The organism is Ferrimonas lipolytica, assembly GCF_012295575.1.
GTDB classification, from domain to species: domain Bacteria; phylum Pseudomonadota; class Gammaproteobacteria; order Enterobacterales; family Shewanellaceae; genus Ferrimonas; species Ferrimonas lipolytica.
The window spans coordinates 2,075,497-2,536,869 of the sequence record NZ_CP051180.1 but is presented as its reverse complement, the minus strand read 5'-3'; the positions used below and the strand labels follow the sequence as shown (position 1 = coordinate 2,536,869).

Sequence of the window (461,373 nt, the reverse complement as noted above, 5' to 3'; positions counted from 1 at the left end):
TAACCGCTGGCACTTGCGCTATTGATGGATTAATCGACTGTATTGAATGAAAGTTCGGCGGTTAACACCTGCTAAGTGCTTAACCGTTAGAGCGCAATTTAAATATTCGATATTATTAGTGATTACTCCACATCGAGTGGAACCACAAAGGATTTAAGAGGCAAGCATGCAAGCGTGGTATCTGCTTTATTGCAAAGGACGCAGGGAAAAAACGGTGCAGCAATCATTTGAGCACCGCCAGATCACCTGTTATGTGCCAGAGATTGAAATCGAAGCGATCATCGCTGGCAAGAAGCAGCGCAAAATGGTGCCACTGTTTCCGAACTACGTGTTTGTTCGATTTGATCCGCATATCAGCGGTTACGGTGAGATTACTCGAGTGCCTAATGTTGCTAGTATTGTGCGGACTAACGGCGAGTTAGCACCCGTTGAGTTGTCACTGGTGGTAGGGCTACGGGAAGCGTTAAAACGGCGAACTGAGCCAGAAGTAGACCTGCCGAAAAAAGGCGATAAAGTGGTGATTACTGACGGAGCTTTTGCCAACCTAGAGGCGGTTTTTGAAGAGCCTGATGGTGAAAAACGCAGTATTTTGTTGGTCAAAATGCTCGGTGAAATGCAAAAGATGAATGTTGATAATCTCGGTTTTCGTCGTCTCTAAGACCCACTTAGTTAGGCTACTTACTAAGCGGCATACGCAACAGCAACGAATAGCAAAGACCACGCGCCCTAACGCTTCTACCTAGCCAAGCCACAACCATATCCCTAAGAACACCATAATAGAGCCGGACAGACGATTCATCAGTTGTACGTTGTTGTGGCTTAGCAGCCGGCGCAGGCTGCTGCCACCGCTGGCGTATAAGCTCATGCAGATGAACTCACATACCATTATCACCGCTAACAGCCCTAACATTTGTGGTAATAACGGTTGGCTTTGATTTAAGAATGGTGGCAGCAGAGCCACCATAAAGGCCCAACCTTTAGGGTTAGCGATGGCCGTGAGGAATCCGCGCATCGCCAAGCTCTTAGCACTAACGTCTGTAACGGCTTCGGTTTGTACCAAGCCGCCGCTGCTGCGCCATGAATTGATGCCAAGATAGATCAGGTAAGCGCCGCCTATCAGCTTTAATCCGGTAAATAACATGGGGTGGGTCAGCAATATAGCTGCTACGCCAAAGGCGGCAGCCATCGCCACCAGTGCCACGCCACAAAGCTCACCAAGCATCATCGGTAGGGTGCGACGCAAACCAATGCTCATGCCTAGGCTAAGTGCCAACAACATGCACATTCCTGGAGTAATAGACACCAGAAAAAAGGTAGGGATAAATAGAGCGATGGTAGTGAGTTCGGGCATGGTAAGTTGATGCTTATGCTGATTGGACCGTTATAACCCAAACAGGCCGCCAACGAGAGCGCTGGCGGCCTGTTTTAACTGATGCTGCTTACTTCAGTTCGATACCGTCTTTAAGGATGGTGATCTGACCGGACTTGTAGAGACCACCAATAGCGCGCTTGAATACTGCTTTGGATACACCAAAGGTACGCTTAATGGTTTCCGGATCGGTCTTATCGTAGATCGGAGCAAATCCGTTTGGCTGGTTTTGTAGGTAACTGATGATGTGATCGGATACCTGATCTGCCTGCTTGTGGACTGGTGGGTTGATGGAGACATCAATGCCACCGCCATCACGAACCTTCTTGATAAAGCCCGGCATACGCATGCCTGGCTTTAGGTCCTTGAAGACGCTGTCGAAGTAAATCACACCCCAATGTTCATTGTTGATGATCGCCTTGTAGCCGATGTCGGACTTACCGGCAATCAGCAGCGACACCTTTTCGCCATTACTGTAATTTGCAGGAGTCTTGTCGAGGAAGCGATCAATCTTAGCGGATGCGGCAATGCGATCGGTGTGTTGATCAACGTAGAGGTAGACTACGTAGAAGCGACCCTCTTCGAACGGCTTCTTTTGCTGGTTAAATGGCACCAGCAGATCTTTGTCCAAGCCCCAATCGAGGAATGCACCAAAATCGGTGGTTGCGGAACATTTCAGGCTCGCAAATTGACCCACCTGGGCTTTTGGCTTCATGGTGGTAGCAATAAACTGATCTTCGGAATCAAGGTATAGGAACACCTCAACCTTAGCGCCCACTTCGGTGCCTTCCGGAACCCATTTCTTAGGCAGCAGGATCTCACCCAGATCGTCGCCGTCTAAGTAAACGCCAAAGCCCACTTTCTTAACGACCTCAAGGGTGTTGTATTGACCGATTTCGACCATGCTGACTCCATTACGGATTAAAGGGGCGCAGAGTATACCGACTTTAGCGCTAAATTGCCGTGATTTCTGCTTTAGTTAAGTAACGGTATTCCCCCGCCTTTAACAGCGGATCTAAAGTGATAGGCCCCATAGTCTCGCGATGTAAACCGACCACTGGGTTACGGAAGCGGCCGAACATCCGTTTGATTTGATGATAGCGGCCTTCAAAGATGGTCAGTCGCGCGCGGTGGCTGTCTAACTGCTGCAGTTGGGCTGGGCTGGTCGTGATCCCTTCGTACTCAAAATATATGCCTTGGGCAAACCGTTCAGCGGTGCCGGGGTCAATGGGGTTAGCCAAGGTGACCAGATAGGTTTTGGGCTTCTTCAATTCCGGCTCGGTGATCCGGCGTGACCATAAACCGTCGTTGGTAAGCAGCAGTAAGCCGGTGCTAGCTTTGTCGAGCCGGCCGGCAATATGCAGTTCGGTTTGCAGTGATTGTGGCAGCAATGACAACGCCGTTGGGTGCTCGGGATCTGTGGTGGCGCTAACCACTCCGGCCGGTTTGTTCAACATTAGGTACAACGCTGCTTTGCCGTGCTGTACGGATTGGTCATCGACATCTACGCTGGCAAACTGAGAAACCTCGTATTCACCTTGGCGAATCACCTCGTTATTGACCCGCACTCGGCCTTGGATTAACAACAGCTGCGCATGGCGGCGGTTCCAGCTTGGCTGGCCGCTAAGTAATCTATCTAATCGCATGGGACACATTATCCCATTTGCGCAGTGACTTAGCTAATGAGAATCACTTTAGCGACGGCGCCTTTTGGGCTAGAATAGCGAGCGTTTTTTCTATCGGATAGTTTCCGCGCATGACAGGGCAGCCATGACATTACGCGTCGCCATAAACGGCTATGGCCGGATCGGACGTTCCACCTTGCGAGCGCTTTATGAAAGTGGCCATCGCGATCAGATTGAGATCGTTGCTATTAATGAACTGGCTAAGCCAGAAGGCATAGCCCATCTGACTCAGTTTGATACCACCCACGGCCGCTTCCACCTGCCAGTCAACAGTGCCGAAGGCTTGTTGATGGTCGGGGATGATCGCATTCAGCTTTTCCATCAAGCTGACCCAAGCCAATTACCTTGGGCGCAGCTCAATATCGATGTGGTATTTGAATGTACCGGCAGTGCCAAGACTGCAGCGGCATGCCAAGCCCATTTGGAAGCAGGTGCCAAACGAGTACTCATTTCTAACCCTGCTGATCATCACGTGGATGCCACCGTTGTTTATGGGGTCAATCACCATGAACTGAACGGTAGCGAACGCATTGTTTCTAATGCTTCTTGTACCACCAATTGCTCAGTGCCGGTGTTAAAGCTACTTGACGATGCCTTTGGGATTGAGCGTGGTGCTATTACAACCATCCATTCGTCGATGAATGACCAGCAGGTGATCGACGCTTATCATGATGATCTCCGTCGTACCCGTGCAGCTAGCCAATCAATCATTCCGGTAGATACTCGTTTAGCGCGCGGCATTGAACGCATCTTGCCCAATCTGCATAACAAACTTGAAGCCATTGCCGTTCGTGTTCCCACCACTAATGTGACCGCGATGGATCTGTCGTTAACTCTGCGCGACAGAGTTGATATTGAACAAATTAACCAGCGTTTAAAGCAAGCAATCCAGCAATTTCCTGACATTGTTGGTTTTACCCAAGCACCTTTGGTATCTATCGACTTTAATCATGATACACACTCCTGCGTTATCGACGGCAGCCAGACGCGGGTGGCTGATGGTCACCTAGTGAAATTGCTGTTGTGGTGCGATAACGAATGGGGCTTTGCTAACCGAATGCTGGATACGGCTGTGGCAATGCACACCGCCGAACAAGATTGATAAACATTGAGGTAATCTATGACCATTCTTAAAATGACCGATCTGGATTTGGCCGGCAAGCGCGTGCTAATTCGTCAAGATCTGAATGTGCCGATTAAAGACGGTAAAGTCACTTCCGATGCGCGGATCCTAGCGTCTATACCAACCATTGAACACGCCCTAAAAGCTGGCGCAAGTGTGATGGTTATGTCTCATCTTGGTCGTCCAGTCGAAGGTGAGTTTGAGCAGAAGTTTTCGCTGCAACCAGTAGTGGATTACCTTGCTGACAAGCTTACTGTACCGGTGCGTCTTGAGAGTAACTACCTCAATGGTTTTACGCCGGTAGCCGGTGAACTGACGGTGCTGGAAAACGTTCGTTTTAACCGCGGCGAAAAGAAAGACGACGAAGGCCTTGCCAAATCGTACGCCGAGCTGTGTGACATCTACGTAATGGATGCCTTTGGTACCGCACATCGCGCGCAAGCTTCTACCCATGGTGCTGGTGTCTATGCTCCTGTTGCCTGTGCCGGACCACTGTTAGCTGGTGAACTGGATGCACTGGGCAAAGCCTTAGATAATCCAGCTCGGCCAATGGTTGCCATTGTCGGTGGCTCTAAAGTCTCCACCAAACTGACCGTACTGGAGTCGTTAGCGACCAAGGTTGACCAGCTGGTTGTTGGCGGCGGCATTGCCAACACCTTTATCGCTGCTGCTGGCCATGGCGTGGGTAAATCGCTTTACGAAGCTGATTTAGTGGCACAGGCGCAAAAACTGACTGCCGATGCGCAGAGCAATGGCGGTGACATCCCTGTACCAACTGACGTAGTTTGCGCCGATAAATTTGCTGAAGACGCGACCGCAACGCTAAAAGGTGTTGCTGATGTAACCGCAGAAGACATGATCTTCGATATCGGCCCAGACAGCGCTGAACAGCTAGCTGCCATTTTGAAGAATGCCGGCACTATTGTCTGGAACGGCCCGGTTGGCGTATTTGAGTTTGATCAGTTTGGTAAAGGGACTGAGCGCATCGCCCGTGCCATTGCCGAATCCACTGCGTTCTCGATTGCTGGCGGTGGTGATACCTTAGCTGCTGTAGATAAATACGGTATCGCTGAGCAGGTTTCTTACATATCTACCGGCGGTGGCGCTTTCTTGGAATTCCTTGAGGGCAAAACATTACCTGCGGTTGAGATGCTGACCAAGCGCGCAGATAAGTAACAGTTTATTGGCTGGATGCCATAAAGAGCGACGGGGAAACCCGTTGCTACCGAAAATTTTATACATAATAAATGGAGCCTATCATGGCCTTGATCTCCCTACGACAGCTGCTGGATCACGCTGCTGAACACAGCTATGGCGTACCAGCATTTAACGTCAACAACCTAGAGCAGATGCGCGCCATCATGCAGGCTGCTGAGCAAACCGACTCTCCGGTTATCGTGCAGGCTTCTGCTGGTGCGCGTAAGTACGCTCGCCCACAATTTCTAAAGTACTTGATGAATGCGGCACTGGAGCAGTACCCAGATGTACCAGTATGTATCCATCAAGATCACGGTACCTCGCCAGACGTATGTCAGCGCTCTATCCAAATGGGTTTCAGCTCAGTAATGATGGATGGTTCTCTGCACGCCGACGGTAAGACCCCTGCGGATTACGGCTACAACGTCCAAGTAACTCAGCGTACCGTTGCGTTTGCCCACGCTTGTGGTGTGTCCGTTGAAGGTGAAATCGGTTGTTTGGGGAGCCTCGAAACCGGCATGGCTGGTGAAGAAGACGGTGTCGGTGCGGAAGGTGTATTGAGCCACGACCAGCTGTTGACCGATCCTGAAGAAGCAGCACGCTTTGTTGCTGCGACCAAGGTTGATGCGTTGGCTATCGCTATTGGTACTTCTCATGGCGCTTACAAGTTCTCTAAGAAACCTACCGGAGAAGTACTGCGAATGGATCGCATCAAAGAGATCCACGCGCGCATCCCTGACACTCACTTGGTAATGCATGGCTCCTCTTCAGTGCCGCAAGAGTGGCTGGAGATCATCAACCAATACGGTGGTGAAATCCCTGAAACCTACGGTGTGCCAGTGGAAGAGATCGTTGAAGGCATCAAGTACGGTGTACGTAAAGTAAACATCGATACCGATCTACGTTTGGCGTCTACCGGTGCGGTACGTAAGTTCCTTGCTGAAAATCCAGCAGAGTTTGATCCGCGTAAATTCCTGAAGGCATCGATGGATGCAATGGCTGGGATCTGTACTGATCGTTTCGAAGCCTTTGGCTGTGCAGGTCAAGGCAGTAAGCTGAAGCCACTGAGCCTGCAGGCGATGTACAAGCGCTACCAGACCGGTGAGTTGGATCCAAAAGTAAACATTTAACGCTTTCACTGGATGTTACAACGCTCACTTCGGTGGGCGTTTTTTTTGCCTGAATAAGTGCTTATTAGCTGATATATCGAACGATTGTCGCTGTTGGTGCTGTTTTTCTGTTAGTGATCTGTAACAATGCGCCAAAAGTAGTAGATGTTGATGTACGGAGAGATAAATGAAACGGACTTTGATTGCAGTATTCCTATGTGTACCAGCTATCGCAGTAGCAGAATATAGTGCTGAAGCTGAACTGGGTGCAACCATGACCAGCGGTAACACCGAAAGTACTAGTATCTTGGCTAAGTACAACAGCGAACATAAGCTTGGTGATTGGACTAACCACTACAAGCTGGAAGCCCTGTATAGTGAAGATGACGATGAACGTTCTGCAGAGCGTTATCGCGGTGAAGTTCAGACTGATTACCCCGCGTCGGGCAAGCACTATTTTTTTGCGGTATTGAATGCAGAAACCGATAAATTTAGTGGTTACGAATACGTAGTTACAGGCGCGGCAGGTTACGGTAACCGCTTCATTGAAGAAGAAGATATGACCCTTCTATTTGAGGTTGGCCCTGGTTACAGCTACAAAAAAATCGATGAAGATTTGGTTGTAGACAAAGACAATGAGTCCGATGTGATTGTGCGCGCTAAAACAGAGTTTTGGTGGAAGTTTTCTGATAACGCTGAATTCAAGCAAACCCTTGGTTCGGATATCGCCTTCGATGGCGCTACCATCAGCTTTAGCGAAAGCTCGTTGGTTGCCAATCTGGTTGGTGAGCTGGCGATGAAGCTGTCCTACAACATTAAACACAACAGTGATCCCGGTGGCGATACCGACAGCACCGATACTATTTTAGCGGCGACCTTGCTCTATAAGTTTTAAGCTAATTAACCATAAAAAAAACCGCCATTTGGCGGTTTTTTTTAGGCTGTGTAGCAACTAAGTATTGTTCTAACCAATACCGTTAAAGCAGCGGCTAGGCGCGTCCCGACACAATGGGTAAAGCTCCCCTTTGGGTGCTGCCGCCACCGCGACATAGCCCCTCTCAAATACCACTACCGTTACCAGCCCAAGGCTTGAGATAAATCTCAACAGTTAACTACGACACAGCCCTTTTTTATGACTGGTGTTGGTAAACCTTAACTGGGCTCTAGAGGCTGCTTTGCCCTATATCGAGCTTTTGGAAATGCGGGTGTGGGCTTGGCAATAACGCTGGCCGGTCATCCGAGCGCGTTCAATGGCCGCTAACGCCTCATCCAATAGCTGCACCCAGTTGGCATCAACATCGCTTTGAGACAAACCTATGATGGTTTGTTGGCCGAGATCGGCGTCGTCCAATAGCTTTAATAGACCAGCCGCCAGTTGCGACGCCTGCGTGTGTTGCCAGCGTGGCAGTAAGATCTGAATCTCACTAGGGTGAGAGAAGTTGCCCAATACCGCTTCTGGCGGCAGTGCTGCGACAAGGTGATTGAGGATCTCATGCTGTCTAAAAAGGGTCTGATCAGCATCAGAGAAACTGTTTATTTCCGAGTCATTGCCAATGCTAAGCACCATCAAACAGTGTTGGTGGTTGGGCTGCTGTCGCAGCAGTTGACCAAGGTTGCCACGGCTAATATTGCCAGCTAACCCGTCGTCACTATAGAGTGACAGATCTCTAAGTGGTGTGAGGGTCAAGATCCGATTTCCTTCCTCAATATGGGTTAACTCTGAGATTTGAATGCTGGCCAAGCAGCGGCATATGGCGGCATCACCACGGCGGATCCACAGCTGACTTTGCCAGAAACCGCGCGAAGTTAACTGAGTTTCCATCAGCTGGTTCATGTCTTCACTGCACAGCGGCAGCAGTTGCTGCCAGTTACTATGCAGCAACTGCTGCAATGGAGTCTTGGTGATGGCGGTCATGGCCCGATTGCAGTTAATGATGTTTTGGTTAGCACCAATTAAAGCAATACCGCTACCACTGTCGCTCAACTGCTCGTATTGAGCTAAGCGCAATGCTTGTTCTCGCTGTTGTGGACTCTCCTCTAAGCGCATTAATAACAGCACTTCGTTTGGCTCGATGTAAAAACTATGCAGATTTATCCGTAGTTGCGAGTTTTGTTGGTTAGTTAGCTGCAACGCTCCATGCCAGTAGCCGGAGGTACGTGCCATCTGCCAAACCACATCGATGCCGATCATCTCGCTATGAAATAACCGACTGAAGCGACGATCTTCCAGTTTGGTTGCTTCGATGCCAAGTTGTTCAACCAGCTGTTGGTTGACACTGATGCAGTAGCCGTCGCTGTTAAACAACATCGAACCAATATTGGATTGATACAGTTGCTCAGCCAGTTTATTGGCGCGCTTTTGAGCGCGTTGGGTTAACCGTTGTCGTCGTTGCAACCATAAGAACAAGCTAAGAAACAGCAGCACCATCGCCATAATTGCTCGGATCTGCCAGCGAAAGCGATTCTCAATTGGCATATTGGTATTAGCGTCAATGTAAGACAGTAGGTAGACCGAGTCGTTATTGCTTGGCCTTACTTTCATAAAGATCAGGTTTTTATCACCAAGTTGATATTGACCGAAACCCTCCTTACCCATGTACTCCCAGACGCCAGGATAAAGTTGACGCAGTGGTGTCTTACCGTGCTTTTCGGGTTCGGTTAGATGAATATATTGACCACTTTGATTAACCAAAAATAGCGCTGGTTTTTCGCCATAGGTGATGCTGTAGATTGATTCCCATAACTCATTGAGGCGAACGTTAACTAACAGGTAACTCGCACCGTGACGATTGTTGTTGAGTGGGGTTAGTGTCCAAACGCGCGCTTCGCCGTCGGGATTATTGAGTTCCAACGGTGACAGATATACGTCTGCCATAGTTAATGTCGACATCGCTTGTTGTAGCGCCCGTTTGCTTACACTGAGTTGCCGATCTTCACCAGTGGAGATAACAATATTGCCGTCTTTATCAATCAAGGCGATGTCTTGGTAAGCGAGAACCCGCGCTTGTAATCGCGACAGTACTTGGTGAGTTCGGCTTAAGTCGTTGTCGTCTCCGTCTAACAGTTCAGAAAGCAGGCTGAACTGTTTGAGGGTAATGGTATCTACCCGTTGTTGTTGCAAGGTATCGTTGATGCGATCGCTAAATATTTGAAGGGCTGCAAATCGTTGATTTGATAATCTTTTTTGCAGATCGGTGCGGTTGGTGTAGAGAACTGATTCGGTTAATACCACGGTAACCAATGCAATCAGTAACAGCTTAGCAATAAATAGCAACGAGCTGCTGGTTGCCCAGGAGTCGGATTGCCTTCGGTTAATGATGTGATGCAAATCGTTATTGCTTGTGGGTGTCACTGTTGCCAATCCGTTAATGAGGGCATTGACGACACAATAACACGAGGGCCTATTTCATCGAAATAGGCCCTCGTTTTCAAATGCAGTTTTTGTTAGCAAACAAGCTGATTATTTTTTCTTTTTCTTCTTTGAAGCTGAGGTTTTAGCCTTGGCTTTGGTCTTTTTCGGCTTGCCGAATTTCGGTGCCTTAGACAGCGGACGCAGGCTTTCGATTACGCGGTAGCGAATGGGCTCACCAACGTAACGCTGGATCTTCTCTAAGTGTGGGTAGTCATGCGCTTCCACGATAGATACGGCGCTGCCCTTGGCACCAGCACGAGCGGTACGACCGATACGGTGTAAGTATATGTCGCCCTTACGCGGCAAATCGTAGTTGATTACGTGGGTCACGTCTTGGATATCCAAGCCACGAGCGGCGACATCGGTGGCAACCAGATGCTTTACCTTGCCCTCTTTGAACAACTCGATGGCACGATCTCGTTGTCCCTGAGCCATGTCGCCTTGCAATACTGCAATGCGTACCTTAGAGGCGAACAACTTCGAGTTTAGCTGTACTGCGCGCTCACGGGTGCGGACGAAGATGATACTGCGCTCACACTCTTCGTCGGCCAGCAGACGCTTCAGAAGCTTGTATTTGTGGTTAGCATCGTCAGCACGGTAGTAGCTCTGGTTAATCTTTTTACGCTCACTGCGTGGCGGCTTGGCGTCGCAACGCACAGGATCTTCCAGCAGTTTATGCACAAATTGGTTCAGGCCAGAGCCTTCCAAGGTGGCAGAGAACAGCATGGTTTGCTTACGCCAGCGCACTTCATTAGCAATGTGTTCAACCACTGGCATAAAGCCCAAATCGAGCATGCGATCGGCTTCGTCGATAATCAGAAGTTCTACCTGGCGTGGATCAAAGCGCTCGCTCTCAAGGTAGTACTCAAGACGTCCTGGAGTTGCTACCAAGATATCTAGGTTAGCGGTAAGCAGGTCGGCATCCAGCTGGTAATCGCGGCCACCAACAATAGCGCCGATGGTCAACTCGGTGCCACGGACTAGTTTTTCACCATACTGACGCACCTGCTCAGCCAACTCACGAGTAGGGGTGAGAATCAGTACGCGGGCATGACCTGGGTCGCGGCGACGGAAATCAAGCAGATGCTGGATTGCAGGCAACAGGAAAGCGGCGGTTTTGCCGGTACCGGTTGGGGCGTTGGCGAGAATGTCACGTTGCTCTAACGCACATTCCAGCACTTCGGTCTGAATGGTAGTAGGTTTTGTGTAACCGGCCTTGGCCAGTGCACTGAGTAACCGCGGATCAAGATCTAATTCTAAAAAGCTCATCAGTGGTTGGATCCAAGATGTAGGTAAAAGTTGTCGGTTAAGACTCGAAATTGTTCGCTGTAACCACCGTGTTGATGGATTACTAGCGTTTGTTGGTCACACTCGCACCGTTGCTTACCAAAGGTTAGCAGTTGTCGCTGCACCGGTTTTTTGGCGGTGGTGTGCACCAACAGTTGTCGCTGTAGGTGTAAGCCAAACAGCGGCAACGATGTAATCAGTTGTTGTGCTTCTGCTTGCGGCAAAATCACATTGGCATAGCCCGTTGGACTAAGCAGGCGAGCACATTGTTCGAGCAACTGCTGATGGCTTAGCTGATCATGGTGCCGTGCCGTTGCTCGTCCCTGGCTTTTATCGCTGCGAGCGCCATTAGTAAAGTAGGGCGGATTGCAGATGATGGCATCCACTTGGCCTTGCCACTGCTGTATTGGCCCATGATACAGGTTAATTCGATGCTGCCATGCACTGGCAGCAAAGTTTTCTGTCGCTTGCAAAGCGGCATCACGATCGATCTCAATTGCTGTAATAGCGCAGTTACTTCGCTGCGCGGCCATTAGCGCCAATAGTCCTGAGCCGGTACCAATGTCGGCAACATGGCCGTTGTCTGGCAGTTTGGCCCAAGCTCCAAGCATAACGCCATCGGTGCTTACCGGCATACCACAACGGTCATGTTCGATATGGAATTGCTTAAAGGTAAAGCTCATCGATAAGTCCACATAACCAAGAGGCGGGCAACTCTAACAGAATTCACATCCGATTTCTGTGACCTCTGTGTGGGACAAGTGTTACCCAAAAGATTTATATTGTTATGGTTCGGTTTTTGCTATTGCGTTCCAATTTGTGGCTTGATATTAGTGCACATGTCGGGTTGGCGTGTTTTTTCCAACATTTATCACGAACAGTATGACCGCTTGGTAAATGGTTGAAAAAATAAGCACAAATGGCGACTGGACAAGCAAGGAATGCGGTAAAAAGGGAAAATTAAGTGTAAAGCTTAGTTTACGGCTCAGGTGAGAGCGACAATTTAAAAGCAGTAATAATAAATAGAGCGCTGACGAGGTATATCTTGAGCAAACGTTTAACCCCAACCGACACGTTAAGTCTCGGTTTCATGACTTTCGCATTTTTCTTGGGTGCGGGTAACATCATCTTCCCACCATTGGCTGGCATGATGGCTGGTGAAAACATGGTTCCAGCAATGCTGGGCTTTTTGGTTACTGCAGTAGGCCTGCCACTTATTGGTTTGATTGCAGTAGCTAAAGTAGGCGGTGGTATCTCCACCATGACCAAACTGCTGCCTTCTTGGGTAGGTATCGCCATTGCAATGGCTATCTACATCGTTATCGGTCCTGCGTTTGCAACACCGCGTACTGGCTTGGTTGCTTACGAAATCGGTGTGGTACCGTTCCTGTCAGAAGCGACTGATATTACCCAGTTGCTCTTTACCTTAGTGTTCTTCTCAGTAGCGCTGCTGCTGGCGTTGAACCCCGGTAAGCTGATGGACATCGTTGGTAAAATTCTAACCCCTGCGTTAATCGTATTGTTGTTGGTATTGGCTGCATCGGTAGTGATTAACCCACAAGATGCCATCGGCGCAGCGACGGGACCATGGATTGAAGATGCGTTTAGCAATGGTTTCCTTGAAGGCTACATGACCATGGATGCGCTGGGCGCATTGATGTTCGGTACGCTGATTGTTGATGTTTTACGTCGCAAAGGCATCGAAGACAAGAAAGCGCAAGCCCGCTACCTTTCTATTGCTGCATTGATTGCAGCCACTGGTTTGACTGTTGTTTACGTATCGTTGTTCTTCTTGGGTGCAACCAGTTCAGTACTGGGTGCAGGTGCTGATAACGGCGGTGCAATCTTAACCGCTTATGTGGTTCAGGTATTCGGTCAGCCTGGTCTGGTTATGTTGGCCTTGGTTGTTGGCTTGGCATGTTTGACCACTGCGGTTGGCTTAATCTCTGCTTGTTCTGAGTTCTTTAACGAAGTTATGCCTAAGCTGAGCTACGGCCAATGGGCAACCATTATGGCTGTGCTGTGTGCCACCGTTGCAAACGTTGGTTTGGCTCAGTTGATCAGTATCTCCATCCCAGTGCTGTTTCTTATCTACCCAATGGCAATGGCGCTGATCTTCTACGCATACGCTCGTGACAACATCAGCCAGCAGAAGACTGTTCTGACGGTATTGATTGCAACCACTGCATTTGTTGGCTTGTTGAGCGCATTGAACGTAGCGGGTTTTGCAACTCCGTTTGTTGAACTGTTTAACTTCTTGCCACTGTTTGATAAGCACTTGGCTTGGGTACCGCTAACTGCCGTTATCCTGATCGCTGGTGGTTTCTACAAGCGTGGTCAAGCTCAGCTGGCTGAAGCGAAGTAATAGACATCAATGGTGTTAATCAGCCCGGCCTCAATGGCCGGGCTTTTTTATGCCTGTGTCGTAGTTAGCTGTTGAAGTTTATCTTAAGGCTTCGGCTTTACCGATTGCGGTGCTTTAGGGAAGGGTGCCGCGGTGGCGACGGCACATTGTTGTATGCATTAGGGGGGGCTTCGCCCCCCTTTGCAATCCCCCTGCCTTAGGTCGCAGTTCAAAGCGCTTCGCTGGACTGCTCCAATGTGGCAGAAGGTCAACGGCGGTAGTGCTTTGCTCTCGTATCAACACTCGCCTAGCCGCTGAACAGTATTGGCAACAACACTTAGTTGCTACATGGCCTTTTGATTGGTTAGTTTTTAGCTGAAGTGGTGTTTGTAACTATCGCTTTGAACAGCAGTGCCTACTTCTCTGGCTTCCCCTTTATCCAGAATCTCGAAAAACGTTGCGTCTTTTTTCGCTGACCTGCGTCTTTGTAGGGTAACCCCAACGTTGGGGGTGATTAAAACCCTTGGAGACTTCTATGACTCAGTTCAACCCTTTGTCCAGCTACGGCCAAAACAGCTTTATTAAATCCAAACCATCAATGTTAACTGGCATCTATGGCAGCACCGATGTGTTTCCATATTGGGTAGCAGATATGGACTTTAAGGTCGCTGAGCCTATCAGTTCGGAGCTCAAGCGTTTAGTCGACCGTGGCGTTTACTCCTATGAGTTTAATCAAGACGCGTTGTTTCAGGCGATGGTTAGCTGGTTTGAAAGACGCCATCACTTGATGTTGTCAGCGGACAATTTTGTTCAGGTGCCGGGGGTTTTATCGGGGATTGCGTTGTTGCTGAATCAATTTACTGAGGTTGGCGACGCAGTACTGATTCATACCCCGGCTTACCATCAGTTCTCCAACCTGATCAGTAAGGCTGAACGTACGGTCGTAACCAGTCCATTGACGCTTGTTAATGACCAATACCAGATCGACTTTAAGGGCATGGAGCAACAGATCCAACAGCAGCAGGTTAAGGCGATGATCTTGTGCAACCCCCATAATCCAACTGGGCGGGTGTGGAGTAAAGCTGAACTAACGCAGCTGGTTGCCATTGCCAAGCGCTATGACGTGCTGATCATCAGCGACGAGATCCACTCCGACATCATCTTTGCTGGCCATCAATTCACCAGCATGGCCAGTTTCGATTACCCTAAGGCAATAACACTACTTGGCTCACCAGCAAAAACCTTTGGTATGCATAGCATCTCCAACGGTTACATCTATGCCGGCAACAGTGAGCTTCTAGGGGTGATAAAGCATCAAGTTAGTGCGATGTATCTTGACCACGGCAATGCATTTAGCACTTTTGCCACCATCGTCGCGTATCAACAAGCAGAACAATGGCTTGATGGTTTGTTGGCTTACCTGCAACAGACGGTTAATTGGATTACCGCTTTTGTTAGTCAGCACATCAACGGGTTGAAGGTGTTCCAGCCACAAGGGACCTATCAGCTGTGGTTTGATTTTTCTGGGCTGGAATTGTCGCAGCAACAACTCAATATGGTGCTATTTGAGCAAGCGAAAATGGGGTTGACCCCAGGTGCCTGGTTTGGTGAGTCGAACCCAAATTTTATGCGGATGAATATCGCTACAGCACGGGAGAATATCATCGCCTCATTTGAGTTGTTGCGCGACGCCATTGATAACGTTGAAGAGAAACTGACCGCTGCTAACAAATGCCAAGGCGACCGCTCTGCCGATCAAGGTTGCTGTTAGAGCAACAACCTAAACCAGCAGGATATGAAGCCTGCGCGTCCTCGTTTATGACGTGCAGGTTCGTAATCTGAGACCGCTCTACTGAGCTAGGTATTCGGTTAGGGTTTGCTGCCATTGTGATGTAGTTCGCACCTCTAACAAGGCCTGATTGAGCTGTTCTCGAATTGGGCTGTTTTCAGGTAATACTAAACCGTAATTTTGCCGCTCAAACTGATAAGGGAGTACAGAGATCCCACTGTACTGGTCCTCGCTATCGGTGTGATTAAGGGTGTACTTCAATATCGCGTCGTCAGCGACGATAGCGCGGATTTCACCACGGGCTAGCGCCTGCATCATTCCCTCTAAATCGTCATAAGTTCGGTGGCGAATGCCTCGTTGTTGCAGGTAGCTGGAGGCGGTGCTTTCGGTTTTTGCCCCAACACGTTTGCCACGGAGATCGTTTGGGCCGCTGATGTCTGAGGTGAGTGCCCCTAAGGTAAAGGTGCTGGCTAACACAGCGGTAATACTGGCGAGGAAAAAGGTGGTGAATACGGCTAAAAGAACCGTGATTACTCTGGCAGTAAGCGTTTTAAATTCGTAGTAATTAAAGGGGCCTTTAGTGATAAAGAGCAAGCCCAAAATAAAGCCCTCTATCCCACGCCCGGCCTTGGTAGGCATCGAATAGAGCTTGTCATTGACCTTACGCTCTAAGCGGTAATAAGCAAAACCAACCACGCAGGCGATGAGTGAAACTATGCCGATCACTAACCAAAGTGTGCGGTTGGTTAGGAAGTTTTTAACCATCGACCAGACACTGCGAGGTTTAACTGCAATGGCAAGGTGGGTCTCGTAAAATGAGTGGGAAAAATCGAGCAATTGTTCTCTTTCGGGCGTGATCGAGATACAGGAAACACCGACCTGAAGGTTGTTGTTACTAACCTGTTCGAGCAGGTCTTCGAGCTCGTGTTGGCTGACCTCATACTCAAGCTGCAGCCGCTGCGCAATCTGTTGCCACAGTAATAAACTCAAGCCACGAAAGCTGCCGTCGTCATTTTCGATAACGAACGGAGGGCAGTTGTAGCTACCAACTTTGAATGACGTTTGCGCCGAGGCTAAGCTACTGAAAAGCAGCATTGCCCCGAGCAATAATATTGTGCTGACAGTTTGGTTGAGTCGGCGTAACTGCATCGACACCCCCTCCACAAAATTCAGGATATGGGGCTAAATATAGTGGCTGACACAAAAATGTGCGGTTGGGTAATTGCTTCGCTGTTAGTGGTAGTAATTGTAATCAGATAAGACTAAGGCTGTGCAGTAGTTAGCTGTTGAAGTTTATCTTAAGCCTTCGGTTGCACCGATTTCGGTGCTTTAACAGTATTGGAAAGAACAACACTTAGCTGGTACACAGCCAAAACTAAGCCCACCAGAGTGGGCGTAGTAATAAGGTTAAGACTGCTCATGGCTCCGCCGTAACGGATGAGCCACACCGCCCGGGCGCCACCACCAGCGGAAAAGGCGTTTCACATCATCGAGAATGATGTACAGCGCTGGTACCAAGATCAACGTAACTGTGGTGGAAAACAGGATTCCGAACGCCAACGACACCGCCATTGGGATCACAATCTGCGCCTGCAGGCTGGTTTCCATGGTAATAGGCACCAAACCGAGGAAGGTGGTGAGCGAGGTTAAGATGATCGCCCGGAAACGTTCGGTGCCCGCTTGCTGCACCGCCTCTTTTAACGCCAACCCCTGAGCTCGAGCTTGGTTAACAAAATCGACCATAATCAACGAGTCATTTACCACCACACCAGCCAAGGCGATGATGCCGAACACGCTAAGCATGGAGATATCCAGACCGAGAATCACGTGGCCAAATACAGCGCCAATCATGCCAAATGGGATCACCGACATAATGATCAACGGTTGGCTATAGGAGCGCAGCGGGATAGCCATTAACGCGAAGATGGTGAATAGGGCAAAGAAGGCGCCTTCAATCACCAGTAGGGTATTCTTTGCGTCCTCTTCTGCGGAACCATCTAAAGCGGTGGTCATGCCGTTATAGCGTTCCCGCAACTTCGGAATATAGTCTTGGTTAACCTCTTTAGTTACCTTACTTGGTTCAATACGGGCTTTATCTGCACGCGCTTGAACGGTAATGGAGCGAACGCCGTCGGTACGGTTGATAGTGGCGTAGCTCTTGGCTAACTCAATCTCAGCGACACTAGAGAACGGAACTTCATTCCCGGAAGGAGTGCGAATGCGCATGTTTTCTAGGTGACCAATGGTACGGCGTTGATCCTCTGGGTAACGCACCATCACCTTTATTTCTTCCTTGTTACGCAGGATTCGCTGCGCCTCATAACCGAAGAAGCCCCAACGCACCTGACGGGCTAAGTCGGACAAGGTTAACCCCAGCGCTTCAGCCTCTGGGCGGATGGCCAAGCGAACCTCTTGGGCACCGGAAGAGAAGGTGTCTTGGATATCGAATAGGCCGTCGTAAGTGCCAAGGTGCTGTTTGAGTTCAGCAGCTGCCGCGACCAATTGATCGAGATCGTTGCCGTTAAGGCGGAACGCTACATCGGAACCAGAATCGTTGGTGGAGGCGATAACGTCTAAGGTTTTTACCCCAACCAGCTCTGGCATATGCTCGCGCCAATCTGAGGCGATGGTAACCGCATCGATGCTACGCTCTTCGCCTTTTACCAATTCAATAACCATGCTGGCGTTGGTACGCGAGCCTAAGAATACAAACGAGTGGCGTAGGATCTCTTCGCCAATCTCACTCTTAATACGCTCATTGGTTTCAAATAGTGAATCTTCTAACTGCTGCACCACCTTAAGGGTCGATTGCTCCGACATTCCCTGTTCCATCTCGAGCTGCACTCGGACAAAATCAGACGGAATGTCAGGGAATATAATGGTGCGCACATGGCCAGTGCCGAGTAAGGTGGCACAGATAACAATGAGACCAAGAAAGAAGGTTAGCACGCTATAACGACGGTTCATCATCACCGCCATTGCCGGTTTGTAACGGTTGTAAATTAGGCTCTTTAGGGCGGCATCAAACCACTTTTTAAAGCGTAACCATGGGCCGAAACCGGTACCCGGTTGCGTAGGCTTCATGTGACCCAAGTGGGCCGGTAAGATCAGCTTTGATTCTACCAAAGAGAAAGCCAAACAGAGGATAACCACCAGACCAATGGCTTTTCCCACTACACCAAGGAAACCGGTGATGACAAGCATTGGGATAAACGCGGCGATGGTGGTTAAAACCCCGAAGGTAGCGGGCATAGCGACCTTATGGGTGCCTTTGATCACCGCTTCCATACTGTGGCCATCTTTCTCAGTCTGGGCGTAGGCGGACTCACCGATAACGATGGCATCATCGACCACTATCCCGAGCACCAAAATAAAGCCAAATAGGGTGATCATATTGATGGATAGACTGAATGGTTCCATCGGCATCGCTAGCATCGCGCCAAGGAAGGCGATGGGTAAGCCAAGCATCACCCAAAATGCGACCTTAAGCTGCAAGAAAATGGCTAGCACGATGAATACTAACAGTGCGCCCATTGCCATGTTTTCCAGCATCATATTGAGACGACCAGATAGGAACTGAGATAGATCCCCCCAGTAATCGACGACCACATCAGCGCCAAGGTTTTCTTGTTTGTTGGCTACGTACTTCTTAACGATATTGGCGATGGCAAGGGCGTCCTCATTGCCAACGCTGAGCACTTCGACCACCACTGATTTCTGTCCATCAAAACGGGTGTAGCCTAAGCGCTCTTCAAAGCCATCATTGATGTTTGCTACGTCAGCCAACATCAATCGACTGCCGTCAGGGCGGGTGCGTAATACGATGCGCTCAAAGTCGTATTGGTCGTAGGCTTGGCCATCAATCCGCAGCTGAATATCACCATCCTTAGCACGGATAGAGCCGCCAGGAAGGAGAATGCTGGAGTTGTTAACCGCCGCTGCAACGTCATCAAAAGTCAGTGAAAACTCTCGTAACTTATCTTCGGATACTTCAATGGCGATTTCGTAATCTTTGGCTCCGAGCAGATCAGCACGACTGACACCGGGGAGGGAGGTGATCTCATCGCGGATCACCTTACCAAGCTCTTTTAGTTCGGTGGCGGTGAGGTTGTCACCTGCGACGGAAACCCACATCACTTCGGCTTCAGGTTTGATTTGGTAGATCTGCGGTTGCTCGATGCTGTCGGGGAACGTAGAGATAGCATCAACTTGCAGTTTTACTTCATCGAGAATGTCCTTCGGGTCAAACTCATCTTCCACCTCAATGGTTACGCTGCCACTGCTTTCACGGGCGCTGGAGCGGATCTTTTTGATTCCCTCAATGTTTTTCACCGCCTCTTCTATCTTGATGGTGATTCCTTCCTCGATCTCCTGCGGTGCGGCGCCAGGGTAGGCCACAACCACTTGCACCATGTTGAGTTCGAATTTAGGGAAGATCTCTTTGTTGATGGTTGCGGCAGAGAATAGCCCGCCGATGATAAGCACCCACATTAGTAGATTGGCTGCAACGCTGTTACGAGCAAACCAAGAGATAATGCCTTTATTAGTTAGGTCGGTTTGGCTGGTCATTACTGCGTCCCTACCGTCGCCATTTGGGCATTGTTAGTTGAGCTATCTTGCGGTGCGTCATCGGGCAGTTTTTCACCGGCAACCTTAACCTTACGGCCGTTATCAACCCCGTTTAGCGCATTTAGGCTTAGGCGTTCGCCGTTGCTTATGTTAGCGCGAAAATAGACCTGCTCGAGATCGGCGCGGACGATATCAACCGAGCGCAGCTCAATCGTATTGTCGGGTTTAACCACGGTAATGCGACCACCGCGAACCGCATGGCGCGGCAAATTCACCAAGCCATCGACGTTAATACCTTCAATGCGAGCGTTAACGAAGGCTCCATATTGCAGTGACTGGTCGTGTTTATTGGTGAGGTTGTAGGGGTCGCTCATCTCGGCAACGAGATAGATCATGCGGTTGTCGGGGTTGATCTCCCCTTCACTGCGAACCAAGGTGGCTTGCCACTGCAAGGTTTTCGAGCCGACTTGGTGACTTAATACCACTTCACCACTGTTAACGCTGTCGAGGAAGTTGAGTTCGTCCGGTGCTACCGGTAAGCGGATTTGCGCAACGTCAGTACCGTTGATGATACCGAGGTTGTTGCTGATGTTGATGTATTGGCCTAAATCCACACTGCGGGATGAGATCATGCCATCAAAGGGAGCACGGATCTGGGTGCGCTCGAGATTACGTTGAGCCCGTGCAAGCCCGGCTTCTGCGCTGCGAACATTGGCTTTCTCTTGCGCGAGTTGTGGCTTGCGTAGACCTAATTCCGGAGGGATCCCCTCAATCACCCCTTGCCACTCCTCTTTAGCGACTCGACCGCGAGCGATCTCCTCCTCTAATTGGGCATTGGCTTGAGCGAGGTTCGCTTCTGCTTGGATCAGATCGGCCTGATAATCGGCCGGTTCAATGTGTGCCAGCAATTGGCCTTTGCGAACAAATTGACCAACTACAAACTCTGGTGCTAGTTGAATCAAACGGCCGCTGACTTCAGCCACTAATTGGGTTTGTCGCTTAGGCTCAACCACGCCGTAGGATTGTAGAGAGAGCTGAAAAGATTGTGGTTCTACTGCAACCACATTAACTATTGGCAGAGACTGTTTAACTGCCTTTTTCTCTTTTTCTGGGGCAAACTTAGCCAACAATAGGGCAATAACCATAATCGCGACCAAGATGGTCACCATTGGCAGTAAGCGGCGAATCCATAGACCCATTGTATTAATCCTTTAAGTGCACTGTGGCATTTTGTGACGGTAATTTAACATCTACACCATCGGTAGAAAGTGTCGAATTGTAAACAGGTATGGCAAAAGGCTGAAAGCAGCGTCGATATTTTGCTAAAAACTAAGTGAATTCAACGATAACAATAGATGACAAACGAACAATTAATTGAGCAGTTTTGCGACGACTTATGGGCTCAGCGAGGTCTGTCTGATAACACGCTTTCGGCTTATCGAGCCGATCTGAACCACCTGCTGCGATCGGTCGGCATCAACAGCAATCTGCTCGACATCGGCAGCGATGGCTTGCAGTGCTATATGGCTAAGCGACTGGAGCAAGGGTTGGCTAAGTCATCGACGGCACGCTGCCTAACTACCCTTAAACGTTTCTATGGTTATGCTACGGTGAAGAAGCTGATAACGATCGATCCAACGGTTAATCTTGGTCGTCCCAAGCTGGAGAAGAAGCTGCCTGATACCCTGACTGAGCAAGATATCGATGCACTGCTTGATGCACCGCAGTTAGACGATCCAATTCAGCTGCGCGACAGCGCCATGCTGGAGCTACTGTATGCTACTGGTTTACGAGTGAGTGAGTTAACTGGATTGCAGCTCGAGCAACTGGGGCTGCATCAAGGGGTCGTGCGAGTTATTGGTAAAGGCGGTAAAGAGCGCTTGGTTCCAATGGGGGAGGAAGCGCAAAGTCGAATTGAACTCTATCTACGGGAAGCTCGAGGGCTGCTACTGGGGCTAGGTCGCTCTGATGTGGTGTTTCCGAGCCAGCGTGGTACTCAGATGACTCGGCAGACGTTTTGGTATCGTATCAAGCATTATGCGCAAGTAGCGGGGATCAGCAAACCGCTGTCGCCGCATACATTGCGCCATGCCTTTGCCACTCATCTGCTTAATCACGGTGCCGATCTGCGAGTAGTGCAATTGCTGCTAGGACATAGTGATCTATCTACCACTCAGATATATACACATGTGGCTCAAGCACGATTACAAGAGCTACATCACTTACACCACCCTCGTGGATAGTAAACTTTTACAAATTCCAGTAACTTTTTCCTGAATATTCAGGTCTACTTAACCACCAGTTGTTTTGAGGAATATCCGCAGCATGAAAAAAAGTTTGAGTTCATTGTTGGTTGGCGCGCTGCTCGCGGTTGCCACCGGTGTCAATGCCAGCGATGACATCGCTACTAAAATCGCGACTAAAGTAGCTGATAGCTTGAATGTTACGGTTAACAAGGTCGTTCCTTCGCCAGTCAATGATATCTATCAGGTCTACAGTGACAAAGGCGTTTTCTACGTAACCGCCGATGGTAGCAAGATGTTCCACGGCAACCTTTACGACCTGGACAACGGTTTAACTAACCTGACGGATCAAGCGATGAGCGAAGTTCGTCGGCAGGAGCTCGCCGCTACCGCTGGTACCACCATCGACTATCCAGCCCAAGATGAGAAATACGTGGTAAATGTGTTTACCGATATCAGCTGTGGTTACTGCCGTAAATTGCACAATGAGATGGCAGAGTACAATGCGCTAGGCATTACCGTTCGTTACCTCGCATACCCACGTAATGGTCGTAATGCGCCAGCGTGGCAGCAGATGGAGCAGGTATGGTGTGCGGCAGATCCACAAGATGCACTGGATAACGCTAAGGCCAACATCAAGATGTCTGGCACCAGCAACTGTGACGCAGCCCAGAACGTTGCGATGCACCACTCGCTCGGTGGCAGCTTTGGTTTGAGTGGCACCCCTGCTATCGTGCTGGAAGACGGCACCATGCTAGGCGGCTATTTGCCACCAGCCAAACTGTTGGACGTACTCGAGAAGTAACGGCAGCTTTGCAGTTCAAAAGGCACCGCATTAGCGGTGCCTTTTTTGTAGCTGCCAGGAGCGAGTAATGGCTGCGCCATCGCACTGTGATACAACCTGTTAAAGCACAGTCGTCATTATCGCGTTAGGCTGAAACCTCAGCCGGCAACCACGATACCGCCTTAAATAACGGCGACTGAGAAGATGTTCTGGACGAAGTAAAGGCAGAGCCAACAGCCCAATGCCGCGATAATCGGGGTGAAGCACCAACCGGTAACCACCCGGCCTAATGTGGCCCATTGAATCGGTAAGCGTTTCAGCATGCCGACGCCAATAACCGCACCAATGACCGCTTGAGAGCTGGAAACCGGTACTAGTGGGATCGTCGGTAACCCGTTATTGGCGAGTAGATCGGACAGCCCTTGTGACGAGAACAAAAACAACACAATCGAGTGCGACATAACCACTACAAAGGCAGTGAGTGGGGTCATTGGAATTAAACTGTCACCAACGGTCATCATTACTCGTTTTGAATAGGTATAAACGCCAACGCTAATAGCTATGCCGCCAAGTAGAAATAACTGCATTACAGCGGTGAATTCAACGCCGAGAATGAACTTGGTTGCAAACGGTGCACTGGGAACAAAGACCCCCATGACATTAGCAATATTGTTGGCCCCAAGGCTGTATGAGCCAAACGCCCCAGCCAATAACAGGCCAATTCTTGTCCAGTTATCTAAAGCAAACAACCCCGGTCTGGTTTGATTGATGATCCCAGCAAGCAACTTGTACAGCATGATAGCGGTAACAAAGGAGAGGAGCGGGCATACCATCCACGTAGTGACAATCTTGGTTAGCACCGCACTATCGGTTTCGGTATGGCTGAATAGGTTCCAGCCAATAATCGCCCCGACAATGGCTTGGCCTGTGGAAACTGGTAAGCCCCATTTAGTCATTAGATAGACCGTTAACGCAGCACTCAAGGCCACGGTAAAGGCACCGCCCATGGCGGTAATTTGGCCAAGTGAGCCAAGGGTGTGGGATGCGCCAGCACCACTGATAACAGCACCTAAAATCACCATTATCGAGCAGATAAGCGCGGCAGTGCCGAACCGTATCATGCGTGATCCAACAGCGGTGCCAAACACATTAGCCGCGTCGTTAGCCCCTAAAGACCAGCCGAGAAACAAGCCACTGGAAAGGAAGATTATAATACTGATGTCCATCTCTACTCCCGCTACTGTAAGCGTTTTAGGGTGAAGATAGAGATCCGGTCGCTAATGTCCTCAGCGAGGTTGGCTACGGCATCGATACGGTCGAAGAAATAACGGAGTTGTACTTTATGGGTGAGTTCTAAGTCACTCGAGAATAAGATGGTTTTCGCCTTGATGCACATGCTGTTGGCATCGCTTTCAAATAAGATTACCTTTTGATGGTATTCCTGTACACGCTGTAAATCAGTGAGAAAGCTTTTGGCACATAGCACGGTATGATCCAAGGTATCGCCAACAATCTGGATCTGCGCCAATAGTGAAGGGTGCACCTCGCTTGGGACAGTAGGCTGCTCTACTTTAAGGTGAATCCCAATGGTTTCTTGTAGGTTAATTAGTTTATCTGCTTGATCAATCAGTAGTGCAACATCTGCCCGCAGATCAGGAATCAAGGTGCCACCATACAAACGAGCATCAATTTGGCGCTGCAAATCATCTGCTTTACTTTCGATCTGGCTTAAACTCGCGAGAGTTTGGTCGAAGTCGGCACATTGTGCCCCTTGGGTTAAATAGATTTGCCACAGTTGCATAAATTGATGGTGAGCAGCGGTAACGCAATCGAAGAACTGGAAGATGTGTGACTCAGTTGTTTTGCTTTGGCTGAATAATGACTGAGCCTTGGTAAACCACATAGTTGGCCTCCATCGGCATAACAATAAGATAAAATAGGGGTTAAACCTCTAACCCCTTAATCAGGGAGAACTTAATTAGCGGCAGGTGACTATTGGAAGCCCTTAGACATTCCAAATGTGGCCTTAGTTTTTGAGCCGGTGTGCATATCTTTGGTTAACCCAGTTGCTTCAACTTGTTCACTTAAGAAGTTGTACGCTTCGGTTAGTGCCGCGCGGTCTTTAGCTAAGCCTTTAAATGAAAAATCAGAGAAATAGGCTCGTGGTTTGCGGTAGTACGGAGTCCAGACCTGAAAGTCGACTTCAATGTTGTCGAAGCGTTCATCAGTCATAAAGCCTTCCCAGCCATAAGTGCGCATTACTACGGTCTGTTGTAAGTCACTCTTATGCTGCGGCAAGATATCTTTGACTAATGCCCATGCATCTTTATTGCGCTTGATTTGAGCAATAATCTTGCTGAAGTCCAGCGACTTTACATCGATCTCGTCCGGTGAATATTTGATGTCATAACTAACGCTGTACTTATCACCGGATTTACCGACATCAATTTCAGCCTTTTTATAGCCAGATACGTCGCCAAACCCCAGTGGCTCTGTAGCTCTTAACTTAACCGTGATTTTGCTTTTACGCGGTTTGGTGACGTGCTCTCGCACTCTGATCTGCAGATTACTGGCAGCCAGAATTCTGGATGGAGTGTCGAAGTAAGTGACCAGTTTTTCAGATGGGCTTTGGTCAAACTTGATGAATGAAAACCTTTGCTTGAACTGATCGGTTAAGGTATCGGTAGCATAAGGTAAGGTGGTACCCGTGCCAGTATTTACTGCAAATTCAATCTTGTCGAAATGAGATTTGGTCAGAGCCTGTGCACCGCTGCACAGGCAAAGGCTGATCAAACCCGCAAGGATTGGGTTAAATCGCATGGTTTACTCCTAGTTAGAAGGCAAAGTGAAGTCGAGCTTGAACGATGTTGGTGTCTTGCGAGCTATAGTCGTCTTTCACCTTGTTGTCTGCTTCTGCATCGATATAGTTGAACTGCATCTTTAGGTTGTCTTCCATGTACCAGTTCACACCGACAACCCATGTATCTAAGTCACCACCGTATTTCATGTGGTCTTCAAGGAAGTTAGCTTGTTCGTAACGAGCAGCAATCTCCCATGCGCCCCAACCACCATCTGATAGCGCTGATGCTGGACGCGGAGATTTCAATACCCCTTTCTTACCGCTATAACGCCATTGTTCACCGGTTAGAATGTAAGAGGCGGTAACGTAGAAAGCGTCAACTTCAACATCTTCTAGGGATGAACCGTCGTCTTCGTCAAATTGGTCTGCTGTCGACGCCATATATTCGCCGCGCAGTAACATATTGCGATGTTGATACATCGCTTCAACGCCATAGGTTTGACTGCCATCTGAAGCGAAATTGCCGGTATCAACCATGCGCCCAACGGGTTTCGACGCTGAGCGAGCACGGTAACGAGTTTCCTGGCTACCTTCGTCTAAGTCCATCAGCATGTAACTGGCGCCAAGGTGGAGCAAGTTGTCGTTATTTTTGATTGGGGTGTAGGTAGCTCGAGCTGTGTAGAATGTGCTCTCGCCGTAGATTGATTCCTCATCGAGGCCAACTTCGGTGACCACCTCAATTGGGTTGCCATCTTCGTCGAGCAGTTCAGTGGTTTCTACTTCCGTAATGCTCTCATCAGTTTCGGAATAATCTAAACCCATACCCAAGGCAAGGTTCCAGTTGTTACCGACGTAACGCCACTGCACACCGAGGGCGCGATCGGCTGAGAACACATCAACAGAAGGGCGTTCCATCATGATTTGATGGGCTGAACTTTGGGTATTAGCTAAACCAAAACCATATTTTTGGAAACCCAGAATAAGCTTTTGATCCTGCCAGCCGTTGAAGGCGACTTTGGCGTCTTTAACATCGACTTCAGAATCAGCGAAATCAAGTTCGATTTCATATTCCCAATCTCGGGCAAATTGCCCTTCTAAGCCTAAGCGTAAACGGCGAATGTTGGTGTCTTTCATCGCTTCGGTATCAGCCGCCTTTTTGCCGGTCTGCATTGCGTCGGCATCAACATAGTCAGCTTGAATACGAGCTTTGAACTCCATGGTGGTACGGCCGTCTTTTGAGATCAATTCAGGAGATGGTGAGGTCTTTTTGAATTTTAAGCGGTCGGTTTTTTTAGCCGCATCTCGCGCTTCAATTAATTCAATTTCAAGCGCCTCCATGCGTTGTTCTAACTCAAGCAACTTATCGCTGTCCGATGCCATTACATTAGAAGCGAAGCCGCTGACTGCAAATGAAACTGCGAGTGCGATGGAGCTAATTTTATAACGAGCCATGTTATATACCCTCCGATGGAGTTCATCCATTTCGTTTTTTATAAGAAGTAAAACTTCTAAGTTCGAGATAAATCATAAAGATGTAACGAGAAGAACAATGTGATCTCGCTCAATTAATTCCAACCTAAACTTACACTTTTGGGGTATTTTATTGAATGGGGTTCGACGTAATGAAAATGACATGAGTTCACTTTTCAAAAGAATGAAATGTGCTAATGAGGCGGGTTTGAATGTGATTTATTTGGGAGGGTTTATTTGTTTTATACGATGTATTCCTTGACGGCTAACATGAATTCTATAGGTTTTACTGATGTTTATATTGTCTTGTTGTAGGTCTATGGTTACGAATATGGTGTGCACATGCTGTACATTGAGCTTACGCAATTGTTGGTTATCTTGATGCCAAAACTGTTTTAAATTACTTGGTAGTAAACGCAGCTGCTTACTTAAGTTTATTGTTAGTTTATCTTCAAACTTTAAGGGGTTGTCGTGGTGTGGCCATGCCATTTGGTAGCAACGTCGAAAGCACCAAACTGAAACCACTCTAGAGCTATGACCTGAGCGCACTTTTTTTACTAGGTTGGCCAGTTCCTCACGTAGACGTTTACCTGAAAGACGAAAGTAGCTTTCGCTAACTTGTACCCATTCCTGTTTAGTTGCGCCGTTACTTAAGCGATATTTGTGTTGGTTAAAATGGCGAAGGTATTTTTCTAAAAGATATTCACGACCAAGTTCTTTGAGTCGATCTTTAAATATGTAAGACACCACCAATGAAAAAAAGAACGGAGTGGTGAAGTTGCCAAAGGCCCGTTGAGTTGCAAAGGCGATCCCAGTGGCAAATGCCATGGCACTGGCTGCTGCAATCCCAAAAATCAATTGCTGTGCAAATCGACCGCTACTTAACATCTGCCTTTCGAGTGTAAATGGGCGATTAACGATCCGCTCAGACAACTGTAATTTGGCCAGCAGTGTTTCACGGCTATTATCGTCATTGCCGCTCAAGCCGAAATTATGGTTAATGCAATAACGGTGGATGCGATCGCTACGACGGTTAAGAGCTCGTGACAACGCCTTATTAGCATTATGGCGTTCGCGCAAAAGCGCTTGATGGTAATTGAACAACACAATGTGCTGGGCCATTGCAAAACGCTTTTTGGTCGGTGCTGTTGCTGAGGTGAGCCGCAGTACGCTAAATAACATCGGCATCATTGCCAACAACGCTGCTCCGTTCGCTTGTTTGAATTGCTGCAATAGGTGATTGACGACAGCGGCTAACGCCAGCGGATAATGCTCTTTATCGGCACTGGATAACGCCAGTTGATATTGTTGCAGTAGATCCGGCCACTGTTGTGGCATGGGTTGCAGACGTTGGGTTTGCAGGAGGTTGCTGTAAAAACTAGTGCCGTTATTTGAGGCGCTGTCTATTGCCAGTATTGAGGGGGCATAGAGATGCATCTGCCATTGAGCTTTTCGGGTTGAACGGCCCAGCTCCAACTCAAGTTGCAGGTGATACTTGTCGGCAATAGACAGCGTGAACACAGATTACTTGTCCCAACGAGTAAACGGTGTCTTCATCAACATGGAGTTGTAGTAGCGCACGTCACCAGTTACTTCTTCGGCCAACCATGTTGGCTTTACTACTGTTTGTTGCTCTGAGTCCAGCTCTACTTCAGCAACGGTTAGGCCGTCATTGTCGCCATAGAATTCATCTACTTCGTAGGTATGCTCGGCAAACTTCACTAAATAGCGGGTTTTATCGATTACACCTGGTTCGCAGATCTCAAGCAGCGACTTGGCTTCTTCTAAAGGGATCTCTTGTTCCCATTCAAAGCGAGAAGCACCGCTGGCGCTGCCGATTCCTTTTATGGTTAGGATCCCGGTCTCACCCTTAATCCGTACTCGAACAGTACGCTCTGGCACACTGCTGAGGTAGCCTTGGATAATGCGTGTTTGTTTGTAGGCCAGTGCTTTATAGCTGTCATCTTTTACTAAGTACTTTCTTTCAATCTCTAAGCTCATAATCAGCCCCCAAATTAGTTTGCTAGTGGTGCCGGATTCATACCGATAACGCGTTTGATCGCTTGCAGGTAGTTGATGTTTTCAACCCCTTCTAAACCGACCGCAGTGATGGTTTTTTGGATGTCTTCTAACTCGGTAGATTCGGAGTTGATGCTGGTAATTTGTGCGCCGTTGACTAAAACTTTGGCGACTTCGCAGATGGTGTTGTTGACCATGTAGCCATAGCGTTCTTTGTGGATTCTGACCGCTTGTAGATCGGCATGAGCATTGATTAGGCCGATAAACTCGTCGTAGCTGTAACTGTCTTGACTGAACAAAGGTGCATCCACCATAAAGGCAGGAAAGATCTCTTCTTGCAACTGTTGGCGCGTTACTGGGAATTCAGCTTTTAGTTTTGGATCCCACTGTTCTAAACCATCTTTGGCTTGAACAAAGGTTTTAATATCCATTTTTCCGTCTCGGATTTTAGTGTTATTGACATCGTTGGTTCGCGACACAATGTAGATCTCGTCGCTATGACGACACCATACCTTTTCAGGTACCGGTGTAGATAAGCGAGCCATCCGCTCTGCTTGGGCGTCGAATTGTTGGCCAAAGGTGCGAAATTCAAATCGTGGTTTAGAGATCTCTCCGATCTTTAGTTCTGCCATTAAGGTGTTCCCTTTTGTCGTTATGTGATTTGTTTGTCACCGTTAATGCTAAGGAACTCAAACAAATAAAGTTGTGACTGCGATCAACAAAAAACACATTTAGTTTCAATGTGATCGTACACTTATTGTTTTTTGTTTTGTTTATTTTTGGCTTAAGTTATTGATAATTTTATTTTTATCTTTAGGTTTTTGTTCTTTTGTTTTTGTTTTTGTATTTTTAGGTTGTTGTGTGATGCGGCTAATCTGATCTAGATCTAAGTTTTAAACAGCGACTGACGTTACTTTGATGACAACATTAAAGGACAAGGCAAATAACAATGAACAGTGGACGTACGCTCAGAGATGATCCGTTAGATATGAGCCAATACCGGATGGAACATCTACCGGTTAGGGTTAAATCGAGTTTTGAGCAGTGGTTGCAACGCAGCGGCGTAGCGATTGCAGTAGTGGTTTTCACTTTACTATTGTTGGGCGACGTTCCAGCTTTTCTTACCAATTTTGACCCTGAAACATTAGGAAAGTCAGCTGGTAAGCACTTTCAGGATGTGGGATTAGAGCAGTTTGGTTTTCATGGTGTCGCTATGCTTGCGATTTTTTGCGCAGCGGTAATTCTGTGGATCACGGAAGCGTTGCCCAATTACCTTACATCGTTGATTGTGATTATCACCATGGTGTTGACTGGCGTACTGCCGGAACGAGTCGCTTACGCTCAACTTGGTCATCCGATCATGTGGCTCAACATCTTGTCATTTATCTTGGCTTCGATGTTAGTGACCTGTGGCGCGGCAAAGCGTTTTGCGCTGTGGTTTATCTGCCGCTTTGGTACCAGTGCTACGCCGATATTCTTTAGCTTCATGGTTATCAACTTAGTGTTGTCGGCGTTTATCTCGGCAACCACCGCGAAAGCCGCAATATTGATGCCAATTTTTATGGTTATCGCTGCAGTTTACGGTGCCCGCGGCGGCGATAATAAGAATAACTTTGGTCGTAACTTGGTGCTACAAAACCTGCTGCAGATAAACCTTTGCGCCGGTGCCTTTGTCACCGGTTCAGGGGCTAACTTATTGGCTGCCAGTTTGATTGCCGGAGCCATCGGTGGTGGCTTCTTCTTTGCCGATTGGATGGTGGTTTCGTTGCCAATCGTGGTTTGTATGATTGTTATTGGTTGGCTGTTGGCGACCCGAGTATTCTTTCCGTTAGCTCCAGAAGAGCGGTTACCGCAAATTGAAGGCGGTATGGAACGACTACAGCAAGAACTAGATGCTATGGGTAAGATCTCAGCGCTCGAGATCCGCTCTATCGTTATCTTTGTCACTATTCTATTTTTCTGGGCCACAGACCGTTACCACGGTGTTTCTGCAACGGCTGTTGCCTTTATTGGTGCTATTGTGGCCTTGTCTCCCCGCATTGGTGTTGTCAACTGGAACCAAGTGGATATTCCATGGCACTTATTGATGTTTTCCGCTGGGGCATACACCCTTGGTGCAGGTTTTAAGCAAACGGATTTGCCGAATCTGTTGGTTAATGCCGGTTTGGAGCATTTTGGCTTAGGGGATGACACCCCATTCTGGGTTTTCTATGTGGCCTTAACTGGATGTATGATGTTGAGTTCATTAGTTTTCCAATCGAAGACTATGAGAACAATGCTGTTTGTTCCTATCGCAATTGGAGTGGCGCAACGTTTTGGCTACCCAGTAATGAGCCTAGCACTGCCAGTCGCATTATTGATTGAGCACGTATACGTATTGCCGTTTAACAGCAAACCAGCGTTGCTACTTTATTCAACCGATCACTACAGCTTATCCGATACCTTTAAATTTGGTTTTAGTATGCTGATGATCGGTTGGGCTGGCTCCATCCTAATGGGAGAAACTTGGTTCCGTTGGCTGGGATACACGCCTAATGGGGTTTTCTGGTAGGATTAAATCAACACATTCATTATGTGAATCATATGTGTAGTCGAAAATGAGCAATAATGAAATCCGTAGCAAGTTAGCGCTACTGCAACTGGCTAAAGAGATGGGTAGCGTCAGTCGTGCCTGCGATATCATGGGTTACAGCCGTGACAGCTACTACCGTTTTAAACGGCAGTATGAAAGTGCGGGCGAAATTGGCCTACGTAACCTGTCTCGTAAAAAACCAGCGATGAAGAATCGAGTTGCCCCTGAAGTAGAAGCTCAGGTTATCGAGATCGCTTTAGATTACCCCAATTATGGCCAAGCTAGAGTGGCGGAGTTGCTGACCGCCCGTGGTTGCGTTATCTCTCCTAGTGGCGTTCGTGCCATCTGGGTTCGTCATCATCTTGCGACTAAGCGCAATCGTCAGTTAGCGTTACAGAATTCGCTCGAACAACGCAGCAATGGCGACAATTCGCTGACCTCAGAGCTCTATCAAATCCAACAAGATCAATCGCAACTGGAATGTCATTTCCCCGGCGATGTTTGTGTGCAAGATACCTATAAATTGGGGGAGGTGGGTGGACTGGGTGTGTTGTATCAACACACCTTTGTGGATGCATACAGCCAGTTTGCCCATGCGTGGGTAAGTACCACTAATGACACCGCCGCTGCCGCCGAGTTTTTGTTGCAGCAGGTAACCCCTTGGTATCAACAGCAGCAACTGCCTATTGGCACCATTTTGACCGATAAAGGTGCCGAGTTCTTTGGCTCACGCAGTAAGGCATACCAAACCGCCATTGAACGCTTGGGTTGTGGCCATGTGCATATGCGCGCTTATAACGGCCCGGTTGTAAATGGTTTGGCAGCACGATTTCACACGCTAATTTGGAATGAATTGTACGAAGCACTGTTTAAGCAACAGCGGTTTGACGATCTTGACCAACTGCAACAACACCTGCAGCAATGGTTACTCCGGTATAATCATCAATATGCAATTGCTGGGCGTTATACCCTTGGCAAAACTCCGGAAGAGACGATTGAGGTGAGTCGTCACTTGGTACCAGAACAATGAGCTTTTGGTTGAGTTTTTCACTCGTTAGGGGATAAGCTCAGCGACAACTTTCTACTTCAATGGCGAGCTATGGCTCGCCATTTTATTGAGTCTATTTGATGGTCAGATTAACCCGCCGTCCCGATGCCGATGACAGCCAACTTCCGGTTGAGCTAGCCCCGTTATTACGCCAAATCTATGCCCGCCGAGGCATTACTCAAGCTAGCCAGTTGCAGCTTGAACTCAGTGATCTACACAGCCCTAAATCGATGGCTGGCTTACCGCAAGGGGCTGCCTTATTAGCGGACGCGGTAGTGACGCAAAAGCGGATTATTATTGTTGGTGATTTCGATGCCGATGGCGCGACCTCTAGCGCGGTGGTTATGCTTGCTCTGCAAGCTATGGGGGCCAATTTTGTTGAGTTCTTGGTGCCAAATCGGTTCGATTATGGCTACGGCCTTAGTCCACCTTTAGTCGAGCTAGCGCAACGTGCTGGTGCTGAGGTACTTATCACCGTAGATAATGGTATCTCTGCTCATGCTGGGGTTGATGCTGCGAAAGAGGCTGGTATGACCGTTGTGGTTACCGATCACCACTTACCGGGCGAAACGCTGCCAAATGCGGATGCAATCATTAACCCCAATCGCGATGAGTGTGGCTTTGAGTCCAGAGCGTTAGCCGGTGTTGGTGTGGCTTTCTATTTGATGTCGGCATTGCGAGCGCAGCTACGCCAACGGAATTGGTTTGCTGAGCGCGGATTGGCGATGCCTAATTTGGCTGAGCTGTTGGATATTGTCGCGCTGGGTACCGTAGCGGATGTTGTACCACTGGACCACAATAACCGCGTGTTGGTACACCAAGGCCTGCGCCGTATTCGTGCGGGTCGTTGTCGGCCGGGTATTCAAGCCTTATTTGAGGTGGCTAACCGCGATATCCATCGCATTGTCGCTGCTGATCTTGGCTTTGCTATTGGCCCGAGGTTGAATGCTGCTGGTCGGTTAGACGACATGTCACTGGGAATAGCCTGCTTGCTGGCGGACGATTTGGGCGAAGCTCGGCAGATTGCAGCACAGCTTGATGGGCTTAATAATGAGCGACGAGAGATTGAACAGGGGATGCAACAAGAGGCTCTGGCGGCATTGCAGCGGTTAGATCTCAGTAGCGACTCCTTACCTTGGGGCTTAGCGCTGTATCAAGGCGATTGGCACCAAGGAGTGATTGGGATATTGGCTTCGCGCATCAAAGACCAATTTCATCGTCCTGTAATCGCCTTTGCTGAGGCGGGCGGCGGTGAAATTAAGGGATCAGCCCGTTCAATACCTGGTTTGCATATGCGCGATCTGCTGGAAAGGATCGATACCCAGCATCCAGGCTTAATCTTGAAGTTTGGTGGCCATGCGATGGCCGCTGGCTTGAGTATGAAAGAGCAAGACTACGATCGCTTTGCGGCGCTCTATGATGAAGCGGTTCGAGCTGAGTTGGATGAGTCGGCGTTGACCGGCGAACTGCTGTCTGACGGTGAACTGTATGCTGAGCAACTGTCGCTCGAAACGGCACAGACGCTACGAGGAGCAGGGCCGTGGGGGCAGAACTTCCCTGAACCGCTGTTTGATGGCAAATTCCGCTTGGTGGAGCAGCGACTGCTGGGTGATAAACATCTGAAGATGACTGTGGAAACCGAGTGCGGTAGCAAGCAACTGGATGCGATTGCCTTCAATATCGATCGGAAACAGTGGCCCGATGCGAGCCTGCAGTGGATAGAACTGGTCTACAAGCTCGATGTAAACCATTGGCGCGGTCGAGATAGCGTCCAGTTGATGGTGGAGCATATTAAACCGGCCTAGGCCCTGAGGAGTTTGCCGTTATCAACGGTTATAATGCTCCAGCCGCGGTGCCCCTAAACCCTAGGAGCACCGAGCGTGGCCAATAATTTTATGGCTGTGAACCAACTAAAGTGTTGTTCTTTCCAAGGCTGTTGAAGCACCGGCTAGGTATGTCCCGAGACGGGGGATAAAGCACTAGCGCTATTGATCTTCTGCCGTATTGGAGTGGTTCCGCGAAGCATTTGGGGCTGCGACCTAAGGCAAAGGAGGGTTCCAAAGGGGGGCGAAGCCCCCTAATGCATACAAGAATGTGCCGTCGCCACTGCGACATAACCCCTTTAGAGTACTGCAATCGGTAGAGCCGAAGGCTTGATATAAACCTCAACACTTAACTGTGACACTGCCAATTTTATGCGGTCATTACTGGCGTCGCTGTAAGGTGATAGCTGCAATGGCGATCATAGCCACAATCAATCCAGCCAATACCACAATTAAGCTGATCCCAAGACCGATAGCGGTGAAACAGCACAACGCCATAAAGGCAGTAAGGAGTGCTAGCGGCAACTGAGTCATTACATGGTGGTTGGGCTCACACCCGCTGGCAGTCGCCGCCAATACGGTAGTATCGGAAATGGGGGAACAGTGATCACCAAACACCGAACCTGCCATTACCGCACTGATTGCCGCTAATACAAATTCTGGCTGAATCGCATGAGCGATGTCAGCGCCGATGGGGATCATGATGGCAAAGGTGCCCCAGCTTGAGCCGGTTGAGAATGCGATAAAGGTACACAGCACAAACATGCCCGGTAATAACACCACCGGAGAGAGTAAATCAGCGGCATAACCGGCCATGATTTTGCCTGCATTAAGATCGCCAATTGCCCGACCAATGATCCAAGTGAACATGATGATGGTGATGGCCGGCAGCATGGTTTTTATCCCTAATGCGGCGGCGCCAAGCGTTTGTTGTAGCGATTGGCCAGCATTAAGACTCATTAGGGTGGCAACAATAACCGCGATAACGCAGCTGTCACGCATCGCGGCGCCGATATCGGCATGGCTAAACATGGCTGCAATGGTTAACTCATCAGCATTACGAGCCCCACTCACTAGCATTAGCACTAAGCTCCCAAGCAGTAGCGTTAGAATCGGTAACCCCAGCATCCACGGGGAGCCAACTGGAGTGTGTGCTGGTGATTGGATTACGGTAGGAGTGGACGGTTTGAAGCCCAAATTAGTGGTAGCTACCACCATCACCATCAGCAAGGTAGCAATGGCGTAAAAGTTGTAACTGGCGACCTCGATAAAGGCATGAGCAGGATCAACGTTTAACCAGTTGATACCTGCAATCAGAGCTATCACATAGGGGCCCCAGCTGGAAAAGGGCACCATTGAGGTAAGCGGCGATGCGGTCGAATCAACTAAGTAGGCTAATTCCCCCGGAGGGATCCCAAAGCGCTCGCTCAGAGGGCGGCTGATGTTGCCATTGGCGAGACAGCTAAAAATACCGTCGATAAACACAATCCAACCAACCAATATCACTGCAAATCGAGCTTGGCGTTGACTGCTAATGCGTGAAAATTGCCAATCGGCAAAGGCACCAATTGCTCCGGAACGGCTTAAAATCGCCGTTAATATCCCCAGCAGCAACATCGCGGCCAATACATTGATGTGCCACATCTGCCAATTATCGGGCTGATAGATTTGGCTAATGGCGTTGTCGACAATGTAACTGAAAGTAGCCACAGGGCTACCCCAATTGAGGATGACGCTGGCACAAATGATTCCCAAACCGAGGGCAACCAAAGTCCGGCGAAGCAGTAACGCGACGGCGATTGTAAATATCACTGGAAAAACAGTTAAAAGATCCTGCATGTTTTTGTTTTTATTGTTATCTCAATAGTAACTTTCAGTGTGCCTTAAAAACCAAAGGGGCAGTAATCTTCATGGCTTAATATTGTGAGTTAGAACGTTAATGCGATGCTGGTGGTTAAGTGCTGATTTATGCGCTGAAAATATCATCGGCCTAGCACTATCTAAGGTGCAGAAAAGCTCACTTTCTAGTAAACTTGCGGGTTTGTGTAAAACCATCAAATTCAATAGGGCAGCATGTTCGAGATCAATCCTGTGCAAAACCTCATTAAGGAGTTGTCGGAACGGACAAACCTCCTTAGGGGGTACCTTTGACTACGATGCTAAGAAAGAGCGTCTAGAAGAGGTCAACGCCGAGCTGGAGCAGCCGGAAGTGTGGAATGAGCCGGAGCGTGCTCAGAAATTAGGTCGTGAACGCAGTGATCTGGAAGCGGTGGTTAAGACCATTGACGATCTAGACCAAGGCCTTGAAGACGTTGCCGAGCTGTTAGAGCTAGCGGTGGAAGAGGAAGACCAAGACAGCTTCGATGAAGCCCAGTCTGAATTGGATACCCTTAATGCCGCGCTGGAAAAGCTCGAATTCCGCCGCATGTTCGCTGGCCCCCAAGATGCCAACGATGCCTACTTAGATCTACAAGCAGGCTCTGGCGGCACCGAAGCACAAGATTGGTGTTCGATGTTGCTGCGCATGTACTTGCGCTGGGGTGAGGCTAAGGGCTTTAAAGCTGAGATCATCGAAGTGTCTGAGGGCGATGTTGCCGGCTTGAAGTCCGCTACAGTGCGCTTCTCTGGTGAGTACGCCTTTGGCTGGTTACGTACCGAAACCGGCGTACACCGTTTGGTTCGTAAGTCGCCATTTGACTCCGGCGGTCGTCGTCATACCTCGTTCTCCTCTGCCTTTGTTTACCCAGAAGTAGATGACTCTATCGAGATCGACATCAACCCGTCCGATCTGCGTATTGACGTATACCGAGCCTCTGGCGCTGGTGGTCAGCACGTAAACACCACTGAGTCTGCGGTACGTATTACTCACATGCCGACCAACATCGTGGTGCAGTGTCAGAACGAACGTTCACAGCACAAGAACAAAGATCAGGCGATGAAACAGCTTAAAGCTAAGTTGTTCGAGCATGAGATGCAGAAGCAAAATGCCGAGAAGCAGGCCGCGGAAGATGCCAAATCTGACATCGGTTGGGGCAGCCAGATCCGTTCTTACGTGCTGGATGACTCACGCATCAAAGATCTGCGTACTGGCGTAGAGAACCGAAATACCCAAGCGGTGCTGGATGGCGATCTAGACCGATTTATTGAAGCCAGCCTTAAATCTGGCTTGTAAGGAACTATTGAACATGACTGAACAAGTACAAGACGAAAACAAGTTGATCGCCGAGCGCCGTGCAAAGCTCAACACGATTCGCGAAAACTGCGCCGCTAACGGCCACCCGAACACTTGGCGTCCAACTCACAAGGCTGCTGATCTGCAGGCTGAGTTTGGCGAAAACAGCAAAGAAGAGTTGGCGGAAGCGGGTCACATCGTTTCAATTGCAGGCCGTATCATGGCTAAGCGTGGTCCATTCCTAGCTATCCAAGACGTGTCTGGCCGTATTCAAGGCTACGCTTCAAAAGACGTTCAAAAAGAACTGAAAGCGATTGGTGGTTTGGACATCGGTGACATCATTGGTATCAAAGGTCAGTTGCACCTGTCTGGCAAAGGCGACCTTTACGTTGATATGGGTGAATACCAGTTGCTGACTAAAGCACTGCGTCCTCTGCCGGAAAAATTCCACGGTCTGACGGACCAAGAGCAGCGTTACCGTCAGCGCTACGTTGACCTTATCGTTAACGAAGAGTCTCGCAACGCCTTTAAGATCCGCTCTAAGCTGGTTGCTGGTATCCGTCGTTACATGGAGTCGCGTGACTTTATGGAAGTGGAAACCCCAATGATGCAGGTGATCCCTGGTGGTGCCTCGGCTCGTCCTTTCATCACCCATCACAACGCACTGGATCAAGAGATGTTCCTGCGCATCGCGCCTGAGCTGTATCTGAAGCGTCTGGTGGTTGGTGGTTTTGATCGCGTATTCGAGATCAACCGTAACTTCCGTAACGAAGGTTTATCGCCACGCCACAACCCAGAATTCACCATGATGGAATTCTACATGGCGTACGCAGATTACAACGATTTGATGGATCTGACTGAAGACATGCTGCGCACCGTTGCGGTAGAGATCTTAGGCTCTTCCTCTATGCCTTACGGCGACGAAACCGTTGAGTTTGGTGGCAAGTACGCGCGTATGAGCATGCTGGACGCTATCAAGCACTACAATCCAGATCACGCTGACATTCAAGCGTTGACCTACGACGGCGTTCAAGATCGTGATCACATGGTTGCTATCGCGAAGTCTGTTGGTGTTGATGTTGAAACTTTCTGGAACTGTGGCCAATTACTGGAGGAGATCTTCGGTGAAACCGCCGAGCCTAAGCTTATCCAGCCGACCTTCATTACTGAATACCCAGCTGATATTTCACCACTGGCTCGCCGTAATGACGACAACGCCTTCATCACCGATCGTTTTGAGTTCTTCATCGGTGGTCGCGAAGTCGCTAACGGTTTCTCTGAGTTGAACGATGCAGAAGATCAAGATGCTCGTTTCAAGGCTCAAGTTAATGCTAAAGAGTCTGGTGATGACGAAGCAATGTTCTACGACGGTGATTACATCACTGCTCTAGAGCATGGTCTGCCACCAACTGCGGGTCAAGGTATTGGTATCGATCGTCTAGCGATGTTGTTTACCAACACTCACACCATTCGCGACGTAATCCTGTTCCCGGCGATGCGGCCGCAAGCTAAGTAACTGTCTGTCCCCGCTCGCGAGCGGGGCTACGTAAACGTGAGCTGGTACGTAGCTGCGCGCTTGTTGGTGGAAGTGTTACGACTAACCGAGCCTCAGTGCTCGGTTTTTTTTGGCTGTGTCACAGTTAAGTGTTGAGCTTTATACCAAGCCTTCGACTGTACCGATTGCAGTACTCTTAAGGGTTATGACACGGTGGCGACGGCACACTCTTGTATGCATTAGGGGGAGCTTCGCCCCCTTGCCTTAGGTCGCAGTCCAAAACGCTTCGCTGGACTGCTCCAATGCGGCAGAAGATCAACGGCGGTACTGCTTTGCCCTTGTATCAACACTCGCCTAGCCGGTGCTTTAACTGCATTGGAAAGAACAACACTTAGTTGGTACACCGCCTTTATTTTGCTGGGAATGGTTGGCGCTATTGTTAGTGGTTTTGTTGGCGCTGTTGTTGGTGCTGGTGCTGGTGCTGGTGCTGGTGTTGTTTGCGCTGGTGCTGTTTGCGCTGGTGTTGTTGAAGCAACTTGTTAATTCGGCCAGCGTTATTGGTGTTGTAATTTGTCCCAGCGATGCGTCCGCAAGCTAAGTAACTGTCTGTCCTGTCCCCGCTCGCGAGCGGGGCTACGTAACCGCCTACTTTTAAACGTGAGCAGGCACGTAGCCGCTAACCTGTTCGTGGGAGTGTTACGACTAACCGAGCCTCAGCACTGCAGCTGTTTTGAGCAACCATAAACAAAAATCCCAGCGCGAAGCTGGGATTGGTAACGAGCAGGGTAAGGCTGGTTGATTAGATGATCGGTGTTACTTCAACACCGATACTGATCCGCTCTGACTTGTGGTTGTAATCTATCAAGCTTTCGCCGTAGCCGTAATAGCCTTGTATATAACCACGGATTTTCCCGGTCAGTGGGAAGCTCCAACCCGCTTCGGCGCCGCCTTTGTGTTCACCTATGTTACCGCGAACACGCAAACTAAAGATGTTGTCTTGGTAAGAATAGACGGTAAACACTTCACCATGGCCCATGTAATCGGTGATATCCGGGTTGTCATCACCGCGAACATCATCAATCGACTCTTTATTGTCTTCATGTAATCGGTGCCAAGCTCGAGCGCCAAATACCCAAGGACCATTCTCGAACAACACCGTACCGATAATACGGTTCCAGCTGCGTGACTCCTCACCTGAACGTCCATTAGACTGGTGGTTCAGTGATAAGCTGGTGCCTCGTAACTTAAAGTCTCCAACAGCAACGTCGTCAAAGAACTGCAGCCAGAACATCTCAGGCATATGGTTGGTATCACGGAATGGCGCTGAGGCATCTTTGTTATACGCCTGCCACCAGCTTTGGTTGGTGTAGGCCATATAGAGACCGGAGTTGTTACCAAACCAGTCAGGGGTAATGGGTACCTTAACGCTGAACTGGAATTTGATCTCCCACGGATCAACGCCTTCGTCTTCGTATTCCCACGAGTCCTCGTTAGGCCGGTTGTTGTAGCTGCCAAGTAAGACGTAGTTATTACGGTGGGAGCTTAAGCCAAAGCGGCTGTACTCGTAGCCTCGCTCTTCAGCGACGCGGCGGTCAACCTGTTCTGTTTTAGAGCCTGACTCTGGCTGGACATTGGTGAGGTTAGTTGTTTCTCGCTCGACTGAACAGAACGCTTTTACCTGATCGAGAGTTTGGCTCTGATCGCCATTTTTCAACTGGTTTTCGACACACTCCATGTTGAGTGCGACAGCAAGAAGAAGCGTTGCAGACATAATCAATCCCTGAAAAATTTATTTCTGTCGCCATTGTAATGATAATCAACGCGATGCGTTAACATTTTGTTTGCTAAATATTGAATTTAGGTAGGTTGTTGCTGCCGTTGCAATTGCGTACAAGCCAACGGAATTAGCGCTACTCGTATTATCCGCTGATATCGCGCCAGTTAATTGTTTTGCTTGGGCTAGTATTTGATCTCGCGTTCACTTGCTGGAGTGCCTTTGTTGGCGGATTAGGGATTCATGATTGTAATGATGGAGCATATTATTCGAGTGGTTATTCTGTGCCTTGGCCTCTCTTTATTTGGCTGCAGCACAACTCATATCACCGAAGTGGATTCAATGGCATTGCCACCTTCATACCAAGCAATGATTGGTGAGTTAGTGCAGCGTCGGCAGCCAATCACAACGCAATTAGAGGATGATGAGCTTAGCTGGTACGCGACCGAACAGATGACCTTGGCGGCTGAGCAATGGCAGTTGGGAGATCAACAGTTTCAAATCTTCCGAGCGGATCCCGTGCGGATGAATGAGCAGGTCGGGATGTTCAGTAAACGCAGTCGCTACCAGATTACTCGAGATGGATACAGTAACGCAGAGCTAGCTCTAGAGCGGGCGCAGCAGATAAGAATTGATGCTGCTCACATACTTGCGACGGCGTTTAACAACCGCGAAGTGTTGGACTCACTGGTAGCCAATAAGCACTTTCCAGATGACTATCGCGATGTCGAACAACAACTTAAACGCTTAGTTGACCTAATTGCGAGCGACGAAGCCGATCAGGCGGGAGCTCAATTAGGTGGACTTGTCAGCAATCAGAATGAGCTTGAGGTAGCGACAGTACGGGCAATATATGCCGCCACTCTTGAGCTTGAGTTGGAGCGTTTACAAGATGATGAGATAGACGAGGCCGCTCCTCGCAGTTATATCAAGGCCAAGAATCGACTAGATAATCTGATTGAATATGCATCACAACAGCCACGTAAGCTCGAAACAGTCTGGAGTTTAGCGGAAGAGACTCGATTGGAACTAGAGCACTGTCGCCAGATTGGCGAAGCTATTCAGCATTTAGATGATGCCAGTAATCGTCAAAAGGAGAAATTCTTATTGTCGTTGGAGAAGCAATTGGAGCAGCTCGCGCATCAGATGGAGCAAGTTCCGCAGCGACAACGTGATCTGTTAGCACAGCTGCAACAATTGAATAGACGCTTGAAAGAGCTATTAAACCAATACGGCGAACAATGACACTCATCGCTGCTTCAACCATAGCGGTGGTTTTGCTTTCAATATGAGTTTTTGATAGATATTTGACGGGATGTGACCATGGTCACGAATAGGTTAACCGTCTACATTTTCGGTGGTGTGCAGTTAATTAAACTGCCATATCTGTTTTTGTGGTTCTTTAAGTTGCACGGGTGACGTTGATCACTAGCGATTAATTGAGGTGGCGATGTTTTTTTGTTCGTTAGATTATCCCTAGGTAACTAAGTAGACTCTGCTGTCATTAATCGAACATTGAGCAATTTAAGAGTCACTTATGCCAAAGAATTCCCTTTCCACGCGCATCTTTATCGGCCTTTTTGCCGGTCTGGTCCTTGGTGTGCTGCTCCGTGGCGGTTTTGCTGACGGTGCCGCGTGGGCAGACAGTCTTGTTACTTTAGCTGCGACCATTGGCAGCATGTTCGTTAACCTCATTATGTTGTTGGTTGTACCGCTGGTATTTGTATCAATCATCAGTGGCATGACTGAACTGCCGGACTCCAAGGCATTTGGCCGTTTGGGCGGTAAAACGTTCGGCCTTTATATTGCCAATACTTTAGTCGCCATTTCGGTTGCCCTGATTGTGGCGCTATTACTGCAGCCGGGTGTTGGCGCCCAACTGCCGCAACTGGCAGGCTCAGCCATCAGTAATACTGAGCTGCCAAACATTGCCGCATTGATTTCCGACATTATCCCTCGCAACCCGTTCCAAGCATTTGCCGATGGCAACATGTTGCAGATCATCTTTATGGCGCTGCTGTTTGGCTTCATCTTGAAGCAACTAGGAAAACAAGTAGAGGGGGTTGCTGCAGGCTTCCGTAAAGCCAATCTGATTATGATGGCGCTGATCTCCATGGTTATGCGCGGCGCACCAATTGGCGTTTTCGCCTTGATGGTTAAGTTAGGTGCCACCTTAGATGCCAGTACCTTCACCTCGGTGATTGGTTACATCGCGTTGATTGTTGGTTTGTTATGTTTGTGGATGTTGGTGGTATACCCTACGTTTGTATCCCTGTTTACCGACATCTCTGCTGCCGAGTTCCGCACGAAAACCCGAGAGCAAATGCTGTTTGCCTTCTCTTGTGCCAGCTCGAATGCTTCGATTCCAGTTACTATGCGCACCTTGACTGAAAAGTTGGGTGTTAGTAAAGCAACCGCTGGCTTTGGGGTTCCGCTAGGTGCAACCATGAACATGGGTGGTGTTTCAATCTACATCACCATTGCGGCGTTCTTCCTAGCTAACGCCTATGGTGCGCCAATTACCACGGAGCAATTGCCAGCGCTTATCGCTTTTGTATTCCTGTTGTCTGTTGGTGCTGGTGGTGTTCCGGGTGGTGGTGCAGTAATGATTGGCGTCCTGATCCACCAAATGGGCCTACCGGTAGAAACCGCTTTTGCGCTGATTATCGCTGTTGACCGCATCATCGATATGTTTGTAACGGCAGCCAACGTTGTTGGTGATGCTGCCGTGGTAACCATGGTTGACCGTAGTGAGCGTGAGCAGCAAAGCAGCTTGGTTACTGAAAACTAAGTCGCCACACCTGCTGTTCAACAACCTCGCACTGGCGAGGTTGTTTTCGTTATAGCTTATTGAATATAAAAGAAAATGACTGGAATGTAGCCAGTTAGACTACACTTTAAGGATACGATGGGTTGATTGGACAGGTCTTCAGTTGCGCTGAGGTACCACGATGGAGAGGATGCCATGAGCAATTGGGTACAGGGAAAAGTAGTTGAACGAATCGACTGGAATGAGCGCTTATTTAGCCTCAAGGTCGATGCACCGGTAGATAAATTTGTCGCTGGTCAGTTTGGAAAGCTAGCGCGGGAAGAGGGTGGGGAACGAGTTCAGCGGGCGTATTCATTTGTTAATTCTCCGTCGCAGTCGGTATTAGAATTTTTGGCAGTGACGGTAGAGGAGGGTGAGCTGTCGCCGCACCTACAAGATCTAACCCCTGGTGACGAGGTGATGGTTTCCACGCGCCCGAATGGATTTCTTACCTTAGATGAGGTGCCCGCTGGACGCGAACTCTGGATGTTTGCAACCGGTACCGCGGTTGGTCCATTCCTATCTATTTTACAGTCTCAAGAAAGCTGGGAACGCTACGAAACTTTCGTATTGGTATACGCGGTCCGGCAAAGTGAGGACTTAGCTTACCTTGAGTTGATTGAATCAATTCAAGCAGCATACCCAGATAACTTCCGTTTTGTTCCTATTGTTAGCCGTGAGGATAAAGAGGGAACCCTCCGAGGGCGGATCCCTGAGCTATTGCTCAATGGAGAGATTCAAGCCGCCGCCGACGTACCAATAGCACCAGCGCGAAGCCAAACCATGATTTGCGGTAATCCGGATATGATTCGCGACACCGTTGCAGTATTGGAAAGCATGGGGCTGCGCAAAAATTTACGTCGTACTCCTGGCCAGATCACCGTTGAAAAGTATTGGTAAGTGCAGCGACAGCACAAGGCTGAGTTAAAAAATGGCGTGCCCTTAAGCACGCCATTGTTGTATTTATTGAATCGGTTATGTCGCTGTCACAGGCCTTAAAGGTTAGCTGCAGCGAATAAACTGGTTGGTGTCGTGCTGATATTGGTAGCCCAAATCCAGCAGTTGTTGCTCCAGTTGCAAGCTATCGAGTTCCATCTCAGCAGCTAAATCGGCCAAATTATTACTACCGTGACGAAGTTTCTCATTAACAATCCCAATTAGGATCATTGGGTCGAGTTCCCGCGCGTTTAGTATCTCCATCTCAACCTCACTGTTCCCTACGCCATTGTCTAAAAATAGACGGTAATGCCAGTGTAAGTCACTATTTAGTCATTAAGATGAAAATTAAATTGATTGGTAAGGCGGCAGAGTCAGCTAGTTCAACTTATCGTTTAGCTGACCATGGTGATAGGATCAAAAAAGGGCTGTGTGCCAATTAAGTGTTGCTGTTTCCAAGGCTGTTAAAGCACTGGCTAGGCGAGTCACAAGGGTAAAGCACTACCGCTATTGATCTTCTGCCGCATTGGAGCAGTTCAGCGAAGCGTTTTGGACTGCAATCTAAGGCAAAGGGGGATTCGAAAGGGGGCGAAGCTCCCTCCCTAATGCATACAATAATGTGCCGTCGCCACCGCGACATCGTCCCCTAAAAGCACCGAAATCGGTGAAGCCGAAGGCTTAAGATAAACTTCAACAGCTAACTACGGCACAGTCCGCAAAAGGGCCGTTAGGCCCTTACTCTTTGCAGTGCTGTAGCACTTATTGGCCAAACAATGGATATGGACGTTCGAGCAAGGTGGCGCTGTGCTCACCCAGTTGAAATTGTGGCTGTTCTGGTAATTCCTTATTCATTACCACAGTTAACAGCTGACGCTCGCCACTGATTACCGAGGCAATAATGGTTCCGGCGCGGCGCCAGTTATCGCCCAGTTGCAGTTGCAGTTCGCCTGTTGCATCGACGCTAGTTGCCAATACGTATAATGCGCGCTTGTTGCCACCGCGGAAGTGCATCCGAGCGATGGTCTCTTGGCCGATGTAGCAACCTTTGTCGTATTGAATGCCACCGATGGCATCGAGGTTGACCATCTGTGGCACAAACTCGCCACTGTGCTGGGCTTCAAACCATGGTCGAACCGCGAGTAACTCCGATGCGATAAAGTCGTTCTGCTCACCTTGTGGGAGCTGCGCAAGCTCTTCTGGTAACGCTTGGCCTGCTGGTAGCACAACCACGGCACGGCCTTCATCAATCAGTGCGATGGCATCGCCACTGTGACGAAGGTTAGCGTCGCCACTCCAATTGGCCAGTGGCGCTAGAGCATCGTCACCGATTAAGGCAAAACGCTGCAATGATTCGGTCGCATCGAGCAAATCGATTTTATTGAATACCGCGTATTTGTTCAGTGCCGGCAGATCAGCTTGCAGCAATGAAGTTGGCATCAACATTAAGATTTCATCAGCTAGGTGTGCCAACCGGAATGCGGCAATCATCTTACCCTTCGGGTCACAGTGGCCAGCAAAGCTCCATTGGCCGATAGGCAACTTAACCAGATCACAGGTTAACTGGCTTTGCAGATAGGTTTTGCGATCGGCGCCGGTGGCACGGATCACGCCCATGCTTGGGAGTGGAACTAATTGGGTCGGGATCATGATAATTCTAATTCTTGACTGATTAACTCGGATTTTACTCGCATTACCAACAAATCATAGGCCTGCAGTGCAAACACAACTGTGACCATGGCAGCAATCTGTGCCGTTGTTAGGTCTGTTATGGCATTACTTATAGCGGCGCCGGTTATAGATAAACTCCGGCAGCACCTTGCTCATCAGCGCAGCAATGCGCCAACGCTTGGTGACGTAAACCGTATGCTTACCACGACGCAGTGCCTTAAGTGATTGCTTGACGACCTTATCTAATGACGCTGCCCAAATACCCTTGCCACGGCCGTGCATCTTATCTAAGTAACCCAAGCGTAGATCGGTGATGATAATCGGCAGCTTTAGTCGTTGCGCGTGTAGGCGCAATCCCTGCAAATAGTTTTGTTGGAACGCCTTACTGGCGTGGAAGGCGGTTTGAGGGCCACCACGTTCACCGGCAATCGAGGTGAAGCAGCCAATTTGGCCAAACTTTTGCTGTTCCATCTGCTTAAAAGCGGCATTAGCGATAGCGGCAAAACCCTGCACGTTAACGTCGATAATCGCTTGGTCTAGTTGCCACGGTAACTCAAGATCAAGGCCGTTGGCGGCGGTGTTGATAACCACCAAGGCAACACCGTCTAAGTCCTGCCACAGTTGATTGAATGCCTGCTGACACTGCTCGGCGTTGCGGATATCTAACTCAACTAAGCGGCAGTCAGTTTGCTGCTGGAGCTTCGTTAGTCCGCTGGGATCAGCAGCCATCAACCCGAGTTTAACGCCCTGTTGATGCAGTTGCAGTGCAAGTTGTTGAGACAGTGCGGAGTTGGCACCGACGATGATGGCACTTAGATTCGACATGAAATTCAGTTCTGACCAGAGAATGATTGAATTTTAGGGAGTCATTCAAGGCTTTACAATGAAACCATGACATCATCAGTGGATTTGGAGTTGTAGCCGTCTAGATGTCTTGATATAACTGTTCAATTGTTTGTTAAGGAGAGCATCGCAATGCCGGTTAAGGTTCCCAGTCGTTTACCCGCTTCACGGATATTACGAGGAGAGAATATCTTCGTTATGTCGGATGAACGAGCCGCCCAACAGCACATTCGTCCATTGAAACTGCTGATCCTTAATTTGATGCCGAATAAGATTGAGACCGAAACCCAGTTGTTGCGCTTGCTCGGTAATACTCCGCTACAAGTCGATGTTGAGTTATTGCGGATCCATAATCGCCCCTCAAAGCATACCCCTTGTGATCATATGGACGATTTCTATCGCAGCTTCGATGAGGTTAAGCACAATAACTACGATGGTTTGATCATCACTGGCGCACCGCTGGGTGAGTTAGAGTTTGAACAGGTTGATTACTGGCAAGAGATCCAGTCCATCATCGATTGGTCACAAACCCATGCAACCTCGGTGCTGTTTCTCTGTTGGGCTGCTCATGCGGCGTTTTATCATCTCTACGGCATTAAACGACAACTGCGTGATACCAAGATCTCGGGAGTGTTTCGCCACCAACGGGTACATCAACATGTACCGTTACTCCGAGGTTTCGATGATGAATTTTGGGTGCCGCACTCGCGTTTTGCTCAGGTGCCATTGGATTGGCTTAATGCTCACCCTGAACTGAATGTGTTGGCGCAATCGAACGATGCCGGTGCCTATCTGGTGGTGTCGAACAACAACCGTAACCTGTTTGTTACCGGCCACCCTGAATATACCCGCACTACGTTATTGGATGAATATCGACGCGATCTCGCGTCGGGGCAAGAACCGTTGATCCCCGCGAACTACTTTCCTGGCGATGATCCTACTGGGCAACCGTTTGCTCGCTGGCATGCACACGGCGCATTACTCCTAACAAATTGGCTCAACTACTACGTTTACCAGCAAACGCCGTTTGATCTGTCAGACATGTCTGGGTTAATGCCAATAGAATAGTGCTGCTGTAATCCAGTTCATTAACAAAACGGCAGTGGGAGTGACCGCCGTTTTACTTATGGTTGGAATAAAATCTTCTCTTAGCGGCGCCGTTCTAACCTCCGCATAACCTCAATAATGCCAATTTGCTGTTAGTAGCACCGACTGCAGCATCCTCTCTTACTGCGCGTTATTCGCCAATAGCTTATTAATACCAACCCGATAGGCTGTGTCGTAGTTAGCTGTTGAAGTTTATCTTAAGCCTTCGGCTTCACCGATTTCGGTGCTTTTAGGGGACGATGTCGCGGTGGCGACGGCACATTGTTGTATGCATTAGGGGGGGAGCTTCGCCCCCTTTGGAATCCTCCTTGCCTTAGGTCGCAGCCCAAAATGCTTCGCTGAACTGCTCCAATGCGGCAGAAGATCAATAGCGGTAGTGCTTTACCCTTGTGGCTCGTCTAGCCAGTGCTTTAACAGCCTTGGAAACAGCAACACTTAATTGGTACACAGCCTTTGGAATCCCCCGTGCATTAGGTCGCAGTCGAAAATACTTCTCTGAACTGCTCCAATGCGGCAGAACATCAACGACGATAGTGCTTTCCCTTTGTATCGAAATTCGCCTAGCTAGGGCTTTAACAGCATTGGAAAGAACAACACTTAGTTGGTACGCGCTGCAGTGGTGTGATGCCATAGTGCCTTAAAGCTAGCTTTACACTCGACCTTGGTCGTAAGCGATTAGTTTACGTTGCCGTAAGCGTAATGTTTGCAGTAGGCTGGCAACATTGCATTTACATTGGAGAGTAGAGATGTCGAAGGGATCAGTAGTCGTTATTGCTTCAGCTGCGCGGACGCCGATGGGCGGATTTCAGGGAGCACTTAGCGCTGTCGCCGCCCCCTCGCTAGGAAGCACTGCAATCAAAGCTGCTTTAGAGCGGGCCAATATTGCTGCTGAACAGGTTGGCGAAGTGTTGATGGGATGTGTCTTGCCTGCAGGCTTGCGTCAAGCTCCGGCAAGGCAAGCTGCCCTCGGAGCAGACTTGCCAATTAGTGTTGGTGCCACCACGGTTAATAAGGTCTGTGGTTCAGGCATGAAGACGGTAATGATGGCTCACGACATTCTAAAGGCCGGCAGTGCCGATGTGGTTGTGGCCGGCGGTATGGAGAGTATGACAAATGCCCCATACTTGCTGGAAAAAGCCCGTGGTGGCATGCGCATGGGGCACGGCAAAGTGATTGACCACATGTTTTTTGACGGCTTGGAAGACGCCTACACCGGCGGGGCAATGGGTAGCTTTGCTCAGGCCACTGCCGATCAATACAACATCACTCGGCAGCAAATGGACGACTATGCGCTTGAGTCTTTGCGTCGCGCGAATGCCGCCATAGAAGTAGGCGCGTTCAAGGATGAGATCACCCCAGTTACCATCTCTGGCCGCAACGGCGAGGTTATTATCGATACGGATGAACAACCGGGTAATGCGCGTCCAGATAAGATCCCTGCGTTGCGTCCAGCCTTTGCTAAAGATGGCACTATCACCGCAGCCAATTCCAGCTCTATCTCAGATGGGGCTGCAGCAGTTGTGGTTACCACTGAAGAGTATGCCAAAGCGAACGGCATGCCAATCTTGGCCAAGATTGTTGGCCATGCTAGCCACGCCCAGCAACCGAGCGAATTTACCATCGCACCAGTAGGGGCAGTATCGAAGCTGTTGAGTAAGCTGGAGTGGAGCAAGGACGATGTTGATCTGTTTGAGATCAATGAAGCCTTTGCCATGGTTACCATGTTAGCGATACAGGAGCTTGAGCTTGAACATCACAAAGTGAACGTTCACGGTGGCGCTTGTGCCTTGGGTCACCCGATCGGCTGCAGCGGTACTCGTCTTATCGTTACCCTTATTCATGCGCTGAAGCAGCGCGATGCAAAGCGTGGCGTCGCTTCGCTTTGCATCGGTGGTGGTGAAGCAACCGCCGTCGCCATCGAAGTTAGCTAAATTGATTGTAACCGCCAGCGTTGTCGCTGGCGGTTTTTCGTTTTCTTGGGGAGAACAAACCAATGGCAACACAAGTTAAGCACCTTATTGGTGGTGAGTACTGCGATGGCTCCGGTAGCCAGCAGATCGAAATTACCAATCCGGCGGATAATGAGGTTATTGCGGTACTCAATTGCGCGACCGAGCAAGAGGTGGACCAAGCGGTTGCCGCAGCAAAGGCTGCCCAGCAGCAATGGAAAGAGGTTGCCGTTTCTGAGCGAGCTCGAGTGATGTTACGTTACCAGCACCTGTTGAAAGAGCATCACGATGAATTGGCTACCATTTTGTCGAAGGAAACCGGCAAAACCTTTGAAGACGCTAAAGGTGACGTATGGCGTGGCATCGAGGTGGTCGAACAAGCCGCTAACGTTGGCAGCAGCATGATGGGCGAAACCGTAGAGAATGTCGCACGAGGCATCGATGGTTACAGCTACATTCAGCCGTTGGGCGTTTGTGTCGGCATCACCCCATTCAACTTTCCGGCGATGATCCCGTTGTGGATGTACCCGCTGGCTATTGCCTGCGGTAACGGCTTCGTATTAAAACCATCAGAACAAGATCCGATGACGCCAATGCGTTTGGCGGAGCTGTTTGAGCAAGCTGGCGCGCCGAAAGGGCTGCTGGCGGTGGTGCATGGTGACAAGCGTGTGGTTGACCAACTGCTGCATCACCCAGATACCCAAACTATCTCCTTTGTTGGCTCAGTGCCGGTGGGTCAGTACATCTATAAAACCGGTACCGATAACATGAAAAGGGTGCAAGCCTTTGCCGGGGCGAAGAACCACATGGTTGTGATGCCTGATGCGGATAAACAAACGGTAATCAATCAACTGGTTGGCGCTTCAGTTGGCGCCGCTGGTCAGCGCTGTATGGCCATTTCGGTGGCGGTATTTGTCGGTGAAGCTAAAGCGTGGATCCCTGAGGTAGCTGCTGCCATCGCCAAGGTGCGTCCTGGTGTATGGGACGACCCAGAAGCAGGCTACGGTCCGCTGATTAATCCAGCAGCAAAAGCGCGAGTATTAGACCTGATTCAATCAGGCAAAGACCAGGGCGCGACCTGTTTGGTTGATGGCTCCGACTGCACTGTTGCCGGTTATGAAAGTGGCAACTGGGTTGGCCCAACGGTGTTTGCCGATGTGACCACCGCAATGCGGATCTACAACGAAGAGATCTTCGGCCCAGTATTGTGCTGTGTAGACAGCGACTCATTGGTTGATGCCATTGAATTAGTGAATGCCAATCCATACGGCAACGGTACCAGTATCTTCACCAACTCCGGCGCGGCAGCACGCAAGTATCAACACGAAGTGGAAGTGGGGCAGGTGGGGATCAACATCTCCATTCCAGTACCGCTGCCATTCTTCTCCTTTACCGGCTGGAAGAACTCCTTCTACGGCGATCTACATGCTTACGGTAAGCAAGCGGTACGATTTTTTACCGAAACCAAAACCGTCACTGCCCGTTGGCCTGAGTCTGGCATCGTCGCAGGTCAGAACCTGACTATTTCGTTGAAGTAATCTGTTGTCACGGTGGCGGCAGGCCCGTCACCGCAAAGGATGTAACCCACATGGATTTTAATTTAAGCGACGACCAACGAGCGTTTGTGGAGATGGCCTCGCAGTTTGCTGAGGCAGAACTAGCACCGCACGCAAGCGAATGGGATGAGCACCATCACTTCCCTAAAGAGGTTATACAACGTGCTGGCGAACTTGGTTTTTGCAGCCTCTATACACCAGAAGAGAACGGTGGCCTTGGTTTATCTCGACTTGATAGTGCGTTGATCTTTGAAGCGCTAGCAGAAGGTTGTACTGCCACCACAGCGATGATGACCATCCATAATATGGCCACTTGGATGATCGCTAGTTGGGGCACGGAAACCCTTAAGCAGCAGTGGTGTCAAAAGTTAACCAGCGGCCAAGCCTTGGCGTCCTACTGTTTGACCGAGCCCGGTTGTGGCTCTGACGCCGCCAACCTTAAAACTAAGGCGGTACGAGATGGTGACGATTACCTTGTCAGCGGCTCCAAGATGTTTATCTCTGGCGCTGGCGCTACCGAGATGTTGGTGGTGATGGCTCGCACTGGAGAGGATGGTCCTAAAGGCATCTCGGCCTTTGCGGTAGCAGCTGATAGCGTGGGGATTGAGTACGGCAAAGCGGAAGCGAAGATGGGCTGGAACGCCCAGCCAACTAGGTTGGTATCGTTCGATAGCGTGCGCATCCCTGCGGCTAATCTGCTCGGTAACGAAGGGCAAGGCTTTGCCTTGGCCATGAAGGGGCTAGATGGCGGTCGCATCAATATCGCCGCTTGCTCCCTAGGTACTGCCGAAGCGGCACTAAAACGCGCTAAAGCCTATATGCAGGAGCGCAGTCAGTTTGGTAAACCGTTGGCTGCATTTCAAGCATTGCAATTCAAACTAGCGGACATGGCGACAGAGCTAGTGGCGGCCCGCCAAATGGTACGGCTGGCCGCATTTAAGCTCGACAGTGGCGATCCTGAAGCCAGCGCGTACTGTGCCATGGCTAAGCGTTTTGCTACTGATGTCGGTTTTACCGTATGTAACGAAGCACTGCAGTTGCATGGTGGTTATGGTTACATCAAGGAGTATCCATTAGAGCGTCACGTGCGTGATGTGCGGGTGCATCAGATCTTAGAAGGCACCAATGAAATCATGCGAGTGATTATCGCGCGCCGTTTGCTTGATGCCAGTGCAGGGGTGATCGCATGAGTGAGCAGATAACACCGCCGGTGCTCTATGAAACCCATGCTACCGTCAGTGGTCAGCATATCGGTATTGCCACCCTTAACAGCGAGAAGTCACTAAACGCGCTGTCCTATGCCATGGTGCAAAGCCTATCGGCGCAGTTAGCTTACTGGGCCAAAGATGACAGCATCGTCGCTGTATGGCTGCAAGGGGCGGGAGAGAAAGCTTTTTGTGCTGGCGGTGATATCCGTGCCATGTATGAAACCGCCAAGGCACATCCGGGCGAACTGACCGACGCCGTCGAGCAGTTCTTCACCGAAGAGTACCGCTTGGACTATCAGATCCACCGCTTCCCTAAGCCATTTATCGTCTGGGGCAGTGGCATTGTGATGGGCGGTGGTCTTGGCCTAATGGCTGGCGCTAGCCACCGACTGGTTACTGAGACCTCACGAATCGCCATGCCGGAGATCAGTATTGGTTTGTTTCCCGATGTGGGCGCAACCTATTTCCTTAATCGGATGCCGGGGCACTGTGGTCGTTTCCTTGGCCTAACTGCCTACAACATGAGTGGTGCCGATGCCTGTTATGTTGGCTTGGGAGACCATCTCGTTGCCAGTAATCAGCGGCAGGTGTTACTGGAACAACTGGGGCTGCTGCCTTGGTCTACCAACCACAGTAATAACCGGCAGTTGGTTTCCAACATGTTCGACGGCTATGCCAATACCGCCGTGAACGGTCAGCTAGAGCAATCGCAACCATTGATTGATGAGTTGTTTGGGGGAGCCAGCATTGGCGTACTGATGGCGGATTTAGCGGCTTATAACACCGAACTTCCGTGGTTACAGCGTGCACTTAAAACCGCGCTCGCTGGCAGCCCAATTACCGCTCACCTTGTATGGCATCAACTTCAGCATGGTAGCAACTGGTGTCTGGAGCAGGTGTTCCAAAGTGAATTGGTTTGGGCAGTTCGTTGCGCTCAATTGGGTGACTTTGTTGAAGGTGTTCGTGCCTTACTTATCGACAAGGATCGCAACCCTCAGTGGCGTTACGCTAACGTCAACGAAGTAAACTCGGCGCTGTTTAAGCAGATAGTCACTAACCCGTGGCAACGGCATCCCCTAGAACGGATTGAGGAGAGTGCATTATGAGTACCATCGCATTTATAGGTCTTGGCAACATGGGTGGGCCAATGGCCGCCAATCTGATTAAAGCCGGTAAAACCGTCAAGGTGTTCGATCTTAACCCCAAGGCGGTACAACAGCTGGTTGAGCAAGGGGCGATGGCCGCTAAAACCAGCTGCGGTGCCGTTGCAGGTGCTGATGTGGTGCTGACGATGTTACCGGCGGGTAAGCATGTGCGGAGCCTGTACCTTGGTGATAAAGGCATTATTGCTACTGCTGCCAAAGGCACATTGCTGATCGACTGCTCCACCATTGATGCTGCTAGCGCAATGGAGGTGGCACAACAGGCATCAGTTCAAGGGTTTGAGTTTGTTGATGCGCCGGTATCAGGTGGCACCGCCGGTGCTGCCGCTGGCACCTTAACCTTTATCTGCGGCGCTACTGATGTCGGCTTTAACCAAGCCAAGTTAGTGTTACAAGATATGGGCGCGAATATCTTCCATGCCGGCGGCCATGGTGCTGGTCAAGTTGCGAAAATCTGCAACAACATGCTGTTGTCGGTGTTGATGATTGGCACCAGTGAAGCGTTGCAATTAGGTCGTGACCACGGCCTTGATGCAGGGGTGTTGTCGCAGATTATGAAGGTATCCTCCGGTGGTAATTGGACCCTCGAGAAGTACAACCCGTGCCCAGATGTGATGCCAGCTACTCCAGCCAGTAATGGCTACCAAGGAGGCTTTATGGTCGATCTGATGGCCAAGGACCTTGGCCTAGCGATGATGGCTGCGGGCGAGACTGGCTCGAGTACACCGTTGGGGGCGCTGGCTACCGCGATGTATCGTCAGCATGCTCGTCAAGGTAATGGCGGTTTGGATTTTTCATCCATTTTTAATCAATTTCAGAAGTAGCTCGATATGAGCCAAGAGCAAGGGAATGACCATGAAGATTGTCGGGAAAGTCGTTGTAATCACTGGCGGTGCCGGTGGCTTAGGGATGGCGATGGCAAAGCGCCTAGGAAAGCTGGGGGCCAAGCTTGCGCTGGTTGATATCAACCAAGCGGCGTTAGACAGCGTCGTTACGGAGCTGGCAACAGCCGATATCGATGCCAAGGCTTACGCCTGCGATATTACTGACGAAGCTCAGGTGGAGCAGTTGTTTGGCAATATCAAACAACTGCAGGGATCCACGTCGGTGTTGGTTAATAATGCGGGGCTGCTGCGGGACGGCATGCTGATTAAGGCTAAAGAGGGGCAACTAGTTGATAAGATGAGCTTGGCGCAGTTCCGTCAAGTGTTGGCAGTTAACCTCGATGGCACCTTCCTTTGTGGCCGTGAAGCTGCGGCACAGATGGCACTGGCCGCTGAGGGCGGGGTCATCATTAACATCTCCTCGGTTGCTCGCGCTGGCAACGTTGGTCAAAGTAACTATTCGGCGTCGAAAGCCGCAGTGGTGGCTTTATCTAACGGTTGGGCAAAGGAGTTGTCACGTCATGGTATTCGTTCCGGTTCAATCGCTCCGGGGGTAATTGCTACGGAGATGGTGGCAGCGATGAAGCCGGAAGCGTTAGCACGGCTAGAGCAGGCGATACCAGTAGGTCGCGTTGGCCAGCCCGATGAGGTAGCTGCTGCGGTTGAGTACATCATCGATAGCGATTACTTCACTGGCCGAGTTCTTGAACTTGATGGTGGCATCAGTATGTAGTGCTGTTATCCGCACAATAAAAAAACCGACGCCTTGGCGTCGGTTTTTTGTGTCAGGCAAATCGCTTTGGCTGATCAATGGTGCTTAATCGGCGTTTCTAACTCACTTAGAAGTTGCGGATCATCATAATGTTCGCACCCGTTAGCTTGTTGTCGTAAAAATCGATATCTGAGTTAGATTTCACGTAAGTGGCCCCTAAGCGGAGATCCCACTTATCAAGTTCAAACGGTTGGTGGATAAACATCATAGCGTTGAAACCAAAGTCTTTAGCATCGGCTTCTTCATCGTAGATTGGGTTCGCATGATCGTAATCCCGAATGCCCATGTAGCCAGATAATGTCAGCGTATAACTTGGGTTGAAGTATACGTAGGTTAGCTGAGCACCATAGGTTTCGCCCTGCTCAGGTTGACCATCGCGTTCACGGCTAACCAAGTTGATTGAGGGAAGCAACAGGTGGCGCTCATTGAGCATTAAGCGGCCATACAGCTCAAAATGGTGGTTTTTACCACTGCGCTGCAACTGTTTTTGCTCTTCTGGGGTCAGCATACCTTTAGCGACCAGATCGTCACCGGCACCTTCATCGTCGATATTGATATTACGATGGCTGTAGTTAAAGCCGATGTTGCTGCCCATAATTTGGTTCCACGATACGCGGAAACCGTTCGAGTTTTGCTCGGTGCGATCACGGCTGCCTTCGGTTTGGTATGGATCTACCCATACCTCGGAAGGGATCCCGGAGAACAACACACTGGCACTCATGGTGCCGACGCCGTCGAAGGTGTGCGCAACCCCTAGGCGTTGGGTCCAATCCAAACGGATACGGTCTTCAATTAAGTTACCCATTAAGATTTGGGTGTTTTGGTTATCGAAGGTGTAACGCAGATCGGCGGTAAACTCTGACATGCCATGGCTATTCTCGTGTGCTTGGCCATCAAGCGAGTTTACTCTTTCATCGCCCAGAGTTGCTTTACGGGTACCGGCGAAAAAGTTTGAGGTAAGTTGGTAGTAACCTGCACCAACACCAACATAACCGCTGAAACCTGGTTCTTTAGGCTGAGACATTTCATTGGCGGATAAGGTTAATGGTAGGCAGCAGGCTGCAGCCATTAGTACACAACGTTTCATTGATTCTCCACTCGGTATCGATGCAATTATATAGCGTCGAAGTATCGTCAAGTGATTAAGAAACAACAATAAATGGGTAAAATTTAGTGGTTGCTGATTCAACTCCAATACAAACTGTTATGACGAGGTAACAGTTTGCATTGCTAGAAAGGGTAATTAATTACGACGTTAACAACATTTGGCGGATAAGGTTATAACGCGCTAATTTGGGCTGTATACCAATTAAGTGTTGTTATTTCCAATGCTGTTAAAGCACCGGCTAGGGGATTTTTGATACAAGTGGAAAGCACTACCGCCGTTGATCTTTTGCCGCATTGGAGCAGTCCAGCGAAGCGTTTTGGACTGCGACCTAAGGCAAAGGGGGATTCCAAAGGTGGCGGAGCTCCCCCTTAATGCATATAAGAATGTGCCGTCACCACCGCGACATAGTCCCCTAAAAGCACCGCAATCGGTGAAGCCGAAGGCTTAAGATAAACTTCAACAGCTAACTACGACACAGCCCTAATTTGTGCCACAGTGGGATTAACGGATACAAGAGCTGTATCGAAATGAGTCTGTAAGGAGACAACATGGCTGGAGCAAGTTTGCTCACACTATTAGATGACATTGCCGCGTTATTGGATGATGTAGCAGCAATGAGCAAGGCGGCGGCTCATAAAACGGCTGGAGTGCTGGGAGACGATTTAGCGGTTAACGCTGAACAGGTGTCTGGGGTTAAAGCCGACCGAGAATTACCGGTGATCTGGGCGGTTGCCAAGGGTTCACTACTTAACAAGGGGATCTTGGTTCCGGGGGCATTGGCCATCAGTGCCTTCATCCCCTGGCTGATTACCCCACTATTAATGTTAGGTGGCTTGTTTCTCTGCTTTGAAGGGGCTGAAAAGCTGATTGAGATGAAACAAGGCGGGCACAAGCGCAGCGTGGGGGAGGTCAACGAAGCGGAGAAGATTAAAGGCGCGATTCGCACGGACTTTATTCTATCGGCGGAGATCATTGTGCTTACGCTCGGGGTCGTTGCTGCTGCGCCGTTTATTACCCAGTGTGTCACCTTAATCACCATGGCTATCTTGGTTACGGTTGGTGTGTATGGCTTTGTCGCTATCATCGTTAAGATCGACGATGCCGGGCTCTATCTTACTCAACGTGACGGTAAAGCCGTACTGCAAGGGATTGGTCGAATGTTACTAAGCCTTGCGCCGAAGTTGATGAAAACACTCAGCTGGGTTGGCACCATTGCCATGTTTTTAGTTGGCGGTGGGATCTTAGTTCATGGCGTGCACAGTGTTGCGGTATTGATTGAATCCACCGCAGAGTACAGTGCTGACATTCCTACTATTGGGGTAGTGCTATCGACCTTAGTGCCAACGCTACTCAATGGCTTGGTCGGAATTATTGCCGGTTTTATTACCGTGTTTGTGGTTAGTAAGTTTCATCACCAAAGCGAGTAACGGTATGACTAATTACTATTATCAGGGACGTTTTCAGGTTGTGACTGACGGCGATGCGATTCGACCACGGCATTGCCATTAAAAACGGGGACTCGATTGAGTCCCCGTATTGTTAGAGCGGCTTTGGTTTACTTGGCTGGTATCGCTTTCAATACCGCCAATAACAGTTGCCAGTATTTACCAACCGAAGCGATCTCAACCTTCTCGTCTGGCGAGTGCGGGAAGCAGATGGTTGGACCAATCGATACCATGTCCATCTGTGGGTACGGCTTCTTGAATAGGCCACACTCCAGTCCTGCGTGGATCACCTGGATGGTAGGGAGCTTGTTAAACATTCCTTCATAGGTTTCCCGCACAACCTGCATGATCGGTGAGCTCGGATCTGGATTCCAACCTGGGTACGCACCAGACAACTCGCAGCGGGCGCCAGCCAGCTGAGCCAACGCCTGCAGCTGCTTCTCTAGCATGCTACGGCCACTGTCGATGGTTGAACGAATCAAGCACAATACCGTTACTGTGTCGGCTTCAGTGGTAATAACACCAACGTTCAATGAAGTTTCAACAATGCCGGGGAAGGAGTCAGACATCCGCACCACACCATTGGGGGCGCTGTGTACCATCGCCAGCAAGGTTGCTTGGGCTGGCGCTACAAAGACTTGCTCAGCGGCATCGGTTTGCCCGAAGCTAAAGCTGATCGGATTCTCTACTGCACCCAGTTCTTGGTTTAGGCATTGCTCGAAATGCTCACACAGCTGTTGCAGCGGTTCTAATTGGCTCGGGGCCACTGCCACCGTTGCCCAAGCTTCACGAGGAATGGCGTTACGCAGGCTACCACCCTTCAACTCAACTAAGCGCAAGTCGAGTTCGGCGGCGTGGCCAAACAGAAAACGAGCCAACATCTTGTTGGCGTTACCACGGCCAATGTTGATATCAACGCCACTGTGGCCACCTTTCATGCCCGTTAGTGCTAACTGCACCGTGGTGTAACCTGCTGGAACCGCTTCGCGCGCTACCGGTAAGGTTAGCGATGCATCCACACCGCCGGCGCACCCCATGTAGACTTCGCCTTCCTCTTCAGAGTCGGTGTTGATTAGGATATCGCCTTGCAAAATGCCGGCTTGCAAACCGAAGGCGCCGGTCATGCCCGCTTCTTCGTCAATGGTCAGTAACACCTCAAGCGGGCCGTGCTCAATGTTGTTGTCTGCCAAAACAGCTAACGCTGAGGACATACCGATGCCGTTGTCGGCACCTAGTGTCGTACCGGTTGCCGTAACCCAATCGCCGTCGATGTAAGGGCGGATAGGATCACGGCCAAAGTCGTGCTCAGTGTCGCTGTTTTTTTGCGGCACCATATCGAGGTGAGCTTGCAGCACAACGCCTTTACGATTTTCCATACCAGTGGTTGCTGGCTTGCGAATGATGAGGTTGCCGACGGCATCCAGCTGGTTAGCGAGCCCTTGCTCATTAGCCCAGTTTTGAATGTGATCGCGCAAAGCGATCTCTTGCTTAGATGGATGAGGAATAGAACAGATGGTATCAAACCAACTCCACAACCCTTGTGGAGATAGAGAACTGAGTGCCGTCACGTAACGCTCCTATGCAAACGGGATCTGTAAAAAAACCACCACAGTCTATCACAGCGAGAAGGTGGCGGATGCGCCGCTGGCGGTGCTAAGGTGACTGCACCAACACAGAACAAGGATGGACACAGTGAGCAGACTGTTATGGCAAGCGGTAACCGATAAAGAAGCACTCTTTGCCGGCCAACATTGGGACGCGGTTGTGGTGATTAGTGACCGCTTTGAACTACGAGATTATCCCGAACTGCGACAACTCTTGCAGCACGGTAGTAGCATCGACAATCGCATTGGCAGCGAGCCAACGCTGCTATTAGCGCCGGGACTAGCTGGCGGAAGGTTGATCACCGCGCCTACCGGAGATCTCGCCAACGACTATGAAGACGTGCGTCGGTTTGCTGAAGCGGCACAAGCGGGGATCGGTATGGCGGTTCGTGCTGGTGCTACCTCGCCACTATTGATTGTCGACGAGCCAAGCGATCAGATGCGCTACGGCCGCGCTAGTGAAGTGGCGTTGATGGGGGCAGGGCATGAACTGTACCGACCATTCGACGCTCCGCAACTGGATGTCACCGTTGGGGTGCTAGGGCTTGAAGATGACCGTCGCGCCAATGCATTAGAATACGGTCGCATTGCCGCTCGTGATCTGTGTGGTGGTGATCCGGAGCAGATGTCACCGCCGGCGTTTGCCCAATATTGTGTTGATCTGTTTGAAGGCAGTGCCGTCAAAGTGTCGGTTGTCGATGATCGCGCAGCCCTCGACCGTGATTATCCGTTACTCAGTGGTGTTGCCCGTGCGTCTTATGGGGTTGCACGTCATGAGCCGCGGGTGGTGCGGCTTGAGTACGTTGGTGACGGTGCCATCAGCCGCAACTGGATGCTAGCGGGTAAAGGGGTCACCTTTGATACCGGTGGCGCCGATCTAAAGGTCGGTGGTGCCATGGCAGGCATGAGTCGAGATAAAGGCGGCGCTGCCGCAACCGCGGGACTGATGGCAACCTTAGCTCAGCTGCAACCAAAGGGAGTTCGGGTTATTGCTGAGCTTGGCTTAGTGCGCAATAGCATCGGTCGTGAAGCGATAGTGCCGGATGAGATCATCACCGGCCACGCCGGTAAGAAGGTTCGCATTGGCAATACCGATGCCGAAGGACGTTTGGTGCTGGCGGATCTACTGTCCCACCTGCGCGCTGATGCAGAGCAATACGACGATTCGATTCTGTTTTCGTTAGCAACCTTAACTGGGCATGTGGTGCGCAGCTATGGCCCATATAGTGCAGTGGTGGAAAACTCGGTGGCACGGGCTCAAGCCATTGGTGGCGAATTGCAGGCGATTTCGGAGATGTGGGGCGAACCGTTTGAGCTGTCTCGTTTGCGCCGTGAAGATTTCGCTCAGGTGGCGGCTCGTTCACCATCAGAGGATCTGCTCAGCTCAAATAATGGCGCTTCGGTCAACATCTCTCGCGGACATCAGTTCCCTATGGCGTTTCTGCTGCAAGCGGCGGGTTTAGATCAACATCAGTTGGGCAGCGATAAGCCATTGGCTTATCTGCATCTGGATATCGCTGGTAGCGCGGTAGAGAAGCGAGATCCCCTTTATGGCAAGCCAACCGCAGTACCAATGGCGACGCTATTAGCCAAGTTGTTGGATCACTAAAAATCACAACTTGTAATCAAATTACACAAAGGCGATCTTTTGGGATAAAGATCGCCTTTTTTCTTGTAATAAAATTACATTTTGATATGATGCTTTTCGTCGGCAGGGAGACACCCACCGACTGAGTTATGTCAGGACGACACGTAAACTCCACGGAACCGAGTAACCACGATGACTCCACGGAATTGAGATTTTTGCTACGGATTAGCACCTTCGATTTATGTCATCCAAATTACTGAATTTTTTAGGAGTTACCTATGAACATGTTTTCTTACGACGTTGCGCTTTACAACACTTGGTCTAACAACTCAACTGCTTGGACCAACGGCGGAATGTTCTCACTAAGCATCTAATCTGCTTAGTGTAATTTCCAGTTTAGCCACAGCGCTGAACTGCGCGGGGATAGCCCGTTTCATCATCATTGCTCTAACCGAGTATTTGTGGCTAGCACCGTTGGTGCTGGCCATTTTTTTTGCCTGTGTACTAATTAAGTGTTGTTGTTCTTTCTAATACAGTTAAAGCACCGGCTAGGCGAGCCCCGAAGCACTGCCGTCGTTGCTCTTCTGCCGCATTGGAGCAGTTCAGCGAAGCATTTTGGACTGCGACCTAAGGCAAAGGGGGCGGAGCTCTCCTTTGGGTGCCGTCGCCACCGCGACATCCTCCTCTAAAGCACCGCAATCGGTACAGCCGAAGGCTTGATAAAAACCTCAACACTTAACTGTGACACAGCCATATTTGAGGTTAATTAGCTCGAATACACATAGTGTTCTCTAATCCGAACAATCTTGAGCATAAAAGCCTATATAATCCTGCGCCATTCTGCTGGAGCGCAATGCTTCAAGCGAATGATTAATCGAATAAATATTTTATAACTCCTACTTGATATAGGTCTCAAAATGCTAGAAAAGCTGTTTCAGCTCACCGAGAACCACACCTCTGTTCGCCAAGAAGTGATTGCCGGTTTAACCACGTTCTTAACCATGGCCTACATCATTTTTGTTAACCCAGCGATGCTGGCAGACGCTGGCATGGACTCCGGTGCGGTGTTTGTTGCCACCTGTTTAGCTGCTGCTATCGGTTGTCTGATCATGGGCTTTGTGGCGAACTACCCTATCGCCCTTGCACCGGGTATGGGCTTGAACGCCTTCTTTACCTATTCCGTGGTATTGGACATGGGCCACCAATGGCAAACCGCACTGGCAGCGGTATTCTGCTCTGGTGTGCTATTTATGATTCTGTCGCTACTGAAAGTTCGCGAATGGTTGATGAACGCCATTCCGGTGTCAATCCGTACCGGTATTGCAGCGGGTATTGGTTTGTTCCTAGCATTGATTGGCTTGAAGAACGCTGGGGTGATTGTTGATAATCCAGCCACCTTAGTTGGCCTTGGCGACGTAACCAGTTTTGGTGTAATTATGGCCGCACTGAGCTTTGTGTTGGTTATTGCCTTGGTGAAATTTGGCCATCGCTCGGCAGTAATGGTTTCAATCTTAGCGGTAACCCTGCTTGCGGTTTTGGTTGGCGACGTCGACTACCGTGGTTTGGTGTCAATGCCACCGTCACTGGCGCCAACCTTGATGCAGCTTGATTTCGCTGGGGTGTTTGAAGTCGGCATGATCTCAGTGATCTTCGCCTTCCTGTTTGTTGACCTATTTGATACCTCGGGCACCTTGGTTGCGGTAGCGCAGCGCGGTAACTTGCTGGACAAAGAAGGCAAGCTGCCACGCTCGGATCGCGCCATGCTAGCAGACTCTACCGCTACCATTGCCGGTTCTATGATGGGTACCTCAACTACTACCTCATACGTAGAATCTACCGCCGGTGTTGCCGCCGGTGGCCGCACCGGTTTAACTGCGGTTGTGGTTGGCTTGCTGTTCTTGGCTTGTTTGTTTATTTCACCAATTGCCGGAATGGTGCCAGCTTACGCTACCACCGGTGCGCTGCTGTACGTTGCCATCTTGATGCTGTCTGGTTTGACTCAAGTCGAGTGGGATGACATCACCGAGGCGGCGCCGGTGGTTATCACTACCATTATGATGCCACTGACGTTCTCTATCGCTCACGGTATCGCCATTGGCTTTATCACATATGCAGCCATCAAGTTGTTTAGTGGTAAAATCAAAGACGTAAGCCCAACGGTCGCGGTATTGGCTGTGCTGTTTATTGTTAAGTTTGCGCTAACCTAAGCAAACTGGTTTGAATACAACGCCGCAGGTAAATCCCTGCGGCGTTGTTGTTTTTGCTGAATGCGAAATAAACAACATTGATAGTAATGCCATCGATTTGCAGGGTTGGTAGGCATTTTTGCTGTGTCTAGGGTGAGCTTAGACAGGACATCGGGTATAACTGAAGAATTGTCGGCAATTCATGCAGAGTCTGATGCAACACTCTTTCAAAAAACGTGTGGTAGTGAAGTTAGGTACCAGCGTATTAACTTCTGGCAGCCCTCGCCTTGACCGTGCCCACATGGTTGAGTTGGTGCGGCAGATGGCGCGACTGCATCGCGCTGGCCATGAGATTATCTTAGTTACCTCTGGCGCCATCGCGGCAGGCCGTGAGCATTTAGGTTTCCCCGAGCTCTCCGATTCAGTTGCCAGTAAACAGATGTTGGCCGCAGTTGGGCAGAGCCAGCTTATTCAAGCGTGGGAGCAGCTGTTTAACCTGTATGGTTTGCACGTTGGGCAGATGTTGCTTACTCGTGCGGATCTGGATGATCGCGAACGTTACCTCAATGCTCGCGATACCATGCAGGCGTTGTTGGACAATCGCATCATTCCGGTTATTAACGAAAACGACGCAGTGGCAACCATTGAGATTAAGGTTGGTGATAACGACAACCTATCGGCTTTAGCTGCTTTGTTGGCACAAGCGGATCTGCTGCTGTTGTTAACCGATCAGCAAGGCTTGTTCAGCGCCGATCCCCGTAACAATCCAGACGCCAAGTTGATTGAACAAGTCGATCTGATTGACGACGACTTGCGGGCACTTGCCGGTGGCAGTGGCACCAACCTTGGCACTGGCGGTATGGCCACTAAACTGCAAGCCGCTGACGTTGCCATGCGTGCCGGGGTTGAAGTGGTTATTGCCGCTGGCCATGCTGATGGTGTTATTGAGCAGATCTGCACTGGTAATGCCATCGGTACTCGTTTTAACGCCGCCGCTTCAGGGCTTGATGAACGTAAACGTTGGATCTTGGCGGGCCCCCCACCGAGTGGGCAACTCCGTCTGGATGACGGTGCAGTAAACGCCTTGTGTGGTAAAGGCTCGAGCCTGTTGCCTAAAGGGGTAACGGCGGTATTAGGCCAATTTAAACGTGGTGATGCGTTGCAGTTGCAAGATCAACAAGGCCGAGTGATTGGCCGCGGTATTGCCCGCTACCACAGCGACGAGATGATAAAGCTGCAAGGGCAACACTCGCGCGATATTGAAACCATTCTGGGCTTTAGCTATGGCCCAGTTGTTATCCATAGAAATGATTTGGTGGTGCTATGACTGCAAACCCATTAACGGCGATGGGCCAAGCGGCTCGTGAAGCCAGTTTTTCCCTATTAGAGCTTGGCAGCGCCGCTAAGAATGCTCTGCTAACAGCGATACGCGATCAGCTTTTAGCAAACCAAACGGCAATCATCGCTGCGAACGATCAAGATATGGCGCTGGCTAAGGCTAATGGCCTAGAAGCGGCGATGCTTGATCGACTGTTACTGAACGAACAACGCCTTAGCGCCATCTGTGCTGATATTGACACCGTCATTGGCTTGGCAGATCCGGTTGGCGAGGAGTTGGAAAGCCGGTTGCTTGATAACGGCATGCGCCTGTCTCAGCGTCGCATCCCGCTTGGGGTAATTGGAGTTATCTACGAAGCTCGACCAAACGTGACCGTTGATATCGCGGTGCTGGCGCTGAAAACCGGTAACGCAGCGATATTACGCGGCGGTAAAGAAACCATGCACTCGAACCGTGCTTTACTTGCTGCAATTCACACTGCACTGGAGAGCCACAACTTGCCTAAGCAGGCAGTGCAGCTGATCGATTCGCCTGATCGCGCTTTGGTTAGTGCGCTGCTGCAGATGGACGACTACGTTGATATGTTGATCCCTCGCGGTGGCTCCGGTTTGCATCAGCTGTGTAAGCAGCAGGCGCGGATGCCAGTGATCACCGGCGGTATCGGTATCTGCCACATGTTCGTCGATAAAGACGCTCAGCTTGATAAAGTCAGTGACTTGGTGATTAACGCTAAGGTGCAGCGCCCAACGGTATGTAACGCTTTGGATACGCTACTGGTGCACGTAGATGTGGCCAAACAGGTGTTGCCGCTGATTGAGCGAGCGATGAACTCACATGGTGTTGTCATGAAAGCGTGCCCTGAGGCATTACCCTTATTGCCGAGCGCAACGACCGCTGGTGTCGATGACTTCGACCAAGAGTGGTTAGGGTTAACTTTGGGAGTTAAGGTTGTCGCTGATGTGAATGGGGCAATTAGCCATATTCGTACTCACTCAAGCGATCACTCAGAAAGTATTTTGACCGATAACATCAGCACTGCAAACCGCTTTATTGCGGCCATTAACTCGGCGGCAGTATACGTTAATGCCAGCACTCGCTTTACCGATGGCAGTGAGTTTGGGTTAGGCGCTGAGGTTGCGGTGTCGACACAAAAACTGCACGCCCGCGGACCTATGGGGTTAAGCGCATTAACCACCTACAAATGGTTGGGACAGGCGGATTACCTAGCTCGTAGCTGATCCCAGTAAGATAAACAACAACGGCAACCTTAGGGTTGCCGTTGTTGTTTGTGGCTATCTGTTGGACTAATTGTGCGCATTGCCTGCGTTTTTGTATATTTGTGCAGATAAGATATGAATTGAATTTACTCGTTGGCATTGGCCAAACTGGTTTGGAATAGATCACTGATGACCAAAGAACTGCCGGTATTGCTGCGTTTTTCCCATCGCGTTGGGCTATTTGGCTTGGCGTTGATCGTCATAACGTGTGTTATTGCCGCAATCGTTTACCGTGGTGATGCCGGTGAAAACTTTAGCTTTCTTACCCACACACTGTCAGAGCTTGGGCGTTACCGCACCTCTGAATGGGCCTTGTTGGCTAATGGCGGGCTGTTTTTTGGTGGGCTGAGTTTGGTCGCCAGCTTTGCCATGCGATTATGGCTCGTGAAAGACAAAGAGATTAAGGTTGCCCTCTATTTATCTGGCATTGTGTTGTCGCTGATTATCGCCGGGGTAGGGTTGTTTCCCATTAATGTCGGCAGTTTACATGCGGGCACGGTTGTCGCTTTTTATTTGGTATCGCCAATCTGCGCTGTGCTGTACTGCGTTAGCCTATGGCGAGAGAAAGCCTTTCTGTGGGGTATTATACCTGCTGTTTTGACCTCCTATTTTGCTATCGATGCCTTTAGTTGTGCCTGCGGAGAGCTGTTGTTGATGGATCGTTATGCTTTTGGCTTGTTTGGTGATGCTCGTCCGGATATCTGGTGGCCAGCGGCGCGTTCTTGGCTATTGTTGTTTAGCGTTGGTGGTTGGTTGTTCTTCACTCTTGGGGTATTGCACCGCGACGACGAATAATCGCCACGGCGCAGGTTTAGGCTGTGTCGTAGTTAGCTGTTGAAGTTTATCTTAAGCTTTCGGCTTAACCCCTTGTATCGGCGCTCGCCTAGCCGGTGCTTTAACTGTATTAGCAAGAACAACACTTAATTGGTACCCAGCCCAGGTTTATGGCTAATGCATTAGCAAAGTTGTCAGAGGCATCAGTCTGCGCACAACCCTTCAGCGATGCCGCCGCGGCTCCAGAAATCGCCTCGCCCTGGTAGTGGTGCAGCAAACTCATGTTGTTCAATTGCGATCGCTGCTGCTAGAGCATCTAACCACTCGCAATTATCCAATGATTTTGGACATATTCGTAGCCACTGCACGCCAACGTGGCGTAACTGCTGTAGCTGTGATAACAGATCCCAAGGCTCTGCGCTGTGCAGTTGGGTACCGTTAATGGTAAACATCGGCTGGTTGATTAGTGAATCGGCCTGCTCTGCCCCGGTCTCCTGACACACTTTCAAACACTGCTTACGATTGCGGCCGTGCACACGCGCAGTACTGCATCGTGCCGAAACCGCCAGCAGCGGATATCCCCAGCCCAGCAACTCCAGTTCGAATTGGTCGCGAATACCAAGCTGATCAGCTTGGTCCATCAAGGCTTGCAGCGTTGCTGCCGGCATCTCAAGTGGAGGCTGATATCCAACCATGCCAAGGCTTAGCAACCAGTTTAAGCTGGCGCCGTTATAAATGTTAAGGCCACTGCCGGCAATAAACGGTAGCCCGTGTTTGTGGGCAAGGGATACGGCGGCCATATCATTGGCTTCAATAATGACATCAGGCAGGCTGACCAGTTGCTGTAATAACTCCAGATCACGTTTACTGGCAGCAAGGTTGAGGCTCGATAACACCACCTGTTTGCCTTGTTTAGCGAAATATTGGCAGATCTCCGCGAGTTGTCGTGGTGACAATCGGTCGCGTTGGCTGCAAACCGTTTCCCCCATGTAGACTCGCTCAACTGGCAAAGTGGTAATTTTGTCTATCTGTTGCTGTTGTTGCTGACGTGACATTGGCCAGCAGTTAGCCGTGATGCTTAGTTTCATTGCCAGCCCTCCATGTACGGACCCGTGGTAAGGGTTTGCCCTTCCGCCAACAGTCGTAACTGCTCCTGCCATTTGGGATCCATGCGGTAGCCCTTGCCTTGATGGCAGTGCTGATCGATGGCTTGGCGCCACACTTTGGTGATCGATTGACTGTATGCGGCGCTGCGTTGACGCCCTTCAAGCTTAAGTGCACTGATTCCAGCTTTGGCTAAGCGAGGTAACAGCGGCAGGGTGGAGAGGCCACAGGGCGAACAGATTGGGTGCTGGGTACTGGCACCGACGTGATAACGACCTTTACACACGGTTGGGTAGCCTCCGGCTTCGCCTGCGGGGGCACGCTCTAACAGGTTCTCCCCAAGCCAAGCCTCTCGGCCTTGGTCGGTCTCAAGCCAGCGCACTTGTTCTGCTGGCGAACAAGCACCACCGCTATTGGGGCTTTGGCCGCTAAACCAAGTAGATAGCTGACAACGGCCTTCGGCCATGACACAGAGGCTGCCACTGGCAAACACTTCTAACTCGACCGGAGAATTGGCTGCTATTCGTTCAATCTGCTGTATCGACAGCACCCGCGGCAGCACCGCTCTAGTGATACCGAAGTGTTGATGGTACAGCTCTAGGCTCGGTAAGCTGGCGGCACTGGCTTGAACTGAAAGGTGACGTTCTAAGTTGGGATGTTTGTGTTGGGCGTATTTGAGCAAGCCGGGATCGGCCATTATCACCGCACTTACTTGTGCTTCAGCAGCGATATCGATAGCTCTGTGCCAGCGGGCCTCTTGACCTGGACCTGGGTAGGTGTTGATGGCAACGTAGAGTTTACGCAGCCGATGTTGGCATAGTTCACTGGCCTCAAGCAGTTCATCCGCTTGAAAGTTTAGTCCAGCAAAGCGACGGGCATTGGTGTCGTCCTTGAGTCCAACGTAGATGGCGTCAGCGCCGGCATCTAGAGTTGGCATAACACCTGCGAAGTTGCCTACAGGAGAAAGCAGTTCCATATCTGTTTGTAGTTTCTTGCCGTTAAGTTAAAGAAACATTACATGGCTACAGTAATCATTACTTTGAACTAGCGCAGAACTTTGTGACCTCGGCCACGCTACAATGCGTTTTTTAGACGTTGGAAGTTTACTATGTTCCGTCCTCCGTTACTGTTGTTAACAACTACGGTGCTACCGCTGTTGCAGCGGCACTTTGAGCAACCAATTCATAATGGTGAATTGGATTTTTTGTTAGGGCGTCGGATTGAACTTCGGGTCGATGGAGCGCCATGGCCAGTGGCACTCACGTTGCGCGGCGAACAGCTCGAACTGCAATGGCCAGAACCACAATGTGATGCCATATTCGGTGGCTCAATTAAGGCGATGGTGATGTTGGCGTTTGGCCAAGCTGACGGTGATGCGCTGTTTTTCCAACGTAAGCTGACGATGGAAGGGAATACGGCTTTGGCGCTCGAGGTAAAAAGCGTCTTGGCGCGTTATCCGCTGCCATTAAACCTGTTGCCTTACTTTCTTCCGCCTAAGCCAGAGCCGTTAAGCTTCTAAATCGATAGATACAAAAAACGAGAGCAGATGCTCTCGTTTTTTTAGGCTGTGTCGTAGTTAGCTGTTGAAGTTTATCTTAAGCCTTCGGCGTCACCGATTTCGGTGCTTTTAGGGCGGTGGCGACGGCATATTGTTGTATGCATTAGGGGGGGAGCTCCGCCCCCTTTAGAATCTAGGTTGCCGTCCAAAACGCGTCGCTGAACCGCTCCAATGCGGTAGAAGAACAACGGCGGTAGTGCTTTGCCCTTGTATCAACACTTAGTTGGTACACAGCCTTTTTTATGCAGCTTGATGCTATGCCTTGCCAGTCAAAATCATAAATTTAGCCAGCAGGGTATCCTGATCTTCAGCGTGTTTAGGATCCGGATCGATACAATCGATAGGACAAACGCTTACACAGGTTGGTTTGTCATAGTGGCCAACACATTCGGTACATAGATTTGGGTCGATCTCGTAGATCTCCTCTCCCATGCTGATCGCTTGGTTAGGACACTCCGGGTCGCACATGTCGCAGTTAATGCAGGTGTCGAGAATGTATAAAGCCATATCAATAAGTTACGTTTTGTTAAGGGATGACGCTGGTCAATTACTGCTATTGTCGCAAATTTGGCGATAGCGTTCTTGAATATCGCTTCAATAAAAACGCCAGCTACGGATAGCTGGCGTTGGTCGTCGTACTCTGGTCGACGATTTAAGCCTTAGCTGCTGCCGTTTGCGGGTTACGCGTAGTTTGGCCTTCGTCGAAGTTACGCATCAAAATCGCGTGGTTTAGATCCAGCTCTTCTGGCAACGGCAGGTACATGGTGTGGCCATTGCCAGGGGCAACGTCAACACTTTGGCCTTTGCGGTTTTCGATGTGGCCCAGCTGGAGGTTGAGGTTACCTTGTGGGGTCATCAACTCGACACTGTTGCCAACTTCAAAGCGATTCTTCACCAGCACTTCTGCTAAGCCTTGCGCGTTACGCTCGCCGGTTAACTCGCCGACAAATTGCTGCTTTTCACTGATGGAGTAGCCGTAGTCGTAGTTCTGGTACGCGTCGTGAGTGTGACGGCGTAAGAAACCTTCGGTGTAACCGCGGTGGGCTAGTGATTCCAAACCATTCATCAGGTTGGGATCAAATGGGCGGCCAGCGGCGGCATCATCAATAGCCTTGCGGTAGAGTTGAGCAGTACGAGCAACGTAGTAGAAGCTCTTGGTACGGCCTTCAATCTTGAGTGAGTGTACGCCCATTTTGCTCAACCGCTCTACGTGTTGAATCGCACGCAGATCTTTTGAGTTCATGATGTAGGTGCCGTGCTCATCTTCAAACGCTGGCATATACTCGCCAGGACGGTTGGCTTCTTGCAGCAATACGACGTCGTCGATTGGTTTGCCAGCGCCTAGGGTTGGTTCTACCGGTTGCTGTACTGCAACCACGTCACCGGCTTCGTTCTCTTTGGCTTCATGCACGTCGTACTTCCACCGGCAAGCGTTGGTGCAGGTGCCTTGGTTCGGGTCGCGTTTGTTGATGTAGCCGGATAGCAAACAACGGCCTGAGTAGGCCATGCATAAGGCGCCGTGAACAAACACTTCCAGCTCCATCTCAGGACAGTGCTGTCGGATCTGTTCAATCTCATCCAATGATAACTCGCGGGATAAAATGGTGCGCTCGATACCTTGGCGCTTCCAGAATTCAACGCTAGCCCAGTTTACGGCGTTGGCTTGTACCGATAGGTGCAGCGCCTGCTCAGGCCACTTGTCTTTCACCATCATGATTAAGCCCGGATCAGACATGATCAGTGCGTCTGGCTTCATCTCAATTACTGGCTCAAGATCGCGAATAAAGGTCTTCAGCTTGGCGTTATGCGGCGAGATGTTGGAAACCACGTATAACTTCTTGTCTTGAGCGTGGGCTTCTTCGATGCCGGTTGCCAAGTTATCGAGGTTAAAGTCGTTGTTTCTCACTCGTAAGCTATAACGAGGTTGACCTGCATACACAGCGTCTGCGCCATACGCAAAAGCGTAACGCATATTCTTGAGTGTCCCAGCAGGGGAGAGGAGTTCGGGTTTAAACATGGTGGTCCTCGGGGGCTTTCAGTGCGGCGGGCATTCTAACGGGCGCCCGACCCTGATGCAAATGTAGACAACACGCAAGTGTATATGGTGTGGCAACATTGTATCGAAATGAACACATCGCCAACTGAATTAGATTGAAAAATCGGCTGAGTACCAATTAAGTGTTGTTCTTTCTAATGCTGCTAAAGCACCTCAATTGGTACAGCCGAAGGCTTGAGATAAACCTCAACACGTCGCCACCGTGCCATAGTCCCCTAAAAGCACCGAAATCGGTGAAGCCGAAGGCTTAAGATAAACTTCAACACTTAACTGTGACACAGTCCCAAAATACCCAGAGCGAATGGCCCTGGCCAATTTAACTAATGTGGTTTTATTATCGTCGTTATTTTTCAAATGAAGTGGAAATCACTGCCATTTTTTGATTGTGATGCTTTTACTCAGTTTGATGCGGTTAAGTACTAGACCTAGCGTAGAATGTATACAATTATGTAGCAGAATATGTCTCATATATAGACACATATCGTACTCATGGAACGAGGAAGTTGGATTAATGGCATCTGAGCGTGCACTGTTAGTACAATTGGTCAATAAGATAAATAGTGGTCGTATTGTGTTACCCACGCTGCCTGAAGTCGCAATTGCAGTGCGTGAGCTGTCCCAGCAAGATGACAGCACTTTGTCTGATCTTGCCAATGAGATAAGTAAAGATCCCGGTCTCGCCGCGACTTTAATCAGCCTTGCCAACTCTGCAGCCTTTGGCGGTTTGGTTAAAACCAATAGCGTGATTGGCGCAGTAACCCGGCTAGGCCTAGAAAAGAGCCGCGACTTAGCCTCTGCATCAGCGATGCATCAGCTGTTTTATTCTGAGCAGAATATGACTTGGGATAAGCTGGAAGAGCTGCGCCTTGCCAATATTGACGTAGCTAGCTGCGCCTTGGCGATTTTAGCCAGTGAACATCAACTTGGTCGTTTAGCTAATCTTTCAGCTGATGTGTTGCTGTTGGCATGTCAGGTGCATAACATCGGTGCGTTGCCATTAGTGGATCAAGCCGAAAAACACCCCCATCTGTTTAACGATAAAGCGCAGTTAGACCGTATTATTGAGCTGTTGCAAGCCCCTTTAGGCAAAACCGTCCTCAATCAGTGGCACTTTCCTGCGGAGTTGGTTGAATCCACACGCTATTGGGCCGACTTAAGCTATCAAACCCCAGAGCCAAGTTATCTCGATTTGGTTCGGTTGGCTGCACTCTACACTGGGCATATGCGCTTGACCGATTCATTGTCATCGGTATTGGATATGTTTATCCGCAAAGGGGTGTTATCAAGTGTTGACTTGTTTGGGATGGAGACCTATTTCCTCACTTATAATGAGGTACAACAGAGTTTTCATAGCTCTGCTGTACCGGCAAACTAACGACTTATTGGCGCGCTAAGCGAGAGTTGGCAGGGATGCTCTCAAAGTCGCTGCGAAATGGATTAATGTCTAAACCGCCACGACGGGTATAACGCGCGTATACAGTCAGCTTGTCACAGCCACAGAAACGCTTCAGATCCATAAATATCCGCTCCACACACTGCTCGTGAAACTCATTGTGCTGGCGGAAACTGATCAGGTAACGCAACAATGACTCCCGCTCAATTTGCTTGCCGCTATAGCGGATTTGGACACTGCCCCAATCCGGTTGTGAGGTGATCAAACAATTTGATTTGAGCAGATCTGACCGTAAGATTTCAGAAACGTAATCACCACTGGCAGCATTGGCCAGATAGTCTGGATTGAATTGATAGTCGTTTACTTCAATATCAAGCTCATCAATCAACTCACCATCCAACTCAACCAGCGGTTGGCTGGCAAACTGTTGTGGTAACACAATCTCGACGGTTACCTCACCATCGGCACAGTGGCTTAGGTCTGTAGTTAACATCTGCTGCAGCGTTGGAACCGAATCGATTTTGGTTTGATTGAAACTGTTTAGATACAGTTTGAATGATTTTGACTCAACCAGATTAGCGCTGTTGGCATTTAGGCTAAAGTGAGCGATGGCCACCATTGGTTTGCCTTTGCTGTTGAGCCACGACAACTCAAACCCTGTCCACATATCGGCACCAGTAAACGGCAGTGTGTCGCTAAGCCCTAACGCATCACGGTTTAATGCCCGCGGCACCGCTTGCAGTAGTGACGGGTCGTACTGATCTTGATACTGGGTTTGATGGCCTAAGGTGAGATTTTTGAGCGCGTCGGCGCCATGGTATGGGTCGTGATGTGACATTTGGCATTCATTTTCTGGCAAACTAATGGGCTAAGTTTATCAAACTCTTTTCGAATATGTCTGACACTCATTTAGCTCAATTTATTGCTCGCACTGAAGCCGCCTGGAAACAGAGCTATCAGCACCTACCTCTTGCACAACATAACGACGAGGGTCCAGCACTGCAGAGCGTTGATGAGCAAGGTCGTGGTTACTGGTTGGCACAACCAATGTCTGGTAAGCCTTTGTTTGATAACGTTGCCGCGGCACTTGAGCTGGAATTACATGGTGATTTAGAACGCTTCTATGGCCAATTTTATGCCGGATCATTGCTATTTGATGCTGACTTTGGTTCCGGCGAATTACTGCAGATCTGGAGCGATGATGATCTGCAACGCTTGCAGCAGAATCTGATTGGTCATCTGTTGATGAAGCAAAAGTTGAAACAACATCCAACCCTATTTATCGGGTTATTGGGGCAGGGTGAGCAGATGATCGTGTTGGATAATTGCGATGGTTCGGTTTGGTTGGAAGTACCTGGCGAGTTGCCAAGTAAGCGCTTAGCAGACGATATCGATCAGCTTATGCAGCAGTTGTCGCCGCGATTGATGATCCCTGAAGCGGCAGTAGCTGAAGCAGCCCAAGAGGAGGTTCCTCAAGGGCTGTGGGCACGAATGGCAGCGATGTTAAAACACCTGCTACCGAAACGATACTAGAAAAAACCTAACGGATTAGGGTCATAACTGACCAGCAAATTCTTGGTCTGTTGGTAGTTGCCGAGTGCCTTGAGGTGGGTTTCTCGGCCCATTCCTGATTTTTTGTAACCACCAAATGCGGCGTGAGCGGGGTAGAGGTGGTAACAGTTAACCCACACGCGTCCTGCTTGGATCCCGCGCCCCATTCGATATGCCCGATTTTGATCGCGAGTCCATACCCCAGCACCAAGGCCGTAAGTGGTGTCGTTGGCGATGGCTAAGGCTTCCGCTTCATCCTTAAAGGTGGTGATGCCGAGAGTTGGGCCAAAGATCTCTTCTTGGAATACGCGCATGTCATTGCTGCCCTTAAGTAGGGTTGGCTGGACGTAGAATCCGTTGGCAAGACTAGCTGGCATCTGGGTTTTATCGCCGCCGAGTAAGAACTGAGCTCCATCTTGTTTGGCTACCTCCATATACGACATGATGCGGTCGTACTGCTCTTGCGATACCTGAGCACCTACTTGGGTATCGGTATCTAAGGGATTGCCTTGTTTTATCAGCTGTGCCCGCTCAATGATCTTCTCGATAAATTGTGGATAGATTGATTCCTCAACCAATGCCCGAGACGGACAGGTGCAAACCTCCCCTTGGTTAAAGAAGCCAAGTAGCAGGCCTTCGAGGCACTTGTCGAAGAAGGCGTCCGGTTGATCCATGATATCGGCAAAGTAGACGTTCGGTGACTTGCCGCCGAGTTCGAGAGTTACCGGAATCAACGACTCTGCGCCGCAACGCATAATGTGCTGACCAATTTCTGTCGAGCCCGTAAAGGCTAACTTATTGATGCGAGTAGAGCTGGCGAGTGCCTGCCCTGCTTCATCACCCATGCCATTGACGATGTTGACCACACCGGCAGGGATAAGATCACCGATGAGCTCCATCAGTATCAATATCGACACCGGAGTTTGCTCCGCGGGCTTTAAGACCACGGAACAGCCTGCAGCCAACGCCGGTGCCAATTTCCAGGTTGCCATTAAGATGGGAAAGTTCCAGGGGATGATCTGGCCGACAACGCCAATAGGCTCATGAAAGTGATAAGCGGTTGTGTGTTGATCAAGTTGACCAATGCTGCCCTCTTGAGCGCGAATTACCCCAGCGAAGTAGCGGAAGTGATCGATGCAAAGTGGAAGATCGGCGTTCAGGGTTTCGCGAATAGCCTTACCATTTTCCCAGGTTTCCACATAGGCCAGCTGTTCAAGGTTCTGCTCAATTCGGTCGGCAATTTTAAGTAGCATATTGCTGCGATCAGCAACGGCTGAGTTTGCCCACTGCGCTTGAGCGGCGTGAGCAGCGTCGAGAGCTAAGTTGATGTCGTCGCCATCGGAGCGTGGGATCTGGCAGATTATTGAGCCATCAACCGGGGAGGGGTTGTCGAAGTAGTTGCCGTTAACCGGTTCTTTCCACTCGCCACCAATGTAGTTGTGATAACGTTTTTTGAAGTTGAAAAGCGCGTCGCTTGTGCCGGGTTTGGAGTAGATCATGAGCATCCTCCTTGGATAGCGGTTCACCATGAACCTGCTCAGGTACTACTCCAGTCTTGGTTCGTTCTTGGTAAAAGCCCATACGACTTTGGTCTAGCGGGTTACTCAGTTGGACAACACATCCCAAGAGATATTAGAGACGATACGGCAGTTATCGCATTTAAAGTAGAACAGGTCGTGCAGCGGCTCGTCTAGCAACCAGTCTGAGCTGCCACAGCGAGGACAAGGGCGAGCATGCTCGGTGGCGAGCGACTCACCGCCTACTCGATACAGGTAGTAATAGGTTGGAATCTTGGTTTGATATTCGATGCGGCCGCGCAGATCCCAGCCGCGGCGGAATAGGGTGCTGTTAACATCGGCAATCTCATTTAAGGCAGCAAATTCAACAGCTCCGCTGCCTGCCATCTGCAGTTCATCGCAGGCTTGCCACTCGGTTTGCCACTTAACGACCGACTTATGATCTCCATTAAATGTCGCAGGGAGGCGGTAGAGTGGTACCGGCAATAAGGTATTGCCGTCTCGAAGTGGCGAGCATGAGTGAACATAGGTGGTGTAGAGTACCTGCCACTGTTGTGGTAGCTCATCGGCACTTTGTTCAGAGTTGATGTCGCGGCCAAGCATTTTTACTCGCGGCTGCAGCAGTTTCGCTTCACTGAGCTCATCCACCTTGCGCTTGACCCATGCGGATGCAAAGCCGTGATGGAGACTGGTTTCTTCGGGGCACATCGCTCTTAGGCTAAATTCAGCGCCGTTTTGTACTAACGGAAACTCTCGGCCCAATAGTTGCCCGTTGTGGCGCCATGCCTCCATTAAACCATTGATCGCCCGTTCAACGGCAGTAATGGTGGTATCGGCATAACATTCAAAACGGATTTCTACGAGGTACATGAGGGAGCTCCAAATTCGGGGGCGTTAGTATACCTACGAGCTTTAGCAGCGCCAAACAAACTCATTGAGATTGGGTGAGTTTGGCCACTGTTGCTGTGAGTTGATCGATCTGTTGCTGCATCTGTTTCATCTGCCGTTGCAGATCAGCGAGTGAAACGTCGTGGTTTGCCGCCTGAGTGGTGGTTACGGTGATGGCATCGGGGTTGGTTTTGTATTGTTTGATGGCATCAATCAGTACTGGTAAAGGAAAGCCGCGTCCTACTTTGCTTTTTAATAGAGCGACAGTGGGCTGTTTTCCTATCGCAGACAGTTGCTGTAGCGCGGCGAGAATAGTGGCGTCCATGGAACCTCAACAAGAGAGCATTTTGACCAATAGTTTGCACTATTCACCAAAATTCTTCTAAGAATTTAAATTAAGTTTATGAAAAATAACACTTTGCATTTATGGCACGGTATTCGCTTAACATTATTCATACATCACTGAAAGGGTAAGTAATATGCGTACAAACAATGGATTGGGTTTAGTGTTAGCGACCACAGCGGCGCTGATGTTGAGTGGCTGCGTGATTGCAGTAAATGACGGTGATGGCGATTTTGATTGGAGTAGCAGTGAACGTGAAAATCGAAGCCAATTGGAGAAGTTAACCGTTGGTATGAGTACTGAAACGGTGTTGGCATTAATGGGGACTGCAGATTTTAACGAGCTTTATCAAGAAGATGGCCAAGCCGTTCAAGTGCTGTATTTCCGCACTCATCATCGTCATAGCGACGGTGATACCACCAAAGATGAATGTACTCCAGTAGTGTTTAAGGATGGCAAGGTTTCTGGTTGGGGTGATATTGCGTTGCAAAGCAGCGTTAAAATCTGATTCGATTCACCTTGATAACGGGCCAAGAGGCCCGCTTTTAGGCTTTGGGCTGGTTGGCGCCAATTGGTTTTTTTTAGAAAAATTTGCAATTAGAGTGTTTTTTGAACGATGTTTGATAGTGACGATTTCACTGAGGGCATTGAGCCATGGAAGCGGCAACCTGTACCACCGAAGTTCGACAACTTACTGCCGAAGAGCTGAAGCTCGCCAATTCAGTACTGCTCAATGCTTATGTTGATGATCCATTCTTTCGTGCGGTGCTTCCTAGTGCCGAGTACGAGCAGCGCCTTAGAGCGGCATTGCGCGAGGAGCTTCAAGAGCTGTGGCAACGGCAACAACCACTGCTGGGGGTATTCTTAGGCGATAGCCTTATTGCAGTTGCCTGCCTGCTGAATGAGCACTACCCCTTAGGCTTGACTCGGTTCTGGAACTGGCGGTTAAAGATGGCATTAGGTTCTGGTTGGAAACCAGCACGGCAGTGGATGGCACGGGAAGATGCCTTGCTCGATAATTACAATTTACACAACAACTGGTTGTTGCAGTTTATTGCTGTGGCCCCCGCGTATCAGCGTAAAGGCTTTGGTGATCTGATGCTAAGAGCTATAGTGCAGCATAGTCAGCAGTGCCAAATTAACGGCATAGCAACCTTGGTATACCGTCCTGAACTAATGACGTGGTTTGGCAATCATCAATTTCGGGTTCTGGTGGAGATCAACGAAGCAGATGTTGTTGCCACTATTTGCACCTTCTCATCTACTGGTGATTGACTGGCCTTGATGTAAGACATTATCCATGATGGTGTGGGATATTTATCATTATAATTGTTGTACTAAGTATGTGGTTAAATGTTAAATCCCTTTGCTGTTAGTAGCTTAACATCTTTGCTTGTCACCAATATCTCACAAGCGATTGATGTTTAATCAAATGAGCACTTGTACTTAAATCGTAAACCTTTAAACTTTAGTTGTGTCTTGGAGGTCACAGTAATTGAAAAATTCTGACATGGAGTCGGTTTTTGACAGTTGCGATAGCTGATGAACAATCTCCACAGGGAGTGGAATTGATTAATCGCGATACTCCTCACACTTAAGGAACCCGCAAGGGGCTGGCGACAGGATAGTTGCTTTACCAGGAAGGTAAGTACCGTAGGTACAAGGAAGCTGAAGGATTCAGCCAGGGATGAAGCACGGAATTAGCAATTAACGCATGGATGGGCTAGGGATTGGCACCAATTTAAGCCGGATAGCTTAACAAGCGCTACAGGGCCGCAACGAAAGTTGCGGCCCGTTTTTATGGGCAATCCAAAATAATCGATGGATTAGCGGATCCACTTATGAATTAGAGAAACCACAAGTAGGGGGTATACGAACTCCTTACGATCTGTAAGAGATCACCCTGAACCGCGTTCGTACCTCTTAAGTGATACTTTGTAATTCATTGATTCATAAGTAATAAATTTTTATTTATGAGTTGGTAACAACTTTAATACCTTTTTTTTGATCTATTGGTGGCTTGCGAAAGCAACACGATTAGATAAGATAACCCCATCGCTGTTAAGCAGTTTCATAATGATAAAGATAGGAAGCGATATCCTACTTTTGATGATGAACTCAGGGATGAACAGGGACATCTTCAGGATGAAGAGAGGCCGATTACAGGATGTAATCGAGGTAAGGAAGCCAGTACGAAGACAGTGTTAGTCATCATGGAGTGATATGGATTATCACGATGACGCTCATCAAGGATTGATGAACAGCAGGAAGCAGGCACTAGAGTACAAGGAAGCCGACGGATACGGCTAAGGGAATATGCAGGACGCATTGTGACGCAAGGATGGGCAGGGAGCACCAATTCGACATTGGAATGTTGACGTAAAGAGTAGTACCGGAACCGCATCAGATTACTGTTGCGGTTCTTTTTTTTGGCTGTGTACCAGCTAAGTGTTGTTGTTTCCAATGCTATTAAAGCACCGGTTAGGCGAGTTTTGGTACAAGTGGAAAGCACTACCGCCGTTGTTCTTCTGCCGCATTGGAGCAGTCCAGCGAAGCGCTTTGGACTGCGACCTAAGGCAAGAGGGATTCCAAAGGGGGCGAAGCTCCCCCTAATGCATACAAGAATGTGCCGTCGCCACCGCGACATAGTCCCCTAAAAGCACCGAAACCGATGAAGCCGAAGGCTTAAGATAAACTTCAACAGCTAACTACGACACAGCCTTTTGGGGTCGCTAAAAACTGACGGTCACTCATTCACGCAGATAACGTAACAGCATTGGTCGCCATGCGGTATCCGGGCGATTTTAGATGAGAGGCTCCCGAGTCGATTGGATAGCGAGCAGTGGCGTTATCATCAATGCCACTTAGGTGGCGAGCGCTTCAATGGAATCGATCAGACTGACAGCAAACGGTTACTTGCAGCCAGTGTTACAGCCACTGCTGGTATTACAGCTTTTGGCTCCACCGCCGCCACAACCGCCCATGCTCACACGCCCCTTACTATCCGGTGCTTGCTGCCACTCTGGCTCAGGGTACAACGGCATTTTTACATCTCGCAATTTTTTGCCGCTAAACAGCATTACCGCGGTTAAGGTGTTGATACCATTAGTGCTGAATTCGATGTGGTATTCACTGTTCCAGCCTAAGCCACTGCCAGGCACCTTGCCGATCCGGGCTTTAATACGGGCAACACTCAACATCTGCAAGCGCCTTTGATTACACAAACGCCTAGCGTGGAGCTCGGCACCTTCAGATATTTGTCGTAATTGCCAAAACAGCATCCCGACAGCGGCACAGGTCATCAGCAACATTACATCGAACAGGTTTAGCATTTATTAGCCTCTAAGTGCTGACATCAGGTGGCCAATTGCCACACTCAATTGTTGTGAACGGTTAGGATCGCGTAACGCCGCAAGCACTGATGGGCGTAAGCTCGGTATTGCAACCAGATCCATATAAAGCTGATTAAATAGGTTTCCAGGGAAGCGAGCAAGTTGTTCTAACCAAGCCATCAAGTTTGCGTGATCCAGGCCATGCCACAAACGGGCAGCAATAACGATCAACGCATCTTGGCTCAGTGGTGTTGCTAGCAGCTTCGCTAACGCCGGCGTTAGTAGCTCAGGGCAACCAGCGAGGCCACGTAGGGCAGTGATCTTGGCCAATTCCTCTGATGATGCTTGTGCTCGTTGATGCCATGCGTCGTTAACGGCAGCAGGCATATCAAAATGTTCTGCCACATTGATTAGTGCCGCGGCGGGCTCTGATGGCAGCTGGGTAATCGCTTTAGCAAGCTGAGTCTGCTGGCTTTTCGGGAGGCGTGCACAGTAATCGGCTAGTCCTTGTAGACCGAGCTGTTGCCAATTCCCCCAACCTAACTGGCCGCCAAAGTAATCTTGAACTGATTGCAGGTGCACGCTTGCTGGCTGCGCCAGTGTTACCCTTACGCGAGCATTGAATACCGCCATCTTCTCTTGGCTTGGAGTGAACACAAACGGATTGCTGGCTAAACGCTGGTGTTGCTCTTTGGAGATTTCGACCGTTGGGTCTTGCCCCAGCGCTTCCACCACCAGTTGCAGAAACTGACTGCGAGCGGCGGGGTTAATTTTACCCTGCTCATCCAGTGGTAGTTTCAGAAACCAAACATAGTGCTGCTTAACCCCAGCCGGTTGCCAAAATAGTAAGCCAATCCAAGCGTGGCCTGAGCGAGGATAAGGGTAGGCAATTTCACCGTTTTCAAACTGGTGAAATTGATTAGTGTCTAACGGACTAACCCGTCGTCCCATATCAAATACTCGGAATTGGGTACCCGCTAAGGTGAGAAACTGCTCTAGTGTATTGATGCTGGTCATGGCGCTATGCTGATAATGTTTTTGCAGCATTATAGGGACGCAGAGGCCACGATGGTATGATTCTCTGCTTAGCTTTTTTCGTGGAGTCCGAAATGCACAAATCTGTGCGCTTGCGCCAACTGTTGGCGGAGCTTCAACATCAACTGCAACACCTTCAACTGTGGCAATCCACCCCACCAAGTGCAGCTGCGTTAGCGAGTACCCAACCATTTTGTATCGATACATTGGCGTTTGAGCAGTGGTTACAGTTTATTTTGCTGCCGCGCATGCACAGTTTGCTCGAATCAGAGCAAGAGCTGCCGACTAAGGTGTCGATTGCTCCGATGGCGGAAGAGGCATTTAAAGCTAATGCTGAACTGAAACCACTGATTGACACCTTGCAGCAGTTTGACACGCTACTCTCCGAAGCCGAAGCCGAAGCCGAAGCCGAAGCCGAAGCCGAAGCCGAAGCCGAAGCCGAAGCCGAAGCCGAAGCCGAAGCCGAAGCCGAAGCCGAAGCCGAAGCCTCAATTGAGGTTTTATACCAAGATGAACATATTGTTGCGGTGCATAAGCCGTCTGGCTTGTTGGTGCACCGAAGTTGGTTGGCGCGTAAAGAGACAGAGTTTGCCATGCAGAAAACACGGGATACCGTTGGCTGCCATGTATTTACTGTACATCGGCTGGATCGACCAACCTCCGGTGTGTTGTTGTTTGCCAAGTCCTCAGAGGTTGCGCGCAGCTTAAGTGAGAAGTTTGCCAATCACGAGATCCGTAAAAACTATTGGGCATTGTGTCGAGGATTTGTGGAGGAAAGCGGTGAGCTGGATTATCCGTTGAAGCTGGAACTGGACAAGATTGCAGATAAACACGTGGATAAGGATAAACCTGCGCAAGAAGCGGTCAGTCGCTATCGACCGCTCAAGCAGGGCACTATGCCGTTTCCTGTGAGTCGCTATCCTAGCGCTCGGTACACCTTGATGGAATTAGAACCAGTTACCGGACGCAAGCATCAGCTGCGTCGTCATATGGCGCATTTACGTCACCCTATAGTTGGTGACACCACCCATGGTTGCCGCCATCAAAATCAGCTATTTCGCGATCAATTTGAACTGCAACGACTGTGGCTGATCTGCAAAAGTATGAGCTTTAACCATCCCGTCACCGGCGACTGGCTTACCATCGAAACCGAAATCGAAGCTGAATGGCAGCAACCATTCGCTGCAATGGGTTGGCAATGGCCCTTTAAGGCTTAGCAAATGCTAGTGGTACTGAGGCCTTGTGTTCAGTGACAAAGTAAGTGTTGCGACGAACGCGACGTTTGGTGCCCACTTGACGGTGAATTAGGCGACGTCGTTGACTACGTTGTTGCATTTTGCCACTCCCAAAAAGGCTGATACCAATTACATCAAGATAGCTGATCATTGTTGCAAATTTCCGTCACCTCAGCCGACATTATCGAGCAACGCTGGCCAAGCTACTACTGCGTGACTCGATGACTTACTTGATGGAATACCTCCGCCCACTAACAACTGATAGTTAATGGGCCGAGTATTATTGCACCGGAATCCTGCTTCCAGTAACGTGCAAGTAAATCATGTAGCAAAAAAGTTGGAATGCTGTTGAAAATATACTTTTTGGTTGGCTCCGTCTATGGTGGAGCCGAGGATGTTGCAGAGCAATTGCAGCCAGAAATCGAAAAGGCAGGTTATGCCTTTGAATATCTTGAACAATGGGAAGAGGCCACTTTTTCGAAGTTAAACGGTTCCAATTTATTGGTGGTCACCTCGACCACTGGTTCCGGCGACCTACCTGATAATATCGCGCCGCTTTTTCAACAACTCAAGGATCGCTTCCCTTTGCTACCAGACAGTCGCTATGGGGTGATTGCCTTGGGTGACAGCAGTTATGGCGACACCTTCTGTGGTGCTGGACGGCAGTTTGACGAGCTGCTTCAGGAGCTGGGGGCGCAACGAGTTGGCGAACTCCTGCAGATTGATGCCTGCGAGACGATGGAACCCGAGATCCCTGCATTGAAATGGTTAGCCCTTTGGTTGACCAATTTGAAAGAAAATTGAGTTTATGAAAACTCTGTTGTTCCACCGAGTGCAGCGGATGGGCAAAGCCCTGATGGTGCCGGTGGCGGTGTTACCTATAGCCGGCTTATTGATCGGCTTGGGAAGCAGCCCTATCCCACACATGCCGCCGTTACTTGGCATTTTACTGTTGAATTGCGGCAAGGCGGTATTTGAGTTCTTACCGATTATGTTTGCCATCGCCGTCGCGTTAACCTTTAGCGATCAAGATGGCACTGCTGCTCTGGCAGCGGTAATCGGCTACGGCACTAAACTGGCGGCGATGGCGGCGATGGCTACCCATTATGGTTGGCAAACGCAGTCGATTTTAGGTTTTGACAGTCTCGATACCGGCGTACTTGGTGGGGTGATCATCGGCATTATGACCAGCTGGGTTTATCGCCATTTTCACCAGATCGAGCTACCAGCACTGTTTGCGTTCTTCTCCGGGCGGCGCTTCGTTCCGTTAGTGAATGTGGTCGCAGGGATGATGGTCGGTATTGTCATGGCCTTGCTATGGCCGCTGCTGCAAGCGATGCTGGATCAGTTTTCCGATTGGGCGGTTTACCAAAGCCCAATGCTGGCGTGGTGGGTCTACGGCACGGTTGAGCGTTTATTGGTGCCGCTGGGGTTCCACCATATTTGGAATCTGCCGTTTTTTTACGAGATTGGCACCTATGTCACCCTTGATGGTCAGGAGATCAATGGTGAGGTGAGCCGTTTTATCGCTGGGGATCCAAATGCAGGTTATCTGGCCGGTGGTTACCTGATTAAGATGTTTGGCTTGCCTGCAGCGGCGCTGGCGATTTGGCGCTGCTCGGATCCTAAACTGCGGTCGCAGACCGGCAGCATTATGTTATCGGCGGCATTAACCAGTTGGCTTACAGGGGTAACAGAACCAATTGAGTTTGCGTTTCTGTTTGTTTCGCCGGTGCTGTTTCTAGTGCATGCTGTGTTAACTGGCAGCGCTTATGTCGTTGCCATTTTCTTTGAGATTCACCACGGCACGGTGTTTTCTCAAGGCCTGCTCGACTTTATCCTCTACTACCAGCTTGCTTACAACCTGCAACCATTATTGTTGCTTGGGCCACTCTACGCGGTCATCTACTTTGTGGTGTTCCGGGCGGTTATTGTCCGCTTTAATCTGCCAACCCCAGGCCGAGGCAGTCGCCATAGCAACCTTAAACAGGACATTGAGGTTGATGCTATCTTGGCGGCGCTTGGCGGCCCGACCAACGTTAAAAACGTGGACGCTTGCTTAACCCGTCTGCGCCTAGCGCTGTATGAGCCGGCCCAACTTGACCGCGAGGCGCTGTTGGAACTGGGCGCTAAAGGGGTGCTGAATCATGGCGAAGGGGTGCAGATTGTATTGGGCTCGCAAGCTGCTTCGATCAGTGAGCAGCTGCGGCAACTGGTACGGTAGTCAGTTGGCCCAGATGCCATTGCGGCTTTGAGTTTTTACTTAAAGTTGGCACCAATGCCCCCAACCTTGGCGCGATTGGCTGTTTGGTCGCTAATAGCGCCATGACACACTGAGGCTAAATGGCGCTGGTCTGAGCAGTTATGCTGAGGTGCGCGTCTTCATGTTGAATGCAGATGCATGTTTGCTCATATGGAAGGTGTAAAACAATATGCAAGATTATAAAGCGCCGCAACGAGATACCCTGTTTGTAATGCAAGAGCTGCTGGGCTTTGAGCAGCACTATGCCGACTTAGGATTTGAAGATGCCAGCATCGATATGGTTCAGGCCATCTTCGGTGAGTCAGCCAAGTTTGCTGAGAACGTATTGGCGCCACTGGATGCAGTTGGTGATCAAGGCTGTGTCTGGGACGAAGGCACGGTAACAACCCCACCTGGCTTTAAAGAGGCTTATCAGCAATACGTAGAGGGCGGTTGGACCGGTATGGTGCACGAACCTGAACTTGGTGGACAGGGCTTACCTTACTCGTTGTCTGGGATGATGGCGGAATGGGCATCGTCGGCTAACCATGCTTGGGCGATGTACCCAGGATTGTCTCAAGGCTGCATTGAGACCGTTAAAGAGTATGCCTCTGATGAGATCAAAGGTAAGTTCTTGCCTAAATTAATCGAAGGCACCTGGACCGGTACCATGTGTTTGACTGAGCCCCATTGTGGCTCTGATTTAGGCATGCTTAAGTGTAAAGCTGAACTGAACGATGACGGCAGTTACCGTCTTAACGGCACTAAGATCTTCATCTCTGCAGGTGAGCATGATCTGTCTGACAACATCGTTCATATCGTTATCGCCCGTTTGCCAGGCGCACCAGAGGGCACCAAAGGGATCTCCCTCTTTGCTGTGCCTAAGTTCAATGTCGGTGAGCAAGGTGAAGTTACCGAACGCAACGGCGTAAGCTGCGGTTCGATTGAGCACAAAATGGGCATCAATGGTTCAGCGACTTGTGTTATTAACTTCGATAACGCCAAAGGTTTCTTGTTAGGTGAAGAGAACCGTGGCTTGAACGCCATGTTTACCTTTATGAACGTTGCGCGTATTGGTGTTGGAGTTGAAGGTGTGGCGGCGTCGGAAGCGGCGTACCAAGGTGCATTGCGTTACGCCAAAGACCGCTTGCAGTTCCGTGCTATGGATGGAGTGAAAAACCCTAATGGCCCGGCGGACCCAATCATTAACCACCCAGACGTTCGACGCATGCTATTGACGCAAAAAGCGTTTGCTGAAGGTGGACGTGCCTTAGCTCTGTACTGTATGAAGCTAGCTGACAGCACCCTATATGCTAAAGGTGAGGCGCAGCAAACTGCCGATGCCAAATTGGCATTGCTAACGCCTATCCTAAAAGCCTTTCTAACCGAAACAGCTTTGGAATCAACCAGCTACGGTATTCAAATCTACGGTGGTCATGGTTACATCAAAGAGTGGGGCATGGAGCAGCTGGCCCGTGATACTCGCATCTCCACTTTGTACGAAGGCACCACTGGCATTCAAGCGCTTGACCTACTGGGGCGTAAGGTCTTAGGTTCGAAAGGCAAGCTGTTGCAACTAGTCGGTGCAGACTTACAGAAGGTTTGTGCGGATGCGAAATCCAACCCGAATTTGGCTGGCTATGCGGCCCAACTCGAGAAACACTTAGGTGAGTTGCAACAAATGACCATGGCGATCGGTGACAAGGCGGCGACAAATCCATTGGAAGTTGGTGCGGCTTCGGTCGACTACCTGATGTACAGCGGTTACGTTGTGGTTGGCCACTTCTGGTTGCAGATTGCGCAGGTGGCACAGCAGAAGCTGGATGAAGGTACTGATGAAGTTGATTTCTATCAAGCTAAGTTACATACCGCACGCTTCTACTTTGAACGCCTGCTACCACGTACTCGCGGTCACAAGCTGGGGATCCTTGCCGGTGCTGATAACTTGATGGCGATGCCAGTTGAGCAGTTCTGAGTTTATTGAAACCAAGTAAAAATAGAGCATAAAAAATGGCGAGCCGATTGGCTCGCCATTTTTGTGTCTTTGAGCGCTACAGCAGAAGGTTACGCTTCAGCTTCCGCTAAACGCAGCAGTTCGTTAATACCAACCTTAGAACGGGTCTTGGCATCTACTTTCTTAACGATAACTGCAGCGTATAGGCTGTAGGTACCGCACTTTGACGGCAGGCTACCAGACACAACCACTGAGCCCGCAGGCACGCGACCGTAGGTGATTTCGCCGGTTTCACGATCGAAGATACGAGTTGACTGACCGATGAATACGCCCATTGAGATTACTGAGCCCTCTTCAACAATAACGCCTTCAACGACTTCAGAGCGAGCGCCGACGAAACAGTTATCTTCAATGATGGTCGGGCTGGCTTGTAGCGGCTCCAATACGCCACCAATACCAACGCCGCCAGATAGGTGTACGTTCTTGCCAATCTGAGCACAAGAGCCAACGGTCGCCCATGTATCAACCATGGTGCCTGAATCAACGTAAGCGCCAATGTTGACGTAAGAAGGCATCAATACAGTGTTTGACGCAATAAAGGCACCTTGGCGTACGGTTGCTGGTGGCACGACGCGCATCCCTTCTTTTTGGAAGCGAGCTTCGTCGTAGTCAGCAAACTTAAGCGGTACCTTATCGTAGTATTTGGTGTCTGCGCCTTCGATAACTTGGTTATCAAACAGACGGAATGACAGCAGTACTGCTTTTTTGAGCCACTCGTTGACGATCCACTGGCCATCCTGTTTCTCGGCCACACGGGCTTCACCGCTGTCCAACATCGCTAGTGCACGTTTTACGTCTGCAGCCAGTTCAGCCGGGGCAGTGGCTGGGGTGATCTCGGCGCGGCGTTCAAACGCTGCTTCAATGCGGTTTTGCAGTTCAGTCATCGATTACTCCTAGTTTGGGGTGTTGTCTGGATTAAGTGCCTCAGTAAGGCTTAACCGCAACTGCTCTTGCGTTGCGGTCGATAGTGCTTCGCCACACGGGGTAGATAGCTGGAAGAAATCTTCCGCTTTTTCCCCTACGGTGGTAATTTTGGCGGATTTAACCACCACATTACAGCGTTCAAATACTCGGCCGATTAATGCTAACAAGCCGGGCTGATCGAGGGTAACCAGTTCAATCATGCTGGTGTTTTTACGCTTACTGCTTAAAAACTTAACCCTGGTTTGTACCTTAAATGAACGTAACCGGCGCGGTAATTGGCGCTTGGTGTAGGTTGGGTTTTTATCTCGCTGTAACGCTTGTAGCAGACTCTTGCGAATGCTGGCTATACGAGAGGGATTTTGCACTGGAGTGCCATCGTGCTCAAGAATAATAAAGCTGTCCAGTGCAAAGCCATCTTTGGTGGTAAAGATATGTGCGTCGTGCACCACTACTCGTTTGGCATCAAGAACTGTCATTACTCGAGTAAATAGGCCTTGATGATCTTTGGCATGCACAAACAGTTCGGTGCCGCCACGGCTTGATTGCCACGACATCTCAACCACTACAGCTGGTGTAGTTTGACCTAATAGGTGTTCACTGTGCTGTTGGATCTGGCTTGGACTAAATCGTAAGAAGTAATCTGCTCGGAATCGTTGCCATAGGGTGTCGATAGCGTCGTCGCTGAAGCCCAGTTTGAGCAAACTATTACGGGCTTTGCCTTGATGCTCACGGATGCGGGCACGGGTATCCACCGGCAGGGCCATTCCGATAGTAAGTCGTTCTCGGGTCGAGTGGTACAGTTCCCGCAGCAGTGAGCCTTTCCAATTGTTCCATAGGTTGTCGTTGGTAGCGCAGATGTCAGCTACCGTAAGGCAATACAGATACGCCAATTGGTCATGGTCCTTAACAACGTTAGCGAAGGTTTCGATAACGTCAGGATCGGTAATGTCGCGTTTCTGTGCGGTAACGGACATCACTAAATGCTGTTGCACCAACCATGCTACTAAGCGGCCATCGTGTTCATTCATGTTGTGCTGCTGACAGAACTGACGTGCCTCTTCTGCGCCTAACTCGCTATGATCACCACCTCGGCCCTTACCGATGTCATGGAATATCGCAGCCAGCACCAATAAGCCCTTTTTCGGGAGTTGTTCAATTAACACGCTTCCTAGTGGGAAGATCTCTTTGTGATCAGGTTCGGAAAAGCGCTGAATAAACTGCAGCAAGCGGTGGGTGTGTTCGTCGACAGTGTAGGCATGGAATAGATCAAACTGCATCTGGCCAACGATGTCTTGCCAAGGCTTGAGGTAGGAGCCCAATATGCCGTGGCGATGCATCAAGGATAATGCCTTGACCCCCTCGCTGTGACGCAAGATGCTCATAAATAGCTTACGGTTTTGCTCATCTTCGGCTAATGGCTGTTTGAGCTTACGCCGAGCGTTACGTAACAGCCTTAAAGTAGAGGCTGAGACGGTATCTATCTCGGGCTGCTGCGCAATCGCAACAAACAGTTTGAGCAGATTATTGGGATCGGTGAATACCTCATCTCGACGGGCCTCTATATAGTGACCGCGTTGATGAAAATGCTCACAGATGACGCTTGGTGGGGGCAGGGCTTTGTCCCCAAGGGTTTGTCGAAATAGCAGCAGTAACATCTGGTTTAGTTCTCGTACCGCACGGACGGTGCGGTAAAAGCGTTTCATCATCTGCTCTACCGGCGCTAATTGAGCCCCCTCTTTATACCCCATCAAGAGGGCGACGTCCCGTTGGAAGTCAAACAGCAGTCGGTCTTCGGCACGGCCTGCAACTTGGTGCAGGGCAAAGCGGAGGCGCCAAAGGAAGTCACGGCAGGCACTGAGCTCTTCTAGCTCTTCTCGGGTGAGGTAGCCGTGACTAACCAGTTCAGTAAGGCAGGTGGCATCAAAGTGCCGCAGAGCAACCCAGGTGACAGTTTGAATATCACGCAAGCCACCGGGACATGATTTGAGGTTAGGCTCAAGATCAAATGGTGTGCTTTTACTGTGGCGGCCATTTTGCTCGTCGAACTTAGCTTTAAAGAACTGCGCTGATGGCCAAAATTGCGGATCTTTAAGCGCTGTTAATAGTTGTTGATAGAGCGGTTCATGACCGACGATACGGCGGGATTCCAGCAAGTTAGTAGCGATGGTTACATCAGCACTGGCCTGCAACATGGTTTCAGCCACCGACCGAACACTGTGGCCGATTTCGAGTTTGGCGTCCCATAGGGCAGTTAAAAACTGACTGAGACCTTGCTCTTGGGCAGAGCAGATCTCGGTATCCGTTAATATTAGTAGGTCGATGTCGGAGCGAGGGTGAAGTTCACCGCGACCATAGCCACCCACTGCTATCAGCGCCAGTGGGTAGGCGTCTAAGCCAAAATTTTGCCACAGCAGCTGCAGTTGCCGATCAACGTCGACGGCGCGACCGCCTAATAGCACCCCGATCACTTCACCTTGGTTGAACTGCTCTAACTGCTCGGCATCAAACTGCCGCTGTTGTTCACGATAGTTCTGAATGATTTGGCGATGATCCATCCTTGACCTCTTTAATCTGCGCTTAGCTGTGACTAATTACCTGTGGAAGCAGTTCCGCTTCCTCTTCACGCCAAGTCAGAACTTCACAACCGTTGTCGGTAACCAATAAGGTGTGTTCGAACTGTGCTGAAGGCTGGCCATCTTTAGTGGTGGCAGTCCAACCGTCTTTTTTGCTTACTTTACAGCGATAATCGCCGGCGTTAATCATCGGCTCGATGGTAAAGATCATGCCACTTTTCAACTTCAAGCGAGCTTTGTTGCGGTAGTGGACGATCTGCGGCTCTTCATGGAAGCCTTCGCCGATACCGTGGCCACAGAAGTCACGCACGACAGAGAAACCCTCTTTTTCAGCGATAGGCTGAATGGTGGCACCAATGTCACTTAGACAAGCTCCCGGCTTAATCTGCTTAATTGCTGCGTATAAGGATTGTTGAGTCACCTCAACTAGCTTTTTATTACGTGGGGTCGCTTGGCCGACGATAAACATCTTGGAGGTATCGCCGTGATAGCCATCTTTGATAACGGTAATATCGATGTTAACGATGTCACCCTCTTTCAATTTCTTATGGCCGGGGATGCCGTGACACACTACCTCATTAATAGAGATACAGGTCGATTTAGGAAAACCGTGGTAGTTAAGCGGTGCCGGGATCGCCTGCTGTACCTTAGTAATGTGATCATGACAGATCTGGTTAAGCTCTTCGGTGGTTACGCCTTTTTGAACATGGGGGCCGATAAGCTCTAATACTTCTGCGGCTAGTCGCCCCGCAACGCGCATTTTTTCGATCTGTTCAGGGGTCTTGATGACAATACTCATTGGTCTACTCTTAAATTCGGATTTAACCTGTCGATTTTATCGCGCACAGATTGAGCTTGGTCGCTCATTATGGTACTTTTCGCGCCGACTGTTTGCCCAGTCAATGCGAAGCACTTGTGCTGATGCTTAGACGGGGCGTAAAGACGGTCATTATATCGTTAAATTAAACTCATAAACCACACACGTGCCGACACATGATTCGGGGTGCCCCAAGTTTCGCTTAAGCGATGCTGATATGGGTCGAGTCATGGAGTACGTGGAGGCTTAACCCCATACAGAGGTAAATCATGGCTACTGTTTCCATGCGCGACATGCTTAAAGCTGGTGTACACTTCGGTCACCAGACCCGTTACTGGAACCCAAAGATGAAGCCATTCATCTTCGGCGCTCGTAACAAAGTTCATATCATCAACTTGGAGCACACTGTTCCAATGATGAACGAAGCTCTGGCTTTCATCCAGAACATCGCATCTAAGAACGGTAAAGTTCTGTTCGTTGGTACCAAGCGCGCTGCTGGTCCTGCGATCAAAGAAGCTGCTCAATCTTGTGACCAGTACTTCGTAGACAACCGTTGGTTAGGCGGCATGCTGACCAACTGGAAAACTGTTCGTCAGTCAATCAAGCGCCTGAAAGACCTGGAATCCCAGTCTCAAGACGGTACTTTTGAAAAGCTGACCAAGAAAGAAGCTCTGATGCGTACTCGCGAAATGGCTAAACTGGACAAGTCTTTGGGCGGTATCAAAGACATGGGCGGTCTGCCAGACGTAATGTTCGTAATCGGTGCTGATCACGAACACATCGCTATCAAAGAAGCTAACAACCTGGGTATCCCAGTAGTTGCTATCGTTGATACTAACACCAACCCAGATGGTGTTAACTACATCGTTCCAGGTAACGATGACGCGATCCGCGCTATCCAGCTTTACACTGGCGCAGTTGCTCAAACCGTTCGTGACGGTCGCAACCAAGACGTAGTAGTACAAGCTGAAGACGGTTTCGTAGAAGCTGAATAATTTGGTGGAAGGTTAACCCTTCCCTCAGATAACCAAGTTTTTATTGGTTAAGCGGGGGCCCTAGGGCCCCTGTTTTTTGAATCAAGACTTCTGTCTAGAGGAATATGACAATGGCAGTTACTGCAGCTCTGGTTAAAGAGCTTCGCGAGCGCACAGGCGCTGGCATGATGGATTGTAAGAAAGCTTTGGTTGCTACCGATGGTGACATCGAGCAGGCAATCGAAGATATGCGCAAATCCGGTCTGGCTAAAGCAGCTAAGAAAGCGGGTCGCGTAGCGGCTGAAGGTACTATCGTAATCAAGCAAGACAGCGGCACCGCTGTAATGCTAGAAGTAAACTGCGAAACTGATTTCGTAGCGATGGACGCTTCTTTCAACGCAATGGCGAACGGCATTGCTGATATCGCTCTGGCGAACAAGATCACCGACATTGAAGTGCTGAAAGCTGCTCCAATGAACGACTCTGACGTTGAAACCGTACGTGCTCAGCTGGTTGCTAAAATCGGCGAGAACATGACTGTACGTCGCGTACAGATCGTTGAAGGCGACAACTTGGGTGCTTACATCCACGGTCGCAAGATCGGTGTTGTTACCGTACTGAACGGCGGCGACGCTGAACTGGCTAAAGACTTGGCAATGCACGTTGCCGCTGCTTCTCCGCAGTTCGTTAAGCCAGAAGACGTATCTGAAGAGGTTGTTGCTAAAGAGCGCGAAATCCAAGTTGAGATCGCAATGAACTCTGGCAAGCCTAAAGAGATCGCTGAAAAGATGGTTGAAGGCCGTATGCGTAAGTTCACCGGTGAAGTATCACTGACCGGTCAGCCTTTCGTTAAGGATCCTTCTAAGACCGTTGGTCAACTGCTGAAAGAAAAAGGTGCTGACGTAGTAACCTTCGTTCGTTTAGAAGTTGGTGAAGGCATCGAGAAGAACGAAGTAGATTTCGCTTCTGAAGTAGCTGCTCAATTGGCTGCTGCTAAGCAATAATCTCACGTACTTTGAGATACTGAGACCGCGGTATTTACTGCGGTCTTTCTATACCATTTGTCCTAACTTATTGAATTATATCAACTACAATTCAGTGAGTTAGGACCAGTGGTATCAATTCAGGATATATATTTATGAGCACCAATCCAAAACCAGCTTTTCGTCGCATTCTGTTGAAACTGAGTGGTGAAGCACTCATGGGCGATGAAGGCTTCGGTATCGATTCAAAAGTACTTGATCGTATGGCACAAGAGATCAAAGAACTGGTTGAGTTGGGCGTCCAAGTTGGTTTGGTGATTGGCGGTGGTAACCTGTTCCGTGGCGAAGGTTTGGCGCAAGCGGGTATGAACCGCGTGGTAGGCGACCACATGGGTATGCTAGCCACGGTAATGAACGGTTTGGCGATGCGCGATGCACTGCACCGTGCCTACGTTAACGCTCGCTTGATGTCTGCTATTCCGTTAAATGGCGTATGTGACAACTACCAGTGGGCTGAAGCGATCAGCTTACTGAAGTCTGGCCGTGTGGTTATCTTCTCTGCTGGTACTGGTAACCCATTCTTCACTACCGATTCTGCAGCCTGTCTGCGCGGCGTTGAAATTGAAGCCGATATCGTTCTAAAAGCGACCAAAGTGGACGGTGTTTACACAGACGATCCAGTGAAAAACCCAGACGCAGTTAAGTATGATAAGCTCAGCTACAACGAAGTTCTGGACAAAGAATTGAAAGTGATGGATTTGTCCGCCTTCACCTTGGCGCGCGACCACAGCCTGCCAATTAAAGTTTTTAACATGAACGACGCTGGTGCTCTGCGTCGAGTAGTGATGGGTGAAGCCATCGGTACTTTGATTAACTAAGTCGTCAGTGACAAGAAATAGGAAGTAATCCCGTGATTAACGAGATCAAAAAAGATGCGCAAGAGCGCATGGCGAAGAGCGTTGAAGCAACTCGTAACCAATTTTCTAAAATCCGTACTGGCCGCGCTCACCCAAGCCTGTTGAATGGAATTCGTGTTTCTTACTACGGTGCAGAAACCCCATTGAATCAAGTTGGCAACGTGACTACCGAAGATTCACGCACCTTGGCGGTAACGGTATTTGACCGTTCTATGATTCAGGCGGTAGAGAAGGCGATTATGTCGTCTGATCTGGGCCTGAATCCATCATCTGCCGGTACGGTTATTCGTATCCCACTGCCACCACTGACTGAAGAGCGTCGTAAAGACCTAGTTAAAGTGGTACGTGGTGAAGCAGAAGCTGGCCGTGTTGCTATCCGTAACATCCGTCGCGATGCGAACGGCGACATCAAATCGTTGGAAAAAGAGAAAGAGATCTCTGAAGACGATGCACGTCGTGGTGAAGAAGATGTGCAGAAACTGACAGACAAGTTTGTGAAAGAGATCGAAGTTGTTCTGCAGGACAAAGAAAACGAGCTGATGGAAGTCTAATCAATCAATTGCTGTTGATTAGAAAAAACGCCGTGTAGGAGTATACTACACGGCGTTTGTGTATTTACGTTGGTAGTTGGAACCCCATTTCATGTCCGAATCTTTCACCACACCAGTTGAGGGTATTATGCCTCGTCATATCGCCATTATTATGGATGGCAATGGACGTTGGGCAGAAGCGCAGGGGCAACCTCGCGTTATTGGTCATCGCGCTGGTGTTAAATCAGTGCGCGAAGTGGTGCGTCTGTGTCGAGAGCAAAACGTTGAAGCGCTAACCCTGTTTGCGTTCTCCAGTGAGAACTGGTCTCGTCCGGCACGTGAAGTGCAGTTGTTGATGCGCCTATTTATGACGGTGTTGCGCCGTGAGATTAAATTGCTTAAAAAAAGCAATGTACGCTTGCGTATCATCGGTGATATATCCGGCTTTGATGACAAACTGCAACAGCGAATTAGAGACGCAGAACAAACAACCGCAGAGTGTGACGGCTTACTGTTGAACGTTGCTGCCAACTACGGTGGTCGTTGGGACATCGCCAACGCAGCCCAGAAAATGTGCCAGTTGGTTCAGCAGGGTGAGTTGGATATCAACGACGTTAATGAACAAACGATGCAGCGCTTTATTTGTATGGCCGACCAGCCAGAAGTGGATCTGTTGATCCGTACTGGTGGGGAACAACGGATCAGCAACTTCTTGATGTGGCAATGTGCCTATGCTGAACTGTTCTTTTCTGAAGCGTTGTGGCCAGACTTTGCAGATGCGGAATTTACTGAAGCAGTAGACTGCTTTGCTCGGCGTCAACGTCGCTTTGGCCTAATTGGGGCTCAAGTGACCAACCCAAATTAGACGTTTTTGGGCGACCTTTTAATTACAAAATTACAATCGAGGTTCGTTTGCTTAAGCAACGTGTATTGACGGCACTTTTGCTGTTACCAATCGCCATAGCGGCCATTTTTATGCTCCCGCTGCAAGGTTTTGCCATTACTATCGCAGTAGTGATGGTGCTCGCTGCACGAGAGTGGGGCGCCTTTGTTATGCCGGGCGTAGCGCCAGCCAAAGTGTCTTATGGGGTCACCATAGCTATCTTATTGGTGGCACTGCTGCTTATCGTGCCCGCTGACCAAGTGTGGGTTCAACAGCAACTTCACCCGCTCTATCAAGCGATTACTATTGCTGGCGCTTTATGGTGGCTTGGTGCGCTGGCGTTGGTACTGAGCTATCCAGGCAGTGCCACGATGTGGCAACACAAACCGATGCTTAAGGCATTGTTTGGGCAACTGACTATTATTCCATGCTTCACTGCAATGGTGGCTCTGAAAGCCTGGCACGGGCAATTCGATGGCGCTTGGTTGGTGTTAGCTGTGTTACTGCTGGTTTGGGGCGCCGATACCGGAGCTTATTTTGTTGGCAAGTCGATTGGTAAAACCAAGCTGATCCCGAAAGTTAGCCCAGGTAAAACCCGTGAAGGGTTAGCCGGCGGCATGGTGGTGTGTGCTGTGTTGAGCTTAGTCGCATGGAAAATGGTGCCAAATATAAATTTGATCGAAGCGCTTATCTTAGGAATGGTAACCGGTTTGGCGTCTGCTCTTGGGGATCTGTCTGAGAGTATGTTTAAGCGTGCTGCCAACATTAAGGACAGCGGACGCTTACTGCCTGGTCACGGTGGTGTTCTGGATCGTATTGATAGCGTGACTGCAGCGATGCCAGTGTTCGTTACCTTATTGCTGCTGTTCGGAGCCTAACATGCAAAACTACGCCGTCTTTGGAGCCACCGGTTCTATTGGTAAAAACACCCTTGATGTTATTCGCCGTAACCCTGAGCTCTACCGTGCCTACGCACTTACTGCACATAGCAATGCTGAAGGGATGGCTGAACTGTGTTTAGAGTTTCAGCCAGCGGTTGCGGTGATGGTGGACGAACAAGCGGCAGTGACGTTGCGTGCAGCGTTAGCCGGTAAGAGCGCAACCGAAGTTCTTGCAGGTGAACAAGCCCTTGTCGACATCGCAGAGTTAGCTGAAGTTGATACCATTATGGCTGCGATTGTTGGTGCCGCCGGTTTGGCTTCAACCATGGCAGCGGTGAGAAAAGGCAAACGGATCCTACTGGCAAATAAAGAGGCATTGGTGGTTTCTGGTCGTCTATTTATGGATGAAGTCGCTCGCAGTGGTGCGACGCTTCTGCCTGTAGATAGCGAGCACAATGCCATATATCAGAGTTTGCCAGTCGAAGTACAACAGAGCCTCGGCTTCTGTGATTTGGACGCTGCCGGTATTCAACACTTACTATTGACCGGCTCCGGTGGTCCGTTTAGAACTAGACCTCTTGAGCAGTTCAGTTGCATCACGCCAGAGCAAGCCTGTGCCCATCCTAACTGGAGCATGGGACGCAAGATCTCGGTCGACTCTGCCACTATGATGAATAAGGGGTTGGAGTACGTCGAGGCCCGTTGGTTATTTAATGCCAGTGCGGAACAGATTCAGGTGGTGATTCACCCTCAGAGCGTTATCCATTCGATGGTGCAATACCAAGACGGTTCGGTTTTAGCGCAGCTTGGGCAACCGGATATGCGTACTCCGATTGCACATTGTATGGCCTATCCGGAACGGATCCCTGCAGGTGTGGAACCTTTGGATTTTTTCAAGGTCGGACAATTAACCTTTGAGCAGCCAGATTTCGAGCGCTATCCCTGTTTGCAATTGGCAATTGATGCCTGTAATCAAGGCCAAGAGGCGACCACGGTACTGAATGCCGCGAACGAACAAGCAGTCGCGGCGTTCCTTGCTGGGCAGATAGGATTTAGTGACATTGCCCGCTTAAACCGTTACTGTCTGGAACGCAATGATTTAGCGCCACGTCAGTGCCTTGAAGGCTTGGCACAGCTAGATGATGAAGCGCGTCGACTTGCGACGGAATGGATCAAACGAGGACGTTAATGCTGGAGTTTTTGTGGAATGCGGGCGCCTTTATTGTCGCCATCGGACTCCTGATCACCATTCATGAATTTGGACACTTTTATGTAGCTCGCCGCTGCGGTGTTACCGTTGAACGATTTTCGATCGGCTTTGGTAAACCTCTATGGCGTCGAGTTGGTGCCGACGGAACCGAGTACGTTGTGGCGATGATCCCTTTAGGTGGTTTCGTCAAGATGCTCGATGGCCGTGTAGCCGATCTTACCCCCGAACAGTACTCTCAAGCCTTTGACCGTAAACCGGTAGGACAACGGATGGCAATTGTTGCTGCAGGGCCACTGGCTAACTTTGCTCTTGCCATTGTGCTGTGGTTTGGCCAATACCTGCTGGGGATCCCGTCAATCAAACCGGTGCTTAGCACCCCGATTGAGCAGTCGATCGCAGCCAAAGCGCAGCTGCCGAGCGAAGGCATCATCACTGCTGTTGGCAGCAAGGCGGTTGCCGACTGGGATTCACTTAATGTGGCCTTGGCTGGTTACATCGGTGCCGATCAGCTAACCCTTTCGGTTGAGCAAGGGGGTCTAACCCAACAATTTCGTCTTGATACCCAAGAGTGGAAAGTTAATCCAGAAAAGGAAGCGCTCACCACCAGCCTAGGTATTAACCTGTGGTTGCCGGAAATCTTGCCAGTGTTGGCATTTGTTGACGAAAGTGGCGCAGCTCACGCAGCGGGGATCCGTCAAGGTGATAGACTGACCCATCTTAACGGTCAAGAGATTACCAACTGGACCAGCTTAGTCGCTTCGGTATCGAGTCAACCAGACCAACCGATTCAATTTGAGGTTGAACGCGACGGTGCATCACTGCAGTTTACCGTGGTTCCTAAAGGTACCATCGAAAACGATAAACTGGTCGGTAAGATTGGTGTCGCGCCGACTCGCGAGGCATGGCCAGAACAGTACAAGATTACACAGCAATACGGCGTAATTGACGCGCTGGTGAAGGCGTCACAGCAGACTTGGGATTTCTCAGTGCTGACGCTGACTACGTTTGGAAAACTGTTTAGCGGTGATTTATCGCTGAATAATTTGGGCGGGCCTATTGCCATCGCCCAGGGGGCCGGCTCAAGTGCAGGCGTTGGACTGGTTTATTTCTTAGGCTTTTTAGCGGTGTTATCCGTCAACCTTGGAATCATTAACCTGTTCCCGCTGCCAGTGCTTGATGGTGGGCATTTACTTTATTACTTTATAGAACTTTTCTCCGGTAAGCCGGTACCTGAAAGGGTACAAGAAATTGGTTTCCGGATTGGATCGGCGCTGCTGCTGTTGTTAATGACATTTGCCATTTTCAACGACTTCGCCCGACTTTAAGGGATTTAGGGAATAATAAGAATATTGCGTCTATGAAGCTAAATAAAACCATGGCGTCGATGCTGTTGATTGGAGCTACCTTCAGTGGAGCTGGCCAGGCAGCACGTTTCGAGCCTTTTGTCGTTGAAGACATTAAAGTCGAAGGGTTACAACGAGTCGCGCTGGGTGCTGCGCTGCTTAATCTGCCAGTGAACGTTGGCGATCAACTCGATGAAGTAAGCTTGCAGCGAGCGATGAAATCACTCTATCGCTCCTCTAACTTTGAAGACGTACGTGCCGTGCGCGATGATGGCACCTTGATCATCACCGTCCGTGAGCGTCCAACCATCTCGAGTATTAACCTTGATGGCAACAGCGACATCAAAGATGAGCAGTTGCAGGAGAGCCTTGATGGATCCGGTATCAAAATCGGTGAACCTCTCGACCGTACCGTACTGTCTGAAATTGAAACCGGGCTGCAGGACTTCTATTACAGCGTTGGTAAGTATAATGCCAAAGTAAAGGCACAGCTTATCGATCTGCCGCGAAACCGAGTTGAACTTAAGCTTACCTTTGAAGAGGGAGCTGCTGCCGAGATCAAGCAGATCAACGTAGTGGGCAACGAGGTCTATCCCGATAAAGAACTGATCGGTCAGTTAGAGTTAACCGATTACGTTGCGTGGTGGGATTTCTTCGGCGAGCGTCGCTATCAGAAGCAGATGCTAGAAGGCGATTTAGAAACCATCACTTCGTACTACCAAGACCGCGGTTACATCAAGTTCAAGGTTGATTCGACTCAGGTGTCAATGACACCAGATAAGAAAGGCCTGTACGTAACCATCAACGTTGAGGAAGGCGAACAGTACAACGTTAAAGAGGTTAACCTCACCGGCGACTTGCTGGGTAAGCGAGAGCTGCTGGAAAGCTTGGTGCCTATTGAAAGCGGTACCTTGTACAACGCCGCTGAAGTTACCTACGTTGAAGAGGTAATTAGTAAGTTCCTAGGACGCTTTGGTTACGCCTACCCAACGGTGAAGACCTACCCAGAGATCGATGATGAGACCAACGAAGTGTCATTGAACATCAACATCGATCCGGGTAAACGCATTTATGTTCGCAACGTAAACTTTAGCGGCAACGCCGTAACTAAAGATGAAGTATTACGTCGTGAGATGAGGCAGATGGAAGGCGCTTGGTTAAGCAACCGCAACATTGAGCTATCCAAATCTCGATTGAATCGCTTAGGTTTCTTTGAAACGGTAGAGTCTACTACTACACCGGTGCCAGGCAGTGATGACCAAGTTGATGTGGATTTCACCGTGAAGGAACAGCCGTCAGGCTCGTTTAACTTTGGTGTTGGCTTCGGTACTGAAAGCGGCTTGAGCCTTCAGTTCGGTTTGTCTCAAAGTAACTTTATGGGTACTGGTAACAGCGTTGGTTTAAGCATCAACACCACCGATTACTCGAAGAGTATTGATGTTTCCTATACCGATCCGTACTTCACACGCTATGGTGTGAGTGGTGGGGTGAGCGTCTATTGGTCCTCGTTTGACGCAGACGAATACTACCTAGAATCCTATAAAAACGACTCCTACGGTATCGCATTCAATACCTCATGGCCGTTGAATGAATATAACCGTTTAGGCCTTGGTTTTGGCTACCGCCACAACGAATTGTCTGAGGTGTCGCCTTACCAACAGGTATTAACCTTCTACAACATTTACGCGGATTTAGATGATGCTGATTCAACCCTGGCATTTGATAACTTTGAGCTAAATGCTTCGTGGAACCGCAGCACCTTGAACCGTGGCCAGTTCCCGACTGATGGTGACAGCCAGAAGTTAAGCGGTAAAGTCACCATTCCAGGCAGTGACAACGAATACTTCAAGCTGAGCTTTGATAGCAGCTACTACCAGCCGATTAACCGAGCCCACTCTTGGGTATTCTTGGCTCGTGGTAAGTTAGGTTACGGTAACGGTTACGGCACTCACAACGGTCATGATCAAATCCTACCGTTTTGGGAAAACTTCTACGCTGGTGGTAGTACCATCTTGCGTGGCTTTGAAACCAACTCTGTTGGTCCCCGTGCATTCTACCTAACCGGTAACAGTTCCGACTGTCCACCAGATTCATCCGGCTTTGGCGGTTGTCAGATTGTCGGTGATCCAGGTGAAATTTCGGTTGATGAAGGCAGCTCGATTGGTGGTAACGCCATCGCGACTTTGAGCTTCGAGCTTATTGTCCCGACTCCGTTCTTGGATGAGGCTTACTCAAAGAGCGTTCGTACCTCCTTGTTCTTCGACGCGGGTAACGTATGGGACACTGAGTTTGATATCGATAAGTATCGCGGTACAGCTCAGTCGGAGTTTGATGAGATTGACGATTACGCCGACTGGAACCGTATTCGTGCCTCTACCGGCTTGTCAGTGCAGTGGATCTCGCCTATGGGGCCGATGATCTTCAGCTTAGCTAAGCCACTGAAAGAGTACGAAGGCGATAAAGATGAAGTCTTCTCATTCAACATCGGCCGAACGTTCTAAGCCGACAATAAAAATAATTTAGTTTTGATTTACAGGAGTTTTAACGTGAAAAAAGTAATTGCTACCGTCGCCCTTGTTCTTGCTGTGATGGCACCTGCTGCCTATGCTGAACAGAAGATTGCCGTAATTAACATGCAAGGTTTGGTAGCGCAGCACCCTGAAGCAGAAACTCTGCAACAGCGTGTTCAAGATGCATTTGCTGAGCGCATGACCTCCATGAAACAGTTGCAGGAAAAAGGTGTTTCACTGCAGCAAAAGCTGGAAAAAGATGGCGCGATAATGTCTGCCGCGGAACGTACTGATATCGAACGTGAGATGCAGTCACTGCAAGCGGATTTGCAGCTGAAAGGCAAAGCACTTAACGAAGATATGCAGAAGCGTGGCCAAGAAGAGCAACGTAAAATTCTGCTAGAGATTGGCACAGCTATCGAAGCTGTTGCTAAAGAACAGGGCTACGATATCGTGCTTGAATCTCGCAGTGTTATGTTCGCTGATGAGAAGCACAATATCTCTGCTAAGGTTTTGGAAGCAGTTCAAAAAGGCAACTAAAGTATGACCCAATGGACCCTGGCGCTTCTCGCGAGCGCTTTGGGCGCTCGAGTTCAGGGCGACAGCAACACCCTCATTGAGGGTGTTGCTACGTTAGAGCAAGCCCAAAATGGCCAGCTAGCTTTTCTGGCCAACCCTAAATATAAATCACAGTTGGAGACTACTCAGGCTTCAGCTGTGTTGCTGTCTCCGGCCAACGCCGAAAGTTACCCAGGTAATGCGCTGATCCTTGATGATCCCTACGTTGGCTTTGCCAGAGTAGCGCAGCTGCTTGATACCACTCCTGCGGCTGCGGTTGGCATCCATCCCTCTGCCATTATTGATCCCTCTGCTGAATTAGCGGAAGGCGTTGCTGTAGGTGCCAATGCGGTAATCGAAGAAGGTGTGAAGATCGGTAGCAATAGCCAGATAGGCTCAGGCTGTGTTGTTGGTCAATACAGTCGTATCGGTTCTGATACCAAGCTATGGGCTAATGTAACCATTTATCACAACGTCACTGTTGGCTCTCATTGCATCATTCATTCCGGCGCCGTTATAGGCTCTGATGGCTTTGGCTATGCCAATGAAAAAGGGCAGTGGATAAAGATCCCGCAGACCGGCTCTGTGGTGATCCACGATAAGGTTGAGATTGGTGCTAATACCACTGTCGATCGTGGTGCCATTGACGACACCGTGATCGAACAGGGGGCGATCATCGATAACTTGGTGCAGATCGCTCATAACGTTATAATTGGCGCTCACAGCGCAATGGCTGGCACCAGCGCTATCGCCGGCAGCACTCGACTTGGACGTCACTGTATCGTAGGTGGAAATTCCGCGATTGCTGGACACATTGAGATCGCTCCAGGAACGCACATTAACGGCATGACTGGCGTAACCGGTAGCATTACTAAACCCGGTCACTACGGCTCAGTGCCACCGATGCAGGAAGTGAAAACTTGGCGACGAAATAGCGTGCGTATGCGTCAACTAGACGAAATGTACCGCCGTATTCGTGCTCTAGAAAAACAGTTGGCCGCTGATGCGGACAACGAAAAGTAAAACCAGTTGAGGTATCCGCTTTGTCCGAGTCTATGAATTCCATGGAAATAAATGAAATCCTGGAATATTTGCCGCACCGTCACCCATTTATGTTGGTTGATCGCGTTTTGGATTACACCCCAGGTGAACGTTTGGTAGCTCGCAAGAACGTTAGCTACAACGAACCGTTTTTTCCTGGCCACTTTCCGCAACAACCAATCATGCCCGGTGTATTGATCCTTGAAGCGCTAGCTCAAGCGTCAGCGATTTTGGCATTTAAGACCAACGGTAAGCAGGACAACTGTCTTTACCTGTTCGCAGGTATTGATAACGCCCGCTTTAAACGTCAAGTGGTACCTGGCGATACACTAGAATTAGAAGTAGTGTTTCAGAAAGAGCGTCGTGGTATTGGCTTCTTCTCTGCTCGAGCAAGTGTCGATGGAGAGCTCGCAGCCAGCTGCGATTTAATGTGCGCGAAACGAGAGACTAAATAGTGATCAGCGAACACGCCGTAGTAGACCCGTCCGCTAAGATTGGTGCCAATGTTGAAGTTGGCCCATTCACCTATATTGGCCCGAACGTAGAGATTGGCGATGATTGCTGGATAGGCAGTCATGTTGTAATCAAAGGTCCAGCGAAGATTGGTAAGGGTAATAAGTTCTTCCAATTCAGCTCGATTGGCGAAGAGTGCCAAGATAAAAAGTATAAAGGCGAAGATACTTGGGTAGAGATCGGTGATAACAACATTTTCCGTGAGTGTTGTACCGTTCACCGTGGCACCACCCAGGATCAAAGCTTGACTAAGATAGGCTCCGAAAACCTGTTTATGGCTTACACCCACGTCGCGCACGACTGTGTTGTTGGTAACCACGTTATCTTGGCCAACAATGCGTCCATTGCCGGTCACGTTACCGTTGATGACTGGGCGATTCTTGGTGGCATGACTGGCGTACACCAGTTTGTGCATATTGGTGCGCACGCTTTCACTGCCGGTTGTTCGCTAGTGCTGCAAGATGTACCGCCATTTGTGATGGTCTCTGGCCAAAGCGCAGCACCTCGTGCCATTAACACCGAAGGGCTAAAGCGCCGCCATTACTCGAAAGAGGCTATTATGGCCATTCGTCGGGCATACAAGACGCTGTATCGCAGCGGTTTGACCAGCGCTGAAGCGTTGCCACAGCTACGTGAGATGGCACTACAACACCCTGAAGTCGCTCAGATGGCCGACTTTGTAGAGCAATCCAGCCGCGGTATCGTTCGCTAACATGAGCGCTCCACTGACGTTTGCTATGGTCGCCGGAGAAATCTCCGGCGATATTTTAGGTGCCGGATTAATTCGCGCGTTAAAGTTGAAACACCCCAATGCCACCTTCGTTGGTATCGGTGGCGAGTTGATGCAAGCTGAAGGCCTAACCAGCCTTTATCCCCTTGAGGATTTAGCGGTGATGGGCTTGGTTGAGGTGCTTGGACGCTTGCCACGGCTGATGCAAATCAAAAAGGGATTGATTGCGCAACTAACAGAACTTAATCCCGATTGCTACGTGGGCATCGATGCGCCAGATTTTAACCTGCGTATCGAGTTGGCCTTGAAGCAAGCAGGGATCCCAACCGTTCATTATGTCAGTCCATCAGTTTGGGCTTGGCGCCCAAAACGTATTTTCAAAATCGATAAAGCCACCGATCAGGTGCTGGCGTTATTGCCATTTGAAAAGGCGTTTTACGATAAATACCACGTTAACTGCTGTTTTGTTGGCCACACTCTGGCTGATGAAATTCCCCTCGAAAACGACCAAGCTGCCGCTCGGGCCGAACTGGGTTTAGGCTCAGGTAAGGTGTTGGCGCTGTTGCCGGGCAGCCGTGGCGGTGAAATGAGCCGTATCGGTCCAGTGTTGTTGCAAACCGCTGTGGCATTGCAGGCCAAGCAACCGCAACTTGAGATTGTGGTGCCATTAGCGAATCAACACCGCCGTGAACAGTTTGAACTGATGCTGGCTGAGCTTGAGTCCGTGCCTAAATTGACCTTAGTCTCTGGCCAGTCGAGAACAGTGATGGTCGCGGCAGACGCAATTGTACTGGCCTCTGGCACCGCCACGCTCGAGGCGATGTTATGTAAGCGACCAATGGTTGTTGCCTACAAGGTGGCGCCGAGCAGTTACTACATTGCCAGTAAGTTGAAATTAATGCTGATCGACCGCTTCAGTTTACCTAACCTGCTGGGGCAACATTATTTTGATGATAAGGATCTGGTACCGGAACTGATTCAACACGATTGCACTAGTGCCAATCTGGTCGAAGCGGTGGAGCAGCAGCTGTATCAAGATCAAAGCGCCACTGTCGCCAAATTTACTGAATTGCATCAAAAGATCCGTTGTGATGCCTCGGCTCGTGCGGCGGACGCGGTTATCGCTCTTATTGAATCAAAGGAATCTAAGCCATGTTAATTGCCGGTGTCGATGAAGTTGGCCGGGGGCCATTAGTAGGTGATGTGGTTACCGCTGCGGTGATCCTTGATCCTAGTAATCCGATTGAAGGTTTAGCGGACTCAAAAAAACTCTCTGAGAAGAAGCGCGAAGCGCTTTATGTCGAGATTAAAGAAAAGGCATTGGCGTGGAGTCTTGGCCGAGCATCGGTGCAGGAGATTGACGATCTCAATATTCTTCATGCCACTATGTTAGCGATGCAGCGCGCGGTGTTTGGCTTATCGGTACGTCCTGATTTGGTTCGAATTGATGGCAACCGCTGTCCTGATCTTAATGGTTTAGCAGCGGAAGCATTGATTAAAGGCGATGATAAAGAGCCAGCGATTAGTGCGGCATCTATTTTGGCCAAAGTGACCCGCGACCGTGAAATGGTTGCGCTAGACCAACGCCATCCCCAGTATGGTTTTGCTGGCCATAAAGGTTACCCAACCAAACAACATTTAGCGGCGTTGGCTGAGCATGGTGCTCTGGCTGAACACCGCACCAGCTTTAAACCGGTTCGCCGCGTTCTTGGGCTACAAGACTAATCGCTCCATTTGCGGTACAACATATCTCTATGACTGATCCTAAGTTCGTTCACCTGCGGGTGCATACCGATTTCTCCATGGTTGATGGCTTGCCGAAGGTTAAGCCGTTGCTAGCCCGTGCTTCAGAGCTGGGCATGGCTGCCATTGCGGTAACTGATATGACCAACCTTTGCGGTTTGGTTAAGTTCTATGGTGGTGCCCACGGAGCAGGGATCAAACCAATTATTGGCGCCGATTTTTGGGTAACTACTCCAGAGCTTGGCGACGAACAGTTTCGTATCACCGCGTTAGCAACCAATAATAAAGGCTACGCGAACATCACCGATCTGATCAGCGAAGCTTATCTGCGTGGCCACGTAAATAACCGTCCTGTATTGGATAAGGCGTGGTTGGCTAAACATTCGGAAGGGGTAATTATCCTTTCTGGTGGTAAAGATGGCGATGTGGGTAAGGCGCTGGTTAAAGGTAATTTTGCCATGGCTGCAGAGCTGGCAAAGTTTTACCAGCAACATTTTGCCGATCATTACTATCTTGAGCTGCTGCGTACCGGTCGTGCTGACGAAGAAACCTACTTGCATGCAGCGCTCGATTTTGCCGCCGAGCAGGAACTGCCACTGGTTGCCACTAACGAAGTAGTGTTTCTCGATAAGGCGAACTTTTCCAACCACGAAATTCGAGTTTGTATTCACGATGGCTTCCCGTTGGACGATGCTCGTCGGCCACGTCTCTACTCAGAACAACAATATCTGCGTAGTGAAGATGAGATGTGCGAGCTGTTCGCCGACATCCCAGAAGCGCTGGAAAACAGCGTTGAGATCGCCAAGCGTTGTAACGTTACTGTTCGCTTAGGGGAGTACTTCCTGCCTGATTTTCCGACCGGTGATCTCAAGATTGAAGATTATTTGGTTAAGGTTTCTGAAGACGGCTTAGAAGAGCGTTTAGAGTTTCTATTCCCGGATCCGGAAAAACGAGCTGAGGTTCGTGGCGAATACGATGAGCGCCTAAAGATTGAGTTGGAAGTAGTTAACAACATGGGGTTCCCAGGCTACTTCTTGATCGTAATGGAGTTTATCCAGTGGTCTAAAGATAACAACATCCCCGTTGGCCCAGGGCGAGGTTCTGGTGCCGGCTCCTTGGTGGCATACGCGCTTAAAATTACCGATCTGGACCCATTGGAATACGATCTGCTATTCGAACGTTTCTTGAATCCAGAGCGGGTATCAATGCCCGATTTTGATGTCGATTTCTGTATGGATCGCCGTGATGAGGTTATCGATCACACCGCAGAATTGTACGGCCGTGATGCGGTTTCGCAGATCATTACCTTTGGTACCTTGGCGGCCAAGGCGGCGGTTCGCGATGTCGGTCGAGTACTTGGTCATCCGTTTGGCTTCGTAAACCGGATTACATCGTTGATCCCGGGCGACCCTGGTATGAATCTAGCCAAGGCGTTCGATATCGAACCTGCGCTCACTGAGCTATATGATCGTGATGAAGAGGTGAAGAACCTCATCGACATTGCGCGAGCCCTTGAAGGTACCACCCGTAACGCTGGTAAGCACGCCGGTGGCGTGGTTATCGCTCCAACCAAGATCACCGACTTTGCCCCACTTTATTGCGATGCTGAAGGTGGCAACCCAGTAACCCAGTTTGATAAGAACGACGTTGAAACTGCCGGTCTGGTTAAGTTCGACTTCTTGGGTTTGCGGACGTTAACCATTATCCAGTGGGCATTGGATATGCTGAACCCCGCGCTCGAGTCCAAAGGTAAAGCGCCGGTTCGCATTGAAAGCATCAGCCTAACTGATCAACGCTGTTTCGATCTACTGCAACGTTCTGAAACCACTGCTGTATTCCAGCTGGAATCACGAGGGATGAAGGAGCTAATTAGCCGTCTGAAGCCCGACTGTTTTGAAGACATGATCGCCTTGGTGGCATTGTTCCGTCCCGGACCGTTGCAATCGGGCATGGTAGATAACTTTATTGACCGTAAGCACGGTCGAGAAGAGGTCTCTTACCCAGATGCCACCTGGCAGCACGATTCGCTCAAAGTCATTCTAGAGCCAACCTACGGTATTATTCTCTATCAAGAGCAGGTGATGCAGATCGCTCAGGTACTCTCAGGTTACACCCTTGGTGGCGCTGATATGCTGCGTCGAGCCATGGGTAAGAAGAAGCCTGAAGAGATGGCAAAGCAGCGCGCGACCTTCGAAGAGGGGGCGGTGCAAAACGGCGTCGACGGTGAGTTGGCGATGAAGATCTTCGACTTGGTGGAAAAGTTTGCCGGTTACGGCTTTAACAAATCCCACTCTGCTGCCTACGCGTTGGTGTCCTACCAGACGCTGTGGATGAAGACCCATTACCCGAGCTACTTTATGGCGGCGGTGATGTCAGCGGATATGGACAACACCGAGAAGGTGGTTACCTTAGTTGATGAGTGCAGCCGCATGGGGATCCCACTGCTGCCGCCAGACGTTAACCAAGGCCTGTATAAGTTTAATGTTAATCCACAAGAGCAGATCGTCTACGGAATTGGTGCCATCAAAGGGGTTGGTGAAGGTCCAGTTGATGAGATCTTAGCAGCTCGAGAGCAGGGCGGTAACTTTATCGATCTGTTCGACTTCTGCGACCGAGTTGACCTTAAAAAGGTCAACCGCCGTACTATCGAAAAGCTGATCATGGCAGGCGCTTTGGACAACTTAGGCCCACGCTTGGCAGACGGAAACCCTCACCGTGCCTGTTTAATGGCGACGCTGGAAGAGGCGATCAAGTCGGCGGCGCAAAATGCCCGCAACGCCGCCCAAGGGATGGATGACTTGTTCGGCTCGTTGACGCCTGAGCCAGAAAACGCGCACCACTCCTTTGTCCAAGTGCCGCCGTTTGCGGATCAAGAGTGGCTGAAAGGCGAAAAAGATACCCTAGGCTTGTACCTCACTGGGCATCCCATTAACCAGTTCCTGAAAGAGTTTAAACGGATGGGTACCATCCGCATCCGCGATGCAGCGCCGACCGGCCGTGGCCGTACTGCCAAGGTTGCCGGTTTAGTGATTGCATCACGGGTAATGATCACTAAGAAAGGTTCTAAAATGGGCATTGTCACCCTCGATGATGGCTCAGACCGTATGGATATGACTCTATTCGCTGAAGGAGTTGAAAAGTATGGTGATCTCATCGGAACAGACCGAATTATTGTGGTAGAAGGAGAGGTCAGCTTTGATCATTTCAATGGGGGCAATAAACTGTCCGCCCGTGAAGTGATGAGTATTGCTCAGGCGCGGGAGAAGCACGCCAAAGCCGTAGTGCTAACACTCAACCAAAGCGTTGCTCAGCCAGAGTTGTTGACCCAGTTAAAAACGCTGCTTAGCGAGCATGGTAATGGTGGTTGCCCAGTGCAGATCCATTATCAGCGAGAGGACGCCCATGGGGTGTTACAGTTGGGGGATGGTTATCGTATCCTGCCAGAAGATGAATTATTGTTGTCACTGCGCAAATTGCTTGGCCAACAGCAGGTCGTGGTGACCTTTTAGATACGACGAAGCCTAAGCTTCGCAACGAGAAGAAATTATGAGCTTGGAATTTTTGGAATTTGAACAGCCGATCGCTGAACTCGATGTAAAGATCGATGAGCTGAGAAAAGTGTCACAAAGCGGTAACTTTGCTCTAGATTTAGCTCAGGAAATTGAGCAGTTAGAGACCAAGCGTGACACCATGACTCGAAAAGTATTCAGCAATCTAGAACCATGGCAGGTATCACAGATGGCGCGCCACCCGCAGCGCCCATACACCGCAGATTACATCGAACTGTTGTTTACAGATTTTGATGAACTGCACGGTGATCGTGCCTTCGCCAATGACGAAGCGATTATTGGTGGTACTGCCCGTTTTAACGGTCAGCCCGTCATGGTGATTGGCCATCAGAAAGGTCGTGATACCAAAGAGAAGATCCGCCGTAACTTCGGCATGCCGCGTCCAGAAGGTTACCGCAAAGCATTGCGCCTAATGGAGATGGCCGAGCGCTTTAAGCTGCCAATCATGACCTTTATCGATACTCCAGGAGCTTACCCGGGTGTTGGTGCTGAGGAGCGTGGCCAGTCTGAAGCTATTGCCAAGAACCTGCAAGTAATGGCCGGTCTGAAGGTGCCAATTATCTGTACCGTTATTGGTGAGGGCGGTTCTGGTGGTGCCTTAGCAATTGGTGTTGGCGACCGAGTTAACATGCTGCAGTACTCTACCTATTCGGTGATCTCGCCGGAAGGTTGTGCTTCGATCTTGTGGAAAGATGCCGCTAAAGCTAAGCAAGCTGCCGAAGCGATGGGCATTACCGCAGAACGGCTACACGAACTTAATCTGGTTGACGCCATCATTGATGAGCCGATGGGTGGTGCGCACCGAAATCGTGAGCTGATGGCGACTAACCTTAAGCAGCGTCTAGAGAGCGATTTGGCTACGCTGCAATCCTTAGAGCTCGACGCGCTGATGGATGAGCGTTATGAACGTTTGATGGAGTACGGCTATTGCCGCTAACGGATAGTACAGCGCGGCTAGAGGCCGCGCTTTTTTCTGCGCTACAACACGCCACTGCGGTTACGGTTGGTTACAGCGGTGGGGTTGATTCAAGTCTTCTTGCTCATCTGGTCAGTCGTTGGCATCAACAGCATCCTCAGATCTCTTGCCGACTTATCCACGTCCATCATGGTCTTTCGCATAACGCCGATGATTGGCTCGCTCACTGTGCTCAACAAGCTCAGCAACTTAACCTTAGCTTTGAAGCCCATCGAGTAACCCTGGAGTTAGGGGCACGAATAAGCATCGAGGCCGCCGCTCGTCGTGCGCGTTATCAAGTATTTATGGATGCATTGGCGGTAGGGGAGGTGCTGCTCACTGGCCACCACCTCGACGACCAAGCTGAAACCCTGCTGTTAGCCCTAAAGCGCGGCAGCGGCCCAACAGGTTTGGCAGCGATGTCGGCGTCACAACCGCTAGGCCGAGGCTTGTTAGTTAGGCCATGGCTCAATTGCCGCCGAGCCGATATTGAAGTGGCTGCCTCGGAGCTAATGCTTAACCACATTGATGATGACAGCAACCAAGATGACCGCTTTGATCGTAATTTCTTACGGAATCAGGTGTTGCCGCTGTTGAGTCAGCGTTGGCCAGCAATCCACAGTAACATTGCCCGCAGCGCTGAGCTTTGTGCCGAGCAGCAAGCCTTGTGCGATGAAGTAGCCCAAAGCGATTACCAGCAGTGCCGATTGCCTGCTAGTGGGCTCGATCTCGACTGCAGTCGCGACTATTCTCAAGCCCGTAAAAACAACCTCCTACGCTATTTTCTTCGTCAGCACGGCACTTTGATGCCGTCCAAAATCCAGCTACAACAGCTGCAGCAGATGTGGAACGCAAGGGAAGACAGCCAACCGCAACTGGATTGGGGCCAATGGTCGTTACGGCGCTATCTTAATGGCGTTTATTTATTGTCCAATCAACCGCCTGAGTTGTTATCAACCCATGACTGGAGTGACGGGAAACTGCAAAACGGCCAACATTGGTTGTTAAAGCCTTGTTATAATGGCGTGAGGCTTAGGCCTGCTCGCACGGATGAACAGATCAGCATCCGTTACCAATTGCCAGGCAGTACTAAGCTGCAGCCGAGCGAACGGGATAAACGGCGTAGTCTCAAGAAGTTGTGGCAAGAGTATCGGGTACCACCATGGCAACGTTCTCAGGTAGCGATGCTGTGTTACAACAATATTGTTGTGGCGGCGTTAGGCTATTGGATAGAGCGAGATTACCTCTGTGACCAAGGTGAAGGCTGGTCACCGCAACAACTCTCTGATTGGTTACCGTAGGGGCACTCACGAGTGACCTTAGTTGAAGGCAGCGATAGTCGTTTAGCTGAAGGCTGTGTGGTCAGACACGTCTGCCCCTACGGCGAAGCATTGCCTGAAGTGACTGGGTTACCGTAGGGGCACTCACGAGTGACCTTAGTTGAAGGCAGCGGTAGTCGTTTAGCTAAAGGCAGCAGTAGTCAAATTATTGAAGGCTGTGTGGTCAGACACGTCTGCCCCTACGGCGAGCATTGCCTGAAGTGACTGAGTTACCGTAGGGGCACTCACGAGTGACCTAAGTTGAAGGCAGCGGCAGTCGTTTAGCCGAAGATGGTTGTGACCACTTAGCTGAAGGCAGCAGTGGTCAAATTATTGAAGGCTGCGTGGTCAGACACTTCTGCCCCTACGGCGAGCATTGTCTGGAGTGACTGGGTTACCGTAGGGGCACTCACGAGTGACCTTAGTTGAAGGCAGCGGTAGTCGTTTAGCTGAAGGCAGCAGTGGTCAAATTATTGAAGGCTGCGTGGTCAGACACTTCTGCCCCTACGGCGAGCATTGTCTGGAGTGACTGGGTTACCGTAGGGGCACTCACGAGTGACCTTAGTTGAAGGCAGCAGTGGTCAAATTATTGAAGGCTGTGTGGTCAGACACGTCTGCCCCTACGGCGAAGCATTGCCTGAAGTGACTGGGTTACCGTAGGGGCACTCACGAGTGACCTAAGTTGAAGGCAGCGGCAGTCGTTTAGCTGAAGGCAGCAGTGGTCAAATTATTGAAGGCTGCGTGGTCAGACACTTCTGCCCCTACGGCGAGCATTGTCTGGAGTGACTGGGTTACCGTAGGGGCACTCACGAGTGACCTTAGTTGAAGGCAGCGGCAGTCGTTTAGCTGAAGGCAGCAGTGGTCAAATTATTGAAGGCTGCGTGGTCAGACACTTCTGCCCCTACGGCGAGCATTGTCTGGAGTGACTGGGTTACCGTAGGGGCACTCACGAGTGACCTTAGTTGAAGGCAGCGGCAGTCGTTTAGCTAAAGGCAGCAGTAGTCAAATTATTGAAGGCTGCGTGGTCAGACACGTCTGCCCCTACGGCGAGCATTGTCTGGAGTGACTGGGTTACCGTAGGGGCACTCACGAGTGACCTAAGTTGAAGGCAGCGGTAGTCGTTTAGCTGAAGGCAGCGGTAGTCGTTTAGCTGAAGGCAGCAGTGGTCAAATTATTGAAGGCTGTGTGGTCAGACACGTCTGCCCCTACGGCGAGCATTGTCTGGAGTGACTGGGTTACCGTAGGGGCACTCACGAGTGACCTTAGTTGAAGGCAGCGGTAGTCGTTTAGCTGAAGGCAGCAGTGGTCAAATTATTGAAGGCTGCGTGGTCAGACACGTCTGCCCCTACGGCGAGCATTGTCTGAAGTGACTGGGTTACCGTAGGGGCACTCACGAGTGACCTTAGTTGAAGGCAGCGGTAGTCACTTAGCAGAAGGCTGCGTGGTCAGACACGTCTGCCCTGACAACCAGCGACGGTAAAATAAATCGCTGCTGTGGTTTGGCATATCAGCAACGTTTCATAAAACGAAGACTAAAACTTTAATACAAACGCCAAGGAGGCTAAATGGAAGTAGCGTTGGCATTAGCAGCCATGGCCGTATTGGCAATATGGATCTGTCGTCGGTTTGGGTTACCGGCAATTTTGGCCTGGTTAGCTATCGGTGTTGCTGCGGGGCCACAAGGACTAGCGTGGCTTAACACCAATCAGATTCACCTTGTTGGCGAGCTTGGCATCGTCTTCCTAATGTTCTCATTAGGGTTAGAGTTTTCCCTACCCCGCCTGTGGGCAATGCGCAGCCGAGTTTTTGGCTTAGGATCGTTACAACTGTTGCTTACCGGTGGTTTAACCGGGGCAATCTCGATGGTGTTTGGCATCGAGATTCGGGCGGCGATTGTGGTTGGGGCCGCCATTGCACTGTCCTCGACTGCCATCGTCTTAAAGCAGCTGGATGAGCTCGGCTGGCTAAACCGCCGCCATGGTGAGCTATCGGTTAGTATCTTACTGTTCCAAGACTTAGCGGTTATCCCGCTGCTTATCATCATTCCGATGCTTGGCTCTGATAGTCAAGGCAGCACCTTATTGCTTGAACTCGGTTGGGCGGTACTTAAGGGCACAGCGGTATTTGCGGTATTGCTGTGGGCCGGTGGTTATCTATTGCCGCGCTTATTTGATCAAGTGGCCAGCTCCCGTTCGGATGAACTCTTTGTCCTTACCACGTTGCTGGTGGCGTTGGCGACCGGGTTTCTAACTCTCTCTGTTGGTTTATCGATGGCACTAGGGGCATTCCTAGCGGGTATGCTGCTTGGAGAAAGCCAGTATCGACAGCAACTTGAAGCGGATATTCGGCCTTTTCGCGACCTGTTGATGGGGGTGTTCTTTGTCTCTGTCGGTATGCTGCTGGACCTCAACACGGTAGTAGAGAATGGCGGTTTTTTATTGCTGCTAGTACCGAGCTTGATGCTATTTAAAGCCTTGGTCATTGCGTTGCTTGCTAAATTGACCGGTGAGAAAAGTAAGGACGCACTATCAACAGGGCTGTGCTTGGCACAAATTGGCGAGTTCAGTTTTATCCTGATTGGCATGGCACTCACTTGGCAGGTGATAAGTCCAGATATTGGTAACGTACTGGTAGTCTCTGGCGTGTTGTCGATGTGTGTTGCGCCGGCATTGATCAACAACTGCATCACCATCTCTAAATGGGTGTTGGGGGGGGGAGATCGGCTCATCAATGGTCAGGACGACGATGAAGATGATGAGTTGATACTGCAGGAGCATGTGTTGTTGTTGGGATACGGCAGGGTAGGGCAGACCTTAGCGCGCTTCCTCCGCAAGGATAAGACCCCCTATGTCGCGCTGGATCTCGATCCGGTCCGAGTCCGCGAGGCTAAAGCCGGTGGTGAGCCGGTGCGCTTTGGTGATGCCCGTCGGGTTGATATTCTGCGCCAAGCAGGATTGCACCGAGCCAAGATGGTGGTAATCAGTTTTGATAATCGGCGTACCATTTTTAATCTGCTCGATTGCATCAAGCAGGAGGCGCCGGATCTGCCAATTATTGTTCGTACCCGTGATGACTCTACCTTAACGGCGTTGGAAAGTGCCGGTGCCGATCAGGTGATCCCTGAATCCTTAGAGGGCAGCCTGATGTTGGTGTCGCAGGTGTTGTATCGCCTTGGTGTGCCATTGCCGCATATTTTAAAGCGATTGGAGATCGTCCGTCGTCGCCATTACCGCACCCTGCATGGCTTCTATGCAGGCGAAGCAGGTAATACTGAAAACTTACACTGGGTGCGACTGCCTTCCAAAGCTTGGGCGGTCGGTAAGCCGTTACATCAAGTTTCTCTTGGTCATTGGCAGGTTACCATTGAAGGCGCCAAACGCGGCAAAACACGGATCAGCGCTACCCCTAATTTGATGTTGCAACCAGGGGATATGCTATTACTCCAAGGCAAAGCATCGAAAGTTGAACGGGCTGAGCGGCGACTACTCGATGGTTTTTAAGGTGTTGAATTGCTATGGCTTCTATTTCCCCCTAGCAGGTAAGGCCCAATAACTGCTGTAACTGAACTTTCTGACGGTAGGCGTCTTGTCGCCCCAAGTGCATCAATTCGCGGCAGTATGGGCCTTCAAACATCAGATAGCTGAGTAAGCTAGAGTCGCTGTCATCATCGACACCAATGGTACGCAGCAGATACCGCACACTGCGGGGTAGGTGCCGGTAGTGATGGCGGGCTATCTCATCCAGATCGGCACTGGGCTTGATAACCAAGGTTTCGATGACTTTAAGTGGCTGGCTACTGCGCAATTTATCTGGCAATAACTTTACTGAACGGTTGATCCGCTCTAGCCGCTCTAAGTCAGAATTTAGGGTATCGGAGAATACGGTATCGAGTAGATGGCCTGCCAATTCACTCGAATCTGGAGCGCGGCGACGCTGTGCTAATGGCCTGCTCCGATGAGGACTGTCGAGGTTGATAATTAGGATCTTGTCGGCGCCCAGATGAATTGGAGGGCTTAGCGGAGCCATCTGTAAAATGGAGCCGTCACCATAGTGATCATCACCAATACGGGTTGAAGGAAATACCATTGGGATTGCAGCAGAGGCCATTAGGTGTTCAATGGTGATGCGACTGTGTTGGCCAAAGCGACGCGAGCGCTGCCACGGCATAATGTTGGAGTTGCCCTGAAAGAAGTTAACGCTGCAAGGGTGATAATAACGACTAGCGGAGACGGTAAGTGCATGCAGTTTATTACTGCTAATATGCTGCTCAATTCGATGCAATGGAATGATATCGCTAAGCAGTTTTTGTAGGGGCCGATTGTCGAATAAACTGGGTGGCCGATGGCCACGCTTGAGCAGCACTGACAGTAGGTGTCGGCTTAGGCCGCGAAAATCGCTGCGATAGACCTGCTCGGTTTTAAAGTGGCGCCAAACGTAGTCGAGTTTACGTACCCCAAGGTGAAAACAGCTGGCATAACAGGCCAAAGCCGTTGCATTAATAGCACCAGCGCTAGTACCGCATAATATGGGAAAAGGCAGGCCGTGATTACGAGGGAACAGCTCTGCAATCGCCTGTAACACCCCTACCTGATACGCTGCACGAGCGCCACCACCACCAAGCTGTAAGCTGCACTTTCCTTGTTCTACCATCCATGCCCCAAAGGTTGCCGATTATTCCGTTATCGTTTCTTTTTAGTATAGCCATAACTGACTTACCACCCGTAGCTCATGGATAACGCTAGGGTTAACGGGGCAATTAGTAGGCTGTGTCGTAGTTAGTTGTTGAAGTTTATCTTAAGCCTTCGGCTTCATCGATTTCGGTGCTTTGAGGGGACTATGTCGCGGTGGCGACGGCACATTTTTGTATGCATTAGGGGGGAGCTTCGCCCCCTTTGCCTTAGGTCGCAGTCCAAAACGCTTCGCTGAACTGCTCCAATGCGGCAGTAGATCAATAGCGGAGTGCTTTACCCTTGTATCGCGACTCGCCTAGCCAGTGCTTTAACAGCCTTGGAAAGAGCAACACTTAATTGGTACACAGCCCATTAGTAGGGTTGAACATACAACAACGCCGCTCATATGAGCGGCGTTTGCAGCGGGTTGATAAGCAATTTAGCTTATGCCAGCGCGGCGATAACCTGAGCGACCATATCGTCAACGGCCACTTCGCTCTTGTCGCCGCTAGCGCGAGACTTCAGCTCCAATACGCCAGCGTCGATACCGCGATCGCCAATAACGATGTTGTACGGAATACCAATCAGTTCGTGATCAGCAAACATCACTCCTGGACGCTCTTTACGGTCGTCGAACAGCACTTCGATGCCAGCAGCGGTTAGTTCAGTGTAGAACTTCTCTGCCAACGCTTTAACACGCTCGGACTTGTGCATGTTCATCGGCACGATAGATACCTGGAACGGAGCAATGGCGGCTGGCCAAATGATACCGCGGTCATCGTGATTCTGTTCGATGGCTGCGGCCACCAAACGAGACACACCGATACCGTAACAACCCATGGTTAATGGCTTGGCTTTACCGTTTTGGTCGAGCACATTGGCGCCCATGGCTTCGGAGTACTTAGTGCCCAGCTGGAAGATGTGACCCACTTCGATGCCGCGAGCGATCTCTAAGATACCGTTGCCACATGGGCTTGCATCACCAGCGATAACGTTACGCAGATCAGCAACCTCTGGTAGAGCAACGTCGCGCTCCCAGTTGATGTTGAAGTGGTGCTTGCCATCGATGTTGGCGCCTGCGCCAAAATCGTTCAGGGTTGCTACGGAGCGATCGATAACCAGCTTCAGCTTCAAACCAACAGGGCCTAAAGAACCAGGGCCAGCACCGATAGCAGCGTTGATCTCCTCTTCAGTCGCGAAGGTCAGAGGGGCCGCAACGTCTGCTACTTTCTCCGCTTTGATCTCGTTTAGCTCGTGATCGCCACGGATCATCAAGGCAACCAGTTCATGCTCAGACGCGTCGCTGGCTTTAACGATAAGGGTTTTAACGGTCTTTTCGATAGCGATACCGTGTTGCTCAACCAGCTCAGCGATGGTCTTAGCGTTCGGAGTCTCAACCAGAGTCATCTCGGCAGTGGCTTCACCACGTACGCCGATAGCCAGAGCTTCCGCCTTTTCGATGTTGGCAGCGTAATCGCTTTCGGTCGAGTACGCGATAGCGTCTTCACCGGATTGAGCCAACACTTGGAACTCGTGCGACTTATCGCCACCGATGGCACCGGTGTCTGCCAATACTGGACGGAAGGCCAAGCCCATGCGCTCGAGAACGCGACAGTATGCGGCATACATGGTGTCGTAGGTTTCATCCATTGACTCTTGGTCAATGTGGAACGAGTAAGCGTCCTTCATCAAGAACTCACGGGAACGCATCACACCGAAGCGAGGACGACGTTCATCGCGGAATTTGGTCTGGATCTGGTACAGGTTCAGTGGCAATTGCTTGTAGGATTTCACCTCGTTACGAACGATGTCGGTGATAACCTCTTCGTGGGTAGGACCTAAAACGAAGTCGCGGTTGTGACGATCTTGTAGGCGTGCCATTTCAGCACCCATGTCGTCCCAACGGCCAGTTTCTTGCCACAGATCCGCTGGCTGAACCACAGGCATTAAGGTTTCAACGGCACCAGCGCGGTTCATCTCTTCACGCACGATGGCTTCAACTTTACGCAATACACGTAAACCGGTTGGCAGGTAGGTGTATAGGCCCGCGGCCAAACGACGGATCATGCCGGCGCGCAGCATCATCTTGTGGCTAATCACCTCAGCGTCTGCTGGGGTTTCCTTCAAGGTGGAAATCAGAGTTTGGCTAGTACGCATTTCGCTAATTCGCTTTGGTTAACACAGAAAAATAAGTCCGACATTTTATCAGATCACACCAGTGATTCCACGGCTTAAGGTGGATTGACGTAGATTGTTGTCAAATCGAGCCTAATTTGCGGTTTCATCTTCACGTTACATTGAAGACAATAGCTGATTAACTGTCTTTTAGACCGCAATTGAGATGGCATGAGCAGCGATAATAATGATGACAAACCTTGGCGAGCTTACCCGGCCGAGGCCTTGATTGAGCAGCATAAGCAGCGACTTAACTATATGCCGTGGCTCTATCCCAAGCTGAAGCCCAAAGCACTGCTTTGGGCGCGCCCTTGGCAACAGCAGCTGCAAGCTCGATTAGCCGCCTTGGAGACTATCCGCTTTGGTGATAACTGCTTTGTCGCGGAAACCGCGCAACTGTTTGCTGAGCGTGGCCGCGATATTGAGTTAGGTGATCGCAGCCACGTCGGTGCTGGTGCTTTTTTGCATGGGCCAATTAGCATTGGCCGAGAGGTCGGCATCAATCACGATTGCAGTTTTGATGGTGGCAGCAGTGGCATTAGGATCGGCGATTACTGTCGTATTGCTGCTAATGTGAAGATCTACGCCTTCAATCATGGTTTTGGCGCCAATGCATTAGTGTGTGAGCAGCCGGTCACCAGTCAAGGGGTTCTCATTGAGCATGATGTATGGATAGGCACTGGTGTGGCTATCTGTGATGGAGTAACCATCGGTGCCCACGCCGTCATCGGCATGGGGAGCGTCGTGACCAAAGCGGTGCCTGAGTATGAGATCTGGGCGGGCAATCCAGCCCAACGTATTGGCGATCGCCGCGACAAGCCGGATTACCACCCAGGTTGATGGCAATTACATGGCCCCTACGAGCTTCGTTGTAGGGGCACACATGTGTGACCGGCTCTTGCCGGCGCATGAACCGCACGAAGGCAATTGGTTAACCTATGACAGCGACTATCAGCGTTGCTTAGGTCGTGATTAGCCTTAAGCGTAATCCGATAAATGGATTAAATCGACACTACCGCCGTTACGCAGTTACAGCCATCAATAACCTGCCAACGCAGATCCAAGTCATGCAGCTGCACCCCATACTCGCGCCCCGCTTCTCGCTGATAGGCTGGGCGTGGATCCTGCGCCAACACCTGCTCTGCTAACTGGGCAAACTCAGGATAACGCTGTTGCGCCTGTTGCCATTGTTGCTCTGCAGCATCAAGTACACGCATTGGCATCGGTGTTGGTGCATCACTGGCGTAACCGCCAATGGCATCGGGCACTGCGTCGGAGTAGGGCACGTAGGGCTTAATATCGAAAATAGGTGTGCCATCGAGCAAGTCTAACCCAGAGATCTCAACGATGTGTTGCTTGCCTTCTTTGAGCACCCGATGAAGCTTTACTACCGACATTGCCAAGCCATTGGGACGAAAGGTCGCGCGGCTGGCAAATACGCCAACCCGGGCATTGCCGCCCAAGCGAGGTGGCCGCACCATGGGTTTCCAGCCTTGCTCTAGGTTTTGATGAAAGCTCCAGATCAGCCACAGATGAGAAAACTGCTCTAAGCCACGTACGCACTCGTCGCGGTTGCAATCGCCCTGCAGCAGTAATCGACCAATGGCGGCTGGCACTAAGTTGGGCTGGCGCGGAATAGCGAACTTCTGCTTATAGGGCGACTGGCAAAGCGCCACCGGTTCAATGCTGTGACTCATTGCTTTATTTTAATCGCTTGGCCACTGCACAGGATATTGGTTACGCAACCCGGCAGCTCCTCTAGGGCAACGCATTGGCTTAACACCACTCCGTTAGCGCCTAACTGTGCCGCGGTATGGCGTAATTCAGTTCGCGCTTCAACTTCGCTGGCTGGTGGCAGCGAGACATCCGTTTGGCAGCTGCTGCCATCGATAAAGGCTAAGCGCTCGGCATTGGCGGGCATAGCATCGTAAATAGCGACGGAACCGGTGGAGAAATAATCCTTAATCGGCTCGGGATCAAGGTTGCTGCTGAAGTCGTAAGTGTTGCTACAGCCGCCTAACAGCAGCAGAGCAAAGGCAAGAGTGCGGTGCATAGGGTGTGCTCAATAGTGGTAATGGTTTAATTGTATCAAGCTCAGATCGAAAACGGAGCCATAAATAGCTCCGTTTACATTAACCTAAGCCAAATTTATGGCTGTGTCACAGTTAAGTGTTGAGGTTTATATCAAGCCTTCGGCTGTACCGATTTCGGTACTTTTAGCGGACTATGTCGCGGTGGCGACGGCACACTCTTGTATGCATTAGGGGGAGCTTCGCCCCCTTTGGAGTCCCCCTTGCCTTAGGTCGCAGTCCAAAACGCTTCGCTGGACTGCTCTAATGCGGCAGAAGATCAACGACGGTATTGCTTTGCCCTTGTATCAACACTCGCCTAGCCAGTGCTTTAACTGTATTAGCAAGAACAACACTTAGTTGGTACACAGCCAAATTTAGGCGTTTATTAGCGTGCCGACTACTGATAACGCTGTTGATACTTTTGGTAGAGCCGCTGATGACGGTTGTCCAAATCGATGGCACGGCCATCAAGCCACATTCGCTCAACCGCATGTTTACTCGGGTCAAACAGATCACCACCGCTGATGATGACGCTGGCGGGGGCTCCTGCAATCAGTTGCCCTAGCTGTGGTTGCCCTAACAGCTTAGCCGCGTTCTTGCTGACGCTATTGAGTGCCGCTGTTGGCGGCAATCCAAAGGCGATGGCCTGACCAACGGCAAAAGGTAGGTTGCGGCTCTCCCAGCTACCGCTAAAGGTAATGGCCAATTCAACCCCAGCGTGGTGCAGTATCGCTGGGATCTCAAAGGCTAAGTCGTAGGGGTCACCGATGCGGCGTGGCAAGCCTTTGGCGTGGGTGTAGATCACCGCTACCTGTTGTTGTGCTAATTGCTCAGCAACTTGATGACTGTCGTAGCCGCCAACGATCACCAGCTGCACTTGGTATTTGGCCGCAAGCGCCATGGCGTGCTCTATCTGGCGGCGCTCGTCGGCGTGCACAAACAGCGTGGAAGTTCCCTGTAACAAGGCCCGCATCGATTCCCATCGAGCATCTTGGATCTCTCGAGGTACTTGAAGGTAGTGCTTGGCATCGTCGAAGGCGGCAACAATAATGTCGTACTGGCGTTGGTAGTTCGCTTGAGCTTGCTCGCGAGTTTGCCCTTGCGGCAGTGTGCTGGCAGGCCAGTATAGGTGAACGCCCGTATCCGCTTTAACTAAGGCGTCATTGATGTTCCAGCCATCAAGTTGCACCAGCGCCGATTGGCCAGCAAAGAGATCGCCAATCGGGGTGATCTGGGCGTAGCCTATGCCATTGGCTCTAAGTGTCGGTAATAATTCCGATTCAACGTTAAAAGCCGTTGCCGCTCTGATCTGCGGGTTTATCTCGCCAACTTCATAGCTATCTACGGTGGCACGAACCGCGCCAATTTCGGTTAAACCAATTTGACTGTCCAAGCTAATTAACGCGGGGTAAAGGTGTTTCCCGCTGGCATCAATTACCGCAGCACCCTCAGCAACAATGTCGGTTCCGATCGAGGCTATCTTGCCAGCTTTAAGTAGCACATCGGTATTCAGTAGCGGCCCGGTTGGGGTATGCACGGTGGCGTTGGTGATTAACTGGGGTTGCGATTGTGTTTGGCCCGGTAGCAGATCGTGGGATTGACTACATAGCGGGATAAGCGCCATCAGCGCTAGGACAGAATAACGTTTTAGCATGTGTGTACTCCTAGTGTTGCTGGTGGCTGTGTGATTGATGGCTATGTTGGCCAACGGTATCGCAGTGCCAAGTTGATGCTGGCAATGGCGTTAACTGCTCACCGTCCTCGGCAGGGGAATCATCCTGCAGTAGCTTAGCGATGAGCTGTTGTCGCTCTTGGTTAATGGCTCGACGCCGTTGCTGGTCTTGCTCGATAGAGAAATAACGAGCGCCATCGATCCAGGTGATTTCTGCGCGTGCGTAAACCGACAGCGGATTAGCGCTCCACAGTACCAAATCCGCCTGTTTACCTGCTTCAATTGAGCCGACTAGGTGATCAACCTTGAGCTGTTTAGCCGGGTTAATAGTGACCATTTGCCATGCTTGTTGTTCTGACATACCGCAATACATGATGGACTTGGCTGCTTCTTGGTTAAGGCGCCGAATCAGATCGTTACTGTCGGAGTGGATGCTGGTTAAAACGCCTTGCTCGGTCATTACACAGGCGTTTTGCGGAATCGCGTCATACACCTCAAACTTATATGCCCACCAATCGGCGAAGGTGGCGGCGCTGGTACCCGCGGCGGCCATCTCTGACGCCAATTTGTAGCCCTCTAGTGAGTGGGTAAAGGTTTGCACCTTAAAGCCCAGCTCATCGGCTAAGCCAAGCATCATCAACATTTCAGTGTGGACGTAGGAGTGGATATGAATATGGCGTTCACTGTTAAGTACTTCCAATACCGTTTGCAGTCGCAGATCTGGCTTAGGGGCAATGGTGCGTCGCTGCTGGCGACGGCTGAGCCCATCCCATGCGGTTAACTCGTGCTGATAGTTACTGGCCTGTTGAAAACCATCACGTAGCATCGCTTCAACGCCCATCCTAGTTTGAGGGTAGCGAATGTTGTAGTTGTCACCCCAGTTGCTCTGTTTGACGTTTTCACCTAAGGCAAATTTAATCGACGGCGGAGCAGCGGTAAATGCTAATCCTTGGGCGTCTTGGCCCCAACGTAGCTTGATTACCTGTGCTTGGCCGCCGATAGGGTTAGCGCTGCCATGCAATAGTTGGGCGCTGGTGACGCCACCGGCAAGAGAGCGGTAGATAGCGATATCGCTTGGTTCAAGTACATCGCCAATCCGCACTTCAGCGGTGTTGTTGTCTGAGAATTCATTGACCCCGCCATGAATGGCGATGTGAGAGTGCTCGTCAATAATACCGGCGGTAAGGTGCTTGCCACTGCCATCGATTAACTGATAGCCAGATGGGAGCTTAAGATTGCTGCCAATTTTGTCGATCTTACCGTGACGCACCAACACATCGGTATTGGCTAGATTGCCTTGTTCGGTGCTGGTCCAAACGGTTGCATTTCGGATCAGCATATTTTGTGCTTGGGGGAGGGTGCTGTGTCCGTAAGCGACATTGGGAAAAGTTTGTTTTGATACGAAGTTTATCGGCTCGACCGTCGCTAACTCGTGCTGTTGCGGTTTGGTTTTTTCTGCTGTTAATGACCAAGACTCACCGTTAGCCAATAGGACGCTGCCTTGCAGTTGTTGGCCATATGGAACCAAGGTCACGGTGGCGTTATCTTGGCGCCCGAATGTTGTCGCAGGCAACTGGAACGATAACTCAGTGGTGTGGCTGTTTAGCTGCTGTAACGTAATTGCATCGTCATCAACGCCAAGTTTGCCAGTGAGCTTGCCATCCTTTTCGGTAAGAGTAAGCACGCGAGAGTTATCAAACCAACGGAGCTGCCATTCACCGCTGTACCGCTGATATTGGCTGTCGCCGATGTTATGCCACTGCCCTTGCAGTACTGTTGCCACAAGTGTGCCGCCGGCAAATAGGTCGCCGTTACTGATAACTAAATCGGCACGATAGCCCGGTGCTAACTGCCCGAGTTCACTTTCTAAGCCGAGGAATTGAGCGGGGGTTGTCGTGAGGGCCGCAAGCGCATCTGCGCCAGACAGACCATAGCGCATCGCCTTGTTGAGCCGAGGCCAAAAGTCTTCGCCGTCGATACCATCCATGGTTAGGGCAAATGGAATATCGTTGTTGGCTACCGTGGCAATATTACTTGGGCTACGTTCCCAGTGGCGCATATTGGCTAAGGTCAGTTCTTGAGGGTCATATACCGATGTAATTTCCGGTTTCTTAGCGAAACTTAGCGGTAAGATTAATTTGCTGTTTAATTGCTTAAGCTGCGCTATACGCTCAAATTCCAGACCGGAACCAACAAAAATTGCATGATTATTATCAAGCAGATGCGCGGCGCGGATAATGTCATCTGGGTGACTTCCTTTAAAGAATGCGGCTTGTTGATCGAAGTTGGTAAGTGGTAGCAAACTTTGTTCCGAAGGTAACAAAGGTTTACCAAACTGTTGTTTATACCATTGACCTTCAGCTAATACTTGTCTAATAAGCGCAATAGACCCCATTACTGATGTGGGATATTCCTGTTGTGACGAGCCCTTGTTAAAAGATAGCCAAGGTCCGCTTTGAGATTTGTAAATTAATGATGCGCCATCCCCTTGTGCCAGTGAGGTAACAAACCCTTGGCCTTGGAATATTCCATCCTGCCAGGCTGAATGCACACTTGTGAAACCATTATTGAGCCAAGTTTTGGCATCTTCGCTATCGGGGCTAAAATGATCTGCCCAGATCATGTCGCTATGAACAGCGGTATTCTTATAACGAGTACCGTATCGCTCTACCGTGTATTGGGGTGATTTATCTTCACTATAACCATAGTCCCAATCTAATCCATACTGGGCGTAGCTATCAATGAAACCGGCATAAACGTATTGGCCTTTTAGGTCGATAACCTTAGCGCCTTTAGGAATGGCATCGCTAATAGCAGTAATGACATTACCCTCAACAACTAAAACGCGGTTCTTAGCTAATTTCCCGGGTTTTGTTACCAGAATGCCATTAGTAAATGCAGTTAAGGTTGGTGTGTTATTACTTAGGCTTAATTGGTATTGCCCTGAGCTGGCGCTAACGGGGCTAATTAGGCTTGGGAGTAGCAGCCCAATGGCCTGTAGGTAAGTATGCTTCATGAATTCTGTCGTCCTTTAGAACTCTTAGGATGAACAGCATGTTACCTTGGGGTTAGGAGCTTGTAAGCAACGCGATGAAGGTTGTTGCCAATAATAATGAATGAATTTGTAACAAAAAACGGCCGCATATGCGGCCGTTTTATATTTGCTGCTTAATTAAATTAGGAAATCGTCCAAATTTGCACCAGCATCTAAGCGTTCTTTAATAGCTTTTGGAGTACGGCCTTGGCCAGTCCAAGTGATGGTTTCACCGTCTACTTCAATAGCGTACTTAGCTGGGCGAGGAGCGCGTTTTTTACGAACTTTAACCTCAGTAGAAGAACCTAGATCGTCCAAGCTAATGCCATCTTCTGCCATTAACTTGCGTAGCTGTTCGATTTTAGCAATGCGCTCTGCGTTTGCTTCATTCTCTGCGCGTAATTCTTCTTCGCGCTCAGCTGCAATAACCTGCATCTTTTCGATAACTTCATTAAGCTCATCAATAGACAAGCCTTTAAGTTGTGCTTTAAGACGACGACCGTGAGTTAACACATCTAAAAATTCGACCATGTGATGTATCCCTTATGAAAAATTTTTTAATGGCTTAAATAAATAGTAAATCTATTTTGCTAAAAAGCAAGAATAAGGATTATTGATCTTCATTATAATTCTGCTTCTAATAATGTTCAGTTCAGCTTTTCCCTGATTAGTTCAATCAAAAAGCCACTTTTGAAAACCATTCGACCATTTACGTGATCTCTATCAGTGATTTGTGGTGTTGTGTTGCGCTTGAAATTTTCACTGTGGGACAATAATTTCAATCCCTTTGGGTACTTTGCTACTCAAAATGCCGTTAAGTTATTGAAACTTAGAGTTGTTAATGAAGATATTGGTCGCGATAAAGACGATTCCGGAGTTGATGCCGCAGTCGTCTGTGCAGGAATCCGCTGAAAATAAGCCAAAGTTTGTGTTGGACCCATTTAGTGAAGTGGCGTTAGAGCAAGGCTTACGATTATTAGAGTCGGGGCAAGCGACCGAATTGGTTGCAGTGACCGTTAGCCCGAGTGAGCAAGGGCTACGTGCTGCAATGGCGCTCGGCTGTAAGCATGCTCTGCAAATACCAACACTAACCGATGACTGTAATGTTATTGCCAAACTACTGCAGCAAGCGGTTGAACACACCAAAGTGGATTTGGTGTTGTTAGGCAAGCAATCCGGCGATGGCGATAACCATCAGGTTGGGCAACGCCTAGCTGGTTTGCTTAATTGGCCACAGTTGTCTGCAGTTGACCAGCTGCAGCTGGATGGCAACATCATTAGCGGCAGTGGTTTATGTGCTGGCGGCCGCGGTAATTATCAAACACCTTTACCGGCGGTGGTTACTGCCGACCTGCGTTTAGCCACGCCTCGATTTGCCACCCTACCTAACTTGATGAGGGCACGTCGGTTGCCAATAGAACGGCTCGAACCGGCCGTGGTTTCGTCTGGTTCAGTTGAGGTTGTCGCCCAGCAAAGACATCAAGTGGTTCGGCTGGGACAGCAGTTAGCCGACACTCAGGCATTGGCGACAGTATTGCTGCAAGGAGAGTTGGCATGAACGCGCTGTTGATTTTACACCGCCACAATCACAATGAATGGGCTCGCTTATTGGCGGCAACAGCCAAACTCAATCAAGGGTTCGATGTGATTGTGTGCGGACTGGATGCGGATCGGTTACCTATTCAACCGTTACATGGTGAAGTGCTGTTATTACCGGTTGCAGCTGAGGCAGGCCCAGAGGTGTTGAGTGAGCTGTTGTTGCCTTATTGCCAAAAGCGTAGCCACATTGTCGCTGGTACCGATCACTGGGGCCGAGATTTGATGCCAAGGCTGGCGGCGCAGCTAGATCTACCGATGATTTCAGAAGTCACTGCAATTGCAGGGCCGCAGCAATGGTCGCGACCTAGCTGGGCTGGCGCGATTGAGCAAAGCATCGTTGGTGATGGCAGTTCGGTACTATTTACAGTGCGCCCACAGGGGTTTAGCCCCGTATCCGGTGACATTGCCAAAGATTACCAACGGTTATCGGTGGCGGAGTTAACTCCATTAGTAGAACGCACCATTGAACCGTCCCAGTCTATGCGGCCACAATTAACCGAAGCCAAAACGGTTATTGCCGTGGGGCGCGGGGCCTGTACTGAACAGCTGTGGCCATTGGTTGAAGCCCTCGCCGACAAGCTCGAAGCCGCGATTGGTGGCACCCGACCGGTAATCGATTCTGGTTGGTTGCCGAGTGAGCTGCAGGTTGGCCAAACTGGACAGTTAATTGCACCAGAGCGCTACATCGGTTTAGGCATTTCTGGTGCCACTCAGCATATGGCGGGGATAAAACAAGCAAAAACCGTGATAGCGGTGAACCAAGATGCAGACGCACCGCTGATGCAACTGGCTGATTACGCTTTAACCGGTGAGTTGGACAAAGTTTTACCAGAGTTGCTCGCAAGCATATAAAGTTCGAGACATCGGTCACACAATGGCGTTATCTTCAAGGCAAACAGCTGTTTGCTATGGTTGAATGCCGCCGTTACCCGCTAAGTAACAAACCAAGTAAAACGTACTTGTGTAGAGGCGCACTGCCTATCAGTAACCCAATGAAGGTCGACAACCGTTGATATTGGGCCAAAGGAGTCAGTGCCGAAGCGAATAGGGCGTCATCCCATTCTGCTGGGGTTGTATCAAATAGGTACAACACTGCCATAGTTATCTCTGTCGAGAGACAGGTTTACCGTAACTATGGAGCGCTACTGAAAGAACGGCGAAACAAGAATTCTCTTTGTTTTTCTCCTCAGTCGACAACATCTAGTTGCGGCGATCTCAGTGCCTCCATCTTAAATAATGAAGAATAAAGATGGTTTCATACGAATTTAACAACACGATTTTTGCTCTACTGCCACCACTGGTTGCCATTGCTATGGCTGTGGTTACCCGCAAAGTATTACTCTCTCTTGGCTTAGGCATCATTGTCGGCATTTTAATGCACACCGGTTTCGCCCCAATGGAAGCGCTCAGCGATCTGGCTGGCCGAGTTCAAGGGTTATTCTGGGGTGAAGACGGTATCGATACCTGGAACGTGCCATTATTAGGCTTCTTGTTGGTATTAGGTATGACCATCGCGCTTATTAACGTCTCTGGTGCCGCTCGTGCCTTTGCTCTGTGGGCTCGCCGTCGCATTAAAACCAAGCGTCACGCCCGTTTAATGACTATGGCTCTGGGCATGATTATCTTTATTGATGATTACTTTAATACTCTGTCTGTTGGTTCGGTTGCCAAGCCAGTAGCGGACGATCATAAGGTTTCGCGTGAAGAGCTGTCTTACGGTGTCGATTCCACTGCGGCTCCGGTATGTGTCATGGCTCCTATCTCCTCATGGGGCGCCTACATCGTTGGCTTGATTGGTACCGTATTTGCCGCCCGAGAGATAACCGATATTGGTCCATTGAACGCCTTCCTTGAGATGATCCCGATGAACCTGTACGCCATTTTTGCTCTGGCGACCCTGTTCTGCGTAATCATCTTTGACATCCAGTTTGGGCCAATGCGTGCTGCCGTTGCCCGTACTGAAGCTACCGGCGAACTGTGGGATACCAGCAAAGGCAATCCACCAGGCGTAGATAATGATTTGCAAGAAGCAGACAACGGCTCGGTTTGGGGGTTGTTCCTGCCTATTCTGTCACTGGTTGTTGCCTCGGTTTACTTTATGTTGGCCTCTGGTGCTGCCAACCTTGGCGATACGCCATTTACCGTAATGGGCGCGCTGGAAAACACCGACACTACTATGGCGCTATTTAATGCCTCTTTGGTGAGCTTAACGGTTGCCTTCGGTGTGGTCTTCTACCAGCGCCTAGCTGCTGCTACCGTAGCGAAAGCCCTGTTTAGCGGCGCAGCGTCGATGAAAGAAGCGGTTTATATTCTGCTGTTCGCATGGACCATCGCTGGCGTAATTGGTGACTTGGAAACCGGTAAGTACTTAGCGTCACTGGTACAAACCAGCATGCCAATGTGGTTGCTGCCATTGCTTATCTTCGTCTTGGCTGGTGTTACCGCATTCTCTACCGGCTCAAGTTGGGGTACCTTTGCCATCATGCTGCCAATTGCAGCCGACGTTGCCTTGGCCGCTGACGTAGCAATGCTATTGCCGTTGATGGCTGCTGTTCTAGCCGGTGCAGTATTTGGCGATCACTGTTCGCCTATCTCCGACACCACCGTGTTGTCTGGTACCGGCGCCGGTTGTCACCACATTGATCACGTTACCACTCAGCTACCGTACGCATTAACCGTAGCAGCTATCGCCTCTGTTGGTTATCTGGTTATTGGTATCACTGGCTCTGCCACCTTCGGCTTTGCAGCGAGCACGGTAGCGCTGTTTGTCGCTATCACTGCACTGCGTCGAATCGCTCAGTAAGCTGACGTCAATTCGGTAACACGCGACAAATATCTAAACCGACGGTGGTCGCCACCGTCGGTTTTTTTTATACTCTCGCAAACTCAAATTTGGGGACACACCTTGGCTCAACTCTATTTCTATTACTCGGCCATGAATGCCGGTAAATCCACTTCATTGCTGCAATCGGCGTACAACTACCATGAGCGCGGGATGAAGGCCTTGGTGTTAACTGCAGCCCTAGACGATCGCTACGGCGTTGGCAAAGTTACCTCGCGGATTGGACTGGAATCGGAAGCGCTAATCTTTGGAACCGACGATGATTTAAGTCAGTTGATTGAAGATCAGCAGCAACAACCCAACTGTGTGTTGGTTGATGAGAGCCAGTTCCTCTCCAAAGCACAGGTGCGCCAACTGACTAAGGTGGTCGATGTACTGAATATTCCAGTGCTGTGTTTTGGCTTGCGTACCGACTTCTTAGGCGAACTGTTTGAAGGCTCTCAATACCTATTGGCGTGGGCAGACAAATTGGTGGAACTGAAAACCATCTGCCACTGCGGTCGCAAAGCTAACATGGTGGTTCGTCTCGATGAAAGCGGCGTTGCCGTTCGTGGCGGAGCGCAGGTTCAAATTGGCGGTAACGACAGTTACGTCTCGATGTGCCGTAAGCATTATCGTGAATTAGCTTGGGATTAAAAGCATAGCGGCTGACGTTACGCAAAGGCATGCCGAAACCACATCGGCTGATTGTCGGTTAGCCGCGTTCGAATAATAGCTAGCGTCCCCATGTTAGTGCTCTGATAAAGCAACGCCTCAGCGTTGCTTTATATTTTGTAGGGGCCATCGTGATGGACCTTCGCCACAGCTTGGGTATTCGCCTCAGCTTGAACCTTCATCGCAGCTTGAACCTTCACCTCAGCTAGGTTTGCGCTCGGCAACGGTCAGACACGTCTGCCCCTACGGTGTTGCGTAGGGGCCATCGTGATGGACCTTCGCCACAGCTTGGGTATTCGCCACAGCTTGGACCTTCGCCTCAGCTTGGGTATTCGCCACAGCTTGGACCTTTGCCGCAGCTTGGGTATTCGCCACAGCTTGGGTATTCGCCACAGCTGGGTTTGTTCTCGGCAACGGTCAGACACGTCTGCTCCTACGGTGTTGCGTAGGGGCCATCGTGATGGACCTTCGACACAGCTTGGGTATTCGCCACAGTTTGGGTATTCACCTCAGCTTGAACCTTCACCTCAGCTGGATTTGCGCTCGGCAACGGTCAGACACGTCTGCCCCTACGGTGTTGCGTAGGGGCCATCGTGATGGACCTTCGCCACAGCTTGGGTATTCGCCACAGCTTGGACCTTCGCCTCAGCTTGGGTATTCGCCACAGCTTGGACCTTTGCCGCAGCTTGGGTATTCGCCACAGCTTGGACCTTCACCGCAGCTGGGTTTGTTCTCTGCAACGGTCAGACACGTCTGCCCCTACGATGTTGCGTAGGGGCCATCGTGATGGACCTTCGCCACAGCTTGGGTATTCACCGCGATTGAACCTTCACCTCAGCTTGGGCCTTCACCTCAGCTAGGTTTGCGCTCGGCAACGGTCAGACACGTCTGCCCCTACGGTGTTGCGTAGGGGCCATCGTGATGGACCTTCGACACAGCTTGGGTATTCGCCACAGTTTGGGTATTCACCTCAGCTTGAACCTTCACCTCAGCTGGATTTGCGCTCGGCAACGGTCAGACACGTCTGCCCCTACGATGTTGATGTTCACGTCGGAACCATCGTGATAGAACGCTCTAAAGTCATTAAGTTATTTAATTTTTTGCAATGTTGCGCAAAGGTTAAGTTGTTGATTGTAAGTGGCTTTTTCTGTGCCGTTAAAGGCAGTCAGAACAAAAAGTTAAAAAAAGCACTAAAGGAAATGGTCGTGGCGCCGAAATATTGATTGTACCGGGGATGCAGCATCGTTAGTTGGTCCCGATGGATAACAACCTAAGGAATAATCAATATGAGTATCTCAGTAAACTCCAACGTAACAGCGATGTCGTCCCAAAATGCGGTAAATTCGGCTAACAGCGCTACCCAGACTTCAATGGAGCGTTTGTCTTCCGGTTTGCGTATCAACTCTGCCAAAGATGATGCGGCTGGCTTGCAGATCTCTAACCGACTTTCTTCGCAGATTAGTGGTATGGACGTAGCGATGCGTAACGCTAACGATGGTATCTCCATGGCGCAAACAGCCGAAGGTGCAATGCAGGAATCAACTGATATTCTGCAGCGGATGCGTGACCTGTCAGTACAGTCTGCTAACGGCTCAAACTCTGCCGACGACCGTACTGCAATTCAAGAAGAGATCACCTCTTTGCAAGATGAGCTGACTCGAATCTCTGACACTACTTCGTTTGGTGGCCAAAGTTTACTCGATGGTTCATACGGTACACAGAGTTTCCAAATTGGCTCTAATGCAAACGAGACAATTGAACTCTCTATGAATGATGTGGGTGCAGACCATCTGGCTCAGGGGCGCAGTGTTTCTGGTACCTCAGTAGCAGTAGCTAACATCGACGCAGTGATTAAAGCTGACGATATGACATTTACATTAACCAGCGGCGATGGTTCGGCGGGCAGTACAGTCTCAGTAGATTTATCTGATGCCGAAGATGCAGGTGGTATTGCAGCTGCAATGAATAAAGCTTTGGGTGATAGTGGTGTCTCTGCCGGTGTCGATGAATCTGGTAATGTTGTGTTGTCGGGGCAAATTGAAAATAGTGATGACCCAGGCACTACGGATTCCAATTTAGTATTTGCAGGAACTAGCGTTACGGCAGCACCAACGTTAGGAGCAAATGATAGCTCTAGTGTTGATACTATTGACGTTAGTACTACTCAAGGCGCGCAATCTGCTATCACTATGATTGATGAAGCAATTTCTCAAATTGATTCACAGCGTTCGGAGCTGGGTGCGACTCAAAACCGGATGGAACACACCATCAATAACTTGAGCAACATCCAAACCAACGTGTCTGATGCACGCTCCCGTATTCAAGATGTCGACTTCGCCAAAGAATCGACAGAGCTAGCGAAGCAGCAGGTACTGTCACAATCCTCTTCAGCTATGTTAGCGCAGGCAAACCAATTGCCTTCAGCGGCACTATCACTGCTGTAAAGTCGGTAAGTTAAAATTTAGGCTAAAGCTTTATATTGTAGCGGCCGATAGAACGGTAGAGTCGAGAGGCTCTACCGTTTTTTTTGGTATCACCGTAGGGGCGGACGTGTCCGACCGACGCGGTGTTTATGCCAAGAGGCGCGGTGGTTTTGTGCTTGTCGATGGGGTTACTACTGGCGAAGGTCCATCATGATGGCCCCTACGTTGAGCATCTTGTAGGGGCGGACACTGGCGAAGGTCCATCGCGATGGCCCCTACGTTGAACATCTTGTAGGGGCGGACACTGGCTAAGGTCCATCATGATGGACCCTACGTTGAACATCTTGTCGGGGCGGACACTGGCGAAGGTCCATCACGATGGCTCCTACGTTGAGCATCTTGTCGGGGCGGACACTGGCTAAGGTCCATCACGATGGCTCCTACGTTGAGCATTTTGTAGGGGCGGACACTGGCGAAGGTCCATCATGATGGCCCCTACGTTGAGCATCTTGTAGGGGCGGACACTGGCGAAGGTCCATCACGATGGCCCCTACGTTGAGCATCTTGTAGGGGCGGACACTGGCGAAGGTCCATCACGATGGCCCCTACGTTGAACATCTTGTAGGGGCGGACACTGGCGAAGGTCCATCATGATGGCCCCTACGTTGGGCATTTTGTTGGGGCGGATGTGTCCGACCGAAGGGTGTTTATGCCAAGAGGCGCGGTGGTTTTGTGCTTGTCGATGGGTTTACCACTGGCGAAGGTCCATCACGATGGCCCCTACGTTGAGTATCTTGTTGGGCGGACACTGGCGAAGGTCCATCACGATGGCTCCTACGTTGAGCATTTTGTAGGGGCGGACACTGGCGAAGGTCCATCATGATGGCCCCTACGTTGAGCATCTTGTAGGGGCGGACGTGTCCGACCGAAGCGGTGCTGATACCAATGACGTTGGGGTTTGAGGCGAAGTATAGGGAGAGAGACCATGAATGGAGATATCACCTCTGTAATTGGTGTAAATATTGCAGAGATTCGCGGTAGCGGCAATAATCCGCCGCCGAATAAGCAGTTTGCGACGCAACAGCAGACCGATGCCGATGCAATTGAGTCACAACTTGCGGTGGATAAGGTTGCTGCCAACAGTGAAGCTAAAGTTCAAGATTTTGAACAACAACAGCTTGATAAAGAGCAATTACAAGAGATGGCTGCAGCGCTTGAAGCGTTTATGGAACAGAATCAACGGGCACTGTCGTTTCACGTTGATGATTCGACCGGTAGCGACGTAGTGGTGGTTAAAGACATTGCCGCTGACGAAATCATCCGCCAGATCCCATCCGAAGAGATGCTTAAGCTAGCGATGAAGATGACCGATCTTAATGGCTTGTTGTTTAATACTGAAGTGTAAGGGGGCAGCATGGGTTTAACGTCTACAGGTATGGGCTCCGGGCTCGATATCAACAGCATCGTAACGTCATTGGTTGACGCCAGCTACTCACCGCGGAAAACGGCGCTGACTGGCAGAGTTTCCGAACTTGAAACTCAAATATCTGCTTTGGGAACGCTCAAATCAAGCATGACCGAGTTTCAAGATACGCTTGAAGCCCTGCAGGACCCAGAAACCTTCGGCCAGCGCACCACCAGCTTAAGTCAAAGTGAATATCTTGACGTAGAAGCATCGCCAGACGCTGTCGAAGGCAGTTACAACCTTACCGTTAATCAACTGGCGGAAAGTCAGAAGTTGGGTAGTGCTGCTGTAGCCGATGCTGATGCAACTGTTGGTGAAGGGCAGCTGCAAATTAATGTCGGATTAGATGACAATGGTGATCCTGACCCAGAGGCCCAGTTAACCATTGATGTTAACGCTGACGATACCCTTGCCGACATTGTCGATAAAATCAACGGCTCTGAAGATAACCCCGGCGTGACCGCGACCATTATTAACAGTGACGATGGCCCCCGTTTGATCATGACCTCTGATGAGACCGGCGTTGAAAATGAGTTGACCATCAGTGCGACAGATACGGTGGGCACGGGCTTAACGGATACCTTCGGCACCATGGATGAGTTGGTTAAAGCTCAAGATTCCGAAATTGTGGTCGATGGTATTACTATCACTTCTTCGAGCAATGAAGTAGATGATGCCGTTAATGGCTTAACGCTAAACCTTACCAAAGCTGATCCAGACGAAACCACGAAGCTCACCATTGATATGGATACTGGCACAACAAAAACCGCCATAGAGGATTTTGTTGAGGCATACAATGCCATGGCCGAAACCATCGCGGATCTCACTGAGTATGATGCTGAGGAGGAGAGCGCTGGAGCCCTGCAAGGGGATTCGATGACCCGTGGCATCACCAGTATCTTGCGCAGTAGCTTGGGTGATCAATATAACCTTGATGGGCAATCAGCTTCTCTAAGTCAATTTGGGGTGAGTTTCGATGCTTACGGTAAACTTGAGATCGATGAGGACATGCTGGATGAAGCAATTGAGAATGACGTCGGCAGTTTAACCTCCTTGTTTAGTGCCGAAGACACCGGTTTAGCCTATGTATTGGATGAAAATCTAGAATATTACCTGGAAAGCGACGGGTTGTTTGAAACCAAAACCAGTTCATACGAGAGTCAGATCGATGGCCTTGAAGATGACCAAGCCGATTTGCTTATTCAAGAAGCCTCATATGAAGACCGCTTGTTTGACCAATACAACGCTATGGATTCAGCGGTGTATTCCATCTATGCCCAATTGGATTCACTGTTAGCCAACCTAGGTACCTCTTCGTAGATGACCCAAGTAAATGCTGAACAATTTGCTGCGCTTGATAAGCAGATTGAAAAATTATTGTCGTTACTAGAAACCAACCAAGACAACGCTTCGAATCAAGAAGAGCTGCCATTTTCCCAGCTGCAGCCGTTATTAGATCAGCGCCAAAGCTGTTTGGCGGCGCTATTGGTAACGCCTTTAGGCAGTGACCGCCAGTGGTTAGAGCAAGCAGTCGCCACTACCAAGCAGATAGCGCAGCGGGCAGTTGCTCTGAAAGACAAAGCCAAACAACAACTAGGTGGCTATAAAAAAGGTCGCCAACAAGTAAATCGATATAAACAAATAGAAGCGGGGAGAGGGTAATGAGAGGCTCATTAAAGGCTTACAATAAGGTTAACATTGGTGCCCAAGCCGCTGAAGCTAGCCCGCACAAGATTGTCCAGATGCTACTTGCAGGCGCGATGGAAAAATCTTTGCGCGCTAAGTTGGCGATAGAGCAAAACGACACTGCTAAGAAAGGCGAACTGATTGGTCGCTCTATTGAGATTATTGCTCATCTACAAGCAGCGCTTGATCACGATAAAGGCGGTGAGATTTCCGACAATTTGTCTGCTATCTATGCCTATGCGACGCGTCGATTAAGCTTTGCCAATGTTAATAATGATACTGAGGCTTTATTAGAGGTAGTAAGCTTACTGCGCACCATTAAGGAGGGCTGGGACGCGATTCCGCCTGAATTCCATCAAATGGACAAAGTTAGTTAGACCATAACCGTTGATGAAGCTCACAGAAACGAAGCATGCGAAACAAACTGTTCTTAATTGCTTCGTTTTTTTTGTTCAGCGTCAATATTTGGGCGTTGTTCTACTTTTTTGAGCATATATCCAACAGTCGAGCGTTATCTTCTTGGCGGAAGTTAGAATGACTGGTAATTTAGCCGAGGTGCAGTAGAAAAGGGTTTTACTGTCGTAGGTATATTGGTTCTTATCATAACAGCCGAAGAGCTCGTCTTAACTAATGCAAACTGATCAACAAATATTGCTTGTCGACAACGATCCAGAGCGAAGTCAAAAGCTAAGCCTTTTGTTTCGCTTCATTGGCGAGCAAGTTGAACCGATTTCCCTAGACCAACTTAGTCAGTTGCTATGCACCAATCGATACCGTGTGGTGTTGATTGCGTGCGATCTCATCTCCGACTCTATCGCTGCAATTATCCACAAGCATAATCGCCAAGCCTTTATCACCATTGGTTCCGCTAAGTTAGCTTACCCCAATGTACTTGGTGAAATGAATGAGCCATTTAGCTATGAAGTAGTGACGCAATTACTGCATTACAGTCAGGTATTTGGTCGGAATCGTCGGAGCACTGTATCGAGCTGCGCTCATCATACTAAGTTGTTCCGCTCACTGGTTGGTAGCAGCGAATCGCTTGTGAATGTTCGTCAGCTTATTTCTCAAGTTGCCAAAGCGGATGCCAGTGTATTGATTACCGGCGAGTCAGGTACCGGAAAAGAGGTGGTTGCACGTAACATCCACTACATTTCCGATCGACGCGATGGTCCGTTTATTCCGGTTAATTGCGGTGCTATTCCATCTGAACTGTTGGAAAGCGAGTTATTTGGCCACGAGAAAGGCGCGTTTACTGGCGCAATTAGCACCCGTAAAGGTCGTTTCGAACTTGCCGATGGCGGCACACTGTTCTTGGATGAGATTGGTGATATGCCAGCGCATATGCAGGTCAAGATCCTCCGTTTCCTGCAAGAGCGCAGCTTTGAGCGGGTTGGTGGAAGTAAACAAGTTAATGCCAACGTGCGCATTGTTGCAGCGACACACCGTAATCTTGAAAAGATGATTACTGACGGTGAGTTTCGCGAAGATCTCTATTATCGCTTGAACGTATTTCCAATCGATATGCCGGAGCTACGTTCCCGCCGTGAAGACGTACCACTGTTGCTAAATGAGCTAGTTAATCGCCTCGAAAATGAAGGTAAAGGCAGTGTTCGCTTTACTCGTCGCGCACTGGCTTCATTGGTTGAACACCCTTGGCCAGGTAACGTCCGTGAGTTATCTAACTTAGTTGAACGCATGGTTATTCTTTGCCCTGGCGGTTTGGTGGATGTGAATGATCTGCCTCTTAAATATCGCTATGGCGATCAGTCTGAGTATGTGCCGGAGCCCCTCAGTGCTGCCTCTGAAGAGGAGCAAGAAGGGGATATGCTAGCAGCACTGTTCAGTGGTGATGAGCCGATTGAAATCAGTGAGCCTCGCTTCGCTAATGAGCTGCCTCAAGATGGTGTCAATCTGAAGGACATGCTTTCTGAGCTGGAGATCGACATGATCCGTCAGGCGCTCGATCAAGGCGGCAACGTTGTCGCTCGTGCCGCTGAGCTGTTGGGAATGCGCCGTACTACATTAGTAGAGAAAATGCGTAAATATGGCTTGAATAAGTAGCTACAAACTACGCTTAAACCCCAAAAGCAACGCCTAGGCGTTGCTTTTTTGTATCGTGGGTTAACTTGGTTCACTTTTTGCTTGGGTTGATGGCAGAGCAAAATTTTGACTGACTAGGCTAAGGAAGCAACCGGTGAGCGATCAGATAACTGCCCAGCAACAGGCCAGTAGCCGCTTGCACCACTTGATGCAGCTGTTACCGGCGGGGATCGTTGTTCTCGACAGCCGCGGCATTGTGATTGAGGCAAACCCACAAGCGATCGAGTTGTTGGGTGAACCGTTAATTGGTACGCGCTGGCGCGAGCTGATTAAGCGAGCGTTTGCTCCGCAGCGGGATGATGGCCACGAAATCACCTTACACAATGGTCGCCGGGTAAAGCTTGCAACCAGAGCTTTAGATCCGGAGCCTGGCCAATTAATCATGCTCACCGATCTTACTGAAACTCGGCAGTTACAACACAACATCTCCCACCTTGAGCGTTTATCTGCCTTAGGAAAGATGGCCGCGTCATTGGCACATCAGATCCGCACGCCGCTATCCGCTGCGTTGTTGTACGCCGCGAATATGGGTAACCGGAATCTCGATGAGCGCGGGCGCGAGCGCTTTCAAACCAAGCTGATGGCTCGTTTAGGGGAGTTGGAGCAACGGGTAAATGACTTGCTACTGTTTGCCCGCGGTGGCAATCAAAACAACGTTAATAAACCCATTTCACTACAGCAATTGGTGCAGTTATTACAGCAAAGCTGTGAGGCTCAGTTATTGCAGAAGGGGGCAACATGGCTAGCGCCGCCTCAACTGCCGGGAAAGATAAGCGCCAATATTGAAACCCTAAACAGCGCCTTACAGAATCTGGTCATTAATGCCCTTGAAGCTGGCGCGACGGCGCTGCAATTGCAAGTCGAGCAGTGCCAACACTTCGTTAAGATCCGTATTTTAGATAATGGCAGCGGCATGGATGATGCGGTGCAACAGCGAATTCTAAGTCCGTTCTATACCACCAAGCCAAACGGCACTGGGTTGGGACTTTCTGTGGTTGCGAGCGTTTGCAGTAATCACGGGGGGCGACTGGAAGTGACCTCTGCTCTTGGGCAAGGCAGCTGTTTTACCGTGGTATTGCCGCGTTTTGAACAAGGAACATCGCGATGAGTAATGGAACCATCCTCGTGGTTGAAGACGATCTGGGTTTACGCGAAGCCCTAGTGGATACGTTATTGCTTGGTGGCTTTCGCTGTATCGAGGCCAGTGATGGCGCCTCTGCGTTAGTGCAGCTAAATCAAAACCCTATTGATATGGTGATTAGTGACGTGCAGATGGCTGGTATGGACGGCCTTACCTTGCTAAAAAATCTGCGCGCGAAAGATTGTCAGTTGCCGATTTTGTTGATGACCGCCTATGGCAGTATTGACGCTGCGGTTGAAGCGATGCGTTACGGCGCGACCGATTATCTCTCTAAGCCGTTTGCCCCGCAGGTGTTACTTGATCAAATTAGCCGTTACATGCGCGCCCAACCGGTTGAAACTGATCAGCCGGTTGTGGGAGATCCCAGCTCTAAGCAACTGCTGACCCTGGCGGCTCGAGTGGCTCAATCAGACGCTTCAGTGATGGTGTTGGGGCCGAGCGGCTCCGGCAAAGAAGTGCTCGCACGGTACATTCACAATCGCTCTAAGCGAAGCGGTGCAGCATTTGTTGCCATCAATTGCGCGGCTATTCCCGATAATATGTTAGAAGCCACCCTTTTTGGCTATGACAAAGGTGCCTTTACTGGAGCGGTGCAAGCGTGCCCGGGCAAATTTGAACAGGCTCAGGGTGGAACCATCTTGTTGGATGAGATCACCGAGATGGATCTCAACTTACAAGCGAAGCTGTTGCGGGTGTTGCAAGAGCGCGAGGTGGAACGCCTTGGTTCGCGCAAGACTATTCGTTTAGATGTACGCGTATTGGCCACCTCAAATCGCGATTTACGCTTAGCTGTTGAACAAGGGCGCTTCCGTGAAGACCTCTATTATCGTTTAAACGTATTTCCACTTACTTGGCCATCGCTGGCGCAACGTAGCGGTGATATCTTGCCGCTGGCAAATCATTTATTGGGCCGCCACGCCAGCCGCAGCGGCTTGCCACAACCTATTATCGCCGCTTGTGCGGTTGAGCGCCTATCCTGCCACAGCTGGCCTGGTAACGTTCGTGAGTTGGATAATGTGATGCAACGAGCGATGATCTTATGCAATGGCGAAAGGCTGACTGCAGCGGATCTGTTTATCGATGGTGAAGCGTTCTCTTCACCGATTGTGAACAACCCTATTGCCGCTGAAGCGATGGTTGAAGCCCCTCGCGTTGCTACTCAGGCTAAGGATCTCAGTAGCGATCTTAAGCATCAAGAGTTTCAGATTATTCAAGATGCCCTTAAAACACTTGGTGGTAGCCGCAAAGGTGTGGCTGAAAAGCTAGGGTTGAGCCCACGCACACTGCGCTACAAAATGGCCAAAATGCGCGACGAAGGCTACGAAATTCCCGCTTAGTTAACACTTTGAACATTAGTTAACGTAAAATGGTGCGATTATTGCATTAAAAGAAACAAGTGACCAAGGCGTCATATTTTCGACAAGGATTTTTAACGATGCAGATCAGTAATCAATCACTTTTGGCTGAGATGAATACCATGGCTGTAGAGGCGGGGGCATCGCCAGGTAACTTGACGCCTACCGCAACCAGTGGCAGTAATTTTGACGATCTACTGACTAACGCCATCAATCACGTTAATCATCTGCAAAAATCCTCCAGTGATTTGGCAACCCGATTTGAAATGGGCGACAGCACTGTCACCTTGAGCGACACCATGATAGCGAAAGAGAAGTCCAGTGTAGCTTTCGAAGCAACGATACAGGTGCGCAACAAACTTGTTGATTCCTACAAAGAAATTATGAGCATGCCGGTTTAATCGGCTGAGGTATCTAGGTAGACAACATGGCTGCATCAACTGAATTAGCGGTATCGGGTAACGGCGGACAAACTCCGGCGACGTCTGCTAATGGCGACCAGATCGAAGAGAATCAATCCAGTCCACTCTCGTCAGTGGGTAATGTCGACGTCCTACGCCAAATTAGCTTAGTGCTGGCACTGGCTATCTCATTGGCGCTCGCAGTATTGGTGATGCTGTGGGCGCAAGAGCCCAACTACCGCCCTATCGCTGAGATGGAAACCGCGGAGTTGGTTGAAACCCTCGATTTTCTCGATAAACAACAGATTGATTATAAATTGCAAGGCAATGTGCTCTCATTCCCGGAAGAGGATATTGCCGATATTAAGCTGCAGTTAACCCGCGCTGGATTAGGTCCAGGTCGACAACAGCAAGACTTCCTTAATCAAGACAGCGGCTTTGGCGTAAGCCAACGGTTGGAACAGGCACGACTGAAAAAAAGCCAAGAAGAGAGCTTGGCGAGTGCTATTAGTGAGCTACGCAGTGTTAACCGAGCTCGGGTTATCTTGGCGTTACCGAAGCACAACGTATTTGCCCGTAAGCGTCAGCAACCAAGCGCGACGGTTGTGGTAACCCTAGGCCGTGGTACTGAGCTGAAGCAGAGCGAAGTGGACGCCATTGTCGATATTGTTGGTTCAGCGGTGCATGGGTTGCAAACCGAGAAGGTTACCGTGACCGATCAACATGGTCGCTTGTTGCACTCTGGTTCGCAAAATAGCGTGACGGCTCAGGGTCGACGAGAGCTCGAACTGCAAATAAAGCAGGAGCAGCTTTACCTTAATAAGATCGATTCACTGCTTATCCCCGTTCTTGGCCTAGGCCAATTTACCGCTCAGGTCGCGGTTGATATGGACTTTTCCGCCAACGAGAAGACAACCCGCAGTTATGCCCCTGATACCGTAATCCGCAGTGAGATGCTGATTGAGGACAATCAAAACGGCAAAGGCTCAATGGGGATCCCAGGTGCCTTGACCAACCAGCCGCCGCTCGAATCAGATATTCCACAACAGGTGAATGGCGCCGCTCAAACTGAAAGCGTCGCCAACGGCCGTAGCCGCAGTGAAGCGACTCGCAACTATGAATTAGATAGCACCATCAGCCATACCCGTAGCCAAATTGGTACGGTTCAGCGGGTGACCATGTCAGTGGCGGTGGATTATCGTCCTTCTACGGCAGCCGATGGCTCGGTAACGATGGAGCCTCGCAGCGAAGCTGAGCTGAAAGCGATTGAACGGTTGCTGGCAGGCAGTATCGGTTTTGATGGTAGCCGTGGTGATGTATTGGAAGTGGTTTCTGTCCCATTTGCTCAAGAGTTAATGCCTGAGCTGGAGGAAGCGACATTAGTTGAACAGCCGTGGTTCTGGCGCGCGGTGAGGCTGACCCTTGGTGGTATCGTGTTGCTGGTGTTATTGCTGGTTGTTGTTCGTCCGATGGTTAAGAAGCTGCTGTTCCCTGAGCAGGTACAGGCCGAGATTGAACAGGCTAACGCTGGAAATGAATTAGCGGATCTTGAGGATCAATTCTCGACCGATATTATTGGTGGTGCTGGTAACGACGCATCGGATTATGGCTATGCGGATGATGGCTCGATTATGTTGCCTGATCTGCGTAAAGACGACGATATGTTGCGGGCTATCCGAGCCCTTGTGGCTAATGAACCTGAGCTGTCGACCCGTGTGATTAAAAGTTGGTTAGAAGACGATGCCTAATCCCTCAGCAGAAACAGGTGCGCGATATGACGTATCTACCCTCAGCGGCGCCGAAAAAACGGCCATCTTGCTGCTGAGCTTAAGCGAAGCCGATGCCGCTCAGGTGCTTAAAAACCTTGAGCCAAAGCAGGTGCAGAAGGTCGGTACAGTGATGGCTGGTATGCAGGACTTTGTGCAAGATAAAGTTGTTTCGGTTCATCGCTTGTTCCTTGAAGAGATCCAACGCTTTAGTTCCATCGGTCTTAACAGCCAAGATTTTGTGCGTAAAGCTTTAACCCAAGCTTTGGGTGAAGATAAAGCCGGCAACTTGATCGATCAGATTGTGATGGGTAGTGGCTCAACCGGGCTTGAGTCGTTGAAGTGGATGGATGCACGTCAGGTTGCCAACATCATTCAGAACGAACACCCGCAGATCCAAACTATTGTGTTGTCGTACCTTGAGGCTGATCAAGCGGCACAAATTTTAAGTCAGTTTAGCGAACGAGTTCGTCTTGATTTGATGATGCGGGTTTCCAACTTGGAAGAGGTTCAACCGGCGGCACTGCAAGAGTTGAACGACATCATGGAGAAGCAGTTTGCTGGCCAATCCGGTGCGCAAGCGGCCAAAATGGGCGGTCTCAAGGCCGCTGCCGATATCATGAACTACATGGATACCGGTACTGAAGCGTTGCTGATGGATCAGTTACGCGAGATCGACGAAGAGCTAACGCAAAATATTCAAGATCTGATGTTTGTATTCGACAATCTCAAAGAGGTCGACGACCGAGCTATTCAGGCCATTTTGCGCGATGTTCAAGCGGATATATTGTTACCGGCATTGAAGGGTGCAGACAACGATTTGCAGGGCAAGATCTTGGGCAATATGTCCAAGCGTCAGGCCGACTTAATCAAAGACGACCTCGAAGCGATGGGGCCAATCCGGTTGTCCGAAGTGGAAGCTGCCCAGAAAGAGATCCTTACGGTTGCACGCCGTTTGGCCGATGCCGGCGAAATTATGCTGGGCGGCGGCGGTGGCGAAGAGTTCTTATAAGCTATGAATTCGCCCGTGAGCCGCCTCGGTTACATCAACCCTGCCCAAGTCGAAGATTGGCAGCTTGAAGATTTTGATACGCCGGTTACTAACGACCAACATGCCATTCATGGCAGCAGTGCCAGCCAAAAGGCTGCGGCGGAGGTTGCATGTGAGCTGCCAGAGCCGCCCACGCTGGAAGAGCTCGAAGCGATTCAACAGCAGGCTTGGCAAGAGGGTTTCGACCAAGGTAAACAAGAAGGCCTCGATAAAGGGTTAGCGGAAGGTCGCTTAAGCGGTGCCGACCAAGGCTTACAAGAGGGTTTGGAACAAGGTCGTAGCCAAGGTATTGAAGCGGGTGAGCAAGAGATCCAGCAGCGCTGCTTGCAATGGGACAATCTATTAAACGAATTGATAGAACCCCTCAATGCGGTGGATAACCAGGTAGAGCAAGAACTGGTTACCTTGGCGATGAAACTAGCCCAAGCGGTGGTTCAGGTTGAGTTAAAAACCTCAGAAGCCGCAGTGTTGCACGCACTTCAAGCTGGTATTGCTGCATTACCGCAACAGCGGCAACAGGTACAGATATGTGCCAGCAGTGAAGACCATCAATTGATTGAACAAAGCTATGGTGCCGACGAGCTAGCGAAGCGAAATTGGCAGCTGCAATTGGAGCCCAGTCTGAGTAAAGGCTCGTTGCAGATCAATACCGAACGCAGTCAGGTCTCTTTGCTTAGCGAAGAGCGCCTGCACAAAGTGTTAGAACAGTTTGCTAGTCAGCCTCGGGCTGATGTTAATGAACCACAACACCCGCCAGTTGAAATTGCTGATGGCGTCAATGATATGACGCAGTCAGCGGCAGATCTTCCATCCCCTTCTTCACCAACCTCTGAGGATGACACCGATGCCAACGGCAATGGAGCTGAAACAGCGCCGGAGTAGTCGCCTCAGCATGCGCGTTAATGCATGGCAACAGCAGGTACACAGTTCTGCTGTGGTCGCTTCTGGCCAGCTATTACGGGTAGTCGGACTGACCCTCGAAGCGGTGGGGTGCCGGGCGCCGGTGGGTTCACTTTGTTTGATTGAAACCGAAGCCGGTGAACTAACCGCAGAAGTGGTTGGCTTCGATGATCAGATCCTTTATCTAATGCCGGTGGATGAATTAAAAGGGGTGCTACCAGGTGCGCGGGTTACGCCACTGGGGCAACGCCAAAGTCTGCAGGGCGGACCAGAGCTACTTGGGCGTGTGCTTGATGGTAACGGCAACCCTTTGGATGGCCTTGGGCCGCTACTATCTAGAGAAACCATCGATCCGCACCCACCTTTACTTAATCCGATGGCTCGCCGCCCGGTAGCACACCCTATTGATGTTGGTGTACGCGCTATCAATGGCATGCTTACCGTCGGTGTGGGCCAACGAATGGGGTTGATGGCCGGTTCAGGTGTAGGCAAATCGGTTCTGCTAGGGATGATGACTCGAGGCACCAACGCCGACGTGATCGTGGTTGGGCTGGTCGGTGAGCGTGGTCGCGAAGTAAAAGAGTTTATTGAAGAGATCTTAGGGCCTGAAGGGCGCGCTCGGTCGGTGGTGATTGCGGCACCGGCAGACACCAGTCCGTTGATGCGTTTAAGGGCCTGTGAAACCTCAACCCGCATTGCCGAATACTTCCGCGATAGCGGTAAGAATGTGCTGCTGTTGATGGACTCGCTCACTCGTTATGCCCAAGCTCAGCGGGAGATTGCACTAGCGATTGGCGAGCCACCTGCAACCAAAGGTTATCCGCCATCGGTGTTTGCTAAGTTACCCAAATTAGTAGAGCGGGCCGGTAACGGTGGTGAAGGGCAGGGCAGCATTACTGCTTTCTATACGGTGTTGACCGAGGGGGACGACCAACAAGACCCAATCGCTGATAGTGCCCGTGCCATTTTGGATGGCCACATTGTGTTAAGCCGTGCCTTGGCGGAAAGTGGCCACTATCCGGCTATCGACATTGAAGCCTCCATCAGTCGAGTGATGCCGCAGGTAACTGAACCTGCTCATCTGGGCGCGGCGCAAAACATAAAGCGGTTATGGTCGGCTTATCGTCAGAATCAAGATCTGATTGCAATCGGTGCCTACAGCAAGGGTGCTGACCCCATGGTAGACAAAGCGATTACCATGCAACCTGTATTAGCTAAGTTCCTGCAACAAGAGATGCGTTCGCCGATAAACTTTCAGCTCAGCTTAGAGCAGATGGCCCGTATCGCCGCCCAGTGTAAGGTGTAATTAAATGGCCGATCCGAAGCAACTGGGCAAAGTGTTGGTTATGGTAGATAAGCAGCTGGAGCAAGCTAATCTAGCGCTTAGACAGGCACGCAGTACCGTTGATGCCTTACAGCAACAGATGCAGCAATTACAAAACTACCGCTGGGACTATATTAAACAAGCCCAAAATAAAAAGGGCGGCACCTTGCAGGCGTCAGAATACCAGCAGTTTCATTTCTATATTAGTAAGCTTGATAGCACCATTACCCAGCATGTGGCCAAGCAACGGCAGGCGCAGGAAGCAGTGCAACAAAAGCAGCAGGACTGGCAGCAAGCCAAACAGCGGCAGCAGGCCTTACAATTGCTGATCGACAACGCTGAGCAGCAGCGTCGCAGTGCGGAAGCCAAGCGAGAACAAAGCGCTTTGGATGAATTTTCAACCCAACAATACCTGCGCCGGCAACGATAAAGTCACTTTGTGGCCTATATCTTGCTAAGTTTCTGCAATAGAGACCGTTTTTATGACGCCCCATCGCTAATGGAATATTGATGCTATGGCTAATATCGCTAATCCGATCACATTGTTTGCGCCAAGCTCAGAGCTGGCTAGTGCGACAGGCTCTCTCGATATGGGGAGCGACAGCGATTTCTCTGAGCTATTTGCTGAGCTAGCCGATGATGCTGAGACCGGCAAACCGCAGCTGGGTTTGGAAATGGAAGGGATTGATGAGTTGTTGCCGCAGGGGCAAAAACTTGCCGTTAACGACGATATTGTTGTTGATGCCGACTCAACCGATCTGTTGAGCCAACTCGATAGCTATTTCGCTGCATTATCAGCTGACGGAAACCAAGTGCCTACCGAGGCTAACGGTGCTGCAGCAAAGGTTAGCGACAACCCGATGGGGAGCAACGCCAGTAACGATGAGTTACTCGCACCAGCGCTATCCCCTAAAGGTGCCCAGAGCGCAGCATCGGGCATGATCGAGTCCAAGCCGCTATTGGCAGATACAGCCCAAGCGATAAGCTCCAATCTCACTGCCACTGCCACTGCCACTGCCACTACGACTGCCACTACGACTGCTGCTACCGCTGCCGCTGCCGCTGCCGCTACCGCTACCGCTACCGCTGCCGCTGCCGCTGCCGCTACCGCTACCGCTACCGTCAGTCCTAACACCGAGCCAGCTGACAACTTATTAATGGCAAATAGTATCGCCACCGGTCAGCCAATGAACGAAACCGGTATTGCTGCTGATAAGATTGCCCCTAAGCCTGCGGTGGCAAATATCCTTGTTAACAGTGGAACATTGATTAACGATAAATCATTGAAGGGGCAAGTAAATGGTGTCTCTTTGGAGCAAGCCGCTGTCGTTGCAACAGAGCTTCAGGCTGGCAGCAGCGAAGACCCCAGTGCCACGACAATGAAAGAGCCTCTCAGCCAAGGCAAGCTTGAGTTATCAGGGAATGCAGTTAACGTGGCCAAAGAGCCACTCAATAGTAATCTGATGTCGGCACTGGCGGCGCCAACCGAAGCGGCAATGGATAACAGCCACAGCACCGAGAGCGAGCCTAATATGCTTACTGGTGTCCGAGGGGAATCTCGTGGTGCAACACTTCCTAATGCCACCACGGCCGCTAACGCGCAGGCTGAAGTGATGAAACAGCCGGTTAATGCAGAGCGGATGGTGCCGGAGTTACGGGACCGACTGCAGATGATGGTTAACACCGACAAACTTAGTGCCGAGATCAGGCTAGATCCACCAGAGCTAGGTGCTTTGCAGGTGCGTATTCAGATGAATGGCGATCAGGCTAATGTGCAGATTGTCACTCAGCAGGGACAAGCTAAGGATATGATTGAGCAAGCGCTACCGCGTTTACGGGAAATGTTGCAAGAGCAAGGTTTGCAGCTTGGGCAAACGGATGTATCGCAGCAGCAGGCGGGGGATGATGGTGGCCAACAGCAACCTGGCCATGGCGCTGGCTTTAGCAGCGACAATAGTGATAGTGACGTTGAGATGGTAACTGTTACTGGCCGTACCGACAGCGGTGGCATAGACTACTTCGCTTGATTAGCTTGGCGCGCAAGCCGTATTTATTCAACAACAATAAAGTAAACCGATGGCAGAAGAATCATTAGAGCTTGAAATCAAGCCACAAGCAAAATCTAAAAAGAACATTATTATCGCTGCGGTCGTTGGATTGTTGGTGTTGATTGGCGGTGCTATTGCTGCCTATTTTTTGTTGTCAGGAGACAGCAACGACAGTAGCCCAGCTCAAACTGAGACAGCGATGGCAGAGCCAGAAGGCCCAAGAAATTCGATGTATGTCAGTTTACCTGCGCCGTTTTTGTTTAACTTGCCCATTAACGGCAATGAACATGTGGTGCAGATTAAGGTGCAACTACAGGTGCGTAATGATGAACATCAGGTAGTCGTGCGCAAACACCTTCCGTTCCTTAGAGATGCACTACTCACTACGTTCAGCAGTGCCAATGGCATCACCATTAATTCCAGTGAGGGCAAAGAGGAGCTTCGAACCCGTGCTCTTCTCAATGTACAGACCGCAATGACGGCAATTACTGGCAGTCCATATATCGAGCGGGTGTTGTTCACCGGCTTTGTCATGCAATAGGGCAACAGATGACCGATCTTCTGAGCCAAGACGAGATTGACGCACTCCTTCATGGAGTGGACGATGTCGAAGAGGAAGCGCCCCAGAGCAGCGTCCCCAACGACGACCCTAACACCATAAGTTACGATTTTACTTCACAAGACCGTATTGTTCGTGGCCGCATGCCAACCCTAGAGTTGGTTAACGAACGCTTTGCCCGCCATTTGCGGATCAGCTTATTTAATATGATGCGCCGTAGCCCGGAAGTGTCGATTAACGGCGTCCAGATGGTTAAGTTCGGCGAATACGTGCATTCATTGTTCGTTCCGACCAGTCTCAATATGGTTCGCTTCCGGCCCCTCAAAGGTACTGGCCTTATCACCATGGAAGCACGGCTAGTGTTTATTTTGGTGGATAATTTCTTTGGTGGCGATGGCCGTTTCCAAGCGAAGATTGAAGGGCGAGAGTTCACCCCGACCGAACGACGGATAATTCAGTTGATGCTGAAAACCGTGTTTGAGGACTACAAAGAAGCTTGGTCTCCGGTGATGGATGTTGGTTTTGAGTATCTCGATTCCGAAGTTAACCCAGCGATGGCAAACATAGTAAGCCCAACCGAAGTTGTGGTGGTGTCGAGCTTCCATATCGAACTGGATGGCGGCGGTGGTGATTTTCACATTACCATGCCGTACTCAATGATTGAGCCTATCCGCGAACTCCTCGATGCTGGTGTGCAAAGCGATAAGCAAGACACTGATATGCGCTGGGCCAAAGCGCTGCAAGATGAAGTGATGGATGTCCCAGTAAATATTGAAGCCAATATGCTCGAAAAGGATCTCTCATTACGAGAGATTATGGAGCTTAAGGTGGGGGATGTTATCCCAATTGATCTGCCTGAGCATGTGTTGGTTAAGGTGGAAGAACTGCCGACCTTCCGTGGCAAACTGGGGCGCAGCAACGACAATGTCGCCATCCGCATTGCTGAGCGGATCCCGCGACCAAAATCTTATAAAAACGAACTCGATACTGTTACTCGACGGGGCACGAAAGTCAGTGTCGACGCCGATAGCGAACAATAGATAGCAAGGTAAGAAGGTAGAAGATGATAGACGATCCCAATAGCCAAGATGATTTAGCCGATGAGTGGGCCGCTGCGCTAGAACAGCAGGTAGAACCGGTGGCGCTGGAATCATTTGATCAACCCGGTGACATCTCTGCCGATGAACGTCGCAAGCTCGATACCATCTTGGACATTCCAGTCACCATTTCGATGGAGGTTGGCCGCAGTCAGATCAGCATTCGTAACCTTCTCCAGCTAAATCAAGGCTCAGTCGTGGAATTGGACCGTGTAGCAGGTGAACCATTGGATGTGATGGTTAATGGCACGTTAATCGCCCATGGCGAAGTGGTGGTGGTAAACGATAAGTTCGGTATTCGTTTAACTGATGTCATCAGCCAAACCGAACGAATTAAGAAGTTAAAATGAGTCGTTTGCTGTTGTTACTTTTGGTGGCGATGCCAGCCAGCGCCGAACCTTTTTCAGCTCAGGAATCGTACCTCACTATGCTGGGGAGCTTGGTTGGCATTGTGGCGCTGATCCTGTTGCTCGCTTGGCTAAGTAAACGATTGCAGTTACCTGTGGCCGGTAACGGGCCGATGAAGGTGGTGGCAACGCTGCCGCTTGGCCCGAAAGAGCGCTTGTTGGTGGTTCAGGTTGGTGAACAACAGCATCTGCTCAGTAGCGGCGCAGCCGGAACTCGTTTGCTTACTACCTTAGAAGAGCCATTACCCGTCGCCGAGTTACCGCAATTTGGTGCCTTGTTGGATAAGTTTAAGAATAAGCAGGAGAGCTGACGTGCCTATCGCAATGCTCATCGCGGTTACTGCGGTGCTGTTTCCTTCATTTGCCAGCGCTGAAGTCGGTATCCCGGCGCTGTCGGTGATAACTGGCGAACAAGGGCAGCAAGAGTACACCGTTACCCTGCAGATCTTGATGCTGATGACGGTGATGTCGTTCTTGCCAGCGATGGTGGTGCTGATGAGTAGCTTTACTCGCATCATCGTGGTGTTAGCGATTCTGCGTCAAGCTTTAGGCTTACAATCAACGCCATCCAATCAGGTGTTGTTAGGCTTAGCGCTATTTATGAGTCTGTTTATCATGCGGCCAGTGCTGGATGAGGTTTATGACAATGCGCTAGTGCCCTATATGGCTGAAGAGATAGGTGCTATGGAGGCGTTTGAAAATGCCAAGTTGCCAATCAGAACCTTTATGTTGTCGCAAACACGGATGACCGATCTCAATACCTTTGCTGAGATCAGTGGCAACGTCGACGTCGATTCGGTTGAAGATCTGCCGATGACGGTGATCATCCCCTCATTTGTCACTTCAGAGCTAAAAACAGCCTTTCAGATCGGCTTCATGCTGTTCGTACCGTTTCTGGTCATCGACTTAGTGGTCGCTTCAGTACTGATGGCGATGGGTATGATGATGCTGTCGCCGATGATTGTATCGTTGCCATTTAAGATCATGCTGTTTGTACTGGTGGATGGCTGGAACCTAGTAATGGGAACACTAGCCGTCAGCTTTGGGTTGGGCACCGGATGACTCCTGAAGCCTTTGTCGAGATCTTCCGCGAAGCGTTGCAAGTGATTGTGATGCTGGTTGCGGCGATTATCGTGCCTGGCCTATTGATTGGTTTAGTGGTGGCAGTATTCCAAGCCGCCACTTCGATCAACGAACAAACCCTATCGTTTCTGCCACGTTTGCTGGTTACCCTCACTACCATGATGATAATCGGTCACTGGGTGGTACAGGTGTTGATGGACTTTTTCTTTAACCTTGTGGATATGATCCCCCAGGTGATTGGCTAATGGAGTTGCCGCTGCCGGTGATCTACGACTGGCTTCGTTCGGTCCTGTGGCCGCTGTTTCGAGTGGCGTCGATGTTGATGGTGATGACCACCATCGGCGGTGGCACGGTACCAACACCGATTCGGCTTGGCTTAGCAATGGTTATCACCGCAGTGATGGCACCGGTATTGCCAACCCCACCGGCAATTGAGTTGTTCTCACCGCAAGGATTTTTGGTTGGCGCCCAACAAGTGTTGATCGGCCTCGTCGTTGGATTTGTTAGCGTGTTGGTGATGTCGACTTTCGTGTTGGCAGGGCAGATTATCGGTATGCAAACCTCGCTTGGTTTTGCCTCAATGGTTGACCCCAGCAACGGCCAACAGGTGCCATTGGTAGGCCAATTCTATTTGATGTTGGCAACCTTGATGTTCTTTGGCGTCGACGGCCACCTGTTGATGATCAAGATGCTGTTCGTCAGTTTTGAAACATTGCCCATTGGCGAACCACTGCTGCGGACCAGTTTGCCGCGCCTATCAGAGTTCGTCGCACTCACCTTTGCCAACGCATTGACTATCTCACTCTCTGCCGCGACAGCCCTGCTGTTGATTAACTTTTCCTTCGGGGTAATGACCCGAGCGGCACCACAGCTCAACATTTTCTCTATCGGTTTCCCAGTCACCATGTTGTCAGGCCTGATTATTTTATGGCTGACGCTGAGCGGCATCGTGCCGCACTTTTATGCGACTTGGCAGCAAGGCCAAGAGGTGATCTGTGATTTACTACAACTGACCTGCGATATCCCTTAGGTAAGTCATGGCAGCTGACGATCAGGAAAAGACAGAAGACGCGACGCCCAAGAGGCGGGAGGAGGCCAAAAATAAAGGCCAAGTCCCGCGCTCTAAAGAGTTAGGTACCGCTGCCGTGTTGGTTGCTGCCGCCTTAGCAATGATGTCGATGGGGGAGGGCATTGCTACCGCCATACTGGAAGTGGCCAAGAATCAGTTTGAGCTGTCCCGCGCAGAAGCCTTTGATGGCATTGAGTTTGGCCAGATGTTTTTCGGTGTGCTGGCCAATATCGCCGAGCCGGTACTCGGTTTTATCATTGCCCTAACCATCGCAGGTTTTGTTGGCAATATCGGTTTAGGTGGTTTCAGTTTTAGCTGGAGTGCTGCCGCGCCGAAGGCCAATAAAATGAGCCCACTCAAAGGCATTAAGCGGATGTTTGGGGTTCAGGCTTTGGTTGAATTGGTTAAGTCGATAGCCAAATTTCTGGTGATTGCCACCACCGCCTACTTGTTACTTGCGGCCAACTTTGACGACATTCTCAAACTTTCTAGCGGTAACTCCGAAGGCGCTATTCGCAGTGCACTTGAATTGTTATTGAGCCTATTTGTTTTGCTGTGCTGCTCGCTGTTGTTGATAGTCATTATTGATGCGCCTTATCAAATCTGGAATCACAATAAACAATTGAAGATGAGCAAGCAGGAGATCAAGGATGAATACAAACAGAGCGAAGGTAAGCCAGAGGTAAAGGGACGTATTCGCCAATTGCAACGTGAGATGGCACAACGACGGATGATGGCGGAAGTGCCCAAGGCCGACGTGGTAGTCGTTAACCCAACTCACTACTCGGTGGCAATTAAGTACGACCGCACCGTTAATGCCGCGCCGTTGATGGTTGCTAAAGGCAACGACGAAATTGCGTTGAAGATCCGTGAAATAGCGCGGGAATATGAGATCCCAGTTATCTCTTCGCCGGCACTTGCTCGAGCCATCTACCATTCAACCGATCTCGATAAGCCTATTCCGGAAGGGTTGTTTACTGCGGTGGCACAGATCTTGGCTTATGTTTTCCAGCTGAAACAGTTTCGGACTGGGCGTGGTCGTCGCCCGATAGCGTTACCAACTGAACTGCCGATTCCAGATGAATTGAAGATCGATCCAAGCTAATTATCTTGCTGAACGTGCCATCTGCATAATATTTGCGCAGGCGTTGCTGATATATAACAGACTTGTTGCCATGTGGCCTAATTATTGCAAAAGCAGGCCATGCGTCAATTCAACGACAGTTTATGAATCTCAAAGCCATATTTGGTTCGCTTTATCAGCACCGAGTAAACCACCTGCAAAGCCTCGCGACTCCGCTGGTTGTTCTCGCCGCGTTGGCGATGGTGACGTTGCCGATGCCAGCGTTTTTGCTGGATATGCTGTTTACCTTCAATATTGCCCTCTCGCTGGTAGTGTTGCTGGTGGCGGTATACACCCTGCGTCCGCTTGATTTTTCTGCCTTCCCTACTGTGTTGTTGGTCGCCACCTTACTCCGTTTGGCATTGAACGTGGCCTCGACTCGACTGGTGTTGTTGCATGGTCACGAAGGCCCAGACGCAGCCGGTAAGGTGATTGAAGCCTTTGGCTCGGTGGTGATTGGCGGTAACTACGCCGTTGGTTTAGTCGTGTTTTTAATCTTGGTTATCATTAACTTTGTGGTGGTAACTAAAGGTGCAGGGCGGATCTCCGAAGTGAGCGCCCGCTTTACGTTGGATGCGATGCCAGGCAAACAGATGGCGATCGACGCCGATCTAAACTCCGGTTTAATCAACCAAGAACAAGCCCGTGAACGCCGTGCCGATGTTGCCCGTGAAGCGGACTTCTACGGATCGATGGATGGTGCGTCGAAGTTTGTCAAAGGCGATGCTATTGCTGGTTTGATGATCCTCGCGCTCAACATCATTGGCGGATTTATCATTGGTATGGCTCAGTATGGTTTGCCATTCGGTGAAGCGATTGAGATCTACACGCTACTGACTATTGGTGACGGTTTGGTGGCGCAGATCCCCGGGCTACTGCTGTCGATTGGTGCTGCAATCATCATTACCCGTCAAAATGAATCGCAAAAGATGGGTGAAGAGGTGTCGCGGCAGATGCTGTCCAACCCGCGAGTGGTGGCCATTTGTGCTGGTGTGATGATCGTAATGGGCCTAGTTCCAGGCATGCCGCATATCGCATTTCTTTCACTTGGGTTGATGATTGCCGCTTTAAGTTGGTGGAGTCACAAGCGTCAACAACAAGAGCAACAGCAACAAGCAGTTACTAACGCCAATGGTGGCAGCAGCACTGAGGTGATGAATAAGGAGCCGAAAGAGCTGGTGTGGGATGATGTCAATCATGTCGATATCATTGGCCTAGAGGTAGGATACCGGTTAATCCCATTGGTAGATAAAGGCCAAGACGGCGAACTGCTGTCGCGGATTAAGGGGGTGCGCAAGAAGCTGTCGCAAGAGTTCGGCTTCCTTATCCCGCCGGTACACATTCGTGACAATCTCGATTTAGGCCCAAGTACCTACCGCATCAGTCTGATGGGAGTTGTGGTGGGTGAAGCTGACATCCGTCACGACGGCGAGCTGGCCATCAATCCAGGCCAAGTTTTCGGCCAGTTGGAAGGGCAACCAACCATCGATCCCGCCTTTGGGCTCGAAGCGGTGTGGATCAACACCAATCAACGAGATTATGCGCAGACACTGGGTTATACCGTGGTGGATGCTTCCACTGTGGTGGCTACTCATTTATCGCAACTGTTAAGCAACAACGCCTCGCAACTATTGGGTTACGAAGAAGCACAGCAGCTACTGGATATTTTGGCTAAGCAAACTCCAAAACTGGTTGAGGGACTGGTGCCTGATGTGTTGTCGCTGGGGATCATCGTTAAGGTGATGCAAAACCTGCTTAACGAAGGAGTGCCAATTCGGGATACCCGCACGTTGGTGCAAACCTTGGTGGAGTACGGGCCTAAGAGTCAAGATCCTGACGTCTTGACGGCAGCAGCGCGGATCGCGATGAAACGGCTAATTATCCAAGAGATCAACGGCCCAGAGCATGAAATCCCCGTTATTACTTTGGCGCCAGAGTTGGAACAGATCCTGCACCAGTCTTTGCAAGCCAGTAATGGCGAGAATGGCGGCTTAGAACCTGGACTAGCAGAAAGATTACAAAAGTCGCTTCGAGAAGCGGCTCAGAAACAGGAGATGGTAGGCGAACCGGCGGTGTTATTAACCTCTGGCTTATTGCGGACAACATTGTCGCGCTTTGTTAAGCACACCATCCCAGCATTGCGGGTGCTCTCTTACCAAGAGGTCCCGGATGACAAACAGATTAAGATCGTCCAATCGGTAGGCCAATAGGCCTAGTTTCGGAGAGATAAGGTGAAAATAAAGCGCTTTTTCGCGAAAGACATGCGGACTGCATTAGCTGAGGTGAAGGATGTCCTCGGTGCTGAAGCGGTGATCATGTCCAATAAGAAAGTTACCGGAGGCGTTGAGATTGTCGCTGCTGTTGACTTTGATGCTCCACCGGCAAATCTTCCTAGCCCGCAAGCGGAGAAAACACCGGCGGTCGATAGCGCGCGTCCTATTGGTGAAGACCGAGTGAGCCTATCCGGTCGTCGCCAAGTGGCAAATGGCCCTAAACCTTCTGCTCCCAATGCCGATAACGATGGTCTGCGAGCGTTGTTAGAGCGGCAGCAGCAGCGGCGCCAACAAAAGCAGGCCCAGTCGGTACTGAGCAAGCAAGAACAGGCGTTACCACAATGGGCTCAACGTGCGTTTGAACCGGAGCAACCGAAGCCAGTAAAAGCGGCAGCTAAGCCAAGCCCGGTAACATCTCGAAACGGCAAACCACGTGCGGCCTCTGCCAGTGCAGAAATCACTGCAATGCGGGAGGAGATGTCATCGATTCGACAGTTGTTGCAGCATCAGATGTCGAACTTGATGGAGCAAGATTCCGCCCGCACTGAGCCTGTCCGCAGCATGGTCAAAGAGCAACTTCGAGACTTGGGCTTCCACCGTGAGGTTGCGGCCCACTTTGCTGAGTTATTGCCACAAGATGGAGAACTCCACGAGGTGTTAGCTCAGTTGCCAAGTGTGGTTGCTAACCAATTGCAGTGCGACAGTGAAAATTTGTGGGATGAAGGCGGTGTTATCGCCTTGGTTGGCCCAACTGGTGTAGGTAAAACCACCACCATTGCTAAGTTGGCCGCTCGTTATGCGGCCCGATTTGGGGTTGACCAAGTGGCCTTGGTCACCACCGACAACTACCGCATTGGCGCGCAAGAGCAGCTAACTACCTTCGGTAAGATTATGGGCTGCCCAGTATTGCGAGCTGCAACGGTGGAAGAGCTGGAGCAGGTGTTATATCGCCTCCGCAGTCGTCGCATGGTGCTGGTTGATACCGCCGGCATGGGGCAGCGAGATATCCGCTTAGTACAGCAACTAGAGCAGCTAACCGGCTCATCGCGGATCCCGATCAAACCCTACTTGGTGGTGTCGTCGACAGCGCAATATCAGGTGCTTCAGGAAACGGTTGAACGTTTTCGCCGCATCGATTTGGCCGGCAGTATCATTACCAAGCTGGACGAAGCCCATAACATTGGTGATGTGTTAAGCGTGTTACTGCAAAACAATTTAGCGGTTTCTTATCTAACCGACGGACAACGAGTTCCGGAAGATCTGCGCGCGGCGGATCCACATTATTTGGCCAATCGCGCTTTAGCTGATGAAGACGTTGCAGCAGTGCCCCTGTCTCCATCTCAACAGCACAATGCAGTGGGGATGTATGACTGAGTGGTTTTTGAATGATCAAGCGAGTGGGCTAAGGAAGATGGCGCAGAAGCAGGAGCAGGAACAGATGACCCGTGTGATCGCGGTGACTGGTGGCAAAGGGGGCGTGGGTAAAACTAACGTATCCATCAACACTGCCACCGCAATGGCAGCCCAAGGCGAGCGCGTGTTGGTGCTGGATGCGGACCTTGGCCTAGCCAACGTTGATGTATTACTTGGGGTGCGGGCTCGCAAGAACCTATCCCATGTACTGTCTGGCGAATGCAGCTTGGAAGAGGTACTGATTGAAGGACCGCACGGCATCAAAATCGTGCCGGCGGCTTCCGGAACTCGGGGTATGGTCGAGTTGACCCAAGCCCAGCATGCCGCCTTGATCCAATCGTTCTCCGAGTTAGAAAGCAGCTTCGATTGCATGATTGTTGATACCGCTGCTGGGATCTCCGATATGGTGCTGAGCTTCTCTCGTGCTGCCCAGGAAGTGGTGGTGGTGGTATGTGATGAGCCGACCTCCATCACCGATGCCTATGCCTTGATTAAGCTGTTGTCGCGGGAGCATGGGGTGTTCCGCTTCCGTATCGTCGCCAACATGGTGCGCAACCTACGCGAAGGCAAAGAGCTGTTTGCCAAGCTATCGAAGGTGACTGACCGTTTCCTCGACGTTGCCCTGGAACTCGTGGCTACGGTGCCGTTTGATGAGAGCGTGCGAAAGGCAGTGCGGCAGCAAAAAGTAGTGGTGGAAGCCTATCCGCGCAGCCCTGCTGCCATCGCTTATCAAGGCTTGGCCAATAAGGTCAAATCGTGGCCTATCAAGCAGGAGCCTAGCGGCCATCTTGAGTTTTTTGTTGAACGCTTAGTTCGCAATGACATGTATGCGGAGGTAGTCGGTGAATAAGCTTGCTGGATACGGTCAAGTAGACAATAAAACCGTCATTGTTACCCGTTATGCTCCACTGGTTAAGCGCATTGGACATCACCTGCTGGCGCGTTTACCAGCCAGTGTGCAGTTAGACGACTTGCTGCAAGCGGGCATGCTCGGTTTATTGGAGGCATCAGGTAACTTTGATGCCACCAAAGGTGCCAGCTTCGAAACCTTTGCCGGTATTCGTATTCGTGGGGCGATGTTGGATGAGATTCGTCGTGGCGATTGGACGCCGCGTTCAGTCCATCGCAACGGCCGTATGGTTAATGATGCCATCTCAGAGTTGGAAACTGCACTGGGTCGAGACCCAAGTGACGTAGAGATTGCGCAGCATCTAAATATGTCATTACCGGACTATCACGACATTGTGCGTGATGTGAGCTGCGGTAAGGTGATCGGGATCGAAGATCTAGGCACGCCAATGGACGTTATCGGTCCGAACGACGATGCTGTTGATAATTTTTCTAATGTTGCTGATATAAGATTTAAAGAGGCTCTGGTTGCAGCGATTAAGACCATGCCAGAGCGCGAAGCGTTAGTGTTATCACTTTATTATGACGAAGAACTTAACTTAAAAGAGATCGGTCACGTACTGAGCGTAAGTGAGTCTCGGGTCAGTCAGATCCACAGCCAAGCAATGGTGCGGCTGAAATCAAAACTAAAGGACTGGACTCAACCAGCCATTTAACTATCAGCGCACTGCGGTGTACTGACTTTTCACAATTTTATTGATTTGCCTCGCCTGGAGGGGACTTTGGATAAGAATATGAAGATTCTCATTGTTGACGATTTTTCAACAATGAGACGGATCATCAAAAATTTGCTACGAGATCTTGGTTTTAATAACACCCAAGAAGCTGATGATGGTTCAACCGCACTGCCAATGCTACAAAACGGTGACTTCGATTTTGTGGTAACCGATTGGAACATGCCAGGTATGCAAGGGATTGACCTGTTGCGTGCAATCCGTGCCGATAACAATCTGAAGCACTTACCAGTATTGATGGTGACTGCCGAAGCCAAACGCGAGCAGATCATCACTGCTGCTCAAGCCGGTGTTAATGGTTATATCGTTAAACCATTTACCGCCGCCACCTTGAAAGAAAAGTTAGCAAAAGTATTTGAGCGATTGAATTAATACAAGGATGTCTGTCATGACAGAACAACAACCGCTTGTTTCGCTAGATGATGCACGTGCATTGGTGCTGCTATTAGAGCAAAACGACATTGAAGGTGCTAACCAACATTGTCGTCAGATCAGCCAACCACTCAATCAACAACTGTTTGATGAAGTGGGTAAATTGACGCGCCAACTGCACAATTCAATGGCCGATTTTGCTCTGGATGATCGTATTTCCGAATTGGCAAATCACGATATCCCAGATGCGAAAGAACGCCTGAATTACGTTATCGGAATGACCGAACAAGCGGCCAACCGCACAATGGACGCGGTAGAAGAAAGTTTGCCATTGGCACAAGCGATGCAAACCAAAGTGGCTCAGGTTAAGCCTCGGTTTGAACAGCTGATGCGGCGTGAATTAGAGCTAAATCAATTTAAGACCCTGTGCCACGATGTCGAAACCCTATTGACTGATTCCAATAATGATGTGGAGCGGTTGAAAGAGTTATTAAACCAGGTGTTGCTGGCGCAAGACTTCCAAGATCTAACCGGCCAAGTTATCCGCAAAGTGATCGATTTGGTCCGAGAGGTGGAGTTGAGTTTGGTTGATCTGTTAACGGTGTTTGGCGAGCCAGAGCCAGCTGAACAGCAACAGGATTTGGTTAAAGCTGAAGGGCCTATTGTCTCGACAACAAATCGAGTTGATGTGGTCAGTGGCCAAGATGAAGTCGACGATCTTTTGTCTAGCTTAGGCTTCTAGGGAGTTTTCAATGGCGCTCGACTTTGATGATGAAATTTTACAAGACTTTCTGGTAGAAGCCGGAGAGATCATCGAACAGTTGCAAGCACAGTTAGTGGAGTTGGAGCAAAACCCCACTGACAAGGATCTGCTTAATGCGATTTTTCGTGGCTTTCACACCGTGAAGGGGGGGGCAGGCTTTTTAAGCCTGAACCCAATGGTGGATACCTGCCACGGTGCCGAAAACTTGTTTGATTTGTTACGTAACGGCCAGTTAGCGGTAAGCTCTGAACTGATGGATGTGGTGTTGCAGGCGTTGGATGAAGTAAACGATATGTTTATTTGCATTCAAAGTGGGCAGGAGCCGAACTTAGCAAACCAAGAGCTTGTCGGTTTAATGGCCCGTATCGCCGCGGGCGAGCCCATTGGTGCGACACCTGCTACCCCTGAAGCCATGATAGCTACAGCGATTGAGAACGAGCAAATACCAACGTCACCTGAGCCACCAACGGCATCTAACGGCAGCGATATTGATAGCCTCAATAGCGAAGAATATCAGCATATGCTCAGTGCCCTAGGTGGAGACAGTCAAAGTGATAACGATGACATCAGCGACGACGAATTTGAATCGTTGCTTGATAGTCTGCACGGTAAAGGTCAATTCCAAGCGCCCGATTCTAACGCAACCACAATTACTGCTAATAGCGATATTGATATCAAGGCAGATGAGTTCGAGTCATTGCTCGATGAACTGCATGGCAAAGATCAGTTTGGTACCGTAGCAACCGAGGAAACGGGGGCTACGTCAAGCGACGATATCAGTGATGATGAGTTTGAGTCACTGCTCGATGAGTTGCACGGTAAAGGGCAATTCAGCGTCGACCCTGATATTAGTGGCAATGCCGATTCCCCAAGCAGTGAGCTAATTGACGACGATGAGTTTGAGCAGTTGTTGGATAACCTTCACGGGGCTGACGATGCGCCAACACCAGAGACACCATCAGTGCCAAAGGTAACGACGCCACAAGCGTCAGCAATGCCATCGCCTAAGCCTGAGCAAGGCGTTTCTGCGTCGTTAGCCAGTGCGGCGTCAACCGCTGAAAAAATTGCTGCAGCAAGCCCTATAACAACCACCAAAGTGGCTCCTGCCGCCAAGAAGCCCGCGTCTAATATGCCCCAAGCTGAAACCACCGTTCGGGTTGATACCGCTCGCCTTGATGAGATCATGAATATGGTCGGCGAGTTGGTGCTGGTGCGAAATCGCTTGCTAACCCTAGGGGTTGAACGTGATGACGAAGAGATGTCCAAGGCACTTGCCAGCTTGGACATGGTTACCGGCGATCTGCAAGGCGGGGTGATGAAAACCCGTATGCAGCCAATTAAAAAGGTGTTTGGCCGTTTCCCTCGAGTGGTGCGCGATTTAGCGCGCTCGCTAAAGAAAGAGATTGTGTTAGAGCTGGAAGGTGAAGAGACCGATCTGGATAAGAACCTAGTGGAAGCACTGGCGGATCCGTTGGTGCACTTGGTGCGTAACTCGATTGATCACGGCATCGAGATGCCTAATGAGCGTGAGGCCGCAGGTAAGACACGCCAAGGCACCATTTTGCTGTCTGCGGCGCAGGAGGGAGATCATATCCTGCTGTGCATTCGCGATGATGGCGGCGGTATGAATGCCAACAAGCTGAAGCAGATTGCCATCGACCGCGGTGTGCTGGATACCGATGCTGCTAATCGGATGTCCGATAAAGACGCCTATAACCTTATCTTTGCCCCTGGTTTCTCGACCAAACAAGAGATTAGCGATATTTCTGGCCGTGGTGTTGGCATGGATGTGGTGAAAACTCGCATTACCCAGCTAAATGGCTCGGTTGAAGTGGACTCGGCCCCCGGTATCGGCACCTTGGTTGAGATTAAGGTACCGTTGACGTTGGCGATTATGCCAACGCTGATGGTACGGGTTTCTGAGCAGGTGTTCGCGTTACCACTGTCTTGCGTTTCAGAGATCTTCCATATGGAACTGGCTAACACCAACGTGGTGGATGGGCAACTCTCTATTACCGTGCGCGAGCGAGCGATACCGCTGTTCTATTTGGATAAGTGGTTGTGTAAAGGCCCAGGCCGAGAAGAACGTATCGGCAATGGCCATGTGGTGATTGTGCACATTGGTACGACTTTAGTCGGCTTTGTGGTGGATGCGTTAATAGGACAAGAAGAAGTGGTGATTAAGCCACTAGGCACAATGTTACAAAACGTACCAGGGATGGCTGGCTCGACCATTACTTCTAACGGCGGCATTGCGCTGATCTTAGATGTACCGGGCATGTTGAAACATTACGCTCGGCGACGCTAAGCGTAAGTTAACAAGGATTGAGTAACAGGATGGCGATAAAGGTATTAGTGGTGGATGATTCAAGTTTCTTCCGCCGCCGCGTGGCGGAGATTTTGAATAAAGATCCCCAGCTTGAGGTTATCGCCACTGCCACCAATGGCCGTGACGCGATAGAGAAGGTACGCACTCATCGGCCCGATGTCATCACCATGGACATTGAGATGCCGATTATGGATGGGATCACGGCTGTGCGGTTGATTAACGCCGAGCTCCCGACACCAGTATTGATGTTTTCATCGTTAACCTACCAAGGGGCGCGAGCCACCTTAGATGCACTTGAGGCTGGCGCGGCGGACTTTCTCCCGAAACGGTTTGAAGAGATAGCCAACGATCATCAGCAGGCTGCACATCTGCTGCAGCAACGAGTTAAGTCGCTGTGTAAGCGCCGGCTAGCTCCTAACGTAGCGATTAGAACTGGGGCTAGCACTACTGCTGGCGTGCAAACAACGACTCGGGTAAACACAACTGCAGCAATATCAGCCTCCAGAGCTCATGCAGGCGTTAGCGACACTCCCGAATGCGGTAAAGTGAATCTACCTGGACGCGCCAGCGGCAAGCGCTATAAGGCGCTGCTTATTGGCACCTCTACCGGTGGGCCCGTGGCACTACAAAAGATCTTAACGCAGTTGCCGGCGAACTATCCGTTACCCATTTTATTAGTGCAGCATATGCCTGCGGCCTTTACTCCAGCCTTTGCCCGCCGGTTGGATGGGTTGTGTCAAATTAGCGTTAAAGAAGCCGAGACTGGTGACAGGTTACGGCCTGGGCACGCTTACTTAGCGCCCGGCGGCAAGCAGATGTTGCTGGAAGGCAATGCGGCTGCGACGCGTATTGTTATCCGCGAAGGGGATGAACAAATCAACTACAAACCATCGGTTGATATTACCTTCGGCAGCAGCAGCCGCATCTTTGGCGGCGACGTGCTGGCGGTGATCTTAACTGGCATGGGGGCTGATGGCCGTGAAGGCTGTCGGTTGCTGCAGCGCCATGGCGCCACCATCTGGGCGCAAGACGCGGCTAGCTGTGTGGTTTATGGGATGCCGCAGGCGGTCTCTGCCGCTGGTATTTCGAGCCATTCGATACCACTGGATAAAATGTCTGGGAGTATTTTGCGTGAAAGCCACACACACTAATTGGACGACCCAATGGCTGCCGTTGCTAACGGCTGGCTTGAGCATAGTGACCTTACTAACCATGGTATGGGCGGTAGATAAGCATCTGTATGCGCAAGAGTTGCAGCAGCACAACAGTAGTCTGTCGCAACAGCTCGAACAACAACAACAGCAGCAACGGCAGCTGGTGGCTAAGGCAGAATCATTGTTGGCGCAAAAGCAGGTGTTACAGCATCAGCTAACGCAGCTTCGCTTGCATGGCAACCCTGTCCAGATTGAACGCACCGAGCAAGGCTTGGCGGTGATGCAACAGGTTGACGGTGGTATTCAGATAGTGGCACCACAATAACCATGCAAGTGTGGACGGTAGTAAACCAAAAGGGTGGGGTAGGTAAAACCACCACAGTGGTGAGCTTGGCTGGTTTACTGGTGCAACAAGGCAAGCGAGTGTTGATGATCGACACCGATCCGCAGGGGTCCCTCGGCTATTACCTCGGCCTAGATCCAGAGGAGTTGCCGCGCTCACTGTATGATCTTTTTTATCATCACCAAGCGATCTCTACCAAACTGTGCCAATCGGTCATTGTGCCAACGAAGGTAGAACGGCTGCACCTTATGCCAGCCTCTTCTGCACTGGCTACTCTGGATCGTAGCCTTGGTAACAAGCCCGGCATGGGCTTTGTACTTAGCCGAGTGATTGAGTCACTAAAATGCCGTTATGACGCCATTATTATTGATTGCCCGCCGGTGCTTGGAGTGTTGATGATCAATGCCTTAGCCTGCTGTCAGCATGTGATTGTGCCAGTACAAACAGAATACCTAGCGCTGAAAGGATTAGGGCGGATGGTTGGCACCCTTGAGCGAATGGGAAAATCAGGCAAAGCGATTCCACCCTACACCATTGTGCCTACCATGTTTGATCGCCGTACCAAGGCATCATTACTGGCGCTATCTGAGTTAGCTCGTAGTTACCCAGAGCGGTTGTGGCATTCGGTGATCCCAGTCGATACCCGCTTGCGAGACGCCAGTTTAGCGCACTTGCCCGGCCCACAATTTGCCGGCCGCAGTCGTGGCATCAATGCATATAATGAACTGCTTGAAGGCTTATTAGAACGAGGTCAGAACGATGGCAAACATCGCCCAGCAAGCGGTTGATGATTACTTTGATGTGTTGCTTGCTGATCCGCTACCTCAAGCAGAGGTTGCCGCAGATAGCAGTGACCAACCGTTATCGGTCGAGGTTGTGGAGCCGCCTCAACTGCATCAAAACAGTGTGGCGCAATTGCTTGCACTGGCTCAGCAGCAGTCATTATTGTCTGCAGAGCCAGAGCCAGAGCCAGAGCCAGAGCCAGAGCCAGAGCCAGAGCCAGAGCCAGAGCCAGAGCCAGAGCCAGAGCCAGAGCCAGAGCCAGAGCCAGAGCCAGAGCCAGAGCCAGAGCCAGAGCCAGAGCCAGTTAAAACGATCGTAGCAGGGCAACACGCTAGCGCCAGAAACCTGTCACATCAGGTGACGTGGCAGGATGAGCTCGATGATGAGTTTCAGTGCCTCTATTTTACCGTGGCAAATTTAACGGTAGCGGTGCCGCTGCAGTTACTCGGTGGCATTAAACGCTGCGGCGAATGGCGACAACTGCCAGGCCAATCCAAGTGGCTGATTGGCTTACAAACCGAGAAACAACAACCCTATTACGTGGTTGATAGTTGCCGATGGCTAATGCCAGAGCGCTATCAACAACTTGCACCTAATTTGAAATACCAATATTTGGTGCAATTAGGTAGCAGCCGCTGGACATTAGCGTGTGAATCGCTGGTGAACGCTGAGCCGCTAACCAAAGCCGAAGTCAATTGGCGCAAGGTGGGCGATAAACGCCGTTACCTCGCTGGCATTGTCAAAGAAAAGATGTGCGTGGTGCTGGATGTACCCGAGCTGATTGGCCTGTTAGACGCAGGCTTAGATAGCCAATTTAAGGAGTCATAGCTGATGAGCATGCAACAACAGATTGCAACAAATAACGATAAGAACGACGAAGTGGTGCAGTGGGTTACCTTCCAACTGGAACAAGAAACTTATGGCATCAATGTAATGCAGGTGCGTGAGGTGCTCCGTTATTCAGACATTGCACCGGTACCAGGCGCTCCGTCGTACGTTCTGGGTATCATCAACCTCCGTGGTAACGTGGTTACGGTTATCGATACTCGGGCTCGGTTTGGTTTGATGCCTGGAGAGATCACCGACAATACCCGTATCGTCATTATTGAAGCGGAAGATCAGGTTGTGGGGATTCAAGTCGATTCGGTGGCAGAGGTGGTTTACCTCAACAGCTCCGAGATCGATACCGCGCCTAACGTCGGTAATGAAGAGAGCGCCAAGTTTATTCAAGGGGTATCACATCGTGACGACCGTTTGTTGATCTTGGTGGATCTGGAGAAGTTGCTGAGCAATGACGAATGGACGGAGATGGCGACTTTGTGAATGACCTATTAGCAATAGCACTCGTGGCGGCGGTGGTGATGGCCATCGTCTGTGCCAGCTTGGTGTTTTGGGTTCGTAAATGCATGACCCAAGTAGACCGTAAAGTCGAAGCGGTGAAACTGCTATTAAAAGCGGCCGAAACCAATAACGAAGCATTACAACGTGAGTTGGCTGAAGTGCGCAATGGCGCACTTGGGGTTGGCAAGCGAGTGAAGGAGTTGGAGCAGTTGCAATCGCACCTGCAAGCTCGCCAAGACGAAGTAATACAGACTGACCCCGATGCCAAGCTGTATAACCGTGGCATGAAGATGGTAGAGCTTGGGGCTGACGTTGAAGAGATTATGAAGGAGTGCGAGCTCCCGAAAGCGGAAGCTCAACTGCTGGTAACCTTGCATCGGCGCGGCCAGTAATCCAAAATTAATGCAATTCAATATTGTAATAAAAGGTAGCGGTTTTTCTGCTACCTTTTTGTTCTGCTTCTAGTTATCAAAGCGTTTAGGATTGATATGAAAATTGCCATCGCCGGCACGGGCTATGTAGGCCTATCCAATGCCATGCTGTTGTCGCAGCAACATCAAGTTGTTGCAATCGATATTGTGGCGGAAAAAGTTGAGCTGTTAAACAACAAAAAATCGCCAATTGTTGATGCAGAAATTGAAGATTTTTTGGCTAATAAAGCCCTCAACTTCACTGCTACCTTAGATAAGCAACAAGCGTATGCTGATGCCGACTACGTGGTAATTGCTACCCCTACCGATTACGATCCGCAAACTAACTACTTCAACACCAATTCGGTTGAAGCGGTAATAAAAGACGTTATGGCGATCAACCCAGATGCAGTGATGATAATTAAATCTACTGTACCTGTGGGTTACACCGCTGAAGCTAAGGCTCGCTTTAACTGCGACAACCTGATCTTCTCGCCAGAGTTTCTGCGTGAAGGCAAAGCGTTGTACGACAACCTCTATCCATCACGTATTATTGTTGGTGAGCGTTCTGAGCGAGCTGAAGTATTCGCTAATTTACTGGTTGAAGGTGCTGTAAAAGAAGAGATTGAGGTGCTGTTTACCGACTCGACTGAGGCAGAAGCGGTTAAGTTGTTCTCCAATACCTTTTTAGCGCTGCGGGTAGCTTATTTTAATGAGCTTGATAGCTACGCTGAAGCCCATGGCTTAAATGCGCGCCAGATCATTGAAGGCGTTGGCCTCGACCCACGTATTGGCAACCACTACAACAACCCAAGCTTTGGTTACGGTGGTTATTGCTTACCAAAAGACACCAAGCAACTGCGTGCCAACTACGAAAATGTACCGAATAACATCATTTCGGCCATTGTTGATGCCAACCGCACCCGTAAAGACTTTATCGCGGATGCCATTATTGCCCGCAAGCCTAAAGTGGTTGGGGTACACCGCCTGATCATGAAAGCTGGCTCAGATAACTTCCGCGCTTCGTCTATCCAAGGGGTGATGAAACGAATCAAGGCCAAAGGTATTGAGGTCGTGGTGTTTGAACCGGTGCTGCAAGATGCAGAATTCTTTAACTCTCGCGTTATTAACGATCTGGAAGAGTTTAAGAAAGTATCTGATGTGATTGTGGCCAATCGTCTTACCGATGATATCAAAGACGTTGCTGCAAAGGTTTACACCCGCGACCTGTTTGGCAGCGATTAACCCGTAGGGGCGGACGAGTCCGACCGTTAATTTAGCGGCAACACCTGCCATTAGCTACGGTCACTCACGAGTGCCCCTACTCGTAGGGGCGGACGTGTCCGACCAATAATGTAGTGGCAACATCTGCCATTAGCTACGGTCACTCATGAGTGCCCCTACCCGTAGGGGCGGACCTGTCCGACCGTTAATGTAGCGGTAACACCTGCCGTTAGCTAAGGTCATTCACGAGTGCCCCTACTCGTAGGGGCGGACGTGTCAGACCGTTAATGCAGCGGTAACACCTGCCGTTAGCTAAGGTCACTCACGAGTGCCCCTACTCGTAGGGGCGGACCTGTCCGACCGATAATGCAGCGGTAACATTTGCCATTAGCTAAGGTCACTCTCGAGTGCCCCTACCCGTAGGGGCGGACCTGTCCGACCGATAATGCAGCGGTAACATTTGCCATTAGCTAAGGTCACTCTCGAGTGCCCCTACCCGTAGGGGCGGACGCGTCCGACCGTTAATGTAGCGGTAACACCTGCCGTTAGCTAAGGTCACTCTCGAGTGCCCCTACCCGTAGGGGCGGACGTGTCCGACCGTTAATGCAGCGGTAACATTTGCCATTAGCTAAGGTCACTCACGAGTGCCCCTACCCGTAGGGGCGGACATGTCTGACCGTTAATGCAGCGGCAACACCTGCCGTTGCCTAAGGCCACTCACGAGTGCCCCTACTCGTAGGGGCGGACGTGTCCGACCGTTAATGCAGCGGCAACACCTGCTGTTGCCAAAGGTCACTCATGAGTGACCCTGCTCGTAGGGGCGGACGCGTCCGACCGTTAATGCAGCGGCAACACCTGCCGTTGCCAAAGGTCACTCACGAGTGCCCCTACCCGTAGGGGCGGACATGTCCGACCGATAATGTAGCGGTAACACCTGCCGTTGCCAAAGGTCACTCACGAGTGCCCCTACTCGTAGGGGCGGACATGTCTGACCGTTAATGCAGCGGCAACACCTGCCGTTGCCTAAGGCCACTCACGAGTGCCCCTACTCGTAGGGGCGGACCTGTCCGACCGATAATGCAGCGGTAACACCTGCTGTTGCCAAAGGTCGCTCATGAGTGCCCCTACTCGTAGGGGCGGACCTGTCCGACCGATAATGCAGCGGTAACATTTGCCATTAGCTAAGGTCACTCATGAGTGCCCCTACTCGTAGGGGCGGACGCGTCCGACCGGTAATGCAGCGGTAACACCTGCCGTTAGCTAAGGTCACTCACGAGTGCCCCTACAAGTTCGGGGAACATGTTGCAGCTTGTTGTTTGAGGTGAATATTACTCGTAGGGGCGGACATGTCCGACCGTTACTGTAACGGTAACGTGGCAGTAGTGCTGGTGGTTGATATTGTATAAATATCGGTGGCGGCTACAGCCAACATTTGATCTAATCGCCTGAATTACACACAAATACACTCGAAAGTGATGGTTTTGTGCAGAAGTTCATTGAAAGCCAAGGTGTCGTTTGTTGATTCACGCTACAATAGCGCCATTGTTATGAATTATCAGAAAGGTTTGGCATGAGAGTAATTGGCGTAGAGATCAAAGGTGGGGAAGCGGTATTTTGTCTGCTGGGTATGGAAGATGGCTTGTTTGCGGTGCCATCAATGCGCCAACTATCAATGCCGATGCCGAAGTTAGAGAGCACTGAGGCTATCCGTAAGTTCCATTTTGCCTTTGGTAAGTTGATGGAAGATTACCATGTGGATCAGATTGTGATTATCGACCGCCCACAAAAAGGTAAGTTTGCCGGCAGTGGTGGTAGTTTTAAGATGGAAGCGGCGATGCAGTTGGTTGGTGTTAACGCTGCCGTTGTACACCCGACTGAAGTTAAAGAGTGGATCAAGCGTAACCCAGTACAGGCGAGCTTCGATGAACTTGGATTGAAGAAGTTCCAGAAGGCAGCATTTGATGCGGCTTACGCCTACTGTCAGCGTGAAACCTACACTGAAGACGACGCATAAGCGCTTGCCTCAGTAATGAAAAACCACCGCATGCGGTGGTTTTTTCGTTTGGGGCTCTTCATTGGTATAGCCCGTAGGGGCGGACGCGTCCGACCGATAATTTCTCTGTAACAGCTGCCGTCAGCTAAGGTCACTCACGAGTGCCCCTACTCGTAGGGTCGGACGTGTCCGACCGGTAATGCAGCGGTAACACCTGCCGTTAGCTAAGGTCACTCACGAGTGCCCCTACCCATACGTATCCGACCGCAGTTTAGATAAGGCTAGCTATGCGTCGTAGCCTAAAATAGGCGCTAACCACTTCTCTGTTTGCTCGATACTCATCCCTTTGCGTTTGGCGTAATCCTCAACCTGATCCTTACCGATATCGGTAACACCAAAATAGCGTGATTGTGGATGGGCAAAGTACCAACCGGATACTGCCGCTGTCGGGTACATGGCGAAGTTCTCGGTGATATTAAGACCGATACGTTTGGTTGGTTCTAATAGTTGCCACAGCAGTCCTTTCTCGGTGTGATCTGGGCAGGCTGCGTAACCAGGGGCGGGGCGAATACCTTTGTAACGTTCTTTGATTAAAGCGTCGTTATCAAGGCTCTCGTCAGCGTCATAGCCCCAAAACTCTTTGCGTACTCGTTCGTGCAAACGTTCGGCAAAGGCTTCCGCTAATCTATCTGCAATAGCCTTAAGCATGATGGCACTATAATCGTCGCCATCTTGCTCAAATCGTTGTACATGTTCATCAATACCGATCCCTGCAGTTACCGCAAAGGCGCCCATGTAGTCATTTATGCCTGAAGATTGCGGCGCGACAAAGTCAGACAGGGCAAAGTTGTCGTTATCGATGCGCTCAACTTGTTGCCGCAGCATTTGTAGCGTTAATAGACTTTGCTGGCGGCTTTCATCGCTGTAGATAGCAATATCATCATGATTGTCGAGGGTGTTGGCAGGGAACAGGCCAAACACCGCCGCTGCCTTAAGCCATTTGTGTTCGATGATCTGTGTCAGCATGATCTGTGCGTTATCGAATAGCTCACGGGCTTCGCCACCTACGGTGGTGTTGTCGAAAATCTGCGGATACTTACCGTGCAAGCCCCAGCTGCGGAAGAATGGGGTCCAATCGATGCGCTCCAGCAGATCGGTGATTGGGTAATCTTCGAGGGTATGAACCCCTAAGCTGTTTGGGATCTTAGGAACATAGTTTGGCCAATCAATCTGATTACGATTAGCCCTAGCGGCGTCGAGACTGATTAGCTGCTTACGTCGACCTTGGCTTTCGCGTTTCAATTTGAGAGCGGCGTATTCGCGGTAACGCTCCTCCACAAAGGCCTGCTTATCTGGGCCACAAAGTTTGGCGATAACTGGCACGGTTCTAGATGCATCTGGCACATAGATAGCCCCATGAGGATAATGCTCGTGGATCTTCACCGCGGTGTGGATTTTCGAGGTGGTGGCACCACCAATAATACACGGAATGGTTAAGCCAGCCTTTTGATACGCTTTTACGTTGTGGATCATCTCGTCCAGCGACGGGGTAATTAGACCAGACATGCCTATTACATCGACTTGCTCAGCAATGGCTACCTCTATCAACTTCTCTACCGGCACCATTACACCAAGATCGATAACTTCGTAACCGTTACACTGTAAAACCACGCCAACAATGTTTTTACCAATGTCGTGGACATCCCCCTTTACAGTTGCCATCAACACTTTACCGTTGCTTTGCCCTTTCACTTTGGATGCTTCAATGTACGGGTTGAGGTAGGCAACTGCCCGCTTCATCACCCGGGCGGATTTTACAACCTGTGGTAGGAACATGCGGCCATCGCCGAACAGATCGCCAACCACGTTCATGCCATCCATTAACGGCCCTTCAATTACCTCGAGGGGAATATTGGCTTTCAATCGAGCCGCTTCAGTATCCTCTTCGATAAAATCGGTTATACCCTTCACCAAGGCATGTTCTAAGCGTTTGTTTACTGGCCAACTACGCCACTGGGCATCACGAGGATCCGCCTGTTGTTTACCTTCACCGCGGTAATCATTAGCGATAGCCAGCAGCCGCTCTGTTGCATCGTCGCGGCGATTGAGTACCACATCCTCAACCCGCTCTAACAATTGTTTGGGAATATCATCGAATATCGCCAGCTGGCCAGCGTTAACAATGCCCATGGTGAGACCATTTTTAATGGCGTGGTAGAGGAATACCGCGTGAATCGCTTCCCGCACCGGGTTATTGCCCCGAAAAGAGAACGATACGTTGGATACACCGCCGGAAAGACGTGCATGGGGGAGGGTGTCGCGAATGGTTTTACAGGCCTCGATAAAGTCGACGGCGTAATTGTTGTGCTCATCAATACCAGTGGCAATGGCAAAGATGTTGGGATCGAAGATGATGTCTTCTGGGGCTAAACCGACTTTTTCGGTAAGCACCCGATAGGCGCGAGTACAGATCTCAACCTTGCGCTGGTAAGTATCGGCTTGGCCCTGTTCGTCAAACGCCATAACAATAGCAGCAGCGCCGTAGCGGCGGACTAACTTGCCTTGCTCGATAAAGGCCTGTTCACCCTCCTTAAGGGAGATTGAGTTAACGATCCCCTTGCCTTGGATGCATTTCAGGCCAGCCTCAATCACTGACCACTTTGAAGAGTCGATCATGATCGGCACTTTCGAGATATCTGGCTCTGCGGCAATCAGGTTTAAGAAGCGCACCATTGCCGCTTCTGAGTCCAGCATCCCTTCATCCATATTGATATCGATGATCTGCGCGCCGTTTTCAACTTGCTGCTTAGCTACCTCAAGCGCGGTTTCGTAATCGCCCTCCTTAATCAAGCGAAGAAAGCGCGCGGAACCAGTAACGTTGGTGCGTTCACCCACGTTGACGAACAATGAGTTGGCCTCGATAGTACAAGGTTCAAGCCCCGCTAAGCGGGTGTGATGTGGCAGTTTAGGAGCTTGCCGAGGTTGGTGTTTACTTACTACTGCAGCTATCGCACTGATGTGCTCTGGTGTGGTACCACAACAACCACCGACAATATTAAGCCAACCATCTGCTGCCCACTGGCCGATTATCTGCGCCATTTGCGCTGGAGTTTCGTCATACTCGCCAAACTCATTGGGTAAGCCGGCATTTGGATGCGCAGATATAGGGCATTCGCTGATGCGATTGAGTTCAGCCATATACGGGACCAATTCTTTAGGGCCTAAAGCGCAGTTCAGGCCAAAACTAATTGGGTCGATATGACGCAGTGAGTTGTAGAACGCTTCGGTGGTTTGACCGGTAAGAGTGCGGCCAGAGCTATCGGTGATGGTGCCGGAGATCATCACCGGCCATTTCTGGCCTCGTTGCTCAAACACACTATCAATGGCATAGAGCGCGGCCTTAGCATTAAGGGTATCAAACACGGTTTCAACCATAATGATATCGGCGCCGCCATTAAGCAGGGCATTGGTAGATTCGGTATAGGCTTCTACCAGGATATCAAAGGCGATATTACGAAAACCGGGATCATTAACGTCTGGGCTAATTGAACAGGTACGGTTAGTAGGCCCTAACGTACCGGCAACATAACGGGGGATACCGGTCTCTTGGGCTACTTCGTCTGCCACTTGACGGGCGAGCTTGGCAGATTCGAAGTTAATCTCTTTCGATAGCGCTTCCATCTGGTAGTCAGCCATGGCGACGGTGGTGCTATTGAAGGTGTTGGTTTCGATGATATCCGCACCAGCAAGCAGGTAGTCACGATGGATCTGAGCAATGATCTGTGGCTGCGTTAGCGATAGCAGGTCGTTATTGCCTTTCAGTAGTGATGGCCAATCGGCAAAGCGTTCACCGCGAAAGTCTTCTTCTTCCAGCTTATGGCGCTGGATCATGGTACCCATAGCGCCATCTAAGATGAGAATGCGCTCTGCCAGTGATTGCTTGAGGGTTGTTGTCATACTACCGATCCTTATAAACCCAATTGGCCTTTTATCCATATAGACGTCTATCGTGCCTGAGAACGGTTATGATGCCAAGCCTGTTATTAGGGCAGATCTAAAATCAGTTATGAATCGATAGTATCTATTGGCTGAGGGAAGGTACTGTCGTAGGGGCGGACATGTCCGACCGTTTGATAAGGTGTCACTTCGGTGCGGTCACTCACGAGTGCCCCTACAGGCTTAGGCAACACGTTTGGGCTGGCAGTTTGAGGCGAATGTTGCCCGTAGGGGCGGACATGTCCGACCGTTTGATAAGGTGTCACTTCGGTGCGGTCACTCACGAGTGCCCCTACAGGCTTAGGCAACACATTTGGGTTGGCAGTTTGAGGCTAATATTTCCCGTAGGGGCGGACATGTCCGACCGTTTCATAAGGCGTCACTTCGGTGCGGTCACTCACGAGTGCCCCTACAAGTGTGGGATACACGTTTGGGGCTGGCAGTTTGAGGCTAATATTGCCCGTAGGGGCGGACATGTCCGACCGTTTCATAAGGCGTCACTTCGGTGCGGTCACTCATGAGTGCCCCTACAGGCTTGGATAACACGTTTGGGCTGGCAGTTTGAGGCGAATATTACCCGTAGGGGCGGACATGTCCGACCGTTTGATAAGGTGTCACTTCGGTGCGGTCACTCACGAGTGCCCCTACAAGTGTGGGGTAACATGTTTGGGCTGGCAGTTTGAGGTGAATGTTGCCCGTAGGGGCGGACATGTCCGACCGTTTCATAAGGCGTAACTTCGGTGCGGTCACTCACGAGTGCCCCTACAAGTGTGGGGTAACATGTTTGGGTTGGCAGTTTGAGGTGAATATTACCCGTAGGGGCGGACATGTCCGACCGTATTCATACACAAACCCTTCAGCGGTTGTGTATGTTAGTCGTATTCTGCGCCGGATATTTCCACTTCATTCTTTTGTCCCCACTCAGCATCTAACACGCCGCGTTCAACATAAATATGGAAGGTGGAATGAGGCCAATCTTTGGTTTTATCGACATAGCCGTGTTTAACCGGGTTGAAGTGGATGTAATTGAAGTGATTATCGAAATCCTGTTGGTCTCGAATTAGATGCTCCCAATAGCCTTTCTGCCATACAGATTGAGCCTGACCGGTAGAACGATTGACAAGTTTGGTAAACGAAAATTTTATCAGGCGTATGCGAGTAAAAAAGTCGGAATCTCCCTGAGGAAGAGTAATCATCAAATGAACATGTTCTGGCAATACAACGACCGCATGGGTTCGAAAAGGGTGCTTTGCTTTAATCTCAGAGATCGCCCGACGCAAAATCGCAATATGTCGAACCAAAAGGTCATTGTTGTTTCGTTCTGCTAATGCCAGAGTAAAGAAATAGGTTCCTCCGGGTTGCCGTAATCGTTTGTAGTTGGGCATGCTATATCTCCTTTTAAACAATCAAACGCAGCTGGAGTTACGCTATGGTCATTATTTTTTGTAGGAGTGGCGGCAAGTAACGGCTTGAGGCAACTTACGATCTTAAAATGCACAGCAAAAAGTAAAATTACTGGAGCGCTTTCGATGGAACGAGATAACGAAAAACATAAGCAGCGACAACAAACATTGAAGCAAGCTGTTGATGGGAAAATAGAGCAAGCTCAGATCGATAAAGGCGTGTTGCTGGTGTTAACTGGTAATGGCAAAGGTAAATCGACAGCGGGTTTTGGGACGGTGCTGCGTGCAGTTGGTCATGGATTTAATTGTCAGGTAGCGCAATTTATTAAAGGCCAGTGGGAGTGTGGTGAACGCAATATACTAGAGAATTTGGGTGTGCCGTTTTACATAATGAAAACGGGCTTCACTTGGAATACTCAAGATCGTGACGGTGATACTGCTGCTGCACAAGCTGTATGGCAACAGATTAAATTGGCGCTGGCGGATCCTACGGTTGATATGGTGCTACTCGATGAAATCACTTATATGGTTAGCTATCACTATCTCGATATTGATGAGGTAGTCGCAGCCATTCAAAATCGGCCCAAGAATCAACATGTAGTTATTACTGGACGCGCCTGTCATCGTCGCTTGACCGATTTGGCCGACACCGTATCTGAAATCCAACCAATTAAACATGCGTTCGAAGCAGGCGTAAAAGCCCAAAAGGGTTTGGATTGGTAGATTAACAATGGGGCACGAATACAATCGAGTGTCGCAATGACCACTCTTGAGTGCCCCCTATGTTACATAGTAAGCATTACTCAATGTAGCGGCGTACATGTAGGCCCTAGGCTTGATAACGCCAAACCGTCGAAAGGCACTTTGCTTGTTTTCGAGCGTGCTCAAGTAACGGCAAAGCGTTGTGCTTACGATAACATCTGTTTTAACCGTTCAACCTCAGCCTTAAGAATCATATTCTCTTTTTCCAATTCAAGAATTCTGGTTTTATCGTTTGAAGCAACATTTGCACTAGTGACTATCTCAACTTCGCCACTAAATAAGTGAGCATAACGACTCTCACGCTTTCCTGCTTCTCGCGGAAGTTGTACTACCAACTCCTTTTCAACCAGTTGTTGTAAGGCTGATTCGGTTTCGCTTACATCGGAAAATTCACATAGCCGATTAGTACGAGAGCGTAATTCACCGGGGGTTTGTGGCCCACGTAACAGTAATACACAAACGATGGCGCGCTCTTGCTGAGTAAATTGCAGACCACCAAATGGAGTATTGCAGAAGCGGTGCTTATATTTGCTGGTGCGAGCGCTGCCCTCTTCATGGAGTAATCTTTTACCTAACAGTTGGGCAACGGTTTGCTGTACTTCGGTATCTGATAGAGACAATACCGGTTCGCGATTGCTTTTTTGATTGCAGGCGCCCTTTAGTGCGTTGAGGGTTAATGGATAGAGATCCGGTGTGGTTGACTCTTTCTCCATCAGGCAGCCGATAACGCGGGTTTCGTTTAAGGTGAGATTCTTGTCCACAATTGATTCCTTGCAAGTGCTGTGAACTCAGTATTTACCTTGATTAGCTCAGGAGCAAGGGGAAGGGCAGCAACTGCCTATTTAGTAGGCTTTGCAATATACGCATCCGTGTAATGGATTTCGCGCCTCTTATTCAAGGCGGATGATGCCCGTAGGGGCGGACATGTCCGACCGTTTCATAAGGTGTCACTTCGGTGCGGTCACTCATGAGTGCCCCTACAAGTTCGGGGAACATGTTGGGGTTGGCAGTTTGAGGTGAATATTACCCGTAGGGACGGACATGTCCGACCGTTTCATAAGGTGTCACTTCGGTGCGGTCACTCACGAGTGCCCCTACAAGTTCGGGGAACATGTTGGGGTTGGCCGTTTGAGGTGAATATTACCCGTAGGGGCGGACGCGTCCGACCGTTTATTTATCTGTAACAGTTGCCGTCAGCTAAGGTCACTCATGAGTGCCCCTACAGGCTTGGATAACACGTTTGGGCTGGCCGTTTGAGGCGGATGATGCCCGTAGGGGCGGACATGTCCGACTGTTTCATAAGGCGTAACTTCGGCGCGGTCACTCATGAGTGCCCCTACAAGTGTGGGATAACACGTTTGGGGCTGGCAGTTTGAGGTGAATATTACCCGTAGGGGCGGACATGTCCGACCGTTAATTTATCTGTAACAGCTGCCGTCAGCTAAGGTCACTCATGAGTGCCCCTACAAGTTCGGGGAACATGTTGGGGTTGGCAGTTTGAGGTGAATATTACCCGTAGGGACGGACATGTCCGACCGTTTCATAAGGTGTCACTTCGGTGCGGTCACTCACGAGTGCCCCTACAAGTTCGGGGAGCATGTTGGGGCTGGCCGTTTGAGGTGAATATTGCCCGTAGGGGCGGACATGTCCGACCGTTTATTTATCTGTAACAGTTGCCGTCAGCTAAGGTCACTCATGAGTGCCCCTACAAGTGTGGGGTAGCAGGTTGGGGCTGGCCGTTTGAGGCGGATGGTTCCCGTAGGGGCGCACGCGTGCGACCGAATTCAAAAATAAACAACAAAAAAGCCCCAATGCGGTTATCGCATTGAGGCTTTTGAATCAATCAGGAGGGAGGCAGCTAACCCCCCTAAAACACAACTTAGTGCTTCATGCCTTCATGGTCAGCAGTTACAGCAACTTCTTGCTCTAATGCTTGAGCTTCATTTTTATCATGGCCATCTTCAGCGCCGTGCATCCAGTCAACAAGCTTGTCGGACATGAAGTACAGGATGATGCCAGAAACAACAGCAGTGATGAAAATGCCGGAGAAGATAGACATAGCGTTAGCTAATTGCTCTTCTGCAGAACCGTCGTGACCGATGAAGGAACCAACGAAACCACCAACCTTGTTTGCAATAGCAACGAAACCGAACCATGCGCCCATCATTAAGGATGCCATACGCAGCGGAGCAAGTTTGGTTACCATCGACAGACCGATAGGAGACAAGCACAGCTCACCCATGGTGTGGAAGAAGTATGCACCAACTAACCACCACATGGATGATTTAGCGTTAGCGTCACCGCCCATCTCCATTACCGCACCCATCATAAAGATGAAACCGATACCCAACAGGATAAGGCCCAATGCGAATTTAACTGGAGAGTTAGGCTCGTTAGCACCCATACGAACCCAAAGGGAAGCGATTACTGGTGCAAATACAACGATGAAGAAGGCGTTTAGAGACTGGAAGTAAGTGGTTGGGATTTCCCAATCACCCAGCATGCGGTCGGTGAAGTTGTTGGTGAACAAGTTCATCAGGCCACCAGCTTGCTCGAAGCCAGCCCAGAAAACGATAGTAAACAGACCAAGCACCATGATCACTTTAATGCGATCACGCTCAACTGCTGTTAGAGGTTCATTACGAACTTCGGTTTGCTGCAGTTTGTCTAGTTTAGCTGCAGGCACGGTACCGATGTCGCCCAACAGCTTTTGCGCAAACATGAACTGAATAACCAGAGACAGCAACATACCGATACCAGCACAAACGAAGCCAGCTTGGAAGCTACCGCCGTAAGCAGCAACAACGTTGCCAACCACAATACCAGAAAGGAAAGCACCTACGTTGATACCCATGTAGAAGATGGTGAATGCACCGTCACGACGGTGATCGCCTTCTTCGTATAAGTCGCCAACCATGGTAGAGATGTTTGGTTTAAACAGACCGTTACCTAAAATCAGTACGCCCAAACCAAAGTAAAATACCGCGGTTTCCATGCCAGGGATCCACGCATGTGGGGTACCCAACAAGAATTGGCCAGCCGCCATTAAGAAACCACCAATATAGATGGCTTTACGTTGGCCTAAGTAGTTATCTGCCAACCAACCACCGATAAGTGGGGTAATGTATACTAAACCAGTAAAGGTACCGTATAAGGAAAGAGCGTCTGCTTGGCTCCAGCCTAAACCGTGGCCGCCTTGAGTGGTAACTTGGTCTACGAGGTACAATACCAAAATGGCACGCATAGCGTAGTAAGAGAAGCGTTCCCACAACTCAGTGGTGAACAGGAGGAACAGGCCTTTAGGATGGCCTAGAAACTCTCCGCGATTGATGTTTGAGCTCATCTGCGAATTTACCTTGAATATTTATAGTTTTAGCGATGGAGCGAGCGGCTCCATATAGAATTCCGTTGGTTCTTGTATTTTTTGTCACCCCGTCCATAGGGTAGATTGCACTACCATAACGAGAAAAAGCCAAGATTTGAAGTCGCTAGAGGCACCTGTTAGCCATTGTTTACTCCAAAAGCGGGAGTATGTGCGTTGCGCAACACTTTTGCTGCTGTAAAAGCGTACAGTCAATGGGGCTGGTTTTATTTGTTTGTAAACGGTAGCTAAATTGTTGCTTTAATTTTTATAAGGAATGGCCATATTCTGGATGTATATATCAACATCTTATCCAAGATAATTGTTGTAAGAGATTGCCCCTTATTCGCTATAGGGTAAATAGGTATCGATTTTTATTTATCCAGTCAGACAAGTATGAATGTTATTTCGTTAATAATAACGACACAAAGCCTTGCGTCTGTGTCTTGGCTTGTTAACATTGCAATCCCTTTCGAACCACTTTGAAAGTGACTGAATACTGAGGTTACAGCTAAGCCTTTGTTTCAGTATAAATAAAATTACAACAGCACAAATGCCAGCGCCGTAAAGGAATCGTCGCTGGCATTTGTGCGTTTAACATACCAACAATGCTTTGTGCTGTTTAGGAGCCAAACCTAAGGGCGAAAGCGTGTCTAAAATATGCCAGGTTAAATATTAATTATTTATTAAATCAACTGGTTATAAGTTGGTGTGTACTAACATCTTTCTTAAATGCCGGACTAAACGACCAATGAAGCACACACTCCGCAAATGGTTGACCGTAATGGTCGCTACTCTGCCGTTGCTGATGACAGTATCTGTTGACGCGATGTCAATCTCTCCTGAGATGATTGAACAGTTCAAAAAGTTACCACCTACTGAGCAAAAACGACTAGCACAACAGTATGGGATAGATCCGGCCATGCTTTCAGGCGCAAGTGGCGCCAGCAGCTCGCAAAGCGACTATTCTGACCAACCGCTAATGGATGAGCGTGAGCAGTCAAATCAGCGTTTTCAAGAAGATGAAGGCGAAGAGCTGGAAGCGGAAGATGAACAAGAACTAAAACCTTATGGTTACGAGTTATTTGCTGGCCAACCAACCACCTTTGCTCCAGCTACAGACATTCCAATTCCGTCTGATTATGTTCTAGGCCCTGGCGACCAACTGCAGCTGCAATTGTTTGGTAAAAGCGTTTCTAATGAAACGCTCACCATTGCAAGAAACGGCAGTGTAGTTATTGCTGAACTTGGCCCTATTCATTTAGCCGGGATGACGTTTGCTGACGCGCGACAGGCTATTGCGGCAACGATTAAAGCCCAAATGATTGGCGTTAATGGCAACCTAACTATGGGAGAGCTACGCTCCATTCGAGTGTTTATCGCTGGAGAGGCGTTTCAGCCTGGCTCATATACCCTAAGCGCATTATCAACGGTTTCGCACGCAGTCACGTTAGCTGGTGGCCTCAGCGAGATTGGCTCTTTGCGTAATATTCAAGTTAAGCGTTCTGGTAAAGTGGTTGGTCACTTTGATGCGTATGATCTGTTGATGCACGGTGATGCCTCTGGCGATGTGCGCTTGCAAAGCGGAGACGTGGTTTTTATTCCGCCAGTAGCTGCAACGGTATCTGTTGACGGTGAAGTACGTCGTCCGGCGATATATGAATTGTCAGGCAACGAGACGATGGCAGATATTGTCAGTATGGCTGGCGGGCTAATGGCTGGAGCATACCCATCAGCATCTAATGTTGAACGCTTTAATAATCGCCACCAACGCTCTATTGTAAACGTTGACCTAACCTCCGCTAACGGCAAAGCGATGGATGTTAATGATGGTGATTACCTTACGGTACGGTCAACCAGTGAAGAGATTGATGGTGCCATCACCATTGTTGGTTCTGTAACCCGCCCAGGCTCTTACCAGTGGCAACCGGGAATGACGGTGAGCAACCTATTGCCGTCACCGGAAGCGGATTTAACTTGGAATACGGATTTGTCTTATGCGTTATTGGTAAGAGAAATCAACGTTCGTGGTGACATTGAAGTATTTGGTTTTGACTTAGAATTGGCCCTGAGAACTCCCAAGGGCGAGCAAGATCTTGTTTTACAGCCATCAGACAAACTCATTATATTCTCACTTCGAAATGAAGTGCTGGATCGTCGCGCCTTGGGTGAGTTTGCCAATAAACTTGCTAAAGAAGAGGGACTTCAGGACGCCGAGCTAACTGATGAAGAAGCACTCGATGCCGGCCTGAATAAGTTAGATAACAAATCAACGCTGAGTAATCGTAAAAGTATTGCCGGTGTTGCCGTCAGTCACCAAGATGAGCTTGATGAACAAGCGCAGAAAAAAGCAGAACTTCGCTCAATGGTATTGCTGCAACTGTTTCAGCATCGTGAGTTGATTGAGCTTTCTCCGCAGTTACAGCGTGAAGAATTACTCTATCCGGTGTTGGCTAAGTTGAATGACCAAGCTCGTTTGAACAGTAAATTACAAGCGGTTTCTGTTGCTGGTGAGGTAGCTCACCCGGGGGCTTACCCTCTTGTTGTAAACGGCACGGTGAAAGATTTAATCGCCATGGCGGGCGGTTTAAAAGAGAGCGCCTTTAGCCAAAATGCTGAAATTACCCGTACTATTCGCAACCAAAACCAAGCTCAGATGGTTGAGCACATTAGTGTGGACTTGACTGAGCAACTGGCCAATAACGGTGCAATTTTGTTGCAAAGCCGCGACCGCTTAAACGTATTGACCACACCAGCATGGCAAGAAACGGCGATGGTAGAATTGCATGGTGAAGTTCGCTTCCCAGGTAAATACGCAATTCAAAAAGGTGAGACCCTCGCTGATGTAATTAAGCGCGCCGGTGGATTCACCGAATATGCTTACACTTACGGTGGTGTATTTACCCGCGAATCAGTGCGGGCGCAAGAGCAACTGGAAATTCAGCGCGCGGTAACCAGCTTACGTAAAGAGATGGCTAACCGTACCCTAAGTGAGCAAGGCACTTTCGCGACAGTAGAAGATACTGAGACGGTTCTATACCAACTAGAAAGTGTTGAAGCGACTGGGCGTATGGTTATCGACTTTGAAGAGGTTGTTAACAATAACCCTCGTCACAACCTTATGGCTGAAGATGGCGATGTTGTTTATATCCCAACACAGAAACAGACCGTAGCGGTAATGGGTGAGGTTCAACACCCTAGCTCTCATCGCTTTAATGAGACCATTAGTCTAGAAGGCTATTTGAAGCTTGCTGGTGGCGCAACGCGCCGTGCCGACGATAGCCGTGTTTACGTAGTAAGAGCTGATGGCTCGGTAATGTTGCCAGAACAAAACTTCTGGTTTGGTAGCAGTGCCCAACAACTTCGCCCTGGCGACACCGTAATCATGCCACTTGAAACCAACTATCGAGATGGAATGACCTACTGGGGTGATATCACGCAGATTATTTATAATAGTGCTATTGCCATTGCTGCAATCGGCGGGATCTAACGGGTACCCATTTTTTACCCGCGTAGGGCAGCACACCTGCGTTCTGTCCGCTCTCGTAGGGGCACACAAGTGTGACCGAAAGTAGGGACATACAAGTGTGACCGAAAGTAGGGGCATACAAGTGTGACCGAAAGCAAGGACACACAAGTGTGACCGAAAGTAGGGACACACAAGTGTGACCGAAAGTAGGGGCACACAAGTGTGACCGAAAGTAGGGGCACACAAGTGTGACCGAAAGTAGGGACATACAAGTGTGACCGAAAGTAGGGGCACACAAGTGTGACCTAAAGTAGGGGCACACAAGTGTGACCTAAAGTAGGGGCACACAAGTGTGACCGGAAAGTAACGGCAAGTTTGTGTGACCGAAAGCAAGGACACACAAGTGTGACCGAAACTTGGGCCACATGCATCCCTACACAAGTACCATGGCCGCATATTAACTGGGCCGGTTGTTCTTGTCGGGGCACACTCGTGTGACCGAAATACGTTACGCGAGCCCCGTAAATCGACCGAATTTACAGAAATCATCTACCAGCGGAAGCATAAACCGTATGGAGTATCATCAATAATATGAATCAACAAAATCAAATAACAAATCAAAACTCGAATATTGGATTTGCTCCAGCAGATGATGAAATTGATTTGCGTGAGCTGTTTGGCGCTATTTGGGCTGGCAAGTGGTTAATCATCGCAATTACAACCGTTTTTGCCATCGGTGGCGTTGCCTTCGCACTATCGCAGCCGAATACCTATAAGGCTGAAGTTGTGTTAACCCCAGCGAGCCAAGATGGAAAATCTGGCCTTGCTGGAATGGCAGGACAACTTGGTGGTTTAGCATCTCTTGCTGGAATCAATATCGGCGGCGGTGGTGGTGACGGTAAGGCGATAGCATTAGCAACGTTGCAGTCTCGTAAGTTTCTTAATGCATTTATAACCAAGCACCAATTGTTAGTACCGTTAATAGCTAGCCAAGAGTGGAACCAAGCAACAGGTGAGCTAATTTTAGATGCTGAGCTTTATGACGCTTCTGCGCAACAATGGATTAGAGAAGTTAAAGCACCAAAGTCAGTAGTACCATCAGATTGGGAAGCCTATAAACACTTTAAAGAAGAAATTCTTTCTGTAAACGAAGCGAAAGATACCGGCTTAGTCACTTTAGAAATAACCCACTTTTCTCCTTTGATTGCCCAACAGTGGGCAACAATGTTAGTTGCAGACTTAAATTTATGGATGAAAAATAAGTCACTAACTGAAACGCAACGAAACATCGATTACCTAAATCAGCAGTTGGAAAAAACAGCAATAACTGGTATGCAAACTGTTTTTTATCAGTTAATTGAAGAGCAAACTAAGAATCTGATGTTAGCTGAGGTTGAAAGTGAATTTTCATTTAAGACTATCGACCCTGCTGTTGTACCAGAAGAAAAATCAGATCCTAAGAGAGCGTTAATCTGTGTGTTAGCAACTTTCCTTGGTGGGCTCTTAGGGATAATGATAGTTGTGGTTAGATTCGCAATGCGGAAAGAAAAATAATTTTAAAACGTATTTTAATCTCGCTAATTGGGCGCGAAGCTTGATGGAGTGAATCATTTCTCGAAAAAGCATGACTCATGCAGGGCGAAAAGTCGAAGGTGGGAAGTTGCGATAAATCATTCACTTTTGTCAATGGGAGGTGCTGATATTTAACTAACCAATTCGTGCAAACAAGAAATAAACTGCAAAGTAAGTTGGTCACGGTTGAGCACAAAAGTACTTGTTGTTCTTACATCTTTAGAATTCTAATTAAGCAGTTGGCTTGCAAAAATAATGTTGCAGTTAATCGTATACTTACCCTAAAAATCAAGTAGTTCATGTCAATGAAAGTTGTTGCATTAATCACCGCTCGTGGTGGCTCTAAGGGGTTGCCAAGAAAAAATGTCCTTCCAGTAGGAGGAAAGCCGCTCATTGGTTGGACAATCCAAGCAGCATTGGATTGTCCACAAATTGAACGTGTGTTTGTATCAACAGAAGATGCGGAGATTGCTACGATTAGCGCAAAGTTTGGTGCTGAGGTTATTCCTCGGCCAAGTGCACTCGCAACTGATACTGCTAGCAGTACCGATGTAGTGTCTCATGCAATTTCTTGGCTTGAAGAGCATCGCATTAGCTGCGAGCAGTTAGCCTTACTACAACCGACTTCACCACTTAGAACTGCAAATCACTTAAGTGAAGCTCTTGGCCTTTATGAGTGCCAGAACGCTGAATGTGTAATAAGTGTTTTCGAACCTTTACATACTCCAGTTAAGTCATATATCGAAAATGCTGATGGCTCGATTGAAGGGCTGTACAGTAATGAAGCGCCCTATATGCGAAGACAGGACTTGCCACGAGCATATCAGCCTAATGGTGCAATCTATGTTTTTGATATAGATGAATTTAAGGTGAATGATCATTTTCCTAGAAAAAATACTTTTGCATATGTGATGCCAGAATCTGAATCTGCTGATGTAGATACTCTTGCGGATTTGCTGGTTGTTGAAAAAAAAATCAAGGAATTAAAAATATGAAAAAACCTGTATTTAAAATTTGTGGGCGCAAGGTTGGTCTTGATTACGACCCACTTGTTATTGCTGAGATTGGGATTAATCACGAAGGTTCACTTAAAGTCGCATTCGAGATGGTAGATGCCGCGATTGAAGGTGGTGCTGAGGTAATTAAACATCAAACCCATGTCGTAGAAGACGAGATGAGTGGTGAAGCAAAAAGGGTTGTACCAGGTAATGCGGACGTTTCCATCTATGAGATCATGGAGCGTTGCGCGTTAAATGAAGAAGATGAAACAAAACTGAAAGAGTACGTAGAGTCGAAAGGGGCGATATTCATTAGTACGCCATTTTCTCGCGCGGCGGCGCTTCGGTTGGAACGTATGAACGTGCCGGCTTACAAGGTTGGTTCTGGGGAGTGTAATAATTACCCGCTGCTTGATTTGATAGCAAGCTTTGGGAAGCCTGTCATTCTAAGCACTGGTATGAATGATATCCCTTCGATTGAGAAGGCGGTGAAAATCTTCCGTAAACACGAGACATCATTTTGCTTATTGCATACCACAAATCTATATCCAACTCCTGATCACCTAATTCGTATTGGTGCAATGGAACAGCTTCAAGAGTCCTTTCCCGATGCAGTTGTAGGCTTGTCAGACCACAGCATTGATAACTTAGCATGTTTAGGTGCAGTTGCTGCTGGTGCATCTGTGCTTGAACGACACTTTACCGATAGTAAAGACCGGTCAGGCCCCGATATCGTTTGTTCGATGGACTCTAGCGAGTGTGCAGAACTGATTGCTCAGTCAAAACGCATGGCCCAGATGCGTGGTGGTAAGAAGGAAGCTGCAAAAGAAGAGCAAGTCACAATCGACTTTGCTTATGCGAGTGTAGTGACAATCGCTACAATCAAAGAAGGTGAGCAGTTAACACGCGATAACCTGTGGGTGAAACGACCTGGCACAGGCGATTTTCTTGCAGAGGATTATGAGGCTTTACTAGGTAAAATCGCTAAGCAAACCATTCCTGCTGATGTTCAGTTAAAGAAAGAATTTGTCGAATAATAATGAAAAAGATACTTTTTATTACGGGCACTAGAGCGGACTACGGAAAACTAAAAAGTCTTATTAGCATGGTCAACGAAATGACCAATGTGGATGCTCATTTGTTTGTCACCGGTATGCACATGCTTTCCAAATACGGGATGACAGCAATTGAGGTTGAGCGGGGTAAATATAGTTCTATATACAAATATATTAACCAAAATTCCGAAGATTCCATGGACGTTGTCTTAGCCAAGACAATTGCAGGCCTCAGTGACTATGTAAAGGAACTCAAACCAGATTTAATTCTTGTACATGGTGACCGTGTGGAGGCTTTGGCTGGTGCAATTGTTGGCAGCCTCAATAACATTTTGGTTGGACACATTGAGGGGGGTGAAGTCTCGGGGACAATTGACGAACTAATCCGCCATTCAGTGAGCAAAATGGCCCATTTGCATTTTGTTTGTAATCAGTCTGCGCGAAGCCGGTTGCTCCAGTTAGGAGAAAAGAATGAATCTATACATGTCATCGGTTCTCCCGACCTCGATGTTATGAATTCCGATACGCTTCCGACTATTGAAGAGGTAAAACGTTACTACCAAATTCCTTTCGATGATTATGGAATAGTTATGTATCACCCGGTCACTACCGAATTAGCAAAACTACCTGATCATGTTGATGCTTTGATGAGCGCTATCGAGAAAAGTGATAGAAACTTTGTCGTAGTTTATCCAAATAATGATCATGGGTCGAAAGTTATTCTTGATGGACTTTTAAGGTTGGAAGGTAAATCAAATGTTAGGGTTTTTCCTAGCTTGAGGTTTGAAAGTTTTTTAAGATTACTTAAGAATGCCAAATGCATTATAGGTAACTCGAGTGCTGGTGTGCGAGAAGCTCCCTTTTATGGCTTGCCTTCGGTGAATATAGGGACGCGGCAAAACAACCGAGCAAGTTCAAACTCAATTATCAATGTGTCTAATGAAAGCTCAGATGTGGTTGAAGCAATTGAGAAAGCTTTTAACTCTAACTTCGAACCTGTACGGGAATTTGGAAATGGTAACAGTAAGGAGTTGTTTGCTCATGCCATCAAATCAAGTGAATTTTGGACTACTCCGACACAAAAAATATTTATAGATAGATAGGTTTATTTAGTCTGATTACTTTAATCTTATTTATAATAATATTTTTATGGAGTGACCAAAATTCATGAATTCAATAGTGTAATTCTAATATGCTCCAAAATAGATAATTCAGTTGGTATCAAAATTTTAAGTTTAAATTCATAGGTATAATGGCAAATACTTTCACAACATTAAATGTTGAAGCGGATTATACTCTAGTGGAAAACACACCTAGGTTTAACGTGAAGACGAGTGAAAAGCATTCCAATATCACAAAAAAAGTGGTCAACCTAGCGTAAGTTGTACTGTGCGAACTGTGTTGTTATCCATGAAATAAATGCTGCCAAAGTTAGTATGGTCAGCTTTATTGAGAATGGGGTGCAAGATGTTTTGGCGTTTACTCAAAAAGAAATTGGTTAAAGCGCTGAATTGTAATTGCAAAGCTAAACGGAATAGCGACCGAATATTAGTGCTTCCTTTCAGGAATCGAACTGGGACTCTACAAATAACTAATTAGTTCTAAGCTCAGCCTGCTTTTCATTAACATTAAGTTGCTGAGGTGTTAGCGTCAAGGCCATAAATCATGTTAGATGGTTGCGTATGCGCTTCCACAAAGAGGTGATTAAGAGAACAGGCCTTTGGCAGTGAATCGGCAAATGTATGATTGATCAAAATTGCCTGTTTTCAAAGGAAGCAATAAATTTTCAACTTCAACTTATTTCGACTCCCCATATCAGGTATAGGCGGTAAATAATCAAGCTATGATTGCTAATTTTTAAACCTAAAATTCCGTTAACGGTCATGACGACGCCGATTAAATCAATAAGTGATAGAAGCTAGCACCTTGAGGAATCCTTTTAACTTAATGATTGTCTTAGTAACTGGCCTAGGGGAATGTAAAAATAACCCTATTCTCGTTAGTTTTCTAGATGATATTTTTAGAAAAATATTCCAATGAGGAACCACTTTTGATCTCATACCTGTTGTTAGATAGAGAAGTCGCGGATGAACGCAAATACATTGAGTGAGCAACTTTAGGTAATTTAGAGCCCTAAACAACCTTAGAAGATTTAACATTTACTTAGCGAAATATTACTACTGATTATTTGCGTGCAGTACTCCTGCCCACGGTGCTACAACCCAAGTCGTTACATCAGTGCAAAGACTTCTAACTCGTTTTCTCTGAGTGAATGAGAGCCTACCACGAGGTTAATCAGGTTGATGGAAAGGCGCAATCAATGGCGAGTGTATCATCTAAAATAAGTAATTTTGTCCCAAATTGGTTAAAAGTTTCAAGTGCCAAGTTAATTAAGTAATTTCTGGAGATTTGTAAATCTATTGGAAATCAATGGGGGCATGGTCATGATTGATGTTATGGGTGCCCGAAAGAGATCGGAAATCATCGTTGCTAATGACTGTAGACTACCTTTTGGAAGTAAAGTGTAATCAAGGGAATTTAGAGAAATTACTTAAGCAATACTTCTGTATTGCGATTTTGAAGGTGTGGCAAAGTTATTCATTTATCACTAAAGAAAAATCAATGGTAGGTTATAAATTCTAATTAGTTGTGTCAGCACTATTTTTATTGAACTGTCGGATCTTCTTTTGGATGGAAGTGATATAAAACACTCGGCATCGCTGTCTCGTTTCGCACCGATATCGGATCCGGTGAGGGGAAGCACCTCAATCATGTCAGGTATACTGCAGGTAGCAGTCAATTTGCTGAACTCAGGCCAAACGTTCAAAGCAGACTCGAAACGCAAGCAAAAATAAGGCAGCAATGAGATCCAGCAATCTAGCGCAAGTTCGTGCAGCGGGAGAGGCTTTTTACTCTTTTCTGTCTCATTGGTTAATGAGAAATCACAGTTCCAAATTAATGAAGTATCTTAGAGGTTTGATAGATACTGAAATCGTCAAAAGCTTCACTTCTTGGTGAAGAAGCATAGTAAAAAAGTAGGCTAGATTGATGTCGAAAAAAAAAGTTTTAACGGTTTTTGGTACAAGACCGGAAGCCATAAAAATGGCTCCATTAGTACATGCATTGAAATCAGATGAGCGTTTCGAATCTAAATGCTGTGTAACCGCACAACACAGAGAAATGCTAGATCAAGTACTTGAACTTTTCAAAATTACTCCTGATTACGACCTTGATTTAATGCAGCAAGGCCAAGCTCTTAATGATATAACTGCTCGTATATTGATTGAACTTAAACCTGTACTTCAGGAGTTCAAGCCAGATGTGGTACTCGTTCATGGCGATACAGCTACAACTTTTGCTGCAAGTCTTACTGCTTACTATGAAAAAATTGACGTTGGGCATGTTGAGGCAGGATTAAGAACAGGTAATATTTACTCTCCTTGGCCAGAAGAAGCTAATCGTCGTTTGACTGGTACGTTAACAAAATATCATTTTGCTCCTACAGAAACATCTAAAGAAAATATCTTAAATGAAAATTTCAATTCAGATGACATTTGTGTGACAGGTAATACCGTTATTGATGCGTTGCTAATGATCAAAGACAAAATTAACTCAGATCTCGAATTGCATACAGTTCTCTCTGAACAGTTTCCATTTTTAGATGAAAATAAAAAATTGATTTTAGTCACAGGCCATCGAAGAGAAAGTTTTGGCGGTGGTTTTGAGCGTATTTGTGATGCATTAGCTACCGTAGCTAAACAACATCCTGAGGTACAAATCCTTTACCCAATGCACTTGAATCCTAATGTACGTGAACCTGTTAACCGTGTTTTATCTGATGTCGATAATGTCTATTTAATTGAACCACAACAGTACTTACCATTTGTATACTTAATGACACAAGCACATATTATTTTAACTGATTCAGGTGGTATTCAAGAAGAAGCCCCTTCCTTGGGTAAGCCTGTATTAGTGATGCGCGATACCACTGAGCGTCCAGAAGCGGTAGAAGCAGGTACCGTAAAGTTGGTTGGCACTGATGTAGATAAAATTACATCAAGCCTGACTATATTGCTCGAAAGTTCAGAGGAGTATAAAAAAATGAGCTTTGCTCATAATCCATACGGCGATGGTAAAGCGTGCCAGAGAATTTTAGACGAATTAGCAAAATAAGGTTAGGAATTTATCATGTCATTTGAAACTGTGTCAGTAGTCGGTCTTGGTTACATTGGTTTACCAACAGCTGCTATGTTTGCATCGAGAAAGAAGAATGTAATTGGTGTTGATATAGATCAGCATACAGTTGATACTATCAATCAGGGTAAGATACATATTGTTGAACCAGAGTTAGATATGATCGTTCATGCTGCAGTTACTGAAGGATATCTAAAAGCAACAACTTATCCTGAACCTGCGGATGCTTTTTTAATCGCTGTACCGACGCCATTCTTACCTATTCAAGATAATGAAATACCTGCACCTGATCTTTCTTATATTGAAGCAGCCACAAGAGCTATTGCTCCAGTATTAAAAAGAGGCGATTTGGTTATTTTGGAGTCGACCTCACCTGTTGGTGCAACAGAACAGGTGGCTGAATGGCTAGCGGCGCTGCGTCAAGATCTTTCTTTTCCTCAAACCCATGGGGAAGAGTCTGATATCAACATTGCTCATTGCCCTGAACGAGTATTACCAGGCCATGTTGTAAGGGAGTTGGTTGAGAACGATCGCGTTATTGGTGGACTTACATCTAAATGCTCACAACGCTCGGTTGAATTATACCAAACCTTTGTACAAGGTGAATGTGTTATTACTAATGCTAGAACTGCAGAAATGGCGAAACTTACAGAAAATAGTTCTCGTGATGTTCAAATTGCATTTGCAAATGAACTTTCAGTTATTTGTGATAAATTAGATATTAATGTATGGGAACTGATTGGGTTGGCAAATCGTCATCCGCGTGTGGACATTCTTCAGCCAGGGCCTGGTGTCGGTGGACATTGTATTGCAGTTGACCCTTGGTTTATCGTTGCAAAAACGCCAGATGAGGCTCAGATTATTCATACTGCACGAAAAGTTAATGACAATAAACCTAGCTGGGTAATAGGTAAAACTAAAATAGCTATTGCAGATTTCTTACAAGAGAATGCTGACAAAACTACGAAAGATATAACAATTGCTTGTTATGGCTTAGCCTTTAAACCTAATATCGATGATTTGCGTGAAAGTCCAGCAATGCAAATTGTGAAAGAAATTGCTTCTTTTCATATAGGCAACGTGATAGCTGTTGAACCTAACATCCAAAAATTACCAGTTTCGTTAGAAAAAGTTGAACTTCAGGAGTTTGAAATAGCCAGGATTACAGCCGATATTCATGTGATGTTAGTAGATCATAAAGAATTTGAAGTTGAGCCATTAAGTTTGCCTTACTTGATCGATACTAAAGGGATCTGGAAATAATAACTACTTTCCTTTTTTATCACAAAATTGCAACTTTTTTGGCAATGTTGGCTACCATAATAATAGCTATTTCGAAAACTATCAATATCGATAATGTTGTAGAGTTTTATATTATAAGAGTCATGCTTAAGTGCATGGCTCTTGCCCAAAAAATATTAATTTAATCAACTGTTATATTGTACATGATTGATTATCGAGAAATTAAATGATCATAAGAGTAAATAAGACGTCGCAAGACGGACTAACAAAGAAAGTAGACTTCAAGAATGAAGTATTTTATTACCATATTTTCGGTAGTTTGTACTTAGAAAACGAAACTGAAGTCATTAAAGCTATACAAGACGATAATCATCGTTATTTGGAAAAACTAGTTGGTGATTTTACTATTGTTGTTCTCGATTCGACGTTCAGAAGTGTAAAAATTGTCTCAGATCGACCAGGTAAGAAAAATATATTTCATTATATAAATGAAGGCGTACTAACGATATCTGATGATTTCTGGGAAATAAAAAATGCTTTATCACTTGGAATTGATGACCTTGATATAACAGGGATTAAGCAACAAATAGTCTTTTCAACGGGACTAAATAACCGGACTATACTGAAAGGTGTAAAGACAGTACCTGCTGCTACAATTCTGACTATAGATTTAACAAAGGATACGGTAACAACAAAAAGGTACTGGCAGTTTAGTTACATTAATAACCAACTTTCATATGATGACAAGCTTGATCTGATTGATGAAACTTTTACAAATGCGCTTGGTGCAATCAGGGCTTTGAATCCGGAAGAGCCTAGTTTTGCGGTAGGTATCAGTGGTGGCCTTGATTCTCGAATAATTCCATATTACGCGAAGAAAAATGGAATGCAGATTGAAGGCTTCACAATTGGTTTGGAAAAGCCTAGGAAGTTATTTCTATCTAATGATTTCAATAGCGCAAATAAAATTGCAGATCATTTTGGTTTAGAGCGACGAACCTTAAATTACAACTCTATTCCTTTTGAAACACAATTAAATATGGAATCAAAACTTGCTCCTGAAGTTTGTTCTCAAATTTTTAAGATAGTAGATGTTAGTGAATTAAAATCAAATGTTTTACTCACTGGTGCTAGTGGTTTTATTATTGGTGCATCTCCACTCTATAAGTCAATTAAACAGAGCCCCCTTATAGAGCATACGTTATTGCATCAATCTCTACTTGGTGTAAAGCCAAAAGCAGCTAAAGCAAAGAAAGCAATAAGCTCATTAACTGGTTTAGCTTTGGATTTTATGCCTAAATTAAGTGCGTCTGGTTTTGGTGACTTTTTTACAAAGGATGAGCTGGATGAATGTATCGCTGATATTGAAACTTTTTATACTGAGTTTGAAACTATCTCTGACTCTGAAAAGCTAATGAACTATGCAATTTTCGGTCTCGGGAGAAATAATTCGAAAGGAGCTTTCGAAAGCTTTTTAGGGCAAAAGGAATCTTATAGTATTTATACACCATTTTTCTTAGATACAGTTCAGCAATTTAACGAAGCTGAGCTGCTAGATAGGCAGTTATTTCAGGAGTTTATTGCAAATAGGTTACCTGAGTTAAATTCGATTCAAGGCCAAAGCTTCAAGCCTACCCTGTCTGGAAATATTAATCCAATAACGAATGTTTCAAAGAAAATATTCGCGATGGGTAATTTTGTTATTAGGGGGAATGGCGTTATGAATTATGAGAATTGGGTTAATTCTAGTGAGTTTAAAAAACTGAAATTACGATTGGATAACGACACTAAAAACATTCAAACTAAGCTGGACTTAAGCTTTGATTATGGAGAACATCGTGTTCACCCTGGAATTCAGCAGAACATTCTTAAAATGCAAACCATTTTGTTAAAGATGTAATGTTGTGATCTATAATAAAATTAGGGGGTTGTTAATTAGTCCAGTTGTTATATATCTTTTGGCAGATATTATAGTGAAATGTATGCAGTTTTTATTAATGCCAGCAGCATCTCATTTTCTTAGTATTCCAGAGTATGCACAGCTAACTATTTTTTTAGCTTTGCTCACTGCATTAGTTCCTATGGTAAGTCTATCAAGTGAATCCGCTTATGCTATATTCTATAATCAAGAATTAGGGCTAAATAAGAAAAGGTTGTTTATCGATAGTGTGCATGTCGCAACAACGGGCCTTATTATATTTTCTTTTGTTAATATATTGCTGTCACTAATTGATGACAACCTATTGTTTAGTGTCGTTTCATTAAAGTATCAAATGACAAAAATGCTCTTGATTGTATTTTTTGAATACTTTATGAATTTATATTTATTATCCAATCGCCTTAATTTTGATAAGGTTGGATATTTTTGTTGGTTTATATTATTTTTTGCAGTAAAGTTTTTTGTTGGCCTCGGTGCTATCTACTTATTCGAGAGTTCTGATGCTTATTTAAATTCTATATTGTTGCTAAACTTTACGTTTTTTATCATTATTGTTTCTAGAGTGTTTGGGTTGGTTGGATTCTTTGGTGAAGTGTTTTTATTTAACAGGGATTCTTATGTTAGGCTAATAAAATACTCTACAATAATTTTACCTGTAAGTATATTCTCTGTCATTAACTCTATGATAGATAAAATATATATTACATCTCTGCTTCCATTAAAAGAATTAGCTAATTACACATCTGTTTTTTTATTGGCGGGGGCTATTCAGGTTGTAATATTAGCCATGAATAAGTCATATATGCCTAGTTTGTTAAAGCTATACTCACTGCATGGATATCTTTCTTTAGATAAAATAAAAAATAGAACTAAGAGCTTAATGCTAGTTAGTTATTTGTTTTTTATATTTTGTATTATTATTTTGCCATTCGTTTTTAAATATATATACAGTGATAAGATAGAGTTTAGCTACAATGTATTTGTTGTCCTCAGTTTAAGTTTTCTCTTTAATACTTTGTATATACTATATACAAATGTACTTTCTTTAGAAGAGCAGACAGCAAAATATAAAATGTTTGGGTTTATATCTGCTACAATTTTAAACGTCCCGCTAAGTTATATTCTAACATTGAAGTTTGGTATTTTAGGAGCGGCATTATCAACAATGCTAAGCTGTATTTTTGCTGCATCCATTCTTTATTCTTTGGTTAATAGAAGAGTGAAGCGCCACTATCTTTTAAAAGATAGCCTTATCTTTGTTTTTGTGGCAAGTACAACTGCAATCTTTTTTGTGGTTCTAAATACGCAGATAAAAATATTTTAGCAAAAGAGATAGACAACTGTGTCCGAACCTTACTTATCCATTAACTTAGAATCAATAAAATATAATTCAATGCTTTTGAGTTCAAAAACAAATAGAGAATGTGAACTTATTGCTATAATAAAGGCTGATGCTTATGGACATGGTGCTCTCGAGGTATGTCAGGCTCTAGAGTCTATAAATGTTTTTGCTGTTGCTCGTCTTTCTGAAGGAGTTGCTTTAAAGGCTTCGGGAATAAAGAAAGATATTTTGGTTTTTTCAGGAATAAATACGCATAGAGAGCTAATGCAAGCCCTTGAGCATGAGCTCACAGTCGTAATCCATACTGAAAGTCAGCTCGATATTTTGAGGGCTCTTCCTGCATGTTGTGAGTTAAATTGTTGGGTTAAGTTCGATAGTGGCATGCACCGATTAGGGTTGCACATAGATGAGCTCAGTCGCACTCTTAGTGCTTTAAATGATATGCCTTATATCAAGGTCAATGGAGTTCTGAGTCATTATTCTTCAGCTGACAGTGATTCAGAACGAAGCCTTTTACAACTAGATAAGTTTGAATGCGCTGTGTCAAATATAGATATTAATTCATCAATAACTAATTCAGCAGGGCTCTTACAAGGTTACTTTAGAGAGCAAAGCCATGCGCGAATTGGCTTGTCATTATATGGTGTATCTCCGTTCAGTAATAAAATTGGTTATGATTTTGGCTTACGTGCATCCCAAACATTAAATGCTTATGTTATTTCTGTACGTCAACATTGCAAAAATGAGCCTGTAGGTTACGATGGGATTTGGATTTCTGAGCAAGATACAAATCTAGCAGTTATTGGGATTGGTTATGCTGATGGTTATCCAAGAAGTGCAAAGAGTGGCACACCAGTACTTATTCATGGTGTGGAGTACCCTTTGGTTGGGCGAGTTTCTATGGATTTGATTTGTGTCGATATTGGTAACGATTCCGAGGTTAAAGTGGGAGACGAAGTAGTTTTATGGGGAGGAGCTTTACCTATTGAACACATAGCTAGGTGTGCCGGAGTGATTCCTTATGAGCTTCTAACAGGGGTGTCTAAGCGTGTTAATCGCCGCTATTTTAACAATTAAAAATATTGACTTTGGTACATTTGTTGTCTCCATAAGTCTTTAGGTTATACTTGGTATCGATATGATATTTACATCTAAAGGTTATCTAAATTTTTTGTTGTTTACGTTAACTTTATTTTTCATTTCTCGGCAAAACCTGATAAATCTGGGTTTTTTATCTTACTTTCAACATGTTTATATATTACTTTTTATAATTACATTTATTACATTTATTGTTTTTAGACCAGTAAAACGTAAATTCATTTATCTATCGTTGATCCTTTTTTTATATTCTATTTTTATGATTATTAGAGGTGGGTTGCCATGGATAAATATTTTGCAGACATTTTTTACTCTAAAGTATGTGTTTGTTTTTTTTGTGATTGCTTATGCTTTCAACATGGATAGAGTATTATTGCTAGCTAAGTTTACGAAATCACTTACTTTAATTTTGTTGTTATCGTCATTATTTGTTTTTTTTGATTACTTATTTCCAAACTTATTATACACACTATCTAGTGATGGTCGTGGTATTATGGGTGTTACACCAGGATCTTTTTTCGGGTCTCGAGTTTTATACTCTGGTTTTCTTCTCTTATACAGTATTTTACTTCTGTCTTTTAAATATGATAGTGGTTCGAGAAAATATTTCATCTTTAATTATAGGATTTATTGGTCACTGTTATTGTTTTCTTTTGTCTTGCTGTTTCTAACATTTTCTAGAAAAGAGCTTGTGATTCTTTTTATTGCATATTGGGTCGCCATTATCTTCAAGGGTAAGGGAATAAATAGATTACTCGGAGTTACTGGCCTAATTATTATTGGACCAGTTATTTTGGCTGGTTTATGGTTGGTCTTCGGTGAGTCAATAGAAGCTAATTTTAATGAAAATTATGTGCGCTATAAAATTTTTTATTATGCTATGGAAATATTTGAATATAATTTCCCATTCGGGTCTGGTCCTGGAACTTATGGAACGGTCATGTCTAAGTTTTATACTGACATCTACGCTTTTTTTAATGTAGATAAAGCTATTACTGGATATGGGGAGCAAATCGAAGGTCCTATTTTTGATTTGTTTTTTGTGTCATTGATCGCAGAATATGGTCTTGGTGTTATATTTGTTATGCTTTTTATTTTTCAACCTTTTTTTTCCAAAAAAGATAGTTGTGTTGAGCAAGTTGCTCACGTTCGTTTGCTCCGTATTAATGCATTTTTGATGCTTGTTGGGATCGGTTCAATGGTACCAATTATGGGGAATATGGTAGGGTTACTTCTTTTTTTTCTACTAGGTGTAATTACATCTAATAATTCTATGTTTATTCCAAGGCAAAATAATGCATAAAAATATAGAGCAGTACATTTTGGATAATAACTTAGTAAATGAGTCTGAGGTTTGGCCTCTGCTGAAGAATCAGATGACTAGGATAGTTCTTCATTCTAAAGGAGTTACAGATAAACGTTATAAATCCAATTCGTACATTCCACTTTTTGTCGCTTTGTTACTGAGTTTTATAAACTTATTAAGAGCTAGGGTATATACAAAAAAAACTGCCTACTTTGGGGCTTTTTCTAGAATATCAATTAGTGATGGTAATATTCATGACGAGTTTGTTTCAATAACCAAGCAGAAAAATTCGTTTTCATTATATCATTGTTCAAATTTTGAAGTTGTCAGTTTTTTTGTATGCTTGAAAAGTGGGGTTGTTTTTGAAAATATTACCATTAAGGTATTGGCAATATTGATTGAGCGTTTTGGTTGGCACTCTCGAGTTCCTGAAATTTCAGGGAGTTTTTTTGAATTACTAAACCAAGAGTACGGTGTTACCAAGCGAGAAGTTGTTGCGATTTTGCTGGACTATGAATGTAAGAAAAAAGCGTATAAAAAATTACTTAAATGGTTGCGGGTTAGTAATGTTGAAGTTGTCTCTGCTTATACCAAACCTGCAATAGTTAGTGCAGCAAATGAACTGAGTCTTAATACACTTGAGTACCAACATGGCTTATTAGCTCCTTATCACCCGTCTTACCATTATAGTGGTAGTGAATTGTGGCGAAGTAGCATGTTGCCAACTCGATTAAGGCTTTCTTCGAGCTTTTGGAAAAAGAAAATGTGCCAAGCTAATTTTGTAGCCAATGATGCACTAGAGGTTAATGGTGCTTTGCCTAAAGTGAGTGAAATATTAAAGAAGCAGATATTTAACTTAACTGGAAATGAAGACTATTTTATTTTTACAGGGCAAGGTATTTGCTACGAAGAGGTGGCTGATTTTGTTTTGGGTCTCATAGAAAAGTTTCCAGGTTACGCTGTTTTTTATCGACCACACCCGAGGGAATATCAAAACTATACTCAAATTTCAGCTTTGGTAAAAAGTGAAAGTTTTAAGGTTGTAGACCGAGATGTCTATCAAGATACTCTAGCGCTAATTGGCGCATCTAAGGCTCATTTTTCAATATTTTCTTCTTGTCATTTTGAGGCTCTTGAGCTTCTAGGTCGAACTTATGTGCTTGATGTTGTTGAGGACAGCATAATGAAGACCGGTAGTGAAGATGAAAATATAATTTTCATTACTAATGCATCTCAAATTACGGATATATAATACTAAAATTTCCATATGAAAAAATTAAAGCTCGCAATTTATTATGTTTTTTTGTATAACCTGCCTAATTCGAGATACCTACCTTTATTTAGTAAACTTCGTTGTTGGTATTTAAGTCGGGTGCTTGGAATCATGAGTGCGCACCCCAAAAACAGGTTTGAAAATCAGGTTTATATCTCTGATGCTTCTGAGCTTAAGTTGGGTGAAAATGTTCGGATCAACGAAAATGTTTTTATTCAAAGTGCCATAATCGGCAACAATGTAATGATTGCACCCAACGTAGCAATACTTTCTAGTACGCATAGCTACGAAAGGCTAGATATTCCGATGGTTGACCAAGAAGATACTTTTGGTCTTACTCCAATTATTGAAGATGACGTTTGGATTGGTCGAAGTGTAGTTATAAGGCATGGAGTGACCATTGGGAGGGGGGCAGTTGTCGGGGCATGCTCTTTAGTGACAAAAGATGTTCCAAGCTACGCTATTGTTGGCGGTGTGCCTGCTAAAGTATTGAAATATAGAAATGAGAAAAAGCATAAGAATGAATAATAAATGTATAATTAACGGGCTAGAAATTTCAGCATTTGATGATATGGGACATGCTATCGATTCTATTCTACATGAAGGTGATGTCGTTAGTGGTTGTGCCATTGCTGTCAACGCTGAAAAAATAGTTTCAAGTTACGAAAGGGAAGATGTAAAAAGCATTCTAGAGTCTGCAAGTTTTCGCTATCCAGATGGAGCTGGTGTTTCTTTAGTTATGGCGAAGCGTGGTTGCGTTAGCGCTAGGATTCCTGGGTGTGATTTATGGGTGGAGCTCATGAAAGGTTCTGCTTCGTTCAATCTTCCGGTCTTTATTGTTGGTGCTAAACCAGAAGTAAACTTGCAAACTGTTGAAAAGTTAAAAAATGAGTTTGGCGTTAAAGTTGTTGGTGCTTGTGATGGTTATTTTGATAACGAATCGGAGCTGATCGATAGAGTTAAGAGGAGTCAGGCGAAAATAGTAACAGTTGCACTAGGTTCACCTCGGCAAGAGAATTTTATTAATCGGTGCCGCGAATTTCACCCTGACGCTTTCTATATGGGAGTAGGGGGCACTTATGATGTGTTTACTGACCGAGTTAAACGCGCACCACAATGGGCGCAGAAGTATAACTTAGAGTGGCTTTACCGTTTAGTTTCACAGCCAACAAGAATTACGAGGCAGTTTAAGCTAGTAAAATATTTATTTTTGGTTGTTATGAATAAGGTTTGATTTCAGGATGTTATGATTAGCATTTGTTTGGTAGTCCTCCTCTTTTTAACCACAGTTAAAAGTAGAGGCTAAGTGACCATCGATGGTGGTCGCCCATTATTGGCTTTGCGTGGCTATTCATTATTGTACAACCAAAGCCACTCAGTCGCATAGCCTTGGACCTCTTCGTTCGATTCGAACAAGTGCTTGCTGACCCAACTGTATCGCATCGTCTTGTTGTGCCGTTCGATATAAGCGTTCTGCTAAGGCTTACCTGGCTGAATGTACTGAATCAAGATCTCTTGGCTCTTAGCCCAATTGACGAACTCAGCACTGATAAACTCTGGCCCATTATCACATCGAATGGTTGCGGGTTTCGGTCGTTGCTCTAACAGCTGGTTTAGGGCTCGGATCACCCGCAATGCGGGCAATGAAAACCCAGCTTTGCTCATCAGTCCTTCTCGCCGAAAATCATCAATGACGTTAAATAAACGGTAACTGCGGCCATCAGCCAGTTGGTCATGCATGAAGTCTACAGACCAAACTTGGTTTGCTCGCACCGGCTCCTTCAATGGTTCAGGCGCATTACGTTTCAGTCTTCGCTTTCGACGAATTCTTAGGTCCAGTGCCAGCTCGCAGTAGATGCGGTACACACGTTTGTGGTTCCATGGGAGGGTGTTCATAACTCTGTGTCAGTAATCTAATTCACAAGTCGATGTATTCGTCCAATCGACCCTCAAAGTGGATCGACAACTGAGACAGCGTCAAATTCCAATTCTGGATGGGGTGCGACCAGCGCTCCGACGCCTTCAATATACCGGCGTAGAGAAGCTTGAGTAAACCGTTCTCGCTGGCAAAGCCACCTTTGGTTTTGGTCAGCTTCCGAAATTGGCGGTGCACGGCCTCAACAGCATTAGTGGTGTATATGGCTCGTCGCACGTAGTCCGGGTATCTAAAGTACGCTGAGAGCAGCGCCCACTTGCTTCGCCAGGACTTGATAACGACGGGATATTTTTCACCCCATTTGGCTTCCAGTTCGTCCAGAGCTGTTTCTGCTGCGGCGAGCGTAGCAGCTTTATAAACGCATTTCAGATCAGCCATAAAGGCCTTTTGGTTCTTTGAGGCAATGTACTTCATTGAGTTTCGGATCTGGTGGATGATGCAGAGCTGGACTTCGGTTTTCGGGAAGATAGTCGCAATGGCTTCAGGGAAGCCTTTGAGGCCGTCTACGCAGGCGATGATGATATCTTTAATCCCACGATTGTGGAGATCGGTCAGGATGCTGAGCCAGTGGTGGGCGCCCTCATTATCAGACAGGTATAAGCCCAAAAGCTCTTTCTTTCCCTCAACATTCAAAGCAAGAATTGTGTAAATCGCTTTAGTGACGTAGCGGCCATTTTCTTTGATTTTGTAGTGGATAGCATCAAGCCAGACAATGGGGTACAGGGCTTCAAGATCCCGTTCTCGCCAAGCCTGTAGCTCGGGTAGCAACTTGTCTGTGATGGCGCTAATCGTGCCGTTAGAGACCTCGATGTCGTACATGTCCGCGATATGAGCACGGATATCTTGGTAGCTAGTGCCCAACGAAAACATAGCGATGATCTTGCGTTCCATTTCATCAGTCAGGTGGGTCTGATGCTTTTTCACCAACTGAGGCTCAAATGTGCCGTCTCGGTCTCGAGGTGTATTGAGTTCAAAGCTACCCGCTGCGGTTTTGACCCTTTTGGGAGTCTTGCCGTTTTTGCGATTATTGGAGCCATCCTCAGCCAGATGCTGGTCCAGCTCGGCCTTGAGGGCAGCTTCGGTGAGTTGTTTGATGAGGGGCGTCAGGATGCCATCTTTACCGGTCAGGTCTTGGCCTGAGCGAAGTGCCTCAATGGCGGCTTCCATGTCGAAAGTAGGTTTGGTCATTCGCTATTCCTTTTGGATTGATTTTAAGCAAATGACACAGAAATCTGAACACTACCTTCCATGGTTTCCTCTTCACTTTGTTTGCGCAAGTAGTCAAAGCAGAGGCCGAAGCCCCAGTCGTTCCCAGCCTCGGTTAGCTTGATAAGCCAAGATTCAATTTCGGCGTTCTCACTGCTTAACTTAGGTTGATATCGGTAGCAGGTTTCGCTGACCGAAAAGACCCGACATGCAAAGCGATACTGATTTCATGGCGCGCCACTAACTGCTGAGCAATCACCACTTTTTTGTCATGGTTTGCTAGATGATTGCGGCCTGAGGCGCTCCCCGGCGTACATCTTTTTCAACCGCCGATTTTCCTCTTCTAGCTCCTTCATCCTCGCCATCAAAGAGGCGTACAACCCACCGTATTTCACACGCCATTTGTAAAAGGTCGCGCTGCTCATACCATGCTCGCTGCAAAGCTCAGTAATCGGCGTGCCAGCTTCTGCTTGCTTGAGAATAGCCATGATCTGACTGTCCGTGTATCGCTATTTTTTCATTTCGAATCTCCTACGTGTAACTTACGAGAAAATTCTACTTTGACAGTAATTAGTTTTCGGGGGACTACCTTTTTAGGCTGGCTTTTGGCCCAGATAAAAATCGAATTGGCAGCAAAACGCCCGCGGTGCGGGCGTTTGGGAGAGGGGAGACTCAATACTAATAGGCGGCACTATCCGCCCATTTCAATCGTTGAGTTGACTTGATACACGTCGTATCAACCCAATAACTAAGCTAACTACAAGAAGGCGTTTAATCTCACAAATAGCCGTCCCTCATATAAAGGTTCTATTCGTAAACTCTTTCTGGAACACCACGCCAGCGGCGAATAGCGCTGGTTATCTTCCAGATGTTACTCATCATAACGGCGTAAGCAATGAAAGATAAAACGAACAGAATAAACATTATAATATCTGGGATTTTGGCATACTCACCATAAAGGCCAAATGCCGCATAGGCGGTAGCGATTGAGCAGATCACCACTAGGGTTTGGCGCGAGCTCAAACCTAATCGTTGGAAGATATGGTGAAGATGTTCGCGATCTGGCTTGAAAGGAGAATCTCCACGACGGATCCGACGGATCATGATGGTGGCCATATCGGTTAATGGCACTGCAATTAGCCATAACGCCGTTACCGGCCGCATTAGTGGCGCAACAGGATCTTGGCTGGCGTCAAGTAACAACCAGATGACGGTGAAGCCGATCATCATGCTTCCAGCATCGCCCATAAATACTTTTCGTTCTTTGCCTAAAATGCCAAGGTTCATAAAGATGTACGGCAGCATTGCCGTAACAATAATTAGGCACATATAAGCTAGGCCGAACTGTTTATCTATCCCGAGTAAAACGGCTATGGCGCCAAAGGTTACAATGGATAACCCCCCCAATAAGCCATCAATACCATCAACCATGTTAAAGGCGTTGATAGCACCAATTACCGCACAAATAGTAACTAGCGGAGCAACAATTCCTAAGCTAACTTCTCCTAGGCCAAATAGGTTGCCTAAGGTGTTTAGCTCAATCTCAGCAAAATAGATCATGCACAGCGATAAGCCTGCTTGCAAAATCAGCCTTACCTTAAAACTCAGATCAAACTTATCATCCAGGGCGCCGATGAACGTCAATAACACAATAGAGCTTAGGTAAAGGTTGTAGTGCTCGAGAACATTTGGGGTAGTAAGTAAGTACGCGGTAATGCAGATGCATATCGATATGCCGCCAACAAGTGGCACAGCACCAACATGATGCTTACGTGCATTGGGTTGATCGACTAACCCGATTTTTTTGCCAACTTTTCTCATCACCAGTAATGAAGAAAATGACAGCAGAAAGACAAAGGTTAATTCAATAATCATGGTGTTTCACCCAAATGTTCATTTGTGTTGCTAATGGTGCGAATTGGTTTAGACGAGCTTCATTTAGCAACTGCTCGTTGTAGTCAGTTACTTCTACCAGTACTTGCTTTGCTTGGCCGTGGTGTATCAAAACTTAATTTCCCAAGATGCCCACAGGTTGGCATCCGTATCGGAATCAATGTCATCTTTAAAGGTTGAGCGCGATACCTCTGCAGTAACAGATAAACGCCCCTCGCCCAATGGCATAATGTAACCCGCTTCAAGCTGATAGGTTTCTTCCGCCACATCAGAAACTGGGTTGCCACCAGGGGCAGAGCTGTTGCTGTTATCGTGGTTAATATCTAAGAATCGTAAGTTAAGTTTCCATTGGTGGCCGTTAGGGGCGAAACCAATATTGCCAAGTACGTATGCAAAGGTGTCGTTGTCATAGGTGCTGCCAATAACACGGCCGTTGTAACGCATACCGCTCTTGTAGCGATGGTGCTCGTAAGCACAGTCATATCTATCGTTACACCAAGCAGCGGTGTCGCTGTATTCGAAAAAGGTTCTAATCTGTTGCCCCAGCAGCTCGTAGGATACATCCGCACCCCATAGGTAGCTTTTGGCTTGGAATGGGGGGAATTTATCTAATCCAAAACCGTCCTCACCCATACTCTCAACATACAGACCGTACGGAACCCCATAAAGTGTGTCGCCCCAGCGTGCGTCAATGCTTGCTATTTGGTTTCCTGGCTCGTTGTCGGCATCAATGCCATCTCTGCCGGTATTGTCTTTACCCGTCAACATGTCGCCCCAAACACTGGCACTACAGGAATAGCCATCACCACATAGCTGCGCCGCACGTGACACGCCCAGTTCTAACTGTGGAATAGGCTTAATGGTGGCGCGGAAGGTATACAGTAACGTGTCTTGTACTTCACGTTCGTCATCATTCATCCAGCTTACGCCGGTGGTGAGGGTCCATGGGCCTATCCACGACAGCCATTTGCTTTCAAATGCCTTGGGGTTATTGCGTGTTAGGTGTAATCCCGGCATTGGTCGAGCGTTGGTGCTCATAAGCAACGAGGTATCCATTCCTGGGCCATACCACTGCTCAATCTGGCCTGCGCTGAATACCCAGTTACCCCAAACGGCAGCTACGTAGCTTCCATCTAGGCGGAAGTCTTCATCGTCTTGCGCATCAAAGGCATAGGTTACTGCCAGCTTACCGGCAAATCGATCGCCCATGTATTCTGCTGACAGTTGAGTTTCACCCTGTTCGCGGTTGTCGCTACCAAAGTGCTGAAAACGGGGAGTATCAGTGCCAGCTCCGAACGAAGCAGAACCAATAAAGCCTTTGCCTGTTTCTACCGTCATGCGATGGCGAACACGGCGAAGTGATTCAAGTCCACCGTCTGAAAGATCTGCATCACTGTTGCTTTGGATATTGTCTTGAATGCCCGCCCACATTAACGGGAAGGTGGTTAGCGGGACGGTAATGAAACCTTCGTCGGCTAGCCGTTGTAGATCGGCGCGTAGGTGCAAATCAGAAGGGGAAATCCATGGGGCAGCTAAAAGGGGAGCCGCCAACATGCTCAAAATCAGAGCAACAGCGCAGTTCTTCATCAAATCGACTTATAGTTAGAAATAAAGCAAAAGTTAGTTGCGCATTATAAGAGTTCTGGTGTCCGTTGGGTACAGGGCAATCTCTTAAATGTCATAAGGCAATGGGTTCCGTTGACTTTGCTTTGCAGCTGCCATACGTAAAGTATTGAAATTTATAGTTAGGTTGCTTTTATCTCATCAGGCAAAAAATACGCAGTTTGGAATAAATATTTATGGTTTATGAACCAATCGCGAAATATTAGTGGGTTTTACTCTTAAGTATGACGCTCTCGTGAGTTACCTGATATCGAATTTCACCTCACCGCTGTACTTCACCGCAATATGTTTAGCACTATCAGCTTTTTTGCTTTTGCTCGTTGTAGGGCAAACAACTAACCCCCGCTTGTGGCGCGAGCTTACCTAGCCTCTGGTTTTAGTGTTGAACGGTAACCTTAACGTAAATTCTGGGTAAGCTGCTTAAAGGTGAGTTATGTGGCTGCTATTACCGCAAGCGGTGAAGAGGGGTCATCAAGGTTAAGCAAGCTGGATAATTAGGAGGCAATACGGTTCATAATCTCGAGCATGTCACTTTCTGATGATTTGCCCTGCGATAAGAATCAAAGATTCGTTTACTTGTGCTTGAACCTGTATGCGGTCGACTTATGCTGCCCTTCTCAGCTATCTCTTAATGAGTACGCTGTATCTAGTTTGGTCGTAATGACCAAGTTGTATTGGATAGTATTTGTTGGTCACTCAAGTTATGTCATCACTAGTTGTTATGGTGCCGTTCGCTCGGACACCATCCACCGCCAATGGTATGCGCCGGTGTCATAATAGAAATGGAGCTCTCAAGCAATATCAGCAGTATCAAGCGGACTATCAGCAGCTGTGCCAGCTACCAACGTTTGAACCTAAAACCGCACTGCAACCAGATCTGCCGTTACCGCAACTGCATCAACTCGCCTTTGAAGCTCAACAGGAGCTCGCAGAAGCGCTAACGTCGCTGATTAAAGGTAATTGCTGTGTGCTGGTTAACCCTGGAGTTAAAAGCTTTCAGCGAGCACAGGGTAAGATTGAAACCGAATTACAGGGTAATATTCGCCGCCTAACCGATCTGGCGCGAGCGACTCTGGTGGTAACCAATTTATCTACGTTAGTGGCGACTTTTGCAGCCCTTGCTGAACGGGTTGAGATTGTATCGTTGCTCAATCGTTTTCAACGGCCTAAAGCCAACGGTTACCGCGATCTGAAAGCGCTGGTGCGCTTGTCTGCCACCGGCATGTTAGCCGAGGTACAATTGCACTTAGAAGCGATTCAAACGGTAAAAAACGGTGAAGAGCATCGTGCCTATCAGCAGTTACAGTGCATTCAACGCAAAGCAGAGCTGGAGTGCAGGCCACTCAGTGTGTGGGAACAAGCAAAGGTTGCTCGCTTGCGCCGTTACAGTCGCGCCCTTTATGAAGAGGCGTGGCAGCGCTATGTCGTGTCTGATACCCAAATCGCGTTAAGTTAGTTTTAAACGTTTGCTTGCGCCTATATAGAGTATTTGTCTGCAAGTTGGGGTATCAGCAGTTTAGTCATTTCCCCGTAAGCCACTAAGAGATAGCAACCGCTTCTCGGGGTTATGGTTAACGCTCGGTTTTCACAAGTAAATTTCTCGTCAGAGTTGTCTTTTAGGCAAGCTTCAGCCACTTTTAATTAGTCATTAATTAAAAGGAATAGCGATTGAAGCGTTTGTGGTTAGCAACAGCTTTTTGGGCAACTGCGGTTATTGCTGAACCACACAGCTCAGACTTTGCCTGTGCCGACATAGAGTACAAGCTTGAGCGCAATAGCGTCTTTGATCCGAACGACAAGAGTTTTACTTGGCTCCACCGTTTCGCTAATCAGGTTCACTTCCAGACTAAAGAGCTCACCATCGAAAACGAACTCGATGGCTTTGAACTATGCCAGCCTAGCGATGACGCCCTATACGAAGTGGAGCGACACCTTCGCAATAAGCGCTATTTCCGAGACGCTAAAGTCAGCGGCCATCAAGATAACAAAGTACTGGTAGAAACCTGGGATACCTGGTCGCTGTTGCCGGTACTCGAGTTTTCCCGGGCCGGCGGTGAGAATGAGCTGGCTGCCGGCATTAAAGACAGCAATTTGTTGGGTTATGGTGTTAATGCCGAACTGCTTTATTACGATGATTATTGGCGCAGTGGCTACGAGCTAAGACTAAGAACGCCACTCTATATGTGGCCCAAACATTACGGCTCTATTGCAATTGAAGACGCGGACGACGGCGAGCGTTTGGCAATGTCGGTCAATAAGCCGTTTTTTGGCGTTAGTTCTGATGAGGCGATGTGGGCAGGGTTTAACTTTGAAACCCGAGTCGACACCATTGAGCAAAATGATACCGATGTAAATGAGTTCTCCCACGACATCGATCAGTACCAAGGCTGGTACGGTTTTGCTCCATCTTTATGGCGCCATAAAAGTCTTCGTTATCATATTGGCTATTTCTATGAGCAGCACCAATATCAGCCGGTTTCGTCACTGTCGACGGTCATTCCTAGCAATCGGACTCTGTCGGTTCCTTGGGGCGGAGTGCGCTATCAGCAAGATCAGTATGAACGGATGCAAAACATCTTTTTGATCAACACCACAGAGGATGTGAACCTTGGTTGGACTGCTGAACTGAAATTAGGCTGGAACACTGAAGGGGGCCAACAAGGTGAGTTTATTGAAGCCTCGGCGTCCAAGGGCAGTCAAATTCAACCGGATCTATTGTGGCTTAGCGACTTGTTCTTTGTGACTCAGCCTAACGCTGAGCAGCAGTCGTTTTACAGCAGTTGGAAAAACGAGCTGTTTTGGTCGGTCACTGATAGCTGGCGTCTGTACGGCAAGTGGTTAACTAAATTTAGCGATAACCAGCCATTAGAGCAGCCCGTTACGGTCGGTGGCTTTACTGATCTAAGGGGTTACCCCAACCGTTATCAGCATGGTAAGCGCTCAAATTTGGTTACCACTGAGCTCCGTTATTACCCAAATATCAATTTGTGGCAGCTGGCTGAGTTAGGGGCAACCGTGTTTTATGATGCCGCCAGAGCGACCGGTGGCTCACCATATAGCAATAATCCCAAGGGCATATTGCAAAGCGTAGGAGTTGGTGTCCGTTTATACATCAGCCATGGCGGGCGCAACGTACTGCATTTTGATGTGGCCCACCCAATTAGCGACAACGATAACGTCGATTCTTGGGAGTGGCGTGCTGAAGCAAGAACGTATTTTTAATTAAGTGGGCGTGTACTGCGGTAACAAGCGTAGGTTTGTGCTTACGCTGAAGCAGTTGTCTGGGCGTGCTAAACAAAGGAGAGGCAAGCGATGACTAAGGTGCTAGTGACAGGTGGAGCCGGTTATATTGGCAGCCACACGGTGTTGGAACTGTTGCAGTCTGGGCTGGAAGTGGTTGTGTTGGACAATTTCAGTAACTCATCCCGAGAGTCGTTACGCCGCGTTGAGCAGATTTGTGACTGCCCGATAACCTTATATCAAGGTGACATCTTAGAACGCGCCACGTTGGATGCCATATTCGCTGAGCATAGCATTGATGCTGTTATCCACTTCTCAGGCTTGAAGGCGGTGGGGGAGTCGGTTCAGGAGCCGCTGCGTTACTATCAAACTAACCTTGGTGGCACCTTAACGCTGTGTAATGCAATGGCTCAAGCTGGCGTGTTTAAGTTGGTTTTTTCTTCATCGGCAACGGTTTACGGTGAACCAAGCACGTTACCGCTTAAAGAGAACTTTCAAACCGGGGCAACCACCAGCCCTTATGCAACCAGTAAATATATGGTTGAGAGGGTGCTGCACGATCTGCAACTGTCATCAACTCAATGGCAAATCGCTATTCTCCGCTACTTTAACCCAGTTGGTGCACACCAAAGTGGCTTGATTGGCGAAGACCCAAATGATATTCCCAATAATCTAATGCCGTTTATTAGTCAGGTCGCCATTGGCAAGCGCAAGCAACTGCAAATCTTTGGAGATGATTACGACACTCATGATGGTACCGGAGTGCGAGATTACATCCATGTGGTCGACTTGGCTGTGGGCCATCTAAAGGCACTTAAACAGCTGCAACAGCAGCCGGGTGTGGTTACTTATAATCTCGGCACCGGGATCGGTTATTCGGTGCTCGATATGGTTAACGCTTTTGAGGCGGAAACCGGTCAATCGGTGCCTTATCAAATCGTAGAACGACGGAGTGGCGATATAGCAGCCTATTACTCTGATCCGAGTAAAGCGTTCGAGCAATTGGGTTGGCAAGCCCAACGGGGCATCAATGAGATGGTGGCAGATACCTGGCGCTGGCAGGCTAATAACCCTAATGGTTATGATAACTAGCTCAGCGTTAGCCCGTTTTCATCTAAGGCGCTAGACGCCCATACATGTAAAGTGATTGGTCGTTTAGCGCAGGCTAATTGCAACTGTCGCTATAGGCGCGCCGCAAAAGCAGCAACATATCTTATTCCAATTCCAATATTCCATTGGTCATACGATAAACAGCTCTTGTTTATCACTAAAAATTAACGAGAATTCAGCTTGTGTAACGTGTATCGTTCACATGTTGAAGATCGCGGTTGGAAGTCGTCGTTTCGTTTCAGATCGCGTGTCTTATTCGACAGGGCTGATGGGCTGTACAGCCATGGGCATTCCCAGCTCGTTTTTGTCGATGATTTTTACATGGAGATAGATAGTGGAACAAATTGAATACGAAAAGTATCTTGCGCAAGCGCCAGATCTAATTATTACCTACGGCACGAAGATCCTATTGGCATTGGTGATCTTTATTATCGGTCGCTGGGTCGCCAAGATTTTGGCTCGCATTGTGCGTAGCATTCTAACCAAACGTGGTTTAGATATCACTGTTGTTGGTTTTATGGGCAACATCGTCAGTGCCGTTGTTACGGTAATGACGTTAATTGCGGTGCTTGGTCAGCTTGGTGTGCAAACCGCGTCTTTGGTTGCAGTGCTTGGTGCGGCCGGTTTAGCGGTTGGTCTAGCGTTGCAGGGCTCACTATCGAACTTTGCTTCAGGCGTGCTGTTGGTGGCGTTCCGCCCTGCCAAAGCCGGTGACTATATTGAAGCTGCTGGTGTTGCTGGTGTCGTTGAAGAGATCAGCATTTTCTCCACCACGCTGATTACGCCAGACAATAAACGCATTACCTGTCCTAACTCATCCATTATGGATGGAGTTATTGTTAACTACAGCGCCAAAGATACTCGTCGAGTTGACCTCACTATTGGTGTGTCCTACGACGCGGATCTACAGCAGGTAAAAGAGGTGCTTACTCGCGTTGTAACGGAGAACGAACTGGTGTTGGATAACCCAGGTGTAACCATTGAGGTGGGCGCGTTAGCAGACTCTTCCGTTAACTTTGTGGTACGTCCTTGGACTAAGACGGCAGATTACTGGACCGTTTACTTCGGCCTTCACGCCGCGATAAAGATTGAGCTGGATAAAGCTGGTATCGGTATTCCATACCCACAAATGGATCTGCACGTGCAGCAACTGCCAAAGCAGTAATATCTGCGTTATGCGCAGTTAAGTTATTATCCGCTAGATACAACAAGGCCCCATCCTAGGATGGGGCCTTGTTGATTGTGCTGTAGCTCGACTAACTACGGCACAGAGTGAGGTTGTGGCTGGCATGTATAAATTCAGCGCTAACTCGAATCTATAAGGATGATAACTGGCCAGCACAACCGCTGAACTACCGACAAAACGAAGTATGCCTTAGTCGACAGTGAGGCGACAATGATAAAGCATCACCTTCACATGAATTGATGTAATCCGCCGGTGGAGTAAAACAATAATTCAATCGGTTAATCGACAAAATGGCAGAATTAAGCTCTATCACAAGCATTAACCTCATGCGTATACCTTTGGAGCAGATCCGCTCTGGCGGAGTAAACTTGGTGCTATAACCCGTACACGTATCGATCTTGCTAAATCAGTTTAGTTAACGCGAAAATACTATCTATCCACCTTCGACTATGACTGACGCTACAAACTTGGGCTGTGGTAATCTGCCTCCCCCCTTTTCTTGTAGATTATTACCATGTATGACTTTCGCTCAGATACCGTAACCCAACCCACCGCAGCGATGCGCCAAGCAATGGCCACAGCACCTGTTGGTGATGATGTCTACGGGGACGATCCAACCGTGGCCGCACTTGAGCAGCAAGCGGCCCAGATGTCTGGATTTGAAGCGGCTCTGTTCACCAGTTCGGGAACCCAGGCTAACCTACTAGCATTACTGGCGCATTGTGGCCGTGGCGATGAATACATCTGCGGCCAGCAGGCACATAACTATAAGTATGAAGGTGGCGGTGCGGCAGTATTGGGCTCGATTCAACCACAGCCTCTAGCCAATAACGATGATGGCACCATTTCGCTGGCGGATATCGAAGCGGCAATCAAACCCGACGACATCCACTTCGCCCAAACGCGATTGATCAGCCTAGAAAATACCATTGGCGGCAAAGTGTTGCCGCTAGAGTATATGGCTCAGGTGCAGCAACTGGCGTTTGAGAAAGGGCTGAAGCTGCATCTGGATGGCGCCCGTGTATTTAACGCCTGTGCCGAGTTGGGTGTTCCGTTAGCGGATATTGCTCAGCACTTTGACTCCTTTACCATCTGCTTATCCAAAGGGCTGGCGGCGCCGGTAGGCTCGCTGTTGGTTGGCGACGAGCTGCTAATTGCCAAGGCGCGTCGATGGCGAAAAATGCTTGGTGGCGGCATGCGCCAAGCTGGGATCATCGCCGCAGCAGGGCAATTGGCGTTATCAGAGCAGCCATCGCGACTAATTGAGGATCATCACCATGCGCAGCTATTGGCTCAGGGCTTGAATAAATTGAATCAAGTTGAGCTGCAGTACAGTGCAACCAATATGGTGTTCGCCACCTTTAACCATGTTGATTTACAAGCGCTGGAGCAGCATTTGCTTAATGATGAAATAAAGGTTTCTATCGCTAAACAGATGCGTCTGGTACTTCACAAAGATATCGATAAGGCTGGCGTTGAAAAACTGTTGTCCAGCCTGGCGGCTTTTGAAGGCAAAGTTAACTAGCGATGAGACAACTGCGCCTTGAAATGGCGGTGTCATAGTTAAGTGTTGAGGTTTATACCAAGCCTTCGGCTGTAACGATTGCACTACACTTAAGGGTTATGTCGCGGTGGCGACGACACATTCTTGTATGCATTAGGGGGGGCGCCCCCTTTAGAATCCGCCTTTGCCTTAGGTCGCAGTTCAAAGCGCTTCGCTGGACTGCTCCAATGCGGCAGAAGAGCAACGGCGGTAGTGCTTTCCTCTTGTATCAAAACTCGCCTAGCCGGTGCTTTAATAGCATTGGAAAGAATAACACTTAGTTGATACACAGCCTTTGAAATAGCGCTTCCCCGGTGCAGTGGTTGGTGCATCGGGGCAATTTAGTCATAACGTAGACAGCCATCAAACTTTGAGTGTATCACCCGCTCTTGCTCTTCTTATTTATTCTATCTCTCACGTCGATATCACATCCGCTTATGTTCGCGCTAGCATCGCCTGGTTAACACTGGCGGAATCGGAATAGTACGGTTACTTTTAAAGCTAGTGTGTTGATCCGTACTAACAAACTGCTGCAAGGATTGAATGAGTGGAGAAGCAAATATTGAACAACCAAGATAACGTTAAGACCCCTTGGCACCTCTATATCGTGGCGGTTGTTGGGGTGCTCTGGAACAGTGGCGGTGGGTTTGATTACTACATGACCCAGACCAAGTCCGCCGATTATATGGCGCAATTCACCCCTGCCCAGTTAGAGTTTTTCTACGCGATGCCAACATTTATTGTCTGTTGTTGGGCGATTGCGGTTTGGGGCGGCGTGCTCGGCTGTTTGCTGCTGCTACTTCAAAAAAAGTGGGCCGCACCGGTATTGTTACTATCGTGGATCTGCATGACCATTACTGCTGTGCGTAACTACGTGTTTAGTAATGGTATGGAGGTGATTGGAGATCCTATTTCGCTAGCCTTCACTGCGACCATTTTTATTATCGCTGGCCTATTAGCATGGTATGCCCATTCCCTAAACAAGGCGGGCGTACTCTCCTAATTAGCGTGTTGCTGACTTAAATCAGCGTTAGTTTACCGCGTGAGAGTTTAGCTCATGGCGCTGCAGTATCGATAATCCTCGCGCGGTACCCATTATCAAATCGCCATTAGCTTAGCCTTAGCGTTAAGTATCAAGCACGAAGGCTTAACGTCAATTTACCCCGCTCCAATTAACCCCCCTCCAATAATTTATTCTCAGCAGCGAATTCTATTTCCTGAAAACCGTTAGTTATGCTGTGAAAAGTAGTGCGGCCAACCGAAAATGTTAATGGGTTGTAGTAATGCGTTAATACCTAACACTGATTTTGGTATGTTTCAATAGACGTAACGGGCGACTGTAATTTGCCTTGCATAGGCATAGTCTAATTATTGAGCCCATGTCAGCAGCTACCACAAGGAGTTCAGTATGACTCGCGTGTTAATGGTTACCGGTGATTTTGTCGAAGATTACGAAAATATGGTGCCTTTCCAAGCCTTGCTCGCAATGGGTTATGAGGTTGATGCAGTGTGCCCGGATCGAGTGGCCGGGGAGGTGATCCCAACCTCTATCCACGATTTTGAGGGGGATCAAACCTATACCGAAAAACGGGGTCATAATTTCCAACTCAATGCCGATTTTGAAGGCGTTAATAGCAGTGACTATGACGCACTTTATATACCGGGCGGTCGAGCCCCTGAATACCTGCGGTTAAACCCTAAAGTGCTCGAATTAGTGCGTGGATTTTTTAGCGCCAATAAACCGGTCGCGTCCATTTGTCATGGGCCGCAAATCTTATCTGCCGCTGGTGTGCTCGAAGGAAGAACCGTTTCGGCTTACCCAGCTTGTGAACCCGAAATGAGACAATCCGGAGCGGAATACGTTTGCTTAGCGGTCGATCAGGCAGTCACCGACGGTAACTTGGTGACGGCTCCAGCATGGCCAGCCCATCCGGCGATGCTCAAGCAGTTTGTCGCGTTATTTTAATTGACTGAGGGCCATGCCCATGTGCCAGCTATTTATACAATCAGACAGTAGTCTCTGGGGAAGCAAAACCCGTTCACTTCGCATCAACGGCATGGTCACCTCAATTCGACTTGAACGATTTTTTTGGGGGGTATTGGAAGAGATTGCAGTTCGTGACGACATGACCGCGACGCAGCTGATAACCAAGCTCTATTTAGAGTCGCTCGACGCAGAGCATGATATGGGAAACTTCACTTCATTCTTACGAGTGTGCTGTTCGCGTTATTTGTCACTTGCGGCGGATGGGGTACTCAATCGTGATGGGATTGAACCCATTGCCACGCTCGATGCACAACAGTTGCTCGACCAGGAGCAGCAACAATTAAACCAACGGCAATTAAAGCCAGTGTCGATTCATCGAGATTTACAGTAACTCTACCAAGAGGCGGCCTGTGGGACAGGGTGTTATTTCGCCTAAATCAAAGTGGTTGTTCTTGTGACCCGTTTTATCTTTGTCAGCTCCAAGGACGTTTATATTAATCGTGATTGTTACCAATAAATTGGCCCAACAAAGATCGTTGTTGTCATACAAATGCTACACGGGCGAGTTTAAACTGGTTTCGAATTGATCGGGTAAGGTGGAAAGCGAAATGGAATTCGAATTTCAAAAATTTAACGCGAATATTGAGGTAGCCAATAGCGCGCAGAACAATCATAGCGAGCCGGCTATGGTCGCAGAGCAGGCAGAGCAGGCAGAGCAGGCAGAGCAGGCAAAGCAGGACCTAGTTAAAAATATTGATGCAACCCAACTGTATCTGAGTGAAATTGGTTTCTCACCGCTGTTAACGGCGGAGGAGGAGGTGTATTTCACTCGTCGAGCTCAAAAAGGGTGTGTTAGGTCGCGCAATCGCATGATCGAAAGCAACTTACGGTTAGTGGTTAAGATCGCCCGCCGCTATAGCAGCCGAGGTTTGGATATCCTTGATATTATCGAAGAGGGTAACCTTGGCTTAATGCACGCGGTGGAGAAGTTTGATCCTGAGCGCGGTTTCCGTTTCTCTACCTATTCAACTTGGTGGATCCGTCAGAGTATCGAGCGGGCAATCATGAACACCACCCGCACCATTCGCTTGCCGATTCATGTGGTTAAAGAGCTCAACACATACCTTAGAGCGTCGCGGCGCTTATCGCAAAATGGCGATCATGAAGCCACCATTGAAGAGATCGCCCGCGAGGTCGAAAAGCCAGTAGAGCAGGTCAGCAAAATCCTCAAGTTACGAGAAAAGACCACCTCACTGGATTTGCCGGTGGCGGAAGATAATTCTCGTAATCTTGTTGATCAAGTGTCGGACGAAGCTCGATTCAGCAGTGAACTAGAGCGAAACGAAGTGAATCGATCGCTTACCGATATTGTACTGTCGTTACCCGAGCGGGAGCGCGAGGTGATAGCCCGTCGTTTTGGCTTGCTCGGGCATGAACCCATGACCTTAGCTAGGCTTGGTGCGGAGATTGGCCTGACTCGCGAGCGGGTGCGGCAGATCCAAGCGCAAGCGTTAGCCAGACTGCGAAATAGGCTGGTGAATGAAGGACTATCTCCTGAGGTCATTTTTGACTTTGGTTGAGCGGTTGGTGGCTATAAAAAGAGAGCTGAATTCAGCTCTCTTTTTATCTCATTGGTCCGTGCGGCAATTAGGTGCCAGACAGTGAAAACTGTCGACACTCCAGCGTCGATAGGCGCAGTTAAAGCAGGAGCGCGTTATATCGTCAATTTGCTCGTCTTCATCGTCTTCTGCAAACGACTCACACGCCTTCGCCACCATTCGACTTAACTGCAAATCATCTCTATTACCGCTAAATAACCACTTGCCGTTATCGTCGACGAACTGCTTCATCATCAGTAATCCTTCAACTGCTGGCGGCCCACGTTATGCCAGAGCCCATCTTGCTTATCTACGAGTAAACAGCTTTGTCCGTGCCAGCGAACCGCTTTGATCTTACCTTGTAGTTGAATTTGTGCTGTTGAGCTTAGTGGTTGATGGGCCAAATCCAGTACTTGTTCGATAGCGGTTTGCTCAATTAACTCGGCAACTAGCATCGAGCTGCAGTGCTGCGGCAGTTGGATCTGACCTTTTAGGCGGCCATCACTGCCGTATTTTCGCAAACCAATCCCCGCTAGCGCGCCGATAATGCCGTCGCCGCTGCCACCATGTTCAGATAAGTGCACCCCAAGCTGTTTGGCTAGATCGTAGGCCAGTGCTTTGGTCAGCACCCGTTTTTTGGCTTGTTGGCCATAATCAATTAATCGCGGCCAGTCGCAGCCCTCTTCAGTGGCGATAGCGAGGCCAGGATCCGATCCTTCTGCACTTTGCTCTAATAGATGCTCAATACAGCATTGAGTGATCGCGGGCAGATGCTCAGCTTGGGTCTTTAGTTCAAAACACATCGAACTGTTGTGTGAGGTATAGGGAATGTCTGGGTGCACAAACAACTGGTGACGACTGACTGAGCTGGCTTGGCCTAGCTGTTTTTGTTGCAGCAGCGCGCCGATCTCCTCAGCGATCTCGCCGGTGCCTTTCGACCCAATAATGTCGGTGTCATCAATACAGATAAATAGCTTCATTGGGGCTGTCGCTCGGTTGGAATAAGTTGGTGGTGAGCTAGTCGTTGCAATAGCAACGGCACGCATAGTGCGGCGAGCACGGTAAAGATCCCGCCGCCGAAGGATTTCCAGCCCATCTGCATGAGGATAATGTCGATGTCGGCACCGGCCAGCGCCATCTCGGTGGCCCCCTTAATCACCCAAGCAATAAGCCCTGCGGCTCCGGCAGCAATGGCGGTTACCCGATGCCACGGTGCAAACGGCAACAGCAAGCAGGCCAGCTCTATGCCGACAGCAGGTAGAAGGAATTTAAGTAATATCAATGGTCCGCCCTTACCGATGCCAAGTAGCATTGCTAGTATGCCGGTTAGCAAACCGCAATAGATTATTGAGCCTCGCACCGGCACCAAACCGCGGGCTAACAGGAACACCAACACCATTAAGAACATGGTGTGGCCACTTAATCCAAGCTTCAGTTTCACTGCGGCTTTAAAGCTCAAAAGCAGCAAAGATAGCGCGCCAATGAGCAGAGCATCGGCCAGTTTGAGTTTATTCATTGGGTTTCATCAATAGGGTAATGAGTAGGGTTGGTGTGGTCGTGATAACCGCGAGCTCGTAACGCGAGTTCTTGTTGCTGGGTTAGCCGTACCAGTTGGATTAGCAATGGAGTAAGGACAGTGGTGACCAAATCATGCCAAGCGCCGATCCGCCACAGATCTTGCGGAGCGATCTTAGCGCCACGAAGCTGCTGCAATTGATAAAGCTGGCGGGCCTCGCTGGTAAGCCGAGGCAGTAATGCCAAGGTAGCCGCAATCACGACCGCATTGCGGTTAGACAGAAACGGCTTAATGGCTTGCACCACATAATGCTGAGGGCAGGAAAGAAAAAACCACAGCCCTGGCAACACTGCCAGATAGAGCCGGCTAGAAATAAGCAATGCTTGGGGCCAGCTATCAAAACCAAAACGGATGCAATAAAACAGCAGCACCAACGCAAACTGCACTGACATAAATTTGGTCAGTCTTAGCATCTGCTTGCAACCATCGGGCGAACGCAACACCAACAAGGTTAACAGTAGCGCTAAAGCAGCCAGTGGCAGCGGCGGTAACGCAAACGCTAAGGCGACAAAAAGTGGGCTTAGTACTAGTTTTATCTGCACCCATGTTACTGGCTTGGGCTGCAGTTGCTTAGGCCACATAAAGACGATCCTGTTCTATCTGCCAATGGCTATGCACACCTGCGATAGGCCTGTGGCTAGCGATAACGGTGGCACAACTATCAGTATGTTCATCCAGCAACTGCCACAGTACTTCAGTGCTGTGATGATCAAGGCCAGCAAACGGGTCATCGAGTAACAACAGCTGTGGTTTACGCAGTAGCTGACTACTAATGGCAACAAGATGCTGTTGCCCATAGGAGAGGGTGTAGGGTGAACGCTCAGCCAAATTGTCCAGTTTGAGCCGTGCTAACAGTGCCATCGATTCCGCTTCCGCCGCTGCTGCACTAATCCCTTGGCGCAGTTGCGAGAAACACAGCTCCTCCAGTACGGTAGTGGCAAACAGCTGTTTCGCTGGTTGCTGTAATACCAGCCCAACATGGTGCTTAACCGACTCTCTATCAAGATCAGGCAGTAACCTGAAGTCACCTTCAATCTCAGCCGTTAAACCAAGCATGGCGCCCAACAAGGTACTTTTGCCGCAACCGTTGCTACCGCAAAGCAAAGCGCGTTCACCTTGATGCAATGTTAATGGGGGTAGCGACAACTTACGTTGCCCTACTGCAAGGGTGCACTCGCCACTGCTAAGCTTTACTAAGGAGGCAGTTGATGGCTGTGCGGACCTAATTGGCTTGCTGCTGACGGCTTTAGGTGGGTTAAGCCCTTCCGCACTTAGTTGGTGGGTTTGGCTTGCAAGCGCAGCCCAAGGCTCAGCTTGATGTTCGCTGACTACAACGCTGACGCCTTGTTGCAGTAAGGTTTTGAGAACTTGTTGTAGCTGGATAAAGGAGTCATCGTCCATCTGTGCCCACGGCTCATCCAGTAGCAGCAGTTGCGGAGTGGCTACCAGCTGGGCTGCAATCAACAAACGATAACGCTGGCCTTGGGATAGGCTTTGCGTCGGTTGATCTAACGGCAAGTCGAGATCCACCAGCTTAAGCGCCGCAGTAACACGAGCCTGCATCTGCTCCGGTTGTACCTGAAGACACTCCAGCAATACCGCAACTTCGGGACCGATTTGGTCGCGAATAAGCTGAATGCAGGGATCTTGTAATACCAAACCACAGCGTCCATTGCAGCGAATTGCACCACCGTCCGGTTTGAGTAACCCGGCCATGGCGGTAAGCAAGGTACTTTTGCCCGTGCCGGTATCCCCCAACAGCAATATCAGTTCGCCCGCTTTAATAGAAAGATCAATGGGGCGCCATAACGGCACCCCATTGCGTATCACATTAAGCTGCGATACCGACATCACCGTCATTGTTAGAACTCAGCTTTGATGCTGACTAACCATTCGCGCCCCGGTGACAGCAGATCAACACTTTGGCTGTACTCTTCGTCCAGTAAGTTGGTGATCCCTGCTTGCCAAGACCACCCCTTCATTGGCAGTGGTTGTGACACGGTTAAGTCAACTACGGTGTAATCGCCAGAGTCGATCTTAACCATCTCTTTATCTTTGTTTTCGTAGTAATCAACCACATCCATCACCCAGCTAGCATCTAGACGAGTGGTGATATCCCACGGCAAGTAACCAACAAAGCTGGTTTGGATCTGATGCTTAGGGCGGTTTTGCAACTGATCACGGCTAGAATCTTCTGGATCGCGGTTTTCCGCATCGAGGTAGCTGTAGGCAATATCAATATCGAGTTTGGATAGGTCGCGGTTGCGCCAGGTTGCATCAACGCCCTGGAAGCGGTACTTGGCGAAGTTGCGGTAGATATTGCCATTGAGTTCATCTTTTTCGATGTAGTTATCGATATCACTATGGTAAAGCGACAACTCAACTTGGTTCGACGGGTTGAACTGGTGCGCTAGGCCGATTTCAAGGTGCTCGGTCACTTCCGCTTCAAGATCTTCGTTACCTTTGCTCGGTTCGAACAGGTTTTTCAAGGTAGCAAACCGAACCTTACGAGCAACAGAGGTGCTCAGTTTGGTGACGTCGGTTAGGTACAGGTAGCCAGACACTAAACCGGAGTAATCGCTCTCCTTTGAGATGTCGTTATAGTGCCAACTTGCGCCAGCGGTTGCGCCGTAGCTTTGAGTCGGCTGCCATTGGTATTCAGCAACAACATTATAGAGATCCATTGAATGACTACTGTTACTGCAGTTGCTGCTGTCATTATCACCAGAGCCGCCACCTGAACCGTCACCACCGCCAGAACCACTGCCACCGCCAGAACCCCCACCGCTGCCATCACCGCTAATGCTTATCGTTGTAGGCTCACATAACGACGCTTGGTAACGCTGATTCTCATAAATAAAGGCGGTGGTAAATAGGTGGGCTCCATTCTCAATCAAGAACTGTAGGTTAGCACCTTGGTTCTTAGAGCGAGAATCAGTGGTTTCAGTGATGGTTTCGTAGTTGCCATCTTCATAGGCGTTGGCGATCTCATCGAGCTGGTTGTAGTAAACGTAGCCTCGCAGCGCCATATTGCCGTTGAGCTGATGATCGCCACTTAGTTGAATTCCGCCGCTGTTCTGCTCATCGATACGCTCATACTTCGATTTGCTTTTGTTGTCTGATAGCTCCTCCAATGAAGATGGGATCCCCCACTCAGACTCCTGATACTCAACGGTTAACGCCAACTTCGTTGCGCTGTTAACTTGCCAACCTGCACTGCTATAAATCTTATGGTTTTCATCGTCGCTGTTGTCTCGACGACCACCGTCTTCGTTATCACTGAAATCGAAGTCGTCAGGCATATTGCTGCCATCGCTGCCAGTGCCGCTGTAGGAGATCATAAAGTCAGTAGCATCGGTTTGGGTTGCCGCACTTACGTCCGCTAACCAGCGACCATCGTTACCGCCGCCAACTTGTGCCGCCACTGTTGGTGCATCGTCGTTACCACGTTTGGTGATAACGTTGATGATGCCAGCGTTACCACCGTTGCCGTATAGCAACGACGAAGGGCCCATTGAAACCACTACACGCTCAATGCGTGATGCCGGGATAGAACGGGTATCAAACTGACCATCGTAACTGGCGTTGGCTGGAACACCGTTGATCAGCAGTAAGGCGTGGCGGGTTTTAAAGCCACGAATATCGATTAATGGTCGGCCTTGGCCGCCAGTACGAACAAATACACCAGGAACGGTAGCAAGCACCTGATCGAGAGAGAGGGCACCTTGCTGGGCAATGGCGTCGGCGTCAATCGTGTAGCTGGTGGTTGCTAGTTGTTGTGCTGTCGGAGCTTCACCGCGAACAACGATCACATCTTCAATATCACCAAAATCCGTGCTTTGCTCTGCCATAACTGGCATTGCCATGATAACGGCTGCCGCAATAATACTGATGCGGCCAGACATCATATCCATTCTCTCTCTCCATCGACGAATTGGGCAGTACAGTGACCGCCTATAATTTGCCGACAGGTTAAATTAAAAAATTGACAAAATAACGGAGTAATCCGGCTAAGGCTTGCTTTTGTGATGATGATCTTAGCCTTGTGGACATAATGTCCTATTTTTGACAGTTTGCAGCGCATTGTTGCGACAGATGGTCGGGGTGAGTGCGGTGTGGACGGTTCGAACTGTTTTTACAAGCGCTGCTGCCATTGGCAACGCCCGCGCTAACAACATCAGTGGTTGGTTTACTCAGTGGTAGCAACACAATATTAGCTCGTAATATTTGCTAGTTAACACTTCCGGGAAATGCTAAAAGTGGGTTGTGTCGTAGTTAGCTGTTGAAGCTTATCTTAAGCCTTCGGCTTCACCAATTCTGGTGCTTTTAGGGGACTATGTCGCGGTGGCTACGGCGCGTTCTTGTATGCATTAGGGGGGAGCTCCGCCCCCGTTGGAATCCCCTTTTACCTTAGGTCGCAGTCCGAAACGCTTCGCTGGACTGCTCCAATGCGGCAGAAGATCAACGGCAGTAGTGCTTTCCGCTTGTATCAGAACTCGCCTAGCCAGTGCTTTAACAGCATTGGAAAGAGCAACACTTAGTTGGTACACAGTCTAAAAGTGGGCTAGAGAACCAAGCCGAATTGAAAATCCGGCTCGGTTGGGAGGGGGAAGTGATGGCTAACTAAGCAGTTGCTTGCTGACGTAGTTTATTACGCAAAGTTTTGCCCACCGTAGATTTAGGCAGTTCGGCGATAAACTCTACCTGTTTAGGCACTTTGTATGCTGTCAATTGTTCGCGGCAGTAATCGATCAGGCCAGCTTTATCTGGTGTAACGCCGGGCTTGAGTACCACATAAGCTCGAACCGCCTCGCCGGTTTGCTCATCGGGTACCCCTACTACCGCACACTCGAGAATAGTTGGGTGCAGTGCCAGCACGTTTTCTACCTCATTGGGGAAGACGTTGAAGCCGGAGACAATCACCATGTCTTTTTTACGATCGACGATCTGAATGTAACCCAGCTCATCAAAGCGGGCGATGTCACCGGTTTTAAAGAAGCCGTCTTCCATCGCTTCGGCTGTTGCGTCTGGACGCTTCCAATAGCCTTGCATTACCTGTGGGCCCCGTACCCACAACTCACCAGGCTCCCCTTGAGGTACCTCTTGCCCTAATGCATCGACCATTTTTATCTCAGTGCGCGATAGCGCAATACCACAAAAACCCAAACGTTCGCCATCTACCGGATTGAAGGTCACTACCGGTGAGGTTTCCGATAACCCATAGCCTTCGCTGATAACGCAACCGGTGGTGTCTTGCCACAGCTTGGCGGCCGCCTCGGTGAGAGCGGTACCGCCAGAGCAGGTGAGCGCCAGTTGACTGAAGTCGAGCTTAGCGAAGTCGGGGTGGCTGCATAACCCAACAAAGAGGGTATTGAGCCCTGCAAAGGCGGTGAACGGATAGGCGGCCATTGTTTTTACGAAGCTATCAATATCTCGCGGGTTAGGGATCAATACATTTAAGCTGCCACGACTAAAGAACATCACCATATTTAGGTTGAAGGCATAGATATGATAAAGCGGCAGCGGCGCAATAAAGATCTCTTCGCCTTCACGACAGCGCACGCCGATGGAATCCATCATCTGATTGACGTTTTCAGTTACGTTGCCGTGGGACAACATCGCCCCCTTTGATGGCCCGGTTGTACCTCCGGTGTACTGAAGAATTGCCAGCTGTTCTGGATTGTCGGTGTAGACAACATTACAACAAAGCTTGGCGCCCTCAGCTAATACCTGCTGCATGCCAACGTGAATCTTGTTGCTTAGTGACCGTGCAGGGCCGCCGCTGAGATCAAGCGGATCAGTTACTATCACGGTACGGATCTCGGTATCAGCAATGATCTTGTCGAGGTTTGGTAGCAGATCGCCCAAAATCACTACCGCTTTAGCGTCGCTGTCGATAAATTGGTGGCGCATCTCGCGCGGGGTATACATAGGGTTGGTATTAACCAACACCAATCCAGCCAACAGCGAACCGTAAGCGGCAACCGGATATTGCAGAATGTTAGGTAACTGGATGGCAATGCGATCACCGACCTCAAGATCGGTATGGCGTTGCAGCCAAGCGGCAAAAGCTTGTGCTTGTTGGCCAACTTCCTCGAAGGTTAGGGTGTGGCCTAAGCAGCTAAAGGCGGGTAGTGCCGCATATTTTTGACAGCTTTCTTGAAACAATTTTGCCAGATCATTTTGCATTGCCATTCCCTTGTATTCCTCGCTTTGAAGTAACTTGACTGCATTCAAACAACTGTTTAATTCTTAACCTAGCGATTTTTATTCACAGACTGGTCTGATCAGCAGAATTGTCAGCGTAGATTATTTGCCACCAGAGGATGCACCCGTTGGATTAAATCCGTACAATCCCCGCCTTTGTCGTTCAAACTCGGAATCGCCAATGCATAGCACCATGCCAACCCTCCAATACAGCGAACACCCTAAAGCGGTTGCTGGTGGTAGCGAATTTACCCGCCACTCAGTTCGCGCCGTTATCACCCACGCCGATAAGATATTGTTGCTGTATACCGCTCGGTATGACGACTACAGTTTGCCCGGTGGCGGTGTGGACGAAGGCGAGTCATTGGCTGCAGCGGTTATTCGCGAAGTGGAAGAGGAGACTGGCGCACGCAATGTTGTTATCAATGCAGAGCTTGGGATCTATCACGAGCTGCGACCTTGGTATAAAGAAAGTCACGATAACGTCCGTATGTATTCATACTGTTACTGGTGTACGGCTGATCCAAAGTTGGGACAAACCCAATTAGAGGATTACGAGCAGGCTAACGGCATGAAACCGGTATGGATAGAGCTAGAGCAGGCGATTGCCCATAACGAGCGTGTAATGGCTGGAAGCGATAAAGCAGGGTTGAGTTTGCAACGAGAAACGTGGCTAATGCACTACATTAGTCAGAAGATGAAAAATCGATCAGCAGCATAATTGAAGCCACACTCAAGGGATTGAGTGGCGCTCAACTGTATATACTTTTACAGATCAGACGACGCTAAATCGTAAAGCGCGAGATAATTGCAAAAAAGCATAGTCTAAGCGGTCTGACATAGACTTCTTTGGTGCTTGCTGATACTGAATGTGTTGTGATTTCTTGGTATTCATAAGCCGATTTTGCCAGCTGTAGCAGGCATTAACTGTGATCTGTGCAAAAATTAGCACTCTCAAAATTAGACTAATGTCAGAAACTAGTGATAGCGCAGCTTATAAACACCACCAATGTGAACTACATCAAAATGTTCCATTTTGTTCTAGGTTTATCACTATAAATAGAGATTTGAGAGATAATCATTGCTGGGGCGGCTGTTTTTGTAAGTTAACCTGCTTTTTAGATACTCATTAAATCAACGTTAGTACGATGTATAAGGCGAACTCATGGCTGAAGGTTTTAATATTGCCATTTTAATGCTGGCGAAAACCGGCTTAGATGAATTGGTACAGGGGCAACAAAGCGGCAAGGTGCCGTGTAATCCAAGTTCAGAAGCGCACTTTTTCAGTGCATGGGTTACTCGTGCCATTAAGCAACAACGCTTTCCTCATTGTGTAGCCAAACAGTTGCTGGCATGGCAAAAGGCCGCCCGTACTCAAGGGGCGAATGCTGGCTTAAAGCCTATCTTCGAGCAGATCTGCGCAACCTATCAACCGTTAGTTGACGCCAGCAGCAACATGGCTGCGGTGAGTTCCACTCAGCTCGAACAGCTGTTTGCCGCACTGGATGAGCATGACTGGTACGTGGAGCGAGGCTACCCAGTATCGAGAAAGGTAACCCACCATACCGATGGTAAGGCGAGCTTGGTGGTGTGCAGCGAGCAGTGGCAACAAAGCATCGATGCCAACACTGGCACTTTAATCAAACCGCTGTCGGTTTACGCCCGTGGCGATGTAAGCCAGCTAATCCATGTTGCTTACCAACATGGGTTACTGCTGCATAAGATCACCGACTATAAGTCGCTGGTAAAATATCACGGTGAATTCATAATTTACCCGAATAACGCTGGCACTATTTTGGCGCAGCTGCAAACTCCATCACAAGGATGAACTCTAGAGCGATAGCAGTAGCATGAATCGTTGTGCTTGTTGGCTGTTGAGGTTTGTCTTAAGGCATTGGTGCTGCCAACGGTTGTGCTTTTACGGGGTTATGTCGCGGTGGTGACGGCACATTCTTGTATGCATTAGGTCGCAGTCTAAAGCGCTTCGCTGGACTGCTCCAATGTGGCAGAAGATCAATTACGATAGTGCTTTACCCTTTGTATCGCGACTCGCCTAGCCAGTGCTTTAACTGTATTAGAAAGAACAACACTTAATTGGTACACAGCCCAGATTTAGGCTTTAGCCCTAGCTCCCAAATGCTGCGCTGGAGCTGGTATTAAATCAGCGAGCAAAGTTGGCTAAGACCACATCACCAGAACTGCGGCAACACCAATCAATATTAGCCCTGCTACGTCTTGTATCTTAGGGCGCTGTTTGAGCCAATAAGCGGCGATTATTAGCGTAAAAAACACCTCAATCTGACCAAGCGTCTTTACCAATGGCACCGCTTCTAACGCCATTGCGCTAAACCAACCGATAGAGCCGATGCAACTGGCGCAGCTCACCGCGAAGGTGAGCTTAGGGCGTTTAAACAGTTGTCTTAGGGTGTCTTTATCGTGCCATTGCAGATAGAGCAACAGCAGTAAAGTTTGCAGTGAAATCACCAACAGCAGTACCCAAGCGGCACGGTGGGGAAAGGGCAGGTCAATATGCAAGCTGGCTTCACGCACCCACAGCGAGGTAAGCGCAAAAGCGCTACCGCATGCTAGGCCGGTTAACAGCGTTGGTAATGAAAGTTGCTTAAAGCCACCTTTGCTCGATAACAACATCACTGCGATGCCGCCAATTACAACCCCACACCAACCCAGTGGCGATAAGCTGGTGCCGAAAAACAATACCCCCAGTATCGCTGCAACCAGCGCTTCGGTTTTGGCCAAGCCGGCGCCGATGGCGAAGTTTTTCATCTGGAACAACCGCACCATTAAGCCGGTAGCGAGGATCTGCATCAGTGCTGCGCCCACAACGAATCTTGCTAACGACGGGTTATAGCTAATGAGGGATGTTGGTTGCCACCAGTACAGCGCGACCAGATACAATGCCGCGATGGGCCCGGCATAAATGAAGCGTGCTAGGGTTACCCCGCTGGCTTTTACGTCAACGCTCAGTTTGCTTTGAAGGGCGTTGCGCCAAGATTGGGCGAAAGCCGCAAGCAGGGTAAACAGGATCCACATCGGCTAGGTCTTATCGGTTAAGGGGTTTAACGACTGATATAGGATGGTAACTGTTGGCTGTAAACGGTGCGAGTCAGTGTTATCAATGGGGTGATAACAGATGCTAAATGGCGTAGTAGGTGCCACGGTGATGCGAGCGTTAGCTCTGTTTAACTTATCTTTATCTATTTGAATAACATACTAATTTTATATGTTTTAGATACAACAAAGCCCGAGCGATTCACTCGGGCTTTGTTCGTTAATAACAACCTAGGTCATTATTTACGGATGCTAAAGTCGCCAGCAAAAATCAGTGGGGCGAAAGTGCGATCTAAGGTTTTGCTGGTGAAAGAAGGCATGCGCATCTGCTCGCTAAAACGAACTACATCGCCTTTCTTCACTTCCATTTGCGGGCCAGCAGCCCAAACGTCTTCACCGGCTTCGTTAATTTTAACGTAGGTGTAGCCGCCGCTGTTTACGGTTTCTAGTACTTCGCCTTGGTGAGGCAGATCCATCGCTGATACTGCAGTCGAAAATGCAAAGATGGCTACGCTAGCCAGTTTTAAAATGGTCTTGATCACAGGAATACCCTTGCTGTCATACTATATAGGTCGCTTATTCAATCAGCGCCCTATGTCGTTGTCTTGGTTGATGTCCAAGAAATGTTAGCTTAGTCACGACTCAATGTCAGTAAAATGGAAAAATGTTAACTTCATCCGCGAGTTGATAACGAATTGCAGTCCCTGGAGATAAAATAATGAATTGGAAATTAGCCGGAAGCGCTTTAGTAATGGCCGCCATGTTGACTGGCTGTAGTGATAACAAAGGTGAAGTCAGCTTGGGTTGGTTTACCACCAAGGATGTGGTTATTAAGGACTTCCAAGATCCGAAGGTTCCGGGCGTCACCTGCCATATCGCCTCGATTGAAGCGGATCTGTCGTTAGCTGATCCGTCTAACTCCAGCATCGCCTGTCGTCAAACCGGTGAGATTTTCTTGGCCAATATTAACGATATCGATAAATCTGATAATGGCGAGTTGGTGTTTAAACAGAGTAAATCGATTTTGTTTAAATCGCTTAAGGTGCGTCGGATATTTGATCAAGAAAACCAAACTCTGTTGTATCTCTCTTACTCCACCAAAGAGACTGAAGGCAGCTACAAACACTCGTTATCAACGGTGTCATTGTGGGGTTCGGAAGCGTATCAAACCAAGATGAAGGTTGATGGTTAAAGTCAGTTAGAGTCTATTTTCAGCCATCTCTGCGGTCATTGAGTCCCAGCTTTCGCCTGCCACAATGGTGTTTTCTGTTTTGTTAGGGAGACGCCATGGGGCCGTTAGCTGGGATCACCGTTATTGAGATGGCTGGGATTGGGCCGACGCCGTTCGCTGGTATGGCACTGGCGGATCTTGGCGCCGAAGTTATCCTGATTGAGCGCAAACCCGCTAATGGCAATGCCGGTAGTAATGACTGCCAACGGCGAACCGAACTATTTCATCGTGGCAAAAAATCGATGGCGGTGGATCTAAAATCGCCACAAGCGCAACAACTACTGCTGCAGTTAATCAGCCAAGCGGATGTACTGCTTGAGGGCTACCGACCGAATGTGATGGAGCGCTTAGGCTTAGGGCCAGAGCCATGCATCAACGCCAACCCCAATCTTATTTACGCTCGTTTGACCGGTTACGGCCAGTCTGGTCCGTTAGCGCAAGCAACGGGGCATGAACCTAACTACACCGGCTTATCTGGTGCGCTTTGGTACGGCGGCCGCCCACAGCATGAACCAACGGCGCCGCTCACTACCATGGGCGATGTTGGCGGCGGCTCAATGGTGTTGATTATGGGGATCTTGAGCGCCTTGCTGCATGTCAGTAAAGGGGGCCAAGGCCAAGTCGTTGATGCCGCCATCAGTGACGGTTCTGCCTACTTATCTACCTTGATGTGGACGCTTAAACATGCAGGTCACATCGACGAGCAATTTGGCCATGGTTGGGCTGACGGTGCCGCTCCTTGGAATCAAACCTACCAATGCAGTGACGGCCAATACGTTACGGTTTGTGCACTCGAACCGCCGTTCTACCAAGCACTGCTGCAGGGACTAGCGCTAACCAGCGAACCGTTATTGCAACAGCAGTGGAACAGAACAAAGTGGCCAGAGGCGACCTCGCTCTTGCGCCAAATCTTCCGTGCGCAGCCACAACAGCATTGGTGCGAGTTGTTTGATGGTAGCGATGCTTGTGTTGGCCCAGTGCTTAGTTTTGAACAGGCGGCACAGCATCCTCATAATCAGCAACGCAATACCTTCGTTAAGGTGAACGAACTTACCCAACCTGCACCGGCACCGCGTTTTAGCCACAGCACAACGGAGGTAGGCTCAGTGCCAGCAGTCGGTGGCCATAACGATGAATTGCTGCGTCGATTTGAGATCGATGCTGAGCTGCAACAACAGCTTCGTCACAGCGGCACCATTTAACGGCCAAAGCCTTAAACTCCAACAAGCCCCTTACGAAACTGCAGCGGCGTGTAACCGGTCCAATGTTTGAAGGCACGGATAAAGGCGCTGGGCTCACTGTAGCCACAGCGCTCGGCGACGACATCGATGCGCATGTCGGGATCGCTGAGGAAGTGGATGGCGATATCACGCCGGATCTGAGCTTTCACCACATCAAAGCTGGTTTGCTCCCCTTTTAATCGGCGCCGCAGGGTTTGCGGATGAAACTCCAGTGCGGAGGCCACCGCATCTAGTCCTAATAAGCTGCCATCGCGACTGAATTGCTCTTTAAGTTGCTGCCGTACCGCAATGGTGACATCACCGGCGGCATCTAACGGTAAGTAGATCTCCAGTGGCGCTCGGCGCAGATAGCTGGCTAAGCGACTCTCGTTTTGTACCACCAGATGATCCAAGTAGCTGCGATCAAACCATAAGCTTATCTGTGGTCGTGAAAACAGCACCGGAGCGCCGTAATAGATATAGCGATATTCATCGGCGTACTCCGGTGGTGCAAAATCCAGGGTGACTTGATTAAGTAAAATCCGATCGTTGCAGAGCCAACTGCAAAAGCGATGAAACACCGTAAGTAAAGAATCGACGGCGTAGTTGTCCGCTATCGGTTGCAGTCGTTCCAGCCGCAGTGAGGCTTGACGACCCTTGCAATCAATATGGTAACGGAAGCTATTGTCGAACAGATTGTAGAACTGCACCAAGCGCGTTAATACGTCGCCAATGGTGCGGCAATGCACCGCAGCCACAGCAAAAAATTCGAAAGTGCCTAACGGAACCTTGCGGTGCAGCAGACCATATAGCTCGCACTGCATCGCTCCGGCAAGATAGCGCTGCAACATTACTACCTTATCGACATCAATTCGCTGTTTGGGATCGGTCAGTTGCTCGGCATTAAGCTGGCATTTGGCCAGTACCCGGTGGAGATCAATATCTGCTTGGCGTACTGCAGTTAGTGAGTGGTTTAGCAGCGGTGCGGAGATGGTTAATCGCCGCAGTGAGCTCACCGTGGTGCCATTGCTCCCGTACAGAGGGTTATTGGCACTGTTGTTGACCTGTTCCATCAGCTCACCACTGTCACTTACTGTCCATTTATAGCTTCTATCTTGTCATTGTTTGGCCATCGGTAGTATCCCAAAATGAATAAAATGCGAGCAACTTGCTTGCCGCCGAATTCAGCAATAAAGGGAACCCGTTGATGAATCACGCCTATATCTACGACGCAGTGCGTACCCCACGCAGTAAAGGCAAAGCCGATGGCAGCCTCCATCAGGTAAAGCCGATCGAATTAGCTGCAGGGTTGCTGCGCCAACTACAGCAGCGCCACAACCTCGATACTTCCTACGTCGATGACGTTGCTTTGGGTTGTGTTACCCCGATAGGCGAGCAAGGCTCATGTATTGCCAAGGCGGTTGCTATGCACGCAGGTTGGGATGAGAGTGTCGCCGGTGTGCAGCTAGACCGATTCTGCTCATCGGGCTTAGAAGCGGTTAATACTGCAGCGCAAAAGGTGATGTCTGGCTGGACTCAGCTGATGGTTGCAGGCGGAGTGGAGTCGATGTCGCGGGTGCCGATGGGGAGCAACGGTGGTGCGATGTTTACCGATCCGAATTTTGTTGTTAGCCAAAAATCGGTGCCGCAAGGGATCGGTGCCGATCTTATTGCCACCCTTGGCGGTTGGTCGCGTCAGGATGTAGACGAGTTTGCGTTGGAGTCGCAACGACGGGCGAGTTTTGCTCAAGCTAATGGCTACTTCGAACGCTCGGTAGTGCCGGTAACTGACAGCAACGGCATCGTTATCTTGGCGCAGGACGATTTCATTAAACCCAATACCACGATGGAAGGCTTGGCGGGGTTAAAACCGTCGTTTGCCAAGATGGGAGCGATGGGCGCAGATGAGATGATCTTGACTAAGTACCCTGAAGTTAACGCCATCAAGCACGTGCATACCCCAGGTAACTCCTCTGGCATTGTTGATGGTGCCAGTGCGGTACTGATTGGCTCGGCTCAAGCTGGGCGAGATCTTAAACTCAAGCCTCGCGCCAAGATCACTATGGGCACCGTATTAGCAACCGAACCTTCAATCATGCTCACCGGTCCAGGTCCCGCGGCGCAACAGGCGTTGCAACTGGCGGGCATGAGCAAAGCCGATATCGACTTGTGGGAGATCAACGAGGCCTTTGCCTCGGTGGCATTGCGTTATATGCAAGATCTCGATATCAGCCCAGAGATCACCAACGTTAACGGTGGAGCTATCGCCATGGGGCACCCCCTTGGTGCTACCGGAGGTGTGATTCTAAGCGTGGTGCTCGACGAGTTAGAACGTCGCGATCTTAATACCGCCATGATCTCCCTCTGTGTCGGCGGCGGCATGGGAATTTCTACCATTATCGAACGGGTTTAAGGAGGCCATATGAGTGTATTTGATTATCACAAGGACGCCGATGGCATCGTTACCGTCACCATGGATATGAGTGGGCCGGTTAACGCCATGAACGCTGAGTTTGATCAAGCGATGGCGGCTACAGTTGCTCAGTTAGAAGCGGAAACCGACTTGGCGGGGGTGGTATTAGCCTCGGCCAAAAAAACCTTTTTTGCTGGTGGTGATCTACAGGTATTGTTGGCCGCCAATGACCAACCTGCTGCGGTGCTATTTGAACAGTTTCAGAGTAACAAGAAGCTGCTGCGTCGCTTCGAACAGTTGCCGGTACCAACAGTTGCAGCCATTAATGGCGCGGCACTCGGTGGTGGTTGGGAGCTGTGTTTACTGTGCAACCATCGTATCGGTTGGGACAACCCAGCGCTCAAGCTCGGATTACCTGAAGTCACCTTAGGGCTGCTGCCCGGTGCTGGCGGCGTGGTGCGGATGACCCACCTGCTCGGTATTGAACAAGCACTGCCATACTTGTTGGAGGGTAAACCGCTTCGCGCCAGCCAAGCCCAACAGCAGGGGCTGCTTGACCAACTTGTTAATGAGCAAGAGCAGCTGATACCAGCAGCAAAGGCATGGATCATTGCCCAGCAAGGCCGAGCTGAAGCGGCATTGCAACCGTGGGATAGCCAAGGGCATAAGATCCCCGGTGGTAATCTGCAGCACCCCAAAATCGCCCAACTGGCGATGGCTGCGCCGATTATGCTGCACCAGAAAACCCGTGGGCTATTGCCTGCGCCGGAGCGGATCCTCGATACCGCTATTGAGGCACTAAAGTTGCCGTTTGATTTAGCGTTAGAGGTTGAAACGCGTAACTTCGTTACCTTGGTTCGTAGCGCTGAAGCGAAGAACATGATCTCGACGTTCTTCTTTGGGCTCAATCAGGTTAACGGTGGTGCCAGTCGCCCTAACTCAGTGAAACAGCAAGCGATTACAAAGCTGGGGATTATTGGCGCTGGGATGATGGGACAAGGGATCGCCTTTGCTTCGGCTAAGGCTGGTATCGAGGTGGTATTAAAGGACGTATCGCTCGAAGCCGCCCAGCGAGGCAAGGCGTACAGTGGCACCGTTATGGATAAACGCATCAGTCGCGGCCGGGCCACGGATGAGCAAAAACAGCACCTGCTCGAGCGCATCACTCCAACCGCGTTGATTGATGATTTAAGTGGTTGCGACCTGATTATCGAGGCGGTGTTTGAGCAGGTGGCATTGAAACATCAAATCACCGAGCAGAGTCAAAGCCGGTTAGCGGCCGATGGGATCTGGGGTTCCAATACTTCGACCTTGCCGATCCGCACGCTGGCGCAAGCGGCGACCAATCCAGATCGGTTCATCGGCATTCACTTCTTCTCTCCAGTCGACAAAATGCCGCTGGTTGAGCTGATCTGCGGTGAGCACACCTCTGCAGAAACCTTAGCTAAAGCGTTTGATTACGTGCAGCAAATTGGCAAAACGCCGATTGTGGTAAATGACAGCGTTGGCTTTTTCACTTCGCGTACCTTTGGCATGCAGCTAGCGGAAGCGTCGCAGATGGTGGCTGAAGGGCTACACCCACTGCGGGTTGATAACCTTGGCAAAGCGATAGGAATGCCGGTTGGGCCACTTACCATTCACGATGAGGTGAGCCAACAACTCAGTTACACCATCCGTAATACTCAGGTGGAGATGGGCTTAAAGCCAGCGGAGGATAGCCAATTCCCTCAAGGGAGCGAGTTGATCCGCGCTATGGTTGAAAAGCATAACCGTAAGGGCCGTTACCACGGTGACGGCGGCTATTTCGATTATCACAATGGTGAGAAAACATTGTGGCCACCCTTGCTTGAGCACTACTACCAACCTCAGCTAGAGGTGAGCGATGATGACATCAAGGATCGGTTGCTGTTTATCAACGTGATAGAGGCGTTGCGGTGTTTACAGGAGGGCGTGGTAACCAGTGTGGCTGACGCCAATATTGGCTCCATCATGGGCATTGGCGCACCAACATGGACCGGCGGCTATGTGCAGTTTGTAAATGGCTATGGCTTGCAGCGCTTTATTGACCGTTGCCAGCAGCTTACTGATCGCTATGGCGAACGCTTCCGTACTCCTGAAATAGTGGCACAAACATTGAAAACTTCAGGCCAGTTTAGCTAACGATTAAGTGAGTTAATCGATTCATATAACAGAAGGACGAGTTAGATGATCCCAAGAACAATCTTTACCGAAGAGCACGAGCAGTTTCGTACTAGTGTGCGCCGATTTTTAGAGAATGAGGCGGTGCCGTTTCATCACCAGTGGGAGCAAGAAGGACAGGTCTCTCGCGAGCTATGGCTCAAAGCCGGTGAGCTTGGCATGTTGGCGCCAATGACGCCGGAGGCCTATGGTGGCTTGGAGCTGGACTATCGCTACAACGCCATCGTTGACGAAGAGATCGCGTTATTGGGTCTAACCGGTATCGGCTTTGGCCTGCATTCAGATATCGGCGTGCCCTATATCGTTAACTTTGGCAGCGAAGAGCAGAAGCAGGAATATCTGCCTCGCTGCATCAGTGGTGAAATTATTACCGCTATTGCCATGACCGAGCCCGGCGCCGGTTCCGATCTGCAGGGGATCCGCACCACTGCAGTAAAAGATGGCGACGACTATATTATCAACGGCTCCAAAACCTTTATTACTAATGGTCAAATGGCCGACTTGGTGATTGTGGTTGCCAAGACCGATCCTACTGCTGGCGCCCGTGGTACCAGTCTGTTCTTAATTGAAGCCGGTACTGCTGGCTTCGAAAAGGGCCAAAACCTACACAAACTTGGGATGAAAGCGCAAGACACTTCTGAGCTGTTTTTCAATGACGTGCGCGTACCGAAAACCGCATTGTTAGGGGAAGAGGGCAAGGGCTTTATCTACTTGATGCAAGAACTGCCGCAAGAGCGCTTGAACATCGCCATTAATGCAGTTGGGTCGATGCAAGGGGTGATGACGCAAACCATAGCCTATGTAAAGGAGCGTCAGGCTTTTGGTAAGAGCGTGGCAACCTTCCAAAATACCCAGTTCACTCTGGCGGATCTGGACGCCAAACTGTCGATGATGCAAGTCTATATCGATCGCTGCTTGGAACTGCACATCAATAAACGCTTCGATGCGGTGGAAGCGGCTAAGGCTAAGTTGGTTTCAACCGAATTACAGGGAGAGTTAATTGATGCTTGTCTGCAGCTCCACGGTGGTTATGGCTACATGTGGGAGTACCCGGTTGGGCGTGCTTTTGTTGATGCACGAGTGCAGCGGATCTACGGCGGCACCAATGAGATCATGAAGTTGATTATTGGCCGTGATCTCATTAAAGACGACTAACGTTAGCTGAAATGTTAGTGATAGCTAAGGCTGTGTACCAACTAAGCGTTGTTCTTGTCGGTGCTATTAAAGCACCGGCTAGGCGAGCGCCGATATCAGAGGTTAAGCACTGCCGCCGTTGACCTTCTGCCGCTTTGGACTGCGACCTAAGGCAAGGGGGATTCCAAAGGGGGCGAAGCTCCCCGCTAATGCATACAAGAATGTGCCGTCGCCAGCGCGACATAACCCCTTAAGAGCCTGCAACCGGTAGAGCCGAAGGCTTGATATAAACCTCAACACTTAACTGTGACACAGCCATAACTAATCGCGCCGTTGAGTGAGTAACAACTCGCTCAACGGCGCGATTTTTGATGATGGCTTAGCACCGGCCCCCATCGCCCAACGGGCGGGCCCATAGAGGGTATCTTAGTTGCTCATCAAACACGGCTGCACTGAGCGCTCAAACCTGCTCCATTTCCACACTTATTGCAAGGTTATAGATCACGTCTGTGGCACGTAATATTCAACTAGAAGACGATAGGATTAATCTTTTTAATCGGTTATACCTATTTAGTCGAGGTTTCTAGAATAGCGCCATACTTAATTACACGGATCCTTACCCATGAAATCTCGCATTGCAGTAGCGATTTTATCTACCTGTGGCATCTCGCTGGCATTTGCTGGTGAACCTATTCAACCGATTGAAGCAGCGGTTATCACTGAGCCGGGCAAAGTCGAACTGGGTAAGAAGTTGTTCTTTGAGCCGCGCTTATCGAAATCGGGTTTTTTGTCGTGTAACAGCTGTCATAACCTCGCGCTGGGCGGCGGCGATTTGTTGCCAACCTCGATTGGTCATAACTGGCAGCAGGGACCTATTAATGCACCTACCGTACTTAACGCTAAGTACATGCTGGCTCAGTTTTGGGATGGTCGAGCCGCTGACTTGCAAGAGCAAGCTGCAGGCCCAATTGCGAATCCGAAAGAGATGGCACTAGAGCACGAAGTTGCACTCGACGTACTGCGCTCAATGCCAGCTTACCGTGCCGAGTTTAACGCAGTTTACGGCGACGAAACGATTAGCCTTGATCAGGTGACTGATGCCATCGCTAAGTTTGAAGAAACCTTGGTAACCCCAGACAGCCGCTTCGATCTCTGGTTGAAAGGCGATAAGCAAGCTATCACCGCTTACGAGCAAGAAGGCTACGAATTGTTTAAGAGCAGCGGCTGTGCTGGCTGTCACAGCGGCCCAGCGGTAGGCGGTACCATGTATCAAAAGATGGGATTACGCGAACCGTTTGAAACCGATAACCCAGCCCAAGGACGTATTGATGTAACCGGTAAGTCGTACCATCGTATGGTGTTTAAGGTGCCAACGCTGCGTAATATCGATTTAACCTACCCGTACTTCCACGACGGTTCGACCTACGATCTGACCGAAGCGGTTATCACCATGCAGAAGGTTCAGCGTGGCAAGGATCTTCCTCTTGAAGAGGCGGAGAAAATCACCGCATTCTTACAAACCTTAACCGGTAAACAGCCGCAGATTGTGATGCCAATTCTGCCGCCATCCAACCGCAATACTCCTCAGCCACAGCCGTTTGTTGACTAAGGCTTGAGCGAGTAGGGATAAACTTCCGTAATCAAATGCAGACCGGTTAGCGCGCTAATCGGTCTGTTTGTTTTTGCGGATGACTGTGGCAAAGTCCAGTCATCCAGTTGAAGTGAAGGGTTCGGTAACGATGGAAAAATTTGCCGCCATTTGGCAGCGTGCCGCAGAGCGTAAAGGCGGAGATGAAGGCTTAACCGCGTTGTTGCCACAAGCCAATGACCAGCTAGCGTCCATGACCGATGCGCAAATGTTATCAGCCATGAGCAGTCAGATCTTTAAGTCTGGCTTTGTGTGGCGCATTGTCGATAACAAATGGCCTGCGTTTGAGCAGGCATTTTGGGGCTTTGAACCCACCAAGCTGTTAATGATGTCTCCTGAGCAGATTGATAAACGTGCCAGTGATACAGCCTTAATTCGTCATGCTAAGAAGATCAATTCGATCTTTGATAACGCGCAGATGATCCTCAATATCGGTTATGAGCAAGGTAGCTTTGTCCAGTGGCTGGCGGACTGGGATAGTCGCGATATCGTTGGGTTGTGGCAGCAGCTTAAAAAACAGGGCAATCGCCTTGGCGGTAACACCGGCCCCTACTTTTTACGGGCTATCGGCAAAGATACCTTTTTACTCACCACCGATATCGTTGCTTACCTTAAGGCACACCATATCCTGGACGCGGCACCAACCTCGAAGAAAGGGATGCAACAAGCACAAGATGCCTTTAACCAATGGCAGGATGAAAGTGGCATGACGATGGCACAGATCTCACGGGTGATAGCCTGCTCCGTTGGTGATAATCGCCTTTAAAGGCCGAGTTAGTATCAAACTGTTAGTGGCTGCACCTTTGGCTAATAGCCTCTATGAGGCGTTGCAATGCTGGGTGTACTATCAGCGTTTGATCCGCTTCAACGCCTGTTCAAAAAATTCACTGCCTTTAGCTTCCGTTACGTCGATATTGTTCAGTGGGATCTGCTCAGGGTTGGGGTAATGGTTTAGTACCTTCTCCATGCTCTGTTCTCGAATGATATGCAGGGTTGGGTAGGGCGAGCGATTGGTGTAATGACCGGGTGATTGTGCGGGTTCATCATCGAAAAAGTAATCAGGATGGAAGTTAGCAAGCTGAAAGGTGCCTTCATAGCCAAGCTCAAGCAAATGATCGCTGGCGTCCTCGACGAGCTCTAAGAAACGCTCAAACTGGGCGAAGCCATGGGTAAATATGAGTAGTGACGTTTCAATCGCTGGCGTTGCTGCGAGGCGATCGCACTCGTCCTGAAGATCAGTTAGCGCTTGGTTGAGCTTGGTCGCATCTGAGGCGGTATAGGCAATGGTGTTGTTTACAAATTCCTTCTTAGCGAAGGGGCAAAAGTTAAGACGGATCACTATCTCGTCTAGCCATTGCTTGGTTTGTAAAACCTCTTCAATTTCATTAGATACAACTGTCATAACGTTTCCGATAACTCAGGCTAGCTCCATCAGCCTGCAGCATACGGCTAACTTAAACTAACAAGCAATGCTATCGGCTGGATTGTGATAATAGCCAATGGCGATTAACGGCAACCATAAATAATAAAGGCTGTGTCTTAGTTAGCTGTTGAAGTTTATCGTAAGCCTTCGGCTCTACCGATTGCAGTACTTTTAAGGGGTGATGTCGCGGTGGCGACGGCACATTCTGGTATGCATTAGCGGGGAGCTTCGCCCCCTTTGGAACCCCCTTTGCCTTAGGTCGCAGTCTAAAACGCTTCGCTGAACTGCTCCAATGCGGCAGCAGATCAACTGCGGTGGTGCTTTATCCTTTGTATCACGACTCGCCTAGCCAGTGCTTTAACTGCCTTGGAAAGAACAACACTTAGTTGGTACACAACCATAATAAAGCCCACCGAAGTGGGCTTTGGTTAAGTTAGTCGCCAGCGGTCAGCCAAATAGCACTCGGGTCGCGAGTGCTTTTTGAATGGCGACCACGTCGGTGCCGCGCTTAAGCTCTTGCTTAATCGGTTCGGATTGGCCGGAAATCCAGATCTTAAGTTCGGCATCGAGATCGAAGTGTCCTGCGGTTTCAACGCAAAACTGGGTAATGGCCTTATAAGGTACCGATTGGTAGGTGACCTTGCTGCCGGTAATGCCTTGTTTATCAATCAAGATCAGCCGGCGGTTGGTGAACACAAACATATCGCGTACGAACTTGTACGCCATATCGACCTGCTCTTGCTCGGCCATAATCGGTGCCAACTCTTCCGCGATTTCATTGACGTCTTGCTCACTGGCGTTACCCATAATTCCATCTAACAGACCCATCGATATCTCCTTTGCGAGGGTTAGGTTTACAGTGCCCATCAAACCATAATTTACGCGGTTTGTTTAATGAACATGAGCAACAAAATGTTGGTGGTCATTCCGCTGGAGTATGAGTAGGACTTGTGGAGACCACCGTATGCCGTGGCTTACCTGGGAAAAAGCGGTTAGTTGACTGTTGGTAAGCGCGGTAGCTTGGTCTCTTTTGCACTGAGTAAAACTCCGCTGGTACTGCCCCCGTGTAGTAAACCAAGGTGGTATACATGATGCGTGATGTAAACAGTAAGCCTGCCCCGCACAGAGCCCAAATGAGCAGTGTTTCGCCGTTGTATAGTGCCAGCCATGATGGGATAGCGGCAATAATCAGCCCGTTCCACACCATCCATTCGGCAAAGTAATTCGGGTGGCGGCTGTAACGCCATAAACCAACATTACACACTTGATTGGTTTTGCCTGCGGCCTGCATCGACTTAACGAACTGCTGCTTTTGTCGATCCGCCATCGCTTCCATTGCAAAGGCGGCCAGCCAGATAACTAAACCAATCACCTCGAAAATCGAGATAGTGGGTGATGGGTTAGCGCTAATAATAAAGGCAGGTAGGGCCAGAAAAGAGGCGTTGCCTAAGGCTTGCAGAATGGTTTCTATCTGCATGGTGAGTTTGACGTTGGTTTTACCTAAACGTTGCCAACGTCGGTGTTGGTACTGGTATCGAGGCAGTTCGGTTTGCAACTCGCCTAAACGCCACATACGCAATGCTTCCAGCCCCATGCGGCTACCGGCAAAGCCGTAGGCTAAAACAACTGCAGTAACGCGCTGGGCTTCACCTTGAGCAAACGTCATCGTAACCAAAGCAATAATGACTAAGCCCCAAGGCCAACCTATATCGACATAAGACATGCGTCCAGTTGTCCAGGTAGGCCAACACACTACCAATGCAAATAGCAGCAGTTGTAACACGCCATTGATGGCACTGATTGCGGCAAAGTTATTGCTCAACATGAGCACTAACCAGCCCCCAAGGAATGGCAACAGTGGTGTTATGTATTTCATTGAAAACCTTAATGTTGGTGGCAGTCGCAAGCGCATTTATTGCTAGCGGTAACGCTGCAACTAAGATCAATGATTTACCCTTGAAAACACAATGGCAAGGCAATGAAAGATATTCAGTGTCGATGTGAAATAGAAACGGGGACGAGACAATATTTGTGGTAATGATTCTCAATTGAGCTTGAAGCATTTGTGACGAATAACAATTTTTAGATCTTAGTCTCATTATCGTTGAGCACTAATTTGATCTCTGTGGTAGATTGCCGCCTCAAATATTGGAGTACATATTTCATACTTTCAATGCGAATCGAAAGAATAGGTGAGAAGGGCCAATAGATGAATTGGAATGAGATCGTTTGGCCGTGTGAATTGAGCGATATTGTTAAACAGGGGTTGTGTCAGTGCGCGGTAGAGATCGTTGATCTTGAAGAACACAAAATCGACGGTAATCGCTGGAAAATGGATGGCCTGTATTACATCTCCCAGGGTGGTGTTGGGGTAAGTGTTCGTCCGCCGGATTCAAACTTTAGTGCGTCAGCCATTTTAGGTGCAACCGACTGGATGGGTTCAAACAGCATCTTCAGTGAGGTGAACTATTACCCCATATTTATTGAGTTGGCTCCGCTAAAGATCCTTTATTTTCCTCGGAAAAAGGTTGAGCAGTTAGCTCAGTCAAATCCTGAGGTTTATACCTTGTTGTTCCATGCGTCTCGTTTGATCACCGTGCAGTGGCTACGAGCTTCATGTGCTGGCTTGTACAATAGAGAGAAACGGTTAGCTCGAGTCCTGATCAACTATTATGAAAAGCTGAACGGCAAAATCGACGGTTTAGAAGACGGCACTATTGCCGTTTCGCAAATGCAGCTCAGTCAACTGGTTGGCATGACGAGACCGCGAGTCAACGAAACCCTAAAGTTGTTTGAGCAACGTAAGTGGATATCCATCCAGCGAGGCAAGATAACGCTCAATGAGCTGGATATACTCTTCAACAAAGCCAAGGTTTTCTAACGGCAGCGCTGTTGTTTCGGCGGGGAGTAATCGTCTTTGATTCGTTTTCGACTTACCCCCGAACCATAAATCGCTCATTTAGCTGTGCCCGCGCCATGCGTTGATGTGGGTGAGCAGTAAAGTCTCATACTCGAAATACGCGATGCACATCGAGTCGCTGAACGGAAGTTTTAGCGTGTCAGCGGCGCTATTTTTCAAAGACTACTAGCAGAGCTAGTATAGGTGAGACTACAGCTACCCCATGCAGCCTCATCTTTTCGTTTAATATTGGTAGCGACACTGATAGATAGTTAGCTGGCTCTCTGTGACGCCATACACCAACCTATCTGTGTCATTGGTCACTGCGTGAATGCGTTATTATTTTGCGGCCTTTTTTTAAGAACGTAGAATGTCCCCTTCCGTGCCGTCCAGTATGAGACTTTATTACTCTCCCATAGTTGAAGTTGACTAATGTCAATGATTCCCCACCACCATAGGCGTACAACGGATGCAGTGCATCCAATGTTGATGGTGGGAGAGACCATGCAAACCCTTACTTTTAATAATAACGACCACATGCCTATCGTTGGGTTAGGCACATGGAAATCCGCTCCGGGTGAGGTAACTAAAGCGGTTAGCGATGCCATTGAAATTGGCTACCGCCATATTGATTGTGCGCCGATCTATGGCAATGAGCACGAGGTTGGTGTGGCGCTAAAACGCTGTACCCAACTGCGGCAGATAAAGCGTGAACAACTGTGGTTAACCTCAAAGCTATGGAACGCCGATCATTACCCTGAAGATGTGCTTCCTGCGTTAAAAAAGACCCTGTCTGACTTAGGTTCCGATTACCTCGATCTCTACCTTATCCATTGGCCGGTGGCGATAAAATCGGACTTGCAGATGCCCGAATCTGGTAGCGACTTTATTAGCCTCAAAGACGTTCCGATCATCGAAACCTGGCAAGCGCTGGAAGAAGTACACGCTGAGGGGTTAGTACGACATATCGGTGTGTCCAACTTTGGGCCCAATCGGCTCACTCAATTGTGTAATCAAGCGACGATAAAGCCAGAGATGAACCAAGTTGAATGCCACCCTTACTTACAGCAAAGGGCTTTGCTTGAGTGTTGTCAGGTTAACAACGTTCACCTGACTGCGTACTCGCCGTTGGGCTCCAAAGACCGTCCCGCTGCGTTGCAAGCCAGTGGTGCACCGACATTATTGGAAGATGCGGTGATTAATGAGGTCGCTCACTACCACCGTGCTACCCCAGCGCAAATCTTGATCGCTTGGGCAATTCACCGTGGTACCAGTGTTATCCCTAAGTCGGTTCATAAGGAGCGCTTGGTTTCGAACTTCCATGCCATTGATATCGAGCTCAGCAACACTGAAATGGAGCTCATCGGCAAGCTCAATAAAGACGCTCGATTTATTACCGGCGAGATCTGGACAGGCGAAGGCAGCCCTTACACCCTTGACCAGTTGTGGTGGTAATTGACAGGTACTAGGGTTGGCCGGCCAATGGCCGGCTCTATCCTCTGCTCAATACCCACTGATTAGGTCGAGACTAGCCTCGCGTAATCCAACATCAAGGCATTGTTCTACCTCACCTCGAGCTCGCTCTTCTGTCAACGGCGGTAACGCTGCCGTTGACAGTTATCGGAGATACTGAGCAAGCCGCTGCCAACCAACAGCAAAGACATCAATGAGAACAGCCACGTAAAAGGGTTGTTGAAGCTGCCCTGATTAAAGTAATCCATAAAATGTAAGCGGAACATCCAATCGGCAATGTCGGTATCACTGTTTTTATGGCCGACTAACTGGCCACTGCTGGCATCGAGGTAAACCCGAGTTTGCAGGGCATCATCAAAGTCGACTCGCCACAGTAAATTACATTGCTTGGGCCATTCTGAGGCTTGTCCTGCTACCTGTGTAGCAGCGAACGCAGTGCCTGGGCCCATGTACGTATCACTGGCTAGTGTCATTGCCAGCAGCTTATCAATATGCGCCACTGCACCGGTTTGCGCATCCAACAGCGTTTGTTGCTGGCATTGGTGCAGATAACGACGTTGTTGGTGGGTTAGGAGGTAGTGGGGTTTGCCTGCAAGTAGCGTCAACGAAACTCGTTCGGTATTTGGGTAGCTGGCCAACAACTGGCTAGGCTCAACTAACGCAAAAGTCGATAACGGTAACTTTTGGCTCGGCATCTCGTGGCCGCAGTGATAGGCCATCCCCTTAAGTTGATCGTGTGGGGTTAGGTTAAAATAGATCCCGGTAAGCAACCAGAGGAGCAACTGAATAGCGACTAAGGTACCAGCAAAACGATGCCACCAACGTAAGCCCCGAGTATTGAGTAACGGCATTATATTCGCCCTCGCTGCAATCGCTTCAGCTGCAACCAAATACCGGCCAGAACCGCCACAATGCTGAAAATTGAGGTGGTCAGTAGCAGAGCGTTATCGATGTCGACGCCGTCGTCGTAATCCATAATGTGGAAGCGCCAGAACCAGTCGAACAGTCGCCAAAAGTGATGGCGACGGCTAACCACTTCACCACTTTGCATCGACACATAAAGTGTGCTGGAGACCGCATCGTCGAAACTCACTTGCCATACCGGTAGGTGGCGGGCGCTCAGCTCAGCTGGCGGGTCTTGCTGAATGGCGGTGACGGTTGTTACGGTAGCATCACTGGGCATATTGGCTTGTGCTACCGTTTGCGCCTGCAGTGCCGAGAGCTGGGGTAGCACTTTACCGTTAATCGCATCGATAAGTAGAGGTCGGTCGGTGGTAACCAAATAAAAGGGGTGTTGGGCGACCGTCACCAGCTCAACTTGGTCTGCGTTAGGGTGTTGCGCCAAGACTTTTGCGAGTGGGTAGTTAAGCTGAATTGAGTTGAGTTGAAGTGGCTGCTGGCGGTAATGATCGCCCCGAATGTAGCCCAAATCCATCCACACAAAGTAGCTGCCACTGATAATCCAGATCAACATTGGCAGTGCGAGCACGAGCATCATACGGTGATGCAATTGCTGCATCGACATCCATTTTGTTAATTTTGACATAGGGTCAAGCTTTAAGCCGTAAATTGTTATTGCTGTTGAAGCAGTGGCTCTGGAACCAGAGCCACTGGCTAAGGTATTGAATTACATTATCATCTTAATACCAACGTAGTAGCGTCGACCCAGTAAGTCGTAGGTCATGGTGTTGGTATTACCGTCGGTATAGCTCTGATGATATGGCGCATCACGATCAAACAGGTTGTCGATGCCGGCCATTAGGTTGATCTGCGGGTTGATGTCGTAACTCAACTGGACGTTGTGGTAAAACACTGAGCCGACGGAGTCGCCGATATCACCTTCATTGGCGTATTGGTCATCAGCACCACCGATATACTGCACGTTATAACTGCCTTGCCACTCATTTTTCGCTGCGGTGAAATAAAGATTACCACGCCATTTGGTGTAACTGCCGTCATAGCCGATGGTGCCTTCGCGATGTTCAACTGGTGCCCCTTGGTAGGTTTGAATGCTGTATTCATCCAAGTAGCTCAGCTCTAGGGTGGTATTGGTGTCGAATCCGGCGAGGCTATGGGCGAAGAAGGCGCCAAAATCGATGCCCGATACGGTTTCTGTGGCGGCGTTGCCCAACTGGGTTTGCAGATAGGTTACCTCGCCGGTTACTGGGTCACGGCTAAACTGATCGTCAGAGCAGAATGGGTGGCTCATGTCGGCACTGTCGTAGCAGGCGGCGAGCTTGCTTGAACCATTAACTGAGTTGATGGCGTTCTCAATCTCAATGTCGTAGTAATCAACGGTAAAACTTAAGCTGTCGATCCCCGGTACGTTAATGACTAAGCCGACGGTTAAGGTGTCTGCTTCTTCTGGCTTCAGATCAGGGTTACCGCCGCGATCGGTCAAGGTTGTGCCATCTTGCTGGTAGTCGCTTGGCACACCAGCGGCACGACAGTTAGCGTAGCGGTTGGAGTTTGGGTCCAATGATGTCCAATCGGAGCAAGGATCGGTGGTGTTCATGTAGCCTTGCGAGATCCCACCAAATAGCTCGGGAATATTTGGTACTCGGAAGGCGGTTGACTTAGTGGTGCGCAGAGTCACTACCTGATTAAGCTGCCACTGCAGCCCCAGCTTGTAGTTGGTATCGTCGCCAAAGGTATCGAAATCGGAGTAGCGCAGCGCCGCAGTCATCTCTAGCTTTTGTGCCAGTGGTGCATCAACCAATAGCGGTACGTTCGCTTCAAGGTAAACCTCATTAGCACGGTAGTCACCGTCAATGGCATCTTGCTGGGCGGTGTTGGCTTCGCCACTTACGGTGAGGTCATCGGGGTCGCTCCAACCCTCCTCTTGGCGATGTTCAAAGCCGGCTGCAATAGCAACCATGCCCGCAGGCAGTTCAAACAGGTCGCCGGTAATGTTAGTAGTAAAACTGAGTTGCTCATTGCCACCACTGTCTTTGGTATCGACCAACAGATAATCCAGCATCTCATCAGTAAGCGAGTTTTGCCCCCAAAAGTTGGCACAAGGAACGGCTGGATCGGCACTGCAACTGTCGTAATCAGTGGCATTGGCCAAGTTAGTGTTATTGATAACATTGGTTACCTCGAAGCTGCCGGTATTACGCCCCCAGTTGATCGCTGCGTCCCAGCTCCAGTTATCGCCTAACTCGCCACGGAGCCCATTAACAATTCGCCAAGTATCGGTTTCTACATAGAAGTCTCGTGGTGCTTCGCCCAAGCGGCGGCTTTCTAACAGAAAGTCCTGATCAGTCGGGTTTGATTCGTGCCAGCTGGGGATCACCACGTTTTTCACGGTTTGTGGGGTTGCGGTCATCTCAGTTTCGCGGCGGGTATACATCGCTTCAGCGAAGAAGGTGAGGTTGTGGTTGATGTCTATCTCACCGGCGCTGAACAGGTTAAATCGTTCAATTGGCTGCACCGCATTAAAGTATTTAAAGTAGTTAAGGCTGTCGTCACTGCTATAAGGTTTGCTGCCATCGGGGAGCAACAGCACTGAATCCCCTACAGGATTGCCATCGCTATCAAGATAGTGGCCGCGCCCTTCGCTAATGTGGGAACTGCCACTGCAAACCAGCTCGCCATCAACCTCCGCCAATGGACACTCTGCGCGGCTGGTCATCTTAACCTCTTCGGTTTTGTCGTAACTCATGGCGACATAGACACTGCTGTTGTCGCTAATGGTACCAAAGGTGAGATCGAGGTTAACCTCTTCGCCATCACCGTGATCGGTTTGGCCGCCACGGGCAGAGATCTCAAAGCCATCGACGTAATCTCGGGTGATGATGTTGACCACCCCAGCAACTGCATCAGCACCATAGATGGCAGACGCACCGTCTTTTAATACTTCAACACGGTCGATAATGCTTAGGGGAATAGTATTGAGATCCACTGAGGCGTTGGCACCGGTGCCACTATTAACCATGCGGCGACCATTCAGCAGTACTAACGTGCGGTTAACACCGATGCCACGCAGATTGACCTGAGTTGAGCCATAGCCGCCGTCGGTCCAGTAGGCGTTGGTTTGGTTGCCAGCAAAGCCGGCGGAAGCCGACATCCGCTGCAATAACGCCTCTACCGAAGTCACCCCTGTTGCTTCAATATCCGCAGCATCAAATACCGTGATTGGGGCGTAAGAGCTGGTCTCTGTTCGCTGGATCCGACTACCGGTAACGACCATGCGTTCAATTGGTTCTACGGCGGTGTTTGTTGCCGCCAGCGCCGTTATAGGAGCCGCGCCAATGGCTACGATGAGAGACGATAAAGCAGGATTAAAACGCATAGTACAGTCCAATTGCAGTATGTAGCTTCCTAGGGGAGAGGAGCGCCAAAAGAGTTTTCTGCATAGTGGCGAAGGGACTTCAAACAGACAATGACAGATCCGCAAAGTGCGACAATCGGTCGCAGCCAAGTTGAGCTAGCTCTGATAAATGAGCACTATCGAGCACTGCGTTGTGTTAACAACGACTAGCAATGACCGTATCGGTAGCTGCGCTAATTAAATGATAATAAAAGTAAAATGTAGGTGTGGCTAATGCCATATGACGCTACATATATAGCGCTGTGTCGTAGTTAGCTGTTGAAGTTTATCTTAAGCCTTCGGCTTCACCGATTTCGGCGCTTTTAGGGGACTATGTCGCGGTGGCGACGGCACATTGTTGTATGCATTGGGTGGGAGCTTCGCCCCCTTTGGAATCCTCCTTTGCCTTAGGTCGCAGTCCAAAACGCTTCGCTGAACTGCTCCAATGCGGCAGAAGATCAATAGCGGTAGTGCTTTACCCTTGTATCGCGATTCGCCTAGCCAGTGCTTTAACAGCCTTGGTAAGAGCAACACTTAATTGGTACACAGCCCATATATAGCGCTGTTGTTTCAAGTGAGGAGACTTACAGCGTGATGCATTGTCAATAATTAATCGTTGCGGCGATAATTTTTTTAGACTTTTTTATGTTTTTTGAGCAGTAAAAAACGCTGAATCTTATTGTGGTGTGCTGTACCTCTCAGCGTCTTACATTTGCCTCGTTTAATTTAGTTGTCGCTAATGTTGTGGCGTTCGACGCGTCATAAGACAATAAAGTAATAATGAAGGATGAATGATGAAACACTTTGGCCGTTTAGCCGCTGTAAGCTTGGCAGTGGCGTTAACTGCGGGTTGCAGCACCACTACCGTGACTGACTCCGCTGCCGTAGCTCAAGATCAATCTTCGCATGCGCTCAAAAGCGCTGTACCTCAAGACCCAGCTTTACGCCTTACTACAGCTGAAGTGATGAACATTTTAGCTGGTGCAGATGCGGACAATTACGTGCTTATCGACTCGCGCCCAGCCACCAAGTTCTTGGCTGGTCATGTTCCCGGAGCAATTAGCATCCCCAAAGCGAAGATGCAGCAACAACTAGCAACATTGCCAAAAGATAAGACTTTGGTGTTTTACTGTGGCGGTTTGAACTGTCCACTTAGCCCAGCGGCAGCAAAGATGGCAATGGCCAATGGTTTCAGCAAAGTAAAAGTATGGTACGAAGGCAGTCCGGGTTGGGCTCAAGCGGGTAATTACAGCATCATTGAGACCAAGGGTTTACAAAAGCTGCAAACCAGCAACAAACCGTTTGTGTTAGTTGACTCACGCCCAGCGATGAAATTTCAACAAGCCTTCATTCCAGGGGCGGTATCGTTGCCAAAGGCAGAGTTCCCCCGTAAAAAACATCTCCTTCCTGGTGATAAGTCGACCATGGTGGTGTTTTACTGTGGAGGCTATCACTGCCAGCTAAGCCATCAGAGTGCCAAGATGGCCATCGACGAAGGTTACTCCAAGGTGTCGGTATACGCGGCTGGCTCACCTGAATGGAAACAAGCGGGTTTACCGATGTGGGGCAGTCAAGGCTCTGCTGGTATGCAAACGGCTAAAACCGGTCTTGCTGAAACAATTGAGCCTGCAGAGCTGACTCAATTGATGGCTGCCGGTAACGTTACCATTGTTGATGTACGTACTGCAGAGGAATACGCTGCTGGGCATTTGCCTGGTGCGGTGCATGTATTCGATGAGGACTTCATCTACAAATCTGAAGCAGCCTTGGCTAAATTACCAGCCAGTGGTCGGGTGGTATTGGTTTGTGCCAGTGGCGCTCGAGCCGGTGGTGCTTACGCTACCATTCAGGCCGAAACAAACTACGCCAACAAGGCCAAAGTACAATACCTCGACAGCAGCATCAGTTACGCTGCAGATGGCAGCTACACCGTTGGTCAATAACGCCTGATAGCCTAATCGTTTAACAGTATTGGATAGATACCGTTAGTTGGTTGGCATTACAGCCTAAAAAGCGGCAAGTGCTTAACTTGCCGCTTTTTGTGTTTATCGACTGCCTATTTCACACTGAACTGGCCGTTGGACTTCACGTACAGCACCACTTCGGATTCGGTTTTAATAATGTGTTGGCCTTGTGTATCTGAGCTAAAAAAGCTGCTTGGTGTTAGCTTGGTTAGCGCTTTTTCCTCATTCCAACGGTAGCTTGCCGTCCCTTTTACCACCACCGCTTTTAAGCCTTTGGCATTGCCGATGCTGCCGTTGAAACCGGCAGGCAGTTTTACAAAGCTGCCATTTGCCGCTTCCGGTGCGCCCCATAGGTATGCGATTTGTGCATGACCAGAGTCCAGCCAGGTGGCGTCATTCACATTCAGCCAAAATACGTTGCTTTCATCAACGTTGATTGGGCGTTCGCCGTTATCAAATGCATGCTCTTCTGGTTGCACCAAGTAGGGACCACTGTCGATCTCTAGGTAGATTAGGTTGTCTTCGCCATTGGCGGCGGTGATGTGGCTTTCACCAGCAGGTTGAGTCCAGAAAGAGCCACTTGGTAGCCACATTTTGTCAGCGTGTTTGTCGTCGTTGTGCATCAACCCTTCAATTACCACACCGCGGTAACTGATGTTGTGAATGTGTGGTGGTGAAGAGAACCCTTTTTGAAACTTCACCAGCATGCCAGTAGCCATATCTTTGGTGCGATCGCCCCATAGATCAGCGGCTTTCGGGCTCGCGTCGCCACGGGCAGGGTTGAGCATGCCCCAGTCGATGTTATCGGTAGAGATAACGGTGTGATCGGCAGCGATGGCTGGCAAAGCTAGTGTTGTAAATAGAGCAGCGATAGCGGTCAGTTTTAATGTACGCATGATGGGCATTCCGTAATAACTAAAATCAAAGAGAGTCTATGTTCGTTCGGCTCAGCATTGGCATTGATTCGGGCAAGTTGATCTAGCTGAACCTCAGTTGGGCTAACTAAATGAACTCATGGTTGCCGACCATTCCTGTTGTGGCTGGTTGAATCAAATTGCTACTGGGCAGTGTTGCTACGCATTTTATTAGAGTAGATTAATTCGATAAACGGGGTAATCTTTAAGATACTTTCGCGAAATCGTGGATAATAACAAAAAGCCTCAGTAGACGCCGCAGATTGGCACAACAACCAAGAGAGCCGATGAATACAACTGATCTTAATGTGGTACTAAAAATTGCAGAGCATCAATCGATTACGGCAGCAGCCAACCATTTAGATATGAGCTCTTCTGCCGCCAGCATTGCGTTAAAGCGGATTGAGAAAGAGTTGGGAGCAGAGTTGTTTGTGCGGACCACACGACAACTGCGATTATCCGCCGCTGGTGAACAATATTTGCCCATTTGCCAACAGGCACTGGACTTATTGAAACAGGGGCAAAAGGCACTCAATGATGACCCTCAAGCAATAAATGGTGAGGTACGTATGGCGATGTCATCGGAAATGGGTCGCCACCTTATGCGGCGCCTGTTGAACGAGGTAATGGCAGCACACCAAGAGTTAGCCATCCGTTTTCATGTCGGTGACAGTCAGGTGGATTTCTATCGTGATGGGGTGGATGTGGCGTTGCGAGCGATGGCGCAGGGCGCGGCCGAGGAATCCAACTTCTATGGATTTAAGATCTGCAATATCCCCCATGTGTTGTGTGCCTCACCGCAATATATCGCCGAACATGGTGTGCCCACCAACCCCACCGAGCTCGGTGAGCACAATGCGCTGTTGTATAAACTCTATAAAGTGATAAATGACCAGTGGGTTGTGACCCGTGCAGGCAAAACCTATAAGGTAAAGATGCGCAGTAATCGTGCCGGTAATGATGGCGATTTGGTTCGGCGCTGGTGTATTGATGGGGCGGGGATCGCTAAGAAGTCAGCCATTGATGTTGCAGAGGACCTGCTGGCGGGACGAGTCCAACGGTTTATGACCGATTACACCATTCCGCGTACGGAGTTGTGGCTGGTATTGCCGAGCCGACAGATGATCTCACCGGCTATTCGCCTTATCCGCGACCGACTTAAGGAGCAGGTTAGTTTTATCAGGTTAAAGCTGATTAATAGTGGAGTGCTGGCAGAGCACGAGTGGCCGGAGTAGCCATTCGTTGGCAGAGATTGCTGTTGCTTGGTCGTCGTTGCAATAGCCGTTTTATTAATCACCTCAGTGAGTTACTGAGGTGATTAAGCAATACTATCTTATTAAGCTCAACGCACAGGCTTTGTAGATCGCATTGGGAATGTTAGGAGCCGCTAAAGCGGTTTTCATTAGTTCGATATGGTAGTCGATACCACGTACTGTTAAGTAGAGTTTCTCAGCGGCCTCTTTGCGGCTGAGCCCCTTGGCTAGGCTTTCTAATACACGTAACGAGTTTGCCTTGATGTACTGATAATCGATAACTGGGTTGATACTGCTAATATATTGATTGGCAAAATCTTTATGCAGTTCGACTAGCTTTGGCTTTAACTCACGCAGTACACCAGCTTCATCCATATCATGGTTACTGGTCATGATAATAAAGCGGGCGAAGAAGTGACTATTGCGAGGGCAGGGCATAACCAATTCAAACTTCTTTTGGTACCCAAAATTCTCGTGCAGCTCCTCTGTCTTACTTGCTCCGCCAGCCAGTTTATCGTAAGCGCAAACGCACTCGCGGACATAGTTACGTTGGAACAGTTTCTTTTCAAATTTGGCGCGTAGATGTCGGTCTTTGAGTACATAGCCGATGATCACCGTTTTAAAATAGTCGCGGCCATTTTCTGAACTAAAAAATATCCGAGCACGCTTCTTAAATCGGTTACAGAGTTTATCGGGATCGTCGTTTTGATTAATTTCAGTGTTGGCGCAAATATCGTAGCAATAAAATAGATCAGTAAGGCCGTTTGCTGATGCGAAGTCAGATAGCGCTTGTTCAATTTCCTCTCGGTTAATTGATGGATTATCTTCTTCGAATTCGATCGTGTTATTACGGTCCATAGTTATTACTCAAATAGCCTCAACTACCTCTAAAGATAGAGTTAAGGTTAAATACATTAATTAGCCGCAGCAACGGCAAAATATTGAAAGTGGGATTGCTACCACCTAAGCAAATTCATCAATTATTTAGTTTGGTTGAATTAAGTGAATAAGTAGGCTTGAACGGAAAATCATTTGTAGTGGTGGTGGGGGGTATTTGTGTTCTTGCTCACAAAAATTGTGCCATTTCCTATTGTATGTAGCATGTTACACACTTTTGGGGAGCAAGCCCTGTTAGGGCAATAGTTTGTCGATAGTCTAGATTAAAAGGCCCCAGCAATTAGCTCGCTAGGGCCTCTATAAATCAATTAATTGATTATTATTCGGCGATTATTTTTTAGGGTTAACGTGACAAGTTACACAGCTGTATGTGTCTGGGAACGTATCAGAGGTGTGCCAATCGCTGTTACCAACAGTGCGTGTAACCCCTGCTGGTTGGTCTTTATAGGTAGAGCCATCCCACAGCTCCTTGTTAGCAAATTTGAAGCTTCTGTTATCAGAACATGAGCCCATGCCACCTACTGTTATAGGACCATATGCTTCTGCGTTCCAATACGGACTCGGGTTAGATTCTTCACCACATTCAACCGTGCTGAAATCAACCCATGTAGACGCATCGCCATGGTTCTTCATCAGATAATCTTCAGAGTGACACCAGAAACAACGAGATGTTTCGCCATGGCCTTCCATTGCGCCGTTATTGCCGTGACATGATGCACAATGGAATGGCTGGATCTCGGTAACTTCAGTTCCAGAAGCTAATGGCCACGAAGAACCACCATGACCTAACGGATCTTTCTGTTCATTGTGACACTGTGCACAATCCGCAATACCCCAACCAAAGTGGGTGTCAGAAAGTGGCGCAACTGCTTTGCTGATGTCAGCAATTACTACAGCTTCGCGTACTGGAGTTGGGAAAAGGTACTCATTGCCATTAACACGGTCTTGGTTTACGGAGTTCAGTTCAGTTGCACCATAAAGCCAGAACATCTTCTTAACCCAAGAGAAGTAGATGTAGTTCATACCATGGTTACGGACCATTTGATCCATCGCAATGTGAAGCTTGTTACCACCGAAGGTACCAGACCAATGGTCAATACATTCTTGTGCTTTTACTTCAGTGATGCTGCCATCATCTTCACGAAGCCACTCACATTCTTGAGCAAAGTTCTCTCCGCCAGCATCTGCAACAAATTGCGCTGCTGTTACAGAGCCTTGGCTGTGAAGCATGACATCTAAGGTATATTCATCCATACCTGCTGCATAGTTCCAGCCATCAAAGCCGTCAGCACGAAGACCACCAGCACCAATTTTATGACCGGTTTCAGGATGATCAATCCGGTTCATTACATAGCTGCCCAACTGAGTGCCAGTAGATAATGTCGGCCAGTAAGTGAAGCCAAAGTCAGCTTCGCCAGTAGTCGCAGATGCTGCTGCAGCAGACATAATATAATCAAGCTGAGTAATTACGCCTGGCTTGAAGACATCAGTACGTAAGTTATACGCCTTTACTTCAACGTTTGTCGCGACCGGTATAATATGCTCGTCTTTATAGCCATCGGTATCTTCCATATCGATCAGGACGTTAGTCAGCATTACTTTGCCGTCATTGGCTTTTTTGAATTCAACTTCATCGATATGAGATTGCCACATGCGCTCCATGTAAGCAGGGCTCATTGGCATGATACGAATTTCTACTTGGTGACGAACCAGCATTTCCCCTAGACGGTCATAAACGGTTTCAAAAGAAGCGGCTTCGCTTAGCATTTTGCCACCACTATGGAAGAAAGAAACACCCCAGTTCGGGCTCTTATTGTAATCTTTCCACTGGGTATAATGCGTCGCTTCGTCAGTGTCGAAGTTACCATCACCATCAGCATCGAAAGATACCTTGTAATCGTAAGCTTGACGCGCTTCGTTCCAGACAACATCAGAAACTTCAAAGTCCTCACGTTGCTCTGAAATATACATCATGACGTCTAAAACAGAAAAGTGACCCGGTTGGAAGATATCACTACGAATAGACTCACTTTTCCATGCAAGTAATGCTTCAGCATTAATCTCCATGTGGTACTTGCTGTTATCTGGAGTATTCAGGTTGTACTTAGTGTTGCCTTCGAAACCTTCTTCGCCAACCGCTTTGATTGTATAGCTGTCTTTAGCAGCAGCTTCTTCATCACACATGTTTAAGTGTGCTGTTTGACATGGGTACCAACGACCTAGGTAAATATCCATAGTGCCGTCGAACTCACTTTTTGGCGCTTCAACAAGAAGGTCAAATTTTGCAGCTAGTTCAGCTGGTAAGTCAGCAATTCCTGGGATTTCCGGTGTTTCTGGCTCCACTGGCACTACTGGTACCTCTGGCACCACTGGGGTCTCTTTATTATCTGAGTCGCTTCCACAGGCGTTCAAAAGCGGCAGCAGCATTAACGCGAGTGCTGGCTTGCTCAGGCGTCCAATGCTTGAATTCTTGTTCATCATCGTTAAAAAATCCTTATCTTGTCTTATCTTAGACATGGTCGACTCATTTGAGTCTTGGCCATGCTAGTAAGGTCAAAATAGGTTTTCAGTGTAGCTACTCATAGTGTTGGATGAACCTAGAAGAGCATCACGCATACTTACTATTGGGTATGGGGAATTGAGGCGTTTTAAGGGGATATTTTACCCGGATAACCTTTTTTACTCTGAGCAATCGCTTTATCAATTCGATTTTATCGATAGGCATTTAGCACTCAAATGACAAAATTAACGTTGTTTAGCGTTCAATTGATAGCGGTATTAAGCCACTAATAGGTTAGTGAAGCATCACAGTGGTACGACATTAATGTTGATAATAAAGGGCTGCCAAATGGCAGCCCTTTTTATTTGATTCAATACCGCTTGTTAAAGTTAGGCAGATTGATAACAGGTAAAGCTTAGATAGCGAACTTGTAATAAACGTAGAAGCGCATATCGGTCAGGTCGTCACCGCTGTCCTGGTTAACAATGGCGTAACGCGCTCTTACACTTAGGCCATCGACCCACTTGTTCATGTTGTAGCGAACAGAGAAGTCAGTTTCGTCAATGTCGTCTTGAGCGTTATCTATCTCATATTTGGCATAGTTTACGTAAGCACTAACGCCGTCTAAGGCGGTGTTAGGAGCAAAGCGGTAAGCCAACTGCGCTCCGTAAGCATCTTCGTCTGCGCGAGCGGATTGGATAACCTGTTGAATGATTACCTTCTCATCGCCAAACGGAGTAAGAACATCATCATCGCCGGTTTGAACGTATTTTACGGTGGCATCAAAGCCTTGCCATTTCATACCTAGGTGGAAACCAGCTTGGTAGGTGTCGAAGCTAGCAGCGGTTTGATCGAGCTTACCGGTAGAGTCTTGCTTGAGGTATGAAGGTTTGAAGTACCAGTTAACGTCACCAATATCACCGCTTAAGTTCAGCTTGATATGGTACTGCTCATAAACGTCGTCCATGGTGTAGAACCATAGGCTGGTCTTGGCTTTAACCACATCAGTTGGAATGGTGTAATCGAGCCCGAGTCCGTACATTGGGCTGTCTTCAACGTCGACCATAACGCCTTTACGAGCAAACTCACCGGCAACACCATCTGCTAAATCCGCAAATTCGTCATTGGTCCACCCCATGTAGTCTTCGATATATAAGCCGGTGATGGCTAAATTATCGACGGAGGTGTTTTTGATGCTCGCACCCCGATAGGTAAACGGAATGGCGCGTAATGGGAAGATGCTCATCATTGGTGTGAATAGCTCTTGAGCACCAACGGTTACCTTGGTGTCAAACCAGTTGCCGCTAACAAAGTACTCTTGTAAACGGTTTACCGCCTCTCGATCGCCTTGTTGTCCTACCGGTCCGGCCACTAACCCGTAAACGGCATCGCTGTTTTCCCAGATAGGGTTGGCAGATGCAAAAGCACCACCAAAGCTGATGCCTTCGGCCTCGCCTGAGCGGTAGTAAAACAGGCCACCAAATGAGGTGTCACGACGATCGGTTGTTTCGCCATCAAAGTCGCGCTGGAAGTCGAATAACTGAAATTGTCCCTTTAATGAACCATCGGAAAATATGTTGCTAACTGAATCAGCGGCAAAGGCTGGGGCAGTAAGGGCACTCATCACCAGAGCCGAAATAATGGTCTTGTTCATATCTAAATCCTTTAGGCATGACGGTGCCCTAGTGCAGCTAAACACCATCAATTAGTCTTAACATTGGTAGGTTGCCATTACGGGCAAGAAGAGTGCTCCGTAATGGCAGAGGTGTTACTTGAGTTGTGGCTAAGGCACCACAAGTTCGAAGCGTAAGTGGCAATCACCGCACACATTGACTGATGGCTTGTGCACGTTATGGCAAGCGTTACAGTTGGTGGCGGTACCATTGTGGCGATGGTCGTGCGGATTAGTTGCAGTTACGCTTGGGGTAACGGCAGTGGCTTCAGCCAAGTCGGCTACATCGTGACACTCGGTACACTTGGCAGTGACAACAGGTTGACGATCTGCCTCACCATGACAGTCAACACATGTCATGCCCATGGTGGCATGGGTTTCATCAAGTAAGCTGGCATCAGCCGCCACTGCTTGGTTTGCGCACACACATAGCGCAATAGAGAGCACCAGATTGTGCAGTTTAAATTTGTTCATTGTTTTATCCCTTAAAGACAACTAGCCGGAGATGAAGTGGACGGTCTCGCCCGTCCGCTACTGGCCGGTTTATTACAGCTTGGCGACGTATTTACCAGCCAAGTAACCGAAGGTGTAACAGCGGCCTAGTGATAGACCGAATACCGTCAGTGGGTAATCCACACCGCCGTAGAAACCCGCGGCCATGTTGCCGATAACAAACAAGCCATCGATTAGCTCACCTTCAGAGTTGATCGCCTGGTGGTTTTTATTAACCAGCATGCCGGAACACAAGGTAGAGATACGCATGCGGCGGTGGATGCCGTAGAACGGTGGCTTCAGTACCGGCGCCATCTTCGATTTAGGCTTGCCGAAATCGTCATCCTTACCGGTTTTACACAGCTCGTTGTAGCGCTTAACGTTGGCGACAAAAGTCTTCGGATCACACTCTAGTTTTTCAGCCAACTCTTCGAGCGTATCGGCAACATGGGTGTTGGTTTGCGAAGCGTAAACGCCTTTTTTCGGGGTCGGATCGTCCGGCATGTATTTGCGCATCTCCTCCGGAGAGTAGAGGCGACCTGGCCAGTCTTTGGCTTGTTCCATGTAGTTAGAGTCAAACACCTGTGAGTAATGGCCGGCATTGTGCTCATCACGCAGGTAGTTGTTCATCAATGACATGGCTACGGTTTCGTTCACGAAACGCTCACCACTGCGGTTAACCGCTAGGAAAGGCATGTCACACATGGATGCAGGGCCTGCATCAAAGTCGTGCAGCATCTTGGTATGGCCAACCGGCTCAATTACACCACCTGCCCAGTACGCCATGGAAAAACCATCGCCGGTACGATCCATTTGCTTGCGCTCAAAGTTCTTCAGGTCTGGAATGAAGAAATCACACATTGCTTTGTTGTTCTGGTAGTCACCAGAGGCCAGGATCACGCCTTTGTTAGCCATGAATTTGTGATATTTGCCCTCGGCATCGCGCGCGATAACGCCAATAACTCGACCGGAAGCATCTTGAATCAATTGCTGTGCTGGTGTTTGGAAGAAGAACTCTACCCCTTGCTTGGCTGCGTACTTACCCAGATCGCGCATGCCGTCACCGGTGGTGTATGGCTTAGGGCCGCAGTAGGAGGTTACAAAGTTCAACGGGTATTCGGTAATACCGTGGATACCATGCTGTGGGCCGGTACCTTGGTCAACGATTTGGCCGCCGCCTTTCTTGGTACGGTCAATAACCCAGGAAACCGCTTCACCAGAGTTGTAAGCCCATTCACGCAGCAGTTCTGGGCTGCAGCGGTGTGCGCTGTCGGCCATTAAACGGTTAACCAACGCTTCAACACCGGCTTTGTCGCTTTTCTTTAAGTCGAGGCCAGAACCGGTATTCCCTTGGGACACGATGATGGATTGCTTTTGCAGTACCGCAACTTTGGCACCATTTTCATGTGCCGAAAGAGCTGCAGGAACACCAGATGCACCCGCACCTACAACCACGACGTCGAAGGTCTTGGTCGATGCGATTTGGGAATCTAAAATTGTTTGTGGCTTAGGCAAGAAGCCCAAGCTAGCGCCGCCAATATTAGCCACTTCAACTGCGGTGGCAGGTGCCGCTTGTGCAGTGGCGCTAATGCCACCTACAGCGACAGCACCAGTACCAAGTGCAGCGCGAGATAGGAAGCTACGGCGGGAGATACCATTTTGCAGGACACTGGCAGTGTACTGATCAACAGCCTGTTGTTCCTGAGATTTTTTGTTACTCATTATTTACTCCTTTTGCTTTCGCCGCTGCCACTGAAATCCTCAGTGGCAGACATAGAGGCTAAAAACATCTCTGGTTTTCTTGGGTTAACAGGCATGAAGCAGACTAATTGATGATGAGAAAATCAGCGCCACGCCCAATACGTTAAATGTATGACATATAACGTATGAGCAGAAAGGGGCTTGTTACGGATGCGCGTAGTGGCTCACGAATGATAAGTTGCTGTGATTATTAGCGTGCAAACGGTGTTAACAATCGAAAGTTGTTCACGTCAAGCGTAATTGAAATTTTAATAAATCCTTACATTTCAGTATTTTGTTTTTTTACTTGGCCGCATTGAAAGAACTCTGATTGGAACCAGGAAGGGATGGTCGCCGCTTGGAATGCTCAATCTTTGATGTAGATCAATTGCGACGTTTATATAACCAGTACTTGAGCTGGGGACGCCTTAATATTGTCGCCTTTTTTTGCGGCGGAGAGCTTGTGGCATAAAAAATCCAAGCAAAATGGCTCATTAGTAGCGGCAGGGGGCAACCTTAGTGTTGTTAACAATAGGGTTTGCTGCCCTTTTATTGTTGTATACTCGCCGGTTAGAACTGAATTACAGATAAGAGCCGTGACTGGATTTAAACCGATTAACAACAGGCGAGCATCTGAAGAGGTGCTAGAACAGCTGCGTAAGGTTATCTTCAATGGCCGTTATAAAGCTGGTGATAAGTTGCCGTCAGAGCGAGAGCTAATTGAACAATTTCAAGTTAGCAGAACCGTAATCCGCGAGGCGATTAAAGGATTAGAAGCTTCTGGTTTAGTGCGGATTAAGCAGGGGGCCACCGGTGGGGCCTTTGTACAGACGTTAAACTTTGGCGTCATTAGCTCTGCCTGCCATGATCTGTTTCGCTTGGGGCAGATGTCATTCGATGAGATCTATGATGCTCGAATCTTAATTGAGCCGCAGGTCGCACGGTTGGCTGCTCAAACTGCAACTCCGGAACTGGTGCGAGCTTTGCAGCAGGCAGCTGATGGTGAAGACATTATTGAATACCCTGAGACCGTTCATGCGCGTCAAAAGGTTCATGTACTGTTAGCCGACCATTGCCCTAACCGCTTGTTAGGGGCGATTGCTAAGTCGCTGCTCGAACTGATCTTTAGTATCGCGACCCAGTTTGAACCGGATACCGATAAGATCCATCCTGCCGGTTTGCATCAAAGTATTATTGATGCCATTGCCAACGGCGATGCAGATGCGGCTGAGCGAGAAATGCGCCAACACCTTGATGGCTTCTTAGGGCGCTTGCAAAAAGTAGAGCGTGATTATCATCAGTCGTAACGACAATGGTAGTTGTTGACGGGAATATGCAGAATTGGCCTCCCCATAGGAGTCATTTTTTGACATTAACGGTAATTAACACAACCTAATTACTGTTTATATAACAGATAGTTAATTGATTGCGACGTTAACGGGAATGGTCTAAATTTAACCTCGATGTGTGCCGAGGTCGGCACATAGTCGGCACAAATACGGTGCCGAAATAGAGGGAGGCCATCTAAATATGTCAGAAATCGCCTTCTCCAAGCGCAGTTTGGAGCAGATCTTGCCGCGAAAGGCTCGTTTTCGCATCAAAGATGAAGGGCATCGAGAGTCGGTTACAGGCTTGGTGCTTGAAGTAATGCCTTCTGGATCAAAATATTACCGCTACCGACGGTGCCAAAATGGCAAAGATCTGCACGTTACGATAGGGCAGTTTCCGCAACTTTCCGTTGAAAACGCTCGTAAGAAGGCCAAGCAGCTCGCATTACAGGTGATGGATGGGGTTGACCCTAATGAAGTAAAGCGGCATCAGCTCGCTGAAGCTGAACGCCCAAAGGTGCTGTCGTTGTCAATGCAGCAACTGTTCGATATCTACGTTGCCGAATTTGAACTTAAGATTAAGAGCGGCGAACGGCGAGAGAAGTCGCTCAAAGACTCTAAGAGTAATTGGAACACTCACCTAAAGCATCGTGTTGGTCGCCTACAAGCGAATGATATAGACAGAGCCTATGCGCATAATTTACTTAAGCTGATTCTTATCGAGCGAACTCCCTCCGTTCACAATAAGTGTTTGACTATTTTGAAGTCGATGTTTGCTGAAAGTGAAGCGAATCCGTTTGCGAAAGTGAAAAAGGTCGCCTCGATTAAGCGTGAACGAATCCTTAATCAAGATGAAATGCAGGCGCTAATGGCTTCACTAGAGCAAGAGCCTGCGATCTATCAAGATGTGGTGATGATGTTGCTGCTCACTGGGCAACGCAAAAGTTGTGTATTTAGTATGGAATGGCAGGAAGTTGACCACGCTAACGCTGTTTGGTTGATACCAACCACCAAGATGAAAGCCAAGCGACCTCATGCTGTCCCGTTAGTTGATAAGGCTATGGAAATCTTAAAGCGTCGCAGTGAACAGGCCGAAGCAGGGCAAACCTTTGTCTTTCCATCCCAGCAAACGCAAAGTGGCCATGTGGTAGATAAATCAGGGGCTAGTGGATTTTGGAATCGTATATCTAATCGTGCTGGGCTTTATAGCTCAGATCGCAGTAAGAACGTTACCATCCACGATCTGCGGCGAACCATCGCTAGTTGGAACGTCATGCGCGGTGGCAGCTTACAAGCGGCTAGCAAATTGCTTGGCCACAGCGATATAAGTATTACAGCTAGCACTTATGCTCATTTGCAGCTTGAGCAGGTACGAGCGGAACTAGATTCGGTGACAGGCGCTATTGTTGATGGGCAGAAGCAGGCACAAGCTGATGTTGTACCTGCTCAGGGGCTGGATTCGCTAACGTGAGAGCAGAAGATTGCGCTGATGGCAGAGCTTGGTAAGCAGTTGAGCGAAGGGGGCGTTGGTGCATAACTTCGCTCGGTCCACGGGTCAAGTCCGTGAGGGGTCAACATATACGGTAAGGCGTAGCAGGTTAGTAACCGATACGTATTTCGTGTCTGAATTTCTATGTGGCCGTTGAAATACAGCCACATCGACGAGCGGCTATTTAATGAGTTGTTTAACTACTTGACCCAAGGCTAGTCCTAGCAACGGAGGGACAGCATTTCCTACCTGAGTGTATTGTGGCACTTCAAATTTTCTCATTTGGCCGCCTGTCGTGACTTTTGACCGGAATACAAAGTTATCTGGGAAAGACTGAATCCGTGCCATCTCTCTAACGGTAAGGACGCGCAGTTCATCCTTGTCATAGTGGCAAGCGTCGTCAGGAATTGAGAGGGCCGCTGGTGCAGGTTTACTTGCAACTAGAGCCTTTTGAGTTTGTTTCTTTGTGGGGTGAGCCATTAAATAATCTTCCATTTCTTTCTTGGTATGGAATTTCTTCAATGCTTCTGCTTCGATACGATATTCAAAGTCTTTAAGACGACTCCACGAAATATTAGTTAACTCATCACTATTGCCTCGTAAAACCTCAAAAACTGCTTGAGTTACGGCTCTGTCATCGATGTCTTGAAGGACTTGGTATAATCTAAATCTACGTTTTACTATCTCCCCATTAGAGCGAAATTCGTGGTTGTGAAGTTCGTTTCTGTTTGGCAAAAAATTAAATTTTTGGTTCAACGATCCCACAAAGTTAGATTGCTTACTTGGATTGTTCTGTTTGAGATCGTTGATAGCGTCCATTACTGAGTGTTCATCAGAGCTCACGAGAGGAGCTAGTAACTCGGTTTGAAATGCTGATTTGTGCTTTGATGAATCTAAGACCGTCAGATGACCAAATGGTAGTTGTGCTCTTTGCTTCTGGACTGTTTCGTAAAACATTAATGACTCAGAAAACAGCGCCTTGGACTCGGCATCGAGCTCAGATATAGCCGTATTGACATAGTTCTGTCTGATGGCAAGCATAATGAAGCGCGGACGGTTTTGAGCCACTCCTGCGTGTCTAGCATTAATATGCAAACACAGGGGCACATAGCCAATCAGGCCAAATACCTTCGCGACCTCATACCAGGCGTGAAATTGATTACCCTCATCATCTTTGAATGGGCGTAAAATCCCTGTGACGTTTTCGAGCAAAGCAACCTTCGGTTGGGTGTGCTTTACAAAATCCGCAAACTGCCAAGGAAGCGTATTCTTATCAGAATCCTTCTCTCGCTTACCGGCCATGCTGAAACTTTGGCAAGGGGGACCTCCAGAAACTAGGTCTAGATGATTAGGGGCATTAAACCCCGTATTCAATAACTCTGAGAGTTTCGGAGTAGCATCAATCAAGCGATTGAGCTCAGTGATACTGCCTATAATCAACTTCCCTTTGAGGGCTGACCAGTCTTTTGGCATGTCACTATATCCAGCAGGATCATCGAATGCAGGATACTCAAAGGGATTTTCCCGAAGTCGAGGTTTGAGCTTTTTATGCTGACTGTTGAGCCATAAGGCCATCTTATTGCGATTCGAGGTAGATTCTTCGGCTAATCGGGGCAGACCTTCACAAGCGTCTGTGCCAAGGTTTTCATTTAAGATGTTGAAAGCAAAAGATTCAGCGGCCATAGGGGAAAGCTCGTTGGCTAGTAATAATTCAAAACCAGCTTCTTCTAGACCTAGCGATAGTCCGCCGCAACCAGCGAATAGCTCAATATGATTCAAGTCAGGATCCTTTTTCCTCAGTTTATGATACGTCAGTTTAATGAAGCATGAGCCAGAAGTCCAGGTGATTCTGGTTTGACAGCTTCGTTTCGAGTAATTACTGTCCGTGGAGGCTAATGAGAGTAGCCCTCAGTCCTCGAAAAGACCCCATCAGGTCCTCTCTGTAGATATTCCTGTTTATCAGGAGGTTTGCAGTGAGTGCTTGCTTCTTACACGCCTTCGTCTTCGGTGGTATCTATTTATTTGCTGGTGGTTGATATTTGAGCATGCGCTCGATTTTGCACCCTTATGGGTCAACATTGCGTGGCTACCTTAAGTCGGCAGCTACTTAGTAGTTACACCAGATGGTCTTTTTTGTATCTATCAATATGGTCTGTTAGGCATGAATAAAAATAAGAGTCTGCCCTCATTGAAACGCTTTAAACAGCGAGCAAAATCTTTGAAAAACATACTAGGAATAGAACTTCATCAAGCATACGAGCAGTTAAGCCAATCGTACGGTTTTTCAAGTTGGTATGAATGTAAGTCACATTATGACAGGCAGGATTCATCAACATGGCAGATTGCTGAAGTCTCACATAAATATGTGCCTATAGATGAGGCTGCGATAGCTGTGCCTGAAGCTCAAGAATATGATGAGCACGTCGAAGCCAATAAACGTTTCTTAACCAAATTAGCTATTGAGTACTCAGTATTTGAGCCGACTGTGACAGGGTTGAAAAAGTCTATATTGGATGCAACTTTCCCTGTTCGATCTCACTTTCGACTCGAAGGGTTTCATGATTACTCTGAGCAGCAACAGGGGTCAGAACACAAAGTTATTAAATCAGCTCAGTTGTTAGGTGTGGAAAACTGCATTAGTTCTAAGCTTAGCTTGTATCGCCCCAAAACCAAAAAAGGGGATCCAAGAATGTGGTTCAGAAAATTAGGTGGGTTTGCTCTGGCGGGGGATATTATCGCGATCATTGTGATTGATGATTGCGCTTATCTTCTAAACCTTAGCCAGTCTTTCCTAGAGGGTGAATTTAAATCTGACCATAGTCATGTCGGCAAACACCTTCGAACGTGGACATCTATAAACAACCGAGTCGCTGAAGAGCTTTTGGCTGCACTTAAAAAATTGGCAGTGACTCCGTTCAAGGCAGAGCGTAAAGGTGATACCGCAATTGGATACACGCTGGAGTCACTTTTAGGAATTGAGGCTAATTCGAGCAAAAAACCAGATTACAAAGGTATTGAGTTAAAGTCTGGCCGAGGCAATAGAACTAGAACCACTCTGTTCGCCCAAGTTGCTGACTGGCGAAAAAGCACATGTAAGAGAAGCGCTGAAATTTTAGAACGATATGGATACACCCGCGATAATGGTGATTTCAAACTCTATTGTACTGTTAGTGCAACCAAGCCTAACTCTCAGGGTTTGTACTTCAAATATGATTACGATTGCGATTGGCTTGAAGAAGTTCACAATAGTGGCGAGTCTGTTGCGACATGGCCTAGCAAGTTGCTTGAGGAGCGATTGCTTGAAAAGCACTCGGAGACATTTTGGATTGAAGCTGACAGCTGGTTTGAAGAGGGAGTTGAGTATTTTCATCTACGCTCGCTAGTCCATACAAAAGCACCTATCTTGACTCAACTAATTCCATTAATTATCGATGGTAAGATCACGATGGATCACCTTATCAAGCGCTCAGGTAAAACCGATAAAGTTAGTGAAAAAGGCCCTTTGTTTAAAATTAACAAACGGGATTTGTCATTGTTGTTCCCAGAGCCAATACATCACTGTCTGAAAACTGAGGTTTAAGCTATCCTGCTAATGGATGTTGTCATTTATAAATTTCAGTACACTTATTCACAGAACTCCAAGTTAGCAGAGCCAAGATCAACAGCTTTAGCCTGTCGCCATTCGTGGAGGCGGGTTATCAGTATTAGCCCCTCGCAGTTCAGCCCCTTCAGAGCATATCGAAAGCTGCCGTCGTAGCGGCAGGTCTTGACCTCACCAGTATTGGTGTCAAACACGGCTTGGTAGTGTGGCGCTATCGTTAAGCGGCCAACTAAAGGTATCTGACTGTCCTTAGCTAAGTTAGTAGTTGGGTGACTCTCGCCACGAACCGCCGTTAGGTATTGGCACCATTCGCCGCTGTCTGCAGCATGCCATGTCTGTGCCAGTTGCGAACCTTTGGCTACCATGTGAGCTTTCAAACGGCGCAGCTCACGCCAAACCGCTACAGACTCACCGCCAATCTGTTGGAATTGACGAATGCCCCAGCAGGAAGCCCAAGCTCGAACGCGATCTGCGGCTTTGATAGGTTCTTCCCCGTAGACACTACAATCTAGATCCGAACCGTCGATCCCTTTAGATATGGATTTAGCGATGTATCCTGCAGCCCGTTCCTTTTTTCTTATCGATAAGCACTACAGCAGCTCAGCTGCCTCTACTTTGTTGTCATCGACTTTTAGAGCGTAGTGACGAACAGCAGCATGTGCCAGTGTGGTGAGCCGCAGTGCTGTGGTTCACCAATTCGAAAACCATAAGGTTGTAATTGCTGCCGATGCAATGAAGAACGAGTTTGTGCCCATATTTTTCGGAGATGGGTTTGACCACCTGCTGGGCTAGGAGGGGGCGTGTCGAGCTTGTTAGTAATATGCGGGATACATTTCCGCAGCCAGGTATTTTGCTCTCGCCGTGACGACTGCTTGTGATAGTTCGTTATAAACAACAGTTGTAGGTCGAGTGGAAAACCCCGCAACAGTTGTGAGACAAATCCTCGATCGTGTTGCTCCACATTTTTGACAAGCTGTGGTGGAACCAACAGGGTTGCGTCGTAGATTGCTTGGTGAACCCGTAACGGCAGCTGACTGCATCGTATAGGATCTTCGCTTTCGTCAATAGACATCAACCCCGTTAACTGGGCCGGTACCTGTTACGTTACGGGTACCTTGCTCAATAGAGTAAACAGCCATTGCTCACTCCTTGGTGCTATTTAAAGGTTTTGCACAGCCACTTTTTTCAGACCTATTACAGAGTTCAATCTTGTGAATTCTAAGTATGCGGCTTTAAGTTTTTCGATGAGGTCATCATGCTTGCAAGAGGCCGATGAAAAATCTAATTCAACTGCTGAGATTTGATGTTCGGTGTGGCACATCAATTCTTCCAATGAATTGAAGCCGAATTGATGGGAAATTTTTGAGAAAAACTCTGAGAAGTTTGGGTGATGGTTTTGTGTTCGAAGTAGGTTTTCAACCTTTGTTTGCCATTCTTCATCCATCACAATTTCAGTATCATTATTCTGAGCATCTGCTGACACGGGTCGATATCCTTTCGACTGATTACTTTCCAGTAATCAGACCACTACACAATTCACTATCACCGTTCTTGAACAAGCCGACTATATAACTCTAACTAGATAATTGGAAATGCGGACCTTAACTTCGTCTTTTATTGGTTTGGGAGAATACCCTTTATAAGCCATTGCCTTGGCACTGCTTAATGTGTTACCGATCTTGTATCGACAGGATCAATATCACATTTATCACTACTATCTTTATTATTGTTACATTTATTACAGTGTATCTCATATCCATTAGGGCGACACAATATAGGAGGGAAATAACAAAAAGTAGCCAGTATGACTGGCGAGGATAAGAGATGAATAGTGGAAAACTCACGGCACTTGTACTGCCGCTGTTACTGGGACTGACTGCGTGTGGAAACGACGATGCGGAAATCCCAACACAAAGTAATACCCCAGCAGCAGACCAAAACCCCGCTTGGAGTTACATCGAAACACCAGAAATAGACTTCAGTTCCTATGATTCAACTTTAAAAGGTACGGTAGAAGTTACTGTAGGACGGGTTGTAGACAATGTTCAACCGTGGCTTACAGCAGGTATGTTACGACACGCTATGGTTGGGCAAGGATATGCAGACAACTTGCTATATGAGAACGAAGCGGGTGAAGAAGTAAGTTACGACGCCAACGGTGATGGCAACGTCAATATTCGGGATGCGACTGATGCGGGGGTATCAAATACAGAAATCGGGCCTATCTACGATGTTGATATGGAGCAAATGAAAGCGTGGCTTGCAACCAATCCCGACGGGTTAGGTGCAGGTACCTCCCGTCCAGATATCTTTGTTGACGGTCACTACAACGTTTTCGATCTGCTGCGCTACGTAGTAGGTACTCGAGACGACATGCGTTGGGAAGGTGGGGTTGAGAACATAATAAAACCCGCTGATTCAGAATACGACACATATGAATTTCATATATCGTGGGACAGAAATGGCGATGGTGACTTTAGTGAGTGTATCGACGAAGACCTAGATGACATATGTACGGAGGGCGTAGATACAGATGCAGATGGCGAATACTTTGACAGTGAGCACTGGCACTTTGGCTTTATTCAATCCCGTGGGGAAAACCGCATGTACGGCGGGTTAAGACACGATTACAACTATAAAAGAATGGACCAGTTCTGGTTAAGGGAAGCGCAGCAAATCCGTTTTCTTCCTCACGATGAGGTCTTAACCAATCGACGCCACTGGGTTTGGAAACAAGAGCAAGAACGATTGGCAAACAACGATGGTAAATATGTGGTGCCATATATATTGCACGCTGGTTCACGAGATATGGGAATACAAGAATTCCTACTACGAGCGGATGCGCCAGAAATTAAAGAAATGGATGTTGAAGTAAAGGCCTGGAACTTGAGAAGTGATGTTTTTCAGCCAGGAGTAATCACGTCGATGGATGTATGGCTATCGTTAGCAGAAGCTAGAGATCTGGATTTTAGATTCACTTGGTGGCGGGTTCTTAGTTCGGGCGCAATCGTAAATAACTTTGCTCTTATGCACGATCCTTGGTCTGGACCGTATGATGGATGGATAGCTGCAAATCCATACCAGGGAGAATTAGCTGCCGCCGAAGATTTTGCGATGATTCCTACGCCACGATGCGACTTTAAACATGACGGAACGCCTACCGAAAAAAATGAAGGTGAAATTGATGACGAAATTTGCCAGCGAGAATTTCAATCATTTCTCGGTATTGGTGGTAATAACTTGGGTGAAGTTGCTGGGGCAAATATCATAAGATACCCTCCTGAGTATATGGCACTTATTGCACTTCAATCAGAAGAATTGTTTTACATAGATGACATAATCCTCAATGAAGATAAGGTGGTTGAAGTCCGATTGGCGGAAAATGAATTGCAGCGTTATGGTATGGATGGTGTTTATGATTTCGATAAATTTCCCGAGGGGGAAGGCATTGAAGTTGTTACGGAAACTGCAACACTTCGCCCACTTGAAATGGCTACTACAGAGAGTAAGATAGGCAATGCTCCGATAGTGGACGAAACTCACTTTGGCTGGAAAATTGCGGACTGTTCACAATGCCACAACGATGAAAAAAATTCATTGGGCCATGGAGGTCAGAGCTGGCCTACTAATACGACTGATGGGTTTGACAATATTCAGCCATACTATTGCGCAACCTGTCATGGTAATAACGGAGCCCCCGAAGCTCATAATAGAAGTGCTCGTTGCTTCTGGTGCCACAACACCTACAATGATGATGGGGGCATGTTGATGAAGAATCACGGTGATGCAAGTTTAGCCAAATTCGTACCAGCAGAAGAAAATGTGTCTAATCTTCGCACTGCTAGTACTCACCCACAGTATACAGACAGAGATACAAAGCTCGCTCAACAAACCAAGCTGTATGAAGATATGTGGTTTAGTAGCCATAATAGTGATTACTCTTTGAGTAAAACCTTTCCAGACCCTTATGCTTGCGGAACATGCCACGGATTCCAGCGCGAGATAGATAAATAGGCATTGACTTTTCACAAGTTCCTAATCTATTAGAACATATACTATGCATTATTCGTAAGTAAGAATAATGCATAGATTACTTTGACCGCTTTCTTGCAAAATAGAATGAGATCTTGGGCCAATAGATAATTAAGTATGGGTATTCAGTATGAATGTTAGTTTAGGTGAAGTAATGATATTGTCTAATTTGTTAAAATCTAAACTTCAGCGGTACGAATTCTTAGAGGCCGCCTTTGCAATATACCCAGAGACAGGGATGAGTTCTTTCAAAAATAGACCTATGTCATCCCAAAAAGCAGCTGACAAATATGTTAAATACCCCATTATAGGCACCTCAGATACATTGAGGAATAATATGGTGTCAATCATTACCTGTGCGCGGAAAAATAAACTTGCAGTAGCCAGTGACGTGCAGAAGGGAAAATGGCCGAAAGGGTGTACTTCGTTGAACAGTTGGTTCCAGTTTGGCACTAAAGATGAGCTATATAAAAAATTAACTAAGAGCTTTGGTGATAATGGTTTTGATGGTTTATTTTTCGTAACAATTCAAGAAGAAGGTGATGATTTTTTAGGGGTATTCGCTATCGCCTCAAAATGCCATAATACTGAAAATCTTATAAAAAAATACGAAGAACTTTCGATCGACACTGATCTTGAACTTATTTTATATTACTTCAGCAGGAAATACCCAGCTATTATTAATCCGACTATACGAGCTGGTGCTCTTGGAGAGAAAACTATCGAGATAATAAGACGAACCACTGAAGGGATGAGCTTAAAGCAGATAAGTGATTCAATGTACTTAACTGAACGAGGTGTTAACTACCACCTAGACCAAGCGAAGGGTTTATTAAAAGCAAAGACTAAGGCAGAACTTATCTATAAAGCGAAAGAAGCTTGCATAATCTAAGTAATTGTTATGGTTTTATTCTGATATGGTTACATTATACCGAATAAACTAACGAATATAGCGGTGTGATGTTCTGCACCACTAGTTTCAGATGCGGAGTTAGGTGGGGTTTGAATCGTTATGCATTTTTAAATAATACAAAAAACTGCGTTTATGAATGCTTCTGGGAGAAACCTTCCACCGCATCTCGGCTTCAATCGATTTAGGTAACAACGCCAGTTTGTTCAGTAATACCGATTTCAGTGGTAGACATTTGAGGTGGCATTTGGTCAGTAGAATCTGACTATAAAGAAGGGTTGTAAGCATTGGTATCAACTTGACCCACAACCTAATACAGCATTCGAAAAAGAAGGCTTGGTGTGAGTGAGTGTCACTGCCTAAATGGATAAAAATAAATATTTTAAGTCACTTGGTGGTGGCCTCCCCATAGGGACTCGAACCCCAATCGTCCGCTTAGGAGGCGGATGCTCTATCCTGTTGAGCTATAGGGAGGTGGAAGCAGCCCACATTCTAACGGAGCTGCTTTTATTTTCCAAAGAAGTTTTATTTGTTTGCTTTAAAAACAACCATTTATAGCGGTTTTCGTTCAGCCCAGTCACCGATTTGTACTCCCATGCTGTCATTGTAATCGACAATTTGGGCGAGCGCTTGATTGGCGCGAACTTGGGTTAGCTTCAAGCTAACGCCACTGGCAAACCCCCATTGCTGCTGCTGTGGCGTTAACACCATGGTGTCACCAACCTTCAGGCCACTTTGCTCACCAATATCCAGTTGTACGCTTTGTTGTTGAATATTGATGATACGAGCTCGGATGGGGGCACAGGTTAGGGTGGTATTGATCTGTTCACTCATTTGCTGCACTTGCAGTTGGATCTGCTCTCCAAACTCGGTGTTCCAGAAACGCTCAGTGGCCGTATCGGCACTTTCTTGCCGCTCATAGGGCCAATTGCCGCTGCCGCGATAGCGCTGTTGCCATACGTGTTGGCCATTAAAACCGTCGTAAAGATTGGCGGTCATGGCGATGGTGCGTTCCCCATCTCGCTCAATGTAGCCAAACATCTTCTCTGGTCGTTCGACCGCGACATCATCAATGTCGATGGTAAGCACATACTGCCCCTGCTGCTGGCGAGCTAGCTCAGTGATCCAGCTTTTATCCTGTTGCCCAAAGTCGACATTGAGTTGATCTAGAGACTGAGCGTAAGCGGCGCTGCTTTCGCCATTAATGGTGTTACCGACAACGCGGGCGATGGCGGAATCGAGTTGATAGATGCCACCGGCAATCAGTTGTTGGCGATAACGTACTTTAGCTCTGGGAATGATCACTTTCACTTTGCCGTCATGGCGGCAGCGCTGGAGCTTGCTTTCCTCAAGATCTACACGCATTTCCACTGTCAGCTGTTGCTGCTGGCGCTGCTCTGATAACAGCTCCATCGAGCGAACTTGATTGCTACTGTTCCAGTTAACCTGTTCATCTAGCAGCACGCCATTGGCACTGTGTTGATTGATGCTGATGGTGCCACCGTGCGCCATAACCGCTTGAGAAAGGGCGTTGTCGATGGCGCGTTGGCGGGCATTGGCGATATCGTTATTAAATACCTCAGCACTACCACTGACAATCATCGGTGCGGCAACAGAGAGCGATGGAATAAGCATGGCTAAGGCCGTACAGATAGAACGCATAGACATAACAGCGAGTTACCCAAGAAGAAACATGCCAATAGATAAGCAATTGCTGTGCCTAAAGTTTGTTGCCAGTAAGCCGATAGTAAGTAATCAATTGTGGTGACGTAAGCGCAGGGGAGTGAGATGCGGTGGACAATGTGGGTGGTATTAGCCTTATTGGTTGGCTGTGCGCAATCAAGTACAAGCAATGGTTGTCAATTTGAGCGTCATGGCTGCAACGGCTTGCCGCCTCAAGGCGCGCTGAACGTACTGGCCAAACAGATAACTAATGAATTAACCAATAACCATCACAACCCTATTGAGGACAAGGTGGTTGCGGTTAGTACCCCTGTGGCGCTTGATGGTTTCGGTAACAGTGATCAGTTTGCATTGCAGCTTGGTGATGCTTTGTTGAGTGCATTACATCAGCAGGGATTTACCGTTGTTGATCTTAACAGCGGCGATGTGGTTCGTGTTACCCAAAGCGGCAACTTGCTGTTAAGTCGTGATATCGAACAGTTGCCTAATTCGCTTGAGGTTGATCATGTTGTGGTTGCCACTATGGGAAGCAGCAGCGACAGCGTGCAGATCTTTACTCGCATTTTGGCGCTCGATGGCAATAAGGTCGTTGCTACCAGCCAAACGTCAGTAAATTGGCGTGATCTGCCTAACTACTATAAACCAAGCCGGTTGGTGACGCTGGAGCACGGCAAGTTGTTTCGACACGCAAAAGTTGGTGAAGGAGAGGTAACGCAATGGAACCATTAAAGATGGCAGCACTGGCAACCACGTTATTGCTTGGTGGCTGTTACAGTTTAACCACCCATGTCGAGTATGAAACCATTGCGCCTGAATCCTTCCCAGTGCTAACGGCAACCGGCATGGCACCGCTGTCGCTGCAACATGGTCAAACCGAACAAGAGAAGATGCGCCGAGCGATGCGCGCCGCCAAACTGGATGCGTATCGAGAGCTAGCAGAACAGGTGTTTGGCCAACGCATCGAAGGCAGCAGTGACATGCATCAGCTGGTGTTAGCGAACGATAACTTTAAGGTAAAGGTTGATGGAGTGATTCGAGGGGCAACGGTAGTACGCACTTACCCTGTTGACGACACTTACGTGGCAGAGTTAGAGCTAGACTATCGGCGGGTATGGGAGCTGTATCAGCAACAGCCGAAGCAGCGCATTAACAAAGTCACCTATTACTAAGCGCTATAATATCCCCCTTACAATCTTGAGTTGTCTTAGCTTGTAACCAAAACGGCGCTAGCAATAGAGCCGTTTTGGTTTTCGGCGGAGAAAGTTACGCTGAGCTTGCAGGGGATATAAAAAGGCTGCGTCACAGTTAACTGTTGAGGTTTATATCAAGCTTGCGGCTGTACCGATTTCGATGCTGTTAGGGGACGCTGTCGCGACGGCACATTCTTGTATGCAGTAGAGGGGGCGCTTCGCCCTCTTTGGAACTTGCCTTAGGTGGCAGTCCCAAACGCTTCGCTGGACTGCTCCAATGCGGCAGAAGATCAACTGCGCTAGTGCTTTTCCCTTGTATCAAAACTCCCCTAGCCGGTGCTTTAACAGCATTGGAAAGAACAACACTTAGTTGGTACACAGCCTAAAAAAAAACGACCCTCGTAAGGACCGCTATTTTGGTTAGCAACGTTGTAACTGTGTGGGCTTAGGCGATTATGCTTCTACCTAAACGTTGGCCAACGTGAGTATTGCCTTTACCGGTGTAGGTAAGGGCATTGCTATGGCTGCTGCGTAACAGCAGTTGTTGCAGGCGGGTAAGGCTAGCAGAAACCAGTTCAGCCTGTTTATGATTATGGCTGTTGCGCTCATGGCAGCTACTAAGTGCTTGCTTGCACTGTTCAACCAACGCTAGCTGTTCTGGCTGCTCGGCCAATGTTTTGATGTCACCGTGGCGACTAATGCTGATATCGGCCATCTTGATTTCGTCAAGCAGACCAACTTTGCGTTTCAGCAAGGTCTCAATATCATCAATATTACGGTTAACCAGCGCTTCGGTTTCCTGCTCTAGAAGCGCCAACAGCTGACCCAGTCGGGTCAGCTGTTGCGAAAGCATATTGTCGAGGCTTGGACTAGCCATTTAAACCGTCCAACTCGCTTTCAAATTTGCTGATGTTGGCCGCTAATTTTTCTGGGTCAACGTGGTAACTGCCATTAGCGATAGCTGCTTTTACTGAGGTAACCTTGTCCATATCTATACCACTTGCCGCATCCATTGAGGCTTCCGCTTTTTTAAGCTGTTGCGCTTGGTCAGTTAACACCACTTCGTCTCCGTTAGTGGTTTTTGGGGCGGCTTCAACAGGCGATTGCGCCTTTGGTGCGTTGTCGGTAGTTGACTGCGTTACCGGACGCGGGCTGCCGCCAAACATTTTGTTGATCAGATCCATTTGAGGCTCCGTCGTCATATAAGAGTGTGTCGGTTAATTAAGCTATCGGCGAGCGTAAAAAAACCTTTAGGAAATAATTAAAGCTGAACTTCTACTTTACCTACGGCGATAATCTTAGCGTCAATAATCCGTTGTGAACGGTTGTTTCTTACTCTAATTGTATCGCCTACGGCGCCATTTGCTATGGCCTCACCGGAGGTTTTTAGTTCAAAGCCATTACTGCGCGCGTAGATGGTTACTACGTCTCCTTTGCAGACCTGGCAAACGTTGTTGCGTTTAATCGCTTGCCCTTGGCTGCTGCGTCGCACTAATCGTGCCCCGATCAATTCGTCGGTTTGGGTAAAGTAGTTACCACGTAACGAACTGGCTGGAACCAGTGCCACACTAATATTTTGGCTATCAAGCATGCTCTCGGCTTGCAAGTCGACGATGCTGATTACGGCTCGAATGTAGGTGCTTGATTGCACCGGCACATACACCGACCAGCCATTTTCATCAGGGCAGCTTACTTTTACCGTAACGTAACGCCCCTTAGATGGTTTATCTGGGCCCTCGGCATCAAGCGGAAGTTTACATACAGCCAGCTTGAGACGCTTGTCTAGTGGCTTCGCTTTTACAATTACTTCACCATTTTGTGGTTGATTGGTGAGCGAAGTCACATAATGTTCTGCGGTTTGCTCGATTTCCGTTAAAGCCGTTTTGGGTTCAGCCGCTATAGTGGCAGAGGCTGCTAATAGCGGGACGATACAGATGGCTTTACGGATAACACGCTTCATTATTGGAGTTCTTATCGGCTAAATGTGATCCCACAGCGGGAGCGTTTAATTTACCGCGTTATTATAACGACATTTTGATAGCGACATTCAGCTATCATCCCATTGTTTTTTGATTTGTGTATTTCACATAGGGACACCATTACATGGCAAGTATCCTAGATACAGTTAACCAGCGTACCCAGCTGGTCGGCCAGAACCGTTTGGAATTGCTATTATTTCGTTTAAACGGGCGGCAAACCTATGGCATTAACGTGTTTAAGGTGCGGGAAGTCCTACAATGCCCGAAGCTCACCACCTTACCCCATCAAAAAGGGGTGATTTGCGGGGTTGCTCATATTCGCGGGCAAACCATTTCAGTGATTGACTTGTCGGCGGCGATAGGCGGCAAAGCAGTAACCGACACCAGCAACTCGTTTATCATCATTACCGAATACAACCGCACCATCCAGGGCTTCTTAGTGGGTGGGGTAGAGCGGATCGTTAACCTCAACTGGGAAAACGTATTGCCGCCACCATCTGGTAGCGGCCAAAGCAACTACCTTACTGCGGTTACCGAGCTTAATGACAAGCTGATTGAGATTCTCGATGTTGAGAAAATTTTGCACGAGATTGTGCCGTCAAAGATGGACATCAGTGACGAGATCGCCGCTACCTTGAAACCAACCGCACCAAGTAAGCGAATGGTGATGGTTGCCGATGACTCCGCGGTTGCTCGCAAACAGATCCAACGTGCGTTAGTGCCGTTAGGACTGGATATTGTTTTGGCTAAAGATGGCTTTGACGCTTTGAATCAGTTAAAAGAGATCGCCTCAGGCTGCAACGACATTGCTGAGAAGATGTCGTTGATCATTTCAGATATTGAGATGCCTGAGATGGACGGCTATACCCTAGCGGCTGAGATCCGTGCTAATCCCCAACTGCAAAGCTTAAAAATTGTGCTCCACACCTCTTTGTCCGGAGTGTTTAACCAAGCGATGGTAAACAAGGTTGGGGCCGATGAGTTTATTGCTAAATTTAATCCCGACGAGTTAGCGGCAACCGTTAACCGTTATCTTGCGGAAACCTGTGAGGGCTAGAGATTGCCAAATAAAACGTTGGCGCCAAATGAATACCGCGCTTTCGCTGAATTTCTAAATAAGAAGAGTGGCATCGAGCTAGGCGACAATAAACAGTATCTAGTGCGCAGTCGTTTGGCACCGTTGTTAGTGAAGTATCGCTGCAACACCATGGCAGAATTGGTTAAACAGGTATTGGCTTCGGACGCCCCGGCGCTGCACACTGAAGTGGTGGAAGCGATGACCACCAACGAAACGTTTTGGTTTCGAGATGGTTACCCGTTTGAGTTGTTTAAAGAGCAGTTGCTGCCAGAATTAGCTAAACAAAAACGCCGTCCCCGTGTCTGGTCGGCTGCTTGTTCGACTGGGCAAGAGCCGTATTCATTGGCGATGGCGCTGCAAGAGTTTCGACAGCGTAATCCAGGCAAATTAACACTGCCGCCAGAGATTATCGCCACTGATCTCGATACCAAGGTGCTGAGTCAGGCACAAACGGGAAGTTACGATTCACTGGCGATGGCTCGCGGCTTATCGCCGGAACGAAGCCGTCAATTTTTTGATTCTCAGCCCGACGGAAAGCATCAAGTGAATCAGGCTACCCGTAGTTTGGTGTCATTTCGTCGTCTAAATCTGTTCGATAGCTATGCCTTGTTAGGCAAATTTGATGTTATCTATTGTCGTAACGTACTGATCTATTTCTCAGCTGATAGTAAGCGGCAAATCTTGCGGCAATTTGCTGCCGCTCTTAACCCCGGCGGCTATCTGATGCTGGGTGCGTCGGAGTCGATGGCGCAGTTGTCTGATGAATTTGAGATGCTGCGATTCCCCAGCGGCATCGTCTATCGCAAGCGATAAGCCGCTAACGATAAACCCAAGGCGTGCCAAATGGCACGCCTTTTGCTTTTTATGGAATAACGATTCATAGGAGGCAACGGATGGGCATTTCTTTTGATAACGCACTTGGCATTCACCAGCATACGTTAGGCGTACGTGCGCAACGGGCTGAAGTGTTGTCAGGCAACATCGCTAATGCTGATACCCCAGGCTATAAGGCGCAAGAACTGGATTTCGAAGCGGCGCTTAATAGTGCCAAACACGGCCAGTCAATGCAGATGACTCGCAGCCATGAAAATCACATCTCCCATCAAGTTGATGCGCAAGACGAGCTGCTTTATCGGGTGCCGTTGCAACCAGACACAGGCGACGGCAACACCGTTGATCTGCAACAAGAGCGAAATGCCTTTATGCAAAACTCACTGGAATATCAAGCCAGCTTAGAGTTTCTTGGCAGTAAGTTTAGCGGCATGAAAAAAGCGTTGCGTGGAGAGTAATCATGAGCCTATTTAATATCTTTGATGTGGCCGGTAGCGGCATGAGTGCCCAGACGGTACGCCTGAACACGACCGCGTCTAACATCGCCAACGCCAATGCCGTTTCCTCCAGTGCGGATACCACCTACCGTGCCCGCCAACCGATTTTTGAAGCGGCAATGAGCCAAGCAACCGCGGATCAAACTGCCAGCCCGGTCAAGATTGCTGGGATCGTTGAAAGCGACGACCCGCTGGTACGTGAGTTTAATCCGAATCATCCATTGGCAGATCAAGACGGCTACATCTACAAGCCGAACGTCAATGTGGTGGAAGAGATGGCCAATATGATCTCCGCCTCTCGGAGTTATCAAGCCAACATTCAAGTTGCCACTGCCGCTAAGGATTTAGCCAAGGCCACGCTTCAGCTGGGCAATGGGTAAGGAGTAATCAATGTCAGATATTAGCTCAACCGGCGTTTCAACTAACTCTATCTACTGGGGCGATGAGACTGTTGTCGAAGAGACCGACGATGGCATGTTAAGCCAGGAAGATTTCTTTATGTTGTTGTCACAGCAGCTGGCTAACCAAGACCCATTTGAACCGACCGACAACGACGAGATGATCTCGCAGATGTCGTCATTTGCTACCGTTGATGGCATCGAAGCGCTGAACGAGAGTATCGATGATATGAACGCTTCATTGGCAAGCAGTCAGGCGTTGGAAGCGTCAGGACTGGTGGGGCAAAAAGTACTGATCCCATCTAGCCAAACGTTCTTGGATGAAACCGGCAGTATTTCTGGGGTGGTCAGTGTTCCAGATGACGGCACCGGAATCAGTGTCAACGTACTGGATGATTCCGGTCAAATCGTCAAAACCATCCCTATCACTGAAGGCGAAACCGGCAACGTTGATTTCACCTGGGATGGTACCGATGAAGACGGCGAACGCCTGCCCGCCGGCGAATACACTTATGAAAGCACCGGCATGACCGGCGGCAGTTCAGAATCGATACCAACGTACGCATACGCTCATGTATCAAGTGTCACCCTTGGTGGCGTAAGTAACCCAACAGTGTTGAACCTCAAAGGTTTAGGTGGAATCTCATTGTCTGAGGTTCTGGCGGTATCCGAAGGATAAGGAAGGAAAAATGTCTTTTAACGTATCACTTAGCGGCCTCAATGCTGCCCAAAAAGATCTTAGTACCACATCGAATAATATCGCCAACGTAAACACCATCGGCTTTAAAGAATCGCGGGCCGAGTTTTCTGACGTATACAGCAACTCATTGTTCAGTAACGCGTCTACTAACGTAGGCAGCGGTGTCGCAACCGCGTCGATTGCGCAGCAGTTTCACCAAGGTTCAATGAGCTTTACTGATAACGCCTTGGATCTGGCCATTAACGGCAGTGGTTTTTTTGTTACTAGCAGCGAGCTAGGCAGTCAAGATTACTCCTATACCCGTGCCGGTGCCTTTAAGCTTAATGACGATAACTTTATGGTGGACTCACAGGGTAACTACCTAATGGCGCTGCCAGTAAATGCCGACGGCACGGCACAGTCAGTGTCGTTGTCCACCAGCGCACCGGTACAGTTGCCACAGGTCGCTGGTCAGCCGGAGGCCACAACTGAAGTTAGTTTGTCGATGAACCTACCGGCGGCGGCGGATGAGCTTGACCCAGCCTTGTTTGATCCAGAAGATCCAAGCACCTACAACTCCTCTACCTCGGTAACCATTTACGACTCGTTGGGTGAGTCGCACATTCAGACCACATACTTTATTAAACCAACTGGCGCGGCGCTGAATAACAACAACCAATGGGTTGGTTTTACCACCGTTGATAATGAACCGGTGGATATGTACGACCACAGTGGTACTCCACCAGGCCCAGTATCAGGCTCTTACGGTGAAGATACCGATGGTGATGGCGTTGCTGACCAAACCAACAGCGCAGTAGCCACTGCCAGTGGCCAAACTGGTTTCGTTATCACCTTTGATGACTTGGGTAGCTTTACCGGTACTAGCCCGGCCAACCTGCAAACTGAAGCGCTTGGTCAAACTGGTGCAGGGGTTATCGACGCCGGTGCCGATGGCACTCAAACATTGAACCTGAACTTCGATGATCCAACCCAATATGCCTCGGTATTTGAGGTAACCTCGCTGTCGCAAGATGGTTCTACCGTGGGTCGCTTGACCAACGTGGAAGTATCTGATGATGGTTTGATTAATGCCACATACTCCAATGGCACCACCCAAGCTCTGGGTAAAGTTGCCTTAGCACGCTTCTCTAATGAGCAGGGCCTAACTCAGGTAGGGAATACCTCATGGCAAGCGAGTCAAGCTTCTGGCGAAGCACTTGTAGGTGAGCCGAGTGTCGGCTCATTTGGCTCGATTCAAAGTGCTGCATTGGAGCAGTCTAACGTTGACTTAACCAGTGAGCTGGTTGATTTGATTGCTGCTCAGCGTAACTTTGAGGCTAACTCGCGCGCGTTGGACGTATCGAACCAGCTGTCAGATAATATCTTGCAGATCCGCTAATCGCTGTAGCCTCACCTTCCACTTTAGTTGCCGCCCACAATCGTTGGGCGGCAATTTGTTTCCTCCCCATTACTCGCTATTGCGGCGCTTTTTCGCCAAAACCGCCAAAAACCAGTCTCTTTTATTGGCATAAGTTTTGCTCTCAATATGTTAATCGCTATTTAGATGGAAACTAACGGTGGATAACTTCTTATACCTTGCGGCTAGTGGTGCAACGCAAAACATGAATGCCCTCGGCGTTCATGCCAATAACTTGGCCAACGCCAAGAGTGATGCCTTTAAGGCAGACATGCACCAAGCCCGCAGTATGCAAGCATACGGCGAAGGTCTACCGACTCGAGTGTTTGCGATGGAAGAGCGGCCAGCATCAAACTTTGATTCCGGCGCCTTAAAGACTACCGGTCGGGCAATGGATGTGGCGATTAAGGGACAAGGTTGGTTGGTAGTACAAGACGGTAACGGTGGCGAAGGGCTTACCCGCGCTGGTGCTTTGCGTTTCGATGAAACGGGCATGCTGCTTAACAACCAAGGCCGCCCAGTTCTGGGTGAAGCTGGCCCTATTTTCGCGCCACTGCCGATTGAAAAAGTTGAGATTGCAGTCGATGGCATGGTGACCGTTCGCCCTCAGGGCGCTCCTGCAGATGGCTTTGAAGAGGTTGGCCAGCTTCGCCTGAGCAACCCAGAGGTGGCTAACTTAACTAAGGGTGAAGATGGCCTGTTTCGCGACCTAGATAACGACAATTACCCCACCGACATCACCGTACAATTACAGTCAGGCACATTGGAAGGCAGTAACGTCAATCCCGTTGAAGAGATGGTTGGCATGTTGGCCGCACAACGCCAGTTCGATATGCAAATCAAACTGATGAAAACAGCCGAAGAGAACGACCAAGCGGGTTCTCGGATGATGGACGTATAAGGAATTTAGACTATGCACTCGGCACTATGGATTAGTAAAACCGGATTGGATGCGCAGCAAACTGACATCGCTAACATCTCCAATAACTTGGCAAACGCCAGTACGGTTGGCTTTAAGAAGAGTCGGGCAGTATTTGAAGATCTGCTCTACCAAACCGTTAACCAAGCAGGCGGCATTAGCTCGCAAGAAACCAAGATGCCAGCGGGCTTGACTCTAGGTGCTGGTACCAAGGTAACCGCGACCCAAAGGGTGTTCACCCAAGGTACGGTGCAATCGACCGACAACAGCCTCGATATGATGGTGGACGGCGCCGGCTTTTTTCAAATTCAACTGCCCGATGGCAACATCGGTTACACCCGTAACGGCCAATTTGCATTGGATGAAGAGGGCCAGCTAGTTACTCCAGGCTCGGGTTATCTGCTTGATCCCGGCATTGCGGTACCAGATAACGCCCAGAGCATTACCGTATCGACTGATGGCGAGGTGTCGGTACGTCTTAACGGCGAAACCGAAAATCAGGTAGTCGGTCAAATTGAGATCGCCAACTTTATCAACCCAACCGGTCTAGAGCCCATTGGCCAGAACCTCTACTTGCAAACTGGTGCATCCGGTGATGCGGTTATCGGTACTCCAGGTCTCGATGGTATGGGCTCAATTCTTCAGGGGGCGCTCGAAAGCTCTAACGTAAACGTAACTGAAGAGCTGGTGAATATGATCGAAAGTCAGCGGGTGTATGAGATGAACTCCAAGGTGATCTCAACCGTGGATGAGATGTTATCCAACCTTAACCAGCAGTTGTAATAGGGCGATTAAGATGGTGCGTTTAGGGCTAACTCTTCGGCTAACAATATTGGCGTTGGCAGCATTTCAATTAGGTGGCTGTGCCCACCCTAATGCACCGATGCCGGACGATCCGTTTTATGCGCCGGTTTATCCTGACGTGCCAACGGATCAAGTGGTGGCAACGGGTTCACTCTATAACAGTGGCAACCGCGGTGAACTTTACTCTGATATCAAGGCGCACCGCGTTGGCGACATCATTACCGTGTTGCTGGAAGAGGAAACTAAAGCGAAGAAGTCAGCCAGTAATGAACTGAGCAGCGACAGCACTGGTGCTTTGGCGCCCATCACCGCAGGTGGTAGTGCGGTAACCATTAACGGCAATACCCTCGACTTTGGTTACGATCAAGGCCATGAGGTGTCACGAGAGGCCGATGCCGATCAGTCCAACAGTCTTGAAGGCTCCATTTCGGTTAACGTGATGCAATTACTTAGCAATGGCAATTTGGTGATCCGCGGAGAGAAGTGGCTAACCATCAACGATGGCGAAGAGTTTATTCGTATCACCGGTATTATCCGCCCGCGTGACATCAACCCAGATAACACCATCGATAGCCATCGTGTTGCCAATGCGCGCATTCAATACAGTGGTACAGGCACCTTTGCCGATTCACAAAAAACAGGTTGGTTGACGCAGTTCTTCTCCGGCCCGCTATGGCCGTTCTAAGGAGATATTGGTTATGTTAAAAGCTCTATTTACCCTGTCTATCATCTTGCCATCGCTGCTGTTTAGTACAGCTGCTGATGCGATGCGCTTGAAAGACGTGACCGACTTGCAAGGGGTGCGCGACAACCAATTGCTCGGCTATGGTTTGGTGGTCGGTTTGCCTGGCACTGGTGAGCAAACCAGTTATACCCAGCAAAGCTTCGCCACCATGTTGTCCAATTTCGGCATCAACCTGCCGGCCAGCTCAACCCCTAAAATGAAGAACGTTGCCGCGGTTGCGGTACACGCGACCTTGCCGCCGTTTACCAAGCCCGGCCAGCAGATTGACATCACTATTTCGTCGGTTGGCAGCGCTAAAAGCCTCCGTGGTGGCACCTTACTGCAAACCTTCTTGAAAGGAGCCGATGGTAACGTTTACGCCATCGCTCAAGGTTCATTGATCGTCTCTGGTTTTTCGGCGGAAGGTGCCGATGGCTCCAGCGTAATGCAGAACACCCCAACGGTAGGGCGGATCCCATCTGGTGCCATTGTTGAACGCGCGGTACCAAGCCCATTTGGTAATGGCGACTACCTCACTTTCAATTTACATCGTCCTGACTTTTCCACCGCCAAACACGTTGTTGATGCGGTTAACGGCCTGTTGGGTTCCAATGTTGCTCGCGCCTTAGATGCCACCTCGATTCAGGTATCGGCGCCACGGGATCCCTCCCAGCGTGTGGCTTACCTAGCGGTACTTGAGAATCTGCATGTTGATATGGCCGATGAAGCCGCCAAGGTAATTGTGAATAGCCGTACCGGCACCATTGTGGTTGGTCGAGATGTGCGCTTGATGCCAACGGCCATCACCCACGGTGGCTTAACGGTAACGATTTCAGAAAGCCAAGGGATCTCGCAACCGAACCCATTTGGTAATGGCCAAACCGTGGTGGTACCAAATACTCAACTGGGTGTTGAGGAAGACAACTCTCGGATGTTTAAGTTTGAAACCGGCACCACCTTGGATGAGCTCGTGCGGGCAGTCAATGAAGTGGGCGCAGCACCGTCGGATTTGATGGCGATTCTAGAGGCACTTAAGCAGTCCGGTGCCTTGCGCGGTGAACTGGTTATTATCTGATGGACGAGATTAATCAAAGCAGTCATTACTTTGATCTCGCCTCGCTGGATGAGCTGCGCCAACAAGCGCAGCAAGATCCAGACGCCAGCCTCCGTAAAGTAGCGCAGCAGTTTGAAGGGATCTTTCTTAACATGATGCTTAAAAGCATGCGTGAAGCGAATGTTGCCTTTAAAGACGAAGATAGCCCATTTAACTCGCAGAACACCCAGTTCTATGAGCAGATGCACGATCAGCAGATGACCTCACAGCTGTCGAGTCAGGGGTCGCTTGGCTTAGCTGAATTGATGGTGCTACAACTCGGTGGTGGTCAAGAAGTCAATGCCTCGGCAACGTTGGACGAGCATAGCTTGTCACCGCTTCGCACCGTCAATCACAACCGCGGCAGTCGAGAGTTAAGCGGCAATGACCTAGCTAACGACGAAGTCGCCGCCGCTGCAGACAACAGTTTGGTTGAGTTAGGTGTGCTTAGCAGCGAAGTCGGTATTGAAACGCAACCACTTACCTTCACCCAGCCCGATGAATTTGTGCAGGCGCTGTTACCGGCCGCAGCAGAGGCCGCCAAGAAGCTTAATAAAGATCCACACCTGTTGATTGCCCAAGCAGCGCTGGAAACCGGTTGGGGTCGAAGTATTTTACCGGGCAATGAAGGCAAAAGTTCTCATAATCTTTTCAACATTAAGGCCGATAACCGTTGGGACGGTGAAAAAACAGCAGTTAATGCGCTTGAGTTTGAAAACAATGTCGCGGTGATGAAGCGCTCTTCATTCCGTGTTTATGATGACCTCAAAGCCAGCTTTGATGATTACGTCTCGTTTTTACAGCAACCCCGTTACAGTGAAGCGCTCAAGGCAACCGACGCCGCGGGCTTTGCATCAGGATTACAACAAGCGGGTTACGCGACCGATCCGCATTACGCCACCAAGATTTTAAGTGTGTTCCAGCGGCTGACGCAGCAGCGCTTGAACCAATAAGGATGTATAAGTCATGGCCGATTTAATGAGCATTGCCCGTAGTGGCATTTTGGCAGCTCAGCAGCAGCTCAACACAACGTCGAATAATATTGCCAACATCGGTACCGATGGCTATAGCCGCCAAACCGTTGAGCAACGCTCATTAGACTCGGAGCGTTATGGTAGTAGCTTCGTTGGCTCAGGCACCTATGTGTCCGACATCAGCCGTGTTTATAACGAATATGCCCAGAAAGAGCTGACCCTGTCGGGCTCGACTTACTCAGAAGCGGCCACCACCTACTCTAAGTTGTCGGAGCTGGACCAGATCCTAACTGACGTTGGCTCGGCGGTACCAGACTCACTTAATACGGTGCTCGACAATCTCAACAACATCGTTGATATGCCAATGGACGTGGCAGTTCGTGAAAACACCCTCACCTCAGCAGAGCAGCTGGCTGCCTCTTATCAATCTTTGAGCAGCCAACTTGATGGGCAGGTGACTCAAATTAATGAGCAGATTGAAGGCACCATCGATCGCATCAATGCCATTACTGAAGAGCTTGGCTCAATCAACACCGCCTTAGCTACGGTGCAGGGCAACGACATGACCCTGCTTGATCAGCAAGACCGACTTATCAATGAGTTGTCTGAGTTCGTGCAGGTTAACGTTATCTCGCAAGACAATGGCGTCAAGAGTGTGATGGCTGGCGGTTCGATGATGCTGGTGGCTGGTGAAGAGTCGATGCAGATCGGCGTCACCGGCGGAGACCCCATTCATTATGAAACGCAGTTAACCGGCACTACTGGTGACAAAACTATCGTGATGCCCGACGCCGATGTTGGCGGCCAGCTGCAAGCGCTGATGGATTACCGCGACAACGACTTGTCAGAAGCGCGCTCGCAATTGGATTTGATGGCACTTGGCGTGGCCGATGCCTTTAACAAGAGCCAATCGCAAGGTTTTGATCTGAATGGTAACGTCGGTCAAAACATGTTTACCGATATTAACGATAGCCAACAGATGGTTGGCCGAGCAGCGCAGTATGGTGACAATACCGGCAGCAAACAGATCGGGGTTGAGATTGGTGATGTCAGCCAGCTTAGCGGCGACAGCTACACCTTAGAGTTTGATGGCAGCAACTACAGCATGACCGATGAGTCCGGCGACACCATCACGCTTACCGTTGACCCTAATGACCCGGGCAAGCTCAATAGTGAAGAGGGTTTCAGTATCCGTATCGACGGCCAAGGTACGCCAGCAGCCGGTGATAAGTGGGAGCTGGAACCGACTCGCGGTGCGGCGGGCAATCTTGAGGTGCAGCTGGAAGAGGGCGAGTCTATCGCTGCAGCAGGCTACAAGCTGGATACCGTTAGTGGTGATGGTTCGTTGAACCTCGTCAGTGTCGACCGGAATGACCCGTCGTTTCCGGCAACTGGCGAGAGCTTCACCATTGAGCTGGATATGACCAATGGTCAATTTATCCATACCGATGAAGCTGGCAACAGCACCACCTACCCACTCAATGCCGATGGCAATGCTGAGTTCAATGGCATATTGCTTGAGGTTGACCCTAGCAGTGCTGATGGCGACACCTTTAGCTTGGATCTCTCGTTTGGCCCCGGTGATAACAGCAATGCATTAGACATGGCGACCATTGGCGACCAGAAGACGATGGGCGATGGTAGCCGAACCCTGCACGACGTCTATCAAGCGATGATGACCAACAACGCCGGTCGAGCCAATGCCGCTGGGGTTTCGGCGCAGTCGGCGGCGATTGTGCAGCAACAGGCGATTGACCGTGTTGCATCAGATTCTGGGGTCAACCTAGATGAAGAGGCTTCGGATCTTATCCGCCACCAACAGGCCTATCAAGCGTCAGCACGAGTGATGACGGTTGCTCAGGAAACCTTCGATACTCTATTTAATGCGGTTAGCTAAGGAGAGTTAGCAGATGCGTTTAGCCACTAGCCAGTTTTATAACTCCAATACCAGCAGCATGACGCGGTTGCAGATTGAAAGTAATGAAACGCTGCAGCAGCTTGCAACCGGTAAGCGGATCAACACCACCGCGGATGATCCGGTCGCCAGTATCGCTCTGGAAAACCTCAATCAGCAGGATGAGCGTTTAAGCCAATACCAAAACAACATCACCCTAGCTAATAACCGTTTATCGCAGCAGGAATCTCGCGTTGGTGAGTATGAAGATCTGTTGATGAGCCTGCGCGACAAGATCTTGCAGTCGAACGATGGTGCCTTGGACGACAGCGCTCGTGAAGCGTTGGCACTGGATCTGGAAGAGGGGCTTAATAGCATCATCGCCTTGGGCAATACCCAGGATGAGAACGGTAACTATGTGTTTGCTGGCTACCAAAGCGATGTGAAGCCGTTTGTTACTGACGCCAATGGCGATGTCACTTATCTTGGCGACGAAGGCCGTCGCAGCAGCCAGGTTGCTGAGGGGATCAGCGTACAGGTGAGTGAGAGTGGCCAAACCCTGTTTATGGATGCCAACACCGGCAGTGGTGATTACAGCGCCGATTACGCCAATGCCACCATGAACGGTGACTTCTTTGTGGAGTCAGCGGATATTATTGATCCAAGCCTGCCGGCCATTGATGGCATTGAGTTGACCTTTGGTGACGACGGTAGCGGCGTCCGCACCGTCACCGCTACCGATGACCAAGGTAACGTACTGCTGCCGACCCAGCCATTTGACGCCAGTCAACCGATGGTCATTGCTGGCCGTGAAATCGCTATTAGTGGCAGCCCGGAGGATGGTGACTCGGTTACCCTTAGCCATCAACCGACAACCGATGTCTTTTCCAGCGTGCAAAGTGCCATCGATCTGTTGCGCAGCCCCAATGGATTGGAAGGCAACAATGCTCAGGCTGAATTTGCACAGATATTGACTGACTTTGATGGTGCCCAAGAGGCGGCGTCGGTGGTTCGTGCTGAAAGCGGTAACTACCTTAGCTCATTAGATACCTTCCAAGCGCAACACGAGAGCATGGAACTGGTGAACGCCACGGCTAAATCCTCCCTCGAGGATCTGGATTATGCCGCTGCCATTACCAAGTTTGAGCAGCAGTCATTGGCACTCAATGCGGTTACCCAATCGTTTGCTCAGATCCAATCGGTGAGTTTGTTTAACTATATTTAGGTTAATGGCTAACTAAGCGAATAAGAATCGCCCAAAGTGCAGTCACTTTGGGCTTTTTTTGTTATAGTCGCCGCCCTTGTTCGTGGTTGCTTCAAATTGCAGCCTAACTGCCCACCATAATGAGATGCCTATCGTGACCTCTGCCTTTACTTCTTTGCCTCTGTCTAAGCCTTGTGTAGACAACTTAAATCAACTTGGTTTTACCGAGATGACCCCAATTCAAGCGCAAGCGTTACCCGCTATCCTGCGTGGTGATGACGTCGTAGGCCAAGCAAAGACCGGCAGTGGTAAAACCGTTGCGTTTGGCTTAGGGCTGCTGAGCCACCTTGATCCTAAACGGATGCAGACTCAGGCGCTGGTGTTGTGTCCTACTCGTGAGCTGGCGGATCAGGTAACTAAGGTGTTGCGTCAACTGGCGCGCGCATGGCCAAACGTAAAGATTTTGACTCTGTGCGGTGGTATGCCAATGCGTGCCCAAACCGGTTCGCTAGAGCACGGCTGTCATATTGCGGTAGGCACTCCAGGCCGTATTCGTAAGCATCTAGAAAATGGCAACCTGCACCTCGATCGCTTAGAAACATTAGTGCTCGATGAAGCTGATCGTATGCTCGACATGGGCTTTGAAGATGACATCAACGCCATCATGGGTGATGTGCCGCATCAGCGCCAAACGTTACTGTTCTCAGCCACGTACCCAACTGAGATTGAGGCGATGACCGCCAAGGTTCAGTCACAGCCAGTGATGGTTAAGATTGACTCTGAACCGAGCAACGACATCGAACAAAGTGCGATTGAACTGAGCCCAGCGCAAAAGCCAACGGCCCTGTTGGCGCTATTGGCACAGCATCAGCCAGAGTCGACCGTGGTGTTTTGTAACACCCGTATCGCCTGTCAAAACGTCGCTGACGACCTGCATGACGCAGGAGTGTCGGTACTGGAACTGCATGGCGATCTCGACCAGCAAGAACGCGATCGTACTTTGGTGCGTTTCAGTAACAAGAGTGCTTCGGTACTGGTAGCAACCGACGTTGCTGCCCGTGGCTTGGATATTAAGTCGCTGGCGATGGTGGTGAACTACGACATCGCCTTTGAGCCTGAAGTACACGTCCACCGTGTAGGGCGTACTGGCCGTGCCGGTGAGCAGGGCGTAGCGGTAAGCCTGTGCAGCGGCAACGAAACCAAGCGCTTGCTGGCGATTGAAGACTTAGCTGGTGTGGATATCCCACGGGAGTCGTTCGACAGCCTTAACTTGGTTACCCACGTTGACCTAACCCCGCCGATGATGACCATCTCTATCGGCGCTGGTCGTAAGAGCAAGATGCGCCCTGGCGATATTCTTGGCGCCCTGACTGCCGATAAAACCTTGTCTGGCAAGGTGGTTGGTAACATCCACGTTGGTGACCGTTTGAGCTACGTAGCAATTGAGCGTGAGCACGCTAAAAATGCCCTGCACATTCTGCAACGCGACAAGATCAAAGGCCGCAACTTGATTGTAAAACTGCATAAATAATTATCAGTTTTCGCTCTATCAAAACGACGCTTCGGCGTCGTTTTTGCGTTATAGACTGCGGCAAATATTAAGTAACAGAGTAAGGCTTGGCGCTAGGTTTAGTACCAACTAAAAAAGGAAGGACAAATGTCCTTCCTTTGGATTGCCGAGCGACTCTAGCAGGGAAAGCCGCCTAGCAACGGTTGCCTAAAGGCCGGAGCAAGCCCCGACCAATTAGGAGTTAGTGGGAACCACCAGCGTGCATGATATCAACACCGTAGGTTTTGCCTTCAGCGTGACATACGGCGCAGCTTTCTACTGGCAGGTTCTCAGTGTCTGCGGCGTCATTTAGTGTGTAAGCACCATTTGACTTGAAGTGAGCCAAAGCGGACTCAGTAGAGTGCTGGTGACAAGAGCGACAAGCCTCTGACACTGGCGAGATGAATTCATCATCACCAATAGACATTGCACGTTTACCAGAGAACAAACCACCATCTGCAGCGAAGAATTGTACATCTTCGATATGACAAGCTTCACAGTCAGTAGATGGTGCAGAGTAGCCATGGGTTTCGTTAGTGCCGTCAGGGTACTGAACTAAGTAAACACCTACAGCACTGCCGTTATCCCAAGCACCACTGTGGTAACGGTGGGCTACGGTAACAAGATCGCGGGTTCCGTAGGTATCCAGTGTCTCGATGATCTGCTGCTCACCGCTATTATCTAACAGGAACTCACCATCGTCATCTACCAGAAGGGCTGTTTTTTCTGAGTGGAAAGAACCGCCCCAGGTTTCGTTGTGACAATCCATACACTGGTTGAAGTCGCTAGCACCATGAGTGCTTTTAACGTGAGTTAGGTTGTCGTGACAAGCGTTACAGGTACTTTCATCAATGGTAGTGCGGCTAGGATCATCGATACGTGCAGTAATGGCTTCACCGCCGTCAAGATCGATGTAGTTAATTGGTGCATCGTTGGCAAAGCCAAAATCTGAACCATCGAGGTTAGTCAAGGCTTCGTCAGAGCCACATTCAACTGTTTGCGTGCCATCACCACAAACCTGAACTTCAGCAGTAGCGTATAGAGTGCCGGTAAGACGAGCATCATCTACCAGCATCTCAGTGATCAAAATGCCATCTGTGAGGCTAACGAAGTTGCCACCGCCGGTAGTTACTTTCATGCCCATGCCACGAGTAACAGTGCCGTTGGCATCGACGTTACCGATCAACAAACCGCGATCGGAATTGGTCATGTAAGGAGTGAAATCTAGGTCATCGGCTGGGTCCGCGCCATTCATGGTGACTTTAGAAGTAGCACGAAGTGTGCTGCTAAAGTCATCGTTAATGCCGTTGTCGATAACTTCAAGTTTTTGCACCTCAACTACAAACGCTTTAGCAGCAACCATGTCGTCGCGGCGACCGATTTTGTGTGCTTCGGCTGGCGATAAGCCACCTGAACCGTGACATTCGGCACAAGAACCGTCGTCTGACTGAGCCAGATTGTATTGGGAGTGGCCTTCGCCGGTAGCGAAGTCAACGTCAATGTGGCAAGACTCACAGGCATCAGCTGTAATGTTGAACGCCCATGTTGGTTCGCCATCGTGACAAACAGTACATTCGGTTAATTCAGCAGGGTAACCAATATGGCCAAACATCTCTGCTGCTTCACCTTCCAGCATCTCTTCAATGTTATGGCCTGCGTGTAAGCGGTGGATCATTGGACCAAAGTCTGCGTTAAAACCGATAGCTGGGTCGTCTTCACCGCCGGCGATAGCAGGGTTGTGACAAGCGATACAGTTCTCAACTTGTTGGTAGTTGTGGTGTGCTTCGATATTGGAGATGCGGTATTCACCTTCAGGGTAACCATCAATCTCGCCGTGACACTTGATACAAGATTCGTTAGATACACTGTCTTTTTCAGATATCGCCAGCTCACCAGTAGCTGGAATGAAGTCTAAAACAGCGGAGAGCGCTTTATTGTCAACGGCGTCACCATTGGCATCGACGAGGTCGTAGGTACGAATCATCACTCGGTGAAGATTGTTGACATCGCCATCAGCAAGGATAATCGGTGCTGCGCCTTCGTGCTCCCATGTACCGGTGTAGGTGCCTGGATTATCTGCGTCCTCTACTAAGGTACAGGCGTCTACTTCTGCGCCCCAAGAGGTTGTAGTGCCTTCTGGAGTACAGTACATCGAGTAACCAGCGTCATTAGCCATGGCATGGTTAGTCCATAACAGTGGTGAGCCGATTTCAGTATCGTTAGCTGCTTGGTTGGTAACGTAGATTGCAATTTTATCTAGGCCAGAAAATGGCACAGTCTGCCCTTGAGCATTGGTGCCTGCAGCGGTGAACTTAATTTGGAACGCGTCGGTTCCGGTGACAACAATGTCGCTAGGGGCTAGGGTGAGCATGAGATCAGCAGCAGAGGCAACGGAGCTGGTCGTGTTACCAATGGAACTTCCCGGCTCGCCTGGAGCACCTGGTGCGCCATCAGCACCATCAGAACCATCATCGCCATCACTACAACCGGCAATGCACAGTAGACTACTTAGCGTCACTGCTAATATCGATTTATTGAATCGTTTCATCATCACGTTCCTTATTATTTGACTGCAATCGCAGTAAATTAACTATTAGCGATAACGGAACATTAGAAAAGCCTATGAAGTAATTGGTTTTTATCTTTGTGAACTGTGCATTAACATGCCTAAAGTAGAATTTCAGCAATTGATATTGATAATTTCAATTGCTGCTAGTGAGTAAATTCTTTTCCATTTTCAATCGCAACTATATCAATTAATCATCTGCTTTAAGATATTAATAATAGTTGTTCTCATTTCATCGTCATAACGACGATATATTGGCATCCGTTCAACCAACCGGTACATCGGTGAGGAGGCGCAAGCATGGATAGCATCAACCTGCTGTTGCGGTAGGTCAAAGACGCTTAGCCCTGGCATGTTGGCATTGAAGTCACTGATCGCCTTAGGGCCTGAAAATGTTAACCCCGGCCCAGTGAGGAGTTTGGCGTATAGCTCTTCTCTATCTACGCAGCTTTCAATCGATGGCGGTGTTATCCCTTGTTGGTGGCAGTATGCCTCGATTGGATCTACCCGCTTGTTTAGCCCCGGTGTGGGAACATAGTAGAACGGGTAGTCGCACATTAACTCTAACGAGAAGTTATCTATATTTGCCCAGACTGGGTGGTTGTTAGCGGCGACTAAGCTCATTGATTTAATGTTGCCTAGTGTTTCATAGGTAATATTATTTGAATCGTTTCGCTCAAAGCACACACCGATATCAAGCTCGCCTTGATTTATTTTTTCAATGGAATCGCTACTCCATTGAAATAAATCAATAGTAGATAATAGGTAGTTATTGTTTAATTGATGTAAGCGCAGAGCTAAAGCAGGAAGTAATAATGAGCAAACGCCAATTTTTATTTTAGATTGCTGTTCATTGGAAACTGGATAAACTTGAGACTCGAATTGTTGGTAACTGGCTAATACCTTACAGACCGGTTGATATAAGCGCTCTGCCAGTGGCGTCGGTAACAGCCCCTGTTGGCGTCGGTAAAACAGTTCGTCGTCCAATAGGTGCCGCATTGAGTTTAAACAACGGCTGACCTTGGATGGTGAAACCGCTAATTGCTGAGCCGCAACGTTGGCATGGCGAGTATCACTAATGGTTTTAAATACCATTAGACTAAAAAAATCGAGTTCTCTAAGCTTTTCTAACACTGAGCGCCGTCCTTGCCAAATGGGAGAGTGATTCAAGTTAGGTGATGAGCCATCTATCTGCAATCCCTTAATTAGTTTTTCGTGATGTAGATTTTAATGATGTAGATTTTGTTAATATAAGGTGTGGCGGTTGGATTGTTAGAAATTGTCCAAAGCCACAGTGAATCCCGTTAATTAATCAGTTCAGCAAAGTTTGCGCCTTGATTCGAACTCTCTAGGTCAGCATAGATCATTTTCGGCTCATAGGGCTCAATGGCAACCCGTGCTGCTGACTAATAACGGAGATCACTGCCGATAAAGTCTTTAAATGAAAACACCGACTTAATCTGAGTGATTTCATCTTCGATTAGGCTGTTATTTGGCAGCAGCAGTGTGGCGCGATAATCGACTTTGGCTGCAGCTCTCTTGCTAAACCATGTCGGGGGCTGCGTCAGTTCGGCGACAAATTCAATGCGATGAGGTAGCTCTGCATGGATCCATTCATAGGCCAGTACATCGGTGGTATAGCCTTTGGAACCGACTGTCGTTGGTGGCAATAATTTGGGGAGCAGAACTTAGCGGCTGATAGATTTGGTTGATTTGTGCGTTGCTGGTACTGACGGAGGACTTCAACTGGTCGATATCCGTAGCACTGATGGTTATCGTTTTAATCGGCTGTGTACCAGCTAAGTGTTGTTGTTTCCAATGTTGTTAAAGCACCGGCTAGGCGAGTTTTGGTACAAGAGGAAAGTATTACCGCCGTCGATCTTCTGCCGCTTTGGACTGCGACCTAAGGCAAGGGGGATTCCAAAGGGGGCGAAGCTCCCCCCTAATGCATACGAGTGTGCCGTCGCCACCGCGACAGAGCCCCTTGTAAACATCACAACCGCTTCAGCCGCAGGCTTGAGATAACTCTCAACAGCTAACTATGACACAGCAAAAAAATGGCGCTAACCACTGGTTAGCGCCATTTTTTCTAGCATGACAGAAAGGGCAGCGGTTTAACCGGCCAATTCGTCCACTGCTACTTTGTAGTTAGGATCTTCCATCAGGTTCACTTCAACCAGGTTGCCAGCTTTGTGCAGCAGGCGACGACACTCAGGGCTTAGGTGACGGAGGTGCAGACGCTTACCTTCGCGCAGGTAACGCTCTGCCAAGGTATCAATTGCTTCCAGAGCGGAGTGATCGGCAACTCGAGAATCGGCGAAGTCGACAATTACATCTTCCGGATCGTTGTTGGCGTCAAACAGCTCAAGGAACGAGGTGGTTGAAGCGAAGAACAACGGCCCTTGAACCTTGTAAATCTTGCGACCGAACTGATCGATATGGCTTGGCGCCATCATGTGGGTAGCGTGTTCCCAAGCAAAGCGCAGGGCGGAAACGATTACACCAACCAATACTGCAATGGCCAAATCAGTCAATACAGTAACCGCTGATACCAGCACAATGACGAAGGCATCGGACTTAGGGATCTTGTTGACAATGCGGAAGCTTGACCACTCGAAGGTACCCAGTACCACCATAAACATAACACCAACCAGTGCCGCGATTGGTATCATCTCAATAAGGGTTGCACCGAATAAGATGAACGCCAGCAGGAACATTGCCGCTGATGCACCGGATAGGCGCGAACGGCCACCGGAGTTGATGTTAATCATCGACTGACCAATCATGGCACAACCACCCATTGCACCGAAGAAACCGGACACTAAGTTTGCGCTGCCTTGAGCCACACACTCGCGGTTACCTTTACCACGGGTTTGGGTCAATTCGTCTACCAGAGTCAATGTAAGCAATGACTCAATCAGGCCAACAGAGGCTAAAATCATACTGTATGGCAATACGATCCACAGAGTTTCGAAGTTAAACGGCACCGCTGGGATAGCGAAGGTTGGTAAGCTACCTTCCAAGGTGGAGTTAACGTCGCCTGTCATCGAACGAACGAAATCAATTACGGTTGGGGTATCTAGCCCTAAACCATGTACCAATAGAGCAACCACTAAAATGGCAGCCAATGATGATGGAATGGCATTGGTCAGTTTCGGTAGGAAGTGGATGATAGCCATGGTTAGGGCGATAAGACCCAGCATGGTGTAAAGCATTTCGCCTTGCATCCAAACCATGCTGCCAGAGGCATCAAGTACCTTGAATTGACCTAGCTGAGCAAGGAAAATCACAATGGCCAAGCCGTTGACGAAACCCAACATTACTGGGTGAGGCACCAAACGGATGAACTTACCTAGGCGCAGTAAGCCAGCACTGATCTGCAATATGCCGGTTAACACCACCGCTGCAAACAGGTATTGAACCCCGTGTTCAGCAACAAGTGCGACCATCACAACGGCCATGGCGCCAGTTGCGCCGGAGATCATGCCCGGACGACCGCCAAAGATTGCGGTGATAATACCTACGATAAAGGCGGCGTATAAACCAACCATTGGTTCGACACCGGCAACGAAGGCAAAGGCCACCGCTTCTGGTATCAGTGCTAGCGCTACGGTTAAACCGGAGAGCAGATCCGCTTTAGCGGAAGCATCAGGATTACTGCGAAGTTCAAACATTGATAGGATGAGCCTGAAATTTGGTTAAAAATAAGCGCGCGAAAGTACCACCTGCACCACACCTTGTCAAAGTATGATTGCTTTCATATTAAATTAAGGGTAGTGCGGATGAGGGCAGGTCATGTGGATTATAAAAAATAAACCATAGAATATATTTATCACATTGAAATAAATGGACATTTATTATGGATAACGACATCCGTATCGGCATCGCGTTAGGCAGTGGCGCCGCTAAAGGTTGGGCTCACATCGGTGTGCTGCGAGGGCTCGATAGATTGGGGATCAAACCAAATCTAGTGGCTGGTTGTTCCATTGGTGCGTTTGTTGGCGCCGCCTATGCCGCGGGTAAATTGGATGAACTGGAACAGTGGGTTTGCAACTTCAGTGGTTGGGATGTCTTTAACCTATTGGATCTATCGTGGCGTAGAGGCGGGATAATTGGCGGTGAGCGCGTGTTTGCCGCCGCAACTGAAGCAATAGGCATTAATAGCGTTGATGAGCTGACGATGCCATTCATTGCGGTTGCCACCGATCTTTACAGTGGCCAAGAAGTTTGGCTGGAGCAGGGCAAACTTGAGGACGTGGTTGGTGCATCTTGTGCAATCCCCGGCTTTGTTATGCCGAAACAGATTGGTAATCGTTGGTTAGTCGATGGTGCAGTGGTTAACCCAGTGCCAGTATCGGCAGCACGAGCGTTGGGGGCAGACATGGTGATTGCGGTCGATCTGCATGGTGATGGACGTCAACATGGTGAAATGCCGGTGCGGATTAATACTGATAAACCGTTGGAGTCAGATGACGAGCTTGCATCGTCAGTTGTACCGGTGAAAAGTCATAGCGGTGGCTTTATGGATTTGCTGGTTTCTGGGCGTGAGTTTATTGACCGCATCACCGACAGCTTTAGCGGTAACGATGCTGCCCAATCCAACGCGCTGGCGGTTATGCATCAGTCGATGGAGATCTTGGAGCAGCGCCATAAGCGTTCGAAGATGATGGGGGATCCACCAGAGGTGGTGGTGCTACCTCAGGTTGGTGACATTGTCACCATTGAGTTTCAACGGGCTGCCGATGCAATTGAGGCTGGGGAGGCGGCGGTAGCTAGAGTGGCGCATATTTTGGAAGCCGAGGTTGCGCGCTTGCAACAGGCTCGGCATCTACGCTAACCGCTAACCGCTAACCGCTAACTGAGGCCTTGGGGCGCAACTCACTGTTGAAGTTACTGTTAAGCTTTCGACCTTAATAGTAAGAGTGGTGTTGGCGTCGATATCACAGTGGTGACGGTGGCTAAACATGTTGAGTCTTTACTCTCGCGCCTTAACCCACCGGCGGTGCTTTACCTTTTTCATTTTTGCACCGCCAACATTCGTTTCATATAAATGAGAACAACAACCCATTTTTATGAAGCGATTTTATTTGGCTGTGTACCAATTAAGTGTTGTTCTTTTCAAGGCTGTTAAAGCACCGGCTAGGCGAGTGTTGATACAAGGGTAAAGCACTGCCGTCGTTGACCTTCTGCCGCATTGGAGCAGTTCAGCGAAGCGTTTTGGACTGCGACCTAAGGCAAGGGGGATTCCAAAGGGGGGCGAAGCTCCCCCTAAGGCTAAAGATAAACTTCAACAGCTAATTACGACACAGCCTTTTATTTGCGGGTAGCGAGTAGCTCATTAAGGCCACCGGCATTGTGTACCGTATAACCCATTTTCAGTAGCGTTTTTTCAGCAATGCCACTGCGATTACCGCTGCGGCAGTAAACTACGATTGGTTTGCTTACTGGAATATGAAGCTTACCGATGGTTGTCGATATGGTGTTGTACTCGAGATGATGAGCGTTGGGGATGTGTCCCGCCAGAAATTCATCAGTGGTGCGCACATCGATAAGTACAGCTCCGTCGTTGATCAATGACCAAGCTTCGGTAGCACGTTCGCTAGCGAGTGCTGAAAACGACAACAAGGTGGCGAAGGCCACAATTAACCAATTTTTCATTTTCAATCCTTGAATAGGGGGGCCTTCTGTTTAGGCGGGTGCTAATCAGGTTGGTTCAATTTCTAATGAGCTTTTCCATAGGGTAGCCGGAGCGTTGCTAACCAGCCACCGTGATTAACTAAAGCTGCCACATCATAGCGAGATAATGGTCGAAGGCGATTAATAGTGATTGGATATTGTGATCTTAGCAGCGCTTTAATTGAACGCTAGCGCTGGCTAAACGCAAAAAAGGAGACCCTATGGTCTCCTTTTTGTTGCCACTAGATACGCTTAGAATGCGTAGTTGTACTGTGCTGCAACCAAGATAGCATTGCCTTCTGACTCCAGCACGAAGCCAGATTCATTTACTTCAACTTCTTCACCGTCGATGAAGGAGAATGCGAAGTCGATGCTAGATTGATCGCTCATGCGGTAGTTAGCACCAATAGAGTACCAAATACGGTCTGAGTCTGGGATCGAGATTGAACGATGGTTTTCTGGCACTGGGGTCTCGTCGTAAGCGATACCGGCACGCAAAGCAACTTCAGAGCTTACTTTGTAAGTCATACCTAAGCCGAAGCGCCACGCATCTTCAAAGTTTTCTTCTTTAAGTAGCAGTGAGTCACCATCACTGACTTCACAACCCACTGGATTAAGGCCACATAAGCCGCCGGTTAAGGTGCTATCGCCGTCAGCTCGACCGTCAATATCTTCAAATACAGACCAGTTGGTCCACATTACGGTAGTGTGCAGGGTTACCTGATCAGTGATCTCATGGTAGCCAGAGAATTCAGCGATGGCAGGCAGTTCAAGATCGAGGTAACCATCAATCTTTTCGCCACTAGTGCCGTTCAAACCAGCGCCAGATGGAAGATCGCTGTAATAGTCACCCTCAAGCTCTAAGGTGATATCGGAGCGGTAGGTTAATGCGAAACGATGGCGATCGTTTACTTCATACATCACGCCGATGTTGTAACCGTAACCGAAACCATCGCCTTTCATTGACGCGGCAACGTCGGTGTTTTCTAGACCAAATGGAACAGGCAATTGACTGTTGATAAAGTCGGCAGTATCACCTAAAAAGCGTTCGAATTCGGCATCGCCGTATACTACGTTGGCACCGGCACCTACGCTCCAGTTGTCGTTGATGCGGTAGGATACACTGGCGTTGAAGTTCATGGTGATCATGTCGGTTTTGCCGGCAATCGGACCTGCGCCATGGTCATCATCAAAATCAGTACCCAAACCAAAGTTGGTAAAGGCGGCAAAGCCAACCGCAACTTTATCGTTCAGCGGGCGGATGTAGTAAGCGGCAGGAATGAATGCTTCTGGTGCAGCGCCATCGATATCTAGATTGTTAGGATCGCCGAACGGGTTGGTGACACCGTTCATGTCTACGCCCGGATCGATGTAGGTGCCAGCGATGGATAGAGCAGCAGTATCAAATAACGCCATCGCGGCTGGGTTACGCGCCAAAACAGCGGCATCGTCAGCGGCAGCACCTTCACCGGCAAACGCACGGCCTAGGCCAGAAGCAGAAGTCTCGTTTAATAAAAAGCCAGCAGCAAAAGATTGGCTGCTCATCAGTGCTAATGCGCAAGCAGTAGCAATTTTAGTCATTTTTTTCATCATCAGTCTCTATTACAGCTTAAACAGGGCTGTTGTTATTGGTTGAAAATGTTAAGGCTGAGCTGTCTTGGTACATATCCGACCAGATGATAATTAGAGGTAAACGAGACGTTGGTCAAGCTTTTTCTTTTTGATGTAAGTTATTGGTGTTTAAGGTGTTAATTGCCATTAACAAAATGAAGCGCAATTGCGCCTCATTTGTTAATCGTCCATCTAGAGCTGTTGCTCAAACTGCGCATGTTTTGCTCTAACTGTTTGCTCCGCTGGCTTAATTAGGCTGACAATTATTCCGGCCAGTGATGCAAAGATGAATCCTGGCAACAGCTCGTAAAGATCGAAAACTCCCCCTTCGAGAGGCTTCCAGATCAACACCGTTACAGCACCAACGAGAATCGTCGCAATCGCACCAAAGCGACTGTAAGAGTGCCAGTATAGTGACAACAAGATCACTGGACCGAAGGCCGCGCCAAAACCAGCCCACGCGTAGCTCACTAGAGATAACACACTTGATTCTGGGTTTAGGGCAATGACGGTTGCCAATACCGCAACCCCTAAAACAGTTAAACGGCCGACCATTATGCGTTCACGTTCGGTCGCGCTTGGTTTGATCCATTTGCGGTAGAAGTCTTCCGTAACCACGGAGGAGCAAACTAACAATTGTGAGTCGATGGTGCTCATAATGGCGGAGAGAATTGCCGCAATCAGTACACCGGCAATCCAAGGGTTAAATAGCACCTTAGACAACTCAATAAAGACGGTTTCTTTGTTGGCTAACGGTGCATCGGCGAACATCACCGCGCCGGCTAAGCCTGTAGCTAGCGCACCAATAAGGGAAAGCACCATCCAACTCATCGCGATGCGACGTGATACCGGTAGATCCTTGGTTGAGCCGATGGCCATAAAGCGAGATAAGATGTGGGGTTGGCCAAAGTAGCCTAAACCCCATGCCATCAGCGAGATAATCGTCATGGTGGTGAGGCTCTCTGGCAGGATTTCAAGCATAGCTGGATCGAGTGCATCGATGGCGTTGTTGCCGTCACCAAAGAACACCACAGCTGGCACCATTAGCAAGGCGATTAACATTAGGATCCCTTGGAAGAAGTCAGTCCAACTTACCGCAAAGAAACCACCCACAAAGGTGTACGAAACAATAATTGCTGAGCCCACTAATAGTGCGGTTTGGTAATCTAGCGAGAACACTTGCTCAAACAAAATGGCGCCCCCGACCATGCCCGATGACGTATAGAAGGTGAAGAACAGTAAGGTAGTGCTGGCTGCAACCAAGCGTAAAATGCCATTATCGGCAAAACGACGCTCGAGGAAGTCCGGTAAGGTGAGTGAATCATTGGTGAATTCGGTATAGATCCGCAGTCGTTTAGCGACCAAGAACCAATTGAGCCAGGCACCGATAACCAGACCGATACCGATCCACACTTCGCTTAATCCAGATATGTAGATTGCGCCGGGAAGCCCAAGCAGTAGCCAACCAGACATATCTGAGGCACCGACAGACAAAGCGGTAACGGCTGGCCCCATTTTTCGACCACCGAGGATGTAGTCTGAAGAGGTAGTGGTAGCTTTGTATGCCACCGTGCCTATCACCAACAACATGATGAGATAGGCGAAGAAAGTGATGGTAGTAGAAACAGGCATCGTTAGTTCTTCTAGTTAGTAGTGATAAATTTTAGTCGATATTAATCGCTATCCGATCGCCATAACCAATCCATGCGATAGTTGCATGCACTTGGTGGTAAGACCCACGAAAGGAAAAATTGTGACCAGTATACAACAAGATGTGACTTGGACGTGGATGTCGTTCGAACAACTAACCACACAACAGCTATACGCAGTACTGCAACTGCGTGAGCAAGTGTTTCAAATTGAGCAAAACAGCCTGTATGTCGACGTTGATGGCGAAGATCAGCAAGCACTGCATCTGCTGGTTGAACAGCAGGGCCAATTAGTGGGTTATTTGCGTTTGCTACAGCCAGACGAGCAACTGATTAAATTGGGCCGGATCGTACTGGCGCCTGCGGCTCGCGGTGGTTCATTGGGGCGAGCTTTAATTCAAGAGGGGTTGAAGCATGGCCAAAAGCTGAACCCTAGTGCAAAGATTAAGATCTCCGCTCAGGTAGCATTAGAGCAATATTATGGTCAGTTTGGATTTGAGGTAACCTCAACGCCTTACGATGATGGCGGGGTGATGCATCAAGATATGGAGCTCCGCTGCTCATCGGTACAAGTTACGCATCAATGACGTTGCCACAGCAGTAATAAGGGCTGTGTCGTAGTTAGCTGTTGAGGTTTATATCAAGCCTTTGGCTTCACCGATTTCGGTGCTTTTAGGGGGCTATGTCGCGGTGGCGACGGCACATTATTGTATGCATTAGGGGGGGAGCGTCGCCCCCTTATGAATCCCCCTTGCCTTAGGTCGAAGTCCCAAACGCTTTGCTGAACTGCTCCAATGCGGCGGAAGATCAACGGCGGTGTAGGAGAGGAATAAAGTCTCATACTGAGTATTAAAGATTCATACTCAGTCCACTTTGATGCAGCAAGCATCAGGGGGCCGACCGGGACTCACAGGCAGTTGTCGGCCAATATCGGTCACTAATGCCTCGGCCTTAAATATCTGCTATCGCCATAGAGCGGTCATTGGCCATTTCTATTTCTCCGATCCCTTGAAGCCTTGCTGAGCCTTAGAAACCGTTCGCCCTTCAGTAGGTGGCAGGCATCTTGCCGCAGTTGCTGCGGATATAGCAAAACACCGCATCGAAGGTGTCATAGTTGGCGACGCAACGTATCGACTTACCCTCACGGGTTTGAATCACCAAATCGACAGCCACCAAGTTGGATAGATAATTCGACAGGGTCGATCCCTTGATCTCCAGCCGATCCCTCAGCTCACCCACGGTAATGCCTTCCAACCCCACATCCGACAACACCTGAAAAACACGTAATCGCTCAGGGTGACCTAACTCTTTTAATACTTTCGCACTTTGTACCGAATCCACGATTTTGCCTCTGGTTGAAACAAGCAGTTACCGCATTCTAACACAAATCAAGATTTCATGAATTGTTGACATGGCAGTTTCGAGTGAATAGACTTCACCCACCTTTTGATTCAAGGTTTCATGAAATATAGAAGCTTAAACGAATCGTCTTATTTTTACGCATTAAGTGGTAGACCATGAACGCAGAATTTATTGTCATGCTGAAAGACGCAGCCTATATGTCCTTCTATTTGGGCGCACAACTGACCGTCTTATTCTTTCTCTTTAGCTACTTTGTAGGGTTGATCCAGCAGTTCTTACCCCCCGAAAAAGTGAAGAAGTTGATGGGCAACGAACGGGGCTACGTCATTGCCGCCTTACTTGCGGCCATTACCCCATTTTGCTCCGCGAGTACCATCCCGTTTTTAAAAAGCCTGTTCAAATCGCAGGTTCGGTTTGGCAACATCATGACGTTTTTGATCGCCAGTCCGTTGCTAAACCCAGTGGTGTTCGGCCTGCTGACCCTGAACTTTGGCCTCAACACTTCAGTGATGTTCTTCTTGGTTGCGCTAAGTGTTTCCGTCAGCGCAGGCTACCTATTAGAGAAGTTTGGCTTTGCCGATCAGGTCAAAGACGCCGTGTTTGATGGCCGTGAAGAAAGCGTCACTTGCAGCCGAACCTGTGGCAGTGCTGTGACAAAAGAAAACCTGTTCATTCGTGTGGGCAAAAACGCCTTCTATGACTTTAAGAAAGCCTTTCCCTACTTGATGATCGGTGTCGCCGTCGGTGCGTTCGTCTATGGCTTCGTACCAACCGAAGTCATCACCCGCGTCGCCGGTGATCACAACTCGTTCGCCATCCCTGTGGCTGCGTTTATTGGCATTCCGCTCTACTTGACGGTTGAGTCGCTGATCCCACTGAGTTCAGTGCTGATCGCCAAAGGCATGAGCATGGGCGCATTGCTTGCGCTGATCGTCGGCAGTGCCGGTGCCAGTCTGACCGAGGTGATTTTGTTGAAGTCTCTGTTCAAGAATAAGTTGATTGCCGTGTTCCTGCTGGTGGTATTCACCATGGCGATTTCAACCGGACTGTTATACAACTTAGTGGCTTAACGGGTATTGGCGACGGCGTCGCGGACGTTGAGCGTATGTGCTGGCCGCATGTGCGGTGCTAACGCCTGCGGCAATGTGGACTGGTGTGACGATGATAACGCTACCGGTGACGACTCCGACATCAATAAGCCTGACGGCCCTGACGGCCCTGACGGCGGAGGCAAGGACAGCGACAGTGGTTCCCTTAGCTTGTTCGACCTGCTCAGCATGATGACCATTGCTGGTCTGCGCCGTCGTCGCGGCTAAATCTGATGCCTAGTTCCAAAGCCCGCATTACGCGGGCTTTGTTACATCTGCTGAATGACCCCTTTTGGCGCCAAAGCTGTCGTTGCCCCGGACTTGGCGAGTGTCCCCTTTGGGCACGATCCGGTCCTTGGCTAGATAACCATCGAACATGCAGCATCGGGTCGAGTATGCATCTTTATTACTCAATACTGAGGTGCTAATGAGCATGACCGATGGTTGAGTATGATACTTTAATTTTCTACACAGACTTTAGGTAGCGGCTGGATGGGCGTGCAGTCGAGTTCAGTATGAAACTTTATTCGTCCCCTACAGGCGGTAGTGCTTTGCCCTTGTATCAAAACTCGCCTAGCCGGTGCTTTAACAGTATTAGCAACAACAGCACTTAGTTGGCACACAGCAGTAATAAGGCCTCAGTAGAGGCCTTGTGGTGGCTATGTCGCGGTAGCAGCGCCACTGCTTTGTTCCCGAGTTAATGGTTAAATCGCATTCATATTGCGGCTTAACTCATCCAGTACTGGCTTCAGCTCTTGTTGCTTGTTGCCGACCAGCGCGAGGTGAAGATTATGTTTGTCGACACCAACGCCGTTATATTTATCGTTGGTAAACGTGCTCGGCAAATTCATCCCACCCTCTTCCGGGATCATAAACAGAGTCACTCGGCCCTGTGGTGTTTCCATTACAATGTGTAAGCTACGAACCCCTTGGAAGTCGCAGTAGTTGGCATAAACCACATCACCAGGAAGCGCTGCCAGCTGGCCACCTAACGGCTTCATTTTGTAGTTTAGCGAAGCAAGGCTTACGTGTTCATTAAGCTCGGCAACGAAGTCGTTTTCGTGATCAACATGGGCAAAGGCGTGCGCACCGAGGTTGTCAGGGCGTTGGCTTATCAGGGTAAAGGTTATGCCTACCACAAAGGCAACCGATGCGGCGGCTGCTAATTGCCAACGGTGCCGACGTTTGGATTGCTGATGCACAGTCAAATTTTGACGCAGCAGTAAGCGTTCAGCGAGATCCTCTGGCACATCGATTTTCAGCGCATCGACGATCTTGCTATCGAGTTGGCGTACTTCATCGCGCAGCTGACTGCGTTGTTCGGACAGCGAGGTTGCCGCTGTCAGTTGCGGATCTTGGCTATTGGGCTCGGCAAATAGGCGCCGGCGGAATTCTAAATCATCCATTGCGGTGTCCAACATCTAACGGGTCTACTTCGAGCGCTTCTCGCAATTGATTACGAGCTCGAAATAAGCGGGTCATTACGGTGTTACGATTTAACTCTAAGATGGTGGCGATCTCTTCACCACTAAAGCCATACAGAACTTGCAGGATCAACGGTTCACGATAGTCCGGTTGCAACTGTGCCATCTTTTGTTGGAGCAGATGGCTTTCGGTATTTTGGTCCGGCCCAGCGGTGGTGGTATCTGCAAGCTGATGGTCTTCTATATCAGACAAATCGAACTGTTTACGTTCAAAACGGCGCGCGTTCTCACGCCGTAAAATGGTGATAAGCCAAGCTTTGGCAGCCTTTTCGTCCTTGAGTGAATCGAGTGACTTCCACGCCCGTAAGAAGGTTTCTTGAACCAAATCTTCCGCGACCGAGCGGTCGCTGACCAGCCAGTAGGCATAGCGGAATAGATCCGTATGGAGGGCGCGCACTAATGTTTCGTAACGGCGTTGTTTACTTATCATGTCTGAGGAGACCGCCGTTTCCATTTTTTTCTTTCCAAATCCGCCGAACATTTCCTTTATCCGCCTTTATTGTTTGGATGACACCCGCTTAAAGGTCACTGCTGCCTGCACTGCAGGCAGCAGTTGTGGTGCTAGTTGTTGACTATTGTGGATGCAGGGTTAAGCGCTGGCAATGAAGATTGACTATTTGTCGCTTTTTGCTGGTCGCACTGGTTTATTGCGTTCGCGAGTTCGGCACCATTCCATTGCTGTTGCATTGGTGAGAAACGACTTCGCTGCAGTGCATCGATGTGCGGTTCAAGCTGTGGGTAAACCTTGGCAACTTCGGCGAGCGTTAATGGTTGTTGATGGCGTTCACTAGCCCAGCGCGGTAGTAGGTTGATCACTACTGCGGCTTGATTTTTGCGGCAGGCTTGCAGTAAGGCACTGTTGTGATTTGCAGCTAGAGTCGCAGCTTGATTTGGTGTGCTTATTTGTGGCGGAGCAGAGCGACGCCATCCCCATATCAAGGTGAGCAACCACAGCAGCGCGAACAGAGCCGTTAAGCCTTGCCATAGCTGCAGCGCTGCCGATTGTACTGTTGTAGCCGTAACGGGCGTGGCAATCACCGGTGCTGGAGCAGTTGTGGTGCTGCTTGGCACAACGGTAATGGTTTGTGCTGGCGCAACGGCGAACTCTTGCTTGTTGGAACGGGCATTCCACCACGGCACCCGGATCTCTGGAATGGTATAGGTGCCAGGCTGTTGCGGCACCAAGGCAACGGTTTGGCTCATTCGTGCGAGCAGTTTGCCCTGTTGGAAACCGCCTTGACGTTCCGGTTTATCAGGGTAGGAACGTAGGTTATCGATCTCAGGAATGGCGATTTGTGGCAAAGATTCAGCCACGGCGCCCATCGCAGTGAGTCGCAGCGTTAAGGTTACCGGTTGGCCGACCTCGTACTCTGTTTGTTCGAGGGGATCGAGGCGTAGGGTTGCCAAGTCAGCCACTAACCACTGTCCTTGGTAGTGGGCTGGCTGAGCGTTTACTTTTAGGGTTATTGGGGCGCTGCTGGCGGAAAAATTTACCGCACGACCGCGGCTGAACAGATCCGGTCGACCGGTGCTCACCATCAAGTCGCCATTAAAGCTTAAACTGCCTAAGTCGATCTCGCCGCTGCGTTGAGGAATAGCCACGTATTGGCGGGTGATCACTTGGACCCGCACTCCATCGATAATCTCGGTGGTGTTACTGTCTTCACCTTGCTGTTGGATCTGTACGTCTGGGTGGTCTGGTGCTTCGAGATTACCTCGTTGCAGTTCGGCAGCCATGATAAGCCGTGCGGTAATGGCAATTGGTTGCCCTAACCACACCTCAGTGGCGCTTACTGTAGTTTCAATCCGCACCGGTTGATCCGGCGTGTTGGGGATATCCTGCAACGGTATCGCAGTTAAGTTAATTGGGTCGCTATTGATGCCATTAAGCGTCAGTGCCGGAATGGTGATCTTGCCTTCGCGGCGGGCGCGCAGCTCAAGAGTCCATACGGTTTGGCGCTTCATATCGAAGTTGATCACTTCGGTGCGCTGACTAACACGGGAGCGGTAGATAATAAAATCTTGCTCCAACGGCGTTAAATCCAGTTGATCGTTAATGCTGTCGTCGGCGGTGATCTGCATGCCAAATGATTGGCCGACGATCACCGGGTTCTTTTCGATGCTGGCGACAAGCTTGGTGAAACCCCAACTAGGGCTAATCAAAAATAGAAGGAGAAATGGCAGCAAGCGCCGCCCGATGTTACCGATTACCACTGGGTTTGCTCCCGTTGAACATTGCCTTGTTGACGACGGCGTTGGTATTCCAATTGCATTTTATTGCGCAGCAGAAGGGTCGGATCGTCTTCCACTTGGTTGAGGATCTGTTGTAACTGCTGTTGCTGTTCTTCTGTTCGTTGGCTGGGCTGTCCCAGCGCAGTGGCGGCGTTTTGTTGCTCGCCATCTTGCTCCGATTGCTCTGGTTGTTCATCTGTCGTAGCGGCTTCCATTTGCTCAGCTTGTTGTGCTTGCTCTTGCTCTTCAGGACTTTGCTGGCCGGTTGCAGGGTTCGACTTGGGCTCGGATTCAGGCGGTTGTTGTGGTTCATCTAGCGATTGATCCGTCTGCTGTGAGTTGGCGTTGCTGCTGTTCTGGTTTTGATCTTGCTGCTGTTCAGAGCTTTGCTCAGATTGATCTTGTTGCTGCGAGTTTTGCTGTGATTGCTGCTGATCCTGTTGCTGGCCGTCCTGCTGCTGAGCATCCTCGCTTTGGCTATCTTGCTGCTGTGAATCGTCTTGTTGACTCTGTTCTGATTCACCGTCACCAGATTGTTGCTGTTGTTGCTGTTGTTGCTGTTGTTGCTGTAACTGCTCCAACAATGCTTTGTTGGCTAGGGCGCCGGGGTGTTCTGGTTGCTGCTGCAACGCTTGTTGATAGCGTTGCAACGCTTGTTCAGTATCACCAAGCTGGGCTAAGGCATTACCTTGGTTGAATAGCGCGTCTGCCCCTTCCGCTTGATTAAAGGCGTCTAATGCTCCTTGATAGTCGCCAGCGCGATAGTAAGCACTGCCGCGCCAAGAGGGATCGGTAAAGGTTTCGGCTGCTTGCTGATACTGCTGCTGCTCGAATAGCTGCTGCCCCCGTTGATCATCGGTTTGCCATGGGCTGGCTTCTGCGCTTGGCGTGCCCAACAGCAACAATGGTGCGAGGGCTAGCAGGCCGTGGCGGCGCAATGCCAATGCTAATAATGGCAACAGTAACGGAATAAGATAACCGCCACGGTCGAGCCATTGTTGCATGCTCTGTTGTTGGCTGGTTTCATCAACGGGCTGATTGGGGTCTAGCTGTGGCAGCAGTGCCAGCAGATCGTTATCGCTTGGGTGATAGGGCACCATTTTGCCGCCACTCCGTTGAGCCAGTTTAGTCAGTGCGTCGTAGTTGGTTTTAGCAAAGGCGACACTGCCGTCGAGATCCCGCAGTAAAATGCCTTCAGTGTTCTTCATCGGCGCACCGGTGCTGCTGCCAAAGGCGAGGATCTGCAGTTTCCACGGCATCTTATCGATAAGGGCGAAGGCCTCATCCATATACTCCGGTAACACATCGTCAGCCAATAGGATGATTTCACCGCTTTGATGGCCAGCATCGCGTAGCAGTTGGTCCGCTTGGGTTAGGGCTGCAGGCAGATTGGAGCCAAGTGCTGGCATCATTTCTGGGCCTAGTGCTGGCAAGATATTGGCAATGGTGCTGCGATCGCTGGTTAACGGCGCTAAAGCAAACGCATCACCGGCGTAGGCGACTAACCCCATCTCTCCCTCATCTAGCAGTTTAAGCAGATCTTGAGCTTTATAGCGGGCCTGAGTTAGGCGGTTAGGCTTGAGATCCGTGGCCCACATCGAGGCGGATAGATCCATCACTAATACCCGACCTTGCTGTAGCTGAAATAGAGGCACCGGCTGTTTTTCCCAAGTGGGCCCAGACAATGCCAATATCATTAAGAGTAAGGTGGACAGCGGCCACATCAAAGCCGCTGGCTTAGTGTTGTTGTCGTGCCCAGCGAGCATCGCTTGACGCAAATGCGCTGGGATCACATTTGACCAATATTGGCCCTGTTTACGCTGTTTTTTAAGCAGCAAATAGATTGGTGGCAGTAGCAAAAGCAACGCCAGCGCCCACGGGCGCAAAAGATGAAATTCAGCCAAAACGCCGTCCTAATGCAGTAACGAATAACAGCAGTAATGCAGGGCAAAGCAACCACGGATAAAGTTCGGTTTGCGGCCGCCATTTGGTTTGTTCGCGCTCGATTGGTTGCAGCTGATCGATGGCCTGATAGATCTGTTCCAGTTCATCGGTGCTGCGGGCGCGGAAGTATTGACCACCGGTTGATTCACTCAGTTTGATAAAACTGGCTTCGGCTTTATCTAACTCTTTCGACGGGTTTTGAGTACGGCTACCAAACAGGCGCCGCTCACGGATCTCGCTGGCGCCAACACCAATGGTGTAGAGGGTAACGTTGGCTTGCTTAGCGAACTGCACCGCTTGCTCGGGGGTAAACTTACCGGCAGTGTTTTCACCGTCAGTCAGCAGCACTAACACGCGGTTACTTTGCTCCAATTGTTCAAACCGTTTCGTCGCTAAGGCGATGGCACTGCCAATTGCAGTTTGGGTGCCAACTAAGCCAAGTTCAGCTTCTTGCAAAAAGCGTTTAACGGTTTTGCGATCAAAGGTCAGCGGGGCTTGCAGGTAAGCGTCATTGGCAAACAGGATTAGTCCCAAACGATCACCATCTCGACGCTCGATGAAATCCCCCAAAACCTGACGAATCATGGTAAATCGGTCGACTAACTGGCCATTGAGCTGCATATCTTCGACTCGCATTGAACCAGATAGATCAACCGCCACCATCAGATCGCGACCTTCCCGCTTAAGTGCTACCGGCTCGCCAAGCCATAACGGTCGGGTTGCGGCACCGACGGCCAAGAGCCAGATAAGCACAGCGATGACTTGCCAAGCGCGATTTGGGGTTGGATCGCTCCCAAGCGGCAGAGAATGACTTAAGCCCATTGGCAAACGTAGAGCGGCGGCGGTGGTTTTTGCCTTGCGCGGCAGTAACCACGGTAATGGTAAGAGCAACAGGAGCCATGGCCATTGCAAACTAAGCATCGGGGACTCCTTTGGGGATCTGTTTTAGCACTTGTTGGGCAGCTTGACGCAACGACTCGCCGCCGTGAGTTGCTTGCGGTTGATAAGGGTTACCCAGCAGCGCTAACCAATCGGCGCTGTGATACTCATTAAGGAACTGATGCCACTGTTCACCGGCCAAGGCGGCGCATTGTTGACGCTGACCGTAGGCGGCAAAGGTTTGCTTCAGTAGTTCACTTACTTGCTGTGAAAACTGCGGCGCGGTGCTGCTCAACTGAGTCAGTTGTGTGCTCGCTAAAGTGGCAAAGTGGCGCTGTTGTCGCCGCTGTTTGAGCCAATAAATAGCGGCACCAATAGCGACCAGTGTAACGGCCAACAACAGCCACCAGCCCCATGCCCACGGAAATGTGCCTACCTGAGCGGGTAGGGCAATATCTTGTAGTTGATCTAGCGGATTCATAACCAGAGTTTCTGCCACTGTTGTTCTAGTGGTATGGCGGCACTGATCTCGGTGATCGGCAATTGATGTTGACGACCAAATCGTTCGGCATTCTGCTGTGCTTGGTGCCAGCGGTTGGCCAACTGAGTACTACCGGCGTTATCCAGCCAGCTATTGCTGTCGTGGTTTGGCAGTCGCACCGGCAAGCTATGGCGTTGTTGCGCCAGCTGTTCGAACAGAGGATCAGTGATACAAAATAAGCGCACCTGAGCGTGCTGACGTAGGCGGCGGATTTGCTGCATCGAGGCCTCATCAAAACCTAACGGGTTGGTGATGATCACAACTTGGCTGCCTGCCCGCGCTAAGCGGTGCAACCGCTCTAGCGCTTGTTGCCAGTAGTCATTGTTGTGCTCCGTGGTTGGTTGGAGCTCAACCATGCTTTCTAACAGCGGTAACAGGCCACCACGGCGAGCTCGCGGCTTGAGTTCACTGTGGTCGGTTTCGTTGACAATAATACCGCCTAGGCGGTCGCCTTGATTACTGACATGCCAACCGATGGTTGCGGCTAAGTGAGCCGCTTGCACAGCCTGCAGTACCAGCTTCGAGCCCAGTTGCATGCGGCTGCCTAAATCAACACACAGCAACACCGGTTGTTCACGCTCGTCGCGAAACAACTTGGTGTGGGCCTTACCGGTGCGTGCGGTGACGCGCCAATCGATACTGCGTACGTCGTCGCCATACTGGTAGGCACGTACTTCGGCAAACTCCATTCCACGGCCTTTAAGCCGCGACAGACGCTCACCGGCTTGCAACGCTTTGGCATTATTGGTGTGGTGGCTACGGATCAAGCCTTGGTGTTCAGCCCGAGCAATCAGCTCGGGCAGGGTCACCTGCACACCATCACTGTGGCGGGGTAACGCTAGCATTTACGGCACCGCAACCAATTTAAGTAGACGCTGGATCACCTGATCCTTGCTGATCCCTTCCGCTTCCGCTTGGTAGCTCAACAGAATTCGGTGACGCAGTACGTTTGGTGCTACCGCTTGAATATCTTCTGGCGCAACATAGTCGCGACCATTGATCCAAGCGCGAGCCCGGGCACAACGCTCAAGGGCGATGCTGGCACGAGGGCTAACGCCCCACTGGAGCCATTGGCCCAGTTGTTCATCGAGGCTAGCCGGACGACGAGTTGCCATCGTTAAGGCAACGATGTAGCTCTCTAGCTGCGGCGCTAGGTAGAGCTTTAAGGCTTCGTCACGAGCAGCGAACAGCTCCGACTCAGTTAGCGGTTGTGGCTTTTGCAACTCGCTGTGTTGTGCTTCATTGCGGGACAGCGTCAAGATCTCTAACTCGGTTTCCGCATCTGGGTAATCCAATGACAGGTGCAGTAAAAAGCGGTCTAACTGAGCCTCTGGTAGCGGATAGGTGCCTTCGTTCTCAATTGGGTTTTGCGTCGCCATTACTAAGAACAGCTTTGGTAAGCGGTAGCTGTTTTTGCCAACGGTGATCTGACCTTCTGCCATCGCTTCCAATAGCGCTGACTGCACCTTCGCGGGAGCACGGTTGATCTCATCTGCCAAGATCAAGTTATGGAATAGCGGCCCGGTTTGAAACTCAAATTGACCGGTCTCTTGGCGAAATATATCGGTACCAGTGAGATCGGCTGGCAGAAGATCTGGGGTAAATTGAATTCGTTGAAAATCCCCCTCGACGCAATCAGCCAAGGCTTTAACCGCTCGGGTTTTGGCTAACCCAGGAGGCCCCTCTACCAGTAAGTGACCGTCGGCAAATAGGGCGATAAGCAGCCCTTCGACCAAGTTTGGCTGACCCAGTACCATTTTGGACAGGTACTGCTGAATTTGAATGAGGCGTTGCGGTTGCATCGAAACTCTCTTACTAAGTTAACTGTCAGTGCGTAAGGCACTTATTTTAAAACAAAAGTTATTGGAAATACTGCCAAATTCTTTCACCAATGAGATATGGACCAGCACTGGCGAACGGCAATAGCGACGATAACAAAACCTTGCTCGCTTTTGCGCCAATTCGGTTTAAATGCAAGCTATGGAACAGGCCATAGGCATAAATCAATGGATGCAGTAGCAGGGTTAGACTGGCGTAGTAGCGAATTAGTGCCATTGGTAACTCAACAAATTGTTTTGGCAGGCTAAAATCTACGTAATGAAAGCCCATCATCCAAAATAACAGCTGCAGCCCTAAGGGTACATATAACAGCAAAATCCATATCGAAAGCGGCCTGCGTCCCTTGTCTACCATCTCTTTCATCGGTCTTTTAAGTCCTTCAAATTAGTCGTGAACCCCAGATTAGAGCTACAAATTTACACAACTGTTTTAAACCGACGCAACAATAGTTAGTATTAGGTCACAAAAGACTGGTCAGACCTCGACTTGGTCACACTGCTATTGTTGAATTAAGAGGGAACATAATGAGGCAACAATTGAAAACTGCGGCGGGAGATCGAATAGCCATTGTTTCTGGACTCCGTACTCCGTTTGCGCGTCAAGCAACCGCCTTTCACGGGATCTCGGCGTTGGATATGGGCAAGATGGTGGTATCAGAGTTACTCGCTCGTACCGAAATCGATCCGGCAATTATCGATCAAGTGGTGTATGGCCAAGTTGTACAGATGCCAAAGGCACCGAACATTGCCCGTGAAATTGTATTAGGCACGGGCATGAATGTTGGTACCGATGCCTATTCCGTTAGCCGCGCCTGTGCGACCTCATTCCAATCAACCGTTAATGTGGCTGAGTCTATTATGGCTGGCTCGGTTGAAGTCGGTATTGCTGGTGGTGCGGATTCCAGCTCGGTACTGCCTATCGGTGTGAGCAAGCGTCTGGCGCATGCGTTGGTTGATTTAACTAAGGCTCGCAGCCTTAGTGACCGTTTATCGATTATTTCTAAGCTCCGTCCCCGAGATTTGGCGCCGGAGCCACCGGCAGTTGCTGAGTTTTCTACCGGCCTGTCGATGGGACAAACCGCAGAGCAGATGGCCAAAAGCCATGGTATTACCCGTCAGGCTCAGGATGAGCTGACCGTTCGTTCGCACCAGTTAGCTTATAAAACGTGGGAATCTGGTGTACTGGCTAACGAAGTGATGACCTGTCATGTACCGCCATACAAACAATTTATTGAGCGCGATAACAACGTTCGTGAATCGATTCAGTTGGAAAAGCTGGCTAAGTTAAAGCCGGTGTTTGATCGTAAGCACGGTACTGTATCGGCGGCTAACTCAACCCCACTGACTGACGGTGCTTCAGCCTTGCTGATGATGTCTGAAAGCCGAGCCAAGGCAATGGGTTATGATCCTATCGGCTACATCCGTAGTTATGCATTCAGTGCTATTGATGTGTGGGAAGACTTGTTGATGGGACCTTCTTACGCGACGCCAATGGCGCTAGAGCGTGCGGGTATGAAGCTGGCGGATCTTGATCTTATCGAGATGCACGAAGCCTTTGCTGCACAAGCATTGGCCAACATGAAGATGTTCGGCAGTAAGAAGTTTGCTCAAGAGAAGCTCGGTCGCAGCGAGATCATCGGCGATATCGATATGGACAAGTTTAACGTTACCGGTGGTTCACTGGCTTATGGTCATCCATTTGCAGCTACTGGCGCCCGCTTAATCACCCAATTGTGTAATGAGTTGAAACGCCGTGGTGGCGGTACTGGCCTAACGACTGCTTGTGCCGCAGGTGGTCTCGGTGCAGCGATGATCGTGGAGGTAGAATAACAATGACTGACAAGACCTTTAGCTGGCATAAAGACGAAGATGGCATTGCCATTATCACCATGGATGTGCCCGGCGAAACCATGAATACTCTGCGCGATAGCTTCAACGATGAAGTGGTCGACATTCTTGCTGAAATCAAAGCCGACAGCAGCCTTAAAGGAGCGGTGTTGGCTTCAGGTAAGCCTGATTCCTTTATTGCTGGTGCAGATATCACCATGCTGGCGGCCTGTAAAACCGCGCAAGACGCAGAGAATATCTCCCGCTCTGGTCACAAAGTATTGGCCATGTTTGAAGAGCTTAGCATCCCGGTAGTTGCAGCCATTCATGGCCCATGTCTGGGTGGCGGTCTTGAGGTGGCGCTTGCCTGTGATTACCGCATCGGTTCCGACGCGCCGAGTACCATTGTTGGTTTACCTGAGTCGCAACTGGGGCTGCTGCCAGGTGGCGGCGGTACTCAACGATTACCGCAAATTGTCGGTGTTGCCAAAGGTTTAGAATTGATGCTTGCTGGCAAGCAGCTACGTGCAAAACAGGCGACTAAGTTAGGGATCTTAGATGAGTCCGTACCGAATTCTGTGTTGGTTCAGGTTGCTAAAAAATGGGCGTTGAAAGGCAAGCGCGGCACTATTGAACCCAAGTTGAGCGGTATCAACAAGGCGCTGGAAGCGACGCCGATTGGTCGCAATGTCATTTACGATCAAGCAGCTAAGCAAGCCTATAAGAAAACTCAGGGTAATTACCCTGCGGTAGAGAAGATCATTGACGTGGTTAAGACCGGTCGTGAGCAGGGCATGGATAAAGGCTTAGTTGCTGAGGCAAAGGCCTTTGGTGAGCTGGTTTCATCCCCAGAGTCGGCGGCATTGCGCTCAATTTTCTTTGCAACCACAGCGATGAAGAAAGAGACCGGCGCTGGTGATGTACAGCCACGTAAAGTTAATAAAGCGATGGTGCTTGGCGGTGGATTGATGGGGGGTGGTATCGCCTCGGTATCGGCGCTGAAAGCTAAGGTACCCACTCGCATTAAGGATATTGCCGAGCAAGGCTTACAAAATGCGTTGGCGTACACCTATAAGCAGGTTGATCAGCGGGTTAAGCGTAAACAAATCTCTGCATCGCAACGTGATAAACAGATGAGTCTGCTGTCGACCACTACGACTTATAGTGGTGTTAAAGATGTTGATATCGTTATCGAAGCTGTATTTGAAGATTTAAACCTTAAGCATCAGATGGTGAAAGACGTTGAAGCAAACTGCAACGACAACACCATCTTTGCCTCTAACACCTCGTCATTGCCAATCGGACAGATTGCCGAAGCGGCACAGCGTCCAGAAAACGTGGTTGGTTTGCACTATTTCTCTCCGGTAGAAAAGATGCCACTGGTGGAGATCATCGCTCACGAAAAGACCTCAGCCGAAACCATTGCCACCACGGTTAAGTTGGCTAAGCGTCAGGGCAAGACGCCGATCGTGGTACAAGACGGTGCTGGTTTTTACGTTAACCGTATCTTAGCGTTGTATATGAACGAAGCAGCTAACTTAATATTGGATGGCGAGCCGATTGAGCAACTGGATAAAGCCATCGTTAAGTTTGGTTTCCCAGTAGGGCCGGTAACCTTACTGGACGAAGTAGGCATCGATGTTGGTGCTAAGATTGCTCCAATTTTGACCAAAGAGCTGGGCGATCGCTTTGCCGCACCGGTAGCCTTTGACAAGTTGCTAGCGGACGACCGTAAGGGTAAGAAGAACGGTCGAGGTTTCTATCAGTTTGATAGTAAGAAGAAGGGGGCTAAACCGGTTGATGAGTCGGTTTACCAAGTATTGGGCGTTACTCCAGCAGGTAAGTTGTCGCAAGACGAGTTGGCTGAGCGTTGTACCGTGCAGATGCTTAACGAAGCAGTGCGTTGTTTGGAAGAGGGCATTATCGCCTCAGCGCGTGACGGCGATATCGGTGCCATCTTTGGCATTGGTTTCCCACCATTCTTAGGTGGCCCCTTCCGTTATATCGACACCCTTGGCGCCAAGGTATTGGTTGAGAAGTTGAACAAATACCAAGGCCAGTTTGGAGACCGTTTTGCGCCAGCCGCCAAGTTGGTTGAGATGGCTGAGAGTGGTGCCCGTTTCCACACAGACTAGCTACTCTGCGTGGAAACGCTTTAATTAGGCGGTGCAGCAACTAAGTGTTGTTCTTTCTAATACAGTTAAAGCACCGGCTAGGCGAGTTTTGATACAAGGGGAAAGCACTACTGCCGTTGCTCTTTTGCCGCAGCCCAGCGAAGCGTTTTGGGCTGCGACCTAAGGCAAGGGGGACTCTAAAGGGGGGCGAAGCTCCCCCCTAATGCATACAAGAATGTGCTGTCGCCACCGCGACATAACCCGTTAAGAGTACTGCAATCGGTAGAGCCGAAGGCTTGATATAAACCTCAACCACTTCACTGTGTACAGCTTTTAATTACTATCCGCTGCAATAACAGATCCGAGCCTCACTAGGGGTTCGGATTCTTTATGGTTATCTTGATGGTGGCAATAACGACGCGTGAATGGCGCAGGGTTGAGTCGCGCTGTGTTTGCCAGCTGCATTGATTAGGCGTCAGTAGGTTCAATGGTTTTATTGTCAAACAGCTTATGCAGCTCGTTCTCCGGTAACGGTCGGCTGAAGAGATAGCCTTGAATTACTTGGCATTGGAGCTGCTGTAAGATTTCCAGTTGGTCACGATCTTCAATCCCCTCTGCCACTACCGTTAAGCCGAGGTTTTTGGCAATAGTAATAATCGAATCAAGCATTGAGCGGTCGCTCTCTTTGGTTACTACGTTGTCAACAAAGGACTTGTCGATCTTTAAGGTATTGAGTGGCAGCTGACTTAAGTAAGCCAACGATGAGTAACCGGTACCAAAGTCATCCAAAGCGATGGTGACCCCTTTTTGTTGTAGTAGCAGTAACTCAGATTTTGCCTGTAGAGGGAACTCAATCACCGAACTCTCGGTGATTTCAAGTTCGAGATATCGACTCGGAACCTTGGTCTTTGCTAATACTGCTAATACGGTCTCAGTTAATCTTGGCGTATTGAGCTGTTTGGAGGATAGGTTAACGGCAACCCGCCCTTCAAAGTTGCGCTCATCAATGAGGCGTCGCACCGTGTTACAGGCTTCGGTTAATACGAATTCGCCGATTTTAATGATTAAATCACTCTCCTCTGCCAGCGGAATAAATTCTGCTGGAGAGATTAGGCCAATCTCAGGGTGGCGCAGTCTGACTAATGCCTCCATCCCAGTGATGGTGAAGTGGTCCGCAGCAACTTTTGGCTGGTAGTAGACCTCAAACCAATTTTCACTCAACCCTTGGCGCATCACGCTTTCAAGGCGCATGCGGTTTTCGGCCTGTTGGCTCAACTCTTCATCAAATAATTGGTAGCGTTGCCCGCCCTGACGTTTGCCGTGATACATGGCTAAATCGGCTTTGCGTACTAATGCTTCAGTGCTGTCATCGTCGTTAGGATAATGAACAATACCGATGCTTGAGCTCATATAGAACAGTCGATTATCGATATTGTAGGGCTCTACAAAGGTTGCCAAGATCAGCTTGGCATAACGCTTACTGGTAAGCTCATCAACCTGGTCATGGTAGACCACAGCAAACTCGTCTCCGCCAAGGCGGAATACGATAGCTTGCTCAGGTAAAGCTGCGCGAATACGCGTGGTTAAGTCGCATAAGAGTTGATCGCCGGCACTGTGGCCAAGCGAGTCATTTACTCGCTTAAAGTTGTCGAGATCAAACAACAACAGCGCGAATGGCGTTGAGCTATCAATCAGTTTGTCGATGTAGCTATGGCAATAGCTGCGATTAAAGAGTTTGGTTAACCCATCGTGGTTGGCTAACTCGGTTAATCTGGCCTCAGCTTGTTTACGTAGGGTAATATCGGAAAAGAGGCCGACGTAAAAATAGCGCTGACGTGCAATATCGAATAATCGGTCAATGGAGAATTCGACCGCGAGGCGTTTACCGTCCGCTCGGATCAAACTGAACTCATCGCGCCAGTTGTCGTTAGTGGCTAAGGCCTTTTTGCCCTGCTCGAGGTAACTTGACGGTTTTCCATTAGCCTTTAGAGGTTGTCCGATAAAGTCTTCGCGTTTGTAACCAGACAGACGTAAGCAACTATCATTCACTTCGATATATTCGAAATTGCTGTCCAAGATAAACATCCCTTCGGATATGTTGGTTAACGCTTTCTCGAACAACGACAACCTAGCTTCGTCTTGTTTCTCTTGGGATATGTCTCGCATGGTGCCGGTCATACGGATTGGTTTACCGCTCTTGTCCCGTTCAACAACCTTGGCGCGGTCGAGAATCCATGCCCAATTATTAGCGCCACTTTTAATACGGTAGGTAGACTCAAAGTGCTCGGTTTCGTCACCAAGGTGTGCCTTTAAGGTGTCATCGACTCGAGATTGATCCGTTGGGTGGATCTCACGTCCGCCGGCGACAAAGCCGGCTGGTGACATCGAAGCAGTAAACTGTTGCGAGGCGTTAGAGCGATAGATCAGATCTTTTTCTATATCCCAATCCCACATTTCGTCGCCACTGCCCCACAATGACAGTTTGAGTCGTTCTTCGCTTTTTTGGATTTCAAGTCGATTACTGCGTCGACGATATAAGCCAAGCAGTAAATAGCCGATTAATGTCAGCGTTAGCAGCGCGTATATTATTTTGGCTACCGGGGTGAGCCACCATGGTGAGTGGACATGAATCGTCAGTTGCCCAATCTCAGACTCAAGGTTACTGCGCTTTAAAATCGCTTTGTATTCAAACTGATAATCACCCGCAGGAATATGTGCAAACGACGCCAGATTATAGGAATCGGTATCCAGCCATTGCTCATCAAGCCCGACCAGGCGGTATTGCAAACTTAGTTCATCGAGATTGTGATACTCCAACTGAGATAGTCTAAACGATAGCGGCATCTGGGTATGGTCCAGCTCAATCTTGTCGGCGACGGCAATGGCCTGTTCGATAATATTACTGGTGCTCGCGTGAACATTTTGGTCAATCACTTGGAGTTGGGAGACGATCGGTTTGGCAAGGTAATGCCGTTGACTCATTTTGGCTACATTGAGGTGGTTTATTCCCTCAATACCACTGAATAAGATCTGATTGCCATAAGTGGCAAATACCAACGGAAAGTACTTAGTTTGGGCACCGTTACTGGTATTGAAATGATGCGTCACCAGCTCGCGCTTTTTGTTAAAGACAAAAACACCGTTGAGGGCTGCAGCATAGATATTATTATCGTCTTGAACGGCGCTGAATACCGTGTGGTTATCACCAACAACTTGAGGAGCGGGGTCAGCACCGGGGGCAAGGTTATACAGGTAGGCTCCGGTTAAAGTGCCGATAAACAGGGTTGAGTCATACCGGCCGACCGCAACGACTTGCTCACCTTCATTACGAAGGGTTTGATAGCGTAACGTGCCATTCAATAACTTGTATTCGTACATGCCAGATTGGGTGGCGAAATAGAGGGTATCCTCGTAGCGGTTAATGGCCAATATCGGTACGTCTATCGACTTATCGAGCGATAATTGACTTATTTCCCCGTGTCGCAGTTGATAAACACGGCCAGTGAAAGTACCAAAGACTAACTGCTGGCCACAGCCATTAATACTGGTTACGACACCGCTGTTGAAAAGCTTATTACGGTAACCGTTACTCATATCGATGGCCGTGAGACCGGTTTTGCCACCGACGTACAATATGTTTGAGTTGGGTACGCCGCATAACGCTTTTTTACCAGCAAAACCGAGATCGAATTGACCATCCAGTTGAAACTGTTCATCGAGGGAGAACAGATATTGCGAATTGGTACTCACCCATAGCTTGTCGTTAACTGTGGTGATGCCCGAAATCGACTGAAGCCGTTTATCCGTCGGTACCATCAATGAGAACTCCGGCTTAGCGGTGTAAGTTTTGCTTAAACCAACCCCCTTGGCGACATGCCAAGCGTTACCACCATGGTCGACGTGGATCACATCGGAGCCGCTGGCGTAGAAGCGCTGTAAGCGATGATCCGCAGCTGACAGCTTGTATAGGCCAGAGTTGGAGGAGAATATCGCCCCATCTTGAGAGAATTTTACGTTGCGGATGCCGCGCACTGTGTGCAGTAGGTTTCCGTCACCGTCTTCGATGTGATTTTTATAGAAGCCAACACTGCCGTCTGGTGCCAAGCCCTGCAGTTGCGAATCCATCGCTTCGGTTTTTTCTGGCTCTAGGGTAAGTAGGTTAACTTGATAATGCGTACCGTTGGCTGTTTCAACATAGATAGATTGATTGGTGTGTGGGAGCAACGTTTGCAGCTTGTGCTCATTTACGGCTACGGCTTGGATCTGCTCAGCGTTGATAAATAGCAAGCGGTTGTCATCGATGACCACAATACCGTTGCTTGTTGGCAGGGCTTTGGTTATTTGGGCGGAACGGACGTGGTCCAAGCTTATCTTGTTGAAATAGTCGAACTGACTGTCGTAGTAATAGATACCGTTATCCGTCAGCGCCCACATGGTGCCATCAGTTGACGATAGTACTTCCCAGATCTTGTCGGAATTTAACCCGTGTTGATTGGCATGTGACGAGGGATAGGCGCTGAAGTACTGGCCATCAAAGCGGCTCAGGCCGTGGTTGGTACCAACCCAGATAAACCCTAACGGCCCTTGAGTCATGCTGGTGATGTTGTTGTTGGTTAGTCCTTGCTCAAAACCATAATATTGAGTTCGAAACTCTTGTTGAAACGATGCGGTTTGAGCAAGCGCACTTGAACAGAGGAATAACCAGACTACAACACCCCATATTTTCATTCTGATTATTCCCGCGGGTTAAAAAATTGTTGCTGATGCTAGCAGGGATTTTGAACGCCGGTTATGAACTAACCGGCGATTTGTGAACTGTCGCATAATTTTATTCGATTAGAATTCAAGTAGTTTGGCTTGATGCTTAAAGCCAGCCAAATCAGTAATTTGCTGCGCTCCTTTGAGTGGCGTCATATCACTATGGGAGCTACCGCTAGTATGCAGTACTAATCGATTGGGATCGCGGCTGCGCATGCGTTCCATCATAAAGCGGATAAGTTCAGCTCGGTCTATGTTGGATAATAACGCCGCCACTTTTTGGCGCTGACTGAAGCTGAAATCTTTGCCGCCGATCGACACCCAAGCCCGTTGAGCTTTGGCTTTTAGATTGCTGTCTTGCTCAGAGATCTGATTGGCTAACGCGCTTTTGGTCTCTTCCCATTGTTTGTTGGAGATCTGCATCAAGGCATAGCCAAAGTCGCTGATAAATTGATCGATCGCTTCGAGTAGCTGCAGTGGGCCAGCAACCGGGCTTTGAATATAAAAGATAATCCCTGGGCAGCGGTTCATCGGCACATAGCTGGTACCAACCATATAACCGAGCTGTTGCTTGGTGCGCAGCTCGTGGAAAAAGTCGCTGGAGATGGCGTGATTGAGCAAGCAAAACAGCGCCATCTTTTTCAAATCATTACTGCGGGATTGGTAGTAAACCAAAATGGCACTGTCTTGGTGAAAACTTTCAATCTCACGGAATACTGTGCCTTTGTCGTCGATGCTGATCAGCTGCCGTGGCACTTCAGATCCTGGCTGGCCAATCTCTTTGAGGAGCAGTTGCAGGCGCTCAGCTTGGCCTTCAGCTTCTACTCGAGTCCAATCGCCATACACCATACTTTCAACCCGTAGGTTGCTGTATACCTCATCGAGATGTTGATGCAACTCGTCAAGGGTAACGGTTTCTAGCTCGTCAGCCATATCCAACGGACTGTAACTGCGTTGCTGCAAGGTTGTGGTAAGGGCGCTGAACAAACGTGAGATAGGGCGAGCATTGCGGCTGCCGTTCCAACTACGTAGTACTTGTTGTTTGATGTCGTCAAAGCGGGTTTGGGGGAAGTTGCGCTGTCGTGCTTGCTGTAATAGCACAGCCAATAGCCGTTCTTGTCCACCGGTAAAGCCACTCAGGTGCAGCGTTAAGCCACCTTGGTGTGGATAAATATTATAGCTAAGGCCAGCCACTTCAGCGGCGTAGGTGATTTCGGTTAACGAATCGGTAAGCAAGTTAATGTAAAGGCGAGTGATTGCCGCCGCCCGGCAGGTCTTATGACAGTTATCGCTGTCTAGGGCTACGAATAGATGCGCTTTAGGGACGTTGAATTCATCGTCCTTTTTGTGCCAGAACACCAGCTGATCATTGCGATAGATTACCTCGGGGCTAGGCTTGTTGCCCTCTGATGGGCGTGGGTCGAGCAGATCGCTGATGTATTCGTTCGGCTCCGGCAATGACAAGCGCGAATCGAGCTCGAGTTCGAACCAACGGGCTTTGCGTTCTGCGCTAATGGGGCTGATGGCGTACGGGGTGTCGTACCATTTTGCTTGTTGATCGGTCTTGATGTCCGGCGCAACAACGCTAAGGCGTATATTATCGATGGTGAATTGCGCTAGCACCTGACGAACAATGCCTTCTTCTAAACCGTCCATACGGTAATCGCCGTAGAGGATATCTTCGACATCATAGTGATGCATATTGACCGCCAGATGACAGGCGATATCAACCGGCTTGGCTTGTTCTTGGTAACGGAAGGCGCGTTCCAGCAGAAGTTGGCGTTCTTGGTAACGCCATTGGTCGAAGCCGCTATCGGCAACCAATTTAATAAACTGGAAGGTAACCGCAATGATGTGATCGATGCTGGTTAACCCAAGCTCCGTCAGCTGGAAACTGATGTTGTAATCTTTGAAGTTGTAGCCGTTGATGCCACCACCGGCAGAGAGTTGAACGATGTAGCCGTCTTGGCGCAGCACCGACATTAAGCTGCCTTCGCCTTCGTGCCCTAATAAGTACGATAGATAGGTCAGTGGCTTGTGACGATACCAATCGTCGAGCGATCCTAACGGGAAGGTGATAGTGAGCTGGCGTGCCTTTTTAATTGGCATAATCGAGATTTCGATACCCAGTTCATTGTCGCTATAAAGGGGTAAGTCAGGTAGCTGCTTGTCACCATTGTGATTATTGATCTGACTAAACTGCTCATGCACCAGCTGCTCTAGTGGATCTAAAGGCTCAGCTTGAACCAATACCAGTGTCATTAGGTTGGCGGAGTAATGGCTTTGGTGGAAGTCGATCAGTGCGTCCCGTACCGGCTGGCCATCACGATCATCAAGGGTCTGTTGGTTACCAACGGAGAACTTTGAAAACGGATGCAACGGGTTGACCGTTTCTTTATGGACTTGATAGAAGCGGCGAGTATCATCCTGCAACTTCATCTTAAATTCAGAGTCGACCGATTGACGCTCTTTATCGACAAGGTGCTCATCGAATAGCGGCGCGGTAAAGAACTGGCAGAAACGGTCGAGCGCTTCATGGTAAGCATCCGGCTTAACATCGAAGTAGTAGCTGGTGAACTCTGGGCCGGTCCACGCGTTGTGACTGCCGCCATTTTGGCTAATAAACTGCTGGTATTCGCCGGCAACCGGATATTTGTCGGTACCGAGAAATAGCATGTGCTCTAAAAAGTGTGCCATGCCTTCGCGATCGCAAGGATCATCGAATTGACCTACTTTCACCGTCATGGCGCCAGCAGATTTGCTGGCGGACGGGTCTCGAACTAGCAACACCGTTAATTGGTTGCTGAGGACGAGATGGCGATATTCCCGCGGGTCATTGGGGCTGATTTTCAGAGTTTGTGGCATGCAGTTCCCCATAAAAATTTTTGTATTACAGAAGCCTAGTGTGCGCTGACAAGCGTACAAGAGCAATCGCTAGGAGGGCGATCAGACCTTGGTCGGGTCGATTGTGGTTATCGCTTTAGGTACAAATGTTTCACTTTGACGTAAATAAACGCCAGTTATCTCAAAATAGACATGGAACGGCTGACATCTATTTCAAGTTAACATAGGTTTAAAGCGATTTTATTCAGGTGCATAGGTAGCGAAAATGGTACGCAACACCTTGCCACCTCAGGCAACAGTTAATAAGAGTATAAATGAACATCTATTTAATGCGTCATGGTGAGGCTGGTTTTGACGCGCCGTCGGATCAGCTGCGGCAACTGACGTCGCTAGGCAAGAGCCAAAGCTTAGAGGTTGCCCAGCAGTTTTTAGTGGCGATGCAGCATATGGATTTGGTTTTGGTGAGTCCTTACCTACGAGCTCAACAGACCTGGCAGATGATTGAATCGCTGTGCCAAGCACAACCACAGGTGCAGGTGTTGGATGAATTGGTGCCAGAGGCCGATCCAGCGATTACCCGTGATGTTGTGGTTGCGACTGCAGCAGTAGCTAAGGCGAATAACGTACTGGTTATCGCTCACATGCCGCTATTAGGCTATCTGCTCGCTGAATTGGTGCCAGGGCAGGAACCCTGTTTGTTTGCGACCTCAGGGATTGCTGAGATCGCGATGTTAGAGAAACCGCAACTGGAACGTCGCGCATCACCGCAGATGCATTTCTGAATCGGGGATCTCAACCAAGATAAGCAAGGCACCATTGCCTCCCCATTCTAGTGGGGCTTGGTGAAAGGCTAAAACATCAGGGTGCTGGCATAGCCATGCTGGCACCTTTTGTTTTAATACGCCGGTACCTATACCTGTCATTACGCTTGCGCAGGGCACATGTTGTTGTTTACAGGCGTTAATCAATGCAATCAGTTCATGTCGTGCTTCCGCCAAGGTATAGCCGTGCAAATCTAGCAGTAATTCGGGGCTGTACTCACCACGGCGTAATTTCTTCAACTCAAAGGTATCGATATCATCGCGAGTCCAACGCATGGGCCCATCGCTCGGAAATACAGGGTGGTAGCTATCTGAGAAGTAATGATCAGCCAGCTTTCGTTCCTGTTTAGCTCGGGTTTTCTTCGGCGTTGGTATTACCTTCTGATGGGTTACCTTATCGTTTCCCATCGGTTTTACATCGCCCATGCTTTGGCGGAACAGGTCAAAATCGTCTTGGTGGTCGTCAATCGGTTTGGTCATGGGCGTGATAGCGCTAATTAAGTGATAAAGAAAGCAGCAGCCATTTTACTGGGAAGTGACAATAATAGGAACGGTCACGGCGATTGGGTACAATGGCGAAGATTACATTTTAAGGGATCTCCTACGTGGAAAAAATCTTTATCGATGAAGCCGTCAATGAGCTTCATACCATTGATGATATGTTGCGCTGGTGCGTGAGCCGATTTAATGCTGCTGGCCTTTACTACGGTCATGGCACAGATAACCCTTGGGATGAAGCCATTGGCTTAGTAATGCACACCCTACACCTACCGATTGAACTGGGTGCTCAGGTGCGCAATGCGCGCTTAACCAGCACTGAAAAGCATCGCATTGTTGAACTGGCGATCCGTCGTGTACGTGAGCGTGTGCCGGTGCCTTACCTAACTAATACTGCTTACTTTGCTGGTTACGAGTTCTTTGTTGATGAGCGCGTACTGGTGCCGCGCAGCCCGTTTGCGGAGCTGATCGAAAACGAATTTAACCCGTGGATCTACAACAAGAGCATCAACAACGTATTGGATCTGTGTACTGGCTCTGCCTGTATCGCCATTGCTTGTGCGCATACCTTTGAAGACGCTCAGGTTGACGCGGTTGATATTAGCCCAGAAGCGCTGGAAGTGGCACAGGTCAACATTGAGCAACATGGTTTGCTCGAGCGTGTTTACCCAATTCAGTCTGATGGCTTTGGCGTACTGACTGGGCAGAAATACGATTTGATCGTTTCTAACCCACCATACGTTGATTCTGATGACATGGCGGATCTGCCGGAAGAGTTCCACCACGAGCCCGAACTTGGCTTAGCCTCTGGTAATGATGGTCTGGATCTAACCCGCCACATCTTGGCTAACGCGGCCGATCACCTAACCGATGACGGAGTGTTGTTTGTTGAGGTGGGTAACTCGATGCCGGCACTGTCTGAGCAGTTCCCGCAAGTACCATTTACTTGGTTAGAGTTTGAGATGGGTGGTCACGGCGTCTTTACCCTGACGCGCGAGCAATTGGTTGCTGCGGCAGAGCACTTCGCCCCATTTAAATAATTGATTTAGGAGCTGTACCCGCCATGGCTGGCAATAGTATTGGAACCTTATTTCGAGTCACCAGTTTTGGTGAAAGTCATGGCATCGCTATCGGTGCCATCGTTGATGGCTGTCCTCCGGGGCTAGAGTTAAGCGAAGCGGATCTGCAGGGCGATTTAGATCGCCGTCGTCCCGGTACGTCTCGCTTTACCACCGCACGACGCGAAGCGGATGAGGTTAAGATCCTCTCGGGCGTATTCAACGGCAAAACCACCGGAACTTCGATTGGTTTGCTGATTGAGAATACCGATCAGCGCAGTCGCGATTATTCCGACATCGCTGAGGTGTTTCGCCCAGGCCACGCTGATTACAGCTACCACCACAAATATGGCAATCGCGATTATCGTGGTGGTGGCCGCAGTTCGGCCCGGGAAACCGCCATGCGGGTGGCTGCCGGTGCCATTGCTAAAAAGTATCTGCATGCCAAGTTTGGAGTCGAGGTACGAGCCTGCGTTGATCAACTAGGCCCTATCTGCGCTGAGCAGATCCAATGGGACCAAGTAAATCAAAATCCGTTCTTCTTCGCCGATAGCGATAAGCTTGATCAACTCGATCAGTACATGCGCGATCTGAAGAAAGAGGGCGATTCTGTTGGAGCCAAGGTGTTTGTTGAAGCTACCAATGTGCCAGTAGGATTGGGTGAGCCGGTGTTTGACCGCTTAGATGCAGATTTGGCACATGCGTTGATGGGCATCAATGCAGCGAAGGCTGTTGCCATTGGTGACGGCTTTGATTGTGTCGCTCAAAAGGGGTCAGTTCATCGTGATGAGATGCACCCTAATGGCTTTGCAAGTAACCACGCTGGTGGAGTTCTTGGTGGCATCAGCTCTGGTCAGCCGATCACTGCCTCGGTGGCGTTCAAACCGACTAGCTCAATTACCGTACCCGGCAAGAGCATCAACACCAGTGGTGAGTCGATTGAGATGATTACCAAAGGGCGCCATGACCCCTGTGTTGGTATTCGTGCGGTGCCGATTGTGGAAGCGATGGTAGCTATCGTCCTGCTGGATCACCTGCTGCGTCATCGTGGCCAGAACCATGATGTTGTGGTGGCGACACCAGAACTTTCGATGCAGCCTTAATTTGGCGGAAGTATGAGCCAACTTTTATCAGGCCGTCAGGGCAAAGCCTTGGCGGCCTGTTATTTTTTCTACTTTGCCATTAATGGCTTGTTACTCCCTTATCTCGGTACCTATTTTAGTGACTTGGGCTTCGACTCTTTTGCCATTGGGCAGTTGATGTCGGTGCTGTTTGTGACACGTATGGTTGCGCCCAACCTGTGGGCCTACCTAGCGGATAAACTGGGTCATCGTGCTCGCTTTATTAAGATGGGCGCGTTCCTCGCGGCACTGATCTTCTCGGCGACCATCGGTACCACTGCGTTTTTCTATTTAGCGTTAATCTTGTTTGGTTACACCTTCTTCTGGAATGGCGTGTTACCGCAGTTGGAAGTGGTTACTCTCACCAGTTTGGGTAACCAAAGCCATCGTTACGGTACGCTGCGTAGCTTTGGTAGCATTGGTTATATCGTGGTAGTGCTCTGCGCCGGTGCTTGGTTTGAGTATCACGGTAGTAGCAGTTTTGCGTATATCGGCTTGGCGCTGTTTATCGGCTTAGCCTGCTCGAGCCTGTGGGTGAGCGAACCCCAAGTCGCCGTTTCGAGTAAAGCCAGTAGTGCTGCATTTATGACGGTATTGATGAGCCCAGCAATGATATTGTTTCTGCTCGCCAGCATTCTGTTGCAGGCCAGTCACGGCCCCTTTTATACCTTCTTTGTGTTGCACATGAGCCAATTGGGTGTCGGTGAGGGTATGGCTGGTGTAATGGTCGCTGGCGGTGTGTTTGCTGAGATTGGCATCTTTGCTATAGCGCCGCGACTATTAGCTCGATTTAGTCTCGCTAACCTGTTGCTGTTTACCGCTGCTATCACTGCGCTGCGTTGGGGTCTAACCGGAGTAATGGAAGCCAATCAGGTTGGGCAACTTCTGGTACAAGGACTGCACGGTATCAGTTTTGGCTTGGGGCATGCGTGCGCAATCCAGTATATCCATCGTAGCTTCCCCGTTGCCGATCAAGGCAAAGCGCAGGCACTCTATGCCAGCGTGGCCTTTGGTTTGGGCGGAGCGATGGGGGCGTGGTGCGGCGGCTTGGGTTGGCAAGATGGTGCCGGTGCTAGCGCAACCTGGTTTGGCGCAGCAACTGCAGCGTTGTTGGCACTGCTGATATTACTGCTGTTTCGCCACTGCCAATCGAAGCCTGCAGGCTGATTTAAACGGCTAGGTAATAAGGAATCTACTCCGTCGATGTTTAAACTTGGTTTGATAATTAATCCATTAGCGGGCTTAGGGGGCGCGGTCGCGCTCAAAGGGTCGGATGGGGTTGCCCAGCAAGCACTGGCACTTGGTGCTGAACCAAAGGCTGAGCTCCGCATGGTGCAGGCGTTGCAACTGCTGCAACCACTGGCCGACAGGCTTACGTTGTATTGTGCCGGTGGCAAAATGGGCGAAAGCGTAGCGCGTAGGTTGGGCTTCAAGGTTGAGGTAGTGCATCGGCCAGCCAACATTACTGATGCCAACGATAGCTTTCATACCGCTGCGGCGTTGCATCAATTGGGGGTTGATCTGATCCTGTTTGCTGGTGGCGACGGTACTGCTCGTGACATATTCAGTGCCGTTGGCAGCCAACAGGCGGTACTGGGGGTGCCTGCTGGTGTCAAAATCCATTCCGGCGTATATGCGATTACCCCTAAGGCTGCGGGACTGGTGGCAGTGCAGATGGTTCAAGGCGAGTTGGTTAGCGTCACCGATGCCGAGGTGCGTGACATCGACGAAAATGCTTTTCGCCAAGGGCAGGTAAAAGCCCGCTACTTTGGCGAGATGATGGTGCCGGAAGCGTTACGATTTATGCAGGCGGTAAAGCAGGGCGGACGTGAATCGGAACAATTAGTATTGGACGATATCGCTGCTGAAGTGATTGAGCAGATGGAAGATGAGTTTCAATATATTGTCGGATCTGGCTCAACCGTGGCGGCGGTAATGGCACAACTAGGGCTCGATAACACCTTGCTTGGAGTTGATCTGGTACAAGCAGGAGAGTTAGTTGGCACTGACTTAACCGCGCAGCAGCTGCTGCAAGCGGTAGCCAATAAGCCCACCAAACTGGTTATCACTCTTATTGGTGGTCAAGGCCATCTGTTTGGTCGAGGTAATCAACAATTATGTCCGGCATTAATTAAAGCTGTAGGGCGAGAAAACATCATTGTGCTCGCCACCAAAACCAAATTAACCGCCTTAGGCGGACGTGCTTTGTTAGCGGATACCGGCGATACACAGTTAAATGCTGAACTGGCTGGGCACTATCGAATTGTTACTGGCTATCGAGATGCGGTACTTTATCCGTTAGCCAATCCAGAAGAATCCTGAGGAATATGATGTTAGAGCGCTGGGATAAAATTTGTCAGAATTGGGTTAATCATCAATTAGAGCACGGCAGTGATGATGAGGTGTTTTCCAGTGGTTATCTGCAAGGCCATTTTGCCGTGGTGTTGTCGCATCTAGAGCAACAACCTCAGCTCGATTTCCCACTGTTACAAGCACAGATGGCGCAGAATCTTGAGCAAGCGAAAAGTGAATTAGCACCAGAAGATATGGCGCTGGTTAGTAACGCATGGCAACAATTGTGTGAGCAACTGCAGCCAACAACTTGATGCTGTTTAACCGCTTGTAGCAAAACCTCCGGCGCTGCCGGAGGTCATTCAATTGAAGCAAATCATTGTTTAACCAAATTATCACTTTGACCTAGCTGCTTCAGACGTTGCGGCGCAGGGTTTATCGGCGACGGAAGAGTGTTGCAGCAGCCAATAACAACAATATCCAGCGACTAAGGCTACCGCTGCTACTGCCTCCGCTACTGTCTTCGGGTGCCGCTTGTAGGTTCAAGGTGGCAACCGCGGGCTCACTTGCCAGGCCGTTGCTGCCGGTGACCACCAGTTCGATGTGAGCGGTAGTATCGCTAGACTGAGCAGGAACGGTGACGTTAACGGTTGCCATATCAACTCCGGTAAAAGCAAGCGTTGGGCCACTCAACTGCGTCCATTGATAAGTCAGACTGTCGCCAATACTGGCGGCACCGCTCAAGCTTATCGTCGCCGGGCTCCCAACCGTTATTGCGACCTCATTAAGACCATTGATCATTGCCGTTGCTGGCACCAATACCTGTACTGGCTCAGTTTCCATGCGCTGGCCAGCGCCTCCGTCAACGCTGTAATCAAACCCAAGGGATAGTTCGGTATCGTTACTGATGCCGCTGCTGTCGAGGTGCAAGCTCAGCTCACTTGCGCTGGCATGAGCCGCTTGAGTGATGATCCAGCTAACCATATTGCCATTGACCTGAGCGTCCGCAGCATTGGAAACTTCTACGCCTTCAGGTAGCTCGGTAGTGATGACCAACTGACGCGCACTGCTACTGGTGTTGGCAGCTACCGTTAAGCTGTAACTGATGATGTCGCCAGCGACTGCCTCAGCAACGCTCACCGCCAGTTCAATGAGGGCATTGGCGCGATGCAACTCAAATTGAACCGTACCGACATTGTCTGGTGTTTCTGGGGCGGTACCCATGGAGAAGGCGCCGTAATAGATATCACCGGCTGCCATTGGTTGATCCCAATTGATGTCGACGCTGAACGCTTCACCCATGCCGACACTGCTGGGCGCCACCACTTCAAAGTTTGCTTGATGATCGGTGAGTACCCCAAAAGCGATAGTGTGACTGTCCAAAGCGTCTACTGCGGTACCAGCGAAGTTATGCACCACCACGAGGTAATTACCCGGAGCAGGATCTTCAACGACACAAGACTCTTGGCTATCGACGCGACCACTGACGCAGATTGAGTTGCTCAGTTCAATAAAAGAGATCTGGCCATTAAGATCGGCATCACGGGCGATGTAGAGATCAAGATCCGGCGCTTGGGCATTGACGATCCAAGCGGTTAACGCACGGGTATTGGCATACACGGTGATGGGCTCAACATGCACGTTAGCGCTGTCATCCACTGGATTACTGACGTCGACATCGCCAGTGGTTACGGCGCTCACTTGGTGAATTTTGTTGAGGCCAAATAGTTCAAATTGTAGGTTGTCAGACCCATTGGTTTGGAAGCCATCAAGGGTATAACTGCCTTGATCAGACTCAGCCAATATTACCGGCCCACGAGAGTCTGGATCTGAAACTGGTACGCTGCCGGCAGAGAACTCAACGACCGCAGTAAGATGCTGGGTTGGAAGGCCATCAGCCATTAGTTGAATACGACCATGGGTGAGCGACGAAGTTAGCTCGTCGTTTGCGGTTGCGGTAATGGTCAGTTGCTGGCTCTGCCCAGCGGCTAGGGAAAAGCTAGACGGGACTACCGTCATATCAAAGCCTGACATATCGTAGCCCATCTGGGTGGTCCAGCTGGCCGCAGCGGCTGCAGTTACGGTTCGAGTCCAGCTGCAACTGTTTACACAAGCCATAGCAACCATCGATGGTAGATTAAGGGCAGTTGGATCACCGCCTTCATCGGGGTTGGCATCAAGGTAATCCTGCTCCGCGATGTCGAGCAACAAGCCTGCTTTAACCGCTTGCGCTATCTGAATACGACCCATCCCCGCATCGTACGGGGTAGATGGGATAAGCACGCCATCGTAATCGTCGTCGGTGAAGGTGTTGGTGGTTGCTGTTGTCATCAGCGCGGATTGCGCTTGCGCAGGGCTCCAGTCGGGGCGCATCGCGTGCAGCAGTGCCAGCGCACCGGCAACGTGCGGGCTCGACATCGAGGTACCGCTCATAAAGGCATATTCAGGCGCGGCGGCAGTGGAGTAGGGGAACTCAGTGGTGTGACCGGCAAAGATATCCACTCCCGGTGCTGCGACATCCGGTGCCAGCAGTTCGGCGTAGGGGGCGTTTGGGCCACGAGAGCTAAAATCACCGGCAACGTCGCCCAGAGCTGGGTCCTTAATCGATGCAGCGGCGCTAATGGTGGCTTGGTGACCACTGCCAGAGCGGAGCCAATCGAGCAGTTTCTGTCCATCGCTGATGTTCAGCTGAATGGCTGGGAGGCTGTACAGATCGGCCACTAAGTTGTTGGCGTCTTCGCTGACATTCACCAACACCAAACCGCCGGCACCGCCAGCAAGTACGTTGGCGCCTTTCTCGAGCCGGCCGATATCACCGCGGCGACAAACCACGATTTCACCACTAAAGGTGCCGGCACTGAATGGATTGAGGCAATCGCCATCGCCATAGTCAGCCGCATCAACAACGCTACCAGTGTAAGCCAGAGTCGCCCCTTTACCGGTCATTGCGGTTGGGGTGCTGTCGCCACCACTAAAGTCGTTAAGTTGCTTGTCGCTGTATGAGCGGTCGTGGGTGTAAGCGGCAACGGTGGTGATCCACGGTGAGTTAGCAGGAGCGCCAATGGTAGTCGCTTCCGGCCCCGCATTACCGGCGGAAGTGGCAACATGAATACCGGCAATACGCGCATTGAGAAACGCCATGGAGTCGCTGGATAACCACGGGTTAGTGGCGTCGCCACCGACCGAATAGTTAATCACGTTAACGCCATTGGCAATGGCATGTTCCAACGCTTCGATAGTCAAGTCGGGGAAACAACCGCTATCTTGGCCATCTATCGCTGGTAAGCAAACTTGGTAGGAGACGATGTTGGCACGGGGAGCAACACCACTCATTTGGGCCATGGAAAATTGAGCTAAGTCGCCATTGATGTTGAACATCGGTAGGTTGCTCAGCGGGTTGCCTGCGACGGTTGAGGCCACATGGGTGCCATGGCCCTGCATGTCCCAGCCGGTTTCGATAATCTCAGCGCGGTCGAAGCCGGGGACAGTTTCGCTTGGGTAGTAGTCACGCAGCTCAGGATAACTAACCACACCAATCAACTTAGCGTTACATAGCCATGGCTGGGGACCACAGTCGCCGAGGTAATTGCCTTCACCAAGCGGGTTGATGTGGCTGTAACCATCGCTGGCTTTTGCAGTAAACGAGGGGTGATCAGCGTCGATACCGGTATCAATAATACCGACAATAACCCCTTCGCCTTTGGTTGGCAGTTCACTGTCGAGACCGTCCCAGATCTGATCGGCACCGATAAAGTCCGGGCCTGAATCAGTATGAAGTTGGTGTATGGTGACCTTATCGACCAAGCTCACCAATGGGTTAGCGGCGAGCTTATCCGCTTCTGCTTGGCTTAAGCGAACTGTAACGGCGTTTAATACGGTGTCATATTGGCGCTCAAACAGGAGTGAACGGCCAAGGTTTTTACTCAATTGTTTCCGTGCATTTTGCCGTTGTTGTTGTAGCTGGCTTAGGTAGCTTTGGCTTGAAGTCGCTTGGATATTAAGGCGACCGTCGTGGGCATACATAGATTGGATGCCTACCTGCCGCAACGACTTGGCCATTTGCGCTAATGGTGCGTTATTAAAATGGACAAAGTACAGATCACTGATGTCGCGTTGTTGTGCTTTGAGCGAGGCAGAAGATAAGCCATGGTTTGCTGGAGCCTGGTATGCTCCTTGGTGAACTGCTGCATTAGCACCAGTTGATGCAATTAATATGATCGCGATAACCGAGAGTTTAAACACTACTAACTCCTTGTTGGTATTGTTTTTCAGGCACCCTACTGGGGGATCTTATGATGCAATTTATGAGCGGCGGCGCCAGAGTAACCACGCCCGTAGCGACAAAGCAAAGCCGATACCACCACTGCCGCTATCAACCTCTTCCTGAAGGACAGCGGCAACCGTTTCATTAACCGTGAGCATCATCTTGGCACTGGTTTGATTTATACCATCATCTGCGATAACAGTGATGGAATATTCAGCGGCGACCAGGGTGTAACCTTTGATGGTATCGTCTTCAGCATCGCTAAATAACCTCAGCAATGACCGATTGGCCTCGCCAGTGGTGATATTTTCTCCCCCTTTTTAGTTAAAACAGCACAGAAGTAGCTATCGGCTCACTATCTTGATTGGTGCTTAGCTGTCATGCCATGGGTGATGGAATAAGGTTCCTTGGGAAGCATCGTGGCGCTCAAAGCGATGGGCACCGAAGTAGTCACGCATTCCTTGCAACAAATTCGCTGGGCTATCAGCACAGCGCAGGCCATCAACATAAGCAAGGCCGCTGCTCAGTACTGGCAGAGCCACACCGCTGGCAATGCCATCAATTAAACACCTACGCCAAAGTGGCAATGTCGCCTCGAGTTGCTGCTGGATGGTGTGATCGCTAAATAGATGAGCCTTAGGGTTGGCGCTGAATGCGTTCACAAACTGTTGCAGCAACGGGGTCCGGATAATACAGCCCGCTCGCCATAACTTAGCGATAGTAACCAAGTCCAACGGCCATTGCTGTTGTTGCGCCTGTGCCGCCATTAACTCAAACCCTTGCGCATAATTGGCTAAGGTTGTACCGATAAGGGTTTGTTCTAAGGCGCTCTGGAACCTCTCTAGCTGAGCTAACTCAACAGCAGGTTGTGCTGGACTGGCTAAATTCCCATGCAATGCTTGCCGCAGAGCGCGTTGACTGCTTATTGCACGAGCATAGACGGCGCTGGCTAACGATGGCGCAGCAACGCCGAGTTCCAGACTGGCAATAGTGGTCCAGGTGCCGGTGCCCTTTTGTCCCGCAGCATCCACAATCAATGGCAGCAACGGCTGCTGACTGTGGCCATCCATTGCCTCCAGTACTGCGATGGTGCACTCCAGTAAGTAGCTATGCAGTTGCCCTTGTTGCCAGTCGCGAAATACGGCGGCGATGGCAAAATTATCCATTTGCCCATGCTGACGCAGCAGTTGGTATGCCTCTGCCCACATCTGCATCTGCGCATATTCAATGCCATTATGAATGGTTTTAACGAAGTGGCCGCTGCCGTACGGGCCTACGTAATCGGCGCAGGCGTGGCGATTGCTCCGTTTGGAGTGGGGCGGTAATGGCTGGCCGCTATCGGCATCAACTTGCGCTGCGATGGTCTGCCACATGGTGGCAATTTGGTCCCATGCATTGCTGTCACCACTAACCATCAATGATGGCCCGTGACGGGCACCGACTTCACCGCCAGAGATAGCTGAAGCAATGAAATGGAACTTGCTGTGATAGCGCTGCTGACGAGCGAGGGTATCGTTCCAATGGCAGTTACCGGTGTCGATAACGATATCTTGTGGTTGTAAGCCCGAGTCCAGTAATGAATCACAAATGCTATCGACTGCTTTGCCAGCAGGAACCGACAACACGATTCGTCGTGGTTGTTGGCTGATGCTAAGCAGTTGCGCTAGATCGCTGGCTACGTTAACGGTGCCTGGTAATTGTTGTGAAAGCGCCGCAGTTTCGGTTGCTTTAGCAAGTGAGTCATCGAGATCGAATACCGCTACTGAGTAGCCATGGCTGGAAAAATTGAGGGCAAGGTTGTGCCCCATAACGCCCTGACCAATGATGGCAACCTGTACATCTGAATTGGATGAAACCGTCATGGTTAGCTCCTTAAGCGCAACGGGTTAAATGGACTAATTGGCGGACACCTACCGCTGCTAACTCGAAAAAGGTGTCCCCAATAGACAAACTGTTTTATCGCTTGCTGTTGAACAACGTGTCGGCCTGATCTTGGCGTGGATCAGACCAAAAGTTGATGTTGAACTGGGCGTCATCGCTCAGTTCAATTCGATGCCAATATTGCGGAGGACTGGTAGCAAACCGGCCGGCAGGGATCACCACCTTTACTTCCGCCTCAGTTGCGTTTTCGTCGGCGAAGCCAAAGTAGGTCACGGTGCCTCGCATCACCACCAACTGACCAAATACGCCCGCGGCGGTGTTGTGGTGGCTGAGCAGTGCCGCTGGCACCGTCTCTTTAGTGAAAAATGGGGTAGAACGACGAATGGTCCAGTCTTGGTTAATCTGCTGATGGCTCATAATAGTGCTCCGCTTGAGGTTAGAAATAGGCTGTTAGTAACCTATGCTGCTGGTAGATGTCGTAGCAGTGGCAGGGCAGCATTTACCTTCTGCTCCGTCACTACCACACCAATTAATTCACCGTCGCTACCGTGAGCCTTGGCGACCATGCCGGCTTGGTCTAATTCAATCTGCCAGTTGGCTTCTGCAACAGCAGTTTGGCCAGCTAAGGCGATGGGTAACCATGGGGTTTTTACCTTCACCAACATTGGCGGAAGGCTAACCACCGTTGGTTGACCACAAAGGGTATTAGCCAGTGCATTGGCACTAATCACAACCGGCTGCAGATAGGGGCGCAGTTGCCCATTAAGCTCGGCACAATCACCAATGGCATATACGTCGTTGTTGCTGGTTTGCATTAGGTCATTAACGACGATGCCGCGGTTAACCTCGATGCCTGCAACCTTTGCTAATGAGGTGTTGGGATGCAAGCCGATGGCGCTGATAACCGCATCTACTTGGTGTTGGTGGCCATTCGCGAGTGTGGCTGAAGTGCCGTGTTCAGTGCTTATAACTCGGGTTAATTCGGTGTTAAGTTCAAACTGAATTGCGCCGCGATGCTGATTCTGTTGCGTCATTCGCAGTTGTAATTGACTAGCGACAAACTCCGGTAGCAGGTTAGGCAGTACGCGATTAGCGCGGTCAATGAGCACCACCTCTTTGCCGGACTGCGCCAGATCCATCGCAATCTCGGTACCGATTAACCCGGCGCCCAGTACTGCAACTCGTTGCGCTTGTTGCAGCTGCCGTTGAGCTCGCTGATATTCTCCAAGGCTATTGAGAGTTAACAGCTTCGGCTGCGATTCTGTCTCTAAGCTCGGCACAATAGCATTGGCACCGGTAGCGAGTACCAACTTGTGATAATGAACATTGGCGATGCCGCACTGCACCGTTTTGGTGTTGGTATCAATGCTGGTTACGGTGCTATTGGCTAACAGGGTGATCCGCTGTTGATGCGCAAACTGCACGCCACTGAGTTTAACCAGATCTCGAGCTTGTTGGTTTCTACTAAACACATGGCTTAGATCCGGTTTGCTGTATTCACTGCCATCGTCGGCGCAGATAACGGTAATCGGTTGTTCGGGGTGAAGTCGACGAATCGACTTCACTAGCTGGTATGCACCGAAACCACTGCCGATGATGACAATTGGGGTATCGTCACTGATTTGTGGGCTCGAGGTGTTCATTAGCTGGCCTGCTTCGCTGCATTAGCATCGATAGGTTCGAATACCGACTTGCCTAGACCACAGTCAGGGCAAAGGAAATAATCTGGCACTTGTTGCCAGCTTGTCCCAGCGGCAACCTCTTGGTTTGGCTCGCCCACGGCTGGATCGTAAACCCACTGGCATACTGTACACAGCATCGATTGGCCACCATCAGTGCTGTTGGTGCTAGCGCATGACTTAGCAGTTTGAACTGATGCTGGCGCAACAGGGCTGGCAACCGCTTGTACCGGTGCAACCGCGGGCAACCCTTTTAGGGCCCACTGGCGTGCGACCTGCTGGCCATGCTGGCGGCATTGTTGTAACGCACTGCCGTCGGGCTTCCACTTGGCTTTAAGGTTGTCGGTGGTGTTAAAACCAGCGTCGACCAAGCGACTGTGGATGCGGTCTACTGCACCACCATTCCAACCATAGCTGCCAAAGGCACCCGCTTGCTTGTTGCTAAAGCGTAGCCCGGTGATCTCCTCTAACATTGCAGCGATCTTTGGCATCATCACGTTGTTCATGGTTGAGGAGCCGACCAACACCCCCTTCGAGCGGAATAGGTTGCTGAGGATTTCGTTTTTATCGTGACGAGAAACGTTAAACACCTTAACCGCAACGCTGGGATCTACATCGTAGATCCCCTGGGCAATGGCGTCGGCCATCATCCGTGTATTGCCTGACATAGAGTCGTAAAAGATGGTGATGCGATCTTCTTGGTACGCCTCTGCCCATTCTAAGTACTTGTGGATAATCTGAGTCGGGTTGTCGCGCCACACAATACCGTGGGAGGTCGCGATCATATCGACTGGCAGGTTAAAACTCAGTACCTCTTTGATCTTGGCAATTACCAAGGAGCTAAATGGCGTAAGGATATTGGCGTAGTAGCGTAAGCACTGTTCGTACAATTCGTTTTGGTCCACTTCATCGTTGAACAAACGCTCGTCGCAGTAGTGTTGGCCGAAGGCATCGTTGGAGAACAACACCGCATCTTCGGTGAGGTAGGTCATCATGCTGTCTGGCCAGTGCAACATTGGTGCTTCAATAAATACCAGTTGTTTGCCGTTACCAATATCGACGCTGTCGCCGGTTTTTACTGGATGGAAGTTCCAGTCAGGGCGATGGTGATGGCCGGTGATGGAGTCGATGGCATTTTCGCTGCAGTAGATTGGTGTTCCAGGGATTTTTTCAAGCAGAGCAGCTAAGGCACCAGCATGATCCTCTTCGGCGTGGTTAATCACGATAAAGTCGATTAAGTTTAAATCTATCTCGTTCTCGAGGTTGCGGACAAACTCATGGCTGAAACGGTGATCGACGGTATCGATTAACACGTTTTTCTGTTCGCGAATGAGGTAGCTGTTGTAGCTGGTGCCTTTGGTCATTTTGTATTCTGTGCCGTGAAAGTCTTGTACTTCCCAATCGCGTTGACCGACCCAGTGGATGTTGTTCTTAACGTGGATAGACATGCAGTACCTCAAACAATAATATTTTCAAAATTCTGTCTTTGTTATTACAGGTTTCATGCCAACTTTTAAGTTATTGATTTATATTGGTTTGATGTTTTTGTAGTGTCATTATGACATTTGCATATGTTTGTCTAAATGACATTGATTTGTCATAATGACAATTGTTCTCCTCTCTCGAGTAACTAACGATGTTAGCCATTAGTGATATCACCAATCTGGCCTTAGATCTGACTTCTGGGCTCTCTAATCAAGATCGCTTCGACCGCTTACTTACTACTGTCAGAACCTTGTTGAAATGCGACGCCTCGGCGCTATTGCTCTACCAAGATCAACGTTTTGTGCCGCTAGCCATTAATGGTTTGGCTGGAGAGGTGTTGGGACGGCGGTTTGCGCTGGCGGATCACCCTCGACTCGAGGCCATTGCACGCGCCGGTGATGTTGTGCGTTTCCCTGCGGATAGTAGCTTGCCAGATCCCTATGACGGCTTAATTCCCTCACTGCATGGTGAACTGAAGGTGCACGCTTGTATCGGTTTGCCATTGTTGGTGGAGCAACGGCTTATCGGTGCAGTAACCATTGATGGTTTTGATGCGCTGCAATTTAATCAATTTAGTGACGATGAGCTGCGCATTGTTACTGCGCTGGCAGCGGCCAGTCTCAATAACGCGTTGCAGTTACAAGCGCTGGAACGAGCGGGGCGGATCGCGGTAAGTAATAGTCCGACTAAGTCTGCTAATGAAAGCAACGAGATGATTGGGCGCTGCGAAGCGATGGTTGCCCTTAAGCGTGATTTGACTGTGGTTGCGACTAGCGAGTTAAGCGTACTGGTACTCGGGGAAACCGGGGTTGGCAAGGAGTTGGTCGCGCAGCAGGTACATCAACTGTCAAATCGGGCAGGGCAACCTTTGGTTTACCTTAATTGTGCTGCGCTGCCAGATTCTGTTGCTGAAAGCGAGCTGTTCGGACACGTCAAAGGTGCCTTTACCGGTGCCATTAGCCATCGCCAAGGGAAGTTTGAGTTGGCCGATGAGGGCACCCTATTCCTCGATGAGATTGGCGAGTTATCATTGGAGTTGCAGGCTAAATTGCTGCGAGTTCTCCAGTACGGTGATGTCCAACGGGTAGGGGAAGACAAGGCGGTGAACGTAGATGTACGCATCGTTGCTGCCACTAATCGAGATCTAAAACAGGAAGTGGCCGCTGGGCGTTTTCGTGCCGATCTTTATCATCGCCTGAGCGTATTTCCGGTGCTGGTGCCGCCACTGCGAGAGCGGCATGACGATGTGGTGTTGTTAGCCGGTTATTTTCTAGAACGATGCAGTGCGAAGTTGGGGTTGGAACAGCTGCGACTAAGTGCTGGAGCACTAACGCAACTTCAGCAATACCAATGGCCAGGCAACGTACGCGAACTGGAGCACTGCATTAATCGAGCGGCGGTATTGGCTCGGGCTGAGTCCAATAAACTCGATGTGCTAATTGAATCACATCACTTGGCGCTAACGGTTCATGAAGTCGATAGCGGTGTCGACAATCGTGTGATAGCCGTGCCTGTAAGCACCAATGAGGGCCTAAAAGACGCCACCGAGCGTTATCAGCGACAGTTGATTGAGCAAGCGCTGCAACACAATAACCATAATTGGGCCGCAGTTGCGCGCCAATTACAGCTTGATAGCGGTAATCTGCATCGACTCGCAAAACGTCTTGGGCTCAAGTGATTCAATCAGGTCGCTACCCATGTCTTCGAGGTCAGCAATTGTTGCTGTTGCCATAACTTTACAGTGAACTGAGCGTTCGCTGGTATCACGCCAACCCCTTTGGGCGTGCCGGTCATAATAATGTCATTGTCGGCTAACGGTAACGCCCAGTGTATCTCCTCGAGGATATTATCGACACTGTGGATCATCAGTTCGGGGTTGCCGCTTTGAACGAGATGGTCATCAATCGACAACTCGAATCGTAGTTGCTTTAACTCGGTGGGGAGGGTGACAAACTCGGAGAACAATGCCGAACCGGGAAACGCCTTGGCACGCTCCCATGGCAACTGTTGCTGCTTTAGTGTTTGTTGTAATCCTCGTTTGGTGAGATCAAGCCCAACGGCAACTGCGACTGGTTTTCCTTGTTGTATGAGGAAACTTAATTCTGCTTCGTAATGCAGCGGCTCTTGGTGGTGACTGCACAAACTGTCGGCGATAGCGCTGCCGGGCTTGATAAATAGCACCATCTGCTGCGGTACCTCGTTGCCGAGTTCGCTGATGTGGTCGAGATAGTTGCGGCCGACACAGATAACTTTCTCAGGCTGTAGCGGTTGTTGATTGAATCGAATTGGCATCGGTAACGTCCTGTGAACGATACTAATAAGGTACCGGTACCATAGGGGAGGGATGCATTGAGGGCAACGGTAGATAGATATGAAAACGGAGCCAGTGGCTCCGTTTAGGTTAAAGGCCTAACATATCTTCTTTCAGATCGTCATCGGCGGGCTCTTCACCGAGCCAGATGGCTAACAAGGTTTGGCGGAAATCATCGCCTTCAACCATAGTCAGCAGTTGTCCGTTTTTAAATGCTTCAATGCCGGTTCCAGGAAGTGAAACCAAGGTAAATTGGTCGCCTACTTCAATCGGCTGATTGAAAACTCCTACAAAGTTATCGATGCGGTCACGCAGCTGCGCTACGTTGCCGTTGCTGGCTTTTTCAAAGCCCTCTTCGATGGTATCAACCATACGATCTGAGGTGATCATGCTGGATAAGATATTTAATCGCACCGCGCTGATGCTTTCACCAGCAATAATGGCTTCGGCAGATAGCCCATTTTGTTGTGAATACAGCGAACCAACGTACAGTTTCATAAACAATTTTTTGCGGATCCCTGCACCATAATATGTCAGTGCTTGGCCCTGCACATCGATATTAGCTTGCAACTCAACATCGGCAATAGTTTCGGCGTTGGCGGTGCCGCAAAGGGCAATAGAAAGCGATAGAGCGGAAAGTAGTTTTTTCATCAGCGTGACTTCTGGCTGTTTAGAATTATTTGATGCTAGATGATCGCATCAACCGAGTAATAAGCAACGCTAAACAGGATAGACCAGTGGTGGTAGGATGGAACCGTTATGGCCAAAACAACCGACGGCACAGGCCGGTAACGGATCGATACATTGAGCTAGCGTGCTTCAGTCGCTATCTACATGGCCTTGATGGGAAAAAACCAAGCGGCTGCTGTTACTTTTTAGTAGGTACCAAAGCGCCCATATCGACAGCAGCAAGATTATTGCCGGGCCAAGTGAAAAGGCGCCGTGCAGTTTTATGATGTGATACCCCTGCACGCAGATATCAATAATCACAATGGAGGTTAATAGCCCATAGCCATAACGCCATACTTTACCGATCCAGTGAAAACGATGCCGCAGCCCTTGTAACCATAGCAACAGTAACGCCGGAGAGCCCAATGCTAAGCCGAGATAGAAACTGAATTTATTTGGGTAGAATAGCGCGAGCAGATCCGCACCGGCTTCACGACTGGCGACAGCCCCGATGAACAAAATCCAGGTGCGGGCCAGTAGAATCATGCACAGATATAACCACGGGCTGGGGCGGAACCAACCGTGATCGTTAAGCCGGTGTAGTGGCAATTGCCGCATCAGTGGATTTGGTACTCAGTGATCTTAAAGTGCAGCCAAGAGATCCCTAAACGGCTGACTTTGGCCTTTACCATTAAGCCGTCGTGCTGGGGGCTAAACCATAAGGTGGCAACCCGGCTTTCGTTGGGATGTTTCTGGCGGTATTTATGGGTTAGCAATTCGCCCAACTCGGTGTCGATGGTTTCGGTACCAAGGTATTCAAACCAGTAATCGCGGGTTTCTTCGCCCCAGGTATAACTCAGTTGCTGCGATTCGCTGCTGTGCCCTAACTGGTACATCATAATGGTTGGCTCAAGCTCTGCCGCAGCAAATACTTCGGTAGTTAGTGGTTCGCCATTAAGTGTTACGTTGTAGCTGCCATCAATGTTCTCACCTTCCAGTAAGCGCTTGCTAAACCAACCTTTGAATTTGCTGGTGTAGTTATCGCCCCGCAGCGGCATCAATGAAAATTGGCTGCGATGATCCAGCGATTGGCTCAGCACGCAGGCTTTGCCTTCGGCTCGATACTGGTATTTACCGTTCTCTAATGCCACTAAACTAAGGGTTCCCTTGCCGCAGGGCAGTCCCGCACTCGAGGCTCGGTAACTGGCGGTGTATTCAACAGGCGCTGCATTGGTAACGCAGGCAATGAGCAGTAATGCGGCAGACAGCAGGATCTTCATTTATAGCTTGATTGAGGAATTAGGTGCCATAGGGTAATGGCTGCTGCCACAAATGCAATTATTCTTGTCTTGGGTTACTGGCTAAGTACTTAAATGCGCTATCGAGCGCATGTGTGACTTCAATATCCAACTTGTTGCGCTGCTCCACCGTGAGACTGTTGACCATATCGATGTGATAACGGATATATTTGGCTGGAAGTTGATTCAAAGTTAAGCACAACAAATCCATTAGCTCATCTTCGGTCATTGCTTTATAAAGACGGCGCTCATTGATCGCCTCTTTGACCAAGTATTCATAATAGTTGCGGATATCCCAATCCATAGCGTCCCTACCTGTGGTTATTGCCAACTTCGATATGCAGCTTGAAAGAGTTGGCTATGCCTAGGAATTAGCTCTCTCTGATCAACAGCATACCCGCCTCCAATGACTGCTGCCAGTGGCAGTTTTTGGAGGCGGCACAGGTCGATAATCATTTTATCGCGGCGATACAAACCTTCGTCGGTAATATCAAGGTAACCCAATCGGTCATGCTGGTGAATGTCGACTCCGGCATCATAAATCACCAAATCTGGCTGATGTAGTGCTAACGCCCAAGGAATGACTTCAGCCAAGACATTTAGATAGCTGGTGTCGTCGCTATGGTTGTCCAAACCGATGTCGATATCCGACTGCGCTTTGCGCGCGGGGAAGTTTCGTTGGCAATGCACTGAGACACTAATAATATTGGCATTGTTGGCAGTAAGGGTGGCGGTACCGTCACCTTGATGCACATCGCAGTCGATGATCATCACCTTTTCTGCTAATTGCTCATCCAGTGATAATTGTGCCGCAATAACTAAGTCGTTAAAGACGCAATAGCCAGAACCAAAATCGAAGTGGGCGTGGTGATAGCCACCGCAAAGGTGCAGGGCGATCCCGTGTTGAAGGGCCAACTGTGCTGTTTGCCAAGTGCCGCCGCAGGAGATTAGGCAACGCCGAGCGAGTTGTTTACTCCAGGGGAAGCCAATACGCCGTTCCGCTTTGCGATCCAAGCGGCCACTGAGTACTGCATCAACGTAGTCATGTTGATGGACACGCTTAATCAGATCTGCTGAAAGGGGCTTAGCTTCCATACAGCTGTGCTGGTCGATGAGTTGCTGTTGCAGTAAATGGTGGTACAGCAGTTGGTATTTCTGTATGGGGTAGCGGTGCGTCGCGGGCAATGGCAACTGCGAATAGATGGGGTGGTAAACCGAAGGCAGCATCGTGATAAAAACAAGTCAGCCGAGCAAAAGCTCGGCTGACGTTGATGATTACAGGTTCTGGATAGCCCAGCTCATAAAGGTTTTACGAGTAGACTCATCGGCTTTTAGGAACCAGTAACGCAACATGTTTTCGGCTTGATTGTCGCCGTTGCTTGCTTTAGGGGCATCGGTACTAACCAAGTGTTGTACAGCCCAGCTGGTAAAGCCAGCACGAGTAGCGGCATCGGCTTCACTCCACCAGTATTGCAGCATGCTGTGTGGTTGGTTGGCTACGGTTGGCGCTGGCGCGACCACAACGGTAGGTGCTGCGGCAGCAGCGACGGCAACAGTGCCCGCTGGTGCGGTTGCAGCTGCCATCGGGCTTACTGCCTGCGCAACCTGTGCGCCTCCTGTTGCAGCAACAGATTCTTGCTGGGCAGTTGGGTAAACTCCCATCAGCTGGTTGAAGATACCGCGATCGTGGCTGGCCGTGTGTACCACCTCTAGGCTTACTTGCTTACCGTTTTCATCTTTTACCACAACCATAGGCTTAACGGCGTAAGCTTCAGCTTCGGCCTGATCAGTCAGCTTGGCTGCAGATTTGAGTTTGTAATCTAAATCGGCATCGGCATCGAATGTGATAACAAATGGTGCGGAAGAAACCTTAACGTGACCATCACCAATCTCTTCGCGGATTAGGTCTTTGTACTGCAACGCCACCTTGTTTTCGCCATCAACCAACTTCTCTTCGTCATTGTGGCTAAACATGGAGGAGCTTACGGTTTTACCATTGATGGCAATAAACTCAAATTCTTGCGGGATAGTTAAGGTGCCTGCAAAGGTGATCGGACTGATCGCCAGAATAGCAGTAGCAAGTGCCTTTTTCATTGGAGCTCCTAAGTGGTTAATCATAGCTTTTCTTCTCTAGCCATGCGATACGTTGCTCGATGTAACTAATAGCCTGACGGCATTTTCCTAACCGTTGATGGGTAGTTAATATTAGATTCTGATGAGCGATTTTATCTTTACCCTGATGATCATCAAGATTTTGTTCTAATTCAAGGATCCTTTGCTGTAATTGGCCATCCCAATTTTGATGTTTGCGAAGTTCCGCATACAACTGGTGGCTTGAATTCATTACAGAGCGTGCAATCCATTGGTATTGGCTATCGTTTCGTGAACGACTGCGGCGTCGTGCGGTTTGTTGTAAGCCGCGTTTTACCGTACTGGTATTAGCGATGGCTTGCATTACCGCTTGAAAGCGATTGCCGAACCGTTGGCACGCCAGATCTAAGGCATCGCCTTTGACGTTGATGGTTATCATCTGCTCAATTTGTTGCAGATCTTTTTTCATCACCGCGAGGCAGCCAGCGAGTGTAGCACCTTGTTGTTCAAACAATTGATCGTGAAAGCGATTTTTATTGTTAAGCCACTTTTTATCATTGTCTGACAGCTGCGCGTCGTGTTGATAAACATGACGCTCTAGCTCAGCCAGCTTTGCGCGTAACTGATCTAGCTGGGATAGCTTCATAACCACGCATTCCAAGCGAGCTTGGCGGCGATAATCATGACCACAGTGATAAACACCGGTCGAATAAAGCGGCTGCCAAAGCGAATGGCTGAATGGGCACCGAGCCAGGCTCCGCCCATCAATGCAACGCCCATTGCGATACCAATACCAAAATTGACATGGCCAAGTGCGATAAAGAAGCCTAATGAAGTGGCGTTGCTGACAAAGTTCATTGAGCGGGCTAAACCCGAGCTCAGCATGATATTGATTCGGTACAGCATCATGTTTGATACCGTCCAAAAGGCGCCGGTTCCTGGGCCAGCAAAACCATCATAAAAGCCGATACTTAATCCCTGTATCCATTGGGTTCTAAATAGCTTGTTATCCCGTTTTGGCAGTTGGTTCTGTTCCTCTTTTGGGTTTGGCCCAAACAGGGTGTAAATGGCAATACCCATAATCAGCAGTGGCAACAGCTTGTCGAGCCAATCGACGCTAACCACACTGACAAACAGGGTGCCGGCCGCAGCACCAATAAAGGTACCGATAACCGAGCGTTTCCAAAAGGCGGGCGTAAATAGCTGCTTTTTATAGAAGGTCCAACCGGCAGTTGCGGAGCCGAAACTAGCCGCTAACTTATTGGTGCCGAGTGCTAGATGCGGAGGTAGCCCGGCAGTAAGTAGTGCTGGGATGGTCAGTAAGCCACCGCCACCGGCAATAGCATCAACAAATCCGGCAACAAATGCGACCGCAGCTAATGCTGAGATAACCTCCAGTGAGAGAGCCAACTCCAATGTAATACTCCTTCTGAGCTAGGCTCAATATTCAATATGGCGACGATAAGGCGGCAGAGATTCCATTAAAGAGCTGCCATAACGTTTACTTACTAAACGTCGGTCGAGGATGGTGATCCTGCCATAATCCTGTTCGTTGCGCAGTAAGCGCCCGCACGCTTGCACCAGTTTTTTTGCCGCATCGGGTACCGTTAGCTGTAAAAATGGGTTACCGCCGCGTACTTTAATGTATTCAGCGTGGGCTTGGTCTACCGGTGATGTCGGTACTGCAAACGGTAAACGGGTAATAATTAGGTTGGTTAGGTAATCTCCAGGTAAATCCATCCCTTCGGAAAAACTGCCTGTACCAAATAAGATTGATGGCTTACCGGCATCGATCCGCGCTTTGTGTTCGCGAATAAGATCTTGCCGTGGTGACTCGCCTTGCACTAATACCGGTAGGCGTTTAAATCGTCGTAATGATTCCGCCACGCCTTCCATTTGACGATAGGAGGTAAACAACACCAAGCTGGCTTGCTGTTCTTCCAGTAGCTCCGGAATCATCTTGTTGAGGGTATCACCGAAGGCATCGCTGGTCGGTTCGACTTCCATTTTAGGAATAAACAAGGTCGCATTTTGTTGGTAATCAAATGGGGATGGTAGGTCAATAAAGCGAGTGCCGTCGTCGCCACGCAGACCAACCTGATGGCGATAGTGCTCAAAGCTGCCTAGTGCCATCAGCGTGGCCGACATCAATGCAACCCCAGCGGCTTTGCTCCACAACATATCTTCCAGCATAAAGCCGATCTCGATAGGAGAGGCACAAAAGAGGAAGTCGTCGCGCTTGCCTTCTAATTTCTCGATCCAGCGAGCTTGCGGTGCACCGCGTTCTGGTACTGGCTTGGCAAGCATCATCCAGGTGCAATTTTGTCCCTCTAACCGCTGCATCGAAAAGCCAGCTTCAGTGACCAATGGCTCAGCCTTGTGGCTTTTAAGATCGCCGTCCTTAATGGCTTCCATTAGCATCTGTTGCAGTTTACCCAGTTTCTTCATCGACTCATTGGAGGACTTCATCAAGTTCTCGGCTAACGTGACAATAGCGTCGGGCAGTTCGCCCCCGATAAAGCGATGGCGTCGGTCTTCGTTGTTAAACAGTTGCAGGTTATTATCGCAAAAGGATTGCAGATGGTTGATGCCTTCGCTTTGATTGCTGATCTCTTCGCTCAGATCGCCGGCGAGGATGGCTGCTTTATCAGATGCCAGCTCTTTGGCCAGTTTGTGGGCTAGCTTCTCTAATTTATTCAGCGCTTCAATCGAGCCTTTTAACTGGGCATTGGCGGCGGAAAAGTCGCGTGCGACTTGGGGGAGGTGATGCGCTTCATCCAAGACGTAATACATGCTGTCGGGGTCGGGCAGAATCACCCCGCCGCCCAGTTCGAGATCCGCCATGAGCAAGCTATGGTTGATGATCAATACATCCCAGCTATCCATATCTTCGCGGCTTTTATGGAATGGACACTGACGGTGGGCAGGCAGTTGGCGATTGCAGCTGTGTTTGTCTGAACCGATTTGGCTCCAAAGATAATCTGGCACCGGCTCTGGCACCGAGTCGACTTCGCCATCCCATTTGCCTTCGTGATAGGCAGTGTGCAAACGCTGCAATAGCTTTACATCACCATCAGCAGGTTTGGTGTCGAACAGTGCTTGTTGATCCGTAGGAACCTCACCGGCCAGCAGTTCCAGTTTGGATAAACAGACATAACGATTACGACCTTTAGCCAAGCCGTACTTGAACTCTAAGCCGCTGTGTCGTTGCAGTAGCGGCAGATCTTTGTTTACCAACTGTTCCTGCAGTGCGACGGTTGCGGTTGAGATGCAGATCTTTTTACCGGTGGCAACGGCCAGTGGTAATGCTCCTAAGGCATAGGCCAGCGATTTGCCAGTACCGGTGCCGGCTTGGCACACCACAATCCGGCGATTCTTATCGTAACTGCCGGCAAAGGTCTTGGCTATTTCAGCAATTAGGTAATTTTGCTCTTTGCGGCGGACAAAGTTTGGGATCGCCTCGGCGATGTTGTTGTAAGCAGCGCGGGTAGCGGCTTTGACTTTGTCACTGAGCATTGGCGATCCGATATTCCGAGAGAGACAGATAATTGCTGTACATATTACCAGTGGTTGCTGACAATAGGCAGATGAAAAACGAAGTTATTGTCGATGGCTGGTTGCTCGGTCGCGAACAGCGCGCGACAGCCACCGGGCTGGAGTTGATTTATTGGTTGAGCGGTGCCAACAAACCGCGGTGCCTGATTGTGCCAGAGCAACCGTGGCAAGGGTTTATTAATAAGGCTGATGAGCCCCGTTGGCGCACATTGCTTGCCGGACAAAGCGGGTGGGAACTCAAACCGATAACCGCTCGTGACTTTGAGCTGCGCCCCCAAGTTGCACTCTACGTATATAAGCAGAGCCTATGGCAACAAGTGCGGCAGTTTGCTGAACAACAGCAGTTGCCGTTGTTGGAAGCGGATATTCGTAGCTGCGATCGCTATTTGATGGAACGCTATATTCGTGGCGGTATGGCAGCAAGGGCTAACGATAATTGCATTGTTGCTGCCAAACCGGCTAATCCAACCCATAGACCGAAACTGGTTTCCCTTGATATAGAATGCAGCCGCGACGGCATTTTATATAGCATTGCTTTCTATAGTAATGCAGATAAGCGGGTGCTGATGATTGGCGAACCGCCGTTGCAACCTAGTGCAGACTACCTCCATTTTGTTGCCGATGAAGTGGCGTTATTACGGGCAACATTAGACTGGTTTGAACGCTTTGATCCCGATGGCATCATCGGCTGGGCGGTTGCTAGTTTCGACATCGCCTTGTTGGAGCGGCGAGCCAAAGCCCACGGCCTGCGCTTGAGCCTTGGCCGCGACGGTAGCGAACCCCGCTGGCAAGGCAAAGCGGGACCGGGACGCGAGTGCAATATATGCGGCCGTTTGGTGCTGGATGGGATCGAATGGTTACGAGCGGCGTTTTATCATTTTGATAGCTTCGCTTTAGATAATGTTGCCTTCGAGTTGCTCGGTGAAGGCAAAGCCTGCAATGACAGCGCTAATCGCATGGGGGAGATTGAGCATAATTTTCACCACGACAAACCTGCGCTGGCCCACTACAACCTCAAAGACTGCGAGTTAGTGTGGCGTATTTTTGAGAAAACGAAGCTGCTTGAATTCATCCTCGCACGTGGTCAAATCACCGGTATCGAATTGGATCGTCTCGGTGGATCAGTTGCAGCCTTTACCTTTCGTTATCTACCGCAATTACACCGTGCCGGTTTTATTGCCCCAACCTTAACTGATACCGACATTGCTCCGAGCCCAGGAGGCTATGTGATGGATTCGGTACCGGGCCGGTTCCAGCATGTATTGGTGTTGGACTTTAAAAGTTTGTACCCATCGATTATCCGCTCCTTCCTAATCGACCCAATGGGAATGGTGACCGGAGCAGTTGCTCCGCCAGAGTTACAAGTTGAAGGATTTCGTGGTGCTAAGTTTCATCGTCACTACCACTGTTTGCCAGCGATCGTTACCGAATTAGCACAGCAACGGGAGCAAGCCAAACTCGCAAACGATAAACCGCTGTCCCAAGCAATTAAGATCCTTATGAACTCTTTCTACGGCGTCCTTGGTGCGGCAGGCTGTCGCTTCCATCACCCTCATTTAGCCAGTTCAATCACCTTACGAGGACATCAGATCATGAAGCAGACGCGGCAGTGGATTGAAGCTGAGGGCTATCGAGTGATCTACGGTGATACCGACTCGACCTTTGTTCACGTAGGTGACCACTTATCTAGCGAGCAAGCGGCTGTCATTGGCCCTAGCCTAGTCGAACTTGTGAATCGCAACTGGAACATTGAGTTACAACAGCTTGGATTAACCAGTGCGTTAGAGCTGGAGTATGAATCTCACTTTAGCCACTTTTTTATGCCAACCATTCGCGGTTCAGAGAAAGGCTCGAAAAAGCGCTATGTTGGAGCCGTTGCTGATGGCGAGCAGCTGCAACTGACCTTTAAAGGGATGGAAACCGTTCGCAGTGATTGGACTCCTTTGGCACGGGAGTTTCAGCAGCAGCTTTATCAAGCTTGGTTTACTCATCAGCCGATAAAGCCATTGATCAAAGCGTTGGTTGCTCAGGTACAGGCTGGAGAGTTAGATCAGCAATTGGTATATAAGAAGCGCTTACGACGCCATCTAGAGGAGTATCAAGCTAATGCACCTCATGTATATGCGGCAAATCAAGCCAACAGTAAACTGGGTCGCAACCGCTATCGCAAGGGCAGTACCATTCGTTACCTCATAACCAGCAGCGGCGCGGTTGCGATTGATGATGAAACCGCAACACCAGATTACTTCCACTACATCGACAAACAGATACGACCCATTGTTGAGCCGATTCTGGCATTAAGTGGTGATGATTTTGATCAACTTTTGAGTAATCAACTTGGGCTTGGTTTCTGATCGGTTTGGCAGAACCCCCTTCAATAAGACAGTTGTCGCATTTTTGTAGCCCCAGTTTCGTAGTCGCAACAATCGAATTGGTAATTAAGTTACATGAATGCCATTTGCAAGGCTTCAGTTGTGAGTTTTTATTGGAGTTTATCGTTGTTGGCTAAAATCGCATCAAGCTTGCTAATTGCCGCAACAACTGTGGTTGCTCGATGTTTTAAAACACGATCGATTGTAAATGCAATGTTAAGTTGTGCGATCTTTAATGTTGTACTTTGTCGTTTATTTTCGAAAATGACATTCAATTGTCATAAAGTGTGACTCTGCTCGCTTTTGCCTAACGGGTGCCTTTGCTACTGTCCATCTCGTTCAAAGGATGACGACAAAAGTTCCATGGAATCGATAGGAACACAAAAGAATTTTAAGCTCGATTTGGTTAGGCAAATTCCCGATGAAAAAGACTCTGCTTGCAGTAGCTATCCCTGCTTTGATGATGGCAACCAGCGCTTCAGCTGTTGAAATGTACAACGATGGCGCTACCTCCGTATCTATGGGTGGCCACTTCACCGTTTTGGTTAAAGACGTAAAAGACGGCGACACCAAAGTTGATGACAACTCTGGCCGTGTAAACTTTGCTGTTAACCGTGAAATGGCTAACGGCTTTGCACTGGAAGCGAAAGCTGAGTGGGGCGTAGACTTCGTTGAGCAAGAAGGCGATCTGTTTTACAACCGTCTAGGTTACATCGGTGTAAGCCACGACACTTACGGCACCATGCGTGTTGGTCAACAGTGGGGCGTATTTGGTGACGTTGCTTTAGTAGCTGACCAATCTATCCAGTACGGTAACGATTACTTGTACACCGATCACGCTGCTCTGGGTATTGCTCGTGCAGAACGTGCATTGACTTACCGTAAAGGTCACGACTTTGGTGACATGGGTAAATTCAACATCGGTCTGCAATGGCAGGGTGACAACGAAGAAGACACCTTGACTCTGAAAGATGGTGAGCTGCCTGCAGCACATTCTACTGACTACGATGACCGTATCGCGTTTGCACTGTCTTACGAAATCATGGGTGTTACCGTTGGTTACGCACAGTCTACCGGTGAAAAATCTGTAGATGGCGCTAAAAAAGTTGACGCTGACATCGATGCAATGTCCATCAAGTACGGTGATTTCAACAAAGGTTTCTTCGCAGCGGGTTCTTACTCTACTGCTGATAACATCTTAGGTGGCTTTGAAGAAGCAGTTGCTTACAACGTTGCTGTTGCTTACACCATGCAGTCTGGTCTGCGCGTAGGTACTACTTACGAGCACGTTGAAGACGACAACAACTCTGACAACGTAAGCGTTGATACTGTAGCTGCTTTCGTTGAGTACCCAATTGCTAAGCAAGTTGTTGCTTACACTGGTTACGAATTCGACCTGGAAGACGAGTACGACGACAACGACTCTTCTAACTTCACTATCGGTGCTCGCGTATACTTCTAATCGAAGTTTAAGCTAGACATCTAAACCACTGCCTTAGGGCAGTGGTTTTTTTTTGGCTGTGTCATAGTTAAGTGTTGAGGTTTATATCAAGCCTTTGGCTCTACCGATTACGGTGCTGTTGGCAGAGGATGTCGCGGTGGCGACGGCACATTCTTGTATGCATTTTGGGGGAGCTTCGCCCCCTTTGGAATCTCCCTTGCCTTAGGTCGCAGCCCCGAACACTTTGCTGGACTGCTCTAATGCGGCAGAAGAGCAACGGCGGTAGTGCTTCCCTTTGTATTGGCACGTGCCTAGCCGGTGATTTAACAGCATTGGAAACAACAACACTTAATTAGTACACGCCTTTTTTTGGCCAAAACTGAGTTAATCCTTTAGGTTGTGCGTAGCCCATTCAGTAAGGAGTGCTATCGTGCGGCTTTTCATACCCATCCTACTCTGTGTTTCAGCGTCAGCTTTTTCAATGCCCATTCACCAAGGTGAGACAACTCAACTTAATGTGGGTGGCTGGGCTGGTTTAGCCTTCATCAATATCGATGGCGATCATAAACTCGTCGATAGTTCATCCCGAATCAACCTGCAGTTTAAACGTCAAATGACACCCGACTGGCAAGCGGAAGCGAAGCTTGAATGGGGGTATAACCTAGTTGATGGTGGTGATAATTTCACCCTAAATGGCGACTCGTTACAGGGACAACGGGAATCGGAATTTTTATTTAGTCGGCTTGGTTATATTGCCCTTGAACACCAGCAATATGGTCGTTTCTCGGCTGGAAAGCAGTGGTCAATTTATTACGATGTTGCCCAACATACCGATAATTTTATTCTCACAGGGGGAATGGCCCTTGGGGTTTATAATTTCAACACTGATGGTGGCGTTTCTGGTACCGGTCGAGCTGATACCGCGCTGCAATATCGCAATAACTGGGGCAACTGGTATTTAGGACTGCAATACCAAGCGCGAACTGAGGATGAAGTTGGTTTTGAAACCCCGGATGAATGTAACTTGGATAATCCACCACCGCAGTGCGATAACTTTATCGATTACGACGATATCGAGATTGAATATGATGATAGTTGGGGAGCAAAGCTTGCTTACGATGATGGACGCTGGTTTGTCGGCGCGGCAATAAATAGCGGTAATATTGATGATAGCCGCGACAACGATGTCGATAAAGACAGTGTTTATGTGGCTACGATTAAATATGGCCAACTGTATCAACCAGGGTTATTTGCGGCGGTTTCATCTGCCATCGGCGATCATCATGAATTGGATAATAATAACCGTCTGTTTGACAGTTCGGGGGCAGAGTTGATGCTGGCGTGGACGACAGATCAGAACCTTACCTATGTGGTTGGGCTTAATTCACTCCGTTCTGACGATGCCGATTATGAGCAAAATTACGGTGACTTTAAACGAGAGTTTTACGTAGCTGGTGTTCACTATCAATGGGAAGATGGCGCCTTGGTATTTATAGAAGGGCAACTGGACTCGAGTGAATTTGGTTTCTCTAAAGAGGATGATGACAATTTCATTGGTATTGGGGTTCGCTTCTTTTTCTGAATAAATATCCTGTTTTTGTGCATTTAAAGCCTAATCGTCATGGATTAGGCTTTTTTTTTGCGTAAAACAACTGCAGCCTGATTTGTTTTTTCGAATATATGGAAACACCGTTGTAATGCAAATGTGAACGAATTGTTGGTTGGGGGTTGAAGTTATGGTGTTGATCTGATTACATCTGGACGTGAAAGATTGGGATTACCCAACAAAACCTCGGTATTGAGCGGTTGCTGAGGCAAGGAAATAAACACAATAAAAGTGTCCAGGGAGATTTACATGCTTAACACAAATACAGTGTCAAAAGCGGTTCGCTTTGCATTGATTGCAGGCGCAACGTCAGCCGCAATGACAACTGCTCCAGTAGCATTTGCTGTTGATGGTGATGAAGTAGAACGTATTGAAGTAACCGGCTCACGCATTAAGCGTGTTGATATGGAAGGCTCAAGCCCAGTTGCAGTAATTACCGCAGAAGAAATTAAAGCAACAGGTATTACCCGTATTGAGGACTTTTTGAATGACATGCCGCAGATCTTTGCGGGTCAGAGTTCTGGTATTGCAAACGGCGCGACCGGTACAGCAACCGTAGATTTACGTAACTTGGGTAGCACTCGTACCTTGGTTCTGATTAACGGTCGTCGTATGCCTTCGGGTTCACCATCTGCAGGTGGTATTGGCGCCGATGTTAACCAAATTCCAGCAGCGTTCGTTGAGCGTATTGAAGTATTAACCGGTGGTGCTTCGGCAACCTATGGTTCTGACGCGGTAGCTGGTGTTGTTAACTTCGTATTGAAAGATGATTTCGAAGGTTTCCAGTTCGATTACCAGTTCAGCATGTACCAACATGACAATGACAACGGTGGCGTGCAGCGCGAGCTAGATGCAAACGGTTTTGACAATCCAGATGGCAGCGAAACTGACGGTCACACTCGTGACTTCAGCTTTATGTTGGGTGCTAACACTGCTGATGGTCGCGGTAATGTATCTATGTACGCTACCTACCGTGATATTACCGCAGTTTCACAATCTGGTCGTGATTACAGTGCTTGTGCATTGTTCCCAACTGACGACGGTGAAGTGTGTGGTGGTTCATCTACCATTCCACAAGGTCGATTCACTGACTTTGGTACCGCGATTGGCGGTAACAGTTTCGACTTGATGGTGCAAGGCGATGAATTTGTTGACCGTGATGGCACCGTGTACAACTACGGTCCATTGAACTACTTCCAACGTCCAGATGAGCGAACTACTCTTGGTGCAATTGGTAAGTACGAAATCAACGAGAACCTAGAGCTTTACTCTGAAGTAATGTTTATGGATGACCGTTCAGTTGCACAGATTGCGCCTTCTGGTGCGTTCTTTGTAACCGAAACCTTGAATTGTGATAACCCGTTGATGTCAGATCAACAGCGTGAAGCGATTTGTGGTGCGAACGGTTTGACTGGCGATGATACTCAGAACGTATACATCGGCCGTCGTAACGTTGAAGGCGGTCCGCGTCAAGATGATTTGCGTCATACCTCTTGGCGTGGTGTGTTTGGTGCTCGCGGTATGATCAATGACGATTGGTCTTACGACACCTTCTTCAACTACGGTACTGTTTCTTATGTTGAGACTTACCGTAACGAACTGTCTATTACCAACATCGGTCGTGCGTTGAACGTTGTTGCTGACGAAGAGGGGAACGCGGTTTGTCAATCTGTTGTAGATGGCAGCGATCCTAACTGTGTACCTTGGAATATCTTCACTGAAGGTGGAGTAACTGACGAAGCTATCGATTACTTGGTTAAGCCGCTGTACTCACGTGGTGAAACTGAGTCTATTCAGGTTTCTGGTATCATCACTGGTGATTTGACTAACGCTGGTGTTGTACTTCCAACTGCGTCTGACGGTGTTGCCGTTGCATTTGGTTTAGAGTACCGCAACGAAGATCTGTTGCTTGAACCGGATACTGGCTTCACTTCAGGTGATGGTGCTGGTCAAGGTGGCCCAACTGCTGGCGTGGAAGGTAGCTTCTACGTGAAAGAGATTTTCGGTGAGATGTCTGTACCGTTACTGCAAGATGTAACCGGCGCAGAGAGCCTGAACTTCGAAACCGCTTACCGCTACTCTGATTACTCAACTGATCAAGATACCAACACCTACAAGTTTGCTTTGGACTGGCGTCCAATTGATGACTTGTTAGTACGTGGTAGCTACCAGCGTGCAGTACGTGCCGGTAACATCCGTGATTTGTACCGTCCACAGACTCTTGGCCTGTTCAACATGGACTCAGATCCATGTTCTGGTGCAAATCCAGCTTACACCTTTGAGCAGTGTGCTCGTACCGGTGTAACTGCGGATCAATACGGTAGCATCGCCGATTCTCCAGCTGGTCAGTACAACAGCATTACTGGTGGTAACCCAGATTTAGAGCCTGAAGAGTCAGACACCTACTCATTTGGTGTGTCTTACAGCCCTGAGTTCATTGACGGTTTCTCTGTGACCTTGGATTACTTCGATATCGATGTAGACAAGGCTATCAGTTCAGTACCTGAGCGTTACATTCTAGACAAGTGTGCTCTGGATAATGATCAGCAGTTCTGTGACTTGATTAACCGTGGCACTGGCACCGGTACCCTGTGGGTAGGTGATGACAACATCATGTCCACCGATATCAACATTGGTAGCTTGGCTACTACTGGTGTCGATTTCGACGTGAACTACAACTTTGTTATCGGCGACATGGGTGACATTAAGTTGAACGTTGTTGGTACTTGGTTGGACTCTTACGAAATCCAAAGTACTCCTGATTCAGACGTTATCGAGTGTGTGGGTTACTGGGACCGCAGTATCTGTGGCGCTCCAACTCCAGAATGGCGCACCAACTTCCGTGCGGCATGGAATACCCCTTGGGACGTAAACGTTTCTGCTGCATTACGCTTCATTGGCGAAGTTGATGAGTTAGATGATGGTGATACCAGTATCGATTCACAGACTTACTTCGATCTGCAGGCATCTTGGTACGCAACTGACAACCTGAGTTTCAGTGCTGGTGTGAACAACGTACTGGATGAAGAGCCGCCAATCATTGGTAACGCTCCTTCAGGCATCGGTAACGGTAACACCTTCCCAGGCACCTATGACGCCTTAGGTCGTTACTTGTTTGCAGGTGTAAGCTTGAAGTTCTAAGCTAATATTACTAACAAGGCCAGTCACTCGACTGGCCTTTTTTAATGAGAGGGATTTTTGTGAAAAAGATTATTTTGATGGCGGCGGTATTTGCATTAACTGCTTGCAGCAGTAAGAGCCCAACCACTCAAGCGTTGGAGACCATGTCTGAACAAGAGATAGCGGAAAACTCCCTAGGATATAAGTGTGAAAGCACCAGAGTTACTGGATCGATTATGTCTAAGAAGCGCTGTACCACGCGAGCACAACGGGAAGAGGCACGTCGTAAAGCAAAGGAGATGCTGGACGCTCGTAAAAGTCAAATTGGCGCGGATTCAGGTTCTTAATTTAGCGCGACAATATTCTGTTGTAAGGCCTTTATGGTCATCGACACTGATGCTGACGTAACGGTAGTAACTCTCTGCCGTTGTGTTGCCGTTTTATTCTTCGGTAAAGCGTCTGCACTAGCGATTAACTCAAATTCCCCCTCCTTTGAGTTAATATCCTCTTTGGTTGCATAAATAACCGTCACTTGAATTAAACAAACTGCCAGTGCTGTTAGCGAGAGTTATTATTTTGGCTAGCAAAATAGCGCCATTACTTCTTTAGCTATCATATGGTTGCCTGTTTTTTGACCGTCACTATATCAATTTGTTTTGGTTCCATATCTTAGGTTTTATTTAGCTAAGGCTAAATTGTATTGGTTTAGGTAATTAATGAAGCCCAATTCAGGCAAAAATCACAAACCGAACGGATGGAATAACGAGACAAAGTGAGCGAACGCTAGCTAAAGCTGGTTATTACTTCAACTTATCCAGCTCATTTTTGCTACGGCAACTGGTTGATCATTAACACCTAAGCAGAGATCTAACCCCGCCTACAGCGATAACATTTTTGCAACTAATTGCCGTAAAAAATGATTGACTGAGCTGTAAAGCGCCCTTGAAACTCTGTTTTCCGGTTGTGGTCGTTGTATTTACTGTTACTGAGTGAATCGTTTTTTTTAACACTAATGAAGAGTCGCTACTTAATATTTACCTTTGCACAGACCATTTGAAAACATGAGTGTTTACATTTTGATTGTTTGTGTTCGAATTGAGTATTGCGATTGGGTATATTTTAAAGACAAGTGAACTCACCTGTTACTGTTGTTGCGTAGTTGACACAACTTGTTGCGCTATGGAATGATGCAGAGGCCTAAACTCTCGCAAAAGCGTGAACCGGCTAATAAAAAAGCAATAAAAAACGGCACTGGCCCCGGTGCAACGCTGGACGAACACAGTGGAATAGTGTTCGGGGCTGTGGACTCAAAACAAGACTGGTTGGGAACTATGTCCGTGATGAAAAGAACCAAACTAGCCTCTACAGTTATAGCTGCTTTAGCGCTTACTGTAAGTGGTATGTCTGTAGCAGCAGACAAGCTGACGAATATTCAAGATGCCGATAAGCAGATCCAAGTGGACGCGGCTAAATCTCAACAAAAAGTGAATAAACTGTACGACCAAGCTCAAGATATGTTGTTTGAGTACCGTTTGGTTGTTGATGAAACCGAAACGTTGAAGCATTACAACGACTACGTATCAACATTGGTTTCTGATCAACAAGATCGTATTGATTCGCTGCAATCACAGATTGATGGTATTGAACGCACCAAACAGGGTGTTGTTCCATTGATGAGCCGCATGATCGAATCTTTAGACCAATTCGTTGCTCTGGATATTCCTTTCCAAATTGAAGAACGTACTGCCCGCGTAGAACGTTTGAAAGAAGTAATGGGCGACTCCGACGTTTCTACTTCTGAGAAATATCGTTTGGTCTTGGACGCGTACCAGATCGAAAACGAGTACGGCAACAAGATGAACGCCTACGAAGGCACATTGTCTCTGGATGGCAAAGAGAAGGTTGTTGATTTCTTCCACCTCGGCCGCGTTGTTTTCATGGCTCAATCTGTTGATCAGAAGCAGGCTTGGGTATGGGATAACGAAGACCGCAGCTGGACAGCAATGCCAGAAGATTCAATGCGGAACGTAACCAGTGCAATCAAGATGGCTCGTCGTCAAGCTGCACCTGATCTGTTCCGAGTTCCAGTTAAAACCGCGGAGAGTGCAGAATAATGAAAAAGCTCATCACTACTGCCGTTGTTGCAGCCGCTATGACTTTCTCTGCGAGTACTTTAGCCGCAGAACCAGCAGCACAAAGCGCTGCGCAAACCCTAGATCAACTGCTTAGCCAAATTAAAGCCGATCGCCAATCTGACGCACGATTAAACAAGAAGCGTGAAGCTGAATTTGTTTCTGAGCGCGCAGACAAGCAAGCGCTATTAAAGAGCGCTAAGTCGGCACTGGCTGGTGAAAAGCAGCGCGGTGTGGATCTGCAGAAAAGCTTTACCGACAACGATCAGGAAATCGACCGCTTAAGCCGTGATTTGGCTACAGCTACCGGTGACTTGGGCGAAATGTTTGGTGTGGTTCGTCAGGTTTCTGGTGACATGTCTGGTCAGTTAGCAACCTCTTTGGTTAGCTCCCAGTACCCTGGTCGTGACGAAGTTATGATGAAGTTGGGTATGGCGAAAGAGCTTCCAACCATCAAGGAACTTGAAGAGCTTTGGTACTCGCTGCAAACCGAAATGACTCAGTCTGGCAAGGTAGTTAAGTTTACCGCTGACGTGACTGATTCTTCTGGTGAAGTTAAAGCGATGGAAGTGACTCGTGTTGGTAGCTTTACCCTGATGGGTAACGGCGAGTTCCTTAACTTTAACCCAAACACTGGCACCATCTTGCAATTACCTAAGCAGCCAGAAGGCTACAAGGTAGCAACTGTTGGTAAATTCCAGGGCGCTGCTCCGGGCGAAACCACACAGGTGTTTATTGATCCATCTCGCGGTGGCCTGTTACAGGTTTACACCCAGAAGGCAACTCTTGAAGAGCAATTTGAAGCCGGTGGCATCGTAGGTAAGATCATTGCTGGTCTGTTGGCATTTGGTTTGCTGATCTCAGTATGGAAACTGCTAACGCTAACCGCTGAATCTGCCAAGATCCGTGCTCAAATGAAGAAGCTGGACAACCCTGGCAACAACTCTTTGGGTCGTATTCTTAAGGTTTATAAAGAAGCTGGCGACGTTGACGTTGAGACGCTTGAGTTGAAACTGGACGAAGCGATTCTGCAAGAAACTCCGAAGATTGAGTCTGGCATCAACCTGATCAAGGTTCTGGCTGCTATCGCGCCGATGTTGGGTCTGTTGGGTACCGTAACCGGTATGATCGCGACCTTCCAAGACATCACATTGTTTGGTACCGGTGATCCGAAGATTATGGCTGGTGGTATTTCAATGGCGTTGGTAACTACCGTATTGGGTCTGGTTGCTGCATTGCCATTGATTTTGATGCATGCATTTGTTGCTGGTCGTGCCAAGTCTGTTACAGATGTGCTTGATAAACAGAGCACCGGCATCGTTGCGTCTCACGCTGAACAGCGAGGCAAGTAATTATGCTTTACCTGGTAGAACTCTGGGAGTCTGTCAGGGACTTCATGGCCACGGGAGGCGATGTACTCTGGTTGGTTGCAGGAGCGCTGTTCCTGATGTGGGTGTTGATGTTGGAACGATACTTTTTCGTTAGCTTTGTTTTTCCAAGCGTACGTAAAGAGATTATCGCCAAATGGGACGCTCGCGAGGACAGCACTTCTTGGTATGCCCATCGCATCCGTGAAGCGTGGATCTCCCAGGCACAAGAACAATTAAATGCACGTATGGGTTTAATCAATGCTCTGGTTGCTATCTGTCCAATGTTGGGTCTGCTTGGTACTGTTACCGGCATGATTGCAGTATTTGATGTAATGGCAATTCAGGGAACTGGTAACCCTCGTCTGATGGCTGGTGGTATCTCTATGGCCACAATCCCGACAATGTCGGGAATGGTAGCAGCTCTATCCGGTGTCTTCTTCAGTACACGTCTGAAAGCCCGTTTAAAGTTGTCTGCAGAGCAGCTAGTAGATAACTTGCCGCATCATTAAAGAGAGTTTTTTATGGCACGTAAGAAGCATTCCACAGGGATGGAAGAAGCCGAAGTCGACATGACTCCGATGTTGGACATCGTTTTCATCATGCTGATCTTCTTTATCGTAACTACTTCGTTCGTTAAAGAGTCTGGTATTGAAGTGAACCGTCCAAAGGCTCAGCAGGCGTCTAAGAAGCCGTCCGCTAACATCTTCATCGCGATCAATGAAAACGGCATCGTTTACATGGAGAAGCGTGAAGTTGATGTACAGCGTGTTCGTGCGAACGTTGAGCGTATGCTGGCTGAAGCGCCAGAAGCGCAAGTAATGATTCAAGCGGATAAAGAAGCTAAACACGGTGTCGTTGTGAAAGTGATGGACCAAGTTAAAGCGGCTGGCATTGACCAAATTTCGGTCTCAGCGGAGGCTAACTAATATGTTTAGATCACTGTTAGCCCTAATTGTTGGTGCTGCGGTGACCTTCGCTTTGTTCTCTTTTATGGCGTTTTTGGTTGGTGGCGGTGCGAAACGTAACGCCAACAACTTTGAGACGCCACCAATTGAGATTGTGATGGAGCGGCAAGACGCGCAAGCGCAAAATCGTGACCGTCCAAAGCCGAAGCCGCCAAAGCCGCCGCAACAGCCGCCAAAGCCTGTTGAAATGGAACCAGATACGGCCGATGTGAGTGACTCGATTTCAGTCAACATCTCTGGCCCAGATCTTGGTGGTATTGATACTGGACTTGGCGATCCAAGCAACGCAATGGCTCGTGATGGTGATGCAACGCCAATCGTACGAATCGAACCTCGTTACCCTGTGAAAGCAGCACGCGATGGTAAAGAAGGTTACGTAGTGTTGAGCTTCACGATTAATGAGTTGGGCGGTGTTGATGACGTTAAAGTTATTCAAGCTGAGCCTCGTCGTTTGTTCGACCAAGAAGCGCGTCGAGCATTACGTAAGTGGAAATACAAGCCGAAGATTGTTGACGGTAAGCCGGTAAAACAGCCAGCTCAACAAGTTCGTTTGGATTTCTCACTTGATAAAGCTAACGGTTAAGGTAGGAGGAAAATATGTTCAAGAAGACCAAATTTATTCCTGCTTTATTGCTGACCGTCGTTGCTGGCTCGATTACGTTGCCAGCACTGGCCGCCGAAAAATGTCCAATCGACCAACGTAAGAGTCGTGCGGTATCGGAGCGGGTAGGTAAGAAGGTTCAGAAAGCCTACGAGCTTTACAGCAACGAGCAAGTTGATGAAGCGCTTGGAGTCCTACTGGAGATTAAAACCAGCAGTGACTTCGATAAAGCTTACGTTTCGCGCATGATCGGTAGTTTGTACGCCGGTAAAGATGGCAAGGTAGATACCGCAATGAAACACCTTAAGGTGGCGGTAGATATTAACCAACTTGGCGGTAGCGATCACGGTAACGCGATTAAGTTGTTGGCCGATCTGAGTATCTCGGAGCGTAAGTTTGATGACGCATTGAAGTACTACCAAGATTGGATGACCTTCACCTGTAAGGAAGACGTTAACGTTTACTTGCGGATGGCGAGCGCGCATTACGAGAAGAAAGAATACAAGCCAGCTATCAGCTTTGCTGATAAGTCTATCGCCTTGCAAAAGCGTGTTAATAAAGCACCTTACAGCTTGAAGATGGGTGCCTACTACGAGACTAAGCAATACAAAAATGCAGCAAAAATTGCTGAAGAGATTGTTCGCTTATTCCCGCAAGAAGGCCGTGCTTGGGTTCAGTTAGCGCAGATGTACATGTTGGGTGAAGATTATAAAAAGTCTTTGTACACCATGGACGTTGCCTTCCGTAATGGCTTTCTGGAGAAAGCGAGCGAGTACAAAATGCTAGCTCAGCTTTACGCTCAGAATGAAGTGCCGCTTAAGTCAGCTCAGCTACAAGAACAATACTTGAAAGATGGGTTGGTGGAGCGTGACGTTGGCGCCGTTTCGATGTTGGCTAACACTTATCATCAGGCAAAACAGATTGATAAAGCAGTGAAGTTCTATGGGGAAGCTGGCGAACTGTCCGGCAACTCAAAGCACTATATGCGTCAAGCTGGTCTGTTGATGGAGCGTGAGCGTTACGGTGAAGCAAAGACTGCGGTTCGCAAAGCACTTGATGGCACTGGCCTCAAGAGCACTGGTGAAGCACAGATGATCTTAGCGCAAGCTCACTTCTATCTAGATGAGTTCAAGTCTGCTTATAAAGCATGTATGGCGGCGACCAAAGATAGTAAGACGGCTAAAAATGCCAAGAGCTGGTTGTCTTACATTGAAGACACCGCTAAGCGGAAAAAAGTATCGGTGAGATAAGTTATCTCAGTACCAAAAAGCCCCGCACTGCGGGGCTTTTTATTATGTTGTGTACCAATTAAGTGTTGTTCTTTCCAATGCTGGTAAAGTACCGGCTAGGCGAGTTTTGATACAAGGGAAAGCACTACCGCCGTTGATCTTCTGCCGCATAGGAGCAGTCCAGCGAAGCGTTTTGGACTGTGACCTAAGGCAAAGGGGGATTCCAAAGGGGGCGAAGCTCCTCTTAAGAGTACTGCAATCGGTAGACCGGAAGGCTTGATATAAACCTCAACACGTAACTGTTACACCGTCTTTTTATTATGCAAGGAGCACAACTATGGGTTTTAAACTCTCAGTCGTAGCATTGGCGACAGCGGCAATGATCAGCGGCTGCCAGCCTGCTGCAACGGATACTGTAGTTAGCAACGTTGTGGTCGAAGTGGCTGATCTTCGCTTTGATCAATTAGCGCAAAACTACTTTGATGATGGTATCGATCTTAATCCATTGATGGGAACCTACATCGGTCGAGCTGAATACAACAACCATCTCGCCAATACCAGCAGCGATGAATACCTAGCAAAAAGTAAGCAAATTAATGCTAAGTACCTTACGGCGGTGACCGAATATGACCGTTCAACGTTGACAGCGCAGCAACAACTGAGTCGCGATATTCTGCAATATGAGCTTGAGATAGCCATTGAAGGAGAACAGTTCGCCGCTGAACTGCTACCGATGAATCAGTTCTACAGCAAGGTAATCACCTTTGTGCAGCTCGGCAGTGGGCAGAGCGCGCAGCCGTTTGCCACCGTTGAGGACTTTGAAAATTTTATTAGTCGTATCGACGACTTTGTTGTGTGGCTTGATTCGGCGCAAGCGCGAATGGATCAAGGTATTGAACAGGGGGTCGTGTTGCCAACGGTATTGGTTGAAAAACTAATACCGCAACTGTCGGCACTGGTCGATGTCGATTTGCAAGATAGCCCATTCTACAGCCCGTTGGTTAACCTCAGCGACGCCATTCCGGAGTCGGCGGCGACGCCGTTACGTAATCGCTATCATGCGGCCCTAGCAAATAAGCTAATGCCGGCGATAGCGCAGTTGCGAGACTATTTCACTGAGGTCTATTTAGGGGCGAGTCGTCAATCCCATGGGTGGGGGCAGCTACCTAATGGTGCCAAGTGGTATCAGCATCTTGCTAATAAGCACACTACTACCGAGCTACCGGTCGCTGAAATCCACCAGTTGGGGCTAGAAGAGGTAGCTAGGATTCTTGCTGAAATGGATAAGGTCCGTGCTCAGGTTGGTTTTGAGGGCGACCTAGCAGCATTCTTTGAGTACCTTGGTTCCGATCCGCAATTCTTTTTTGCTAAACCAGAACAACTGGTTGAAGGTTACAGTGAGATCCGCACCAAGATTAATACGGTATTGCCGCAGTACTTTGATGTGATGCCGAAGGCCGATTACGTGGTTAAGGCGGTTGAGCCGTTTCGGGAGAAGTCGGCTGCTGGCGCCAGCTATCAAGCGCCAGCACCTGATGGCAGTCGCCCAGGGGTATTTTACGTTAATACCTACAACCTGAAGGCACAGCCAAAGTGGGGGATGACCACGCTATCGCTGCATGAAGCGTCACCAGGACACCATTTTCAGATTGCGATTAAGCAAGAACTAGAAGGTATACCGAGTTTCCAGCGTTTTGGCGGCTATACTGCCTTCGAAGAGGGCTGGGCACTGTACTCTGAATATCTTGGCATTGAGATGGGACTGTTTGACGATCCCTACCAGTATTTTGGCAAACTCTCCGATGAGATGCTGCGAGCGATGCGCTTGGTGGTCGATACCGGCTTACACGCTAAAGGTTGGAGCCGTGAGCAGGCTATCCAATACATGCTTGATAACAGTCCCTTGGCAGAAACCGATGTAATTGCTGAGGTAGAACGTTATATGGCGATCCCGGGGCAAGCACTGTCGTATAAGGTTGGTCAGCTAACGATTTTGCGCTTGCGCGCGGATGCTGAAGCTCAATTGGGTGATAAGTTTGACCTACGTGATTTTCATAATCAGGTACTTTCGTCAGGCTCGTTGCCAATGGCATTGCTGGAAAATAAAATCGATTTGTGGGTTAAGCAACAGCAAAGCGCATAGCCACAGTAAGTTACGATCTAGGCAGCCTCAATTGTATGTCGGCATCACCCTCAATCCGCACGGGCTGAGGGTGATGTTTTGGCAGCAACCAAAGGTCAGTTGAATCTACTTAACTTGTTGCAATACTCTAAAGTCATACCGTCAGCTATGGGGCCTGTAAGTCCGTTCACGAATTTGTTGTTCTAGCCCAAACCGGTGATCTCCATTTTCTACGAGATCCCTTGAGGGCAGGGCGCCCATTACCTACAATGACCGCCTTTATACGTACTTAAGGCCAGCAACATGACCGATACCACTGCAAAACCAGCATTACCTGACCACCTTTCAAGCAACCCGCGCAGCCCACATTATGTGGAAGCGTGTTTTGAGCATGAAATTGGTATCCGCTTGAACGGCAAAGAGCGTAATGATGTAGAGGAATACTGCATTAGCGAAGGCTGGGTAAAAGTTGCCTCTCCTAAAGCACTAGATCGTCGTGGTCAACCGATGCTGCTTACCCGTAAAGGCACCGTTGAAGCCTTTTACATCTAAGTAGCTAGCACGGCCTGATGACGGTAGCGTGCTAATACGATATTTCGATGCCCAGCGTTGAGTCTGGTGCATCGATAATCCCACTTAGCTATCGCTTTGTTTTAACCATTATTGGTTCAATCACTTTGGTAATGGTTGACCTTTGGCGATCTTACGCAGCCAAAACCTTCCCGGTGCCAATAACTTCTGTAGATCTTCAGCTAACGGTCTAGGTTCGTCTAACATTTGGCTTGTTAATAGCTCAGCGCTCAAGCCCGCACTGCATAAGCCACGAGAGCCAAGTCCTGCCAGTATAAACAGCCCTTGCTGTAACGGTGGGTCGTTAATCGGTGTATTGTTGTCCACCAAATCCCAATCTAAAACTGGCCCAACTAATGGCAGATGATCTCTCACTGCAGCGCGAACGGAAGCACGGCCGTGGTCATCCTGCTGCAGTTGTGTACGCCAAACGTAGCGGCCAAAGCTGTTATCCATTCGGGCATCAATCTCGATCTTATCCTCAGATCGCCATTTGCAACTATCGTCGCCACGGCCAAAACTGGCACCACAGGTTAGTCGCCCATTAAGGCTGGGTACTAGGTAACCATCAGCACACAGCACGGTTTTTAGTGGTGCCGTTAGTGGTTTTTCCGGCGGGTAGGCAATCTGCCCTCTAACTGGATTAAGCGGTAACGGTTTGGTTTGCTCGAAGCCAACACTATGGTGTCCCATTGCTAAAACTACCGCGTCACTGTTCGCTGTTACTGTTTGTTTATGGTTTGCAAACTGCAGTTGCCAGCCATCGCGTTGTTGCGCTAATCGATTCAGCTGGTGTTGAAAATGACAGGCTAACAACCCTGATTTAGTGGCTTGCGCGATAATTGCTGCTGTTAGCTGAGCGGGATTAAGCCAACCACCATATGGGTAGAATAAACCGGGCTGCTGTATATCTATATCGGCAATGTGGCTAGCTTGTTCTGCAGTAACACCGTGAGCTAACTCTGTCGGCCATGGATAGTGGCTTAAGCCTTCAATTCGTTTTGTTATTGTCGCATTGGGTGCCAGTTGCAACACGCCGCACCATTGATGGTCAATATGGTGATTTTGACTCAGCTGGTTTAACGCTTGGCGGGCAAATACATATCCTTGCTGGAAGAATTGCGACATACCGTCGTTGGCAAGATTCAGTAGCGGGTAAAGCGCCCCTTGGCGGTTGCCTGATGCGCCCCCGGCCGGCTGTTCATCCTTACAATAAAGATTAACCTTGATGCCACGGCGCACTAAGCTTAGCGCGGTGCTGGCAGCGGCAATTCCTGCGCCGACAACAGCGACCTGTGAAGGAGAGGGAGCGGCGTTTGTTGACCCCTCACTGTTGCGTTGGCCAAAGATCATTTCGCGTTTTCCACGAAAACCTTGGTCTTTTTGCATCGCAAAACCTTCTGCGATAAGGCCTTTGCGAACCGCACTGGCGGCGGTGAAGGTAGCAACAGTTGCGTCGTGGCGTGAGAGGCGTGCCATCTGTTGGTACAGTTGCGGTTGCCACATATCGGGGTTCTTACTTGGGGTAAAACCGTCTAAAAACCACGCATCAACAATGCCGTTGTTGCCGGTGGAGAGTTTTGGCAATTGCGCCAGTACATCACCAAACCATAGATCGACGATAACCTTGCCATCGTCCAGCACCATCCGGTGGCAGCCGTCTATTGGCAGTGGGTAGTTAGCGCGGATCTGCGCGGCCATTTCCGCAAATTCCGGCCACTGTTGATGAGCTCGGTTGAGATCAGTTTCGCTCAACGGATGTTTCTCGAAACTGACAAAATGCAGCCGTTGGCAGCGATTTTTCGGGTATTGCTGTTGAAATACCCGAAAATGTCGCCATAACACCATGAGATTTAGACCAGTGCCGAAACCGGTCTCGGCAACACAAAAATAGTCACGTTGATGCTGTATCCATCTTTGTGGCAATTGGTTGTGTTGCAGAAACACATAGTCGGTCTCGGCAATGCCGTCTTTTTTGGAAAAGTAGAAATCGCCAAAGTTGGCAGCAAGTGGTGCGGCGGGATCTGACCAATCGATCTCAGCAGGGGTAATCTGGCTCACGGCTTCTATTTCGATAGTGAAAACTGGTGCCATTGTAACGTGGTAACAGGAAAGCCGACCAGTTGCTAATTCGCTTCGCGCTAGGATAGCGGCGTTAGCACAACATATTATTTTTAGGATGAATCAATGAAAAGAGCGGTCATTACTGGTATCGGTGTGATTTCCAGCATCGGCAACAACGCCGATGAAGTGACAGAATCACTGCGCGCTGGACGAAGTGGTATCAGCTACTCAGAGCAATTTGAAGAGCTTGGGTTACGTAGTCGAGTATGGGGTGATCTGAAAATCAATCCAGCTGAACACATCGACCGCAAAGTGATGCGTTTTATGGGCGATGCTGCGGCGTACGCTTACTTGTCGATGGAACAAGCGATTGAAGATTCCAAGCTAACGCCAGAAATGGTGAGCAACCCACGCACAGGCATTGTTGCTGGCTGTGGCGGTGCTTCGTCACTGAACCAAGTACAGGCCGCTGATACCCTGCGTGCTAAAGGCGTTCGTCGTGTTGGTCCATACTTGGTGCCGCGTATTATGTCTTCTACTGCATCTGCCTGTTTGGCAACACCGTTTAAGATAAAAGGCATCAATTACTCGATCTCCTCTGCTTGTGCCACCAGTGCTCACTGTATTGGTCATGCGGTTGAGCAGATCCAGCTAGGCAAGCAAGACGTTATCTTTGCCGGTGGCTCAGAGGAGCTGCACTGGACCCTAGCAATGGGGTTTGATGGCATGGGCGCGTTGTCTACCAAGTACAATGACGATCCAACTAAAGCTTCACGTACTTACGATACTGCGCGCGATGGCTTTGTCATCTCTGGTGGCGGCGGCATGGTTGTGGTTGAAGAGCTGGAGCATGCGTTAGCACGTGGTGCTCACATCTACGCTGAGATTGTTGGTTATGGTGCCAACTCAGACGGCATGGACATGGTGGCGCCGTCAGGCGAAGGGGCAGTGCGCTGCATGAATATTGCGTTAGCGGAAGCGAAAGCTGCCGGTGCGCCACCGGTGCAGTACTTGAATACCCACGGTACGTCTACTCCAGTAGGCGACACCAAAGAACTTGGCGCCATTGCCGAGGTTTTTGGTGATGACATGCCAATGATCAGCGCCACCAAAGCGATGACCGGTCACGCCCTTGGTGCTGCCGGTGTACATGAAGCGATCTACAGCTTGTTGATGATGAAGCATGGCTTTGTTGCACCAAGCATCAACGTTGACCAGCTCGATGAAAAAGCGGAAGGGATGCCAATCATTACCGTCGCCAAAGATGTGCAGCTTGATACTGTAATGAGCAACAGTTTTGGTTTTGGTGGCACCAATGCTGCCTTGGTATTAACGCGCTACAAATAAACGTTAACACCTTCTCCATCAGGCTCGGGCTGCACCCCGAGCCTGCATCGGTTACACTGCTTTACCCAATCCCTCGTTAGAACATCAGAATGTCCATTATTGCCGACGAAAACATGGCTGCATTGGCGCCATTGTTTGCCGATTATGGTGACATCAAAACCTTTCCTGGCCGCGATATCGACCCGCATCATGTTGATGACAGCACCAAAGTGATGTTGTTGCGTTCGGTAACTAAGGTGGATGCCGCGTTACTCGATGCTGCGCCAAATCTCGAGTTTATCGGCACCGCAACTATTGGTACCGATCATTTTGATATTCCGCAGATTGAGGAGCGTCGGGTGCGTTGGAGCAACGCCCCTGGCTGCAATGCGCAAGGGGTAGGTGAATACGTACTATCATCACTGCTGTTGCTGGCACAGCGTTCTGATGAGGATCTGCAAACCAAAACCATCGGAATCGTTGGCCTTGGTAATACCGGTACTGCAGTAGCGCGGCGCTTGCGAGCCCTTGGTTATACGATCATGTGTTGTGATCCGCCACGACAACAGCGAGGAGACGCAGGGCAGTGGTATTCACTCGAGCAAATAATAGCGCAATGTGATGTGATTACACTGCATGTACCGCTCAGCAGCGATACGTTTTATTTACTGGATAATCAACGACTCAGTCAGTTGCAAGCAAACTGCTGGCTTATCAATGCTAGTCGTGGTGAAGTGATTGATAATCGAGCGCTTATTAATTACAAACAACAGCAACCAACACTGCGTTTAGTGCTTGATGTGTGGGAGAATGAACCCACCCCTATGATGGAGCTGGTGGCACTGGCAGAGATTGCTACGCCGCACATTGCCGGTTATTCCGTTGAAGGCAAGATCCGTGGTAGCCAGATGCTGCATCAGGCATTGTATCAAGGGAAACAAACAACCCCGACGCTGGCCGAGCTGATTGATGTGGAGCCCTTGCCTGTGGTTACGGCTCCCGCGCAGCTAGAGCAACAATGGTTGGCGCAGATCTGCGCCACCGTATATGACATAGCGCAAGAAGATCTGCGCTTTAGAAGCGCTTTACCAACCGGTTTTGATGCTCGCCGCAAAGCCAATTTGGCGCGACGAGAGTTTAGTGCTCAACGTATTATTGGTGCCCCAGCTGGCATGGCTACAACGTTGAGTGAGTTAGGTTTTACCATTTAAGAGAACGTCAATCATGGCATATAACATCGCGGTTTTAGGCGCCACTGGAGCAGTGGGCCAAACAATGATAGAGATTTTAGAGCAGCGCGAATTTCCGGTTGCCAAACTTATCCCGCTGGCCAGCAGCAATAGCGTTGGTAAAACCGTTAGCTTTAACGGGGAAACGCTGGATGTGATTGACGTAGAAAGTTTCGACTGGAATGAAGTTGAGATTGCGTTATTCAGTGCCGGTGGCAGTGTATCCGAGAAGTGGGCTCCCATAGCTGCTGATGCCGGTTGTGTGGTTATCGATAACACCAGTCATTTCCGCAACGATCCAGAGATCCCATTAGTGGTGCCAGAGGTTAACCCTGGTGCACTGGCGGAGTTCCGTAACCGTAATATTATTGCCAACCCTAACTGCTCCACCATTCAAATGGTGGTCGCGCTTAAGCCGTTGCACGATCACTACGGCATCGACCGCATCAATGTGGCGACCTACCAGTCAGTTTCTGGCGCAGGCCGCAGTGCCATCGAAGAGTTAGCTAAGCAATGCAGTCAGTTGTTGAATGCACAGCAAGCGGAAGCTAACGTTTTTGAGCATCAGATTGCTTTTAACGTATTACCAAAGATTGACCAGTTCATGGACAACGGCTTTACTCGCGAAGAGATGAAGATGGTCTGGGAAACTCAAAAGATCTTCGGTGATTTATCCATTCAGGTTAATGCCACTGCTGTTCGGGTACCGGTTTTCTACGGTCACGCTGAAGCCATTCATATCGAGACACGCCAGCCAACCTCGGCGGATGAAGCGAAATCTCTGCTTGAGCAAGCCGAAGGCATCACCTTGATGGCCGATGATGAGGATTACCCAACCCCATTTGGTAATGCTCAGGGCAATGACGACGTCTACGTTGGCCGTGTTCGCCAAGATCTAGCTCGTCCATACGATCTGAACCTATGGGTTGTGGCCGACAACATTCGCAAAGGTGCCGCATTAAACTCAGTACAGATTGCAGAGCTTCTTATCCGCGACTATCTGTAATATGCTGAATCTAAGCTAAAAAGGAATTAACAGGGGGGCTCTGCCCCCTGTTTTACTGTGGAATAGATATCCAATGAGTCATCTTTGTCGTTGCGCGACTCGCGCCTTGTTATTATCTGGCATGCTGTTTTCTGCCGTTGCGCCAGCGCAGACACTGTTGTTGTCTGGGCCGGACGGTAAGGTACAGGTAGAAAAACAAGCCCTAGGTCAATATGGCCCAACTACACGAAACGATACGTTATGGCGCATTGCGACTAAGGTGCGTCCGGATACACAGGTAACCGTGTATCAAGTGATGCAGGCGTTATTTGACGCGAACACTCACGCCTTTACTTCCGAAAACTTTAACTCGCTTGAACGTAATCATGTGCTCACGATACCAACCCGTGATGTGATGATGGGTTATCCCGCCAGCGAGGCGAAACAACAAGCGAAGAACCACGATTCCAATTGGGTGCCAACCGATGAGGTAAAACCAGCTAAGCCGGTAGCGCTTCCAGTTAAGCAGATTGAAGCCGCCGCAGAGCCGGCGGGTAACACTGAGCAGCAACTGGCGCAACTTCAGCAAGAGAACAAGCGTCTAGCTAATGATTTAGACAGTCAAAAAGATACAGTGCTGCAGCTACAAAATCTGCGCGCTGAGCTCGATGCTAATGCCGCACAGATGGCGTTGATGGTTGAACAAAACGCGATATTGCAACGCCAGTTACAGCAGCTATCGCAAGAGTTGTCAGTGCTGCAAATCGCATTGGATGATCAACAATCGGTTAATCGGATGCTTGAGGAGGAGCTTGATGCACAGCGCTTTGAGCCTCTGCCTAAAGCCGTAACCAACAGCCCTGTAGTTAATGAGCCTGAACAGGAGCCTGTTCCGTCGTTCTGGCAAAGTCTCGGTGAAAATACCTTAGCGTTAGTGACCATTGGGCCATTGAGTATATTGTTAATCATTGGCCTATTGTGGTTTGTGATGCGTCGCCGCCATCGTCCTATTTCGCCTAATCCAATCCAGGATGGTGAGATGATCAAGCCTATCTCAACTCCGTTAGATCCATTAACTGAGATGGTGCCAGAGCCGGTTTCACCGGTAGTTCAAACTCAAGCAGTAGCTGAGTCTACGCCCGCCCCAGTGATGCCAACGGCGACCTCTTTGGCAGAGTCAGAACAATCTGTAGATGAAGATAATGACGTGATGTCGTTGGATGATCTGCTTAAGGATGAAGAGCTGAACGCGGCCAACGCAGAATCGGAAGCGATATACGGCGACAATAGCGACTTTGAGCAAGCATTGGCTGAGTCAACTGCAGAGATTTCGGCGGCGTCAGAACCACCAAAGGCAGATAATAACTCTGCCTTCGGTGATGATGAATTTATCGATATTGATAAGCTGCTGGCTGAAAGTGAGAACAGCCCAGGTATGTCGATGTCCGATACCGAAGCCGACACCATTGCCCCAGCATCTGATCCTCTCAGTGATGATGGTGGCTATAGCGCCAAACTCGATTTGGCTCGAGCCTATATTGAGATTGAAGATGTCGATAGTGCCAAAGCATTGCTGAAAGAGGTTAAAACGGAAGGTAATGAGGCGCAGCGTAATGAAGCGGACAGCTTGCTAAAACAGCTGTAAGAGCTAACCAGCTAAGTAATTCTAACGGCGACCTTAAAGGTCGCCGTTTTCGTTGGTTTGGCTTACTCCACGTCAAGCTAAGATTTGGTATACTCCGCGCCTAGATTTTTTAAGAGGTGAACACATGCGCATTGCTTTGGGCATTGAATACGATGGACACGGCTACTTCGGTTGGCAAAAACAACGTGAAGTGATCGGGGTGCAGCAGAAGCTGGAAGAGGCATTAGCCAAGGTGGCTAACCATCCTGTTGATGTGTTGTGTGCAGGTCGAACGGATGCGGGTGTTCATGGTACAGGCCAAGTGGTTCACTTTGATGCACAGTTTGATCGTCGTCCGGCTGCGTGGACTCTAGGCGCCAACGCCAACCTACCAGACAATATCGCCGTGCGTTGGGCACAGCCAGTAAGTGATGACTTCCACGCTCGCTTTAGCGCTACTGCCCGACGTTATCGCTACGTTATTTACAATCACCGCCTGCGCCCGGGAATCCTCCGTCATGGAGTAAGTCATTACTATCATCAACTGGATGAAAAACGGATGGAGTTGGCCGGGCAAGCGTTGTTGGGAGAGAACGATTTCACCTCATTTCGCGCGATCCAGTGTCAATCCCATAGCCCATGGCGCAACGTGCATCATATCCATGTAGATCGCTTCGGTGAGTACATCGTGGTGGATATTAAGGCCAATGCCTTTGTTCATCATATGGTGCGTAATATCGTAGGCTCATTGCTGGAAGTGGGCATGGGCAATAAGCCGGTTGAGTGGATTGCTGAATTGTTGGCTGCCAAAGACCGGAACATTGCTGGAGCAACCGCGAAGGCGGAAGGACTGTACTTGGTTGAGGTGGATTACCCTGCTGAGTTCAATATTCCGAAAAGCACCCCCGGTCCTTTATTCCTACCAGATAGTTTGCGTTAATTTGCTACGAACTGGTGGCGAACCTGTGCAAAACGGCGGGTACGACCAGTTTTCGTTAGAAGCCCTTAGTAGCTTGTGGTTTAATGACCGTTATTCCCTGTCGTAGTTGACAGAATCTCGCCTGCAAGGCCATGAACTTGGTAGTGACTTTGCCCTACCTTACGAATAAAAACGTAAACATGGTCCCTATTGCCCAGATGGAGACAAGGCCAAAATGAGTTGGTTAACTAAAATATTGCCGAAAAGCCAAGCGGTTTCCGATCGACGCCGAAGCGTACCGGAAGGGGTTTGGAGCAAGTGCACCGAGTGTGACCAGATTTTGTATCGCGCTGAGTTAGCGCGCAACCTTGAGGTTTGTCCTAAGTGTGACAACCACATGCGCATCAACGCTCGCGAGCGTTTGCTACAACTGCTCGATAACGACACCAGCAGCGAATTAGGTGAAGAGCTTGAACCGCAAGATAAGCTGAAGTTTAAAGATTCAAAGAAGTATAAAGATCGCATCAGCCAAGCAACCAAAAGCAGTGGCGAAAAAGATGCTCTGATCGCCATGCGTGGTGATCTAAAAGGCATGCCGGTTGTCGCGGTTTCGTTTGAATTTAGCTTTATGGGCGGTTCAATGGCTTCGGTTGTTGGTGCCCGTTTCGTTCGAGCGGTTGATGTGGCTCTGCAAGAGAACATCCCACTGATCTGCTTCTCAGCCAGCGGCGGCGCGCGGATGCAAGAAGCGTTGTTCTCGTTGATGCAGATGGCAAAAACCTCAGCAGCACTTGCGAAAATGCGCGATCGCGGCATCCCCTATATCTCGGTGTTGACCGATCCAACCATGGGTGGTGTATCTGCTAGTTTGGCGATGCTGGGTGATCTGAACATCGCAGAACCGAAAGCTTTGATCGGTTTCGCTGGCCCACGGGTGATTGAACAAACCGTGCGAGAAAAGTTACCAGAAGGGTTCCAGCGCAGTGAATTTTTGCTGGAAAAAGGGGCTATCGACATGATTGTCGACCGCCGCGAAATGCGCGACACCTTAGCGCGTTTGCTGGCTAAGTTCACTCATAAATTGGCAACCGACGGCACCGATGAGCAAGATAGTTTAGATGACGTAGTTGAACCTATTATTGAAGACGTTGAGAAGCCTCAGCAATGAGCCAACGGCTTACTGCCAACCACTCCCTTGCGGAGTGGTTGGAACATATTCTATCGCTTCACCCTTCCGAAATTGATCTTGGGCTAACCCGCTTAAGACAAGTCGCTAGCCAGCTTAACTTAACGGCTCTGCCAGATAGCACCGTTATTACCGTTGCCGGTACCAACGGCAAAGGCACCAGTTGTGCTTTGCTGGAACAGATCCTCACCAATGCGGGTTATCGAGTTGGTGTATTCAGTTCTCCTCACATTGAGCACTATCGTGAGCGAGTCCGTATTGATGGTAACGAGCTAAGCGATCAATCCCATGTAGATGCCTTTACCGCCATAGCAGCGGCACAGGCAGATGTTAGCTTAACTTTCTTTGAGTATTCGGCCCTAGGAGCGCTGTGGTTATTTGCGCAACATAGACCCGATGTGGTGCTGCTTGAAGTTGGGCTTGGTGGTCGTCTTGATGCAACCAATGTCATTGATGCGGATCTAGCACTTATCACCACCATCGATCTTGATCACCAAGATTATCTTGGCGATACCCGTGAATTGGTTGCGGTGGAGAAGGGGGGCATTATGCGCGCCAACAAACCCGCGGTGTGTGGCGATCCCAACCCTCCACTAACGCTATTAGCCCAAGCCCGCCAACTCAGAGCTAATCTAGTTTGTCGTAATGACGACTTTAGCGTTGAAGTTGCCGACTCTTCATGGTGTTTCCGCATGGGTAACATGGAGTGCAATGGATTGCCGCTGCCTCAGATCCCAGTGGATAACGCCGGCGCAGTGATTGCTGCACTGCAGCTGTTGCCGCTAAATGTTAGTGACGCAGCGATAGTGTCTGCATTGGAGCAGGTATCTGTTCCTGGGCGGTTGGAGTCACTGGCTAAAAATATCGTTATCGATGTGGCTCATAATCCGCAAGCAGCACGCTATTTGGCTACTTGGTTGGCACAGCAGTCTGCGACTAAAATTATCGCTGTTTGCTCAATGCTCGGTGATAAAGACATGGAAAACAGCATTGCCCCGTTACTGCCGTTGGTTGATCAATGGCTGATAGCGCCGCTAAACGTTGCTCGCGCGGCAAACGCTGAAACGATGCAACAGCTACTTCCGCAAGCCGATTGTTTTGATTCGGTTGCTGCTGCTTTTAAGCATGCCATTGAAAATGCGTCGGCCACTGATCTGGTGATTTTGTTCGGCTCCTTTTACACTGTGGCACAAGCAAAGCAGTATTGGCGTCAAAGGAGATAACGGTGGCGAGTGCGTTTCATAATCGTCTAGTAGGGACAGTGGTGTTAGTTGCCGTTGCCGTACTAGTATTGCCGGAGATCCTTGATGGCGAAAAAGCCACATTGGAGCAACAGTTTGCCACTATCCCGCTGCGACCTTCGGTTGAAGTCGTGGAAGTGGAGTCGGTTGAGCCGATTCAGGAGCTAACCAAGCCAAGTTGGGAGATTGAGTCAGACGCGGAGATAGCAGCTGCAGTGCAAACTGTAGCAAAGGTAGAGGCGTTGAAGGTTGACAAGAAGGTCGCTAAGGCAACCAATACCAAACCTAAGTCAACGTCGGTTAAAGCGGGTTGGAGTGTCCGTATGGGTAGCTTCCAGAATGCCGACAATGTTAAACGACTGGTTGCTAAGCTGCGGCAGCAGAAATACCCAACTTATACCATTCCGGCCAAGCCTATTGATGGCGCGCTAACGGTAGTATTTGTTGGTCCAGAGATAGATAAACAACGGGTAGAAACCCTAAGAACCGATCTGGTTAAGAAAATGAAGATGTCTGGCACCGTAGTTGCCTACGACCCGCTTCAACTTTAAGCTCGCATTTGCGAGCTTTTTATTAGGGGTGTTAATACCCTACGGGTTTGCTAAAATCGCGCCCAAAAATAAAGGACTGAACTGCTCCCATGCTTTGGATTGACTACACCATCATGGCTATTATTGGCCTATCCATTCTTATCAGCCTGATCCGAGGCTTCGCTCGTGAAGCGATGTCTTTAGTGGTTTGGATTGGTGCCTTCTTCATTGCGAGCAGCTTCTACGAAGATCTGGCGGTCTATTTAACCCAGATAAGTGATGACACCATTCGTTTAGGCGCAGCCGCGGCTATCCTGTTTATCGCCACCCTCATTATTGGTGCCTTGGTTAACTACCTGATTGGACAGTTAGTGGATAAAACCGGGTTATCGGGTACCGATAGATTATTAGGTGCCTGCTTTGGTGGCCTGCGCGGCATTCTCGTCGTTGCAGCTGTGCTGTTTTTCCTTGATACCTTTACCGGCTTATCGGATTCAGATTGGTGGACAGACTCAACCCTAATCCCAGAGTTCAAAGTGGTTATTCAATGGTTTTTCGAACACATTGAACAATCATCCAGTTTCATCACAAGGCAGGTTTAACCTGCCTTATTTATACCTATAAGAAAAACCCTAAATAGAACATCGACCTTTGTGAGGACTCTCTAACATGTGTGGTATTGTCGGGATTGTTGGACACGCCCCGGTCAATCAGCTGATCTATGATGCCCTGACCGTTTTACAACACCGCGGCCAAGACGCGGCAGGTATCGTAACCGTTGATGACCAAGCGTTTCGATTACGAAAAGCCAATGGACTGGTTAAGGATGTGTTTGAAATTAAACATATGCACCGTCTACAAGGTAACACTGGCCTTGGCCATGTACGTTACCCAACGGCCGGTAGCGCCAGCTCCTCAGAAGCTCAGCCTTTCTATGTAAACTCACCGTTTGGGATCTCTTTAGCTCACAACGGTAATCTTACGAACTACCATGAGTTGATTGAATCGATGGCAGTGATGCGTCGTCACATCAACACCAGCTCTGATTCTGAACTGATGCTAAATGTGCTGGCTCATGAACTGCAAAAATTCGACACCTTAACGTTGTCACCGAGTCAGATCTTTACCGCGGTCACCAAGCTTAACGAGCAGGTGCGTGGCGCTTATGCTTCTGTTGCGTTGATTATCGGCATCGGCATGGTGGCATTTCGCGACCCATTTGGTATTCGTCCACTGGTATTGGGCCGAAAAGTTACTGCCGCAGGCACCGAGTACATGGTAGCGTCTGAGTCGGTTGCACTTGATGCTTCTGGCTTTGAAACCATGCGCGATGTAGCGCCAGGTGAAGCAGTATTTATCGATTTTGATGGCAATCTGTTTACCGAGCAGTGCGCACACAAGCCACAACATGTGCCGTGTATCTTTGAATACGTGTACTTTGCTCGCCCAGATTCAACCATTGACGGCATCTCGGTATACGGCAGCCGTGTCAACATGGGCCGCAAGCTTGGTGCTAAGTTAAAGCGTGAGTGGGAAGATAATGACATCGATGTGGTTATCCCAATTCCAGAAACCTCGTGCGATATCGCTTTGCAGATCGCCAACGAACTGGACCTACCGTATCGCCAAGGCTTCGTTAAGAACCGTTACATTGGGCGTACCTTCATTATGCCGGGTCAGATTGAGAGGAAGAAATCCGTTCGCCGCAAGCTTAATGCCATCAATGTTGAATTTAAGGGCAAGAATGTATTGCTGGTAGACGATTCAATTGTGCGTGGTACTACTTCTGAGCAGATCATCGAGATGGCCCGCGATGCTGGAGCTAAGAAGGTTTACTTTGCGTCAGCGGCACCAGAGATCCGCTTCCCTAACGTCTATGGTATCGATATGCCGAGTCCGAATGAACTGATCGCACATGGCCGCGATGTTGAAGAGATTCGTCGTCAGATCGGCGCCGATGGGCTGATTTTCCAAGATATCGATGATTTAGAAGCGGCGGTCCGTGAAGGAAACCCAAGCATTGCTCACTTTGAAACTTCGGTATTTAGTGGTCGCTACGTTACGGCTGATGTGGATCAGAATTATCTGGATAAGCTGAATGAGTCTCGTAATGACAATGCCAAGACTGCTAAGGCCGGTGAGCAGAGTAGCAATCTAGAGATCCATAACGTTTGTCACCCATAATGCCTTTTGGTCATAGACGCTAGTAGAGCTACCGCAACCGCCGCGAACGACAATTCGCGGCGGTTTTTTGTTGTCACTTACAATTGAGGCGTTGCCGATCCAGTGCTACCTCAATGTTGGTGTGTTAGAGGCTCTAGCTGCATGGAAGCAGAGCGATAAACACGACAGATGCCAGCAAACCAATATCGGTTACCGCTTGAGATGCCATTACCGCTTCTGGTAGGTACTGATTAGCGGTGTCACAGTTAAGTGTTGAGATTTATATCAAGCCTTCGGCTCTACCGATTTCGGTGCTTTTAGGGGAGGATGTCGCGGTGGCGACGGCACATTCTCGTATGCATTAGAGGGGAGCTTCGCTCCCTTTGGAATTCCCCCCCTTTGCCTTAGGTCGCAATCCAAAACGGTTCGCTGGACTGCTCCAATGCGGCAGAATAGCAACGGCGGTAGTGCTTTCCTCTTGCATCAAAACTAGCCTAGCCGGTGCTTTAACAGCACAGGAAAGAACAATACTTAGCTGGTACAAAGCCTATTTTAATGGGGATAGGTTGCATTGGCAGCGGTAAGCTCGATAACCATTGGTTCGGTATATCAACGCATTAAATACTGCCAGCGCTACATTTGGTTTAGCTGATGTTGAGCAAGCTGAGACTAACCAAGTTACCCCAAAATAGCGCTGTATTAAGCCTAGTGGTTAGCCAATATAGGACGGGCCGAAGCCATAGCTCCAAAGGATCACTGAAGAAGCCATTATTCCCACTAGTAGTACTAAGCCACAGGTAACAACGGAGCTAGCGTAAATAAAGCCACGCTCTTCAGGAATATTCATAATGATTGGTACGCCTGAATAGAGCAGATAAACCGAATAGGCGATGGCCGCTAATGCTGCCAACATGACAAACCACAAAACGGGATATAACGTGGCAAAGCCCATCATAAACATCGGGGTGGCAGTGTAGGCAGCCAGCTCGAGTGCTTGCGAAAATTGGGGCTTGGCGCCAAAGGTTTTTGCCATCCAGTGGGTGAGATAGGCGAGTGCAAATACGCCTGAGACTAAAGCGAAGTACATGGCTATTGCCATCATCTGAGCGCTTTCTCGGGTTAAGTGGATGGGATCACCCGCACCGATAGACCAACCAATGTGGGCAGTGGCAAAATAGGTGCAAATACTTGGAATTAGAGCAATAACAAGGATGTGTATCAGACTCGAAAAGATGCCTTCATGGCTTCGTTCAATCAGTTTCCACTCTTGTCTAGGATGCGCGTATAAACCCCAAAGATGATTCAATATCATAGTTATCGTCCTTTTTTATCAGGTCACTCGTGGTGTCGATACCGCAGACAAAACAACTACTGTGCACACTAGTTATTGGCGATCGTTGAACCTGCGTCAAGTATTACCTTTACACGTCAACGCGGCTGGTTGACGCAATAACCATAATTTAAGGATAGATGCAGATGGAATTGCTGCTGCAACCGATTCGAAATTTCTTACGCTGTGAGACGCCCAAGGCTTGGTTGGAGCAGGTGCCAAACCAGCTGCATACCATTCTTATTGACCATGCCAATTGTGAGCTCAAAGCTGCCCAAGCGGCAGTGAGGATGTTGAAGTTATACGGGCCTAAACCAGTTGCACTGGCGTGCCTTGATTGGATTAAACCCTATGAGGATGCGGCTTATGGTCGTACTGCCGTGGCCGAGTTTTTGCAACTTCCAATTACTCGGCCAAATTTTACTCGCTACGATGACCCGCTGGTCGAAAAGTTAGTGATGTTAATCCGCGAAGAGCTACACCATTTTCATCAGGTCTTGACCATCATGGCAGCAAGGCAGGTCGATTACCCATTTCAGTCATCGTCCCGTTATGCGCCGACGTTACATCGTCAATGCCGGACTCATGAGCCTGCTCGACAAGTAGATATGTTGATTGTTGGTGCTTATATTGAAGCACGTAGCTGTGAGCGTTTTGCGGCGATGATTGATTACGTTGATGACGAGTTGGCGGCGTTTTATTGGTCACTACTTCGTTCGGAGGCACGTCATTTTGAGGACTACTTGGCCTTGGCTCAAAGCATTAGCGATACATCGATTGCAACGCGGGTGCAGCAGTTAGGGGTTATCGAGGCGGAGTTAATAAAGGCCGAGGACGATTGTTTTCGTTTCCATTCAGGTAGTCCTACTGAAACTTAGCGGTGGGCTAGAGTGGCCTTATGAGTAACTGCGGCTAATACGCTTTAGCTGCATATACAAGGGTTAAAGCGGTTTGCTCAGCAGTTCGCACCCAGCTGGGGTAACGATTAAGACGCTGTCTTGTTGGTACCAATCACCGACAACTAGTCGTTGCTTGTTGTTAGCCAAAGCGTGGATCGCTGGTTTGTGGGTGTGACCATGGATCATCTGCTGGGCGTTGTTATCTTTAAGCATCTTATCTACCGCCGCCGGAGTGACATCCATTATCTCATTGCTTAGCTGCTGAGTTCTGGCCTGGCTGCGGGTACGGACGTTGGCGGTCATCTGCTTGCGCTTAGACAGTGGTACGAAGATAGGAAGCAATTTGTATAAGGGCCACAGACGTCGATATTTTTGGTATTCGATGTCGGCAGTGCAGAGCATATCGCCGTGCAGAACGACGGTAGAAACGCCGTAAAGATCAACCTTATGTACCTGCGGAAGCAGCGTCATTCCAGCCCGCTTAGCAAAACGTTTTCCTAGTACGAAGTCGCGATTACCATGAGTGAAGTAGATAGGCAGCTGTTTGCTCGCTTGATTGAGCATAGCGGCAACACTGTCGGTAAAGTCATTGCGGTCATCGTCGCCGATCCATATCTCGAATAGATCACCAACGATATACAGCGCATCGGCGTAATCAAGTTGGGTTAACAAGAAGCGTTCGAAGGCTGCGAGGATATCGGGACGTTCGGCGCTAAGGTGCAGATCGCCGATAAACAGAGTACGAGGGGCAGGGCTGCCCCCCGTCGATTGAGCATTAACCTTCAACGGTTACGTTCTCAATTACTACGGCTTCCAGTGGCACGTCTTGATGCATACCATTGTTACCAGTGCTAACGCCTTTGATCTTCTCAACAACGTCCATGCCCTCAACTACTTCAGCAAATACGCAGTAGCCAAAGCCTTGCATGGATTCGTTTTTGAAATCCAAGAAGGTATTGTCATTTACGTTGATGAAGAACTGTGCCGTTGCAGAGTGTGGATCTGGCGTACGAGCCATAGCTACGGTACCGGTTTTGTTCGATAAGCCGTTGCCTGCTTCGTTTTGGATGCCAGCGCCGCAAGGCTTCTGCTGCATCTCGGCGTCAAAACCGCCACCTTGAACCATGAAACCATCGATTACACGGTGGAAGATGGTGCCGTTGTAGAAGCCGTCGTTCGCGTACTTCAGGAAGTTTTCAACGGTGATAGGCGCTTTTTCTGCATTGAGTTGCAGTTTGATGTCGCCGTGGTTGGTGTGCAAAGTAACCATAGTGGTCTCAGTCTCTTAATGAATAAAGCAAGCACAGAGTTTACCTAATCCGGCGGAGAGTAAAAAGGTCGGAGGTAAACCGTTACTGCATTCCTGGGTAATCTTGGTGCGATCGTCTTTAAATCGACCATAGCAGCGATGCCACCTACAGCAATTGCGTGATAGTATCCGTCTTTCAATCTATTTTTCCGTCTTCACGACCTAAGTAAGAGCCTAACGATGCTGCAGATCTATAACACCCTGACCAGACAAAAAGAGGAATTCAAACCAATTCAGCCCGGTAAAGTGGGTATGTATGTTTGTGGGGTTACCATCTACGATCGCTGTCATATCGGCCATGCTCGTACTTACATCGCCTTTGATATTGTTGTGCGTTATTTACGTAGCAAAGGTTTGGACGTGAAGTACATCCGTAACATCACCGATGTGGATGATAAGATCATTAACCGCGCAGCCCAGAACGGTGAAAGCTGTGACGCACTGGTTGAGCGTTTCACCAAGGCGATGCACGCGGATTTTGATGCCTTGAACCTGTTGCGCCCAGATATGGAACCAACGGTAACGGGACACATGCCAGAGATCATCGACATCATTCAAAAGCTGGTGAACAAAGGCCACGCTTACCACGCTAGTAATGGTGATGTGTTGTTTGAAGTGAAAACCTTCGATGACTACGGCAAGTTATCTAAGCAAGACCTAGAGCAGTTGCAGTCGGGTGCCCGAGTAGAGGTAGAGACTGCCAAACGTAACCCAATGGACTTCGTGCTGTGGAAAAGTGCTAAGCCAGGTGAGCCACAGTGGGATAGCCCATGGGGGGCCGGTCGTCCGGGTTGGCACATCGAGTGTTCTGCCATGAACGGCAAACACCTAGGTGAAGTGTTCGATATCCATGGTGGTGGTAGCGACTTGATGTTCCCACACCATGAGAATGAAGTCGCTCAAAGCTGCTGCGCGCACAATGGCAACTACGTTAACTACTGGATGCACTCCGGCATGGTGCAAGTGAATAAAGAAAAGATGTCTAAATCGTTAGGTAACTTTTTTACCATCGGTGACGTGTTAGAGCAATATGCAGCAGAGTCAGTGCGTTACTTCCTGTTGTCGAGCCACTACCGCAGCCAGCTGAATTACTCAGAAGAGAACCTTGGCCAAGCGCACTCTGCATTAGAGCGACTGTACACCGCTTTACGCGGCGTTACTCCAGCGGCAGAGGCTCAGTTAGACAATGACTATGTTGCTCGCTTTAATGCGGCCATGGATGATGACATCAACACTGCCGAAGCATTGCCGGTACTGTTTGAGCTGGCGCGCGAGATCAATACTGTTAAAGAGGGTGATGCTGCGAAAGCGTCACAGCTGGCGGCGTTGATGCTTCACCTTGCCGGGATCCTTGGCCTGCTTAGTCAAGATCCTGAAGCTTTCTTACAAGGGGGCGGCAATGATGACGAAGTCGCACAGATTGAAGCGTGGATCGTGCAGCGTAACGAAGCCCGAGCAGCTAAAGACTGGGGTAAGGCCGATGAAGCTCGCGATGCGCTCAACGCATTGGGTGTGGTATTAGAAGACAGCGCCAGTGGCACCACTTGGCGTCGTAAGTAAGTTTCTACACTTACTAACCAGCAAAGCTCGAACCAAAGAGGCCAGTCAATTGACTGGCCTCTTTATTAGGCTGTGTACCAATTAAGTGTTGTTCTTTCCAATGTTGTTAAAGCAGCGGCTAGGGGAATTTTGACACGAAGGGAAAGCATTACCACCGTTGCTCTTCTGCCGCATTGGAGCGGTCCAGCGAAGCGTTTTGAACTGCGACCTAAGGCAAAGGGGATTCCAAAGAGGGCGAAGCTCCCCGCTAATGCATACAAGAATGTGCCGTCGTCACCGCGACATCCTCCCCTAAAGAGCACTGCAATCGTTAGAGCGGAAGGCATGATATAAACCTCAACAGCTAACTACGACACAGCCCTTAATTATACCAATATCTAGCGATGGTACTGTTCACAAGCGAAGAGTGTGTTCTCTAGCAAACTGGCGATGGTCATTGGACCAACGCCACCGGGAACTGGCGTAATAAAACCAGCCTGTTCTTTAGCTGTTTCAAAATCTACATCACCAACGAGCTTGCCGTTCTCTAGGCGGTTGATACCAACATCGATCACGATGGCGCCAGGCTTGATCCAATCTCCAGGAATAAAACCTGGTTTTCCTACCGCTACAATCAATAGATCCGCTTGGGCGACGTGTTGCTGTAGATCCTTAGTGAATCGATGGCAGGTTGTTGTAGTGCAACCCGCTAACAGCAACTCTAACCCCATTGGTCGACCAACAATATTGGAAGCGCCAACGATAACCGCATGCAGGCCTTGAGTGCGAACACCGGTAGAGCGGACTAAAGTCATAATCCCTTTAGGAGTACATGGGCTCAGCACCGGAATCCGTTGAGCTAAGCGACCGATGTTGTATGGGTGAAAGCCATCCACATCCTTATCTGGATTGATCTTCTCAATCACGCTAGCACTATCAATGTGTTCAGGCAGTGGTAATTGAACCAAGATGCCGTCGATGTCTTTGGCATCGTTAAGCTCGTCGATTAATGCCAGCAGTTGGTCTTGGCGAGTGTTTTCTGGCAAATCGTAGCTGCGTGACACAAAGCCAACCTGTTCGCACGCTTTACGCTTATTATTTACGTAGACCCCAGAGGCGGGATCTTGGCCAACTAAAATTACTGCCAGTCCCGGTGCACGTTTGCCATCGGCAACACGACGGGTGGTTTGTTGTTGGAGGTATTCACGTACTTCAGCGGCAATCCGTTTACCATCAATGATCTGAGCAGTCATTTTAATCCAGTGCTATTTTGGTGTGAGGGCGCGCGCAGTTTACCGCTGAACCAAAGATCTGTCACGTTTCGTTAGCAGCTTCTGTTTAAAGCGTGAGCGAATGAATCAGTAACGCAAAAAAATGTTTGACGCGCTCGGGGCTCATCGCTAATATGCGCCCCCGTTGAGAGGCGAAAGCCAACCGGTAAGTCTGAATGATTTATGGGTCTTAACATTCTCGGTGATTAGCGCAGCCTGGTAGCGCATCTGGTTTGGGACCAGAGGGTCAGAGGTTCGAATCCTCTATCACCGACCACTTTTACAGTGTACGCAGCAGTCGTAGACTTTGCGCCCGTAGCTCAGTTGGATAGAGCATCCGCCTTCTAAGCGGATGGCCGCGGGTTCGAATCCTGCCGGGCGTGCCAATAAGTATCAGTGGTGGCTATAGCTCAGTTGGTAGAGTCCCGGATTGTGATTCCGGTTGTCGCGGGTTCAAGTCCCGTTAGCCACCCCATCATTCAAAAAAGCCGCTATTTATAGCGGCTTTTTTACATCTAAAATTCAGTATTTGTGTGGTCATCGTCGGTGACAACCTCTCCGCCAACTCATTGCGTACATCGTGATGATTTAAGTAGATTGAACAACGTCTGATTAGTCCGCTAGAATTGCTCGCATTTTGTTCTTATTTTGGTTGTTTTGTGGTCAATGTTGTCATTGATCTGCTTTGTCATTTGTGAATTTACTGCTGCCTCGACTCTTTCCATAGCTGCCGCTATAATGGCGCGTCCTTATTTTAGGCTTCGATGCCTGAAGTACCGAATACGACGATAAAAAAGGCAGCACAATACTGCTTCGAATTCGTTTTATGTGTTTCGGTATGGCTCATTGGCTTGCGGCTTTTTTGCCCGCCAATATCGAATTATTCGTTGTTGACAGGTGTCGGCAGCGTTAAAAGAACAGAGAGTATTTGAGGTAGCGTAATGCAAGTTTCCGTAGAAACCACTCAAGGCCTAGAGCGCCGTATGACCATCACTGTGGCTGCAGCTGAATTTGAGCCTAAAGTGACTGAAGAGATGAAGAAAGAATCCAAGCGTGTACGTCTGGATGGTTTCCGCCCTGGTAAGGTACCAATGTCTGTATTTAAGAAGCGTTTTGGCGCTTCTATCCGTGCTCAGATCCTGGGTGACGTAATGCAGAACTCTTTCTTCAAAGCGGTAGTTGACCAAAAAGTTAACCCAGCTGGCATGCCACGTTTTGAGCCTATCAAAACTGAAGAAGGTCAAGATCTGGAATTCGCTGCAGTATTTGAAGTGTACCCAGAAGTTGCTTTGGCGGATCTGGATGCTATCGAAGTTGAGCAACCAACTTGTGAAGTAACCGACGCCGATCTTGACATCATGCTGGATACCCTGCGTAAGCAGCACGCTGAATTCAACGCTGTAGAGCGTGAAGCTGGCGACGAAGACCGCGTTAAAATGAACTTTGTTGGTTCTATCGACGGCGAAGAGTTTGAAGGCGGCAAGTCTGACGACTTCGAACTGGTTATCGGTTCTGGCCGTATGATCCCTGGCTTTGAAGATGGCGTTAAAGGCCACAAAGCTGGTGATGAATTCACCATCGAAGTAACCTTCCCAGAAGAGTACCACGCTGAAAACCTGAAAGGTAAAGCAGCTAAGTTCGAAATCACTCTGACTGAAGTGAGCGAGCAGGTATTGCCAGAATTGAACGACGACTTCGTTGTTAAATTCGGTATCGCTGAAGGTGGTGTTGAAGCCCTGAAGACCGAAGTTCGTAAAAACATGGAACGCGAACTGAAGCAAGCGCTGAAGAACGCTACCAAGACTCAGGTTATTGACGGCCTGCTGAAAACCAACAATGTAGACGTACCATCTGCTCTGATCGCACAGGAAGTTAAGACCCTGCGTGAGCAAGCGATGCAACGTTTCGGCGGTGCTCAGGCGCAAAACATGCCAGAACTGCCAGCTGAACTGTTCGAAGAAGACGCTAAGCGTCGCGTACAGGTTGGCCTGCTGTTAGGCGAAGTGATCAAGACCAAAGAGCTGAAGGTTGAAGACGAGCGCGTTAACGCTCTGATCGCTGAAATGGCTACTGCCTACGAAGATCCACAGGAAGTTGTAGACTACTACGCTCAGAACGAAGAGATGATGCAGAACATGCGCAACGTTGCTTTGGAAGAGCAAGCAGTTGACGCATTGCTGGCAGAAGCTAAAGTTACTGAGAAAGCTGTGAACTTTGAAGAGTTCATGAATCAGCAGCGCTAAGTCTAGCTCGATTTGACTTGGCCACCTCGGCCAATCATATAATGGCTCGTATGAGGCTCGTCCCATACGAGCCATTTTGTTAGGGAATAAACAAATTATGTCGTATCTGCAAGACTCCCCGATGAACGCATTGGTGCCAATGGTGGTAGAACAAACTGCCAAAGGCGAACGTTCTTATGATATCTACTCTCGACTGTTGAAAGAGCGTGTCATCTTCTTAACTGGTCCAGTAGAAGATCACATGGCTAACCTAGTAACGGCGCAGCTGCTGTTCCTAGAGTCAGAGAACCCAGATAAAGACATCTACCTTTACATTAACTCTCCGGGCGGCTCAGTCACTGCAGGTATGTCTATCTACGACACAATGCAGTTCATCAAGCCTGACGTGAGTACTGTATGTATGGGTCAAGCGGCAAGCATGGGTGCATTCCTGCTGGCTGGCGGTGCGAAAGGCAAACGCCATGTACTGCCAAACGCCCGCGTGATGATTCACCAGCCATTGGGTGGTTTCCAAGGTCAAGCTTCGGATATCGCCATCCACGCGCAAGAGATCATCGGCATTAAGCACAAGTTGAATACCTTGTTGGCTGAACACACTGGTCAGCCGATGGAAATCATCGAACGCGATACCGACCGTGATAACTTTATGAGTGCCGACCAAGCCGTAGAATACGGATTAGTTGACTCAGTATTGTCTCGTCGTGCGGCTGAATAAAGCAAAAGCTTAACCATTGGCTTACACTGTAAAGATACCGTAGAGCGCCTGGATGAGGGGTTGTAAATGAGTGATATCCAAAAGGGTGACGGTGACAACAGCAAGTTGTTGTACTGTTCTTTTTGCGGCAAAAGTCAGCATGAAGTTCGTAAACTGATCGCCGGTCCTTCTGTTTATGTGTGTGATGAATGTGTAGAGCTCTGCAATGACATCATCCGTGAAGAGATAAAAGAGCTTTCGCCAAAGCGAGAAGCCGATAAGTTACCAACGCCGCATGAGATCCGTGCCCACCTTGATGAGTACGTGATTGGCCAAGAACCGGCCAAAAAGGTTCTTGCGGTAGCGGTATACAACCACTACAAACGTCTGCGTCATGGCGGCGCCAAAGCAGAGGTTGAATTAGGCAAAAGTAATATTCTGCTGATTGGTCCAACCGGTAGTGGTAAAACGCTATTGGCTGAAACCATGGCGCGCTTACTGGATGTACCTTTCACCATGGCTGATGCCACCACTTTGACCGAAGCCGGTTACGTGGGTGAAGACGTGGAAAACATCATTCAGAAATTGCTGCAGAAGTGCGATTACGATGTAGAAAAGGCCCAGCGTGGCATCGTTTACATCGATGAGATTGATAAGATTTCGCGTAAGTCTGATAACCCGTCCATCACTCGTGATGTATCTGGTGAAGGCGTACAGCAGGCGCTGCTGAAGTTGATTGAAGGTACGGTTGCGGCTGTTCCACCACAAGGCGGTCGTAAGCACCCACAGCAGGAGTTCTTACAGGTCGATACCTCTAAGATCTTGTTTATCTGTGGTGGCGCATTCGCTGGTTTAGATAAAGTAGTTGAGCAGCGTGCCCACGTTGGTACTGGTATCGGTTTTGGTGCGGAAGTCCGTAGCAAAGACGACGGTAAGTCCATCAGCGAAAGCTTGGCTCAAGTTGAACCGGAAGATCTGGTTAAGTACGGTTTGATCCCGGAATTCATCGGTCGTTTGCCAGTTTTGGCAACACTGGGCGAATTGGATGAAGACGCGCTGGTACAGATCCTTAATGAGCCAAAGAACGCACTTACCAAGCAATACGGTGCGTTGTTTGAGTTGGAAGGTTCTGAATTGGAATTCCGCGATGACGCGCTGCGTGCTATCGCAGCCAAAGCGATGGAGCGCAAAACCGGTGCTCGAGGCCTCCGCTCAATCGTTGAAGGCGTTCTTTTGAACACCATGTATGATCTACCTTCTAAAGAGAACGTAGAAAAAGTGGTAGTCGACGAGTCGGTTATCCGTGGTGAATCAGAACCGCTACTTATCTACCGTAGTGAAGCGAAAGCTGTTGCATCCGAGTAATTCCAACCTAGGTTGATTTTACTCAGGTAGGTATAAAACACCTTATCTGTTTTGCAAAAGGAGCCAATCGGCTCCTTTTTTGTTATGCCTCATTGAATCGGATGAGATCAGCCCCATATACTGAGTAATAATGAGATCCAATCCCAGATTAGAACCATAATCGATTGGAAATTATAACTATTTCCCCCGCAGCAAAAGGAATCGAGCGATGACCTTAGAGCGAACCGATCACGTTGTCATACCGGTATTGCCACTACGCGACGTGGTGGTTTACCCCCATATGGTGATCCCGCTGTTTGTCGGCCGGCAGAAGTCGATAAGCTGTTTAGAAGCAGCGATGGAGCAAGACAAACAGGTACTGTTGGTTGCTCAGAAAGAGGCGGATCAAGACGATCCACAAGAGGACGATATCTACCACGTAGGCACTATCGCCTCTATTTTGCAGCTGCTAAAACTGCCAGACGGTACCGTTAAGGTGCTGGTGGAAGGTGGCCAACGAGCCAAGATCACCCAATTTACCGACAGCGACCCGTTCTTTGTCGCTGAAGCCGAGTTCCTCGCCTCCAAGCTGATCCCTGAGAAGGAAGAGGAGGTGCTAGTTCGCACCGCCATCAATCAGTTTGAAGGCTACATCAAGCTTAACAAGAAGATCCCGCCTGAAGTATTAACCTCCCTTAACGGCATCGAAGAAGCTGCACGCTTAGCTGACACCATGGCAGCACATATGCCGTTGAAGCTGTCTGAAAAACAGGCCGTGGTTGAGATGATTGACGTTTCCGAACGGCTAGAATATCTAATGGCAACCATGGAGTCCGAGATCGATATTCTTCAAGTGGAGAAGAAGATCCGCACCCGTGTTAAGAAACAGATGGAAAAGAGTCAGCGTGAGTATTATCTCAACGAGCAGATGAAGGCCATCCAGAAAGAGCTGGGTGAGTTGGACGATGCACCAGATGAGTTTGAAGCGCTCGCTAACAAGATCAAAGAATCGAAGATGCCAGCAGAGGCGGAAGAGAAGGCCACTGCTGAATTGAACAAGCTGAAGATGATGTCACCAATGTCAGCGGAAGCTACGGTCGTGCGCAGCTATGTCGATTGGATGATTGGTGTGCCTTGGGCCAAACGCTCTAAGGTTAAGAAAGACCTTGCGGTAGCCAGTGATGTGCTCGACTCTGATCACTTCGGTTTGGAAAAGGTCAAAGAACGCATCCTTGAATACCTCGCAGTTCAGTCACGCGTACGTCAGCTCAAAGGACCTATTTTGTGTTTGGTTGGGCCTCCTGGTGTGGGTAAAACGTCACTGGGCCAATCCATAGCCAAAGCCACTGGCCGCAAATATGTGCGAATGGCACTAGGTGGCGTACGTGATGAAGCAGAGATTCGTGGCCATCGCCGTACTTATATCGGTTCCATGCCAGGCAAACTTATTCAAAAAATGAGCAAGGTTGGGGTCAAGAACCCGCTGTTCTTGCTGGATGAGATTGACAAGATGAGCTCAGACATGCGTGGCGATCCAGCTTCAGCATTGTTAGAGGTACTTGATCCTGAGCAGAATAACGCCTTTAACGATCACTACTTAGAGGTCGACTACGATCTTTCGGACGTGATGTTTGTGGCAACCTCAAACTCGATGAATATTCCCGGTCCGTTGCTCGACCGCATGGAAGTGATCCGCCTTTCTGGTTACACCGAAGATGAAAAACTGAACATCTCCAAGCAGCACTTATTGGATAAGCAGATCAAGCGTAATGGTTTGAAGTCCGGTGAAATCACCGTTGAGGATTCCGCCATTATTGGCATTATCCGTTACTACACTCGAGAAGCTGGCGTGCGTAGCTTAGAGCGTGAGATCTCGAAATTGTGCCGCAAGGCAGTAAAACAATTGTTGTTGAAGCAAGCGCAAAAGCCGGTAGTGATTAACGGCGATAATCTGAGCGAATACCTTGGGGTACAGCGCTTCGATTACGGTAAAGCAGAAGAGAGTAATCAGGTCGGTCAGGTTACTGGTCTGGCGTGGACAGAAGTCGGCGGCGAGCTTTTGACCATTGAAACCACCTCGGTACCGGGCAAAGGTAAGCTTACCTATACCGGCTCCTTAGGTGATGTGATGCAGGAGTCGATTCAAGCGGCAATGACAGTAGTTCGAGCACGAGCAGAAAAGCTGCGGGTTAATGCCGACTTTTATGAGAAGCGCGACATCCATGTGCACGTGCCAGAAGGTGCGACACCAAAAGATGGCCCATCTGCTGGTATTGCTATGTGTACCGCTTTAGTGTCCTCATTGACCGGTAACCCAGTTCGTGCTGATGTTGCCATGACTGGTGAAATTACCCTTCGCGGGGAAGTATTACCCATTGGTGGATTAAAAGAGAAATTACTCGCAGCACACCGTGGTGGAATTAAACGAGTACTAATTCCAAAAGAAAATGAACGTGATCTGAAAGAAATTCCGGATAACGTTAAAGCTGATTTAGAAGTGTTACCGGTTCGTTGGATCGATGAAGTATTATCCTTAGCACTGCAAGATGAGCCAACGGGTATTAGTAGTTAATTCAATAATTGCTAATTTTCTTTAAAAAATGCGCCTTTTCAGGCGCATTTTTGGCTTTTTTTGTTGAAAAAAGGGTTTTCAATGAAAAAATACGTGGTAGTGTAGGCATCGAAGCTTAGAAAGCGCTGGAAAGCCCAGCCTCACTGGGTTTTAGCCGTATCCTATAAAAGGAATTAGCAGTCTGGCTGGTGCTTGAACTTGTTATTCAGGCTTGATATAAAACACACCGCAGACCGCGCTGAAATATGGATTTCACGGCGGCGCGTATAATAGAATTCAAGGGGATGAAATGAACAAATCTCAACTAATCGATCAAATCGCTTCTGGCGCAGATATCTCTAAAGCGGCTGCTGGCCGTGCACTGGACTCTTTCATTGACTCAATTACTGAGACTCTGAAAAACGGTGACAAAATCTCTCTAGTTGGTTTCGGTACTTTCGAAGTACGTGACCGCGCAGAGCGCACTGGTCGTAACCCACAGACTGGTAAAGAGATTAAAATCGCAGCAGCTAAAATCCCAGCTTTCAAAGCCGGTAAAGCGCTGAAAGACGCAGTAAACTAAAATTAAGTTTAACGTCTATCGCTCAAGTCACGGCTTGGGCGTTATTATTTTAGCGATGTGGCAAAGCCATGTTGTAAGATAGATAAAAGCGCATCCGTATTGGTGCGCTTTTTTGCGTTACAAATAAACTCCACTACATAGAAAGAGAAGGCAGATGCTTGAGAAGATCCGCGAAGGCTCACAAGGCGTAGGCGCGAAGATCATCCTCAGTTTGGTGATCCTGTCGTTCGCCCTGACCGGCGTTTACAGCTACCTTGGCACCAATACCGGCCAAGTAGCAGCGATAGTTAATGGCGAAGAAATTAGCCGCTACGATCTGGATAAAGCCTTCCAGAATGAACAAAACCGCATGCGCTCACAAATGGGTGAGATGTTTGACACCTTGATGGGTGATCCAACCTACATGGCTAATATGCGTCAAGGTGTATTAGACCGCATGGTATCTGAGCGCTTGCTTGATCAGAAAGTTGCAGCCATGGGGTTGCGCGTTTCTGATAGCCAAATCCAACAAGCAATTGTGGCGATGCCAGAGTTTCAGGTTGACGGTAAGTTCAACAACGAGCATTACCAAACCGTACTGCGTCAAAACAACCTAACTGGCAGCCAGATCCGCGACATGATGCGTACCGATATGGCGCGCCAACAATTGTTGATGGGTCTGCTGGGTACTGAGTTTGCAACCGAAGCTGAAGCTGAAGCGTTAGCGAACCTGCAACAGCAAACTCGTGATATGCGTTACGTTACCGTTGCTGCAGATGAGTACCGCGACGGCATCAACATTGGCGAGGCTGAAGCACAGGCATACTACGACAACAACCCATCGCAGTTTGTCCAACTTGAACGCGTTCAGCTTGAGTACATCGAACTGGATGTTGCTGAGCTGAGTAAACAGATTGAGATCGATGAGCAAGACGCTCGCGATTACTATGCGTCACAAAGCAACATTTACAGCATGCCAGAGCGTCGCCTAGCGGCTCACATGTTGTTCGAAGGTGACGACGCTAAAGCTCGCGCTGAAGCAGCGTTGGCTCGTGTTCGTGCTGGTGAATCGTTTGCTGATGTAGCCGTCGCAGAATCCGATGATTCATTTACCGCAGAAAATGGCGGTGAACTGGATTGGATGACTCCTGGCACCATGGATGAGCAGTTCGACAACGCTCTATTTGCATTGGAACAAGGTGGCGTATCTGAGGTTCTGGAGACCGACTTTGGTTTCCAAATCGTCAATGCCAAACAGATTGAAGCCGGTACTTTGCGTCCATTCGAAGAGGTTCAGGCTGAGATCAACGCTGCGTTGTCGGCCGATAAGGCTCAGCAGGAGTTCTATGACCTGCAACAGCAGTTGGCTGATGTGAGTTTTGAGATCCCAGATTCGTTGCTGGAAACTGCCGAAGCCATTGGTGCTGAGATCCAAACTAGCCCAATGTTTGATCGCAACACAGCACCGGCTAAATTGAACAATCCTAAGCTGCTGGCTGCAGCGTTCTCTGATTCAGTAGTACTGGATAAGATGAACTCTGACGTTATCGAGCTGGGCACCAACCACATGATCGTAGTTCGTGCTAAAGATTATCAAAAAGCTGGCACCTTGCCATTTGCCGATGTATCTGAGCAGATTTCTGCCCAACTACTGCAGCAGCAAGCCTCTGATTTGGCACAGCAGCAAGCAGACCAGCTGCTGAGCGATTGGAAAGCTGGTACTGCACCGGCAGACAGCACATCAGTAAAGGCCGTTAACCGCATGGGTAACGGGATCTTAGACAGCACTATGGTAATGGAACTGTTTAAGATGGCTAAGCCAACTGATGGCGAGACTATCGCTTCAATCAAATTGCCAACCGGTGATATTGCGGTAATGGCTCTGGATGCGGTTAACGCTCCGGCAGAGCTAAAAGATCTGGAAATGTTGCGTGGTCGTTTAGGCCAACAATTAGGACAATCCAGTTACCAAGCCTTGATTGCCAGCTTACGCGCTGAAGCTGATGTGGTATTCCCACAGGTTGTTGAGCAGCAGTAAGTTTTTGCAGCTGCGACAAAAAAGCCACCGCATGCGGTGGCTTTTTTTATGGCTGTGTACCAATTAGGTGTTGTTCTTGCCAATGCTGTTAAAGCACCGCAACCGCTAGAGCCCAAGGCTTGACATAAATCTCAACATTTGACTGTGGTACAGACTTTTTATGCCTATTTGTTTACTGCTGTTCAGGCTGTGGCGGGTATTGCCCTAAGATTGCTAGCACCGCCTCCTGCACCGCGACGGTTCGCTCCGCTGGTGTTAGGCCTTTTTTTATTGTGTCAGTACCACTGCCGCGCCAAATCAATTGGCGACTTTTGGCATCGATCAGGTCGACCACAAGTGTACCTTCTTTGTACTCACGTACTCGCGTTTCGGTGGTGTAGCTGCTATGAAAACGGCGATTACCGTAATAGTAAGGGTGGTAACCAAAGTCGCTGTAGAAGGTGTCAATATCGACCTTCTTCTCTACCGAGGTGAGGTAGTTAACCAGTAAATCCGCCTGCTCTAACTCAACCTGCTGTAGGCCCTGTTGCCCTAACTGATTAGCAACTGCGGCACGGATCCGTTGATCTTGTAAGCCGTTTTGCTGATAAGCAGCACTACTTGCTGTGGCGGTTGGGGTAACCCAAGCCCAGCTTTGATAGCCGTTAAAGTCGACTTCGGTGTTGTAATCTGTTTCGGTCGAAATATTGGCACAACCCCCAAGGGCGAATGCCAACGAGATCAAAAGCAATCGTTTCATAGTGAGCTTCCGTAAATCAGTGTTGGATGATTGTTAAGACCTAATATACCGGAAGTTTGTTCCCAAGTAGTGCTTTAGCGGCAAACGTCATTATCATCATCTAATCTAGATTCAGGTTTACCAAGGGAGTATTAACCATGAATGCGATGAAATGGTGCGTGATGGCGTTGACTGTACTGGTTTCAGTGAGCGCGCCAGCGGCCACTAAGCAAGAGATTGACAGTATGGTCAATGAAGCGTTAGGTGAGCTCTATAAGGAGTCGTCAGCGGCGAAAGAACTGGCAGGCAAGGCTAAGGGGATGTTGGTATTCCCTGAAGTATATAAAGGCGGCTTTGTCATTGGCGGAGAATATGGCGAAGGCGCGTTACGCGTTGGCGGCAGTAATATCGCCTACTACAGCACAGCGGCAGCATCCATTGGTTTGCAGATTGGGGCACAGCGTAAAGCACAGGTCATTATGTTTATGGCGGATGAGGCCTTGACGAACTTTCGTAATAGTGACGGCTGGGAGGTTGGGGTCGACGGCTCGGTGGCACTGGCGACCTTAGGTGTTGGCGGAACTCTCGATAGCAACACCCTGCAACAGCCCATCATCGGTTTTATCTTTTCCAATGAAGGGCTGATGTATAACCTGACCTTTGAGGGCTCAAAGATCACCAAATTAGAGCGTTAAACCGCAGGGTTAGCCTCAAGTAGTTGGTTTAGTTGAGCGACCAAGCGAGGCTGCACCGGTTCGCGAATGTCGAGACGATGGTTGAGATTTTGCCCTAGTGGCATCTGTTGGGTAACCAATAACTCAACCCCATTTCGATCTGGTTCCCACGCCAGTTGTAGAATTCCAGCGTAGTTGCAGTCTTTGCCTGACTCGAAATAGAACTGCTGCAAAAACGGTACCTGATAACGGCTCTGTTGCGGCAATGGCTCCAGTTCAGTATGAGTTAGGGTAAAACACAGCTCACTCATGGCGGCAAACACTTGCTGTTGCTGCTCTATTGCGACAATCTCGATGGCGTCGGTGTCTTGTGGATCCGGTGCCATTGGTACATCCAGCTCCGTTTGCAGCCAGGTTTTGACTCCGCCGACAGATAATGGAGTAAAGCTCGGTAGCGCCAACTTTACTGGTATAAACAGCTCGCTGTTGGCGGCAATGGTAAGTTGTTCTGCAAGGGTACAATGAGCTATCTGCACCGGCGTTTGGTTGGTCGCTTGGGTCCATACTGAGAACTTGATTGCGTCGATACGGGAATCGTTGCGGCCGCCGTCGATTTTCACTTGAGCATGCAGGGTTTCACCAGGGTGATGTTGCTCTTGCTCCAATAGGGTATCAACACGAATGCCGTTAAAGCCGATAGTCGACATCACTCGTCCAATCCAAGACAAATTCTACCTCGTTAATTTTTTGTTGTAGGGCGGGGGAGAGCTGGAGCAGCTAGATGTATCTGTTACAATCTAGCCCTATTCTCATTTTTGTATTCTGCACTTTATGATGTCCAACGATAACTCGCAACTGGTGTATAGCACCGATTCAGGCCGTATTGATCAATCCCAAGCAACTGAGCAGGTGCCACAAGGGGATGGGGTGGTGCGAATCAAAATGGAGCGCAAAGGACGCAAAGGCAAAGGTGCAATGGTGATTACTGGGCTAGGCTTGGATGCCAAAGCATTAAAAACCTTGGCTGGCGAACTTAAGAAAAAGATGGGATGCGGTGGTGCCGTCAAAGGGTTCGACATTGAGATCCAAGGTGATGACCGCGACAAGCTGAAAGTGCTGCTAGAGAAACACCAATATAAGGTCAAACTGGCTGGAGGCTAACCATGCAAAGCTTGGATCACCACCTGTTGATCGCCATGCCATCGTTGGAAGACCCGTACTTCAATCGCTCAGTAACTTATTTGTGCGAGCACAACGAAGAGGGAGCGATGGGGCTTATTATCAATCAACCGGTAGATATTAGCCTATCGCAATTGTTGGTAACTACAGGCCTTAAACAGGAGCCGTATAGCTTACCGCCCGGCTTGAGCGATCAGGTGATGCTGGGTGGTCCAGTAGCAACGGATCGTGGCTTTGTGCTGCACAGTGCCATCGCTGGGTTAGAGCAAAGCCATCAGCTGGCTGATGACCTTATGCTGACCTCCTCTCGAGACATTCTCAACCTGATCGGCAGCGAAACGCCACCAGAGCATTACTTGGTGGCATTGGGCTATGCCGGTTGGACTGCAGGTCAACTGGAGCAGGAGATTGCCGATAATTCGTGGATCACCATTCCAGCGGAACCAGAGCTTATTTTTGACATACCCCATGAACAGCTGTGGCAGCAAGCGACGGCACGATTGGGAATAGATGTATGGCAACTTTCTTCAGACGTAGGACACTCATGAGCACCTTACTTGGGTTTGATTTTGGCACCAAAAGCATTGGTGTTGCCGTAGGACAAACCATTACTGGCACGGCCAGACCACTGATTGGTATTAAAGCGCGTGATGGAATTCCGCAGTGGGAACAGATCGAAGCGATCATTAAAGAGTGGCAACCAGACAAATTAGTGGTGGGCTTGCCGTTGAATATGGACGGTACCGAGCAAGAGGTTACCCGACTGGCGAAGAAGTTTGCCGGCCGCTTGTTTGGCCGCTATGGCGTCGAAACCATTACCCACGACGAACGACTGACTACCGTAGATGCCAAGGCGGATCTGTTCGCTCGAGGTGGTTACAAGTCACTGACTAAAGGCGCTGTGGATGCGCAATCAGCGGCAGTGATTTTAGAGAGTTACTTTGAGTCACAGTACGGTGCGTAGGTAACGCTGCGCTTAGTTAATCCAGTGCATATTTAGCTCAACAAAAAGTGCCGAAGCAGCGATGCCTCGGCACTTTTGATTGGGCGGGGAGGATGTCGCGGTGGCGACGGCACATTCTTGTATGCATTAGGGGGCCCCCCATTTGGAATTTAGGTCGCAGTCCAAAACGCTTCGCTGGACTGTTCCAATACGGCAGAAGATCAACCGCGATAGTGCTTTACCCTTTGTATCAACACTCGCCTAGCCGGTGCTTTAACAGCATTGGCAAGAACAACACATAGTTGGTAAGCAGCCTTTGATTTCAGCCGTTATGAGCTAACCACGTCTGCTTTAAAGCGATATTGCGATGCTAACCGACTTACTCCTAATCCCGCTTGTTTCTCTATCTCAATCTGCACCGGTAGCCGTTCTTTTAAAGCCTCAACGTGACTAATAACACCAATGGTTTTACCACTGGCGTTAAGTTGGTCGAGGGCATCCAAAGCGGTGTCGAGGGTATGTGGATCCAAGGTGCCGAAGCCTTCATCAAGGAACAGTGAATCGATACGGGTTTTGTGACTGACTAGATCCGATAACGCCAGCGCCAACGCTAGACTAACCAAGAAGCTTTCACCGCCAGAGAGGGTTTTGGTGTCACGGCTGCTATCGCCTTGCCAAGTATCCAGAACCAGCAGCTCAAGGGTTTCACCAGCTTTGCGGGTCAGTTGATAACGACCGTGCAGTTTGTCCAGCTGCCGATTAGCTAAGTGGATTAGGTGATCTAAGGTTAGCCCCTGAGCAAATCGACGGAATTTGGCGCCGTCGCGGGAGCCAATTAAGCTGTTTAGATGAGCCCAATCATCGTAACTTAATTGCTTGGTGGCGATATCTTGTTGCAGCAAATGTTGCTGAGCACGCTTACGATTATCGTTATCTAGCTCAGAGCTAATATGGCCAAGTTGATGTTGGCTAGCGTCCCGCTCATTACTTAATTGGCTGTGATTTTGTTGAAGTTGCCCGAGTTGTTCGGCGCTTGCCTGTGTCGCTAAGCTATTGGGGCGGTTCAGCTGATGCTGTTGCTGTTGAGAATGCAGTTGCTTTACCCCAGCATCAGCCTGAGTAATGGCTAGTTGCAGCTGTTGTTGCAGTTGCGATAACCGTTGGTACTCAGTCAGCTCCAGCATCGCATCCGCCAGTGCGGTCATATCGGCATAGCCAGCTGCAATGGCTGCTTGAGTTAATGCTTCACCGTGTTCCAATAGTTGCTGCTCAGTTTGTTCAAGCTGGTGCTGTAGGCTCTGTTGCTGGCCCTCAATACTGCTCTGCTGTTGCTGCAATTGTTGTAACTGTTGTTGGCTATGCTGCAGCTGTCGACTGGCATGTTCAGTCAACAGCTGGCAACGTTGCTGTTCCGCTTCTACCTGCTTATCGCCAAACAACAGCTGTCGTTTGGCCTGCTGTTGTCGCTGTTGCTCGGTATTGCTAGCGAGTTTGCTTTGCATCAGATCAACAGCACTATTGCTATCTTGCAGTCGTTGTTCAAGGTGCTGCAACGACTGAGTTAAGCCATTTTTATGCTGGTCGAGTTGCTGCAGTTGTTCGCGCTGATAACGGAAGGCATCTGCGCGCAGTTGCAGCCCGTTGAGCCAATCATCAAGTTGGTCTAATTCCGGCAACTGTAACTGGTAACTAAGTAGCTGTTGCTGCCACTTGACCAGCAGTTGCTGCTGTTGCTCTGTTAACGCCTGGCGTTGTGTTTGCTGCGCAGATTGCTGTTGTTGCAGGTGAGCTAGGCTCGTTTGCGCGTTAACTAGATTGTTACTAGCGCCACTGTGTTGTTGCTGCGCTTGGCTGTGAGCAACTGTCGCTTGGTGTACCGATTGCTCTAACGCTGAACTGTGTTGTTGCCGCTGTTCTAGCGCTTGTTGTTGCTCAGTTAACTGCTGCTGAGCAAGCTCTTGCGCTGGTACATCGTCGATAGCAAACCCAATTGTTAACTGAGTTTGGAGCTGCTGCCATTGCCGTTGTAATTGCTGCAGTTGCTGTTGCTGAGTATTGGCTTGGGCTGTTAGTTGCTCTAGTTGTTGTTGAATTTGTTCAACCTTAGCTCTGGCCTGTAAGCCATCGGTTTTCAGTTGTTCCCACTGCTGCTCCAATGCCTGTAATTGGTGCTCGGCATCCGACTGCTGATCTTGTTGATATTGTTCAACCAAAGGGTGTTCTAGTGAACCACACAAAGGGCAGGGGGTATCGGGTTCAAGTTGTTGACGTTGTAAGCTTAAATCGTTGATCTGGCGCTCAATATCAACCAACTTTTGCAACCGGGTACGCTCCGGAGTTAGGCTTTTCATCTGCTGCCGCCAGCCATCCATCTGTTCGCTCAGTTGGTTTTTTGCGCTCAATAATTGCTGCAGTTGCTGCTGGTTATTGCGCTCACTTTGGTGAAGCTGCAGATAGTTGCTGCTCAGCTTGGTTAGCTCAGGCCAGCGCTGCTGCAGTTGTTGCAGATATTGCCGTTGTTGTTGCCGCTCTACCGTTGGGTGTTGCTGCAGAAAGTCGTCCAACTGCTGTTGGTGCTGCTGTAACTGCTGTTGGCTGCGTGTTTGGGCGGCGGCGGCACTGTTTAGCTCGTCTTGAGCGTGGTCGATCTGCTGTTGCAACGCATCGAGTTGATCGGCACTAATGGGTTGCAGCGTTAGCAGCTGTTCGGTTAGCTGTGTTAACTGGCTGGCAAGCTGCTGCCAAGCGGGCAGCTGGCCAGCGAGCGTTTCGTCTAACTGGTGCTCGTTGAGGTATTGCTGGTGTAGCTGTAATTGTTGGAGAAGTTGAGCTAATTCTTGTTCTGCATTGCGCTGTTGTTGCTTGAACTGTTGCTGCTGCAATTTGCCATCATTGGCTTGTTGTTGCAGCTCGCTTAGCACTTGTGCCAACTGCTGCAACTGGTTGTCTAGTGGTACCACTTGCTCAACTATCAACTGCTGCAGTTGTTGTTGCTGCTGTTGCGCCGAAGTAAGTGCTTGTTCAGCTTGTTGGTGAGCGCTTTGCTGTTGCTGCAATTGTGGCTGTAGTGCCGTTGCGGCCTGCTGTTGCTGTTGCTGTTGTTCGAGCAGTTGTTGTTGTTGCTTTAGCAGTTGTTGCTGTTGTTGATAATCTGCGCGCAGTGGTTGTGCCGCTTCAGCTCGTTCGAGTTGCGCCAGACTTGATGCTTGTTGTTGCAGTGACGTTTTAGCCTGCTCGAATCGTTGTTCGGCGTTGTTAAGTTGCTGGGTAAGCGACCCTTGTTGCTGTAACCAGTCGATACCCGCTTGGCTTTGTTGCAGCTGCAGTTGCTGCTGCTCAGTAAGTTGAACTAACTGCTGCAACTGCTCCTGCTTGTCGCTACGCTGTTGTTCAGTGAGCAGTTCCATACCTTGCAGCTTGGCTTGCAATAACTCCAGTTGAGTTTTGGCCTGAGCGGCATTGTCGTAAACTTGAGCGGAGATCTGGCCGTAGATCTCGGTGCCGGTGAGCTCCTCAAGGAGATCGGCACGATCGTTGGCGCTGGCATTAAGGAATGCGGCGAACTGACCTTGGCTAAGCAGCATAGATTTAGTAAATCGGCCGAAATCCAACCCGGTAAGCGACGCCACCAGCTGCAGCTTATCTTTTACTTTGTCTGCGAGAATCTTGCCGTCGCTAAGCTGAGCCAACTCTACGCTTGGGGCTTGGAGCTTGCCATCGACACTGCCACGGGCACGGCGTTGGCTCCAAAAAGCGCGATAGCCTGCCCCCTGCACCTCAAACTCTACCTCGGCTAAAGACTCGGAGGTATGTCTAGTCATCAATTCGTTTTGCGTTGGTGAGACTTTGAGTCGAGGGGTTTCGTGGTAAAGGCCAAGGCAGATTGCATCGAGCAGAGTGGTTTTACCGGCTCCGGTTGGGCCGGTGATAGCAAATAAGCCATTGCTGGCAAAAGGCTCATCACGAAAATCGATCTTCCATTCGCCTTTGAGCGAATTGAGATTCTTAAAGCGCAAGCTAAGGATCTTCATTGTGTTTGCTCCAGCTGCGCTAGGGTAGCGGCAAAGTGCTGTTCGATTCGCTGTTTACGTTGTTGATTGTGTTCGCCTTCGAACTGTTCTTGCGCCAATCGACGCGCAAATACATCATTTACGCTCAACTCTGCCAAGGTTTCATTATGTTGCTGGCTCAGGTTATCGCGCTGCAGTAATCGTTGCCGCCGCACGAGCAGTGCCTCAACCGGCAGCTCTTGGCATAGGGTTTCGATACGCCCTTGTAAGTCAGATAAGTAGCTTTCGCTCTGGACCTCAATATCGAGCCAGGTGATCTGCTCAGCTGCGGTAAATTGCTGCAACTGTTGCTCAATGTCAGCCAAGTCGCCTTTGATAAGAGCCATCGGCTGGAAGGTTGGAATAACCAGCTCAGTCACCACCGCGGGCTGCTCTGCGTCGACGTCCACCAAGAGAACTTTTTTATCGCTTCCAAGTTCATCAAAGCTAAGTGGGATAGGGCTGCCGCTATAGCGGATGCTGTTATTCCCACCAATAATCTGGCTGCGATGAATATGACCAAGAGCGACGTAGTCCGCTGGTGGGAATGCGCTGGCTGGAAACGCATCTAAGGTGCCAATATAGAGATCGCGGACCGAGTCACTACTACTGGCACCAACGGTGGTTAAGTGGCCAGTAGCAATAATTGGTAATGCCCGATCAGCTTTTATCTGCTGCGCTGCTGCAAAAAGTTGTTGGTAGTGTTCAGCTATTTGTAGCTGTAGTTGTAACTGTTTATCGCTGGCGCTTTGATCGGCACTGGAGCGTTGGATATCACGTGGTCGCAAATAGGGAACCGCACAGACGATGCCAATGGCTTCGCCGCTGCTATTGGTTAATTCGACCAGTTGACTATCGATGTCGTCGCTGGCATTGGCGGTAAGGTGTGTGCCTAATTCTGCGAGTAAGGCTTTAGACTCGTTTAACACCGCAACCGAGTCATGGTTGCCGCCAAGCAGCACCAACTGACAGTCAAGCTTACTCATAGCGGTAACCAAGCGATTGTAGATGGCGCGGGCGTAACTTGGTGGTGTGCCGGTATCAAATAGGTCGCCGGCAACGATGAGCGCATCAACCTTATTATCGACGATTTGGCTGAGCAGCCAGTCAATGAAGGCGTTGTGTTCTTGCGCACGGCTCTTGCCGTAGAAATATTGGCCTAGGTGCCAATCTGAGGTGTGCAGTAAGCGCATACAGGCGATTAATATTCTGAGTATAAAACGATTATGACTATCCTACTGCCGTTGAGACACTTTGTCTGTTTATGAGGAAATGTTTTGTTTGGCCGCTCGCGGCGTGATCTGTGTCGCGAAAATCGCATTGTATTTCCGGTTAAATTTCATTCAAAAATGGCCTCTGTTACAAGTACTAACGAATACATTTCCACTAATTCGCCAGTTTGTCTGAGGAATGTGGATGCCATTGCGAAGGAGTTGTGATGGATAGAAAACTGAAAGGGATCTGCTTCCTACATAGCCTGAGCCATATCTCTGCGTTACCGCAGCTGTGCCGCTCTGCTGGACTAGAGGTAATTGAGGTTCAGCATCAGCAGCAATTGGATGCTCAACTGAAACTAGCGCCGAAAATGCTAGTGATAATTGCTGCTGAGCAACTACCAGGGCTCGCCTTAAGTATACCTAAATGGATTGAGAGGATTATGGAGCACCACGCAGTGGCTCTATTTGACGTGCAGCGTAATAGCATCGATCCAGTATATTGGTTAGTGAAGGGAGGCCATGGCTTCATTTATCAAGAAGAGCGTTACGAAAAATGCCTTTCTGCGATTCAAGCGATGCTCGATGGGCAGTTGTGGTTTAGTCGCCTCAGTCTTGAGATGGCACTTAAAGATCTGTTGCTGGACAATCGTCGCTTGCAGCATTGCGATTGCGAAGGGATTGATAAGTTGACTGAACGCGAGCAAACCATAGTAAGGCTAGTTGCATCAGGTGCAAGTAACAAAGAGATCGCCAAGCAGCTGTTTATTAGCGATAACACCGTTAAAGCTCATTTAGCGTCGGTATTTAGAAAAACGGAAACGCGTAATAGAGCTGAGTTGGTTGGGAAGTTGTGGTGATATAATAGTTATTCTATTTTCAACTAAATTAACGGCTCCCGATTATTGGGAGCCGTTTGCACCTAGGTGTTAGAAGTTACCTTGTGTAACATATGCTTCATTTGCATAACCATTTTGAGTAATGGTTGCTGAGTTATTAATGCCCGACTGCTGTACTGTGGCAGTGTTACCAATTTGGTGTTGTGTTACCGTAATCAAGTTTCCATCACCAGATTGATCACCCATAAAGGTATTGTCGTTGCCCAACTGCGAAACGATTAGATCGTTGCTTCCGCCGTTGCTTTCAAAGTAACGTGCATCGCTGGAGTGTTGGCCCATACCGTTGACACTATTATTCTCACCTAATTGAGTAATTAGTGCAGAAGACTCATCACCCATCAGATATAAGCGCAGTTCGTTTTCATAACCTGATTGCCAAGCTATAGAAGAACTTCCGTTGCTGCTAACTCGGCTTTCAGCATGGTTTTTATCTCCCAATTGAACTGTTTTGGTGAATGAGGTTGAACTATAACCGTTCGCCTCATCCATCACATAGTTATCGTCACCCCACTGGAATATACTGACTGAGCTACCAGTTCCTTGTACATAAGCTCGAGCCTCATTGTTATCACCCCATTGGGTAATGTCGATTACGCTCAAATCACCTCTGGTGTTTGCAAAGGAAGTATTGTTCGAGCCTATTGCTGAAATATTGGTTATGTTATCATCGCCTGTGGTTAAAATATCTATGTCATTAAGTTCTGAAGATTTGTAATAGAACCAACCAATAGTTGGGTTTACATCCACATTTACCACGTTGTTAGAACCACTGGAATCGGAGTTAATATTGTTTTGATGTCCAGTCACATTGAAATTTGTTCTGTTTGAGTTACCGGTATCGAGGGCAGTAAATTTATTATTATTCCCTTTGGCTTTAAAGGCTGAAGTGTTAAAGTCACCGACTGTATCAGACATTAATTCGTTAGCATTACCTTTTACGATAGTTGATATTTGATTATCATCTCCAGAAATGTCATAGATAACGGTATTGCTATCACCGGTGATATAGTCAGTTCTTGTAGACCCTTCTCTTTCACCAACTTTATTTCGGTCTCCGAGTATATCAACAGTTAAAGAGTTTTCTGTCCCAGTTACAGAGAGCTCGGTTTCGTTGCTGTTACCTTCTTGTTTATATGTTGCCGTGTTTCCGACAGCAGAGTCATACTTTGCGTAGTTGGTGTTACCTTTCTGGTCAATTGTTACGCTGTCATCTGCGAACGAAGCACAGGCAAATGTAGCAATGGCAGTTGCAATCAAAGTTAATTTATAATTACGATTCATCATTTACTCCTAAGCACTACTTGTAGTGATTTATCGTGAGTTGCTGAAAATCACCAGTTTGTGATATTTGTTGCTCATTGATTGAAAAACCAACGCCATAATCGTTAATCTGTATTTGGTTATGTTCACCAGTTTGAATTAATGAGTAGCTCTGTTCATTTCCTATCTGGTTTATCGAGGCACGATTATTTTCGCCGGTTTGTTCTAGACTAATAAAGTTACTGTTTCCATACTGAACTGTTATTGCTTCATTTCCTCTGCCTGTTTGAGATACTAACGTTTGGTTATTGTCTCCATATTGAAGTATCGCAACTAAGTTTTGATATCCACCAGATTGGCTTATTGTCGCTAAGTTACTATTCCCTACTTGGTTAATTGTCGCTGCATTGTATTGCTCTACATTGAGCATCTGCGTAACGCTCTGTTGCTCGTAGAGTGCTTGCAGTGCTAACGATAATGGTGTTGCGGTAACCATTGGCGATAAAATTAGCAAGTAAAGTAAAGATTTCTTCATATCAACCTCTTTAGTCTAATCATGAGATTAGCTAGTACTAACGAAGAATAATATTACCTATAAGGATACATTCTACTTACTATTAAGTGATTGTTTAAATTGGGGTTTAATTAGGTGTGGGTTGGGTTAGCCTGAGTGGTTTCAGAATTGGTTATGGGTTAGCCTGAAAAAACGCCACGGTTATGTGGCGTTAATGATTTTAATAAAGTCGAACTTAGCTTGCTGTCCAAAATCCCTTTGCTATTCCTTGTTTTATAATCTCATGCACAGCGACTTCTAGAGCTTGTTTTACACAGATTTGCACCGGTTCATTGGTTGAGTAACCGGCTTCGGCTTCGGCTAAACGATTTAAGCTTACGTAACGCATAAATCCGGCTCTCAATTCCTGAGAGAATATATTTTTGGTAGCCGAAACCGACATCAGTATATTACCAGTTTGCACATCAACAGCCCGAAGGTAGAGGGTTACTTGGTCTTTTCTAAATAACTCTGATGCACCAATTCCGTAATATTCCATGCCAATGCCACCGGTTTCGAAATCGGTATCATAAGCAACGATACCGCCTTCAAATAACAGTCTCGCATCGGATAGATTTTTCATTTCCGAGCTGTCTTTTGGTAAACCTTGGCGAATTATCTTTCGTTCGGTTAATAGGTTTTGTAGCCCTTCGCGTTCAACGGGGTTAAACCAGTGGGTATCCAGTAGCACCTGGGTCAACATTGAGGTGGCCCCTTGGGTTACCGCAGTTGAGAAAGAACTGACGTTTTCTTGTGGTTTGTATTGTCCGGTTTGATCGCGAAATGCGTAGACGGCAACAGGAATTGGATACTGCGGTGTTTCAGCTTGTTGTAATGATAAAATGAGCTCACTTGGCGGGTCTATCTTGGCAGGTTCGATGGCAAATTCAGGCTTGGGTACGAGCGCACACCCATTAATCAGAAGGCTACCAAGTAAAGCGGCAATAACCAGTCTCATAAGGTTATCCTCGGCATAATAATCTCGGTCATTTCTCCGGTAGCAATATCAGTGATTTGGACAACAACGTTGGCTGGATCGGTATCGATTACCTGCACAATATATTCGCCAGTATTGTAAGTGCCTGATGCAAAATCACCATTGGCAATATCACTGGTTAAGCTATATAGAAGGTTACGCTCTAATGCATCTTGAAACTGTTCTACAAAGCTCGCCTCTTCATAGTCTTCGGTATGGTCATTTTGAGATTGCGCTTTGCTGAGTAAAAATGTGCCATTTAAGGCATTGCCACCGAAGCTAGGGTTGACTGGGGTATAGGTAATTTGCGTTGCACTAAGTGGTAACGATAAACACGTTAACGTTAACAGTAGTTCCTTTTTCATTACGCTCTCCTTGGCGTTACCAGCGCTCTTCGCCTTTTCCTAACATCACTTCAGATTTCACTCGGGCGACGTGTTCGATGGTTATGCGCATGGCTTGATCGGCACGCTCTTTCATCTCGATCTGTCGACGGCCGAAGTAGGTTTGGTACACCGTAGTTTGGTTAACGTCGATCCACAATTTGGTGCCAGCTTGCGGATAAACAGTTTCGTAAATAGTGACGGAAAAACCGGTGGTGCCGGGCAGGTCCCGCCAATATCCCCCGTAGTAGTAGATAAAATCTTGGCCAAAGCGGGTGATAGTGCGATCGATGAGAATCCCATCAAGCTCGATTTCGTTGGCTGATTTGGCAGGCGCAACCAATGTCGAAAATACGGCTACCAGTGCGATCAATAAGTATTTAAACGACAGAGGCTTAGTCAACAGCATCGGGTTACCCTCAACTTGATTAGGTTGAGAATAACGGGGCGTAAATGGCACCTATATCGCCCATTTGGGTTATTCAGTCTGCGGCAAAAGCAAATGGGCTAGGCCAATGGTAAAAGTGTGATCTAACTCACTGGATGGGTTGATTCAATTATCCTACCAACAGACGTGCTGTGCAGATAGCGGTTGCTCAGTTAAGCTGCCAACCATTCTGTTTTAAGGTTCCTCATTGTTATGTCTTTATCTCATCTCGCCGCTAATACCATTGTTGTACTCGATTTTGAAACCACCGGTTTATCACCAAAACAGGGTGATAGGGCGATTGAGATTGGTGCGGTTAAGTTGGTTGATGGTCAGGTGGTGGATCGCTTCAGTGAATTGATGGATCCGGGCTTTCGGGTGAGTGGCTTTATTGAAAGCTATACTGGCATTAGCAACAGCATGTTAGCTGGCGCGCCAGCTTGTGCCGAGGTGATGCACCGTTTTGCTGACTTTATTCAAGGCTGCAATATGCTGGCGCACAACGCTTCATTTGATCAGAAGTTCTTAGATGCCGAGCTCGCTGCAATTAGCCGTGATTACCAAGGTAGCTTTGTTTGCTCGTTGCTGATTGGTCGCAGGATCTATCCTAATGCACCTAACCATAAACTTGGCACCTTAGTGGAATACAAAGGTGTTCAGCACGATGGTGTGTTTCACCGAGCGTTAGCCGATGCGGAAATGACGGCTAAGTTGTGGTTGGCGATGCTGGCAGATTGTGACACTAAAATGACATTCAAGCAGATGCATACACTGAGCAAAACACCTAAAGCCAAGGTTCCAGACTACTTATCGGCATTAACATAGTGCCGACGTAAACTCTGAATATTGGTCGTTAGTCGGTTGTTCGAATGGCGTTTTTAGGTTGTATACATCTTCTGTACTAACGTTTTGCCGCAATAGCCATAATTATGCTTTCGAATCAGCCTATTGGCTCTATTTGTTCGGCTTAAAAATCTTCCTTTAGAGTATTGTTTCGTGGCATCGATCCCGTTAGGTTTGTCGTCTCACAACGGTTGGTAACGTGTCACAAGGAACGTGTATGACTGAAGAGAATATTGGGGCTCTGATTGAAGGGGCTTACGACGCCGCGATTGATGGATGTTGGTACGAATGGCTGGAGCAGTTACGGCTGCAAATGGGGGCATGCGGTGGCTTTTTGGCACATATGTGGGGCACAACTACACTGCCAATAGCCTGCGGTGACGATATCCACCGCAACCATCTTGAACGTTATCTTTCAGTTCGCAACAACGACCCGTGGTACCAAACCGCCAGTAACCAGCATAACCGCTTGGTATCGGTGGATGAACAGCTGAGCCAACAGCGCATTCAAAGTAATATTGAAGGACTTTGGTTGAATTTGCAGAGTCATTTTCATATTGGCAGCGTACTTTCCAACACCTCAGGCGAGAGCATTTTAACGTTGCATCGGCGCCCACAGCTGGGGGATTTTAGCCCCGAGCAGTTGGAGTCGCTATCTCTGCTGATTGAACACCTTCGCAGTGCTTTGGCGTTAACGCAGTTGCTGTTTGAACAGGTAGAACAGCGCTTACAACAACAAGGGCTGCTTAATGCCGCAATCCCGCAAGCGGTGGTACGAGCCAATGGCATCCCCGCTTATATGAACCATGCGATGAAATCTTACCTAAGCCAAGCTACTAATATTGTACTGCGCCAAGGGCGGATGGAAACCGCAGAGCCGATGGTGAATCGGCTTATCCAGCAAGCACAGTTGCGAGCTTGCGACGAACGTCGGCGTGAAAGCCGCTTGCCGCTTGATGGTTTGCAACTGATGCTTTCTCCGCTCGATGAGACGGTGCTAGCTAATGCTGCATTGTGGCAAATACAACCTCATAATTAATGGTAAACACCACTAACTGTTGTTCTCTTCAATAGTGTTAAAGCACGGGCTAAATAAAGGCTGTGTACCAATTAAGTGTTGTTCTTTCTAATACAGTTAAAGCACCGGCTAGGCGAGTTTTGGTACAAGGGGAAAGCACTACCGCCGTTGATCTTCTGCCGCATTGGAGCAGTCCAGCGAAGCGTTTTGGACTGCGACCTAAGGCAAAGGGGGATTCCAAAGGGGGGGGCGAAGCTCCCCCCCCCCCTAATGCATACAACAATGTGCCGTCGCCACCGCGACATAACCCCTTAAGAGTACTGTAATCGGTAGAGCCGAAGGCTTGATATAAACCTCAACTGCTAACTGTGACACAGCCTAGATAAATAGTAGATACAAAGAATAAAACACTGCTACCTTTGAGCTTTGCTTGCATTGGAGCAGGCTAGTGAAGCGCTTGGGCGGCGACCTAAGGCAAAAAGGGGGGACCAAAGATGCGAAGCTCCTCTTTGGCGGCCGTCGCCACCGTAACGTAACCCCAGTAAAGCACCTTAGTTAAAGCTGGCGTACGTTTAATGGAATCAGTAATTAGCTAATTCTTGTGATAACTGTTGAAAAATAAAATGCTGTCCCCATCTCTGTTGAGACACATTATTTTGCGTATGTTTTTCAGGAGAAACCCATGTCCGTGCAGCAAGAAACCCACGGTTTTCAGACAGAAGTTGCCCAGCTACTGAAGCTAGTAACCCACTCACTGTATTCCAATAAAGAGATCTTCCTGCGTGAGCTGGTATCCAACGCCGCTGATGCAGCGGATAAATTGCGTTACAAGGCGCTGTCTAATGCCGATCTTTACCAAGGTGACGGTGAGTTACGTGTGCGTTTGTCAGTAGACAAAGACGCGGGCACTCTGACCATCTCTGATAACGGCATCGGCATGACCAAAGATGACGTGATCAACCATTTGGGTACCATCGCAAAATCCGGCACTGCTGAGTTTTTCTCACACCTGTCCGGTGACGCAGCTAAAGATTCACAGCTGATTGGGCAATTCGGTGTTGGTTTCTACTCAGCCTTTATTGTGGCTGACAAGGTAACTGTAAACACCCGAGCTGCCGGTGAAGCTCAAGCGGTCCAGTGGGAGTCTAATGGCGAAGGTCAATTCACTACTGCTGAGATTGAAAAAGCTGGCCGAGGTACCGACATCATTCTTCACCTTAACGAAGATGAGCAAGAGTACCTCGATGATTACCGCCTAAAAGCGATCGTATCTAAATACTCCGATCATATCTCCATTCCAGTAGAGATGTGGCAAGAGGGCGAAGCAGAGCGTGAACAAGAGGGTGAAACCATCCCCGCGACCGAAGGTAAGTGGGAATCGGTTAACAAGGCAACTGCGCTGTGGACTCAGTCTAAATCTGACATCAGCGATGAGCAGTACCAAGAATTCTATAAGCACGTTTCGCATGATTGGGAAGACGCGCTGAGCTGGTCGCATAATAAGGTCGAAGGTAAGCAGGAGTACACCTCGTTGTTGTACATCCCAGCTAAGGCTCCATTCGACATGTGGAACCGCGACAACAAGCATGGCTTGAAGCTGTACGTGCAGCGTGTATTCATCATGGATGAAGCAGAGCAGTTTTTGCCGCAGTATCTTCGTTTCGTGAAGGGCCTGATCGACTCTAACGATCTGCCACTGAACGTATCCCGTGAGCTGTTGCAAGACAACAAAGTAACCCAATCACTGCGTACTGCACTGACCAAGCGTGTACTGGGGATGCTGGATAAGCTGGCGAAAGACGAAGACAAGTACAACACCTTCTGGAGCCAGTTTGGTAATGCTCTGAAAGAGGGACCAGCGGAAGATATGGCTAATAAAGAGAAGATCGCCAAGCTGTTACGCTTTGCTTCTACTCATAACGATTCCTCTGCCGAGACTGTGGGCTTAACTCAGTACATCGAACGCATGAAGGAAGGCCAAGACAAGATCTACTACATCGTAGCAGACAGCTACAATGCCGCTAAGAACAGCCCACATCTTGAGTTGTTGAAGAAGAAGGGAATCGAAACACTGCTACTGTCTGAGCGTATCGACGAGTGGTTGGTGTCGCACCTGACGGAGTTCGATGGCAAACAACTGGTATCGGTAACCAAAGGTGATCTTGGTCTGGATGATCTGTCCGACGAAGAGAAAGCTGAGCAAGACAAGCAGGCGGAAGAGAATAAGCCACTGTTGGAGCGTTTCCAAACCACCTTGGGCGCCAAGGTAAAAGAGGTGAAGATCTCCCAACGTTTGACTGACTCTCCTGCTTGTATTGTTGCCGGCGAGCATGACATGTCGTCGCAGATGGTGAAGATGATGGAAGCGATGGGGCAAGAAGCTCCAGAGCAAACTCCGGTGTTTGAACTGAACCTCGAACATCCGTTGGTGCAGAAGTTGGCGGACGAACAGGACGAAGCACGCTTCGACCAGTGGGCTAATCTGTTGTTGTCACAAGCAACCCTAGCGGAACGCGGTAGCTTGAAAGACCCATCCGAGTTTGTCGCTCAGCTGAACACCTTGTTGTTGGACTTAAGTAAGTAATTCAGCCTTTTTAGCCCCGCCACCGTGCGGGGCTTTGTTTATCAGAGCCAAGATATGTCAGATAACATTTTTAACGCCAACGCCCAGAACATTCAGCAGTTAGTGGAAGCTTCGAAATCTCGTCCAGTGGTAATGAACTTCCACTCTGCGCAGGTTCCTGAATGTGCCGAGATCACCAACGCCCTGCAAGCGCAGGCGCAAATATACCCAACTCATCTGGTGCTGGCCAATGTCGATTGTGATACCCAGATGGAGTTGGCGCAGTATTTCCGTATTCAAGGTTTGCCAACGGTGTTGGTGCTGAGCAATGGCCAACCGGTTGATGGCTTTGCCGGGCCGCAACCGGCAATTGCTGTAGAAACCATGCTAGCTAAACACTTGCCTGCAGAATGGCAGTTAAAGCTTGAGCAGGCGTTACCATTGCTCGATGCGGGGGAGTTTGATCAAGCAGTACTGTTGCTGCGTGAAGCGCTGGCGGCAGAGCAAAACGGTGCCACCTTGCTGAGCTTGGCGCAGGCGCTGCTCGGCTTGAAAAAAACTGAAGAAGCCGAAACTTTATTGGCCTTGGTCAAGTTGGAAGATCAAGACAGCCGCTACACTGGGTTGATGTCGCAGTTGTCGTTGTTGAAAGAGTCAGCCGATACCCCTGAGATCCGTAATTTGCAGCAACAGTTAGCCGCTGAACCAGACAACCACAGCTTGATTGTGGAGCTTGGCAAGGCACTGCATCAAGCGGGTCGAAATGAGGAAGCGTTGGCGCAACTGTTTGATGTTTTGCGCATGCGTTTAGATGCCGCTGACGGCGATATGCGTAAAACCTTTTTAGATATCGTTAACGCGTTGGGTAGCGCCGATCCGGTGGCCAGTAGCTATCGTCGCAAATTCTATGGTTTATTGTATTAAAATTGATGCAATTGATGGATCTATGACCAAAGTGTGATGGCTTTGGTCTTCACTATTACGGTCGCCTGTGACAAGATCCGCGCGTCAAACAATTCATACAGTCGAGAGGACAGAGCATGCGCATTATTTTGCTGGGTGCACCGGGTGCCGGTAAAGGTACACAAGCACAATTCATCATGGAGAAATACGGTATTCCGCAGATCTCTACTGGTGACATGCTGCGCGCTGCGATTAAAGCAGGTACCGCGCTGGGTCTAGAAGCGAAGAAGCTGATGGACGCTGGGCAACTGGTTCCAGATGAAGTAATCATCGGTTTGGTTAAAGAGCGTATTGCTCAAGAAGATTGCAAAGGCGGCTTCTTATTAGATGGCTTCCCACGCACTATTCCTCAGGCTGACGCCATGACCGAAAACGGCATCAAAGTTGATCACGTTATCGAATTCGACGTGCCAGACGAAGAGATCGTTAAGCGCATGAGCGGTCGTCGAGTACACCCTGGTTCAGGCCGCGTGTATCACGTTGTATTTAACCCGCCAAAGGTTGAAGGTAAAGACGACGTGACCGGTGACGAACTGCAGATCCGAGCGGATGACGAAGAGTCTACCGTTCGTAAACGTTTAGGCGTTTACCATGACCAGACTGCGCCACTTATCGCCTACTACAGCGATGCAGCTGCGCAAGGTGCAAACCAATACCATAAGATGGACGGTACTCAGCAAGTTGCTGCAGTATCAACCCAAATTGGTGAACTGTTAGGCTAAAGCCAACAGCAATACTGGTTGAAATCAAAAGCTCGCTTCGGCGGGCTTTTTTGTTATTTGAACTGGTGCTAGTCTTGTCGCAGTTTCTCGAATGGAAGTGTTGAAAAGAATGACAAAGCCTAGCTATGGTGTGCTGCTGGTAAATCTCGGCACTCCCTGTAAACCGACGCCAGAATGCGTACGTTGTTTTCTAAAAGATTTTTTAGGCGACCCGCGAGTAGTGGATCTGCCCCGCTGGCAATGGAAGCCAATTTTGCACGGCATCATCTTGAATACTCGACCGAAGCGAGTCGCTAAGGCGTATCAATCGATATGGAGTGAGCAGGGCTCACCGCTGAAAGTGATAAGCATGGCGCAGCGCGATGCCCTAGCCGCCAAGCTGAAACAACAAACTGGCACTGATATCCCAGTACAACTGGGCATGACCTACTGTAAACCAGGCATGGCTGAAGGCTTAGACAAGCTGAAGCAAGCAGGGGTTGATAAAGTGGTTATTTTGCCGTTGTTCCCGCAATACTCCTGCTCAACCACCGGTGCGGTGGTTGATGGCTTAGCGAAGATTTTTGCTAAGCAACGGGCGTTGCCAGAGTATCGACTGATCCGCGATTATCACCTAGAACCAAGCTACATCGATGCGCTTAAAACTAGCGTTGAAAGCCACTGGGCTGAGCATGGTCGAGGCCAAAAGCTATTGATGTCATTCCACGGTGTGCCAGAACGATACATCACTGAAGGCGATCTCTACCGTGACCACTGTGAGGCGACCGCTAAGGCACTCGCTAGCGCATTAGGGCTATCTGCAGAACAATGGCTGCTGTGTTTCCAATCTCGGTTTGGCAAGGAGCCATGGTTACAACCCTATACCGATGAAACCCTTGAAGCATTGCCGAAGCAGGGCACCACCAAAATCGACATTATCTCTCCAGCGTTTTCCGTGGATTGCTTGGAAACGTTAGAAGAGTTAGCGATTGAAGGTAAAAAAGAGTTTCTCGATGCTGGCGGTGAGTCCTATAACTTTGTGCCTTGCCTTAACGACAATAGCGATCATATTGAGATGATGGCGCAACTCGTTACCCTCAATGCCGGTAATTGGAACGGCAGTTAGCCCGCTTTACTAACCATTGCTCTTAATTAAAACGCCACTATTTCAGTGGCGTTTTTGCTTGCCTGCCCTGTTGTTTGGCAACAGGCAATTATTTTTGGTGGTAGCTGCTGGTTTTTAGAGGTCGGTCATGGTTATGGGCTTAATGGGGTGCGAATGGTAGTCGTTAATGCTTAAAGTCGTTGTTCGCCAAATTAAGCTAATAACTCGATCAATATTGGCGCATTTCTCTTTTAAGGACATGAAAGATGACTGCAACACAAGACAGCTCAAATACCTTGCTTGCCCGCCGTAACTTTTTGAAATCATCCACTGGTGCCGCTTTGGCTTCGGTAGGGGCGTTGGCATTTAGTGGTTCTGTACAGGCTAAATCGCATAAACCCCACAAACCGCATAAACCGTCAAAACCAAACGAAAAATATTGGAAGCAGATTGCTAAAGAGTTCGTTTTAGATAAACGTACCACTTACATGAATGTCGGCTCTACCGGTTCAATGCCTCGTGATGTGTTGGAAACCTTCACTGACAACAATTTGATTGTTGCTAAACACCCGTACGATATGTTGGATATGTTTGGCCCTTGGCCGCACATGGAAGCTATGGTTGAAACCGTTGCTGGTGGTTTTGGTGCTGAGACTCACGAAATTGTATTAAGCCGTAACACTACCGACGGCATGTGCAGTGTTATTCACGGTTTGCAGTTTGAAGCTGGTGATGTGGTGCTTACTACTCACCATGAGCACATTGCCGCACTGTCACCATTGCACGTTATTGCTCAGCGTTATGATGTTGAAGTGGTTGAGTTGGATATCCCAGTGTACAACGGCCGTAACGAGATAACTGAAGATCAATTTGTTCAGCTATTTGCTGATGCCGTAGCTGAGTATGGTGACCGCGTTAAGTTAATCACCTTCTCTCATATTACTTACAAGACAGGTACGACCTTACCAGCGAAGCGTATTTGTAACGAGGTTGCGGTACCAAACCAGATCCCAACCTTGGTTGATGGCGCCCACGGCATTGGCATGTTAGATCTGGATTTCCACGACATGGATTGTGACTTCTATGTTGGTGCTGGCCATAAATGGCAGTGTGGCCCGGGAGCGACTGGCATTCTGTATGTTCGCGATAACTGCAGTCGTATCAGCGAATATTGGCCAGAGCGTGCTAATCCGTTCTCCTACATCAACTCTTCACTCGCGCACTACGGTATGAATGCTGCTGATACTATGCAGTATGTTGGTAACGATCACTATCCAGCAAAACAGGCGCTGGTTGACTCCTGTGTGATGTGGGATGAGATAGGCCGTGACGTGATTGAGGAGCGGGTTCTGCATCTGAGTACCCTTTGTAAGAGTGAGTTAGAGCAGAGCTTCCCAGATGCATACATCTACTCACCAAAGCAGCTTGAGCTAAGCAGTGGTTTAACCACCGTTAACCCGTTTAACGATCAAGCTGATGGCGATACGCTCAAATTGTTTAGAGATCGCTTGCGCGAAGAGTACGGCTATATTGTTCGCACAACGGACTTCTATTTCGCTAAGGCGGATAACGTTAAAACTTACGCACTGCGGATTTCCACCCATTTATTCCATAGTGAAGATGATGTTCGTGGCTTAGTGAGAGCAATGCGAGAATTATTTGACGAAATGAGCTAAAGGCAGAGTTTGTCTGTGAGATGCCACCGCAGCCGGTGGCATCTCTTATTGTCACTGTTCCCCAGAGAACACTGAGTTCCGGTTTGCGTAATAAATTTTTGCGACATAGAGCACGGCAATAAAATCCCTTTGAATCAAACTCATAAAATAATAAAAAAGTTTCTATGACAGTGTTTTGTTCGCACATACACTAACGGCACCAACGTAACTATTGGCAACAAAATTAGATAACTATTCAGCCAATACAGCTCTACGACATAGCCATAAAGGCAATGTTATTTACATATTGATGACATAATGAAAACTATATTTACCCATCACTATTTGGTACGTTTTTTGGTCGGCGTGTTGTTTATGGGCACTATTAATACCCACGCGCGCGATCTTGATGAGATTATCGAAGCTGGACAGTTGCGACATATCGGCATTCCATATGCCAATTTTGTTTCATATTACGATGATGACTCACAACAAATATTAGAAGGCCTTGATGTGGAGCTTATGAAAGGCTTTGCGGCACATCTTGGTATCGATTATCACTATGTTAACGCTACCTGGCAGAACGCTTTTGGCAAACTAACGGGACAAGAGGCGTTGTTTGTTGGCGGTAAACTGTCACGGGGGGCCAATGTGGTGATTGAAGGAGACGTTATCGCCAATGGCCTAACTGTTCTCGACTGGCGCTACGGTGTGTTGGATTATTCCGATTCCTATTTCCCTTCGGCAGTGTGGTTGGTGGCGCGAGCCGACTCCGATCTACAACCGGTGCAACCGTCGGGTTCAATCGTGACTGACGTAAGCGCAGTAAAAGCATTACTGCAAAACAAAGACGTATTGGCTATGCGTCAGTCATGTCTAGACCCTGATCTGTATGACCTTGATGCAACCGGTGCCAACGTTATCTTGCCGGTTAAACAGCGCAAACTGAACGAGATGGTACCGGCGATTATGAATAATGATGCTGAAACCACCTTGTTAGACGTTGCAGATACCTTAGTTGCCTTAGAAAAGTGGCCGGGAGAGATCAAGGTCGTGGGGCCAATCTCATTGGAGCAAGAGATGGCGATGGGATTTCGTAAAAATTCACCTAAATTGCGCCATGCCTTCAATCAATATCTAGCCAAGATCAGAGCTGATGGCAGTTTTCATCAACTGGTAAAGAAACATTACCCCTCAGTGTTTTATTTCTATAGTGACTACTTTCTTAAGAACGGCGCCAGTTAATTTAGGTAATGAGCATCTTTAATTTCAGAAAAAATCAGATTGCGATTACGTCGGCCGGTATATTATTGATCGCCTATCTATTGATCCTGCTTGGGCTTACCCATATCGGACAAAATCGATTGAAGGAAGCGCAGTTGAATGAGTTGCACCTAAAGGTGAACAACTACAGTCGTAATTTGTACGGCAACTACATGGTCAATAAGGAGGAACTTGCCCATCTCGCTGCCGATAAAAGTGTGCAGAGCTTCTTTGCTAACCGGGCCTCGGGTATGTCGATGGAGTATGGGTTGGGGGCGAGCCTATTCAATGTTGACCTACTTTTTAGCAAAACGTTAGCGGATAAACGTGTCGGTGATGCCTGCAAATATAAGCGACTGCAGTTGGTATCGTTTGATCAGCAGGTCATTATTGATAGCCATCCAAGTCAACCCTCAGATCTGAGTTACATCCCTTTTGCTAAGCTGTTATACGGCAAAGAAGGCCACAAATTGTATTCGGTTCAGAAGGGCCTTGGGGCGGAACTGCGTTTGGTCCAAAAGGTTTATCACTTTGATAAAGCGGTAGCGTTGTTGATAGCCGATATTAACAATGAGGTAATTATTCAAGGGCTAGCGGCTCAGGAGCATGAAAACTACGGCAGTTTCCTCGCCTTGCAGACGGGTAGCGGTCGTGTCGTTGGCTGGAACTCGTTCGTTAAGCAGTTCGCTGAAAACGCCGCTAGCAATGTGAGCATCAGTAGCAAAGTTGGTGATACTGATTACTCAATTATTGGGATATTTGAACCTATATCTCAACATGATCTGTTTACTTCATCGTGGTTTATCGCTGCAATTTCATTGCTGGCCTTTCCGGTTTTAGGTGGCTTTTTCTATCTGATCAAAATCAATAACTCCAACATTGTTCTGCGAACTGAGATCGACTTGTCCGAGCGGCAGCAGCATGAATTAGCGGTACGCAACAACCAACTTTCGGTAGAAGTAGCACGACGTGTTGAGTCGGAGCAACAGCTGGTCTATCAAGCCAATCACGATGCGATGACAGGTTTAGCGAACCGAACCTGTGCACAAGAGTTACTGCAACAGCTGATTAATCAATGGGATGCGAGTAAAAATTCCATCATGGTGATATTGGTGGACATCGATCATTTCAAACAGATCAATGACTCTAAAGGGCACTTCATTGGCGATGAGGTACTCAAGCAAACCAGCGAACGTCTGCAAGGGTTGATGCGTAAAGAAGAAACCGTAGCCCGTTTTGGTGGTGATGAGTTTGTGATTATCTCTCCTTGTATAGAGAGTAGGGATGTCGCTGGGGCGTGCGCTAGCGAGATCCTGTCAGTATTTGAACAACCATTTGTTGTGGACGGAACAGAATTTTTCGTCACCGCGAGCATCGGCATTGCCAGTTACCCCTGCAATGGCCATACCGCAGAAACCGTGGTTCAACATGCCGACTCAGCGTTGCATCAGGTTAAAGATAGTGGCCGTAATGGTTACCGTTTCTTTGATAGCAGCATGAGCCATGGAGTTCAGCGAAAGCTGTTAATGGATAGCCGCTTACGCAAAGCACTTAACAACAATGAGCTGGAACTTCATTACCAACCCATAGTTGAACTGGCAAGCGGTAAGATCATTGCAGTAGAGGCCTTGATGCGCTGGCATGACGCTGAGCTAGGTTTCGTTTCACCAACGGAGTTTATTCCGTTGGCTGAACGTACCGGAGTGATTAACCAACTGGGTGAACAAGCTCTCCGACAAGCATGTATTAACGCTCAGGCATGGCAATCGATTGCGCCAATCAGCGTTGCGGTTAATTTCTCTAGTGTCCAATTTCGTCAATGCGAACCACTGCTGATGAAGATTGAGCGAATCCTAAGTAGTACTGGCTTAGACCCAAAACGATTGGATATTGAAGTGACTGAAAGCTTGCTTATCAGTGAAAGCGGCGAGCTGCGGCAGACACTGCAACAACTGCAAGCGTTGGGGCCACAACTATCGATTGATGACTTTGGTACCGGTTATTCGGCGCTTAGTTATCTGCAGCGTTTCTCCTTCAATAAGCTCAAAATTGACCGCTCGTTTTTACAACATATGGAACACAATGAGCCAGATCAGGCGCTGGTTAAAGCGATTCTGGCTATGGCCGCGGCACTGGATCTTAAAGTCGTTGCTGAAGGTATTGAAGCGCAGTGGCAAGCGGATTTTCTTACCAAACATCAGTGCCAATTCGGACAAGGTTACCTCTATAGCAAACCATTGCCAGCAGAAGAGTTTGAGGCACTATTGCGGCAACAAACTCCACTTTAGGCTAAGCCGCACCAACCAATGTTGATTTACAACGCCACCTCATTTTTGCGGTGGCGTTGTTGCGTTATGACATTTGCTAACAGATTAGTCGTAGCCAAAAGTTGCCTTTATTCATCGTTATGGTGATGCTGGTCACTACTGTACTTTGCATTAAATCAAAGAGTTAAGGATCACGGATGAAACCTTGGATTGCCCTTATCGCTATGGCAGTAGCTGCCAACAGCCATGCGAACCCCAACTTAAATGAGCAAACTGACGGCAACGCTGCCAGCATTGAAGCCATGACTCCGCTGACGCTCACTGATGTATTCGCATTGGAATACGCAGCTGAGCCGCAAATCAGTCCTGATGGTAGGCAGGTCGTCTATGAGCGCCGCAGTTATGATGTGATGAGCGATGCCAGCCGCAGCAATCTATGGCAGCTCAATATCGATGGTTCAGCTCATCAACCGCTGCTCAGTGGGGCAGTACAATATCGACAGCCTCGCTTTAGTCCCGATGGTGAGCGGCTCGCCTATTTGTCGTCTGTTGAGGGCTCGACTCAACTTTACGTGCGTTGGCTGACAAGTGGCAATACCGCCCGTATTGCCGATCTAACCGCGAGTCCCAGCAGCTTGAGCTGGTCGCCGGATGGACACTGGCTCGCATTTTCGATGTTTACTCCTGCCAAACCAAGCCGTTTAGCGATAGATATGCCTCAACCCCCTAAAGGGGCTGATTGGGCTGACTCGGCTACTTATATTGATTCGGTCCGTTACCGCAGTGATGGCGGCGGCTATCACAAATCGGGGCAACGACAGATCTATATAGTGCCTAGTGACGGCGGGACACCGACTCAACTTACCAGTGGAGATTACCCTCATGGGGGCGGACTGGTATGGTCAGCAGATAGCAGCCAGATCATCTTTGCCGGTGATCGTCATAGCGACTGGCAGATGCGGTCACGGCAAGGTGACATCTTCACCGTCGATATTACGACCAAAAAAATCAGCGCGCTAACGAACCATAGTGGTGTCGAGTCGAGCCCGGCCTTAAGCCCAAATGGTAAGTTAGTCGCATACTTACAGCTGCCTGACAGCAACATGAGCCATGTTAATCCCACGGTTTTCGTTATGAACGTTGACGGAAGTGATAAGCGCGAACTAACCCCAACGTTGGATCGCCCCATCAATAAGATCCAGTGGAGTGATAATGGTAAATCGATCTATTTGAGCTTTGTTGATCATGGTACAACCAAGGTGGCACTGGTAACGTTGAAAGGGAAACTGACCACGCTGGATGTCGAGCTTGGGGGGCAGTCACTTGGGCGGCCATACGCCAGTGGAGATTTTACCGCCGCTGATGGCAAAGTGGTTTTTACTGGGGCCGATAGCCATAGCCCAGCAGATTTAAGTGTTGTGAATACACGAGGGAAAATCAAGCAGTTAACTCAGTTGAATCAAGATCTGTGGCGCCAGCGCAGCGTTGCACCGGTGCAATCACTGGAGCTCAAATCCAGTGTCGATGGCCGCGCAATTGACGCTTGGGTTGCATTGCCACCGAACTTTGATGCAACCAAACGTTATCCACTGATTTTAGAGATCCACGGTGGCCCCCACGCGGCGTATGGTGCTAACTTCTCAATGGAGGTGCAGCTAATGGCGGCACAAGGTTATGTGGTGGTGTGGGCTAATCCTCGTGGCAGTTCATCTTATGGCAGTGAGTTTGCCAATCTTATTCATCACAACTATCCGTCTGAGGATTACAACGATCTGATGGACGTTGTTGATGTGGTGCAAGCCAAGGGCTATATCGATGAGGAGCAGTTGTTCGTCACCGGTGGTTCTGGCGGTGGCACCCTGACGGCATGGATTGTTGGCAAGACCGATCGTTTTAGAGCGGCAGTGGTGGCAAAACCGGTGATTAACTGGATGAGTTTTACCCTCACTGCCGATATGTACCCTTATTTTTCTCAGTATTGGATGTCTGCTAAGCCGTGGACCATTGCCGATCACCTTTGGCAACACTCGCCATTATCGTTGGTGGGTAACGTTACTACACCAACGATGCTGTTAACTGGCGAGGTCGATTATCGCACCCCAATTAGTGAAACCGAGCAATACTATCAAGCCTTGCAGTTAAACCATGTTGATACTGCAATGGTGCGCATTCCCGGCGCCAGTCATGGTATTACGGCTCGGCCGAGCAACCTGATGCAAAAGGTCGCTTACATCTTGGCGTGGTTTGATAAGTACTCTGAGCAATGATGGCCAAATGTGTAGCTCAGCAGAGCTAAATTTGACATAACAAAACACCCAGTACATTGCTGTACTGGGTGTTTTGGTTTGGCTGTGTCACAGTTAACTGTTGAAGTTTATATCAAGCCTTCGGCTTCACCGATTACGGTGCTTTTGGGGAGGATGTCGCGGTGGCGATGGCACATTCTTGTATGCATTAGGGGGAGCTCCGCTCCCTTTGAAAGCCCCCTTGCCTTAGGTCGCAGCCCAAAACTGCTCCAATGCGGCAGAAGAGCAACGGCGGTAGTGCTTTGCCCTTGTATCAACACTCGCCTAGGCGGTGCTTTAACAGCATTGAAAAGAACAACACTTAGTTGGTACACAGCCTTTGGTCTTGTTATAGGCCGTGCTGTTTAGAACAGCCAGCCGTAGAGGTAACCGGCGCTGATGGCCATAGCAATAATCACTACTAGAAATGCAGCAACCAATTGGTTCTTGAAGATAGACTTCAGCAAGATAACCTCGGTTAAACTTGCGCCGGCGCTGCCGATAATCAATGCCATTACTGCACCCAAGCTCATGCCTTTGGCGGCAAGGGCTGCTGACAGAGGGATAACTGCCTCAGCACGGATGTACAGTGGAATGCCAATTACCGCAGATACTGGTACAGCAAATGGGTTGTCTTTGCTGGCTACGCTGGCTACCCATTCCGCTGGTAAGAAGCCGTAAATCAATGAACCTAGCGCTACACCAGCAGCAAGGTAGGGCAGTACGGTTTTAAAGTCTTTCCAAGTTGCACGCCAAATCTTTACCCACTTGCTAATTGGTTTGCTGTTACCGCCACAGCTGCTACCACAGCAACTTGGTTTAGCGGCCTCCAATGCTTCAGGTTTGATAAAACGTTCGAAACCAAGACGCTCCAAAATGATACCCGCAAACAGCGACACCCCCATCGCGACAGCGAAGTAAAACAGGGTTACTTGCCAACCAAAGGTCACCAGAAAGAGACCAATTATTATGGGGTTAAGCAATGGGCTCGCGAACAGGAATACCATCATGGTGCCGAATCCGGCTTTTGCTCGTAACAAGCCCTTCAGGAAAGGAATAGTTGAGCAGGAGCAAAAAGGAGTGATTGCCCCTAATAGTGCCGCCATAACGTAACCTTTGCCCTTCTTGGCACCCAAGATAGATTGGATCTTTGCTGGTGGTATGTACTCCTGCAGCACTCCAACACCATAGCTGATGATCAAGAACAGAAGGGTAAGTTCAGTCGCGAGAAACAGGAACATTTCAGCGGTTTGTTGCAATGCAGCGAGGTTCATAGTTATAAACTCTATATTTCTAGAATATTGGAAATATAGAGTTTTACGCTAGAGCGATCAACATATTTCTGCTATTGTCGAAATATTAATTATTTAGGAGTCATACCAATGGAGCTAGAAGCGACAGCTAAAGCACTGAAAGAGTTAGGCCATCCAACCCGGTTGGCGATCTTTAAGCGACTGGTTAAGTCAGGCTTCCAAGGCATTGCGGTGGGTGAAGTACAGCAACAATTAGGGATCCCAGGCTCGACCCTCTCGCACCACCTGTCGAGTTTGACCTCTGCAGGGCTGATTACCCAACGAAGAGAGGGGCGAACACTTTACTGTGTGGCGCAGTTTGAACAGCTTAATGAGGTTATCGAATTCTTGCAGTCAGAATGCTGCTTAGATGAAAGCCCTAACTGTTGATTGCTACAGGTTAGATTTCAGACGATGAACTGTGCGGTTGCTCCGGTACCGATCAGTCGTCTCTTATCAGCATATAGTGAGTTAACAGAATGGCCATACTTGCCACTGGTGATACTAAGTGACCGATGGTGATGGCAATGATAAGCGAAACAAAATAATGCCTCACTACTCAGATCAGCCTTGTTGCTTGTCGGCTTACGCTGGTGGCAGTCCCTTCGGGCTGTCTTGGTGGTAGAGTTTGCAAATTCAAACTGATGAACCCAGTAAAATTTAAAGAGATAATCAAACAACCCTTGACTGTGCTATGCGCACAATGAGGATATTAGCAATCACATCATCCATTAATTGATAATTGATTACCGTTAACTTAATCATTTTTTTGAAAATTTTTACTTTATTAGGTAGGCCATTAAATGGTTAGTACGGCACAATGCCCGAGACGGTTACTCGATCTCCGGCGCGAGGTGGAGACTTCAGTGCTGTACATGACATCGCTAACTGCTGCAGCAAGTGGTTTTGTTAGGTACTCCCTTATCTGCTGATTGTCGTAGTATTTTGATTGGCAGTATCGATAGTAAATCGATAGAACTGGACTCATTGTTTATCCGCTTTGCCATTTTAGTAACCGGCATGTTCAGACGTTAATTAGTTAATAATGAGTTAGTTTTCTAACGTCTGTTAATTTATTTAATTTCAATTAAATAGCTTAATTTTTTGCGATTAACATCAAGTCAATGACAACCAGAACGGTAGCTATAGCCGCCTCCGAGAATGACGGCCATGGCTCTATTTGTGACAGTTACTGCGTTGCTGCAGCATAAGTTTTATAACCACCAATTAAGTTGCGAGCACGATAGCCACGGTTAACCAATTGGCGTTGGGCAACATGACCACGCAGTCCGACTTGGCAGATGACAATGATCTCCTTGTCCTTTGGCAGTTCAGCCATGCGCTGCCTTAACTGGTCTACCGGAATGTTGATGCTGCCGTCGATAAAGCCGACTCGTTCTAATTCACCTGGGCTGCGAACATCCAGTAATAACTGGTCGTTATTTAACTCATCGAGTTGATGGAAATGAATGGGTTGAGTGAGACCGGAGAGAATGTTATTGGCCACAAAAGCGGCTTGGTTTACTACGTCTTTAGCTGAACCGTATGGCGGCGCATAGGTAAGCTCGAGATGCTGTAGTTGCTCTATCGTCATACCGGCTCGCTGGGCAACGGCGATGACGTCGATACGTTTATCGACTCCGTCTTTTCCGACCGCTTGTGCGCCGAGTATGCTGCCATCGGTCAGTGAAAATAGCAGTTTCAGCGAAACGATCTCGGCACCAGGATAGTAGCTAGCGTGGCTAGCACTGTGAACATAGACTTTCTCGTATTGCATCGCTTCTTGTTGCAGTTGGCGTTCATTTTTTCCTGTTGAAGCTACTGCGAGATCAAATACCTTACAGATAGCGGTGCCTTGAGTCCCTTGATAGCTAGCACTACCTCCAAGCATATTGTCAGCAGCCATGCGCCCTTGTCGGTTCGCTGGGCCAGCTAGTGGGACCAGACTGGCTTTGCCAGTCACAAAGTCCGATTGCTCCACTGCGTCGCCGACGGCATAGATGAAGGGATCGCTGGTTTGCATGGTTGGCGTGGTAAATATTCCGCCACGGGTCCCCAATTTTAGACCGGCCTGTTCAGCCAATGATGTTTCTGGGCGTACACCTATCGCCATGATTAACATATCGGTATTGAGAGTTTGGTTATTGCTAAGCAATAACTGCAGGTGGCCATTAATGTGTTGGTGTGCAATGGTTTCACCTGCTTCTTCAGTGGCGATGTAATTATCGGTAACGTACTCGACGGCCGTTAGAGCGGTACCAAGGCGAAGATCGACACCTTTGGCTTGAATCTCACTATGAACAAACCCCGCCATCTCACGGTCAACTGGGCTCATAACTTGATCGGCAAGCTCAAGTAATGTGGTCTTGATGCCAAGATGGGTAAAAGCTTCCATCATCTCAAGACCAATAAAACCGCCGCCAACCACAGTGGCATGCTCGACATTATTTACCTGCAAAGTTTGCAGGATCTTATCCATATCGGGAATGTTACGCAGTGAGTGTGTTAATGGATTATTGATGCCCGGGATAGACGGCACAAACGGGGCGGCTCCGGGGCTAAGCAATAAGTAATCGTAGTGTTCGGTATAGTCGCTACCATCTTTGAGGTTAGTAACGGTGACGGATTTATTGGTGCGATCGATGCTAATTACTTCGCTCATCACTCTAACGTCTACGTTGAAACGAGCTCGGAAGCTTGCTGGTGTTTGTAATAGCAGTTTACTTCGGTCGGTGATTTCGCCACCAATGTGGTACGGCAAGCCACAGTTAGCAAATGAGACGAAGGGGCCGCGTTCAAACATAATAATTTCAGCGTTTTCCGATAGGCGGCGAGCACGAGCTGCAGCGGAGGCCCCACCAGCGACGCCTCCCACAATGACAATTTTGGTCATAATCTTTTCCTTGGAGTGTTTTTTTTGGGCTGTGTACCAATTAAGTGTTGTTCTTTCTAAGGCTGTTAAAGCACTGGCTAGGCAAGTTTTGATACAAAGGGTAAAGCACTAACGCTATTGATCTTCTGCCGCATTGGAGCAGTTCAGCGAAGCGTTTTGGACTGCGACCTAAGGCAAAGGGGGATTCCAAAGGGGGCGAAGCTCCCCGCTAATGCATACAAGAATGTACCGTCGCCACCGCGACATAGTCCCCTAAAAGCACCGAAATCGGTGAAGCCAAAGGCCTAAGATAAGCTTCAACAGCTAACTACGACATAGCCTTTTTTTGAGGCTACCACATAGCCATTAAATTAGTTAAGTCTAATGTTGATATTGATTCGATTTACCGTATGTTGTTAGCCACTTAACAATTGTTAAGTGTTCGCGCTAATGAAGATCAATTAGCGTCGATAACAATGTTGTTGTTAGCGCACCAACGGTGAATGTTCTGGGCAGACTCTAAAGCTGTGATGCTATCACCGTGGAGGCAGAGGGTATCCACGGTTAACGGCAGTTGCTGGCCGTTTATCGTAGTAACGCTGCGCTGCTCCACCATCTGTTGCACCTGTGTCAATACTTGCTGCGGCTCAGCGATGCAGCTGCCTGCCATGGTTCGAGGTGCTAGCAAGCCACTATTGAGGTAGCGTCGGTCAGCAAAGCCCTCTTGCTTTATCGACAGGCCATGGGCGGTGGCTATTGCTACCAGTGGGCTTTGGGCTTGGCAATAGAGCATGCAGTTTGGGTATGTCGTTACTAACCAAGCGCAGATCTGCTCTGCCAAAGTGACTTGATGATTACCACGATGGTAGAGCGCGCCATGAAGCTTAATATGGTGCATCGTGGCGCCAACTGAATCGATTAATGTGGTGAATAGTGCCAACTGTTGCTGCAATGAATCGAGGATCTGTTTATTACTGAGATTAAGTTCAAGCCTGCCAAAATTAGCGCGGTCGTCGTAGCCTGGGTGCGCACCAATGGCGATCTGGTGTTGCTGCGCGAGTGTAATAGTAGCTAAGGTGTGTGCCGTATTTCCCGCGTGGCTACCGCAGCATATATTGGCTGAACTCAATAACGGCAACAAAGCGGCATCGTCGCCAGCCTGCTCACCAATGTCACCATTAAGATCCAGCTTGGTCATTGTAGCCATTTAGCATGAGCCGCTTGGCGCAGTATTTTTAAATGACGTTGCTGGCGTCTCTGCCTAAGTTTTGCTTCTTCTAAACTGATTGGCTCGAACCATAACTCTTGGTTGGGGCGTAACTGCGCTAAGGTGGTTAAGCTGCTTTCACATACCTGAGCAACTTTAGGGTAGCCACCGGTTGATTGACTATCGGCACCTAGAATCAGTGGTAGTCCGTTGGGTGGTAACTGCACCGTGCCAGGCAATACCGGCTCTGAGGGCATGTCATTTAACCGACTATGGTTGAGTGGTTGGCCGGAAAGTCGTAAACCGATGCGATTGGCATGCTGGCTCAACTGCCATGGCTGTGTGCTTAATGCTTCTATGCCATCTTGCAGCTGATCGGTGTGAGCACTGGCAAACACCGCTAACACAGGTGTTAGCGGCCAGGTTAAACCAACCCAACTATGGCAATCAGCCACCGGGCCAGTATACGGCGTGATCGACAAACGGTTGTCTCGTTGCAGCTGCAGTCCTAATCCGACATGGCTTTGGTAGCTGACGCTGCCAAGCACGTCCGGGGTTGATATCCCGCCTTTTATTGCGAGGTAACTACGACAGCCGTGGGCTGCTCGCCCAATTACTACAGTTTGTCCGGCTTTTATGGCAATGGTTTGTCCTGGCTGGTGCAAGTTGCCATCGACCTTAACAGTCATGGTTGCGCCGGTTAATACGATGGCGCTGTCGCAATGAAACTTAAGAGTTGGTCCTAATAGGGTACATTCCAATAACGGCATATTGACGTCTTGGTCTAACAACAAATTGGCGGCGCTTGCCGCGAGGGGGTCCATGGCACCGCTGCGGGCAAAACCCAGTTGGCGCCAACCGTAGCGGCCTAGATCTTGAACGGTGGTAAACAGTCCCGCTTGGATAACCTCAATCATGACTGTCACTCCATTGCTGATATTGCTGCAGCGAGATGGGCTCGAAGCTGACGGTATCGCCTAACTGAAATCGACACGGTGGCATGCTAGTAAGGTTCAGTAATGGCTCAGGGCAAGAGCCGATAATGTGCCAACCGGCTGCACTGCGTTGTGGATAGATAGCACTATGACTGGCGGCGATGGCGACGCTGCCGGCAGCCACTTCTAACCTAGGAGTTTCCCGGCGGGGGAGCTGCAATGACGGGTGTAACCCAGCCAGATAAGCAAAGCCTGGGCTAAACGCGGTACTGTCGACGGTGTATAGCGTTTGATGGTGATATTCGATTATCTGTGCCACCGATAACTTGGTTGCTGCGGCAACCTTATCGAGGTCTAGCCCCAGTGAGGGGTGATAGCAGACTGGTAGCGCATGGTGTTGAGTGGCGCAGATGGCTAATTTTTCGATAGGGTTAACCGCCATCCATTGCTGTAATAGCTGCGATAACTCGCCGTTGTGACGCTCTCCTATGATCGCTAGGGTGGTACTGGCGGCAATCACATCGATCACCCAATCGCACTGGTTAAGTGCCAATTGCAATTGGCGTACTTGAGTTAACGCATCGGCGTTTGGCCATCGCAACAAAAGTGCCTGTTCAGCCATTGGTTCTACTATAAATGGAAGACGCACCATAAGTTATCCGTAACAGGTTGGCTTATCTTTAAACATACCAGTGGTTAGAGAGTTAACCAACTGAACTGGTTTATTTACTATTTTTGTTTCGAGGGCGAGGGTTGCTTCTATTCAGAGGTGAATGTGATAGAATTCTGCGCCAAATTCGGGCCTTAATCTAAGGTCTTGTGCATCGCAGGAACGGATTGAATGATTCGCGATGGCAACTACATTATCTTTGCATGGAATGCGATAACGAGCTGAAGTGATCCCAGCATGAAATTCCCAGGTCAACGTAAGTCCAAGCATTACTTTCCCGTCGAATCTCGGGATCCGCTTACCAATGAGCTTAATCCGGTAATCCGCCCTAAGCACACCCACGTCACCGGTATCGACCAAACCTTGGTTGATATTGAAGCGCACGTGGATGAGGCATTCATTCAGCGCCATAGCCTGATCAAAGGCAATTCGATGCTGATAGATGATGCCGCCGCACATGCATTGTACAGCGAACTGCAGCAGCACGATTTGGTTACGGCTGAGTTTGCCGGCGGTACTATTGGCAACACACTTCACAACTACTCAACGCTGGCGGATGACCGTTCGGTGATGTTTGGTGTGATGAGCCGTAATCTGCAGATCGGCAGCTACGCCTACCGCTACTTATGTAATACCTCTTCTCGGGTGGATCTGAACCACTTGCAACCGGTCGATGGTTCCATTGGTCGCTGTTTTACGCTGATAAGTGATTGTGGCGAACGTACCTTTGCTATCTCTAAAGGCAGCATGGACAAACTGCGTGCCGAGTTCATCGACGAAGAATTGGTAAAAAGTGGTTCTGCCTTGGTGCTTACTGCTTACCTTATGCGTGCTGGCGGTGATCCCATCACCCAAGCTGCCATGAAGGCTATTGGCTTTGCAAAAGAAGCCAATGTACCAGTAGTACTGACCCTAGGTACTCGCTTCTTGATTGAGCAAGACCCACAATTCTGGCGCGACTTCATTGCTGAACACGTAACCGTGCTGGCGATGAATGAAGAGGAAGCAGAAGCGCTGACGGGCCAAAAGGATCCATTATTAGCCTGTGAGTCAGCGTTGGATCTGTGCGATCTGATCCTGTGTACTGCTGGCGCCTCCGGTTTATACACCGCTGGTTGGACCGACGATGAGTTTAAGCGTGAGACCAGTCACCCATTGCTACCTGGTGCTATTGGTGAGTTCAACGAGTTTGAATTCTCTCGTCCTATGCGCCGAGATTTCTGCTCAGATGCCTTTAAGGTGTACTCTCACATTGCTCCGTTTATGGGGGGGCCAGAGAAGATCTCTAACACCAATGGAGCCGGCGATGGTGCATTAGCGGCACTACTTCATGATATGTCCGCTAATGATTATCACCGTCTCAACCTGCCAGCCTCAAGTAAGCACCGTTATAGTGGCTTGTGTTACTCGTCGTTTGCACAGATCTGTAAATATGCCAACCGTGTCAGTTACGAAGTGTTGGCTCAACATAGCCCGCGTTTGTCCCGTGGCTTGCCAGATCGTGAAGATAGCTTGGAAGAGGCGTACTGGGAGCGTTAAGTTCTTCATACATGCCTTCTCTACAGAAGCCGCCGTTAGGCGGCTTTTTTGTGTCTGCAGCTATCTTGTGGTTGTGTCACAGTCAGGTGTTGAGGTTTATATCGAGCCTTCGGCTGTACCGATTGCAGTGCTCTTAAGGGGTTATGTCGCGGTGGCGACGGCACATTCTTGTATGCATTAGGGGGAGCTTCGTCCCCTTTGTATCGGGACTCGGCTAGCCGGTGCTGTAACCGCATTGGAAGGAACAACACTTAGTTGGTACACAGCCTATCTTATTGCAAAGCGGTATAGGGTGACCCGTATATTCGGTTTGCTAGCGCCGCTTTTTGTCCACTTTTAGTCATTTTGTCGCACAGATGCTGGCGCATGTGACTGTACCGACAACCAATATCATTGAATTCCCATTAAGGTGATCTGCATCTCATTATTGGTTAAAAGTTTCCACTCATAAGTTGCGATAAAGTTACTGCTTGGTGGTTGTCTTGATCGTAACTGTTCTGATTGGTCTGACCAAACCCCTTCGTTGTTAATTTGCCGTTATGTCAATGGTTGTAAATGTGTTGCCAATAGCAATGCCTCGCAATAACAACACGTAAAATAACCTTATAGTCACAAAGGGCAAAGGCGATATTCGTTGTGCTTGATGTCACAGAATAGAGGCGGCTAAAACGTGATCATCCTCTGACTTACGTTAATAACGCTAACTGCGGAGTGCTCGATGAAAATCGCTCTATTTACCCCCTGTCTGGTCAACCAGATGACACCACAGGTTGGCATTGCCACAGTGGAACTGTTGGAAAAGCTTGGCCATGAAGTAGTGTACCCACTAGGCCAAACTTGTTGTGGCCAGCCAATGACCAACTCTGGCTGTTTTGATGATGCAAAAAAAACCACCCTGAAGCTGTTAAATGCATTCAAAGGGGTAGAGTGCGACTACATCGTTTGTCCTGCTGCATCATGTATGATCGCCGCTAAAGAGAACTTCCATGAATTTGATTGTAGCCCTGAAGCGACCGCGGTTATCGGTAAGCTGAAGGAGTTGACTGAGTTCCTGTTCGATATTGATGGGTTGAAACAATTCAACAAGCCATTTCCACATAGAGTGAGCATGCAGATGTCCTGTCACGGCATTCGCATGTTGGACTTAGCCAGCCCATCGGAAACCATGGGGAGCGGTTATAACAAGATGGAGTCGCTGTTGAGCAACATTAACGGCATTGAGCTGGTTTACCCGGAGCGCCGCGATGAATGCTGTGGCTTTGGTGGTACCTTCGCGCTCGATGAGGGTGGTGTGTCCGGCAAGATGGGCAAAGACAAGGCGCGTGCCCATAGCAACACCGGCGCCGATTACGTCGTTGGCTTCGATCCCTCCTGCCTACTGCATCTCGATGGCGTAATTCGTAAGCAAGGGTTCCCTATTAAAACCCTGCATATCGCCGAACTCATCAACAACGCGTTGTAAGGACAGGATCATGACATTGATTAACGGTTTACAAACTCACGCTGAAGCGGCTGATGACTTTCTCAAAGATGAAGCGCGGGTAGATTGGCACGACAAAGCATTGTGGTCGTTGCGACATAAGCGTGACATCGCCGCAAGCTCGGTAACCGAATGGGAACAGGTCAAACAGCTTGGTAGTGAAATCAAACAACATACTTTAACTAACTTAGCCACCTACTTAGTTGAGTTCGAGCAGAAGTGTAAAGCTAATGGGATTGTTGTTCATTGGGCTAAAGATGGCCAAGAGCACAATGAAATCGTGCACGGTATTCTGGCTAAGCACAACGTTAAGCGACTGGTAAAATCTAAGTCGATGCTGACTGAAGAGGCTCACCTTAATCCTTACCTTGAGTCTAAGGGAATTGAGGTGGTTGATACCGATCTGGGCGAGCGGATCATTCAGCTACGCAAGGAGCCGCCGTCGCATATTGTGGTACCGGCGATTCACCTAAAGAAAGAGGAAGTGGGTGAGTTGTTTCATCACCATCTTGGCTCAGACAAAGGCGCATCTTGTCCTACTTATCTAACTAAACAAGCGCGTTTGCACCTTCGCCAAAAGTTCCTCGAGGCAGATGCTGCGCTCACCGGCGTTAACATGGGCGTTGCCTCTGAAGGAGCGGTAGTTGTCTGTACCAACGAAGGTAATGCCGACATGGGCGTGAACCTACCTAAGGTTCAGATCCATTGCATGGGCATTGATAAGTTGGTGCCAAATATGGACTCGGTTGGCGTACTAACTCGGATGCTGGCACGTAACGCGACCGGTCAACCCTGTACGACCTACACCACCATGTACAAAGGCCCGAAAGAGGGCGGTGAGATGCACATCGTGTTGGTCGATAACGGTCGCACCGAGCTATTCCAAGACGAGCTAATTGGCGAAGCGTATAAGTGCATTCGTTGTGGCGGTTGTTTAAATACTTGTCCGGTATATCGCCGTTCATCTGGTTACGCCTACAACGCGCTGATTCCGGGCCCAATTGGCATCGCCGTTTCTGCGGGGAATGATGAAACTCACTCGCTGGCCTGGGCTTGTACGCTGTGTGGTTCCTGTACCAAAGTATGTCCGACTAAGGTGCCATTGGACTCGATTATCGCTAAATGGCGCCGCATCCATGCGGACAACAAATCACTGCCTTACGGCAAAGGCAGTTACATGCCATATCTTGGTAAATTGATGGCCAGCGAAGGGCTGTTGAACACCGGCGGCAAGGCTGCTCGAGTTGCGCTAAAAGTACTTCCTGATTCGGTGATGAAGCCATTTTCTGGGGCTTGGGGCCAGCATCGTGAGTTGCCTGAAGTCGAAACCACCCAATCTTTTGAAGCTTGGTTTAAACACAACCGGGAGAACAAATAATGTCTAGTCGTGACGCAATCTTAGCTGCACTGGAAAAGGTAAAAGTGCCGCATATGGCGATGCCTAAGATCACCATAGAGCCGAATAACCAAGACTTGGCGGGTCAGTATCTTGAGATGATCGCCAAAGTCGGTGGTACTGCCATTGAAGTAACCTCGCTGGTGCAGGTACAGGATTATTTAAATGACAAGATTAGCGCTAATGAGCAAGTATTAAGCTTGGTTGATGGCGTTAGCGGTAATCGCCAATTGGATGCACAACAACACGACCTGCATAACGTTGATTTGGCGTTGGTGCCGGCCAAGTTTGGCGTGGCCGAAAACGGTGCGGTGTATGTGTCGTCACAAGACACAGGCCATCGTGTAACGCCATTTATTGCTGAAAATCTGGCGGCATTGCTGCGACGCTCCGACTTGGTTGCCAACATGCATGAAGCGGTAAAACAGGTAGAACTTAACTCCGGAGAATTAGGCTCCTTTATTGCGGGGCCGTCAAAGACTGCCGATATTGAACAGGCCTTGGTTATCGGTGCTCACGGCGCGTGTTCTATGACCATCTTTCTGATCGATTAATCCCTAGTTGATCTAAAGCGAAGCAAGCCCGAGGCCGCCACCTCGGGCTTTTTTGTCGCATTAAATACGCTGTGAACCAATTAAGTGTTGTTCTTGCCAATGCTGTTAAAGCACAAGCTAGGCGAGTTTTGCTACAAGGGGAAAGCACTACCGCCGTTGATCTTCTGCCGCATTGGAGCAGTTCAGCGAAACGTTTTGGACTGCGACCTAAGGCAAGGGGGGATTCCAAAGGGGGCGAAGCTCCCCCCTAATGCAAATAAGAATGTGCCGTCACCATCGCGACATCCTCCCCTAAAGCACCGCAATCGGTACAGCCGAAGGCTTGATATAAACCTCAACACTTAACTGTGACACGGCCATTAAATAGATACCATGTGGTTTAGGCCTCAACCACACTGGTTGCATAGCTTTGGTAGGCGCTGCCCAGTTTGCGCGCGAAGTCATCTGGGTAGAGGTGAAATTGACCAGCAGCCATTGCAGTAACAATCTCTTCGGCAACTAACTCTGGACCGTTGTCGCTTTTCAGACCAAGGTCAACCGCCATATCGGTCGCGATAGGGCCTGGGTGAACACTGACCACGGTAACTTTATCAAGCCACTCTTTGCGCAGCCCTTGGGTGATGGCGTAAGAAGCAGCTTTTGAGGTGCAGTAGGCGGCATATGCTGGATTGGTGCGCAGTGAAGCTACAGAATTAAGTTGCACTAAGGCGCCGTTACGTGCTTCCAGTTGTGGTGCAAATGCCTTCGCAATGCGAATCAAACCGTAGACGTTAACGTCCATTTGGAGCTGTAAGCTCTGTTCAATATTGTCTGCTAGTGGCGACGTTTGTATTGCCACGCCGGCATTATTTACTACCACATCTACATCGGCAGCTTGCTCTGCCATGGCAGATACAGCTTGTTGGCTGCTCAAGTCGAGTGCAACAGGTTGCACCTTATCTTGATACTTGGCTTCCAGCTCAGCTGTTGAACTGATATCGCGCACTGCCAGATACACCTTAGCTGCACCGTGGGCTAGAAACGACTCAACGATGGCTTTACCGATACCGCGGTTAGCGCCAGTGACCAAAGCCACTTTGCCTGCGATGTTAAACGTCATGAATAATCCTATTTCAAAGGTAAGTCAGTAGCTGAATATTGTAATGGCAAATAGTGGTGTGACCCAGTTTGAGTAGGTAATTTACCTTATCTGCAAGCGTTAACGATAACTCGATCGGGTATCCTCAGTTGGCATCGTTAAGGTGTGGTAATTACCGGATGTTATTCGGCTCTGATAACAACAAAGCCCCAGCGTTGACCGAACGTTGGGGCTTTGGTTTAACAGATGTTATCTGCAGATCTTTTTAAAAAGGACCTAAACCAATCATCTGAGCGATGATCACCGCAATAAGTGCTGCACCAGTCCAGAACAGGAACAGCGGCAGGAAGAACTTAACCCATTTACCGTAGGGAATTCTTGCCAATGCTAATACTGCCAGCAAGCCACCGTTGGTGGGATAGATGTAGTTGGAGATACCGTCACCAAGCTGAGAAGCCAATGCGGCTACCTGGCGGGTTACGCCACCCATATCTGCCAATGGCACGATGATAGGCATGGTGATAACTGCTTGGCCTGAGCCCGAAGGAATAATTAAATTGATGATCCCTTGGGTTATGTAAATCGCTGCTGCCGAGACCAACTCAGAGCCGCCAATTAAGAACTGCGACAGATAGAAGATGATGCTATCGATGATCTTGGCGTCTTCCATGATGCTCATAATAGAGCGCGCAAAGAAGATGATCAGTGCTGCAACTAATACGTCAGAGGCGCCCCGAGTCCAGTAATCACAGATTTTGTTTGCTGATAGACCACCAATGATGCCAGGGATCATCGCCGCAGCCATAAAGCAGCCAGCCATCTCGGTGAAGCCAAATGACATCGCCAAGGTACCGTAGATCATATAGCCGAAGATCAATAGGAAGCTGACACCTGCAGCTTTTTCACGGCCGCTTAAGGATTTAACCTCAACGTTGGTATCGTACTGATAGTTACTGCCATGCAGCAGGCTCTTGGTTGGATCCGCTTTTATCTTAGCCGCATAGTGCAACACGTAAGCCATGCCGGTAAGTAGCATGAACACCATAAAGATGGCGCGGTACCACATGCCTGAGTAGATAGGTAGTTCAGCAATATTGTGGGCAATGCCAGTAAAGAATGGGTTGGCTAATGCCGCTGCAAAACCGGCACAGCTAGACAACAACACAATGCCGAGGGCCGTAATGGCATCGTAGCCAAGCTTGATACAGATCGGAATCATCAAGGTAATGAAGATCACGTCTAGTTCACGCATGCCGGTAAAGGTAACGTTAATGGCGATGGCGGTCATTACGATTGGTGCAATTACTTTCAGGCCACGCTCTTTTAGTTTTTCAGTTAGCCCATACACGGCGGCATCAAGCACGCCCATGTATTTCATAACACCAAAGGCACCACCGACAAATAACACCACACCCATTACGCCAGCGGCGGATTTAAAACCGGCAAAGAACGCTTCAAAGAAGCCGGCGACAGTGGTTGGATTGGACGCCAACGGGGTAAAGCTGTCTGGGTTAACAATGGTGCGACCTTCGAAGGCGACCCGTTCAAACTCACCTGCGGGAATAATGTAGGTGGCAATGGCAGCCACAATCACCATGATAATCAAGCTGAGGAAAGGGTGGTTAACTCCCTTTGCCGACTGCTCTAGTGCGCTCATCTGTGCGGCGCTCGGCAGCGTATTCGCTTTAGGCATCGTAAGTATCCTACTACATTGGGCTGATCGGACACGGCAAAAACATCAGCAGAAAATCTGTGATGTCGTCGCAAAAATGACCAGCAGTCAAAAGAAAGATGCAACCTTGCCCAACTAGAACAAAAAATTCAAAATATCGGGTCGGTTTCATTGTAAAAACATGAGCTGAGTCGCTGAACTGTTTATTCGCTTCGATTAGGCACCTTGTCAAGGTTGACTGGGGCCAAAGTGGTTACTTAAAAATTTCAGCAATGGTGACTTTTGTTTTGTTTTTGCTGTTTGTTTGAATTAAATCTGTTTCAAGGGGGGATGTGGCTTATTAATTGCGCAATATAACTTTGTTATTCGTGAGTGAAGGAGGCAATTGGATGCGCTAGTGGCATTCTTTTTGGCGGTGTACCAACTAAGTGTTGTTCTTTCCAATGCTGTTAAAGCACCGACTAGCCGAGTCGCGATACAAGGGAAAAGCACTACCGTCGTTGATCTTCTGCCGCATTGGAGCAGTCCAGCGAAGCGTTTTGGACAGCGACCTAAGGCAAAGGGATATTCCAAAGGGGCAAAGCTCCCCCCCTATTGCATACAAGAATTGCATCCAAGAATGTGCCGTCGCCAGCGCGACATAGCCCTTAAGAGTACTGCAACCGGCAGAGCCGAAGGCTTGATATCAACCTCAACACTTAACTGTGACACAGCCTTATTTTTTGTTAGTTGCTTTTGCCTCTTTCGGATGACTGGATTCTGCTACACTGCGCGCCTTTCTCCTTCTTTGGCTGACGTTATGACTTTTGCTGATCTCAATCTTGATTCCTGCCTTCTCCGAGCCATTGCAGAGCAGGGCTATCAACAGCCGACCCCAATTCAAGCGCAGGCCATTCCTGCTATTTTGCTCGGCAAAGATGTGATGGCTGGTGCTCAAACCGGTACCGGCAAAACCGCTGCGTTTACTTTACCGATTCTGCAGCAACTATTAGCTCAGCAATTCGACCGCAGCCGCTTACGGGCTTTAGTTCTGGTGCCAACTCGTGAGTTGGCGCAACAGGTTGAAGCCAATGTGCGTATCTACGCATCTCATACTGACATTAAGGTGGCCATCGCTTATGGCGGAGCCAGTATTGGCCCGCAAATCGTCGCAATTAAGCAGGGCATCGATATCTTAGTTGCTACGCCGGGACGACTATTGGATCTATTGTCGCGACAGATCTTAAGCTTAGATGCGGTACAACACTTGGTATTTGATGAAGCGGATCGCATGCTCGACATGGGCTTTAAAGAGGAGATCAATCAGATCCGTCGCCGTTTGCCGAATCAGCGTCAGAACCTGTTGTTCTCCGCCACCTTTGACGATGGCATGTTTAATTTCAGCCAACGTATGCTGACTGAACCAGAGCTTATTCAGGTAGACCAACGCAACAGCGCGGCGGCTAAGGTCAGCCAGATGCTTTATGTGGTTGATAGCGATCGCAAACGTGAGTTTACCTCGTACCTTATCGGTTCCAAGAATTGGCAGCAGGTACTGATCTTTACCAAGACCAAGCAAGGTGCCGATGAGCTCGCTCGTGAGATGAATAAAGATGGCCTTAAAACTGAGGCTATTCATGGTGATAAATCTCAAGGGGCACGGGAACGTGGGTTACAGCAGTTTAAAAACAAAGAGATCCGTGCCTTAGTTGCTACCGATGTAGCGGCCCGGGGCATCGATGTACAAGCATTGCAGTACGTTATTAATTACGATCTGCCCTATATTGCTGAGGACTATGTACACCGTATTGGCCGTTGTGGCCGTGCTGGATTGGAGGGAACAGCGGTATCGCTGATGGCACCAGGTGAAGAGTATCTGCTGGAAGAGATAGAATCAGTTTTAGATGAGCGTATACCGCAACAGTGGTATCCGGGTTTTGAACCAGACTTTACTAAAGAAGTGGCTGATAATAGTAAAAACAGTCGTGGTGCGCAAAAACGCCGAGCGAAGAAGCGCAGCGGTGGAGGTCGCAGTGGTAATCGCCGTCGCGGTTAACCGCAGTCACAGCTTCAGCTCGTATCTAGCTATCGCGACTAATATAGCTGTGGCTGCACACAGCATTAATTAGTTTGCATTTTGATAGGTGTATCATCCACGCTGTAACATTTTAGGCTGTGTCGTAGTTAGCTGTTGAAGTTTATCTTAAGCCTTCAGCTTCACCGATTTCGGTGCTTTTAGGGGACAATGTCGCGGTGGCGACGGCACATTCTTGGATGCAATTCTTGTATGCAATTCTTGTGTGCATTAGGGGTGGAGCTTCGCCCCCTTTGGAATCCCCTTGTCTTAGGTCGCAATCCAAAACGCTTCGCTGGACCGCTCCAATGCGGCAGAAGATCACCGGCGGTAGTGCTTTGCCCTTGTATCAACATTCGCCTAGCCGGTGCTTTAACAGTATTGGAAGAACAACACTTAGTTGGTACACAGCCCATTTTTAGCAGCGTGGCTATCACTATTCTCCAGAGCCACTGCTATCGGCTCTAACTGGTGCATCGATGGCTAACATCGCTGTTGCTAGCGTCTCCTCAAATTACATTATCGAGCACGTTGCCCTCAGCTAGTGACGGCGTATCCTCGTCAGTATTGCGGCTTAAGTTCCACTGCTAGCACCGAGCAAATAGCGCCACGGATAGCTATTGCAATAGTTATCTCTTTCTTCTCATCGCCACTCGTAGCTAGGCCAAAATCGCTTCAACGTGAATTGGTTATTTCTCGTGTAAGGCATAAATAGCCTAATCAATACGCAAGCGAGTTGATGTTATTGAGCTGTTTCATTGCTGTGCCGTAACGGTGAGCTAGAACGATCTACATCACGCAATTATCTTCAATTAAATGAAAAATAATGAGCTTGATCAAATAACAGCTAAACAGACAAACGAAATACATGTATCCAACTTAAATAAGAGATAGAGTTAGCTCAATAAACAAGTATTTGAAATGCAACATTCGGAGTTACCCCATGTTTTGTATGCAATGTGAGCACACCATCGTCACCCCTGTAGCCAAAGGCTGTTCTTATGCCGCTGGTATGTGTGGCAAGACTTCTGAGATTTCTGATCTGCAAGATGTTCTGGTTTACCTTATTCAAGGCGTATCTTCATACGCTCACCTCGCTCGTAGCATGGGCATTAAAGATGTTGAAGCAGACGAGTACTTGCCGCAGGCGTTCTTCTCTACTTTGACTAACGTTAACTTCGACGAAGAGCGCTTGGTTGAATACACCAAAAACTGTATGGCGTTGCGTAATCGCTTAAAAGCAGCTTACGAAGCAGCCTGTGCAGAGCAGGGCGTTACTCCAGAACAGCCTGAAGGCGCAGCTCAACTTGATCTGAGCATCGATAAAGCTGCAATGTTGTCGGTAGCGCCTCAAGCGGTTGTGAACCGTGGTTTTGAGCAGGTTGGTGAAGACATTATTGGTTTGCGCCTGCTGGCTCTTTACGGCCTCAAAGGCGTTGCTGCGTACATGGAGCACGCTCGCGTGTTGGACCAAACCAGCGACGAAGTTTACGCTGAATTCCACCGCATTATGGCTCGCTTGGGTGAAGACCCAACTGAGATGGAAGAGCTGCTAGGCCTAGCTATGGCCATCGGTACCCTGAACTACCAAGTAATGGAAATTCTGGATGCAGGTGAAACCAACGCTTACGGGCACCCGAAACCAGTACAGGTAAACATGAAGCCAATTGCTGGCAAATGTATCTTGGTTTCTGGCCATGATCTTATCGATCTGCACCACATCCTTGAGCAAACTAAAGACAAGGGCATCAACGTTTACACTCACGGTGAGATGTTACCTGCACACGCTTACCCTGAGTTAGGTCACAAGTACCCACACTTAGTTGGGAACTATGGCAGCGCATGGCAGAACCAGCAGAAGGAGTTCGCTAACTTCCCTGGTGCTATCGTGATGACCTCTAACTGTCTGATCAACCCTGAAGTTCAGGGTTACGCAGAGCGGATGTACACCCGTTCTATCGTTGGCTGGCCTGGCGTAACTCACGTTATCGGCGACGATTTCTCTGTGGTTATCGACAAGGCACTTGAGTGCGAAGGCTTCAAGTACGATGAGATCCCGCACTACACCACTACTGGTTTTGCTCGCAACGCCTTGATGGAAGCAGCACCAGCGGTAATTGAACAGGTTAAAGCTGGCAACATCAGCCACTTCCTGCTAGTGGGCGGTTGTGACGGTGATAAGGCTGAGCGTTCTTACTTCACTGACATCGTTAAGCAAGCACCTAAAGATACCGTTATTCTGACGTTGGCTTGTGGCAAGTTTAAGTTTAACGACTTGGAGTTTGGCGACATCAATGGTATCCCACGCTTCTTGGATGTTGGTCAGTGTAACGATACTTACTCTGCTATCCAGTTAGCATTGGCGTTGGCTGATGCATTTGAGTGTGGTGTCAATGACTTACCATTGACTCTTATCTTGTCTTGGTTTGAACAGAAGGCGATTGCAGTATTGTTAACGTTGTTGTCCTTGGGCATCAAGGACATCCGTGTTGGGCCTACCGCTCCAGCATTCCTAACCGATAACCTGTTGACTGCACTGAATGAGATGACCGGCCTGAAGCTGATCACCACCCCAGAGCAAGATTTGAACGACATCTTAAACGGTTAATCCTCGCCGGCCTTGGTTGCGCGATACAACGTTTTAGTCTGTTGAAATAGGGGATCGCAAGATCCCCTTACTTGTGAGAGTACCTCCTATGCAAATCACCTGCACCGCGGTTCAAGTTGAAACCGATACCGTTACCAGCTTTCGTTTTACTGCGGATCAAACCGTCGACTTTATCCCTGGTCAATTTTTGACTTTGGTGGTTCCGGTTGAAGACCGCAAGTCGGCCCGTGCGTATAGCCTTAGTTCGATTCCAACGGATAACGAGTTGCAACTCACCATTAAGCGGGTTGACGGAGGGCGAGTATCTAATCACTTGCTTGATAACCTCAAAGCCGGTGATAGCTTAGAAGCACTTGCACCAGCGGGTGAATTCCATCGTGATGCTGCTGGTGGTCAACCGTGGTTGCTACTGGGGGCAGGTTGTGGCGTTACGCCCCTGTACTCGATGCTGCGTGATCGCCTTAGCAAGCAGGCAAATGCTGACATAACAGTGGTGTTCTCTGCTCGTTATGACAATGAACGCCTGTTCGCAGGACCATTAGCTGAGCTGGCGTTAAAGCACCCCAACTTAAAGCTGCATTGGTTGATCTCAAGTGAAAGCGGCCGTTTAACCGCGGAACGTTTGGCCGAGCTTGCCCCTGATATTGCCGATCGGGCCGTAATGACCTGTGGCCCGCAAGCCTATATGGATGCTGCCGTTGCCAATGCAAAAACGATGGGCGCTACTAATGTGCATTCTGAAGCCTTTATGGCGGTGAATGCCTCACTATCTTCTCACGAGGGTGAGATGGCGACAGCCGAGATGTCGCTATCGGTTGATGGTATTGAGCTACCAATTCTGCCAAATCAAACGGTATTGGAGAGCCTTGAAAAAGGCGGCATTCAAGTGATGGCTGCTTGTCGTGCCGGTGTTTGTGGTACCTGCAAATGTAAGGGCGAAAAGGGTAAATTTAAATCAACCTCGACCATGGGCCTAACCCCGGAAGAGATTGAGCAAGGTTACTTTTTGGCTTGTGCATCGACAGCGACAACGAGTATGGAAGTGGAAGTCGACGATTAATCGCGATGACAGATAATAAAAAGGTTGTGTCATAGTTAAGTGTTGAGGTTTATATCAAGCCTTCGGCTTTACCGATTGCAGTACTCTTTAGGGGTTATGTCACGGTGGCGACGGCACATTCTTGTATGCATTAGGGGGAGCTTCGCCCCCCTTTGGAATTAGGTCGCAGTCCAAAACGCTTCGCTGGACTGCTCCAATGCGGCAGAAGGTCAACGGCGGTAGTGCTTTCCCCTTGTATCAACACTCGCCTAACCGGTGCTTTAACAGCATTGGAAAGGACAACACTTAGTTGGTACACAGCCAATAAAAAGGCCAACGACATTATTATGTCGTTGGCCTTTTTTGTAACACGAAAATTAATACATACGTCGCCAGTTCAACATGCCCACCGGTGGGGTGGTATCTTCGAAATACTTGTCTCCGACATAAATACGTTTCTTCGCCTCACAGTCGACTTGGCAGACCGGCGTTGGGTCGTCTGGATCGACATTATCCGGTGGGCTTCCAGCATCATAAGGCGGTTCCATAATCACCGTTGGTGCCGGCGGAATGTACTTGAACTGATAGCTGTTCTTGAGCAGACCATTGTGTAGGTTGAGCTCCATATACCAACCGTCTCCGCCACCACTACAAGGATCATCGTTTGGTGCCAAGGTGGTGAAGCTAACGGTATCGATGAGCGACAAGCTGGTTGTGACTTGGCGTTCACCGCGGTTATTGGTGTTGTTATTTTCAGTATTGATTAAATCGATGTAGAAACCAAAATCGGTAGTCCAATCAATTACACTTTGCGTTAGCGAGCGCTGCTCATCGACCTCTTTGGTGATCTTTTGCTGCATCAACTTATTGTAAGTTTTGTCAGTACCGCTGCGTGAATCATCGATACGAGAACCGTCCAACTTGTCCCAGATTGAGTAGAAGGTTTGGGTTGGTTGATTGGTGGCAGACGCATCACCATAGCCAACATAGAGGCCGGTTCCGAACGACACCATAATGCCATCGCTTAAGCCGTGCTGATGCACTGCAAAGGATGGTCGTGAGGTGATCGATTGTGAGATCACGTTGGTGCCATCTGACGTACTTGGACTGGTAGCGGTAAACAGAGGCTTGAGGTCGTTGGTTGCGACTTTCCAGTTACCAGGGTCACTATCGGTAATATCGAAAGACCACATATTACCGTACAGATCTCCAGCGTAGATACGATCGGCAACGCCATCACCGTTGGTATCCAGCACTGCTGGTTCCGCAAGTGCATTAGGGCGAGAATTACCCGTTGGATCGGTTTGCGCTCCTACCGACAATTTAGCGATTAAGCTGCCATCAGTGACATTGGCAATGTAGATAGCACCGTCACCACCGGCATTAAAGCCATTGGGGAATATAACCCCAGTTTGGCCATTTTCTAGGGTGGCGATGGTCGGTTGAGCTCCGGTGTAGCCTAGATCGGCAAAGTCACCGGTAGCGGTTATTTCCCACTTGATGGCATCTTTATTCACTTTAACGTCGCTATTATCAAATTGAAGGGCGTATAACCCTTTAATCCCATGGCCTAGAGTGCCAACGACAGTTGTGGTATTGGCGGTTGTATCGGTAAAACCGCTGATAGCGCCATCAACGGTAAAATTATGCGCATAGGAGTTTTTTACGAAACTCCCAAGGTGTTGGTAGACTTGGCTTGGCATGTAAGCGCCTAGCTCTTTGCCGTTACTGGTTCGTACAACATGAACCATGCCATCGTTGGCGCCAAAGACAATAACCGGTTTGTTGACCGAGTGGCCGTTAACGGTGTCAACAACATAGGGGCTAGAGTTAATCACATCACCTAAGCGTGACTCCCGGACTCTTAGGTCATATGCACTGCTCGGTGATTCATGACTTCGATCACCGCCGATGTAGTTGATAACCGCTTCTGCATACGCTGTTTTTTCAGCGTCTGTGCCGCTAAAGCCATCGAGCAGGTGCAGGATTTGAGCTTGACTCCATCTGTTATTTTTCCCCGCAATGGTTACTCCGTCTGGTGTTGGAACCTTAAAGCGGAAAACGGTGCCACTTTCATCATTTCGAGTAAAAATCCTGCGCACGGAATCAACCACGATATCGCGCTCATCAAGCTCTTTGGCAACGCTCCATTTTTCGGTGGTGGAGAACTCCCCTGTAGCATCGACTTCATAGGCTTTAACATCGCCAGACCACTTGTCAGTGGAGTAACTGCTTTGATAGCGCACCGAGCCAGCAGTGAGGAAACGGTTGCTGAATTGCGATGTTCCTGCGCTGTCTTGGTTGGCGATATTCTCAAATGCTTTGCGGAGGTTATCAGCCAGCTCGCCGGCGTTGGTTACCGGGAAGTAACTATCTGGGATGCCGTCGCCATCGTCATCCCACTCTTCAACGAGATCGGGCTTGAGGTTGTCATTACCGACCTCGTCACTTTCGACAAAACCACCGTATTTGGCGGCGTAGTAAAGTGGCGAAGGCAAAAATTCAGCGGCTCGGCTACTTGCTTGAGGGAAGAAGTGCCTGCTACGAACTCCAATAATTAGGTCGGTGGCTCTCTCTGTGCTGTTACCAATCGTACGCAGGTTGTTGGGGTAGGGGAGATCGGCAGAAGAAACCGTATCTAAATAATAATCTGTTGCGTTAGCGTCACCTTGATCTCGCACGTCTAGGTAGATGCCATCTTGGCTGGTGCCGGAAATTACATAGCCCGCATGTTGCTCAATACTACCGGCAGCGTAATCTGAGCTTAGTGTTACCTTAACGCCTTTGGCTTTTTCAGAGTCTAGGCAGCTTTGCCCAGCAATTGGGCAAAGATCGTCAAACACCTCATAGCTGTAGGTGACGATCATATCCATGTCGTGATCTGCACCTTGTTCAACATCTTCGAAGTTGATGCGGAATACACCACTGGTATTGGTAATGTTTTCAACGTAGTAGTCGACAATGGTGTTGGTTGGTTGGAATTTATCGACCCCCGGTTCAATGCTAAAGCCGTTAACTGATTTCGCGTACGGCACCAAACGGATAGTTTGGTCATCGATAGCGATATCAATCTCAGGCAATGGCGATGAGATTGCGACCACTGAGGTCAAAATACTTTGGTGACCATCTTTTGCGGGGAATAGGTCAGTCTTTCTGCCGTAGTACGCGACACCGGCGGCGCTGTATGAACCTAGTTTGGTTGGTTCTTGTGGCGCCAAACCATAGATGTTGTTTAGGTTTGTAACGATTTTGGCCGTCGGTGCGCCAACACCGAGGCCAGCGTCGGATTCTGAATAACCGATAAAGTAGTTGCCTGATATACCCTCTTGGCTGGAGACATCAGCAACAAGGGCTTTAGCGTCAAATCCAGTTAAGGTGCTGCCGCTGTAGGTATTACCGCTGGCAATGGGGCCGGGAAGCTGATCAGCATCATACGAGGGATAAATATCGCCAATAACCAGATTATTTGGTCGAGCACAATACTCTCGAACATCGAAGGGTTTATCCCAGCTGTCTACTGGTAATCCGTATTCGGTGCCGGTGCTAAAGCTCGCACTAGCAGTGCCTTGATCATGAAAGTAGCGAGTACTTTCATATAACATTTCGCCGATAGGGTTGCCCCAAGAGTTACATTCACCATTGCTAATTGGCCCTTGGGTTTTCCAACCGCAATTGCTGTCGTAGGAGTCACTGGAGTAGCTAAACCCTTGGATACGGAGAGCATCGATGGTTTTAACAATGCCATTGGCACTGGTATCGAAGACGCCACTATCGCTATCGACTTCATTAGCGAAGTTATCGACAACGTGCCTTAATACTCCACCTGACAGGTTGTTGGCGAAACTGCCACTAAGCAAGCCGAACTCCATGCCATCGCTTTCGCCAAATTCGTGCAGCAGCCCGGTCGGTTTATAATTGCCGTCGGGGTATTCTTGGCAGTTTTGTTCAAGTAACCCAGCGACGCAGACTTTAACTCTAACGGTGTAGTGGCTATCACTGCTGCCCTCTGGGGTGCAGTTGTAGTTGCTGTTGGGGTCGTCTGCCAGAACAGGTCTTTCGGTACTGGCCCAATCCCAGATATCACAGGTTTTGCCACTTTTCGCTTGTTGATTCAGGCGAATTCGAATTTCAGGTTTGCCACCGTCACTAAAGCTCGCAGTACCAAAAAAGTGCTTGCCACCGCTGGCTGGCAAACTAAATGGGGTGTATTGACTAATGTCGTAACCGTCAACGGCGACGGAGCTATATTGCTTACCCCAGCTGTGTGCGTCTTGTGGAATAAAGGTGCGCTCAAGCACTGTATCGCTACCGGTATCTACTTTGCGCATTCCACCGTATAGCACCTGTCGTAACACGTCGATACGTGCCATCGTTAAGTAGTTAAGAAAGTCACCACTCCAGTGGTTGCTGTCGCTGCATGCTTTGTTGGTTGTGGTCGCTGCAGGGGTAAATAGATCTGACGAGTAGGAGTAACATTTGTAGGAGTCAAAATAACCGGCATAGTCGATAGTAGCTGGTTTATAACCAACGTCTAGCTGGCCGTCATCATTGAGGTCTGAGGCATCATTATAGGCTTCATAGTAGAGGGTGTGGTCACGACTCAACACCAGCATCACCATTGGTGGTACATCGGTGCCAACACTCAGTGGCCCATTGGCCAAACTTACGTTCTCGGCACAGGCAAAAGGTGCCAGCAGTGAAGCGGCAAAAAATGCACAAATTCGATTTGAGATGTAATTTTTCATGGTGTCCTTACCAATTCCCAAAGGGTTACCAACAGTGGCTTGCGCTGGCAGAGGTTTGATTGCTGCTGTTCAGCGAAAGTGAACCGCACTCATCGGTGCTTTGCGATCCCGCCGGTGCAGCGGTCAAACTATAACTGTTTGCTGCGGCTGAGGCGGTTAGGGAGTAGTATTCATCAAAGTCACCGCTAGTGGTAAAGATCGTTAAGGTTGAACCGCTTACCGCCCCAGTGAAGGTTAAGTTTTGGGCGTAGTAACGTTCTAGACGTTGGCTCGCCTCAACCAAGGTGGTTTTGGCAAGCGCACGGCGAGAGCTTTGTACGTAGTCGGTGTAGCTGGGGTAGGCTATAGACGCCAAAATGCCGAGGATGGTTACAGCTATCATCATCTCAATTAGGGTAAAACCACGGGATCTATTCATAGGTTATTCCATTACTGCCACATAGGCTTGAACGACAGATTCTGCTGTGCCATCACCGTTAGCGCGGGTGGACACCTTAATAAAGCGTCGTCGGGGTAATGTGCGTCCCAAGTCTAAACTTGGTTCAAGGCCTGCATCTTCGAGGAGGTATTCCGGATTACCATCTAATGCGTTACCACTGTTATCGACTAAAGCCACGGCGGCGTTCCAATTGCTGTCGGTTTTCCACCAATCAGCATTAATGAACTCCGCTTCGACAATGGTACTAGCGTCATCGGGATTGAGCTTGTTCGATACCGATGGGTGGTTATCGTTGATAATCGCTCGGGCTTCAAACAGCGCAGATTCCGCCCGTACAAAGCTGTTGGAATGGTCATAGTAGACGGTGCTGTTACGTCGAGAATCGATGACCTGCTTGCCAATCGACACCCCAAGGATAGCGACGATAAGAACCACTACTAAGGCACTTATTAGCGCGACACCATGTTGACGGCGACAACTATTGTGAGTGTCCATGCTAACCCCTGTTATTCGGTAGATTGATGTTGTCTCGCACTACCTGCCGTACTTTGCTATCGCCAGAGATGGTGTAGTTGGTGCCAAGCAAGTTATAGGTTTGAGCTGTCGCGTTCTGAGCACGCTCCATTTGGTTCGCTACCAATACTGCGATGCGGAGGTGGCCAACATCGGCCCAGTCGTTAACATCGTTGGCGTTAACGTACTCGTAGTCGCCAGCGAGGTTGGTGGCGAAGTCGACTTGCAGCTGATCAAAATCATCGTCAAAGGTGACGGTGCCAGATGCATCTAGACAGGTAAGCTCGTTGGTGTTGGAAACATAGAAGGTCAATGTATTCAGGGTTCCAGCAGCTAAGGTGCTGCCGTCACATTGGTAGACTTCGCCATCGATGGCGTCACTGCCGTAGTAGCGGATTGAGATAACATCACTGCCGGCGAGCGCCCCACTAAAGGTGGTTTGGTCATTCATGGCATTAATTATTTGGCCTTCGTTCCAACTCCAGTTCACGCTGCCGATGGTTTCCGTTGCTGGGCCGGGTTGCTCATTACTCATGATTTGGTCAAAGTTTCGGATGCCCGCCTGCTGCAGATAAAAGCGCAGGGTATAAAGGTTCATCCTACTTTTATTGACTAGTTGATTACTGGCGTGTGTGGCCTCGTAGGTGGCGCCATCAGCTAATACTGCAGTAAAAATCACCCCGATAATGAGAAGGGTTAAGGCTAGAGTGAGCATTAATTCGATTAATGAGAACCCTTGCTGGCGCAGCTTTGTTATCGAATCCATAATTGCATCCCTACGCATTGATGACTTTGGCCATCACTGTTGCACGTATCGACCCCGACTCCCGTTAGTGCCGCATCCCAAGTTATCGAAATATCGAAAATGTTTGGTTGCAATGGTGTTTGTGTAACCGCAAAGCGCAGCTGTGGCACTGAGGTGCTGTTGTAGTTAAACCACTCTTGCAACTCGTACAGTGCAAATTGCGCGCGTGAACAGCTGACGGTGGTCGATAAACAATCGACAGCAACGGGAGCTGTGCCAGTGGTTAGATTGGTGAAGTTGAATTCACCATCGATAGCCGCTCGAGGTTCAGAACGGATCCGTTCACTTAGGTCGAGCATCGCGCTGTAAGCCGTTTGGCTAAACCGCGCCTCCCGAGCATTTTGCAGCGATGACACCTGCAGGCGCGCAAATCCGAGCAGGGCGATAGACACCACCAATACGGCAATCAGCAATTCGATCAGAGTAAACCCTTGTTGTTTAGCTGCAATGGCTAGCTGCTGCGACATAATCTACCCTCCCAACGCGATTGATGCTGAAGCGGCGGTCATCGACGTTGTCTGAGCCGCTGCATATGCTAAAGCTCGGTGCAGCGCCACTGACATCGGCAACATGGCCACTGGGGAAAAAGTGCAGTTTTACCGAAGAACCTTCAATCTCGGCGGCATCAATAGTGGTTTGGACAGAGATAATTGAATCATTGCTGCTAGTGAAGTTGTCGTCGCGATCTTGATCTAAAAAGATTAACCAACCACGATCTGCCGCCCAGGCGGAGCTGCAGCCGGTACCATCAACTGAAGGGCATAAATAGGCGGAGCGGCCACTGCGAATCGCTTCTTGTTGAGCGCGCTGAATGGCACTGGTTAGAAGATCTTGGGTCGTTTTTACGCGACTACTTTCAATGAGCTGATTAAACGACGGAACGGTGATAGAGAGGATAATCATTGCTATCACAATGGTTATCATCAGCTCGACCAGCGTAAAGCCCATTGAACGGTAGCCGGCATTCGGTGACTTGCTCATTATAAAATCCCTTTATACTTTGAGTGTCATATGCGGCTGAATACCAACCAATTAAGTCTAAGTCGTTGACCTTATAGTGTAAAGACTTTCGGTTTATTGAAGGTAAGGTTGTTAATGATTAAGTGTTAAATGTAACTACTGCAGGGGCAGATGCGGTAACTATGAGTGATGTTCGCGGGATAATGTGTTGGTGATGTTGATGGTTGCAGTAATGCATATAAAAAGGCTGTGTCGTAGTTAGCTGTTGAAGCTTATCTTAAGCCTTCGGCTTCACCGATTGCGGTGCTTTTAGGGGAGGATGTCGCGGCGGCGACGGCACATTCTTATATGCATTAGGGGGAGATCCGCCCCCTTTGGAATCCCCTTGCCTTAGGTCGCAGTCCAAAACGCTTCGCTGAACTGCTCCAATGCGGCAGAAGATCAATAGCGGTAGTGCTTACCCTTTGTATCGCGACTCGCCTAGCCGGTGCTTTTACCGCCTTGGAAAGAACAACACTTAGTTGGTACACAGCCTATAAAAATGCTGTGTTGGGGTTGGCTGTTTAAGTTTGTCTTAAGCCTAGGGCGCTAACGACTATCGTACTTCAGCTGAGTTATGGCACCGCTGTGACGGTTGTCAGGGGAAAGCTTCGTCCCGCTCAGCCACCGGTTGCAGTCTAAAACGCTCCGCTGGACAGCGTTAATGCGGCTGAAGCTCAGAGCCAATAGTGCTTTATTGTTTTCTGTAACCCGCCTAGTCGGCATCTTAATGCGCAGGAAACGGTCATTGCTTGGTACAGCGCCTAGAAAAAAGCCAGAGCGGTTGCTCTGGCTTAGAAAAGTAACATTGGTTGCCGCTGTTATTTAGTAAGTTCAGCTATGTGAGCTTGTAAACCTTCGGCCAGCTCAGGGTGGCGCAGAGCATACTCTAGGTTAGCTTTCATGTAGCCAAGCTTATCGCCACAATCGTGAGACTTACCGGACAGGTGGAAGGCTTCAACAACCTCTTGCTCCATCAACATAGCAATGGCGTCGGTAAGTTGGATCTCATCTCCAGCGCCAGCAGGGGTTCGTTCCAATAATGCCCAGATTTCGTCGGAAAGGATGTAGCGGCCGACCACAGCAAGGTTGGAAGGAGCTTGCTTACGAGCTGGCTTTTCAACTACTCGGCTCATCGGCTTCGATTCACCGGCCTGTAGTACTTCGCCATCACAGTCGGCCACACCATATTTATGTACGATCTCCATTGGTACTGGCTCAACCATTACCTGTGAGGTGTGGGTTTCGATGAAGCGTTGACGCATTTTTGCCAAGTTGTCGCGGCTTAGATCGCAGACGGCGTTATCGATAAGTACATCAGGCAGTACAACCGCAAATGGTTGATTTCCGATCATCGGCTTAGCACAAAGCACCGCATGGCCAAGCCCTTTTGCTACGCCTTGACGAACGTGCATAACGGTAACGCCTTTAGGGGTAATCGCTTGAACCTCTTCAAGCAATTGGCGCTTAATACGTTTCTCGAGGGTGGCTTCCAATTCAAACGAAGTGTCGAAATGGTTTTCGATGGCGTTTTTGGATGAGTGAGTGACCAAAACAATCTCGGTGAAACCTGCAGCTGCACACTCTTCGACGATGTATTGGATTAGCGGCTTATCGACTACCGGTAACATCTCTTTAGGGATCGCCTTAGTGGCAGGTAACATGCGGGTGCCAAGACCAGCTACTGGGATCACTACTTTGGTTAGGCTCATTGGTGCCAAGCTCCATCTTAATTCTTATAAAAAACCGCGCAATTATAACGGGTACCGTTTCAGCTTGCTTGCTTGCTCTACTGACAAATTTCAGCTGGGCAGTTGCCGTTATGCGCTGCTCGATCACAACATATTCCTCAAATATCAAACATAGGTGATTGACGCCAAGCTCGATAGGTAATTTCGCTAATTGTTAGATTCACAACATTTAACGATAAATTATGTCAATAACTGAATTTTCAGTACGTTTTTTGTCTACCTGAGTGAAAATTGTGACCTTGATCGCGACAGAAGGCTTGGCCATTCACACCGCTGCTCATAAACTTCACGCAAACGTTTGCGCAAAGGTTTGCGTGACTTCAACTCCTTTTGTAGTTTAGGTGTATTGATGAGAAAAGCGGCTCTGCTCAATAGTGACTTAGCACGTGTTATCGCACTATCTGGTCATACTGACGAGATCACCATCGGTGATGCGGGTTTACCGATTGCTGCACGTTGTGAACGCATTGACTTGGCATTAACTCACGGAGTGCCAAGCTTTATCGATACGCTAACTATTGTCGCCACTGAGCTGCAAATTGAAGCGGTAGTTTTAGCCACTGAGATTAAGACCAATAGCGGCGAATTTCATCAACTGTTGCTAAACACCTTAGCTACACTCGGTGATGCTCAGGGGCAAGCTATTGCCGTTAGCTATGTGAGTCATGAGCAATTTAAGCTGCAGAGTCAAAACAGCCGAGCAGTGGTGCGTACCGGTGAGTGTACCCCTTACGCCAATATCATTTTGCAAGCGGGAGTTGCGTTCAAATGATCCCAGTACTCAGCTTAGCTGGCATCGATAAATCCTTCCCCGGGGTGAAAGCCCTCGATGCTGCTCAAATCAATATCTATCCAGGTCAAGTGATGGCACTGATGGGGGAAAATGGTGCTGGTAAATCGACCATGATGAAGGTCATGACCGGCATCTACCAACCTGATGCGGGCCAGTTAACCCTTAATGGTAAGCCAGTCAGCTTCGCCGGCCCGCGTCAATCTCAAGCAGCTGGGATCAGCATCATTCACCAAGAACTCAATCTGATTGATGAGCTGTCGATTGCTGAAAATATCTTCCTCGGTCGTGAACCACGAAAATTTGCTGGCCTAATCGATTGGAAGCAGATGTTCGCTGACGCCGATGCATTGCTAGCGCGGCTTAATGTGCAGCGAAACAGCCGCGAAAAGATGGGATCGCTGCCGCTGGGCGAACAACAGATGGTAGAGATCGCCAAGGCACTTTCGTTTGATTCCAATATCATCGTTATGGATGAACCAACCGATGCCCTGACCGATCGTGAAACTGATAGTTTGTTTGCGGTTATTCGAGAGTTGCGGAGACAGAACGTTGGGGTGGTGTATATCTCTCACCGCTTGCAAGAAATTTTCGAGATCTGCGATCGCGTTACGGTAATGCGCGATGGCAAATTTATTGCTGAATCCGCTATCGAAGACCTAGACGAAGCGAAACTCATCGAACAGATGGTTGGTCGTAAGCTGTCTGATCTGTACCCACGCATCGAGCATCAGCACGGTCAGGTATCGCTAGCGGTTCATCAGCTTTGCGGCAATGGCGTTAGTGACATCAGCTTTAATCTGCACGAAGGCGAAATCTTGGGGTTCAACGGCCTAATGGGAGCAGGCCGCTCCGAGTTGATGCGAGTGCTGTTTGGTGATGCCAAGCGCCAATCTGGTCAAGTTAGCTTGTATGGACAAAGCATTGATTGCTGCCACCCAAGCCAGGGTATTGCCGCTGGAATAGCCTATATCAGTGAAGACCGCAAAGGTGATGGGCTAGTACTGGGCATGTCAGTTAAACAGAACATGAGTATCAGCTCGCTGGCGGCACTTAGTAAAAACGGGATAATCGATGCCAAAGATGAGTTGGCACAAGCCAACTACTTCAAAGACGCGTTCAACGTAAAAACCCCGAGTTTAGAGCAACCGATTGGCAAACTTTCCGGCGGCAACCAGCAAAAAGCGGCGATTGCCAAAGGGCTGATGGCCAAACCGAAGGTGTTGATCCTCGATGAGCCGACTCGCGGTGTCGATGTTGGCGCTAAGAAAGAGATCTACCAACTGATAAACCAATTTAAACAAGAGGGGATGAGCATCATCTTGATCTCCTCTGATATGCCCGAAGTAATGGGTATGAGTGACCGCATTCTGGTGATGAGCAATGGCCGTATCAACGGTGAGTTTGATGCCAGAGACGTAACCCAAAAGCAGCTTCTTGCTGCGGCCATCGGCAACCATTAAGTAGAGTAGTAACCATGACAACCTCCGTATCCAATGCATCAAGCAATGGCGGCAAAGCCGTGGCGTGGCTGAAGCAACAAAAAGCACTGATTGCCCTATTGGCACTGATTGCAGTGGTATCACTGTTAAATGATCAGTTTTTCACTCAGGGCAACCTGATGAACATCCTTCGCCAGACCTCGGTTAATGCCATCATTGCGGTAGGCATGACCCTCGTTATTCTTACTGCAGGTATCGATCTCTCTGTTGGTGCGGTTTTGGCACTAACCGGTGCCTTAGGAGCAACGATGGTGGCGGCAGAGCTACCATTGATAGTTAGCATTCCAGCAACCGTAATGATAGGTGCGGCCTTTGGTGCTATGAACGGCGCCTTGATATCGAAAGGTAAGGTGCAGGCATTTATTGCCACCTTGGTAACCATGACTGCAATTCGCGGCCTGACCATGGTTTACACCGAAGGTCGGCCAATCTCTACTGGCTTTACCGATACTGCTGATCGTTTTGCTGAGATTGGTACTGGCTGGGTTGCTGGCGTGCCTGTACCGGTGTGGCTGATGCTGATTACCTTTGTGTTGGCGTGGGTGTTACTCACTCATACTCGTCTAGGCCGATACATCTATGCCATTGGTGGTAACGAATCCGCCGCTCGTCTGTCCGGCATCAACGTCGACCGAGTGAAAATGGCGGTATATGGCATCGCTGGTGCTACTTCGGCATTGGCTGGGTTGATTGTTACCTCGCGTTTATCTTCGGCGCAACCAACGGCGGGTACCTCTTACGAACTGGATGCGATCGCTGCGGTTGTGGTTGGCGGTGCCAGCTTAGCCGGTGGCCGAGGCTTTATTTGGGGCACCTTGGTTGGCGCCTTGATTATTGGCTTCTTGAATAACGCCCTCAATCTGTTGGACGTGTCCTCCTATTATCAAATGATTGCCAAAGCTGCTGTGATTTTACTGGCTGTGTTGGCTGATCGTAAATCACATCAATAACTCAACGTTAAAGAGCACAATTATGAAAACTCTGATCCGTACCGCTGCAGCCGTTGCCCTTACCGCTGTTATGGCCACACCAGCAATGGCAAAAGATACCGTTGCTTTGGTTGTTTCTACCTTAAACAACCCATTCTTTGTCACCATGAAAGAGGGGGCAGAGAAGAAGGCTGCGGAGCTTAACGTTGACCTTATCGTCCTCGACTCGCAAAACGATCCAGCCCGTGAACTGGCAAACATCGAAGATTTAACCGTACGTCAGGTAAGCGCTATTATGCTTAATCCAACCGACTCCGACGCTGCTTCTAATGCTGCTCGTATGGTTAACCGCGCTGGTATTCCACTGTTAACCTTGGACCGAGGTGTTACCCGCGGCAAGGTGGCGAGCCACATCGCTTCAGACAACGTCGCTGGCGGTAAACTTGCAGGTGACTTCATCGCTCAAAAACTGGGTAAAGGCGCTCAAGTTGGGCAGCTAGAAGGCGTTGCTGGTACCTCTGCTGCTCGTGACCGTGGTGAAGGTTTTACACAAGCAGTGAGTGCTAATGGTTTTAATTTGCGCTCGTCACAACCGGCAGATTTTGACCGCACCAAAGGCTTGAACGTTGCTGAGAACATGTTGGCCTCTAACCCAAAGTTGCAGGCTATCTTTGCGCAGAACGATGAGATGGCTCTGGGTGCCTTGCGCGCGGCCCGTGGTGCCGGTAAAGAGGTATTGATTGTTGGCTTTGATGGTACCGAAGAGGGCATCGCCGCAGTTAACCGTGGCCTGTTGGCCGCTACTGTTGCTCAGCAACCAGCCTTGATTGGCTCTATGGGGGTTGATGCCGCAGTTAAGGTTATTAATGGCCAAGCGGTTGATGCGGTTCAACCGGTTCCATTGCAAATTATCTCTAAGTAAATCCATTTTAAGGGCCGCGTTGCGGCCCTATTTGTGAGGCGCCATTGGCGAACTAACATGGCTAAGTTAACCGTTCTAGGCAGTATTAACGTAGACCACCTGATGCAGGTTGCCGCTGCCCCTAAAGCTGGGCAAACTCTAACCGCCAAAAACTATCAAGTGGTTGCTGGCGGCAAAGGCGCCAACCAAGCGGTAGCCGCCGCCAAGTTGGGGGCAGAGGTTGCTATGATTGGCTGCATCGGTAGTGACGCTATCGGTACGCAGATGAAGGCTGAATTTACGCAAGTGGGTATCGATACCAGTGGCATAACTGCTGTTGCCGGTGAGGCCACGGGCTTGGCGATGATCTACGTTGAAGACAGCGGTGAAAACCGGATTGGCATATGGCCAGGTGCCAACGGTGCCTTGTCCGAAGAGGTTCTAGTACATCATCGTGACCAAGTAACCGCTACCGATCTGCTGTTGATGCAGTTAGAAACCCCAATTGAGACACTGGTTACGGCGGCTGCTTTAGCCAAGCAAGCGGGAACAACGGTGGTACTTAACCCTGCACCAGCGCAAGCATTGCCTAAGGCATTGCTGCAAAATGTTGACATCATTACCCCCAATGAAACCGAAGCGGAACAACTTACTGGCGTTACCATCAATAACATGGACGATGCCGACCGTGCCGCCAAAGCGCTGCATGACCAGTTTGGTATCGAATTAGTATTGATTACCCTTGGTAAGCGAGGAGTGTGGTTATCGAACCAAGGACAGGGCAAGCAGATCAGCGGATTTAGCGTTAATGCGGTTGATACTACAGCAGCAGGAGACACCTTTAATGGTGGTTTCGTCACTGCTTTACTGGAAGGCAAGTCGTTATCTGATGCCGTTCGTTTTGGCCAAGCGGCAGCGGCGCTGTCGGTAACTCGCTTAGGCGCGCAAAGCTCAATCCCAACTCGCGCTGAAACCTTAGTAATGATGGAATCATAAGTGGCGACTATTCGTGATGTAGCCAAGCTCGCTGGGGTATCTACCACAACTGTATCTCACGTGCTGAATGACACTAGGTTTGTTTCTGAACAAGCCAAAGCCGCAGTGGAAGCGGCAGTAAAACAACTCAACTATGTGCCAAACGCGGTTGCTCGTAGCCTTAAAGGCGGCAGCAGCCGAGTGCTGGGCATGTTGGTTACCGATTCAAATAATCCGTTTTACGCTGATCTGATCCAGTGGGTCGACAAGGTAGCTTATCGTCATGGTTACAATCTGATCTTATGCAATACTCAAGGTTGTGCTGAGCGGGCATCGGATTACATTGATATGCTTAATCAACGGCGTGTTGACGGTATGTTGGTGATGAGTGCTGACGCACGACAGGTGCCGATGTCGGCGTTTGGAGCGATGCCATTAGTGCTGATGGATTCCGGCCCAGCAGAGGTGGGCTGTGATCGTATCCTTGATGATTCTGAACGAGGTGGCTATTTAGCAACCAAGTACTTGCTGGAACAGGGCCACACCCACATCGGCATATTAGCGGGGCCCTTGAATAAAAAAAACAGCCAAAACCGTTTGGAAGGTTACCGCCGCGCCTATGCTGAAACCAATCTCGAGTATGCTTCGACTTGGGTGCAAAGTGGTGATTTTAGCTATCAAGGCGGCTACGACGCCATGGCCGCCTTACTGCAGCAACGGGGCCGAGTATCGGCAGTGTTTGCTGGTAATGATCTTATGGCGATGGGCGCGGCTCGGGCTGCTTCAGAGCAGGGCTTAAGGATTCCGCAGGATCTGTCTTTGGTCGGTTACGACGATATTCCTGGGGCACAATACTTTAATCCACCGTTAACGACCATCCAGCAACCGGTGCAACAATTAGCAGAGCAGGCGATTGAGCTGCTGCTAAAACGTATTGCCGATCCTAAGCGGGCGGGAGAGTGCGCAATGCTAGCGCCAACCCTGATAGAACGGCACTCGGTAGCACCATTAAACTAACTAAGAACTGCAGTTCTATGTCAATTTTGCCGCTTTAGCACTTGTCTAAAGCGGTGAAAATGCTACTTTCTCTCTACTTTTGCCCAATCGGAAATATCACCATGCCAAAGGCCAGTGAAATCAAAAAAAATGCCGCCATTGAACACAACGGTAAGGTTCTGTTCGTTAAAGAGATCAATAAGCTGACCCCAAGTGGCCGCGCTGGTGCAAGCTTATACCGCATGCGTTGTTATGACGTAGCAACTGGCCTTAAAGTGGATGAGAGCTTTAAAGCCGACGAGATGATCAGTCTAGCTGACGTACGTCGTCATGACGTAATGTTCTCTTACGTTGATGGAGATGAGTATGTCTTTATGAACAATGAAGATTACACCCCATACAACTTCAACAAAGAAGCCATCGCCGAAGAGTTGCAGTTCATTACTGAAGAGACTCAAGGGGTGCAAGTGGTTACCGTTGATGATGCGCCGGTAGCAATTGAACTGCCAGCGACGGTGGAACTGGTGATTGAAGAGACTGACCCGTCGATCAAAGGTGCTTCTGCCAGTGCCCGTACCAAGCCAGCCGTTATGACCACCGGCTTGACGGTGCAGGTGCCTGAATACATCGCTTCTGGTGAGAAAGTAAAAGTCAGCACCTCTGAAGTAAAATTCCAAGGCCGTGCTGACTCAAAGTAAGCCTTGTTTGAATCGACCTAGGCGGCCAATCGGTCGCCTTTTTTTGGCTTTGGAATCCCGTTTTCAGTCCAAAGCGCTGTGCTGGGCAGCTCAAGTGCGATGCAGCAACAACTGCGTAGTTAGCTGTTGAAGTTTATCTTAAGCCTTCGGCTTCACCGATTGCGGTGCTTGTAGCGGATGATGTCGTGGTGGCGACGGCACCCAAAGGGGAAATCATCCTTTGCCTTAGATCGCAATTCAAAACCCTTGGCTGGACTGCTTCAATGCGGCAGAAGATAAATAGCGCTAGTGCTTTACCCTTGGTATCGCGACTCGCCAATGCTTTAACTGTATTAAAAAGAACAACACTTAATTGGTACACAGCCAAATTAATGCGGTTGCCCGATATCACGAGCGCTAAAGGCGGGTACAGTTAACTTGGTTGAGCATTAGCACAGATGGTTTTAGTAATGAGCATTAACGCCGTAACTGTAATTAACTGCGTTTTATCCGTACTACATTCATCACTTCAATTTCAAACCCAGCGACGTTTTCAGTGCTGACATAATAGGTCAAGTTGATGCGGGCGCCCTGCAGACTGCGATACTGTTTTTTACGCTTGTATTTGAATGGCACCGAGTGGCCTTCAATCATCAATGTATTGACGAACCAGTCCCCATTTTCACGCTGCGTATGCGAGCTGACTTTTTGGTTTTCGCTGTGGATCAGTTGTTGGTGTTGCTTGAGCATTTTGTCGGGATCTGAGTTCATCGGTCGGGAATGGTCATGCGGGTTTGTTTTACTGTAACACTTTCTGCGCTTACGAATAATCGTTAACGAGCCACTGTTGTGCTATCGCCTGCGCCACAAAGTCTGCTGACAATGGCTGTAACCTCGAAAGCCACGGTTTTCGTGATAACTGCAACTGCGATAATTGCTGGTGAACTATTGGGATAACGGCAATTGAGTCTTTGGTCGGGCTAATTAACCACAATTGTTTATCTTGCTTAGCTATATCTAACTGTGTTTGTTTGCCATTGAGCAGACGTCTAATGGTGCTCCATATCTCGTCAATAGCATAATAACTGGTGACGACTGACACGCCTTGATTCAATTGCCATGGCAGCGACAGCTTGGCAGACGATATGTCGGACAACTGCTGTAGGCACTGCTCAGGACAAACCGGATTCCACCTTGGAGCAAAGTACGCTTGGTGCCAGGCGCACTCCCAATTAATCAGTGCCACGATAAACGGGTAGTCCTGCAGTATGGGTTTAGCTTGAGGCTGCAGGGCTAGCCAGCGGCAAAATCCAACGCCCACTTGTTCTAACGACTTCGCTACTGGTCGTTGCTCGATAAATTGCATTGCGATGGTGGCAAAGAGCGATTCAGACAGTAAGTAAACCGCACAAGGGAAGGTTTTTAGCAGCGCCTGGATCTGCACTCCTTTACGGTTGTTATGGTAGATGGCTAGCGCTTGTTCGAGAGAGCTCGCTTGGTTGTTAGAGTCGCTTGGTTGGTTAAAGTATTGCAGAGGGTCTCGGCTAGCCAACCTTGCAGGTAAGGGAAAAGGTTGAGGTGGTTGTTGATTCATAATGCAGCTCTCGTTGCAGCGGTATACATCAGCTGATGTGCTTTGTTTGCTTCATCAAACAGAGCCTCGAGGGGAGGGATATTATTATCCCATTCGATAATTGTGGGCTTTGGCCCAATCAACGTTAAAACCTGTTGATACAGTTGCCACACTGGCTCGGCGATTTTACTGCCATGGTTATCGAGTAATAGTTGTCCTTGCTGTTGGTGCCCTCCAAGGTGGTAATAACTTACGGCAGACAGCGGCAGATTTGCCAGCATTTGGTCGCTAT

382 protein-coding genes, 4 tRNA genes, 4 pseudogenes and 1 riboswitch (2 of these 391 cut by a window edge) are annotated in these 461,373 nt (G+C 49.0%); of the genes and pseudogenes, 239 read left to right on the top strand and 151 right to left on the bottom strand.

What is annotated here, in order from left to right:
• Window positions 1-3, top strand: the end of a protein-coding gene (purU, locus tag HER31_RS11570) for a formyltetrahydrofolate deformylase (RefSeq protein ID WP_168660729.1). 831 nt of this gene lie to the left of the window's left edge; only the last 3 of its 834 coding nucleotides appear in the window; the start codon falls outside the window, past its left edge; the stop codon is at window positions 1-3.
• Between the two features lie 163 nt (window positions 4-166).
• The gene (gene rfaH, locus HER31_RS11565; RefSeq protein ID WP_168660728.1) at window positions 167-658 is read left to right on the top strand and encodes a transcription/translation regulatory transformer protein RfaH; all 492 of its coding nucleotides are present in this window, start codon (window positions 167-169) and stop codon (window positions 656-658) included.
• An 81-nt stretch (window positions 659-739) separates the two neighbouring features.
• Here rfaH and HER31_RS11560 read toward each other — a convergent pair whose 3' ends face one another.
• The 3 genes from HER31_RS11560 to HER31_RS11550 form a co-directional block, all read right to left on the bottom strand.
• On the bottom strand, window positions 740-1,351 hold the full coding sequence (locus HER31_RS11560) for a LysE family translocator (RefSeq protein ID WP_168660727.1): 612 nt from the start codon (window positions 1,349-1,351) through the stop codon (window positions 740-742).
• An 88-nt stretch (window positions 1,352-1,439) separates the two neighbouring features.
• Entirely contained in the window at window positions 1,440-2,273 is an 834-nt protein-coding gene (locus HER31_RS11555) for a CvfB family protein (RefSeq protein WP_168660726.1), read from the bottom strand.
• A 49-nt stretch (window positions 2,274-2,322) separates the two neighbouring features.
• Window positions 2,323-3,015 (bottom strand): pseudouridine synthase, encoded by a 693-nt coding sequence (locus HER31_RS11550; protein WP_168660725.1) that lies wholly within the window; start codon window positions 3,013-3,015, stop codon window positions 2,323-2,325.
• 124 nt (window positions 3,016-3,139) lie between these two features.
• Here HER31_RS11550 and epd point away from each other — a divergent pair, with 124 nt between their 5' ends.
• The 4 genes from epd to HER31_RS11530 all read left to right on the top strand — a co-directional run bounded on the left by epd (window position 3,140) and on the right by HER31_RS11530 (window position 7,378).
• A complete protein-coding gene (gene epd, locus HER31_RS11545) occupies window positions 3,140-4,156 on the top strand; it encodes an erythrose-4-phosphate dehydrogenase (protein ID WP_168660724.1) in 1,017 nt (338 codons plus the stop codon).
• Window positions 4,157-4,174: 18 nt separating this feature from the next.
• Entirely contained in the window at window positions 4,175-5,353 is a 1,179-nt protein-coding gene (locus HER31_RS11540) for a phosphoglycerate kinase (protein WP_168660723.1), read from the top strand.
• Between the two features lie 83 nt (window positions 5,354-5,436).
• Window positions 5,437-6,504 (top strand): class II fructose-bisphosphate aldolase, encoded by a 1,068-nt coding sequence (gene fba / locus HER31_RS11535; protein ID WP_168660722.1) that lies wholly within the window; start codon window positions 5,437-5,439, stop codon window positions 6,502-6,504.
• A 166-nt stretch (window positions 6,505-6,670) separates the two neighbouring features.
• Window positions 6,671-7,378: a DUF481 domain-containing protein gene (locus HER31_RS11530; protein ID WP_168660721.1), complete on the top strand. Its 708-nt coding sequence runs from the start codon at window positions 6,671-6,673 to the stop codon at window positions 7,376-7,378.
• A 285-nt stretch (window positions 7,379-7,663) separates the two neighbouring features.
• Here the strand turns inward: HER31_RS11530 and HER31_RS11525 are convergent, their stop codons facing one another.
• The 3 genes from HER31_RS11525 to HER31_RS11515 all read right to left on the bottom strand — a co-directional run bounded on the left by HER31_RS11525 (window position 7,664) and on the right by HER31_RS11515 (window position 11,865).
• Window positions 7,664-9,811 carry a PAS domain-containing protein gene (locus HER31_RS11525; protein WP_168660720.1) on the bottom strand — a complete coding sequence of 716 codons (2,148 nt, stop codon included), beginning with the start codon at window positions 9,809-9,811 and terminating at the stop codon, window positions 7,664-7,666.
• Between the two features lie 132 nt (window positions 9,812-9,943).
• The gene (gene srmB, locus HER31_RS11520; RefSeq protein WP_168660719.1) at window positions 9,944-11,164 is read right to left on the bottom strand and encodes an ATP-dependent RNA helicase SrmB; all 1,221 of its coding nucleotides are present in this window, start codon (window positions 11,162-11,164) and stop codon (window positions 9,944-9,946) included.
• On the bottom strand, window positions 11,164-11,865 hold the full coding sequence (locus HER31_RS11515) for a tRNA1(Val) (adenine(37)-N6)-methyltransferase (RefSeq protein ID WP_168660718.1): 702 nt from the start codon (window positions 11,863-11,865) through the stop codon (window positions 11,164-11,166). The genes srmB and HER31_RS11515 overlap by 1 nt, the downstream gene beginning before the upstream one ends.
• Before the next feature lie 362 nt (window positions 11,866-12,227).
• Between HER31_RS11515 and brnQ the strand changes: the two genes are divergently transcribed.
• Together brnQ and HER31_RS11505 are read left to right on the top strand one after the other, a co-directional pair.
• Window positions 12,228-13,547 carry a branched-chain amino acid transport system II carrier protein gene (gene brnQ / locus HER31_RS11510; protein WP_168660717.1) on the top strand — a complete coding sequence of 440 codons (1,320 nt, stop codon included), beginning with the start codon at window positions 12,228-12,230 and terminating at the stop codon, window positions 13,545-13,547.
• 514 nt (window positions 13,548-14,061) lie between these two features.
• Window positions 14,062-15,297, top strand: a complete 1,236-nt coding sequence (locus HER31_RS11505; RefSeq protein ID WP_168660716.1) for a MalY/PatB family protein — start codon at window positions 14,062-14,064, stop codon at window positions 15,295-15,297.
• A 78-nt stretch (window positions 15,298-15,375) separates the two neighbouring features.
• Here HER31_RS11505 and HER31_RS11500 read toward each other — a convergent pair whose 3' ends face one another.
• The 3 genes from HER31_RS11500 to HER31_RS11490 form a co-directional block, all read right to left on the bottom strand.
• Window positions 15,376-16,464 carry a transporter substrate-binding domain-containing protein gene (locus HER31_RS11500; RefSeq protein ID WP_168660715.1) on the bottom strand — a complete coding sequence of 363 codons (1,089 nt, stop codon included), beginning with the start codon at window positions 16,462-16,464 and terminating at the stop codon, window positions 15,376-15,378.
• 258 nt (window positions 16,465-16,722) lie between these two features.
• Entirely contained in the window at window positions 16,723-19,884 is a 3,162-nt protein-coding gene (locus HER31_RS11495) for an efflux RND transporter permease subunit (RefSeq protein WP_168660714.1), read from the bottom strand.
• Complete coding sequence (locus HER31_RS11490; protein ID WP_168660713.1) at window positions 19,884-21,083, bottom strand: efflux RND transporter periplasmic adaptor subunit; 1,200 nt, start codon at window positions 21,081-21,083, stop codon at window positions 19,884-19,886. Before HER31_RS11490 ends, HER31_RS11495 begins: the two co-directional genes overlap by 1 nt.
• A 156-nt stretch (window positions 21,084-21,239) precedes the next feature.
• Here HER31_RS11490 and xerD point away from each other — a divergent pair, with 156 nt between their 5' ends.
• Window positions 21,240-22,127 carry a site-specific tyrosine recombinase XerD gene (gene xerD / locus HER31_RS11485; protein WP_168660712.1) on the top strand — a complete coding sequence of 296 codons (888 nt, stop codon included), beginning with the start codon at window positions 21,240-21,242 and terminating at the stop codon, window positions 22,125-22,127.
• An 82-nt stretch (window positions 22,128-22,209) separates the two neighbouring features.
• On the top strand, window positions 22,210-22,932 hold the full coding sequence (gene dsbC, locus HER31_RS11480) for a bifunctional protein-disulfide isomerase/oxidoreductase DsbC (protein WP_168660711.1): 723 nt from the start codon (window positions 22,210-22,212) through the stop codon (window positions 22,930-22,932).
• A gap of 161 nt (window positions 22,933-23,093) precedes the next feature.
• On the opposite strand, the gene HER31_RS11475 is transcribed toward dsbC, so the two are convergent.
• The 7 genes from HER31_RS11475 to HER31_RS11445 form a co-directional block, all read right to left on the bottom strand.
• Window positions 23,094-24,137, bottom strand: coding sequence for an inorganic phosphate transporter (locus tag HER31_RS11475; RefSeq protein ID WP_168660710.1), 1,044 nt, complete (start codon window positions 24,135-24,137; stop codon window positions 23,094-23,096).
• 11 nt (window positions 24,138-24,148) lie between these two features.
• Window positions 24,149-24,814 (bottom strand): DUF47 domain-containing protein, encoded by a 666-nt coding sequence (locus HER31_RS11470; protein ID WP_168660709.1) that lies wholly within the window; start codon window positions 24,812-24,814, stop codon window positions 24,149-24,151.
• A gap of 89 nt (window positions 24,815-24,903) precedes the next feature.
• A complete protein-coding gene (locus HER31_RS11465) occupies window positions 24,904-25,731 on the bottom strand; it encodes a hypothetical protein (RefSeq protein ID WP_168660708.1) in 828 nt (275 codons plus the stop codon).
• A 13-nt stretch (window positions 25,732-25,744) separates the two neighbouring features.
• Window positions 25,745-27,163 (bottom strand): OprO/OprP family phosphate-selective porin, encoded by a 1,419-nt coding sequence (locus tag HER31_RS11460; protein WP_168660707.1) that lies wholly within the window; start codon window positions 27,161-27,163, stop codon window positions 25,745-25,747.
• A gap of 237 nt (window positions 27,164-27,400) precedes the next feature.
• Window positions 27,401-28,702, bottom strand: a complete 1,302-nt coding sequence (locus tag HER31_RS11455) for a hypothetical protein (protein ID WP_168660706.1) — start codon at window positions 28,700-28,702, stop codon at window positions 27,401-27,403.
• Window positions 28,703-28,705: 3 nt separating this feature from the next.
• Window positions 28,706-29,182: a CYTH domain-containing protein gene (locus HER31_RS11450; RefSeq protein ID WP_168660705.1), complete on the bottom strand. Its 477-nt coding sequence runs from the start codon at window positions 29,180-29,182 to the stop codon at window positions 28,706-28,708.
• A 14-nt stretch (window positions 29,183-29,196) separates the two neighbouring features.
• Complete coding sequence (locus HER31_RS11445) at window positions 29,197-29,832, bottom strand: hypothetical protein (RefSeq protein WP_168660704.1); 636 nt, start codon at window positions 29,830-29,832, stop codon at window positions 29,197-29,199.
• 317 nt (window positions 29,833-30,149) lie between these two features.
• Here HER31_RS11445 and HER31_RS11440 point away from each other — a divergent pair, with 317 nt between their 5' ends.
• The 3 genes from HER31_RS11440 to recJ all read left to right on the top strand — a co-directional run bounded on the left by HER31_RS11440 (window position 30,150) and on the right by recJ (window position 34,625).
• Complete coding sequence (locus HER31_RS11440; protein ID WP_168660703.1) at window positions 30,150-31,751, top strand: SLC13 family permease; 1,602 nt, start codon at window positions 30,150-30,152, stop codon at window positions 31,749-31,751.
• Window positions 31,752-31,797: 46 nt separating this feature from the next.
• Window positions 31,798-32,802, top strand: coding sequence for a helix-turn-helix domain-containing protein (locus HER31_RS11435; RefSeq protein WP_168660702.1), 1,005 nt, complete (start codon window positions 31,798-31,800; stop codon window positions 32,800-32,802).
• A 95-nt stretch (window positions 32,803-32,897) separates the two neighbouring features.
• Window positions 32,898-34,625 carry a single-stranded-DNA-specific exonuclease RecJ gene (recJ, locus tag HER31_RS11430; RefSeq protein WP_168660701.1) on the top strand — a complete coding sequence of 576 codons (1,728 nt, stop codon included), beginning with the start codon at window positions 32,898-32,900 and terminating at the stop codon, window positions 34,623-34,625.
• Between the two features lie 399 nt (window positions 34,626-35,024).
• Here recJ and HER31_RS11425 read toward each other — a convergent pair whose 3' ends face one another.
• A complete protein-coding gene (locus HER31_RS11425; RefSeq protein ID WP_238786814.1) occupies window positions 35,025-36,353 on the bottom strand; it encodes a Na+/H+ antiporter NhaC family protein in 1,329 nt (442 codons plus the stop codon).
• A 363-nt stretch (window positions 36,354-36,716) separates the two neighbouring features.
• On the opposite strand from HER31_RS11425, the gene prfB reads away from it, so the two are divergent.
• The 3 genes from prfB (at window position 36,717) to HER31_RS11410 (ending at window position 39,908) form a co-directional block, all read left to right on the top strand.
• Window positions 36,717-37,815 (top strand): peptide chain release factor 2 gene (gene prfB, locus HER31_RS11420; RefSeq protein ID WP_168660699.1). Its coding sequence is split into 2 segments (ribosomal slippage): window positions 36,717-36,791 and window positions 36,793-37,815, totalling 1,098 coding nucleotides; the frame shifts between segments, so codons are not numbered across the junction.
• A 13-nt stretch (window positions 37,816-37,828) separates the two neighbouring features.
• On the top strand, window positions 37,829-39,331 hold the full coding sequence (gene lysS / locus HER31_RS11415) for a lysine--tRNA ligase (protein WP_168660698.1): 1,503 nt from the start codon (window positions 37,829-37,831) through the stop codon (window positions 39,329-39,331).
• Between the two features lie 430 nt (window positions 39,332-39,761).
• Window positions 39,762-39,908: a hypothetical protein gene (locus HER31_RS11410; protein WP_168660697.1), complete on the top strand. Its 147-nt coding sequence runs from the start codon at window positions 39,762-39,764 to the stop codon at window positions 39,906-39,908.
• Between the two features lie 201 nt (window positions 39,909-40,109).
• On the opposite strand, the gene HER31_RS11405 is transcribed toward HER31_RS11410, so the two are convergent.
• Window positions 40,110-41,081: a phospholipase A gene (locus HER31_RS11405; protein ID WP_168660696.1), complete on the bottom strand. Its 972-nt coding sequence runs from the start codon at window positions 41,079-41,081 to the stop codon at window positions 40,110-40,112.
• 255 nt (window positions 41,082-41,336) lie between these two features.
• Between HER31_RS11405 and HER31_RS11400 the strand changes: the two genes are divergently transcribed.
• The 3 genes from HER31_RS11400 (at window position 41,337) to HER31_RS11390 (ending at window position 44,793) form a co-directional block, all read left to right on the top strand.
• Window positions 41,337-42,329, top strand: a complete 993-nt coding sequence (locus HER31_RS11400) for a hypothetical protein (RefSeq protein ID WP_168660695.1) — start codon at window positions 41,337-41,339, stop codon at window positions 42,327-42,329.
• Between the two features lie 292 nt (window positions 42,330-42,621).
• On the top strand, window positions 42,622-43,875 hold the full coding sequence (locus tag HER31_RS11395) for a dicarboxylate/amino acid:cation symporter (RefSeq protein WP_168660694.1): 1,254 nt from the start codon (window positions 42,622-42,624) through the stop codon (window positions 43,873-43,875).
• Between the two features lie 174 nt (window positions 43,876-44,049).
• Window positions 44,050-44,793, top strand: coding sequence for a ferredoxin--NADP reductase (locus tag HER31_RS11390; RefSeq protein ID WP_168660693.1), 744 nt, complete (start codon window positions 44,050-44,052; stop codon window positions 44,791-44,793).
• Between the two features lie 102 nt (window positions 44,794-44,895).
• On the opposite strand, the gene HER31_RS11385 is transcribed toward HER31_RS11390, so the two are convergent.
• The 3 genes from HER31_RS11385 to HER31_RS11375 all read right to left on the bottom strand — a co-directional run bounded on the left by HER31_RS11385 (window position 44,896) and on the right by HER31_RS11375 (window position 47,322).
• On the bottom strand, window positions 44,896-45,093 hold the full coding sequence (locus HER31_RS11385) for a DUF4250 family protein (RefSeq protein WP_168660692.1): 198 nt from the start codon (window positions 45,091-45,093) through the stop codon (window positions 44,896-44,898).
• A 495-nt stretch (window positions 45,094-45,588) separates the two neighbouring features.
• The gene (gene ygfZ, locus HER31_RS11380) at window positions 45,589-46,476 is read right to left on the bottom strand and encodes a CAF17-like 4Fe-4S cluster assembly/insertion protein YgfZ (protein WP_168660691.1); all 888 of its coding nucleotides are present in this window, start codon (window positions 46,474-46,476) and stop codon (window positions 45,589-45,591) included.
• 126 nt (window positions 46,477-46,602) lie between these two features.
• Window positions 46,603-47,322: an SDR family NAD(P)-dependent oxidoreductase gene (locus HER31_RS11375; RefSeq protein ID WP_168660690.1), complete on the bottom strand. Its 720-nt coding sequence runs from the start codon at window positions 47,320-47,322 to the stop codon at window positions 46,603-46,605.
• Between the two features lie 150 nt (window positions 47,323-47,472).
• On the opposite strand from HER31_RS11375, the gene metA reads away from it, so the two are divergent.
• The 7 genes from metA (at window position 47,473) to HER31_RS11340 (ending at window position 55,940) form a co-directional block, all read left to right on the top strand.
• On the top strand, window positions 47,473-48,408 hold the full coding sequence (metA, locus tag HER31_RS11370) for a homoserine O-acetyltransferase MetA (protein ID WP_168660689.1): 936 nt from the start codon (window positions 47,473-47,475) through the stop codon (window positions 48,406-48,408).
• Between the two features lie 785 nt (window positions 48,409-49,193).
• Window positions 49,194-50,378, top strand: coding sequence for an acetyl-CoA C-acyltransferase (locus HER31_RS11365; RefSeq protein WP_168660688.1), 1,185 nt, complete (start codon window positions 49,194-49,196; stop codon window positions 50,376-50,378).
• Window positions 50,379-50,440: 62 nt separating this feature from the next.
• A complete protein-coding gene (locus tag HER31_RS11360; RefSeq protein WP_168660687.1) occupies window positions 50,441-51,934 on the top strand; it encodes a CoA-acylating methylmalonate-semialdehyde dehydrogenase in 1,494 nt (497 codons plus the stop codon).
• A gap of 50 nt (window positions 51,935-51,984) precedes the next feature.
• Window positions 51,985-53,142, top strand: a complete 1,158-nt coding sequence (locus HER31_RS11355) for an acyl-CoA dehydrogenase family protein (protein ID WP_168660686.1) — start codon at window positions 51,985-51,987, stop codon at window positions 53,140-53,142.
• On the top strand, window positions 53,139-54,266 hold the full coding sequence (locus HER31_RS11350; protein WP_168660685.1) for an enoyl-CoA hydratase/isomerase family protein: 1,128 nt from the start codon (window positions 53,139-53,141) through the stop codon (window positions 54,264-54,266). The genes HER31_RS11355 and HER31_RS11350 overlap by 4 nt, the downstream gene beginning before the upstream one ends.
• Window positions 54,263-55,147 (top strand): 3-hydroxyisobutyrate dehydrogenase, encoded by an 885-nt coding sequence (gene mmsB / locus HER31_RS11345; protein ID WP_168660684.1) that lies wholly within the window; start codon window positions 54,263-54,265, stop codon window positions 55,145-55,147. The genes HER31_RS11350 and mmsB overlap by 4 nt, the downstream gene beginning before the upstream one ends.
• 31 nt (window positions 55,148-55,178) lie before the next feature.
• Window positions 55,179-55,940, top strand: a complete 762-nt coding sequence (locus tag HER31_RS11340) for an SDR family oxidoreductase (protein WP_168663301.1) — start codon at window positions 55,179-55,181, stop codon at window positions 55,938-55,940.
• Between the two features lie 106 nt (window positions 55,941-56,046).
• Here the strand turns inward: HER31_RS11340 and HER31_RS11335 are convergent, their stop codons facing one another.
• Window positions 56,047-57,066, bottom strand: coding sequence for a DUF2860 family protein (locus HER31_RS11335; protein WP_168660683.1), 1,020 nt, complete (start codon window positions 57,064-57,066; stop codon window positions 56,047-56,049).
• A 569-nt stretch (window positions 57,067-57,635) separates the two neighbouring features.
• On the opposite strand from HER31_RS11335, the gene HER31_RS11330 reads away from it, so the two are divergent.
• On the top strand, window positions 57,636-58,514 hold the full coding sequence (locus HER31_RS11330) for a DUF808 domain-containing protein (RefSeq protein WP_168660682.1): 879 nt from the start codon (window positions 57,636-57,638) through the stop codon (window positions 58,512-58,514).
• 128 nt (window positions 58,515-58,642) lie between these two features.
• On the opposite strand, the gene HER31_RS11325 is transcribed toward HER31_RS11330, so the two are convergent.
• On the bottom strand, window positions 58,643-60,100 hold the full coding sequence (locus HER31_RS11325; RefSeq protein ID WP_168660681.1) for an aminoacyl-histidine dipeptidase: 1,458 nt from the start codon (window positions 60,098-60,100) through the stop codon (window positions 58,643-58,645).
• Between the two features lie 115 nt (window positions 60,101-60,215).
• On the opposite strand from HER31_RS11325, the gene HER31_RS11320 reads away from it, so the two are divergent.
• The 5 genes from HER31_RS11320 (at window position 60,216) to HER31_RS11300 (ending at window position 67,321) form a co-directional block, all read left to right on the top strand.
• Entirely contained in the window at window positions 60,216-61,745 is a 1,530-nt protein-coding gene (locus tag HER31_RS11320; protein ID WP_168660680.1) for a M17 family metallopeptidase, read from the top strand.
• A gap of 896 nt (window positions 61,746-62,641) precedes the next feature.
• Window positions 62,642-63,931 carry an NCS2 family permease gene (locus HER31_RS11315; RefSeq protein ID WP_168660679.1) on the top strand — a complete coding sequence of 430 codons (1,290 nt, stop codon included), beginning with the start codon at window positions 62,642-62,644 and terminating at the stop codon, window positions 63,929-63,931.
• A 193-nt stretch (window positions 63,932-64,124) separates the two neighbouring features.
• Window positions 64,125-65,237, top strand: coding sequence for a glutamate 5-kinase (gene proB / locus HER31_RS11310; protein WP_168660678.1), 1,113 nt, complete (start codon window positions 64,125-64,127; stop codon window positions 65,235-65,237).
• Entirely contained in the window at window positions 65,234-66,487 is a 1,254-nt protein-coding gene (locus HER31_RS11305) for a glutamate-5-semialdehyde dehydrogenase (RefSeq protein WP_168660677.1), read from the top strand. The genes proB and HER31_RS11305 overlap by 4 nt, the downstream gene beginning before the upstream one ends.
• Before the next feature lie 168 nt (window positions 66,488-66,655).
• Window positions 66,656-67,321 carry a DUF998 domain-containing protein gene (locus HER31_RS11300; RefSeq protein ID WP_168660676.1) on the top strand — a complete coding sequence of 222 codons (666 nt, stop codon included), beginning with the start codon at window positions 66,656-66,658 and terminating at the stop codon, window positions 67,319-67,321.
• A gap of 182 nt (window positions 67,322-67,503) precedes the next feature.
• Here HER31_RS11300 and HER31_RS11295 read toward each other — a convergent pair whose 3' ends face one another.
• Entirely contained in the window at window positions 67,504-68,388 is an 885-nt protein-coding gene (locus tag HER31_RS11295; protein WP_168660675.1) for a U32 family peptidase, read from the bottom strand.
• Window positions 68,385-69,380 carry a ubiquinone anaerobic biosynthesis protein UbiU gene (ubiU, locus tag HER31_RS11290; RefSeq protein ID WP_168660674.1) on the bottom strand — a complete coding sequence of 332 codons (996 nt, stop codon included), beginning with the start codon at window positions 69,378-69,380 and terminating at the stop codon, window positions 68,385-68,387. The genes HER31_RS11295 and ubiU overlap by 4 nt, the downstream gene beginning before the upstream one ends.
• 132 nt (window positions 69,381-69,512) lie before the next feature.
• Between ubiU and ubiT the strand changes: the two genes are divergently transcribed.
• Entirely contained in the window at window positions 69,513-69,923 is a 411-nt protein-coding gene (ubiT, locus tag HER31_RS11285; RefSeq protein WP_168660673.1) for a ubiquinone anaerobic biosynthesis accessory factor UbiT, read from the top strand.
• Window positions 69,924-70,217: 294 nt separating this feature from the next.
• On the opposite strand, the gene HER31_RS11280 is transcribed toward ubiT, so the two are convergent.
• Together HER31_RS11280 and trhP are read right to left on the bottom strand one after the other, a co-directional pair.
• Entirely contained in the window at window positions 70,218-70,469 is a 252-nt protein-coding gene (locus HER31_RS11280; RefSeq protein ID WP_168660672.1) for a YfhL family 4Fe-4S dicluster ferredoxin, read from the bottom strand.
• 145 nt (window positions 70,470-70,614) lie between these two features.
• Window positions 70,615-71,979: a prephenate-dependent tRNA uridine(34) hydroxylase TrhP gene (gene trhP, locus HER31_RS11275; RefSeq protein ID WP_168660671.1), complete on the bottom strand. Its 1,365-nt coding sequence runs from the start codon at window positions 71,977-71,979 to the stop codon at window positions 70,615-70,617.
• Between the two features lie 550 nt (window positions 71,980-72,529).
• On the opposite strand from trhP, the gene HER31_RS11270 reads away from it, so the two are divergent.
• Complete coding sequence (locus HER31_RS11270; protein ID WP_168660670.1) at window positions 72,530-73,393, top strand: HDOD domain-containing protein; 864 nt, start codon at window positions 72,530-72,532, stop codon at window positions 73,391-73,393.
• 4 nt (window positions 73,394-73,397) lie between these two features.
• Here the strand turns inward: HER31_RS11270 and queF are convergent, their stop codons facing one another.
• Entirely contained in the window at window positions 73,398-74,249 is an 852-nt protein-coding gene (gene queF, locus HER31_RS11265; RefSeq protein WP_168660669.1) for an NADPH-dependent 7-cyano-7-deazaguanine reductase QueF, read from the bottom strand.
• A 56-nt stretch (window positions 74,250-74,305) separates the two neighbouring features.
• Between queF and syd the strand changes: the two genes are divergently transcribed.
• Window positions 74,306-74,944 carry a SecY-interacting protein gene (syd, locus tag HER31_RS11260; protein WP_168660668.1) on the top strand — a complete coding sequence of 213 codons (639 nt, stop codon included), beginning with the start codon at window positions 74,306-74,308 and terminating at the stop codon, window positions 74,942-74,944.
• Here the strand turns inward: syd and exaC are convergent.
• From exaC to HER31_RS11245, 3 genes are all read right to left on the bottom strand, one after another.
• Complete coding sequence (gene exaC, locus HER31_RS11255) at window positions 74,941-76,461, bottom strand: acetaldehyde dehydrogenase ExaC (protein ID WP_168660667.1); 1,521 nt, start codon at window positions 76,459-76,461, stop codon at window positions 74,941-74,943. The two genes, syd and exaC, sit on opposite strands and share 4 nt — an antisense overlap.
• Before the next feature lie 105 nt (window positions 76,462-76,566).
• A complete protein-coding gene (locus HER31_RS11250; RefSeq protein WP_168660666.1) occupies window positions 76,567-77,349 on the bottom strand; it encodes a Zn-ribbon-containing protein in 783 nt (260 codons plus the stop codon).
• A 61-nt stretch (window positions 77,350-77,410) separates the two neighbouring features.
• On the bottom strand, window positions 77,411-77,692 hold the full coding sequence (locus HER31_RS11245) for a hypothetical protein (protein ID WP_168660665.1): 282 nt from the start codon (window positions 77,690-77,692) through the stop codon (window positions 77,411-77,413).
• A 154-nt stretch (window positions 77,693-77,846) separates the two neighbouring features.
• Between HER31_RS11245 and HER31_RS11240 the strand changes: the two genes are divergently transcribed.
• Together HER31_RS11240 and HER31_RS11235 are read left to right on the top strand one after the other, a co-directional pair.
• Window positions 77,847-78,218 carry a DUF3192 domain-containing protein gene (locus tag HER31_RS11240; protein ID WP_168660664.1) on the top strand — a complete coding sequence of 124 codons (372 nt, stop codon included), beginning with the start codon at window positions 77,847-77,849 and terminating at the stop codon, window positions 78,216-78,218.
• Between the two features lie 146 nt (window positions 78,219-78,364).
• Entirely contained in the window at window positions 78,365-78,985 is a 621-nt protein-coding gene (locus HER31_RS11235) for a GNAT family N-acetyltransferase (protein WP_168660663.1), read from the top strand.
• 1,637 nt (window positions 78,986-80,622) lie between these two features.
• Here the strand turns inward: HER31_RS11235 and HER31_RS11230 are convergent.
• Window positions 80,623-81,042 (bottom strand): DUF3301 domain-containing protein, encoded by a 420-nt coding sequence (locus HER31_RS11230; protein WP_168660662.1) that lies wholly within the window; start codon window positions 81,040-81,042, stop codon window positions 80,623-80,625.
• Between the two features lie 3 nt (window positions 81,043-81,045).
• The gene (locus HER31_RS11225) at window positions 81,046-82,089 is read right to left on the bottom strand and encodes a DUF3549 family protein (RefSeq protein WP_168660661.1); all 1,044 of its coding nucleotides are present in this window, start codon (window positions 82,087-82,089) and stop codon (window positions 81,046-81,048) included.
• A 26-nt stretch (window positions 82,090-82,115) separates the two neighbouring features.
• On the opposite strand from HER31_RS11225, the pseudogene HER31_RS18825 reads away from it, so the two are divergent.
• Both HER31_RS18825 and truC read left to right on the top strand, forming a co-directional pair.
• Window positions 82,116-82,445 (top strand): annotated as a pseudogene (locus HER31_RS18825) (YqcC family protein); the annotation flags it as partial.
• 123 nt (window positions 82,446-82,568) lie between these two features.
• Window positions 82,569-83,294 (top strand): tRNA pseudouridine(65) synthase TruC, encoded by a 726-nt coding sequence (gene truC / locus HER31_RS11220; RefSeq protein ID WP_238786939.1) that lies wholly within the window; start codon window positions 82,569-82,571, stop codon window positions 83,292-83,294.
• On the opposite strand, the gene HER31_RS18910 is transcribed toward truC, so the two are convergent.
• Window positions 83,284-83,412, bottom strand: coding sequence for a hypothetical protein (locus HER31_RS18910; protein WP_275060699.1), 129 nt, complete (start codon window positions 83,410-83,412; stop codon window positions 83,284-83,286). The two genes, truC and HER31_RS18910, sit on opposite strands and share 11 nt — an antisense overlap.
• A gap of 245 nt (window positions 83,413-83,657) precedes the next feature.
• Between HER31_RS18910 and HER31_RS11215 the strand changes: the two genes are divergently transcribed.
• From HER31_RS11215 to HER31_RS11205, 3 genes are all read left to right on the top strand, one after another.
• Complete coding sequence (locus HER31_RS11215; protein WP_168663297.1) at window positions 83,658-84,116, top strand: flavodoxin; 459 nt, start codon at window positions 83,658-83,660, stop codon at window positions 84,114-84,116.
• A gap of 4 nt (window positions 84,117-84,120) precedes the next feature.
• Window positions 84,121-85,536, top strand: coding sequence for a PTS transporter subunit EIIC (locus tag HER31_RS11210; protein ID WP_168660660.1), 1,416 nt, complete (start codon window positions 84,121-84,123; stop codon window positions 85,534-85,536).
• Window positions 85,537-85,744: 208 nt separating this feature from the next.
• Window positions 85,745-87,529 carry an acyl-CoA dehydrogenase C-terminal domain-containing protein gene (locus tag HER31_RS11205; protein WP_168660659.1) on the top strand — a complete coding sequence of 595 codons (1,785 nt, stop codon included), beginning with the start codon at window positions 85,745-85,747 and terminating at the stop codon, window positions 87,527-87,529.
• Window positions 87,530-87,618: 89 nt separating this feature from the next.
• Here HER31_RS11205 and dapD read toward each other — a convergent pair whose 3' ends face one another.
• From dapD to map, 3 genes and pseudogenes are all read right to left on the bottom strand, one after another.
• Window positions 87,619-88,452: a 2,3,4,5-tetrahydropyridine-2,6-dicarboxylate N-succinyltransferase gene (gene dapD / locus HER31_RS11200; protein ID WP_168660658.1), complete on the bottom strand. Its 834-nt coding sequence runs from the start codon at window positions 88,450-88,452 to the stop codon at window positions 87,619-87,621.
• 9 nt (window positions 88,453-88,461) lie between these two features.
• Entirely contained in the window at window positions 88,462-91,047 is a 2,586-nt protein-coding gene (glnD, locus tag HER31_RS11195) for a [protein-PII] uridylyltransferase (protein ID WP_168660657.1), read from the bottom strand.
• 22 nt (window positions 91,048-91,069) lie between these two features.
• Window positions 91,070-91,879, bottom strand: a pseudogene (map, locus tag HER31_RS11190) (type I methionyl aminopeptidase); the annotation flags it as partial.
• Window positions 91,880-92,151: 272 nt separating this feature from the next.
• Between map and rpsB the strand changes: the two are divergent.
• The 19 genes from rpsB to HER31_RS11095 all read left to right on the top strand — a co-directional run bounded on the left by rpsB (window position 92,152) and on the right by HER31_RS11095 (window position 116,041).
• Entirely contained in the window at window positions 92,152-92,877 is a 726-nt protein-coding gene (rpsB, locus tag HER31_RS11185; RefSeq protein WP_168660655.1) for a 30S ribosomal protein S2, read from the top strand.
• A gap of 110 nt (window positions 92,878-92,987) precedes the next feature.
• Window positions 92,988-93,860, top strand: coding sequence for a translation elongation factor Ts (tsf, locus tag HER31_RS11180; protein WP_168660654.1), 873 nt, complete (start codon window positions 92,988-92,990; stop codon window positions 93,858-93,860).
• Window positions 93,861-93,994: 134 nt separating this feature from the next.
• Window positions 93,995-94,717 (top strand): UMP kinase, encoded by a 723-nt coding sequence (gene pyrH, locus HER31_RS11175; protein WP_168660653.1) that lies wholly within the window; start codon window positions 93,995-93,997, stop codon window positions 94,715-94,717.
• 32 nt (window positions 94,718-94,749) lie between these two features.
• Complete coding sequence (frr, locus tag HER31_RS11170) at window positions 94,750-95,307, top strand: ribosome recycling factor (protein WP_168660652.1); 558 nt, start codon at window positions 94,750-94,752, stop codon at window positions 95,305-95,307.
• 91 nt (window positions 95,308-95,398) lie between these two features.
• Window positions 95,399-96,151 carry a polyprenyl diphosphate synthase gene (uppS, locus tag HER31_RS11165; RefSeq protein ID WP_168660651.1) on the top strand — a complete coding sequence of 251 codons (753 nt, stop codon included), beginning with the start codon at window positions 95,399-95,401 and terminating at the stop codon, window positions 96,149-96,151.
• Window positions 96,152-96,198: 47 nt separating this feature from the next.
• A complete protein-coding gene (locus tag HER31_RS11160; RefSeq protein WP_168660650.1) occupies window positions 96,199-97,047 on the top strand; it encodes a phosphatidate cytidylyltransferase in 849 nt (282 codons plus the stop codon).
• Between the two features lies 1 nt (window position 97,048).
• The gene (gene ispC / locus HER31_RS11155; protein ID WP_168660649.1) at window positions 97,049-98,239 is read left to right on the top strand and encodes a 1-deoxy-D-xylulose-5-phosphate reductoisomerase; all 1,191 of its coding nucleotides are present in this window, start codon (window positions 97,049-97,051) and stop codon (window positions 98,237-98,239) included.
• The gene (gene rseP / locus HER31_RS11150; RefSeq protein WP_168660648.1) at window positions 98,239-99,585 is read left to right on the top strand and encodes a sigma E protease regulator RseP; all 1,347 of its coding nucleotides are present in this window, start codon (window positions 98,239-98,241) and stop codon (window positions 99,583-99,585) included. The genes ispC and rseP overlap by 1 nt, the downstream gene beginning before the upstream one ends.
• Window positions 99,586-99,617: 32 nt before the next feature.
• Entirely contained in the window at window positions 99,618-102,104 is a 2,487-nt protein-coding gene (gene bamA / locus HER31_RS11145; RefSeq protein WP_168660647.1) for an outer membrane protein assembly factor BamA, read from the top strand.
• 45 nt (window positions 102,105-102,149) lie between these two features.
• Window positions 102,150-102,653, top strand: coding sequence for an OmpH/Skp family outer membrane protein (locus HER31_RS11140; RefSeq protein WP_168660646.1), 504 nt, complete (start codon window positions 102,150-102,152; stop codon window positions 102,651-102,653).
• Window positions 102,654-102,656: 3 nt separating this feature from the next.
• Window positions 102,657-103,694, top strand: a complete 1,038-nt coding sequence (gene lpxD / locus HER31_RS11135) for a UDP-3-O-(3-hydroxymyristoyl)glucosamine N-acyltransferase (protein WP_168660645.1) — start codon at window positions 102,657-102,659, stop codon at window positions 103,692-103,694.
• Window positions 103,695-103,714: 20 nt separating this feature from the next.
• On the top strand, window positions 103,715-104,167 hold the full coding sequence (gene fabZ, locus HER31_RS11130) for a 3-hydroxyacyl-ACP dehydratase FabZ (protein ID WP_168660644.1): 453 nt from the start codon (window positions 103,715-103,717) through the stop codon (window positions 104,165-104,167).
• Window positions 104,167-104,937 (top strand): acyl-ACP--UDP-N-acetylglucosamine O-acyltransferase, encoded by a 771-nt coding sequence (lpxA, locus tag HER31_RS11125; protein ID WP_168660643.1) that lies wholly within the window; start codon window positions 104,167-104,169, stop codon window positions 104,935-104,937. Before fabZ ends, lpxA begins: the two co-directional genes overlap by 1 nt.
• 1 nt (window position 104,938) lies before the next feature.
• Window positions 104,939-106,114: a lipid-A-disaccharide synthase gene (gene lpxB / locus HER31_RS11120; protein ID WP_168660642.1), complete on the top strand. Its 1,176-nt coding sequence runs from the start codon at window positions 104,939-104,941 to the stop codon at window positions 106,112-106,114.
• Complete coding sequence (rnhB, locus tag HER31_RS11115) at window positions 106,108-106,680, top strand: ribonuclease HII (protein WP_168660641.1); 573 nt, start codon at window positions 106,108-106,110, stop codon at window positions 106,678-106,680. The genes lpxB and rnhB overlap by 7 nt, the downstream gene beginning before the upstream one ends.
• Window positions 106,681-106,709: 29 nt before the next feature.
• Window positions 106,710-110,207, top strand: a complete 3,498-nt coding sequence (gene dnaE / locus HER31_RS11110; RefSeq protein WP_168660640.1) for a DNA polymerase III subunit alpha — start codon at window positions 106,710-106,712, stop codon at window positions 110,205-110,207.
• A 37-nt stretch (window positions 110,208-110,244) separates the two neighbouring features.
• A complete protein-coding gene (accA, locus tag HER31_RS11105; RefSeq protein WP_168660639.1) occupies window positions 110,245-111,204 on the top strand; it encodes an acetyl-CoA carboxylase carboxyl transferase subunit alpha in 960 nt (319 codons plus the stop codon).
• A complete protein-coding gene (gene tilS / locus HER31_RS11100) occupies window positions 111,195-112,523 on the top strand; it encodes a tRNA lysidine(34) synthetase TilS (RefSeq protein ID WP_168660638.1) in 1,329 nt (442 codons plus the stop codon). Before accA ends, tilS begins: the two co-directional genes overlap by 10 nt.
• A gap of 1,583 nt (window positions 112,524-114,106) precedes the next feature.
• A complete protein-coding gene (locus HER31_RS11095) occupies window positions 114,107-116,041 on the top strand; it encodes a monovalent cation:proton antiporter family protein (RefSeq protein ID WP_168660637.1) in 1,935 nt (644 codons plus the stop codon).
• Between the two features lie 31 nt (window positions 116,042-116,072).
• Here the strand turns inward: HER31_RS11095 and HER31_RS11090 are convergent, their stop codons facing one another.
• Together HER31_RS11090 and HER31_RS11085 are read right to left on the bottom strand one after the other, a co-directional pair.
• Window positions 116,073-117,191: a patatin-like phospholipase family protein gene (locus HER31_RS11090; RefSeq protein ID WP_168660636.1), complete on the bottom strand. Its 1,119-nt coding sequence runs from the start codon at window positions 117,189-117,191 to the stop codon at window positions 116,073-116,075.
• Between the two features lie 464 nt (window positions 117,192-117,655).
• The gene (locus HER31_RS11085; RefSeq protein ID WP_168660635.1) at window positions 117,656-119,368 is read right to left on the bottom strand and encodes a proline--tRNA ligase; all 1,713 of its coding nucleotides are present in this window, start codon (window positions 119,366-119,368) and stop codon (window positions 117,656-117,658) included.
• Between the two features lie 276 nt (window positions 119,369-119,644).
• Between HER31_RS11085 and HER31_RS11080 the strand changes: the two genes are divergently transcribed.
• Window positions 119,645-120,226: an acyltransferase gene (locus tag HER31_RS11080; RefSeq protein WP_168663295.1), complete on the top strand. Its 582-nt coding sequence runs from the start codon at window positions 119,645-119,647 to the stop codon at window positions 120,224-120,226.
• A 161-nt stretch (window positions 120,227-120,387) separates the two neighbouring features.
• On the opposite strand, the gene tsaA is transcribed toward HER31_RS11080, so the two are convergent.
• From tsaA to HER31_RS11055, 5 genes are all read right to left on the bottom strand, one after another.
• Window positions 120,388-121,083 (bottom strand): tRNA (N6-threonylcarbamoyladenosine(37)-N6)-methyltransferase TrmO, encoded by a 696-nt coding sequence (gene tsaA / locus HER31_RS11075; RefSeq protein ID WP_168660634.1) that lies wholly within the window; start codon window positions 121,081-121,083, stop codon window positions 120,388-120,390.
• Window positions 121,080-121,439 carry an Rcs stress response system protein RcsF gene (gene rcsF / locus HER31_RS11070; RefSeq protein WP_168660633.1) on the bottom strand — a complete coding sequence of 120 codons (360 nt, stop codon included), beginning with the start codon at window positions 121,437-121,439 and terminating at the stop codon, window positions 121,080-121,082. The genes tsaA and rcsF overlap by 4 nt, the downstream gene beginning before the upstream one ends.
• A gap of 416 nt (window positions 121,440-121,855) precedes the next feature.
• Window positions 121,856-123,112, bottom strand: coding sequence for an amidohydrolase family protein (locus tag HER31_RS11065; protein WP_168660632.1), 1,257 nt, complete (start codon window positions 123,110-123,112; stop codon window positions 121,856-121,858).
• A gap of 10 nt (window positions 123,113-123,122) precedes the next feature.
• Window positions 123,123-126,146 (bottom strand): amidohydrolase family protein, encoded by a 3,024-nt coding sequence (locus HER31_RS11060; RefSeq protein WP_168660631.1) that lies wholly within the window; start codon window positions 126,144-126,146, stop codon window positions 123,123-123,125.
• A gap of 156 nt (window positions 126,147-126,302) precedes the next feature.
• Entirely contained in the window at window positions 126,303-126,695 is a 393-nt protein-coding gene (locus tag HER31_RS11055) for an H-NS histone family protein (RefSeq protein WP_168660630.1), read from the bottom strand.
• A gap of 310 nt (window positions 126,696-127,005) precedes the next feature.
• Here HER31_RS11055 and HER31_RS11050 point away from each other — a divergent pair, with 310 nt between their 5' ends.
• The 42 genes from HER31_RS11050 (at window position 127,006) to HER31_RS10840 (ending at window position 170,322) form a co-directional block, all read left to right on the top strand.
• Window positions 127,006-127,722 (top strand): electron transfer flavoprotein subunit beta/FixA family protein, encoded by a 717-nt coding sequence (locus HER31_RS11050; RefSeq protein WP_168660629.1) that lies wholly within the window; start codon window positions 127,006-127,008, stop codon window positions 127,720-127,722.
• Window positions 127,719-128,615 (top strand): electron transfer flavoprotein subunit alpha/FixB family protein, encoded by an 897-nt coding sequence (locus tag HER31_RS11045; RefSeq protein ID WP_168660628.1) that lies wholly within the window; start codon window positions 127,719-127,721, stop codon window positions 128,613-128,615. Before HER31_RS11050 ends, HER31_RS11045 begins: the two co-directional genes overlap by 4 nt.
• A gap of 104 nt (window positions 128,616-128,719) precedes the next feature.
• Window positions 128,720-128,916, top strand: a riboswitch (Lysine riboswitch).
• A gap of 96 nt (window positions 128,917-129,012) precedes the next feature.
• Entirely contained in the window at window positions 129,013-130,566 is a 1,554-nt protein-coding gene (locus HER31_RS11035; protein WP_168660626.1) for a Na+/H+ antiporter NhaC family protein, read from the top strand.
• Window positions 130,567-130,668: 102 nt separating this feature from the next.
• Window positions 130,669-131,241, top strand: coding sequence for a thymidine kinase (locus HER31_RS11030; RefSeq protein ID WP_168660625.1), 573 nt, complete (start codon window positions 130,669-130,671; stop codon window positions 131,239-131,241).
• 1,304 nt (window positions 131,242-132,545) lie between these two features.
• Window positions 132,546-133,703: a flagellin gene (locus HER31_RS11025; RefSeq protein WP_168660624.1), complete on the top strand. Its 1,158-nt coding sequence runs from the start codon at window positions 132,546-132,548 to the stop codon at window positions 133,701-133,703.
• 964 nt (window positions 133,704-134,667) lie between these two features.
• Window positions 134,668-135,087, top strand: coding sequence for a flagellar protein FlaG (locus tag HER31_RS11020; RefSeq protein ID WP_168660623.1), 420 nt, complete (start codon window positions 134,668-134,670; stop codon window positions 135,085-135,087).
• Window positions 135,088-135,096: 9 nt separating this feature from the next.
• A complete protein-coding gene (gene fliD / locus HER31_RS11015) occupies window positions 135,097-136,467 on the top strand; it encodes a flagellar filament capping protein FliD (protein ID WP_168660622.1) in 1,371 nt (456 codons plus the stop codon).
• Window positions 136,468-136,809: a hypothetical protein gene (locus tag HER31_RS11010; RefSeq protein ID WP_168660621.1), complete on the top strand. Its 342-nt coding sequence runs from the start codon at window positions 136,468-136,470 to the stop codon at window positions 136,807-136,809.
• A complete protein-coding gene (gene fliS / locus HER31_RS11005) occupies window positions 136,809-137,210 on the top strand; it encodes a flagellar export chaperone FliS (RefSeq protein ID WP_168660620.1) in 402 nt (133 codons plus the stop codon). The genes HER31_RS11010 and fliS overlap by 1 nt, the downstream gene beginning before the upstream one ends.
• Window positions 137,211-137,463: 253 nt before the next feature.
• The gene (locus tag HER31_RS11000) at window positions 137,464-138,897 is read left to right on the top strand and encodes a sigma-54 dependent transcriptional regulator (RefSeq protein WP_168660619.1); all 1,434 of its coding nucleotides are present in this window, start codon (window positions 137,464-137,466) and stop codon (window positions 138,895-138,897) included.
• A gap of 133 nt (window positions 138,898-139,030) precedes the next feature.
• Entirely contained in the window at window positions 139,031-140,044 is a 1,014-nt protein-coding gene (locus HER31_RS10995) for a sensor histidine kinase (protein ID WP_238786812.1), read from the top strand.
• Window positions 140,041-141,414, top strand: coding sequence for a sigma-54-dependent transcriptional regulator (locus HER31_RS10990; protein WP_168660618.1), 1,374 nt, complete (start codon window positions 140,041-140,043; stop codon window positions 141,412-141,414). The genes HER31_RS10995 and HER31_RS10990 overlap by 4 nt, the downstream gene beginning before the upstream one ends.
• Window positions 141,415-141,512: 98 nt before the next feature.
• Window positions 141,513-141,833, top strand: a complete 321-nt coding sequence (gene fliE / locus HER31_RS10985) for a flagellar hook-basal body complex protein FliE (protein ID WP_168660617.1) — start codon at window positions 141,513-141,515, stop codon at window positions 141,831-141,833.
• 26 nt (window positions 141,834-141,859) lie between these two features.
• Window positions 141,860-143,581 (top strand): flagellar basal-body MS-ring/collar protein FliF, encoded by a 1,722-nt coding sequence (gene fliF / locus HER31_RS10980; protein WP_168660616.1) that lies wholly within the window; start codon window positions 141,860-141,862, stop codon window positions 143,579-143,581.
• The gene (fliG, locus tag HER31_RS10975) at window positions 143,574-144,611 is read left to right on the top strand and encodes a flagellar motor switch protein FliG (protein ID WP_168660615.1); all 1,038 of its coding nucleotides are present in this window, start codon (window positions 143,574-143,576) and stop codon (window positions 144,609-144,611) included. Before fliF ends, fliG begins: the two co-directional genes overlap by 8 nt.
• 15 nt (window positions 144,612-144,626) lie before the next feature.
• Window positions 144,627-145,532 (top strand): flagellar assembly protein FliH, encoded by a 906-nt coding sequence (locus HER31_RS10970; protein ID WP_168660614.1) that lies wholly within the window; start codon window positions 144,627-144,629, stop codon window positions 145,530-145,532.
• Window positions 145,495-146,856, top strand: a complete 1,362-nt coding sequence (fliI, locus tag HER31_RS10965) for a flagellar protein export ATPase FliI (RefSeq protein WP_420810999.1) — start codon at window positions 145,495-145,497, stop codon at window positions 146,854-146,856. Before HER31_RS10970 ends, fliI begins: the two co-directional genes overlap by 38 nt.
• A gap of 4 nt (window positions 146,857-146,860) precedes the next feature.
• On the top strand, window positions 146,861-147,304 hold the full coding sequence (gene fliJ / locus HER31_RS10960) for a flagellar export protein FliJ (protein ID WP_168660613.1): 444 nt from the start codon (window positions 146,861-146,863) through the stop codon (window positions 147,302-147,304).
• Window positions 147,305-147,389: 85 nt separating this feature from the next.
• Window positions 147,390-148,901 (top strand): flagellar hook-length control protein FliK, encoded by a 1,512-nt coding sequence (locus tag HER31_RS18750; RefSeq protein WP_202983553.1) that lies wholly within the window; start codon window positions 147,390-147,392, stop codon window positions 148,899-148,901.
• A gap of 49 nt (window positions 148,902-148,950) precedes the next feature.
• The gene (locus HER31_RS10950) at window positions 148,951-149,463 is read left to right on the top strand and encodes a flagellar basal body-associated protein FliL (RefSeq protein ID WP_168660612.1); all 513 of its coding nucleotides are present in this window, start codon (window positions 148,951-148,953) and stop codon (window positions 149,461-149,463) included.
• A gap of 8 nt (window positions 149,464-149,471) precedes the next feature.
• Complete coding sequence (gene fliM, locus HER31_RS10945; protein WP_168660611.1) at window positions 149,472-150,521, top strand: flagellar motor switch protein FliM; 1,050 nt, start codon at window positions 149,472-149,474, stop codon at window positions 150,519-150,521.
• 23 nt (window positions 150,522-150,544) lie between these two features.
• Window positions 150,545-150,928, top strand: coding sequence for a flagellar motor switch protein FliN (gene fliN, locus HER31_RS10940; RefSeq protein ID WP_168660610.1), 384 nt, complete (start codon window positions 150,545-150,547; stop codon window positions 150,926-150,928).
• Window positions 150,925-151,296: a flagellar biosynthetic protein FliO gene (fliO, locus tag HER31_RS10935; RefSeq protein ID WP_168660609.1), complete on the top strand. Its 372-nt coding sequence runs from the start codon at window positions 150,925-150,927 to the stop codon at window positions 151,294-151,296. Before fliN ends, fliO begins: the two co-directional genes overlap by 4 nt.
• A 13-nt stretch (window positions 151,297-151,309) precedes the next feature.
• Window positions 151,310-152,047: a flagellar type III secretion system pore protein FliP gene (gene fliP / locus HER31_RS10930; RefSeq protein ID WP_168663289.1), complete on the top strand. Its 738-nt coding sequence runs from the start codon at window positions 151,310-151,312 to the stop codon at window positions 152,045-152,047.
• Window positions 152,044-152,313 (top strand): flagellar biosynthesis protein FliQ, encoded by a 270-nt coding sequence (fliQ, locus tag HER31_RS10925; protein WP_168660608.1) that lies wholly within the window; start codon window positions 152,044-152,046, stop codon window positions 152,311-152,313. The genes fliP and fliQ overlap by 4 nt, the downstream gene beginning before the upstream one ends.
• Window positions 152,313-153,098 (top strand): flagellar biosynthetic protein FliR, encoded by a 786-nt coding sequence (fliR, locus tag HER31_RS10920; protein ID WP_168660607.1) that lies wholly within the window; start codon window positions 152,313-152,315, stop codon window positions 153,096-153,098. The genes fliQ and fliR overlap by 1 nt, the downstream gene beginning before the upstream one ends.
• Window positions 153,099-153,105: 7 nt before the next feature.
• Window positions 153,106-154,242 carry a flagellar biosynthesis protein FlhB gene (flhB, locus tag HER31_RS10915; protein ID WP_168660606.1) on the top strand — a complete coding sequence of 379 codons (1,137 nt, stop codon included), beginning with the start codon at window positions 153,106-153,108 and terminating at the stop codon, window positions 154,240-154,242.
• A 122-nt stretch (window positions 154,243-154,364) separates the two neighbouring features.
• A complete protein-coding gene (gene flhA / locus HER31_RS10910; RefSeq protein WP_168660605.1) occupies window positions 154,365-156,470 on the top strand; it encodes a flagellar biosynthesis protein FlhA in 2,106 nt (701 codons plus the stop codon).
• Between the two features lie 21 nt (window positions 156,471-156,491).
• Complete coding sequence (gene flhF / locus HER31_RS10905) at window positions 156,492-157,907, top strand: flagellar biosynthesis GTPase FlhF (protein WP_168660604.1); 1,416 nt, start codon at window positions 156,492-156,494, stop codon at window positions 157,905-157,907.
• Window positions 157,900-158,796, top strand: a complete 897-nt coding sequence (locus HER31_RS10900; RefSeq protein WP_168660603.1) for a MinD/ParA family protein — start codon at window positions 157,900-157,902, stop codon at window positions 158,794-158,796. The genes flhF and HER31_RS10900 overlap by 8 nt, the downstream gene beginning before the upstream one ends.
• The gene (locus tag HER31_RS10895; RefSeq protein ID WP_168660602.1) at window positions 158,789-159,511 is read left to right on the top strand and encodes an RNA polymerase sigma factor FliA; all 723 of its coding nucleotides are present in this window, start codon (window positions 158,789-158,791) and stop codon (window positions 159,509-159,511) included. Before HER31_RS10900 ends, HER31_RS10895 begins: the two co-directional genes overlap by 8 nt.
• A 66-nt stretch (window positions 159,512-159,577) precedes the next feature.
• Window positions 159,578-159,961 carry a chemotaxis response regulator CheY gene (cheY, locus tag HER31_RS10890; protein ID WP_168660601.1) on the top strand — a complete coding sequence of 128 codons (384 nt, stop codon included), beginning with the start codon at window positions 159,578-159,580 and terminating at the stop codon, window positions 159,959-159,961.
• A 16-nt stretch (window positions 159,962-159,977) separates the two neighbouring features.
• Entirely contained in the window at window positions 159,978-160,703 is a 726-nt protein-coding gene (locus HER31_RS10885; protein WP_168660600.1) for a protein phosphatase CheZ, read from the top strand.
• A gap of 10 nt (window positions 160,704-160,713) precedes the next feature.
• Window positions 160,714-163,032, top strand: a complete 2,319-nt coding sequence (locus HER31_RS10880; RefSeq protein ID WP_168660599.1) for a chemotaxis protein CheA — start codon at window positions 160,714-160,716, stop codon at window positions 163,030-163,032.
• 29 nt (window positions 163,033-163,061) lie between these two features.
• A complete protein-coding gene (locus HER31_RS10875; protein ID WP_168660598.1) occupies window positions 163,062-164,204 on the top strand; it encodes a protein-glutamate methylesterase/protein-glutamine glutaminase in 1,143 nt (380 codons plus the stop codon).
• On the top strand, window positions 164,185-164,532 hold the full coding sequence (locus HER31_RS10870; protein ID WP_168660597.1) for a hypothetical protein: 348 nt from the start codon (window positions 164,185-164,187) through the stop codon (window positions 164,530-164,532). The genes HER31_RS10875 and HER31_RS10870 overlap by 20 nt, the downstream gene beginning before the upstream one ends.
• Before the next feature lie 2 nt (window positions 164,533-164,534).
• Window positions 164,535-165,338, top strand: coding sequence for a ParA family protein (locus HER31_RS10865; RefSeq protein WP_168660596.1), 804 nt, complete (start codon window positions 164,535-164,537; stop codon window positions 165,336-165,338).
• Window positions 165,310-166,161, top strand: coding sequence for a chemotaxis protein CheW (locus HER31_RS10860; RefSeq protein ID WP_168660595.1), 852 nt, complete (start codon window positions 165,310-165,312; stop codon window positions 166,159-166,161). Before HER31_RS10865 ends, HER31_RS10860 begins: the two co-directional genes overlap by 29 nt.
• Before the next feature lie 3 nt (window positions 166,162-166,164).
• On the top strand, window positions 166,165-166,656 hold the full coding sequence (locus HER31_RS10855) for a chemotaxis protein CheW (protein WP_168660594.1): 492 nt from the start codon (window positions 166,165-166,167) through the stop codon (window positions 166,654-166,656).
• Window positions 166,653-167,066 (top strand): DUF2802 domain-containing protein, encoded by a 414-nt coding sequence (locus HER31_RS10850; RefSeq protein ID WP_238786811.1) that lies wholly within the window; start codon window positions 166,653-166,655, stop codon window positions 167,064-167,066. The genes HER31_RS10855 and HER31_RS10850 overlap by 4 nt, the downstream gene beginning before the upstream one ends.
• 96 nt (window positions 167,067-167,162) lie before the next feature.
• Complete coding sequence (locus HER31_RS10845; RefSeq protein WP_168660592.1) at window positions 167,163-168,329, top strand: nucleotide sugar dehydrogenase; 1,167 nt, start codon at window positions 167,163-167,165, stop codon at window positions 168,327-168,329.
• A 1,549-nt stretch (window positions 168,330-169,878) separates the two neighbouring features.
• Entirely contained in the window at window positions 169,879-170,322 is a 444-nt protein-coding gene (locus HER31_RS10840; RefSeq protein WP_168660591.1) for a DUF3010 family protein, read from the top strand.
• Between the two features lie 264 nt (window positions 170,323-170,586).
• On the opposite strand, the gene metH is transcribed toward HER31_RS10840, so the two are convergent.
• Window positions 170,587-174,258 carry a methionine synthase gene (metH, locus tag HER31_RS10835; RefSeq protein WP_168660590.1) on the bottom strand — a complete coding sequence of 1,224 codons (3,672 nt, stop codon included), beginning with the start codon at window positions 174,256-174,258 and terminating at the stop codon, window positions 170,587-170,589.
• A 911-nt stretch (window positions 174,259-175,169) separates the two neighbouring features.
• Window positions 175,170-175,682, bottom strand: a complete 513-nt coding sequence (locus tag HER31_RS10830; protein ID WP_168660589.1) for an REP-associated tyrosine transposase — start codon at window positions 175,680-175,682, stop codon at window positions 175,170-175,172.
• Between the two features lie 144 nt (window positions 175,683-175,826).
• Here HER31_RS10830 and cobO point away from each other — a divergent pair, with 144 nt between their 5' ends.
• On the top strand, window positions 175,827-176,423 hold the full coding sequence (gene cobO, locus HER31_RS10825) for a cob(I)yrinic acid a,c-diamide adenosyltransferase (RefSeq protein ID WP_168660588.1): 597 nt from the start codon (window positions 175,827-175,829) through the stop codon (window positions 176,421-176,423).
• A gap of 185 nt (window positions 176,424-176,608) precedes the next feature.
• Here the strand turns inward: cobO and HER31_RS10820 are convergent, their stop codons facing one another.
• The gene (locus HER31_RS10820; protein ID WP_168660587.1) at window positions 176,609-177,223 is read right to left on the bottom strand and encodes a YceH family protein; all 615 of its coding nucleotides are present in this window, start codon (window positions 177,221-177,223) and stop codon (window positions 176,609-176,611) included.
• Between the two features lie 1,118 nt (window positions 177,224-178,341).
• The gene (locus HER31_RS10815; protein WP_168660586.1) at window positions 178,342-179,805 is read right to left on the bottom strand and encodes a peptide MFS transporter; all 1,464 of its coding nucleotides are present in this window, start codon (window positions 179,803-179,805) and stop codon (window positions 178,342-178,344) included.
• Between the two features lie 769 nt (window positions 179,806-180,574).
• Here HER31_RS10815 and HER31_RS10810 point away from each other — a divergent pair.
• The 14 genes from HER31_RS10810 to HER31_RS10745 all read left to right on the top strand — a co-directional run bounded on the left by HER31_RS10810 (window position 180,575) and on the right by HER31_RS10745 (window position 200,545).
• Entirely contained in the window at window positions 180,575-183,313 is a 2,739-nt protein-coding gene (locus HER31_RS10810; protein WP_168660585.1) for an SLBB domain-containing protein, read from the top strand.
• A 570-nt stretch (window positions 183,314-183,883) separates the two neighbouring features.
• Window positions 183,884-184,846 carry a Wzz/FepE/Etk N-terminal domain-containing protein gene (locus HER31_RS10805; RefSeq protein ID WP_168660584.1) on the top strand — a complete coding sequence of 321 codons (963 nt, stop codon included), beginning with the start codon at window positions 183,884-183,886 and terminating at the stop codon, window positions 184,844-184,846.
• Between the two features lie 323 nt (window positions 184,847-185,169).
• The gene (locus HER31_RS10800) at window positions 185,170-185,859 is read left to right on the top strand and encodes an acylneuraminate cytidylyltransferase family protein (protein WP_202983552.1); all 690 of its coding nucleotides are present in this window, start codon (window positions 185,170-185,172) and stop codon (window positions 185,857-185,859) included.
• A complete protein-coding gene (locus tag HER31_RS10795; protein ID WP_168660582.1) occupies window positions 185,856-186,899 on the top strand; it encodes an N-acetylneuraminate synthase family protein in 1,044 nt (347 codons plus the stop codon). The genes HER31_RS10800 and HER31_RS10795 overlap by 4 nt, the downstream gene beginning before the upstream one ends.
• Before the next feature lie 2 nt (window positions 186,900-186,901).
• Complete coding sequence (neuC, locus tag HER31_RS10790) at window positions 186,902-188,020, top strand: UDP-N-acetylglucosamine 2-epimerase (RefSeq protein ID WP_238786810.1); 1,119 nt, start codon at window positions 186,902-186,904, stop codon at window positions 188,018-188,020.
• Window positions 188,021-189,965: 1,945 nt separating this feature from the next.
• A complete protein-coding gene (gene wecB, locus HER31_RS10785) occupies window positions 189,966-191,090 on the top strand; it encodes a non-hydrolyzing UDP-N-acetylglucosamine 2-epimerase (protein ID WP_168660581.1) in 1,125 nt (374 codons plus the stop codon).
• Window positions 191,091-191,105: 15 nt separating this feature from the next.
• Window positions 191,106-192,374, top strand: coding sequence for a UDP-N-acetyl-D-mannosamine dehydrogenase (wecC, locus tag HER31_RS10780; RefSeq protein ID WP_168660580.1), 1,269 nt, complete (start codon window positions 191,106-191,108; stop codon window positions 192,372-192,374).
• 205 nt (window positions 192,375-192,579) lie between these two features.
• Window positions 192,580-194,253, top strand: coding sequence for an asparagine synthase-related protein (locus tag HER31_RS10775; protein WP_168660579.1), 1,674 nt, complete (start codon window positions 192,580-192,582; stop codon window positions 194,251-194,253).
• A gap of 82 nt (window positions 194,254-194,335) precedes the next feature.
• Window positions 194,336-195,616, top strand: a complete 1,281-nt coding sequence (locus HER31_RS10770; RefSeq protein WP_202983551.1) for an MATE family efflux transporter — start codon at window positions 194,336-194,338, stop codon at window positions 195,614-195,616.
• 18 nt (window positions 195,617-195,634) lie between these two features.
• The gene (alr, locus tag HER31_RS10765; protein WP_168660577.1) at window positions 195,635-196,711 is read left to right on the top strand and encodes an alanine racemase; all 1,077 of its coding nucleotides are present in this window, start codon (window positions 195,635-195,637) and stop codon (window positions 196,709-196,711) included.
• A 316-nt stretch (window positions 196,712-197,027) separates the two neighbouring features.
• A complete protein-coding gene (locus HER31_RS10760) occupies window positions 197,028-198,035 on the top strand; it encodes a hypothetical protein (RefSeq protein ID WP_202983550.1) in 1,008 nt (335 codons plus the stop codon).
• Complete coding sequence (locus HER31_RS10755) at window positions 198,028-199,290, top strand: hypothetical protein (RefSeq protein WP_168660575.1); 1,263 nt, start codon at window positions 198,028-198,030, stop codon at window positions 199,288-199,290. The genes HER31_RS10760 and HER31_RS10755 overlap by 8 nt, the downstream gene beginning before the upstream one ends.
• Before the next feature lie 15 nt (window positions 199,291-199,305).
• Window positions 199,306-199,839: an acyltransferase gene (locus HER31_RS18905; protein WP_168660574.1), complete on the top strand. Its 534-nt coding sequence runs from the start codon at window positions 199,306-199,308 to the stop codon at window positions 199,837-199,839.
• Window positions 199,832-200,545: a WecB/TagA/CpsF family glycosyltransferase gene (locus HER31_RS10745; protein WP_168660573.1), complete on the top strand. Its 714-nt coding sequence runs from the start codon at window positions 199,832-199,834 to the stop codon at window positions 200,543-200,545. The genes HER31_RS18905 and HER31_RS10745 overlap by 8 nt, the downstream gene beginning before the upstream one ends.
• A gap of 113 nt (window positions 200,546-200,658) precedes the next feature.
• On the opposite strand, the pseudogene HER31_RS10740 reads toward HER31_RS10745, so the two are convergent.
• From HER31_RS10740 to HER31_RS10720, 5 genes and pseudogenes are all read right to left on the bottom strand, one after another.
• Window positions 200,659-201,192: pseudogene (locus tag HER31_RS10740) on the bottom strand (transposase); the annotation flags it as partial.
• A gap of 37 nt (window positions 201,193-201,229) precedes the next feature.
• Window positions 201,230-202,435: an IS256 family transposase gene (locus tag HER31_RS10735; RefSeq protein ID WP_168659016.1), complete on the bottom strand. Its 1,206-nt coding sequence runs from the start codon at window positions 202,433-202,435 to the stop codon at window positions 201,230-201,232.
• An 83-nt stretch (window positions 202,436-202,518) separates the two neighbouring features.
• Window positions 202,519-202,941, bottom strand: a pseudogene (locus tag HER31_RS18810) (transposase); the annotation flags it as partial.
• 319 nt (window positions 202,942-203,260) lie between these two features.
• Window positions 203,261-204,328: a UDP-N-acetylglucosamine--undecaprenyl-phosphate N-acetylglucosaminephosphotransferase gene (wecA, locus tag HER31_RS10725; protein ID WP_168660571.1), complete on the bottom strand. Its 1,068-nt coding sequence runs from the start codon at window positions 204,326-204,328 to the stop codon at window positions 203,261-203,263.
• A 126-nt stretch (window positions 204,329-204,454) separates the two neighbouring features.
• On the bottom strand, window positions 204,455-205,933 hold the full coding sequence (locus tag HER31_RS10720; RefSeq protein ID WP_168660570.1) for a capsule assembly Wzi family protein: 1,479 nt from the start codon (window positions 205,931-205,933) through the stop codon (window positions 204,455-204,457).
• Between the two features lie 739 nt (window positions 205,934-206,672).
• On the opposite strand from HER31_RS10720, the gene HER31_RS10715 reads away from it, so the two are divergent.
• From HER31_RS10715 to rpoS, 9 genes are all read left to right on the top strand, one after another.
• A complete protein-coding gene (locus tag HER31_RS10715; RefSeq protein WP_168660569.1) occupies window positions 206,673-207,425 on the top strand; it encodes a nucleotidyltransferase family protein in 753 nt (250 codons plus the stop codon).
• 212 nt (window positions 207,426-207,637) lie between these two features.
• Window positions 207,638-209,191, top strand: a complete 1,554-nt coding sequence (locus tag HER31_RS10710) for a BamA/TamA family outer membrane protein (RefSeq protein ID WP_168660568.1) — start codon at window positions 207,638-207,640, stop codon at window positions 209,189-209,191.
• Between the two features lie 90 nt (window positions 209,192-209,281).
• On the top strand, window positions 209,282-210,301 hold the full coding sequence (gene galE, locus HER31_RS10705) for a UDP-glucose 4-epimerase GalE (protein ID WP_168660567.1): 1,020 nt from the start codon (window positions 209,282-209,284) through the stop codon (window positions 210,299-210,301).
• A gap of 361 nt (window positions 210,302-210,662) precedes the next feature.
• Window positions 210,663-211,484, top strand: a complete 822-nt coding sequence (locus HER31_RS10700; RefSeq protein WP_168663285.1) for a mechanosensitive ion channel family protein — start codon at window positions 210,663-210,665, stop codon at window positions 211,482-211,484.
• Between the two features lie 535 nt (window positions 211,485-212,019).
• The gene (gene ltaE, locus HER31_RS10695; protein ID WP_168660566.1) at window positions 212,020-213,030 is read left to right on the top strand and encodes a low-specificity L-threonine aldolase; all 1,011 of its coding nucleotides are present in this window, start codon (window positions 212,020-212,022) and stop codon (window positions 213,028-213,030) included.
• A gap of 565 nt (window positions 213,031-213,595) precedes the next feature.
• Entirely contained in the window at window positions 213,596-214,051 is a 456-nt protein-coding gene (locus HER31_RS10690) for a hypothetical protein (RefSeq protein ID WP_238786809.1), read from the top strand.
• Between the two features lie 405 nt (window positions 214,052-214,456).
• Complete coding sequence (locus HER31_RS10685) at window positions 214,457-215,014, top strand: DJ-1/PfpI family protein (RefSeq protein WP_168660565.1); 558 nt, start codon at window positions 214,457-214,459, stop codon at window positions 215,012-215,014.
• A gap of 91 nt (window positions 215,015-215,105) precedes the next feature.
• On the top strand, window positions 215,106-215,426 hold the full coding sequence (locus HER31_RS10680; RefSeq protein WP_238786808.1) for a ribbon-helix-helix domain-containing protein: 321 nt from the start codon (window positions 215,106-215,108) through the stop codon (window positions 215,424-215,426).
• Window positions 215,427-215,643: 217 nt separating this feature from the next.
• Window positions 215,644-216,615 (top strand): RNA polymerase sigma factor RpoS, encoded by a 972-nt coding sequence (gene rpoS, locus HER31_RS10675; protein WP_168660563.1) that lies wholly within the window; start codon window positions 215,644-215,646, stop codon window positions 216,613-216,615.
• Window positions 216,616-216,663: 48 nt separating this feature from the next.
• Here the strand turns inward: rpoS and HER31_RS10670 are convergent, their stop codons facing one another.
• From HER31_RS10670 to HER31_RS10640, 7 genes are all read right to left on the bottom strand, one after another.
• Window positions 216,664-216,888 carry a hypothetical protein gene (locus HER31_RS10670; RefSeq protein WP_168658690.1) on the bottom strand — a complete coding sequence of 75 codons (225 nt, stop codon included), beginning with the start codon at window positions 216,886-216,888 and terminating at the stop codon, window positions 216,664-216,666.
• Window positions 216,888-217,613, bottom strand: a complete 726-nt coding sequence (locus HER31_RS10665; RefSeq protein WP_168660562.1) for a DNA-binding protein — start codon at window positions 217,611-217,613, stop codon at window positions 216,888-216,890. Before HER31_RS10665 ends, HER31_RS10670 begins: the two co-directional genes overlap by 1 nt.
• Window positions 217,610-218,149, bottom strand: a complete 540-nt coding sequence (locus tag HER31_RS10660) for a core component of ECF transporter (protein WP_168660561.1) — start codon at window positions 218,147-218,149, stop codon at window positions 217,610-217,612. Before HER31_RS10660 ends, HER31_RS10665 begins: the two co-directional genes overlap by 4 nt.
• Window positions 218,146-218,790 (bottom strand): CbiQ family ECF transporter T component, encoded by a 645-nt coding sequence (locus tag HER31_RS10655; protein ID WP_168660560.1) that lies wholly within the window; start codon window positions 218,788-218,790, stop codon window positions 218,146-218,148. Before HER31_RS10655 ends, HER31_RS10660 begins: the two co-directional genes overlap by 4 nt.
• A complete protein-coding gene (locus HER31_RS10650; protein WP_168660559.1) occupies window positions 218,780-220,069 on the bottom strand; it encodes an ATP-binding cassette domain-containing protein in 1,290 nt (429 codons plus the stop codon). The genes HER31_RS10655 and HER31_RS10650 overlap by 11 nt, the downstream gene beginning before the upstream one ends.
• A 2-nt stretch (window positions 220,070-220,071) precedes the next feature.
• On the bottom strand, window positions 220,072-222,123 hold the full coding sequence (locus HER31_RS10645) for a TonB-dependent receptor (RefSeq protein WP_168660558.1): 2,052 nt from the start codon (window positions 222,121-222,123) through the stop codon (window positions 220,072-220,074).
• A gap of 709 nt (window positions 222,124-222,832) precedes the next feature.
• Window positions 222,833-224,404, bottom strand: a complete 1,572-nt coding sequence (locus HER31_RS10640; RefSeq protein ID WP_168660557.1) for an AMP-binding protein — start codon at window positions 224,402-224,404, stop codon at window positions 222,833-222,835.
• A 193-nt stretch (window positions 224,405-224,597) separates the two neighbouring features.
• Between HER31_RS10640 and HER31_RS10635 the strand changes: the two genes are divergently transcribed.
• Together HER31_RS10635 and HER31_RS10630 are read left to right on the top strand one after the other, a co-directional pair.
• Complete coding sequence (locus HER31_RS10635; RefSeq protein WP_238786807.1) at window positions 224,598-225,137, top strand: NUDIX hydrolase; 540 nt, start codon at window positions 224,598-224,600, stop codon at window positions 225,135-225,137.
• A 444-nt stretch (window positions 225,138-225,581) separates the two neighbouring features.
• Entirely contained in the window at window positions 225,582-226,244 is a 663-nt protein-coding gene (locus HER31_RS10630; RefSeq protein WP_168660556.1) for a DUF2913 family protein, read from the top strand.
• 350 nt (window positions 226,245-226,594) lie between these two features.
• Here HER31_RS10630 and HER31_RS10625 read toward each other — a convergent pair whose 3' ends face one another.
• Together HER31_RS10625 and HER31_RS10620 are read right to left on the bottom strand one after the other, a co-directional pair.
• Entirely contained in the window at window positions 226,595-227,467 is an 873-nt protein-coding gene (locus HER31_RS10625; protein WP_168660555.1) for a DMT family transporter, read from the bottom strand.
• Between the two features lie 257 nt (window positions 227,468-227,724).
• Entirely contained in the window at window positions 227,725-228,027 is a 303-nt protein-coding gene (locus HER31_RS10620) for an NrfJ (RefSeq protein WP_168660554.1), read from the bottom strand.
• A gap of 176 nt (window positions 228,028-228,203) precedes the next feature.
• On the opposite strand from HER31_RS10620, the gene HER31_RS10615 reads away from it, so the two are divergent.
• Together HER31_RS10615 and HER31_RS10610 are read left to right on the top strand one after the other, a co-directional pair.
• Window positions 228,204-228,677, top strand: a complete 474-nt coding sequence (locus HER31_RS10615; protein WP_168660553.1) for a CreA family protein — start codon at window positions 228,204-228,206, stop codon at window positions 228,675-228,677.
• 95 nt (window positions 228,678-228,772) lie between these two features.
• A complete protein-coding gene (locus HER31_RS10610; RefSeq protein ID WP_168660552.1) occupies window positions 228,773-229,918 on the top strand; it encodes a CaiB/BaiF CoA transferase family protein in 1,146 nt (381 codons plus the stop codon).
• Window positions 229,919-229,929: 11 nt separating this feature from the next.
• Here HER31_RS10610 and HER31_RS10605 read toward each other — a convergent pair whose 3' ends face one another.
• Window positions 229,930-231,009, bottom strand: coding sequence for an AraC family transcriptional regulator (locus HER31_RS10605; protein ID WP_168660551.1), 1,080 nt, complete (start codon window positions 231,007-231,009; stop codon window positions 229,930-229,932).
• Between the two features lie 134 nt (window positions 231,010-231,143).
• Between HER31_RS10605 and HER31_RS10600 the strand changes: the two genes are divergently transcribed.
• The 5 genes from HER31_RS10600 (at window position 231,144) to HER31_RS10580 (ending at window position 238,096) form a co-directional block, all read left to right on the top strand.
• Window positions 231,144-232,349: an acetyl-CoA C-acetyltransferase gene (locus HER31_RS10600; protein ID WP_238786806.1), complete on the top strand. Its 1,206-nt coding sequence runs from the start codon at window positions 231,144-231,146 to the stop codon at window positions 232,347-232,349.
• Window positions 232,350-232,358: 9 nt separating this feature from the next.
• Entirely contained in the window at window positions 232,359-234,509 is a 2,151-nt protein-coding gene (locus HER31_RS10595; protein ID WP_168660549.1) for a 3-hydroxyacyl-CoA dehydrogenase NAD-binding domain-containing protein, read from the top strand.
• A 45-nt stretch (window positions 234,510-234,554) separates the two neighbouring features.
• Window positions 234,555-235,703, top strand: coding sequence for an acyl-CoA dehydrogenase family protein (locus tag HER31_RS10590; RefSeq protein WP_168660548.1), 1,149 nt, complete (start codon window positions 234,555-234,557; stop codon window positions 235,701-235,703).
• A 601-nt stretch (window positions 235,704-236,304) separates the two neighbouring features.
• Complete coding sequence (locus HER31_RS10585; protein ID WP_168660547.1) at window positions 236,305-237,291, top strand: cytochrome-c peroxidase; 987 nt, start codon at window positions 236,305-236,307, stop codon at window positions 237,289-237,291.
• Window positions 237,292-237,421: 130 nt separating this feature from the next.
• Window positions 237,422-238,096, top strand: coding sequence for a DNA-3-methyladenine glycosylase I (locus HER31_RS10580; RefSeq protein ID WP_168663280.1), 675 nt, complete (start codon window positions 237,422-237,424; stop codon window positions 238,094-238,096).
• Window positions 238,097-238,177: 81 nt separating this feature from the next.
• Here HER31_RS10580 and HER31_RS10575 read toward each other — a convergent pair whose 3' ends face one another.
• The 3 genes from HER31_RS10575 to HER31_RS10565 form a co-directional block, all read right to left on the bottom strand.
• Window positions 238,178-238,732 carry a DUF1415 domain-containing protein gene (locus tag HER31_RS10575; RefSeq protein WP_168660546.1) on the bottom strand — a complete coding sequence of 185 codons (555 nt, stop codon included), beginning with the start codon at window positions 238,730-238,732 and terminating at the stop codon, window positions 238,178-238,180.
• Between the two features lie 468 nt (window positions 238,733-239,200).
• Window positions 239,201-239,581 (bottom strand): PH domain-containing protein, encoded by a 381-nt coding sequence (locus tag HER31_RS10570; RefSeq protein ID WP_168660545.1) that lies wholly within the window; start codon window positions 239,579-239,581, stop codon window positions 239,201-239,203.
• A 94-nt stretch (window positions 239,582-239,675) separates the two neighbouring features.
• On the bottom strand, window positions 239,676-240,629 hold the full coding sequence (locus HER31_RS10565; RefSeq protein WP_168660544.1) for a DUF1295 domain-containing protein: 954 nt from the start codon (window positions 240,627-240,629) through the stop codon (window positions 239,676-239,678).
• A gap of 333 nt (window positions 240,630-240,962) precedes the next feature.
• On the opposite strand from HER31_RS10565, the gene HER31_RS10560 reads away from it, so the two are divergent.
• Complete coding sequence (locus HER31_RS10560; protein ID WP_168660543.1) at window positions 240,963-241,634, top strand: Crp/Fnr family transcriptional regulator; 672 nt, start codon at window positions 240,963-240,965, stop codon at window positions 241,632-241,634.
• A 522-nt stretch (window positions 241,635-242,156) separates the two neighbouring features.
• The gene (locus HER31_RS10550; RefSeq protein WP_168660542.1) at window positions 242,157-243,107 is read left to right on the top strand and encodes an aldo/keto reductase; all 951 of its coding nucleotides are present in this window, start codon (window positions 242,157-242,159) and stop codon (window positions 243,105-243,107) included.
• 134 nt (window positions 243,108-243,241) lie between these two features.
• Here the strand turns inward: HER31_RS10550 and HER31_RS10545 are convergent, their stop codons facing one another.
• The 3 genes from HER31_RS10545 to HER31_RS10535 all read right to left on the bottom strand — a co-directional run bounded on the left by HER31_RS10545 (window position 243,242) and on the right by HER31_RS10535 (window position 247,419).
• On the bottom strand, window positions 243,242-243,976 hold the full coding sequence (locus HER31_RS10545) for a PepSY domain-containing protein (RefSeq protein WP_168660541.1): 735 nt from the start codon (window positions 243,974-243,976) through the stop codon (window positions 243,242-243,244).
• Complete coding sequence (locus tag HER31_RS10540) at window positions 243,976-244,671, bottom strand: peptidase (protein WP_168660540.1); 696 nt, start codon at window positions 244,669-244,671, stop codon at window positions 243,976-243,978. The genes HER31_RS10545 and HER31_RS10540 overlap by 1 nt, the downstream gene beginning before the upstream one ends.
• An 81-nt stretch (window positions 244,672-244,752) precedes the next feature.
• Complete coding sequence (locus tag HER31_RS10535) at window positions 244,753-247,419, bottom strand: TonB-dependent receptor (protein WP_168660539.1); 2,667 nt, start codon at window positions 247,417-247,419, stop codon at window positions 244,753-244,755.
• 809 nt (window positions 247,420-248,228) lie between these two features.
• Between HER31_RS10535 and HER31_RS10530 the strand changes: the two genes are divergently transcribed.
• Window positions 248,229-249,380 carry a rhodanese-like domain-containing protein gene (locus HER31_RS10530; RefSeq protein ID WP_168660538.1) on the top strand — a complete coding sequence of 384 codons (1,152 nt, stop codon included), beginning with the start codon at window positions 248,229-248,231 and terminating at the stop codon, window positions 249,378-249,380.
• A 113-nt stretch (window positions 249,381-249,493) separates the two neighbouring features.
• On the opposite strand, the gene HER31_RS10525 is transcribed toward HER31_RS10530, so the two are convergent.
• The gene (locus HER31_RS10525; protein WP_168660537.1) at window positions 249,494-250,297 is read right to left on the bottom strand and encodes a DUF4437 domain-containing protein; all 804 of its coding nucleotides are present in this window, start codon (window positions 250,295-250,297) and stop codon (window positions 249,494-249,496) included.
• Window positions 250,298-250,602: 305 nt separating this feature from the next.
• Between HER31_RS10525 and HER31_RS10520 the strand changes: the two genes are divergently transcribed.
• On the top strand, window positions 250,603-251,550 hold the full coding sequence (locus HER31_RS10520) for a LysR family transcriptional regulator (RefSeq protein ID WP_168660536.1): 948 nt from the start codon (window positions 250,603-250,605) through the stop codon (window positions 251,548-251,550).
• Window positions 251,551-251,643: 93 nt separating this feature from the next.
• On the opposite strand, the gene HER31_RS10515 is transcribed toward HER31_RS10520, so the two are convergent.
• The 5 genes from HER31_RS10515 to HER31_RS10495 form a co-directional block, all read right to left on the bottom strand.
• Window positions 251,644-252,426 (bottom strand): helix-turn-helix transcriptional regulator, encoded by a 783-nt coding sequence (locus tag HER31_RS10515; protein WP_168660535.1) that lies wholly within the window; start codon window positions 252,424-252,426, stop codon window positions 251,644-251,646.
• A gap of 369 nt (window positions 252,427-252,795) precedes the next feature.
• A complete protein-coding gene (locus tag HER31_RS10510) occupies window positions 252,796-254,982 on the bottom strand; it encodes a hypothetical protein (protein ID WP_168660534.1) in 2,187 nt (728 codons plus the stop codon).
• 398 nt (window positions 254,983-255,380) lie between these two features.
• Window positions 255,381-256,619, bottom strand: a complete 1,239-nt coding sequence (locus HER31_RS10505) for an OprD family outer membrane porin (RefSeq protein ID WP_168660533.1) — start codon at window positions 256,617-256,619, stop codon at window positions 255,381-255,383.
• Between the two features lie 129 nt (window positions 256,620-256,748).
• Window positions 256,749-257,111, bottom strand: coding sequence for a cytochrome c3 family protein (locus HER31_RS10500; RefSeq protein ID WP_168660532.1), 363 nt, complete (start codon window positions 257,109-257,111; stop codon window positions 256,749-256,751).
• Window positions 257,112-257,183: 72 nt separating this feature from the next.
• Complete coding sequence (locus tag HER31_RS10495; RefSeq protein WP_168660531.1) at window positions 257,184-258,851, bottom strand: FAD-dependent oxidoreductase; 1,668 nt, start codon at window positions 258,849-258,851, stop codon at window positions 257,184-257,186.
• A 614-nt stretch (window positions 258,852-259,465) separates the two neighbouring features.
• On the opposite strand from HER31_RS10495, the gene HER31_RS10490 reads away from it, so the two are divergent.
• Window positions 259,466-260,176 (top strand): FadR/GntR family transcriptional regulator, encoded by a 711-nt coding sequence (locus HER31_RS10490; RefSeq protein ID WP_168660530.1) that lies wholly within the window; start codon window positions 259,466-259,468, stop codon window positions 260,174-260,176.
• Window positions 260,177-260,399: 223 nt separating this feature from the next.
• On the top strand, window positions 260,400-261,668 hold the full coding sequence (locus tag HER31_RS10485) for a tyrosine-type recombinase/integrase (protein WP_168660529.1): 1,269 nt from the start codon (window positions 260,400-260,402) through the stop codon (window positions 261,666-261,668).
• Between the two features lie 198 nt (window positions 261,669-261,866).
• Here the strand turns inward: HER31_RS10485 and HER31_RS10480 are convergent, their stop codons facing one another.
• On the bottom strand, window positions 261,867-263,465 hold the full coding sequence (locus tag HER31_RS10480) for a DNA cytosine methyltransferase (RefSeq protein WP_168660528.1): 1,599 nt from the start codon (window positions 263,463-263,465) through the stop codon (window positions 261,867-261,869).
• Between the two features lie 382 nt (window positions 263,466-263,847).
• Here HER31_RS10480 and HER31_RS10475 point away from each other — a divergent pair, with 382 nt between their 5' ends.
• Window positions 263,848-265,266, top strand: a complete 1,419-nt coding sequence (locus HER31_RS10475; protein ID WP_168660527.1) for an MvaI/BcnI family restriction endonuclease — start codon at window positions 263,848-263,850, stop codon at window positions 265,264-265,266.
• A gap of 44 nt (window positions 265,267-265,310) precedes the next feature.
• Here HER31_RS10475 and HER31_RS10470 read toward each other — a convergent pair whose 3' ends face one another.
• The 3 genes from HER31_RS10470 to HER31_RS10460 form a co-directional block, all read right to left on the bottom strand.
• Complete coding sequence (locus HER31_RS10470) at window positions 265,311-265,652, bottom strand: hypothetical protein (protein WP_168660526.1); 342 nt, start codon at window positions 265,650-265,652, stop codon at window positions 265,311-265,313.
• 266 nt (window positions 265,653-265,918) lie between these two features.
• Complete coding sequence (locus HER31_RS18990) at window positions 265,919-266,359, bottom strand: replication endonuclease (RefSeq protein ID WP_168660525.1); 441 nt, start codon at window positions 266,357-266,359, stop codon at window positions 265,919-265,921.
• An 87-nt stretch (window positions 266,360-266,446) separates the two neighbouring features.
• On the bottom strand, window positions 266,447-266,770 hold the full coding sequence (locus HER31_RS10460) for a hypothetical protein (RefSeq protein ID WP_168660524.1): 324 nt from the start codon (window positions 266,768-266,770) through the stop codon (window positions 266,447-266,449).
• 341 nt (window positions 266,771-267,111) lie between these two features.
• Between HER31_RS10460 and HER31_RS10455 the strand changes: the two genes are divergently transcribed.
• Complete coding sequence (locus tag HER31_RS10455) at window positions 267,112-269,301, top strand: hypothetical protein (RefSeq protein WP_168660523.1); 2,190 nt, start codon at window positions 267,112-267,114, stop codon at window positions 269,299-269,301.
• A gap of 148 nt (window positions 269,302-269,449) precedes the next feature.
• On the top strand, window positions 269,450-270,211 hold the full coding sequence (locus tag HER31_RS10450; RefSeq protein ID WP_168660522.1) for a LuxR C-terminal-related transcriptional regulator: 762 nt from the start codon (window positions 269,450-269,452) through the stop codon (window positions 270,209-270,211).
• A 416-nt stretch (window positions 270,212-270,627) separates the two neighbouring features.
• Here HER31_RS10450 and HER31_RS10445 read toward each other — a convergent pair.
• Window positions 270,628-270,703, bottom strand: a tRNA-Arg gene (locus HER31_RS10445).
• A 78-nt stretch (window positions 270,704-270,781) separates the two neighbouring features.
• Window positions 270,782-271,897, bottom strand: a complete 1,116-nt coding sequence (locus HER31_RS10440) for a flagellar assembly protein T N-terminal domain-containing protein (RefSeq protein ID WP_168660521.1) — start codon at window positions 271,895-271,897, stop codon at window positions 270,782-270,784.
• A 120-nt stretch (window positions 271,898-272,017) separates the two neighbouring features.
• Here HER31_RS10440 and HER31_RS10435 point away from each other — a divergent pair, with 120 nt between their 5' ends.
• Complete coding sequence (locus HER31_RS10435; RefSeq protein WP_168660520.1) at window positions 272,018-272,641, top strand: FlgO family outer membrane protein; 624 nt, start codon at window positions 272,018-272,020, stop codon at window positions 272,639-272,641.
• Window positions 272,629-273,081 carry an LPP20 family lipoprotein gene (locus HER31_RS10430; RefSeq protein WP_168660519.1) on the top strand — a complete coding sequence of 151 codons (453 nt, stop codon included), beginning with the start codon at window positions 272,629-272,631 and terminating at the stop codon, window positions 273,079-273,081. Before HER31_RS10435 ends, HER31_RS10430 begins: the two co-directional genes overlap by 13 nt.
• Window positions 273,082-273,547: 466 nt before the next feature.
• Here the strand turns inward: HER31_RS10430 and flgN are convergent, their stop codons facing one another.
• From flgN to flgA, 3 genes are all read right to left on the bottom strand, one after another.
• Window positions 273,548-273,979, bottom strand: a complete 432-nt coding sequence (gene flgN / locus HER31_RS10425) for a flagellar export chaperone FlgN (protein WP_168660518.1) — start codon at window positions 273,977-273,979, stop codon at window positions 273,548-273,550.
• Complete coding sequence (gene flgM / locus HER31_RS10420; protein WP_168660517.1) at window positions 273,972-274,286, bottom strand: flagellar biosynthesis anti-sigma factor FlgM; 315 nt, start codon at window positions 274,284-274,286, stop codon at window positions 273,972-273,974. Before flgM ends, flgN begins: the two co-directional genes overlap by 8 nt.
• Before the next feature lie 77 nt (window positions 274,287-274,363).
• A complete protein-coding gene (gene flgA / locus HER31_RS10415; protein ID WP_168660516.1) occupies window positions 274,364-275,062 on the bottom strand; it encodes a flagellar basal body P-ring formation chaperone FlgA in 699 nt (232 codons plus the stop codon).
• A 143-nt stretch (window positions 275,063-275,205) separates the two neighbouring features.
• Between flgA and HER31_RS10410 the strand changes: the two genes are divergently transcribed.
• The 14 genes from HER31_RS10410 (at window position 275,206) to dbpA (ending at window position 289,124) form a co-directional block, all read left to right on the top strand.
• Complete coding sequence (locus HER31_RS10410; RefSeq protein WP_168660515.1) at window positions 275,206-276,138, top strand: chemotaxis protein CheV; 933 nt, start codon at window positions 275,206-275,208, stop codon at window positions 276,136-276,138.
• 3 nt (window positions 276,139-276,141) lie between these two features.
• Window positions 276,142-276,972, top strand: a complete 831-nt coding sequence (locus HER31_RS10405; RefSeq protein WP_168660514.1) for a CheR family methyltransferase — start codon at window positions 276,142-276,144, stop codon at window positions 276,970-276,972.
• An 80-nt stretch (window positions 276,973-277,052) separates the two neighbouring features.
• The gene (flgB, locus tag HER31_RS10400) at window positions 277,053-277,448 is read left to right on the top strand and encodes a flagellar basal body rod protein FlgB (protein ID WP_168660513.1); all 396 of its coding nucleotides are present in this window, start codon (window positions 277,053-277,055) and stop codon (window positions 277,446-277,448) included.
• Window positions 277,449-277,450: 2 nt separating this feature from the next.
• Window positions 277,451-277,867 (top strand): flagellar basal body rod protein FlgC, encoded by a 417-nt coding sequence (gene flgC / locus HER31_RS10395; protein WP_168660512.1) that lies wholly within the window; start codon window positions 277,451-277,453, stop codon window positions 277,865-277,867.
• Between the two features lie 10 nt (window positions 277,868-277,877).
• Complete coding sequence (locus tag HER31_RS10390; protein WP_168660511.1) at window positions 277,878-278,564, top strand: flagellar hook assembly protein FlgD; 687 nt, start codon at window positions 277,878-277,880, stop codon at window positions 278,562-278,564.
• A 10-nt stretch (window positions 278,565-278,574) separates the two neighbouring features.
• On the top strand, window positions 278,575-279,963 hold the full coding sequence (gene flgE, locus HER31_RS10385; RefSeq protein WP_168660510.1) for a flagellar hook protein FlgE: 1,389 nt from the start codon (window positions 278,575-278,577) through the stop codon (window positions 279,961-279,963).
• 178 nt (window positions 279,964-280,141) lie between these two features.
• Window positions 280,142-280,882, top strand: a complete 741-nt coding sequence (locus tag HER31_RS10380; RefSeq protein ID WP_168660509.1) for a flagellar basal body rod protein FlgF — start codon at window positions 280,142-280,144, stop codon at window positions 280,880-280,882.
• Window positions 280,883-280,894: 12 nt separating this feature from the next.
• The gene (flgG, locus tag HER31_RS10375) at window positions 280,895-281,683 is read left to right on the top strand and encodes a flagellar basal-body rod protein FlgG (protein ID WP_168660508.1); all 789 of its coding nucleotides are present in this window, start codon (window positions 280,895-280,897) and stop codon (window positions 281,681-281,683) included.
• Window positions 281,684-281,696: 13 nt separating this feature from the next.
• Complete coding sequence (gene flgH / locus HER31_RS10370; RefSeq protein WP_168663276.1) at window positions 281,697-282,389, top strand: flagellar basal body L-ring protein FlgH; 693 nt, start codon at window positions 281,697-281,699, stop codon at window positions 282,387-282,389.
• Window positions 282,390-282,402: 13 nt separating this feature from the next.
• Complete coding sequence (locus tag HER31_RS10365) at window positions 282,403-283,503, top strand: flagellar basal body P-ring protein FlgI (RefSeq protein WP_168660507.1); 1,101 nt, start codon at window positions 282,403-282,405, stop codon at window positions 283,501-283,503.
• On the top strand, window positions 283,503-284,474 hold the full coding sequence (gene flgJ, locus HER31_RS10360) for a flagellar assembly peptidoglycan hydrolase FlgJ (RefSeq protein ID WP_168660506.1): 972 nt from the start codon (window positions 283,503-283,505) through the stop codon (window positions 284,472-284,474). Before HER31_RS10365 ends, flgJ begins: the two co-directional genes overlap by 1 nt.
• A 13-nt stretch (window positions 284,475-284,487) precedes the next feature.
• Complete coding sequence (gene flgK, locus HER31_RS10355) at window positions 284,488-286,392, top strand: flagellar hook-associated protein FlgK (RefSeq protein ID WP_168660505.1); 1,905 nt, start codon at window positions 284,488-284,490, stop codon at window positions 286,390-286,392.
• Between the two features lie 13 nt (window positions 286,393-286,405).
• Window positions 286,406-287,614: a flagellar hook-associated protein FlgL gene (gene flgL / locus HER31_RS10350; RefSeq protein ID WP_168660504.1), complete on the top strand. Its 1,209-nt coding sequence runs from the start codon at window positions 286,406-286,408 to the stop codon at window positions 287,612-287,614.
• Between the two features lie 124 nt (window positions 287,615-287,738).
• Window positions 287,739-289,124 carry an ATP-dependent RNA helicase DbpA gene (gene dbpA / locus HER31_RS10345; RefSeq protein ID WP_202983549.1) on the top strand — a complete coding sequence of 462 codons (1,386 nt, stop codon included), beginning with the start codon at window positions 287,739-287,741 and terminating at the stop codon, window positions 289,122-289,124.
• Between the two features lie 220 nt (window positions 289,125-289,344).
• Here dbpA and HER31_RS10340 read toward each other — a convergent pair whose 3' ends face one another.
• The 4 genes from HER31_RS10340 to HER31_RS10325 all read right to left on the bottom strand — a co-directional run bounded on the left by HER31_RS10340 (window position 289,345) and on the right by HER31_RS10325 (window position 295,382).
• Window positions 289,345-291,693 (bottom strand): OmcA/MtrC family decaheme c-type cytochrome, encoded by a 2,349-nt coding sequence (locus HER31_RS10340; RefSeq protein ID WP_238786805.1) that lies wholly within the window; start codon window positions 291,691-291,693, stop codon window positions 289,345-289,347.
• A gap of 201 nt (window positions 291,694-291,894) precedes the next feature.
• Entirely contained in the window at window positions 291,895-292,842 is a 948-nt protein-coding gene (locus HER31_RS10335) for a LysR family transcriptional regulator (protein ID WP_168660503.1), read from the bottom strand.
• 272 nt (window positions 292,843-293,114) lie between these two features.
• Window positions 293,115-293,378 (bottom strand): hypothetical protein, encoded by a 264-nt coding sequence (locus tag HER31_RS10330; RefSeq protein ID WP_168660502.1) that lies wholly within the window; start codon window positions 293,376-293,378, stop codon window positions 293,115-293,117.
• Between the two features lie 444 nt (window positions 293,379-293,822).
• Entirely contained in the window at window positions 293,823-295,382 is a 1,560-nt protein-coding gene (locus tag HER31_RS10325; protein ID WP_168660501.1) for a SulP family inorganic anion transporter, read from the bottom strand.
• A 185-nt stretch (window positions 295,383-295,567) separates the two neighbouring features.
• On the opposite strand from HER31_RS10325, the gene rssA reads away from it, so the two are divergent.
• Window positions 295,568-296,545 (top strand): patatin-like phospholipase RssA, encoded by a 978-nt coding sequence (gene rssA, locus HER31_RS10320; protein WP_168660500.1) that lies wholly within the window; start codon window positions 295,568-295,570, stop codon window positions 296,543-296,545.
• Window positions 296,546-297,021: 476 nt separating this feature from the next.
• Here rssA and HER31_RS10315 read toward each other — a convergent pair whose 3' ends face one another.
• The 3 genes from HER31_RS10315 to putP all read right to left on the bottom strand — a co-directional run bounded on the left by HER31_RS10315 (window position 297,022) and on the right by putP (window position 300,627).
• On the bottom strand, window positions 297,022-297,366 hold the full coding sequence (locus tag HER31_RS10315; RefSeq protein ID WP_168660499.1) for a rhodanese-like domain-containing protein: 345 nt from the start codon (window positions 297,364-297,366) through the stop codon (window positions 297,022-297,024).
• Between the two features lie 270 nt (window positions 297,367-297,636).
• Window positions 297,637-298,965, bottom strand: coding sequence for an outer membrane protein transport protein (locus HER31_RS10310; protein WP_168660498.1), 1,329 nt, complete (start codon window positions 298,963-298,965; stop codon window positions 297,637-297,639).
• 222 nt (window positions 298,966-299,187) lie between these two features.
• Window positions 299,188-300,627: a sodium/proline symporter PutP gene (gene putP, locus HER31_RS10305; protein ID WP_168660497.1), complete on the bottom strand. Its 1,440-nt coding sequence runs from the start codon at window positions 300,625-300,627 to the stop codon at window positions 299,188-299,190.
• Between the two features lie 121 nt (window positions 300,628-300,748).
• Between putP and HER31_RS10300 the strand changes: the two genes are divergently transcribed.
• Entirely contained in the window at window positions 300,749-301,231 is a 483-nt protein-coding gene (locus HER31_RS10300) for a GNAT family N-acetyltransferase (RefSeq protein ID WP_168660496.1), read from the top strand.
• Window positions 301,232-301,688: 457 nt separating this feature from the next.
• On the opposite strand, the gene HER31_RS10295 is transcribed toward HER31_RS10300, so the two are convergent.
• Complete coding sequence (locus HER31_RS10295) at window positions 301,689-301,985, bottom strand: ArsR/SmtB family transcription factor (protein ID WP_168660495.1); 297 nt, start codon at window positions 301,983-301,985, stop codon at window positions 301,689-301,691.
• Between the two features lie 176 nt (window positions 301,986-302,161).
• Here HER31_RS10295 and HER31_RS10290 point away from each other — a divergent pair, with 176 nt between their 5' ends.
• Window positions 302,162-303,076, top strand: a complete 915-nt coding sequence (locus HER31_RS10290; RefSeq protein ID WP_202983548.1) for a permease — start codon at window positions 302,162-302,164, stop codon at window positions 303,074-303,076.
• 27 nt (window positions 303,077-303,103) lie between these two features.
• The gene (locus HER31_RS10285) at window positions 303,104-303,322 is read left to right on the top strand and encodes a hypothetical protein (protein WP_168660494.1); all 219 of its coding nucleotides are present in this window, start codon (window positions 303,104-303,106) and stop codon (window positions 303,320-303,322) included.
• Window positions 303,323-303,798: 476 nt separating this feature from the next.
• Here HER31_RS10285 and HER31_RS10280 read toward each other — a convergent pair whose 3' ends face one another.
• From HER31_RS10280 to HER31_RS10240, 9 genes are all read right to left on the bottom strand, one after another.
• A complete protein-coding gene (locus HER31_RS10280) occupies window positions 303,799-304,500 on the bottom strand; it encodes a DUF3379 family protein (RefSeq protein WP_168660493.1) in 702 nt (233 codons plus the stop codon).
• Complete coding sequence (locus HER31_RS10275) at window positions 304,493-305,059, bottom strand: sigma-70 family RNA polymerase sigma factor (RefSeq protein WP_168660492.1); 567 nt, start codon at window positions 305,057-305,059, stop codon at window positions 304,493-304,495. Before HER31_RS10275 ends, HER31_RS10280 begins: the two co-directional genes overlap by 8 nt.
• 80 nt (window positions 305,060-305,139) lie before the next feature.
• A complete protein-coding gene (locus HER31_RS10270; RefSeq protein WP_168660491.1) occupies window positions 305,140-306,792 on the bottom strand; it encodes a BatD family protein in 1,653 nt (550 codons plus the stop codon).
• Window positions 306,786-308,714, bottom strand: a complete 1,929-nt coding sequence (locus tag HER31_RS10265) for a vWA domain-containing protein (RefSeq protein ID WP_168660490.1) — start codon at window positions 308,712-308,714, stop codon at window positions 306,786-306,788. The genes HER31_RS10270 and HER31_RS10265 overlap by 7 nt, the downstream gene beginning before the upstream one ends.
• Window positions 308,707-309,675: a vWA domain-containing protein gene (locus HER31_RS10260; protein WP_168660489.1), complete on the bottom strand. Its 969-nt coding sequence runs from the start codon at window positions 309,673-309,675 to the stop codon at window positions 308,707-308,709. The genes HER31_RS10265 and HER31_RS10260 overlap by 8 nt, the downstream gene beginning before the upstream one ends.
• Entirely contained in the window at window positions 309,668-310,114 is a 447-nt protein-coding gene (locus HER31_RS10255; RefSeq protein WP_168660488.1) for a DUF4381 domain-containing protein, read from the bottom strand. Before HER31_RS10255 ends, HER31_RS10260 begins: the two co-directional genes overlap by 8 nt.
• Window positions 310,111-311,019, bottom strand: a complete 909-nt coding sequence (locus tag HER31_RS10250; RefSeq protein WP_168660487.1) for a DUF58 domain-containing protein — start codon at window positions 311,017-311,019, stop codon at window positions 310,111-310,113. Before HER31_RS10250 ends, HER31_RS10255 begins: the two co-directional genes overlap by 4 nt.
• The gene (locus HER31_RS10245; protein WP_168660486.1) at window positions 311,020-311,976 is read right to left on the bottom strand and encodes an AAA family ATPase; all 957 of its coding nucleotides are present in this window, start codon (window positions 311,974-311,976) and stop codon (window positions 311,020-311,022) included.
• Between the two features lie 58 nt (window positions 311,977-312,034).
• Window positions 312,035-312,376, bottom strand: coding sequence for a hypothetical protein (locus HER31_RS10240; RefSeq protein WP_168660485.1), 342 nt, complete (start codon window positions 312,374-312,376; stop codon window positions 312,035-312,037).
• 161 nt (window positions 312,377-312,537) lie between these two features.
• On the opposite strand from HER31_RS10240, the gene fadI reads away from it, so the two are divergent.
• Together fadI and fadJ are read left to right on the top strand one after the other, a co-directional pair.
• A complete protein-coding gene (gene fadI / locus HER31_RS10235) occupies window positions 312,538-313,842 on the top strand; it encodes an acetyl-CoA C-acyltransferase FadI (protein WP_168660484.1) in 1,305 nt (434 codons plus the stop codon).
• 2 nt (window positions 313,843-313,844) lie between these two features.
• Window positions 313,845-315,974, top strand: coding sequence for a fatty acid oxidation complex subunit alpha FadJ (fadJ, locus tag HER31_RS10230; RefSeq protein ID WP_168660483.1), 2,130 nt, complete (start codon window positions 313,845-313,847; stop codon window positions 315,972-315,974).
• A gap of 447 nt (window positions 315,975-316,421) precedes the next feature.
• Here the strand turns inward: fadJ and HER31_RS10225 are convergent, their stop codons facing one another.
• Entirely contained in the window at window positions 316,422-320,681 is a 4,260-nt protein-coding gene (locus HER31_RS10225; protein WP_168660482.1) for a bifunctional diguanylate cyclase/phosphodiesterase, read from the bottom strand.
• Window positions 320,682-320,789: 108 nt separating this feature from the next.
• A complete protein-coding gene (locus HER31_RS10220; protein ID WP_168660481.1) occupies window positions 320,790-323,576 on the bottom strand; it encodes an insulinase family protein in 2,787 nt (928 codons plus the stop codon).
• A 293-nt stretch (window positions 323,577-323,869) separates the two neighbouring features.
• On the opposite strand from HER31_RS10220, the gene sixA reads away from it, so the two are divergent.
• On the top strand, window positions 323,870-324,337 hold the full coding sequence (gene sixA, locus HER31_RS10215) for a phosphohistidine phosphatase SixA (protein WP_168660480.1): 468 nt from the start codon (window positions 323,870-323,872) through the stop codon (window positions 324,335-324,337).
• On the opposite strand, the gene smrB is transcribed toward sixA, so the two are convergent.
• The gene (smrB, locus tag HER31_RS10210) at window positions 324,317-324,856 is read right to left on the bottom strand and encodes an endonuclease SmrB (protein ID WP_168660479.1); all 540 of its coding nucleotides are present in this window, start codon (window positions 324,854-324,856) and stop codon (window positions 324,317-324,319) included. The genes sixA and smrB overlap by 21 nt on opposite strands.
• Window positions 324,857-324,981: 125 nt before the next feature.
• Between smrB and prmB the strand changes: the two genes are divergently transcribed.
• The 5 genes from prmB to HER31_RS10185 are packed head-to-tail and all read left to right on the top strand — an operon-like array spanning window position 324,982 to window position 329,659.
• Entirely contained in the window at window positions 324,982-325,914 is a 933-nt protein-coding gene (prmB, locus tag HER31_RS10205; RefSeq protein ID WP_168660478.1) for a 50S ribosomal protein L3 N(5)-glutamine methyltransferase, read from the top strand.
• 23 nt (window positions 325,915-325,937) lie between these two features.
• On the top strand, window positions 325,938-327,035 hold the full coding sequence (aroC, locus tag HER31_RS10200) for a chorismate synthase (protein WP_168660477.1): 1,098 nt from the start codon (window positions 325,938-325,940) through the stop codon (window positions 327,033-327,035).
• 12 nt (window positions 327,036-327,047) lie between these two features.
• On the top strand, window positions 327,048-328,220 hold the full coding sequence (locus tag HER31_RS10195) for an MFS transporter (RefSeq protein ID WP_168660476.1): 1,173 nt from the start codon (window positions 327,048-327,050) through the stop codon (window positions 328,218-328,220).
• 36 nt (window positions 328,221-328,256) lie between these two features.
• A complete protein-coding gene (locus tag HER31_RS10190) occupies window positions 328,257-329,375 on the top strand; it encodes an ATP-NAD kinase family protein (RefSeq protein WP_168660475.1) in 1,119 nt (372 codons plus the stop codon).
• 5 nt (window positions 329,376-329,380) lie between these two features.
• Window positions 329,381-329,659 (top strand): YfcL family protein, encoded by a 279-nt coding sequence (locus HER31_RS10185; RefSeq protein ID WP_238786804.1) that lies wholly within the window; start codon window positions 329,381-329,383, stop codon window positions 329,657-329,659.
• Between the two features lie 121 nt (window positions 329,660-329,780).
• On the opposite strand, the gene HER31_RS18900 is transcribed toward HER31_RS10185, so the two are convergent.
• The 6 genes from HER31_RS18900 to norV all read right to left on the bottom strand — a co-directional run bounded on the left by HER31_RS18900 (window position 329,781) and on the right by norV (window position 338,617).
• Complete coding sequence (locus HER31_RS18900; RefSeq protein WP_168660474.1) at window positions 329,781-333,587, bottom strand: S8 family serine peptidase; 3,807 nt, start codon at window positions 333,585-333,587, stop codon at window positions 329,781-329,783.
• Window positions 333,588-333,647: 60 nt separating this feature from the next.
• Entirely contained in the window at window positions 333,648-333,887 is a 240-nt protein-coding gene (locus HER31_RS10175) for a hypothetical protein (protein ID WP_168660473.1), read from the bottom strand.
• 93 nt (window positions 333,888-333,980) lie between these two features.
• Window positions 333,981-335,471 carry an NADP-dependent phosphogluconate dehydrogenase gene (gndA, locus tag HER31_RS10170; RefSeq protein WP_168660472.1) on the bottom strand — a complete coding sequence of 497 codons (1,491 nt, stop codon included), beginning with the start codon at window positions 335,469-335,471 and terminating at the stop codon, window positions 333,981-333,983.
• A gap of 94 nt (window positions 335,472-335,565) precedes the next feature.
• A complete protein-coding gene (locus tag HER31_RS10165) occupies window positions 335,566-335,907 on the bottom strand; it encodes a TehB family protein (protein WP_168660471.1) in 342 nt (113 codons plus the stop codon).
• A 41-nt stretch (window positions 335,908-335,948) separates the two neighbouring features.
• Complete coding sequence (gene norW, locus HER31_RS10160) at window positions 335,949-337,133, bottom strand: NADH:flavorubredoxin reductase NorW (RefSeq protein WP_168660470.1); 1,185 nt, start codon at window positions 337,131-337,133, stop codon at window positions 335,949-335,951.
• Window positions 337,133-338,617 (bottom strand): anaerobic nitric oxide reductase flavorubredoxin, encoded by a 1,485-nt coding sequence (gene norV / locus HER31_RS10155; RefSeq protein ID WP_168660469.1) that lies wholly within the window; start codon window positions 338,615-338,617, stop codon window positions 337,133-337,135. Before norV ends, norW begins: the two co-directional genes overlap by 1 nt.
• 188 nt (window positions 338,618-338,805) lie before the next feature.
• On the opposite strand from norV, the gene norR reads away from it, so the two are divergent.
• Window positions 338,806-340,332: a nitric oxide reductase transcriptional regulator NorR gene (gene norR, locus HER31_RS10150; RefSeq protein ID WP_168660468.1), complete on the top strand. Its 1,527-nt coding sequence runs from the start codon at window positions 338,806-338,808 to the stop codon at window positions 340,330-340,332.
• Window positions 340,333-340,337: 5 nt separating this feature from the next.
• Here norR and HER31_RS10145 read toward each other — a convergent pair whose 3' ends face one another.
• From HER31_RS10145 to dinG, 10 genes are all read right to left on the bottom strand, one after another.
• The gene (locus HER31_RS10145) at window positions 340,338-340,946 is read right to left on the bottom strand and encodes a fumarylacetoacetate hydrolase family protein (RefSeq protein ID WP_168660467.1); all 609 of its coding nucleotides are present in this window, start codon (window positions 340,944-340,946) and stop codon (window positions 340,338-340,340) included.
• 109 nt (window positions 340,947-341,055) lie between these two features.
• Window positions 341,056-341,616 (bottom strand): chalcone isomerase family protein, encoded by a 561-nt coding sequence (locus tag HER31_RS10140; RefSeq protein ID WP_168660466.1) that lies wholly within the window; start codon window positions 341,614-341,616, stop codon window positions 341,056-341,058.
• Between the two features lie 168 nt (window positions 341,617-341,784).
• Entirely contained in the window at window positions 341,785-342,252 is a 468-nt protein-coding gene (locus HER31_RS10135) for a DUF2919 domain-containing protein (RefSeq protein ID WP_168660465.1), read from the bottom strand.
• Window positions 342,252-342,914: a DUF3108 domain-containing protein gene (locus HER31_RS10130; protein ID WP_168660464.1), complete on the bottom strand. Its 663-nt coding sequence runs from the start codon at window positions 342,912-342,914 to the stop codon at window positions 342,252-342,254. The genes HER31_RS10135 and HER31_RS10130 overlap by 1 nt, the downstream gene beginning before the upstream one ends.
• A gap of 58 nt (window positions 342,915-342,972) precedes the next feature.
• The gene (locus tag HER31_RS10125; protein ID WP_168660463.1) at window positions 342,973-343,236 is read right to left on the bottom strand and encodes a late competence development ComFB family protein; all 264 of its coding nucleotides are present in this window, start codon (window positions 343,234-343,236) and stop codon (window positions 342,973-342,975) included.
• A 17-nt stretch (window positions 343,237-343,253) separates the two neighbouring features.
• Window positions 343,254-344,159, bottom strand: coding sequence for a histone deacetylase family protein (locus tag HER31_RS10120; RefSeq protein WP_168660462.1), 906 nt, complete (start codon window positions 344,157-344,159; stop codon window positions 343,254-343,256).
• A 48-nt stretch (window positions 344,160-344,207) separates the two neighbouring features.
• Window positions 344,208-345,026, bottom strand: a complete 819-nt coding sequence (locus HER31_RS10115) for a YccT family protein (RefSeq protein ID WP_168660461.1) — start codon at window positions 345,024-345,026, stop codon at window positions 344,208-344,210.
• Window positions 345,027-345,042: 16 nt separating this feature from the next.
• Window positions 345,043-345,669: a primosomal replication protein gene (locus HER31_RS10110; protein ID WP_168660460.1), complete on the bottom strand. Its 627-nt coding sequence runs from the start codon at window positions 345,667-345,669 to the stop codon at window positions 345,043-345,045.
• Window positions 345,666-346,439: a TSUP family transporter gene (locus HER31_RS10105; protein WP_168660459.1), complete on the bottom strand. Its 774-nt coding sequence runs from the start codon at window positions 346,437-346,439 to the stop codon at window positions 345,666-345,668. Before HER31_RS10105 ends, HER31_RS10110 begins: the two co-directional genes overlap by 4 nt.
• 24 nt (window positions 346,440-346,463) lie before the next feature.
• Window positions 346,464-348,539: an ATP-dependent DNA helicase DinG gene (dinG, locus tag HER31_RS10100; RefSeq protein WP_168660458.1), complete on the bottom strand. Its 2,076-nt coding sequence runs from the start codon at window positions 348,537-348,539 to the stop codon at window positions 346,464-346,466.
• Window positions 348,540-348,571: 32 nt separating this feature from the next.
• Here dinG and HER31_RS10095 point away from each other — a divergent pair, with 32 nt between their 5' ends.
• The 13 genes from HER31_RS10095 (at window position 348,572) to HER31_RS10035 (ending at window position 366,088) form a co-directional block, all read left to right on the top strand.
• Complete coding sequence (locus tag HER31_RS10095) at window positions 348,572-350,932, top strand: DNA polymerase II (RefSeq protein ID WP_238786802.1); 2,361 nt, start codon at window positions 348,572-348,574, stop codon at window positions 350,930-350,932.
• 439 nt (window positions 350,933-351,371) lie between these two features.
• Window positions 351,372-352,412 (top strand): porin, encoded by a 1,041-nt coding sequence (locus HER31_RS10090; protein ID WP_168660457.1) that lies wholly within the window; start codon window positions 351,372-351,374, stop codon window positions 352,410-352,412.
• 409 nt (window positions 352,413-352,821) lie between these two features.
• On the top strand, window positions 352,822-353,973 hold the full coding sequence (locus HER31_RS10085; RefSeq protein WP_476702595.1) for a porin: 1,152 nt from the start codon (window positions 352,822-352,824) through the stop codon (window positions 353,971-353,973).
• Window positions 353,974-354,246: 273 nt separating this feature from the next.
• Window positions 354,247-357,138 carry a TonB-dependent receptor domain-containing protein gene (locus tag HER31_RS10080; protein WP_168660455.1) on the top strand — a complete coding sequence of 964 codons (2,892 nt, stop codon included), beginning with the start codon at window positions 354,247-354,249 and terminating at the stop codon, window positions 357,136-357,138.
• 59 nt (window positions 357,139-357,197) lie between these two features.
• Window positions 357,198-357,464, top strand: a complete 267-nt coding sequence (locus HER31_RS10075; protein WP_168660454.1) for a hypothetical protein — start codon at window positions 357,198-357,200, stop codon at window positions 357,462-357,464.
• A 993-nt stretch (window positions 357,465-358,457) separates the two neighbouring features.
• A complete protein-coding gene (locus HER31_RS10070) occupies window positions 358,458-359,231 on the top strand; it encodes a DUF3450 domain-containing protein (protein ID WP_168660453.1) in 774 nt (257 codons plus the stop codon).
• Window positions 359,231-360,601, top strand: coding sequence for a MotA/TolQ/ExbB proton channel family protein (locus tag HER31_RS10065; RefSeq protein WP_168660452.1), 1,371 nt, complete (start codon window positions 359,231-359,233; stop codon window positions 360,599-360,601). The genes HER31_RS10070 and HER31_RS10065 overlap by 1 nt, the downstream gene beginning before the upstream one ends.
• 2 nt (window positions 360,602-360,603) lie before the next feature.
• Window positions 360,604-361,128, top strand: coding sequence for a MotA/TolQ/ExbB proton channel family protein (locus HER31_RS10060; protein WP_168660451.1), 525 nt, complete (start codon window positions 360,604-360,606; stop codon window positions 361,126-361,128).
• Between the two features lie 12 nt (window positions 361,129-361,140).
• Window positions 361,141-361,545 carry an ExbD/TolR family protein gene (locus HER31_RS10055; RefSeq protein WP_168660450.1) on the top strand — a complete coding sequence of 135 codons (405 nt, stop codon included), beginning with the start codon at window positions 361,141-361,143 and terminating at the stop codon, window positions 361,543-361,545.
• 1 nt (window position 361,546) lies between these two features.
• Window positions 361,547-362,167, top strand: coding sequence for an energy transducer TonB (locus tag HER31_RS10050; protein WP_168660449.1), 621 nt, complete (start codon window positions 361,547-361,549; stop codon window positions 362,165-362,167).
• A 14-nt stretch (window positions 362,168-362,181) separates the two neighbouring features.
• Window positions 362,182-363,435: a tetratricopeptide repeat protein gene (locus HER31_RS10045; protein WP_168660448.1), complete on the top strand. Its 1,254-nt coding sequence runs from the start codon at window positions 362,182-362,184 to the stop codon at window positions 363,433-363,435.
• Window positions 363,436-363,751: 316 nt separating this feature from the next.
• Window positions 363,752-365,557 (top strand): DUF885 domain-containing protein, encoded by a 1,806-nt coding sequence (locus tag HER31_RS10040; protein ID WP_168660447.1) that lies wholly within the window; start codon window positions 363,752-363,754, stop codon window positions 365,555-365,557.
• A 282-nt stretch (window positions 365,558-365,839) separates the two neighbouring features.
• Complete coding sequence (locus HER31_RS10035) at window positions 365,840-366,088, top strand: DUF3297 family protein (protein WP_168660446.1); 249 nt, start codon at window positions 365,840-365,842, stop codon at window positions 366,086-366,088.
• A gap of 120 nt (window positions 366,089-366,208) precedes the next feature.
• On the opposite strand, the gene mnmC is transcribed toward HER31_RS10035, so the two are convergent.
• On the bottom strand, window positions 366,209-368,167 hold the full coding sequence (gene mnmC / locus HER31_RS10030) for a bifunctional tRNA (5-methylaminomethyl-2-thiouridine)(34)-methyltransferase MnmC2/FAD-dependent 5-carboxymethylaminomethyl-2-thiouridine(34) oxidoreductase MnmC1 (protein WP_168660445.1): 1,959 nt from the start codon (window positions 368,165-368,167) through the stop codon (window positions 366,209-366,211).
• A 126-nt stretch (window positions 368,168-368,293) separates the two neighbouring features.
• Here mnmC and fabB point away from each other — a divergent pair, with 126 nt between their 5' ends.
• The 10 genes from fabB to purF all read left to right on the top strand — a co-directional run bounded on the left by fabB (window position 368,294) and on the right by purF (window position 379,394).
• The gene (fabB, locus tag HER31_RS10025) at window positions 368,294-369,517 is read left to right on the top strand and encodes a beta-ketoacyl-ACP synthase I (protein ID WP_168660444.1); all 1,224 of its coding nucleotides are present in this window, start codon (window positions 368,294-368,296) and stop codon (window positions 369,515-369,517) included.
• Between the two features lie 89 nt (window positions 369,518-369,606).
• Entirely contained in the window at window positions 369,607-370,707 is a 1,101-nt protein-coding gene (locus HER31_RS10020; RefSeq protein ID WP_168660443.1) for a 4-phosphoerythronate dehydrogenase, read from the top strand.
• A gap of 13 nt (window positions 370,708-370,720) precedes the next feature.
• A complete protein-coding gene (locus HER31_RS10015; protein WP_168660442.1) occupies window positions 370,721-371,731 on the top strand; it encodes an aspartate-semialdehyde dehydrogenase in 1,011 nt (336 codons plus the stop codon).
• 73 nt (window positions 371,732-371,804) lie between these two features.
• Window positions 371,805-373,355 carry a FimV/HubP family polar landmark protein gene (locus HER31_RS10010; RefSeq protein WP_168660441.1) on the top strand — a complete coding sequence of 517 codons (1,551 nt, stop codon included), beginning with the start codon at window positions 371,805-371,807 and terminating at the stop codon, window positions 373,353-373,355.
• Between the two features lie 124 nt (window positions 373,356-373,479).
• The gene (gene truA / locus HER31_RS10005; protein ID WP_168660440.1) at window positions 373,480-374,274 is read left to right on the top strand and encodes a tRNA pseudouridine(38-40) synthase TruA; all 795 of its coding nucleotides are present in this window, start codon (window positions 373,480-373,482) and stop codon (window positions 374,272-374,274) included.
• A gap of 214 nt (window positions 374,275-374,488) precedes the next feature.
• Complete coding sequence (gene accD / locus HER31_RS10000; protein WP_168660439.1) at window positions 374,489-375,421, top strand: acetyl-CoA carboxylase, carboxyltransferase subunit beta; 933 nt, start codon at window positions 374,489-374,491, stop codon at window positions 375,419-375,421.
• Window positions 375,418-376,662, top strand: a complete 1,245-nt coding sequence (folC, locus tag HER31_RS09995) for a bifunctional tetrahydrofolate synthase/dihydrofolate synthase (RefSeq protein WP_168660438.1) — start codon at window positions 375,418-375,420, stop codon at window positions 376,660-376,662. Before accD ends, folC begins: the two co-directional genes overlap by 4 nt.
• A gap of 2 nt (window positions 376,663-376,664) precedes the next feature.
• Window positions 376,665-377,231, top strand: coding sequence for an SPOR domain-containing protein (locus tag HER31_RS09990; protein WP_168660437.1), 567 nt, complete (start codon window positions 376,665-376,667; stop codon window positions 377,229-377,231).
• A gap of 89 nt (window positions 377,232-377,320) precedes the next feature.
• Window positions 377,321-377,812 (top strand): CvpA family protein, encoded by a 492-nt coding sequence (locus HER31_RS09985; RefSeq protein ID WP_168660436.1) that lies wholly within the window; start codon window positions 377,321-377,323, stop codon window positions 377,810-377,812.
• A 67-nt stretch (window positions 377,813-377,879) separates the two neighbouring features.
• Window positions 377,880-379,394, top strand: a complete 1,515-nt coding sequence (gene purF, locus HER31_RS09980; protein ID WP_168660435.1) for an amidophosphoribosyltransferase — start codon at window positions 377,880-377,882, stop codon at window positions 379,392-379,394.
• Window positions 379,395-380,085: 691 nt separating this feature from the next.
• Here the strand turns inward: purF and HER31_RS09975 are convergent.
• Complete coding sequence (locus tag HER31_RS09975; protein ID WP_168660434.1) at window positions 380,086-380,685, bottom strand: Yip1 family protein; 600 nt, start codon at window positions 380,683-380,685, stop codon at window positions 380,086-380,088.
• A 164-nt stretch (window positions 380,686-380,849) separates the two neighbouring features.
• Between HER31_RS09975 and HER31_RS09970 the strand changes: the two genes are divergently transcribed.
• Window positions 380,850-381,581 (top strand): MiaE family protein, encoded by a 732-nt coding sequence (locus HER31_RS09970; protein ID WP_338030597.1) that lies wholly within the window; start codon window positions 380,850-380,852, stop codon window positions 381,579-381,581.
• Between the two features lie 63 nt (window positions 381,582-381,644).
• Here the strand turns inward: HER31_RS09970 and HER31_RS09965 are convergent, their stop codons facing one another.
• On the bottom strand, window positions 381,645-382,388 hold the full coding sequence (locus tag HER31_RS09965) for a UDP-2,3-diacylglucosamine diphosphatase (RefSeq protein ID WP_168660432.1): 744 nt from the start codon (window positions 382,386-382,388) through the stop codon (window positions 381,645-381,647).
• Window positions 382,378-382,872, bottom strand: a complete 495-nt coding sequence (locus HER31_RS09960; RefSeq protein ID WP_168660431.1) for a peptidylprolyl isomerase — start codon at window positions 382,870-382,872, stop codon at window positions 382,378-382,380. The genes HER31_RS09965 and HER31_RS09960 overlap by 11 nt, the downstream gene beginning before the upstream one ends.
• 219 nt (window positions 382,873-383,091) lie before the next feature.
• Here HER31_RS09960 and cysS point away from each other — a divergent pair, with 219 nt between their 5' ends.
• Entirely contained in the window at window positions 383,092-384,471 is a 1,380-nt protein-coding gene (gene cysS, locus HER31_RS09955; RefSeq protein WP_168660430.1) for a cysteine--tRNA ligase, read from the top strand.
• Window positions 384,472-384,848: 377 nt separating this feature from the next.
• Here cysS and folD read toward each other — a convergent pair whose 3' ends face one another.
• The gene (gene folD / locus HER31_RS09950; protein WP_168660429.1) at window positions 384,849-385,703 is read right to left on the bottom strand and encodes a bifunctional methylenetetrahydrofolate dehydrogenase/methenyltetrahydrofolate cyclohydrolase FolD; all 855 of its coding nucleotides are present in this window, start codon (window positions 385,701-385,703) and stop codon (window positions 384,849-384,851) included.
• A 218-nt stretch (window positions 385,704-385,921) separates the two neighbouring features.
• Between folD and HER31_RS09945 the strand changes: the two genes are divergently transcribed.
• From HER31_RS09945 to HER31_RS09905, 9 genes are all read left to right on the top strand, one after another.
• Window positions 385,922-385,998: transfer RNA gene (locus HER31_RS09945), tRNA-Pro, on the top strand.
• 32 nt (window positions 385,999-386,030) lie between these two features.
• Window positions 386,031-386,107 (top strand) — tRNA-Arg (locus HER31_RS09940).
• Window positions 386,108-386,120: 13 nt separating this feature from the next.
• Window positions 386,121-386,196, top strand: a tRNA-His gene (locus tag HER31_RS09935).
• Between the two features lie 466 nt (window positions 386,197-386,662).
• Window positions 386,663-387,964: a trigger factor gene (gene tig / locus HER31_RS09930; protein WP_168660428.1), complete on the top strand. Its 1,302-nt coding sequence runs from the start codon at window positions 386,663-386,665 to the stop codon at window positions 387,962-387,964.
• 97 nt (window positions 387,965-388,061) lie between these two features.
• Complete coding sequence (gene clpP, locus HER31_RS09925; protein ID WP_168660427.1) at window positions 388,062-388,679, top strand: ATP-dependent Clp endopeptidase proteolytic subunit ClpP; 618 nt, start codon at window positions 388,062-388,064, stop codon at window positions 388,677-388,679.
• 66 nt (window positions 388,680-388,745) lie between these two features.
• Complete coding sequence (clpX, locus tag HER31_RS09920) at window positions 388,746-390,023, top strand: ATP-dependent protease ATP-binding subunit ClpX (protein WP_168660426.1); 1,278 nt, start codon at window positions 388,746-388,748, stop codon at window positions 390,021-390,023.
• Window positions 390,024-390,231: 208 nt separating this feature from the next.
• Window positions 390,232-392,574 carry an endopeptidase La gene (lon, locus tag HER31_RS09915; protein ID WP_168660425.1) on the top strand — a complete coding sequence of 781 codons (2,343 nt, stop codon included), beginning with the start codon at window positions 390,232-390,234 and terminating at the stop codon, window positions 392,572-392,574.
• Between the two features lie 289 nt (window positions 392,575-392,863).
• Window positions 392,864-393,136, top strand: a complete 273-nt coding sequence (gene hupB / locus HER31_RS09910; RefSeq protein ID WP_168660424.1) for a nucleoid-associated protein HU-beta — start codon at window positions 392,864-392,866, stop codon at window positions 393,134-393,136.
• A gap of 154 nt (window positions 393,137-393,290) precedes the next feature.
• Window positions 393,291-395,153: a SurA N-terminal domain-containing protein gene (locus HER31_RS09905; protein WP_168660423.1), complete on the top strand. Its 1,863-nt coding sequence runs from the start codon at window positions 393,291-393,293 to the stop codon at window positions 395,151-395,153.
• A 172-nt stretch (window positions 395,154-395,325) separates the two neighbouring features.
• On the opposite strand, the gene HER31_RS09900 is transcribed toward HER31_RS09905, so the two are convergent.
• Complete coding sequence (locus HER31_RS09900) at window positions 395,326-395,892, bottom strand: DUF4136 domain-containing protein (RefSeq protein ID WP_168660422.1); 567 nt, start codon at window positions 395,890-395,892, stop codon at window positions 395,326-395,328.
• A 137-nt stretch (window positions 395,893-396,029) separates the two neighbouring features.
• Here HER31_RS09900 and HER31_RS09895 point away from each other — a divergent pair, with 137 nt between their 5' ends.
• The gene (locus HER31_RS09895; protein ID WP_168660421.1) at window positions 396,030-396,566 is read left to right on the top strand and encodes a BPSL1445 family SYLF domain-containing lipoprotein; all 537 of its coding nucleotides are present in this window, start codon (window positions 396,030-396,032) and stop codon (window positions 396,564-396,566) included.
• On the opposite strand, the gene HER31_RS09890 is transcribed toward HER31_RS09895, so the two are convergent.
• Window positions 396,563-397,273, bottom strand: coding sequence for a sporulation protein (locus HER31_RS09890; RefSeq protein ID WP_168660420.1), 711 nt, complete (start codon window positions 397,271-397,273; stop codon window positions 396,563-396,565). The two genes, HER31_RS09895 and HER31_RS09890, sit on opposite strands and share 4 nt — an antisense overlap.
• Window positions 397,274-397,376: 103 nt before the next feature.
• Between HER31_RS09890 and yciH the strand changes: the two genes are divergently transcribed.
• The 3 genes from yciH to ruvX are packed head-to-tail and all read left to right on the top strand — an operon-like array spanning window position 397,377 to window position 398,688.
• The gene (gene yciH / locus HER31_RS09885; protein ID WP_202983547.1) at window positions 397,377-397,706 is read left to right on the top strand and encodes a stress response translation initiation inhibitor YciH; all 330 of its coding nucleotides are present in this window, start codon (window positions 397,377-397,379) and stop codon (window positions 397,704-397,706) included.
• A gap of 2 nt (window positions 397,707-397,708) precedes the next feature.
• Window positions 397,709-398,272, top strand: coding sequence for a YqgE/AlgH family protein (locus HER31_RS09880; RefSeq protein WP_168660419.1), 564 nt, complete (start codon window positions 397,709-397,711; stop codon window positions 398,270-398,272).
• Window positions 398,269-398,688 (top strand): Holliday junction resolvase RuvX, encoded by a 420-nt coding sequence (gene ruvX / locus HER31_RS09875; protein WP_168660418.1) that lies wholly within the window; start codon window positions 398,269-398,271, stop codon window positions 398,686-398,688. Before HER31_RS09880 ends, ruvX begins: the two co-directional genes overlap by 4 nt.
• Before the next feature lie 308 nt (window positions 398,689-398,996).
• Here ruvX and HER31_RS09870 read toward each other — a convergent pair whose 3' ends face one another.
• Both HER31_RS09870 and sbcD read right to left on the bottom strand, forming a co-directional pair.
• A complete protein-coding gene (locus HER31_RS09870; protein WP_168660417.1) occupies window positions 398,997-402,698 on the bottom strand; it encodes an AAA family ATPase in 3,702 nt (1,233 codons plus the stop codon).
• Complete coding sequence (gene sbcD / locus HER31_RS09865; RefSeq protein WP_168660416.1) at window positions 402,695-403,909, bottom strand: exonuclease subunit SbcD; 1,215 nt, start codon at window positions 403,907-403,909, stop codon at window positions 402,695-402,697. The genes HER31_RS09870 and sbcD overlap by 4 nt, the downstream gene beginning before the upstream one ends.
• Before the next feature lie 245 nt (window positions 403,910-404,154).
• On the opposite strand from sbcD, the gene HER31_RS09860 reads away from it, so the two are divergent.
• Window positions 404,155-404,790 carry a helix-turn-helix transcriptional regulator gene (locus HER31_RS09860; protein WP_168660415.1) on the top strand — a complete coding sequence of 212 codons (636 nt, stop codon included), beginning with the start codon at window positions 404,155-404,157 and terminating at the stop codon, window positions 404,788-404,790.
• A 69-nt stretch (window positions 404,791-404,859) separates the two neighbouring features.
• Here HER31_RS09860 and HER31_RS09855 read toward each other — a convergent pair whose 3' ends face one another.
• The 5 genes from HER31_RS09855 to HER31_RS09835 form a co-directional block, all read right to left on the bottom strand.
• Window positions 404,860-406,113, bottom strand: a complete 1,254-nt coding sequence (locus HER31_RS09855; RefSeq protein ID WP_168663262.1) for a hypothetical protein — start codon at window positions 406,111-406,113, stop codon at window positions 404,860-404,862.
• A gap of 13 nt (window positions 406,114-406,126) precedes the next feature.
• The gene (locus HER31_RS09850; protein ID WP_168660414.1) at window positions 406,127-406,624 is read right to left on the bottom strand and encodes a hypothetical protein; all 498 of its coding nucleotides are present in this window, start codon (window positions 406,622-406,624) and stop codon (window positions 406,127-406,129) included.
• Window positions 406,625-406,838: 214 nt separating this feature from the next.
• Window positions 406,839-407,600 carry a CsgG/HfaB family protein gene (locus tag HER31_RS09845; RefSeq protein WP_168660413.1) on the bottom strand — a complete coding sequence of 254 codons (762 nt, stop codon included), beginning with the start codon at window positions 407,598-407,600 and terminating at the stop codon, window positions 406,839-406,841.
• Complete coding sequence (locus HER31_RS09840) at window positions 407,597-407,983, bottom strand: curli assembly protein CsgF (protein ID WP_168660412.1); 387 nt, start codon at window positions 407,981-407,983, stop codon at window positions 407,597-407,599. The genes HER31_RS09845 and HER31_RS09840 overlap by 4 nt, the downstream gene beginning before the upstream one ends.
• Before the next feature lie 16 nt (window positions 407,984-407,999).
• Entirely contained in the window at window positions 408,000-408,410 is a 411-nt protein-coding gene (locus HER31_RS09835) for a curli production assembly/transport protein CsgE (protein WP_168660411.1), read from the bottom strand.
• A 231-nt stretch (window positions 408,411-408,641) separates the two neighbouring features.
• Between HER31_RS09835 and HER31_RS09830 the strand changes: the two genes are divergently transcribed.
• The 10 genes from HER31_RS09830 (at window position 408,642) to HER31_RS09785 (ending at window position 423,073) form a co-directional block, all read left to right on the top strand.
• Window positions 408,642-409,253, top strand: a complete 612-nt coding sequence (locus HER31_RS09830) for a 3'-5' exonuclease (protein WP_168660410.1) — start codon at window positions 408,642-408,644, stop codon at window positions 409,251-409,253.
• A 235-nt stretch (window positions 409,254-409,488) separates the two neighbouring features.
• Window positions 409,489-410,310, top strand: coding sequence for a hypothetical protein (locus tag HER31_RS09825; RefSeq protein ID WP_168660409.1), 822 nt, complete (start codon window positions 409,489-409,491; stop codon window positions 410,308-410,310).
• Between the two features lie 661 nt (window positions 410,311-410,971).
• Window positions 410,972-412,873 (top strand): molecular chaperone HtpG, encoded by a 1,902-nt coding sequence (htpG, locus tag HER31_RS09820; protein WP_168660408.1) that lies wholly within the window; start codon window positions 410,972-410,974, stop codon window positions 412,871-412,873.
• Between the two features lie 54 nt (window positions 412,874-412,927).
• Complete coding sequence (locus HER31_RS09815) at window positions 412,928-413,776, top strand: tetratricopeptide repeat protein (protein WP_168660407.1); 849 nt, start codon at window positions 412,928-412,930, stop codon at window positions 413,774-413,776.
• Window positions 413,777-413,892: 116 nt separating this feature from the next.
• Complete coding sequence (gene adk / locus HER31_RS09810) at window positions 413,893-414,537, top strand: adenylate kinase (protein WP_168660406.1); 645 nt, start codon at window positions 413,893-413,895, stop codon at window positions 414,535-414,537.
• 109 nt (window positions 414,538-414,646) lie between these two features.
• A complete protein-coding gene (gene hemH / locus HER31_RS09805) occupies window positions 414,647-415,642 on the top strand; it encodes a ferrochelatase (protein WP_168660405.1) in 996 nt (331 codons plus the stop codon).
• A 245-nt stretch (window positions 415,643-415,887) separates the two neighbouring features.
• Window positions 415,888-417,297: an aminotransferase class V-fold PLP-dependent enzyme gene (locus tag HER31_RS09800; RefSeq protein ID WP_168660404.1), complete on the top strand. Its 1,410-nt coding sequence runs from the start codon at window positions 415,888-415,890 to the stop codon at window positions 417,295-417,297.
• Window positions 417,298-417,594: 297 nt separating this feature from the next.
• The gene (locus HER31_RS09795) at window positions 417,595-418,521 is read left to right on the top strand and encodes a transporter substrate-binding domain-containing protein (RefSeq protein ID WP_168660403.1); all 927 of its coding nucleotides are present in this window, start codon (window positions 417,595-417,597) and stop codon (window positions 418,519-418,521) included.
• Between the two features lie 8 nt (window positions 418,522-418,529).
• Complete coding sequence (locus HER31_RS09790; protein ID WP_168660402.1) at window positions 418,530-420,827, top strand: putative bifunctional diguanylate cyclase/phosphodiesterase; 2,298 nt, start codon at window positions 418,530-418,532, stop codon at window positions 420,825-420,827.
• A gap of 176 nt (window positions 420,828-421,003) precedes the next feature.
• Window positions 421,004-423,073: a S9 family peptidase gene (locus HER31_RS09785; protein ID WP_238786801.1), complete on the top strand. Its 2,070-nt coding sequence runs from the start codon at window positions 421,004-421,006 to the stop codon at window positions 423,071-423,073.
• Window positions 423,074-423,456: 383 nt separating this feature from the next.
• Here the strand turns inward: HER31_RS09785 and HER31_RS09780 are convergent, their stop codons facing one another.
• Complete coding sequence (locus tag HER31_RS09780) at window positions 423,457-424,365, bottom strand: permease (protein WP_168660401.1); 909 nt, start codon at window positions 424,363-424,365, stop codon at window positions 423,457-423,459.
• Between the two features lie 108 nt (window positions 424,366-424,473).
• On the opposite strand from HER31_RS09780, the gene HER31_RS09775 reads away from it, so the two are divergent.
• Entirely contained in the window at window positions 424,474-424,773 is a 300-nt protein-coding gene (locus HER31_RS09775; protein ID WP_168660400.1) for an ArsR/SmtB family transcription factor, read from the top strand.
• Between the two features lie 799 nt (window positions 424,774-425,572).
• Here HER31_RS09775 and HER31_RS09770 read toward each other — a convergent pair.
• The 4 genes from HER31_RS09770 to HER31_RS09755 form a co-directional block, all read right to left on the bottom strand.
• Window positions 425,573-427,276, bottom strand: a complete 1,704-nt coding sequence (locus HER31_RS09770) for an FAD-dependent oxidoreductase (RefSeq protein ID WP_168660399.1) — start codon at window positions 427,274-427,276, stop codon at window positions 425,573-425,575.
• Window positions 427,277-427,712: 436 nt separating this feature from the next.
• The gene (gene pxpA / locus HER31_RS09765; RefSeq protein ID WP_168660398.1) at window positions 427,713-428,462 is read right to left on the bottom strand and encodes a 5-oxoprolinase subunit PxpA; all 750 of its coding nucleotides are present in this window, start codon (window positions 428,460-428,462) and stop codon (window positions 427,713-427,715) included.
• Complete coding sequence (locus tag HER31_RS09760) at window positions 428,450-429,379, bottom strand: 5-oxoprolinase subunit C family protein (RefSeq protein WP_168660397.1); 930 nt, start codon at window positions 429,377-429,379, stop codon at window positions 428,450-428,452. Before HER31_RS09760 ends, pxpA begins: the two co-directional genes overlap by 13 nt.
• Window positions 429,372-430,019, bottom strand: coding sequence for a 5-oxoprolinase subunit B family protein (locus tag HER31_RS09755; RefSeq protein WP_168660396.1), 648 nt, complete (start codon window positions 430,017-430,019; stop codon window positions 429,372-429,374). The genes HER31_RS09760 and HER31_RS09755 overlap by 8 nt, the downstream gene beginning before the upstream one ends.
• Window positions 430,020-430,304: 285 nt before the next feature.
• Between HER31_RS09755 and HER31_RS09750 the strand changes: the two genes are divergently transcribed.
• The 4 genes from HER31_RS09750 (at window position 430,305) to HER31_RS09735 (ending at window position 435,036) form a co-directional block, all read left to right on the top strand.
• Entirely contained in the window at window positions 430,305-431,606 is a 1,302-nt protein-coding gene (locus tag HER31_RS09750; RefSeq protein WP_168660395.1) for an inosine/guanosine kinase, read from the top strand.
• Window positions 431,607-432,324: 718 nt separating this feature from the next.
• Window positions 432,325-433,068: a (Fe-S)-binding protein gene (locus HER31_RS09745; protein ID WP_168660394.1), complete on the top strand. Its 744-nt coding sequence runs from the start codon at window positions 432,325-432,327 to the stop codon at window positions 433,066-433,068.
• A gap of 10 nt (window positions 433,069-433,078) precedes the next feature.
• Window positions 433,079-434,464 carry a lactate utilization protein B gene (locus tag HER31_RS09740; RefSeq protein ID WP_168660393.1) on the top strand — a complete coding sequence of 462 codons (1,386 nt, stop codon included), beginning with the start codon at window positions 433,079-433,081 and terminating at the stop codon, window positions 434,462-434,464.
• Window positions 434,464-435,036 carry a LutC/YkgG family protein gene (locus tag HER31_RS09735; protein WP_168660392.1) on the top strand — a complete coding sequence of 191 codons (573 nt, stop codon included), beginning with the start codon at window positions 434,464-434,466 and terminating at the stop codon, window positions 435,034-435,036. The genes HER31_RS09740 and HER31_RS09735 overlap by 1 nt, the downstream gene beginning before the upstream one ends.
• 379 nt (window positions 435,037-435,415) lie before the next feature.
• Here HER31_RS09735 and HER31_RS09730 read toward each other — a convergent pair whose 3' ends face one another.
• Complete coding sequence (locus HER31_RS09730; protein ID WP_168660391.1) at window positions 435,416-436,135, bottom strand: SDR family oxidoreductase; 720 nt, start codon at window positions 436,133-436,135, stop codon at window positions 435,416-435,418.
• Window positions 436,136-436,379: 244 nt separating this feature from the next.
• Entirely contained in the window at window positions 436,380-437,807 is a 1,428-nt protein-coding gene (locus HER31_RS09725) for a YfcC family protein (RefSeq protein WP_168660390.1), read from the bottom strand.
• A gap of 778 nt (window positions 437,808-438,585) precedes the next feature.
• On the opposite strand from HER31_RS09725, the gene HER31_RS09720 reads away from it, so the two are divergent.
• From HER31_RS09720 to HER31_RS09710, 3 genes are all read left to right on the top strand, one after another.
• Window positions 438,586-439,821: a DEAD/DEAH box helicase gene (locus HER31_RS09720; protein WP_168660389.1), complete on the top strand. Its 1,236-nt coding sequence runs from the start codon at window positions 438,586-438,588 to the stop codon at window positions 439,819-439,821.
• A 961-nt stretch (window positions 439,822-440,782) separates the two neighbouring features.
• Window positions 440,783-442,447, top strand: coding sequence for a hydroxylamine reductase (gene hcp, locus HER31_RS09715; RefSeq protein ID WP_168660388.1), 1,665 nt, complete (start codon window positions 440,783-440,785; stop codon window positions 442,445-442,447).
• Between the two features lie 88 nt (window positions 442,448-442,535).
• Window positions 442,536-443,507 (top strand): flavin reductase family protein, encoded by a 972-nt coding sequence (locus HER31_RS09710; RefSeq protein ID WP_168660387.1) that lies wholly within the window; start codon window positions 442,536-442,538, stop codon window positions 443,505-443,507.
• Window positions 443,508-443,863: 356 nt separating this feature from the next.
• On the opposite strand, the gene HER31_RS09705 is transcribed toward HER31_RS09710, so the two are convergent.
• The 7 genes from HER31_RS09705 to galU form a co-directional block, all read right to left on the bottom strand.
• Entirely contained in the window at window positions 443,864-448,231 is a 4,368-nt protein-coding gene (locus HER31_RS09705) for a pilus assembly protein (protein ID WP_168660386.1), read from the bottom strand.
• Between the two features lie 25 nt (window positions 448,232-448,256).
• Entirely contained in the window at window positions 448,257-448,649 is a 393-nt protein-coding gene (locus HER31_RS09700; protein WP_168660385.1) for a type IV pilin protein, read from the bottom strand.
• A 3-nt stretch (window positions 448,650-448,652) separates the two neighbouring features.
• On the bottom strand, window positions 448,653-449,165 hold the full coding sequence (locus HER31_RS09695; RefSeq protein WP_168660384.1) for a pilus assembly PilX family protein: 513 nt from the start codon (window positions 449,163-449,165) through the stop codon (window positions 448,653-448,655).
• A gap of 1 nt (window position 449,166) precedes the next feature.
• Window positions 449,167-449,949: a PilW family protein gene (locus tag HER31_RS09690; RefSeq protein WP_168660383.1), complete on the bottom strand. Its 783-nt coding sequence runs from the start codon at window positions 449,947-449,949 to the stop codon at window positions 449,167-449,169.
• Complete coding sequence (pilV, locus tag HER31_RS09685) at window positions 449,937-450,455, bottom strand: type IV pilus modification protein PilV (protein ID WP_168660382.1); 519 nt, start codon at window positions 450,453-450,455, stop codon at window positions 449,937-449,939. The genes HER31_RS09690 and pilV overlap by 13 nt, the downstream gene beginning before the upstream one ends.
• On the bottom strand, window positions 450,427-450,969 hold the full coding sequence (locus HER31_RS09680; RefSeq protein ID WP_168660381.1) for a GspH/FimT family pseudopilin: 543 nt from the start codon (window positions 450,967-450,969) through the stop codon (window positions 450,427-450,429). Before HER31_RS09680 ends, pilV begins: the two co-directional genes overlap by 29 nt.
• A gap of 839 nt (window positions 450,970-451,808) precedes the next feature.
• The gene (gene galU / locus HER31_RS09675; RefSeq protein ID WP_168660380.1) at window positions 451,809-452,699 is read right to left on the bottom strand and encodes a UTP--glucose-1-phosphate uridylyltransferase GalU; all 891 of its coding nucleotides are present in this window, start codon (window positions 452,697-452,699) and stop codon (window positions 451,809-451,811) included.
• Between the two features lie 388 nt (window positions 452,700-453,087).
• Here galU and rbsD point away from each other — a divergent pair, with 388 nt between their 5' ends.
• From rbsD to efpL, 7 genes are all read left to right on the top strand, one after another.
• Window positions 453,088-453,510 (top strand): D-ribose pyranase, encoded by a 423-nt coding sequence (rbsD, locus tag HER31_RS09670; RefSeq protein WP_168660379.1) that lies wholly within the window; start codon window positions 453,088-453,090, stop codon window positions 453,508-453,510.
• Window positions 453,507-454,991 (top strand): ribose ABC transporter ATP-binding protein RbsA, encoded by a 1,485-nt coding sequence (gene rbsA / locus HER31_RS09665; RefSeq protein ID WP_168660378.1) that lies wholly within the window; start codon window positions 453,507-453,509, stop codon window positions 454,989-454,991. Before rbsD ends, rbsA begins: the two co-directional genes overlap by 4 nt.
• A 14-nt stretch (window positions 454,992-455,005) precedes the next feature.
• The gene (rbsC, locus tag HER31_RS09660) at window positions 455,006-455,980 is read left to right on the top strand and encodes a ribose ABC transporter permease (RefSeq protein WP_168660377.1); all 975 of its coding nucleotides are present in this window, start codon (window positions 455,006-455,008) and stop codon (window positions 455,978-455,980) included.
• A 22-nt stretch (window positions 455,981-456,002) separates the two neighbouring features.
• Window positions 456,003-456,881: a ribose ABC transporter substrate-binding protein RbsB gene (gene rbsB, locus HER31_RS09655; protein ID WP_168660376.1), complete on the top strand. Its 879-nt coding sequence runs from the start codon at window positions 456,003-456,005 to the stop codon at window positions 456,879-456,881.
• Between the two features lie 57 nt (window positions 456,882-456,938).
• Complete coding sequence (gene rbsK, locus HER31_RS09650) at window positions 456,939-457,856, top strand: ribokinase (RefSeq protein ID WP_168660375.1); 918 nt, start codon at window positions 456,939-456,941, stop codon at window positions 457,854-457,856.
• Window positions 457,857-458,852: a substrate-binding domain-containing protein gene (locus tag HER31_RS09645; protein WP_168660374.1), complete on the top strand. Its 996-nt coding sequence runs from the start codon at window positions 457,857-457,859 to the stop codon at window positions 458,850-458,852. It begins immediately after the preceding gene.
• Between the two features lie 101 nt (window positions 458,853-458,953).
• Window positions 458,954-459,529: an elongation factor P-like protein EfpL gene (gene efpL, locus HER31_RS09640; RefSeq protein ID WP_168660373.1), complete on the top strand. Its 576-nt coding sequence runs from the start codon at window positions 458,954-458,956 to the stop codon at window positions 459,527-459,529.
• Window positions 459,530-460,003: 474 nt separating this feature from the next.
• On the opposite strand, the gene HER31_RS09635 is transcribed toward efpL, so the two are convergent.
• The 3 genes in view from HER31_RS09635 to HER31_RS09625 are tightly spaced (at most 49 nt apart) and all read right to left on the bottom strand, a layout consistent with a single transcriptional unit that may run on beyond the window.
• Window positions 460,004-460,279, bottom strand: a complete 276-nt coding sequence (locus HER31_RS09635; RefSeq protein ID WP_168660372.1) for a bL21 family ribosomal protein — start codon at window positions 460,277-460,279, stop codon at window positions 460,004-460,006.
• Between the two features lie 49 nt (window positions 460,280-460,328).
• On the bottom strand, window positions 460,329-461,102 hold the full coding sequence (locus HER31_RS09630; protein WP_168660371.1) for a putative DNA-binding domain-containing protein: 774 nt from the start codon (window positions 461,100-461,102) through the stop codon (window positions 460,329-460,331).
• On the bottom strand, window positions 461,099-461,373 hold the final stretch of the coding sequence (locus tag HER31_RS09625; protein ID WP_168660370.1) for an MbnB/TglH/ChrH family RiPP precursor modification enzyme. The gene runs 574 nt beyond the window's last position; 275 of the gene's 849 nt are visible here — the last part of the coding sequence; its start codon lies off the right edge, out of view; the stop codon is at window positions 461,099-461,101. Before HER31_RS09625 ends, HER31_RS09630 begins: the two co-directional genes overlap by 4 nt.

Bases quoted from the DNA above. Each gene is read 5' to 3' on its own strand.
- HER31_RS09720 (WP_168660389.1), top strand. From the start codon at position 438,586: ATGACTTTTGCTGATCTCAATCTTGATTCCTGCCTTCTCCGAGCCATT.
- HER31_RS11300 (WP_168660676.1), top strand. From the start codon at position 66,656: ATGACCAAAGAACTGCCGGTATTGCTGCGTTTTTCCCATCGCGTTGGG.
- flgC (WP_168660512.1), top strand. From the start codon at position 277,451: ATGAGCCTATTTAATATCTTTGATGTGGCCGGTAGCGGCATGAGTGCC.
- fliP (WP_168663289.1), top strand. From the start codon at position 151,310: ATGCTCATCGCGGTTACTGCGGTGCTGTTTCCTTCATTTGCCAGCGCT.
- HER31_RS10885 (WP_168660600.1), top strand. From the start codon at position 159,978: ATGACAGAACAACAACCGCTTGTTTCGCTAGATGATGCACGTGCATTG.
- HER31_RS10745 (WP_168660573.1), top strand. From the start codon at position 199,832: ATGAATAATAAATGTATAATTAACGGGCTAGAAATTTCAGCATTTGAT.
- flgH (WP_168663276.1), top strand. From the start codon at position 281,697: ATGGTGCGTTTAGGGCTAACTCTTCGGCTAACAATATTGGCGTTGGCA.
- HER31_RS11045 (WP_168660628.1), top strand. From the start codon at position 127,719: ATGAACGCGCTGTTGATTTTACACCGCCACAATCACAATGAATGGGCT.
- HER31_RS10525 (WP_168660537.1), bottom strand. From the start codon at position 250,297: ATGCGTACATTAAAACTGACCGCTATCGCTGCTCTATTTACAACACTA.
- HER31_RS10185 (WP_238786804.1), top strand. From the start codon at position 329,381: ATGATGTTAGAGCGCTGGGATAAAATTTGTCAGAATTGGGTTAATCAT.
- ubiU (WP_168660674.1), bottom strand. From the start codon at position 69,380: ATGGAACTGCTTTCTCCTGTAGGCAACTTCGCAGGTGTTATGCCAACT.
- HER31_RS09900 (WP_168660422.1), bottom strand. From the start codon at position 395,892: ATGAAACGATTGCTTTTGATCTCGTTGGCATTCGCCCTTGGGGGTTGT.
- HER31_RS10240 (WP_168660485.1), bottom strand. From the start codon at position 312,376: ATGAAAGAGATGGTAGACAAGGGACGCAGGCCGCTTTCGATATGGATT.
- HER31_RS10645 (WP_168660558.1), bottom strand. From the start codon at position 222,123: ATGGATATGATGTCTGGCCGCATCAGTATTATTGCGGCAGCCGTTATC.
- HER31_RS11305 (WP_168660677.1), top strand. From the start codon at position 65,234: ATGACTGCAAACCCATTAACGGCGATGGGCCAAGCGGCTCGTGAAGCC.
- HER31_RS11350 (WP_168660685.1), top strand. From the start codon at position 53,139: ATGAGTGAGCAGATAACACCGCCGGTGCTCTATGAAACCCATGCTACC.
- HER31_RS11460 (WP_168660707.1), bottom strand. From the start codon at position 27,163: ATGGCTCGTTATAAAATTAGCTCCATCGCACTCGCAGTTTCATTTGCA.
- fliE (WP_168660617.1), top strand. From the start codon at position 141,513: ATGCAGATCAGTAATCAATCACTTTTGGCTGAGATGAATACCATGGCT.
- HER31_RS10805 (WP_168660584.1), top strand. From the start codon at position 183,884: ATGAATCAACAAAATCAAATAACAAATCAAAACTCGAATATTGGATTT.
- HER31_RS09895 (WP_168660421.1), top strand. From the start codon at position 396,030: ATGAATGCGATGAAATGGTGCGTGATGGCGTTGACTGTACTGGTTTCA.
- HER31_RS11355 (WP_168660686.1), top strand. From the start codon at position 51,985: ATGGATTTTAATTTAAGCGACGACCAACGAGCGTTTGTGGAGATGGCC.
- HER31_RS10515 (WP_168660535.1), bottom strand. From the start codon at position 252,426: ATGGACCGTAATAACACGATCGAATTCGAAGAAGATAATCCATCAATT.
- HER31_RS11465 (WP_168660708.1), bottom strand. From the start codon at position 25,731: ATGCGATTTAACCCAATCCTTGCGGGTTTGATCAGCCTTTGCCTGTGC.
- HER31_RS11450 (WP_168660705.1), bottom strand. From the start codon at position 29,182: ATGAGCTTAGAGATTGAAAGAAAGTACTTAGTAAAAGATGACAGCTAT.
- HER31_RS10130 (WP_168660464.1), bottom strand. From the start codon at position 342,914: ATGAAGATCCTGCTGTCTGCCGCATTACTGCTCATTGCCTGCGTTACC.
- pyrH (WP_168660653.1), top strand. From the start codon at position 93,995: ATGAGCACCAATCCAAAACCAGCTTTTCGTCGCATTCTGTTGAAACTG.
- HER31_RS10020 (WP_168660443.1), top strand. From the start codon at position 369,607: ATGTCCATTATTGCCGACGAAAACATGGCTGCATTGGCGCCATTGTTT.
- HER31_RS10810 (WP_168660585.1), top strand. From the start codon at position 180,575: ATGAAGCACACACTCCGCAAATGGTTGACCGTAATGGTCGCTACTCTG.
- HER31_RS10535 (WP_168660539.1), bottom strand. From the start codon at position 247,419: ATGCGTTTTAATCCTGCTTTATCGTCTCTCATCGTAGCCATTGGCGCG.
- mmsB (WP_168660684.1), top strand. From the start codon at position 54,263: ATGAGTACCATCGCATTTATAGGTCTTGGCAACATGGGTGGGCCAATG.
- efpL (WP_168660373.1), top strand. From the start codon at position 458,954: ATGCCAAAGGCCAGTGAAATCAAAAAAAATGCCGCCATTGAACACAAC.
- HER31_RS11555 (WP_168660726.1), bottom strand. From the start codon at position 2,273: ATGGTCGAAATCGGTCAATACAACACCCTTGAGGTCGTTAAGAAAGTG.
- HER31_RS10090 (WP_168660457.1), top strand. From the start codon at position 351,372: ATGAAAAAGACTCTGCTTGCAGTAGCTATCCCTGCTTTGATGATGGCA.
- srmB (WP_168660719.1), bottom strand. From the start codon at position 11,164: ATGAGCTTTTTAGAATTAGATCTTGATCCGCGGTTACTCAGTGCACTG.
- flgN (WP_168660518.1), bottom strand. From the start codon at position 273,979: ATGGCTAGTCCAAGCCTCGACAATATGCTTTCGCAACAGCTGACCCGA.
- HER31_RS11205 (WP_168660659.1), top strand. From the start codon at position 85,745: ATGCAAGATTATAAAGCGCCGCAACGAGATACCCTGTTTGTAATGCAA.
- HER31_RS10390 (WP_168660511.1), top strand. From the start codon at position 277,878: ATGTCAGATATTAGCTCAACCGGCGTTTCAACTAACTCTATCTACTGG.
- rpsB (WP_168660655.1), top strand. From the start codon at position 92,152: ATGGCTACTGTTTCCATGCGCGACATGCTTAAAGCTGGTGTACACTTC.
- fliM (WP_168660611.1), top strand. From the start codon at position 149,472: ATGACCGATCTTCTGAGCCAAGACGAGATTGACGCACTCCTTCATGGA.
- HER31_RS10220 (WP_168660481.1), bottom strand. From the start codon at position 323,576: ATGCCACAAACTCTGAAAATCAGCCCCAATGACCCGCGGGAATATCGC.
- queF (WP_168660669.1), bottom strand. From the start codon at position 74,249: ATGTCACATCACGACCCATACCATGGCGCCGACGCGCTCAAAAATCTC.
- HER31_RS10275 (WP_168660492.1), bottom strand. From the start codon at position 305,059: ATGTTCGGCGGATTTGGAAAGAAAAAAATGGAAACGGCGGTCTCCTCA.
- HER31_RS10860 (WP_168660595.1), top strand. From the start codon at position 165,310: ATGGCAAACATCGCCCAGCAAGCGGTTGATGATTACTTTGATGTGTTG.
- pxpA (WP_168660398.1), bottom strand. From the start codon at position 428,462: ATGGCTACAATGACCAAGCTGGATCTTAATGGTGACATTGGTGAGCAG.
- HER31_RS10280 (WP_168660493.1), bottom strand. From the start codon at position 304,500: ATGGATGATTTAGAATTCCGCCGGCGCCTATTTGCCGAGCCCAATAGC.
- HER31_RS10565 (WP_168660544.1), bottom strand. From the start codon at position 240,629: ATGAAATACATAACACCACTGTTGCCATTCCTTGGGGGCTGGTTAGTG.
- HER31_RS09830 (WP_168660410.1), top strand. From the start codon at position 408,642: ATGTCTTTATCTCATCTCGCCGCTAATACCATTGTTGTACTCGATTTT.
- HER31_RS10770 (WP_202983551.1), top strand. From the start codon at position 194,336: ATGCAGTTTTTATTAATGCCAGCAGCATCTCATTTTCTTAGTATTCCA.
- accD (WP_168660439.1), top strand. From the start codon at position 374,489: ATGAGTTGGTTAACTAAAATATTGCCGAAAAGCCAAGCGGTTTCCGAT.
- hupB (WP_168660424.1), top strand. From the start codon at position 392,864: ATGAACAAATCTCAACTAATCGATCAAATCGCTTCTGGCGCAGATATC.
- tig (WP_168660428.1), top strand. From the start codon at position 386,663: ATGCAAGTTTCCGTAGAAACCACTCAAGGCCTAGAGCGCCGTATGACC.
- flgG (WP_168660508.1), top strand. From the start codon at position 280,895: ATGCACTCGGCACTATGGATTAGTAAAACCGGATTGGATGCGCAGCAA.
- fadJ (WP_168660483.1), top strand. From the start codon at position 313,845: ATGACTGACAAGACCTTTAGCTGGCATAAAGACGAAGATGGCATTGCC.
- HER31_RS10635 (WP_238786807.1), top strand. From the start codon at position 224,598: ATGCATAGCACCATGCCAACCCTCCAATACAGCGAACACCCTAAAGCG.
- HER31_RS10650 (WP_168660559.1), bottom strand. From the start codon at position 220,069: ATGACGGTGATGTCGGTATCGCAGCTTAATGTGATACGCAATGGGGTG.
- HER31_RS10145 (WP_168660467.1), bottom strand. From the start codon at position 340,946: ATGCCAATTCGATTCAATCAACAACCGCTACAGCCTGAGAAAGTTATC.
- pilV (WP_168660382.1), bottom strand. From the start codon at position 450,455: ATGTCGCAGCAGCTAGCCATTGCAGCTAAACAACAAGGGTTTACTCTG.
- HER31_RS10880 (WP_168660599.1), top strand. From the start codon at position 160,714: ATGGCGCTCGACTTTGATGATGAAATTTTACAAGACTTTCTGGTAGAA.
- HER31_RS10640 (WP_168660557.1), bottom strand. From the start codon at position 224,404: ATGGCAATGCAAAATGATCTGGCAAAATTGTTTCAAGAAAGCTGTCAA.
- ispC (WP_168660649.1), top strand. From the start codon at position 97,049: ATGCAAAACTACGCCGTCTTTGGAGCCACCGGTTCTATTGGTAAAAAC.
- epd (WP_168660724.1), top strand. From the start codon at position 3,140: ATGACATTACGCGTCGCCATAAACGGCTATGGCCGGATCGGACGTTCC.
- HER31_RS10625 (WP_168660555.1), bottom strand. From the start codon at position 227,467: ATGTGGATCCTGTTTACCCTGCTTGCGGCTTTCGCCCAATCTTGGCGC.
- HER31_RS09975 (WP_168660434.1), bottom strand. From the start codon at position 380,685: ATGATATTGAATCATCTTTGGGGTTTATACGCGCATCCTAGACAAGAG.
- folC (WP_168660438.1), top strand. From the start codon at position 375,418: ATGAGCCAACGGCTTACTGCCAACCACTCCCTTGCGGAGTGGTTGGAA.
- uppS (WP_168660651.1), top strand. From the start codon at position 95,399: ATGTCCGAATCTTTCACCACACCAGTTGAGGGTATTATGCCTCGTCAT.
- HER31_RS10590 (WP_168660548.1), top strand. From the start codon at position 234,555: ATGATCCCAAGAACAATCTTTACCGAAGAGCACGAGCAGTTTCGTACT.
- sbcD (WP_168660416.1), bottom strand. From the start codon at position 403,909: ATGCGCTTACTGCACACCTCAGATTGGCACCTAGGCCAATATTTCTAC.
- HER31_RS11515 (WP_168660718.1), bottom strand. From the start codon at position 11,865: ATGAGCTTTACCTTTAAGCAATTCCATATCGAACATGACCGTTGTGGT.
- HER31_RS10720 (WP_168660570.1), bottom strand. From the start codon at position 205,933: ATGAAGAACTGCGCTGTTGCTCTGATTTTGAGCATGTTGGCGGCTCCC.
- HER31_RS18910 (WP_275060699.1), bottom strand. From the start codon at position 83,412: ATGCAACAACGTAGTCAACGACGTCGCCTAATTCACCGTCAAGTGGGC.
- HER31_RS10615 (WP_168660553.1), top strand. From the start codon at position 228,204: ATGAATTGGAAATTAGCCGGAAGCGCTTTAGTAATGGCCGCCATGTTG.
- metA (WP_168660689.1), top strand. From the start codon at position 47,473: ATGCCGGTTAAGGTTCCCAGTCGTTTACCCGCTTCACGGATATTACGA.
- HER31_RS11000 (WP_168660619.1), top strand. From the start codon at position 137,464: ATGCAAACTGATCAACAAATATTGCTTGTCGACAACGATCCAGAGCGA.
- HER31_RS11270 (WP_168660670.1), top strand. From the start codon at position 72,530: ATGGCATCTGAGCGTGCACTGTTAGTACAATTGGTCAATAAGATAAAT.
- HER31_RS10575 (WP_168660546.1), bottom strand. From the start codon at position 238,732: ATGACAGTTGTATCTAATGAAATTGAAGAGGTTTTACAAACCAAGCAA.
- HER31_RS10035 (WP_168660446.1), top strand. From the start codon at position 365,840: ATGACCGATACCACTGCAAAACCAGCATTACCTGACCACCTTTCAAGC.
- HER31_RS11225 (WP_168660661.1), bottom strand. From the start codon at position 82,089: ATGCTGCAAAAACATTATCAGCATAGCGCCATGACCAGCATCAATACA.
- syd (WP_168660668.1), top strand. From the start codon at position 74,306: ATGTCTGACACTCATTTAGCTCAATTTATTGCTCGCACTGAAGCCGCC.
- HER31_RS10775 (WP_168660579.1), top strand. From the start codon at position 192,580: ATGATCATAAGAGTAAATAAGACGTCGCAAGACGGACTAACAAAGAAA.
- HER31_RS10190 (WP_168660475.1), top strand. From the start codon at position 328,257: ATGTTTAAACTTGGTTTGATAATTAATCCATTAGCGGGCTTAGGGGGC.
- HER31_RS10255 (WP_168660488.1), bottom strand. From the start codon at position 310,114: ATGAATCCGCTAGATCAACTACAAGATATTGCCCTACCCGCTCAGGTA.
- HER31_RS11240 (WP_168660664.1), top strand. From the start codon at position 77,847: ATGCGTACAAACAATGGATTGGGTTTAGTGTTAGCGACCACAGCGGCG.
- HER31_RS10055 (WP_168660450.1), top strand. From the start codon at position 361,141: ATGGCACGTAAGAAGCATTCCACAGGGATGGAAGAAGCCGAAGTCGAC.
- HER31_RS11320 (WP_168660680.1), top strand. From the start codon at position 60,216: ATGGACACAGTGAGCAGACTGTTATGGCAAGCGGTAACCGATAAAGAA.
- HER31_RS10580 (WP_168663280.1), top strand. From the start codon at position 237,422: ATGGAAAAATTTGCCGCCATTTGGCAGCGTGCCGCAGAGCGTAAAGGC.
- HER31_RS09815 (WP_168660407.1), top strand. From the start codon at position 412,928: ATGTCAGATAACATTTTTAACGCCAACGCCCAGAACATTCAGCAGTTA.
- lpxD (WP_168660645.1), top strand. From the start codon at position 102,657: ATGACCCAATGGACCCTGGCGCTTCTCGCGAGCGCTTTGGGCGCTCGA.
- HER31_RS10010 (WP_168660441.1), top strand. From the start codon at position 371,805: ATGAGTCATCTTTGTCGTTGCGCGACTCGCGCCTTGTTATTATCTGGC.
- HER31_RS11360 (WP_168660687.1), top strand. From the start codon at position 50,441: ATGGCAACACAAGTTAAGCACCTTATTGGTGGTGAGTACTGCGATGGC.
- rseP (WP_168660648.1), top strand. From the start codon at position 98,239: ATGCTGGAGTTTTTGTGGAATGCGGGCGCCTTTATTGTCGCCATCGGA.
- HER31_RS10670 (WP_168658690.1), bottom strand. From the start codon at position 216,888: ATGATGAAGCAGTTCGTCGACGATAACGGCAAGTGGTTATTTAGCGGT.
- HER31_RS18905 (WP_168660574.1), top strand. From the start codon at position 199,306: ATGAAAAAATTAAAGCTCGCAATTTATTATGTTTTTTTGTATAACCTG.
- exaC (WP_168660667.1), bottom strand. From the start codon at position 76,461: ATGATCTACTCCAAACCCGGCACAAGCGACGCGCTTTTCAACTTCAAA.
- HER31_RS11025 (WP_168660624.1), top strand. From the start codon at position 132,546: ATGAGTATCTCAGTAAACTCCAACGTAACAGCGATGTCGTCCCAAAAT.
- HER31_RS11050 (WP_168660629.1), top strand. From the start codon at position 127,006: ATGAAGATATTGGTCGCGATAAAGACGATTCCGGAGTTGATGCCGCAG.
- fabB (WP_168660444.1), top strand. From the start codon at position 368,294: ATGAAAAGAGCGGTCATTACTGGTATCGGTGTGATTTCCAGCATCGGC.
- HER31_RS10660 (WP_168660561.1), bottom strand. From the start codon at position 218,149: ATGAATAAACTCAAACTGGCCGATGCTCTGCTCATTGGCGCGCTATCT.
- HER31_RS11475 (WP_168660710.1), bottom strand. From the start codon at position 24,137: ATGGACATCAGTATTATAATCTTCCTTTCCAGTGGCTTGTTTCTCGGC.
- HER31_RS09855 (WP_168663262.1), bottom strand. From the start codon at position 406,113: ATGATGAATCGTAATTATAAATTAACTTTGATTGCAACTGCCATTGCT.
- HER31_RS09785 (WP_238786801.1), top strand. From the start codon at position 421,004: ATGAAACCTTGGATTGCCCTTATCGCTATGGCAGTAGCTGCCAACAGC.
- flgK (WP_168660505.1), top strand. From the start codon at position 284,488: ATGGCCGATTTAATGAGCATTGCCCGTAGTGGCATTTTGGCAGCTCAG.
- HER31_RS11315 (WP_168660679.1), top strand. From the start codon at position 62,642: ATGCTAGAAAAGCTGTTTCAGCTCACCGAGAACCACACCTCTGTTCGC.
- HER31_RS10485 (WP_168660529.1), top strand. From the start codon at position 260,400: ATGTCAGAAATCGCCTTCTCCAAGCGCAGTTTGGAGCAGATCTTGCCG.
- HER31_RS11375 (WP_168660690.1), bottom strand. From the start codon at position 47,322: ATGTCGAATCTAAGTGCCATCATCGTCGGTGCCAACTCCGCACTGTCT.
- tsf (WP_168660654.1), top strand. From the start codon at position 92,988: ATGGCAGTTACTGCAGCTCTGGTTAAAGAGCTTCGCGAGCGCACAGGC.
- HER31_RS11560 (WP_168660727.1), bottom strand. From the start codon at position 1,351: ATGCCCGAACTCACTACCATCGCTCTATTTATCCCTACCTTTTTTCTG.
- HER31_RS10450 (WP_168660522.1), top strand. From the start codon at position 269,450: ATGAATGTTAGTTTAGGTGAAGTAATGATATTGTCTAATTTGTTAAAA.
- fliF (WP_168660616.1), top strand. From the start codon at position 141,860: ATGGCTGCATCAACTGAATTAGCGGTATCGGGTAACGGCGGACAAACT.
- xerD (WP_168660712.1), top strand. From the start codon at position 21,240: ATGACAAACGAACAATTAATTGAGCAGTTTTGCGACGACTTATGGGCT.
- HER31_RS09770 (WP_168660399.1), bottom strand. From the start codon at position 427,276: ATGACCAAAATTGTCATTGTGGGAGGCGTCGCTGGTGGGGCCTCCGCT.
- HER31_RS10545 (WP_168660541.1), bottom strand. From the start codon at position 243,976: ATGCCGTTACTCAATACTCGGGGCTTACGTTGGTGGCATCGTTTTGCT.
- HER31_RS11250 (WP_168660666.1), bottom strand. From the start codon at position 77,349: ATGTACCTCGTAGAAATCCGTTTTGAATGTTATGCCGATACCACCATT.
- ubiT (WP_168660673.1), top strand. From the start codon at position 69,513: ATGTTCCGTCCTCCGTTACTGTTGTTAACAACTACGGTGCTACCGCTG.
- HER31_RS11210 (WP_168660660.1), top strand. From the start codon at position 84,121: ATGAAAACTCTGTTGTTCCACCGAGTGCAGCGGATGGGCAAAGCCCTG.
- HER31_RS11330 (WP_168660682.1), top strand. From the start codon at position 57,636: ATGGCTGGAGCAAGTTTGCTCACACTATTAGATGACATTGCCGCGTTA.
- HER31_RS11400 (WP_168660695.1), top strand. From the start codon at position 41,337: ATGATGGAGCATATTATTCGAGTGGTTATTCTGTGCCTTGGCCTCTCT.
- HER31_RS10610 (WP_168660552.1), top strand. From the start codon at position 228,773: ATGGGGCCGTTAGCTGGGATCACCGTTATTGAGATGGCTGGGATTGGG.
- HER31_RS10310 (WP_168660498.1), bottom strand. From the start codon at position 298,965: ATGACTAAAATTGCTACTGCTTGCGCATTAGCACTGATGAGCAGCCAA.
- clpP (WP_168660427.1), top strand. From the start codon at position 388,062: ATGTCGTATCTGCAAGACTCCCCGATGAACGCATTGGTGCCAATGGTG.
- HER31_RS10440 (WP_168660521.1), bottom strand. From the start codon at position 271,897: ATGTCTATGCGTTCTATCTGTACGGCCTTAGCCATGCTTATTCCATCG.
- HER31_RS11445 (WP_168660704.1), bottom strand. From the start codon at position 29,832: ATGGCAGAACTAAAGATCGGAGAGATCTCTAAACCACGATTTGAATTT.
- HER31_RS11390 (WP_168660693.1), top strand. From the start codon at position 44,050: ATGAGCAATTGGGTACAGGGAAAAGTAGTTGAACGAATCGACTGGAAT.
- HER31_RS09690 (WP_168660383.1), bottom strand. From the start codon at position 449,949: ATGGATTCGATAACAAAGCTGCGCCAGCAAGGGTTCTCATTAATCGAA.
- HER31_RS10140 (WP_168660466.1), bottom strand. From the start codon at position 341,616: ATGAAAAAACTACTTTCCGCTCTATCGCTTTCTATTGCCCTTTGCGGC.
- flgM (WP_168660517.1), bottom strand. From the start codon at position 274,286: ATGGATCTGATCAACAAAATGTTTGGCGGCAGCCCGCGTCCGGTAACG.
- rbsD (WP_168660379.1), top strand. From the start codon at position 453,088: ATGAGAAAAGCGGCTCTGCTCAATAGTGACTTAGCACGTGTTATCGCA.
- HER31_RS11500 (WP_168660715.1), bottom strand. From the start codon at position 16,464: ATGCAGTTACGCCGACTCAACCAAACTGTCAGCACAATATTATTGCTC.
- HER31_RS11365 (WP_168660688.1), top strand. From the start codon at position 49,194: ATGTCGAAGGGATCAGTAGTCGTTATTGCTTCAGCTGCGCGGACGCCG.
- HER31_RS10550 (WP_168660542.1), top strand. From the start codon at position 242,157: ATGCAAACCCTTACTTTTAATAATAACGACCACATGCCTATCGTTGGG.
- HER31_RS11530 (WP_168660721.1), top strand. From the start codon at position 6,671: ATGAAACGGACTTTGATTGCAGTATTCCTATGTGTACCAGCTATCGCA.
- HER31_RS09745 (WP_168660394.1), top strand. From the start codon at position 432,325: ATGAAAATCGCTCTATTTACCCCCTGTCTGGTCAACCAGATGACACCA.
- HER31_RS09795 (WP_168660403.1), top strand. From the start codon at position 417,595: ATGAAAACTATATTTACCCATCACTATTTGGTACGTTTTTTGGTCGGC.
- HER31_RS10585 (WP_168660547.1), top strand. From the start codon at position 236,305: ATGAAATCTCGCATTGCAGTAGCGATTTTATCTACCTGTGGCATCTCG.
- rfaH (WP_168660728.1), top strand. From the start codon at position 167: ATGCAAGCGTGGTATCTGCTTTATTGCAAAGGACGCAGGGAAAAAACG.
- HER31_RS09840 (WP_168660412.1), bottom strand. From the start codon at position 407,983: ATGAAAAAGGAACTACTGTTAACGTTAACGTGTTTATCGTTACCACTT.
- fliR (WP_168660607.1), top strand. From the start codon at position 152,313: ATGGAGTTGCCGCTGCCGGTGATCTACGACTGGCTTCGTTCGGTCCTG.
- HER31_RS09695 (WP_168660384.1), bottom strand. From the start codon at position 449,165: ATGGACACTCACAATAGTTGTCGCCGTCAACATGGTGTCGCGCTAATA.
- fadI (WP_168660484.1), top strand. From the start codon at position 312,538: ATGAGGCAACAATTGAAAACTGCGGCGGGAGATCGAATAGCCATTGTT.
- HER31_RS09825 (WP_168660409.1), top strand. From the start codon at position 409,489: ATGACTGAAGAGAATATTGGGGCTCTGATTGAAGGGGCTTACGACGCC.
- wecB (WP_168660581.1), top strand. From the start codon at position 189,966: ATGTCGAAAAAAAAAGTTTTAACGGTTTTTGGTACAAGACCGGAAGCC.
- flgA (WP_168660516.1), bottom strand. From the start codon at position 275,062: ATGAAGCGTGTTATCCGTAAAGCCATCTGTATCGTCCCGCTATTAGCA.
- HER31_RS10840 (WP_168660591.1), top strand. From the start codon at position 169,879: ATGAGAGTAATTGGCGTAGAGATCAAAGGTGGGGAAGCGGTATTTTGT.
- HER31_RS10800 (WP_202983552.1), top strand. From the start codon at position 185,170: ATGAAAGTTGTTGCATTAATCACCGCTCGTGGTGGCTCTAAGGGGTTG.
- HER31_RS09790 (WP_168660402.1), top strand. From the start codon at position 418,530: ATGAGCATCTTTAATTTCAGAAAAAATCAGATTGCGATTACGTCGGCC.
- HER31_RS10655 (WP_168660560.1), bottom strand. From the start codon at position 218,790: ATGTGGCCTAAGCAACTGCAGCCCAAGCCAGTAACATGGGTGCAGATA.
- HER31_RS11010 (WP_168660621.1), top strand. From the start codon at position 136,468: ATGACCCAAGTAAATGCTGAACAATTTGCTGCGCTTGATAAGCAGATT.
- HER31_RS10475 (WP_168660527.1), top strand. From the start codon at position 263,848: ATGAATAAAAATAAGAGTCTGCCCTCATTGAAACGCTTTAAACAGCGA.
- HER31_RS10225 (WP_168660482.1), bottom strand. From the start codon at position 320,681: ATGAAAATATGGGGTGTTGTAGTCTGGTTATTCCTCTGTTCAAGTGCG.
- HER31_RS10755 (WP_168660575.1), top strand. From the start codon at position 198,028: ATGCATAAAAATATAGAGCAGTACATTTTGGATAATAACTTAGTAAAT.
- aroC (WP_168660477.1), top strand. From the start codon at position 325,938: ATGGCTGGCAATAGTATTGGAACCTTATTTCGAGTCACCAGTTTTGGT.
- HER31_RS10540 (WP_168660540.1), bottom strand. From the start codon at position 244,671: ATGTCAAAATTAACAAAATGGATGTCGATGCAGCAATTGCATCACCGT.
- purF (WP_168660435.1), top strand. From the start codon at position 377,880: ATGTGTGGTATTGTCGGGATTGTTGGACACGCCCCGGTCAATCAGCTG.
- HER31_RS18750 (WP_202983553.1), top strand. From the start codon at position 147,390: ATGGCTAATATCGCTAATCCGATCACATTGTTTGCGCCAAGCTCAGAG.
- flgE (WP_168660510.1), top strand. From the start codon at position 278,575: ATGTCTTTTAACGTATCACTTAGCGGCCTCAATGCTGCCCAAAAAGAT.
- HER31_RS10735 (WP_168659016.1), bottom strand. From the start codon at position 202,435: ATGACCAAACCTACTTTCGACATGGAAGCCGCCATTGAGGCACTTCGC.
- rbsA (WP_168660378.1), top strand. From the start codon at position 453,507: ATGATCCCAGTACTCAGCTTAGCTGGCATCGATAAATCCTTCCCCGGG.
- fba (WP_168660722.1), top strand. From the start codon at position 5,437: ATGGCCTTGATCTCCCTACGACAGCTGCTGGATCACGCTGCTGAACAC.
- HER31_RS10600 (WP_238786806.1), top strand. From the start codon at position 231,144: ATGAATCACGCCTATATCTACGACGCAGTGCGTACCCCACGCAGTAAA.
- fliG (WP_168660615.1), top strand. From the start codon at position 143,574: ATGCCTAATCCCTCAGCAGAAACAGGTGCGCGATATGACGTATCTACC.
- HER31_RS10015 (WP_168660442.1), top strand. From the start codon at position 370,721: ATGGCATATAACATCGCGGTTTTAGGCGCCACTGGAGCAGTGGGCCAA.
- HER31_RS09630 (WP_168660371.1), bottom strand. From the start codon at position 461,102: ATGAATCAACAACCACCTCAACCTTTTCCCTTACCTGCAAGGTTGGCT.
- sixA (WP_168660480.1), top strand. From the start codon at position 323,870: ATGAACATCTATTTAATGCGTCATGGTGAGGCTGGTTTTGACGCGCCG.
- HER31_RS11385 (WP_168660692.1), bottom strand. From the start codon at position 45,093: ATGGAGATACTAAACGCGCGGGAACTCGACCCAATGATCCTAATTGGG.
- HER31_RS10865 (WP_168660596.1), top strand. From the start codon at position 164,535: ATGCAAGTGTGGACGGTAGTAAACCAAAAGGGTGGGGTAGGTAAAACC.
- HER31_RS10510 (WP_168660534.1), bottom strand. From the start codon at position 254,982: ATGTCTAAGATAAGACAAGATAAGGATTTTTTAACGATGATGAACAAG.
- hemH (WP_168660405.1), top strand. From the start codon at position 414,647: ATGACAAAGCCTAGCTATGGTGTGCTGCTGGTAAATCTCGGCACTCCC.
- flgJ (WP_168660506.1), top strand. From the start codon at position 283,503: ATGGACGAGATTAATCAAAGCAGTCATTACTTTGATCTCGCCTCGCTG.
- rbsK (WP_168660375.1), top strand. From the start codon at position 456,939: ATGGCTAAGTTAACCGTTCTAGGCAGTATTAACGTAGACCACCTGATG.
- yciH (WP_202983547.1), top strand. From the start codon at position 397,377: ATGATGTCCAACGATAACTCGCAACTGGTGTATAGCACCGATTCAGGC.
- HER31_RS10875 (WP_168660598.1), top strand. From the start codon at position 163,062: ATGGCGATAAAGGTATTAGTGGTGGATGATTCAAGTTTCTTCCGCCGC.
- HER31_RS09800 (WP_168660404.1), top strand. From the start codon at position 415,888: ATGACTGCAACACAAGACAGCTCAAATACCTTGCTTGCCCGCCGTAAC.
- gndA (WP_168660472.1), bottom strand. From the start codon at position 335,471: ATGACGGTTTCATCCAATTCAGATGTACAGGTTGCCATCATTGGTCAG.
- HER31_RS10250 (WP_168660487.1), bottom strand. From the start codon at position 311,019: ATGCTAGCGTTACCCCGCCACAGTGATGGTGTGCAGGTGACCCTGCCC.
- HER31_RS09870 (WP_168660417.1), bottom strand. From the start codon at position 402,698: ATGAAGATCCTTAGCTTGCGCTTTAAGAATCTCAATTCGCTCAAAGGC.
- folD (WP_168660429.1), bottom strand. From the start codon at position 385,703: ATGACTGCTCAGATCATTGATGGTAAACGGATTGCCGCTGAAGTACGT.
- HER31_RS10340 (WP_238786805.1), bottom strand. From the start codon at position 291,693: ATGATGAAACGATTCAATAAATCGATATTAGCAGTGACGCTAAGTAGT.
- HER31_RS11095 (WP_168660637.1), top strand. From the start codon at position 114,107: ATGGAAGTAGCGTTGGCATTAGCAGCCATGGCCGTATTGGCAATATGG.
- HER31_RS10195 (WP_168660476.1), top strand. From the start codon at position 327,048: ATGAGCCAACTTTTATCAGGCCGTCAGGGCAAAGCCTTGGCGGCCTGT.
- truA (WP_168660440.1), top strand. From the start codon at position 373,480: ATGCGCATTGCTTTGGGCATTGAATACGATGGACACGGCTACTTCGGT.
- fliO (WP_168660609.1), top strand. From the start codon at position 150,925: ATGAGTCGTTTGCTGTTGTTACTTTTGGTGGCGATGCCAGCCAGCGCC.
- HER31_RS11245 (WP_168660665.1), bottom strand. From the start codon at position 77,692: ATGGACGCCACTATTCTCGCCGCGCTACAGCAACTGTCTGCGATAGGA.
- lpxB (WP_168660642.1), top strand. From the start codon at position 104,939: ATGAGCGCTCCACTGACGTTTGCTATGGTCGCCGGAGAAATCTCCGGC.
- HER31_RS11055 (WP_168660630.1), bottom strand. From the start codon at position 126,695: ATGGTCGAATTTTTAGATGTGTTAACTCACGGTCGTCGTCTTAAAGCA.
- metH (WP_168660590.1), bottom strand. From the start codon at position 174,258: ATGACAACAACCCTCAAGCAATCACTGGCAGAGCGCATTCTCATCTTA.
- HER31_RS10050 (WP_168660449.1), top strand. From the start codon at position 361,547: ATGTTTAGATCACTGTTAGCCCTAATTGTTGGTGCTGCGGTGACCTTC.
- HER31_RS10570 (WP_168660545.1), bottom strand. From the start codon at position 239,581: ATGGGTCTGTTAGATGGAATTATGGGTAACGCCAGTGAGCAAGACGTC.
- HER31_RS09755 (WP_168660396.1), bottom strand. From the start codon at position 430,019: ATGGCTGAACAGGCACTTTTGTTGCGATGGCCAAACGCCGATGCGTTA.
- rnhB (WP_168660641.1), top strand. From the start codon at position 106,108: ATGTTAATTGCCGGTGTCGATGAAGTTGGCCGGGGGCCATTAGTAGGT.
- HER31_RS10830 (WP_168660589.1), bottom strand. From the start codon at position 175,682: ATGCCCAACTACAAACGATTACGGCAACCCGGAGGAACCTATTTCTTT.
- HER31_RS10070 (WP_168660453.1), top strand. From the start codon at position 358,458: ATGAAAAGAACCAAACTAGCCTCTACAGTTATAGCTGCTTTAGCGCTT.
- HER31_RS09985 (WP_168660436.1), top strand. From the start codon at position 377,321: ATGCTTTGGATTGACTACACCATCATGGCTATTATTGGCCTATCCATT.
- HER31_RS10900 (WP_168660603.1), top strand. From the start codon at position 157,900: ATGACTGAGTGGTTTTTGAATGATCAAGCGAGTGGGCTAAGGAAGATG.
- galE (WP_168660567.1), top strand. From the start codon at position 209,282: ATGACTAAGGTGCTAGTGACAGGTGGAGCCGGTTATATTGGCAGCCAC.
- HER31_RS10685 (WP_168660565.1), top strand. From the start codon at position 214,457: ATGACTCGCGTGTTAATGGTTACCGGTGATTTTGTCGAAGATTACGAA.
- HER31_RS10435 (WP_168660520.1), top strand. From the start codon at position 272,018: ATGCGGTGGACAATGTGGGTGGTATTAGCCTTATTGGTTGGCTGTGCG.
- HER31_RS09760 (WP_168660397.1), bottom strand. From the start codon at position 429,379: ATGATTGAGGTTATCCAAGCGGGACTGTTTACCACCGTTCAAGATCTA.
- HER31_RS10040 (WP_168660447.1), top strand. From the start codon at position 363,752: ATGGGTTTTAAACTCTCAGTCGTAGCATTGGCGACAGCGGCAATGATC.
- HER31_RS10290 (WP_202983548.1), top strand. From the start codon at position 302,162: ATGAACGCAGAATTTATTGTCATGCTGAAAGACGCAGCCTATATGTCC.
- fliS (WP_168660620.1), top strand. From the start codon at position 136,809: ATGAGAGGCTCATTAAAGGCTTACAATAAGGTTAACATTGGTGCCCAA.
- HER31_RS09905 (WP_168660423.1), top strand. From the start codon at position 393,291: ATGCTTGAGAAGATCCGCGAAGGCTCACAAGGCGTAGGCGCGAAGATC.
- wecC (WP_168660580.1), top strand. From the start codon at position 191,106: ATGTCATTTGAAACTGTGTCAGTAGTCGGTCTTGGTTACATTGGTTTA.
- fliI (WP_420810999.1), top strand. From the start codon at position 145,495: ATGCCAACGGCAATGGAGCTGAAACAGCGCCGGAGTAGTCGCCTCAGC.
- HER31_RS09680 (WP_168660381.1), bottom strand. From the start codon at position 450,969: ATGAGCAAGTCACCGAATGCCGGCTACCGTTCAATGGGCTTTACGCTG.
- HER31_RS09700 (WP_168660385.1), bottom strand. From the start codon at position 448,649: ATGAATAGATCCCGTGGTTTTACCCTAATTGAGATGATGATAGCTGTA.
- HER31_RS09960 (WP_168660431.1), bottom strand. From the start codon at position 382,872: ATGGTTACTTTGCACACCAACCACGGCGACATCAAACTGCAACTCAAT.
- HER31_RS10500 (WP_168660532.1), bottom strand. From the start codon at position 257,111: ATGAACAAATTTAAACTGCACAATCTGGTGCTCTCTATTGCGCTATGT.
- norW (WP_168660470.1), bottom strand. From the start codon at position 337,133: ATGAACACCTCGAGCCCACAAATCAGTGACGATACCCCAATTGTCATC.
- HER31_RS10430 (WP_168660519.1), top strand. From the start codon at position 272,629: ATGGAACCATTAAAGATGGCAGCACTGGCAACCACGTTATTGCTTGGT.
- HER31_RS11405 (WP_168660696.1), bottom strand. From the start codon at position 41,081: ATGTCTGCAACGCTTCTTCTTGCTGTCGCACTCAACATGGAGTGTGTC.
- HER31_RS10080 (WP_168660455.1), top strand. From the start codon at position 354,247: ATGCTTAACACAAATACAGTGTCAAAAGCGGTTCGCTTTGCATTGATT.
- HER31_RS10315 (WP_168660499.1), bottom strand. From the start codon at position 297,366: ATGAAAAATTGGTTAATTGTGGCCTTCGCCACCTTGTTGTCGTTTTCA.
- HER31_RS11490 (WP_168660713.1), bottom strand. From the start codon at position 21,083: ATGGGTCTATGGATTCGCCGCTTACTGCCAATGGTGACCATCTTGGTC.
- HER31_RS09635 (WP_168660372.1), bottom strand. From the start codon at position 460,279: ATGAACTCAGATCCCGACAAAATGCTCAAGCAACACCAACAACTGATC.
- HER31_RS10260 (WP_168660489.1), bottom strand. From the start codon at position 309,675: ATGCTTAGTTTGCAATGGCCATGGCTCCTGTTGCTCTTACCATTACCG.
- rcsF (WP_168660633.1), bottom strand. From the start codon at position 121,439: ATGCACCGCACTCTTGCCTTTGCTCTGCTGCTGTTAGGCGGCTGTAGC.
- ruvX (WP_168660418.1), top strand. From the start codon at position 398,269: ATGAGCACCTTACTTGGGTTTGATTTTGGCACCAAAAGCATTGGTGTT.
- cysS (WP_168660430.1), top strand. From the start codon at position 383,092: ATGCTGCAGATCTATAACACCCTGACCAGACAAAAAGAGGAATTCAAA.
- HER31_RS10950 (WP_168660612.1), top strand. From the start codon at position 148,951: ATGGCAGAAGAATCATTAGAGCTTGAAATCAAGCCACAAGCAAAATCT.
- HER31_RS10165 (WP_168660471.1), bottom strand. From the start codon at position 335,907: ATGAGCCATCAGCAGATTAACCAAGACTGGACCATTCGTCGTTCTACC.
- HER31_RS11340 (WP_168663301.1), top strand. From the start codon at position 55,179: ATGAAGATTGTCGGGAAAGTCGTTGTAATCACTGGCGGTGCCGGTGGC.
- proB (WP_168660678.1), top strand. From the start codon at position 64,125: ATGCAACACTCTTTCAAAAAACGTGTGGTAGTGAAGTTAGGTACCAGC.
- HER31_RS10115 (WP_168660461.1), bottom strand. From the start codon at position 345,026: ATGAAAAAGGCACTTGCTACTGCTATTCTGGCGATCAGTCCGATCACC.
- HER31_RS10845 (WP_168660592.1), top strand. From the start codon at position 167,163: ATGAAAATTGCCATCGCCGGCACGGGCTATGTAGGCCTATCCAATGCC.
- dapD (WP_168660658.1), bottom strand. From the start codon at position 88,452: ATGACTGAACTGCAAAACCGCATTGAAGCAGCGTTTGAACGCCGCGCC.
- HER31_RS10560 (WP_168660543.1), top strand. From the start codon at position 240,963: ATGAATTGGAATGAGATCGTTTGGCCGTGTGAATTGAGCGATATTGTT.
- HER31_RS11470 (WP_168660709.1), bottom strand. From the start codon at position 24,814: ATGTGGTTTACCAAGGCTCAGTCATTATTCAGCCAAAGCAAAACAACT.
- putP (WP_168660497.1), bottom strand. From the start codon at position 300,627: ATGCCTGTTTCTACTACCATCACTTTCTTCGCCTATCTCATCATGTTG.
- norR (WP_168660468.1), top strand. From the start codon at position 338,806: ATGTTAGCCATTAGTGATATCACCAATCTGGCCTTAGATCTGACTTCT.
- smrB (WP_168660479.1), bottom strand. From the start codon at position 324,856: ATGACCAAACCGATTGACGACCACCAAGACGATTTTGACCTGTTCCGC.
- HER31_RS11090 (WP_168660636.1), bottom strand. From the start codon at position 117,191: ATGGTAGAACAAGGAAAGTGCAGCTTACAGCTTGGTGGTGGTGGCGCT.
- fliQ (WP_168660608.1), top strand. From the start codon at position 152,044: ATGACTCCTGAAGCCTTTGTCGAGATCTTCCGCGAAGCGTTGCAAGTG.
- neuC (WP_238786810.1), top strand. From the start codon at position 186,902: ATGAAAAAGATACTTTTTATTACGGGCACTAGAGCGGACTACGGAAAA.
- ltaE (WP_168660566.1), top strand. From the start codon at position 212,020: ATGTATGACTTTCGCTCAGATACCGTAACCCAACCCACCGCAGCGATG.
- HER31_RS11235 (WP_168660663.1), top strand. From the start codon at position 78,365: ATGGAAGCGGCAACCTGTACCACCGAAGTTCGACAACTTACTGCCGAA.
- HER31_RS09710 (WP_168660387.1), top strand. From the start codon at position 442,536: ATGCAAATCACCTGCACCGCGGTTCAAGTTGAAACCGATACCGTTACC.
- HER31_RS10630 (WP_168660556.1), top strand. From the start codon at position 225,582: ATGGCTGAAGGTTTTAATATTGCCATTTTAATGCTGGCGAAAACCGGC.
- wecA (WP_168660571.1), bottom strand. From the start codon at position 204,328: ATGATTATTGAATTAACCTTTGTCTTTCTGCTGTCATTTTCTTCATTA.
- HER31_RS10135 (WP_168660465.1), bottom strand. From the start codon at position 342,252: ATGCGGCAATTGCCACTACACCGGCTTAACGATCACGGTTGGTTCCGC.
- galU (WP_168660380.1), bottom strand. From the start codon at position 452,699: ATGAGCCTAACCAAAGTAGTGATCCCAGTAGCTGGTCTTGGCACCCGC.
- HER31_RS11035 (WP_168660626.1), top strand. From the start codon at position 129,013: ATGGTTTCATACGAATTTAACAACACGATTTTTGCTCTACTGCCACCA.
- HER31_RS09860 (WP_168660415.1), top strand. From the start codon at position 404,155: ATGGATAGAAAACTGAAAGGGATCTGCTTCCTACATAGCCTGAGCCAT.
- fliN (WP_168660610.1), top strand. From the start codon at position 150,545: ATGATAGACGATCCCAATAGCCAAGATGATTTAGCCGATGAGTGGGCC.
- tsaA (WP_168660634.1), bottom strand. From the start codon at position 121,083: ATGAGTCACAGCATTGAACCGGTGGCGCTTTGCCAGTCGCCCTATAAG.
- htpG (WP_168660408.1), top strand. From the start codon at position 410,972: ATGTCCGTGCAGCAAGAAACCCACGGTTTTCAGACAGAAGTTGCCCAG.
- HER31_RS11020 (WP_168660623.1), top strand. From the start codon at position 134,668: ATGAATGGAGATATCACCTCTGTAATTGGTGTAAATATTGCAGAGATT.
- HER31_RS11065 (WP_168660632.1), bottom strand. From the start codon at position 123,112: ATGCTAAAACGTTATTCTGTCCTAGCGCTGATGGCGCTTATCCCGCTA.
- HER31_RS11230 (WP_168660662.1), bottom strand. From the start codon at position 81,042: ATGCTAAACCTGTTCGATGTAATGTTGCTGATGACCTGTGCCGCTGTC.
- HER31_RS10470 (WP_168660526.1), bottom strand. From the start codon at position 265,652: ATGGTAGCCAAAGGTTCGCAACTGGCACAGACATGGCATGCTGCAGAC.
- rpoS (WP_168660563.1), top strand. From the start codon at position 215,644: ATGGAATTCGAATTTCAAAAATTTAACGCGAATATTGAGGTAGCCAAT.
- lon (WP_168660425.1), top strand. From the start codon at position 390,232: ATGACCTTAGAGCGAACCGATCACGTTGTCATACCGGTATTGCCACTA.
- HER31_RS10715 (WP_168660569.1), top strand. From the start codon at position 206,673: ATGTCATCACTAGTTGTTATGGTGCCGTTCGCTCGGACACCATCCACC.
- rbsB (WP_168660376.1), top strand. From the start codon at position 456,003: ATGAAAACTCTGATCCGTACCGCTGCAGCCGTTGCCCTTACCGCTGTT.
- HER31_RS09705 (WP_168660386.1), bottom strand. From the start codon at position 448,231: ATGAAAAATTACATCTCAAATCGAATTTGTGCATTTTTTGCCGCTTCA.
- glnD (WP_168660657.1), bottom strand. From the start codon at position 91,047: ATGGATCATCGCCAAATCATTCAGAACTATCGTGAACAACAGCGGCAG.
- HER31_RS09750 (WP_168660395.1), top strand. From the start codon at position 430,305: ATGAAATTCCCAGGTCAACGTAAGTCCAAGCATTACTTTCCCGTCGAA.
- HER31_RS10815 (WP_168660586.1), bottom strand. From the start codon at position 179,805: ATGAGCTCAAACATCAATCGCGGAGAGTTTCTAGGCCATCCTAAAGGC.
- fliD (WP_168660622.1), top strand. From the start codon at position 135,097: ATGGGTTTAACGTCTACAGGTATGGGCTCCGGGCTCGATATCAACAGC.
- HER31_RS10110 (WP_168660460.1), bottom strand. From the start codon at position 345,669: ATGAAGCTATCCCAGCTAGATCAGTTACGCGCAAAGCTGGCTGAGCTA.
- HER31_RS10455 (WP_168660523.1), top strand. From the start codon at position 267,112: ATGAATAGTGGAAAACTCACGGCACTTGTACTGCCGCTGTTACTGGGA.
- HER31_RS10245 (WP_168660486.1), bottom strand. From the start codon at position 311,976: ATGCAACCGCAACGCCTCATTCAAATTCAGCAGTACCTGTCCAAAATG.
- HER31_RS10325 (WP_168660501.1), bottom strand. From the start codon at position 295,382: ATGTTTGAACTTCGCAGTAATCCTGATGCTTCCGCTAAAGCGGATCTG.
- HER31_RS11080 (WP_168663295.1), top strand. From the start codon at position 119,645: ATGCCGTGGCTCTATCCCAAGCTGAAGCCCAAAGCACTGCTTTGGGCG.
- flhA (WP_168660605.1), top strand. From the start codon at position 154,365: ATGAATCTCAAAGCCATATTTGGTTCGCTTTATCAGCACCGAGTAAAC.
- HER31_RS10855 (WP_168660594.1), top strand. From the start codon at position 166,165: ATGAGCATGCAACAACAGATTGCAACAAATAACGATAAGAACGACGAA.
- HER31_RS11280 (WP_168660672.1), bottom strand. From the start codon at position 70,469: ATGGCTTTATACATTCTCGACACCTGCATTAACTGCGACATGTGCGAC.
- HER31_RS09835 (WP_168660411.1), bottom strand. From the start codon at position 408,410: ATGCTGTTGACTAAGCCTCTGTCGTTTAAATACTTATTGATCGCACTG.
- rbsC (WP_168660377.1), top strand. From the start codon at position 455,006: ATGACAACCTCCGTATCCAATGCATCAAGCAATGGCGGCAAAGCCGTG.
- flgL (WP_168660504.1), top strand. From the start codon at position 286,406: ATGCGTTTAGCCACTAGCCAGTTTTATAACTCCAATACCAGCAGCATG.
- HER31_RS11495 (WP_168660714.1), bottom strand. From the start codon at position 19,884: ATGACCAGCCAAACCGACCTAACTAATAAAGGCATTATCTCTTGGTTT.
- HER31_RS10045 (WP_168660448.1), top strand. From the start codon at position 362,182: ATGTTCAAGAAGACCAAATTTATTCCTGCTTTATTGCTGACCGTCGTT.
- HER31_RS10990 (WP_168660618.1), top strand. From the start codon at position 140,041: ATGAGTAATGGAACCATCCTCGTGGTTGAAGACGATCTGGGTTTACGC.
- HER31_RS10595 (WP_168660549.1), top strand. From the start codon at position 232,359: ATGAGTGTATTTGATTATCACAAGGACGCCGATGGCATCGTTACCGTC.
- HER31_RS10680 (WP_238786808.1), top strand. From the start codon at position 215,106: ATGGTCACCTCAATTCGACTTGAACGATTTTTTTGGGGGGTATTGGAA.
- clpX (WP_168660426.1), top strand. From the start codon at position 388,746: ATGAGTGATATCCAAAAGGGTGACGGTGACAACAGCAAGTTGTTGTAC.
- dsbC (WP_168660711.1), top strand. From the start codon at position 22,210: ATGAAAAAAAGTTTGAGTTCATTGTTGGTTGGCGCGCTGCTCGCGGTT.
- HER31_RS09970 (WP_338030597.1), top strand. From the start codon at position 380,850: ATGGAATTGCTGCTGCAACCGATTCGAAATTTCTTACGCTGTGAGACG.
- HER31_RS10520 (WP_168660536.1), top strand. From the start codon at position 250,603: ATGAATACAACTGATCTTAATGTGGTACTAAAAATTGCAGAGCATCAA.
- ygfZ (WP_168660691.1), bottom strand. From the start codon at position 46,476: ATGATCCCGACCCAATTAGTTCCACTCCCAAGCATGGGCGTGATCCGT.
- HER31_RS09880 (WP_168660419.1), top strand. From the start codon at position 397,709: ATGCAAAGCTTGGATCACCACCTGTTGATCGCCATGCCATCGTTGGAA.
- HER31_RS10125 (WP_168660463.1), bottom strand. From the start codon at position 343,236: ATGGATTGGGATATCCGCAACTATTATGAATACTTGGTCAAAGAGGCG.
- HER31_RS09780 (WP_168660401.1), bottom strand. From the start codon at position 424,365: ATGAACCTCGCTGCATTGCAACAAACCGCTGAAATGTTCCTGTTTCTC.
- adk (WP_168660406.1), top strand. From the start codon at position 413,893: ATGCGCATTATTTTGCTGGGTGCACCGGGTGCCGGTAAAGGTACACAA.
- HER31_RS09730 (WP_168660391.1), bottom strand. From the start codon at position 436,135: ATGACGTTTAACATCGCAGGCAAAGTGGCTTTGGTCACTGGCGCTAAC.
- HER31_RS10795 (WP_168660582.1), top strand. From the start codon at position 185,856: ATGAAAAAACCTGTATTTAAAATTTGTGGGCGCAAGGTTGGTCTTGAT.
- HER31_RS10065 (WP_168660452.1), top strand. From the start codon at position 359,231: ATGAAAAAGCTCATCACTACTGCCGTTGTTGCAGCCGCTATGACTTTC.
- rssA (WP_168660500.1), top strand. From the start codon at position 295,568: ATGGATAACGACATCCGTATCGGCATCGCGTTAGGCAGTGGCGCCGCT.
- dbpA (WP_202983549.1), top strand. From the start codon at position 287,739: ATGCCTATCGTGACCTCTGCCTTTACTTCTTTGCCTCTGTCTAAGCCT.
- HER31_RS09735 (WP_168660392.1), top strand. From the start codon at position 434,464: ATGTCTAGTCGTGACGCAATCTTAGCTGCACTGGAAAAGGTAAAAGTG.
- HER31_RS11540 (WP_168660723.1), top strand. From the start codon at position 4,175: ATGACCATTCTTAAAATGACCGATCTGGATTTGGCCGGCAAGCGCGTG.
- lysS (WP_168660698.1), top strand. From the start codon at position 37,829: ATGACTGAACAAGTACAAGACGAAAACAAGTTGATCGCCGAGCGCCGT.
- HER31_RS11395 (WP_168660694.1), top strand. From the start codon at position 42,622: ATGCCAAAGAATTCCCTTTCCACGCGCATCTTTATCGGCCTTTTTGCC.
- HER31_RS09775 (WP_168660400.1), top strand. From the start codon at position 424,474: ATGGAGCTAGAAGCGACAGCTAAAGCACTGAAAGAGTTAGGCCATCCA.
- HER31_RS09740 (WP_168660393.1), top strand. From the start codon at position 433,079: ATGACATTGATTAACGGTTTACAAACTCACGCTGAAGCGGCTGATGAC.
- HER31_RS11505 (WP_168660716.1), top strand. From the start codon at position 14,062: ATGACTCAGTTCAACCCTTTGTCCAGCTACGGCCAAAACAGCTTTATT.
- HER31_RS11335 (WP_168660683.1), bottom strand. From the start codon at position 57,066: ATGAAACGTTGTGTACTAATGGCTGCAGCCTGCTGCCTACCATTAACC.
- HER31_RS09850 (WP_168660414.1), bottom strand. From the start codon at position 406,624: ATGAAGAAATCTTTACTTTACTTGCTAATTTTATCGCCAATGGTTACC.
- norV (WP_168660469.1), bottom strand. From the start codon at position 338,617: ATGTCTATCCACGTTAAGAACAACATCCACTGGGTCGGTCAACGCGAT.
- HER31_RS10495 (WP_168660531.1), bottom strand. From the start codon at position 258,851: ATGAGTAACAAAAAATCTCAGGAACAACAGGCTGTTGATCAGTACACT.
- HER31_RS11435 (WP_168660702.1), top strand. From the start codon at position 31,798: ATGAGCAATAATGAAATCCGTAGCAAGTTAGCGCTACTGCAACTGGCT.
- HER31_RS09725 (WP_168660390.1), bottom strand. From the start codon at position 437,807: ATGCCTAAAGCGAATACGCTGCCGAGCGCCGCACAGATGAGCGCACTA.
- trhP (WP_168660671.1), bottom strand. From the start codon at position 71,979: ATGTTTAAACCCGAACTCCTCTCCCCTGCTGGGACACTCAAGAATATG.
- HER31_RS10060 (WP_168660451.1), top strand. From the start codon at position 360,604: ATGCTTTACCTGGTAGAACTCTGGGAGTCTGTCAGGGACTTCATGGCC.
- accA (WP_168660639.1), top strand. From the start codon at position 110,245: ATGAGCTTGGAATTTTTGGAATTTGAACAGCCGATCGCTGAACTCGAT.
- bamA (WP_168660647.1), top strand. From the start codon at position 99,618: ATGAAGCTAAATAAAACCATGGCGTCGATGCTGTTGATTGGAGCTACC.
- dnaE (WP_168660640.1), top strand. From the start codon at position 106,710: ATGACTGATCCTAAGTTCGTTCACCTGCGGGTGCATACCGATTTCTCC.
- HER31_RS10505 (WP_168660533.1), bottom strand. From the start codon at position 256,619: ATGAACAAGACCATTATTTCGGCTCTGGTGATGAGTGCCCTTACTGCC.
- HER31_RS10605 (WP_168660551.1), bottom strand. From the start codon at position 231,009: ATGGAACAGGTCAACAACAGTGCCAATAACCCTCTGTACGGGAGCAAT.
- HER31_RS10365 (WP_168660507.1), top strand. From the start codon at position 282,403: ATGTTAAAAGCTCTATTTACCCTGTCTATCATCTTGCCATCGCTGCTG.
- fliJ (WP_168660613.1), top strand. From the start codon at position 146,861: ATGGCCGATCCGAAGCAACTGGGCAAAGTGTTGGTTATGGTAGATAAG.
- HER31_RS10530 (WP_168660538.1), top strand. From the start codon at position 248,229: ATGATGAAACACTTTGGCCGTTTAGCCGCTGTAAGCTTGGCAGTGGCG.
- HER31_RS10665 (WP_168660562.1), bottom strand. From the start codon at position 217,613: ATGAAGCTATTTATCTGTATTGATGACACCGACATTATTGGGTCGAAA.
- dinG (WP_168660458.1), bottom strand. From the start codon at position 348,539: ATGCTCAGTGACAAAGTCAAAGCCGCTACCCGCGCTGCTTACAACAAC.
- HER31_RS11060 (WP_168660631.1), bottom strand. From the start codon at position 126,146: ATGAAGCATACTTACCTACAGGCCATTGGGCTGCTACTCCCAAGCCTA.
- hcp (WP_168660388.1), top strand. From the start codon at position 440,783: ATGTTTTGTATGCAATGTGAGCACACCATCGTCACCCCTGTAGCCAAA.
- HER31_RS18990 (WP_168660525.1), bottom strand. From the start codon at position 266,359: ATGTCTATTGACGAAAGCGAAGATCCTATACGATGCAGTCAGCTGCCG.
- cobO (WP_168660588.1), top strand. From the start codon at position 175,827: ATGGAACGAGATAACGAAAAACATAAGCAGCGACAACAAACATTGAAG.
- HER31_RS11295 (WP_168660675.1), bottom strand. From the start codon at position 68,388: ATGAAACTAAGCATCACGGCTAACTGCTGGCCAATGTCACGTCAGCAA.
- HER31_RS10410 (WP_168660515.1), top strand. From the start codon at position 275,206: ATGGCAAGTATCCTAGATACAGTTAACCAGCGTACCCAGCTGGTCGGC.
- flgB (WP_168660513.1), top strand. From the start codon at position 277,053: ATGGGCATTTCTTTTGATAACGCACTTGGCATTCACCAGCATACGTTA.
- HER31_RS11440 (WP_168660703.1), top strand. From the start codon at position 30,150: ATGAACAGTGGACGTACGCTCAGAGATGATCCGTTAGATATGAGCCAA.
- HER31_RS11550 (WP_168660725.1), bottom strand. From the start codon at position 3,015: ATGCGATTAGATAGATTACTTAGCGGCCAGCCAAGCTGGAACCGCCGC.
- HER31_RS09845 (WP_168660413.1), bottom strand. From the start codon at position 407,600: ATGAGACTGGTTATTGCCGCTTTACTTGGTAGCCTTCTGATTAATGGG.
- HER31_RS11085 (WP_168660635.1), bottom strand. From the start codon at position 119,368: ATGCGTACTAGCCAAACTCTGATTTCCACCTTGAAGGAAACCCCAGCA.
- flhB (WP_168660606.1), top strand. From the start codon at position 153,106: ATGGCAGCTGACGATCAGGAAAAGACAGAAGACGCGACGCCCAAGAGG.
- HER31_RS10120 (WP_168660462.1), bottom strand. From the start codon at position 344,159: ATGCTGCCTTCGGTTTACCACCCCATCTATTCGCAGTTGCCATTGCCC.